At 41.7% G+C, this 461,373-nt stretch carries 417 protein-coding genes, 6 tRNA genes, 8 pseudogenes, 3 CRISPR repeat arrays and 3 riboswitches (2 of these 437 cut by a window edge); of the genes and pseudogenes, 196 read left to right on the top strand and 235 right to left on the bottom strand.

The genetic code is table 11. From position 1 onward, the window contains the following. The 7 genes from rsmA to BROSI_RS01050 form a co-directional block, all read right to left on the bottom strand. On the bottom strand, nucleotides 1–759 hold the 5' portion of the coding sequence (gene rsmA, locus BROSI_RS01020; RefSeq protein ID WP_052561526.1) for a 16S rRNA (adenine(1518)-N(6)/adenine(1519)-N(6))-dimethyltransferase RsmA. The gene continues 177 nt to the left of window position 1, outside the view; 759 of the gene's 936 nt are visible here — the first part of the coding sequence; the start codon lies at nucleotides 757–759; the stop codon falls past the left edge of the window. A 127-nt stretch (nucleotides 760–886) separates the two neighbouring features. Beyond that, nucleotides 887–1,246 carry a cupin domain-containing protein gene (locus BROSI_RS01025; protein ID WP_052561530.1) on the bottom strand — a complete coding sequence of 120 codons (360 nt, stop codon included), beginning with the start codon at nucleotides 1,244–1,246 and terminating at the stop codon, nucleotides 887–889. Between the two features lie 27 nt (nucleotides 1,247–1,273). Further along, the gene (gene pdxA / locus BROSI_RS01030; RefSeq protein WP_052561532.1) at nucleotides 1,274–2,284 is read right to left on the bottom strand and encodes a 4-hydroxythreonine-4-phosphate dehydrogenase PdxA; all 1,011 of its coding nucleotides are present in this window, start codon (nucleotides 2,282–2,284) and stop codon (nucleotides 1,274–1,276) included. A gap of 31 nt (nucleotides 2,285–2,315) precedes the next feature. After that, entirely contained in the window at nucleotides 2,316–2,507 is a 192-nt protein-coding gene (locus tag BROSI_RS01035; RefSeq protein WP_052561534.1) for a hypothetical protein, read from the bottom strand. Nucleotides 2,508–2,586: 79 nt separating this feature from the next. Continuing rightward, nucleotides 2,587–2,964, bottom strand: coding sequence for a hypothetical protein (locus tag BROSI_RS01040; protein WP_157842299.1), 378 nt, complete (start codon nucleotides 2,962–2,964; stop codon nucleotides 2,587–2,589). A gap of 188 nt (nucleotides 2,965–3,152) precedes the next feature. Then, nucleotides 3,153–3,797: a riboflavin synthase gene (locus BROSI_RS01045; RefSeq protein ID WP_052561538.1), complete on the bottom strand. Its 645-nt coding sequence runs from the start codon at nucleotides 3,795–3,797 to the stop codon at nucleotides 3,153–3,155. A 186-nt stretch (nucleotides 3,798–3,983) separates the two neighbouring features. Then, nucleotides 3,984–4,646: a phosphatidylserine decarboxylase family protein gene (locus BROSI_RS01050; RefSeq protein WP_052561539.1), complete on the bottom strand. Its 663-nt coding sequence runs from the start codon at nucleotides 4,644–4,646 to the stop codon at nucleotides 3,984–3,986. A 134-nt stretch (nucleotides 4,647–4,780) separates the two neighbouring features. Between BROSI_RS01050 and BROSI_RS01055 the strand changes: the two genes are divergently transcribed. Beyond that, complete coding sequence (locus tag BROSI_RS01055; protein WP_052561541.1) at nucleotides 4,781–7,045, top strand: SBBP repeat-containing protein; 2,265 nt, start codon at nucleotides 4,781–4,783, stop codon at nucleotides 7,043–7,045. 11 nt (nucleotides 7,046–7,056) lie between these two features. Here BROSI_RS01055 and BROSI_RS01060 read toward each other — a convergent pair whose 3' ends face one another. The 3 genes from BROSI_RS01060 to BROSI_RS01070 form a co-directional block, all read right to left on the bottom strand. After that, on the bottom strand, nucleotides 7,057–8,052 hold the full coding sequence (locus BROSI_RS01060; protein WP_157842300.1) for a cytochrome c3 family protein: 996 nt from the start codon (nucleotides 8,050–8,052) through the stop codon (nucleotides 7,057–7,059). A 213-nt stretch (nucleotides 8,053–8,265) separates the two neighbouring features. Then, the gene (locus tag BROSI_RS01065) at nucleotides 8,266–9,420 is read right to left on the bottom strand and encodes a cytochrome c3 family protein (RefSeq protein ID WP_052561545.1); all 1,155 of its coding nucleotides are present in this window, start codon (nucleotides 9,418–9,420) and stop codon (nucleotides 8,266–8,268) included. Nucleotides 9,421–9,467: 47 nt separating this feature from the next. After that, nucleotides 9,468–10,043 carry a cytochrome b N-terminal domain-containing protein gene (locus BROSI_RS01070; RefSeq protein ID WP_052561547.1) on the bottom strand — a complete coding sequence of 192 codons (576 nt, stop codon included), beginning with the start codon at nucleotides 10,041–10,043 and terminating at the stop codon, nucleotides 9,468–9,470. A gap of 337 nt (nucleotides 10,044–10,380) precedes the next feature. Here BROSI_RS01070 and BROSI_RS01075 point away from each other — a divergent pair, with 337 nt between their 5' ends. Continuing rightward, the gene (locus BROSI_RS01075; RefSeq protein WP_052561549.1) at nucleotides 10,381–11,232 is read left to right on the top strand and encodes a cation diffusion facilitator family transporter; all 852 of its coding nucleotides are present in this window, start codon (nucleotides 10,381–10,383) and stop codon (nucleotides 11,230–11,232) included. 229 nt (nucleotides 11,233–11,461) lie between these two features. Here the strand turns inward: BROSI_RS01075 and BROSI_RS01080 are convergent, their stop codons facing one another. Then, entirely contained in the window at nucleotides 11,462–11,746 is a 285-nt protein-coding gene (locus tag BROSI_RS01080) for a hypothetical protein (RefSeq protein ID WP_052561551.1), read from the bottom strand. Nucleotides 11,747–11,819: 73 nt separating this feature from the next. Here BROSI_RS01080 and BROSI_RS01085 point away from each other — a divergent pair, with 73 nt between their 5' ends. Next, nucleotides 11,820–12,782, top strand: a complete 963-nt coding sequence (locus tag BROSI_RS01085; protein WP_157842301.1) for a class I SAM-dependent rRNA methyltransferase — start codon at nucleotides 11,820–11,822, stop codon at nucleotides 12,780–12,782. A gap of 4 nt (nucleotides 12,783–12,786) precedes the next feature. Here BROSI_RS01085 and BROSI_RS01090 read toward each other — a convergent pair whose 3' ends face one another. Together BROSI_RS01090 and BROSI_RS01095 are read right to left on the bottom strand one after the other, a co-directional pair. Further along, nucleotides 12,787–13,101, bottom strand: a complete 315-nt coding sequence (locus BROSI_RS01090; protein ID WP_052561556.1) for a PDGLE domain-containing protein — start codon at nucleotides 13,099–13,101, stop codon at nucleotides 12,787–12,789. A gap of 26 nt (nucleotides 13,102–13,127) precedes the next feature. Beyond that, nucleotides 13,128–13,763, bottom strand: coding sequence for an energy-coupling factor ABC transporter permease (locus BROSI_RS01095; RefSeq protein ID WP_052561559.1), 636 nt, complete (start codon nucleotides 13,761–13,763; stop codon nucleotides 13,128–13,130). A 501-nt stretch (nucleotides 13,764–14,264) separates the two neighbouring features. Between BROSI_RS01095 and BROSI_RS01100 the strand changes: the two genes are divergently transcribed. After that, nucleotides 14,265–14,489 carry a DUF2905 domain-containing protein gene (locus BROSI_RS01100; protein ID WP_052561561.1) on the top strand — a complete coding sequence of 75 codons (225 nt, stop codon included), beginning with the start codon at nucleotides 14,265–14,267 and terminating at the stop codon, nucleotides 14,487–14,489. Nucleotides 14,490–14,697: 208 nt separating this feature from the next. On the opposite strand, the gene BROSI_RS01105 is transcribed toward BROSI_RS01100, so the two are convergent. From BROSI_RS01105 to BROSI_RS01115, 3 genes are all read right to left on the bottom strand, one after another. Then, the gene (locus BROSI_RS01105; protein ID WP_157842302.1) at nucleotides 14,698–15,033 is read right to left on the bottom strand and encodes a hypothetical protein; all 336 of its coding nucleotides are present in this window, start codon (nucleotides 15,031–15,033) and stop codon (nucleotides 14,698–14,700) included. Then, the gene (locus BROSI_RS01110; RefSeq protein ID WP_157842303.1) at nucleotides 14,981–15,727 is read right to left on the bottom strand and encodes a hypothetical protein; all 747 of its coding nucleotides are present in this window, start codon (nucleotides 15,725–15,727) and stop codon (nucleotides 14,981–14,983) included. The genes BROSI_RS01105 and BROSI_RS01110 overlap by 53 nt, the downstream gene beginning before the upstream one ends. Nucleotides 15,728–15,876: 149 nt before the next feature. After that, nucleotides 15,877–15,982, bottom strand: a riboswitch (cyclic di-GMP riboswitch). 286 nt (nucleotides 15,983–16,268) lie between these two features. Further along, a complete protein-coding gene (locus BROSI_RS01115) occupies nucleotides 16,269–17,162 on the bottom strand; it encodes a UbiA-like polyprenyltransferase (RefSeq protein ID WP_230400613.1) in 894 nt (297 codons plus the stop codon). Nucleotides 17,163–17,773: 611 nt separating this feature from the next. Between BROSI_RS01115 and BROSI_RS01120 the strand changes: the two genes are divergently transcribed. From BROSI_RS01120 to BROSI_RS01185, 14 genes are all read left to right on the top strand, one after another. Then, nucleotides 17,774–18,178: a response regulator gene (locus BROSI_RS01120; protein ID WP_052561569.1), complete on the top strand. Its 405-nt coding sequence runs from the start codon at nucleotides 17,774–17,776 to the stop codon at nucleotides 18,176–18,178. A 188-nt stretch (nucleotides 18,179–18,366) separates the two neighbouring features. Further along, entirely contained in the window at nucleotides 18,367–18,654 is a 288-nt protein-coding gene (gene groES, locus BROSI_RS01125) for a co-chaperone GroES (protein WP_052561572.1), read from the top strand. Nucleotides 18,655–18,671: 17 nt separating this feature from the next. Continuing rightward, nucleotides 18,672–20,291 carry a chaperonin GroEL gene (gene groL / locus BROSI_RS01130; protein ID WP_052561574.1) on the top strand — a complete coding sequence of 540 codons (1,620 nt, stop codon included), beginning with the start codon at nucleotides 18,672–18,674 and terminating at the stop codon, nucleotides 20,289–20,291. A 206-nt stretch (nucleotides 20,292–20,497) separates the two neighbouring features. After that, entirely contained in the window at nucleotides 20,498–21,952 is a 1,455-nt protein-coding gene (purB, locus tag BROSI_RS01135; protein ID WP_052561576.1) for an adenylosuccinate lyase, read from the top strand. 529 nt (nucleotides 21,953–22,481) lie between these two features. Continuing rightward, nucleotides 22,482–23,039: a Uma2 family endonuclease gene (locus tag BROSI_RS01140; protein ID WP_052561578.1), complete on the top strand. Its 558-nt coding sequence runs from the start codon at nucleotides 22,482–22,484 to the stop codon at nucleotides 23,037–23,039. Beyond that, nucleotides 23,029–23,709, top strand: coding sequence for a thiamine phosphate synthase (gene thiE / locus BROSI_RS01145; RefSeq protein WP_082058949.1), 681 nt, complete (start codon nucleotides 23,029–23,031; stop codon nucleotides 23,707–23,709). Before BROSI_RS01140 ends, thiE begins: the two co-directional genes overlap by 11 nt. 125 nt (nucleotides 23,710–23,834) lie before the next feature. Next, complete coding sequence (locus BROSI_RS01150; RefSeq protein ID WP_052561580.1) at nucleotides 23,835–24,218, top strand: phosphoribosyl-AMP cyclohydrolase; 384 nt, start codon at nucleotides 23,835–23,837, stop codon at nucleotides 24,216–24,218. Between the two features lie 168 nt (nucleotides 24,219–24,386). Then, nucleotides 24,387–25,139, top strand: coding sequence for an OmpA/MotB family protein (locus BROSI_RS01155; protein ID WP_052561582.1), 753 nt, complete (start codon nucleotides 24,387–24,389; stop codon nucleotides 25,137–25,139). Between the two features lie 286 nt (nucleotides 25,140–25,425). Further along, nucleotides 25,426–27,303: a cytochrome c biogenesis ResB family protein gene (locus tag BROSI_RS01160; RefSeq protein ID WP_052561584.1), complete on the top strand. Its 1,878-nt coding sequence runs from the start codon at nucleotides 25,426–25,428 to the stop codon at nucleotides 27,301–27,303. Beyond that, nucleotides 27,300–28,151 carry a c-type cytochrome biogenesis protein CcsB gene (gene ccsB, locus BROSI_RS01165; RefSeq protein ID WP_052561586.1) on the top strand — a complete coding sequence of 284 codons (852 nt, stop codon included), beginning with the start codon at nucleotides 27,300–27,302 and terminating at the stop codon, nucleotides 28,149–28,151. Before BROSI_RS01160 ends, ccsB begins: the two co-directional genes overlap by 4 nt. A 24-nt stretch (nucleotides 28,152–28,175) precedes the next feature. After that, a complete protein-coding gene (locus BROSI_RS01170) occupies nucleotides 28,176–28,448 on the top strand; it encodes an acylphosphatase (protein ID WP_082059326.1) in 273 nt (90 codons plus the stop codon). A gap of 59 nt (nucleotides 28,449–28,507) precedes the next feature. Then, nucleotides 28,508–28,801, top strand: coding sequence for a DUF167 domain-containing protein (locus BROSI_RS01175; protein ID WP_052561589.1), 294 nt, complete (start codon nucleotides 28,508–28,510; stop codon nucleotides 28,799–28,801). Nucleotides 28,802–28,818: 17 nt separating this feature from the next. Further along, nucleotides 28,819–31,635, top strand: a complete 2,817-nt coding sequence (gene ileS, locus BROSI_RS01180; RefSeq protein ID WP_052561592.1) for an isoleucine--tRNA ligase — start codon at nucleotides 28,819–28,821, stop codon at nucleotides 31,633–31,635. Between the two features lie 510 nt (nucleotides 31,636–32,145). Then, a complete protein-coding gene (locus BROSI_RS01185; RefSeq protein ID WP_052561595.1) occupies nucleotides 32,146–33,501 on the top strand; it encodes a carboxypeptidase regulatory-like domain-containing protein in 1,356 nt (451 codons plus the stop codon). A 104-nt stretch (nucleotides 33,502–33,605) separates the two neighbouring features. Here the strand turns inward: BROSI_RS01185 and BROSI_RS01190 are convergent, their stop codons facing one another. Continuing rightward, nucleotides 33,606–34,679 (bottom strand): IS630 family transposase, encoded by a 1,074-nt coding sequence (locus tag BROSI_RS01190; protein ID WP_052561596.1) that lies wholly within the window; start codon nucleotides 34,677–34,679, stop codon nucleotides 33,606–33,608. Nucleotides 34,680–35,029: 350 nt separating this feature from the next. Here BROSI_RS01190 and BROSI_RS01195 point away from each other — a divergent pair, with 350 nt between their 5' ends. Next, the gene (locus BROSI_RS01195) at nucleotides 35,030–35,770 is read left to right on the top strand and encodes a hypothetical protein (RefSeq protein ID WP_052561598.1); all 741 of its coding nucleotides are present in this window, start codon (nucleotides 35,030–35,032) and stop codon (nucleotides 35,768–35,770) included. A gap of 119 nt (nucleotides 35,771–35,889) precedes the next feature. Here BROSI_RS01195 and BROSI_RS01200 read toward each other — a convergent pair whose 3' ends face one another. After that, complete coding sequence (locus tag BROSI_RS01200; protein ID WP_052561599.1) at nucleotides 35,890–37,119, bottom strand: ISL3 family transposase; 1,230 nt, start codon at nucleotides 37,117–37,119, stop codon at nucleotides 35,890–35,892. Between the two features lie 194 nt (nucleotides 37,120–37,313). Here BROSI_RS01200 and BROSI_RS01205 point away from each other — a divergent pair, with 194 nt between their 5' ends. From BROSI_RS01205 to BROSI_RS01215, 3 genes are all read left to right on the top strand, one after another. Then, nucleotides 37,314–38,195 carry a hypothetical protein gene (locus BROSI_RS01205; RefSeq protein WP_052561601.1) on the top strand — a complete coding sequence of 294 codons (882 nt, stop codon included), beginning with the start codon at nucleotides 37,314–37,316 and terminating at the stop codon, nucleotides 38,193–38,195. Between the two features lie 603 nt (nucleotides 38,196–38,798). Next, complete coding sequence (locus tag BROSI_RS01210) at nucleotides 38,799–39,068, top strand: type II toxin-antitoxin system Phd/YefM family antitoxin (protein WP_052561603.1); 270 nt, start codon at nucleotides 38,799–38,801, stop codon at nucleotides 39,066–39,068. Beyond that, a complete protein-coding gene (locus BROSI_RS01215) occupies nucleotides 39,065–39,487 on the top strand; it encodes a type II toxin-antitoxin system VapC family toxin (protein WP_052561605.1) in 423 nt (140 codons plus the stop codon). Before BROSI_RS01210 ends, BROSI_RS01215 begins: the two co-directional genes overlap by 4 nt. 7 nt (nucleotides 39,488–39,494) lie before the next feature. Here the strand turns inward: BROSI_RS01215 and holB are convergent, their stop codons facing one another. Continuing rightward, entirely contained in the window at nucleotides 39,495–40,553 is a 1,059-nt protein-coding gene (gene holB / locus BROSI_RS01220; RefSeq protein ID WP_052561607.1) for a DNA polymerase III subunit delta', read from the bottom strand. A gap of 192 nt (nucleotides 40,554–40,745) precedes the next feature. Further along, nucleotides 40,746–41,072 (bottom strand): lipoyl domain-containing protein, encoded by a 327-nt coding sequence (locus BROSI_RS01225; RefSeq protein WP_052561609.1) that lies wholly within the window; start codon nucleotides 41,070–41,072, stop codon nucleotides 40,746–40,748. Nucleotides 41,073–41,939: 867 nt separating this feature from the next. Here BROSI_RS01225 and rny point away from each other — a divergent pair. Both rny and mnmG read left to right on the top strand, forming a co-directional pair. Then, nucleotides 41,940–43,496 (top strand): ribonuclease Y, encoded by a 1,557-nt coding sequence (gene rny / locus BROSI_RS01230; protein ID WP_052561611.1) that lies wholly within the window; start codon nucleotides 41,940–41,942, stop codon nucleotides 43,494–43,496. A 7-nt stretch (nucleotides 43,497–43,503) separates the two neighbouring features. Continuing rightward, complete coding sequence (gene mnmG, locus BROSI_RS01235) at nucleotides 43,504–45,330, top strand: tRNA uridine-5-carboxymethylaminomethyl(34) synthesis enzyme MnmG (protein WP_052561614.1); 1,827 nt, start codon at nucleotides 43,504–43,506, stop codon at nucleotides 45,328–45,330. A gap of 193 nt (nucleotides 45,331–45,523) precedes the next feature. Here the strand turns inward: mnmG and BROSI_RS01240 are convergent, their stop codons facing one another. The 5 genes from BROSI_RS01240 to BROSI_RS01260 all read right to left on the bottom strand — a co-directional run bounded on the left by BROSI_RS01240 (nucleotide 45,524) and on the right by BROSI_RS01260 (nucleotide 51,583). Next, entirely contained in the window at nucleotides 45,524–48,178 is a 2,655-nt protein-coding gene (locus tag BROSI_RS01240; RefSeq protein WP_052561616.1) for a fructose-bisphosphatase class II, read from the bottom strand. 133 nt (nucleotides 48,179–48,311) lie between these two features. After that, on the bottom strand, nucleotides 48,312–48,956 hold the full coding sequence (locus BROSI_RS01245; RefSeq protein WP_052561618.1) for a TIGR04282 family arsenosugar biosynthesis glycosyltransferase: 645 nt from the start codon (nucleotides 48,954–48,956) through the stop codon (nucleotides 48,312–48,314). A gap of 136 nt (nucleotides 48,957–49,092) precedes the next feature. Beyond that, complete coding sequence (gene tyrS, locus BROSI_RS01250; protein ID WP_052561620.1) at nucleotides 49,093–50,310, bottom strand: tyrosine--tRNA ligase; 1,218 nt, start codon at nucleotides 50,308–50,310, stop codon at nucleotides 49,093–49,095. A 105-nt stretch (nucleotides 50,311–50,415) separates the two neighbouring features. Beyond that, nucleotides 50,416–51,192 (bottom strand): CPBP family intramembrane glutamic endopeptidase, encoded by a 777-nt coding sequence (locus BROSI_RS01255; RefSeq protein WP_052561622.1) that lies wholly within the window; start codon nucleotides 51,190–51,192, stop codon nucleotides 50,416–50,418. Further along, a complete protein-coding gene (locus BROSI_RS01260) occupies nucleotides 51,185–51,583 on the bottom strand; it encodes a secondary thiamine-phosphate synthase enzyme YjbQ (RefSeq protein ID WP_052561624.1) in 399 nt (132 codons plus the stop codon). Before BROSI_RS01260 ends, BROSI_RS01255 begins: the two co-directional genes overlap by 8 nt. Before the next feature lie 329 nt (nucleotides 51,584–51,912). Between BROSI_RS01260 and cas6 (BROSI_RS01265) the strand changes: the two genes are divergently transcribed. The 15 genes and pseudogenes from cas6 (BROSI_RS01265) (at nucleotide 51,913) to BROSI_RS01325 (ending at nucleotide 64,988) form a co-directional block, all read left to right on the top strand. Then, complete coding sequence (gene cas6 / locus BROSI_RS01265; protein ID WP_157842304.1) at nucleotides 51,913–52,998, top strand: CRISPR system precrRNA processing endoribonuclease RAMP protein Cas6; 1,086 nt, start codon at nucleotides 51,913–51,915, stop codon at nucleotides 52,996–52,998. Between the two features lie 373 nt (nucleotides 52,999–53,371). Beyond that, nucleotides 53,372–53,875: a nucleotidyl transferase AbiEii/AbiGii toxin family protein gene (locus tag BROSI_RS01270; RefSeq protein WP_052561628.1), complete on the top strand. Its 504-nt coding sequence runs from the start codon at nucleotides 53,372–53,374 to the stop codon at nucleotides 53,873–53,875. Beyond that, nucleotides 53,865–54,032, top strand: a complete 168-nt coding sequence (locus tag BROSI_RS20150; RefSeq protein ID WP_162183209.1) for a hypothetical protein — start codon at nucleotides 53,865–53,867, stop codon at nucleotides 54,030–54,032. The genes BROSI_RS01270 and BROSI_RS20150 overlap by 11 nt, the downstream gene beginning before the upstream one ends. A 226-nt stretch (nucleotides 54,033–54,258) precedes the next feature. Then, complete coding sequence (locus BROSI_RS01275; RefSeq protein WP_052561630.1) at nucleotides 54,259–54,657, top strand: HEPN domain-containing protein; 399 nt, start codon at nucleotides 54,259–54,261, stop codon at nucleotides 54,655–54,657. Beyond that, nucleotides 54,630–54,962, top strand: a complete 333-nt coding sequence (locus tag BROSI_RS01280; RefSeq protein ID WP_052561632.1) for a nucleotidyltransferase domain-containing protein — start codon at nucleotides 54,630–54,632, stop codon at nucleotides 54,960–54,962. Before BROSI_RS01275 ends, BROSI_RS01280 begins: the two co-directional genes overlap by 28 nt. A gap of 36 nt (nucleotides 54,963–54,998) precedes the next feature. Beyond that, the gene (gene cmr1 / locus BROSI_RS01285) at nucleotides 54,999–56,060 is read left to right on the top strand and encodes a type III-B CRISPR module RAMP protein Cmr1 (protein WP_052561634.1); all 1,062 of its coding nucleotides are present in this window, start codon (nucleotides 54,999–55,001) and stop codon (nucleotides 56,058–56,060) included. Further along, nucleotides 56,050–57,327, top strand: a complete 1,278-nt coding sequence (locus tag BROSI_RS01290) for an RAMP superfamily CRISPR-associated protein (protein ID WP_052561636.1) — start codon at nucleotides 56,050–56,052, stop codon at nucleotides 57,325–57,327. Before cmr1 ends, BROSI_RS01290 begins: the two co-directional genes overlap by 11 nt. After that, the gene (locus BROSI_RS01295) at nucleotides 57,317–60,445 is read left to right on the top strand and encodes a CRISPR-associated protein Csx11 (protein ID WP_052561638.1); all 3,129 of its coding nucleotides are present in this window, start codon (nucleotides 57,317–57,319) and stop codon (nucleotides 60,443–60,445) included. The genes BROSI_RS01290 and BROSI_RS01295 overlap by 11 nt, the downstream gene beginning before the upstream one ends. A gap of 14 nt (nucleotides 60,446–60,459) precedes the next feature. Next, nucleotides 60,460–60,624: pseudogene (locus BROSI_RS21185) on the top strand (RAMP superfamily CRISPR-associated protein); the annotation flags it as partial. 569 nt (nucleotides 60,625–61,193) lie between these two features. Further along, a complete protein-coding gene (locus BROSI_RS21190; protein WP_157842305.1) occupies nucleotides 61,194–61,595 on the top strand; it encodes an RAMP superfamily CRISPR-associated protein in 402 nt (133 codons plus the stop codon). Continuing rightward, on the top strand, nucleotides 61,582–61,992 hold the full coding sequence (locus BROSI_RS01305; RefSeq protein WP_052561642.1) for a hypothetical protein: 411 nt from the start codon (nucleotides 61,582–61,584) through the stop codon (nucleotides 61,990–61,992). Before BROSI_RS21190 ends, BROSI_RS01305 begins: the two co-directional genes overlap by 14 nt. Next, nucleotides 61,989–62,891: a hypothetical protein gene (locus BROSI_RS01310; RefSeq protein ID WP_157842306.1), complete on the top strand. Its 903-nt coding sequence runs from the start codon at nucleotides 61,989–61,991 to the stop codon at nucleotides 62,889–62,891. The genes BROSI_RS01305 and BROSI_RS01310 overlap by 4 nt, the downstream gene beginning before the upstream one ends. 11 nt (nucleotides 62,892–62,902) lie before the next feature. Further along, entirely contained in the window at nucleotides 62,903–63,682 is a 780-nt protein-coding gene (locus BROSI_RS01315; protein ID WP_052561646.1) for a hypothetical protein, read from the top strand. Then, nucleotides 63,682–64,626 carry a reverse transcriptase domain-containing protein gene (locus tag BROSI_RS01320; protein WP_052561648.1) on the top strand — a complete coding sequence of 315 codons (945 nt, stop codon included), beginning with the start codon at nucleotides 63,682–63,684 and terminating at the stop codon, nucleotides 64,624–64,626. Before BROSI_RS01315 ends, BROSI_RS01320 begins: the two co-directional genes overlap by 1 nt. After that, nucleotides 64,626–64,988, top strand: coding sequence for a GxxExxY protein (locus BROSI_RS01325; RefSeq protein ID WP_052561650.1), 363 nt, complete (start codon nucleotides 64,626–64,628; stop codon nucleotides 64,986–64,988). Before BROSI_RS01320 ends, BROSI_RS01325 begins: the two co-directional genes overlap by 1 nt. A gap of 91 nt (nucleotides 64,989–65,079) precedes the next feature. Here BROSI_RS01325 and tnpC read toward each other — a convergent pair whose 3' ends face one another. Continuing rightward, nucleotides 65,080–66,450, bottom strand: a complete 1,371-nt coding sequence (tnpC, locus tag BROSI_RS01330; protein ID WP_052561652.1) for an IS66 family transposase — start codon at nucleotides 66,448–66,450, stop codon at nucleotides 65,080–65,082. Beyond that, nucleotides 66,437–67,318, bottom strand: coding sequence for a Druantia anti-phage system protein DruA (locus BROSI_RS01335; RefSeq protein WP_052561653.1), 882 nt, complete (start codon nucleotides 67,316–67,318; stop codon nucleotides 66,437–66,439). The genes tnpC and BROSI_RS01335 overlap by 14 nt, the downstream gene beginning before the upstream one ends. 259 nt (nucleotides 67,319–67,577) lie before the next feature. On the opposite strand from BROSI_RS01335, the gene cas1 (BROSI_RS01340) reads away from it, so the two are divergent. The 6 genes and pseudogenes from cas1 (BROSI_RS01340) (at nucleotide 67,578) to BROSI_RS01360 (ending at nucleotide 71,883) form a co-directional block, all read left to right on the top strand. Continuing rightward, the gene (cas1, locus tag BROSI_RS01340) at nucleotides 67,578–68,576 is read left to right on the top strand and encodes a CRISPR-associated endonuclease Cas1 (RefSeq protein ID WP_052561655.1); all 999 of its coding nucleotides are present in this window, start codon (nucleotides 67,578–67,580) and stop codon (nucleotides 68,574–68,576) included. A 1-nt stretch (nucleotide 68,577) separates the two neighbouring features. Beyond that, a complete protein-coding gene (gene cas2, locus BROSI_RS01345; RefSeq protein ID WP_052561657.1) occupies nucleotides 68,578–68,853 on the top strand; it encodes a CRISPR-associated endonuclease Cas2 in 276 nt (91 codons plus the stop codon). A 209-nt stretch (nucleotides 68,854–69,062) separates the two neighbouring features. Further along, nucleotides 69,063–69,488: a CRISPR direct-repeat array (repeat unit 37 nt; unit sequence GTGTGAATCATTGACCTGATGAATAAGGGATTGCGAC). A gap of 95 nt (nucleotides 69,489–69,583) precedes the next feature. After that, complete coding sequence (locus BROSI_RS01350) at nucleotides 69,584–69,895, top strand: hypothetical protein (RefSeq protein WP_052561659.1); 312 nt, start codon at nucleotides 69,584–69,586, stop codon at nucleotides 69,893–69,895. A 20-nt stretch (nucleotides 69,896–69,915) separates the two neighbouring features. Further along, nucleotides 69,916–70,311, top strand: a complete 396-nt coding sequence (locus BROSI_RS01355; protein WP_082058951.1) for a nucleotidyltransferase domain-containing protein — start codon at nucleotides 69,916–69,918, stop codon at nucleotides 70,309–70,311. After that, nucleotides 70,262–70,387 (top strand): annotated as a pseudogene (locus BROSI_RS21195) (GxxExxY protein); the annotation flags it as partial. The gene BROSI_RS01355 and the pseudogene BROSI_RS21195, both read left to right, overlap by 50 nt. A 344-nt stretch (nucleotides 70,388–70,731) precedes the next feature. After that, on the top strand, nucleotides 70,732–71,883 hold the full coding sequence (locus BROSI_RS01360) for an IS4 family transposase (RefSeq protein WP_420886064.1): 1,152 nt from the start codon (nucleotides 70,732–70,734) through the stop codon (nucleotides 71,881–71,883). A gap of 137 nt (nucleotides 71,884–72,020) precedes the next feature. On the opposite strand, the gene cas1 (BROSI_RS01365) is transcribed toward BROSI_RS01360, so the two are convergent. Further along, entirely contained in the window at nucleotides 72,021–72,521 is a 501-nt protein-coding gene (gene cas1 / locus BROSI_RS01365; RefSeq protein WP_162183210.1) for a CRISPR-associated endonuclease Cas1, read from the bottom strand. Between the two features lie 129 nt (nucleotides 72,522–72,650). Here cas1 (BROSI_RS01365) and BROSI_RS01370 point away from each other — a divergent pair, with 129 nt between their 5' ends. Next, on the top strand, nucleotides 72,651–74,420 hold the full coding sequence (locus tag BROSI_RS01370; RefSeq protein WP_052561664.1) for an IS1634 family transposase: 1,770 nt from the start codon (nucleotides 72,651–72,653) through the stop codon (nucleotides 74,418–74,420). A 151-nt stretch (nucleotides 74,421–74,571) separates the two neighbouring features. Here BROSI_RS01370 and BROSI_RS20930 read toward each other — a convergent pair whose 3' ends face one another. From BROSI_RS20930 to BROSI_RS01405, 7 genes are all read right to left on the bottom strand, one after another. After that, nucleotides 74,572–74,694 carry a hypothetical protein gene (locus BROSI_RS20930; protein ID WP_261338836.1) on the bottom strand — a complete coding sequence of 41 codons (123 nt, stop codon included), beginning with the start codon at nucleotides 74,692–74,694 and terminating at the stop codon, nucleotides 74,572–74,574. Nucleotides 74,695–74,928: 234 nt separating this feature from the next. Next, complete coding sequence (locus tag BROSI_RS01375) at nucleotides 74,929–76,080, bottom strand: IS4 family transposase (protein WP_420886065.1); 1,152 nt, start codon at nucleotides 76,078–76,080, stop codon at nucleotides 74,929–74,931. Nucleotides 76,081–76,248: 168 nt separating this feature from the next. Further along, the gene (locus tag BROSI_RS19590; RefSeq protein ID WP_157842308.1) at nucleotides 76,249–76,680 is read right to left on the bottom strand and encodes a hypothetical protein; all 432 of its coding nucleotides are present in this window, start codon (nucleotides 76,678–76,680) and stop codon (nucleotides 76,249–76,251) included. A 625-nt stretch (nucleotides 76,681–77,305) separates the two neighbouring features. Next, the gene (locus BROSI_RS01385; protein ID WP_157842309.1) at nucleotides 77,306–77,833 is read right to left on the bottom strand and encodes a hypothetical protein; all 528 of its coding nucleotides are present in this window, start codon (nucleotides 77,831–77,833) and stop codon (nucleotides 77,306–77,308) included. 339 nt (nucleotides 77,834–78,172) lie between these two features. Beyond that, nucleotides 78,173–78,499 (bottom strand): hypothetical protein, encoded by a 327-nt coding sequence (locus BROSI_RS01390; protein ID WP_052561669.1) that lies wholly within the window; start codon nucleotides 78,497–78,499, stop codon nucleotides 78,173–78,175. Nucleotides 78,500–79,400: 901 nt separating this feature from the next. Continuing rightward, nucleotides 79,401–79,646: a hypothetical protein gene (locus BROSI_RS01400; RefSeq protein ID WP_052561673.1), complete on the bottom strand. Its 246-nt coding sequence runs from the start codon at nucleotides 79,644–79,646 to the stop codon at nucleotides 79,401–79,403. A 20-nt stretch (nucleotides 79,647–79,666) separates the two neighbouring features. Continuing rightward, on the bottom strand, nucleotides 79,667–79,864 hold the full coding sequence (locus BROSI_RS01405) for a hypothetical protein (RefSeq protein WP_052561675.1): 198 nt from the start codon (nucleotides 79,862–79,864) through the stop codon (nucleotides 79,667–79,669). Nucleotides 79,865–80,226: 362 nt separating this feature from the next. Here BROSI_RS01405 and BROSI_RS01410 point away from each other — a divergent pair, with 362 nt between their 5' ends. The 8 genes from BROSI_RS01410 to BROSI_RS01450 all read left to right on the top strand — a co-directional run bounded on the left by BROSI_RS01410 (nucleotide 80,227) and on the right by BROSI_RS01450 (nucleotide 89,871). Beyond that, nucleotides 80,227–80,682 (top strand): BlaI/MecI/CopY family transcriptional regulator, encoded by a 456-nt coding sequence (locus BROSI_RS01410; protein WP_052561677.1) that lies wholly within the window; start codon nucleotides 80,227–80,229, stop codon nucleotides 80,680–80,682. 278 nt (nucleotides 80,683–80,960) lie between these two features. Then, nucleotides 80,961–81,653 carry a M56 family metallopeptidase gene (locus BROSI_RS21200; protein WP_420886066.1) on the top strand — a complete coding sequence of 231 codons (693 nt, stop codon included), beginning with the start codon at nucleotides 80,961–80,963 and terminating at the stop codon, nucleotides 81,651–81,653. A gap of 57 nt (nucleotides 81,654–81,710) precedes the next feature. Then, nucleotides 81,711–83,045, top strand: a complete 1,335-nt coding sequence (locus tag BROSI_RS01420; protein ID WP_052561681.1) for a TolC family protein — start codon at nucleotides 81,711–81,713, stop codon at nucleotides 83,043–83,045. A gap of 303 nt (nucleotides 83,046–83,348) precedes the next feature. Continuing rightward, on the top strand, nucleotides 83,349–85,388 hold the full coding sequence (locus BROSI_RS01430) for a heavy metal-binding domain-containing protein (protein WP_261338882.1): 2,040 nt from the start codon (nucleotides 83,349–83,351) through the stop codon (nucleotides 85,386–85,388). Between the two features lie 33 nt (nucleotides 85,389–85,421). Continuing rightward, on the top strand, nucleotides 85,422–85,844 hold the full coding sequence (locus BROSI_RS01435; protein ID WP_052561687.1) for a GxxExxY protein: 423 nt from the start codon (nucleotides 85,422–85,424) through the stop codon (nucleotides 85,842–85,844). Between the two features lie 3 nt (nucleotides 85,845–85,847). Further along, complete coding sequence (locus tag BROSI_RS01440) at nucleotides 85,848–89,057, top strand: efflux RND transporter permease subunit (RefSeq protein ID WP_082058953.1); 3,210 nt, start codon at nucleotides 85,848–85,850, stop codon at nucleotides 89,055–89,057. A 335-nt stretch (nucleotides 89,058–89,392) separates the two neighbouring features. Beyond that, nucleotides 89,393–89,686 (top strand): hypothetical protein, encoded by a 294-nt coding sequence (locus BROSI_RS01445; protein WP_052561689.1) that lies wholly within the window; start codon nucleotides 89,393–89,395, stop codon nucleotides 89,684–89,686. Beyond that, a complete protein-coding gene (locus BROSI_RS01450; protein WP_052561691.1) occupies nucleotides 89,683–89,871 on the top strand; it encodes a hypothetical protein in 189 nt (62 codons plus the stop codon). Before BROSI_RS01445 ends, BROSI_RS01450 begins: the two co-directional genes overlap by 4 nt. 351 nt (nucleotides 89,872–90,222) lie before the next feature. On the opposite strand, the gene BROSI_RS20660 is transcribed toward BROSI_RS01450, so the two are convergent. Together BROSI_RS20660 and BROSI_RS20665 are read right to left on the bottom strand one after the other, a co-directional pair. Continuing rightward, the gene (locus BROSI_RS20660; RefSeq protein ID WP_230400616.1) at nucleotides 90,223–90,474 is read right to left on the bottom strand and encodes a hypothetical protein; all 252 of its coding nucleotides are present in this window, start codon (nucleotides 90,472–90,474) and stop codon (nucleotides 90,223–90,225) included. Nucleotides 90,475–90,522: 48 nt separating this feature from the next. Then, nucleotides 90,523–91,056, bottom strand: coding sequence for a hypothetical protein (locus BROSI_RS20665; RefSeq protein ID WP_052561722.1), 534 nt, complete (start codon nucleotides 91,054–91,056; stop codon nucleotides 90,523–90,525). Here BROSI_RS20665 and BROSI_RS20670 point away from each other — a divergent pair. The 19 genes from BROSI_RS20670 to BROSI_RS01540 all read left to right on the top strand — a co-directional run bounded on the left by BROSI_RS20670 (nucleotide 91,000) and on the right by BROSI_RS01540 (nucleotide 111,106). Beyond that, nucleotides 91,000–92,139, top strand: a complete 1,140-nt coding sequence (locus tag BROSI_RS20670; protein WP_338140356.1) for a glycoside hydrolase family 15 protein — start codon at nucleotides 91,000–91,002, stop codon at nucleotides 92,137–92,139. The genes BROSI_RS20665 and BROSI_RS20670 overlap by 57 nt on opposite strands. Further along, nucleotides 92,136–92,300 (top strand): YHS domain-containing protein, encoded by a 165-nt coding sequence (locus BROSI_RS18805; RefSeq protein ID WP_082058954.1) that lies wholly within the window; start codon nucleotides 92,136–92,138, stop codon nucleotides 92,298–92,300. Before BROSI_RS20670 ends, BROSI_RS18805 begins: the two co-directional genes overlap by 4 nt. Before the next feature lie 245 nt (nucleotides 92,301–92,545). Next, nucleotides 92,546–93,193 carry a class I SAM-dependent methyltransferase gene (locus tag BROSI_RS01460; protein ID WP_052565571.1) on the top strand — a complete coding sequence of 216 codons (648 nt, stop codon included), beginning with the start codon at nucleotides 92,546–92,548 and terminating at the stop codon, nucleotides 93,191–93,193. A gap of 115 nt (nucleotides 93,194–93,308) precedes the next feature. After that, nucleotides 93,309–93,644, top strand: a complete 336-nt coding sequence (locus tag BROSI_RS01465) for a heavy metal-binding domain-containing protein (protein WP_052561695.1) — start codon at nucleotides 93,309–93,311, stop codon at nucleotides 93,642–93,644. After that, the gene (locus tag BROSI_RS01470) at nucleotides 93,641–95,101 is read left to right on the top strand and encodes a TolC family protein (protein WP_052561697.1); all 1,461 of its coding nucleotides are present in this window, start codon (nucleotides 93,641–93,643) and stop codon (nucleotides 95,099–95,101) included. Before BROSI_RS01465 ends, BROSI_RS01470 begins: the two co-directional genes overlap by 4 nt. A gap of 11 nt (nucleotides 95,102–95,112) precedes the next feature. Continuing rightward, nucleotides 95,113–96,390, top strand: a complete 1,278-nt coding sequence (locus BROSI_RS01475; protein WP_052561699.1) for a multicopper oxidase family protein — start codon at nucleotides 95,113–95,115, stop codon at nucleotides 96,388–96,390. Nucleotides 96,391–96,701: 311 nt separating this feature from the next. Next, a complete protein-coding gene (locus tag BROSI_RS01480) occupies nucleotides 96,702–98,552 on the top strand; it encodes a cytochrome c3 family protein (protein ID WP_162183211.1) in 1,851 nt (616 codons plus the stop codon). A 1,045-nt stretch (nucleotides 98,553–99,597) separates the two neighbouring features. Then, complete coding sequence (gene cysK / locus BROSI_RS01485; protein ID WP_052565573.1) at nucleotides 99,598–100,527, top strand: cysteine synthase A; 930 nt, start codon at nucleotides 99,598–99,600, stop codon at nucleotides 100,525–100,527. 20 nt (nucleotides 100,528–100,547) lie between these two features. Continuing rightward, nucleotides 100,548–101,873: a YncE family protein gene (locus tag BROSI_RS01490; RefSeq protein ID WP_052561703.1), complete on the top strand. Its 1,326-nt coding sequence runs from the start codon at nucleotides 100,548–100,550 to the stop codon at nucleotides 101,871–101,873. Nucleotides 101,874–102,057: 184 nt separating this feature from the next. Continuing rightward, nucleotides 102,058–102,402, top strand: coding sequence for a hypothetical protein (locus BROSI_RS01495; RefSeq protein WP_052561705.1), 345 nt, complete (start codon nucleotides 102,058–102,060; stop codon nucleotides 102,400–102,402). Nucleotides 102,403–102,638: 236 nt separating this feature from the next. After that, a complete protein-coding gene (locus BROSI_RS01500; protein WP_052565575.1) occupies nucleotides 102,639–102,998 on the top strand; it encodes a response regulator in 360 nt (119 codons plus the stop codon). 33 nt (nucleotides 102,999–103,031) lie between these two features. Then, nucleotides 103,032–103,463 carry a YHS domain-containing protein gene (locus BROSI_RS20325; protein ID WP_052561707.1) on the top strand — a complete coding sequence of 144 codons (432 nt, stop codon included), beginning with the start codon at nucleotides 103,032–103,034 and terminating at the stop codon, nucleotides 103,461–103,463. Between the two features lie 14 nt (nucleotides 103,464–103,477). Continuing rightward, nucleotides 103,478–104,104 carry a hypothetical protein gene (locus BROSI_RS01510; RefSeq protein WP_157842311.1) on the top strand — a complete coding sequence of 209 codons (627 nt, stop codon included), beginning with the start codon at nucleotides 103,478–103,480 and terminating at the stop codon, nucleotides 104,102–104,104. A gap of 60 nt (nucleotides 104,105–104,164) precedes the next feature. Further along, entirely contained in the window at nucleotides 104,165–104,308 is a 144-nt protein-coding gene (locus BROSI_RS20155) for a hypothetical protein (RefSeq protein WP_162183212.1), read from the top strand. Nucleotides 104,309–104,551: 243 nt separating this feature from the next. Beyond that, entirely contained in the window at nucleotides 104,552–104,917 is a 366-nt protein-coding gene (locus BROSI_RS01520) for a YHS domain-containing protein (protein ID WP_052561714.1), read from the top strand. Between the two features lie 262 nt (nucleotides 104,918–105,179). Beyond that, complete coding sequence (locus tag BROSI_RS01525; RefSeq protein WP_052561716.1) at nucleotides 105,180–106,535, top strand: trypsin-like peptidase domain-containing protein; 1,356 nt, start codon at nucleotides 105,180–105,182, stop codon at nucleotides 106,533–106,535. Between the two features lie 104 nt (nucleotides 106,536–106,639). Next, nucleotides 106,640–107,581, top strand: a complete 942-nt coding sequence (locus tag BROSI_RS01530; RefSeq protein WP_052561718.1) for a radical SAM/SPASM domain-containing protein — start codon at nucleotides 106,640–106,642, stop codon at nucleotides 107,579–107,581. A gap of 101 nt (nucleotides 107,582–107,682) precedes the next feature. Beyond that, nucleotides 107,683–110,463, top strand: a complete 2,781-nt coding sequence (locus BROSI_RS01535) for a cation-translocating P-type ATPase (protein WP_102046777.1) — start codon at nucleotides 107,683–107,685, stop codon at nucleotides 110,461–110,463. A 100-nt stretch (nucleotides 110,464–110,563) separates the two neighbouring features. Continuing rightward, a complete protein-coding gene (locus BROSI_RS01540; protein ID WP_052561721.1) occupies nucleotides 110,564–111,106 on the top strand; it encodes a hypothetical protein in 543 nt (180 codons plus the stop codon). 46 nt (nucleotides 111,107–111,152) lie between these two features. Here BROSI_RS01540 and BROSI_RS19595 read toward each other — a convergent pair whose 3' ends face one another. From BROSI_RS19595 to BROSI_RS01570, 6 genes are all read right to left on the bottom strand, one after another. Then, nucleotides 111,153–111,686, bottom strand: a complete 534-nt coding sequence (locus tag BROSI_RS19595) for a hypothetical protein (RefSeq protein WP_052561722.1) — start codon at nucleotides 111,684–111,686, stop codon at nucleotides 111,153–111,155. A 24-nt stretch (nucleotides 111,687–111,710) separates the two neighbouring features. Further along, nucleotides 111,711–111,911, bottom strand: coding sequence for a hypothetical protein (locus BROSI_RS19600; RefSeq protein WP_052561724.1), 201 nt, complete (start codon nucleotides 111,909–111,911; stop codon nucleotides 111,711–111,713). A gap of 31 nt (nucleotides 111,912–111,942) precedes the next feature. Beyond that, complete coding sequence (locus BROSI_RS19605) at nucleotides 111,943–112,809, bottom strand: PBECR3 domain-containing polyvalent protein (protein ID WP_157842312.1); 867 nt, start codon at nucleotides 112,807–112,809, stop codon at nucleotides 111,943–111,945. A 49-nt stretch (nucleotides 112,810–112,858) separates the two neighbouring features. Then, the gene (locus BROSI_RS01560) at nucleotides 112,859–113,140 is read right to left on the bottom strand and encodes a hypothetical protein (RefSeq protein WP_157842313.1); all 282 of its coding nucleotides are present in this window, start codon (nucleotides 113,138–113,140) and stop codon (nucleotides 112,859–112,861) included. Nucleotides 113,141–113,232: 92 nt separating this feature from the next. After that, complete coding sequence (locus BROSI_RS01565; protein WP_052561730.1) at nucleotides 113,233–113,673, bottom strand: hypothetical protein; 441 nt, start codon at nucleotides 113,671–113,673, stop codon at nucleotides 113,233–113,235. A 223-nt stretch (nucleotides 113,674–113,896) separates the two neighbouring features. Then, nucleotides 113,897–115,204, bottom strand: a complete 1,308-nt coding sequence (locus BROSI_RS01570; RefSeq protein WP_052561732.1) for a transposase — start codon at nucleotides 115,202–115,204, stop codon at nucleotides 113,897–113,899. Between the two features lie 300 nt (nucleotides 115,205–115,504). On the opposite strand from BROSI_RS01570, the pseudogene cas1 (BROSI_RS01575) reads away from it, so the two are divergent. From cas1 (BROSI_RS01575) to BROSI_RS19610, 4 genes and pseudogenes are all read left to right on the top strand, one after another. Next, nucleotides 115,505–115,876: pseudogene (gene cas1 / locus BROSI_RS01575) on the top strand (CRISPR-associated endonuclease Cas1); the annotation flags it as partial. Between the two features lie 502 nt (nucleotides 115,877–116,378). After that, the gene (locus BROSI_RS01580) at nucleotides 116,379–116,966 is read left to right on the top strand and encodes a transposase (RefSeq protein ID WP_052561736.1); all 588 of its coding nucleotides are present in this window, start codon (nucleotides 116,379–116,381) and stop codon (nucleotides 116,964–116,966) included. A gap of 15 nt (nucleotides 116,967–116,981) precedes the next feature. Beyond that, nucleotides 116,982–117,416, top strand: coding sequence for a nucleoside deaminase (locus BROSI_RS01585; protein WP_052561738.1), 435 nt, complete (start codon nucleotides 116,982–116,984; stop codon nucleotides 117,414–117,416). Between the two features lie 26 nt (nucleotides 117,417–117,442). Beyond that, nucleotides 117,443–117,580, top strand: a complete 138-nt coding sequence (locus tag BROSI_RS19610) for a hypothetical protein (RefSeq protein WP_157842314.1) — start codon at nucleotides 117,443–117,445, stop codon at nucleotides 117,578–117,580. A 320-nt stretch (nucleotides 117,581–117,900) separates the two neighbouring features. On the opposite strand, the gene gndA is transcribed toward BROSI_RS19610, so the two are convergent. Continuing rightward, the gene (gndA, locus tag BROSI_RS01590; protein WP_052561740.1) at nucleotides 117,901–119,319 is read right to left on the bottom strand and encodes an NADP-dependent phosphogluconate dehydrogenase; all 1,419 of its coding nucleotides are present in this window, start codon (nucleotides 119,317–119,319) and stop codon (nucleotides 117,901–117,903) included. 394 nt (nucleotides 119,320–119,713) lie between these two features. Next, nucleotides 119,714–120,091, bottom strand: a complete 378-nt coding sequence (locus tag BROSI_RS01595; protein WP_157842315.1) for a hypothetical protein — start codon at nucleotides 120,089–120,091, stop codon at nucleotides 119,714–119,716. A 176-nt stretch (nucleotides 120,092–120,267) separates the two neighbouring features. Between BROSI_RS01595 and BROSI_RS19615 the strand changes: the two genes are divergently transcribed. Further along, complete coding sequence (locus tag BROSI_RS19615) at nucleotides 120,268–120,489, top strand: DUF4405 domain-containing protein (protein WP_157842316.1); 222 nt, start codon at nucleotides 120,268–120,270, stop codon at nucleotides 120,487–120,489. A 110-nt stretch (nucleotides 120,490–120,599) separates the two neighbouring features. Further along, nucleotides 120,600–129,340: a CRISPR direct-repeat array (repeat unit 29 nt; unit sequence GTTTCAATTCCTTATAGGTTCAATGAAAG). Between the two features lie 317 nt (nucleotides 129,341–129,657). Here BROSI_RS19615 and cas2 (BROSI_RS01600) read toward each other — a convergent pair. The 17 genes from cas2 (BROSI_RS01600) to cas6 (BROSI_RS01685) form a co-directional block, all read right to left on the bottom strand. Continuing rightward, nucleotides 129,658–129,924: a CRISPR-associated endonuclease Cas2 gene (gene cas2 / locus BROSI_RS01600; protein ID WP_052561743.1), complete on the bottom strand. Its 267-nt coding sequence runs from the start codon at nucleotides 129,922–129,924 to the stop codon at nucleotides 129,658–129,660. A 193-nt stretch (nucleotides 129,925–130,117) separates the two neighbouring features. Next, nucleotides 130,118–131,110, bottom strand: coding sequence for a type I-B CRISPR-associated endonuclease Cas1b (cas1b, locus tag BROSI_RS01605; protein WP_052561745.1), 993 nt, complete (start codon nucleotides 131,108–131,110; stop codon nucleotides 130,118–130,120). A gap of 111 nt (nucleotides 131,111–131,221) precedes the next feature. Continuing rightward, nucleotides 131,222–131,584: a GxxExxY protein gene (locus BROSI_RS01610; protein ID WP_102046812.1), complete on the bottom strand. Its 363-nt coding sequence runs from the start codon at nucleotides 131,582–131,584 to the stop codon at nucleotides 131,222–131,224. Between the two features lie 85 nt (nucleotides 131,585–131,669). Further along, nucleotides 131,670–132,179, bottom strand: a complete 510-nt coding sequence (gene cas4, locus BROSI_RS01615) for a CRISPR-associated protein Cas4 (RefSeq protein WP_052561748.1) — start codon at nucleotides 132,177–132,179, stop codon at nucleotides 131,670–131,672. A gap of 292 nt (nucleotides 132,180–132,471) precedes the next feature. After that, nucleotides 132,472–132,861 carry a type II toxin-antitoxin system death-on-curing family toxin gene (locus tag BROSI_RS01620; RefSeq protein ID WP_200891666.1) on the bottom strand — a complete coding sequence of 130 codons (390 nt, stop codon included), beginning with the start codon at nucleotides 132,859–132,861 and terminating at the stop codon, nucleotides 132,472–132,474. Beyond that, nucleotides 132,858–133,085, bottom strand: coding sequence for an AbrB/MazE/SpoVT family DNA-binding domain-containing protein (locus tag BROSI_RS01625; protein ID WP_052561752.1), 228 nt, complete (start codon nucleotides 133,083–133,085; stop codon nucleotides 132,858–132,860). Before BROSI_RS01625 ends, BROSI_RS01620 begins: the two co-directional genes overlap by 4 nt. 293 nt (nucleotides 133,086–133,378) lie before the next feature. Beyond that, nucleotides 133,379–133,753, bottom strand: coding sequence for a toxin-antitoxin system TumE family protein (locus tag BROSI_RS01630; RefSeq protein ID WP_052561754.1), 375 nt, complete (start codon nucleotides 133,751–133,753; stop codon nucleotides 133,379–133,381). After that, nucleotides 133,753–134,028, bottom strand: a complete 276-nt coding sequence (locus BROSI_RS01635; protein ID WP_052561756.1) for a hypothetical protein — start codon at nucleotides 134,026–134,028, stop codon at nucleotides 133,753–133,755. The genes BROSI_RS01630 and BROSI_RS01635 overlap by 1 nt, the downstream gene beginning before the upstream one ends. 386 nt (nucleotides 134,029–134,414) lie before the next feature. Beyond that, entirely contained in the window at nucleotides 134,415–135,173 is a 759-nt protein-coding gene (locus tag BROSI_RS01640) for a hypothetical protein (protein WP_052561758.1), read from the bottom strand. Then, the gene (locus BROSI_RS01645; protein ID WP_052561760.1) at nucleotides 135,142–136,236 is read right to left on the bottom strand and encodes a hypothetical protein; all 1,095 of its coding nucleotides are present in this window, start codon (nucleotides 136,234–136,236) and stop codon (nucleotides 135,142–135,144) included. Before BROSI_RS01645 ends, BROSI_RS01640 begins: the two co-directional genes overlap by 32 nt. Beyond that, nucleotides 136,233–137,678: a hypothetical protein gene (locus BROSI_RS01650; RefSeq protein WP_052561762.1), complete on the bottom strand. Its 1,446-nt coding sequence runs from the start codon at nucleotides 137,676–137,678 to the stop codon at nucleotides 136,233–136,235. Before BROSI_RS01650 ends, BROSI_RS01645 begins: the two co-directional genes overlap by 4 nt. Beyond that, a complete protein-coding gene (gene cas3 / locus BROSI_RS01655) occupies nucleotides 137,675–140,080 on the bottom strand; it encodes a CRISPR-associated helicase Cas3' (protein ID WP_052561765.1) in 2,406 nt (801 codons plus the stop codon). The genes BROSI_RS01650 and cas3 overlap by 4 nt, the downstream gene beginning before the upstream one ends. Before the next feature lie 427 nt (nucleotides 140,081–140,507). After that, the gene (locus tag BROSI_RS01660) at nucleotides 140,508–140,963 is read right to left on the bottom strand and encodes a four helix bundle protein (protein ID WP_052565579.1); all 456 of its coding nucleotides are present in this window, start codon (nucleotides 140,961–140,963) and stop codon (nucleotides 140,508–140,510) included. A gap of 222 nt (nucleotides 140,964–141,185) precedes the next feature. Further along, nucleotides 141,186–141,704 (bottom strand): AAA family ATPase, encoded by a 519-nt coding sequence (locus tag BROSI_RS01665; protein ID WP_052561767.1) that lies wholly within the window; start codon nucleotides 141,702–141,704, stop codon nucleotides 141,186–141,188. 395 nt (nucleotides 141,705–142,099) lie between these two features. Then, complete coding sequence (locus BROSI_RS01675; protein ID WP_052561771.1) at nucleotides 142,100–142,663, bottom strand: hypothetical protein; 564 nt, start codon at nucleotides 142,661–142,663, stop codon at nucleotides 142,100–142,102. Further along, nucleotides 142,650–142,865 carry a hypothetical protein gene (locus BROSI_RS01680; RefSeq protein ID WP_052561772.1) on the bottom strand — a complete coding sequence of 72 codons (216 nt, stop codon included), beginning with the start codon at nucleotides 142,863–142,865 and terminating at the stop codon, nucleotides 142,650–142,652. Before BROSI_RS01680 ends, BROSI_RS01675 begins: the two co-directional genes overlap by 14 nt. A gap of 240 nt (nucleotides 142,866–143,105) precedes the next feature. Then, a complete protein-coding gene (gene cas6 / locus BROSI_RS01685) occupies nucleotides 143,106–144,059 on the bottom strand; it encodes a CRISPR-associated endoribonuclease Cas6 (protein WP_052561774.1) in 954 nt (317 codons plus the stop codon). 242 nt (nucleotides 144,060–144,301) lie between these two features. On the opposite strand from cas6 (BROSI_RS01685), the gene eno reads away from it, so the two are divergent. The 5 genes from eno (at nucleotide 144,302) to BROSI_RS01710 (ending at nucleotide 150,861) form a co-directional block, all read left to right on the top strand. Then, on the top strand, nucleotides 144,302–145,588 hold the full coding sequence (gene eno, locus BROSI_RS01690) for a phosphopyruvate hydratase (protein WP_052561776.1): 1,287 nt from the start codon (nucleotides 144,302–144,304) through the stop codon (nucleotides 145,586–145,588). Continuing rightward, nucleotides 145,570–146,142, top strand: coding sequence for an FtsB family cell division protein (locus tag BROSI_RS01695; protein ID WP_052561778.1), 573 nt, complete (start codon nucleotides 145,570–145,572; stop codon nucleotides 146,140–146,142). The genes eno and BROSI_RS01695 overlap by 19 nt, the downstream gene beginning before the upstream one ends. Further along, nucleotides 146,108–147,364, top strand: a complete 1,257-nt coding sequence (locus BROSI_RS01700; protein WP_052561780.1) for a glutamate-5-semialdehyde dehydrogenase — start codon at nucleotides 146,108–146,110, stop codon at nucleotides 147,362–147,364. Before BROSI_RS01695 ends, BROSI_RS01700 begins: the two co-directional genes overlap by 35 nt. Before the next feature lie 231 nt (nucleotides 147,365–147,595). After that, a complete protein-coding gene (locus tag BROSI_RS01705) occupies nucleotides 147,596–148,627 on the top strand; it encodes an aldo/keto reductase (RefSeq protein ID WP_052561782.1) in 1,032 nt (343 codons plus the stop codon). Between the two features lie 170 nt (nucleotides 148,628–148,797). Continuing rightward, complete coding sequence (locus tag BROSI_RS01710; protein ID WP_162183213.1) at nucleotides 148,798–150,861, top strand: response regulator; 2,064 nt, start codon at nucleotides 148,798–148,800, stop codon at nucleotides 150,859–150,861. Nucleotides 150,862–150,995: 134 nt separating this feature from the next. Here the strand turns inward: BROSI_RS01710 and BROSI_RS01715 are convergent, their stop codons facing one another. From BROSI_RS01715 to BROSI_RS01735, 5 genes are all read right to left on the bottom strand, one after another. Further along, a complete protein-coding gene (locus BROSI_RS01715) occupies nucleotides 150,996–153,569 on the bottom strand; it encodes an ATP-binding protein (protein ID WP_052561785.1) in 2,574 nt (857 codons plus the stop codon). Nucleotides 153,570–153,580: 11 nt separating this feature from the next. Continuing rightward, nucleotides 153,581–154,822 (bottom strand): beta-ketoacyl-[acyl-carrier-protein] synthase family protein, encoded by a 1,242-nt coding sequence (locus tag BROSI_RS01720; RefSeq protein ID WP_052561787.1) that lies wholly within the window; start codon nucleotides 154,820–154,822, stop codon nucleotides 153,581–153,583. Between the two features lie 17 nt (nucleotides 154,823–154,839). After that, a complete protein-coding gene (locus BROSI_RS01725; RefSeq protein ID WP_052561789.1) occupies nucleotides 154,840–156,645 on the bottom strand; it encodes a B12-binding domain-containing radical SAM protein in 1,806 nt (601 codons plus the stop codon). Nucleotides 156,646–156,875: 230 nt separating this feature from the next. Next, entirely contained in the window at nucleotides 156,876–158,252 is a 1,377-nt protein-coding gene (locus BROSI_RS01730) for a sigma-54-dependent transcriptional regulator (protein WP_052561791.1), read from the bottom strand. 287 nt (nucleotides 158,253–158,539) lie between these two features. Beyond that, complete coding sequence (locus tag BROSI_RS01735) at nucleotides 158,540–159,994, bottom strand: response regulator (RefSeq protein ID WP_052561793.1); 1,455 nt, start codon at nucleotides 159,992–159,994, stop codon at nucleotides 158,540–158,542. Between the two features lie 585 nt (nucleotides 159,995–160,579). Here BROSI_RS01735 and BROSI_RS01745 point away from each other — a divergent pair. Next, nucleotides 160,580–161,605, top strand: coding sequence for a response regulator (locus tag BROSI_RS01745; protein WP_052561796.1), 1,026 nt, complete (start codon nucleotides 160,580–160,582; stop codon nucleotides 161,603–161,605). Between the two features lie 65 nt (nucleotides 161,606–161,670). Next, nucleotides 161,671–162,936 carry an OmpP1/FadL family transporter gene (locus tag BROSI_RS01750; RefSeq protein WP_052561798.1) on the top strand — a complete coding sequence of 422 codons (1,266 nt, stop codon included), beginning with the start codon at nucleotides 161,671–161,673 and terminating at the stop codon, nucleotides 162,934–162,936. Here BROSI_RS01750 and BROSI_RS01755 read toward each other — a convergent pair. Both BROSI_RS01755 and uvrC read right to left on the bottom strand, forming a co-directional pair. After that, nucleotides 162,924–164,180, bottom strand: a complete 1,257-nt coding sequence (locus BROSI_RS01755) for a competence/damage-inducible protein A (RefSeq protein ID WP_052561801.1) — start codon at nucleotides 164,178–164,180, stop codon at nucleotides 162,924–162,926. The two genes, BROSI_RS01750 and BROSI_RS01755, sit on opposite strands and share 13 nt — an antisense overlap. 53 nt (nucleotides 164,181–164,233) lie before the next feature. Next, nucleotides 164,234–166,168, bottom strand: coding sequence for an excinuclease ABC subunit UvrC (gene uvrC, locus BROSI_RS01760; protein WP_082058960.1), 1,935 nt, complete (start codon nucleotides 166,166–166,168; stop codon nucleotides 164,234–164,236). Nucleotides 166,169–166,173: 5 nt separating this feature from the next. Here uvrC and murQ point away from each other — a divergent pair, with 5 nt between their 5' ends. Further along, nucleotides 166,174–167,073, top strand: a complete 900-nt coding sequence (gene murQ / locus BROSI_RS01765) for an N-acetylmuramic acid 6-phosphate etherase (protein ID WP_052561804.1) — start codon at nucleotides 166,174–166,176, stop codon at nucleotides 167,071–167,073. A gap of 779 nt (nucleotides 167,074–167,852) precedes the next feature. On the opposite strand, the gene BROSI_RS21205 is transcribed toward murQ, so the two are convergent. Then, on the bottom strand, nucleotides 167,853–168,092 hold the full coding sequence (locus BROSI_RS21205; RefSeq protein WP_082058962.1) for a PEGA domain-containing protein: 240 nt from the start codon (nucleotides 168,090–168,092) through the stop codon (nucleotides 167,853–167,855). Nucleotides 168,093–168,098: 6 nt separating this feature from the next. On the opposite strand from BROSI_RS21205, the gene BROSI_RS21210 reads away from it, so the two are divergent. The 3 genes from BROSI_RS21210 to BROSI_RS01785 all read left to right on the top strand — a co-directional run bounded on the left by BROSI_RS21210 (nucleotide 168,099) and on the right by BROSI_RS01785 (nucleotide 169,855). Then, nucleotides 168,099–168,371, top strand: a complete 273-nt coding sequence (locus BROSI_RS21210; RefSeq protein WP_420886057.1) for a transposase — start codon at nucleotides 168,099–168,101, stop codon at nucleotides 168,369–168,371. A gap of 240 nt (nucleotides 168,372–168,611) precedes the next feature. Continuing rightward, nucleotides 168,612–168,845, top strand: coding sequence for a hypothetical protein (locus BROSI_RS01780; RefSeq protein ID WP_052561810.1), 234 nt, complete (start codon nucleotides 168,612–168,614; stop codon nucleotides 168,843–168,845). A gap of 266 nt (nucleotides 168,846–169,111) precedes the next feature. Beyond that, nucleotides 169,112–169,855: a class I SAM-dependent methyltransferase gene (locus BROSI_RS01785; RefSeq protein ID WP_052565582.1), complete on the top strand. Its 744-nt coding sequence runs from the start codon at nucleotides 169,112–169,114 to the stop codon at nucleotides 169,853–169,855. Between the two features lie 59 nt (nucleotides 169,856–169,914). Here the strand turns inward: BROSI_RS01785 and ftcD are convergent, their stop codons facing one another. The 5 genes from ftcD to BROSI_RS01815 form a co-directional block, all read right to left on the bottom strand. Then, the gene (ftcD, locus tag BROSI_RS01790; protein ID WP_052561812.1) at nucleotides 169,915–170,919 is read right to left on the bottom strand and encodes a glutamate formimidoyltransferase; all 1,005 of its coding nucleotides are present in this window, start codon (nucleotides 170,917–170,919) and stop codon (nucleotides 169,915–169,917) included. A 3-nt stretch (nucleotides 170,920–170,922) separates the two neighbouring features. Beyond that, nucleotides 170,923–171,786, bottom strand: coding sequence for a DMT family transporter (locus tag BROSI_RS01795; protein WP_082058965.1), 864 nt, complete (start codon nucleotides 171,784–171,786; stop codon nucleotides 170,923–170,925). Between the two features lie 146 nt (nucleotides 171,787–171,932). Further along, a complete protein-coding gene (locus BROSI_RS01805; protein ID WP_052565584.1) occupies nucleotides 171,933–172,415 on the bottom strand; it encodes an adenosine-specific kinase in 483 nt (160 codons plus the stop codon). Nucleotides 172,416–172,421: 6 nt separating this feature from the next. Beyond that, nucleotides 172,422–173,912, bottom strand: coding sequence for a M16 family metallopeptidase (locus BROSI_RS01810; protein WP_052561817.1), 1,491 nt, complete (start codon nucleotides 173,910–173,912; stop codon nucleotides 172,422–172,424). A gap of 50 nt (nucleotides 173,913–173,962) precedes the next feature. Next, nucleotides 173,963–175,510, bottom strand: a complete 1,548-nt coding sequence (locus tag BROSI_RS01815; protein WP_052561818.1) for a M16 family metallopeptidase — start codon at nucleotides 175,508–175,510, stop codon at nucleotides 173,963–173,965. Nucleotides 175,511–175,821: 311 nt separating this feature from the next. On the opposite strand from BROSI_RS01815, the gene BROSI_RS01820 reads away from it, so the two are divergent. Further along, nucleotides 175,822–176,760, top strand: a complete 939-nt coding sequence (locus tag BROSI_RS01820; RefSeq protein ID WP_052561820.1) for a redoxin domain-containing protein — start codon at nucleotides 175,822–175,824, stop codon at nucleotides 176,758–176,760. A gap of 23 nt (nucleotides 176,761–176,783) precedes the next feature. Here BROSI_RS01820 and BROSI_RS20330 read toward each other — a convergent pair whose 3' ends face one another. The 8 genes from BROSI_RS20330 to BROSI_RS01860 all read right to left on the bottom strand — a co-directional run bounded on the left by BROSI_RS20330 (nucleotide 176,784) and on the right by BROSI_RS01860 (nucleotide 185,136). Beyond that, entirely contained in the window at nucleotides 176,784–177,215 is a 432-nt protein-coding gene (locus BROSI_RS20330) for a zinc ribbon domain-containing protein (RefSeq protein WP_052561822.1), read from the bottom strand. Next, complete coding sequence (locus BROSI_RS01830; protein ID WP_052561824.1) at nucleotides 177,212–178,228, bottom strand: tetratricopeptide repeat protein; 1,017 nt, start codon at nucleotides 178,226–178,228, stop codon at nucleotides 177,212–177,214. The genes BROSI_RS20330 and BROSI_RS01830 overlap by 4 nt, the downstream gene beginning before the upstream one ends. 43 nt (nucleotides 178,229–178,271) lie before the next feature. Beyond that, nucleotides 178,272–178,697, bottom strand: coding sequence for a hypothetical protein (locus BROSI_RS01835; RefSeq protein ID WP_052561825.1), 426 nt, complete (start codon nucleotides 178,695–178,697; stop codon nucleotides 178,272–178,274). 94 nt (nucleotides 178,698–178,791) lie between these two features. Further along, nucleotides 178,792–180,555 (bottom strand): aspartate--tRNA ligase, encoded by a 1,764-nt coding sequence (aspS, locus tag BROSI_RS01840; RefSeq protein ID WP_052561827.1) that lies wholly within the window; start codon nucleotides 180,553–180,555, stop codon nucleotides 178,792–178,794. Between the two features lie 32 nt (nucleotides 180,556–180,587). Beyond that, nucleotides 180,588–181,910 (bottom strand): histidine--tRNA ligase, encoded by a 1,323-nt coding sequence (gene hisS, locus BROSI_RS01845; RefSeq protein ID WP_082058969.1) that lies wholly within the window; start codon nucleotides 181,908–181,910, stop codon nucleotides 180,588–180,590. Nucleotides 181,911–182,024: 114 nt separating this feature from the next. Continuing rightward, on the bottom strand, nucleotides 182,025–183,053 hold the full coding sequence (locus BROSI_RS01850; protein WP_052561831.1) for a zinc-binding dehydrogenase: 1,029 nt from the start codon (nucleotides 183,051–183,053) through the stop codon (nucleotides 182,025–182,027). Nucleotides 183,054–183,169: 116 nt separating this feature from the next. After that, nucleotides 183,170–184,039, bottom strand: a complete 870-nt coding sequence (gene dapA, locus BROSI_RS01855) for a 4-hydroxy-tetrahydrodipicolinate synthase (protein WP_052561832.1) — start codon at nucleotides 184,037–184,039, stop codon at nucleotides 183,170–183,172. A gap of 146 nt (nucleotides 184,040–184,185) precedes the next feature. Then, a complete protein-coding gene (locus BROSI_RS01860) occupies nucleotides 184,186–185,136 on the bottom strand; it encodes a cytochrome-c peroxidase (protein WP_052565587.1) in 951 nt (316 codons plus the stop codon). Nucleotides 185,137–185,531: 395 nt separating this feature from the next. Here BROSI_RS01860 and BROSI_RS01865 point away from each other — a divergent pair, with 395 nt between their 5' ends. The 3 genes from BROSI_RS01865 (at nucleotide 185,532) to BROSI_RS01880 (ending at nucleotide 191,856) form a co-directional block, all read left to right on the top strand. Further along, on the top strand, nucleotides 185,532–187,604 hold the full coding sequence (locus BROSI_RS01865) for a VWA domain-containing protein (RefSeq protein ID WP_052561834.1): 2,073 nt from the start codon (nucleotides 185,532–185,534) through the stop codon (nucleotides 187,602–187,604). A 339-nt stretch (nucleotides 187,605–187,943) separates the two neighbouring features. Continuing rightward, nucleotides 187,944–188,438, top strand: coding sequence for a CBS domain-containing protein (locus BROSI_RS01870; RefSeq protein WP_082058970.1), 495 nt, complete (start codon nucleotides 187,944–187,946; stop codon nucleotides 188,436–188,438). Between the two features lie 481 nt (nucleotides 188,439–188,919). Next, nucleotides 188,920–191,856: a DUF748 domain-containing protein gene (locus tag BROSI_RS01880; protein WP_052561837.1), complete on the top strand. Its 2,937-nt coding sequence runs from the start codon at nucleotides 188,920–188,922 to the stop codon at nucleotides 191,854–191,856. 3 nt (nucleotides 191,857–191,859) lie between these two features. Here BROSI_RS01880 and BROSI_RS20680 read toward each other — a convergent pair. The 4 genes and pseudogenes from BROSI_RS20680 to BROSI_RS21215 all read right to left on the bottom strand — a co-directional run. Further along, a pseudogene (locus BROSI_RS20680) lies at nucleotides 191,860–192,048 on the bottom strand (IS630 family transposase); the annotation flags it as partial. A 385-nt stretch (nucleotides 192,049–192,433) separates the two neighbouring features. Then, on the bottom strand, nucleotides 192,434–194,218 hold the full coding sequence (pepF, locus tag BROSI_RS01885) for an oligoendopeptidase F (RefSeq protein WP_052561839.1): 1,785 nt from the start codon (nucleotides 194,216–194,218) through the stop codon (nucleotides 192,434–192,436). Nucleotides 194,219–194,222: 4 nt separating this feature from the next. Then, a complete protein-coding gene (locus tag BROSI_RS01890; RefSeq protein WP_200891669.1) occupies nucleotides 194,223–194,432 on the bottom strand; it encodes a GIY-YIG nuclease family protein in 210 nt (69 codons plus the stop codon). Between the two features lie 111 nt (nucleotides 194,433–194,543). Continuing rightward, on the bottom strand, nucleotides 194,544–194,663 hold the full coding sequence (locus tag BROSI_RS21215; RefSeq protein ID WP_082059329.1) for a YaeQ family protein: 120 nt from the start codon (nucleotides 194,661–194,663) through the stop codon (nucleotides 194,544–194,546). Between the two features lie 186 nt (nucleotides 194,664–194,849). Here BROSI_RS21215 and BROSI_RS01895 point away from each other — a divergent pair. Next, a pseudogene (locus BROSI_RS01895) lies at nucleotides 194,850–195,116 on the top strand (transposase); the annotation flags it as partial. Nucleotides 195,117–195,306: 190 nt separating this feature from the next. Here BROSI_RS01895 and BROSI_RS01900 read toward each other — a convergent pair. The 3 genes from BROSI_RS01900 to BROSI_RS01915 form a co-directional block, all read right to left on the bottom strand. After that, nucleotides 195,307–196,254, bottom strand: a complete 948-nt coding sequence (locus tag BROSI_RS01900; protein ID WP_052561845.1) for a tyrosine-type recombinase/integrase — start codon at nucleotides 196,252–196,254, stop codon at nucleotides 195,307–195,309. A 320-nt stretch (nucleotides 196,255–196,574) separates the two neighbouring features. Continuing rightward, the gene (locus BROSI_RS01910; protein ID WP_052561850.1) at nucleotides 196,575–197,804 is read right to left on the bottom strand and encodes an ISL3 family transposase; all 1,230 of its coding nucleotides are present in this window, start codon (nucleotides 197,802–197,804) and stop codon (nucleotides 196,575–196,577) included. Between the two features lie 237 nt (nucleotides 197,805–198,041). Next, a complete protein-coding gene (locus tag BROSI_RS01915; RefSeq protein ID WP_052561853.1) occupies nucleotides 198,042–198,548 on the bottom strand; it encodes a hypothetical protein in 507 nt (168 codons plus the stop codon). Nucleotides 198,549–198,607: 59 nt separating this feature from the next. Between BROSI_RS01915 and BROSI_RS21220 the strand changes: the two genes are divergently transcribed. Beyond that, nucleotides 198,608–198,790, top strand: coding sequence for a DUF6722 family protein (locus BROSI_RS21220; RefSeq protein WP_052561855.1), 183 nt, complete (start codon nucleotides 198,608–198,610; stop codon nucleotides 198,788–198,790). A gap of 290 nt (nucleotides 198,791–199,080) precedes the next feature. Here the strand turns inward: BROSI_RS21220 and BROSI_RS01925 are convergent, their stop codons facing one another. The 7 genes from BROSI_RS01925 to BROSI_RS18845 form a co-directional block, all read right to left on the bottom strand. After that, on the bottom strand, nucleotides 199,081–199,917 hold the full coding sequence (locus BROSI_RS01925; RefSeq protein ID WP_082058971.1) for a DNA adenine methylase: 837 nt from the start codon (nucleotides 199,915–199,917) through the stop codon (nucleotides 199,081–199,083). Between the two features lie 4 nt (nucleotides 199,918–199,921). Next, nucleotides 199,922–200,110 (bottom strand): helix-turn-helix domain-containing protein, encoded by a 189-nt coding sequence (locus BROSI_RS01930; RefSeq protein ID WP_052561860.1) that lies wholly within the window; start codon nucleotides 200,108–200,110, stop codon nucleotides 199,922–199,924. Further along, nucleotides 200,101–200,340 (bottom strand): transcriptional coactivator p15/PC4 family protein, encoded by a 240-nt coding sequence (locus BROSI_RS01935; protein ID WP_052561863.1) that lies wholly within the window; start codon nucleotides 200,338–200,340, stop codon nucleotides 200,101–200,103. Before BROSI_RS01935 ends, BROSI_RS01930 begins: the two co-directional genes overlap by 10 nt. Nucleotides 200,341–200,361: 21 nt before the next feature. Further along, nucleotides 200,362–200,742, bottom strand: a complete 381-nt coding sequence (locus tag BROSI_RS01940; RefSeq protein ID WP_052561865.1) for a hypothetical protein — start codon at nucleotides 200,740–200,742, stop codon at nucleotides 200,362–200,364. After that, a complete protein-coding gene (locus BROSI_RS01945; protein WP_052561867.1) occupies nucleotides 200,739–202,544 on the bottom strand; it encodes a bifunctional DNA primase/polymerase in 1,806 nt (601 codons plus the stop codon). Before BROSI_RS01945 ends, BROSI_RS01940 begins: the two co-directional genes overlap by 4 nt. A 345-nt stretch (nucleotides 202,545–202,889) precedes the next feature. Beyond that, nucleotides 202,890–203,660, bottom strand: coding sequence for a hypothetical protein (locus BROSI_RS01950; protein ID WP_052561869.1), 771 nt, complete (start codon nucleotides 203,658–203,660; stop codon nucleotides 202,890–202,892). A gap of 215 nt (nucleotides 203,661–203,875) precedes the next feature. After that, a protein-coding gene (locus BROSI_RS18845; RefSeq protein WP_420886058.1) for an IS3 family transposase occupies nucleotides 203,876–205,028 on the bottom strand; the annotation gives its coding sequence in 2 pieces (ribosomal slippage) (nucleotides 203,876–204,761 and nucleotides 204,760–205,028; 1,155 coding nt in all). 753 nt (nucleotides 205,029–205,781) lie between these two features. Here BROSI_RS18845 and BROSI_RS01965 point away from each other — a divergent pair. Then, nucleotides 205,782–207,485, top strand: a complete 1,704-nt coding sequence (locus tag BROSI_RS01965; protein ID WP_052561874.1) for a tetratricopeptide repeat protein — start codon at nucleotides 205,782–205,784, stop codon at nucleotides 207,483–207,485. A 32-nt stretch (nucleotides 207,486–207,517) separates the two neighbouring features. Here BROSI_RS01965 and BROSI_RS01970 read toward each other — a convergent pair whose 3' ends face one another. Next, the gene (locus tag BROSI_RS01970; RefSeq protein ID WP_052561876.1) at nucleotides 207,518–209,092 is read right to left on the bottom strand and encodes a DEAD/DEAH box helicase; all 1,575 of its coding nucleotides are present in this window, start codon (nucleotides 209,090–209,092) and stop codon (nucleotides 207,518–207,520) included. A 452-nt stretch (nucleotides 209,093–209,544) separates the two neighbouring features. Here BROSI_RS01970 and BROSI_RS01975 point away from each other — a divergent pair, with 452 nt between their 5' ends. The 4 genes from BROSI_RS01975 to BROSI_RS01990 all read left to right on the top strand — a co-directional run bounded on the left by BROSI_RS01975 (nucleotide 209,545) and on the right by BROSI_RS01990 (nucleotide 214,494). Further along, nucleotides 209,545–211,107: an ABC transporter substrate-binding protein/permease gene (locus BROSI_RS01975; protein WP_230400621.1), complete on the top strand. Its 1,563-nt coding sequence runs from the start codon at nucleotides 209,545–209,547 to the stop codon at nucleotides 211,105–211,107. Continuing rightward, nucleotides 211,091–211,846, top strand: a complete 756-nt coding sequence (locus BROSI_RS01980) for an amino acid ABC transporter ATP-binding protein (protein ID WP_052561878.1) — start codon at nucleotides 211,091–211,093, stop codon at nucleotides 211,844–211,846. The genes BROSI_RS01975 and BROSI_RS01980 overlap by 17 nt, the downstream gene beginning before the upstream one ends. Nucleotides 211,847–212,072: 226 nt before the next feature. After that, a complete protein-coding gene (locus tag BROSI_RS01985) occupies nucleotides 212,073–212,519 on the top strand; it encodes a hypothetical protein (protein WP_157842318.1) in 447 nt (148 codons plus the stop codon). After that, complete coding sequence (locus tag BROSI_RS01990) at nucleotides 212,503–214,494, top strand: M6 family metalloprotease domain-containing protein (protein ID WP_052561883.1); 1,992 nt, start codon at nucleotides 212,503–212,505, stop codon at nucleotides 214,492–214,494. Before BROSI_RS01985 ends, BROSI_RS01990 begins: the two co-directional genes overlap by 17 nt. A gap of 42 nt (nucleotides 214,495–214,536) precedes the next feature. Here BROSI_RS01990 and BROSI_RS01995 read toward each other — a convergent pair whose 3' ends face one another. From BROSI_RS01995 to BROSI_RS02035, 9 genes and pseudogenes are all read right to left on the bottom strand, one after another. Next, nucleotides 214,537–215,283: a hypothetical protein gene (locus BROSI_RS01995; RefSeq protein WP_052561885.1), complete on the bottom strand. Its 747-nt coding sequence runs from the start codon at nucleotides 215,281–215,283 to the stop codon at nucleotides 214,537–214,539. 45 nt (nucleotides 215,284–215,328) lie between these two features. Continuing rightward, nucleotides 215,329–215,925, bottom strand: coding sequence for a hypothetical protein (locus BROSI_RS02000; RefSeq protein WP_052561886.1), 597 nt, complete (start codon nucleotides 215,923–215,925; stop codon nucleotides 215,329–215,331). 146 nt (nucleotides 215,926–216,071) lie between these two features. Next, entirely contained in the window at nucleotides 216,072–216,347 is a 276-nt protein-coding gene (locus tag BROSI_RS02005) for a hypothetical protein (RefSeq protein WP_052561887.1), read from the bottom strand. An 87-nt stretch (nucleotides 216,348–216,434) separates the two neighbouring features. After that, nucleotides 216,435–217,226, bottom strand: a complete 792-nt coding sequence (locus BROSI_RS02010; RefSeq protein ID WP_052561888.1) for a tetratricopeptide repeat protein — start codon at nucleotides 217,224–217,226, stop codon at nucleotides 216,435–216,437. Nucleotides 217,227–217,245: 19 nt separating this feature from the next. Next, a complete protein-coding gene (locus BROSI_RS02015) occupies nucleotides 217,246–217,584 on the bottom strand; it encodes a hypothetical protein (protein ID WP_162183214.1) in 339 nt (112 codons plus the stop codon). 103 nt (nucleotides 217,585–217,687) lie between these two features. After that, the gene (gene mgtE, locus BROSI_RS02020) at nucleotides 217,688–219,052 is read right to left on the bottom strand and encodes a magnesium transporter (RefSeq protein ID WP_052561892.1); all 1,365 of its coding nucleotides are present in this window, start codon (nucleotides 219,050–219,052) and stop codon (nucleotides 217,688–217,690) included. Nucleotides 219,053–219,082: 30 nt separating this feature from the next. Continuing rightward, on the bottom strand, nucleotides 219,083–220,273 hold the full coding sequence (locus BROSI_RS02025) for a DUF362 domain-containing protein (protein WP_052561894.1): 1,191 nt from the start codon (nucleotides 220,271–220,273) through the stop codon (nucleotides 219,083–219,085). A gap of 185 nt (nucleotides 220,274–220,458) precedes the next feature. Then, nucleotides 220,459–221,922, bottom strand: a complete 1,464-nt coding sequence (locus tag BROSI_RS02030) for a B12-binding domain-containing radical SAM protein (RefSeq protein ID WP_082058973.1) — start codon at nucleotides 221,920–221,922, stop codon at nucleotides 220,459–220,461. 155 nt (nucleotides 221,923–222,077) lie between these two features. After that, nucleotides 222,078–222,401 (bottom strand): annotated as a pseudogene (locus BROSI_RS02035) (IS1634 family transposase); the annotation flags it as partial. Between the two features lie 105 nt (nucleotides 222,402–222,506). Between BROSI_RS02035 and BROSI_RS19620 the strand changes: the two are divergent. Continuing rightward, on the top strand, nucleotides 222,507–222,677 hold the full coding sequence (locus BROSI_RS19620; RefSeq protein WP_157842320.1) for a hypothetical protein: 171 nt from the start codon (nucleotides 222,507–222,509) through the stop codon (nucleotides 222,675–222,677). A gap of 146 nt (nucleotides 222,678–222,823) precedes the next feature. Here BROSI_RS19620 and BROSI_RS02040 read toward each other — a convergent pair whose 3' ends face one another. Then, entirely contained in the window at nucleotides 222,824–224,314 is a 1,491-nt protein-coding gene (locus BROSI_RS02040; protein WP_052561900.1) for a B12-binding domain-containing radical SAM protein, read from the bottom strand. Nucleotides 224,315–224,551: 237 nt separating this feature from the next. Here BROSI_RS02040 and BROSI_RS02045 point away from each other — a divergent pair, with 237 nt between their 5' ends. The 28 genes from BROSI_RS02045 (at nucleotide 224,552) to BROSI_RS02180 (ending at nucleotide 257,303) form a co-directional block, all read left to right on the top strand. After that, nucleotides 224,552–225,190: a hypothetical protein gene (locus tag BROSI_RS02045; protein WP_052561902.1), complete on the top strand. Its 639-nt coding sequence runs from the start codon at nucleotides 224,552–224,554 to the stop codon at nucleotides 225,188–225,190. 45 nt (nucleotides 225,191–225,235) lie between these two features. Beyond that, entirely contained in the window at nucleotides 225,236–226,384 is a 1,149-nt protein-coding gene (locus BROSI_RS02050) for a porin (protein ID WP_157842321.1), read from the top strand. Nucleotides 226,385–226,720: 336 nt separating this feature from the next. Further along, nucleotides 226,721–229,753, top strand: coding sequence for a diguanylate cyclase domain-containing protein (locus BROSI_RS02055; RefSeq protein WP_052561906.1), 3,033 nt, complete (start codon nucleotides 226,721–226,723; stop codon nucleotides 229,751–229,753). Nucleotides 229,754–229,907: 154 nt separating this feature from the next. Then, nucleotides 229,908–231,605 (top strand): sensor histidine kinase, encoded by a 1,698-nt coding sequence (locus BROSI_RS02060; protein ID WP_052561907.1) that lies wholly within the window; start codon nucleotides 229,908–229,910, stop codon nucleotides 231,603–231,605. Nucleotides 231,606–231,858: 253 nt separating this feature from the next. Continuing rightward, nucleotides 231,859–233,208 (top strand): sigma-54-dependent transcriptional regulator, encoded by a 1,350-nt coding sequence (locus BROSI_RS02065; RefSeq protein ID WP_052561908.1) that lies wholly within the window; start codon nucleotides 231,859–231,861, stop codon nucleotides 233,206–233,208. A 98-nt stretch (nucleotides 233,209–233,306) separates the two neighbouring features. Beyond that, nucleotides 233,307–234,011: a glycosyltransferase family 2 protein gene (locus BROSI_RS02070; RefSeq protein WP_052561909.1), complete on the top strand. Its 705-nt coding sequence runs from the start codon at nucleotides 233,307–233,309 to the stop codon at nucleotides 234,009–234,011. Beyond that, on the top strand, nucleotides 234,004–234,333 hold the full coding sequence (locus BROSI_RS02075; protein WP_052561912.1) for a lipid-A-disaccharide synthase N-terminal domain-containing protein: 330 nt from the start codon (nucleotides 234,004–234,006) through the stop codon (nucleotides 234,331–234,333). The genes BROSI_RS02070 and BROSI_RS02075 overlap by 8 nt, the downstream gene beginning before the upstream one ends. A 78-nt stretch (nucleotides 234,334–234,411) precedes the next feature. After that, the gene (locus BROSI_RS02080) at nucleotides 234,412–235,485 is read left to right on the top strand and encodes a GNA1162 family protein (protein WP_052561914.1); all 1,074 of its coding nucleotides are present in this window, start codon (nucleotides 234,412–234,414) and stop codon (nucleotides 235,483–235,485) included. A gap of 39 nt (nucleotides 235,486–235,524) precedes the next feature. After that, complete coding sequence (locus tag BROSI_RS02085) at nucleotides 235,525–237,009, top strand: ArnT family glycosyltransferase (protein WP_052561916.1); 1,485 nt, start codon at nucleotides 235,525–235,527, stop codon at nucleotides 237,007–237,009. Between the two features lie 266 nt (nucleotides 237,010–237,275). After that, on the top strand, nucleotides 237,276–238,493 hold the full coding sequence (locus BROSI_RS02090) for an SDR family oxidoreductase (RefSeq protein WP_052561917.1): 1,218 nt from the start codon (nucleotides 237,276–237,278) through the stop codon (nucleotides 238,491–238,493). Nucleotides 238,494–238,521: 28 nt separating this feature from the next. Continuing rightward, a complete protein-coding gene (locus tag BROSI_RS02095) occupies nucleotides 238,522–238,887 on the top strand; it encodes an SCP2 sterol-binding domain-containing protein (RefSeq protein WP_157842322.1) in 366 nt (121 codons plus the stop codon). 25 nt (nucleotides 238,888–238,912) lie between these two features. Beyond that, nucleotides 238,913–239,341, top strand: a complete 429-nt coding sequence (locus BROSI_RS02100; RefSeq protein ID WP_052561921.1) for a hypothetical protein — start codon at nucleotides 238,913–238,915, stop codon at nucleotides 239,339–239,341. Nucleotides 239,342–239,436: 95 nt separating this feature from the next. Further along, nucleotides 239,437–240,546 carry a carboxypeptidase-like regulatory domain-containing protein gene (locus tag BROSI_RS02105; RefSeq protein WP_052561923.1) on the top strand — a complete coding sequence of 370 codons (1,110 nt, stop codon included), beginning with the start codon at nucleotides 239,437–239,439 and terminating at the stop codon, nucleotides 240,544–240,546. 98 nt (nucleotides 240,547–240,644) lie between these two features. Further along, complete coding sequence (locus BROSI_RS02110; protein ID WP_157842323.1) at nucleotides 240,645–241,202, top strand: DUF5666 domain-containing protein; 558 nt, start codon at nucleotides 240,645–240,647, stop codon at nucleotides 241,200–241,202. Nucleotides 241,203–241,247: 45 nt separating this feature from the next. Further along, nucleotides 241,248–241,829, top strand: coding sequence for a choice-of-anchor V domain-containing protein (locus tag BROSI_RS02115; RefSeq protein WP_052561931.1), 582 nt, complete (start codon nucleotides 241,248–241,250; stop codon nucleotides 241,827–241,829). A 91-nt stretch (nucleotides 241,830–241,920) separates the two neighbouring features. Next, a complete protein-coding gene (locus BROSI_RS02120) occupies nucleotides 241,921–243,600 on the top strand; it encodes an ArnT family glycosyltransferase (protein ID WP_157842324.1) in 1,680 nt (559 codons plus the stop codon). A gap of 92 nt (nucleotides 243,601–243,692) precedes the next feature. Continuing rightward, nucleotides 243,693–245,912 carry an efflux RND transporter permease subunit gene (locus tag BROSI_RS02125; RefSeq protein ID WP_052561934.1) on the top strand — a complete coding sequence of 740 codons (2,220 nt, stop codon included), beginning with the start codon at nucleotides 243,693–243,695 and terminating at the stop codon, nucleotides 245,910–245,912. A gap of 61 nt (nucleotides 245,913–245,973) precedes the next feature. After that, nucleotides 245,974–247,188, top strand: a complete 1,215-nt coding sequence (locus BROSI_RS02130; RefSeq protein ID WP_052561936.1) for a phenylacetate--CoA ligase family protein — start codon at nucleotides 245,974–245,976, stop codon at nucleotides 247,186–247,188. 238 nt (nucleotides 247,189–247,426) lie between these two features. Further along, nucleotides 247,427–249,475, top strand: a complete 2,049-nt coding sequence (locus BROSI_RS02135) for a peptidase U32 family protein (RefSeq protein WP_052561938.1) — start codon at nucleotides 247,427–247,429, stop codon at nucleotides 249,473–249,475. A 137-nt stretch (nucleotides 249,476–249,612) separates the two neighbouring features. Further along, nucleotides 249,613–250,890, top strand: a complete 1,278-nt coding sequence (locus BROSI_RS02140; RefSeq protein ID WP_052561940.1) for an aspartate aminotransferase family protein — start codon at nucleotides 249,613–249,615, stop codon at nucleotides 250,888–250,890. A gap of 73 nt (nucleotides 250,891–250,963) precedes the next feature. Continuing rightward, nucleotides 250,964–251,407 (top strand): hypothetical protein, encoded by a 444-nt coding sequence (locus BROSI_RS19625; protein ID WP_052561941.1) that lies wholly within the window; start codon nucleotides 250,964–250,966, stop codon nucleotides 251,405–251,407. Then, nucleotides 251,329–252,372, top strand: a complete 1,044-nt coding sequence (locus tag BROSI_RS02150) for a multiheme c-type cytochrome (RefSeq protein WP_082058977.1) — start codon at nucleotides 251,329–251,331, stop codon at nucleotides 252,370–252,372. Before BROSI_RS19625 ends, BROSI_RS02150 begins: the two co-directional genes overlap by 79 nt. Nucleotides 252,373–252,523: 151 nt before the next feature. Continuing rightward, nucleotides 252,524–253,315: a hypothetical protein gene (locus BROSI_RS02155; protein ID WP_052561945.1), complete on the top strand. Its 792-nt coding sequence runs from the start codon at nucleotides 252,524–252,526 to the stop codon at nucleotides 253,313–253,315. A 134-nt stretch (nucleotides 253,316–253,449) separates the two neighbouring features. After that, on the top strand, nucleotides 253,450–254,136 hold the full coding sequence (locus BROSI_RS02160; protein WP_052561947.1) for an alpha/beta hydrolase: 687 nt from the start codon (nucleotides 253,450–253,452) through the stop codon (nucleotides 254,134–254,136). 396 nt (nucleotides 254,137–254,532) lie between these two features. Continuing rightward, nucleotides 254,533–254,628: riboswitch (cyclic di-GMP riboswitch) on the top strand. Nucleotides 254,629–254,809: 181 nt separating this feature from the next. Then, nucleotides 254,810–255,379, top strand: a complete 570-nt coding sequence (locus tag BROSI_RS02165; RefSeq protein WP_157842326.1) for a hypothetical protein — start codon at nucleotides 254,810–254,812, stop codon at nucleotides 255,377–255,379. Between the two features lie 42 nt (nucleotides 255,380–255,421). Beyond that, nucleotides 255,422–255,652 (top strand): PEP-CTERM sorting domain-containing protein, encoded by a 231-nt coding sequence (locus BROSI_RS02170; protein WP_052561952.1) that lies wholly within the window; start codon nucleotides 255,422–255,424, stop codon nucleotides 255,650–255,652. Nucleotides 255,653–255,816: 164 nt separating this feature from the next. Next, entirely contained in the window at nucleotides 255,817–256,638 is an 822-nt protein-coding gene (locus tag BROSI_RS02175) for an exosortase/archaeosortase family protein (protein ID WP_052561954.1), read from the top strand. Continuing rightward, the gene (locus BROSI_RS02180; protein ID WP_052561956.1) at nucleotides 256,635–257,303 is read left to right on the top strand and encodes an exosortase C-terminal domain/associated protein EpsI; all 669 of its coding nucleotides are present in this window, start codon (nucleotides 256,635–256,637) and stop codon (nucleotides 257,301–257,303) included. Before BROSI_RS02175 ends, BROSI_RS02180 begins: the two co-directional genes overlap by 4 nt. A 15-nt stretch (nucleotides 257,304–257,318) precedes the next feature. On the opposite strand, the gene cobK is transcribed toward BROSI_RS02180, so the two are convergent. Together cobK and BROSI_RS02190 are read right to left on the bottom strand one after the other, a co-directional pair. Continuing rightward, nucleotides 257,319–258,077, bottom strand: coding sequence for a precorrin-6A reductase (cobK, locus tag BROSI_RS02185; RefSeq protein ID WP_052561958.1), 759 nt, complete (start codon nucleotides 258,075–258,077; stop codon nucleotides 257,319–257,321). Further along, entirely contained in the window at nucleotides 258,074–258,286 is a 213-nt protein-coding gene (locus tag BROSI_RS02190; protein ID WP_157842327.1) for a hypothetical protein, read from the bottom strand. The genes cobK and BROSI_RS02190 overlap by 4 nt, the downstream gene beginning before the upstream one ends. A gap of 26 nt (nucleotides 258,287–258,312) precedes the next feature. On the opposite strand from BROSI_RS02190, the gene BROSI_RS02195 reads away from it, so the two are divergent. The 5 genes from BROSI_RS02195 (at nucleotide 258,313) to BROSI_RS02215 (ending at nucleotide 262,648) form a co-directional block, all read left to right on the top strand. Then, nucleotides 258,313–259,371, top strand: a complete 1,059-nt coding sequence (locus BROSI_RS02195; RefSeq protein WP_052561962.1) for a DUF362 domain-containing protein — start codon at nucleotides 258,313–258,315, stop codon at nucleotides 259,369–259,371. 2 nt (nucleotides 259,372–259,373) lie between these two features. Beyond that, on the top strand, nucleotides 259,374–260,585 hold the full coding sequence (gene lhgO, locus BROSI_RS02200; protein ID WP_052561963.1) for an L-2-hydroxyglutarate oxidase: 1,212 nt from the start codon (nucleotides 259,374–259,376) through the stop codon (nucleotides 260,583–260,585). 215 nt (nucleotides 260,586–260,800) lie between these two features. Further along, a complete protein-coding gene (locus tag BROSI_RS02205; RefSeq protein WP_052561965.1) occupies nucleotides 260,801–261,466 on the top strand; it encodes a YukJ family protein in 666 nt (221 codons plus the stop codon). A gap of 111 nt (nucleotides 261,467–261,577) precedes the next feature. After that, nucleotides 261,578–261,895, top strand: coding sequence for a four helix bundle protein (locus tag BROSI_RS02210; RefSeq protein WP_052561966.1), 318 nt, complete (start codon nucleotides 261,578–261,580; stop codon nucleotides 261,893–261,895). A gap of 567 nt (nucleotides 261,896–262,462) precedes the next feature. Continuing rightward, entirely contained in the window at nucleotides 262,463–262,648 is a 186-nt protein-coding gene (locus BROSI_RS02215; RefSeq protein WP_052561968.1) for a hypothetical protein, read from the top strand. A gap of 87 nt (nucleotides 262,649–262,735) precedes the next feature. On the opposite strand, the gene BROSI_RS02220 is transcribed toward BROSI_RS02215, so the two are convergent. The 20 genes from BROSI_RS02220 to BROSI_RS02315 all read right to left on the bottom strand — a co-directional run bounded on the left by BROSI_RS02220 (nucleotide 262,736) and on the right by BROSI_RS02315 (nucleotide 281,899). After that, nucleotides 262,736–264,511, bottom strand: a complete 1,776-nt coding sequence (locus BROSI_RS02220) for a cache domain-containing protein (protein WP_052561970.1) — start codon at nucleotides 264,509–264,511, stop codon at nucleotides 262,736–262,738. Nucleotides 264,512–265,494: 983 nt separating this feature from the next. After that, the gene (locus BROSI_RS02225; protein WP_052561971.1) at nucleotides 265,495–265,803 is read right to left on the bottom strand and encodes a CIA30 family protein; all 309 of its coding nucleotides are present in this window, start codon (nucleotides 265,801–265,803) and stop codon (nucleotides 265,495–265,497) included. Continuing rightward, a complete protein-coding gene (locus tag BROSI_RS02230; RefSeq protein ID WP_052561973.1) occupies nucleotides 265,769–266,098 on the bottom strand; it encodes a hypothetical protein in 330 nt (109 codons plus the stop codon). The genes BROSI_RS02225 and BROSI_RS02230 overlap by 35 nt, the downstream gene beginning before the upstream one ends. Before the next feature lie 12 nt (nucleotides 266,099–266,110). Continuing rightward, nucleotides 266,111–267,037, bottom strand: a complete 927-nt coding sequence (locus BROSI_RS02235; RefSeq protein WP_157842328.1) for a glycoside hydrolase family 44 protein — start codon at nucleotides 267,035–267,037, stop codon at nucleotides 266,111–266,113. A gap of 309 nt (nucleotides 267,038–267,346) precedes the next feature. Further along, nucleotides 267,347–268,693 carry a replication-associated recombination protein A gene (locus BROSI_RS02240; protein ID WP_102046778.1) on the bottom strand — a complete coding sequence of 449 codons (1,347 nt, stop codon included), beginning with the start codon at nucleotides 268,691–268,693 and terminating at the stop codon, nucleotides 267,347–267,349. Next, nucleotides 268,694–269,917, bottom strand: a complete 1,224-nt coding sequence (locus tag BROSI_RS02245; RefSeq protein WP_052561976.1) for a cache domain-containing protein — start codon at nucleotides 269,915–269,917, stop codon at nucleotides 268,694–268,696. Beyond that, nucleotides 269,895–271,589: a diguanylate cyclase domain-containing protein gene (locus BROSI_RS02250; protein WP_052561977.1), complete on the bottom strand. Its 1,695-nt coding sequence runs from the start codon at nucleotides 271,587–271,589 to the stop codon at nucleotides 269,895–269,897. Before BROSI_RS02250 ends, BROSI_RS02245 begins: the two co-directional genes overlap by 23 nt. Nucleotides 271,590–271,599: 10 nt before the next feature. After that, the gene (fsa, locus tag BROSI_RS02255) at nucleotides 271,600–272,250 is read right to left on the bottom strand and encodes a fructose-6-phosphate aldolase (RefSeq protein ID WP_052561978.1); all 651 of its coding nucleotides are present in this window, start codon (nucleotides 272,248–272,250) and stop codon (nucleotides 271,600–271,602) included. A 45-nt stretch (nucleotides 272,251–272,295) separates the two neighbouring features. Next, nucleotides 272,296–273,288 (bottom strand): DNA polymerase III subunit delta, encoded by a 993-nt coding sequence (gene holA, locus BROSI_RS02260; protein ID WP_052561980.1) that lies wholly within the window; start codon nucleotides 273,286–273,288, stop codon nucleotides 272,296–272,298. Then, nucleotides 273,288–273,908: a bifunctional adenosylcobinamide kinase/adenosylcobinamide-phosphate guanylyltransferase gene (gene cobU, locus BROSI_RS02265; protein WP_052561982.1), complete on the bottom strand. Its 621-nt coding sequence runs from the start codon at nucleotides 273,906–273,908 to the stop codon at nucleotides 273,288–273,290. The genes holA and cobU overlap by 1 nt, the downstream gene beginning before the upstream one ends. Before the next feature lie 168 nt (nucleotides 273,909–274,076). Continuing rightward, nucleotides 274,077–274,898 carry an adenosylcobinamide-GDP ribazoletransferase gene (gene cobS, locus BROSI_RS02270; protein WP_052561985.1) on the bottom strand — a complete coding sequence of 274 codons (822 nt, stop codon included), beginning with the start codon at nucleotides 274,896–274,898 and terminating at the stop codon, nucleotides 274,077–274,079. 93 nt (nucleotides 274,899–274,991) lie between these two features. Beyond that, nucleotides 274,992–275,840 (bottom strand): F0F1 ATP synthase subunit gamma, encoded by an 849-nt coding sequence (locus BROSI_RS02275; RefSeq protein WP_082058980.1) that lies wholly within the window; start codon nucleotides 275,838–275,840, stop codon nucleotides 274,992–274,994. Continuing rightward, entirely contained in the window at nucleotides 275,837–277,333 is a 1,497-nt protein-coding gene (locus BROSI_RS02280; protein WP_082058981.1) for a F0F1 ATP synthase subunit alpha, read from the bottom strand. The genes BROSI_RS02275 and BROSI_RS02280 overlap by 4 nt, the downstream gene beginning before the upstream one ends. Beyond that, nucleotides 277,334–278,074 (bottom strand): F0F1 ATP synthase subunit B, encoded by a 741-nt coding sequence (gene atpF, locus BROSI_RS02285; protein ID WP_052561989.1) that lies wholly within the window; start codon nucleotides 278,072–278,074, stop codon nucleotides 277,334–277,336. Further along, nucleotides 278,071–278,337 (bottom strand): ATP synthase F0 subunit C, encoded by a 267-nt coding sequence (atpE, locus tag BROSI_RS02290; RefSeq protein WP_052561991.1) that lies wholly within the window; start codon nucleotides 278,335–278,337, stop codon nucleotides 278,071–278,073. The genes atpF and atpE overlap by 4 nt, the downstream gene beginning before the upstream one ends. Before the next feature lie 13 nt (nucleotides 278,338–278,350). Next, the gene (atpB, locus tag BROSI_RS02295) at nucleotides 278,351–279,016 is read right to left on the bottom strand and encodes a F0F1 ATP synthase subunit A (RefSeq protein WP_052561994.1); all 666 of its coding nucleotides are present in this window, start codon (nucleotides 279,014–279,016) and stop codon (nucleotides 278,351–278,353) included. A 2-nt stretch (nucleotides 279,017–279,018) separates the two neighbouring features. Next, the gene (locus tag BROSI_RS02300; RefSeq protein ID WP_052561996.1) at nucleotides 279,019–279,291 is read right to left on the bottom strand and encodes an AtpZ/AtpI family protein; all 273 of its coding nucleotides are present in this window, start codon (nucleotides 279,289–279,291) and stop codon (nucleotides 279,019–279,021) included. Then, a complete protein-coding gene (locus BROSI_RS02305; RefSeq protein WP_052561998.1) occupies nucleotides 279,291–279,695 on the bottom strand; it encodes a hypothetical protein in 405 nt (134 codons plus the stop codon). Before BROSI_RS02305 ends, BROSI_RS02300 begins: the two co-directional genes overlap by 1 nt. After that, complete coding sequence (atpD, locus tag BROSI_RS02310; protein ID WP_052562000.1) at nucleotides 279,692–281,056, bottom strand: F0F1 ATP synthase subunit beta; 1,365 nt, start codon at nucleotides 281,054–281,056, stop codon at nucleotides 279,692–279,694. Before atpD ends, BROSI_RS02305 begins: the two co-directional genes overlap by 4 nt. Before the next feature lie 75 nt (nucleotides 281,057–281,131). Then, nucleotides 281,132–281,899 carry a sulfite exporter TauE/SafE family protein gene (locus BROSI_RS02315; protein WP_082059330.1) on the bottom strand — a complete coding sequence of 256 codons (768 nt, stop codon included), beginning with the start codon at nucleotides 281,897–281,899 and terminating at the stop codon, nucleotides 281,132–281,134. 285 nt (nucleotides 281,900–282,184) lie between these two features. On the opposite strand from BROSI_RS02315, the gene BROSI_RS02320 reads away from it, so the two are divergent. The 6 genes from BROSI_RS02320 (at nucleotide 282,185) to BROSI_RS02345 (ending at nucleotide 290,976) form a co-directional block, all read left to right on the top strand. Next, entirely contained in the window at nucleotides 282,185–284,257 is a 2,073-nt protein-coding gene (locus tag BROSI_RS02320) for a hypothetical protein (RefSeq protein ID WP_052562005.1), read from the top strand. A 422-nt stretch (nucleotides 284,258–284,679) separates the two neighbouring features. After that, the gene (mprF, locus tag BROSI_RS02325; protein ID WP_052562008.1) at nucleotides 284,680–287,229 is read left to right on the top strand and encodes a bifunctional lysylphosphatidylglycerol flippase/synthetase MprF; all 2,550 of its coding nucleotides are present in this window, start codon (nucleotides 284,680–284,682) and stop codon (nucleotides 287,227–287,229) included. A gap of 60 nt (nucleotides 287,230–287,289) precedes the next feature. After that, nucleotides 287,290–287,850, top strand: a complete 561-nt coding sequence (locus BROSI_RS02330) for a hypothetical protein (protein WP_200891671.1) — start codon at nucleotides 287,290–287,292, stop codon at nucleotides 287,848–287,850. A 66-nt stretch (nucleotides 287,851–287,916) separates the two neighbouring features. Beyond that, complete coding sequence (locus tag BROSI_RS02335) at nucleotides 287,917–288,972, top strand: Vgb family protein (protein ID WP_052562010.1); 1,056 nt, start codon at nucleotides 287,917–287,919, stop codon at nucleotides 288,970–288,972. Nucleotides 288,973–289,160: 188 nt separating this feature from the next. Beyond that, on the top strand, nucleotides 289,161–289,904 hold the full coding sequence (locus BROSI_RS02340) for an ABC transporter permease (protein WP_157842329.1): 744 nt from the start codon (nucleotides 289,161–289,163) through the stop codon (nucleotides 289,902–289,904). A gap of 46 nt (nucleotides 289,905–289,950) precedes the next feature. Next, nucleotides 289,951–290,976 carry an ABC transporter ATP-binding protein gene (locus tag BROSI_RS02345; RefSeq protein ID WP_162183215.1) on the top strand — a complete coding sequence of 342 codons (1,026 nt, stop codon included), beginning with the start codon at nucleotides 289,951–289,953 and terminating at the stop codon, nucleotides 290,974–290,976. A 24-nt stretch (nucleotides 290,977–291,000) separates the two neighbouring features. Here the strand turns inward: BROSI_RS02345 and BROSI_RS02350 are convergent, their stop codons facing one another. The 11 genes from BROSI_RS02350 to BROSI_RS02400 all read right to left on the bottom strand — a co-directional run bounded on the left by BROSI_RS02350 (nucleotide 291,001) and on the right by BROSI_RS02400 (nucleotide 300,632). After that, on the bottom strand, nucleotides 291,001–292,200 hold the full coding sequence (locus BROSI_RS02350; protein WP_230400622.1) for an inorganic phosphate transporter: 1,200 nt from the start codon (nucleotides 292,198–292,200) through the stop codon (nucleotides 291,001–291,003). Between the two features lie 96 nt (nucleotides 292,201–292,296). Then, nucleotides 292,297–292,593 (bottom strand): hypothetical protein, encoded by a 297-nt coding sequence (locus tag BROSI_RS02355; protein ID WP_052562017.1) that lies wholly within the window; start codon nucleotides 292,591–292,593, stop codon nucleotides 292,297–292,299. Between the two features lie 24 nt (nucleotides 292,594–292,617). Then, nucleotides 292,618–293,457, bottom strand: a complete 840-nt coding sequence (locus BROSI_RS02360) for a multiheme c-type cytochrome (protein WP_052562019.1) — start codon at nucleotides 293,455–293,457, stop codon at nucleotides 292,618–292,620. 132 nt (nucleotides 293,458–293,589) lie between these two features. Further along, nucleotides 293,590–295,539: a hypothetical protein gene (locus tag BROSI_RS02365; RefSeq protein WP_052562021.1), complete on the bottom strand. Its 1,950-nt coding sequence runs from the start codon at nucleotides 295,537–295,539 to the stop codon at nucleotides 293,590–293,592. Nucleotides 295,540–295,560: 21 nt separating this feature from the next. Further along, complete coding sequence (locus BROSI_RS02370; RefSeq protein WP_052562025.1) at nucleotides 295,561–296,121, bottom strand: peroxiredoxin family protein; 561 nt, start codon at nucleotides 296,119–296,121, stop codon at nucleotides 295,561–295,563. A gap of 32 nt (nucleotides 296,122–296,153) precedes the next feature. Next, on the bottom strand, nucleotides 296,154–296,786 hold the full coding sequence (locus tag BROSI_RS02375) for a class I SAM-dependent methyltransferase (RefSeq protein WP_052562026.1): 633 nt from the start codon (nucleotides 296,784–296,786) through the stop codon (nucleotides 296,154–296,156). A gap of 140 nt (nucleotides 296,787–296,926) precedes the next feature. Further along, a complete protein-coding gene (gene tsaA, locus BROSI_RS02380) occupies nucleotides 296,927–297,358 on the bottom strand; it encodes a tRNA (N6-threonylcarbamoyladenosine(37)-N6)-methyltransferase TrmO (RefSeq protein ID WP_052562027.1) in 432 nt (143 codons plus the stop codon). Between the two features lie 131 nt (nucleotides 297,359–297,489). After that, on the bottom strand, nucleotides 297,490–297,795 hold the full coding sequence (locus BROSI_RS02385) for a rhodanese-like domain-containing protein (protein ID WP_052562028.1): 306 nt from the start codon (nucleotides 297,793–297,795) through the stop codon (nucleotides 297,490–297,492). Between the two features lie 68 nt (nucleotides 297,796–297,863). Next, entirely contained in the window at nucleotides 297,864–298,688 is an 825-nt protein-coding gene (locus BROSI_RS02390) for a class I SAM-dependent methyltransferase (RefSeq protein ID WP_052562030.1), read from the bottom strand. A gap of 115 nt (nucleotides 298,689–298,803) precedes the next feature. Further along, nucleotides 298,804–299,778 (bottom strand): VTT domain-containing protein, encoded by a 975-nt coding sequence (locus BROSI_RS02395; protein WP_052562032.1) that lies wholly within the window; start codon nucleotides 299,776–299,778, stop codon nucleotides 298,804–298,806. A gap of 11 nt (nucleotides 299,779–299,789) precedes the next feature. Beyond that, nucleotides 299,790–300,632: a sterol desaturase family protein gene (locus BROSI_RS02400; RefSeq protein WP_052562033.1), complete on the bottom strand. Its 843-nt coding sequence runs from the start codon at nucleotides 300,630–300,632 to the stop codon at nucleotides 299,790–299,792. A gap of 285 nt (nucleotides 300,633–300,917) precedes the next feature. On the opposite strand from BROSI_RS02400, the gene BROSI_RS02405 reads away from it, so the two are divergent. Next, nucleotides 300,918–301,271 carry an ArsR/SmtB family transcription factor gene (locus BROSI_RS02405; RefSeq protein WP_052562035.1) on the top strand — a complete coding sequence of 118 codons (354 nt, stop codon included), beginning with the start codon at nucleotides 300,918–300,920 and terminating at the stop codon, nucleotides 301,269–301,271. Between the two features lie 126 nt (nucleotides 301,272–301,397). Here BROSI_RS02405 and BROSI_RS02410 read toward each other — a convergent pair whose 3' ends face one another. Beyond that, nucleotides 301,398–302,318, bottom strand: a complete 921-nt coding sequence (locus BROSI_RS02410) for a lysylphosphatidylglycerol synthase transmembrane domain-containing protein (protein WP_157842331.1) — start codon at nucleotides 302,316–302,318, stop codon at nucleotides 301,398–301,400. 94 nt (nucleotides 302,319–302,412) lie between these two features. Next, the gene (gene mgtA, locus BROSI_RS02415) at nucleotides 302,413–304,953 is read right to left on the bottom strand and encodes a magnesium-translocating P-type ATPase (protein WP_082058982.1); all 2,541 of its coding nucleotides are present in this window, start codon (nucleotides 304,951–304,953) and stop codon (nucleotides 302,413–302,415) included. 203 nt (nucleotides 304,954–305,156) lie between these two features. Between mgtA and BROSI_RS02420 the strand changes: the two genes are divergently transcribed. Further along, the gene (locus BROSI_RS02420; protein WP_052562039.1) at nucleotides 305,157–305,339 is read left to right on the top strand and encodes a hypothetical protein; all 183 of its coding nucleotides are present in this window, start codon (nucleotides 305,157–305,159) and stop codon (nucleotides 305,337–305,339) included. A gap of 58 nt (nucleotides 305,340–305,397) precedes the next feature. Here the strand turns inward: BROSI_RS02420 and BROSI_RS02425 are convergent, their stop codons facing one another. From BROSI_RS02425 to argH, 22 genes are all read right to left on the bottom strand, one after another. Further along, nucleotides 305,398–306,780, bottom strand: a complete 1,383-nt coding sequence (locus BROSI_RS02425) for a chloride channel protein (protein WP_082058983.1) — start codon at nucleotides 306,778–306,780, stop codon at nucleotides 305,398–305,400. 158 nt (nucleotides 306,781–306,938) lie between these two features. Next, nucleotides 306,939–307,853 (bottom strand): formate/nitrite transporter family protein, encoded by a 915-nt coding sequence (locus tag BROSI_RS02430; protein WP_052565606.1) that lies wholly within the window; start codon nucleotides 307,851–307,853, stop codon nucleotides 306,939–306,941. Nucleotides 307,854–307,883: 30 nt separating this feature from the next. Next, entirely contained in the window at nucleotides 307,884–308,459 is a 576-nt protein-coding gene (locus BROSI_RS02435) for a hypothetical protein (RefSeq protein ID WP_157842332.1), read from the bottom strand. A 4-nt stretch (nucleotides 308,460–308,463) separates the two neighbouring features. Next, nucleotides 308,464–309,105, bottom strand: coding sequence for a Reeler domain-containing protein (locus BROSI_RS02440; RefSeq protein WP_052562045.1), 642 nt, complete (start codon nucleotides 309,103–309,105; stop codon nucleotides 308,464–308,466). A gap of 130 nt (nucleotides 309,106–309,235) precedes the next feature. Then, entirely contained in the window at nucleotides 309,236–310,600 is a 1,365-nt protein-coding gene (locus tag BROSI_RS02445; RefSeq protein ID WP_052562047.1) for a trypsin-like peptidase domain-containing protein, read from the bottom strand. A gap of 53 nt (nucleotides 310,601–310,653) precedes the next feature. Further along, nucleotides 310,654–311,193 carry a hypoxanthine phosphoribosyltransferase gene (hpt, locus tag BROSI_RS02450; protein WP_157842333.1) on the bottom strand — a complete coding sequence of 180 codons (540 nt, stop codon included), beginning with the start codon at nucleotides 311,191–311,193 and terminating at the stop codon, nucleotides 310,654–310,656. A gap of 135 nt (nucleotides 311,194–311,328) precedes the next feature. Next, on the bottom strand, nucleotides 311,329–312,054 hold the full coding sequence (locus BROSI_RS02455; protein ID WP_052562053.1) for a tetratricopeptide repeat protein: 726 nt from the start codon (nucleotides 312,052–312,054) through the stop codon (nucleotides 311,329–311,331). Between the two features lie 33 nt (nucleotides 312,055–312,087). Then, nucleotides 312,088–313,029, bottom strand: a complete 942-nt coding sequence (speB, locus tag BROSI_RS02460; RefSeq protein ID WP_052562055.1) for an agmatinase — start codon at nucleotides 313,027–313,029, stop codon at nucleotides 312,088–312,090. 111 nt (nucleotides 313,030–313,140) lie between these two features. Further along, nucleotides 313,141–314,883, bottom strand: coding sequence for a multiheme c-type cytochrome (locus BROSI_RS02465; protein WP_052562057.1), 1,743 nt, complete (start codon nucleotides 314,881–314,883; stop codon nucleotides 313,141–313,143). Between the two features lie 73 nt (nucleotides 314,884–314,956). Next, nucleotides 314,957–316,048 (bottom strand): multiheme c-type cytochrome, encoded by a 1,092-nt coding sequence (locus tag BROSI_RS02470; protein WP_052562059.1) that lies wholly within the window; start codon nucleotides 316,046–316,048, stop codon nucleotides 314,957–314,959. A 46-nt stretch (nucleotides 316,049–316,094) separates the two neighbouring features. After that, complete coding sequence (locus BROSI_RS02475; protein WP_052562061.1) at nucleotides 316,095–316,817, bottom strand: hypothetical protein; 723 nt, start codon at nucleotides 316,815–316,817, stop codon at nucleotides 316,095–316,097. Nucleotides 316,818–316,872: 55 nt separating this feature from the next. Then, entirely contained in the window at nucleotides 316,873–317,643 is a 771-nt protein-coding gene (locus tag BROSI_RS02480; RefSeq protein WP_052562063.1) for a cytochrome b N-terminal domain-containing protein, read from the bottom strand. A gap of 65 nt (nucleotides 317,644–317,708) precedes the next feature. Then, complete coding sequence (locus BROSI_RS02485; protein ID WP_052562065.1) at nucleotides 317,709–319,466, bottom strand: NAD(P)-binding protein; 1,758 nt, start codon at nucleotides 319,464–319,466, stop codon at nucleotides 317,709–317,711. Between the two features lie 46 nt (nucleotides 319,467–319,512). Further along, nucleotides 319,513–320,031 carry a QcrA and Rieske domain-containing protein gene (locus tag BROSI_RS02490; RefSeq protein ID WP_052562067.1) on the bottom strand — a complete coding sequence of 173 codons (519 nt, stop codon included), beginning with the start codon at nucleotides 320,029–320,031 and terminating at the stop codon, nucleotides 319,513–319,515. A 174-nt stretch (nucleotides 320,032–320,205) separates the two neighbouring features. After that, nucleotides 320,206–320,451, bottom strand: coding sequence for a sulfurtransferase TusA family protein (locus BROSI_RS02495; RefSeq protein WP_052562070.1), 246 nt, complete (start codon nucleotides 320,449–320,451; stop codon nucleotides 320,206–320,208). A gap of 94 nt (nucleotides 320,452–320,545) precedes the next feature. After that, on the bottom strand, nucleotides 320,546–320,959 hold the full coding sequence (locus BROSI_RS02500; protein WP_052562073.1) for a M67 family metallopeptidase: 414 nt from the start codon (nucleotides 320,957–320,959) through the stop codon (nucleotides 320,546–320,548). Nucleotides 320,960–320,995: 36 nt separating this feature from the next. Then, entirely contained in the window at nucleotides 320,996–321,958 is a 963-nt protein-coding gene (locus tag BROSI_RS02505; protein ID WP_052562074.1) for a PLP-dependent cysteine synthase family protein, read from the bottom strand. A 19-nt stretch (nucleotides 321,959–321,977) separates the two neighbouring features. Beyond that, nucleotides 321,978–322,397 (bottom strand): DsrE/DsrF/DrsH-like family protein, encoded by a 420-nt coding sequence (locus BROSI_RS02510; RefSeq protein ID WP_052562076.1) that lies wholly within the window; start codon nucleotides 322,395–322,397, stop codon nucleotides 321,978–321,980. Between the two features lie 10 nt (nucleotides 322,398–322,407). After that, entirely contained in the window at nucleotides 322,408–323,301 is an 894-nt protein-coding gene (locus BROSI_RS02515; RefSeq protein ID WP_082058984.1) for a 4Fe-4S binding protein, read from the bottom strand. Between the two features lie 156 nt (nucleotides 323,302–323,457). Continuing rightward, nucleotides 323,458–324,099, bottom strand: a complete 642-nt coding sequence (locus BROSI_RS02520) for a precorrin-2 dehydrogenase/sirohydrochlorin ferrochelatase family protein (protein WP_052562078.1) — start codon at nucleotides 324,097–324,099, stop codon at nucleotides 323,458–323,460. A 12-nt stretch (nucleotides 324,100–324,111) separates the two neighbouring features. After that, nucleotides 324,112–325,401 carry a diaminopimelate decarboxylase gene (lysA, locus tag BROSI_RS02525; RefSeq protein ID WP_052562080.1) on the bottom strand — a complete coding sequence of 430 codons (1,290 nt, stop codon included), beginning with the start codon at nucleotides 325,399–325,401 and terminating at the stop codon, nucleotides 324,112–324,114. A gap of 14 nt (nucleotides 325,402–325,415) precedes the next feature. After that, on the bottom strand, nucleotides 325,416–326,801 hold the full coding sequence (gene argH / locus BROSI_RS02530) for an argininosuccinate lyase (protein WP_052562082.1): 1,386 nt from the start codon (nucleotides 326,799–326,801) through the stop codon (nucleotides 325,416–325,418). Between the two features lie 703 nt (nucleotides 326,802–327,504). On the opposite strand from argH, the pseudogene BROSI_RS18850 reads away from it, so the two are divergent. From BROSI_RS18850 to BROSI_RS02555, 6 genes and pseudogenes are all read left to right on the top strand, one after another. Next, nucleotides 327,505–327,645: pseudogene (locus BROSI_RS18850) on the top strand (transposase); the annotation flags it as partial. 245 nt (nucleotides 327,646–327,890) lie between these two features. Then, nucleotides 327,891–328,835, top strand: a complete 945-nt coding sequence (locus BROSI_RS02535; protein ID WP_157842334.1) for a CPBP family intramembrane glutamic endopeptidase — start codon at nucleotides 327,891–327,893, stop codon at nucleotides 328,833–328,835. Further along, nucleotides 328,807–329,898 carry a UDP-3-O-(3-hydroxymyristoyl)glucosamine N-acyltransferase gene (lpxD, locus tag BROSI_RS02540; protein ID WP_052562085.1) on the top strand — a complete coding sequence of 364 codons (1,092 nt, stop codon included), beginning with the start codon at nucleotides 328,807–328,809 and terminating at the stop codon, nucleotides 329,896–329,898. The genes BROSI_RS02535 and lpxD overlap by 29 nt, the downstream gene beginning before the upstream one ends. Before the next feature lies 1 nt (nucleotide 329,899). Continuing rightward, complete coding sequence (locus tag BROSI_RS02545; protein WP_052562087.1) at nucleotides 329,900–330,718, top strand: LpxI family protein; 819 nt, start codon at nucleotides 329,900–329,902, stop codon at nucleotides 330,716–330,718. A gap of 150 nt (nucleotides 330,719–330,868) precedes the next feature. Next, nucleotides 330,869–331,777: a WD40/YVTN/BNR-like repeat-containing protein gene (locus tag BROSI_RS02550; RefSeq protein ID WP_230400624.1), complete on the top strand. Its 909-nt coding sequence runs from the start codon at nucleotides 330,869–330,871 to the stop codon at nucleotides 331,775–331,777. A gap of 133 nt (nucleotides 331,778–331,910) precedes the next feature. Continuing rightward, entirely contained in the window at nucleotides 331,911–332,534 is a 624-nt protein-coding gene (locus BROSI_RS02555; protein ID WP_052562091.1) for a hypothetical protein, read from the top strand. Between the two features lie 279 nt (nucleotides 332,535–332,813). Here the strand turns inward: BROSI_RS02555 and BROSI_RS19630 are convergent, their stop codons facing one another. The 5 genes from BROSI_RS19630 to BROSI_RS02580 all read right to left on the bottom strand — a co-directional run bounded on the left by BROSI_RS19630 (nucleotide 332,814) and on the right by BROSI_RS02580 (nucleotide 337,402). Further along, entirely contained in the window at nucleotides 332,814–332,996 is a 183-nt protein-coding gene (locus BROSI_RS19630; RefSeq protein WP_157842335.1) for a hypothetical protein, read from the bottom strand. Between the two features lie 116 nt (nucleotides 332,997–333,112). Next, a complete protein-coding gene (locus BROSI_RS02565; RefSeq protein ID WP_052562098.1) occupies nucleotides 333,113–334,135 on the bottom strand; it encodes a tetratricopeptide repeat protein in 1,023 nt (340 codons plus the stop codon). Between the two features lie 321 nt (nucleotides 334,136–334,456). Further along, a complete protein-coding gene (locus BROSI_RS02570; RefSeq protein ID WP_052562099.1) occupies nucleotides 334,457–334,867 on the bottom strand; it encodes a hypothetical protein in 411 nt (136 codons plus the stop codon). A 57-nt stretch (nucleotides 334,868–334,924) separates the two neighbouring features. Continuing rightward, nucleotides 334,925–335,728, bottom strand: coding sequence for an alpha/beta hydrolase (locus BROSI_RS02575; RefSeq protein ID WP_052562102.1), 804 nt, complete (start codon nucleotides 335,726–335,728; stop codon nucleotides 334,925–334,927). A 174-nt stretch (nucleotides 335,729–335,902) separates the two neighbouring features. Continuing rightward, entirely contained in the window at nucleotides 335,903–337,402 is a 1,500-nt protein-coding gene (locus BROSI_RS02580; protein WP_052562104.1) for a hypothetical protein, read from the bottom strand. Nucleotides 337,403–337,500: 98 nt separating this feature from the next. After that, nucleotides 337,501–337,613: riboswitch (cyclic di-GMP riboswitch) on the bottom strand. A 284-nt stretch (nucleotides 337,614–337,897) separates the two neighbouring features. Between BROSI_RS02580 and BROSI_RS02585 the strand changes: the two genes are divergently transcribed. Continuing rightward, nucleotides 337,898–339,568 carry an FAD-dependent oxidoreductase gene (locus BROSI_RS02585; protein WP_052562106.1) on the top strand — a complete coding sequence of 557 codons (1,671 nt, stop codon included), beginning with the start codon at nucleotides 337,898–337,900 and terminating at the stop codon, nucleotides 339,566–339,568. Beyond that, complete coding sequence (locus tag BROSI_RS02590) at nucleotides 339,552–340,121, top strand: YkgJ family cysteine cluster protein (RefSeq protein ID WP_052562107.1); 570 nt, start codon at nucleotides 339,552–339,554, stop codon at nucleotides 340,119–340,121. Before BROSI_RS02585 ends, BROSI_RS02590 begins: the two co-directional genes overlap by 17 nt. A gap of 65 nt (nucleotides 340,122–340,186) precedes the next feature. Here BROSI_RS02590 and BROSI_RS02595 read toward each other — a convergent pair whose 3' ends face one another. The 22 genes from BROSI_RS02595 to csm6 form a co-directional block, all read right to left on the bottom strand. Continuing rightward, nucleotides 340,187–341,431, bottom strand: coding sequence for an amidohydrolase family protein (locus BROSI_RS02595; protein WP_052562109.1), 1,245 nt, complete (start codon nucleotides 341,429–341,431; stop codon nucleotides 340,187–340,189). A 134-nt stretch (nucleotides 341,432–341,565) separates the two neighbouring features. Next, the gene (locus tag BROSI_RS02600; RefSeq protein WP_052562111.1) at nucleotides 341,566–342,279 is read right to left on the bottom strand and encodes a DUF2959 family protein; all 714 of its coding nucleotides are present in this window, start codon (nucleotides 342,277–342,279) and stop codon (nucleotides 341,566–341,568) included. Nucleotides 342,280–342,362: 83 nt separating this feature from the next. Continuing rightward, entirely contained in the window at nucleotides 342,363–343,196 is an 834-nt protein-coding gene (locus BROSI_RS02605; protein ID WP_200891673.1) for an MTAP family purine nucleoside phosphorylase, read from the bottom strand. Between the two features lie 491 nt (nucleotides 343,197–343,687). Then, nucleotides 343,688–344,072: direct repeats of the CRISPR family, unit length 36 nt; unit sequence GTCGCAATCCCTTCTATTACAGGTCTTCATTCATAC. Between the two features lie 102 nt (nucleotides 344,073–344,174). After that, nucleotides 344,175–344,450, bottom strand: coding sequence for a CRISPR-associated endonuclease Cas2 (gene cas2, locus BROSI_RS02610; protein ID WP_052562113.1), 276 nt, complete (start codon nucleotides 344,448–344,450; stop codon nucleotides 344,175–344,177). 14 nt (nucleotides 344,451–344,464) lie between these two features. Then, nucleotides 344,465–345,301, bottom strand: coding sequence for a CRISPR-associated endonuclease Cas1 (locus BROSI_RS02615; protein WP_052562114.1), 837 nt, complete (start codon nucleotides 345,299–345,301; stop codon nucleotides 344,465–344,467). Further along, nucleotides 345,276–346,238, bottom strand: a complete 963-nt coding sequence (cas1, locus tag BROSI_RS02620; RefSeq protein ID WP_052562115.1) for a CRISPR-associated endonuclease Cas1 — start codon at nucleotides 346,236–346,238, stop codon at nucleotides 345,276–345,278. The genes BROSI_RS02615 and cas1 (BROSI_RS02620) overlap by 26 nt, the downstream gene beginning before the upstream one ends. Nucleotides 346,239–346,370: 132 nt before the next feature. Beyond that, on the bottom strand, nucleotides 346,371–346,610 hold the full coding sequence (locus BROSI_RS02625; RefSeq protein WP_052562117.1) for a hypothetical protein: 240 nt from the start codon (nucleotides 346,608–346,610) through the stop codon (nucleotides 346,371–346,373). 163 nt (nucleotides 346,611–346,773) lie between these two features. Beyond that, entirely contained in the window at nucleotides 346,774–347,034 is a 261-nt protein-coding gene (cas2, locus tag BROSI_RS02630) for a CRISPR-associated endonuclease Cas2 (RefSeq protein ID WP_230400625.1), read from the bottom strand. Between the two features lie 246 nt (nucleotides 347,035–347,280). After that, nucleotides 347,281–348,294: a CRISPR system precrRNA processing endoribonuclease RAMP protein Cas6 gene (cas6, locus tag BROSI_RS02635; protein WP_052562123.1), complete on the bottom strand. Its 1,014-nt coding sequence runs from the start codon at nucleotides 348,292–348,294 to the stop codon at nucleotides 347,281–347,283. 160 nt (nucleotides 348,295–348,454) lie between these two features. Continuing rightward, a complete protein-coding gene (locus BROSI_RS02640) occupies nucleotides 348,455–349,765 on the bottom strand; it encodes a TIGR02710 family CRISPR-associated CARF protein (RefSeq protein ID WP_052562125.1) in 1,311 nt (436 codons plus the stop codon). 221 nt (nucleotides 349,766–349,986) lie between these two features. Beyond that, nucleotides 349,987–350,178: a hypothetical protein gene (locus BROSI_RS02645; RefSeq protein ID WP_052562126.1), complete on the bottom strand. Its 192-nt coding sequence runs from the start codon at nucleotides 350,176–350,178 to the stop codon at nucleotides 349,987–349,989. Between the two features lie 39 nt (nucleotides 350,179–350,217). After that, complete coding sequence (locus tag BROSI_RS02650) at nucleotides 350,218–351,444, bottom strand: TIGR02710 family CRISPR-associated CARF protein (protein ID WP_052562127.1); 1,227 nt, start codon at nucleotides 351,442–351,444, stop codon at nucleotides 350,218–350,220. Nucleotides 351,445–351,697: 253 nt separating this feature from the next. Then, the gene (locus BROSI_RS02655; RefSeq protein WP_052562129.1) at nucleotides 351,698–352,282 is read right to left on the bottom strand and encodes an REP-associated tyrosine transposase; all 585 of its coding nucleotides are present in this window, start codon (nucleotides 352,280–352,282) and stop codon (nucleotides 351,698–351,700) included. Between the two features lie 149 nt (nucleotides 352,283–352,431). Then, on the bottom strand, nucleotides 352,432–352,836 hold the full coding sequence (vapC, locus tag BROSI_RS02660) for a type II toxin-antitoxin system VapC family toxin (protein ID WP_052562132.1): 405 nt from the start codon (nucleotides 352,834–352,836) through the stop codon (nucleotides 352,432–352,434). Then, a complete protein-coding gene (locus BROSI_RS02665; protein WP_052562135.1) occupies nucleotides 352,820–353,029 on the bottom strand; it encodes a hypothetical protein in 210 nt (69 codons plus the stop codon). The genes vapC and BROSI_RS02665 overlap by 17 nt, the downstream gene beginning before the upstream one ends. 660 nt (nucleotides 353,030–353,689) lie before the next feature. Continuing rightward, nucleotides 353,690–354,472 (bottom strand): type III-A CRISPR-associated RAMP protein Csm5, encoded by a 783-nt coding sequence (gene csm5 / locus BROSI_RS20935; protein ID WP_052562136.1) that lies wholly within the window; start codon nucleotides 354,470–354,472, stop codon nucleotides 353,690–353,692. Further along, on the bottom strand, nucleotides 354,420–354,959 hold the full coding sequence (csm5, locus tag BROSI_RS20940; RefSeq protein WP_052562137.1) for a type III-A CRISPR-associated RAMP protein Csm5: 540 nt from the start codon (nucleotides 354,957–354,959) through the stop codon (nucleotides 354,420–354,422). The genes csm5 (BROSI_RS20935) and csm5 (BROSI_RS20940) overlap by 53 nt, the downstream gene beginning before the upstream one ends. After that, the gene (gene csm4 / locus BROSI_RS02680; protein ID WP_052562138.1) at nucleotides 354,956–355,999 is read right to left on the bottom strand and encodes a type III-A CRISPR-associated RAMP protein Csm4; all 1,044 of its coding nucleotides are present in this window, start codon (nucleotides 355,997–355,999) and stop codon (nucleotides 354,956–354,958) included. Before csm4 ends, csm5 (BROSI_RS20940) begins: the two co-directional genes overlap by 4 nt. Further along, nucleotides 355,974–356,828 (bottom strand): type III-A CRISPR-associated RAMP protein Csm3, encoded by an 855-nt coding sequence (gene csm3, locus BROSI_RS02685; protein WP_052562139.1) that lies wholly within the window; start codon nucleotides 356,826–356,828, stop codon nucleotides 355,974–355,976. Before csm3 ends, csm4 begins: the two co-directional genes overlap by 26 nt. Nucleotides 356,829–356,831: 3 nt before the next feature. Continuing rightward, complete coding sequence (csm2, locus tag BROSI_RS02690) at nucleotides 356,832–357,245, bottom strand: type III-A CRISPR-associated protein Csm2 (RefSeq protein WP_052562141.1); 414 nt, start codon at nucleotides 357,243–357,245, stop codon at nucleotides 356,832–356,834. Nucleotides 357,246–357,248: 3 nt separating this feature from the next. Then, on the bottom strand, nucleotides 357,249–359,648 hold the full coding sequence (gene cas10, locus BROSI_RS02695; protein ID WP_052562142.1) for a type III-A CRISPR-associated protein Cas10/Csm1: 2,400 nt from the start codon (nucleotides 359,646–359,648) through the stop codon (nucleotides 357,249–357,251). A 397-nt stretch (nucleotides 359,649–360,045) separates the two neighbouring features. Further along, a complete protein-coding gene (gene csm6, locus BROSI_RS02700; RefSeq protein ID WP_052562144.1) occupies nucleotides 360,046–361,191 on the bottom strand; it encodes a CRISPR-associated ring nuclease Csm6 in 1,146 nt (381 codons plus the stop codon). A gap of 934 nt (nucleotides 361,192–362,125) precedes the next feature. Between csm6 and BROSI_RS02705 the strand changes: the two genes are divergently transcribed. Both BROSI_RS02705 and BROSI_RS02710 read left to right on the top strand, forming a co-directional pair. Next, nucleotides 362,126–362,737, top strand: a complete 612-nt coding sequence (locus tag BROSI_RS02705; protein WP_052562147.1) for an HAD family hydrolase — start codon at nucleotides 362,126–362,128, stop codon at nucleotides 362,735–362,737. Then, nucleotides 362,730–363,434: a LolA family protein gene (locus BROSI_RS02710; RefSeq protein WP_052562148.1), complete on the top strand. Its 705-nt coding sequence runs from the start codon at nucleotides 362,730–362,732 to the stop codon at nucleotides 363,432–363,434. Before BROSI_RS02705 ends, BROSI_RS02710 begins: the two co-directional genes overlap by 8 nt. A 45-nt stretch (nucleotides 363,435–363,479) precedes the next feature. Here the strand turns inward: BROSI_RS02710 and BROSI_RS02715 are convergent, their stop codons facing one another. From BROSI_RS02715 to sugE, 5 genes are read right to left on the bottom strand one after another with little or no spacing between them, the layout of a single operon-like run. After that, nucleotides 363,480–364,655: a cobalamin-independent methionine synthase II family protein gene (locus tag BROSI_RS02715; RefSeq protein ID WP_052562151.1), complete on the bottom strand. Its 1,176-nt coding sequence runs from the start codon at nucleotides 364,653–364,655 to the stop codon at nucleotides 363,480–363,482. A gap of 13 nt (nucleotides 364,656–364,668) precedes the next feature. Continuing rightward, nucleotides 364,669–365,409 (bottom strand): sulfurtransferase TusA family protein, encoded by a 741-nt coding sequence (locus BROSI_RS02720; RefSeq protein WP_052562153.1) that lies wholly within the window; start codon nucleotides 365,407–365,409, stop codon nucleotides 364,669–364,671. Nucleotides 365,410–365,414: 5 nt separating this feature from the next. Beyond that, entirely contained in the window at nucleotides 365,415–365,774 is a 360-nt protein-coding gene (locus tag BROSI_RS02725; RefSeq protein ID WP_052562154.1) for a DsrE family protein, read from the bottom strand. Then, on the bottom strand, nucleotides 365,774–366,037 hold the full coding sequence (locus BROSI_RS02730; RefSeq protein WP_157842337.1) for a sulfurtransferase TusA family protein: 264 nt from the start codon (nucleotides 366,035–366,037) through the stop codon (nucleotides 365,774–365,776). The genes BROSI_RS02725 and BROSI_RS02730 overlap by 1 nt, the downstream gene beginning before the upstream one ends. A 56-nt stretch (nucleotides 366,038–366,093) precedes the next feature. After that, the gene (gene sugE / locus BROSI_RS02735) at nucleotides 366,094–366,411 is read right to left on the bottom strand and encodes a quaternary ammonium compound efflux SMR transporter SugE (RefSeq protein ID WP_052562158.1); all 318 of its coding nucleotides are present in this window, start codon (nucleotides 366,409–366,411) and stop codon (nucleotides 366,094–366,096) included. A gap of 436 nt (nucleotides 366,412–366,847) precedes the next feature. Between sugE and BROSI_RS02740 the strand changes: the two genes are divergently transcribed. The 3 genes from BROSI_RS02740 to BROSI_RS19635 all read left to right on the top strand — a co-directional run bounded on the left by BROSI_RS02740 (nucleotide 366,848) and on the right by BROSI_RS19635 (nucleotide 368,795). After that, nucleotides 366,848–367,744 carry a UbiA family prenyltransferase gene (locus BROSI_RS02740; protein WP_052562160.1) on the top strand — a complete coding sequence of 299 codons (897 nt, stop codon included), beginning with the start codon at nucleotides 366,848–366,850 and terminating at the stop codon, nucleotides 367,742–367,744. A 168-nt stretch (nucleotides 367,745–367,912) separates the two neighbouring features. After that, entirely contained in the window at nucleotides 367,913–368,614 is a 702-nt protein-coding gene (locus tag BROSI_RS02750) for a hypothetical protein (RefSeq protein WP_157842338.1), read from the top strand. A 34-nt stretch (nucleotides 368,615–368,648) separates the two neighbouring features. Further along, a complete protein-coding gene (locus tag BROSI_RS19635; protein ID WP_157842339.1) occupies nucleotides 368,649–368,795 on the top strand; it encodes a hypothetical protein in 147 nt (48 codons plus the stop codon). 115 nt (nucleotides 368,796–368,910) lie between these two features. Here the strand turns inward: BROSI_RS19635 and BROSI_RS02755 are convergent, their stop codons facing one another. From BROSI_RS02755 to BROSI_RS02775, 5 genes are all read right to left on the bottom strand, one after another. Next, nucleotides 368,911–369,906, bottom strand: a complete 996-nt coding sequence (locus BROSI_RS02755; RefSeq protein WP_052562167.1) for a peptidylprolyl isomerase — start codon at nucleotides 369,904–369,906, stop codon at nucleotides 368,911–368,913. A 57-nt stretch (nucleotides 369,907–369,963) separates the two neighbouring features. Further along, nucleotides 369,964–373,308: a transcription-repair coupling factor gene (gene mfd / locus BROSI_RS02760; protein ID WP_082058989.1), complete on the bottom strand. Its 3,345-nt coding sequence runs from the start codon at nucleotides 373,306–373,308 to the stop codon at nucleotides 369,964–369,966. 208 nt (nucleotides 373,309–373,516) lie between these two features. After that, entirely contained in the window at nucleotides 373,517–373,999 is a 483-nt protein-coding gene (locus BROSI_RS02765; protein ID WP_230400626.1) for a nucleoside deaminase, read from the bottom strand. 111 nt (nucleotides 374,000–374,110) lie between these two features. Then, nucleotides 374,111–375,175 carry a type III polyketide synthase gene (locus BROSI_RS02770; protein ID WP_230400627.1) on the bottom strand — a complete coding sequence of 355 codons (1,065 nt, stop codon included), beginning with the start codon at nucleotides 375,173–375,175 and terminating at the stop codon, nucleotides 374,111–374,113. A gap of 36 nt (nucleotides 375,176–375,211) precedes the next feature. Beyond that, on the bottom strand, nucleotides 375,212–376,639 hold the full coding sequence (locus BROSI_RS02775; RefSeq protein ID WP_052562172.1) for a B12-binding domain-containing radical SAM protein: 1,428 nt from the start codon (nucleotides 376,637–376,639) through the stop codon (nucleotides 375,212–375,214). Nucleotides 376,640–377,042: 403 nt separating this feature from the next. Here BROSI_RS02775 and BROSI_RS02780 point away from each other — a divergent pair, with 403 nt between their 5' ends. The 5 genes from BROSI_RS02780 (at nucleotide 377,043) to BROSI_RS02800 (ending at nucleotide 380,965) form a co-directional block, all read left to right on the top strand. Further along, nucleotides 377,043–377,585 (top strand): archaemetzincin family Zn-dependent metalloprotease, encoded by a 543-nt coding sequence (locus tag BROSI_RS02780; RefSeq protein WP_052562174.1) that lies wholly within the window; start codon nucleotides 377,043–377,045, stop codon nucleotides 377,583–377,585. Between the two features lie 112 nt (nucleotides 377,586–377,697). Continuing rightward, entirely contained in the window at nucleotides 377,698–378,405 is a 708-nt protein-coding gene (locus BROSI_RS02785; protein WP_052562176.1) for a DUF72 domain-containing protein, read from the top strand. A 205-nt stretch (nucleotides 378,406–378,610) separates the two neighbouring features. Further along, nucleotides 378,611–379,519 (top strand): IS1595 family transposase, encoded by a 909-nt coding sequence (locus BROSI_RS02790; protein WP_052562178.1) that lies wholly within the window; start codon nucleotides 378,611–378,613, stop codon nucleotides 379,517–379,519. Nucleotides 379,520–379,698: 179 nt separating this feature from the next. After that, a complete protein-coding gene (locus BROSI_RS02795; RefSeq protein ID WP_052562181.1) occupies nucleotides 379,699–380,160 on the top strand; it encodes a hypothetical protein in 462 nt (153 codons plus the stop codon). 97 nt (nucleotides 380,161–380,257) lie between these two features. Beyond that, nucleotides 380,258–380,965, top strand: a complete 708-nt coding sequence (locus BROSI_RS02800; RefSeq protein ID WP_052562183.1) for a hypothetical protein — start codon at nucleotides 380,258–380,260, stop codon at nucleotides 380,963–380,965. 300 nt (nucleotides 380,966–381,265) lie between these two features. Here BROSI_RS02800 and BROSI_RS02805 read toward each other — a convergent pair whose 3' ends face one another. Continuing rightward, a complete protein-coding gene (locus BROSI_RS02805; protein WP_052562185.1) occupies nucleotides 381,266–383,050 on the bottom strand; it encodes a DUF1858 domain-containing protein in 1,785 nt (594 codons plus the stop codon). A 347-nt stretch (nucleotides 383,051–383,397) separates the two neighbouring features. On the opposite strand from BROSI_RS02805, the gene BROSI_RS02810 reads away from it, so the two are divergent. From BROSI_RS02810 to BROSI_RS02880, 16 genes are all read left to right on the top strand, one after another. Then, on the top strand, nucleotides 383,398–384,735 hold the full coding sequence (locus tag BROSI_RS02810; RefSeq protein ID WP_052562187.1) for a TrkH family potassium uptake protein: 1,338 nt from the start codon (nucleotides 383,398–383,400) through the stop codon (nucleotides 384,733–384,735). 218 nt (nucleotides 384,736–384,953) lie between these two features. After that, complete coding sequence (locus BROSI_RS02815) at nucleotides 384,954–385,646, top strand: potassium channel family protein (protein WP_052562189.1); 693 nt, start codon at nucleotides 384,954–384,956, stop codon at nucleotides 385,644–385,646. Between the two features lie 248 nt (nucleotides 385,647–385,894). Further along, nucleotides 385,895–386,671: a ParA family protein gene (locus BROSI_RS02820; RefSeq protein WP_052562191.1), complete on the top strand. Its 777-nt coding sequence runs from the start codon at nucleotides 385,895–385,897 to the stop codon at nucleotides 386,669–386,671. Between the two features lie 105 nt (nucleotides 386,672–386,776). Further along, nucleotides 386,777–387,766, top strand: a complete 990-nt coding sequence (locus BROSI_RS02825; protein WP_052562193.1) for an ABC transporter substrate-binding protein — start codon at nucleotides 386,777–386,779, stop codon at nucleotides 387,764–387,766. A gap of 23 nt (nucleotides 387,767–387,789) precedes the next feature. Beyond that, entirely contained in the window at nucleotides 387,790–391,611 is a 3,822-nt protein-coding gene (locus BROSI_RS02830; RefSeq protein ID WP_052562195.1) for a PAS domain S-box protein, read from the top strand. A 271-nt stretch (nucleotides 391,612–391,882) separates the two neighbouring features. After that, nucleotides 391,883–393,586: a sigma-54 dependent transcriptional regulator gene (locus BROSI_RS02835; RefSeq protein WP_102046813.1), complete on the top strand. Its 1,704-nt coding sequence runs from the start codon at nucleotides 391,883–391,885 to the stop codon at nucleotides 393,584–393,586. 695 nt (nucleotides 393,587–394,281) lie between these two features. Further along, a complete protein-coding gene (locus BROSI_RS02840; protein WP_052562199.1) occupies nucleotides 394,282–395,439 on the top strand; it encodes an HD domain-containing phosphohydrolase in 1,158 nt (385 codons plus the stop codon). A 57-nt stretch (nucleotides 395,440–395,496) separates the two neighbouring features. After that, nucleotides 395,497–395,787, top strand: a complete 291-nt coding sequence (locus BROSI_RS02845) for a DUF2325 domain-containing protein (protein ID WP_052562202.1) — start codon at nucleotides 395,497–395,499, stop codon at nucleotides 395,785–395,787. A 48-nt stretch (nucleotides 395,788–395,835) separates the two neighbouring features. Beyond that, the gene (locus BROSI_RS02850; RefSeq protein ID WP_052562204.1) at nucleotides 395,836–396,099 is read left to right on the top strand and encodes a hypothetical protein; all 264 of its coding nucleotides are present in this window, start codon (nucleotides 395,836–395,838) and stop codon (nucleotides 396,097–396,099) included. A 193-nt stretch (nucleotides 396,100–396,292) separates the two neighbouring features. After that, on the top strand, nucleotides 396,293–396,718 hold the full coding sequence (acpS, locus tag BROSI_RS02855) for a holo-ACP synthase (RefSeq protein ID WP_230400629.1): 426 nt from the start codon (nucleotides 396,293–396,295) through the stop codon (nucleotides 396,716–396,718). Nucleotides 396,719–396,834: 116 nt separating this feature from the next. Further along, nucleotides 396,835–396,969, top strand: coding sequence for a hypothetical protein (locus BROSI_RS20945; RefSeq protein WP_261338842.1), 135 nt, complete (start codon nucleotides 396,835–396,837; stop codon nucleotides 396,967–396,969). A 94-nt stretch (nucleotides 396,970–397,063) separates the two neighbouring features. Next, the gene (locus BROSI_RS02860) at nucleotides 397,064–398,545 is read left to right on the top strand and encodes a B12-binding domain-containing radical SAM protein (protein ID WP_052562208.1); all 1,482 of its coding nucleotides are present in this window, start codon (nucleotides 397,064–397,066) and stop codon (nucleotides 398,543–398,545) included. Between the two features lie 175 nt (nucleotides 398,546–398,720). Further along, nucleotides 398,721–399,932 carry a beta-ketoacyl-[acyl-carrier-protein] synthase family protein gene (locus BROSI_RS02865; RefSeq protein WP_052562209.1) on the top strand — a complete coding sequence of 404 codons (1,212 nt, stop codon included), beginning with the start codon at nucleotides 398,721–398,723 and terminating at the stop codon, nucleotides 399,930–399,932. 149 nt (nucleotides 399,933–400,081) lie between these two features. Then, the gene (locus tag BROSI_RS02870; RefSeq protein WP_052562212.1) at nucleotides 400,082–401,317 is read left to right on the top strand and encodes a beta-ketoacyl-[acyl-carrier-protein] synthase family protein; all 1,236 of its coding nucleotides are present in this window, start codon (nucleotides 400,082–400,084) and stop codon (nucleotides 401,315–401,317) included. 34 nt (nucleotides 401,318–401,351) lie between these two features. Further along, nucleotides 401,352–401,948 carry a hypothetical protein gene (locus BROSI_RS02875; protein ID WP_052562214.1) on the top strand — a complete coding sequence of 199 codons (597 nt, stop codon included), beginning with the start codon at nucleotides 401,352–401,354 and terminating at the stop codon, nucleotides 401,946–401,948. Between the two features lie 167 nt (nucleotides 401,949–402,115). Next, complete coding sequence (locus tag BROSI_RS02880) at nucleotides 402,116–403,075, top strand: hypothetical protein (RefSeq protein WP_052562216.1); 960 nt, start codon at nucleotides 402,116–402,118, stop codon at nucleotides 403,073–403,075. 97 nt (nucleotides 403,076–403,172) lie between these two features. Here the strand turns inward: BROSI_RS02880 and BROSI_RS02885 are convergent, their stop codons facing one another. Continuing rightward, nucleotides 403,173–404,942 (bottom strand): IS1634 family transposase, encoded by a 1,770-nt coding sequence (locus BROSI_RS02885; protein WP_052562217.1) that lies wholly within the window; start codon nucleotides 404,940–404,942, stop codon nucleotides 403,173–403,175. A gap of 383 nt (nucleotides 404,943–405,325) precedes the next feature. On the opposite strand from BROSI_RS02885, the gene BROSI_RS02890 reads away from it, so the two are divergent. Further along, the gene (locus tag BROSI_RS02890; protein WP_052562218.1) at nucleotides 405,326–405,586 is read left to right on the top strand and encodes a hypothetical protein; all 261 of its coding nucleotides are present in this window, start codon (nucleotides 405,326–405,328) and stop codon (nucleotides 405,584–405,586) included. A gap of 122 nt (nucleotides 405,587–405,708) precedes the next feature. Further along, nucleotides 405,709–406,269 (top strand): annotated as a pseudogene (locus tag BROSI_RS02895) (DJ-1/PfpI family protein). 208 nt (nucleotides 406,270–406,477) lie between these two features. On the opposite strand, the gene BROSI_RS02900 reads toward BROSI_RS02895, so the two are convergent. Both BROSI_RS02900 and BROSI_RS02905 read right to left on the bottom strand, forming a co-directional pair. Beyond that, a complete protein-coding gene (locus BROSI_RS02900; protein WP_052562219.1) occupies nucleotides 406,478–407,167 on the bottom strand; it encodes a DUF6873 family GME fold protein in 690 nt (229 codons plus the stop codon). Next, on the bottom strand, nucleotides 407,151–408,155 hold the full coding sequence (locus tag BROSI_RS02905) for an elongator complex protein 3 (RefSeq protein WP_052562221.1): 1,005 nt from the start codon (nucleotides 408,153–408,155) through the stop codon (nucleotides 407,151–407,153). Before BROSI_RS02905 ends, BROSI_RS02900 begins: the two co-directional genes overlap by 17 nt. A gap of 145 nt (nucleotides 408,156–408,300) precedes the next feature. On the opposite strand from BROSI_RS02905, the gene BROSI_RS02910 reads away from it, so the two are divergent. Both BROSI_RS02910 and BROSI_RS02915 read left to right on the top strand, forming a co-directional pair. Further along, a complete protein-coding gene (locus BROSI_RS02910; protein WP_082059332.1) occupies nucleotides 408,301–408,819 on the top strand; it encodes a phosphatidylglycerophosphatase A family protein in 519 nt (172 codons plus the stop codon). 150 nt (nucleotides 408,820–408,969) lie between these two features. Next, nucleotides 408,970–409,398, top strand: coding sequence for a hypothetical protein (locus tag BROSI_RS02915; protein ID WP_052562223.1), 429 nt, complete (start codon nucleotides 408,970–408,972; stop codon nucleotides 409,396–409,398). 372 nt (nucleotides 409,399–409,770) lie between these two features. On the opposite strand, the gene BROSI_RS02920 is transcribed toward BROSI_RS02915, so the two are convergent. The 11 genes from BROSI_RS02920 to BROSI_RS02965 all read right to left on the bottom strand — a co-directional run bounded on the left by BROSI_RS02920 (nucleotide 409,771) and on the right by BROSI_RS02965 (nucleotide 416,279). Further along, entirely contained in the window at nucleotides 409,771–411,312 is a 1,542-nt protein-coding gene (locus BROSI_RS02920) for a multiheme c-type cytochrome (protein ID WP_052562225.1), read from the bottom strand. Nucleotides 411,313–411,516: 204 nt separating this feature from the next. Beyond that, nucleotides 411,517–411,873 (bottom strand): ComEA family DNA-binding protein, encoded by a 357-nt coding sequence (locus BROSI_RS02925; RefSeq protein WP_157842340.1) that lies wholly within the window; start codon nucleotides 411,871–411,873, stop codon nucleotides 411,517–411,519. A gap of 336 nt (nucleotides 411,874–412,209) precedes the next feature. Further along, nucleotides 412,210–412,833, bottom strand: a complete 624-nt coding sequence (locus BROSI_RS02930; protein ID WP_102046814.1) for an ATP-dependent Clp protease proteolytic subunit — start codon at nucleotides 412,831–412,833, stop codon at nucleotides 412,210–412,212. Nucleotides 412,834–412,935: 102 nt separating this feature from the next. Beyond that, complete coding sequence (tig, locus tag BROSI_RS18855; protein WP_082058991.1) at nucleotides 412,936–414,219, bottom strand: trigger factor; 1,284 nt, start codon at nucleotides 414,217–414,219, stop codon at nucleotides 412,936–412,938. A gap of 43 nt (nucleotides 414,220–414,262) precedes the next feature. Then, a tRNA-Gly gene (locus BROSI_RS02935) sits at nucleotides 414,263–414,337 on the bottom strand. 22 nt (nucleotides 414,338–414,359) lie between these two features. After that, nucleotides 414,360–414,444, bottom strand: a tRNA-Leu gene (locus BROSI_RS02940). Between the two features lie 122 nt (nucleotides 414,445–414,566). After that, a tRNA-Lys gene (locus BROSI_RS02945) sits at nucleotides 414,567–414,642 on the bottom strand. Nucleotides 414,643–414,688: 46 nt separating this feature from the next. Next, nucleotides 414,689–414,762 (bottom strand) — tRNA-Arg (locus tag BROSI_RS02950). A 221-nt stretch (nucleotides 414,763–414,983) separates the two neighbouring features. After that, a tRNA-His gene (locus BROSI_RS02955) sits at nucleotides 414,984–415,060 on the bottom strand. 38 nt (nucleotides 415,061–415,098) lie between these two features. Then, nucleotides 415,099–415,175 (bottom strand) — tRNA-Arg (locus tag BROSI_RS02960). 72 nt (nucleotides 415,176–415,247) lie between these two features. Next, a complete protein-coding gene (locus tag BROSI_RS02965) occupies nucleotides 415,248–416,279 on the bottom strand; it encodes a hypothetical protein (RefSeq protein WP_157842341.1) in 1,032 nt (343 codons plus the stop codon). A 329-nt stretch (nucleotides 416,280–416,608) separates the two neighbouring features. Here BROSI_RS02965 and BROSI_RS02970 point away from each other — a divergent pair, with 329 nt between their 5' ends. Continuing rightward, the gene (locus tag BROSI_RS02970; RefSeq protein WP_052562230.1) at nucleotides 416,609–417,517 is read left to right on the top strand and encodes a hypothetical protein; all 909 of its coding nucleotides are present in this window, start codon (nucleotides 416,609–416,611) and stop codon (nucleotides 417,515–417,517) included. Nucleotides 417,518–417,637: 120 nt separating this feature from the next. Beyond that, nucleotides 417,638–418,660, top strand: a complete 1,023-nt coding sequence (locus BROSI_RS02975; protein WP_052562231.1) for a cache domain-containing protein — start codon at nucleotides 417,638–417,640, stop codon at nucleotides 418,658–418,660. Here the strand turns inward: BROSI_RS02975 and BROSI_RS02980 are convergent. Next, nucleotides 418,611–420,353, bottom strand: coding sequence for a hypothetical protein (locus tag BROSI_RS02980; RefSeq protein WP_157842342.1), 1,743 nt, complete (start codon nucleotides 420,351–420,353; stop codon nucleotides 418,611–418,613). The two genes, BROSI_RS02975 and BROSI_RS02980, sit on opposite strands and share 50 nt — an antisense overlap. Nucleotides 420,354–420,693: 340 nt before the next feature. Between BROSI_RS02980 and BROSI_RS19640 the strand changes: the two genes are divergently transcribed. Beyond that, entirely contained in the window at nucleotides 420,694–420,855 is a 162-nt protein-coding gene (locus BROSI_RS19640; protein WP_157842343.1) for a hypothetical protein, read from the top strand. An 87-nt stretch (nucleotides 420,856–420,942) separates the two neighbouring features. On the opposite strand, the gene BROSI_RS02985 is transcribed toward BROSI_RS19640, so the two are convergent. The 3 genes from BROSI_RS02985 to BROSI_RS02995 all read right to left on the bottom strand — a co-directional run bounded on the left by BROSI_RS02985 (nucleotide 420,943) and on the right by BROSI_RS02995 (nucleotide 422,073). Then, complete coding sequence (locus BROSI_RS02985; RefSeq protein WP_052562234.1) at nucleotides 420,943–421,239, bottom strand: type II toxin-antitoxin system RelE/ParE family toxin; 297 nt, start codon at nucleotides 421,237–421,239, stop codon at nucleotides 420,943–420,945. A gap of 5 nt (nucleotides 421,240–421,244) precedes the next feature. After that, entirely contained in the window at nucleotides 421,245–421,448 is a 204-nt protein-coding gene (locus BROSI_RS02990; protein WP_052562236.1) for an addiction module protein, read from the bottom strand. Nucleotides 421,449–421,551: 103 nt separating this feature from the next. Beyond that, nucleotides 421,552–422,073 carry a GNAT family N-acetyltransferase gene (locus BROSI_RS02995; protein WP_052562237.1) on the bottom strand — a complete coding sequence of 174 codons (522 nt, stop codon included), beginning with the start codon at nucleotides 422,071–422,073 and terminating at the stop codon, nucleotides 421,552–421,554. Nucleotides 422,074–422,252: 179 nt separating this feature from the next. Here BROSI_RS02995 and BROSI_RS03000 point away from each other — a divergent pair, with 179 nt between their 5' ends. The 9 genes from BROSI_RS03000 (at nucleotide 422,253) to BROSI_RS03040 (ending at nucleotide 433,897) form a co-directional block, all read left to right on the top strand. After that, nucleotides 422,253–422,585 carry a phage integrase N-terminal SAM-like domain-containing protein gene (locus tag BROSI_RS03000; RefSeq protein WP_052562239.1) on the top strand — a complete coding sequence of 111 codons (333 nt, stop codon included), beginning with the start codon at nucleotides 422,253–422,255 and terminating at the stop codon, nucleotides 422,583–422,585. Between the two features lie 118 nt (nucleotides 422,586–422,703). Beyond that, nucleotides 422,704–423,675 (top strand): integron integrase, encoded by a 972-nt coding sequence (locus tag BROSI_RS03005; protein ID WP_052562240.1) that lies wholly within the window; start codon nucleotides 422,704–422,706, stop codon nucleotides 423,673–423,675. A gap of 265 nt (nucleotides 423,676–423,940) precedes the next feature. Continuing rightward, nucleotides 423,941–424,156: a hypothetical protein gene (locus BROSI_RS03010; RefSeq protein WP_052562241.1), complete on the top strand. Its 216-nt coding sequence runs from the start codon at nucleotides 423,941–423,943 to the stop codon at nucleotides 424,154–424,156. Between the two features lie 356 nt (nucleotides 424,157–424,512). Then, nucleotides 424,513–426,063: a glutamine-hydrolyzing GMP synthase gene (guaA, locus tag BROSI_RS03015; protein ID WP_082058992.1), complete on the top strand. Its 1,551-nt coding sequence runs from the start codon at nucleotides 424,513–424,515 to the stop codon at nucleotides 426,061–426,063. A 93-nt stretch (nucleotides 426,064–426,156) separates the two neighbouring features. Beyond that, complete coding sequence (locus BROSI_RS03020) at nucleotides 426,157–426,819, top strand: DUF4145 domain-containing protein (RefSeq protein WP_082058993.1); 663 nt, start codon at nucleotides 426,157–426,159, stop codon at nucleotides 426,817–426,819. Nucleotides 426,820–427,143: 324 nt separating this feature from the next. Continuing rightward, entirely contained in the window at nucleotides 427,144–429,282 is a 2,139-nt protein-coding gene (locus BROSI_RS03025; protein WP_052562242.1) for a ChaN family lipoprotein, read from the top strand. 126 nt (nucleotides 429,283–429,408) lie between these two features. Beyond that, complete coding sequence (locus BROSI_RS03030) at nucleotides 429,409–432,093, top strand: valine--tRNA ligase (RefSeq protein WP_052562244.1); 2,685 nt, start codon at nucleotides 429,409–429,411, stop codon at nucleotides 432,091–432,093. A gap of 6 nt (nucleotides 432,094–432,099) precedes the next feature. Then, complete coding sequence (locus tag BROSI_RS03035) at nucleotides 432,100–433,473, top strand: SUMF1/EgtB/PvdO family nonheme iron enzyme (protein WP_052562245.1); 1,374 nt, start codon at nucleotides 432,100–432,102, stop codon at nucleotides 433,471–433,473. Nucleotides 433,474–433,576: 103 nt separating this feature from the next. Further along, entirely contained in the window at nucleotides 433,577–433,897 is a 321-nt protein-coding gene (locus BROSI_RS03040) for a hypothetical protein (protein WP_052562246.1), read from the top strand. Between the two features lie 104 nt (nucleotides 433,898–434,001). Here the strand turns inward: BROSI_RS03040 and BROSI_RS03045 are convergent, their stop codons facing one another. From BROSI_RS03045 to BROSI_RS03100, 12 genes are all read right to left on the bottom strand, one after another. Continuing rightward, a complete protein-coding gene (locus tag BROSI_RS03045) occupies nucleotides 434,002–434,358 on the bottom strand; it encodes a response regulator (RefSeq protein WP_230400630.1) in 357 nt (118 codons plus the stop codon). Further along, on the bottom strand, nucleotides 434,355–436,103 hold the full coding sequence (locus BROSI_RS03050; RefSeq protein ID WP_052562248.1) for a PAS domain-containing sensor histidine kinase: 1,749 nt from the start codon (nucleotides 436,101–436,103) through the stop codon (nucleotides 434,355–434,357). Before BROSI_RS03050 ends, BROSI_RS03045 begins: the two co-directional genes overlap by 4 nt. Nucleotides 436,104–436,129: 26 nt before the next feature. Then, entirely contained in the window at nucleotides 436,130–437,596 is a 1,467-nt protein-coding gene (gene glgA / locus BROSI_RS03055; protein ID WP_052562249.1) for a glycogen synthase GlgA, read from the bottom strand. Next, nucleotides 437,593–438,618 (bottom strand): galactose-1-phosphate uridylyltransferase, encoded by a 1,026-nt coding sequence (gene galT / locus BROSI_RS03060; protein ID WP_052562251.1) that lies wholly within the window; start codon nucleotides 438,616–438,618, stop codon nucleotides 437,593–437,595. The genes glgA and galT overlap by 4 nt, the downstream gene beginning before the upstream one ends. Before the next feature lie 52 nt (nucleotides 438,619–438,670). Next, complete coding sequence (locus tag BROSI_RS03065) at nucleotides 438,671–440,860, bottom strand: glycoside hydrolase family 57 protein (RefSeq protein ID WP_052562254.1); 2,190 nt, start codon at nucleotides 440,858–440,860, stop codon at nucleotides 438,671–438,673. 2 nt (nucleotides 440,861–440,862) lie between these two features. Continuing rightward, nucleotides 440,863–442,110 (bottom strand): multiheme c-type cytochrome, encoded by a 1,248-nt coding sequence (locus BROSI_RS03070; protein ID WP_157842344.1) that lies wholly within the window; start codon nucleotides 442,108–442,110, stop codon nucleotides 440,863–440,865. 122 nt (nucleotides 442,111–442,232) lie between these two features. Continuing rightward, complete coding sequence (locus BROSI_RS03075) at nucleotides 442,233–443,264, bottom strand: DUF1573 domain-containing protein (protein WP_052562259.1); 1,032 nt, start codon at nucleotides 443,262–443,264, stop codon at nucleotides 442,233–442,235. A gap of 352 nt (nucleotides 443,265–443,616) precedes the next feature. Next, nucleotides 443,617–446,046 carry a hydrazine synthase subunit alpha gene (gene hzsA / locus BROSI_RS03080; RefSeq protein ID WP_052562261.1) on the bottom strand — a complete coding sequence of 810 codons (2,430 nt, stop codon included), beginning with the start codon at nucleotides 446,044–446,046 and terminating at the stop codon, nucleotides 443,617–443,619. 76 nt (nucleotides 446,047–446,122) lie between these two features. Further along, nucleotides 446,123–447,145, bottom strand: a complete 1,023-nt coding sequence (gene hzsC, locus BROSI_RS03085) for a hydrazine synthase subunit gamma (protein WP_052562265.1) — start codon at nucleotides 447,143–447,145, stop codon at nucleotides 446,123–446,125. An 88-nt stretch (nucleotides 447,146–447,233) separates the two neighbouring features. Continuing rightward, nucleotides 447,234–448,364: a hydrazine synthase subunit beta gene (hzsB, locus tag BROSI_RS03090; protein WP_052562267.1), complete on the bottom strand. Its 1,131-nt coding sequence runs from the start codon at nucleotides 448,362–448,364 to the stop codon at nucleotides 447,234–447,236. A 504-nt stretch (nucleotides 448,365–448,868) separates the two neighbouring features. Beyond that, a complete protein-coding gene (locus tag BROSI_RS03095) occupies nucleotides 448,869–450,257 on the bottom strand; it encodes a sigma-54-dependent transcriptional regulator (RefSeq protein WP_052562269.1) in 1,389 nt (462 codons plus the stop codon). A gap of 22 nt (nucleotides 450,258–450,279) precedes the next feature. Beyond that, complete coding sequence (locus BROSI_RS03100; protein WP_052562272.1) at nucleotides 450,280–452,604, bottom strand: ATP-binding protein; 2,325 nt, start codon at nucleotides 452,602–452,604, stop codon at nucleotides 450,280–450,282. A gap of 279 nt (nucleotides 452,605–452,883) precedes the next feature. On the opposite strand from BROSI_RS03100, the gene BROSI_RS03105 reads away from it, so the two are divergent. From BROSI_RS03105 to BROSI_RS03120, 3 genes are all read left to right on the top strand, one after another. Then, nucleotides 452,884–454,053: an outer membrane protein assembly factor BamB family protein gene (locus tag BROSI_RS03105; protein ID WP_052562274.1), complete on the top strand. Its 1,170-nt coding sequence runs from the start codon at nucleotides 452,884–452,886 to the stop codon at nucleotides 454,051–454,053. Nucleotides 454,054–454,722: 669 nt separating this feature from the next. Next, on the top strand, nucleotides 454,723–455,628 hold the full coding sequence (locus tag BROSI_RS03115; RefSeq protein ID WP_052562278.1) for a tetratricopeptide repeat protein: 906 nt from the start codon (nucleotides 454,723–454,725) through the stop codon (nucleotides 455,626–455,628). Between the two features lie 22 nt (nucleotides 455,629–455,650). Beyond that, a complete protein-coding gene (locus tag BROSI_RS03120) occupies nucleotides 455,651–457,075 on the top strand; it encodes a TolB-like translocation protein (RefSeq protein ID WP_157842346.1) in 1,425 nt (474 codons plus the stop codon). A gap of 315 nt (nucleotides 457,076–457,390) precedes the next feature. Here the strand turns inward: BROSI_RS03120 and BROSI_RS03125 are convergent, their stop codons facing one another. Next, nucleotides 457,391–458,185, bottom strand: coding sequence for a transglutaminase-like domain-containing protein (locus BROSI_RS03125; RefSeq protein WP_052562283.1), 795 nt, complete (start codon nucleotides 458,183–458,185; stop codon nucleotides 457,391–457,393). 587 nt (nucleotides 458,186–458,772) lie between these two features. Next, the gene (locus BROSI_RS03130) at nucleotides 458,773–460,989 is read right to left on the bottom strand and encodes a TonB-dependent receptor plug domain-containing protein (protein WP_052562285.1); all 2,217 of its coding nucleotides are present in this window, start codon (nucleotides 460,987–460,989) and stop codon (nucleotides 458,773–458,775) included. 362 nt (nucleotides 460,990–461,351) lie between these two features. Here BROSI_RS03130 and BROSI_RS03135 point away from each other — a divergent pair, with 362 nt between their 5' ends. Continuing rightward, a protein-coding gene (locus tag BROSI_RS03135) for a GNAT family N-acetyltransferase (RefSeq protein WP_261338884.1) crosses the window boundary here: on the top strand, nucleotides 461,352–461,373 show its 5' end (the start). Its footprint extends 371 nt past the window's final position; the window shows 22 of its 393 coding nt (coding positions 1–22); its start codon is at nucleotides 461,352–461,354; its stop codon lies off the right edge, out of view.

A 461,373-nucleotide genomic window follows, 5' to 3' on the forward strand; every position in this document is an offset into this window, starting at 1 on the left:
TAATGTCTTCCGCCGGGAAGTAAATATTGCGTAAATGATCTTTCTGAAAAATGGATAGTCTGTTATTCTGCCTGCGTACTTCTCTTTGTGGACAACTACCTTAACAAGAGCCGAATGAATCTCCGGTCTTGGCCAGAATACTTCCGGGGGTAAAGTCTTTACGACAGCTACTTCTGAAAACAACTGGGTAATTACCGATAATATGCCATATTCCCGTGTGCCTGGAATTGCCGTCATTCGCTCTGTAATCTCCTTCTGAAGCATCATCACCATCAAATCGACAGGTAGATCGCCTTCCAGGAGGTTGATAATTACGGGTGTGCTGATGTTGTATGGCAGATTGGAAACTACTTTTATTCGGGGTTGATTGTGCTCCTTTAGCCAATTGAGCAACAAAGATATGATATCCGGATTCAGTTCGTGTTTCGTTTTTAAGACATCGGTATTAACAAGGGTAATATTTGCATAAAATTTTAGTATGTCAGATGAGAGTTCAAATAACTTTTTGTCCACCTCTACGGTAAATACATGCCGGGACCTTGCGGCCAACAACCTGGTCAGCCCCCCTGTTCCCGTGCCTATCTCCAGTATAACGTCATCTTCCTTCAGGTCTGCAATATCGGGAATGCATAAGAGGATATTCTGATCAATGAGAAAATTTTGACCAAACCGTTTGCTGGGGGTAATTCCCCTGCGACTGAAAATCTGCTTCAGTACGGCCGGTGTGTGAGGAATAAAGTCTATTTCGTTTTGTGGCATAATCGTTTTCCTATAATGGATGGCATGGACTTCGCTGTGAGCGCTCAGTCGAACGACAAACTTGTTTGTCCGTGATCCAAAAATGGGATTTATTTATACTTTTAGTTTTTTATAACTATCAACTGATTTATAGCACCTCTTCATCTTCTGGTCGCCAGGCTGGATCAACGATACACAAGAATTTTAAATCGTTATGTCCAATATTTTTAATACACTGTATTGCATTTGGTGGGATATAAATGGCCTGGCCCGTGCGAACTTCTACAGACTCATTATCAATATACATCATTCCCTTACCTTCCAGGATGTAATATACCTCTGAGTGCTTTAATTTGTGCCTATATGAAATTTCGCCCTGCTTAACAACTGCATGTGCTAAACTGTAGCGAAGCTTTACATACTCCTTATCCGGATGCAGAAGTTCGCGAAGGATGGCATTGTCCCCAGCTACAAACTCTTCACAATTTTGCAAGTCTTTTATAAACATTTTCTCTGCGTTTCAGTATCTCCGGAGTTAACTGCACCGTACCATTCTTACTGCCATCTTTATGGCCTCCATCATGGAATGGGGATCGGCGATACCCTTACCCGCAATGTCATAAGCAGTGCCATGGTCTGGTGATGTGCGGACAAAGGGAATACCCAGGGTAATGTTTACCCCGGTCTCAAAGGCATGCAATTTCAGAGGAATTGCACCCTGGTCGTGATAGATGGCTACAACCGCATCATAAACACCCTTCAATGCCTTATAATATACCGTATCGGCTGAGACTGGACCATCACATTGAATTCCATTTTTCTTTGCCTTTTCAACTGCGGGGATAATAACCTTCCTTTCCTCGTCTCCAAATATACCTTCCTCCCCTGCATGTGGGTTTAAACCACAGACGGCGATTCTTGGCTTTTTTAGGCCAAAATACTGTTTGAGGTTGTTGTCACTAATGGCTATTGTTCCCAGAACGTCTTTTACGGTAATCGACTGTGGTACGTCTTTTAAGGCAATATGTGTGGTAACAAAGGCCACCCTTAGCTTTCCACCCACCATCAGCATAACAACACGCTCAACGCCTGAAAAAATTTGGAGCATCTCTGTATGACCGGGGTAGCCATACCCCCCGAGATGTATGGCCTCCTTGCAAATTGGTGCAGTAACAAGGGCGTCGATATGTCCACTCATGGCGAGATTAATTCCCCTGATCACGCATTGAACGGACAATTCTCCACCTTCTGCTGTTGCCTTCTTCTGCTTTATGAGATTCGACTTAAAATTATCCATGGACAACAGTGAAATAGGTTGTTTTGAGTCTTTAATTTCTGATATATGAGAAATTATTCGATATTTTAAGGGTATTTTTAAAGTCCTGGCCGCTTGCTCAAACACGTTCTTATTGCCAATAATGACATAATTGGCAATCTTTCTGACGGCTGGGGATTTTAACGACTTTAAGATAATCTCTGGTCCGATCCCACAGGGATCACCCATCGTTATTCCGATCAGTAATTTTGATTTTTTATTTTTTTTCATATTTGTCTGTAGGGTCAGATACAGATATCACTCAATCAAGATCGGCCGCGCGGTTCGCCATATCGGCTGCCGTGAAAGTTAGATGCTTAATCCTTATCATCTGATCTCCACCACGCTGAAACTCGTATGGCACCTTCTGAAACTCCACCGCATACCCGCCACGCTGCAACCCCACTGCGATTTCTTCCACATAAGACGAAAGAAACCCTCCGAGGTCAAGCAATGGAAAAATCCGCACCTCCTTCGCAACTCTTCAAACGAACGACCCCATGGAACAACTTTATCCAGCGTAAACCCCATTCTTACTTCTCACGAATACAAAATCTATTAACAATTTGCGATACCGAAACTATATTGATAAACAGGAATATACTATCAAATATGAGGTTTTCAATTCCTTTTAATCCCGACAATGCCAGTAGATATATCATAACGTAAATAACTGCTCCACCAGAAATAAGACCCAACGTATAACCAAGCCAATGCCGACATAAAAGAAGAACTGATGTTACGAGGTAAAGCGGAATAAAAAACATATCAGGGTATATAAGAGCCTTATATGCTTCCCCTGGAAAGGCCTCAGGCTTCTTCCAATTTCCAGTTCCAGCCATGGAAACAGCAAAAGCTTGAAAAAGACCCCAAATACCAAACCAAATAATTGCAACCCATGGTTTTATCACTAAGTTTTCCACTGACTACTGAGTTTTTATATAAACCCCTGTTCCTGCTGGTTCAATCTTGCAGATTGAACCATACAATTTAAACCGAACGCAAGCTATAAATCCTTCATCCCCATTCCACACGGACAAACAAGTTTGTCCATGCCACCCTTTCTTGCTTATGCTGTGCTTCTTATGTGCCCCTCTATTTATAGAAATCCTTGTTCCATCAATTGCTCTTGTGTAATACCGCCCTTTTTCTCCTGGACATTTGTCAGAAGTCTTTTAATCCACTTGCCCATCATGTCGATCTCGATATTTACCGGATCCCCTGCCTTCTTGAATCCCAGGGTAGTCGAGGATAATGTATAAGGGATTAATGCCACGGAAAAAGCGCCATCTACAAGATTAACGATCGTAAGACTGATACCATCTATGGCAACAGAACCCTTTTCAATCATTATATCGGTAAATTTTTTTTCGACCGAAAAGGACATGGTACATTGATCGGCAGATTGTTTCTTCCCCTTTATTGTGCCTGTACCGTCCACATGACCTGTGACAAAGTGCCCCCCCATTCTGTCACCCACCCTTAATGCCCGTTCAATATTGACACTTTCTGCGTAACATAATTTCCCTAGTGTGGTTTTTTTCAGAGTTTCACTGGAGACGTCAAAACTTACAATCTTGCCCGAAATCTCTTTTACCGTAAGGCATACCCCGTTAATGGCAATACTTTCTCCCAACGTAAGGTCGTCGTAAAAGCCCGAAAAATCTAAAAACAGTTCGCCTCCCCCTGCCTTCAGAGACAAGTTTTTTACTGATGCTAAATGCTCAATGATGCCGGTAAACATGACTATTTTTAGTTAGAATTCAGAAATCAGAAGACAGAATAAAAATTGAATGCTATGAAAATCAAATATCAAAGATATAAAATCAAAAATACATATCAAACTTTAAAAGTTAGCATTTTTAATTTGTCATTTTGCATTTTGATTTTTTATTTTTGTATTTTTCAATGCGGTTATATGTAAACCCTTTTAATTCCTGTTACGGATCTTGCCAAGTATCGTCTTCCCTGCCGTCACTTTTTCCCCTACCCTGACCATCACTTCAAACTGAACCGAATTTGGGACAAAGACCTCAACCCGTGAGCCAAACTTGATCATGCCGAATCGCTGCCCCTTTTCAAAAACATCTCCCACTTTGCAGGCGCATACGATGCGTTTGGCGATTTTGCCCGCAATTTGTTTTACTGCGATCTTTGTATGACTTCCCGTTAAAGACAAACCCATCAGATTATTTTCATTACTCCTAAAACACTCGTCGTCCCTGGCATCCAGAAATTTGCCTTTTGTATGTTTTATAAACTCGACACGGCCATGCACAGGGACGCGGTTTACATGTACATTCAATACCGACATAAAGATACTGATCTTTGTCGAATTGCATTTCAGGTAATTTTCTTCAAAGACCGGTACGATATGAGATACGGTTCCATCCGCAGGGGCGATTATGAATTCGAGGCCTTGTGGGGTCTCTCTATTCGGATCACGGAAAAAATTCAGCAAGAAGGCTAAAAAAAACAACGGAACAGGGACAATCCACGGAAATAATGCAATGGAGACTCCTATTCCAACAACGCAGGGAATACCAAAGATCATTAACTCTCTAATTCCGTATTTTGCCAATGGGATGCGCATAAGATTATTTCTCTTTCATGTAAGGGTAAATGGAATATATATACCAGAAAAGTCCTGTTTTTCCATAAAATATTTGATATGATATTACTCCGATTTTGATTCATACTTATTAAATGGAGGGTAGTAATACTACTATGAAGCGGTGGAACAAAATCTTTTTCTCTGGAGCAATCTTTGTCGTGGCGGTGTTTTTTCTCCCGTTTTTTCAAGGTAAACAGGAGGATATCAAAAAATCATCAGAAGCGGCATTTATGCAAAAAACGCAAAGACTCCAAATTCCTTTCATTGCCAATGAACATCAGATGGATGAAAGAGTAGCGTTTGTTACCAATGCCTTTTGGGGGAGTATCTTTGTAACGAACGATGGAGAACTCGTTTATTCATTGCCACAAATGCATAGGAAAATCCCAGATGAGAAATGGTCAAAAAAACTGGTACTCAGAGAGGAATTTATCGGCGGGAAAGTGGAAAAAATAAAGGGAGAAGGAAAGACGGCAACGAAAGTGTCTTATTTTAAAGGGAAAGATCCGTCCAAATGGAAGGATAACATCTCAACATATGATGTTGTCAACCTTGGGGAGATATATGAAGGTATCGGTTTACGGCTGAAGGCGTTTGGAAATAATGTAGAAAAACTATTTACAGTAAAACCTGGCGCAAACCCGAACCAAATAAAGGTAAAACTGAACGGGGCAGATGCAGTAAGGGTGAATGAAGAGGGACAGATTGAGGCGGAGACAGAGTTAGGAACCGTTGTATTTACAAAACCGGTAGCCTATCAGGAGATACGTGGTGAGAGAGTTGTGGTCGATGTTGAGTATCATCTGCTGGCTTCTGAAGTCAGCAGGCAGAATACGGAAGCAGACCTCTCAAATCCGAAATCCGAAATTTACAATCCCAAATATAAAACGGACACGGATAACGGACATGGTTTGCGGATATACGGTTTCAAAGTAGCTGCTTATGACAGGGCAAAGGAACTCATCATTGATCCGCTTCTTGCCTCTACGTATTTAGGAGGACTTGACTCAGATTATGGCTATTCTCTGGCCATAGATTCAGACAAAAATATTTTTGTTGCCGGTTATACCATGTCTTCAGATTTTCCGACAACTGCAGGCGTTTTTGATGTTTCTTATAGTGACAGTGATATCTTTGTGTCAAAACTAAACGGAGATTTAACGCGTCTTCTTGCATCGACCTATTTAGGAGGGGTCTCCGAAGATTATGTGCGTTCCATAGCTATAGATTCATTTAAAAATATTTATGTGATCGGCCAAACTACATCATCGGATTTTCCCATTACCTCTGACGCTTTTGATACTTCGAAAAGTGGTTTTAGTGACGCCTTTCTGGCAAAGCTAAGCGGAGATTTGACCTGCATTCTTGCATCCACCTATTTAGGAGGGTCATCCGACGATCATGCTCATTCTATCGTTTTAGACCCTGGTGGAATTAATATCTATGTAACCGGCAGGACTTTATCGTCAAATTTTCCAACGATCCCCGGCGCTTATGATACCTCGTTTGATGATGGCGATGCCTTTGTATCAAAGCTCAATTGGAATTTAACCCACCTGCTTGCATCCACCTATTTGGGGGGAACTGATAATGACTATGGCGCCTCGATAGCCATAGACTCAGACAGGAATATCTGTGTGAGTGGTGAGACCTGGTCTTCTGACTTTCCTGCAAGTATTGACGCTTATGATACTTCATTTAATGGGGGTTTTGGCGACGTCTTTGTGTCAAAGTTAGATCGGAATTTAACGCATCTTCTTGCATCCACCTATCTGGGGGGAACCACTGATGATTCTGCTCATTCTATTACCATAGACACACACGGGAATATTTATGTAACCGGCCAAACTGAGTCATTAGACTTCCCAACAACACCTGGCGCTTATGATACCTCGTTTCATAATGGCGATGCCTTTGTATCAAAACTCAATTGGAATTTAACACGCCTTCTTGCATCCACATACCTGGGAGGAGCGGATGATGATGTGGCTAATTCTATAGCAATCGGATCAGGTGGGTCTATATACGTCGCAGGTTACACGGGATCGTCAGATTTTCCAACTACCCCTGGATCTTACACCACTTCGAAAGGTGTCTTTTTCGATGCCTTTATATCAAAGCTGAGCAGTGATTTAACAAGTCTCATTGCATCTACCTATTTGGGTGGATATTATAGAGACATCGCTCGCTCTATTGCCCTGGATCCGGGTGGAAATATTTATGTGGCAGGTGAGACCCGCTCATCAAATTTCCCGACAACTCCGGGTTCTTACGATCCTTCTTACAACGGCGATTTCAATATTTCTTATACGTATGACGCCTTTGTGTCAAAGCTTGATAGTAATCTTTCGGCATCATTTCTTATGAATATGAAATAATTTCATTATTTTCAATGGCATTGTTCATTTTCCATAGATTTTAAGAGTATTTGTGATAACAGGATATTGTGAATACCGTACGACCGAATAAATTGCAAAAGGTTGTGCCTGTTTGAAATATCGAGTGGTAAAACCCTCTTTTTTTGAGATTTATTTCTTCGTTCTCCTTCTTCTTCGGGCGAAAGAGGAGAAACGAAAGAATCACTAAACAGATATTTAGCTACGGTATTTATCTGCTCTGCCAAAATGATGGCACCGGAAGACTGAGTTTGATTATGGCCTACCGCATTAAGAATATTCCTCTCGTTTTCGCAGTATTGTTTGATTTCGCCATCCAGTATCTCTTTCCATAAATCACATAATGCTCCATAACCGGTACTATGGCATTCTATGCAGGACTCACGCACGGGTTTAAATGTGGAGCCGTCCAATTCCAGCTTGTGGCAATCGCTACAGGAAACATCCTTTGACATCCAATCGGGTACATTAGTGAGCATGTCCTGAATACAGCCCTCCATATAGTCTTTTATCCCTGCATGACATTTCAAACATTCTGCGTTGCGCACCGCTTTATGATGACAGGTTACACAATCTTTATCCTGTATAATCAGATTGCCATGTGGTTTCATATCGGCAATGTAGTTTTCGTGGCACAAATTACATTCCATTCCCTGTTTCGGTGAATGTACCCTATGCCGGAAAAATTCCGCATCGTACATTGTTTGATATGTCGCGTAATTCACATGACATCTGTCAATGCAGGAGCCGGTGGGATACTGAGTATGAGGTTGCTGTATCCCGTTAACCAATAAAAGACTCGCCTTTTTTGTGGGTTTTCTTATCTTACCTTCATCGCCTTCCTGCAAAACAGGGGAGGCTGTGGAAGGCAATAGGGATGTTTCGTGTTGTGGTATGACGTTATCACCGTTCCCCCATGCTAATTGTTGCGTGAGAATGAAACTTATAAAAAAGAAATATCCTAAATGCATCGTAATTCCATATTTCATAAAGCAGCAAAGCCACATCCCACCCCCCTATCGAGGAAGGATGTATAAGACTTACGAAAAAGAAAGATTTTATATAGTAATACTATAATTCCTCGTTAAGAGACAACCTCTCAGAATTTTGCCTTGTTATTCGCTTCAACTGTTCAATGCTGCGCCCCAGGAGATCCTTAACGTATTTTATATTATGGGCGCCTAAACTACCGTCTTTTCTGATTAAGGTATAATTTGCTTCCGCCTCTTGAATAATGCGATCTGTGTTAATGTTTTGATATTTTTTACTTTTATTAACAAGGTATTCAATAATTGCAGGTTAAATGATACAAAACGCCTCTGTTCAGATAATATTTTATCAAATCCCCTGCCATGGCAGTTGTTACATACCTGAGATTTCACATTTGTAAATAATTTGTCTTTATGGCATGCGGAACAATTTAAAGTGGCAAGATACATAGGGTCTGGTTCACCTTCTACCCCGGCGCCACCCTTTCCCATCATCAACAAATTTTGTACTTCGGCGCAAGTATCCACCGATTGTGAATGATACTCACCCCCATCAACCGGATTATTTACCTTAAGCCAACCGTGAATAATAGGATCATGGCACGACGTACAGGCCGTTTTATAAGCACCAATATGGATGCGATGCATGTCGGATGCATTATGAAAATTATCACCTACTTTTCCGTGACATTGACGACAACTCTCTTTATCTACCTTTCCATTGCCCTGGACAATTTTAAAATGACAGTCAGTGCAACTCACTTTTTCGTTCCCTTCATATGCATCGTGCCTAAACGTCTTCTCATATATCTTCAGGGTTTTTTTAATATGGGTGTGACACAGGGCACAATCGGAGATAGGTTTTTTACCCTGTGTATCGGGATATTTCAGCGTACTGGTAAAATGGCACACATTGCATGTCTTTGTATCCAGTTCAAAATGTCTCTCTCTGCCGAGGTTCGCGTGGCAAGAAGTACATTTCAGCCGAAATGTATCAGAAAACTCTCTTGTATGTGTCTTGTGTTCAAAAGGTGTAATCTTTCTATATTGAAGAGACTTAGCTGACAATTTGCTCAAAGGATGACATGATTCTGCTGTACAATACTCATCATTTATTTCTACCCCCATCGCTATGGCGTCCTTATTTTCATGATGATGACACTCACCGCAGGCAATGTCCTTCAATGATGATTTTTTACAACTAATATTTAACGAAGTATTGCTGTGGCAGTTGATACAAAATTGCCTTTGTTTCGGACTTGTTACCGTAGTGAACATGACGACAAGGACAATCCCTATCGCCACTGCTGAAGATATTGCAAGTTTGATAGTATGTTTTTTATTTAATCTTCTTACTTCATCAAACATGGTGTTTAAGTGCCAAGGGTATCCGAATTACTAAGACAATCGTGCTATTATAGTTGTTCACAAATCCCTGTTGTTCTCACCATAAAGAAATGCATGCCCATAAATAAACCCATAATCAGCGGTATACCTGCTACATGCGTGGCATATAGGTATGTTAGCATGGTTGAGTGCTTGTTTATGTTCCCCACCGACAGCAAAGTCCCTGTGAAATAAATGAATACGGTCAATATAAGTAGGCATGCGCCTGATACCCAGTGCAACTCTCGCGGGTGCCGGTAAATCCCTTTAAAGAGAATACGGAGCATGTGACTGAACACCATTCCAAGCATAATATTAGGTCCAACTGCATGTATGCGCTGGATAAGCCATCCATAAGGAACACTATGCATTATATTTTGCATACTGGCCAATGCGTCTCTTTCACTGGGAATAAAATGAAACACAAGAAATATTCCCGTAACTGCCTGTACTATAAACGCGAACAGTGACAACCCCCCCATGCATCCAAACCAGCTCAACCCTTTGGGAATCAACTTTCTGGTAATATTGGTTTCTATGAGTTCTTTCACTATGCTCGTATTTTCCGCCTCGATACTCACGGCTTCAGTTTTTTTATTGCTCATTTTTTCATTCCCGAATGTTCGAAGTTCATGGACTGACATTCATAATCTGCAACCGTTTAAATACGGTTGTCAAAATCTCTACGAGTCAACTCGTTAAATTGACTGCAAATAGTGATAACGAAATTATCCACCCCCCGTATCGTTAATAGCAACATAAATGCCGAATTTATCATCTTCTTATTAATAACAGGAAAAAGTCAAGCCAGGAGAAGCTTGGAAGAAGAAAATATTTTTCCTGGAAAAGTATTTGGTTGTATTTCCTTTCGGAATCTTGTAAATATTACAAAATCGCTTTGTAAGACTTACATAGAATGGGTTAAAAGTGACGACGGGTATCATGAAAAACAGAGGTCGCCAGGCAACGATTGTCCTGATCATTTGCAATATCTTTTTGTTTGTTATCAAGACTACTGCCGGCATAATGTCGAACAGCCTTGCCATTATTTCAGATGCCGTTAACTCCCTTACCGATATTATTGCCTCAGTAATCATATTCTTTGCCGTAAAAACTTCTTCCAAACAGGCAGATGAGGGACATCCTTTCGGTCACCATCGGGCAGAGCCGATAGCAGGTTTGATTGTGGCCATCTTTGCGGGTATCTTAGGATTTGAAATCCTGCACACCTCTGTGCTCAAGCTGATGGAGACACATGTGCATAAAACCGGTATTCCTGCGATTGTAACGCTCATGATATCCATAGGCATGAAGCTGATCATGTCCACCTACTTTAAAAAGGTAAGTCGTTCAATTAATAGCCCCGCATTGCTGGCAAGCTCTATCGACAGCAGAAACGATGTATATATATCCACGACCGCCCTTGTGGGGGTTATCTTTGGACTTTATGGATACCCGCAAATGGATGATATTGCGGCAATCCTCATCAGTTTCTGGATTATCTATTCAGGGTACAAGATCGGTGTGCAAAACATCGATTACCTTATGGGCAGACAACCAGAATCCAGTATCATGGAAGAAATTAAAAAGAAGGCAGGCGCTGTTGCCGGTGTCATGGGAATTCATGACGTCCGTGCGCATTATGTGGGCAATTACATTCATGTTGAAATTCATATAACTTTAGACCAGTCCTTAACAATGACACAAGCACACGACATTGGGAAAAATGTCCAACGGGCAGTAGAGTCTGTCGAAAGCATCCATAAGGCATTTGTGCATATAGATCCGATATAAAGAGTACACAATGTGATGTAATTCCGAGCGGAACCAAGGGTCTGATTTGAATGTATAGGAATTTCAAACAAAAATCCTCCCCCTTAATCCCCGTGCTGAAGGGGACAAACAACTGTCTCCCCGCTGGCGGGGTGAATGGGGTGGACTGCTATTGCGAAAATAGATATTTTCAGTTGCCGAAAGCCTAATTAAATCACCCTTTGGGATGAGAAAGGAGGGTGTCTCATCTCTAGGGATGAGACACCGTGTCGGATGTAACGCCATTTCGGAGTCTTTGTGTTGTTTGAATATATTTTCTGCCGATAGTTGCGGCATTGTCATAATCAAACCTTTGAAAACAATGCTGACATTCAATGTAGTTATCGTTTTGTCTCAGGCTGGGGAGAATATTGCTTTCCTCGGTCCTGATGCCCTGCTCAGGGGATTGTTTAATAACCTGAAAGTTACTTGTAAAAAGTTTAAATTCCTTATTGTTACCGCAACCGGGACATACAAAAAATGTTTTTGTTCTCATGCATTCAACCTCCTGAAGAGTTACAACAATCAATCAAAAATTTACGAACTAATAAACAGGATAATAAATTATTTTGTTCCAAATAAAAATGCTGCCCTATAACTCAATTATTCATAAAGCATGGTCATTAAGAAGAAAATATATAAATCACACCACGACAAATGCATATAGGTTGGTAAATTCTTATGGAGATACCCTGCCTGAGGTAACTATAGATATCTATGGTAAAAATATCCTGGTGCAATATTTTCAACCATACGAAGAGCGCGCAAAAAATGGTATTTATCATGCCCTCAAAGAAACAACAACACCGGAAAATATTACAGCAAAGATACGATTAAAGGGCGAAGATATTAAAACATATTCTGTTTACGGTACGGAAATTCCTAAGGATTTTTTGGCGCTGGAAAACGGGATAAAATTTGATATATCATTTCATGAGGGTGGTGGAACCGGGCTGTTTTTAGATCAGCGGGATAATAGAAGAAAGGTACAATCCCTGGCTAAAGGCAAGGAGGTATTAAATTGCTTTTGCTATACCTCCTCCTTTTCGGTCTACGCAAGTCTTGGAGGCGCTGCAAGGACAGTCAATGTAGACTTGTCCAGGAAAGCAATAGAATGGAGCAAAAAGAATTTCATTCTGAATCAAATCGACGTTAACAACCATGAGTTTATTATGGGGGATGTCTGGGATTGGATCAGAAGATTTCAAAAAAAGGGGCGGACATTTGATATGATTATTATCGATCCCCCGAGTTTTTCCACTGGCAAAACAACGATATTTGCTGTAGAAAAAGATTTTCCGAAATTAATTGGACAGGGACTCGGTCTTCTTCGTGAGGATGGAATCCTGGTCTTTTCCACAAACATAGCCAAAATGAACTTCTCAAAATTTTTCCAGTTATTCCAGAAGGTAAAGAACTTTACCTCAAAGTCGTACAAGCTTGTCGGTGTTTCATCGCAAGGTTTAGACTTTCCCATCGATGGAATACATCTCCCGGAGCCCTATCTAAAGTTTGTCATGCTTACCTGCTGAAGACCTACAGATTTTTGCGCCGTTTTTTCAGTATGTATCCAACAAAAACCGTTACTCCGAATACAATAAATACCCCGATAATGCCGGCATACTGTCTGTTGAATCTCTGTTTTGCGGCTGGCATTGTGTAATCAGGCATAGGAGCCTTCAGTATGGGCTTGAAATCATCTTTTTTTAAAAATCCCATGGTCTCTTCCGACACTTTTTCAAGCCCATCGGGCATCTCCGAAACAAACGGAATAATAAGGAATATCAGTCCGACGATGAAGGATAAACCAAAGATGAGAAACAACACGATATTTTTTTTGGATAGATTCATAAAAACTTGCAGTTCTCCTTTATATGCTATAATTTTGGCAATTGCAATAGATCCGGTCTTACCTTCGAAAGCAGGTTTAACGCAGCAACGGTAATAAGTCCTTCTCCAATACCAATCATGGCATGAATACCTGCCATGGCCGGCGCAACGATCTTCAGAGGCATCGTGCCGGAAATGCTTACTTCAATGGCACAGCAGACTGCCGACAGGACAAGAGAGCACCATGCCGCCGTAAAACCGCCGATAAAAATACCTTTTTTGCCCTGAACAAAAAACTGAACAATGCCATGGATGTAGTATCCGAAAAATCCCCCCACAATGCCCATATTGAATATATTCGCCCCCAAAGCAGTGAGCCCCCCGTCCTGAAAGACGAGACACTGGGTGGTAAGCACCGTAGTCATGATAAGTACAGATGCCCATGGACCAAGCAGAATGGCGGTCAGGGTAGCGCCCATGAAATGACCGCTCGTCCCGCCGCCTACGGGAAAGTTGAACATTTGAGCTGCAAAGACAAAGGCCGCCATGACACCCAATAAGGGGATGTGTTTCTCCGAAATTCTCTGATTTGCCTTCCGGACAGCGATACCAATAAATAAACAAGAAATACCGCCCATCCCAATCCACGTCTTCGTGTCCAGAAATCCGTCAGGGATATGCATTCAATCGTCTTTCCTAAGACTCAACTTATCCTATAATTTGTTTCTGAATGTATATAGCAAAATGGAACAATAGTTACACCTAAATTCTGCAAATGATTTTCGCATAGCGAAAATCATTTGCAGAATTTAGATACTGTAAAACGGATTCTACTGCGGATTAGATTTGCATGCAAGGAATATGTTTGTTTAAATTATTGGTGGAGATAATTAAGCCGATTTTTGGGTGGCATGGACCTCATCGTGAGCGTTCAGTCGAACGATAAACTCAGTTTGTCCGTGCTTGACTTGATATAAGGAATTTCAAACAAATATTTCCTCCCCCTGTCCCTCTCTAGAAGGGGATAAAGGGGAGGTTTTCCCTCACGGAGGGGGACAACCAATTGTCCCCCGCTGGCGGGGATGAAGGGGGTTGACACCTCTCATGAAATTTCGTATTTATCAGTCGCTGAAGACCGAATTTAATATCCTATTGAGAAAGTTAAGAAACTGGAGGTACGCGTTATGGGTGAATTGAGCACATTCGGCAAGATTTTCATAGGCCTGGGCATTATTATGATTATCGTAGGTGGGCTGTTTGTAATCGGGGGTAAGATCCCCTTTATAGGCAGACTTCCTGGCGACATTGCCATCCAAAAGAAAAACTTTAGTTTCTACTTTCCCATCACCACCTGCATCATCATCAGTATCATCTTTTCCCTGATCATGTGGTTATTGAGCAGAAGATAAAACAGACGAGGAGTTAGAATTCAGACTGCAAAAAGGAGAATAAATACATACAGTTAAATTGGTCCTTCATTTTTTGGAATTTCCGGCTATATAAACCTTTCCATAAGCTTTCCCCTCCCCTGGTATTGATGTATCAGGGGAGGGGGTTGAACTTTAACCAAACCTCTCTGCATGTTTTGGCCTTTGTAATTGGACACTGCATCAGTTCTCATGGAGTATAGTGTCCACCGGTGCTGAGATTATTATTAGAGCCATCAGTCCTAGTACCCCCACACACAATCATCTGCGTGCCCGTCCACACCGCAGTGTGCCAGTATCGGGCAGTGGGGGCTGCCCCCGTAGGCATTGCAGACCAGGTGTTGAGCGCATAGGGTAGGGGGGGCTCCTGCTGCAATTTCAGGAAACGACAGGTAAATGCCTCACCTTCCACCTCAGGGGCAAACCGCTCACCCATCCGTACCCACCACTCATCAAACCCTTTCTTTTTCCACTCAACAACGGCTACCTTTACTCGATCTGACCCTTTCCTCAATACCTCCATCACATAAAACCTCTCCCCATACTCCTGTAATGCGCTTACACGACGCAACGGTATATCCTGTTCCTCCCCTCCAAAAAGCCTCAGCCAACTTTCCAATCGCCTCCTGCCACTCATCCTCTGACAGTTCCAGGACGTCTCCACTCCTGTTCTCCGTTGCCTCTTCTCCTAGATTTGTCCCTTTCCTCCATTCCACCTCACGGCATTCCCCTCCCATCCCCTTCATGTCCTCTATTCGTGTATTAAGCCTTTCCATTAACAAGGGTCTTGCCAGACACTCTGCTATCAACTGTAGATCATTACCTAGCGCCGACCATAGTTCACGTAATATCTCAGGGTTCCGGGTTGTCTCTGCCATTCGCTCCATTTCCGCCTGGAGCTGATACCCATCGACCGGCTGCTTCCAGATAACCTCCAGAGCCTTTGACATCCTCAGCGTCTCCTCCACCTTCTTTCTCAGTTCATCTTCAAATATAACCTCGCTCAGTGGTGGTTTCGGGGAGGTATTTTCCTCAGGCCATATCGTATGTTTCCAGTAGACCTCTTCTATTGACCTCTGGCATGTCACCCTCGCCTCAAAGCTCAATCCCAATGAGTCTGCCTTTACCCATCCGGACCATCCGGCTAAACATAAAACACTTAAAAGTCCTATTTTCCACCACCTGCATACTGCGACTTCCATCCATAAACGATTCATCATTTTCTCCTCTTTTTGTTATCCACAAAAATGACTTCTTTCTTGTCTACATTATCATAAATCTTACCTGATACGAAAATTGATTTCCGTATTCACCTCCCGTACTCAAAAAAAAGCCTTACTGCAAAAGACGATCTTTGGAAAAAAACGTCTTCGGCAGTAAGGCTATCTTTCTATTTTCCTGCGTTTGCAGGAAAATAGTTTAAAGACCCTTTACTTTGCGCCCCCCTGATCACTCAGGGTTTACCTTTGTCGTAACAATTTAGTAGGAGCAAAACAAACGCCAGAATATAAACACAGAAGTGGACTTTAAATTAATTATTCCATAAAACAATGTTTATTAATAACTTATAACTATAACATGACAGGTATAAATAGCAATCGATTTATCCAAAGAAAATGAAAAAAGTGTGTTGTGACACAGAAGTGTGACGTCACACAAGTGTGCCATGACACATTGATATGATATGCCATTTCCGACGTACCAGACTATTGTTTTTAACTTCCTCGTACCATTTTTACCCCCCCTTCCCTAAATCCAAACTTATCTCACAAAGATATCTAGTAAGGTTATGCCCATCAGGCCGACACTGATAATTCCATTCACGGTAAAAAAGGCTGTATTGATTTTTGATAGATCTTTTGGCCTGACGAGGGAATGTTCATAAATAAGCAAAGCGGCAACGATACATACCCCGATCGTATACAGAATACCTAAATCTGTGTATCGGGATACTGCCAGCAGCACCCCTACCATGAAAAGATGTAATACGGCAGAAAGTATTAGCGCCCCCTTAATGCCTAATTTCTTCGGAAGGGAATATAATCCCGATTTTATGTCATGTTCCACGTCCTGACAGGCATAAATAATATCGAATCCCGCCGTCCACAATACAACGGCAAGACTCAGCAGGAAAGGGGGAGCCGCCAGCGTTCCCTGAATCCCTACCCATGCGCCAAGGGGTGACAGCCCTAATGCAATGCCCAGCACAAAATGAGACAAATGGGTAAACCGCTTTGTGTACGAATACCCGAAGACGACAAGGATGGCCAGCGGAGACATATAAAAGGCCAGCCGATTGAGTAACCATGCACAAATAATGAAAAGAATGACGCACAAGAAGGTGAATATCCATACGTACTTTCTTCCGATTTTCTTCTGCAGTTCGACACGATATGCGGTACGTGGATTGTGAATGTCGTATGAGGTGTCAACCAGCCGGTTGAACGACATGGCGGCGCTCCTTGCTGCTATCAGCGCCGCAAGGATGAGCAGTAATTGTTTCAGTCCTGGCATGCCGCCTGCCGCTAGAAATGCGCTCATCACGGCAAAGGGAAAGGAAAATATGGTATGACTGAATTTGATTAAATCGAATATCGAAGTAATCTTTTTCAGCAGATACGAAAACCCCATTTTGACTTTGTGTGTTTCACTCATAATGCGCTTATCGTAACTTTTAGGGGACGATTACATTTAACACTTTTGGCGGCTTTTTTATAATAAGATAAATCCCACCCCCCTGAATCGTTCGACTGGGCTCACGGGGTAGTCCCCTGCCGGGACGGGACTTTTCTAGTATCCTCTCGAAAGGAGATGTATAAGGGCGTTGCAGAAAGTTAATGCTTCAAGCCCAGCACGGACAAACTCCGTTTGCCCGCGCCCGGTATAGATTATCAAATTGGAGATTATAGGAACAAACGATGTATTAATCAAGGACGTAGTCGGGATGTAATTATGCCTTATGGCCGGCGTATCTGTCAGAGTGGCAGCAATAAGAATTTATTTACCTCAAAAGTGTCATAATGACAACGATAAAATCGTGTTGCCAAGGAAAAAAAAATTTGTACAATTAAAATTAAGTCAAAAATTAAGTGAGTCATAACTAATTACTCTATAAATTAATAGAGATTTTTTGTATTGAACGCAATCATCTGATTACCCGAGTGAAAACAGGATGTACATCTTTTGAAAATGTGAGAAGATTTTGTTGGTATATTATTTGCTCTGTCAGAGTTTATGTTTTCTCAAAATTGAGTGAGGATTCAATTATGATGGCATTGTTAGATCCACGCGCGGGGCATTATTCAGTTCTTATAACGGATGACGATGAATCATGCCGTGATAGTATAAAAGACGTATTTAAACCGAAGGGTTACACAACATATCTTGCCAGTTGTGGACGAGAGGCGGTTAAGATAGCCAAGACGGAAGAGGTACATCTTCTCATTTTGGATGTACACCTTCCTGATTATAGCGGACTTGAAACATTTAAGATTATAAAAAAGGAGATTAGTCTTGCCATTCCTTGCATTTTTATGTCGGGCGAAATAACAAAGGAGCTTCAAATTGATCTTATAAGCGAGGATGTGTATACCCTGATACCAAAACCGATTAACATCAATATATTACGGGATTCCGTAGAGCAGGTTATTGCGAAATACTATTGGAAATAATTCATCAGGTCCGCATTTATTCGAGGGTAAAGGCTAAAAGAAAAGTTGTCATTGCCAAGAGGAACGGCGAAGCAATCACAGTCTTGAGATTGCTTCGCGGAGTTTATACTGAGCAAAGCGGATGTCCTCTCAATGACGGATTCATGTCAGCGTATTTAGGACGTTTAAAGAAAGGAGTGATTTGAGATATGAATGTAAGGCCATTAGGTGAGAAGATATTAATAAAGAGGGTTGAAGCGGAAGGAAAGACTGCGGGCGGTATTTTATTACCCGATACGGCAAAAGAAAAACCGAGGGAAGGTAAGATTGTTGCCCTTGGAGACGGGAGATTATTAAAGAGCGGGGAGCGGGCAAAGTTTCAGGTTGCGAAGGGTGACCGGGTACTATTCAGTTCTTACGGTGGCACCGAAGTGAAGATTGATGGCGAAGAATATCTGCTGATGTCTGAAGATGATATTTTGGCTGTAATTGACTAATATTTCAGGAGGTAGTGATGGCTGCAAAAAAGATTATCTATGGGTATGACGCCAGTGAGTCTATAAAAAAGGGCATCAAGAAGCTGGCTCAAGCCGTTAAGGTTACGTTAGGACCGAAAGGCCGCAATGTCGTCATTGAAAAGGGTTTTGGTTCCCCGGCTATAGTCAACGACGGTGTTACCGTTGCAAAGGAAATTGAACTGGAAGACCCGTATGAAGATATGGGAGCTAAAATGGTCAAAGAGGCTGCCTCCAAAACAAACGATATGGTAGGCGATGGCACCTCTACGGCAACGCTTTTAGCGGAAGCTATTTTTGAGGAAGGCCTCAAAAATATTACGGCAGGCGCAAATCCTGTAGATATTAAGCACGGGATAGAAAAGGCCGTGGATGCCCTGATAAAAGAATTAACCAGGATGAGCATTAAAATATCAGGCAAAAAAGAGATTGCGCAAATTGCCACAATCGCCGGTAACAATGATGAAGAGATTGGCAACCAAATAGCAGATGCCATGGAAAAGGTCGGCAAAGACGGTGTTATAACGGTGGAAGAGGGGAAAAGTCTGAAAACCTCTGTTGATGTCGTGGAAGGAATGCAATTCGATAAGGGGTATTTGTCTCCCTATTTTGTAACCTCACCCGAAACCATGGAGGCAATATTTGAGAACCCCTATATCCTGATACACGAAAAGAAATTGTCTGCCATTAAAGACCTTGTTCCATTATTGGAAAAGATTGCCAAATCAGGCAGGGCGTTAATTGTCATTGCGGAAGATGCAGAAGGGGAAGTGCTCAGTACCCTCGTAGTCAACAAACTCCGGGGAACCCTGCAATGTGTTGCAGTTAAGGCGCCGGGGTTTGGTGACAGAAGGAAGGCGATATTGGGTGATATTGCCGCTTTGACAGGAGCCAAAGCCCTGTTTGAAGATTTAGGCATACAACTTTCCAGCGTACAACTCAGCGATCTCGGCAGAGCAAAGAAGGTGGTTATTGACAAGGATACAACAACAATCATTGAGGGGGCTGGTGATAAAAATGAAATTCAAGGAAGGATTTCTCAGATCAAGGCAGAGATTGATACAACTACCTCTGATTATGATCGTGAAAAATTGCAGGAACGGCTTGCAAAACTCTCTGGTGGAATTGCGCAGATTAATGTCGGAGCTGCCACAGAGGCAGAAATGAAGGAAAAGAAATACCGCGTTGAGGACGCAGTTCAGGCCACCAGGGCGGCAGTTGAAGAAGGTATCTTGCCGGGAGGCGGAGTTGCCCTGATAAGGGCGTCGAAGGTATTGGACGCCATATCGGTCAAAGGCGATGAAAAAATTGGCGTAAATATTGTCAGAACGGCTGTAGAAAGGCCAATCCAGCTGATCGCCGAGAATGCCGGACTGGAAGGCGCTGTTATCCTGCAAAAGGTAAAGGAAGGCACCGGCAATTATGGCTACGACGCTTTTGGGGAAAGATATACCGACATGGTCAAATCTGGTATCGTTGATGCCGCAAAGGTTGTAAAAGTAGCGTTACAAAATGGCGCAAGCATTGCCACCCTGCTCTTAACGACCAATGCTGTCATTGGTGAAATACCAGAGGAGAAAGAAGAGGCAGGGGCTGCTCCGTGCGGACATAGGCATTGATTTTCATGCGGATACGGGTTTCTCAGGTAAATGCAGATAATATTTTATCGTTATAAATTTTCATAGCCTGTTATCTGTGCCTGAGAACAGAAATTTCTATAAAAAGGCGTTGCACTTAAACGGTCAACGCCTTTTTTATTTTAGATTGATTTTCATACGTTTATGATTAAAATACGGACAAATTACTAAAGGATTCTTTTTAAATTATGCCTTCAATCAATCATTACAACAAATATCAATCGCCACTTTCTGAACGATATGCCAGTAAAGAGATGTGCTTTATCTTTTCTGATCAACATAAATTTAGCACTTGGCGGAAACTCTGGATTGCGCTTGCTGAGGCGCAGCAAGAACTTGGGTTACGAACTATTACCAGCGACCAGATTGATGAAATGCGACGCTTTCAGGACACGATCAACTTTGATACTGCAAAAGTGTATGAGAGGAAACTCAGACACGATGTTATGTCACATATCCACGCCTATGGCGAACAGTGTCCGAAGGCAAGGCCAATTATCCATCTCGGAGCGACCAGCGCTTACGTGCAGGATAATACCGACCTCATACAGATGAAGGAAGGATTACATATGGTACTTGCAAAGCTGGTAAACATTGTAAGCGTCCTTTCAAATCAAGCTGTCAAATACAAAGACCTTGCAACCTTGAGTTTTACTCATTTCCAGCCGGCCCAGCCAACAACGTTAGGAAAACGTATTTGTTTATGGACACAGGATTACATTTTCGATATCGAAGAAATAGAAACGAAGATCAGGGGTTTACGGTTTCATGGGGTAAAGGGCACCACGGGTACACAAGCCAGCTTTCTGTCGCTCTTTCATAATGATGCTGAAAAGGTTAAAAGACTGGACGAACTCGTCACAAAGAAAATGGGATTTGATAGTTATTATCCTGTAACAGGACAAACGTACAGCCGGAAAATTGACAGCCAGATAGCTTTTGGCTTAACAGGTATAGCACAATCTTCCCATAAGTTTTCGAATGATATGAGATTACTTCAGCATCTGAAAGAGGTAGAAGAGCCATTTGGGGAAGAGCAGATTGGTTCATCGGCCATGGCTTATAAGAGGAACCCTATGCGTTGTGAACGGATTGCCGCCCTTGCACGTTACGTGCTTTGCAACTGTTTAAATCCGGCATTTACTGCTGCATCACAGTGGTTTGAAAGGACGCTGGATGATTCTGCCAACAAAAGAATTTCTGTTCCTGAGGCATTTCTTGCTATTGATGGCATATTGAATATTGTGTTGAACGTTGCATCCGGATTCAGCGTCTACCCCGCCGTTATCAACCGCCATCTTGCGGATGAATTGCCTTTTATGGTAACGGAAAATATCCTCATGGAGGCTGTAAATGCAGGCGGGGACCGCCAGGAACTGCACGAAAGGATCCGCAAGCATGCAATGGAGGCCACCCGCAGGATAAAAGAAGCGGGAGATAAAAACGACCTTTTGGAACGAGTCGCACAGGACCCTTCATTTTCTCGGATTAAATCGAAGTTGAAAGAAATATCCGATCCGATTAAACTCATTGGCAGGGCGCCGCAGCAGGTGGAAGAATTTATAAATGAGATTGCAGACCCTCTTCTCAAACGGAATAATCATCTTCTGAATAAAAAATTAATACCGGCATTGCACGTATAATTGATTTGTTCCTTTTTATCCTGGGTGTATTTGTGACTTAGGGTAAAGGAAAATAGCCAAAGTCATAATTTACCATGGAAGTATTGCCTCCCATGCATGGTTAAATCTTTCGGGTCATTGTGGAAACGAGTGGGTAAAATTTGCATTTTTATATCTAAGGTATACTTGTGCCCTTTGATAAACGAACGATTCTTCTCCTCCAACCGAACATACTCCTGCTGAGAGATATTAAAAGGATTGAAAAGACACGGATGACGGAACGGAAGAGACCGGGGTAAGATGGTCTGGATAAAAGGGGACAGAAAAAATGCGCTGAAGGCAGGCTGTGTTGGATATATTCCAAAACCGGTAGATATAAGGGAGTTTCCGGGAGAAATTAAAAATTTCCTGCAAAAAAATAAACCTTGAATTTACCTACATCCTGTATTAATATCAGTAAGCAGGTTATGCAGGAAGCTTGATATCCGGTTTCTTGCCTCTTCCTTAACCTCAAATACTCACATCCATAGCCAGTTTAATCGGTGAAATTATGACAAAAACTGATGGAAAAGTTAAATTTACTTATCGGGATTATCTTCACATGCCCGAAGATAGACGGTACGAGCTTGTCGAAGGAGAATTCTTTATGATGCCTTCACCAAATGAGCCCCATCAGCGCATATCGGCAGAGATTGAGTACCTTTTGCAAAGTTATGTCAAAAAACATAAAACGGGTTTTGTGTATGATGCCCCATTTGATGTGGTACTCTCCGATGAGGATATTGTACAGCCTGATATTATCTATGTATCAAAAGAACGAAGAAATATAATTACCCATAACAATATACAGGGTGCGCCTGATTTAGTGGTGGAAATTTTTTCCCCAAAGATAAGCTACCGCGACCGTGAGATTAAACGTAAACTCTATTATAAGTATGGTGTAAAAGAGTACTGGATTGTAGACCCCATAAAGCAGACCGTAGAGGTGTTAAGTCGTGACGTGGCCGGTTATAAAAAAACCGGCATGTATGATGTCGATACCCCCTTGTCCTCGCCCCTCCTCCCAGACCTGTCGATGAATTTGAAGTCCGTGTTTTATGAGACGTAAGCAACCACCCGGCAATCTTTCCCTGATACTGATTACGGATAGAAATCTCTGCAAACACCCATTTTTGGATACAATAAAACTGGCGCTGAAAGGCGGTGTTAATACCATACAATTAAGGGAAAAAGGCCTTACGACCAGGGAACTGTATTTATTAGCGCATGAACTCAGAAAGATAACCTTAGATTTCGGAGCTAATTTAATCATCAATGACAGGGTCGACGTTGCCCTTGCAGTGGAGGCGGACGGTGTGCATTTGGGATGGCAGTCCCTTCCCTTTCATATCGCAAGAAAATTACTGGGTCTCGAAAAACTTATCGGAATATCCACCCATAGTCGTCAAGAAGCATTGCATGCCCGGGATTACGGGGCAGATTACATAACCTTTGGGCCGGTCTTTGATACACCTTCTAAGGCAGGACTTCTTAAGCCCACCGGGGCCGAAGAGATTCAAAGTCTGAAAAGTAATGTTACGATGCCAATCATCGCGGTGGGTGGAATCAATGAAAAAAATGTAGAAACTGTTTTAGCAAGGGGAGCGGATGGTATCGCTGTCATTTCGAGCATTATGTATGCCGGTAATCCTGAAGATGCAGCCAGAAGTTTATGCAAGAAAATTGTAACGTCCAGGCCGGAGAAACCCCCGGTTAATAATTTCCAGATCACAACATAAATTCTGAATCCGGATGTCGAAATCGTTCGGCAAAGCGCTCACGACGAAGTCCGAAACAAATACAAAATATTACAGTCCTCATTCACAAAGCACTTTAAAACAGACAATTAACAAGGAGATACCTTATGCAACTGCTGGAAAAATTACAGTTTAATGAAAAGGGGCTTATTCCCTCGGTAATAGTAGATGAGCTGGGTGGAAAGGTGCTTACCTTATGTTATATGAACAAAGACGCCATTGAAAAGACGATTGAAACAGGCAAGGTGCATGTCTTTCGTCGTTCTCAAAACCGTCTGATGATTAAAGGGGAGACTTCGGGTCATATTCAGCTTGTAAAAAGGGTGTTTTTCGATTGTGAAGGAAATTCACTCGTTTTTGTTGTGGAACAGCATGTTGCTGCGTGTCATGCAGGTTACAGAACATGCTTTTATCGGGAGTATATCCCAAAGACAGATAGTTTTCAGATCGCAGAAAATAAGGTTTTCGACCCTGATAAGGTTTACAAATAACCAGATATTCAAAATAATTACAATGTCATTACAAAAAATAAAATTCATTGAAAAAACGCTTGAAAACGGACAAACCAAATGGTATAGTTTGATTTCACTATTGATATTTCAGGCTGTTTCGTGACGTTATTAAAATTTTATTCCGCCTCACCAACTGGAGGAAAAAACATGTCTCAATATAGGAAATACGTGAAGTTTTTCCTTTTGTTAGCCTTTGTGGGAATGTCAGGTTGCGCCGAGTTGAGCGAGCTGAGAAATTTAAACAGAAGACAGGCAATTACAATTAGGGACCAATCTGACGAGATCGCCAGGCTTAATGGACAGCTTTCTTCTCTATCGGATAGGCTTAAAGCAAGCGAAGAAGAGATGAATAAACTCAGAAAGCTTGCAAAATCAATTGGTGAAGGTGTAACTGTCAGAGATACCGTTGAAGGGCCAGTGCTCCTTTTCCCGGAGAAAGTACTCTATGATTCAGGCAGTGCAACAATAAAGCCCAGCGGAGAAAAGGCCTTGAAAAAAATGGCAGATTTCCTTAAAGAGAATCCACGTATTGCCATCAGAATCGATGGTCATACTGACACAGACCCTATTTTAAGAACAAAACACCTGTGGGATTCAAACCATCATTTATCTGCTGCGCGAGCGTTAAGCGTGTTTCATTTTCTGACAAAGAGTGAAGCTATTTCCGAAGGAAGGATTCATGTTGCCGGGTTTGGTCCAAATCGCCCCATCGCATCCAATAGCACGCCTTCCGGAAAGAAAGAAAACAGGAGAGTGGAATTTTTAATATTAACGGCAGTTGCTTCGTTGCCTCCGAAGGAAACTTCATTAATGACCGGGCAAGAACCGGTGTTGAAGGAGCAGCCGGAAGAGATACCGGTAGAAACATCCGAAGAAACGGAAGAGAGTGAAGAAAAATAAGTTGTTTGAGGAAATGGTTTCTTCCAATAGCCTGCAGCTATTGGAAGAAACGTTGGTTTAGTAATTGTAGTAATGTAAATAGCCAGATACATCAAGCCTGCGTTATCCACAATTCGCAAACCAAGTTTCAAAACAACCCCAGTCTGAAAAGAGTCTGTCACTTCCAGGGTTCTAAAGCTTGAATCGAAAGTATTTACGATCTGTTCAATCTTTCATAGCGATGTATTGATATTATTTATAGTTTATTGTAAACGTATTTTTAAGGCATTTACAGTTTGATAATTTTATGAAAAATGGAAAACAGAATCAACCTCGCACAATAATGGAAACAAAAGATGCTTCTCAACAAATCATCCAGAAACGGGCAAACCGATACGGGCAAAAGGATACCAACAAAGTTTGGGATTTTTTTTGTTCAGTAAAACTTGCAGTAGTAATTATTTTGATTATGGTTGTGGCGTGTATTCTTGGTACGGTGATCTTGCAGGAAAAAACCCTTGATGAATATACTGCAAGATATGGGTACGGACTGGCAACTTTTTTCAGAATAACACAATTGTCGAATGTCTTTTACTCCTACTGGTTTTCATTCCTGCTGGTATTACTTTGTGCCAACCTCATTTGCTGTACTATCAAACGGTGGAGAAATACCTTCCTGCAGACCGGCTTTATACTTACCCATCTCAGCCTTGTTTTAATATTGATCGGCGGAGTTGTAAAATTTCAACTTGGTGTAAAGGGCGGCGTAAATGTTTACGAGGGGAAATCGGTGGATTATTTTCTTACACAAATGATTAATCGGCAAGGGAAATTGGATTACGTAAAGAAAGATTTACCATTTTCTATTGCTTTAGATGATTTCATCCTGGAAAAAAATGAACCAAAATTTCAGCTTGTGTCCTATGTGAAGAGCAAAGACCGTCAAAAAGTGTTGGACGTTAAACTTGGGAAAAGACAACGAGTTCCTGGGTCGGAGTATGGGGTGACCATCAAGGACTATATTCCAGATGCAGAATTACAACAGGAACCGATAAATACGTCAGACAAACCCGAGAACCCTGCTATTTTTGTAAGACTGATGGGGTCAGAAAATGTTGCCGCAGAGGGGTGGTTGTTGGCTCATGACCGTAACTATTATGAGGATAGAAAACAAAATTTACGAATAGAATATATCTGGCTGCCTTCCCAGACGGAGTTAGATAAAGCCATTAGTTCTCTTGAGACCGGGCATGCAAAGTTATCTGTAGCGATAGCTGGTCAGGGATTGTCTCAGGACTATTCTCTGGAGTTAAATAAAGTTTTTAAATTTGAAGGAACTGAATACTCGATAAGAATGTTACAATATGTGCTTAATTACGGAGATAAAAGGCCTTTAAATGAACAGCCGTCGGATAATCCAGCTGTTCAAGTAGAAATCAATGGCCCGGAAGGCGCCGAAACCCGTTGGGTATTTGAGAAATTTCCCGACTGGGATAAAATGCATCCTGCGAAATATAAAAATGTAAAACTGACCTGTAGCGGAATTGCCAGTATCTATACGGCAAAAAATACCATAAGAATTTTTCAGTCACCCGAAGGAAAACAGGTAATTGTATATATAAAGGATAACCGAGTTGTAGAAACCATGCCATGGGAATTGGGAAAAAAGTACACTATTGCTGGTACGGGTAATCAGATTACCATAGCTAATTATTTCCCATCCTTCGATTTCAAAAAAGAAGTTATAAAAAAATCTGATACGGTTGGAACACCAGCGATCTATGTTGAGGTTGATGGCCCTAGCGGGAAAGCCGATGATTGGTTGTTCTCCAATAATCAATACGCCACCTGGTATACCGATAATAATCTTGCGCTCGTTTATGAATCCACGGGTGAGTCAATCAAGCACTTCACGAGTAAGTTGCGAATCGTGGAAAACGGTCAAACCGTAGCGGAAAAAATCATCAGGGTGAACGATCCTTTGAAGCATAGAGGATATGTCATTTATCAATCAAGTTATGATCCTGAAGCCGGAAATTTTTCCGGTTTGCAAATTGTTAAGGATCCTGGCATTCCGGTAGTCTATTCAGGTTTTGGTGCATTGTGTTTTGGAGTTATATTTATATTTTACATAAAGCCATTTCTGCGAAAAAACAAAAAAAGAGGCGGAGGGACAATAAAATGAGTTTAATCAATATCACTTTGATTGTATATGTAATAGCGTCCGTTAGCTACATAGTAAGAGAGATTTGGGGATCCAAAGCCACAAGATGGACTTCTCTTGGATTACTCATTCTGGCATTTTGTCTGAATCTGGCGATGGTGGCAAAACGTTCTATAGAAGCGGGTCATCCACCCTTTTCTAACTTATATGAATCGCTCATTTTTTATGCCTGCTGCACGGCCTTTGTCTATATTATATTCGAATTTGTTTATAACTTTAGGGTCGTTGGCGCCCTGGCATCCGTCCTGACGATGTTAATATTGCTCTATGCAACACTTCAGGATGATACCATAAGACCTATTATGCCGGCATTGAAGAGTAACTGGATGTTGGTACATGTTGTTACCTATATGCTTGGATATGCTGCTTTTGGCATTTCGTTCGTAACAAGTATAATATTTTTGGTTGTTAAACCTTTTGCCAGAAAAGGTAAAGAAAACAAGGAAAATGAGGAAGGAAAGGAAATATTACCAAGAAATTTCGATAAGTTAAGCTATAAAATAGTTGCTTTTGGATTTCCTTTTCTTACCTTGGGTATGGTTACTGGTGCGGTTTGGGCAAAAAAGGCGTGGGGCGATTACTGGTCGTGGGATCCTAAAGAGACGTGGTCTTTGATTACATGGCTTGCATACTTAGTTTATCTACACACCCCCCTTGTTTTACCGAAAATGAACATTAATAAATCGAAGGCCTCTGTTATTTTATCGTTCTGGTTACTCTTCGCTTTTGGAATAGTAAACTTTACTTTTGTGGGTTTAAACTATTTACCTTCCGCAGCCGATAGTGAACACATTTACGGGTCCAAATAGTCTTTGAAGAGTAAGCATATGCCTATGACAAGGGCACATGTTTATGTACACGGCAGGGTTCAAGGAGTATTCTTTCGTGCTTCTACAAGGGACATGGCTAGAGTCTTTGGCGTTAAAGGATGGGTAAAGAATTGTGTAGATGGTGGTGTTGAAGCTGTCTTTGAAGGTAAAAAAGATGCCGTTGATAAGATGGTAACCTGGTGCAGAAAAGGCCCTGTTGTCGCTTTTGTTGAAAATATCGATGTATGCTGGGAAGAATACTCCGATGAATTCGATGAATTCTCGGTAGTTTATTAATAACTGCTCAATATCAGGTGGTATTTATAATCACCTGATATTGAGCAGTTGCATTTAATATGCTTGATATTGTTACTACAAACTCAGGCGTTATTCTATCCGTCAGAACCCAACCCGGTTCAAGCAAAAACCGCATTATAGGTGAGTACGGGGGACGTTTAAAATTAGCCGTTACTGCAGCCCCGGAAAAAGGGAAGGCAAACAAGGCCGTAATTGAACTGCTGGCAGATACACTTCATATTAATGAATCGTCTATTCATATTATTTCAGGAGAATCTTCGAGAGATAAGAAATTAATGATCGAGGGATTAGCCCCTGAAGATTTAAAATCCCTGCTGAATCTTCGATCTTAAGGAAATTATTCACCCCTATGGATTATAAAAATACACTCAACCTGCCTACTACTCAATTCCCCATGAAGGCAGATTTGCTGAGAAAAGAACCCGAAATCCAGAAAAAATGGGAAAAGGAGCAACTCTACGAACAAGTTCGCAAGGCACGTGCAGGCAGAGAAAAATATATCCTACACGATGGCCCCCCTTACCCGACCGGCGAATTACACATCGGTACCGGCTTGAATAAAATATTAAAAGATTTCATTGTGCGCTTTCACACAATGAAGGGTTATGATGCGCCTTATATCCCTGGCTGGGATTGTCACGGCCTGCCGATTGAACACCGCGTAATGCAGGATGTTGGTGAAGAAAGGAAAAATTTAACCAAACCAGAAATTCGGAAAAAATGCAAAAAATATGCAGAGAAATTTGTAAAACTCCAAAGAACTCAATTTAAGACGCTGGGGGTACTGGGAGACTGGGAACATCCGTACCTGACCTTTGATCCTCAATATGAAGCAGGTATCATTGAGGTATTTGGAAAACTGGTTGAAAAGGGATATGTGTATCGAAGCAAAAAACCCGTCCACTGGTGTCCCAATGAACTTGGACAAACGACCCTTGCCGAAGCAGAACTTGACTATAGAGAAGAAACTCCCAGTCCATCCATTTATGTAAACTTTAAACTCACCGACGGTATCGACAATTTATTCAAAGGTGCAGACAGCAATAATTCGTATATCATGATATGGACAACTACCCCCTGGACACTTCCGGCAAACGTTGCAGTCGCCATCCACCCTGAATATGAATATATAGCCATTCGTTATTTGAATCCCAAAACGCAAAAGAAAGAAATTACAATCCTTGCCGATAAGAGGGCTGAATTAATCATGTCTGCGTTAGGAATCAAGGATTACGAATGCCTCGGCAAGGTACAAGGGCGTTTATTGGAGGGTATAAGATACCGGCATCCTTTTATAGACAGAATAGGTTCTGTAGTATTGGCAGACTATGTAACCTTATCTGATGGGACGGGCTGTGTTCACACAGCGCCAGGACATGGCCAGGAAGATTATCTTACCGGCATTAAATATCATTTACCCCTGTTAAGTCCCGTTGATGAAAAGGGTAATTTTACCAAAGAGGCAGGTGAATTTGCCGGGCTCAATATCTTAAAAGAAGGAAACGACGCGATAATTAAAAAACTGGAGATGTTAGGGGCGTTGCTTGATAAAAAAGACATTGCTCACTCCTATCCCCATTGTTGGCGATGTGATGATCCGGTTATTTTCAGGGCAACGGAGCAGTGGTTTGTCAGTCTTGATTATAACAACCTGCGTCAAAGGGTATTGGATGAGATAAAGCGGACGAAATGGATACCTTCCTGGGGCGAGAATCGTATGGCAAAGATGATTTCGGAACGCCCTGATTGGTGTATCTCCCGGCAGCGCTCATGGGGTGTGCCAATTCCCGCCTTTCATTGTAAAGATTGCCGTCAGGCACATATAAATACAAACACAATCAATTATGTGAGAGACAGATTTGAGAAGGAAGGGGCCGATATCTGGTTTTATAAGGATGTATCTTATTTTTTACCGTCTGATACGAAATGCTCTCAATGTGGGGGTGACCGGTTCGAAAAAGAAATGGATATCTTCGATGTCTGGTTCGAGTCTGGATCGAGCCACCATGCTGTTTTACACAAGCGTGCCGAATTATCGTATCCAGCCGACCTTTACCTGGAAGGGACGGACCAACACCGCGGATGGTTTCAGCTTTCATTACTTCCATCGGTTGGTGCATGGGATAAGGCGCCTTTCCAATCTGTTTTAACACACGGATTTGTTGTTGATGAACAGGGAAAAAAGATGTCCAAATCCCGTGGAAATTTCATCTCGGTTGAAGACGCCTTGAAGGAATTTGGCGCTGACGTACTCAGGTTATGGACTTCTTCTCTGGACTATCAAAATGATATGAGCGTGTCTCGTAATTTAATCATCAGGTGTTCAGATGCTTACAGACGGGTTCGTAACACGTTCAGATATCTGCTCAGCAACCTTTACGATTTTGATCCAAGGATAAATATCATAGCCTATGAAGGATTACTGGAGATAGACCGCTGGGCATTGCATAAGACACAAGAATTAATTAAGAACGTTACGTCGGCCTATGAGTCGTTACAGTTTCACCGTGTTTTTCATAATATCTACAATTTTTGTTCGGTGGAAATGAGCGCCTTTTATCTGGATATTTTGAAGGACAGGTCTTATACCTTTCCAAAAAATTCAAGAGAGCGACGCGCTGCACAGACGGTGATGTATTACATCCTGTTAAACCTTGTTAAATTATCCGCACCGATTATTGTTCACACTGCGGAAGAAGTATGGTCAGCAATTATCCATAAGGGTGAGGACGTCTCCAGTATTCATTTGACGACATTTCCAAAAGAAATTCCTGTCTGGACAGACAACTCTCTCAACGAAAGATGGGAGAAGCTAATCAACATGAGAACCGATGTGGCAAGGGAACTGGAAAAGATGCGTGCTGCCAAGTTGATAGGCAACTCATTGGAGGCATCTGTCAATCTTTATACAGAAAACGAAGACCTCTGGCAATTTCTCAAAAGCTACGAAAAAGACCTTCCGATGATACTTATTGTGTCTGAGGTAAAACTGGACAGGAATATCACATCCGGAGCGGTGAAGGGGGAATTAACCGGAAATCTCTGGATAGAATGCAGTGTGTCCCAACACAAAAAATGTGAAAGGTGCTGGAACTTGAGAGAGAGTGTGGGAACCGTTAAGGAACATCCTACCATATGTGCCCGGTGTGTTACCGCACTTCAATAATTTTCAAAGATTAAGCTTCAGCCTTCGTTTTCTCTAAAAAATCTTACCTGAGTATTATCATGATTCTTATACGCCATCTAATAAGAATTAGCCTAACAGTGTTGTAAAAACAACCTTTTTGTGTCATATTACCATAGACCGAAACAACATCTCTCTGTAATAATTTAGTTTCTTTGTAACATTTTCCCGTTTGAAAATTATCTTTAAATAAACTGCCACCGCTTGTTCCCAAACTCCTGTTTGGGAACACAATTACAGAGAAACTGAGTTTCTCATCCAGTACGCTCCCAAACAGAAGTTTGGGAGCGGGCAGCTAAAAAATTAGGTTTTACCGCTTGTGTGCGTGAACTTCAGTTCGCAGGACATCGACATAAATGTCGTGCTACATGTCCCGACTTGCTCGAATCAGGATGTTTTTCAAAAAACTAAATGTTTCCATTTCTTTTTGTCACCTCGCTTACCGGGTTGAATCATGTAATATTTTGAAAATGTAAGAAAGGTGGTAAAACTATGAAAAACACCTCTTTTATCCCTGTCTATTGTTTGATAATTATTTGCAGCATTTTCGGTTTATGGATAAATTTGGCATTTGCCACGCCATTACCGGTGGTTGCGACGACGTGTGAAGCAACGGATGTAACATCAAACTCGGCAACCTTGCATGGGAAAGTTGGTAATTATACCGGAGATCCCGTCCAACTAACAATATGGTTTATGTATGGGACGGCTCGTGACAATTACAGTGATACATCTACATCTGCAACACAAATTGTGAGCGGAGGTACCACAATACCGGTGGGCATTGGCATAAGTGGGTTGTCTCCTAACACAACTTATTATTATAGGATTGTAGAACAGTCTAATGAGTTTGGCGAGTCCATGGGAAGGGAAAAATCTTTTACTACATTATCAGCGACACCCACAGTAACAGTTACACCAACACCATTTCCAACCTCTAATTGTACTATACCTGGCAGGGTGATAAATGCAATAACGAAAAAAGGTATTAAAAATGCATGGATTAGTGGTACTAGTTCCTATGTAGCTACCACTGATGCGGATGGTTATTATAGTTGGTACGATGACAATGAGTCACGTCTTGAATTATGTTGTGGAGGTGCTTATACTCTTACTGCATCAGCAGATGGTTACAAATCGTTATCGCAACTTATTGACATAGAGCCTTGTAGTCCTCGAACATTAGATTTTGAGTTACAACCCATTACAACACCTACTCCAATAGTAACACCAACACCATGGCTGATAACAGAGGATGCAACAAATATAACATCAAACTCGGCAACCCTTAATGCAACAGTCCCTTTGGTAGTAGGATATATATATTTTGAATACGGTACTGTAAGCGGTTCGTATGCCAGTTCTGTAGATGCTGTAAGGGAAGATATATCAGATAAGGTGAATGCAAACATAATCGGATTATCACCAGCAACGACTTATTACAATAGAGTAGTTGTATTCGAGAAGCCACCGGGTGGTTACACATATGGAAATGAAAAATCCTTTACTACGTTAGCTGCAACGCCTACAGTAACACCTACGCCTGTATGCGAAGCTGAAACTATAGAGGCATTTCCCAAAACACTGAAACTCAGGAAGGAAGAGAGTGGTAACATGACGGTAACGGTGACGAGCAGCGAAGGTTGCCCGGTTGCGGGTGAAACGGTAACGTCGAAGATTAAGTCTGGTAAGAAGCGTATATCGATCTCACCGCAAAGTACGGATACGAACGTTAACGGCCAGGCCATATTTACGATTACGGCTACGAAGAAGACCGGTAACGCAAAGGTCAAATTCGAGACCACCAGTGGATTGAAGACAACGGTAACTGTGAAGGTGAGAAGATAACAACACGTGACATTTCAAAAAATAACGACGAAAATAACTAAAAGAAAATCTGAGTTTGAAGAATTAACAAAATCCATTTAAGTTATCTGATGAAAAGCTAGTGCTTAATTGCATAAATTCCTTATAGTATTTCTTAATTGCGAACCCTTGACTTCCCTCTTACGCCATACGAAAGGTTTGGCATTGGGCTGATAAGCTTCAATGAATGCCTCGATTGCAGACCTCAACTGCTCAATACTTTTGAAGCCGGCGTTCTTCAAAGCTTTTCTCGAAAGAATGCCAAACCATATTTCCACCTGATTGAGCCAACTTGCAGAAGTCGGAGTAAAATGGAATTTAACATTCGGGTGTACTGCCAACCATTTCTCATTTCGCTTGTGAATACAGTAGTTGTCGAGAATGACATGGATTTCTTTCTTATCGCTATCCGGCAAATCCAAAAGCAGTTGATCCATGAATGCCAGAAATTCCACTCGTCTTTTTAATTCCGTTGTTTGCGCATGAATAGTTCCTGTTGCCACATTGAGAGCTGCAAACAGATTCAGTATCCCATGACGCTTATAGGCGCTTTTGAGGCCACGCACGATTTTTCTGTTACTTGTACATACATAGCCTGTGGCCCGCTCCAAAGCTTGAATGCTTGGCTTTTCGTCGACAGAAATCACTATGGCATTCTCCGGTGGGGACAGGTATAGGCCTACTATATTAGCTGCTTTGGGTGCAAATTCTGGGTCAGTACTCACACACCAGCTTCTTTGCCGTGCAAGGCAAATGCCTTCCTTTCGGAGAACACGCCAGACGGCATCGTCTGATGCTCCCAAATGCTTTGCAAGAGAGGGACCGTCCCAACTTGCCTGTCCTTTTGGCGACACAAGCTCCAATGTCTTCAAAACCTGATTGCGAAACTCCTTATCATATTTCGGGGGTTTGCCGGAACGAGGCAGATCATACAAGCCTTTAATCCCGTTTGCGATAAATCGGTCACGCCATTCAATAACAGTATTTTGGGATATCCCAAGAGCAGTGGCCACCTTATTCACCTGCTCTCCGTCAAGTAACATGTTAATGATTTTAGCTCGTTCAACAAGCCGCCACTCTATACTCCGACTGTTGGCCCATTCGGCAAGAGTCTGCCGGTCTTTCTCAGAATAGCAAGGTATTGGTGCTTTTCTTGGCATTGTAGACCCCTTCACAAAGAAACAAATCGGAGTCTACTATATTTAAATTATTTTTGCAAGTAAGCACTAGCTTAACAGTGTTGACAAAATGGCTTCTCTGTGTCATTAATGCAAAATAAGCTATTAATATTTATTTTGCAATGACTAATAATGCGTAATACGCCTTTAGGGAAAAATTAAAAATAGTTTTTTTGCATACATTTTGAAATCAAATTGTGGTAAGATGCGATCTATTCCTGACATATTCAAGAACAAGAGTCTGAAGTTTTATTAAGCATATTTTCAAGCTATTTCTAAAGCTTCTTGAGCATTGCAAGAAATTTTGAAAATTTAAAGGAGGCTGTAAAATTATGAAAAACACATCTTTTGTTATTGCCTATTGTTTGTTAATTACTTGCAGCATTTTCATTTTATATTCAAATTTAACATTTGCAGAAGCAACACCTATGGTTACAGCTACACCAGTAACAACACCAACACCGCAAAGTGTAATAACACGTGAAGCAACGAATATAACTTCGAATTCGGCAACTTTGAATGCTACTGTCTATTTTGGTGCAATCCAAAGCATGTTTTTTGAATATGGTACTGCGAGCGGGTCGTACACCAACTCTGTGGGTGCTGTAAGAGAAGATACCTCAGAGAAGGTGAGTGCAGACATAAGCGGATTATTGCCCGCAACTACTTACTATGATAGAATAGTTGTAGTGACCAAGCCTCCTCCAGATACAGGATACACGTATGGAAATGAAGAATCCTTTACTACGTTAGCAGCAACACCTACGCCTGAATGTGAAGCTGAGTCTATAGAAGCATTTCCGAAAACGCTGAAACTCCAGAAGGATGAGAGCGGTGATGTAACGGTAACGGTAACATGTGCAGACAGTTCACCGGTTGTGGGTGAAACCGTAACGGCTAAGATTAAATCAGGTAAGAAGCGTATATTAATCTCACCGCAAAGTACGGATACGAACGTTAACGGCCAGGCCATATTTACTATTACAGCCACGAAGAAGACCGGTAACGCAAAGGTCAAATTCGAAACCGCCAGTGGCTTGAAGGCGACAGTAACCGTGAAGGTGAGAAAATAATGATGCAAGCCATACCGAAAACAGCGAAAAGGATTTTAGGAAGAAAATCCTTTTGAAACATTAAAGAAACTTGGGGTTATGGATAAGGATTTTGTAGCAAAATTATGTGTCTTTCGTATTTAAGTTGAAAGCTTAGGGTCAAGAAGTCCGCAATGTTGATGAATCTTGAGTAAGAAGTATTTGACGTCTCGATAACCGTATGCCATGCGCTTGAACCTCTTTATTTTGTTATTGATTCCTTCTGATATAGCAGACGTTATTTTGCAAACAAAATAGTTCAGAACATAATGCCTCTTCCGGAAAAATTTGTATCCTAGCTCTACAAATGATGCTATCCCAGACCTTATTGCTGTCCCTATCCACGCCCTCAGATTTGCATATGCTACCCTTCGATTACTTGCTACATAAAGAGAAAGAAACTGCTCCTTTAAAAGCATTGCCTTATATACCTTCTCATTGAGCGTTGAGAGTTTATCTAAAATGTCCTTCTGCTTATTTGTAACCTTATTTTGCATCAATATAAACCTCTTGTTGCAATGAAGAATTCGACTCAAGTCTTCCTGGTTTTGTTGCCTGGCTTTTCTGAGTTCTTCCTTCCTTACCGCATCTACTGCCTCATTGAGATACTTCTTTACATGAAAATGATCCAATACTATCAAGGCATTCTTCAAATGCTCTTTCGTAGACGTAAGAAAACCCTTTGCTCCATCACTTGCCATTGCCTTTATCCTCTTACAACCTTCCTTGCCTATCTTACGATAAAATTTATCCAGCGTTGTCTTGCCCCGTCCATCGTGATTCCAAATCACCTTGCGCTTTTCCACATCAACAACATTGGTAACATACTTGTGCCACTTCTGCCATGCAACCTCATCCACACTCATATGACGCGGCGCCTTCACTTTCTCAATTCTCTCCAGTGATAACTCCTCTAACATCTCCTTATCTATCCGGTACACCGTCTCATCGTCTATTCCAAGAAACCATCCTGCTTCCTTATTTGTCGTTATTGAGGTCAGTCGATACACCTGTTCCACAAAACGCTTCGTAAATCTCCCCCTTATCCACTCGTGCTCCTCTACCCGAATACTCCCATCTTCAAGGCACATCGATTTCCTCTTCGGTACGTGCAAATATACCCTCCTACTACTCATCGGTAGGTCTTCTACTGTTATTCTTCCCACACTATGCACTGCCGTATTGTGCACTTTACCGCAACCTGAACATACACTCGTTCTTTCTTCCTCTTGCTCCAATAAAAACTCTATACTGCTTTCCGTGCTGGATATCATATGCGTTACTTTAAATCCTGGAATTCGTAATAATTCTGTGATAGTATCTAACCGCATCGAATTTCTCCTCGTGTAGTATGATCTTATCTCTCATAAAACCATATTACATACGGATGAAATTCGATGCTATCCTTTTACTCTCATCTTTTACCCTATCTTCCCTACTTATATTTTCCTGTCTTCAACTTTTTTACGAATGAACCAAATTTTATAGGATAGTAGATAAAAGAGCAGAGACGCAAAAGGAGGCATTGGAAGCTGGGGAATCAGGCGATGTAAAAATAGATAGGAATGAAATAAATAGCTATGAAATAGTACCCATGCCAGATTGCAGTGATAATTCACATCGCACTCAAGGGATATGGTATTATGTAACTGATATAAAAAATGATGTAAATAATCCTTATGGTCAGTATTATCCCAGAAGTGAGAATAGATTTGCTATTGATTGTATGATGAATGTTCATACTTCTGGTTTGTTTACAGGAAGTGCAAACCAATGGATATATACACCATGTCATGGTCCATTTAGTTTAAGTCTTGAGGTGGTTGGGGTTTACGGAGACTGTGTATCTTGGGGAGATAAAAAGATTTATGTTTATGATTGGGCACGAAATGCTAATTGTGACAGCCCAGGATTTAAACTAATTGGAAGTTTATCCACCATGGGAGATTATAAAACCTCTATAGATGATGGATTTGGAAATACACAAACATATATTCATGTCATAAATTCTACTAGGTATCTTCCTTCCACGCAAAAATGGATTAATGAGGTTTATTTTTTTAATTATGCTACTCCAGCGGGAAGCTGGGATTTAAAATATTCGTATGAATATCCCGATTATGATCTGCTTGGTTATACGTGGTGTGACGGCAATTATCATTCTTGGGGTAATTCCAGTTGGGCGGGAGTCATGGAGTGGTCTCATTCTACTGAAAACCCACTTCCACTAAAAGAAGTCGCTTTTAAAGATCTTAAACGTATATTTAACAATTATATTCAGAGCTTAAATAGTTCAATAAGAGCCTTCAAACAAGATTTAATTCCTCAGGGAAATGTAAATAGGAATTATATTGCGTGGACATCGTATTACACATGGCGTTGCGATTCATCACTTAATCAAGATTGAAAAAATATGTGAGATACAAAGACCGCTATAAAGTGAGGTGTATGTAAATACACAAGAATGAAATTGTGCCTGATGTTGAGAGAGCCTTCTGTATCGGCGGAAGGCTCTTTTATTTTATTAGAAAGAAGTTATAAGCCAAACTTAATTTCTAGTGGTTCTGTAAACAAACTAAATGAGCAATAAAAAATATAAACATTATAATCAAATCGATCTTACCGCAAATTGCAGATACGGACGTTAACGGCCAGGCAGTGTTTACGATTACAGTTACGAAGAAGAGCGGTAACGCAAAGGTCAAATTCAAAACCGCCGGTGGATTGAAGACGACAGTAATCGTGAAGGTAAGAAGATAATAATGCAATCCACGCCAAGAGGCAGCAAAAGGATAACTGCAAGTTGAGTAAGGGTGGATTAAGCAAAGCGAATTCACCATTGAGGAAAACATGGAAGGTGGATTCGGCGCAAAAAACTGCGCCTTAATCCACCCTTTTCGCTGGTTCAATCGTCCCCGATTGATAATCTCTGGCGAACTGAAGTTCACGCTACAACCGCAACTTTGAAATGTTATTGACATAGGTAGCTACTAAGAATTACAATGTAGCCATGATTACCGTTGGCATTAAAGAATTAAAAAATAGATTGAGTTATTATCTTCGCGAGATAAAAAAGGGTGAAAAGATTGCAATTACCGAAAGGGAGAAGGTGATCGCTACCATTATTCCGGTAGAGAGGGTAGATGTGGACTCCAAACTTCTTTCACTTGTGAAAGAGGGTTTTGCCGTATGGAAAGGTGGTAAACCTGTGGGAAGCAGACACCCTGTAAAAATCAAAGGAAAGACTGTCTCTGAGATAGTCATTGAAGACAGAAGATGATTGTCTACATTGATACGAGCGACCTGGTTAAATTATATGTGGAGGAGACTGGTTCTGAGAGGATAAAAGATATAATTCAGAATGCAACAGTTATTTCCACTTCAATAGTAGCTTATGCAGAAGCGAGGTCTGCCTTCGCAAGGAAACAAAAAGAAGATGGTTTTTCAATTACCATGCTACAAAAAATTGTAGCAGATTTTAATAGAGACTGGGAAAGCTATTTTGTAATTGAGGTTACCGATGGATTAATACGGCTTGCAGGTGATATTGCCGAAAAGCATCTGCTCAGAGGATTTGATTCCATTCATTTAGCGTCAGCAGCTAATTTAAAAAACAAAATCAGGTCAGATGTGTGCTTTTCAAGTAATGACCTCAAACTGAATCGGGCCGCAAAGAAAGAGGGAATTATTGTTCTATAAGAATTATTCACCTGAGAGAAAAATGTTCTTGTAAAGACGGTATTCTGCAATTAAATTGAAGGTGAAGTATCTTTGTTATCATATTCTCAAGCAACAAAGTAATATTGGCATTATGGTCAAGATGTCCAAGTGATGTCTTGATCACATTGATAATACGGAACAACACATCTTCAGATAATGAGTTGCTTTTCGATATTAATGCATCTTTCCAATCAATATAATGAATAGGTAACTTGCTCCCCCCTGTCTTACAAATAAGCAAGTCCCTGTAATACAAAAGAAATGAAAGTATCAGTTCTTTTACGTACGTTCGTTTTTCTTCTAATACTTCCAGATCCTGGATATGCCATTCTTCGAATAATTCCTTTGAAAAAGTTAAATTATCATTCATTTCTAACTTCAAAATCCGATCAACAAGCCAGTTCTTCTTTTCAAGGGCATGTGTACCGGAAAGTAATGTAGCCCTCTCAATACTGCCATTGGATACGACTGCTAATCGTTCTGCTTTTTTATTATCCAGTTGAAACCGATTTATGAGGATATCTTTTACCACGGTCGATGATAACGGAGAAAACCGTACTATTTGACACCTCGACCGAATCGTTTCCCTGACTGATTCTAAAGAGGTAACAATTAATATAATAATAGCATAGGAAGGCGGTTCTTCCAGTGTCTTCAATAAACAGTTAGATGCCTCTTCGTTCATCTTGTCTGCTGATTGTATAATTACTATTTTATACTTTGATTCCAGCGGTTTGACGTTCAGGACATCCTGGAGATATTTTAATTGTTCTATTTTAATCACCCGACTGTTTTTCTCGGGGAGTATGAAAAACAGGTCAGAAAAATTGTCACTGGTGATTCTTTTGCAAGAATTGCAGGTATCACACGCATCTGTACCACGATGTTGGCAAAAAATCGTCTTTGCTAATTCTCTGGAAAATAATGTTTTACCGATACCTTCCTGACCGGCGAAAATATAAGCGTGTGCCAGACGGTCATTGAGAATAGCATTTTGAAACAACTTTATGGCACGATCTTGGCAAGAGATGGTTTTAAAAGACATGTAAATGACCGTCTAAAATAGATGCGTAATAATATTGTATGTCCTGGGATCTTTTGGGAAAAAGTCTTTTACCCCCTTTCAACCACCTGTGGGAGGTAGATGAAGGGGGGTAACTGGTTGTATTATGTTGTGCTACAGATAGGCACAACAGGGAATGATATTTCGCACTGGTACTGCCCGATATTTGAAAGACTAATCTTCCTCCTCCTCCTCCTCCTCCTCCTCCTCCTCCTCTCCATCATCATCATCATCATCATCTTCTTCTTCTTCTTCTTCCTCTTCGGTCTCAAGGATTGCCATAATGTCACCTATTTTCACTACGTCACCTTCCTGTGCAAGTATCTCTAACAATCTCCCAGATACCGGGGCTGTAACATTAAAAGTGGTTTTTTCGGTGATCATTTCAACAAGGTCTTCACCCTCTTCAACCTCTTCATCTTCTTCAACATACCAAAAAGAGACTGTCGCTTCGTCTCCGTTATTTCCTTCCACTTCGGGTAATTCTACTTCGACTCTCATATAGATTCTCCTTAATTATCAAAGCAATGGTTTTGCCGAAAAATATCCAGTCTTTCATTGAAAAAACTGTAGTAAAATCAAAGTAAAAGATTATACTTAGCGATATTTTTCTTGTCAAGCATCAAGGTAATAAATAGAAAATCAAAAACGGTTATTTAGGATGCATAATTTCTTAACCCTTTTCATAATACGGATATAAAATCGCTTGACTTGGTTTAAAAGATTGTTTAAAATTCGACATAAATGGCAAACTACTGACAAAAGTGTTCCAGAAGGGATACGTTATGCTTCTAGAAACATCTTTAAAGTTTTGAGGTATGTATTGTCAGTATGAGGTATTTTTGGCATAGGCTTAAAGAGAGGTTCGGGAAGCGCTGATCTAAGGAATGTCCCTGATATTATAAATCTTTATATTAGAAATAGATGGAGAAATGAACAAAAACAGTATATCAATACTTATAAAGTAACTGTTGTTTTTGATATTACGGTTTTGTTTCTTAATGATTGTCATTTAACGATAATCATTCATGGATCTTAAAGAAAAAATATTTAACAAGCCCAATCTGATCTGTCCAAGAGGTATTTTAAAGAGGCGGCGCTATTGCTACAATCGATGCGACATTTTACATAATCACAATTATGCCAATGTCGTATTTCAAAGTAAGACATGTAATTTTTGAGAAATATTTCTAAAAGATCCTATCCTTCATTTTCTATTCTGATTCTATTCAAACCGACGTTTCGCTCGGGTGGCATTCCTTCCAAAATTTTCATTTTTCCCGGCCTTCATTTCTTAGGATTTTATTGCATATAAGATCGTTTTTTATTTTTGGAGGATGAGCCCAATAAACTGGCTTATAACGTAAAATGCAACTATTTCAACTACTGGCATACCTCCTTCTTCCTGTATGTCTTGCCCTCGGATACTTTATTTGTATACTTGTATACAAGAAGAAGCAAGCTGCCAGCGAAAAGAAGATAAAGCATCTTCTTGAAGAATCACAACAAGCGGCTGAAAAAATTAAGAAGGAAGCTGAACTGGCAGCAAAAGCGGAACTGTACCAACGCAGAGAGGCTTTTGAAAAAGAAACCCAGGAAACGAAGATGGAGTTAAGGTTACATGAAAAGAGGTTGAGCAAACGAGAAGATAACCTGGAACGCAAAATGGAATTATTAACAAAAAAAGAGCGGTATATTGACACGCTTTCCTCCAATTTTGCCTTAAAGGAAAAAAAAGTAGATGAAAAGAAATCAGAGCTTGAAAAGTTAATAGAAGAAGAAAACAAAGCCCTCCTGAAAATCTCCAATTTATCCAGAGAAGAGGCTGAAAAACTTTTATTAAATCGGTTAGAAAAAGAGCTTGACATTAAATGCTCCGAACTGATTTCGAAAAAAATAGCGGAAGCAAAGGAAAATGCAGAACAAACTGCTGTGTCATTAATAAGCACTGCTATTCAACGATGCGCAGCGACTCATACGGCTGAAAATATCGTAAGTTCAATTGAACTCCCCAACAACGAAATGAAGGGGCGCATTATCGGACGCGAAGGAAGGAACATCCGCGCCTTTGAGAAGGCAACCGGAATTGACGTTATTGTGGATGATACCCCCGGAGTAATCGTCCTTTCCGGATTCGATAGCGTTCGTCGTGAAATAGCACGGCAATCGATGGAAAAATTGATTCTTGATGGAAGGATTCATCCGGCGCACATCGAAGAAATTGTGAAAGAAACAGAAAAGGAAATAGAACAGGTTATTCAGGAAACCGGGAAGCAAACGTGTTTTGAACTTGGGATTCATAATATCCACCCGGAATTGATAAAGCTTGTTGGAAGACTTAAATATAGAACGAGTTATGGTCAAAATCAACTGCAACATTCTATCGAAGTCGCAAACCTCATGGGTATTATTGCAGGCGAATTAAAACTGGATGTCCCACTGGCGAAAAGATGCGGCCTTTTGCATGACATTGGCAAGGCTATCGGTCCGGAAATGGAGGGCACTCATGCCGTTGCAGGCGCAGACCTTGCAAAACGCTATGATGAAAGACCTGAAGTGGTAAATGCAATTGCCGGTCATCATGAGGAAGCGCCGGTGGAATCTATTTATACCGTGTTGGCGAGCGCTACCGATGCAATTTCTGCCGGCAGACCAGGTGCAAGGAGAGAAACGTTAGAAAAGTATATTAAACGATTGGAGAAACTGGAAAGTATTGCAACTTCTTTCAGCGGTGTGGAAAGCGCCTATGCTATTCAGGCGGGAAGGGAAGTGCGTGTGATGGTATGTCCGGATAAGACCAATGATAAGGCTGCTGCCAAGATGTGTTATGATATTGCCAGGGAGATTGAAGGACAGTTGGAATACCCGGGGGAGGTTGTTGTTACTGTAATTCGGGAAACACGTTTTGTTGAACGTGCGAAGTAGCATATATATGCATACAGAATTTGATGTAATCGTGGTCGGCGCCGGGCATGCAGGTTGCGAAGCGGCTCTTGCGTCTGCACGTATGGGTATGAGTACGGCATTGCTCACGATAAATCTGGACACGATTGCTCAAATGTCATGCAACCCTGCCATCGGCGGCCTCGCAAAAGGTCAATTGGTTCGGGAGATCGATGCCCTCGGTGGTGAAATGGCAAAGGTAACTGACGAAACGGGTATCCAATTCCGCATGCTCAATACCAAAAAGGGCCCCGCCGTCCATTCCCCCCGTGCCCAGGCCGATAAAAAAGCCTACCAGGTATCTATGAAAAAGAGGGTGGAAAGCCAAAACAATCTTTTTTTGAGGCAAGAGATTGTCGACGATCTCATCATCGATAATAACAAGGTCGCCGGGATTATCGGTCAAAGTGGCTTAAAATATAAAGCAAGGGCTATCATCCTTACGACGGGGACGTTCTTAAAAGGTCTCATCCATATCGGAGAGTTTATAACCTCTGGTGGCCGGATTGGAGAACTATCATCAGAAAAGTTGTCAGATTCCTTACGAAGAATCGGGTTTGAGGTTGGACGTCTCAAGACAGGTACTCCTCCGCGTCTTAACGGACGCACTATTAACTATAAGATACTCACACCACAGTATGGAGATGATTATCCCCAGCCTTTTTCATTTTCAACAGAGAAAATCGTTTGTACGCAAGTTCCATGTTATATTACGTATACGAACCCTGATACACACAAAATCATCACGGCTAACTTGTCCCGCGCGCCACTCTATACGGGACAGATTAAGTCTGTGGGACCCAGGTACTGCCCGTCTTTGGAAGACAAGATCGTACGTTTTTCAGGAAAAGATCAGCACCAGGTATTTCTGGAGCCTGAAGGATTAGATACCCTCGAGGTTTATTGCAATGGGATCTCAACCAGTATGCCCCATGACGTTCAGGAGGCAATCGTTCATTCTATTGCCGGCCTGGAATCCGCCGAAATAGTGCGATACGGTTATGCCATCGAGTATGATTTTGTGCCACCGACCCAACTCCGGCCATCCCTGGAAACAAAACTGACAGAAAATCTTTTTCATGCGGGTCAAATTAATGGGACCTCCGGCTATGAAGAAGCTGCTGCCCAGGGAATCATGGCGGGCATCAATGCGGCATTGAAGATACAGGGAAAAGAGCCTTTTATCCTGGACCGCTCTGAGGCATATATCGGTGTGCTGATCGATGATCTTGTTACAAAAGGGACACAAGAACCCTATCGGATGTTTACCTCCCGTGCGGAATACCGGCTTCTCTTACGGCATGACAATGCCGACAGGAGATTAATGAAATATGGTTACCGTTACGGACTCATTGCAGAACAGCAGTGGCATAAATTGCAGGAAAAAGAGAGATCTATTACCGAAATCTTGACCTATCTGGATAAAAAAATGGCGGGGCAGGACACCCTTACAAAAATATTGAGCCGTCCGGACACTACCTTTGATGACGTGCTTAATCTGGACACTGATCTGAGTCAAAGGCGCATATCAAAAGAAGTAAAGGAACAAGTAGAAATTGAGGTAAAGTATAAAGGGTACATAGAGCGTCAGCAAATCCAGATAGAGAAGTTCAAAAAGATGGAAGATTATAAAATCCCTCCATGGCTCGACTACCAGAATATTTCTGAACTCAGGAAAGAAGCCCGCCAAAAGCTCTTCCAGATACGCCCGGTTTCCCTGGCGCAGGCATCACGCATTTCTGGAGTCTCTCCTGCCGACATTTCCATTCTTATGATCTATCTTGCAGGGAAACTGAAAAAGCATCGTGAATCGTGACCCTATTTTGATTTAGTGTTTTTCACAGTAACGGACACGAATCGCAATTCTCACATCCTTCCTACATCAGGTCGTACTCAGGTGCCAGTTGTCAGTGTCCAGATTTCAACAAATCAACTATTAACTCCTCAAGGACGAAAAACCGTTGTTTTGTTGACGAAGGAATTTATTGATAAATTTCCATGATGGAAGGTCAAATATTCAGCGCCATAGCTGACAATTCTCTTTTTAAACATTCCACCCTTTCTTTAGCCTGTTCTATTCGGACCGAAACCAGCCCGCGGATGTAACCAAATAATTTTTCCGATTGCTGCTCATCGATAATACGTATATAGGCATCTATCGCTTTTTTGCAATACTCCCCCTTCTCATTCTCATAGAGCAAAGATAATTCTTCGTAAAGATTGCCAATACGATATTGAGCATTAACCGGTGTTAACCCCTGAAACTTCTCTATGATCTCACGGAATTTTTCGAGCGCTTTTTCATAATATATCTTTACACCCTCGTCATCACCGACGTCAAAAAGCGCCAAACCAACGTAATGATATGCTTCTGCCATTGCATACGAATGTTCTTGTGCCTCTTTCCTATATCCATCCTTAAGTTCCTCCAGCATATTTTTATACCTTTTTTCCATTACCTCAACAAGGCTGATACTCAGCGGGATATCGGCATCTTCCAGTTCGTTTTGACTTTCTACTGTTGTCTGTGGGAGCAGTAATTTCGACAGGCACTCCAGACCCAATCCTTTTACACGATAGAGTTCACAGACAGAATGAAATTTCTTATGTGCACTTTTATACCCGAGAATACAATCTATTTCGTCTTCAGTCACACCGAATTCTCTCTTCAGGCAGAAAGAAAGAACATCGTCGCTTGCAGTGTTCAACGTATTGTATAATCTTAATAATTTGATAAGAATGGCTAATTTGTAGGAAGGCCTTTTTCCATGTAATACAGTCCTCCTGAAAAAGATAAGCCATGGTTCTCTGCACGAAGACTTTAAATACCCCTCATTACTATAGAAAACTTCCAATGCAACTCCAAGTTTGTATTTTTCCAGATCTCTCGATTCTTTGTAATTGAGTTCCTTATATATTTCGTCAATCAGATGAAAATACTCTTCCAGCATATCCCTCATCTGAATAGAATTCACCTTGCGGTAGAGACTCAATTGGGGGCTGTATTGTAATGCCTCTCTATAACAAGCAAGAGCCGCCTCATAGTGTCGGTCATGATAATGCTTGTCACCGAGGTATTCGAAAAATCTTTTAATCATGAGCTTGGATTTCAACCAGATATCGTCTTTCCGCCCTAAATGACATACCTTTTTAAAATGTTCTATTAAAGTTCCTGGTGTTTGGACACGCTCGTTGACAAGGACATCCAATCCCTCAATATATTCGTACAAAGCATCACACTTCTGCAGGAAATCCTTATTGGCATTTTTCAGCGTCTTTGCTTTCCGTATACATCCTTTGGCCCTTTGGAACATGCCAAACTCTGCATACGCCTCCCCCGATTGAATGAGCAAATCTCCATCTGCTCTGGCATGAGATTCTGCCCGCTCTTTCTGTCGTCTTACGCATTCACTAATCGTTGTTGTATACATGACAGGGACAATTTCCAGATTATTACCAGCAATACGAACTACATGTACGGTTACTTCTCCCGTTTCAGGTTCTAATTCTACTCCGGGAACCTCTTTTCCATCCGGAAACCTTATCCATGGGGTTTTTTTGATGACACTGGCCGTAAAAACCATATCCATGCCCCTGGCCAAATCCCTTGAAGTCCAGACGGTATCCCAAGACCTCTCTCCTTCTTTTTCTGTACCGGGTCTTACAATTTTAAAATTCCGTAAAATATCTATTTCGTTCTTTTTGAAGAGGTTCCAATTACTTAATTTCCCCAATAACTTTTCATCCTGTGCTATATCAGCAGGTAATATTTTTAAGCTCATTTCGCCGCCTAATTTTTCAACAATAATTGCGCTTAATATCGCTTCGGGAACTCCACCTGCACCAGTGATCAGATCAACGTCGTTTCTGGTAACTGCAAGGGTAGGAGTAAGATCATCGTCCGTAACAAGAATTAATTTGGCGCCAAGCTCTCTGACTGTTTTAATGAGTTTTTCATGCCTTGGCCTGTCCAGAACAACAATTTTCATCTCCTTGATTTCATCATAAATTCTTTGTGGAGAGATATCCTTGCCGCTGGCTTTTAATGAACGTTCTGCCATAAGCCTGAGATTCTTTGTAATGCCATGGATCACACTAACACCAGCGCCTTTATACTTATTTCCAACAATCGTCTTGACCCCATACATATCGGGAGAATTAAATAACCCCCCCCTTTCACTGTATCCGACGGCAAAAATTGCCCCTCCCCCACACTTCTGATTAACGATACACCGGTCGTTTTCAAATGCGCTTGGCACAATATCTGCTTCGCCTGCATTTCCTGTTGGAGTGCCGAATTTTTCCCCTATATAGAGCATGGGCATATATTTCCGTTCGCCTTCTGCATTTACCACGTAGGCAGTCCACCAGTTGAAACTGTTATAAATATGCCTGAGCCGCCAGACAACCATATCCCGTACACGAAAGATATTAAAACCTTCGCTATTGGTACTGAAATACCGCAAAGACCGCGCAGCAACAACCCCAACAGGATGTCGTAATTCATTTCTGTTTGCCAATTGCAGACCTTCTCCCGAAACCTTCAAGTTGTATTCTTCTGGAATATATGCCTCGACGATACAGGGATCATCCATCTTTTTGGGATCGAAACTCGCATCTTTTACAAACGTAGTAGTATCTTTAATTCTTCTATATTCGCTCATTTTATGATCGCAGTTGATCGTTCTATTTCTCTTGAAAAGGGAAAAATACACAACCTCAGATTTTCACTCTATATCAGGAGATTACGGGGTGGTTTTTCTCTGAAAAACTTCATTTGTTGAAATACTTACAGAACTACAGAATCAAAATATGGGGCGCATGATGACTAAGGTCTTCCTGCGTGTCTATGTCCGCTAATGTCTTTAATATCATGTAAGACAAATGATTTCTCTGTATCTTTCTCATTGTCTGGTCAAACACACAATCCGTGCTCCAGTCTATGCCTGAAAACAAATCGGGAAATAATCCTGACATACCCAACAGGTAATAACCGCCATCCATGCACGGTCCGATAACGATGTCTTTTTTCTTCAATACTTCAAAGGCATCTTCAATCAATGCAGCGTCTATTCCAGGACAGTCTGTTCCTATGATTATGCTTCTTTCATAACTTTTTTTTTGTAACGCCTGCTGGAAGGCATCGGACATTCTTTCGCCTAATTCAGCGCCTTCTTGAGGTATATAATGGATACCAGTTTCAGTGTCGTTACCAATAAGTGGCTTTAGCCATGTCACGATTTCATTTTTTTTATCAATAGGAGTAAAAAAGATATGTACATCATATTTTCTTTCATTTTTCAAGAAGATATTCCTGATCACACTTTCAGCCAGTAATTGATAGATTCGGCATGCCTTTTCATTCCCAAGAGCCTTTGCCAGGCGGGTCTTTACTTTCCCTGGTTCGGGGTATTTGAGGAAGACGATTAATACGTTGTTCATTCGTAAGCGTTCAGCTTCTCAATAAACGATATGAATATCCGTTTTCCCCAAGAAATTTTCATTCTCAATCGCCATCAACAACTATCAACATCCCATCTTTGCCAGCCTCCAATTGCTAAAGGCTGATCGCTGAATGTTAATTTTTCATTACTATCCGTGCAAACCTGCGTTTTCCTACCTTAAGAATCATATCGGGTTTTATCTCAATATTCAAAGTGGGATCATGAATGGAGTCGTTATTTATGCTCACCCCGCCTTGCTGAACCAATCGTCGCGCCTCACTGTTGGTAGCCGAAAAGCCACAGAAAACGATAAGTTTGGCAATCCATATCTTGCCATCCGTCAGTTCGCTCCCGGATATTTCGACATCAGGAATTTTATCTGGGAGTTCGCGCTCTTTAAAGACACGATCAAACTCAGCAGCGGCTGCCTCTGCATCCTTCCTATCATGATAACGCCGAACAATTGCCTTGGCCAAAGCTACTTTTGCAGCGCGTGGATGGGTATGGACATCAAGGAGTTGGTTTATCTCATCTCTACTCAGATCTGTTGCAAGTTCAAAATACTTCTGCATCAGGTTATCCGGAATAGACATTGCCTTGCCAAACATTTCGCCGGGAGATTCGGTTACTCCGATATAATTTCCCAGACTCTTGCTCATTTTTTTATTCCCATCGATTCCTTCAAGGAGAGGAGTGGTCAAAGCAACCTGAGGTTCCACACCCGCGTCCCTTTGCAGGTCTCTTCCCACAAGCAGGCTGAATAACTGGTCTGTGCCTCCCAATTCTACGTCACTTTTTACCATAATGGAATCGTAGCCCTGCATGAGTGGGTAAATGAACTCATGCACGCTGATGGGAATGCCGGCATGGTAACGCCTGGTAAAATCGTCACGTTCCATCATTCTGGCAACGGTCATCTTTGCAGCGAGTTGGATGACCTCATGGAAGGTCATTTTCTTAAACCACTCACTGTTGTAAATCACCTCCGTCTTTTTCATATCAAGGATCCTACCTGCTTGCGAAAGATAGGTCCTGGCATTTTCCAACACCTTTTCGTAGCTAATCATGGGACGCGTTTTGTTGACCCCTGAAGGATCACCCACTGTCGCTGTATAATCCCCAATGATAAGAATGGCCGTATGCCCGAGCGACTGGAATGCGCTCAATTTGTGGATGGGTATGGCATTCCCGATATGGATGTCAGGGGCTGTGGGATCGAGTCCCAATTTTATACGAAGTGGTTTATTTTCTTTGTGTGATCTCTTCAGTTTCTTTATCAATTCTTCTTTTGTAACAATATCTACCGTTCCACGCAGTATGACCTCTAATTGTTCTTCGACATCTCTAAACATAGCACCTCCAGGAGTTCATGTACCATAATAATTCATCACGGATACACACGGTATACCACTGAATGAAGACCTGTGTCTCCATGGAGAATTGTTACCATTTTCCGGTTAGAATACTGGAACCTTTCCCTTTAAAAAGTATTTAAAATACAGTAAAAAAACCAAGGTTAATGAATTGTGTAAAACATGCACGATGATAGATGCAACGAGAGTTTGAGTCTTTTCATATAAATATCCCAGGAGCATTCCCAGAATAAATATCTGAAAAAAGGCAAAGATATCCATGTGCACACCTGCAAAAAGTGACGCGCTTAGTACAATGGCATATCGTCCGCCGAAGAAATTTTTCAACGCCGGCTGCAGAAATCCGCGAAACATAATCTCCTCGATAACGGGGGCAATAACAATCCCGAAAAATATCAAACTGACCAGGACGAAGAGTGACTTTTCTTCCAGCACCCATCGAACTACATCCTGCATTTCCGGATTTTGCCCGAAATAGCCGGAAATCAGGTTGATAATGAAACCCGCAAGCATGATGAGGGGCAACGTAATGAGATATCGTTTAATACCCTGTTTTATATTGACAAATAAATTTGCGGCAGACAGGCCCAGGGAGGTAATTGATTGACGATATTGGATGCAGACAATGTACAATACGCAGGCACAGATCAATACGTTAACAAAAAGGGAAATAAAAAGAATCAGGCTCCGCTGTGCGATGTTGTTCAGAACGTTAAAACCAAATAATGTGTTAATAAACCGCACAATGAGAGGCATCCCGACAAACATAAGGATCACGTAAGCCAGAAAAACCTTTATGGCATCTTTTAGATTCCAGCGACAATTGAGTGTGACTCTGTGTTTACTTTGGACGCTATTCACGTTTCATAATTTGCACAAAAACTTCTCTGCGCCGGGGCCCGTCAAATTCACAAAAATAGATGCCTTGCCATGTTCCAAGCGCCAATTTCCCGTCAGATATGGGCACCGATATTGATGAACCGACCAGAGTGGCTTTGATATGAGCAGCGGCATTCCCTTCCCCATGGGTATAGTGACCATTCCCTGGCACCAGCCTGTCAAGTTCATTTACTATGTCTTTCCGAACTGAGGGATCGGCGTTTTCATTAATCGTGACGGCTGCTGTAGTATGGGGTACATATACATAACATACCCCTTCTTTAATCTCTCGCTTTTCCAAGATTTCATTCACTTCCTGTGTGATATCAATAAACTCTGCATGGGAACGCGTTGTTACCTGAAGTTTGTCCATTGTAGCGGGTAAATCTAAGAGTATTAATGGTAATACATCATTCAAATAAAAATCAAAGTAGTATCGTAATGCTTGAGAAATATTTTGTCAAATCTATCAGGGCATTTCTATTGTTTTTTCCCTGTATTTATACTTCTGTAAATTTCTTTATTTTACCAGTAATAGTAAGGTATTCAAGGAAATTTGTTTCTTAATTGTTTCAGTTATATTTTCTCATTGATTTTCTCATTGGATATACAATATATTGGAGGCGAACAGATCTTTAAAACACTGGTTTCGCTGGAATTAATCTAATTTTTGTTAGGTTTTCTATGCTCAAAATATTCAGGATGGCGAAGTTCAGATTCACCATCTGCGCCAAAGATCACATACGCTTTCCTGCCTATAAAGGCTCTGCCTTTCGCGGTGGTTTCGGATATGCCTTTAAACGGGTCGTCTGTGTGATAAAAGGCAAGGCATGTGATGAGTGCCTTCTGAAACAGAAATGCATTTATTCGTACATCTTTGAGACGCCGCCTCCGGAAGACACCGAAATGCTCCGGCTTTACCCCAAGGTGCCACACCCCTTTGTTATTGAGCCACCTAATACGGAAAAACAGTCCTTTGAACCCGGCGAAGAATTTGCCTTTCATGTAATCCTTATCGGCCAGGCCATAGATTACCTGCCCTATTTTATTTATACCTTTACTGAATTGGGAAAACAGGGGATCGGGCAGGGTCGGGGAAAATACGATCTGATACAGGTGGAGGGTATCGGTTTAGGAAACGAGGCAGTCCCGATTTACCAGAATACCACCCAAACCCTCACAAACCACTATCCCATAATACACGCCCATCAAATGGGCATAAATTCACAAGATACACATAACGAAGTAATATCTCAGTCGAATCCCCCTTATCAAGGGGGACACCAATTCAATTCCCCCTATCGCTCGACTGAGCGCTCACGACGAAGTCAAGAGGAGACAAAGGGAGGTGTAAACGCACCACAACAGGATTGCTCTCAGGAAAATAACCATAATAACACAATAACCATCTCGCTATTAACCCCCCTACGCCTGCGTTTTGATGGTCATATAACCGACAAGATCGAATTCCACGTCCTCATCAGGAACCTCCTGCGCCGTATCTCTTCTCTATCCTATTTTCATTGTGGAGAAAAGGTGGAGATAGATTTTAAAGGTCTTATTGAAAAAGCAAGGGCAGTCAGGCAGGGTGCATCGGATATTCATTGGTTTGACTGGAAACGCTATTCTACACGGCAGGAAGAATGGATGTCGCTGGGTGGTGTCACGGGCACCGTTTCATACGAAGGTGATTTATCAGAATTCATGCTATTTCTAAGACTGGGTGAATATGTGCATGTGGGGAAAGGGACGTCATTTGGGTTGGGGAGGTATAGTATTACCGTATAAAATCTTTCTTTTTTTGCAAGTTTTTTTAACAACCCCCTTCACCCCCTTTACTAAGGCGGATTTGGGTGTGGCGCAGCTGCGCTAGGAGATATTGGAAATTGTGTAAAAGATATTTACCACAGAGACACAGAGGGCACGGAGGAAAAAATATAAGAGAAAAACAAAAGAGTGCGGGTGGTACGGACAAACCATATCCCCGTATGCACTTGTCCTCGAATGTATTGATCGAGGGTTGGATGGGGATTGTTTGTCCGTGTTCGTTTTTCATAACTGTGTAGCGTGGCAGATTCCCCTTTAGAAAGAGGGGTAAGGAATGTGTCTTACGTATATTGTAACCAGGATTTCTGGTATTTGTTTTTGAAGGGATGTTACATTGATCAAGTTTGAAAGCCTATTTTCTGCATTAAATAAAGCAAAGGTTCACTATTTAGTTGTTGGTGGAATTGCAGTTAACCTCTATGGTATCGAAAGGGCCACAGCAGATATTGACCTTGTTGTGGATTTGGAAGAAAATAACCTTAACAGATTTATTACAGTGATGAAAGAACTCAATTTCAAGCCGAAAATTCCCGTAAGACTTGCAGACTTTATGAAAAAAGAAATAAGAGAGGGCTGGATTAAAGAGAAGGGGATGCTGGTGTTTAGTCTTTTTGACCCTAAGAATCCCTTTTTTATTCTTGATATTTTTGTAGCAATACCCTTCAATTTCGATGTCGTCTACGAAGAGAGGGAGGAAATCCACGCCGGAAAAACAATTATTCCGGTAGTGCCGATACACTATCTCATCGAAATGAAAGAAAAGACTGGCAGACCTCAGGATATTGCGGATGTATTTTACCTGAGGAAAATACAGGAGGAATGGAATAATGAAAACTGATCAGCCGTTGCTTTACTATAAAACAAAAGAGCAAATAGAGGAATATCGAAAAAAGCTTGTCCTTGAAAAACTCATGTGGCTGGAGGCGCAGATGGAATTCTTTTACAACGCCATGCCGGAGAAGGCAAAGAGGATAAAAGAAAGGTTTTTTTCGTAAAATGTAGCCGTTGGCATGTCCGATTTTCTCCTTGTAGAGACGCATAGCAATGCGTCTCTACCATTGAACGATGGTTGTGTTTCATGAACACGGAGTACGGTCACGAACAATGAACAAATTACCGGAAGAAGAAATGAATGGGTGGCACGGACAAACAAGTTTGTCCGTGTTATATCTGACTTGTGTGTGAAATGCAGCAACTAACACTGACCGTATGGAGAAAGAAATGGACGAAGACCGAAAAAAAGGAGTTCAATACTGGCTTGAATCTTCAGAAGATGACTGGAAGGTTGCAAACCACCTTTTTGAAAAAGGGGATTATTCATATTCGTTATTCTTTGGACATTTGACTATAGAAAAGGTTTTGAAAGCTATCTATGCGAGTAAACTTAAAGAAACCCCTCCCTATACTCATATGCTTGTTTATCTGGCAGAGAAGGTATCACTCAGGATGACAGGAGAACAATTAGAACTTCTTGAAACAGTTACCGATTTTAACATAGAAGCAAGATACCCCGATGAAAAGTTCTCCTTTAAGAAAAAATGCACAAGGAATTTTACCGAAGGGTATCTAATCAAGATCAAGGAGATGAAGGAATGGCTATTGCGACAGATTCAGTCATAGAAATAGCAAAAAGGTATATTGAGGTACTTGAGAAAAACGGGATCAAGATACGGGAGGCAATCCTCTTCGGCTCTTTTGTAAAGGGAACGGCGAAAGAATGGAGCGATATTGACGTTGCGCTGGTTTCGCCTGATTTTACAGGAGACAGATTTGAAGATCGGAGGAGGATTGTACCGCTGAGAAGAAAAATAGATAGCAGGATAGAGCCGATTCCTTTTAGACCAGAAGATTTTTATGATGGAGGGATGCTGGCGGAGGAAATAAAGAGGACAGGATTAAGAATACCAATAAAAGGTTTAAAGTAACAACAAACATCCATTAGTATTCATGGAGGAGGATGCATGGAATTTAAATTAAAGGCATTGACACCAATGTGGACGGGTGGGGTGGAAAGAAATGACAACAGTATTTTGCATTTAACAGGTATCAAGGGTTCAATAAGGTGGTGGTATGAAGTGTTGATACGGGGGCTTGCTGGTTATGCATGCGATCCATCCGAAGATAACAAGAGATGCACTCTCGAACTTAAAAAATTGAAAGAATTAAAGAAAGAAGGAAAAACAGAAGAAGAGGCTTTGAATTCATTAATTTGCCCAGCCTGTCAAATGTTTGGATGCACAAACTGGGGCAGCAAGTTTATTCTGCGGATAGACGATAATTCCGGGTCTGTTATTACAAGCATGGTTAAGCGGGTTGATCCTTGTACGCTTAAATTCATAGAAAAGAAAGTCTTTACACCTTACGAGAAGAAGCTACTCCATGCGACAATTAAACTTATCGTGGAATATGGTGCTATTGGTGGAAAAACCGGATTGAAACCTTCCGAAGTTCCTTACAAAAATTGTGAAAGTTATCGAAAACACAATCATGTTGATTACGGGTTATTGGATTATCAAAACGAACCGATTGCATCAAGTAAACCAAATAAATTTATTTTTAAGTTAAAAATAAATGAAACCGATTGGCCAAATTTAAGCAATTTCTGGTTTGTGAAAGGTGCGTATGTAAGTCGGATAGAACATAATAATTTGGCAAACAGAAATACTAAATTCTATGATAACAACGCTTCAGAATTTCAGGTTTTTCTGGGTGGTTATATCAAAGACAAAAAAGATAATAATGGGAAAGCGACAAGAAACATCCCCGATAGTTTACAAACAGTGGTCGAAAAGCGAAACCTCCGGAGTGATGGCGAAAGCAAAAAGATTTTCTCTTTTCATGGGCTCACTCATTGCGATAAGACTCCGAACTGCGTAAAACAGGATTTCCCACCTCGATGTTTTGGATATGGGAGAAATGCAAAAGAGCGGGATAATAGTAAGAATGCAATAGAAAGAATTTTAAACGGAAAGAGTATCAGATATGAGACGAAAACAGGACAGGAGGTGTTGGATGAGCTTTGATTGGTATATAAAGAGTAATGAGCAGATTAGATTATTGATAAACATTGCAAGTCTAAACAAACAAATTGCAACAAAGATGCATGAAATAAAAGACGCAGCGCAGGATAAGAAAACTCAGTTAAACAAAGAGAAGAAAGATCTTGAAAAAAACGCGGAAAACAAATGGAATGAAGCTTATAAACTAACTCCCTATTTTAGCGCCTACTGGAAATCCTTATCTTCTTATTATTTAGCAGAAGACCAACCATTAGCCGATCTTGTAAGAGACAGATACACTAACTTGCAAAGTGGTGAAGGGAGAGTAAGGATAAAACAGGATATTGAAAGCCAAAGGCTTCTTGATATATTCAATTTTTTTAAGATACCAACGGTAGATATTTCCTTGCTTCTCCCGTTCTCCTTCTTCCTCCAATTCACCTTCACTCTTGTAAAACCCTATCTTTCCAAAGACGAAGAAGGGTTTTATATCTGCGAAAACCCTGTTAAAAAAGACAAAGTCTTCAAGGTTCCAACAGTACCCGGAAGTACCTGGAAGGGGAATATGCGATGGACAGCAGGCAGGTTATTAGAGATGGATGGAAATGTAAACATGAGATTTAAGAAAAGAATACATATATCAAATTTGTTTGGCAATGAGAACGAAGCAGAAAAGCGATACTTTGATGCGCTTATGCCAGAAAAAAAAGAGGCCTTTGAGCAAGTGACGAGAACCTTGTTTAACAAAGAAGGACTCAGAAAGGGACGTCTTAATTTTTATCCTACCTTTTTTGACCAGATAAGTCTTGAGGTTATTAATCCTCATGACCGAAAGACAAAGGCGGGCACAGTGCCCATATATATCGAAAGTGTGCCAGCAGGAGCATCTGGCACTTTTAGTCTGCTTTACGTACCTTTTGACTTAATGGGCAAGCGCTCAGAAGAAGTTAAGCAACAAGTGTCTGAAGATATAAACTTAGTCTATAATTCTTTAAAAGAAATGATGCTTACTTATGGTTTTTCTGCCAAAAAAAGCTGCGGTTTTGGGGTAACCGAGAAGGACATTAATGGTATATTTGAAATGTCAGGAAACAAAGATAAGAAACCAACAAATCCGGAACCAGGACAACCAACACAGACCAAGAAGAAAAAAACGTATTCTAGTTTTAGTGAGCTTCCTGGTTATATACAACCAACCAAACAAGCCAATAGTTTAACATTTTCTTCCTTTGAAAAATTGAAAGATATTATAAATCAGGTGAAAGCAGAGGTGATGAAAAATGCTGGGTAAGCTCAGGACGTATCGCAATCAAATCCTTTTCATTGAACTTGCAGGCTTATTGCACGATATTGGAAAACTCAGTAAGGTATTTCTTGAATACCGGCAGACATGGCAAGATGATCCTCATGGTTATGACAATGACCCTCATGACCACTCATACCTTGAAAGGTATGAGGTATTCAAAGATTTGATACCTTCCGAATTTAAAAAAAAGCCTGATGAAATTCCATCGTTAGGCAAAGGCGGATGTATGTGTTGGGAACCGGACTTTACCATAGAAAAAGCCGTTCATTTTCATACGAAACCCGGTGATATGGCAATTAATAAAATGCTCAACGCTGCTGATGGAATTGATGCTGCTATTGACCGCAATAATCCTCTTTTTAGCGCAGAACAAAAGGACACCGTATTCAGGTCAAATGTCTTTGGCTATGAAAAGGAACGGATAGTTACTTTCGAAAGCCAGGAGGATGCCAGACAAAAATTGTACAGTTTATTACATTCTAAACTTTCTACGTATTTCAAAGATTTTGATGATGAAGGCAGGTTGGGTATTATCAAAGACATAAAGGATGCCTTTCAAAAAGGGATTGCTGATACCACGAGACCTTCAAACGATACGACACTCTGGGAACACTCTTATGCCGTAGCTTCTATTTTGAAGGTATTGGCTGTTCACAACCTCCTTAATGACGATGAAAAAAGCAAAATAGACAATTTTAAAAAGGTAAAATTCGGGATTCTCGGCATAGGATGGGATGGAATGCGCTTTATATCTTATGGTCAGAAGATTGGAGATATTGTAGGTAGGAAAGAAGTTATTGAAAATATCAAGCATGAAATAAAAAAGATTGTTGAAGATAAGTATCCAATTGGTAACGAGATTTATGCGGATGATAACGGGATATATTTCATCGTGCCGGTTAACCTTAAAAACAATCTCAATAGTATTTGGAACGAGATTGAGAAAGATATATACAAAGCTACTGCTGAGAATTCAGAGGGTGAGATCCAACCATACCTGGTATATATTGACCGTTTAAAAGGAAAAGAAAAGACCGAAACTGAATTATCAGAAAACAAGTCTGTATATATGAATACCTTAACACAGTTATGCAGGGTTATAAAGGAGATGATTGAGAAGATATCCCATCGTTATGATAGCAATGCTGAAGGATTTAAGGAAAGTAAGGATTTTTTGAAATATGCGAACGGCAAAACCATCTGCCCCATTTGCCGTCAAAGGCCAGTTGATGATGAGGCAAAGAAAGGTGCGGCAAAGAAAACTAAAGTAAAGAAAAAGTTGTGTAAAATCTGTATCAAGAGAAGAAATAACAAAGGAAGGAAGATAGCTGGAGAGACCATTTTTATTGACGAAATTGTTGATGAAAACAGACGGGCCGCCCTGATAGTGGCGAGATTTGTCCTGGATGATTGGCTCAGCGGTAACATGGTCAGGAGCCTGTTTATAACTGAGGCCAATGGCTTATGTAAGGAAGTCAGTAATCTTGGAAACGTGAAGCAATTTGAGAATGATGAAAATAAAATTAAAAAATTCCTTGAAGAGAAGAAACTATTAAAATTCAACTATGAGAGGATCAGGGCTGATATTGACTCCTTATTTGAAGAAAAAGACAAGGAAAGGGCAGAACACACCGTATTTTTGTATGATCAAAGGGCAAAAAAAGGCTCTCTTTTTAGAAATATACACGAGACAAAGGAAAACTGGAGAAGCCTCCTTGAACAGGCAAAAAATGAAAATGATGCTATTGATATTTATAACCTGCTCAATGCCAAGACTCCAACACCTTCAACAATTTTTGATGTCTGGGAAACTACGTTAGAGTTTGTCCAGGATATACCGAAAGATATCTTACGATCTCTGCTGCCCGAAAATAAAAGACTCGAACTCACTGTTGAACTAAAAGAAGGGGAAAATATTGATAGCTGGGACAAAGGAACAGTTGAAGCAGAGGTAGTATCAACAAAAGAAATTATCGAAATTTTGTATAAAGGACAAGATACTTTCGAGGTTGTTGGAGAAATGTATTTACATGAATTCTCAGAAAATAAATGGTCCAATAAGCAGAAACCAATTTGCATTAAGATTATTGATAAAGAAAGTGATTCCTTTGGGAATCTATACGAAATAAAATATTGTAATGCAGGAGATACAACCGTTCCGTATCGTACGATAACTGAGTCTCCCAACCTCTTCATGGCTATTGTCCCTGCGAAAAGAGCTATTGAGATCTCAGACCTGATTTACCAAAAATACAGAGAACACTTCGGAAAGGTAATGGGAAGACTTCCCTTTAGTATAGGAAATATTTTCTTTGGAAGCAAAATGCCTATGTTTGTTGTACTTGATGCAGGGAAACGGATGATTGCTAATTTCGATAATCTTGCGGATGACAAAAATAAGAAGGCATTTTATGTTAACCAAACACCAGAATATACTGAATCTAATATTAGTTTTGATTTGACATCCTCTCTTGGAAAATTTTGTAAAACTTTAACATGGCAATTGCCTTATAAACTTGGCAATTGTGATAAAGACTACCATCATCCGTATTTTATCGTTGGTTCCGGCGGCAAAGACTTGTCCACAGAACGCTTTACGTTCTTTAAAACCATTGCGGGAGATGTTATTCACTTCACAGAAATAAAAGAAGGGGACAAACTCTGTGTGCATCCCAATTATTATGATTTTGAGTTTCTCGACTCAAACACGCGAAGACATGATATTCATCTAAAAGATGGCAGACGAAAATCAAACGTCGCAGCTTTCAAGTCGAAACCGTTCCTTCTTGATGAATTGAATCAGAAGATAATGCGCTTATGGAAAGAATTTATGCAGGGCAAACAGCTTAAGGGGATTACGGACACAAAGCTCAGAAACCTGCAATCCCTCTGGTTAACAAAATATCAGGAATGGAATGTGGATATCGGAAATAAACGGTATGAACAATGGGTAAACCTTGTTACATCATCCATTCAAAAGGAATTTAATGAACTTGATAATGAACAGTACAACTTACTTCGGGAAACCATTGGTAATGGCTTATTCTTCGATATGCTTGAGCTTTATCTCGGCATATTAAAAGAAAGAATCCAAACGAAATAAAGGAGGAATTTAAAATGGCTGACCCTTTTGTAAAAAAGACATACTATGCAATAACCCTCGACCCTGTACACATAGGTACCGGCGGCTATAGACTGGGAAGGGTGGATAATACGATAACCAGAGAGCCGGGGACAAATATCCCTAAAATACCTGGCTCAAGCATTTCAGGGGCAACAAGGGCATACACGGCAATGGCAATACAGAGCGCGAATCAAACAGAAATAAACAAAGATTATGAGATCGATTACAAGAAGTATCTCAAGTGGAAATATCAAAGACTACGGTACAAAATGTCAATAAAAGGAAACGGCAATGCCATAATAGAAGTTGATGCTGATAAGAAACCTTTATATGAAGGTGATAATCCTAACGAACCAAAATATTATAGTTGTGCAGGCAAAGGAGCAGATGATGGAGAAGGACACTGCGGTGCACCTGATTGTGAGGTTTGTGTCCCTTTTGGCTTTTCAAAGGGCAAAAGTGGTTCAAGCTTTCAGGGGCTCGCACAGTTTTATGATGCCCGAATTCTGTTCTTTCCTGTACACTCCATGATTGGCCCTGTGTGGGTAACATGCCCATCGGTTTTATCCGAATTTGGAGTTACGTCCAGCGTGAAAGATCGGAAGTTTAGTGCAATAAACGGAGAACGCAATCAGAAGCTCAATTTCGGATGGATTATGCTGGAGCATGATGCATCAACCAAGATTGATTTCTCTGCATTTCCTGATAATAAAAAGTTCTGTGACGTATGCAATGTCATAATGAACAGGGATATCTCGTATCAGATAAACTGTTTTCCCGCATTGTCAATGACAACCTTGAAGTCCGCACGTCGGTGGCTATTGATCCCGCCACAGGCGCTGCGGAGGAAGGCGCATTATATACCTATGAGGCAATACCACGGGCAACGGTTATGTGGTTTGATGTGGTTTACAACAGGCCAGAATATTTTCGAGTCAGGCAAAATGGAATTGACCAGATTATTCAGCATGGTAAAAACACAGAGGGAGAAGGTTGGAAATGGATTCAGGAAAATGTAGAAAAAGGGCTTCCCCTTATGGAACACATGGGAGTTGGTGCTATGAACACACGAGGAATGGGACGGTTTAGGATACTTAATATCGGAGGAACAGTTCATGGAAATACTTGATATGAAATGCGCTGAGTATGGAAATAAGATCGTGGAAGAAATTGGCAACGCCAGCGAAAAAAACAAAATAGAATCCATGATTACAAAGGCTTTAGGGGTTCTACAAGAGGATGGAGTCTATGCCTTCGCTCTTTATACGAAATCTAAAAGTGGAGATGGAGGGGTTGAAAAAATAACAGCCAGGGTTGTTCATGATAAAGCTTGCAAACTGCTAAAAGACGACAAAATCGAGTTATTGCCTGGAAGCTGCAATAGCTTTCTCGATGATCTTCGTTCCCATTTAGCCAATGATGTTGATAAACTCTTTTTGGCCAAAGAACTCCTTGAGCGAACCCTTGTCTACGCCCGTTACCATGCAAAGGCATTGAACAGCGTTTCACACAGCGGAGGTGTATGATGGGATGGAAGGCATACAGGCTTGTCTATAAGGCAAAAAGCCCTATTCATATTGGCTGGCATACCCTCGGCTATATTAAGCTTACTCGATATTATATTACGGGTAGAAATATATGGGGAGCTTTGACCGCAAATATCGTGCGAACCATTTATGGACATGATGACTATCACGGTGTGGGAGAATTGTTAAAAAAAGATATACTTGTCAGTTATTTTTATCCCGCAATTGACTATCAAAAGCCCTTTCTTCCAAATTTCCAAAAAGATGGGCTGTACTACGGCAATTATCCTGTGTCAGATTTTGAGCGGCTCTTTATTCAATCTTATGGGCAGACAGCCGTTCTCCCGGAAAGCAACACCGCTGAAGACCAATCGCTTCATGAGTCTGATTTTATTTCACATTATATTGAAGAGGAATACACCGAAAGGCGCCAAAATGTATATTTTGTTGGATATGTTTTTATTCACAATAACGCGCACTACAAGGGACAAGTGTTAACGCTGGAAACTATAGAAAGATCTCTTATGGAAATATTTATTGGTGGGGATAGAAAATACGGATGGGGAAGGTTGATGTTAGAGACAGGGAAAACAGATGAGGTTAAAAACAACACCATCTTTGGCAATCAACTGGATACACAGAATGACTGCTTACAAATTACCGTATCAGTAAATAACTGTATTCCGGCACACTTGGAACTAAAAACCGAGGATACTATAAAAGTAAAAGGCGATATTGAACCCCTCCTTGGCTTGGAATGGTGCACAACTACAAATGATGAGGGGGAAACCGGAACGGGGAAAAAAATAAGTAAAGCGAAGATTTGTTGGGTGCCTGGTTCTATAATGCAAGAAATAAGACCATTGAAAATCGGCGAATTTGGTATATTAACCTCATGAGGGGGTGTTAGATGGCCAAAAATTTCCAGAGTATCAAAAGTCTTCCCAAAGACATTATCATCAATCTTGTCACGTCAATTCTTGGTTCCCTCCTTATATCATCAATTCCCTGGTTTTTGGCGGGTAAAGTAAGGTTAAGCATTTTACTTTTTGGATTGTTAATGATTGCAATACCCTATCTGCTATTTACCAAGTATAAGAGACTATTCAAACTTATAAAGGCAGGAATGGATGGCTATTATTATTCTTTCGATCTCTCTGAAAATAGGAAGATATTTCATGAAACGCAAAGTTCTTTCTGCTATCTGGGGATAAGTTCAAACTCTATTCTTGAAGACTTTAGAAAATGGACAGACGAAAGCACTTCGATAAACAAATATTTGTTTTTACTTATGGACCCAGAATCACCAGCATTAAAGAAGCAAATTGCATATGAAAAAGGTATTAGCCTCGATACCAATATATCTTCACTAAACACCCAATTATTCCAGATTATAGAACATGAGGTTGAGGTGGAAAAAAAACGTATCTACAGTGCGATAGAAGTGCTCAAAAACTTGCTTCCTTTTAGGAACGGAAAACTCAGTATCCGTCTCCATAAAGAATTTATTCCATGGTGGATGTACCTTCTCGATGATAAAAAAATTTATCTCGGCATCCTGGAAAAAGGGAAAAGGGGACAGGATTCCCCGGCGATGGTTATTTCAAAAAATCCTGATTACCCTTCGCCTTTTGATCCGTTCAAAAATACCTGGGATAGAATGTGGGCAGATGCGGGAAAAGATATTTAATGTGGGATTTTGATTCTCTTTACGAAAGTTTTCATCGTGTCAAGGAAAACCACGGCTGTGCCGGTGTCGACGGGGTTACCATTGAACACTACGAAGGCATTCTGGATTTAAACCTCAGAATCATGCAAAGGGAACTGGTCGGGCAAACATACTCACCCCTCCCGCTGCTGAAAATTCTCGTCGACAAGGGGAATGGCGAGGCAAGGACTCTCTGCATTCCGGCCGTACGGGACAGGATTGTTCAAACTGCTGTATTACACCGGGTAGCGCCGGCGCTTGAGAAAGAATTCGAAGAATGCAGTTTTGCCTATCGCAAAGGCCGTTCGGTAAAACAAGCGGTTTTTCAGGTAAAAGAATATTACGAACAAGGCTATCAATGGGTGGTGGATGCCGATATCGATGCCTTTTTTGACAGCGTAGATCACACCCTGCTTATGACAAAAGTGAAACAATATGTCTCTATTCCCTATATTCAAAAACTCATAGAACTCTGGTTGAAGGCTGAAATATGGGACGGTGAGTCCCTGTCGACATTACAAAAAGGCATTCCCCAGGGTTCACCCATTTCACCCGTCCTAGCCAATTTGTTTCTCGATGAGCTTGATGAAGAGTTGCTCAGGAAAGGATATAAGTACGTCCGATATGCAGATGATTTTGTTATTCTGTGCAAAAGGCCTGAAGATGCAAGGCATGCGCTTCACGTGTCGAAAGAGGCCCTGGAAAAGCTCCTTTTGAAGCTGGACGAAGAACAGATCCTCAGCTTTGAAGACGGATTCAAATTTCTCGGCGTTACCTTCGTGCGAAGCATGATTATGGTGCCTTTCGACCGCCCAAAAAAGGAGAAAAAAGTCCTGTTTTATCCAAAACCATTAAATCTTGAAGAATATCTTTATAGAAAAACCGGGTTTGCCACAGAGGACACAGAGACCACAGAGAATAAATAATGGATTCTTTAACGGAACAGATTATAGCGGCGGCAATAGAGGTTCACCGCACTTTGGGGCCGGGGCTGCTGGAATCTATTTATGAAGAAGCCCTCTGCCACGAATTATCATTGAGACGTATTCCCTTTGAACGGCAGAAGGAATCGGATGTGATTTACAAGGATAAGATAATAAAGGGACAGAGACTTGATCTGCTTGTGTTTGGAGAGGTGGTGGTTGAGATTAAATCCGTACGTAAGATAGAAGATGTATTTACTGCTCAAGTACTCTCCTATCTGAAAAGTACAAAGTTGAAACGGGCATTGTTAATAAATTTTGGTGAGTCAAGACTCGTTGATGGAATCAAACGAATTTCGTTATAACTTTAATTTTAGCCACAGAGGTCACAGAGGTCACAGAGAATAGATAATTCCTGAAAATACTTATTTTGTAACACTTTAGTTCTTTGAAAAATTAACAAGCGATTTTATAGGCCAACCCAGAAGGCGTTTTTACCGTCAGGGCGTTTTTGGCAATTGCCAGAAGGTTTTCAACGGGATTAGCACCTTGTAATTCCGCAGAGCGAAGCAATGTCATAAGGATAGCCTGGGTATTCGCACCTTGAGCAGAACGATTTTGTTGTGAGATCTTTCGAGTCAATACCGGCTTTCGCATCTGTTGCTCAGCATGGTTATTATAGGGACTCACGCCCTCATGTTCCAGGAACGTAAAGAGTTCCTCTTTATGGCGATTCAGACGTTTGATCAGTCTTTGTGCGTCTTTATCCTGATAGGGTGTTATCAAAAACTGTTCAAGCCGATAATGTAATCTCTTTTTCAACCGAAGAAAGCATTCTGGACTCAAATGGTTCTTTTCCTCCGATAACCGCAATGCGTCTTTGAGCACACGAGAGAGTTTTTTCCGGAAAGCTTTCCATGGAATTGACCGATTGTATGTGTCGACTTTTACCAGTTCCGTGAACAGATGATAGAAACACCGCTGCTTTGCCAGTGCGTTTATCTTGTTATAAGCGCCCCAGAAGTCACAAATCAGGATGCCCTTGAATAGTCTGCCTAAGAACTTTTTTATGACAGGCGATCCCCGATTGCGTGTTATGAGGTAGTAGCAGAGGGTTTTGGTGGTAAAACACCACAACCAATGGGTTTTCCCGTTCAACCGCCACCCTGTTTCATCTGCGTGTAAAACGGCACTTGCGGAGACTTTTTGTCCAATATCGTTATACCGTGATTCCAGGAGTGTTGCAAGGGACTTCCAAGCCTGGGTTAAACCACCGGCGCTTATGTGAAAGTTGAAAAATACGGAAACCATCTTTACGATATTGTTTATACTTATGCCGACTAAGTAATGAAGCCAGGCGGTAAAGACAACGAGGCGCAATCCGAGTCGGGCATTTGGCAACGCGTCTGTGACCGTAGGCTGGACAATCTTTCTACAACAAGAACACCAGGAACCATGAACCGTATGTTCAGTCACGACCGGATCAATCTGTGGGATATCTTCGATGTATCGCTTATACGTTCTTACCGGATTTTGCAGTGGCTGGTGGCAATCAGGACAACTCTTGAGGGTATGTGTCTGATAGGCTGTTACTGTTTCCGGCCGTTTCCGGGAAATCCCCTTATGTCCGTGTTTCCTGCCACAAGGCCGTTTTTTCCTTTTGCCTGCGGGCTTGAGATAAGGGGGTGTCATGCCGGACGGGGTGGTTGGACTCGGTTTATCGCAGAGTCTGTCATAGTTCTCTGCTTTCTCGGCCAGTATCAGGATGGCTTGAATCGCATCCTCTCTGTCCATCTCTAAAATGGCTATGGCTTCATCCCTGGTCATGAACAAGAAACCTCTGGAAATTTCTCTGAAGAGGATACAGGTAGAGTTCCTTAGGCTGTCCATGATACTGATAAGTATTGCCCCGTTTTGCACTCCCTTGGGTTTTTCCAACACGAATCCAATTGGCTGCCTGATAGCAGGTGCCTTGAAACCGTGCGGTATCAACAAAGGTTTCAGCCAAATACACGGGATGGCCATAGACGGATTTCCAGTCATGTGACAAACGCCTCAGGGCGATGGATAATACCTTGGATGCAAGGTGTTTGATCATAACCCAGGATGGAATGAGAAATCGCACGTTACTTGCAATCAAATGCAAGTGTGTCCGTTTGGTAGACTCATCCCATCCGATGAAACGATCACGGTCTTTGACCTTCCATGCGGCACTTGCCCATCCAAGACAGGCAACGACCTGATTACCGATACGTACGATGTGCCTGATGTGTTCGCCAACAAGCCGGGGACATCCGAGGTAGTGGTAGTGATAAAGGAGATAACCCCAGAGGTACCTCTCTTGATGATCTCTTACCACCTGGATCGTCGGGGTTTCATACTCGGTGATGGCACCTTCCAGTGTTCTTTTGACAAAAAGGGGTATCTGATCAAAGACCTTAGGTTTGAGATTGTTTTTTGGCCGTATGCGTGGCGGAAGCAAAACCAATCCCTGCTCTTCCAATCTCAGAAGGAGGTCTCGTGCTGCGTATTCTTTCAACTTGCCATTGGGCTGCATCCAGTTCCAGCTCTTGCAGAGTTCTCGGGAAATATAACTTCGCCCTCTGAGAAAATGACGCTCAGTGAGAGCCTTGATAAAGGCTATATCGTCTGCATGCAGTTCTCGTGAACGGTAGTGGAATAGGATAGGCTTCATAATCAGATTCCTTTTCTCTGAAGCCCTTTATACCACAAATGACAAACTGACGCCAGCGTTTTTTTGCGTTTTAACGCTCTTACGGTAAAAACGCCTTCTGGGTTGGCCTATAAAATCGCTTGTTAATTTTTCAAAGAACTAAAGTGTTACCTTATTTTTAATTTGATCCGATAGTTTTACTCATTGTGTTAGCGCTTGTATTATAAAATTTCTTTATAACTCTGTGTCCTCTGTGCCCTCTGTGGCAGAAGAGTTAACCATGGCGAATCTTTATCTGACCGAACAAAATTCCATTTTACGCAAGAGCGGCGACCGGCTTATTGTTCAGAAGGACGACGAAACCCTCCTTGAGGTACAGTGCCATAAGATCGATGCCGTGCTCATCTTCGGAAACGTCCAGTTTACCACGCAGGCCGTGCACGAACTCTTTGAACACGGTATAGAGATGGCCATTCTCACACGAACGGGAAAACTTATCGGACAAATAACCTCCCCTACGCCCAAAAACATTACCCTGCGTCTCCACCAGTTCAGGAAATACGGGGATAATGACTTCCGGCTCATGCTCTCAAAGGCGATTGTGGCGGGAAAGATCATGAATTGCTATAATGTCGTCCGCCTGTTTTCGTATAATCATCCGGAGATTAACCTTGAAACGGAGATCGCGGCGCTGAAGGCAAAGCCCGGGGATGTGGCATTGGCTACCCAAATTAATCAACTATTTGGCCTGGAAGGAAGTGCGGCAAAGGTCTATTTTGATGCCTTTGGTAAAATGCTTCTGGGCGGATTCACGTTTCCGGGAAGAAAGAAGCATCCGTCCACCGACCCCGTCAATGCGCTCCTTTCCCTGAGTTACACCATGATTTTCAGCGAAATATCATCGCTCCTCGATGGACTGGGATTTGATCCGTACCTTGCTTACTATCACAGCATCGACTATGGGCGGGCATCCCTTGCCTCTGATCTCATGGAGGAATTTCGGGCGCCGGTGGCTGACCGGCTGACCCTGAATCTCATGAATAACAGGGTTTTCGGGCAGGAGGACTTTTACTCAAATCCCAACGAAGGGGTTTATCTCAGACGCGATGCATTGAAACGCTACTTTGTGGAATACGAGGGCATGCTCAACCGTGAGTTTGTCCGGCAGGAAACCGGAGAGACTACCACGCTGCGAAAGTGCTTTCGTTACCAGGCGGAAAAACTGGCTGCCACTATTCAAAATATTACACCGTATATTCCTTTTTTGCAGGAGGTATGATATGCTGTATGTCGTATCTTATGATATACCGGACACCGGCAGGAGGACAAAATTGGCAAAGGCGCTTAAGGATTTTGGGGATCGGGTACACTATAGCGTCTTTGAGTGTATGCTGGACAGCATTCTCTTGAATAAAATGGTGGCTAGGGTAAAGAAGATTGTCTTGCCCAATGACGACAGCGTGAGGATATATGCCATCTGCGCCAATTGCGAACGGGCTATTCAAGTGATCGGGCAGGGGAAGGTAACCAAAATGGAGGACATTTACATAGTGTGAAGTACCCCAATGGGTTAACGAAACTCAAAAATCTTCTAAAAAGAGGGGGTGGTTACAGAAAAAATTGTAAAGAATGTACTTATTGATAGTTAGAATAAATTTTTTACCAACTTTTAAGGAGGTAATAGGAAAAAAATGACGCTCAAAAAAGGAGGTTACAGAAAATGCCCTTGTAAGTATTTGTGTTTATTATGGTTGGAATGGGCGGTGTGTGAATCATTGACCTGATGAATAAGGGATTGCGACCCAATAATAATTTAGATAATCTCTGTTTAATGGATATGTGTGAATCATTGACCTGATGAATAAGGGATTGCGACAACATAACCCTGAATTTACTATGATGGAGTTGTATCGTGTGAATCATTGACCTGATGAATAAGGGATTGCGACGCGGTACAATTTTCTCGCACATAAAGCCCCGCTCGGTGAGTTGTGTGAATCATTGACCTGATGAATAAGGGATTGCGACCAAGCTGATTCGGGTCAACTCGGGAGATAGCGGTTTTTTTGTTAAGTGTGAATCATTGACCTGATGAATAAGGGATTGCGACTTCTACTGCGGCGCCAACGGTAATTGCTAATGCTGCTGCAACACGTGTGAATCATTGACCTGATGAATAAGGGATTGATCACAGGGAGCAGTGACCAGTGACCAGATGACAGGGAAAAAAAGCTAATCTACTAGCTGATATCTGGCAACTGGAAACTGGTTACCGAGAACGGCTTGATGAATAAGGGATTGATCACAGTGGCCAGTGGTCAGAGGCCAGATGATAGTTGGAATTTAGATAATTGGTTTTCTGAAATCTGGAACCTGGCAACTGGCACCTGCGAATGGCCTGATGAGACAGTGACCAGGGGCCAGAGACCAGTGGCCAGATGTCAGGGGAATGATAAGGGATTGAAACGAGACGGGAAGAAGGATGAGGGAACGCGGGCAGAGAGACGAAGGGACGAGGGAGGTAAAATCGTGAGAGACGTGTCCGTGAAAAGATACAAAATTATCTCGTACACGGACAACAATCACGATTCAAAATAAACCTGCAGGACATCGTGGTTATGAAGCATAGCATTGGAAAGACAAAAGGAGTTGTATCAATGGTTGTTGTCTCAGATGAAGTACTAGAAATAATTAAAAGGTTTATCGACATGGTCTCCGCCAGTGGACTGCATCTGGAGAGGGCTCTATTGTTTGGTTCCCACGCAAAGGGAACTGCGAACACATGGAGTGATATTGACGTTACCCTGGTATCGAAAGATTTTACCGGTATCGGGTTTTATAACAGGAAACGAGTGAATCCTTTTATCATGAAAACAATGATTTTGCCACAGAGGCCACAGAGAATAAATTATGGATTCTTTAACGGAACAGATTATAGCGGCGGCAATAGAGGTTCATCGTATCCTGGGACCAGGCTTATTGGAATCTATTTACGAAGAAGCCCTTTGTCATGAATTTTCGCTCAGAGAAATTCCCTTTGAACGGCAGAAGGAATTGGATGTGATCTACAAGGATAAAGTCATCAAAGGGCATTGTTAATAAATTTTGGTGAGTCAAGACTCGTGGATGGAATCAAACGTATTTCGTTATAACTTTAATTTTAGCCATAGAGGTCATATCGCAGCAAAGCCGCAACCAAAAGGAAATTAGCCACAAAGACACCAAGACACGAAAAAAAACTTACAAAAAAAAGAAGTTTTTACAGAGTAATACTATAGAGAATCAGCATTGTCCGGTTAGAAATTTGCGTAAAACAAAAGACAATAAATTTTTTTAGAAAGAGGTATTTTTTGCTTGACTTTTTGAAATAGTCAATGATGGCAAAATTTTTATAACACTTTAACTATAAAGGAGTTATAAAAATGCCATATACCATTGATCCGTTTTGCAAACAGCAAAAAATTCCCACGTTTCATGAACTGTTTAGTCCTGTACAGAATATTTTTCATTCGGTGCCACCTCTTGAATCAAAAGGAAACAGGCCGTTGCAGATGAATTTCGAACAACAACTCAAAGCACTTATTTATTACCATCTCGAAGAACATTCCTCAGGCAGAGATCTCCTTCAGGAACTCCAAGAGGATGATTTTGCCAGAACCGAAATAGCGCCTCCCGACGGTATCAAAAAGAGCAGCTTTTTCGAGGCCATCAACCACAGAGGCATCGAGCAACTCCTCTTTATTTTCACGAAACTTCAAGCCGATGCCACAAAGGTGCTCCCCCAGGAATATGAACATCTGGGGGAACTCGTCAGTATTGATGGTTCATTCATTGACGCAGTCCTTTCCATGCATTGGGCAGATTACCGAAAGGGGGCAAAAAAAGCAAAAGCCCACCTTGGTTTTAATCTTAACCATTCTATTCCATCAAAAATTTACCTTACCGATGGTAAAGGTGACGAACGCCCTTTCGTAAACAAAATACTCTCCCCTGGTCAGACGGGAATCATGGACCGTTATTATCAGTGCCATAAAGACTTTGACCTATGGCAGACAGAAGGAAAGCATTTTGTCTGCCGTATCAAAGAGAATACAAATAAATCCGTTATAAAAACCAATCCTCTCAAGCCAGGGAGCATAGTCTTTTATGATGCCCTTGTCCTGCTTGGAACACCCCAGGTGAATCAGACAGAAAAACCTGTTCGCCTTATCGGGTATTGGATAGACGCTAAAGAGTATTGGGTTGCAACTGACCGCCATGACCTTACTGCTGAAGATATCGCTTCTCTTTACAAGCTTCGCTGGAATATTGAAATATTCTTTGGTTGGTGGAAGCGCCACCTCAAGGTCTATCATCTTATCGCACGATCACAGCACGGATTAATGGTTCAAATACTTGCAGGGTTAATTACCTATCTTCTACTTGCTATTTACTGTCACAATAATTTCAAAGAAAAAGTTTCTATCAAAAGAGTCAGAGAGTTGAGAATCAAAATAAATAATGAAGCCAGAAACTTAAACTTTTCTCCTTTTGGTAACTACAATTTTAAAGAACATGCTAAAAATTATAACCACGCAAAAACTTAACCGGACAATGCTGACAATTTGTCTGATTTTACCATATTTTATCGGTCTTTTCACCGATATTTATTACCTCTTCCCCTTAATTCAATGACATTGCCTCGCGAAGGAGGAAGACGGGTGGTTAATTATTTGTAACCGGGCTATATTCCAAACTCAAATGGAATATACGGTATAGTATTTTGAATACTGGAAGCCAGTCTTTCCGCCTGAAGACGAAAACACTTCCTGAACGTCGTATTTTCCCTGGTTTCCTGCCGGACAAACTCACGATTGAGCATGGCCTCGTATTCCACGAAATACCGCTTCAATGTCTCACGCCTGAGGTATACTCCTTCATTGGGATTTGAGTAAAAGTCCTCTTGTCCGAAAACCCTGTTATTCATGAGATTCAGGGTCAGCCGGTCGGCCACCGGCGCCCGGAATTTTTCCATGAGGTCAGAGGCAAGGGATGCCCTTCCATAGTCAATACTATGATAATAAGCAAGGTATGGATCGAAACCCAATCCATAGAGGAGCGATGATAGTTCACTAAAAATCATGGTATAGCTCAGGGAAAGGGGTGCATTGACGGGATCGGGAGAAGGATGTTTCTGTCTTCCCGGGAAACTGAGTTCAGTTAGCCCGACTTTCGCAATTCGCACCCCAAAAAGGTCATTTTTGGGTATTTGTCTCCTGGAAACCATTGATTTTACTGGGGTCGATTTCAAAAACGGCTTGTAGTGCCGACCTACCCTCTTGACGACTTCACGGTGGCGTGAGAAAATGTCCGCATGTTTTTACGAGAAAAGACACGGACAAAAGACGGGAAAACCCACCGGTATTGGAGCGTAGTAGAGAACCGTCGGATCAGCGGAGGCAGAGTGATACAGCGACAAGTGCTCTACCTGGGAGAACTCAATGACAACCAACGAGCGGGGTGGGTTCGGACGATAGAGGCAGTCGCGGGTGAAAAGCCCACAGCAAGACAAGTGGCATTATTTCCGGACGACCGGGAAGCCTTGCCCATACCGGATTGTGAGACCGTCCAGGTGAGGTTGGACAAAATAGAATTGCGCTGTCCCCGGCAATGGGGAGCAAGTTGGTTGGGATTATATTTGTGGGATATGTTGGAACTGGACATCTTTTGGAGGAGTCGTCTGCCATCAAGCCGGAAGGGGACAAGCTGGCTGAATATGCTCAAGGCGCTTGTCTGTTACCGGCTGATCGATCCGGGAAGCGAATTTCGTTTTCACCGTGAGTGGTATGTGCGTAGCGCAATGGGAGATTTGTTGGGGGAAGATGATTCGCTGGCACAGAAGGATAAGCTGTATCGTTGTTTGGATTTGCTGCTTGAGCACCGCGACGAGCTGTTTGGTTTTTTAAAAGGGCAATGGGGCAAGCTGTTTGGCGCGAAGTATGATGTGCTGCTGTATGATTTGACGAGTACGTATTTCGAGAGTGAACCGCCGGCGGCGGATGCTGTGAGTAAAAAACGTTTTGGGTACAGCCGTGACAAACGTTCGGATTGTGTGCAGGTGGTAGTGGCGTTGGTATTGACGCCGGAAGGGTTTCCCGTCGCCTACGAAGTATATCCCGGTAATACAAGAGACACTGCGACATTAGAGGAGTTTCTGGATCGGATAGAAAAGCGGTATGGGAAATTTCGGCGCACCTGGCTCATGGATAGAGGTATTCCAACGGAGGAGGTGTTGGAAAAGATGCGTGAGCGGGGGATTGATTATTTGGTTGGTACTCCGAAGGGGCATTTGACGCGGGTAGAAAAACCGTTACTTGAACAGACGTGGATGCAGGCGCGGGAAAGCGTCCGTGTGAAAATTCTTCAGCAAGAGTCGGAGTTTTACGTTTACGTGGAAAGCCAGGACCGGGTGGCCAAGGAACGTTCCATGCGTTGGCGCAGACTCAGACGTTTGTGGGCGGGTTTGCGCGAACTTCGCAATCGAAAGGTCCTCACGCGCGATGATCTGCTCATGCATATTGGCGCGTTAAAGAAAGAAGCCGGACGAGACTTCAGATTGGTCAATATTTCCATTCCCAAACCGCAGGAGCCGGTCAATGAAAATACGTTCCGGTTCAGTTTGGATCGGGAACGCCTGAGGCAGGCGTATCGGCGCGAGGGGCGTTATTTGCTTCGTTCCAACATGCAAGCCACCGCACCAGAAACCGTGTGGGAAAATTATTTGCTGTTGACGCGGATTGAACAGGCATTCAAGGATTTAAAGGGATCGCTTTCCATCCGCCCCATATGGCACCAATTGGAAAGGAGGATTGAAGCCCATATTTTTGTCTCCTTTTTGGCATTCTGTCTCCACACGACGCTGCGAAATCTTGCGCGGGGACGAGCCGCAGGGTTGACGTCTGAAGCAATTTTGGAAAAACTATCGAGCATTCAAATGATTGACGTTCATTTACCGACAACGGATGGTCGCCACATTGTCATGAGCCGCTATACACAGCCGGAAAAGGATGTTGTTCTCCTTTTGGCACAATTGGGATTGACGCTTCCTGAACAACCTCCGCCCAAGATTTATGCATCAGGATAGGTCGGTCTGTAGTGCCGACCTTTTTACATGACCCCTTGATTTTCATGGCTTAGCGGTTTGCCTACCCCTCGAATTGCGAAGGTCGGGCTAGGAGCATCCTGCCGAAGGCATCAAAATAAACCTTTGCCGCGCTCCCTTCCAGGCCAAACAACTAATTGAGATGGGTAGCCGATGCCACATCATCGGACTTTGCCTTCAGCGCAGCGATCTCCGTTTCAAGGTTAATTTCCGGATGATTATATGAAAACAGGCGGACGACATTATAGCAATTCATGATCTTTCCAGCTTCTGGACAATGAGCCGGTCACCGCTCTTGCGTAAAACGGAATTTTGTTCGGTCAGATAAAGATTCGCCATAGGTAACTCTTCTGCCACAGAGTTCACAGAGAACACGGAGTGTTATAAAGAAATTTTATAATACAAGCGCTAACACAATGAGTAAAACTATCGGATCGAATTAAAAATAAGTATTTTTAGGAATTATCTATTCTCTATCAGCATTGTCCGGTTAAGTTTTTGCGTGGTCATAATTTTTAGCATGTTCTTTGAAATTGTAGTTGCCAAAAGGAGAAAAGTTTAAGTTTCTGGCTTCATTATTTATTTTGATTCTCAACTCTCTGACTCTTTTGATAGAAACTTTTTCTTTGAAATTATTGTGACAGTAAATAGCAAGTAGAAGATAGGTAATTAACCCTGCAAGTATTTGAACCATTAATCCGTGCTGTGATCGTGCGATAAGATGATAGACCTTGAGGTGGCGCTTCCACCAACCAAAGAATATTTCAATATTCCAGCGAAGCTTGTAAAGAGAAGCGATATCTTCAGCAGTAAGGTCATGGCGGTCAGTTGCAACCCAATACTCTTTAGCGTCTATCCAATACCCGATAAGGCGAACAGGTTTTTCTGTCTGATTCACCTGGGGTGTTCCAAGCAGGACAAGGGCATCATAAAAGACTATGCTCCCTGGCTTGAGAGGATTGGTTTTTATAACGGATTTATTTGTATTCTCTTTGATACGGCAGACAAAATGCTTTCCTTCTGTCTGCCATAGGTCAAAGTCTTTATGGCACTGATAATAACGGTCCATGATTCCCGTCTGACCAGGGGAGAGTATTTTGTTTACGAAAGGGCGTTCGTCACCTTTACCATCGGTAAGGTAAATTTTTGATGGAATAGAATGGTTAAGATTAAAACCAAGGTGGGCTTTTGCTTTTTTTGCCCCCTTTCGGTAATCTGCCCAATGCATGGAAAGGACTGCGTCAATGAATGAACCATCAATACTGACGAGTTCCCCCAGATGTTCATATTCCTTGGGGAGCACCTTTGTGGCATCGGCTTGAAGTTTCGTGAAAATAAAGAGGAGTTGCTCGATGCCTCTGTGGTTGATGGCCTCGAAAAAGCTGCTCTTTTTGATACCGTCGGGAGGCGCTATTTCGGTTCTGGCAAAATCATCCTCTTGGAGTTCCTGAAGGAGATCTCTGCCTGAGGAATGTTCTTCGAGATGGTAATAAATAAGTGCTTTGAGTTGTTGTTCGAAATTCATCTGCAACGGCCTGTTTCCTTTTGATTCAAGAGGTGGCACCGAATGAAAAATATTCTGTACAGGACTAAACAGTTCATGAAACGTGGGAATTTTTTGCTGTTTGCAAAACGGATCAATGGTATATGGCATTTTTATAACTCCTTTATAGTTAAAGTGTTATAAAAATTTTGCCATCGTTGACTATTTCAAAAAGTCAAGCAAAAAATACCTCTTTCTAAAAAAATTTATTGTCTTTTGTTTTACGCAAATTTCTAACCGGACAATGCTGCGTAATACTAAACGTTTTTAATGAAAATTACAAAAAAGAGATTTTAAAGACACTTTATAGAGTAATACTATAAGCGCCTGTTTGTACTCATCCACCCTTTTTGACCATCCCGACTCGTTAATATAGCTCTCACTGGGATCGTCTTCATCGTAGTCGGGATCGTTGTTACCGTCATCATGTCTTGACTTTTCTTCCTCGGAATACTTCTCCTGGTTGTCGATCTGAGCCTGCCGTATTTTATCTTCGTAATCTTCCTGATCCTTCTGATCGCTCGTATATGGTCTATCGGTTGTATACTTATCGAGGTATTCGCTAATCCCCTGACAAAGCCTGCCTTGCATATCACCGCCTTGTTTTGTCCCGAACAGCCAGGCATAGAGATTAGTTTTCCCGCTTGGCCTGAATGAGAGGCTGTTAAACATATGGATAGCGTCTTTGGAAGTTTCCATTTGATCTCTGAAGCAATAGGACTGGCAGGATTTAACAAAACCAACACGTCAAAAGGATCAATAAGGGGATATTCGTTTAATCGTTTAGGTACTTCCTGGGAAAGCCAGTATAAATAAAATGTTTCTACAGACTTAGGGATGCTAAAATTAACGTTGTGAGTGAGACCATCAAGGATTTGTTTAGGCGAGAATCCCTTAATCATCGACCACAAGAGAATCCTTGCTTCTTGTTTTATATCATCGGTGTACCTTTTAAGCCCTCTTTTCTTTGCCATCTTTACGGCTTCGGCAATACCTTGAAAAAGACTGCACAGTTTATCTATGGCTTTTTTATCTTGGTTTAACGCCCTCTTAATGGTATTCGTATATATCCGACTAGGTGACAAGTATTCTATCTAGCAGGTCATTGCTTTTCATTTTCTCCGGGGTTAACGTTGGTAGCCAGCTTTCGTATATATCCGACACTGAGTAATAGTCATAACGTGGGAGCGGGTCAAAATATGGTTCCAATTCTAGGGGAATTTCAATTTCTTGACCTTGAATCCTTTCTAGTTGTTTACAACACGGTATATAAATATTTTTGCCGGTTACACGCAAAAGTCCCAATTCTTTAAGTTCTGTGTCTTCAATAATAGAGTATTTGCTTGGGGCTGAAAATCAGGTTTTTTAAATCAAGCTCTTTTTCAGGGTCTATGTCTTCTGCTATGAATTTGCGGTTGGATTCATACCCAGGAGGGAATGTAATATCGCACAGGTTTATAAGCGGGGTAAGAAGTTTTTTAAGCTTTTCCTCGGTCGGGAGTTTTTTGTTCTTTGTTACTTCCTCTACTGCCTGGAGGTATTCTTGTATTAGCCTGGTTTGACTATCCCTATCGGGTTGCTTATGCTGCCTTTCCTGGAATTCTAATGTAAAATCGGATGGTCGGAATCTGTAATTGTTTCCTTGCTGTCCTATTTGTGAGGAATTAGATTTTTCAGTCTCCTGCGTATTTCCTAATCTTTCCAGCGATCCGCTAGATAAAGCCCCCTTTTGCTCCGGTGATAATCTGTCCCAAAAATCAATACACTTTCCTTCGTCTGTTCTTTGTGGTTCCCCAGTCGTCTCTTTACTCAGAAAGCCATTCTGAACACACCTATCTAGAAAACCTCCCATGTTTCGCCCCTCTAAAACGATTTTTTCCTCTAAGATAAAATATAAGGGAAACCATGTAGAGGCCACGGCTTGTCGGGAGCTACCCTATCCCTTAGTTTTTAAGCCGATATTTTGGATATACAAAATGCAGTACTGTTTTAAATTCTGAATACCACATATATCATATTATATACCACATTCACCCAAGGATGTCAAGAGGATTTAAAATATTTCAGGAAATGGCCTGGTATTTGCTAATGACGTCAACAAACAAAAAAGCGGTATAACAAGAACAAGCTCATTACACCGCTTATACACACACTACCTAAAATTACCTTCCGTTCTATTGCGCTTTAATAGCTATTTCTGACCTTGCTGAATAGTCATTAACATCTGGATGATAGTGTCTATCCTCTGGTTAAGCTGGTCAATTTTCCCGTCCAAACGCTTTATATCATCCTTTACTTCAGTTCGCAGTTGTCCTAGCTCCCCCCTCAGACCGCCAATTTCACCTCTCAATTGCCCGGTCTCTGTATCCATTTTCTGAATCAGATACCTAAAATCATCATCCTGTTTCTTTTTGATTTCATCGACCTTCGTAATAATTTCTCCTGTTCGCTCATCTACTACCTGATAAACCAATTCAAGCGTTACCTTTTTTAGGGTATGTTTTATAATTCCCTTCATGCCCTCTTTTCCCCTTAGAGAGAAAAGGCTAACTACAGAAGGTCACGGCTCCCGCAATTAACCTTTTACAGATATTGCTATCCGGCATTATTGCCCTGCAATGCCGTGACTCATTACAGATTCAATTTTCAGAAAAATATCTTAACGGTTCCGGTTTCCCATGTCAAAACAAATGCCTTCGTATGAAGCGATTTCTAGAAAATTTTGGGCAACCAAACACCGGTCTCATATATTGCATCAGCACATACGCCTTAATAGGGGGTGGGGGTATCAGAGGGTGTCCGCCTGGCAGATCGTCCCGATACAGTGACCATTGTTACCACCTAAAACCACTCCCGAATACCACCTGAAACCACCTCAATACCACCTCGCTCTTTTGAGGTGGTCGCCCCGAATCCCTTGATTTTACTGGAAGAATACCACCTATATCACCTATTTTGACGTATTTCCATATTGAATATTTTGAAGTATGTTGGCATCCGCCTGGTATCTAAAATTTAAACATCAAATAAAAAATTTCTCCCCCAATCCCTTTTGAATTTTATATAGACGTGGTACCGGTATTTCTCACCTAGGAGGAAAGCATTGGTGGATGTAGTGAAGGTAGTTTTTCAGAAGACCAAACACCTGGTGAGGAATTGTTGCTTGCCATTCGATGCGATCCACGCCCTTTAATCGAAGATTGTGGGGAATGCTCAGCGTTTCTCCGCCAATACGGTCAATGCCATATATGCCGTAATTGTAGTAACTGTCTACACACAAAGGAGTAATGGCATAACACAACATAAGGTATATTATCGGACGTACGTCTTGAATCCCTTTAAAATCAAGGCATCTGAGACCTTCCCCACTTCCAAGTAATAACGAATATCAATTTTGCCCATCAAAACAACTCAAATCCCTACCCTTTTTGCTGCGTAAATTCGGCATTTATGACTTGCTCAGGGTTTTCTTCCCCACCTTCATCAGGGTAATTACGGTATGCGCTGAGGTCAACAAGGTCGCTGTGTACGTCAAGGTTTACGTTCATGTTGCGGTTAATAACAGGAGATTCACGCTTTTGCTGTTCGATATAGAGTTCATGCGCTTTCTTAAGGCAGATTTCCTCCTTGTCTGATAGCTTCTGTTTTTCTTTGTCCTTGAGCACCTTCTCAGCTATTTTTAAAGTTAACTTGCTACATTATGACCGATTTTCAAAAGTTCGGGATGATCCAAAGAAAAGGCTTTGATCCGTTTCTCTAGCTGATACGGCGCTGTTCCTCCCGCCTTTCCTTGATAGCCAGCTAGTTTATAAGCATCCTGGATAGACTTGCCATCCGCGCGAAGGATATCATATACCTCCGCTTTTTCAGTAAGTTTTTTCATAGATTTATACCTCCGAATTGATAATTGTTAAAGTCTCATGTCGTACCTGAGTCGTACCTATACACAAAAACAGATAAAAACTCTGCCATGTAAAGCAATGATGGAAATGCCTTGCTTGACTTATAAGTGCTGGCGGATCAAAGCTTAACAAAGCAGAACATAGCAGAAAGTGCAAAAAACAAAAAGCCATAAGTGTTTTAGCATAAATATTTTAAGAATCAACAAGTATAAACGATAAATTATACTTGCAAATTCTACAATATGTAGAATATAATAAAACTATTGATGTACTAGTTGTGTGTAATTATTTAAAAAAAATGAGAGTAAAAGGTATTACATATTTTTGATATTAAAGGGAAAACATGAGTAAAGAATTAAAATTCAATTTCAATCCTTTCAAAGAGGGATTGAATCATGTCTTAGGGACATTGGAGAAAGATATTATGGAAGTATTATGGAAACGGGGAGAGTCCTCCGTAAAGGACATTTTGGATACATTCCCTGCCGACAGAAACATTTCATATTCTGCAGTGATCACCGTTACCAATCGAATGACCAAGAAAGGGCTTCTCCAGAAAAGAAAGGTGGGAAAGGCTTATTTTTATAAACCTATCTACGATAGAGAGAAATTCTTTGAAATTGTATCAAAAAAAGTCGTAGAAGGAATTTCTGGATTTTCTCTCCAATCGGCAATGGTGCATTTTGTGGATTATATGTCGCAAATGGACCCGGAAAAAATTGAATACTTTTCCAAACTGATTGAATCCAAAAGGCAATCATTCTCTAAAAAATACGCCGGGAATACAAAGAAAACATGAAACACGTAATCAAAGGTCAACAAGGAAAGGCGCAATTATATTTTCTGTTAATAGTGTTTATTAACCTTGTAATATTTTCGGTAATCGTTACAGGCGTCGCTATTGGCATAAAAGGGTATATATCTGATACTAAATTCGCCTATAAAGCTGTTACCTGTTGTGGAAGTGTCTGTTCAAAATGTTTTTTTACTCTACGTACCCTTGCTGCGGCGCTTCCCTGGATCTGCATTGCAATACTTTTTACCGGAATATGTATGGCTATTCACAAGGTATTCCTCATGCTATTGTGGAATTATCATTTTATTCGTTCCATCGCCCCCCTATCCATTGAGAATCGTTCTGAATTAAAAAAATTTCTGTTTCCTGCACATCTTTATAACCAACTTGTACTTTTTGACAACGGCGAGCTATGGTATGCCTTTACGTCAGGCCTTTGGAAACCGAAAATATATTTATCCACTGGCATTTGTTCGTATTTAACTGCAAAAGAACTTCGAACTGTAATCCTTCATGAAATACATCATATAAGGAATAAAGCCCCCTTAAAGCTGTTTGTTTTACAAATATTTTGCGTACTCAATTTTTTTCTACCAATCAATCGTTGTTTGCTAAATCTGTATTCTTCGATATGTGAAAAAGCGGCAGATGATGCCGCAGCAAATATCTCCGGAGAGCCACTAGAGCTTGCAAGCGCACTCCTGAAATTATCCAGATCCCATACTTTGAATACTCTATACTCCATCGTGTCGTTTTCCAGCAGAGGGCAAAGGATTATAGAGGAGCGAATTATGCGTTTATTGGAACCACGGGTAACACCCCCCTATTTGGGCAAGACATCTTCGTATCTTTCTTGCCTTTTATCGCTTTTCATTGTTGTAACAATTTGCCTTTCCTTGTTTTCTAAGTTTTTTACATCTAGTGATAGCATCGGGTGTAAGACAAGGGTATGTCATATGGTTCAATGCGGATAACCACAACGCGGCAAATTCTGAACATTCACGTATTCTAAAGAACTAACGGAGTTTACCATGGATAGAATACCATTAAAACAATTCTTATTTCTTTCCGTCATTCTTATTTCTTCTGGTCCCATTGTCATGGGCGGAGAAAAGGGTAACAGCAAACCACTGAAACAAACGAACGACAAAAATATTGTTCTTGAAATGAATGAAACGGATGCACCATTGGACTTAAAATGGTTGATCGAGGAGGCTATGGCACACAATCCGGAGATCATTGCAGCCCAGAAACGCTTAAATGCCGCAAAGATGAAAATTCCCCAAGCTAAATCATTGGATGACCCTTCCATTCGTGCCGGTTCTTATGATATGTCCAATAACCCGATCAATATCAATGGACAAACAGAGATGCTCCAGCAGCGATATAGTGTTTCACAAAAGATACCCTTCCCAGGAAAACTGCGCCTCAGAGGAGAGGTGGCCATTGAAGAATCCAACATGGTAGAAAAAGAACTTCAGTCTAAAATACAAGAGATTATAGCCTTAGTAAAATCAGCTTTTTATGAACTCTATTACATCAATCGCGCCATTGACATTACAGAGGAAAATAGGGATTTGCTGCGCAAATTTTCCAGGATCGCAGAAACAAAATATTCCGTAGGTAGAGCCACCCAAAGAGATGTGCTTGCAGCACAGGTCGAATTATCTACGTTAGCCAATAATCTGATTGTTTTAAACAAGGAAAGGGAATCCGTTATTGCCCGATTAAATATCCTATTAGACAGAACCACACATGCCCCCTTAGGAAAGCCACGTCCCTTTGAAAAACACAAGCTAAATTTAACGATAAGAGATTTGGAAGACCTTGCTGTTAAAAATCGGCCTGAGCTTAAAAGATTTGACCATGCCGTTAAAAGAAACGAGGCCAACGTAAAACTTTCAAAGAAAGACTATTACTACGCAGACTTTGAACCAATGGTGGAATATATGCAGGAGGATAGACGACCCGATACATGGGCATCGGCCATCACGATCAATGTCCCCTGGCTTTGGCCTAAGAATCGGTCAAAGGTAAAAGAGTCAAAAGAAGACCTGAGTGCCGCTAAGTCAGACTATCGTTTTATCAACAACAAGGCATTGTTTGAGGTCAAAGATTTTCTGGTCAGGATACAATCCTCTGAAAGCACACTAAATCTCTATAAAACGGGCGTAATTCCCCAGGCCGAGCAATCCCTAAAGGCCGCACGTATCGGATACGAAGCAGACCGGGTGGATTTCCTTACCCTGATCGACAGCCAGAGGATTCTTTTGAACTCAAAACTGCTTTACTACAGGGCACTGACCGATTTTGAACAAAACCTGGCAAACATGGAAAGGGCTGTGGGGATGCAACTGACGCAATAAAACCAGTAATTAGATTTTTAGCCACCAGCAATCAGCGGCTATACTAAAAGCTGAATGCCGGTCGCTGACAGATGAATACTTACCATGAAAGTTACGAAAGGAGTGTTACATGTCCTTTAACCAAAAATTTCTTTGCAATAAATATTTTATAATATCCGTGCTTGTTTTCATTGGCGTACTTTCCGGCATATATCTAAACCCACCTGATAGTGCAGAAACGCATCGCAATGCATCTCTGCAAGATACATCAAATTTCATTCCTTCTGCAAGTGCTGAGGAAGCAAAAGAGGCAAAAGAAAAAAGATACTCTACTGGACATGCGGTATGCATCCCTCTGTTAAGATGGATAAGCCAGGCAAATGCCCTATTTGTGCCATGGAGCTTGTTCCGGTTTATGAAAAAGGACTGGATGTTGAAGAAGAAGGCGCATTGGCCACCATAGAACTGAGTGAACGTGCCCGCAAACTCGCACAGGTCAGGACAGACGCCGTCGGTTTTCGGTCATTAACGAAGGACATTTACACAGTGGGAATCATTGAATACGATGAAAGACTCAAGGCCTTTGTCTCGGCATGGATTCCGGGCAGGATTGACAAACTCTTTGTCGACTTTACTGGAACAGAGGTGGTAAAAGGGGAATCCATGGTCTGGATATATAGTCCGGAGCTGGTATCCACACAGGAAGAATATCTCCTGGCGCTGGAAACCTATGAAAAAGTGAAGGAAAGCCCTTTTGATGAAGTAATACACGGTGCAAAATCACTCGTTGATGCATCTGAAAGGAGATTACTATGGTGGGGTGTCACGGAAAAACAGATTGAAGAGCTGACGAAGGATAAGAAGGTAAAACAGCATACAATTATATACGCCCCTATCAGCGGTATTGTCATAGAGAAAAAGGCGCTGGAAGGCCAATACGTTATGCAGGGTGAGATGATATACACGGTTGCCGACCTCTCAAACGTATGGATGATGGCCAATATTTATGAGTATGAAATGGCCTGGATTAAGGTCGGACAGGAGGTGGAAGTTACAACCCCAACATACCCAGGAGAAGCCTTTATTGGAAGGATAGCCTTTATAGAACCGTTCCTGGATGACAAGACACGTTCGGTAAAGATTCGCTGCGATATCCCTAATCAACAACTCAAACTCAAACCCTCCATGTATGTCAATGCCCGCATACGGATACCAGTTGAAGAACTTGAAAAAGAAAGCGGGCGTTACGTGAGTGGACTGGATTACTTCTGTCCCAATCATCCGGAGATAAAATCCAGCAGACCGGGTATATGCCCTGAGGATAATATCCCCTTTGTAAAAAACCCCCCTGCTCAAATTGAGCTAGTTGCTGCCAGCAGTACGATTTCACCTCAAGGAGAAATTGAGTATGAATATGCGTGTCCCATGGGATGTCATAGTGCAAAAGAACCCGGTAATTGCCCAAAATGTGGAATGAAACTGGAAAAACGTCCGGTTTATAAAGAAGCCGGGTACGAATATATATGTCCAATGAAATGTTACTCCTCCAAAGAACCGGGAGATTGCCCCGTGTGCAAGATGAAACTGGAAAAGGTCCCTATCTCTAAAAAGCCAGAGATGGCAGTCAAGACAGAAACGGTATATGTTTGCCCTATGGAATGCCATACCTCAAAGACATCTGGTAATTGCCCGGTATGTGGTATGAGGCTTGAAAAGAAGGAAATACCTGCTGAAGTTTCAGGTGAAAACTTGACGTGCATTTGTCCCCAGGAATGGGATCCGGCTACTGCACCCAAGGCATGTCCCATGTGTGGTATGTTGTTACAAAAGAGTGTAACAATAACCTTACCCACTGGTGAAGAAAAGCAAAAATTTGTATACATGTGTCCTATGGCCTGCATGACTTCAGACAAACCCGGCGAATGCCCGGATTGTAAAAGGCAAATGGGTAGATGGGAGGTCAGGGAAGACCTGGGAATAAAGACAAAAAAAATAGAACCCAAAAGACGCAGCGTTTATGCCTGCCCCATGCATCCAGAGGTCGTTTCTGATAAACCAGGGAATTGCAACAAATGTGGAATGAATCTTGAAAAAACTACACAAGTTCTTGCCATCCCCGCCACAGCAGTATTAGACACCGGTATACGAAAGATTATCTATATCGATAAAGGCAACGGGCAATATGTGGGAAAAGAGGTCGTTCTCGGGCCAAAGGCAGGTGATTATTACCCCGTCTTAGAAGGACTTGAAGAAGGAGACAAAGTGGTTACATCAGCCAACTTCCTCATCGATTCCCAGAGTCAGCTCACCGGTGGGGCAAGCGCCTTGTACGGAGGGGCAATGGAATTTAAGGAAGAAAAATAACCGTTCACCGCAGAGAGCGCAGAGGACGCAGATATGAATGACGAGGAAAGGCTAAATAAGATAACGGAAACAATTATTGGTGTTGCTATTGGCATTCACAAGGCATTGGGGCCGGGACTACTTGAATCTGCTTACGAGGCGTGTATGGTGTATGATCTTATTCAATCAGGCTTGAAAGTGGAGCAACAAAAACCACTCCCAGTAATTTATCGTGAAGTGAAACTCGAATGTGGCTATCGTCTGGATTTAATGATAGAAAATGAAGTTATTGTAGAAATAAAGTCGGTTGAAAAGCTTCTCCCAATTCACAAAGCACAGTTGATGTCTTATTTAAAACTGTCTGATTGTAAGGTTGGATTATTAATTAACTTTAATGTTGAACTGTTAAAAGACGGCATCCAAAGGGTCGTTAATAATTTTCCCAATTCTCCGCGCACTCAGCGTCCTCTGCGGTGAAATATGATCAATAAACTCATTGAACTCTGCCTCCGAAATCGCTTCCTCATTATCTGCTTTTACCTCCTGGTAATATTCGGTGGCGTCTTTGGATTAAAAAATATCAACATGGACGTCATCCCGGATGTCGGCGAGAACCAATGCATCGTCTTTACCGATTGGCCAGGACGCAGTCCCCAGGATGTGGAAGATCAGGTCACTTACCCCCTTACGGTTAATTTGTTGGGTGTACCCGGCGTGAAGGTTATACGTTCTCAGTCTGGATTCGGTTTTTCCATGATCTTTATCATCTTCCAGGAAAAAATTGATTTTTACTGGGCACGTTCCAGGGTATTGGAGAGATTAAACTTTATACAGGCATTGCTCCCAAAAGATGTCATACCCAGGCTGGGTCCCGATGCCACAGGACTCGGCCAGATTTTCTGGTATACCGTAGAAGGCGAAGGATATGACCTTGGACAACTTCGATCCATTCAGGACTGGTTTGTCCGTTATCAATTAAATGCCGTCGAAGGCGTTTCTGAGGTAGCAGGTGTAGGAGGTTTTGTCAGGCAATATCAGGTCGATGTCGATCCCAATAAACTGCTGGCGTATAATTTAACGGTAGGAAACGTCTATGAAGCGGTTCGCAGGAGTAACATCGATGTGGGCGCCAAGGTAGTGGAAAGTAACAACATGGAGTTTATCATCCGTGGTCTTGGATTTATAAAAAACGTTGCCGATATTGAAAACATTACGGTGGGCAGTTATAACGGTGTGCCTGTATTTGTCAAAAATATAGGTATTGTTCAAGTTGGAGGGGACTTTAGACGAGGGGCGCTGGATAAAGAAGGCGCTGAGGTCGCCGGTGGAATTGTTATCATGCGCCAGGGTCAAAATCCCCTGAAGGTGATTAAAAGTATAAAAAAGAAGATCAAAGAGATCGAACCAGGGTTGCCATCGGACGTAAAGATTGTGCCCTTTTATGACAGGGAAGGACTTATCTATCGTGTTATTGACACCCTGAGAGAGGCGCTGATAGAAGAAATCATCATCACTTCCATTGTGGTAGTGTTATTTCTGCTGCATGTCCGGAGTATCATTATCTGCTGTCTTGGATTTCCTGTATCGATACTCATCTCCTTCCTGGGCATGTATTTTATGGGCATTGATTCAAATATTATGTCACTCACGGGTATTGCCATAGCCATTGGTGAGGTGAGCGACATGTCTATTATCATGACAGAAAATATCTTTCGAAACCTCATTGAACAAAAGGGTAAGAAAAGCAGGCCACAGATTATCCTTGACGCCTCCAAAGAGGTCGGCGGTTCTATATTCTTTGCAGCATTAACCACCGTTTTTATGTTCTTCCCGGTATTTGGACTTACAGGACAGGAAGGAAAGCTTTTTAAACCGCTGGCGTGGACAAAGACCTTTGCCATTGGGGCGTCGGTCATTATGGCAATTACCCTGGTGCCTTTACTCTGTACCTTTCTGATCAAAGGTAAACTAAGACCTATGGAAGATAATTTTACTTCCAGGACGTTGCTGCGGGGTTATCAGCCCGTTCTTAAATGGGTGCTTGACCATAAGAAGACATTCCTCGCCATTCCGCTCGTCATAGTCATTTCATCCATCTTTGTAGCAAAAAGGATCGGGAGGGAATTTATGCCACCCCTGGACGAAGGTTCTATCCTGTTTATGCCGGTGATGTTGCCCAGTGTGGCATTAACGGATGCCTTCAAGGTTATGCAAAAACAGGATATGATCATTAAATCTTTCCCGGAGGTGGATATGGTCGTGGGAAAGTTAGGCAGGGCAGAAACCCCTACTGACCCAGCCCCAGTTGAAATGTTTGAGACCGTTGTCACCTTAAAACCCGAAGAGGATTGGCGTAAAAGGAAGATCGAGTACAAATTTTTGAATCATGTACCCTCGTTCCTCCACCCTGTGTTTCACTGGTTTTTACCCGATGAACGAAGGATCACCAAACAGGAACTTATCCAGGAAATGGACGAAGCCATGAGAATACCTGGCGTAGCTAATATTTGGACACAACCCATCGTAAACCGAATTGACATGCTGGCAACGGGAATTCGTACATCGGTCGGTGTCAAGATATTTGGAACAGACCTGAACGTATTACAACAATTAGCCATTGACGTTGAAATGGCATTACGCGATGTACCCGGGGCTGTGGATCTTTATGCCGAGAGGATTACAGGAAAACCATATCTGGAATATAAGATTAAACGGGAGGAAATTGCCCGCTATGGTGTCAATATCCGGGATGTGCAGGATATTATCGAAACGGCAATCGGAGGAGAAAATATCACGACAACCGTAGAAGGCCGCGAACGCTATCCCGTAAGGGTTAGATACGTTCGGGAACTTCGTGATAATTTTGATGCACTGAAAAGGATATATGTTCCCAGTTCTACGGGTCAACTCATTCCTATTACACAAGTTGCCGATATCCGTTACGTGATGGGACCAGCCATGATCAGCAGCGAAAATGCCCTTTTGAGGGCTTATGTCCTTATGAACGTCCGCGGCAGAGACCCCATGAGCTTTGTAGAAGAGGCATCCAAGGTCGTAGCACAAAAAGTCATGCTGCCTCACGGGTACTTTATCCAGTGGAGCGGCCAGTTCGAAAATCAGATCAGGGCGAGAAAGCGATTGCAAATCCTTGTGCCTTTATCCATGTTTGTTGGCTTTATCCTGATTTTCATGGCATTTAAATCCTTTCCACAAACGATGTTTATCTTATTTGCGGGGATTCCAACGGCGATTGCAGGAGGTGTCTGGCTTCAATACTTATTTGGCTATAACTTCAGTGTCGCTGTCTGGGTAGGCTTTATCTCCATCTTTGGTATTGTGGATGACGATTCTGTCCTCATTACCACGTATATTAATGACCTGTTTGGTGAAAGGAAGATGAAAAGCGTGCAGGATATCCGCGATACAATCCTGATGGCAGGCACGCGAAGGATACGACCATGCATGATGACGGCCGCCACCACATTTATCGGGCTCATGCCCATCTTGTGGTCAACAGGCGCTGGCGCCGAGGTAGCCAAACCCATGGCAATTCCTTCTATCGGAGGTATGGCCATGGCGCTGGTCAGTGTATTCATCATCCCCTGCCTGAATGCCTGGCACAAGGAACACAAGTTTAAAAAGGCATTACAGAAAGACCCAAGTATTGCCGAAACTGGAATTATTGTGTAGTTTTACACATCATATAGTTGGCATCTTTATTGCGCATATTATTTTTTTATCATTCCTCATAATCACTAAATTGAAAGGGGTTTACAAATAAAATCGTTATAAACCGATATAATGAGGGAAGAAATAACTTTGCCTAAATATTGATTACGGGCTTTAAAAGAAACTAAAATGAGACAAATATATCTAAAAGTATAGAATAGTTCGTCTAAAATATTGGATAACTGTTTCGAAGCTTTAATACCTGGATAAAGCGAAATGCATGAAAATTCAGTAGCTTCACTGAGAGCGTTCTTGGGAAGCCCGGTCTAATTTCCTAAATTTGGGAGGAGAAGAAAATGTTGAAGAAATCAGGACTTACTTTCGTTATTATAGGTGGGTTGATTTGCAGTATTGGGACTTTCAATATTGCATCTGTTAGATCTGTGATGGCAGAAGAAACGCATCACAAAGAACACAAAGAAGAAGAGCATGGAATGACTGGTGCTGAAGGAGATGTTAGTAAGGAAAAAAGGTTGAGCACAAGTATGAGAAACCATATGTTGAACATAAGCATGAAGGTCATGATAAAGGAAAGGGAGGCGAAGCAAAAACTCATGCCGAAGGGCACGAAGAAGAGGAACATGGTATGACAGGTTCAGAAGGAGAAACAGGTAAGGAACCAACTAAGGTTGAACACGAGCATAAAGAGCCAAAGGGCGGAACGGGCGGTGAAGCAAAAACCCACGCTGAAGGGCACAAAGAAGAGGAACATGGCATGACGGGGGCAGAAGGAGAAGCGGGTGCAAAAGGAAAAAAAGAAGAGAAAAAGAAATAAGGAGAAATGCATGAGAAACGTCGCTAAGTGAGACAATATGACATTTGTCGTCCAGGTTGCCATCAAATTAATGCCAATGAGTAGAATGGGTTAAGCCTGTCCTGAGTTAGCGAAGGGCGAAGCGAACCCATCATGTCTCTTGTTTTGTTGGGTGCGCTACGCTCCACCCAACATTACATAAATGTATGCATTGATCTAAGCTTGAATGCAAATGAGAATTAGTGTGAGTAATCAAAAGTATAGTACAAAAAGGCAATTCTTTGAATTGCCTTTTTGTTTTTCAAGAATACCGGGTTGGTCATTCTTTTAAGGAAATGAGTCATACCACGAGAATTAACTCTTGGTAATGGCTCACTGCAAGTGATGTTCGACGCCGCCTATCAGCTGCGTGACATCTACTTTCCCTATGTCGGTCAGGAGAACCATACCGCAGGGCATGCGTTTCGCTTTGGTGTCTTCACCGAGGGGCAGTTGAGTTGGGTAAATGAACCAGAATGGGAACGACATCTCGTTTATGAGCCTGATACGCTGGTAACTAATGTGAAGCTCACCAACCGGAGGCTTGGGCTCATACTTAACTGCCGCGATGCCGTAGACTTTCATGAAAATATTTATCTACGGGAGACGACCGTTCAAAATCTTGCCAACCGTTCACGGGAGATCAGCCTGTTTTTCCATCAAGATTTTTATCTTTACGAGAACAATGTTACCGATACAGCGCTCTATGAACCCCGATTGCAAGCGATTCTTCATTACAAAGATTATCGCTACTTCCTGATTAATGCCCGGAACGGTGCTGAAGCCGGGGTAGAAGAGTGGGCCGTTGGAATCAAGGAATACAAAGGAGCGGAGGGTACATGGCGGGACGCGGAAGACGGACATCTCGGCATGAACCCGATTGCTCAGGGCTCGGTAGACTCTACCATCGCTATCAGGATGGTGTTGCCTGCCAATGACAGGACTACCTGCTATTACTGGATCGCGGCCGGGACGAAATACAGAGAGGTAAAAGTCCTCAATGCCATCGCTCTGGAGAAAACGCCGGCTGAGCTGATCGACCGCACAAATAATTACTGGCGGTTGTGGGTAACCAAAAGCCTTCCAGATTTTGCTGATCTGCCGCATAAGGTGGTCGAACTCTACCAACGCAGCCTCTTGATTCTCCGCACGCTGACCGATAATCACGGTGGCATCATCGCCGCCAACGACTCAGACCTCTTGCAATTTGGACGCGATACCTACAGCTACATCTGGCCTCGTGACGCGGCACGCGGGGTGTATGCCCTCATTCGGGCGGGATACATAGACATGCCGCGCAATTTCTTCCGTTTTTGTGCCGATATCATAACCGACGAAGGCTATCTCCTGCATAAATACAACCCGGATGGAAGTCTGGGCAGTTCCTGGCATCCGTGGTACGCCCGTCAGGAGGACTCAACGGCGCTTGTGCTATGGGCGTTATGGCAGCACTTTGCCCGATACAAAGACATTGAGTTTGTAAAACCGCTTTATCGCCCGCTTATCATCTCCACCGCAGACTTCCTGGAGGATTACCGCATGGAGAGTACAGGGCTGCCCCGCCCTTCTTATGATTTGTGGGAAGAGCGGCATGGAGTGCATACCTTCACGGTTGCAACGGTCTACGGTGGGCTTATGGCAGCTGCGAACTTTGCCGAAAGCTTCGGAGAACGGCATTTGGCTGAGAAATATCGGAAGGCGGCAGCCGAAATCCGGGAAGCTGCCAGGCAGGTCCTTTATAGTCCCCAGACCCAACGGTTCGCGAGACGGTTTGACACTGACACCGAAGAACTCGACCTTACGGTCGATACCAGTCTGACTGGCGTGACCGCTTTTGGACTTTTACCGATTGACGATCCGATGGTCATTTCCACAATGAAACAGGTTGAAGAATGCCTGGCGGTGCGAACTGTTATAGGTGGCATTGCTCGTTACGAACGGGATTGGTTTCTCCACGTAACGGAAGATTTCAAGCGGGTGCCTGGAAATCCATGGATAATCTCTACACTCTGGCTAGCACAGTATAAGATAGCAACGGCACTTACATTAGAGCAATTACAGGGTGTGATTGGTATCCTCATGTGGGTAGTCCGTCATGCACGACCTTCAGGCGTACTTCCTGAGCAACTCCATCCCTTCGGCGAGCGTCCCATCTCGGTGTGTCCGTTGAGCTGGAGCCATGCAGAAGTAATCATCACCGTCATGGATTATCTCGACAAATATCATCAGCTGAGGAGGAAAGAGCAATGATTGGGCAAGCCTCAATGAAACATAAAGACCCTGTTTGCAGCATGCGCCTGGAAGAGAAAGACGTTCAGACAATTGCCACTTATCAGGGCAAGACGTATTATTTTTGTTCAGTCGCATGCAAAAAGAAATTCAAGCAATCACCGCAAAAGTACACTGGGTAGGTAAAACGTCGATTCAAGTGCTTGTTTGCTTGTTCCCAAACTCTGTTTGGGAACACAGTGTTATCATGAAACTCTGTTTCATGTATGTCTAATTTTTTGAAATAAACCTTACAAATCGACCTTTTCGAAACGAAGTTTCTAGACCATTGCGTTCCCAAACAGAGTTTGGGAACGAGCTGCAAAAAGGTATTGTCGTGGCACATAAAGAAATGCCTTTGCTTTAATCTGAAATGGTACTATCAATTATGACCGAAATTAATTATACACCAAACAATGAGTATGCAGTTATCAAAGAGTATGCTAGTCTGGCTCCTAACTATGACAGGCGCTGGACCTTTTATATTAACGCAACACTCCGGGAAACGTTGAAACGATTGGATATTAATCCAACCGACAAGATATTAGATATTGGGTGCGGGACGGGTTCTCTACTTCAGGCAATCACCGAAGGTTATCCACAGGTTAAAGTAGTTGGAGTTGACCTTAGTATAGAGATGCTCAGGATTGCCAGGAACAAGCAGATCAAGGATAGTCCTCTTATTGCCTGTCAGGCCAGGTGTTTACCGTTTCGCTCCGAAAGTTTCGATAAGGTAGTTTCCTGTAACGCCTTTCATTATTTGCGCAAGCCTGAAGAATGTTTGGCAGAGATCGCTCGTGTTCTCAAACCACAGGGTAGAATCGTTATTACCGATTGGTGTGACGATTATATTGCATGTCGTGTCTGTGATTTATTCTTACGTGTGTTTAATCGCTCCCACTTCAAAACGTATGGACGACGTGCTTGCGAGTACCTGCTCCGAAATGCTGGCTACAGCAATATACAGGTTGAGCGATACAAGATCAACTGGTTATGGGGACTTATGACAGCAAAAGCACAAGCCAATCACGATTAGCAATACGGTATAGACAAAATACCATAAGCTTTTGTTCGTAAATATGAAATTTGTTAAATTCGTTTTTCCACTTTTGAGTAATATTCCTGCCGTCTTTTAAAGGGAGGGAATGACAATGATTGCACGGATAGTAACAACTGTTTTGTATTTGACACTGTTGACGGGTTGCGCTAGCCAAACACTTCAACTACCAATATCTACCAACGACCCGTCAAATCCGAACGCCCCGGAATCTGTGTTTACTCCACGGCCGAATTTGCTCCAGGCCGAGGTACCTGTCACAACGGAACAACCTGTTACCGAACCAACACCGCCTATACATCCACCCACAACTTATGCCTGCCCGATGCATCCAGAAGTAGTACAATCAGGCCCGGGTAAATGCCCTAAGTGTGGAATGAGATTAGTTCCGTCAGAGCCCTCAAAAACTGACTCGGAGGGCAAACAATGATGTATAGACCGGTAGCCATATTTGCAATGATTACGTGTATTGGATTACTTAGTGGTTGTGCATCAGTGCCTAAAGAAGCGGGGTTTCCTGATGTCCAGAGGCTTATAGAACAACGTATTGGTCAACGGGTACACTGGAATCAGGGCACGCCAGAGGATGCTGCGGTGTCCGATGCCGTCAGGTCCATGCTACGTCAGGAATTAACAATAGATAATGCCGTACAAATTGCATTGCTTAACAACCGGTCCTTGCAGGCAACATATGAAGAACTAGGCATTGCTCAGGCTGATGTGGTTCAGGCCGGCCTGTTGCGGAATCCCACCTTTTTTGCCAGCTTCAGATTTATGGATAGGGTTGTAGACAGGCATCGACAGACCAACACTGAGTTTTCGGTGGACCAGGACTTTCTCGATCTGCTTATGCTTCCTTTGAGAAAGAAGGTTGCCGCAGCTCAGTTTGAACAGGCAAAGCAGCGCGTCAGTAACGCAGTTTTAGATCTTGCAAAAGAGGTGCGGTCGGCTTATTACACCCTGCAAGCTGATGAACAAACGTTAGAAATGCGCAGGACTGTGGTTCTGGCTACGGAAGCAGCAACTGAACTTGCCAGCCGGCAACTCGAGGCTGGAACATTAAAACAGCTCGACGTAGATAATCAACAGGGATTCTACCATCAGGCAAAACTAGATATGGCCCGCACCGATATCCAGATCATTGCCGACCATGAACATATGAATCGTCTGATGGGCCTTTGGGGAACAGAGACGTTGTGGAAGCTTCCTGGGAGGTTACCAGCGTTACCAGAATCTGAGATCCAACTGGAACATTTGGAATCATTGGCCGTATCACAACGTCTGGACCTTGCAGCTGCACGACATACGGTAGAGGCTGTAGCTTTTTCCCTGTCATTGACGAAAAAGTTTCGATATTTTTCTGTATTTGAATTTGGCGTAGATACGGAGCACGATGCCCCCGATCGGGTAAACCTTACAGGGCCTCACCTGACCATTGAGTTGCCAATCTTCGACCAACAGCAGGCTGCAATTGCTCGATTAGAGGCTCAATTAAGACAGAGTCAGCAACAGCTTTCCGCTTTGGCAATTGATATACGCTCGGAGGTTCGTGAGATACGCGATCGACTTTTGGCCGCTCGCAATGTGGTCAAATACTATCACGATGTAGTTCTTCCCCTTCGGCAGCGGATCGTGGACGAATCGCAGCTTTATTACAACGGCATGCTTATTGGAGTATATGAGTTGCTCCTGGCGAAGCAAAATCAGATCAACGCCGGTCGCGAATACATCGAGGCATTGCGGGACTACTGGATTGCCAAGTCGGACCTGGAGCGTGCCGTTGGGGGCCGCTTGATAGTCACTGAGGAAACTACCCAGCCGCCCGAAAAACCGATGGAACAACCAGCTCCACAACCATCCGAACCATTTGAACATATTCATCATTAAGGAGATTAATCATGATTACCCGACGCAAAATGCTTCTTTCCGGCGCAGCGGCATTGTTAACTGGCGGTGTCTCCATGTTACTACGCCGCAAGCAACTCGAGGCAGTGGATACACTGGCCACTATACCACCCTCCCCTATCGCGCCACCCACACATGGGTTATCCTACACACCTGTGGTTACACCCAGTGGGAGCACACTCCCCTGGAAGTGGGACAATGGCGTTAAAGTCTTTCACCTGATCGCCGAGCCCGTGAAGCGAGAGTTTGCTCCCGGGATGATCGTCAACTGCTGGGGTTATAATGGACAGACACCCGGCCCGACGATTGAGGCGGTGGAGGGTGATCGGGTACGCATCCTGGTCACCAACAAGCTTGCTGAACATACCACAATCCACTGGCATGGTGTACTCCTGCCCAATGGTATGGACGGCGTAGGGGGATTGAACCAGAAACAAATTAAACCGGGCGAGACCTACGCTTATGAGTTCACACTCCGTCAGCACGGCACTCAGATGTACCACCCGCATGCGGACGAGATGGTGCAGATGGCAATGGGAATGGAGGGCTTTTTTGTCATACATCCGAAGGAACCGGAACAACCCAGGATTGACCGAGACTTCTGCATTTTTCTTCAAGAATGGTTTGTAGAACCTGGTACGAGCACACCGAATCCAAACATTATGACTGATTTTAATATTTTCACCTTTAATAGCCGTGCATTCCCCGGTACTGCACCGCTAGTAGCTCGCCTGGGAGACCGTGTTCGTATCAGGATCGCCAATTTGAGCATGGACTCCCATCCGATCCATTTGCATGGTTATAGCTTTAAGATCACCGGTACAGATGGCGGGCGAATTTCTCCTTCAGCACAATGGCCTGAAACTTCAGTTAACGTACCACCGGGTACCACACGTGACATAGAGTTTGTGGCAGATGCACCAGGAGACTGGGCTTTGCACTGCCACAAGAACCACCACGTCATGAACGCCATGAATCATGACGTACCAAACATGATCGGTGTAAAACAGAGCGGAGTTGACCGAAAGGTGCAAAACCTGCTGCCGGATTATATGGCAATGGGCGAGACTGGGATGTCTGAAATGGCAGCGATGAACATGCCCTTGCCAAAAAATACACTACCCATGATGACCGGAAAAGGGCCGTTTGGACCAATCGAAATGGGTGGAATGTTTACCGTGTTAAAAGTGCGCGAGAACATTACCAACTACGATGATCCTGGGTGGTATCAGCATCCAAAAGGCACCGTAGCCTGGCGAGTAGATGAATAAGGAATTTCGGAAAAACTAAATTGTTGCCAATTATTAAATCGTAACAATTTAGCTCTTTGAAAAATCCATACATTTGAATTTAATCCGAACAAAATAGAATGCGTAGCGCGGGTGGTTTATCCCCCGCACAAGCCGACCACAAGGGATCGGCGCTACCTTTTTCAAAGAGCTAAATTGTTACATTAAATCTTCAAATTAAATCTTCAAATTATGTTTGACATAATGTAGAAGATGTGATACATATAAATTATAATTTTACACTATGTAAAAATATCCAGGCATCTTCTATGGATTTTAAAAGGATAGTTCTTATGTTAACAAAAAAACATTTATTCATGATAGGTGCCCTGAGTGCTATTATCGTGTGTTTTTCCCACGCATCATGGGCATCTTCTCCCATTAACCAAAAGTCCACGCTTTTACCCTCCACGAATGAATTAATTGGAACATCGCTCCGGAAAGATACGTCTACTGGTAGCGGTAAGATAGACGGTAAGGTTACCAATACTGATGGGTTACCCCTGTCGGACATAACCATTAGCATCCAGCTTCTTACCGAAGAAACGGCTTATAGGTCTGCATTTGAAGACGTTGCTACTACCGATAAAAAAGGAAAATTTGAGATAGCCGGTCTTACGCCGGGCAAATATATTGTCAGGGCTACCCCACCGTCCGATGAAATTTACCTGCCTAACGATAAATTCAATGTAACGGTAAAATCAAACAAGACCAAGAAGGTCAAAATAAAGCTTTCTGCTGCGTCTCATACTAGCTCCGAATACGTCGGGAGTACGGTATGCCTGGGTTGCCATCCGGAACATAAAGGGTGGGAGGTTACGGCCCATGCTATTACCATCCGCACCCCAAACTCTGAAACGGTTGTGGCCCCCTTTCGTGGAGATATTATTACCACGAGTGATGGCAAGGTGAAGTTTAAACCTTTCATAGAAAATAATGCATATAAAGTTATCCTTTATGATTTAACGGACGAGTCTATTTCTGTCACATATACCATAGCCAGAACCCATGGTGGCGTAGCGCTCGTTGGAAAACAGAGATACCAGGTAAAGATTGGAAATAGTCATTACATCTTGCCTATACAATATAATAATCGAAATATTGATGTAAACAATCCCAATGCTGCATGGGTCTCTTACAACCCAGGCAATTGGTATAATAGTGACAATACCTTAATAGCCACTGATGCAAACACACCCCCTGACAAAAATAAATCCTTTGAACAAAATTGCGAAGGTTGTCATGTAACAGGTTTAGGTATAACGCGTAATGCCGATGGTGAATTTATTTCCGGTTCCGAAGAGATCGGCATTTCCTGCGAAAGCTGCCATGGTCCGGGAGGACTCCATGTCTCTGAAGGCGGTGGAAAGGCCCGACACATTGTCAACCCGAAATACCTGGCTACAGACAGAGGCAATGAAGTCTGCGGCCAATGCCATATCAGAGTAAAAAATAAGACCGGTGAAAGCGGTGCGAACTTTGAGACGGAATATCCTTGTATTATCAACGGTGAAGAACTTACGTCATTCATACCCGGCAAGATTTTAGCAAATTATATTGAAGAAACAGGTTCGGATGGCAAGCCTACGGCAGGTTATTGGAACGATAACGATACTGTTATCCTGGGCGAATATGCCTCCGAGAATAACCATTCTCAAAAACACCGCCAGCAATATCAGGATTTTCTAAAGAGCCATCATTACAATTTTGCCGGGCTTAAATGCTATACCTGTCACGAAACCCATGGTACGGGTGTAAAAGGAACGGCCCAACTACTCAAGAAAAGCAGCAACAATAAACTCTGCACGACCTGTCACGATGATCTTGCTAAGACCGTAAAAAAGGACGGGGATACACAAAACAAACATGCAAAACATCTTTACAGTTCATCCGATGTCGGTGGCAGCCTCTGTACAGGCTGTCATATGCCCAAAACGGCAAAGAGTGCCGTAGATAACGATATCGCCTCTCATGTCTTTGACATTATAAAACCATACACCAGCAAGGCCATGGCCGATGCCAACACAGCGGCAGGCAAAGCAAATAATCCCGGTACGGTTATCACCAATTCTTGTTACGGTTGTCATCCAAAAGATGCGGATTATGGAGTAGCGCGGTGGAACACGTGGGAGGCAATACCTTAGATATACATAGCGACATAAGTTTACAACTGTCTGTCATTCCATGCTCGACCCGGAATCCAGTGTTTTTCTGGATTCCCGCTTTCGCGGGAATGACATATTCGTATCTGATTAATGACGCTGTGTATAGATCAATATTTATCCTCGTGAAAATGGGAAAAACATTTGAATTCGTGGATTGTACAAATGACCAGGACTGCATCACAAGGCTGGTTCAATCTTGCAGATTGAACCAGCGAAGACTGCCTATAAGCATTCATCAACAATCTGCATTCAATGCGTTAATGAGCGACTCTATCAACCTGAAAAATTATTCTTTACGTTATTGTTGAGGATATTTTTTTAAATATTACTTTTACAACTTGTAAAATACACAACCCCCCTGTTTAGGGTTTGAAACGTGTGCCGTTTATGTTAGCAAATATATCTAATGTTAAAGAATTTCAAAGATTCCGAAACAAGTTCGAAATGACAGGGAAAAGAACAATCTCATGTTGAACACGGTTCAGCATCTGACTTGATGTATAGGAATTTCAAACCAAGAGTTCCTCCCCCTTGATGGGGGAGGTCAGGTGGGGGTGAGAGAAGAGTGATCACCCTCCCCTAGCCCCTCCCATCAAAGGGAGGGGAAAGTTCAGTTGCCGGAGGTCTATTTTAATGTCAAGGAATTTCAACGCTGCGATTGTAAGGCGACGAGCCTCGTCGCTCTACATTGAGAAAGTCGCTGAAGGCCTATTTAGTGTTTAAGGAAGTTCAATGTTGTGTAAGGTAGGAGTCAACTCCTGTTGGCGACCATGGCGCATGCAAGACATTGTTAATTATCTCAAGGCTGGTTCAATCTTGCAGACTTCGTCGTGAGCGCTCAGTCGAACGATTGAACCAGCGAAAGAACCCACCCCTGCCCCTCCCAAGAGGGGAATAAATGAAATCCCCTCTCGGGAGGGGTAAGGGGTGGGTGAATAATAATGAACACAGGGGTACAAATTGTGTCATATCTTGTGGGAGAAAAGAGTCCGCCGCAGGCGATAAGTTCATCAAGAGGAAGAATATGGCAAGGATATATGAAGATATCACGAAAACGATTGGTAATACACCCCTCGTTAGATTAAATAATCTTACCAGGGGATTAGGGGCTACTGTGGTTGCTAAAATGGAATTCTTTAATCCTATGGCCAGTGTGAAGGATCGTATTGGAGTTGCAATGCTAGATGCCGCAGAAAAGGTGGGATTAATCAATAAGGAAACGATCATTATAGAACCCACTTCAGGCAACACGGGTATTGCATTGGCATTTGTGGCCGCTGCAAGGGGTTATAGGTTGATTTTAACCATGCCGGATACTATGAGCATAGAACGGCGGGCGCTCCTGAAGGCATTTGGTGCAGAAATCGTGTTAACCCCAGGAAATGGAGGGATGAAGGGTGCCGTTAATAAGGCAGAAGAACTCGTAAGGGATACCCCTAACTCGTTTATGCCACAACAATTCAGGAATCCAGCCAATCCAGAAATCCATCGCAGGACAACGGCCGAAGAGATATGGAACGATACGGATGGTAAGATCGATATCTTTGTAAGTGGAGTGGGTACCGGTGGGACGATTACAGGGGTTGGTGAGGTGATAAAGAAACGGAAACCGTCACTGAAGGTGGTTGCCGTAGAACCCACTGATTCACCTGTGCTTTCGGGTGGAAAACCAGGCCAACATAAAATTCAGGGGATAGGTGCAGGTTTTATCCCTGACATCCTCAACATGAAGGTGATTGATGAAATTATTACCGTTAAAAACGAACAGGCCTTTGCGACATCTCGCCAACTAGTACGTTCAGAAGGGATTTTAGTGGGGATTTCCTCAGGAGCCGCTGCATATGCGGCATTCCAGGTGGCAGCAAGACCTGAGAATAAAGGAAAGTTGATTGTAGTTGTGTTTCCGGACACGGGTGAAAGGTATCTGTCCACCGTTTTATTTCAGGAATTTTGATATTTGAAAGGAGTTAAGGAGTGAAATACAGGAAAAAAAGATTTTTGGGGTTTTTGATATTGACAGCAATTTCCATGCAGATTGGCGTAAAAGGGACTTTTGCTGAGCATTCTAAAAAATCGTTCAAGAGTTGGGATAATAGTATCTTTGTTTATACAGGATTAGGAGAGTCAGTAGATATACTTGATCCCGTGAAAATGAAAAAAATCGGCACGATATCTGGAATTGCTGATATCCATAATTGTTTTACATCATACGATGGGAGGTCTCTCTACATAACTGCGGGTAGGGAAATAGTAAGGGTAGACTTCAAAGGGAAAAATGGCGGAGGTGTGAAAGAACGTAATGAGCTTATGGCTGATGAACTTGCACACGTAGCCTTGACCCTTGACGGCAAGAATCTCTATATCTCTGACGGTAAAGATAACGTTATTGTGGTAGATGCAAATACCATGGAAGCGATAAAAACTATTAATATGCCCACAGGGCTGGACGATGTGATTAAGATCGTGAAAGATGAATTAGGTGAATCCTGGGATGATTCTGACAGTAATCCCCATGGGCTTGCAATCCATCCCAGGGGTAGATATATTTATGTCCCGTTAGCCTGGAGTGGCGCCGTTGCAGTAATTGATACCAGGATTAATGAAGTTGTTAAAACATTATATTTAAATGCGTCTGATTCCAGTCAGCCTGGCCATGGGACAACCCCCGTTGCCCTGGGGTTTTCCACAGATGGTCACTGGTGTTTTGTCAGTTGTGCAGTACCGGGTTATGAAACTATCCTGAATACCTCTGATCCCGCAAATCCAAAGATTGAAACAACCGTTGCAGTCGGACTTTCACCTATTCAGGTACCGGCAAACCCATCCAACAGGTACTTTATTGCGCCATGCCAGACATCGAGTTTGCTGGATAATAAAGCATCATCTGTGCCTGATCCTGTTTTTGATAATACCGGGTGGATTGATTGGTTTAATACCAATAAAGATACAGCCCTTGATTTAGTCGAGGCATTACTCAGTTCCACCCATGAGGCAGAGCCGATGGAACCTAACGATAATAAACCGGATGCATGTTTTGTCGTGGAAATTGAGGATAACTATGACAGCGATGGTACCTCATGGGAGTTATTAGATATCGTGGAAGCAGGTGTTGGTCCGCATGGTGTGAGCTATACCCCTGGTGGTGAATTTGCCTTCGTCACTCTTTCTAATGAAATTCCTGGTAAGGTTGCGGTTATTACCGAAACCGAACCTGGAAAATTTAAAGTTATCCATACGATAAAGGTCGGAACTTTCCCAAATGGAATATCAACCAGATTTGGGAAGAATCAGAATTCTTAGTGCAACTGCCGTAAAAGATATCTGTAGCCACTAAAATATTACTTGTGAAGACACACCCCTCAATCCCCTCTTGGTAGAGGGGAAGCGCGAATTGCCTACATCTCCCCTCTATCAAGAGGGGCAGGGGGGGTGTCTTCTTTTTACACAAAAACATTAAAATGTTTTCGAATAGGAAAGAATGACGATGAATAGCATTTTCCGTTCAGTGATAGTACTTACCTTTGTGCTCGGATTAAGTAGCACGTATGTTTGTAAAGTCCTCTGGGCATGTGGCGGAGAAGATGGACATAGCTGCCATGAAATGAGCGGGCATGTAGTTCAAATAAAGACAGAAGTAAAAGATGAAAGAACCAAGGAAGTTAAAGACCATGTATGCGGTATCGAAGTCTGCGATATCGAAAAGACACCGTGTTGTATCGGGCAATTGACCTTGCAATGGACAAGAGTATGGAGGGTAGCGATATCTGAAAGGGACCATCGGAAGGGTACAAAGGGAAGGTTTACTACTTCTGCCAGAAACACTGTATAAAAAACATTTGAAACCGCAGATTGCAGGGAGTTAGAAAGCCTAAATAACTCCCCCACTCTTTACTTTTCTATCGGCGCAATCTGTGAAATCTGTGGTTGTTTTTATACTTGACTCGCGTCTATCATAGTGAACGGCATAAAAAAGAAGACAAACCTCTGAAATCCTCCTTAAAGAGGGACAAATGCCATGCATTTATGCCGTTCACTATAAAATGTGAATTTTATGAAGACATAACAATGAAAACCATTCTTGTGGTAGACGATGATAAATATCATCTCTTACTTTATGAGCAAGAACTGTCGTTAGAAGGATATCGCATTATTACTGCGAAGGATGGCCTGGAAGCTATAAAGAGGGTAAAGGAACAGTTACCAGATCTGATTGTAATGGATATCAATATACCTAAAATGAACGGGATCGAAGCGATGGGGAAGATCTTAGGCGAACATAAAAGGATACCCATTATTATTCACACGGCTTATAGCAATTACATAGACAATTTTATGTCATGGGCAGCCGATGCTTATATTGTTAAGTCGTCGGATTTGAATGAATTGAAAAATAAGATAAAGGAATTGCTCGGTAAAATCGAATAGGATTATGTGATTAAAATAGAAAGGAGAGCCATCGTGAATGGTATTTTACGTATAGCAGTACTATTTACCTTTGTCGTTGGTTTAAGTAACACTTATGTGAGTAATGCCTTGTGGGCATGTGGTGGAGGACATGGCAGCCATGAATCAGGCGGGCATGCAGCCCAAGCAGGGTCAGAAACAAAAGGTGAAAAAGCTGCGGTTGTAAAAGATCCTGTGTGCGGTATGGAGGTAAACAACATCAAAAAGGCCCCCACGGAAAAATACAAAGGCAAGGTTTATTACTTCTGCTCCAAAAAATGTGAAAAGGCCTTTAAAAAGGGTCCAGCCCCTTATATCTGCGGATGTGCTACCATGATGAAGGGATGTGACTGTGGACATTGCGAAGGCAAAGAGGAAGCCTGTCCATGTCCATTAGAACAAGAGGAAGGTGAATCTCACGAACATACCGGTGTTGAAAAGCCATGAGACCAAACATAAACATGACAAGTATTCAATTCAATACAGTGCCCGTGCGTAACGAGTTTCTATTTACAATTGACTATTTTTATGAAAGGAGTGAAGGGTTGAATGCCAGGAAATTCTTGGGAATGTTTACTACTGCGATTATACCTATTGGATTAATGATATGGGGATGTAATTTTGTTTATGCCGAAGAAGAAACGCACAAGCATCGCGAAAAGGGTCTTTCGCCTGAACATAAAACGGTAGAACCTCCCCTATGTCCCGCCTGCAAAAACGTGCGTGTGCGTCCAATAAAGGGGAAGACACTTGCAACAATGCCCATGGTTTGTCTGGATTGCAAAAACGAGATAGGAGAGGTTGCAGTTCACCACTGCGATAAGTGCGGGAAAGATGTCATGGCATGTGTACTGTGTCAAAAGACCTCTGCCGAGTTAAAGGCAGCAGTCAGGGAAGCAGTGTGCCCTAAATGCAAAGAAGTGCGTGCAAGACCTGTCAAAGGAAAGACATTGGCAATGTGGGAAATGAAGTGCCCGGATTGCAAGCATAAGTCGCAGGAATGGCTTATTCAACATTGCGACACATGTGATGCAGACTTCATAGCCTGTCCAATTTGCAAAAGGGCAGAGGGGAAAACTAAAAAATAGTTTTGGTATTATCAAATGTAGAAGACGAAAGTTGATAAATTTAGATAGAAAGGAGATCGCATGAATCATATGTTGCGGAAAGCTTTGATACTTTTTATAGTTGTGGTTTTAAGCGGTATCTATATTGGTTGTTCCAGTGCCTCAAAACAAGGCTCTACATCTACCGCACCACAACACGGTCAGGGAGGTGGATGCGGGCATTAATACATATATCTTCCAATTTTTTAGGGAAAGATGTAAGATTATCGTAATTTAATTGTATATAAATTTTCATTTTATCCATGTGGTTTTTAGTAGGAGTAAAAAAAATCCCCCTTAGAAAAGGGGGATAAAGGGGGTTGTTAATAATCTGCATTTGAAGAAAAAACACAACCCCCTGTTTCCCCCTTTGGTAAGGGGGATTAACTCGATGAAAAGTTTTAAGAAATTTTTAGAAAGGAGTTTACTATGAGTAGCAATTTACGTAAAGCTTTGGTATTTACCTTTGTCGTTGGTTTAAGCAGCACTTATATGAGTAATGCCCTGTGGGCATGTGGAGGGGTATGTGGAGTCGGTGAACATAGCAGCCATGAATCCGGCGGGCATGCAGTTCAAACAAAGGCAGAAATAAAAGGGGAAAAGGCCGAGGCTGTAAAAGACCCGGTATGCGGTATGGACGTCAGCGATATCAAAAAAGCACCTTCCGAAGAGTACAAAGGGAAGGTTTACTACTTTTGCTCGGAACACTGCAAAAAGACCTTTAAAAAAGACCCGGCGTCCCATATATCCGCGGAATCATCACAGCAGGGTGAGGGTGAGGGACATAAGCATTAATATCAGTAGTTTTCAACAGATATAAAAAATCGAAATAGTTCACCGCAGAGGGCGCGGAGAACGCAGAGGAACAAATAAAAAGGAAAAATCCGCACAATTATTTCTGTTTATCCTCTAAAACCCTCTGCGAGCGTTCGTCTGAGCTCACGCCGAAGACTCACGACGAAGTCTCAGCGTTCTCTGCGGTGGGCTGAACTGTTACAAAAAATCTTTACCTTTGCAACACTTAACACGTCCCATTATAGTGACAGGAGAATAACCGTTGAAGGCCGTTTTTGTCCATTTATCAGGTAGCCACCGGGGAAATACAGAAATATTCGATACTAAAAAAATTTCCATTGGTACCGATGCCTTGAATGACCTTCGTTTTGATCCGGTAATAGATGGAAACACATCTCCATATCACGCCGAGATCCTCCTCAGTAAATATGATTATGTATTAAAAGACAAAGGAAGCGCGAAAGGGACGTTAGTAAATAAAAGGGTTGTCAGCGAGATTGTACTTAAGGATGGTGATTTAATAGAGTTTGGCGCTGGCGGTCCTAAGGTGCGGTTCCGAATTAAAGCAGACGAGGCTGAAATATATAAGCCACTGACGGAAATATTGGAAGATTCTTTAGGGATAGCCCGAACTTCACAAAGAGGAAGGCTTGTTACTGCAACTTCTTTTTTAAAACATCTTGTATGGGAGGCTTTTACTCAATCCTCACACACTTTTAAAATCTATCTTTTTACAATACTTTTTATCATCGTGGGCAGTCTGGCCTTATATTTCCACGGGCAATATATCAGATTGTTGAAAACGGCAGAAAAGGTAAGAATCTTCGAATTGGAGAGATCGGTTGCAGAAAATATCATCAAGAATTATGGTGGCGGGGTTTGTTTCATTCAGGGCTCATTTTATTTTTATGACGAGGAGACAGACGAGCCCATCATGGTGAGGGGTACGGAGGGACTGAAAGGGTTTAACGAATACACCGGCACGGGGTTTTTGGTCAGTGAGGATGGTTTGATACTCACCAATCGGCACATTGCAGAACCGTGGTGGGAAATGCAGTTGGTGCCATTTATTCATATCGAACCAACAATTAAACCCAGGTTTGAAGTATTCAGGGCATTTTTCCCGGGCATTAAAGAACCGTTTGATTTAAAGGTAGAAAAGATTTCCGATGAGGTAGATGTAGCTTTGCTGCGGATTGATTTACGTGGTGAGAGGATTCCTGTTCTCGAATTAGACGACACAGAGAAAGGTGCTGTAGTTGGTGAGCCTATGTTATTATTGGGTTATCCGGCTGGCGTGGGCGCCATCTTCGCAAAAACTGATCCTGAAATTGTTAAGCAAATCCTTAATCTGCCATTTATTCCACTCGTACAGGAACTGTCAGATTGGGGTTTGATAAGGCCACTTTCCACGCAGGGTCATTTAAGCGATATTCTGTTTAACAGGATCGTCTATGATGCTCAAACAGCCGCAGGTGGTAGCGGAGGTCCTATCTTTAATAAGAAAGGGAAGGTGATAGGTATTAACTACGGAATCTTTCCCGGGTTTCGCGGTTCCAATTTTGGTATTCCGATAAGTTATGGTACCGAACTAATAAACCAGGTTTTGCGTCGATAAAAAATAGTTTAATGCACACATCTTCCAATAGATTTAAATACAATCTTCGCATCTTCAGAAAGGCCTTTTTACCTTGGGCATTATCTTCACCAGGAAACCTTTGGATGGCCTGGAATTTATTTAGAAAGGTAAGGAAGAAATATAAATTTAATACCCAATTACAAGGTCATCTTGAATACCCTATCCCGCATTCCTTTGTATTAAGCCTTACCTCTGATTGTAATCTTACGTGTGATCATTGTTACGCAAGGGTATATAACGAGATAGAGGTTTTGCCCAGAAAAGTATTGGAAGTCATTTTAAAACAAGCTAGTTCTCTCGGCTGTTTCTTTTTTGTCCTTACCGGCGGAGAGCCTATGTTGTACCCGGACCTGTTAGATATTTTAAGCCATCACAGTGATAGCCTTTTTATCCTGATAACCAACGGAACCATGCTCACTGATGATGTTGTAAAAAAACTGTCCCGATTACCCCATATAATTCCTGTAGTCAGTCTTGAAGGTGGTTTAGAGGATACGGATAAAAGGCGTGGTGTGGGTACATACAATCGTGTTATAAGTGCCTTCGAAAGTCTCCAGAAAAACAAAATACTTTACGGGTTTTCTATTACAGTTACCTCGGATAATGTAGAACAACTTCAAAAAGAAGATGTATTTTGTGAAAAGTATCCCTATGGTGCCCGGCTAGGATGTTTTATAGAATACATACCGACTGGAAGGACACCCAATGTAAGGTTATGTTTGTCACCGGCACAAAGAAATTCATTCAGGCAATGGTTTTTAAAACTGAAAGAGAGGACGAATACCTATCTCATTCATTTCCCAGGGGATGAAGAGCTTATGGATAGTTGCAGAGAGGCTGGGAAGGGATTCGTTCATATTAACCCGGCAGGATACATCGAGTCGTGCGCATTATTACCCTCCAGCAAGTATAATGTAGCGGAGACTTCCCTTGAAGTATGTTTGAAAAACTCGTATTTAGATAGTCAGCAATGTTCCCATGCCTATGAGGCACTTGAGAATCATCCCTGCATGAGTCATAGATAGGATTGCGTTGCAGTATTTCTGACTGATAACCTCATGCTGCATAGCCACAACCAGAAAGAGTTACGCGGAATAGTCTCAAAAATGTTTTTAGGGATACCACCATGGCAGACAAAATGATTGATACATCCTGGCATACGATGTCAGTTGATGAGGTAATAAGGAGGCTCGATACCAATCCGGATACGGGGCTTAGCAATAGAGAGTCAGATAACCGGCTCAGGAAATATGGATACAATCAATTAGAAGAAAAAGAAGGTGTATCCCCCCTATTGCTCTTTTTGGAACAATTTAATAACTTTATTGTCTGGGTATTGATCGGAGCCGCCATAATCTCCGGTGTTTTAGAGGAGTGGGTCGATGCATTAGCCATTATTGCCATTGTTATCATTAATGCTATTATCGGGTTTATTCAGGAATACCGTGCCGAGAAATCCCTTGCAGCCTTACAAAAAATGTCTGCGCCTTTTTCGAGGGTAATGCGTGAAGGCGAACTACATTCGATCCCCTCACGGGAAATTGTACCAGGGGATATGGTACTGCTCGAGGCCGGGGATTATGTCCCTGCTGACGGTAGATTATGTTCTTCCTTTAGCCTGAATACCCAGGAAGCCTCTCTTACCGGGGAATCTACGCCGGTAAGCAAATCCATAGAACCGCTCCCAAATCCCTCATTACCCATTGGCGACAGAAAAAATATGGTATTCATGGGTACTTCGGTAACAAATGGTAAAGGAACGTGTGTTGTTGTAACCACCGGCATGCACACCGAGTTAGGGAAGATTGCGGGTCTTATCCAGGAAGCAGGAAAGGAAGAAACCCCCCTTCAGCGCAAACTCGAAGTCTTTGGAAAAAAGTTAGTCTATCTGTGTTTAGGGATTGTAACGCTCGTATTTCTTTTAGAGTTATGGCGGAAAGACCCGTTATTGGAGGCATTTCTCATATCAGTGAGCCTTGCCGTAGCTGCCATCCCGGAGGGCCTGCCGGCCATCGTGACAATCGCTCTGGCATTGGGGGTACAACGCATGGTGAAGCGACATGTATTAATTCGAAAACTACCGTCTGTAGAGACCCTGGGGTGTGCTACGGTCATTTGCTCGGACAAGACAGGTACCCTTACACAAAACGAGATGACCGTAAGGAAGATGTTTGTCAACGGAAAGACTGTTGACATCTCAGGAACGGGTTACGCCCCGGAAGGAAATTTCACGTTCAATAATATGCCTCTTTCAGAAATCGATAAGCGAATGGTAACGTGTGTTCTGGGCATAGGTGTATTATGTAACAATGCCCATCTGAAAAGAGATAATACTACGTGGAAGGTTATTGGAGACCCCACAGAAGGTGCTATTTTGAGTGCAGCGGCGAAAACAGGTATCTGGAAGGAAAGTTTACAGAAAAAATTTCCCCTTCTTTCCGAGATTCCCTTTGATTCTGACCGTAAAAAAATGTCCACTATCAGAAATACACCCCACGACACCATGCTCGTCTGTGAAAAAGGTGCGCCAGATGTCATCTTAAAAGATTGTACAAAGATTTTCATGGGAGGAGAAATAAGAGACCTGACAAAAGATGATGTTCAGGTTATCCTGGAAGAAAACAACAAGATGGCCGGTGCGGCCCTGCGCGTGCTTGGCATCGCATTCAAATTGCCCGACCGGGAAATTACCAACCCCACCCCCGCTGATGTGGAAAAGGACATGATCTTTGCGGGATTATTAGCCATGATTGACCCACCCAGACCCGAAGTCAAAGACGCCGTTGCGATCTGTCATAAGGCAGGCATAAAGACTGTTATGATCACAGGAGACCATAAGAATACGGCCAGGGCGATTGGGGAGGAACTGGGATTTCTCGGCAACAACGTAAAGGCTATCGATGGGGTGGAACTGGACTCACTCCCTGATGAAATTTTGGAAAAGGAGGTATCAAGGATAGCCGTATATGCACGTGTTTCTGCCGAGCACAAGCTCAGGATAGTGAAGGCATGGAAGAAACAGGGCGAGGTTGTAGCCATGACCGGTGACGGTGTAAACGATGCACCTGCCGTAAAGGAAGCAAGTATCGGTGTATCGATGGGTATAACGGGTACGGATGTCACAAAAGAGGCCTCTGATATGATTATAACAGATGACAATTTTGCTTCCATCGAAGCCGCTGTCGAAGAAGGAAGGGGAATTTATGATAATATAAAGAAATCAATCCACTACCTGCTTTCATGTAATGCAGGAGAGATTTTTACGATGCTATTTGCCTCGATATTCAATCTTCCTTTACCTTTATTCCCTATACAGATATTATGGATTAATATCGCAACGGACGGATTACCGGCATTGGCCCTAGGTGTCGACTCAGTAGACCCTGATATCATGAAAAGGCCGGCAAGAAGGTCTGCTGAACAAATTATAGATAGAAATCTTGGCATACTGATACTATTCCAGGGTTTTATCATTGCCACCGGTACCTTATTGGCTTATTTATATATTTTGTATTACACAAGTAGCGCGAAACCTGGTTATCTATATTATTGGTTTACTAACGAAATGATACCGTGTGCGTTCGGCGGTGAGCTACTTGGTGACAAAGAACGGGCAAGGACGGTTGCTTTCTGTGTAATGGTCATCTCCCAATTATTTCACTCTTTGAACTGCAGAAATGCAAAGCTTTCATTATTTAAAATCGGTATTTTTACCAATAAAAAACTTCTGTTGGCAATTGGACTTTCATTGACCATGCAGGTCGCCATCGTTTATATTCCTTTCTTTGAAGATATCTTTAAGGTAACACCATTAGGATTAAAGGACTGGATTATAGTCTTTGGATTTTCTTCTCTTATTTTTGTCATCATGGAGCTAGTTAAATGTTTTAAAAGGGAAAGGTCATAAAAATATTCTTAAATTTCAAATAGCTTTAGAATAGTATAGCTTTCAAACAATCTTGTTGTTCTTACATTTAAATTTTTCGTAACGAAAGGAGAATTGGAGTATGTTGAATAAGAAATTTGTGGGAATAGTTTCTTTTGCGGTTATATCTGTTAGTGTAATGATACTTGGAGGAAATTTTGTTTATGCAGAGGAAGAAACACACAAACATAGTGAAAAGGCTCTTGCACCCGAACATAAAACTGTTGAACCGCCCATGTGTCCCACGTGCAAACAAGTACGTTTAAGTCCAGTGAAGGGAAAGACACTCGCTGCAATGCCCATGGTTTGTCCAGATTGCAAGAACGAGATAGGAGAGGTTGCAGTTCATCATTGTGATAAGTGCGGCAAAGACGTCTTGGCATGCGTAATTTGTCGGAGCACTTCAGCCGAGTTAAAAGCAGCAACTATGGAAGGGAAATGCCCCAAATGCAAAGAAGTACGTGTAAGACCTATCAAGGGGAAGACATTGGCAAAGTGGGAGATGCAGTGCCCCGATTGTAAAAAAACATCAAAAGAATGGCTCGTTGAACATTGTGATAAATGTGGTGTTGATTTCTTAGTTTGCCCAATTTGCAAAAAGGAACAGGAGAAACTAACAAAATAGGTTTAAATATTTTCTAAAATTAGCTTTTTAAAAAGGAGATGTCAGTTCACGGGAGATCAGCCTGTTTTTCCATCAAGATTTTTATCTTTACGAGAACAATGTTACCGATACAGCGCTCTATGAACCCCGATTGCAAGCGATTCTTCATTACAAAGATTATCGCTACTTCCTGATTAATGCCCGGAACGGTGCTGAAGCCGGGGTAGAAGAGTGGGCCGTTGGAATCAAGGAATACAAAGGAGCGGAGGGTACATGGCGGGACGCGGAAGACGGACATCTCGGCATGAACCCGATTGCTCAGGGCTCGGTAGACTCTACCATCGCTATCAGGATGGTGTTGCCTGCCAATGACAGGACTACCTGCTATTACTGGATCGCGGCCGGGACGAAATACAGAGAGGTAAAAGTCCTCAATGCCATCGCTCTGGAGAAAACGCCGGCTGAGCTGATCGACCGCACAAATAATTACTGGCGGTTGTGGGTAACCAAAAGCCTTCCAGATTTTGCTGATCTGCCGCATAAGGTGGTCGAACTCTACCAACGCAGCCTCTTGATTCTCCGCACGCTGACCGATAATCACGGTGGCATCATCGCCGCCAATGACTCAGACCTCTTGCAATTTGGACGCGATACCTACAGCTACATCTGGCCTCGTGACGCGGCACGCGGGGTGTATGCCCTCATTCGGGCGGGATACATAGACATGCCGCGCAATTTCTTCCGTTTTTGTGCCGATGTCATAACCGACGAAGGCTATCTCCTGCATAAATACAACCCGGATGGAAGTCTGGGCAGTTCCTGGCATCCGTGGTACGCCCGTGAGCAGATGGAGATACCTATTCAGGAGGATTCAACGCTTCGTATTTATCAGGGACGCCGCCTTCGATCTTCAGGAGTTTGGATATGCGTTCGATCTGTGATTCCGCCTCGACAAGTTCCTGCTTATACTTTTCTGCGTTCTGTTTATAGACAGCCTCTTTGATTTTGGCAGTGACCAGCAGAGACGCAAGGCCTTGCGTCTCTTTGTTCTGTATACCCAGCCCCTCCACGGCGCTTTTGTGGAATTGTTTAACGGTGTCGTCCGACCAGTTATTTTGCCGTGCCACGCCGTCAATCTCTAAGGCGTCTTCAATGGACAGCTTGCCGGTGTCGACGAGGCCATTCAGGGAGGGCATGAGTTGGATGTCGGGCGGTTCGACCTGGCTCACCACAGGCTTGACAGATTCAGAGGACGGTTGTATAATATTTTTAGAAGGGTTACGGAGCGTCTCGGACGTGTCAGAAGAGGTCTCCCCCAAGGGCCCAGCGGGAAGCATATCATTCGTCGCGACTCTTTTTTTATACATTGTGGTTGGTACTAATTTACCCTTTCCCGTTCTCATTTCCTCGTAAACATAGATTGTTTCATTTACCTTTTTCTGATACGCAATCGTTTCCACGTCCTTTTCGGTTTCGCCTTTACCAATAGTATCTGCCGTATCAATAATCCATGGTATTAATTCGATATCCTCTTTGGTAATCGCTATCTGTTGTTTTGCCTCTTCTGTTTTAGGATCGCCATGTCTTTTAAAAATATGCCTGATGGCGTAGTTGTCGATTACACGTTTATATCCATCAACATCTAGCCCAGTTGCCTTTTTAATCCGATCTGCTTCAATGTGATCTATCACCCCATAATCTACCGCACGTTTTTTGTTCGACAACTTACTTACTGCGTAATCATACAACTCTGCAATCTGCTTCCTTATACCTTCATAGTTCCTTTGTCCCAGGATTTCCTTGCGGCCTGACTGGCTTGCTTCCTGGGTTGCTTGTGCTTCTTTTGCCTGTTGTGTTATGCCTCTGGTAAATGGATGAATAATGCCGGGATGTTTTGCCCGATCGATATTCCTGCCCCAAGTATGTTTTCTTTGAACGAGCCAGGCGGGATTCCTTCATGTAGTCTTTCGAGCTCGATGCCTGATCCCTGGAAGACGTCTTTGCCGTACTGCTTGATTGTTTCCGACCCTGCGATGTCTCCAACGATCTGTGCAAGACCTCCAATCGACTGTGTGGCTGCGAAGGCGGTAGCTGACGGGATCTTCCTAAATACGTCAAAGATACTATCTGTGGGATCGATTCCGGATTTACGATTTCAGATTTGGGATTTCGGATTTTCTATATCCGCATTCCGCCATCCACATTTTGTGCCTGATAATCCTTCCTGATCTTCTCGGCAGCGTCCAGCGGTTCCATTTTTTATCAATGATATAAGAATGGAATACCCGGAGCCATGTCGCCTTTTCTTCCTCTTCCAATACCCCGCCGAATTGCTGTTTGAAATCGATGTCGAAGAGTTCACGGGCGGCCTTGTAGTTGGGGCGGTTCGTGATCTCCTGGTTGCGCTGGAGTTCTTCGATGGCCTTGTTCTTATCGGCAAGGGATATCCCATCGGCGGATATGACGTCTTCCTGCGTAAGGCTATAGGGGTCGGAGTTGATACGATACAGGAGTTTGTTATAAATATCCGGGTCGCAGACCTGCGCTCTACTGGCAGCCCTGACCTTCGCAATTCGAGGGGTAGGCAAACCGCTAAGCCAGCAAATTCAAGGGATCATATAAAAACAGGTTGTCCGAGAATGTGGTCAATAAATAAGAAGAAAAGACACAGTAAATTGCGTGTAAATTAAATGCGATCTATAAACAAACCAGGAAAAGGTTAAAATTTTTCCATTCAAAGCATACTTTTGTATATTCGTATGAAAAAGTACACGAAACTGCCCAATGAGAGATTGTTTTCCTTACATCATCTTATACCGTTGCGGGTTTTATTCCCAGTTTCAGCATCTTTTTTAAATTCCAACCAATACACATCAGGTTAAACTCTGCGCGTACTTTTTCCAGACCGCGTAAGAGAAAGTTTCGATATCCTACATTAAATTTCAAATGCCCAAAGATTGGTTCAATGATATATTGACGCATAAAATATTTTCGTTTCCCATGATCAGACACCAGCTTCTCTCTCATCTTTTGTAAAACCGGACATACATAATTATCACTTGCCGAATCATATTTAAAATTACTGTAGTGATACCGGTTCTCCTCTTTTTCGTATTCTCCTGACTTGTATTGCTGAAAATTACTGTCAGGTACATATCCATCTATTTCTCTTTGCTCTAAATACTCATAATTTGCATAGCTCCCGTATCCACAATCTGCCGCTACTTCTTTAACTTTTTCCTGCGTGTTTAACTCTGTCTGCTCTATCACCGGTTTCAACTGGTTCCGGTCATTCGCCTCTGTTACTGCTTCCCCTGCTACGATAATCCCTGATTCGGTTACTGCTGCCTGACAATTGTATCCAGGACGAATGTCTTTGCTCCCTCCTGATTTCATGTGATTGGCGTCCGTGTCGGTGAGATTGATCTTCTCCCGGTTCTCTTCCTTCATAATCTCTAGTGCCTCTTCGATCTTACTCTTCAGGTGGGTGCGGTCTGAAAGCCTCTTTTGCAATACCTCTTGCCCTGGATCTATTTTGCAGCGGTCGTCTTCCTGATTGTCAATGTTCTCCGCCTCCTTCAATATGCTGGCTATCTCTCCGGTTATTTCTGACAACCATTTCTCAAACCCTGCTTTATCTTTTGTCCGCTTTGCTGAGGCATTGCCTTTTATCTTTGTTCCATCCAGGTATATCTTCCCTATCTGGGTATAGCCTAATGTACTGAATATCCTTACGATATCAACAAAATACCTCTCTATCTCTTTGAGATTATTCTTCCGAAAATCACTGATCGTTCGATGATCCGGTGTATAGCTCTGCATCAGATAGATAAATATATGGCCACTCAGACACCTCTCTGCCAACTTCCTGCTACTGCGTACCCCGGTTGCATACCCGTAAAAAAGCACACTCAAGAGCAACTTCGGATGATACGTTCGCTGACCCAAAAAAGAATATTTGGCCTCTATTGCTTCAGTATCTAATGAAAATACGACCTCTTTCACTAATCGGCACAGATGGTCTTTCGGTAGTACCGTTTCTATGTAGTCCAAAAACGATTCCGGAGTAAATCCTATCAGGGGTCTCTGAAATTCATGGAAGGGCTTAAATTTAGCCATGTGAGTGATTCTCCTCTGTTTTATATTCTCTGGTAAGGTAATTATCGCAATGGATGGATTGTTCGGTAATATGGGTGACTCAAAGAAAAGTTTTAACTGCTTGGCGTGGTTTTGCTGTGTAGATTTCATTTAGTTTTATTATATCATTGAACTTCATAATCGCAACCGATTTACCCTCTTTTCCTGGCTAAATACTAAGAAAAAAAGGACGGCATTCTCGGACAGCCTGTCAAATTGTGACCGAACGGGGCTCTGGTTAATAGGGGCAATTGTTGCGGCTAAAGTGAACTATCATCGCTCCTCTATGGATTGGGTTTCGATCCATACCTTGCTTATTATCATAGTATTGACTATGGAAGGGCATCCCTTGCCTCTGACCTCATGGAAAAATTCCGGGCGCCGGTGGCCGACCGGCTGACCCTGAATCTCATGAATAACAGGGTTTTCGGACAAGAGGACTTTTACTCAAATCCCAATGAAGGAGTATATCTCAGGCGTGAGGCATTGAAGCGGTATTTCGTGGAATACGAAGGCATGCTCAATCGTGAGTTTATCCGGCAAGAAACCGAGGAAAATACCACATTCCAAAAGTGCTTTCGTCTTCAGACGGAAAGACTGGCTTCCTGTATTCAAAATACTATACCGTATATTCCATTTGAGCTTGGAATATAGCCCGGTTACAAAATTAACCACCCTTCTCCTTCGCGAGGCAATGTCATTGAATTAAGGGGAAGAAGTAATAAATATCGGTGAAAAGGCCGATAAAATATGGTAAAATCAGGCAAATTATACCATAGACCATAACTTTGTCATAGGAGAAAAAAGGTGAAGAAAATAGTAAGAAAAATAGTAAACATGAATGGATTTGGTATCGAGATCGCTTTTGCCAAAACCATGCCAAAGCAGTAATAGAAGCCATGAAAAACAAATTATGTTCTCTCGAATTCGTTGAACAGCACAAAAAAAGCAAAAACGACTTTATTCGTAACAGGAAACTGAATTTTACGAACCTTGTCTTATTTATTTTACAGCGAGGAAAAAGCTCATTATAAAGGGAATTAGATACGTTTTTTGCATTCGTGGAAAGGGGCAAGGAAATAACGGCGAATGCATTTTTACGCATGCACGTAAGAAATTATGTCCGGAGGTATTTGTATCACTGAACGATGTATTGGTGGAGAGTTTTTATCATACGGCACCTTGGACATCAAAAACAGGGATAAGGAGGATATTAGCAGTAGATGGAAGCCGTCTGGAGCTTCCGAATAACACGGAGGTGGTAGAGGCATTTGGGAGGGCAAACAAACAGCCGGATGCAAAACCGCTGGGGATAGTATCAGCGCTGTTTGATGTGGTCAATAAGGTGGTACTGGATAGTAGTATTAATCCTGCAAATGCCAGTGAGAATCATCTTGCGTTTTACCATTTAGGGAAGGTAAGGCATGGCGATCTGGTAATCCTTGACAGGGGTTATAAATGTTTATGGCTTATGCTGGGAATAGTGCAAAAGGGAGCAGATTATCTCATTCAGCTTCCCGTAAATGCGTTCAAAGGAGTAGAGCTTTTTAAGAAAACGGAGGGGAGAAAATACGAGTATCAAGAGAATAGAACCTCGGCATTATCTTTTGTAAAGGAAGGATTGATTGCTTTATTTACGGGAGTATCTTTGATCCAAGTTTTAACTCACCTGAAAGAAAAAATAATAAAAAACATTTTACCTATTAGAATAGCTTCTAAAATCTGCTTTTGTGATAATATTTGACCGGAGGGTAAATTCATGGACATCTTTATGAAGGCTGCAATCGATGAGGCAAAATCCGGACTGTGTGAGGGTGGAATTCCTATTGGCTCTGTTCTCGTGAAGGACGGAAAGATTATTGGAAGGGGGCATAATAAACGTGTGCAGGAAAACAATCCCATCATGCACGCTGAAATTAATTGTCTGTATAATGCCGGGAGGATTGGCAGATACCGTGAAACAGTCCTTTATTCCACCTTGATGCCCTGCTATCTTTGCGCCGGTGCAGTCGTTCAGTTTGGAATTAAGAAGGTGATTGTAGGAGAATCAAAGACCTTTGCCGGCGCAAAAGCATTTATGGAATCACATAGGGTAAAGATCGTTGATCTAAACCTCGATGAATGCAAGCAGTTAATGAAAGATTTTATCCAAAAGAATCCAGAGCTTTGGAACGAGGATATTGGAGAGCTATAGCCAGGTAAAAAGGAGATAATAAGAAAATGTATACAAATAAAACCAATGAGGACAGGTTTGAAGAACTTGAAAACAAGCTTACTGAAATTAGAAAACTATCATTAGGCACACTTCTCCTGGCAAAAGAACTATGGAAAGATAAACTAAAACAAAAATTGGTCTAAAATCCATCATTATTAATAAGCGTTCCCCTCTGGTGGGCTTACAGTTGGACAAATTTTGGCTGGGGAAATCAACCATTATCAGATTAACAATCCTTTGAATTACTTGATATGGTTGGATGTTTCGGTGAGTCCTCTCACCGAAACAAGAATTAATCCTCAGCGCCGAAACGAACCGAAAGTCATCGATAGTGGGCTTCGGCGTGAGGACACGCCGAAACATCAGAATAATAGTGGCCACTCACTTTTCATTTTGTCCAGCAAAATTGTCCAACAGTAACCTGGTAGAAGGATATAAGGGGGGATAATTGTTACCTCACAATTTATTTCACCTTCCAATTCGCGTGGAATACACCGGGCTGGTCAATCCTTTCAAAGGTGTGTGCCCCGAAATAGTCACGTTGGGCCTGGATAAGATTGGCCGGAAGACGTTCCGAACGGTATGCGTCAAAGTAGGCAAGCGAGGCGCTCATGGCAGGCACCGGGATTCCCAACTCAATAGCAGTTTTAACAGCAAAACGCCAGGCATCTTGCCGACTCTGGATAGCCTGTTTGAATTCATCATCCATCAGCAAATTTGGCAAGGTCGGATTGCGACGGTAGGCATGCATAATATCATCCAATAACCTGGCACGGATAATGCATCCGGCACGCCAAATACGGGCAATTTCAGGCAAATTCAGGCCATAGCCATACTCTGACGAGGCTTTTTTGAGCAGGGCCATACCCTGCGCATAGGAGCAGATTTTTGATGCATACAGTGCAGCCCTTACCGCATCGATGATTTTTTGCCGGTCACCGCTATAAGTATTCTTCGGACCAAAGAGTATTTTAGAGGCTGTCACTCGTTCTTCTTTCATTGAGGAAAGAATGCGTCCGTCTACCGCAGCTGTGATGGTGGGAATAGCAGCGCCAATATCGAGGGCGTTTTGACTTGTCCACTTGCCGGTGCCCTTCTGCCCGGCTTTATCCAGGACCAAATCAACCAGTGGTTTTCCGGTTTTATCATCCATTTTGCAAAAAATGTCGGCGGTAATTTCAATAAGAAAAGAGGAAAGTTCTCCTGCGTTCCAGTCACTAAAAATCTGGTGAAATTCCTTTGGTGAAGGATCAATGGCAGCTTTGAGCACTGCATAACTCTCGGAGATGAGCTGCATATCGCCGTACTCAATCCCATTATGTACCATCTTAACGTAATGACCAGCACCACCAGGACCAATGAATGTCACGCATGGTGCACCGTCTGACGGTGCTTTTGCAGCAATGGCCGTTACCAGCGGTTCGATAATGGTATATGCCTCTTTGGTGCCGCCCGGCATCAGGCTGGGACCATAACGGGCGCCTTCCTCCCCCCCGGAAACGCCCATGCCGATAAAGCGCAGATTTATTGATTCCAACTCTCTTGCCCGCCGCTCGGTGTCGGGAAAAAAGGAGTTGCCACCATCAATGATGATATCGCCCGCATCCAACAACGGTTTTAGCTGGTTGATAACGTCATCCACCGGCCCACCGGCCTTGACCATAATCTGAACGGTACGTGGACGCTCCAGGCTATCGACGAACTCTTCCTTCGTGTAAGTAGCGGTGATACTCTTGCCTCTTGCCTCACCCGCCATAAATTCATCGGTTTTTTCTGCTGTACGATTAAAAACCGAGACACGAAAACCATGGTCTGCGGCGTTCAAGACCAGGTTTTGCCCCATAACGGCCAGTCCAATGAGTCCAAATTGGTTTTTTGACATGACAGTCCCCTTTCTGCATTAAGCGATTAAAACGTTCCAGGTCTTCGACTACTGAAAATATCTATTTCCGCAGTGGCAGTCCACCCCCTCCACCCCCGCCAGCGGGGGACAGTTGTTTGTCCCCCTCACTGAGGGGGATTAAGGGGAAGGAAATTTTCGTTTGAAATTCCATTAGCGGTTCTATGATAGAGGATTACAATATATCATTATTATCATAAATCTCCTAAAAGTTATAAGCAAATTCATTTAAACATAAGGACGCTCTTTATTGCAATAACCAGTTTTGCGCTTTTAGCAAATTTTTATGTACCGTTGGCCCATAGTAAAGATGTGGAGAAAGAATCAAACATTGGTGAACGTTTCCACCACGATACTTCTTTGACATGGCTTAGCGTCATAAGAGATTTGTTTCGTGGTAGGTCAAAGAAGCCTCCGCAATATAAGAACTATCCTGATTCAAAGATAATAAAATTACCGAATCCGGTATATCAGGGAATATCCCTTGAGGAAGCCATTGTAAAGTGACGTTCGGTCCGCAATTATTCCGGCAAGCCACTTGCTTTGTCTCAGTTATCCAAGTTGCTATTTTCAGCACAGGGAATAACGGGCAAATTATATAACCAACCCCTCCGCACAACTCCCTCAGCAGGCGCCCTTTATCTCTTTGAGATTTGGCACGAAAATACCCCACACCCAGACCTTCTCCCACAAGGGGTGAGGGAACTTTCCCTTCCTTGATGGGAGGAATTAAGGGAGGGTGATATATTTTCATGCTCTTTTGTGAGTTATTATGGCTGGTGAATGTCCGCTCTGCAAAAACCACTTCCTGCGTTAGTTTTTATGAACCACAAAGGTACGAGGTACACAAAGTAGTCTCAATTTTTTCTTCGTACGCTTTGTGCCTTTGTGGTTTCAATCCATTTTGATTGCTATGCAGCCGTGCATGGAATGAAGCGAGAAGATATAAATTATATAATCAGTATCTTGCTCATATTCTCCATTTCCATCACAGGAATTGCGGGTTATGTGCAGTCACGACTTGAACTCCGTCGGTTTGTCCCACACCGCTATTTTGCATATGTCACGTTAATCCTTGCAGCCCTGCACGTCTTCCTGAACTGGGGTAAAGTATGGCGCTACCTGCGCCAAAGATTGAAAAGGAAGAAATGATTCAAACATTAATTCAAGAGATTACCGAAAAAGTCGATGACATGGGACTGAAATCCACGGAACCGGCCATTAGGCGCTAAACACCTAATATACCGATGAGGCATTATCAAGTTTCAATTCCTTATAGGTTCAATGAAAGGCGACGCTCGTGGAAGCCTTACCGGTGCCTGACTTGTTTCAATTCCTTATAGGTTCAATGAAAGGAGTTGTAAAGCTCTACTACTCTTAAACAGTCAGCAGGCGTTTCAATTCCTTATAGGTTCAATGAAAGTCTGTCACAAAATCCCAGCAAACCCGCATAAACACGTTTCAATTCCTTATAGGTTCAATGAAAGGAAGGTATTGGGGAATGCAGGGCGGAAGATGTGGGGTTTCAATTCCTTATAGGTTCAATGAAAGTACATGTCATTGAGAGATAACTATTTAAAATTGTGTTTCAATTCCTTATAGGTTCAATGAAAGTACATGTCATTGAGAGATAACTATTTAAAATTGTGTTTCAATTCCTTATAGGTTCAATGAAAGGCAACTTGGACATATTTCTCTTTCCGCAAATTCCCGTTTCAATTCCTTATAGGTTCAATGAAAGGTTGGGGTGTGACTGGATTCAGTGTCACCCTGCGTTGTTTCAATTCCTTATAGGTTCAATGAAAGGCGTCGCCGTCCAGATACATCCGCGTGCTACTGGAGTTTCAATTCCTTATAGGTTCAATGAAAGACTTTACGGAACTGAAGCAGAGTTCCGCGAAAGTCGTTTCAATTCCTTATAGGTTCAATGAAAGTCAGCATGGGCGTGTGATCCGTGTGGCGAAAACCATGTTTCAATTCCTTATAGGTTCAATGAAAGTACAAACACAGTTAATGTAGTCCGTGCAATTGGGTATGTTTCAATTCCTTATAGGTTCAATGAAAGAAAGCTCTTGCAAAACATACGCAGGATTTGAGAGACAGTTTCAATTCCTTATAGGTTCAATGAAAGAACTCGTTTTCATCTACCCCGAAATCTACGATTTCGTTTCAATTCCTTATAGGTTCAATGAAAGGAAACGTTAGTCGGAGACGTCCGACTCGCTCCGCCGTTTCAATTCCTTATAGGTTCAATGAAAGCACTAAATTTATACCCTCGCTTTTCGTTTCTTCGGAGTTTCAATTCCTTATAGGTTCAATGAAAGTGTTTATGAGTCTAAAAAAAATAGTCAGCCGTGGTCGTTTCAATTCCTTATAGGTTCAATGAAAGATGAAGGGTGTCTGGTGTAGCACTTGAGATATCCTGTTTCAATTCCTTATAGGTTCAATGAAAGCGTTGCCGTGCCGTAGCTTGCTGCAGTGGTCGTACGTTTCAATTCCTTATAGGTTCAATGAAAGGTTGAAAAAAAGTATGGAAGAGTTTGGCGATCTCTCGTTTCAATTCCTTATAGGTTCAATGAAAGCGGTAATGTGGTCAACATCCATTGATGCTGGTCTATGTTTCAATTCCTTATAGGTTCAATGAAAGAGATGCATACGTTCGAAATGAGAGATTGCTACATTGGTTTCAATTCCTTATAGGTTCAATGAAAGGCTTGGAGCATTGCTTGGAGCATAAGCAGTCTCTTGTTTCAATTCCTTATAGGTTCAATGAAAGGCCTCACACCTGATGCAGCATAGGCAGCCCTCTGGGGTTTCAATTCCTTATAGGTTCAATGAAAGGGCGTGTGCCATTGCCCGGGCACGCATTTCTACCGGTTTCAATTCCTTATAGGTTCAATGAAAGCCTAACGCAACTGTTAGCTTTTTTGCAGTCCTAGATTGTTTCAATTCCTTATAGGTTCAATGAAAGGAGATAATACCCAAAGCGATTTTGGGTGAAACTCGTTTCAATTCCTTATAGGTTCAATGAAAGGAAAAGGTCATTGTATCAGTTGTTTCATATGTTGTTGTTTCAATTCCTTATAGGTTCAATGAAAGGAAAGACCTTGTAATATTCATTCCCTGAATCATTAGTTTCAATTCCTTATAGGTTCAATGAAAGCCACGCCAAACTTACCCAGGATTCTGTTGATGTTGTGTTTCAATTCCTTATAGGTTCAATGAAAGGGCAGACATCAAGGCAGGCGGCGCAGCGCGTGACAGTTTCAATTCCTTATAGGTTCAATGAAAGATTCTGCATTTGCTGCTTCGCCAACGCCTCATTGTGGTTTCAATTCCTTATAGGTTCAATGAAAGCGTCAAACCTGAGTTTGTTGATTCCGCTTGATGAATGTTTCAATTCCTTATAGGTTCAATGAAAGTCATTGAATTGATATACCTTTTGTTCGCTTTCCCCAGTTTCAATTCCTTATAGGTTCAATGAAAGAAGACAAAGTACAAGGGTAATCGCATTGAACTCTAGTTTCAATTCCTTATAGGTTCAATGAAAGGGCAAATCCGTATTTTCATTACTACCCTTGAACTGCGTTTCAATTCCTTATAGGTTCAATGAAAGGATTGTAGGAGCAATTTTTTGCTTGGAGTGCTTCTGTTTCAATTCCTTATAGGTTCAATGAAAGACCTTACGCGACCAATCTTTATACTTAAAATCTTGTTTCAATTCCTTATAGGTTCAATGAAAGATCAATGCCTATATTGAGCTTGCACAGAAGGGATTCGTTTCAATTCCTTATAGGTTCAATGAAAGCAGAGAGTTGGCTGAAATTTTCAAACTGCAAGGTCGTTTCAATTCCTTATAGGTTCAATGAAAGTCGGCAATATCAGCAGCCGAAAGGGTAACTTCACCGTTTCAATTCCTTATAGGTTCAATGAAAGCCGGACCTGGAGCGATATTATAATACGAAAAACCGTTTCAATTCCTTATAGGTTCAATGAAAGGGAACGGTTTTGCCGGGCTCTCTTTCTGCTTATCTTGGTTTCAATTCCTTATAGGTTCAATGAAAGCGCTTAAAAGTACATACTTTACAAAGACTGGTTTTAGTTTCAATTCCTTATAGGTTCAATGAAAGGCGCTATGTTATAAATGCTTCATCAAGGTCACCAACTCGTTTCAATTCCTTATAGGTTCAATGAAAGTTGGTAAGCATTCATCGATAAGCTGTAGTTTGTTTGTTTCAATTCCTTATAGGTTCAATGAAAGCTCCCACACAGAAACCGACTACGAGTCGGGAAAAGGGTTTCAATTCCTTATAGGTTCAATGAAAGGAATTATTCCATCACAATGACGGCATCTATGTCTTTGTTTCAATTCCTTATAGGTTCAATGAAAGAATATTATTGTCGGGTTTTTAAGCTGTTTTATAACCGTTTCAATTCCTTATAGGTTCAATGAAAGTTTTGTGTCTGCATATGCTGCAAAAAATGCTGTGTGTTTCAATTCCTTATAGGTTCAATGAAAGAAATAAAATAAGCCCAAGTGGTGTTCGCAGCTCCTAGTTTCAATTCCTTATAGGTTCAATGAAAGGCCGAGGTATTACATGGGCAAGGCTGTACTCAACCGTTTCAATTCCTTATAGGTTCAATGAAAGTTTTTCATTAAGTGGGAAAAATTTGACGGAGAAGATGTTTCAATTCCTTATAGGTTCAATGAAAGCGGGGATGTCTTCGCCTACCTTTTCGATGATCTTCGTTTCAATTCCTTATAGGTTCAATGAAAGGGGTTATCATACGATACAGTCTGTCATACATCTTCGGTTTCAATTCCTTATAGGTTCAATGAAAGGAGAATCAGACAGGAATGCGTTTATAACCTCTTTCAGTTTCAATTCCTTATAGGTTCAATGAAAGCATGTGAGATGACACGCGTGTAGTTAGACTGATGTGTTTCAATTCCTTATAGGTTCAATGAAAGAGGTTATAGGCGAGAATCCCGCGAAGTCGATGTCTCGTTTCAATTCCTTATAGGTTCAATGAAAGTTATTTTCATTTCTTCTACTCCTTTCATTGAACCTAGTTTCAATTCCTTATAGGTTCAATGAAAGATCGATGAATATAATGAGCGCTTCGCGGTGCTCCTGTTTCAATTCCTTATAGGTTCAATGAAAGACTGCAAGGTAAATCATTAATCATACCTTGCAATTCGTTTCAATTCCTTATAGGTTCAATGAAAGGATATAAGTATTTAAACCTGCTGACACGGGTGACAGTTTCAATTCCTTATAGGTTCAATGAAAGCAACTTTCGTTACCCGTTCCTCATGCGCCTGGTTCTGTTTCAATTCCTTATAGGTTCAATGAAAGGCTATACTCCCCATTAGGGTTGTCTCTTATGATTTTAGTTTCAATTCCTTATAGGTTCAATGAAAGATTTTTCACTATCAAATCTCTCAACAACCATCAAACGTTTCAATTCCTTATAGGTTCAATGAAAGATGGTTGCTTTTCAGCAACAATCAATTCATCCCTAAGTTTCAATTCCTTATAGGTTCAATGAAAGAAGAATGACTCATCGCAGTGCACCAAGAGGCACCGTTTCAATTCCTTATAGGTTCAATGAAAGTGGATGATCAGGAAATAGAATTTCCTGATCTACTCGTTTCAATTCCTTATAGGTTCAATGAAAGTTATTGTGTTACTACTAATCAATAATTTCCCACCCGTTTCAATTCCTTATAGGTTCAATGAAAGGCCATCGCTGTCGCAGACAAAGAAACTGAATACGGTTTCAATTCCTTATAGGTTCAATGAAAGTAAAAACGGAAGGTTTTTAGTAAAAAGGGAGAAATGGTTTCAATTCCTTATAGGTTCAATGAAAGTGAAAGAAAATAAATGAAAGGGGGTAGGAAAATGAGTTTCAATTCCTTATAGGTTCAATGAAAGGTGATTTTCTCCGCAGGGGTCACACGCCCATGCTGGTTTCAATTCCTTATAGGTTCAATGAAAGGCGACAGCGATGGCAGACATAATTAATTTTTCCAGTTTCAATTCCTTATAGGTTCAATGAAAGATGTTTGATTTCCACTTCTGTAGTATCTTGCACTGGTTTCAATTCCTTATAGGTTCAATGAAAGTCTTTTGGGTTGGCTATTTCTAAAAAATACACCAGTTTCAATTCCTTATAGGTTCAATGAAAGTCAACCTCACCCCCGCAGTCCTCACCTATGTAGGTAGTTTCAATTCCTTATAGGTTCAATGAAAGAAGAAAAGAGCGCCTATCACCGCGCCAGGTTACCGGTTTCAATTCCTTATAGGTTCAATGAAAGGCATCCTCGATACAATCCTTGCGAGAGATATGTAATGGTTTCAATTCCTTATAGGTTCAATGAAAGGTTAGCACAACACAACTAACCCCTAACATCAATCAGTTTCAATTCCTTATAGGTTCAATGAAAGCGCGCAAAGATCAAGCCTTTGCGGTACTCCGCGCCAAGTTTCAATTCCTTATAGGTTCAATGAAAGCACTTTACGGAACCGAAGCAGAGTTCCGCGAAAGTTGTTTCAATTCCTTATAGGTTCAATGAAAGAAAGTCATTAGGCGCGTCCGAATCGTGTGTGTTGAGTTTCAATTCCTTATAGGTTCAATGAAAGGAAATGTGTAATTGTGTTATATAGCATACTAAATAGTTTCAATTCCTTATAGGTTCAATGAAAGCAAGACAGGGCGCGGATTGCTCTTTTTAATATCAACGTTTCAATTCCTTATAGGTTCAATGAAAGATAAAAGCCGCATTAAAGTGCTAAATCATAAGACACGTTTCAATTCCTTATAGGTTCAATGAAAGATATAAACTAATGTGTAAAACGATATACTTTGTAAGGTTTCAATTCCTTATAGGTTCAATGAAAGGATTGTTTGTTAACAATACCGTCCGCGCTCGAAGCGGTTTCAATTCCTTATAGGTTCAATGAAAGTAACGACCGGGGCTTCTTGCTTTAAGGATTTTCTTCGTTTCAATTCCTTATAGGTTCAATGAAAGCCCGAATGATGAAGACGCACCAAAGGACGTGGAAATTGTTTCAATTCCTTATAGGTTCAATGAAAGGCCTTCTTTGGTCACAACTACTCGTTCTACATCCACGTTTCAATTCCTTATAGGTTCAATGAAAGATCAAACCATCACCGCGCATATCCCGGACACGTCCGTTTCAATTCCTTATAGGTTCAATGAAAGTCCGCATGGGCGTGTGACCCCTGCGGAGAAAATCACGTTTCAATTCCTTATAGGTTCAATGAAAGAACAACAACCCCCCCTCATCCACATATAAAATTTATGGTTTCAATTCCTTATAGGTTCAATGAAAGTAATTAATGAATTCACAAAGACTTAATATTAATTGTTTCAATTCCTTATAGGTTCAATGAAAGAATATGACACAAAATACCTCGAACACCGCATAAAAAGTTTCAATTCCTTATAGGTTCAATGAAAGGACGGGGGAGTTTTTAATCAATCTATTTCTATTTACGTTTCAATTCCTTATAGGTTCAATGAAAGGAAGCGGTGATGTAATAATCCCCTTGATTATTCCCGGTTTCAATTCCTTATAGGTTCAATGAAAGATTCCCCACCTGGGTGGGGAATTATAGCCGAAATCAGTTTCAATTCCTTATAGGTTCAATGAAAGTGCCGATCTTTGTCCAGATCACGGTTCCATCCGTAAGTTTCAATTCCTTATAGGTTCAATGAAAGAACTAATGATATAACAACGTTGTTGTCGGGTAAGCGTTTCAATTCCTTATAGGTTCAATGAAAGGTGGTCTTTACCACCTTCTTTACCACCTTCGAGGGTTTCAATTCCTTATAGGTTCAATGAAAGCACACGCCCATGCGGAGCCTATGGTGCCGTAGGCTCGTTTCAATTCCTTATAGGTTCAATGAAAGTGCTGCGCATATGTATGCGGCCAAGACGAGCGCAAGTTTCAATTCCTTATAGGTTCAATGAAAGGGGTGGTATTACTACCCCTTATACCGGGATGATGCCCGTTTCAATTCCTTATAGGTTCAATGAAAGATGAAGGAAAAAAAGAGAAAGAGATTAGTAAACGGTTTCAATTCCTTATAGGTTCAATGAAAGGATGCGTACGTTGAGATTATAAAAAAGTTTGTACGTTTCAATTCCTTATAGGTTCAATGAAAGGGCTGCAATATAGTCGCTCACGAGAGTCCTGACAAAGTTTCAATTCCTTATAGGTTCAATGAAAGCCTTTCTGCGGTGGGCATGAGTGTTTTAGCATCAGTTTCAATTCCTTATAGGTTCAATGAAAGTCCGCATGGGCGTGTGACCCCTGCGGAGAAAATCATGTTTCAATTCCTTATAGGTTCAATGAAAGTATAATTTAACCTGGAAGCAGGTCGCGGAAACGCTGTTTCAATTCCTTATAGGTTCAATGAAAGCCCTTATCGCCCTTTTTATTTCTTCCCCAATCACGTTTCAATTCCTTATAGGTTCAATGAAAGACGAAAACGGGTTTTATATCAAACGTTATGAATATTGTTTCAATTCCTTATAGGTTCAATGAAAGAATGTGCTGGGTGAGGATGGCGATCCGGAAGATAGTTTCAATTCCTTATAGGTTCAATGAAAGTTAACAACACCGTCAGCTATTGAGGCGGGGATAAAAGTTTCAATTCCTTATAGGTTCAATGAAAGGGGGAGTTTTTGTAAATGATCAGGCTACCAGTTATGTTTCAATTCCTTATAGGTTCAATGAAAGTAATCCCGCTCGGTAGCAGGGTGTGGGTAGAAGGTATGTTTCAATTCCTTATAGGTTCAATGAAAGTTAGCATGTTAATTACAATCTCAGCCTTAACCATTCGTTTCAATTCCTTATAGGTTCAATGAAAGTTTAGGTGCAAATGGAATGGTTGAGGTGTTTTGTTCGTTTCAATTCCTTATAGGTTCAATGAAAGAATAACAAAGCTGGTGGCGGAGATACAGCAGATACGTTTCAATTCCTTATAGGTTCAATGAAAGTAGATATTTTAGCACGTTTTTGGTGCCCAGAAAAAGTTTCAATTCCTTATAGGTTCAATGAAAGGAGGCAAGATCGCTTGATGGTAAGCGTGTGTTTAGTTTCAATTCCTTATAGGTTCAATGAAAGGTGAATTGCAGGTGGCGCTATTATGAACGGAGCAATGTTTCAATTCCTTATAGGTTCAATGAAAGATAAGCATCGTTATAAATGTACTACGTCTGGCACATGTTTCAATTCCTTATAGGTTCAATGAAAGTACAGAGAAGTTTACGAAGGGTCTTAAGACAGCTAGTTTCAATTCCTTATAGGTTCAATGAAAGTTTATGCCGCTTGTCAAAAATATCGGCCTGATAGGAGTTTCAATTCCTTATAGGTTCAATGAAAGATTTTCGCTTTGACCCGGCTGAACACAGATATTTCTGTTTCAATTCCTTATAGGTTCAATGAAAGCCCGACTCTGATGGAAAAGCCTTAAGTCACGAGCGTTTCAATTCCTTATAGGTTCAATGAAAGCCCATGCACAATACGATAAGCACTTACAATCGCATGTTTCAATTCCTTATAGGTTCAATGAAAGATGCCCAGGGTGAAGGTCACCCAGTAGGTGTCTGTATGTTTCAATTCCTTATAGGTTCAATGAAAGCACGATCTAATAGCACATGGTTTTTTAAGTTTGTTGTTTCAATTCCTTATAGGTTCAATGAAAGCTATCTCGCCTATATCGTTGATTGTCAGGGGAGACGTTTCAATTCCTTATAGGTTCAATGAAAGGTATCTTTGCTTCTGCCGCTGTAACCGGCTCTGATGTGTTTCAATTCCTTATAGGTTCAATGAAAGATCATGTGGTGGAATTTTTTCTAAAATTTTTTGCATGTTTCAATTCCTTATAGGTTCAATGAAAGGAGTTAAGGGATCGTATCTTAGGACGTCTTAAAAATGTTTCAATTCCTTATAGGTTCAATGAAAGACGTTTTACCGATGCAGTAAATACAAGGGTTTACGGGCCTGTTTGAGGTCAAAAACGACCACTTTTCTCGTCGATCTTCAGTCATGTAAAAAACCCGATAGGTTGACATGATGAATACAAATTGTTGTTTCATAATAGGTTAATCCTCATACTAGACCCGTCGATTAAATCTGGCATGGGTTACATTGCCCTATTTGTCACGGGTTGACAAATTCATTTGGAATATTTTTGCCGCGAATGAATACCAATTTACCCAAGTAATCAAGATCATTTTACAGGGACACGGCACACCATGTCCCTACAATACCATTCCGCAGTCAAAGTACGTTGTCCACTGGCCTTTTTTCTGTCCCGACAATTTCCTTATCCAGCCATTTTTCATTTCTTGATTTAAAGATGATAAGTGAATCCTCATCCTCTTCGTTCATTATTTTTTTCGCCCTGATCTTCAATTCTTCCAACCGGGCCTCCGTGATCTCACCTTCAAATACTGAATTCTGGATATGATGGAGATAACTCCTGCAAAGTTTCAGCATCTTCCCGCATCTTTTTTGATCCACATCATATACGGCAATAACGTACATTATTTTTCCCCACGTAAATTAACAGGGATATACAAGATATACAGGATAATGTAAATAAAAGAGGAAGGTAGTAGTGGTATTTTTTCAAAAAGCTAAATTATTGCAAAATCTCTGTCGATTAAATTTCTCTCATTTTTTTCTCTTTTGATAACGCCCCATTGATCCTGTTTATCCTGTCAATCCCTGTTTAAAGTCACCACCATATCTTAAACCCTTCATATTCCTGCTCGTCAATCAGGTGTTTTACCAATTTGTAACATTCTAATCGAATAAGATACCGGTAAGAGACCTGTCTTTCAAGTTTTTTATGGCTAATAATGGTCTTTAGCCTTTCGTCATATTCCTTGATCACGGTCTTTCTGCCCTTTTCGTTGAGGTAACAGAGATTCACCTCCATCATGAAATCATTTTCAGTAATCTGCTGGCGATTGAGCAGGGTAAATATGGTCCTGTCACTAAAGATGGGCTTAAATATCTCTGCCATGTCCAGGCTCAGAGAATACCGGCGTTCCCCTGGCTCGTGGAGATACGAGATAAGCGGGTTTAGCTGTGTATGATATATCTCACCAAGACAGGTTGTATAGACCATAGAATTGAGGTAGGAAATCAGGGCATTGACCATATTATCCGGCGGCTGCTTGATCCTGCGTTCAAATTCTATCTCCTGATCGATAATGGTGGGCCATGCCTTGTAATAGGTATTCCGGATGTTCCCTTCGAGCCCCATCAACTCCTCTACTACATTAATTTTTTCTATCTGTGCCCTAAACCCTTCAATGGTACCGATAAACTCATCCAACCCTTTGCCTCTGTTGCTGTAATATCGCAGATTCTTCAGGATGTTAAAACTGGCCGCATCAACAAACGCCCTTGCCAGTGCAATCCTCTTCTGACGGCTTGTATAATGGTTTACCTGTTTCACAAGGAGCTGCCCGGAGTTTAAGTATTCTCTTGGATAGTAACTGCCTGAATAATAACCATAGTAATTGAAGACGTGGACAGGTATGCCCTTCTGTGCCAGGTAATTAAAGAGTTTGGTATTGAAATCGATCTCACCAAAGGCGTAGAGTGCTTCAGTGTTTTCGATGGGAATAACAGACCTGGTACCATCCTCCTTCTCGAAGAAGATGGTATTTTCCTGTCGTTTCAGACGGCCGTTGTTAAAGATATAATAATTCTGTTTCATGGATATGAACAGGGATGTACAGGATAGACAGGATAAAAAAGACGTTATTCAAGAATTACACGATAAAAAGATTAAATATCCTGTTCATTCTGTCTATCCTGTTTATTCTCTCTATTTATGCAAGCGTCTGTATTCGAGCTTGGGATTTCCAAAGTTAATTAACAAACCAACTTCAACTCCCGTTGCCTTAAGATAATTGATTACTTGTGCTTTATGCTCCGGCGCTAATTTCGTAACTGCTTTCAGTTCCAAAATAACAGTATTCTCAACCAATATATCAGCAAAATACTCGCCAACTACTATCCCACGAAATTTAACATTAAGTGGAAATTGAGATTTTGTATTCAATCCCTTATCTTTTAGAGCAATAAGCAACGCCTTTTCATATACAGATTCTAAGAACCCAGCGCCAAGTTCATTGCTTACTTCAAAACATGTCTCAAGTATCTTTGCTGTTAATTCTTCATGAATCATGGCCATTATGCACCTCCTTATCTTGTTTATCCTGTTTATCCCTGTTAAATGGACTCTTTTTATTTTTTATCTTTTCCATCCCTTTTCACACCCAGCAAATATCCCCATAGCTACAGCACTTGCACATCTTCGTCTTTTGGTGTGGTGGAGGCAATTCGGCATTCACGATATCTTGAATTTCCTTCAAAATTGATTGAATCTTTTCGTCATCACCCTGTTCTAAAAATACGTCCAGGGTCTTTTTGAGTTTTGGATAATTTATCTTGCCCGTAATACCCTCCGCCCCCTTTTGTTTCAGATACCAGAGGTAATACTTCAACTGCCAGATATGCGGTTCTTCCACCTTGTCAGATTTTTTCACCTCGTGAATGACCCTGTCCTTACCAATAAAGTCAATTTTAATCGTGTCGTCAATATCAATCTCCTTCTTCTCCCGTTCATATGACGTCTCATGGATCAGCTTGCCGAGGTAGACCGCGTCACTCGTCTGTTCCATCTCAATATTTCTGGAAAAATACCAGAGCTTCTTTTTGCAGAGGAAGTAGTAGTTCATCTGGGTGCCGGTGAAGCGAATACTTTTTAAATTAACGTCCATTATAATTTAGCCGCGAACACTTTATTAACAGGGATAGACAGGATGGACAGGATATTTTCTTATCGTTTCCATTTCTGTTAGGTAAAGATTACCACAAAGGGTGATGAGAACGTAAAGAAATAAAGGAAAAGGGGAAATTTTGTATACTGCTATCGCCTATCCTTTTTTATAGGAAATATAGTAACCTGAATATTTAATATGGCAAGTTAAATATTAAGGGTAATAGACAGACCAAAAGTGTTCGTTTCACTCCAGATAGCCAAACGAGACCAACGAAATAATCTACATCCATTCAGTCTTTCAATTTTCTCAATACGCTGGCGAATTCACTTTTGTTAAGTTTTCCCGTTGAAAGGTCCAGCATGGCGTCGTAGAGTTTCCCCTGAGGATCCGAAATGCTGATTCCATTAAGTTCGAGAAAGACCAGCGTGGATACCAGGGCGGTACGCTTGTTACCATCAACAAAAGGATGATTTTTACCGATGTGAAATGCATAAGCTGCTGCCATTTCATAAATATCGTTATGTAAGTATTCACCATGAAACGATGCGTGTGGCATTGCAATAGCTGAAGATAAAAGGTTTATATCCCTTATCCCTGGCAAACCTCCATACAATTCTATCTGATTGGTGTGTATAACAACAACTTCGGCAAGGGTCAGAAAAAGGATATTTCTCATCATTCTGCCAACTTTTTCAGTGTTTTTCCGTGTTTTTTATTTACTTTTTCTAAAGCCGCTCTAAACCTCTTTTCTCTATCCTTGTCATGAACTGGCGAAATAATGAGATTTTCCCCATCTGTGGTGATTTCGAGTGGTGTATTCATATCAACCTTGAGAAGTTCCAGGATAGGTTTGTCGATAATTAACGCAGCGCTGTTACCGTGGGGGACCAGATTTTTAAGCATATTATCTCCTGAAATTTGGTATTTTTTAAATTTTAAACGCTACCAGGACACCAAGCTTTGAAGAAAGCCCTGACGACTTAGCAACGGTATAGCAACCGTGAATTTTCTGAACGTATATCATTGTATATACATCGTACTACCACAACATACTTCGTTCAATACATTTTTTCTCACTTCAGTGTTTCCAAATTATTTTTACAGGATAGGCAGGATGTTTTCAGTATATTTTCTTATCCTGTTCATCCTGTCTGTCCCTAAACCTTTTTCCACTCTTTAAAAGCGTGTCCATTTATTTAAACCGGCTGATCTGCAAGTCTCATTTTGACTCTGACAAATTCAAGGAACGCCCTAAAACCCTCCAAAATAGCCAGAGGAAAAGGGGATGCCTCCACATTCATTTGTGACCCGTTATGGAAGTGATATGGATAGGAGGAAACATTGCTCCAATTTTTATCAGGAAAATTATCGTATCGGAAGATAGTGCCATCAGTGTCTGTCACTTCCCAGTGGAAGCCGAATTTATCAGGTAGTTTCTGTGATAGACTGACATCAATGAAACCGTGTTTAACCAGGAAGATTCGCAGTTTATGGTCAACAATCAGGGAATCCTTTACGATATCTGCGAATTCAATCTCTGCAATCTTTCTGAGTTCATCAATCGAAGGCATTAAACCTTCTCCAGAAGTTTTTTTACTTTTTCCCGTTCGGCTTCAAGATTATCAAGGACAAAGTAGTCATCGTAAGCATCCTCTTCGCTGATAAATCCCTCTTTTGCCTTAGAATCCAGTTCAAAGACGTCTTTTACACCATATTTCTTTGCAATGAGAAATATATCTGCCTCTATCTTTGCCAGTTTTTGGTGAAGATATGTCCTCATGCTTTCCCTGAGAAGTTCATCGGGATTCAGGTGAAACTCTTTCGCTATCATATCAATAACAGTCATAAATCGACCTCCAAAGGCATTATATCAAGGCCAATAAGCTTGTACAACTTTATAAAGAAGTGCTATTTTAACAGGGATTAACAGGATAGGCAGGATATTTCAGCATATTTTCCTGTCCTGTTCATCCTGTTCATCCTGTTCATCCCTGTTAACAAAAATTCGTACCTATCCATGTTCATCCTGTGTCTACCTTGCCCTTTTCCCTTCTATTAATAGGATAAAAAGGTGTGTTTCTTCATGCCTGCTTTGAACCACGCTATTTATACTGCCGATTCAACGATAATTTTAGCCTCGCACTGAAATCCTTACCGATGGCATAATGCCATAAAATTAAAAGTTACAAATCTAATAACTCCATCAAATCGTTAAATTGTCGATTTATCCTTTTAATTTTTTCGATAAATTTTACCTCTGCTTGTTCCTTCAAATCTACCTTTAATAAAATATGGAACTTGTTCCGTGTCTTTTCCTCCAGCCATCCACCAATGGGGCAAGGTTGATTCAAGGGGTATATTCTTAAACCGTGAAAGCGTTACAGCCGTACAACCTGATTGTATATTAGTTTTCCATTGTTCCGGCGGCATGTAAACCACAGCTTTCGGTTCAGAGCAGTTTTCCACATTGCCAACTAATGAACACATCGAATCATGTGTTCCCAAATGCCCCAAATTTGTAAGAGCCAATTCTGCCACTTCTGCCACCACACGATGTTCTTCAGGAATTCCCACATAAACGGTAGTTTGCCCTTCAACCAAGCCGTACTCACGAGTTCCCTGGTTAATGTTGGTCAATCCAAGACGAGGGTTTTGCTTGTCATACTTGTCTGTCTCATACCTCCTTAATTGATGGAATGCCCTGAAAAATATGACTCCATCAGGCGCATCAACTACAACATTGCAATGGTGAACAACACCGAGAAAAGATTTTGCCTCGCTTTCTTTTCCTAAAGAAAATAGAGTTGAAGCAATTCCAAGCAAGACGGTTGTTGGTGAAACAACCGGCGACCCCATTGCTGATGCAAAGGCAGAGCGTGGATCACGGTAGGCGTAGGTATGGAACTTATACGCTGCCTTGAGCCAACTTAATGGAAGTCCTGGAACTGTCACAGCAGGTTCAGGATTTGGTTTGCCCTTTTTTCTCGACATTATTATTTCCCTCTATTTTGGATTTAATCTGAGGTATAGTACTTATTAGTTGCTGTGCATCTTTAAATGTCCATACCCATGTATCAGCATTTGGATTGTCCATATTCTCATTTTTATCATTTGCCAAGTTCTTCATTGTTTCTGCATAGGACGGCTCTGCCTGCACAGGCTTATCATTATTAGTTAAATCCACCTTTATCGGCGAAGTAAACGGCGCTGTTCTGGCAGAGGTCAAAAGAATTGCCCCTTTTGTTAGAAATACATGGGGCGCCCATCCTGCTGTTTTTGCGCCCGTTGGTGAGGCAATAAAGTTTATTATCGCTTCAATAAGTGCTATTTGACGCTTTTTCTGGTCTTGTTCGGTTACGGCAAGACGCGGTTTATTGTTTTGCAAATACCAATAGTCATCAGTTCCAATACGGTGCAGATCAGCTCGAATGACGCCACCATAAGTATTGGAGCGCATAGATTGAGCATAGCGACTATTCATTGAAGCCGAATCACGAAATGCAGAATGTTGAGTAACAGTTAAGTCTTGAGGATTTTCGCTAATCAGCCAAGCCACATCAAAGCAGGATTCTCTTTTCACAGGGTCAACGCTTCCAAGCGTGGCGCAACACCGATTAATGTAATCGCTTTCTGCCACATAATCGCCTGCATTGGCACCACCTTGCGCATCTTTCCATGCGGCAAGAAAACCACCGGCATCAAGGACAGCACATTTTTCTATTGCTGCTCTAACGCTTGAAAAAAGGTTGTTTGCGTCGAGCGTAACAGCGGCGGCGTTATTATTTCTTGCAGCCGAACGGATTCCAATTGGGCCTCTATCTGGATGCAAACCTTCGCTCAATGGCAGCATTGCAATTGTTTGGCTCCGGCAAATATCAACAAAATTTTCCAAAATATGTCGCCTGATAATTTCACCACTTATTCCATCATAAGTCACGCTGCCAACATCAATACGACGGGGCTGCATCAAATTACTTCCGTCAGCCCCCTCATTGTTTAAGGCATGAAAACCAAGCCCCAAGCGATAGGCAAAAGATATGCTCCATAGTTTCATTGTTGTTCCTCCTCTTTTGAATTATTTATTTCAGAGGCATCTGCATCTGAAATCTCTGGTTCCGACTCTTTCGGTTTATATGTACTCTCTTGAATTAGATACATCCTGAACAGATCACGGAAAGTCTCGAAGTCACGTCCCTCTCCAATGCTTGCCAATAACGCTGAAGGGTTGTAGTCTTCTTTCCTGTGAACTGTTCCAATTTGTCCATGCTCACGATGTCCTTGTTCGAGAAGAATTAAAGCCCTTTCCCGGAAGGCTCTTGCTGAAGGTGCAGAACGAAGCATAACAACTTCGTCATACCACACCTTGCCCTTTTCACCCTCACCAGCCTTGCTCTGTCGTGCAAAATAGATGGCTGATGCCACGGCTTTTGCAAACTTGCGTACCGCCTCATGATCCCCTTTCCAATCCCCATAGCTCATGCTAAACACCTCCTTTACATATTCCTGTTTTATGAAAATGTGTGAATATCCTTTAGCCTTCAATCGTTCCTGTGATGTAATCATTGACGATAAATGCTTCCCCACCGGTTGCATCAGCCAATAAGCCATTGCAAGGGCATCAGAAGCAAATTCTGTAGCCTTATAATCTCTTCCCTTCTTACTCCACCCCTTGCCTACTAACGTTCTAAAGATACGATATCCATGAACTGCGAAATCAGCAGTCTCAATTTTGTCTATGGCTGTTGATTTTATTGAAATCAAGCCAGAATAGTTATCGCTTCGTTGACTTCCCAAGTTAGTGTTAAAAGCGACCGCAGACAACCTTTTTTCGTAGCCTTCCGAAAAAAGCGATGATTTAAGGGACAACAAAGCTAATGCCTGCGAGCAGATAACATTTGGCAATCCAAGCCAGGCACGTAAAGGGCTTACGACTTTGGATAGATCAATTCGTCCCTCAAACACGGGTAAAAATAAAATGTTTCCTAAACTTTCCGTTCTCTTCTTCCCGGCAAAGGCAAGCAATCCTTGACCTAATGGAATGTTAGCCTTACACTCAGGTTTGGATGTCTGACCCGTTTGTAAAGTTTCGTAACTGTATGCCGATATGCCCCTGATTCCTGTCTGTAATGCCGAGTCATATCTCTTTTCTCCTTCTATGGAATAACTCTCAGAAATGATTTGTTTCTTGAATAAATGTGGTTGCAGATGATTACTGCAATACTCTTTGGCATCCGGCCGTTTCTTGTCCCACACTTGTTTAAATGCGCTTTCATCACGGCCATCCAAATGGGAGCGTCTCCTTCCGGTAATTTCCCACTCCTTCCCAGCGTCATAGATTGTAACATCCTCCCGCAATCCAATGTATAAATCAATAGCTCCATAAAGTTGTAATACATCAAAGAACGGCAAGCCGGTCTTTGGGACAGACAATGTAACCGGCTTTCCTCCAAAGTCCTTTAGAGTTGACGATGCCTTTGACCAATCAAAAGTCATCATAGTTCTTCCCTCCACATCTCCAAATCCTCCCCTGCGGCGTCCTCCCTGTCAGCCAAAAGAATTGCACGACCGACAAGGGCATAGATGGGAAAGAGGTCTACATTCGGTAATAATAGCGGCACATCTTCCGGTGAGGGAGTTTTCTTTGCGGCTTCAAGGATTTCACCGGATTGGTTTAATATTGTTTCAGAGTCAGAAACGGCTTTTAAGACATCTTTTATAAAGTTATCTGTTTGCAGATGAGGTTCAAAATGATACCTTACTTGAGACGGATTCAAAAAGCTTGAATGGTGGCGGACCGCAGACAGCGCAATAGAGCGGATTAGATATTCAGACGAACCAAGAGAGCCAATCAATAAATCAGAGGCTTTTATCATGGCGTTATACCCAGGCGGTGTATGTGGGATACCTATAGAATCTCCGGTTTTTGAAGTGCGGCCAATAAGTTCCGAAATGTGTTTACCCTGAATTTTTACAGCTTTCTCCTGCCATCTCTTATCCGCCTTTCCCAAGTCGTGAAAGCCGGCAGCAATGATACTCAACATTACAACGACATCAGCAAGAGCGTTAGCATCTTTATCAGGCTCGAGAAATTGAAGAATCTTTATAAGTGTCTTACGATACATGCCATTTTCCGTAAAACGCTGATGAACTTTTTCCATAACACCGGCGGTATGGTCACAAAGGGTTTGCAGCTTTCCGCCTTCTTTCTTAAAAGATTCTTCCGTTCTTTCCCTCTTATCCAGCCAATTGCTGTTAAGAATTGCATCTTGCATTTCACTTTCATCTTTGACGAAACACAGTCCTTTAGTTCTGTGCAGATAGGCTACAGATGAAGGAACAATCAAGATATCGCCAAGTCTAACGGAATCAGTCGGTGTGATAATTAATTCTCCATCTTCGTTATGCCGAACTACAACGCACTTGCCCGGCGCTTTCCTTATTAACCCCCATGCGCTGCCAAGAGAAATAGAAGATGTTTCAGGGTGTTTACCTTGCATGAGCATAAATTGCAGATCACGCTGCGCCAAGTCGTCTATGTGCACCGACTCGCCCTCTTCGATAGCAACTTCCAAAGATAGAATCTCCCTGAATACGCCTGCAATCTCGCCGGGTTTCTGCTCCTGTGCGGCACGGTCGAAAAGGTTTAAGGCAAAGGTTGTTTCATTCAGCGATTCTTCTACTGATTCGACAGCTTTTTTAGAATCACCGCCCCAAGCCTGATTTACCCATGATTGTTCAGTTGTCCAAGTAAGTAGTTGATCTGCCGGAAGATATTCTAAAGCGGCCATGACTAACGCCGATTTATAAGGCAAGGACAATTTTTCTATTTCCGTTTTAGTCGCCTTTAAAACAATGAACTGCCCTTTGGCTTCACCGTTTCTGAACCATCTTCCGCATCGTCCAGCCCTTTGCACCAGAGTGTCCACAGGCGCAGGGTCAGAAATGACTAATGGAGCGGAAATGTCAAGACCTGCTTCCGCAACTTGATTTGTCAGCAAAATCCAATCACCATCCTGCGATCCCTTCCCAAAACAAGCATACGCCCTCTCCTCTGCATCAGCCCGCCATGACCGAGGCATACGATTGTGGAGAACAATAATTTTATCGGCACTTACATCGGCCTTTATCAATCGGCCATAGGTTTCTTGCAGTCGCTCTACTGTATTCGCAAAGTATATCCTTTTCTCCTGAGTATTTTTCAATCTGTCATCAAGTTGCTGCCAGTCAAGCTTCTTATCCTCACCCTTTCCTTTGTTTTTCAGTTCAAGCGTTGAGATAGTAACTTTTCTGTGATTTTCACGGAGTTGAAGCCCTTCATCTTCTACAACCTCTCCTTCACCCACGATAACCGATTCCAAACCCAATTGGTTGGAAATTATTGATACCACGGATTTTGGCAAAGTGGCTGTAAGCACTATAGTTTGCAAACCAAGTTTTTGTCTAAAATCTATGATAGCCAGTAAAATTGATAGAGCTTTATCAGAGATACTCCAAGCCAAATGAGTTTCATCCAAGATCAGACGCGACATCAGCAATGCCCCTGCTACGGCATGTCCTGCTTTTAGTGGAAGACTGAGAGGCAAGCCAGGGACAGCACAAACAACCTGATCATAGGTTGTAATGACAACCTCCTCACCGAACAACTTACTTTCCTGAATATCTCCGTGATGGATAACAGCTGGTATCTGCTTACCATTTCGGTTCAGGCTGGAAATCTCTTTTTGAATTCCCTTGCCAAGTGACCTCAAAGGAACGGCATAAACCATTTTACAAAAACCATCCTGGATATCACCTGTAACGGCAAGCGTTTTCCCTAAGCCTGTTGGAGCAACAAGAAGCAGCGACTTACCGTCTTTCAATTTGTTAATTACATGCTTCTGAAATTGCGTATACTCCATATCTTATTTCCTCCCCGTATCCACCCACGGATTCCCTGTCCAATTAAATAATGGCATGGTTAACCTCCGGTAAAAATAATCGTTCAAGCTGATGAAACCGATTAAACCGTTTAAGCCGAAAAGGCAGTACAAACCGTTCAAGTCGATAAAACAGTTCAAGCAGTTCAAATTGTTCAAGCCGGTAAAACCGATCAAACTGTTTAAACCGTACAAACAGTTCAAACAGTAAAACCGAACAAACAGTTTAAGCCGAAGAATTCGTTTAAGCCGTTTAAACTGAAAAAACAGCTCAAGCAGTAAAACAGATAAAACCGATTAAGCCGAATACAAGCTGTTCAAACCGATAAGAAACCGTTCAAACCGAGTAAACAGTTCAAACCGTTTAAGCCGATTAAGCTGTTTGAACGGTTTAAACTGATTAAGCGGATTAAACTTCTAAATCATTTTTTGCTTTAATCTTCTTCATTATTTCATCTAGCGTTTCTTTCGTACTTTTTCGCTCTGGCATTTTATACTTTGGGCCTTTATACCGGCTGCCTTTCAGGTGTTCCATGAAGTTATTTATCATAATTGACAGTTTTTTAAAGTCGTCAATTAATCGCTTACATTCATTCTCACCAACATAGCCTTGATCCAAAGCAACGTATATCTGACTGCGCACTTCTCCGCTTGATCCTTTTGCAATCGATAAAAATTGGATAAACTCCTGATTGCCTCCTCGTTCGTGTCCTTCAGATATGTTTGACATGACTGAAACAGAGGCACGACGGATTTGATCTCTTAGTCCATAATCTTTTGAAAATGCACCGTTGGATGTAACTTTGTAAATCTTATTCGTCAATCCTCTTGCTAATTTCCAGACTTCAAGGTCTTCGAAGTACATGGTTGTCTCCCTTATAAAAAAAAGTTTAAGCGGATTAAGCCGTTTAAACCGTTCAAGCCGGATAAGCTGTACCAGCGGATCAAACCGTTTAAACAGGAGAATCCGTTCAAACCGCTGAAATCGATCAAGCAGAAAAAAACCGTTCAAGCCGATTAAGCCGTTCAAACTGTTTAAGTCGTTCAAACCGAGTAAACCGTTAAATCGTTCAACAGAGTTACATTATTAAATTCTATACCACTTTAATTTTTCCATAACCGTTTTATAGACTTCATCCTGGTTAAGTTTTGTTGTATCAATCCGAATATCGGCGGATACCTTCCTGAAATCCTTAAATAACTTTTTTACAAACTCGTATTTATCCCGGTAATTTTTGCTAAATAACCACTCGCCGCCTTGCTCGTCTTTCTTTTTCTTCTGAATCCTTTCATAGAGAATCTTCCTCTGCGCCTCTAATTTTACCGTCACCCTTTGCAACAGCGGGAGGGCTGTTTTCAGAAATGATTCTCTACAGTTCAAGCCCGTAGTTTCCAAGATGCAATTTCTCCACCTTTGCCTGGATAGATCGTAATAGAGCGCAAGCCATGCATCGGCTTTACCAAGAGGCGTTGCAGGATATTTTGAACGGTAATTACCAATCTGAAATACCGGCAGATTCAACTTCTTTGATAATCTTTTTCCCAGAGTGGTTTTCCCGGCACCTGGCAAACCGATAATGTGGATGATTGGAAAAATTTCCTTCATCAGCAAAACCTTTTCTGTTACCTTTTGTGTAAATATTCCCTATACAAAAACATACTTTGAATTACATGAAAGGGTATTTTATTTCAACGACCTTTTGAACAGGGATGTACAGGATGAACGGGATATTTTATCTTGTCTATCCTGTCTCTCCCTGTTAAAAGCCGCCCAGTATCTCTTCGGGTTCATGCGTGGCTGACCAAAAATCCTGTAACACACCCCCTAACCCCTCTTTCTAGAGGGAAGCTTAAAAGTAGCTGCCAAAGGCAACCTAACTAAACCCTGTCTCTGCAAAATTATCCTGTCTATCCTGTCCATCCCTGTTCATTTTTTTGTTCAAACCAATTAAGCCGTTTAAACAGATATCGTCTTTAATGCATCTTTTTTAGCTGTTACCATTATTCCTTTACCCGTCTTAATACTGCATTCCAAATTTCGCGAAGGTCTAATCTATCTGCCCATTGAGTGATGTAGTCAATGTCTATAATGTCACCTGATATTTTGAGGATTCCGGTAATATCTCTCAGGTGTTTTTCAGAAGCACCCTCTTTATAAAATTCCATTTTTTTTATCATAACGTCTTCCGGTGATGAGAAGTTTGCCTGGTATGTTTCAGCAGGATAGATACGATGTATCCGTTTAAACCGGCACTCGTCAAATGGTGTATTTTTCTTTACGATTACATCTACCTTAAGACCTGATGCCGGATGTATAATGTTGAACTGTCCTCTATAACGAATTGCATTCCTTATCATTTCCTCACTAATATAGAATTCCTGAATAGGAAAAGCATTGAGCAAGCCGGGAATATGTTCTTCTTTTATATCTGCTATAATGTCAATGTCATTCGTTAATCGTGACTCTCCATATGCCATAGCAGCGACAGACCCGGTTACCAGATAAGGAATCCGAAGTCGTTCAAGGATTTCAACAATCTTTTGTAGCAGTTCAAACGGCCCCATGCGTAAGCCTCCTGGTCACTTCCTGGGCAAGTCTTTTAGCATCCCATTCAGGATGAGTTTTTTTTAGATAAGTCATGAGCATATTACGCGCTGATATCCACAAGTTAAAACCAATGCAAATCCTTTCTGCAGGTGTTTTGTGGCGCAGCACTTCTGCCATAGCATCATCCACCACTTCAATTTGTCCTTTATCCAGTCTCATAATACCCGAACATGTCGGAAGAGATTATCAATACTGTGAACTTTTATCGTCTTATAATAAATCAACGTTCCTTACAATAATATATCATTTTTATTTGATTTAGTTCGGGTTAGTTAGCCAAAAAACTTAGAATCAACTTTCCGGCATTTAAAAAAAATACGCACTTCTATGAATTGGCTTGGAAGTCTTGTATTATTTGACAACAATTCTGACTCCCATTCATTATCATTCCTACCCCGTCTATCTCTGTTTCAAAGACGCAAGATATTGCGTCTTTACAAAGTTATCCTGTCTATCCTGTCCATCCCTGTTCATTTCCACATATCCGCATCCCATGCTGTTATTCTGTCCAAAACCGCACTCAAGGCCGATCCGGATCAATTCTTTTGGCCCGGTTACGGTAAAGGATTGTAATGTCCCTTTTATGTTGATGGGTTTTGTGCTGCCGTCCAATCCCTTCTTAAAGATGGTAAACTGTTTCACGGATTTTCCCTTGATAGCATGGAAATCGAATTTCAACGGTTCGCCTTCAAAAGGTTTGCCATAGAGGGTATTGTATTTGTGAATGAGGTTTTGGTTTAGGAGTTCTTTATAATCTTCGTCTCCCGGAAATAAGAAGACATCATGCTGGCCGTATGGCATGGGTTTTTTGATGAAGATGGGAGATTCTAAGGGGCGTAAATTCAAACCGATCGATCCGTTCAAGCGGTTTAAATCGCTTAAGCCGCTTGAACCGTTTAAACTGTTTAAACTGTTCAAAGGATCCGGAAGGGTTTCTACCCTGTGAATAGTTACCTGCTGTCGCCCCAGGGTTATTTCATTTCCTTCCCGGAAGATACCGTCTATTAAGTGCTGGATGAATTTATCGACCGGGGATGCGATCTGAAAAGAAAAGGTAAAGGGATTGGTTTGAGAAGCTTTGAATGAAAAACCTTCAGAACAGTTCAAACCGTGTAAGCCGTTTAAGCAGTTTGAACTGATGATCTTGATTTGCTTGTGGAATGTGATACCGGAAAATACAAAGAACTTGAATCGTTTATCGTTTTTATAGACGTAACCTTGCTCATGCAGCCATGAGGAATAATCAGGATTCGATTTAGACAAAAATTCGTAAATAATGGCTTGTAGCTGATGTTGATAGTTGAAGTCAATGATGCCGGATTTATCTGCTGAGAGGATTATTTTTATTCTCATTTTATTTTCCTTCCGATTTTCTATCAAAAAATCAAAATTCTTACTCCTCTGTTCTCTCGTGGTTTTTTATTCCTGATCTGCCCCCTTGTTTTGCACACCATAACATATCAGGAGACTATGTCAACCGTTTTTTCAAGAATCTGTTTGACAAGTTCCTGGAAATTTACTATAAAACTGATACTTTTTACTGTTTATAACCTACCTAGTATCATAAACATACATTAATATACCAGGAGCAGCCAGTGACTACCATATGTTGTATCAAATCACGAGAAATTTTGGATTCCAGGGGAAATCCTACCGTAGAAGTAGACGTGATCTTGCAGGACGGAACAATGGGTCGCGCCGATGTTCCATCCGGCGCATCCACGGGAAAGCGGGAGGCGCTGGAACTTCGGGATGGCGACAAGCCGTCACGCTATATGGGTAAAGGTGTGCAGACTGCCGTTAAAAACGTAAATGAAATTATTGCACACAAGCTTGAGGGAATGGATGCTACCAGACAGGTCGAGATTGACAACCTTTTGCTCTCTTTAGATGGAACAAAAAACAAGGAGAAACTGGGCGCTAATGCTCTTTTGGGTGTTTCTTTAGCTGTGGCCAAGGCAGCAGCAAACGCCCTGTGTCTTCCACTCTACCGATACATTGGCGGAACGAATGCCAAGGTACTGCCTGTGCCCATGATGAATATTTTAAATGGCGGTAAGCATGCAGATAACAATCTGGATATCCAGGAGTTTATGATCATGCCCATCCATGCGGACAGCTTTGCAGAGGCGTTACGCATGGGCGCCGAGGTCTTTCACAACCTCCGTTCTGTATTGAAGTCAAAAGGATACAACACCAACGTGGGTGACGAAGGTGGCTTTGCCCCAAACCTCAAAACCAACGAAGAGGCCTTTGACCTGATTCTTGAAGCAATTAAAAAAGCCGGTTATACGGCAGGTAAGGATATCTACCTGGCGCTGGACCCAGCCGCCAGTGAGTTTTATAAGGATGGTAAATATGTGTTACGGGCAGAAGGTGGCGCAAAAAAGACCAGTGACGAGATGATCGACCTCTTTGCGAAATTTTCAGGTAAATACCCTGTCTGCAGTATAGAAGACGGCCTTGCAGAAGAAGACTGGGATGGTTGGAAAAGATTAACGGAAAAATTGGGAGACAAAATCCAGCTTGTTGGTGATGATATCTTTGTAACGAACGCAGAAATCCTGACAAAGGGGATTGAACAAAAAGTAGGGAATTCCATCCTGATCAAGGTCAACCAGATCGGTACCCTCACCGAGACCCTCAATGCCATAGAACTGGCAAAAATGAATGGATATTCCACCGTTATTTCACACCGTTCAGGGGAAACAGAGGATACGACTATTGCCGACATTGCCGTGGCAACGAATGCAGGTCAAATTAAAACAGGTTCTCTCTGCAGAACCGATCGGATATGTAAATACAATCAACTCTTACGTATTGAAGAAGATCTCTCGGACAATGCAATTTACGGAGGCAAATTATGCAAAATGTCAACGTAGACGTCCATGGCAGCAATAATTATCACATACCTTCTCCTGGCTTATTGGCATTACCTCCCGGTAAACCCGAGAGGGAAAAATTATTTGGGAAAGATTCGTATTGGGGTAAATTTGTCGTGATGGTGTCTATAACGTCCTGCGTGGTAATTTTGTTTTCCTCGATAATCAGCAAGACCAGACAAGAGAGAATCCATATGCTGGAAATAAAAAAGGTGCTTGAGAAACAGGCATCGCAGCTTGAGGCTGTGAATTTGGAGCTAGAAAAGGAATATTCCGCCCTGAAGAGCGACCCTGTCCGCATCGAAAAAGAAGCGCGGGAGCTCCTGGGATACACCGGGAAAGATGAGGTTTTTTATGAAAAATATCGTTTCCGTATTAAAAGCACCGATAAGAAGGAACCCTTAAAAACAGCCGCGCAAAATCGATGGATAACGTTTCTCTTTGATGGGCCATTTCCGTGGCAGTTTCCAGCCTTTATTATTCTTGTTACCGCTGCCTGTTATTTAATTTCATACCACTATGAATATAGAAAACTACATCGATCAAATTGCTAAAAATGCAAAATCGGCATCACGCGTTATTGCCTCTGCCAGCACTGTTACAAAAAATGCAGCACTGAACAATATTGCTGATGGCATTATCTCTTCTGCTGCCACACTCATAACCGAGAATGAAAAAGACCTTATGGCTGCGCAAAAGGCAGGACTTTCCGGAGCCATTCTCGACAGACTTCGTCTTACCGAAGGCCGAATCAAGGGTATGGCCGAAGGGGTCAGGCAGATTGTGAATCTTGCCGACCCTGTCGGTGAACTCATACAGGGAAACACCCGCCCAAATGGTCTGCAAATTCAAAAAATACGCGTACCCATTGGCGTCGTCGTTATTATTTATGAATCCAGGCCCAACGTGACTGCCGATGCGGCGGCATTATGTCTGAAGGCAGGTAATGCGGTCATCCTGCGTGGCGGGAAGGAGTCTATCCACTCAAACATTGCTATTTACAGGATACTTACATCCGCACTGGAAAAGGCCGGTTTGGACAAACGATGCATTCAGCTCGTGGAGGTTATCGAACGTGAGGCTATTGACTATTTACTCAAAGCGGACCAATATGTGGACGTCGTTATTCCCAGAGGCGGCGAAGCCCTTATTCGCACGGTAGTGGAAAAATCCACCATCCCTGTCATCAAACATTACAAAGGGGTCTGCCATACCTATGTGGATGAATTTGCAAATCTCAAAATGGCAGAGGAGATTTGCCTTAATGCAAAGGTGCAACGCCCTGCCACCTGTAATGCCATGGAAACCATGCTGGTACACGAAAAGATCGCGCCAATACTTTTGCCGGGTATAGCAAAAAAATTGCAGGATGCCGGAGTAGAAATCCGGGGCTGTAACCAGACATGCAGCATTTTAGACAATATAAAACAAGCTACTGAAGACGATTATTACAATGAATATCTTGACCTGATCCTTAATGTAAAAGTCGTACATACAATAGATGATGCTATTACTCACATAACTAAATATGGGTCGAACCATTCCGATGCAATTGTCACAGACAATTTCAACAATGCCATGAAATTTACCAGAGAGGTGGATTCTGCGGCTGTGTACGTCAATGCCTCTACGCGTTTTACTGACGGCTACGAATTTGGCATGGGCGCAGAGATTGGCATTAGCACCGACAAACTTCACGCCCGGGGGCCCATGGGTCTTGAAGAACTCACGTCATATAAATTCGTAGTCTTTGGGAATGGGCAGTTGAGGAAGTAATATAATCAAAGCCATCTTTTTTTGAAAATTTTTACTGATTTCCTTATAATTGATCTTTTCATATCATGTACCCATGATAACAATATTTTTTTACCCCTTCAGGGTTTGCCTATGTTCCATTCTATTTCCAGGGGGCTTTACCTCCCTGCTTTATACTGGCGGCCTTTTCAGGCCTAAAGAGAGATAATCAAAAAATTAGATTTCAGGAAAAATCAATGAGAATCGTCAAAAATGACACTGAAGAAAAATAACTTTACCAATCGCAGGAATTTTCTTAAAGGTACTTTCACCGTTGCCCTGGGTCTGAGTTTTACAAAGAATTTGCATCATGATTTTCCTGTAGATCTGGTTTCTTTTACAACAACAGAGGATAAAGACGAAGGTGTGCCTAAACGTCGTCTGGGTAAAACAGACAAGATGGTTTCCATCCTCTGTGCAGGAGGTTACCATATTGGTCGAATGCAGGACGAACGTTACGCCATCCGGATGATTCATGCCGCCCTTGATGAAGGGGTTAATTTTTTCGATTCGGCCTGGAGTTACAATAAGGGTGACAGTGAGAGACGTCTTGGAAAGGCGTTAAAAGACCGGCGAAACGAGGCATTTATCATGACCAAGAGTCGTGGACGGGACAAGACCGTAGCAATGAATGAATTGCACGAGAGCCTCAAACGATTACAAACCGAGTACCTCGATTTGTGGCAGTTCCATGATGTGCAAACGATGGAGGATGTAGATACCCTTTTTAGGGAAAAGGGGGCCATTGAGACGGCCCTTCAGGCTAAGCAAGAAGGAAAGATCCTGCATGTGGGGTTTACCGGGCATCGGAGCCCGACAGCGCTCGTAAAAATCATCCAAAAGTACCACCACCTTATTGAAACAGTACAGATACCCGTGAATCTTGTGGACCCACATTATTTGAGTTTTATTTTGCAAGTCGTTCCGGAGGCTGTGAAATACGATATTGGAATTCTCGCAATGAAAACTGTCGCAAATGGTGTGCTCCTGGAAGATAACGTGGCTTCGGTAAAAGAGTGTTTATACTTTGCCTGGAGTCAGCCCATCAGTAGTTTAGTTTCAGGTATGGATAGTATTGAACAATTGAAAGAGAATGTAACTTTTGCACGCCAGTTCAAGAATCTTTCGGAAAAAGACCAGTCTGAACTGCTCGCCCGAACGGGGCCTTTTGGCGGAATCAAGAGAGAGTTTTACAAACATCCCTCTGATACCTGGCGCATTTATCCCACCCGGCCGCTGCATTAGGAACTAATGCAAAAATTAAAGATGAAAATTCCTATGCAATCAAGCTAAATCTTGTTAGTACCATCAAATCCAATCCCCCAGTTTCTCCTTATCATTCACGTAAATTTGTGGTAAAATTTTTAAAGTTGTAAAGAATAATCGAAACTCTCATTGCATAGAAGATGTTTATCATGGAAGAACACATTCTGCCTATTGGGGAGCCAAGCCTCAGCGAACAGGAGCGTCAGACCCGTAAGAATTTTTTAGATTTTTCTGAGCGGGACGTAACTTTGCTCAAAGAATTAAAAGGGCTCATTCATCAACATGCCGATGACATAATAAATAAGTTTTATACTCACCTTCTCCGATTTAAAGAAACGAAAAACTTTTTATCCGACGAAGAAACGGTTAAGAAGGTCAAGCGCACTCAAAAGGAATACCTCCTTATGCTTACCGAGGGAAATTATGACGAAAAATACTTTGGGCATCGGTTAAATGTTGGGAAGACTCACGATCGCATAGATCTGCATCCTAATTGGTATATTGGGGCATATTGCCTATATCATCGACTTCTTTACCCGCTTATTATTGAAACATACAAAAATCAAGCCGATAAGATAGTGGACTATATCCTGGTTCTGGATAAGATCATGAATTTAGATATGCAACTGGCCATGGATGCTTATATCCATAATTATCATGCTGCGCTTGAAGAGAAGGTGAGACTTGCCGAGATACAAAACAAGAAGATCGAGGCTGCCAACAAGGCCAAGAGCGAATTTCTCGCTAATATGTCACATGAACTTCGTACTCCATTAAATGCAATTATCGGTTTTTCGGAAGTGCTTCGGGATAAGCTGTGCGGCGATTTGAATGAGGAACAAATGGAATTTGTTACGGACATTCACAGCAGCGGTCAGCATCTCCTGCAAATGATTAACGATATTCTGGATCTTTCTAAGGTGGAATCAGGAAGATTAGAATTAAGATACGAAGGGTTCGAGGTTCGTAAGGCTATAGATGCCGTCCTGATAACATTAAAAGGTCTTGCCAGCAAGAAGTCGTTAACCATTGAAAAAATCCATCACAATTCCATTGATTGTATCTTCGCAGACCTTATCAAGTTTAAACAAATTCTCTATAACCTCCTTTCCAATGCGATCAAGTTTACCCCTGAACACGGAAAGATTATTATTTACACGGCAGCGATGAAGACAGAAAAAGATTTCATTGAAGTTAAAGTTACCGATACAGGTATTGGGATAGCCACCGAGGATTACCCGAAAATATTTGTGGAGTTTTCACAGGTTGACAGCTCTTATTCGCGTAAATATGAAGGAACAGGACTGGGTCTTGCCCTCACGAAGAAATTAGTTGAGATGCACGGAGGCAAGATCGGATTTGAGAGTAAGGTTGGAATCGGTAGCACCTTTTATTTTACCATGCCCGCAAAACCATCTGTACGTGTGAAAACGGAAAAAGAGGATGTCCTTTTCCCTGAAAAACCGTCAGGTTACGAAACAGTTCTGGTGGTAGAAGACGACCCAAAGACCAGTGAATTGCTCTGCGTTTTTTTAAACAAATCCGGATATAAAACAATTACTGCTTTTGATGGTGAAGAGGCGCTTCAAAAAGCCAGGATATTTAAACCTTTTGCTATTACCCTGGACGTAATGCTCCCCAAAAAAGACGGATGGGAGGTGTTAAAAGAGCTTAAAGAAGACAATGACGTTAAAGATATCCCTGTCCTTGTTCTATCAATTGTCGATGACAAGGATATTGGTTTTGGGCTTGGCGCGGCAGATTACCTCTGTAAACCAGTTAGCAGAAGTGAACTATTATCCAAACTTACTTCGTATAAATTACCCCCCGTTGTTAATAACTCGCATACCAGGGTTTTGATTGTTGATGACGAACAGAAATCAGTCGAATTGCTCAGCGCCCTTTTGATTTCGGAAGGATATGAGGTTCTGGAGGCTTATGGGGGAAAAGAAGGAATCAACAAGGCGTTTCAATATAAGCCGGATTTAATCTTCCTGGACCTAATGATGCCTGAAGTTAGTGGATTTGATGTGGTTGACAAGTTAAAAACTTCTCCAGAGACCAATACCATTCCCATTATTGTGATTACAGCGATGGATTTGACACCGGAGGATAAGGAAAAACTGAACCACTGTGTTTCACTGGTGATGAAGAAGGGAACGTATTCTAAAGAACGATTCCTGAGTGACATAGCCACTTTGAGGAAACATTGATGGTTAAAAATACGTTGGTCACTCATTCTCAGAAGATATTTGCAAATGGTGCCGGGCAAGGAGCAGCTGATTTTCGTAAAATTGGCTATGGCAAACCATGTCCACCGGGTGGCATGTACAGATATTATTTCAAGCTATAGAATTAAATGCGTATCTATGGCTTTTGGTCTTGAGTTAATGATACTATCGGCACCCATGTTATTCAATGGCAGGCCAATATAAAAATCTGTTCCAACTCCTTCCTTGCTTTCTACGTAGATGCCGCCCTCATGATCCTTGATAATTCTGTACACAACGGCAAGACCGAGTCCGGTACCCTTATCTTTATTGGAAAAGAAAGGTTCAAAGATATAGGGAATCTTTTCAGCGGGAATACCCGCACCATTGTCGGAGATTTTTACAACAAAATACTGCTTATTCAGGTTGTTTGAGAGAGGTGGGGCAAACGAGAAGAATATGCTGCCAGGTTGTTCTTTTGCCATACTTTTGAACTCCGAAAGATTATCAACCAAACGAGTGCTTACCGTAATATGTCCATTGTCTGGCAACGCATCAAAACTGTTTTGTAAAATGTTTATAAGTACCTGCTTTACCTTATCTTCATCTGCAATAAGTTGGCATCTTCTCCCTTCCAGCATCGTTGTTATTTTAATATCTTTCTTTGCGGCATCATTCTTTAAGAAGTTTATGGTATCCATTATCACACAATGGGGATCTATGTGTTGTATGACAAGTTTGGAAGGTTTTGCCAGATTCAACATCTCTTCGATAATTCTGTTAATCCTTCCTATTTCTTTTAAAGCAATTTCCCGAAAATTAGTGTGGAATTCCGGATCGTCTTTCTTGTAGGGAAGCAGTTGAAAATAGGTGTTTATGGCCACAAGGGGATTTTTTATTTCATGGGCAATATTAGAAGCGAGGGAACCAAGATGGGCAAGTCGGTCGGCATGTTGCTTTTCCACCTGAAGTAATTTTAGTTCAGTTTGGTCTGTCAGAATCATCAATGCCCCAAGCTTCTCTCCTGATTCAGTTTTGAGCTGTGTTATGGTTACACTGCATGGAACCCTGGCATTATTACCTCTTTCAATAAAAGTTTCAATATCAATATGGTCTTTGCCATTCTTAAGGGTATGTTTCAGCAATTTGTAAGTCTCTTTGTCAAAAACATCAAATATCATTTTACTCGAATTTACACTTTCCAATCCGAGGATACTCTTTGCCTCCTTATTACTGAGGGTAACCTCCTCATGATTATTTATCGTAATAACCCCACACTTTAAACTCTGAAGGATATTATCCCTATAGGTCTTGGCTTCTTCCAAGCCAGAGTAAAGGCGAGCATTATTAGCTGCCATAGCCAGTTGGCCAGAAAAGGCGAGAAACATCTGGATATCTTCCTGGGTAAATACCTTCTTATTAACCTTTTTACCCAAAAGAATTATGCCAAAGAGGTCTTTTCCATGAAGAATAGGGATACAACTATCCACATCCATTGATACCAGTGTTTCTTCTAACAGACGATCAAGCTTGCCATGCGTAAAGCGATTTAATTGTTCTCTTGAAAGAACAGTTTTATTGTGGCAAAGCCAGGTGACGACAGCGGTATCGCCGGGAAGGAATAAACCATCTTCGGATGAAAAATTTATAGCAGCCTTTAAACTGTACTGTTTGGTATTTTCATCCTTTGTCAATATACCGATCTTCTCGATACCCACGGAATCATATAAATATTGGATTGCAAAACGCAAAAGTCTATTTAAATCATGGATAGAAGAAAACATTACCGTTGAGTTACTGAGTATCTTGGGGTAACTATACTTGGTATGGAATAGACGATTCTCGATAAAATGTTGAATCGATTCCCGGGTTGGCACAAAGATGAAGACAATTATTATGATAGAAATTACATTACTAACGGTCTCTGTATACTTTGATACAGGAAGTATGCTACTCATAACAAGTCCAACAGTAAAATAGATTATGCTGAGGACAATAGAGAGGATGGCGTAAACAGTACTTTTCTTGATTACTACACTAATATCCATAAGATGATACTTTACAATAGCGTAAGCCACAGCTATCGGAATGGGAACGGACACCAGTGGCACAAACATCTCAACTTGCCATATACCAAATACTGGCAAAAGAAAATTTGTGATAATTCCCAGAAACACAGATACTGCTACTCCGAAGTATACGTATTGGATCTGCAATCTCTTTATCCCGTAGAAGCGTCTGCTTTTTCCATAAAGTATATATAACGAATATGCCATACAGACAATAAAGTGAAACCAAAATATTGGGAATAATGGACTGTATTTGGCCTGAGGGAATTGTCTTACAAATGATACAGACTCAACAATATGGGAAGACGAAAATGCCAGAAGGGTGCTTATAATGAAAAAAGATATACTTAAGTATCGTTCAATAGGCCTTTCCGTTCGATCAGGAAAGACAGATGAAAATGAGAAAAAGGTAGGTGGAATAAAAACAGCTGCGCAAAAAACCAGCTTCAGTCTGAAAGTAGCTAATGTTGTATCTGTTGTCTGGAGCAAAAAAAAAATAAAAAATATCCACACAGACACAACATGTGCAAAGATACAAAATCTCTTGTTAATAACGTTCGCTGGATTTCTTAAGAGTACAAAGACCCCAATGCCGGCAATCAAAAGAAATATAAAAATGAATATTACCTGGCTTGCAATCATATCCAGTATTTCTAAGAATATCTCCTGAGTACGAGAACGGCATGCGTTCCACCCACGCTATGGCTATTTATCAGCGCTGTTTCCAGGGAGAAACGCCTGGCATGGTGTGAAACATAATCAAGATCACAGAGAGGATCTGGCACATCAAGGTTAATTGTAGGGGTAACAAATCCGTTCTTTAAACAAAGGCTCGTTGCAACCACCTGAAAACCACCGCCGGCAGCGTAAGCCTGCCCAGTCATGGACTTAATTGAACTTATTGGAATTTTATATGCATGGTCCTTGAAGAAAGTTTTAAAGGCATTGGTTTCTGCCACGTCATAACTAGGAATAGCATTCCCATGAGCACAGATATAGTCTACCTCTTCCCTTCTCATTTTGCCGGAGGTCAGCGCCTGTTCCAATGCAGTGACTAATCCCCGTCCACTTGTGTCAACCCGAAGGACGTCTTGTCCCTCGGATGCTGAGGCGTAGGATACGATTTCAGCATATATGTCTGCGCCTCTATTCAGGGCATGATTCAATTCCTCAATCACTATTGCTGCTCCACCTTCACTAAGTACCATACCATCACGATCCTTATCATATGGCCTCGATGCCTTTTCCGGTTCCTCATTTCTTTTTGAAAGAATTCCCAGGGCACAGAAGGTGGACATGGCGAAGGGAAAGATGGGTGCATCCGAACTCGCCACGACAGCTACATCTACCTCTCCCCGCTTTACTGCTTTATAGCCCCAGTTCACGACTTCAAGTCCAGTTGAGCATCCTGATGACAATGTTGAATTTGTGCCGGTAATTTTCAGTTCGGAACATATATAACCCGTTGTTATATGGGGTGTAAACTCAGGGGCGGTAAAACGACCAACCGCCTTTGGGCCAGACTCTAAAAATTTTTTGTGCTGGCCTTCATATATATCATTTTCGGCTCCTATCGTTGTTCCGAAACATACGCCGCATCTGTCTCTATTCTCCCGGCTTAGGTCAATCTCAGAATCTGCCACCGCCATCTTTGATGCCGCAACGCCAAAATGGGTAAATCTTCCGCTTCTTTTAACCAATTTTGAGTCGAAGTAATCACAAGGGTCAAAGTCTTTTACTTCACCTGCAATTTGGGTACTGAAGGGAGAAGGATCAAAGGATGAGATTTTTTTTATACCAGATCGCCCGTTGATTAACGCATCCCAGTACGCATCTTTCCCATTGCCATTGGGGGCCAATATCCCTAAGCCAGTGATAACAACACGCCTTGTCATTATGGAACTTTTCCCCTCTAAGAAATTTCCTTGTTTGTTGAAGAGAAATTTTTCTCTGCCAGTACACGGCTGTGTGTGTTTATTTTCTGATAGACATCATTAAGGAAGCTATAGTCCGTTGTTAAGAGAGATAAGTCACTTCTCATCTTGAATTCCTCTAAACCTCTCTGACCGAAGAATCCTGCACTCCTCGCTGCGAGGCAATGTTCATCTGAGACGTTCACTACGTAACCCATTTCTCTGACCTTTTTCTCCATAAGTCCGGACATTTTTAGCATATCCACGAACTTTATTTCATGTAAGGAGATACTCAGCTCGGGCCACATGCTTGGGTCCTTCGTCAGTTCATACTCATAACGGAGGACAGTCTGGAAATAATCGTCAGGCAGATCAAATCCGAATTTTTCCGGTTCTTTTTGCCATACAGTACCAGGAAGAGGCGCTGCCGGAGTTACAAGGACTGAATCAGGTTTGTAATCTTCATTTTTTAACTTTTGAAGTAAATACAGATTTTCTTCTAAAATTTGTTCATGAGTTATAGCGCTACCCGAAGGTATTGGGCAAGGATAAATAAAACTTACACCTACGTCAAGATGTTTTTTTTGATTGTAGGATGCCTGTTTTAGTGCTTTAACGGTAAAATATACATCCTCCACAGAATTACCCTTGTCCATAATCTTTGAAAGGATATCGTTGTTCGCTGTTTCAACGCCGAGGAAGACAGCCTTAAGGCCGGAGCGTATGATTTTTTCATAAGCGCCAATCAGCTCTGCCATCCGTTCCTTTGCCCTGTTTTCTGCCCGGACGAACATTGAATACTCAATATGCAGGCCTTCAGTCAATAAAGCCTCAGCGATCCGGCTGCTGAGAGAAACGGGTGTTGTTGACCCTGCAAATCTGAAGAGTCCAATGCCCATTTCCATGATAGTTTCTTTAATCTCCTGAATGGTTATGCTGATATCTCTGGTCTGGTATTTTCCGGTAATATTTGGATGCGTACAAAAATTGCATTTCCCATAATAGCAACCAGACGATTCATTTATTACTGCAATATTTACTTTTCCATCATCCTTCTCATAGAGCGGGAAAGGTTTTGAGTTCAAAGAAAGCCTTTTAATGGGTGTTTCTTTTACCTCGCCGCTGTTGTTTTTATAAATCACATTAAAAATTTTACCTGCTTCTGCAAGATCAGTGATTCTTTTTATAACATCAGATTTAGATCCTCCCTGGGAATATATTTCTTTTACAATATTCATAATCTGTACAAGGGTTACTTCACCCTCAACATCGATGCAAAACTCAAAAGGGCTGTTTTCCAATGTATGTGTCTTAAATTGATTAACCTGGGGACCCCCGGCAATTACCAAGGTGTTTGGACTCAGTGCCCTGACCCTTTGCGCAAGCTTCTCTGAGTATGCAAATCTATCGCCAAGCCAGGTCTTGATCCCAAGCACTTTTATTCGGTTCTCGCATATCTTCTGAGCCAGACCATTAATATATTTCTCCATTTTTTCTTTGATAGCACTCATAAGATTATTCTGAAGCAGATCCCATTCCTGCCTTAAAGATACACAATCTTCCCTCTTTTTTGCGTCAAAGACGTTCACAGCAAGTTCCGATAGTCTGGGTATAAGATCGTTTTTTGTAAATGTAGCGTAAAATTCGATTCTTGCCGGATCTTCAACAATAATGTTAAAACCCGCATCCTTACATGCCCTGGCGAGTACTCCAATACCGTTTTCCTTAAAGCAGTCACTGACGGAATAGGCCTTTCCCATGAATGAATTCCATAACATAAGGTCTACACTGTCCGAACCACTCATAAAAGCCCCCTGAAATGAATCGTTTATTTAATAGTTTAAGTTCTAGAAATAAACTCTCTTGTATTGGAAATAATTATATGAACTCAAAACATTGGTGCTTCCCGGACACCACAGAAAATACTTCGTGTTCGGTTACCTTATCCTTCAATGCATTATACTGTTCAAAGGATATTTCTTGCTGTCATCTTTATCCCGAAACTGTTTATAAAACTCATTTTTTCATAAACAATCTAATTCCCGGAATCACTAATTCCATACTTTTGCATCTTATAATTAATAATGCGCCGCGTAGTGCCCAGGAGTTTGGCAGCTTTTGATTTTACACCACCGGATTTTTGAAGCGCCTGTTCAATGAGATGCTTTTCAACTCTCCCCACTTCATCTTCCAGGGAAATTCTCCAATTTATATTTGGTTTCACTCTTTGAAGATTACCAGAAATACCCGTGATTTCCGAAGGCAGATATTCAGGGAGAAGGGTAGTCTCGTTGCCATAGAGAGCGATAGTCCTCTCCATTATATTTTTTAATTCCCTTACGTTTCCAGGCCAATGATATTTCGATAATGCATCCATAGCTTCTTTAGAAATAAATTCTGTTTTTGCGTGACACTCTTTTCGAAAGATGTTAAAGAAGTGTTCTACCAATTGCGGAATGTCTTCTATTCTCTCGCGAAGGGGCGGCAGATAAATAGGAACGACGTTGATACGATAATACAAATCTTCCCGGAAGCGTCCGTCCTTAATCATTGCCTCTAAATCTTTATTCGTTGCGGCAATTATTCGTACATCCGTCTTTATAACAGAATGACTGCCTACACGAGAAAACTCTTTTTCCTGTAAAATACGCAAAAGTTTTGCTTGCAAAGGAAGGTTTATCTCGCTAATTTCATCAAGAAATATGGTGCCACCTTCGGCTATTTCAAATTTTCCCAATCTCCTTTCATAAGCGCCGGTAAACGACCCCTTTTCATGACCAAAGAGTTCGGTCTCCAACAAGTCGCCTGCCAGATTTGGACAACTTACAACTATAAACGGATTCTCCCGCCGGTTGCTGTCAAAATGGATCGCACGAGCCACTAATTCCTTGCCCGTTCCGCTTTCTCCCCGTAAAAGAACTGTAGAATCCACCCTTGACACCCTGGAGACTACCTCAATTATATACTCCATCATTCGACTGTGCCCGTGGATTAACCTGTCTATAGAGTGGTATCTAAATTCCGAGCGGAGATAACGAACCTCCCGCGTTAAACTTTTAAACTCCAATGCCTTTTCAATCGTTATCTTGATTTCCTCAATTTCAAATGGTTTCACAATATAATCTAAAGCGCCTAGTTTCACAGCTTCAACGATCGACTTGACGTCATTTACCGCTGTTAACACCACGACACCTGTCTCTTGACAAGATGGTTGCAATCTCCTTAGCAGTTCTATCCCATCCATTTCATGCATCTTCAAATCAAGCAACACGAGATCTACACGTTCTTTATCCAGTATCTTTAAGGCTTCTTTTCCACTATTCGTACCGATAACCTTATAATTATCTTTTAAGATAAGCCTCAGAGACTCAACAACACTGGTTTCATCGTCAACTAACAATATGGTTTTCATAGCAAATTCTTAGTAATCGGTATGATACGAAAATTACGACCTCTCCCCCTTTATCGTGGCATCATAATTCTGCGTATTGTTCGATTATTATCTGAATTATTGAAAAAACCAACACCAAAATTATATCCTTTTTTTAACACAGATGAAAGTGGGATATTTTGTATTCTTCCTGAAGATCTACCACATCCCGGACTAATCGTTCTGTAATACTTACTATGAATCATCAAAGTTATTGCTCTTCCCGTATTATGGGCAAAAATATTCCGCAAGCTTTTTTCCCCCAGTAATCAGGCTGGCTGTGTGACAAGCTCACTACTTAACACATGAGAAATATCAGATGAGAATGTTCTGGTTTCTAAATCCTTTATTTTTGTTTCCAGTTTCTCAACCTTACTTAAGCTCGATTGCAATTTCTTAATCTCACTCATATCTGAAAATATGATAATCGCCCCTAATTCACCCTCGCTATCTAATAAAGAAGTGCTCACTGCATAGACAGAACGGGTAATGGGGTGCTCAATCTCAGTGGCCTCATAAGTTTTTTTGTCTTTCAGAGTTCTCAGAATAATGTTAGCAAATAGTGAGCCAATATGCTTGACATCCTTTCCTATTACATCATCCGGAGAAATTTTGAGCATCTTTGCAGCACTTTTGTTAAAAGTATTAATCTTGCCGTTATTGTTTATGGCGATTACACCGCAAGGAATATTTTCTAAGATATTCTCATTTCGAATTTTCCTGAGATTTACCTCCCGGTAAAGAAATGCATTCTCCACTGCCATACCTATATATCCTGCCAGCATGGATAACAATTCAATATCCTCATCAAAGAACGCTTTCCCTGTAATCTTGTTCCCCAAAGCGATTACACAACTAAGACTCCCGTGAGCAAAGACAGGAACGCACAGTTGCGATTGTAAAAGTTCTATTTCCCTCTGCATGTTTATCGCCTCACGCATAGCTAATTTATTCGCCGAAACTTCCCTATCGATAACTTCCTTATTTAATATCTGATGATTTTTAGCCAACCACAGCGTAGTCCCTTGATTAATATCGAAGCACACATTTTTAGCAGCTACCTCATCTAGTCCCTGGCAACGGTAGAGTCGGCTCAGCCCCTCCTTTTTATATATCAGCATAAAGCCTACCCTGCCCACCCCGAATATCTCTGCCATTGCCTCAACTGTCATATCAGCAAGTTTCCCAAGATCATGAACACGCGTTAATACCTTCGAGAACTTCTGGAAGACTTCCTTGTAGGTAAGATGCATGTCGCTGGTACTTGTTTGCTTATTATAGGTCATTTCGGATAACCCATTCTCTTTCCTCACTGGCATTAAATTTTTTATTTGAGACTGAAGAAAACCCAACTCTCTTCTTATTTCGTGCTTTTCCAAGGCTCTCTGTGAAACATGCTGTATTTCCTCTTTTCGAAGAGGTTTTTCAAGAAGTTCGTACGCGCCTATTCTCAGTGCTTCTTCAGCTAGCATCGGCTGCGATTCAGGGACTAACACAACAATTGGCGGATCAATATTTGTTTGTCTCAGTTTCTCCAAGAATTTGTTTGTTCCATCATCATTTAATAAAATATCTAAAAAAATTACATCAATATCTCTTCCGAGGCATATTTGTAACGCTTCTTCAGGTGTCTTGGCAATATAAACGATATTAACCCCATTTAAAGACTTTTTAAATAAACTACACACCGAACTATCATTTGAGACCACCAAAAAAGAGTGCATATCAATCTCCTTCAATAATTGGTAAAAAGTCTTTTAAGTCACGGTAATTCTATTTGAACAATTATGAGCAAAGAGCAACTTTAGTACCAACCATAAAATATTTTATATATCAATAGAAAGTTCTTTTAAATTGAACACTTACTACCATCAAACAATCAGAAAGAGGATTTGTATTTAAAGTCTTGATGTGAAATAGTGTACATTTTCACGGCAGATTTTGTTGAAATTTTTTCTTTTTTAGATATCTTTTAACAAAATTAGCCATTTATTTTTTTCACCAATTTCCTGTACAATGCTCTTGCAACTATTGCAAATAAGCTAAAATAATCATTTTTGTCAAATTCATACCTTAAGTAAGGCAAAAACCCTTAGAAAGCGAACAAATATGAACTCAATTATGCAAAATTGTTCCTTAAAAAGAAAGAATAAACAATATTGTAAAGTTGCATACGAGCAGCAGCTTATTTACAGATTTACTAAAATAGTCATTAGTGTCGATAATCTCATATGTTGCAGTTTTTCGTTGAATTATTCCGGCAGATTTGGTACAAAAAATGTCATGCTTGGATCTGAGGAGATTACGAAATGGAACAGAAAATGAAACCAGCAAACATACTTGTGATTGATGATGACCTTGGCGTCAGGGAATCATTAAAAATGATTTTGAAAGAAAAGTATTCCATTTCTGCCACATCAAACATTGAAGAAGCCCTTAACAGCCTGAACAACATAAAGCCGGAAATGATTTTCCTTGACATAAAAATGCCAAGGGCAAACGGTCTGGATTTTTTGAAGCAGATGCGTTCTGCAAATTCTACAATTCCAATAATCATGATCACGGCATTTCCTTCTACCCAAACCACGATTACAGCCTTGCGAAACGGCGCCTTTGATTACATAATCAAACCCTTTCAGCCTTCAGAAATCCTAGCAGTAACGGAAAAGGCCTTAAACCATCACCTTGAATTGTCGGAGAAAGACAGGTTGGTGGAGAATCTGAGAACAGCTGTTCAACAAAATTTTTTTTCAACCGCAGAAGCCCTCTTGCTCGCCATAGATGCCAAAGACTCCTATACAGCAGGCCACTCCAAAAGGGTGTCTCAGCTGTTTGCCCTTGTGTCTGAAGAACTGGGAATTAATAAATCGCGAATTGAAGTGTTGCGATACGGGGCATTCCTTCATGATATAGGGAAGATAGGGGTTGGTGATGTTGTGCTGGCGAAACCGAGCTTCCTTACAAATGATGAATTCGTTATCATGAAGCGCCATTCGGAGATAGGTTATAAAATTCTTGAGCCTATAGATTTTCTAAAAGAATGCTTGCCAATAGTACGCCACCATCATGAATGGTATAACGGCAATGGCTACCCTGACGGCCTGAAAGGACCTGAAATTCCCTTTGAAGCTAGCATTCTCTCTATAGTAGATGCTTATGATGCGCTAACTACCGACAGACATTATCATAAAAAATATTCCCATCAGAAGGCATGTGAAATTATTCGGGAAGGGATATGCATTCAATTTGTACCTGATTTAACTGAAAAAATTCTCACCATCATCGACAGATACCGCGAATTATGTTCGAGGAATGAAGATGGAGAAAAATCATAAATCTCTTTTCATCTCTGTATACAAAATATATACCAAACACGAGCATCCATTTATTAGGAGATAACATGAAGCAACTTGCTTTCGTTTGTGCCATTTTCCTTTTGTTCTCCTTCAGGTCTACCTGCGTCACTGCACAGATTGCTTCGGGATTCCATAATCCTGTCTTTGGCGCTAGAGCGCTTGCACAGGGAAACGCTTTTGTTGCCCGCGCTGACGATGCATCTGCAATCGCATTTAATCCAGCAGGGCTAACACAGTTAGAAAGACCGCAGATTTCTTTGGGTTCTTGCTTTGTCCTCCCTTCAGTAGAATATCACGGCGATGGTATCAGCGAGAATATGGATACAGACGTAAATATTATACCAAATTTATTCTTTGCAAGTCCCATCCTAGGAAATAAATTAGCCGCTGGTTTGGGCATAACAATCCCTTACGGACTCCAGGGTGAATGGGACGATGATGGGTTTTCACGGTATGTAATAACGGATTTCGATTTGACCATCATTAACATCAACCCTACCATTACATTTAAACCCTTCTCTTTTCTTTCAATTGGCGCTGGACTTGATTACTATTATGCCGATTCCAACCAGGAAAGTCGCATACCCCCTTTAGTAGCAGGCACTCCTGAGGGATTTCGGGATCTTGAAATGAATGGCGATGCCTTTGGATATAATGCCGGAATACTCTGCAATATCAATCCACAACACAGTATTGGTATTTCTTTCCGAAGTAAGGCAGATATAGACTTTGATGGTGAACTGGAACTCAGCGGCTTACCCGCTGCGGTAACCGGCTTCGAGCGTTTCGATTCAGATGCCAGCACAACTGCTGCAATACCGGAGATGCTCTCCCTTGGTTATGCGTACAGACAGGGGAATCTTTGGAGTATAGAAGCCGACGTCCAGTGGACCAACTGGTCACGTTTTGACGTTCTCGGAATTGATCTTGATCCGCCCAATCCCCTCCTTGGGACAGAAATTGAGGATGTGCGGAAATGGCGTGATACCTGGGGCTTTGCGCTGGGCGGGGAGTATAAGTTCTCTGAAGCGCTGAAAGCGAGAGGCGGTTATGCCTTTCATGAGTCCCCCGTTCCAAGTGAAACCTTTGAGCCCTCTGTCCCACAGAGTAGCCGACATGCATTGTTTACAGGACTTGGATATGGTTGGGGAAAAAATGTAAACAAATGGGTAGATCTTGCTTACGGTGTCGTATTTTATGAAAACAGGAAGATAGACAATACAGTCGGAGATGCTTTGGGAGGACCTATAGATGGACGCTACGACCTCATTACCCATCTTATTGCAATAAATTTTAACTACAGATTCTGACAGATATTCAGCAATTTGAGACGTATCATATTTAATGCTGTATTTGCCGAGAAAATTTTAACATCTACCCTGGAACCTTTAAACAAACATTCTTTTACTTCAGAAAAATTATCCCCTGCAATAGCAATATAGACCAAACCCACAGGTTTTCCCGTTGTAGCGCCTGATGGACCTGCAATCCCTGTAATACCGACACCAATATTTGCTGATGCCCTTTTTTTTATCCCTTCAGCCATGGCTTTTGCCACCCCCGGACTCACTGCACCGTGCTTCTTGATAAGCTCCCCGGGGACATTTAATGCGTCAACCTTTGCCCTATTACTATAAGCAACACTGCCTTCCAAAAAATAATCAGAAATCCCCGGGATGTTAGTGAGTTTGTCTGAAACCAGTCCTCCTGTGCAAGATTCAGCGACGGCAATTGTTTTGTTACACTTTTTTAGAAGCATGGCAACTGCATGCTCAAGTGTCTCATCACCAACTCCAAATACTGCATGACCGAGCTTCATCCGAATATCCTGTTCCGCTTTGTCTAATATTTTTGCAGCACTTTCTCTCTTCGGTGCAGCCGCAAGGATATTTATTGTAACAATGCCATCATGGGCTAATGTCATTCCCTTAACTTGCTTCTTGCCTTTGAGATAATTCCTTACTACATCCTCCCCAGACAGTTCGGAAATACCAATGGTATGCAAATTTCTCATCACTGCATATCCTTCGTCCGACTTGTGGCGTGAATCGTACACCTCCAAATACTTATTCAGCATGGAATGCATTTCTCTCGGAACACCTGGTAAACAAACGATTGCTTTGTTATCATACTGAAGGACAAATCCCGTCGCAGTCCCATTTTCATTGCAGATCACAAGGGCGCCTTCGGGAATTAAGGCCTGTTTCTTATATCCATCCAGCATATTCCCGTGATGACTCTCCAGATATTTCTGAATACGAATACAGGCTTCTTTATCAGATATCAGTGGAATGCCGAAAAGTTCTGATACGGCTTCGCGGGTCAGATCATTTGCCGTGGGACCTAATCCTCCAGTTGTTACAATCAGGCTCACCCGATCCCTGGCAATCTTCAGGGCAGATTTCAATAATTCTTTATTATCATTAACGGATGTCTGGAAAAGTATCCGGATTCCTTTTTCAGTTAAACTTTTTGCAATATACTGGGCATTTGTATCCACAATCTGTCCTAATATGATTTCAGTTCCTATGGTGATAATTTCTGCTGTCGTCATAAAACTTCTCTCGTACTCCAGTTAGTCAAAAATGGAAAGAGGTTTATTGGGGTTTATACGTGACAATTTGAGGTCTGAGTAGTAACTGTTTCAGGCCTATGGAAGTAATGAAAGATCTCGTTTGCCTGCCTTGATGGTATTTTACCGATTTCCATCAACTGTTCAAGTGTGGCGTTTCGTATGCCTTCAATGCTGCCGAAACACCGCATGAGTTTCCTTTTGCGTGCAATCCCAATTCCGGAAATCTCATCAAGGGGTGATCTGTAATATTCCTTATCCCGGAGTTTTCTATGATACGTGACAGCAAACCGATGGGCCTCATCTCGTACCTTATCAAGAAATAAAAGTTCCGGGGAAGATGATGCCAGCACGATAGGGTCTGACATGTGCGGTTTAAAGATCTGCTCTCCAATCTTTTCTCCCAGTGTATCGCCTTGATTCCTGCCTTTAGCCAAAGCAATCAAGTCAACATTACCTATCGCCAAATCCTCAAACACCTTCAGGGCTACGCCTAACTGACCCTTGCCTCCATCCACCATAAGCAAATTTGGTAAATCACCTTCTTCCACTGCCCGTTTGTATCTCCTGGTTAGCACCTCGTACATCATTGCATAATCATCGATTTGCCCTACAGTTTTAATCTTAAACCTTTTGTATTTAGATTTATCAGGTTTCCCCAGCTCAAACGTAACCATGGACCCCACCGCCTGTTTACCAAAGATATTAGAGATGTCAAAACACTCTATACGTTCAGGCACATGTCTTAACATCAGACTTTCTTTCAGGGTCTTTAATGTCCTTGTAAAATTTTCATCATGAGTCCGGGATACCTGATAGGCGTTCTCAGCGTTTTTTTGTGCCATTTCAATAAGCCGCATCTTGTCACCGCGCTGAGGATGTATTACCTCCACCCTCTTGCCTTTCTTTTCCGTGAGCCATTCTTCAAGCAACCTCGCATCTGCAGATTCCACAGGGATAATTACCTCAGAGGGTATAAATCGTGTCTGACTGTAAAACTGATTTAAAAAAGACCTGAACACCTCTTCGATAGTAGTATGATTTGTGGGAAAATGGTAGGAAGCTACATCTTCCATATTACCCGATCGGATAAACATGACCTCGAGATACACCTCATCCCTTGCTATATAATAACCAAAAACATCACGATCTACAAAGGTCATGGAATGGATTCTCTGCTTTTCCACCGTTTCTTCAATAGCACGAATCCGATCACGGATCTTTGCCGCCTTTTCATAGCGCAGTGCTTTCGATTCCTCACGCATCTGCTGTTTCAGTATCCCAATAAGATCTTCCTGTTTACCTTTTAAAATCAGGATTACCTGATCCAACAGTCCCTCATATGTAATTTCATCCACAAGGCCGCAACATGGTCCCAGGCATTTATGGATTTGATAATAGAGACAGGGTTTTACCCTTGTTTTAAATACGTTATCCGGACATTTGCGAATGGGAATGGTATCATGAATGTATCGTAGTGTCTCTCTTACAGCCCTGGCGGAAGCGTAAGGGCCAAAATACATTGCACCGTCATCGTCGATCTGTCGTACCACCTTTGGATACGGGAATTTTTTGTTGACTTCGAGTTTAATACTAATAAAGGTCTTATCATCACGGAGATTAATATTAAATTTGGGCTTAAATTGTTTGATCAGATTGTTTTCGAGAATAAGCGCTTCTTTCTCTGTTTCAGTAAGTACAAAGTCAATATCTGCAACACGTCTCACCAGATATTCCGTGTAGAGCCTGTTGTCTGCTTTTTTTTGAAAATAGCTTTTCACCCGGTTTTTCAAATGCTTTGCCTTACCCACATAGATTACCTTGTGTTTGACATCTTTCATGAGGTAGACGCCCGGTGAGGTGGGAAGATTTTTTAATTTGTTTTTCAGGTTCATACGATAATTTATAACACGTATATCTTCTTTTGTAAATATGCTTTGACAATCTTCAGCGGCGATGTTACTATGCATCCGTTATGGAAATGAAAGACCGTTCTCAACTGTTAACCGAACAGCGTAATCCCCGTACGAACAATATTGACTGCAAAACCACTCTGGAAATTATTGATAGTATTAACGCTGAGGATGCGCGGGTTTTTACTGCTGTTCATAGAGAACGCGAATCTATAGCAATGGCGGTTGATCTGATCACTGATGCTTTTGAAGAAGGTGGCCGGCTTATTTATGTCGGCGCCGGAACTAGTGGAAGACTGGGTATACTGGATGCCTCAGAATGCCCCCCTACCTTTGGTACTGAACCTAACATGGTTATGGGAATCATTGCAGGCGGTGAAAAAGCGGTATTCCAATCCATCGAAGGTGCAGAGGACTTTTCTGAGAATGGCGCAAAGGATATTCAACAAAAAGAGGTAAATCACCGGGACGTTGTTGTGGGTATTACTACAGGTGGTACAACTCCCTATGTAATGGGTGCCCTTTTTGAAGCAAAAAAACGCAAGGCCGGGACAATCTTTTTGTGCTGTAATAGAGAAACCACGCCGAGTTTTGACGTTGACATCATCATCCGACCAATCGTAGGGCCAGAGGTTATAACCGGGTCCACCCGTATGAAGGCTGGCACGGCTACCAAGCTCATACTAAACATGTTAACCACCGCAACGATGATCAAGATAGGGAAGGTTTATGAAAATCTTATGGTAGACTTACGCGCCGTGAATGCAAAACTCTCCGATCGTGCCGAACGTATTATTATGGCCGTTACAGGTATCAGCCGGGAAGATGCCAAGAAATTGTTAGTATCTGCCTTTGGCAATGCAAAGGTTGCCATTGTTATGCAAAAACTGGGTCTTGATTATGCAGAAGCAAAAAAAAGACTTGATGGTCAGGGTGGATTTGTAAGAAGGGTTTTGTCGTAATATTCAACACTATGTGGTTGTGTTGTATAAAAATGAAACAACATCATGGGTTTTTATGCGGTTCGTGAGGTTTATGTGTACGAAATTGGATAAAACAAAACAAGAATTTCCGATTTTTATGAACAAGTTACAAAAATATCAAAAATCAAGCCCAACGTTTCCCTTCAAAATGTCAAATTTGTACAAATCATTGATTGTCCTCCTTATGTTTCTCTAAAAATACGTCATGAAATTGCCTCATTTTTTATCTGTAGATGTAATACCTGTCCTTTTTTTGTACAATACCTCTATAAAATGCACCATTTTGTACCTTAATGCCTGGAATTGTTGTTCCCGCCCTAAAGGTCATCGTGAAGTAAATAATGAGGAAATATAGATCATTGGCTATACTGTATTTTGTATAAAAATATAATGTTAATACAAAATATGGCAATGTAAGGTGCTTTCTGTGAAGTGCAGACTGGCTTGTTTCGTTCGTGATAGGTAATTCTCATTTTAGTTGGCATACTTTGTGCTTTTAATACTACCGTGAGTCGGTATTGGAGCACCTAAGAAACCCATAATCCGGCCACGAATTCATATCCTCCTTCTCATCTTCCTTCTTATAGGGATGTCGTCACAAAATGGCGACATCCCTGTAAAAGGGGCGCAATCAATCTCCTGGTTAAATACTAGCATCAAATCATCATCGCATAATGCCTAACAAGATTGACATTTTAACAATTTGTCAGAATGTTTTTGCCCGGTCGAATTCCTCGTTTTTTACTACCATACCTCTGTTATTGTTTTTTCTTTCGCATCACGAGTTCAATTTCTTTTTTCTCTCCTTCTTCAAGTTCAACTTTCTGCCTCGATTTTTTATACCCCTTTTTATTTACGGTAATTTTATGGGTATCCTTCTTAACTATGTGGTAGTAACCAATCATAAGGGCAATATCCCAGAGATTATGAAGGTTAAGGTGTAGCGTGGGAAGTGCGAGAAAAGGATTTGCCGGTTTACAAATGAGTTTCTCAGTCACCTTCCGATGGGGAAGTTTCTTGCAAACAGGGTATATCTTTTGTGCGCACAACTGGACTATAATTTGTCGCTCTGGATACGGGATTTGGTATTGCCAAAACCATACCGAAAGAAGCACATCAAAAGGATACGGCGTTGTATAGAAGTGATTGCCTCCAAGACAATTACGAATGGACGTCAGATACGAATAAAAATATCGACCATGCATCGGTGGTGGAAGGACTTTGTTCATGCGTGGAAAACGATTCCGTCCTTGTATATGGCTACAAGCAGTGGATAAAAAACAGTATCGTATATTCTTTCTGTATTGCATAAAAAGAAGGTGTTTGGTAAGAAGAAAGTGTTTCTTCGCTGTGCGCTTTATTGTTATTAGTGAAGAAAAAAATGACACGTTTTGGGTATGCTCCTGGTACATGAGGTTCTCTTGAACATGCTCTTGAGTTGTTTTAGGCATTGTTTTTGTCATTTTCGCTCACCAAATTCTTATTTTTGCTCGTTGTCGCTGGATTGGGGTATATATATGAAATTACATACTATTCAAGTACATACTTATTCCGGATATAAAGCAGATGAGCGGCCGCTCATGTTTATTTTTGAAGGGAAAATACATAAGATTAAGGGAATATTACACCAAGCCTATGAAGAAATTCCTGGTAAAAGGCGAAGAAGAAGGTACACTATAAAAACAGATGAAAAACTTACCTTTAAGCTGCTCTATGATGAAAATCAAGACCGATGGTTTTTAGAGGAGTAATTTGAAAATATTGGGACATCTCCTATATTTTTCTTGATAATCTCTTTCTGTTAGAGTTGCTTCTTATCACGCCAGAGTGCAGTATTATGGAATATCTCTTTAGAATTGTGTGTAAATAAGACCTATTCAAGCATTTAACTCAGTTGCAAAATGCCATCAGCAATTGAGGCATCGTTATGAAAAATGTTATCAAACGATTTATACTAAGGCCGATTAGAAAGACACTGCGAAGGATTTATTATTTTCCAATAGACACCATCGACTCGTTGTTAGGCCTGCGAGACGAACTAACACCTCCCAGAGAAAAAATTTTCGTTGGTGCCGGTGATTTTAAAAAAATTGGGCAAGAATTTTTCCAGTATTTTATAGAACTTGGTGAACTAAAATCAAATGAAAGGGTACTGGATGTAGGGTGTGGCATTGGCCGAATGGCCGTCCCTTTAACGAACTATTTGGATAAAAGGGGTGCTTATGAAGGATTTGATATAGTTGCTGATGGGATTAACTGGTGCAGAAAAAAGATCACCCCTAAATACCCAAATTTTCATTTTCAATTAGCCGACGTGTTAAACAAAAGTTATAATCCTAAAGGAAAATACAAAGCGTCCGAATACAAATTCCCATACCAGGATGAGTCCTTCGATTTTTTATTTCTCACATCTGTATTTACGCATATGCTTCCACAGGAGGTGGAAAATTACTTCTCTGAGATTGCACGATTATTAAAAAGAAACGGAAGGTGCTTAATCACATTCTTTCTATTAAATATCGAATCGGTAAAACTCATGGACGCAAAGTCAAGTACCTTGTATTTCAAATATGGTATTGAAGGATGCCGCACAACAAATATGAGTAAGCCAGAATCTGCCGTCGCTTATGAGGAAAAATCTATCCGGAGCCTCTATGAAAAATATAAACTAACTATAGTCGAACCAGTTCGTTATGGTTCATGGTGCGGAAGGAAAAATTTTTTAAGTTATCAAGACATTATCATAGCGGTTAAAAAATAAGAAATATGTAGCAATTCTCTTAACACCTGGTAAATCACATATTAAATATTATTTTCCCCTTACGCCAGCATATATTCAATCACCTTTTTTCCCGGTATAAATTTGTTCAACTGACTCAAGCCCAATCTTTCAACAGCTACGGCAATAATCCTCTCTTCTGACGGCTCTTTTGAATAAAAACGACCGGCGGTCAGCAATGCCTCCTTGGGAACAAGACCAACAATCTCGCTCCCAGTAACACGTACGCCTAATACACCGGCCTGTTTCTTGACCTCTTCAAAGGCCACGTGCGGTGGGGCAACTTTGTAATTCAGCAGGTTCATGGAGACCTGGGTAATGTTGTGTTCCTTCAAATGCACACCCATGGCCTGTACGAATTTTAGCAGCCCAGGGATGCGCACCTTTTCCCCCTTTTCGTTGATCTTGACAACCCCTGATGCCCTTACAATCCCAGAAATCTTGTTGGCTATCTGGATATTCTGTGTATCGAGATTCACGTTGTATGCAATTAAAAATTCCCGTGCGCCAATTACCGTAGCCCCCGTCTTTCTCACGTTGTCGTTAAATTCAGCATGACCATAGTCGGGTCGCCACTTTTCGTCTTTAAGTCTTTCGGGCAGGCTTTCATACTCCCCCTTTCTGATATCGGGTAATAAATGTCGTTCTGGAATCATCGCGGCCTCTCCATACAGATAAACGGGGATACCAAGCCACTCCCCTACTTTCTTTCCCAGTACTCGTGCAATCTGAACACACTCGTCCATCGTAACATTGGCTACGGGAACAAATGGACAGACGTCAGTGGCGCCGATGCGGGGATGGGCGCCTTTGTGCTTTGACATATCGATAACCTCCGCTGCCATCTCGATGGCATAAAAAGCCGCATCCTTGACTGCCTCGGGTTTACCTGCAAAGGTAACAACGGTACGATTATAGTCTGTGTCTGATTCTACATTGAGCAATTTAACGCCTTGTACCTGTTCGATTTCACTGACAATCCTGACTATTTTTTGGGCATCCCGGCCTTCGCTGAAATTTGGGACACATTCAATAATTTTATTCATTTTTTAAAATATGGTGATGATGATTACCCCCACAATCATAACAATGCCTCCAATCAATCGCTCCCTGATATTCGTCTCTTTAAACCAAATAGCACCATACATGATACCAAAAAGGAGGCTCATACGTTTTACCGAAATGACATAGGGAACTTCCGCAATGCTTACTGCCAGAAAGTGTGTAATGGTGGCAAAGGCAAGGGCTAATCCAATCAGGCTAAATATGGTACCATGAGAAAATATCTGCTTCATTTTACCATGATTCTTCCAGACAAGAACAGGAAAAAGGATTGCTGCAAGGATGGGGAGATACGTTGCCGCAAAGAATAAAGGGCTGGAGTGCAGTATGGCCATTTTCCCTAAGTTGGATGTAATACTGTATATAAAGGCAACAACAATCATGTACACCGAGCCACGTTCCCGTCCTATGGCTTTAAAGGGTTCTAATATGCCTTTCCTGGTAGTCCTCACATTCAACAGGTAGGCTCCAATAGCAGTGAGCACAATACCCATGATTCCATATTGATCAAGCCTTTCCCCAAGTATCAGATTTGAAGTAAAGATCATAAAGATTGGGCTTAATGCCAGGAATGGTAAAGTAATGGATAAAGGCGATACCTTGATAGCCTTCATGTATAATATAAGAGCAATGGTTTCTAACGGAAACAAAATAAGCATTGCAAGGAAAAAATACATGTCTAGCCTGGGTATTTCTATGAAGGGTAAAAGTAAGAGTAAAAAAGGTGTGGCAAATCCGACACGCACCCAGGCAACAAGGTATTCGTTACTCTCAAGAAGTGACTTTTTACAGAGGGCATCAGCCGATGCCGCAAAAAAGGCACAAAACAGCGACAGGAGGAACCAATTCAAGGCGGACCATTGAAAAAAGAATACAACGACGTTTTAAAAATAACCGCAGATTGCTCAGATTCCACAGATGGTTCATATTTTTTATCTGTGTAATCTGCGAAATCTGTGGTTCCAGATGTTTCTTATCGGTCAGAGATAATCCATTGCTAGAGTTTATAGCCGATTTTACGAAGGAATTGCTTGCGGTTTTGGATGTCTTTTTCACCCTCAACTGCCTTTGGACTATACCCGTCAATAACACCCAGTATACCTCTTCCCAGTTCGGTTTCCGCTACAATAACTTGCACAGGATTTGCGGTCGCACAAAAGATGGAGCATACTTCAGGACAAGCCTTAATAGCATTCAGCACATTCACCGGAAATGCCTCTTTGATGAGAATGACAAAGGTATGGCCAGCGGCAATATTCCGGGCGTTTTGAATAGCAATCTCTTTGAGAGCATTATCGTTCCCTTCTGCCCTGATTAGGCATGGGCCAGAGGCTTCACAGAAGGCGACACCAAACTTAATGCCGGGTACGGAATTAACCATGACCTCATATAAGTCTTCCGCCGTTTTAATAAAATGAGTGTGCCCAATAATTACATTGGATCCTTCAGGGATTTTCATTATAACGGTCTTAATTTCTATCATGATTTATTTCAACTCTATAATGTTGACTTTTCCGAAACTGTCAAGGGGTTTATCGAACTTTTCCTTATCACCAACCACGAGAATTTTGATCTCGTCCGGATGCAGATATTTCCTGGCAACCCGCTGAACGTCTTCCTGGGTAACTGACTGCACTTTATCCAGATACGTCTCGAAATAATTCAACGGTAAATCCTCGTACTCAATATCGACCTTTTGTGCCACGATACTTGCGCTGGTCATAAACCGGAAGACGAACTGGTTCATAAAGGTTTCTTTCGCCAGCGCCAATTCCTCTTTATCAATTGGCGCCTTCCGAATTTTATCAATTTCTTCAAGCGCAATCGAAATGGCGCGGTTGGTCGATTCTAATTTAGTTTGACATGAGACAAAAAATATCCCAAGGTCTCGTGCGGTTTGAAAAGCGCTGAAGGCTGAGTATGCAAGACCCTCATCCGAACGAATTCTGCCCGGAATACGTGCCGTAAAGCTTCCGCCACCCAGGATAAAATTCATTATCATAACGGGAAAATAATCCGGGCTTTTCCGGTGAATTCCCAGATGCCCCATAATCACATTCGCCTGATTAATATCCTTGTACACATAATACACTGACTTCTCGAAGCGTTTTTCGACCTTTGGTACTTCCGGAAAATCAGTATCCTCTTTTTTCCAGCCTGCAAATACCGCATCCAGCTTTTTAATAATTTCTTCCTTATTGAAATCACCTGAGATACCAAGGATAATATTATTCGGATGAAAAAATTTCTTGTGAAAAGCAACCATGTCATCTCTTGTAATCTTCTCAATGGATTCCAGAGTTCCGTCAATCTTTCGGCTGTATGGGTGTTTGCTGTCATACAGAATTCTGCGAAATTCCCTGTGCGCGATTTGTGTAGGATTATCGTTCTCACGCCGGATGGATTCAATGACTTCGTCCTTTCGCATCTTGATCTTATCTTCAGGGAATGCAGGGTTCATGAGTACATCGGCAAAGATTTTTAAGCCTTTATCAATATCTTTTTTGAGCGTAGATAAACTTGCACTACCTGATTCGCGATCAATGGAGGTTTCCACAGAGGCTGCCATAAACTCGATTTCTTCATTCATCTTATCGGGCGGCATGGCTATTGTACCACCGCTTCTCATCACATATCCTGTCAAACTGGCCAATCCAGCCTTTTCCTGAGGCTCATAAATTGCGCCAGTCCTGATACGTGCGGTAATATTAAACAATGGCAGATCATGGTCTTCCAGGAGATACAAAATCATACCATTTTCTAAAACAACCCGATCAACTTTTGGTGGGATAAAATTGAGAGGTTTGAATTTGAAACCAGAAACAATCTTCGCGCCTTCCGACTCCGGCTTTCCCACCGATGGAGCAACAACACGTTCATGCCCCTGAGACTGCGCAAAGAGACGAGTGGAAGAAACAACAGAAAACAAGAACGCTATACATACAATCGGAAATACGAAATATTTATTTTTGATCACGTTAAAATCTCCCTGATTTCTAATCATTAATATTATGGAGTTACAGCTGTTTAGTAAGCAACTGCGGGCTTTTCCGCCTTACTCTTTTCCTTTGTCTCTTTCATCTTCTGGTTATTTTCCTTTTTCACCAAAATAGCCACAGTTCGGTTGTTTTTCGTCAAATATTTATTTACGACCCTCATCACGTCCTCTGCGGTAACTTGTGCCAGTTTGTCCATGAAGGTATTAATGTAGCGCCAGTCGGAAAGAACCTCAAAATTCCCTATTTCATTAGCAAGACCAGAGGCAGAGTTAAGGTCTCGGATAAAATCCGCTTCTAATTGGTTTTTGATTTTTTGCAGCTCCCAATCAGTGGGTGGGACATTTTTTAGTTTTTCAATCTCATCGTAAAATGCAGATTCTATCTCTGCCACGGTATGCGGTGCCCGTGGCACAGCAATAAAGGTAAATGTATCTGGATATTTCCCTATTCCACTATAGGCGTGAGCCATGACGGCAATACGCTTATCATCAATCAGAGATTTATACAATCTGGATGTCCGTCCGTCCGAAAGAAGTGAACTCACGACATCCAGGGCATAGAGGTCTGGATGACCAATCGCAGGGATGTGATAGGAAATGGCTATATAAGGATTTGATTCAAATTCAATTTCTACTCGTCGTTCCCCTTTCTGTTCGGGTTCTATCGTTTTTACCTTTGGCGGCGCCGGTTGGCCTGGAATATCACTAAAGTATTTTTCCACTAATTTTATTGCATTGTCAGGATTAAAATCTCCTACCATGACAACCACGGCATTATTGGGAGCATAGTATCGTTTAAAATACTCCTCTGTTTCCGCCTTAGTGACATTTTGTATATCGGATCTCCACCCAATGGTGGGCCAACGGTAAGGGTGGGCGATGAAGGTTATGGCATTAAGTTGTTCAATCAGCAACCCCATTGGGCTATTCTCAGTTCTGAGTCGTCTCTCTTCCATAACAACATCCCGTTCGGAGTAAAATTCCCTGAGCACGAGATTTTTCATCCGATCTGACTCAATAAATGCCCACAATTCTAATTTGTTTGCAGGAAGATCGCAGAAGTAATACGTACCATCAGTACTCGTTGCTGCATTAAGCCCGGAAGCCCCATGTCGTAAATATAAAGAAAAAACTTCGTCTTTAACCACCAAATCCCGGAGTTTCTTTCTTACTTCTTCCAATTCCTTTTCAAGTGATTCAATTTTTTTCCTGTCGGCAGTCTCTTCATTGCTTTTTTCTGTAGAAATTTTCATAACCAATTCGTCTTCCCTGCCAAGCAAGGATTTTTCCGCCGCGTAATCCCTGGTTCCGAATATCTTTGTCCCTTTAAACATCATATGCTCAAAAAGGTGTGAAACACCAGTAATCCCAGGTCGTTCGTCGACGGACCCCACCTTATAATTAATACGAACACATACGATAGGGACATCATGCTTTTCCAGCATAAGTAACGTTAAACCGTTTTTGAGTACATGCTCTTTAACGTCAAGCTTCAGGGAATTAGCAAACACCCTACCTGTAAACAACACAATAAAAGTTATGATTGAAAGGATTGATACCAGGGTCTTCTTTTTCATTTTCTCCATGCTCCTTATTCTTTCACTAAGTAATGGTCTGCCTGCTCATAAATAAAAATTTTAAGATGTAAGCTACTACGTTTACAACGTAATTTTTCATTATCTTTTGGCATGTTTCATTGTCACATCGTAATCTTTTAAACACCTTTGGTCAACAGAAAGTTTCTCGATTCTCGTTATCTGTACCCGTAAAGAAATGACTCTTGAATATTAAGATGTATTCATGTAATATATCCCAAACCATCATGCAGACTAATACTGAATTGATCGTTAGAAGGGGAATTTTTGGAATAAACAAGGAGTCAGTCATCATGAAAAAAGGAAGATATTTCATTGTTATCATAATTGCATCTGCTTTTTTACTTTGGGCTGGATATACCGGCAATGCAGGTGAACTGAGGCACGATGCAAATGCAGCAAAACAGCTGGAGATTATCAGGAAAGATTTAAGCGGTCTGACTGAAATGAAATTTAAAGATGCAAAAAAGTATTATGAAGAGTCGCTTAAAGAATTGAACAGATTGATCGAAAAATACCCCAAGACACAGCAGGAACTGGAAGCGAAGTTCTATATTGGCAATATTTACAATACAATGCATAATTTTGATGAGGCTACGAAATATTTTGATACTGTGCTGAGTCAAAAAGACATTGACAGCCTTTTTAGGGCGAAAGCATTGTATTTTAAAACAAAGGCGCTGATAGCAAAAGGTGACATTGCAAAAGCAAAAGAAACGGTTGCGGAATTAAAACTAATCGATCCGAGGGCAGCCGATACCTTTGGAAGAGAATTAACCGGTACAATACGGATCGGCGTGGAAGCCCCGGTATTCAGTGTTACGGATTTTAACGGAAAAGCGGTCGATTTATCAAAATACAAAGGAAATATCGTTGTCATAGATTTTTGGGCAACGTGGTGCGATCCATGTATTCAGGAATTTCCCAAAGTGAAAAAAATGTACGGTAAGTTTAAGAATAAAGGTGTCCAGTTCATTGGCGTAAGCCTGGATGACGATATTGAGGATTTACGGGGCTTTGTGAAGCAGGAAGAAGTGGAATGGCCACAGATATTTGATGGAAAACGATGGAAAGGGGAAATTCCTGCCTTATATAGTATTCAACTAATACCCACAATGATTGTGCTGGATAGGGAAAATAAAGTGCGCTATATTGGAAGTGACACTGAAAACGTCTCTCAAATTGTCACCACACTCCTTTCTGAATCAAAGGAGCTGCCCTTATTCCGATAAAGTGAGTAAAACTGGTTTCCTTTTTATGGAAATCCTTCGATACCTAATTGCTTGCTGAACTGTATTATCAGCAATAAAATTCCAAACACAATAATTGCAATTATTAAAATCCAGTCTTTCTTTTTTTGGGCGGTCTTTAAGGGTTTTTCCAAAGAGGCAACGGTTTTCTCTCCTGTTTCAACAGCAATTGTTTCCAAGGTGACTTGGGTACGTTTTAATTCTGCTTTTTTATCCTTAGCGCCCGATACGGTTGCTGTCTTTTGCGGGGGTCTTACATCAGTCTTTGGTCTTTCCGTTTGCTGAGTTTGTATTTTTTGTTGCGGCTTTGCTTCTGGTTTTACCTGGATATTCGATTTTTTCTGATCATCGGGTATCAAAGTTAAAAATTCGCCACAAAAACGACACTTAATCGCTTCATCCTTAATTTCTTCCGCACAATAAGGACATTTCTTCATAATTTTTCCTTTTTGGTTTTAAAGAAATATATCCCTAAAAAGGCGACAATGAATAACCAGATTTGTATCGTCATTATGTAATAAAGGAAACCTTTCACAAGCTTGCCAACATACGTTTTCTCTAATTTTTCAGCCCCCTTTTTAAAGGGGCTCTTAAACAAGCTCTTCCCCACCTTCTTGAACGGTTTAAAAAGATGTTTGTATGCAGGGTCTTTTTTATCCACTTTAATATAGGGGGACTTGTATTCTGTTTCAGCAGGAAGTTTTTCCCCAGTTGGCGGCTTAGGAGACTCTGTATATCGTTTTTCAAGCTGCTTTGTCGTCTCTAATACAGCCGGCGCTTCCGATTCTGTCACAGATGACTGGATACCTGCAGGAGGCCTGGCTTCCCCTGCCTGTGGAGATACTGGTTTTACCACAACAGGCCTTTCCTTTTCAGCCTCTTTTTCGGGAGAGACTGATTCTGTGACCCTTGTATCGGTTACTGTCGTCTCCGGCGGTCTTGTCTCTGTTGTCGGCCGAGTTTCTTCCGGTTCTGGCTTTTCTTCCTGCTCTTCCCTTTGCGGAGGCGGCGCAACAGGCTTCACCACCTGAGAAGAACCACCCACCATACCCTGCATACGTTCTTCAATTAATTTTTTATACTTTTGAAGTTCTTCTTCTGCTTTATCGCTCATGCCTAATTTTTTGTATGCAAGCCAAAGTCGCTGGTAGGCTTCAACATATTCTGGTTTAATCCTGGTTACCTTGGTAAATTCCTTAACGGCATCATCAAACATGTTTTGCCGGAAATAGATACTCCCCATACCAAAGTGTGCTTCGGCGTGGTCTGGATTAAGCTCTATAACTTTCCTTAACATCTCCAGGGACTGATCCAATTTCCCCAACTTGTATAAGTTGTATGCATCCAAGTAACACTTATTCGCCTCATCATCTCTTTGAGCAAAGAGCGTCTGTATATTAAGGATACTCGTTAAAACAATAATGGGTAAAAGAATGACACTTTTTTTCATATTATGAATAATAACAGCTTTAAACCAATAGTAAAAATAAATTTTATTTGCTTTCTTTGAGTTTATTATAAGAATCTAATGCCTGATTTGCCTCTTCTTCCATACCCTTCTTCTTATAAATCAGGTACATTTCTTTATAAACATTACCAAGATCGGGGTTAATGGTTAAGGCTGTTTTTAGTTCTGTAAGTGCATCGTCAAGTAAGTCTTTTTTGTGATACATCATACCTAATGCTACATGAGCTTCTGAAAAATTCGGATTTTTCCCCAGTTCTTCCTTTAATGCAGTGATAGCTTTATCGAGTTTTTCCTGAGGTACTTGTTGTATATATTGATCCAGGGTCTTGAAATTGGATTTTGAAAGGGAACGCTGCTTATATTTTAAATACACAAAAAAACTGACAGAGATTAAGAGTATTATAAAAGCAGCCCCTATAAGGAGAAAAAACACTTGTCGTTTCATAGTCATGGTTTTATCTTCTTGAAATTTTCAATTTGAACGCAAAAAGCCAAGTTGTCACATTTTTCATATCCTGATATCTTGCAGACCCCATTGGATACCATTATAGCAGCCGTATGCCCAATTCTTTCAGTTGCTGGAGATCTACTTCCGAGGGTGCATTTGTCATAAGGCACGTAGCCTTCTGTGTCTTAGGAAATGCGATAACCTCGCGAATGTCATCGAGCTGTAATAACAATGTAACCATGCGGTCAACCCCCAGGGCAATCCCGCCGTGAGGAGGAGCGCCATACTTCAATGCATCGAGTAAAAATCCAAATTTTGCATAAGCACTTTCATCCTCTATCCCAAGTAAACGGAAGACCCTCTTTTGTACTTCAGGGGCATGGATACGGATGCTGCCCCCTCCAAGTTCTACGCCATTGAGTACAAGGTCATACGCACGCGCCTTAACTTCCAGGGGTTTCTCTTCCAGGATTGGAAGGTCATCGGGATGAGGAGATGTAAACGGATGATGAAGCGCTTCATATCGTTGCAAGTCTTCGTTATAGTCAAATAAGGGGAAATCCACAACCCATGAAAAATAGAATGTATTTGTGTCAATGAGTTTATTTTTTTGCGCAAGATGCAATCTGAGTTGTGCCAGGGACTGGGATACCACCTTGGGTTTATCAGCAACGAAAAGGAGCAAATCTCCCTTTTTCGCGTCCATGTACTGCCGTATCTTTTCCCGGGTTTCTTCCGGAAAGAATTTTGTTATGGAAGAGGACAGTCCCTTTTCTTCCACCTTGAACCACGCAAGCCCCTTTGCCCCGAATTGACCAACAAAGGCCGTTAAATCATCGATGTCTTTTCTTGAAAAATTCCCGCAGCCATTCGCATTGACACCACGAACCTGTCCACCTGATTTCACCGTATCTAAAAACACTTTGAAATCTGATTTTTGAACTATGTCAGATATATCTTTTATTTTCATCCCAAAGCGTAAATCGGGGGCATCGCAGCCGTAAGAAGCCATGGCTTCGTTATACGAAAGCCGTGGGAAGGGAGTGGCAACCTTTTTCCCGATCACCTTATCGAAAATTGCAGCAACGAGTCCCTCAATGATCTGGATAATATCATTTTCATCTACAAACGACATCTCCATATCCATTTGTGTAAATTCAGGCTGTCGCTGTGCACGGAGGTCTTCGTCACGGAAACAGCGTACTATTTGAAAGTAACGATCGTAACCTGCCACCATGAGAATCTGCTTAAAAAGTTGGGGAGATTGCGGCAGGGCGTAAAACTTTCCGAGATTTACCCTGCTGGGTACCAAATAATCCCTTGCCCCTTCCGGAGTACTCTTTGTCAGCACGGGCGTTTCGATATCAATAAAATTCAACCGGTCGAGGTATTCACGTATCACCTGACAGACCTTGTGACGGAAGATCAATCGCCTCTGCATAACGGGACGTCTCAGATCCAGGTATCGGTGCTTGAGACGTAATTCTAAAGATACCTTACTTTCGTCCTCGATCTCGAATGGGGGGGTTTCTGATTTATTTAATATCTCGAGAGTGTCGGCGTATACTTCGATTTCTCCGGTATCCAGATTGGGATTCAATGTACCCTCGGGTCTTGCAGAAACTGCGCCCTGTATAGCCACAACATATTCAGGTCTCAATTGTCCGGCAGTAGTGTAGAATTCGTTTCCTTTGTCAGGATTGAAAACCACCTGGGTAATACCGTATCGGTCACGCAAATCAATAAAGATTAGCCCTCCGTGGTCCCGAATACTGCTTACCCAGCCCAACAGGGTAACGGTTGATTTCACATCTTTTATCCGTAATTGACCACAGGTATGTGTTCGTTTCAATTTAGACATGTATTGACTATCTCCAGGAAATTCAGAATTTGTTAACTCTTGAGAGGTGGCTGTTGATTTTGGAACCACTTGAGTACTTCGCTCTGTTTCAGAGAAATTTCTTCGCTCGTTTCCATCACCTTGACCTTCACGTCGCCACGGGCAAGTTCATCGGGACCCAACACTACAACGTATTTTACCCCTAATTTATTTGCCGTGCGCATTTGTGCCTTGGGACTTCTTCCTTCGTAATCAAAATCAGCGGAAATATCGGCCTTTCTCAAAAGATTGAGCAGGTAAAAACATTTTTTTTTCGTTTCTTCTCCAATAGAAACGATATACACCAGGGGGGAAGGAACGGAAACCTCCTGATAAACGGATTTATTCTTTGCCATAACATTTTCAAGAGCCAGGATCGTTGCCTCCATCCCGATAGCAAATCCGACGGAGCCAATAGGAGGTCCCCCAATATCGGAAATCAAATTGTCATATCTCCCGCCAGCGCAAATGGCATCACGAGCGCCCAGCGACAGGTGGGTGATTTCATAAACAGTTTTTGTATAATAATCCAGCCCTCTTACCAGATGAGCATCTGCAATATAGGGAATGCCAATCTCCAAAAGCGATTCTCTTACTGCTTTTGCATGAGAATGGCATTCTCCGCACAAATAATCATTAATGGAAGGCATCGTATGGCTAATTGTTTTGCATTTTTCATTTTTACAATCCAGGATGCGGAATACATTCCGGTTTAACCGTGACTGACAGAGATCACATAATTCATTTTCATGTTCACAGAGTTTCTCTTTAAGGATATTTCTGAAAACAGGTCTGCATTTTTCACACCCTATAGAATTAATCTTGACCTTATATCCCTTCAGACCAATGCGGTCGAATATCCGGGTGGCCACACTGATGGTCTCCACATCAAGCAAAGGGTCGGTGGCGCCCACCGCTTCTATACCCATCTGGTGGAACTGGCGAAGCCGTCCAGCCTGCGGACGTTCCTTTCTGAATTGGGGACCGATATAGTAAAATTTTTGGAATTTTTTTGTCTTATATAATTCATACTCTAAGTATGCCCGCATAACGGGTGCTGTACTTTCAGGACGCAGGGTGATGCTTGAGTCTTCGCTATCAGCAAAGGTATACATCTCCTTTTCAACAATGTCTGTAGCTTCCCCAATACTCCTGACAAATAAACGAGTATCCTCAAAAATGGGAGTGCGGATTTCATAATATCCACAGAGTTCAAACTCCTGCCGCCCAATTTCCTCAAGCTTTCGCCATAAAGCCCATTTCGTTGGCAATATATCTTCAGTACCCCTGGGCGCCTTAAAGGTATACTCGGCCTTCTTCTCTGTATTCACGTTCATTCCACCAGTCCTATTGATTTATAGCAAGCAAAAATAAAAAAATAATTATACTAAGCTGGGCATAATATGCAAGGCTTTTTAGAGGATGTATTTATGCTGAAAAGGAGAATTTGCTTATATTTTTAATACAATCTTGCCAAAATTTTCCCTGTTTAACATCTTCTGCTGGGCAGCGGCGGCCTCTTTTAAAGGGAAAGTGCTGTCAATAACAGGTCTCAGCTTTCCCAATTCCACCAGGTTCAAAACATCCAGAAGTTCCTTTTTGCTACCCATGTAGCAGCCAAGAATCGCGTGCTGCTTCATGAACAAAAATCGGATCTCCATAGTTACCTTAGGACCGCTCGTGGCGCCACATACCACCATCCGACCGCCTTTCGCCAGACTCTGCAGATTCTTCTCCCACGTGTCAGGCCCGATATGTTCGAAAACAAGATCAACTCCCTTGTTATTCGTTATAGACAATACCCTTTCCTTATAATCTTCTTTCGAATAATCTATAATTTCATCGGCGCCCAATTGTTTCGCCTTCTCCAGTTTTTCCTTTCCCCGGGCAGTAGTAATTACGCGGGCGCCTGCCAGACGGGCAATCTGAATAGCGGCGCTGCCGATACCGCTGCCAGCCGCATGGATCAACACATTCTCCCCGGGTTTGAGTTGTCCCCGCGTAATGAGCATGTGCCATGCCGTTAAAAATACCAAAGGAATGGCTGCCCATTCCTCAAAGGAAAGCTTATGAGAAATCGGGATGATATTATCTACATGGGCCCTGGCAAATTCTGCATAACCTCCCTGCACCTGAAACCCCATAATCTTAAAACTATTACACATGCTGTCGTTGTTCGTGATACAATACACACACTTCCTGCAACGAACACCGGGGGCGATGAGTACCTTATCGCCCGGCCTGAAGTTCTTGACCTCCATTCCCACCTCGGCTACTTCACCGGCTATATCACTACCTAGTATATGCGGCATAGGAATCTCAATACCAGGCAATCCCTGTCTTACCCAGATGTCTAAATGATTGAGTGCACAAGCCTTTACCCTCACCAGCACTTCATAGGGAGAAATTTTTGGGTTCTCCATATCTGTGTACGTTAACTTATCTACTCCGCCATTCTCATAAAAAACGACAGCCTTCATACTATTTCTCCTCAATGAATAGTGTTACTGCATAAAAATTTCTTTTCCCCATTTATTATAATGATACACTTGTGAAAGCAAAAGGATGCGGGGTAATTAATGTGAGGTATGCTGCGCTATGGCATGAGACCATACTTTTTCAGCGTATTTACTAATTGATTCTCATGTTCCTTCGTCATATCACAAAGCGGCAAACGCATCTCCCCGTTTATTCTTCCCAGGAGTTTCATAGCGGTTTTCACGGGAATTGGATTGGTTTCGATAAACATACCTTTGCACAGTGGGAAAAGTTTGTGATGACATTTCCTGGCTGCTTCGAAATTGCCTTCCAGACAATAACGGGTTAATGCGGCAGTATCCGCTGGCACAATGTTGGCCACTACAGAGATCACCCCTTTCCCCCCCACCGACATAATCGGCAGGGTGAGAGAATCGTCTCCCGAAAGAACGGTAATGTTGCACAGTTGCAGTATCTGGGTCGTTTGATCAATGCTGCCACTGGCCTCTTTTATTCCAACGATATTTTTGATCTCCGAAAGCCTCGCTACCGTTTCCGGTAATATAGATATACCAGTCCTGGAAGGGACATTGTATATCACAATAGGGATATCAACTTCTTCCGCAATTAATTTGTAATGCCGGTAGAGCCCCTCTGGGGTGGGTTTATTGTAGTAAGGTGTGATAAGCAGGGCTCCGTCTGCCCCAACATCCTTTGCGTGCCTGGTCAAGCGCAGGGCTTCCCCAGTGTTATTTGAACCTGCTCCCGCCAGAACCCGTATCCTCCCTCCAACCATACTAACAACCTCACCGATCATCCGTTCGTGCTCATCAAACGAAAGCGTGGCTGATTCACCGGTTGTACCGCACGGAACAATCCCATTTGTCCCCTTCTCAATATGGAATTCGACGAGTTCTTTCAGCTTTTTATAATCGATTTGTCCGTTTTTAAAGGGTGTTACTAATGCTACAAATGAGCCCTCAAACATGGTATTCTCCTTTTGTCCTTTATTGTATTATCTTGCAAAACTTCCTTTTTCATAAGTTATTGTTCATGAAAAACCACTGTATAAATATCTTTTCTGTCTGTGTTTATCAGCGTTCATCTGTGCCCTATTGCAGAATTCCTGTAAAATTAATTCCGGTTTGGTTTCGGAGTGTTTTCATTTGAGGGTGGTAGAATCGGGAAAATAATCGAAGGTTGATCTCCGGTTAAGGTCTTTAGAAACGCAACAATCCTGTTCGTTTCATCATCGGCAAGTGTAACTCCCAGCTGATATTCTGCCATGGTATTTACTGCCTCACTCAAACTCCATGTGTTTGCGTCGTGAAAATAGGGCGCCGTCAGCTCAATATTCCTCAGCAGCGGCACTTTGAATACGTATTTATCCTTCTCATCCTTTGTTACGTTGTATCTGCCAAGCGTCTGTGTATCTTTGTCATACGGTTTTGCAATCCCGAATTTCTGGAAAGAGTTTCCTCCTACGCCAAAGCCGTTATGACAGACTATACAACCTTTATCCTTGAAAAGAGCATATCCGTCCTTTTCTGCATCAGTAATTTTGTCATCATAGTCTTTTAACCACCAGTCAAATCTTGAGTTGGGCGTAGTTAGCGTCTCTTCAAACGCAGCAATAGCATCAGCAATATTGTCTATGGTAATTTTCTCATCTCTATACACTTCCTTAAACCATTGTACATATGCCGGTATCGATTGCAATACATTCACGGCAAGCTCATGGTTCGAAGCCATTTCCATCGGATTGGCTACAGGCCCTTTTGCCTGTTCTCTCAGGTCATTTGCGCGGCCATCCCAGAATTGTGCCAGATTGAATCTTGCATTCAGGACAGTGGGTGAGTTTATCGGACCAAAGAGCCATTTATGTCCGATAGAGGTTGGCAAATTATCTGCGCCGCCTGTTGAGAGGTTGTGGCAGGAATTACAGCTGATCCAGCCGGACCTGGACAATCTGGGTTCAAAAAACAATTTCTTTCCCAATTCTATCTTCGCGCTGTCCCAATCATAACTCATGGGAATTGGCTGTATAGGTTCTTTTGAACGTTCTGATACAGCTCCACCCTGCATCCTTCCGCCTCTGCCATAACCTATCTGCCGCTGTGATTCGTTTGCCGTAGTAGTTGTCTGCAACACAACATTAACAACGGCAAAAGCCAGCAAATAGCTCACCATCGCAATAAATTTCGTTGGCTTCATTTATCCTCCTTATATTGTCAGCTAATACTATTGAAACGCGTGCTTTTTATTTATCGTTTTTTAACAATCCTTCCTACACTGCATAGCTTACTTCGTTATATTGCAATAATATATATCGTCTGCAAAAATGTCAAAAGCATTTATTTTACAAACACACCATAATTTTATTGATTTTATTTGATTTGAAATGATTTAATGTTTGCTCTCGGAAGAAATCCATTCATTGGGTGAAATGTTAAACTATGCTTTATGAGGAGCTTTGAAAAATGAAGAGAAAATCATCCGGAAAAATAATTTTTTCCTCAATTTGTGGCATTATAATTTTGGTTGCAATACTCATTTATCTGGGAAGAGTAAAACCAATTCTTGAAATCGTTCCAACGGAATTGGATTTTGGAGACAAAGAAACCAAAATGCCCTTTACACTGAAAAATAAAGGGGAAAAAAAATGGGCATATCTGTCTTTTGTAAAAACATTACAGTATGAAATTGATATCCCGAAAGATAATGACTGGATTTCGGTCTCTCCAAAATCCGGATTATGTGGAAAACAGGAAGAAAAAAACATCCCTATTGTTATTAACAGGGATAAACTTGCCGTAGGAATAAATCGTGCAGAAATTAATGTAAAATCGAATGGCGGAAATAAAACTATTGGGATTGTTGCAGAGGGTGTAAAAGAAGAAAAAATCATAAAAATAATAAGCCCTTACGCCGGAGCATCATTAGCAATCGATGAGGACATCACTATTCGCTGGTCGGCGACACCAAATATAAGTAATCATGCTGATATCCTTCTGTTACGAAATGATTCCATCGTAGAAAATATTGCAAGTTCTTACAATTACAGAAATGACGCCACCAGCAATGGAGAATTTAAATGGACACCAAAAAGTCCTCTTCGTCCCGGAGAAGAACCGTACACGATACGGATTATTGATTCTTTAAACAAGGATGTATTTGCCGAAGTGGCTTCTCTGAAAATTACTTCTCCTCTTACGAAGCTTCACCTGAAAAACATTACTACCGCCCACCAAAAACCCAGTACCCTTCAGTTTGTCTTTTCCCTTCGGGATCAAAATAATCGTGCTGTCCTGATCGACCCGTCAAAATTTAATTGGAAAAACCTGAAAATATGGGAGAATAATGAAGAAATTGATTACATGGAAAGTCGTCCTTTTCTCTATACCCAAGACGATTTTCAACTGCAAGTCATGCTGGTGCTGGATTTTTCTGCTTCAATTAAAGCGCAGCGAAATGGCATTGATACCATGCTTGCCGGGGTAAAATCCTTGATAGACCGTCTGAAGGAAACCCATCAGATAGGCATAGCCGAATTTCACAGGTCGGATGAAGCGCCTCTCATTATACAACCATTTACCACCAACAAACAAACTGCAAAAGACGCAATTGATACTTTCGCTAAAAAAAGCATCTATAGCGATTTTTCGATTTGCTGGGATGCTGTTTACAACGGATTAAAAGAGTTTCCCTCAGCGCCTGATCCAAAAACTTTCCGGGCTTTAGTCTTTCTGTCCGACGGGTTTGACAATTCTAGTGTTCGGCAACCCGACGACCTGATATCTCTTGCTAACAAACGGGACGTCCACATTTATGTTATTGGTCTGGGTGATGTTCGGCATCAGGGAATTCTAGAAAATATCTCTGTCAAGACAGGGGGTACATACGTTCATGCTGAAGACATGAACGTTTTTCTTGAACGATTTAAACAGATTATTGAAGATCTGGGGGGACAGTATAAAATAAGTTATATAACGCCGAAAAAACCAGAAGACGGAATTTTTACCGTAAAAAGCGAACTTACCTATAAAGGAATTACCGGTGTTCCACCCTTAGAAGACAAGGTTGATGCCTCTCTCGTATTTGGAAAAACAAACCAGGGAGTCATTGTTTTCGAAACCTCCCCATTTATCAAAGGCGAACGCGCTGAAATTTTTATGTGGTGCGACCATGTGCCAAGATACATTAATACCTTCCGTTTTCATTTGAAGACAGAAAAGCCTTACAAAATTTCGTTAGTGCCTGCAAGTAATGGGGGAATATGTGATGGCTGGAATGTCACCAATAAGGGAAATAGCTGGTATCAGATGAGTTCACCCGACCCAAAAGATTTATCACATGATTTGGAATTTGGCCGTTCCGGGATTATCTGCAAAATTACCATTGACAACATTAAAGAAGAACACCTGGAAATACCTTTTCTCCTTGATAACTCTGTCTATAAACTCGGCCAGACATTCTATGGCAGAGATGCTTCAGAAATCGACACAAATAAAAATTGGAACAAGATACTAATCATTTCTAAAAAGCAAGGATAGTGATACAAAGCATTCATACACTGCAAGTATACCTCTGGTACTAGTCTTATTTAAATCTTGACACAAAGTTATAGGCACCTATAATGCTAGTTTATCTTTTTTTGTATATGCCGATTGAATACTGAATGTTTGACCGTTCCTTTCACCAATGTTTCCGTGAAGGCGCCGAGCGATTGATGCTTTACTTACACCTTGCCCATCCTACAGACTGTAAATGCCAGGATCAAAGATCACGCTTTTCAGCTATTTTCATGGAGAAACATGAAAGACAAAAGTTATTTTAAATGTAATAATGCATGTATTGACAATTTCAGTTTAATTTGAAAGGAGATGTGCATCATGGGAAGGACGAATATTGTAGCCAGTGATATTATGAACAAAAACGTTACAGCAGCAAAAAAGCAAGCATTAGGCAAGTCTCTGGCAGAAAAGTTATTGACCGGTAAGTATAGTGGAATGCCAGTTGTAGACGAAAACAATAGGATTGTTGGAGTTATAAGCGAGTTTGACCTTATAAAAGCCATGGATCATGGAAAATCTTTAGAAAAAATAACAGCTGAAGAGATCATGTCCACAAAGCCCATATGTGTAACTGAAAATACAACTGTTGAAGATGTCATACACATCATGACAAAACATAACATCGTTAGGGTTCCTGTTGTCAGAGATGAAATTCCTGTAGGAATAATATCCAGATGCGATATCCTTAAGTGTGTGTATGGTGTACTCAAACCAGAATTTGTAAGAATCAATAGTGAACACGACAAAATCGAAGTCTTCACAGAGTTTAAGAGTGCAGAGTTTAAAAGTAGTGAAGAAGTAACCAATTTGTAAGAAATGTTCCTGCGAGGCATAGGCCTGTTCTGTAGCAGGAACCTTTACATCACGGATAATGTGTGCCCAGCAGAAATGCAGGAGTCCACAGGTGCAGTCTTTGTGATATCTGAGGTAATTGACACAGCCTGGCACCAGCAATTTTCTGAGACAGAAACTTGGTCAGGGGCAAAGGAATTCATCATATAAGCATGTCCTCAGGTAAACAGGGAATAAGACCAAGGCGTGTGTTAAATTTATTCAGCACACGCCTTGATCCGTATGGGTGACTGATGCGGATTTATAACCTGTAACTAAAGTGTTGAAAATTCAAGTGCAGTCAATAGAATGAAAGCTTATGAAACAATCGTATTATTTCGGTTGATACTGCATAATATTTACGATTTTTTGTTACGGAAAATCTTTTTCGCTTAACAAAAGCCCACCTGATGGGCAACCCCATCCGGCCTTCCTGGTTGCAAAATATCAAGGGGGAAAAGACGTGTTACAGGCTAAATCCTTCTTTCGCGTTGGTCGTAACTTTACCTCCTGGTCATGGCCGGCTCGTATAGTAATAATTGGGAGCTTGTTGGTTGCTCTCTATGCGGCTACAGGTTTTTTCATACTGCCACCGCTGATTAAAACCCGGTTGATAGAAAAGCTTTCTGCTTACACAGGACGTAAAGTGGAACTGGGGGAATTGCGTTTGAACCCATTTGCCCTGTCAACCACGTTGCGGAAGTTTACGTTACACGAACGAACCGGCGGGCAGTTCATGAGTTTTGATGAACTCTACATCAACTTCCAAACAAGTTCGTTATTTCGCTGGGCATATACCTTCTCTATAATTCAACTGACTTCCCCTTCTTCAAACATCAGGATACAAAAGGATGGAACATTCAATTTCCATGATTTACTTCCACCAGCCAGGGAAAAGAGTGAGACGCAACAAAATGCCCCTGTTCCTCTTCTCATTCAACATCTTGTTGTCAATCGCGCACAAATGGTCTTTGAGGACATCACGCGACCGACACCTTACAAACAACAGATAGCAGCTCTCAGTTTTTCTCTGAAAAATTTTACAACCAGGCCCAACCGTGAGGGACTGTATGAGTTCGAAGCCGCCACGGAGGAGGGTGCAACCCTGAAATATCGCGGTAATCTCAGTATGGCGCCCATGTACTCAAAGGGCAGTCTGGAACTTACGGGGATTAAGCTCAGAAAACTATGGTCATACCTGCAGGATCAGCTCAATTTTGAAATAGCTGGCGGGGAACTGGATATCAGTGGGACGTACGAATTCAATATTACAGAGGGGCTGACTGATTTGCGCCTGCAAGACAGCAGTGTAAACGTTCGTTCTCTTTCAGTCCTCAGTAAAGAAGACGGCGAAGAAGCAATTACCCTGCCACACCTTTCCTTTAGCGGAACAGAACTTGATTATCAAAAACGCGAAATGAAAATCGCCCTTATTCAAAGCGACTCAGCAAAGATTCGTGGCAAGTTTGATAAAGACGGCAAATTCAGTCTGCATAAAATGTTCCAGCCGAAAACAACCGATAGCTCACAAGAGATGCATCCGAAAAATCAGTCAAAGTCAGGGGAATGGCAAATCAGTATCAATAAGATCGAAATCGCTGACTATGCACTCCACATGAAAGATCAAACCACCGTACCTATAACGCAACTAGATCTTTCTCCGGTGAATCTGAAGATTGAAAACGTTAAGATTGGCTCTCCAGGCACAGCACATATCGAGCTGCAGGTAGGTTTGAATCAAACAGGAACAATGAAAGTTGCCGGGAAGGTATCTCCCGAACCTCTAACAGCGGATTTAGACGTACAGATTTCAAAAATAGCGCTTCCGCCATTTGACCCTTATGTAAAAAAACACACACAACTCGAGATAAGCGATGGATCCCTGTCGCTCAATGGACATCTTAATTTCTCTCGCCCCGGCGCGGAACAGCAGGTTGATTTTGAAGGCGATATCCGGATAGAGTCAGCTCGTGTTCTCGATTCAGTACTTTCTGAAGATTTTGTCCGTTGGAAACGCCTTGACCTCAGGCAGGTAAAATATGACAACAATCCGGCATCACTCTCAATTCAGGAGATTATCGCCCGTGGTCTCTATACACGCATCATCATAGGGCCTGATCGCACTGCCAATGTTCAACACATTCTTGTAAGAGACAAAAAACCTTTAACGGAAACGAAGGGACAGCAGGCGAATGATAATCAATTACCTATCCGTATTGGTCAGGTCAGTATAATCGATAGTTCCATGAATTTTACAGACCTTTCACTCAAACCAAATTTTACCTCGGCTATCCAGAATCTGAACGGAACAGTGAAAGGGCTTTCATCCGAACAGCTTGCACGCGCTGATATTGATTTAAAAGGGCAGGTGGACAAATACGCTCCGGTTGTCATACAGGGAAAGATCAACCCATTGAGTGAGCAGGCTTATACAGACATCACCATGAATTTTCATGGTATCGAACTCACCACATTTTCCCCGTATTCAGGGAAATTTGCGGGATACAAGATTGAAAAGGGAAAACTATCGTTTGAATTACAATATAAACTTTCTCAAAAAATCCTGATAGGCGAAAATCACATTGTCCTGGATCAGTTTACCCTTGGAGAAAAGGTAGAAAGTCCGGATGCAACCAATCTGCCGGTTCGTCTTGCAATTGCCATACTTAAGGATTCACACGGTGTGATTGATCTTAATATTCCCGTCCGCGGTGACCTCAATGATCCGCAGTTCAGGCTTGCGCCTGTGATAATCAAGGCATTTGTTAATCTTATCGCAAAGGCCGCAACATCCCCATTTAAAATGCTTGGCGCACTGGTAGGAGGTGAGGGTGAGGAATTGGACTTTGTACTCTTTACACCGGGTTCAAATGCCCTCAGCCAGGAACAGCAGTCAAAGCTTGCCAAAATTGCCAAAGCGCTTGAAGAACGACCACAACTCATACTGAACCTGCGTGGTACTGCTGCGGAGTCTGTCGACCGATATGCACTGGCAGAGCGTGCAATTTTGACCCGTATTCGTACTCAGCGAAACATCCCAATTGAAAGTCCCCTTGCTGAAGACGAACAAAAGCGTCTCCTCAAACTCTACCGTGAAATGTTCAGGAAAGAAGACCCTTATGACTTGATACCACCAACCGATACAACAGGAACAAAGATTCCTAAGGATGTGCGCAGGGCTGCTGTTGTTGATGCCGCGCGAAAAAAGCTCATAGAGAAATACCCGATTTCCGAAAGCGATTTGCGTACACTTGCACAGGAGCGAGCCGAGGTAATAAAAGATTACATGGTTCAGCAGGGTGGTTTGGCAGCGCCCCGCATCTTCCTCTTAGAAGTTGATACGAAGGCCTCCGCTACAGATCATGAAGTCAAAATGCCGCTCGCGCTGGATGCCCGCTAGCGCTTAATTGCATAAATTATCGATAGTATTTCTTAGTTGCGACCCCTTTACTTCTCTCTTTCTCCACACAAATGGTTTCGCTGTTTTACCATAAGCCTTAACAAAGGCTTCTATCGCTTTGCGCAGTTTCTCTGTATTTTTGAAACTTGCTCCCCTGAGCGCTTTCCGGCTCATAATGCCAAACCATATCTCTGATCGAACAATCCTGCTATTTCCTCCCCGCTGAAATCACCTCCGTCAGTCTATGACAGGATTCGGCCTTATCTTTAAATCCTTTGCTATCTGCAATACACTCTGTCCTTCTATGCATTTCATAATAATTTTCGCGCGCTCAGCAAGCCTCGCCTCAATCGTCCTGCTTCTTATCTATAATGGCACCATCATTAAATACCGGTATGTTGGAGGGGCGCCGCCCTGGACGTCCGTCGCCTCTGCCTGATGATCAACAACAAAAACTTACAGACATATTGAGCAGAAAGTAACAGTAATGTATCAATTTATAAACCACCATTCTAACACTTCCCCCAGCTATTAATTTCCTCTCTCACCCTCAACATCACTTCTTTCACTGGGTTCCTTACAATGCTTTATATTCTTTCAGCAACTTCCTGAATTTATCAACTGTCACTGCATATGGCTCTTTTCCGCTAAGGTCAATCCCGGCATCCTTTAGAATTTCAAGTGGTTCTTTATGTGATCCCCTGCCCAGAAATGTCAGATAATCTTCGACAGCGCCTTCTTCGCCGGAGGTTACCCGCTGAGATAGAGCTATTGCTGCTGAAAGACTGGTAGCATATTTGTAGACATAAAAGGCATTGTAAAAATGGGGAATGCGCGCCCATTCGTAGTTTAACTGTTCATCAATAACCATGCCCTTGCCCAGATATGCCTCCAGATTTTTCCTGTAAACGCCGGTTATACTTTTTGCCATCAACACTTTGCCGGATTCCGCCATCTCATGAATATCCCTTTCGAAATTTGCGAACATAGTCTGGCGGTAGAAAGTTGCCTCTATGCGTTTCATAGAGTGATACAAGAAAAATTTCTTCTCCTCGCGGGATTCAGCAATCTTTGACATATGATCAAACAACAACGCCTCATTGAATGCCGATGCTATCTCAGCCAGAAAGATCGGATTTTGATAATAGATATAGGGTTGATTTTCAATGGAGTAATCCCGATGCAGGCAGTGGCCGAATTCATGTGCAAATGTTGAAACATCAGAGAACTTTTCCGTGTAATTTAAGAAAATCAATCCCCGGCTCGCATAGCTCCCCCACGAAAACGCCCCTGACCTTTTACCGGGAGATTCAAATACATCAATTACCCCTGCACAGACAGTAGAATCGTATTTTTTGAGATATTCTGCGCCGAGGGGTTCAAGCGCTGTACGAACCAGTTCGATTGCCTCTTCATAGGAATATTTCTTATCAACCTCACGAACCAGAGGGACATAATTATCATAGAAGTGTAATTCTTCAATTCCAAGCTCTTCCTGTTTCAGGGCATTGAACTCGCTGATCACATCAATATTCTCCTTTGCGACTTCTATGAGATTAGTAAAAACCGTGGTTGGCACGTAATCAGGAAATAGGGACATTTCCAGCATTGACGAATAGTTGCGCACCTTCGCCATTTTAATGTTTGCAAGTACGTTTGCAGCATAGGTATTTGCCAGGACGTCAATGTTCTGCAGGTAAGGTCGGTAATAGTAATCAAACGCTTTTTGCCGGAGAGCACGGTCTGGTGATTCTAACAGTTGCACATACCTTGCATGAGAAAGGCGGATTATTTCTTCCTTGTGTTCAAATTCCCCGAATGAAATATTGTTATTATTATAAGCCGAAAAAATATCATCAGGTTTTTTTAAGGCAATTTCCAGTTCCGCCAAAACTGTCTCCGTCTCTTCAGAAAGGATATGAGGATTGTACCGGGCATAGCTTTCCAGAAAAAACCGATACCCTGCCAGATGAGAATTTTCACTAATCATGGTATCGATATCATCCTGTGATAATGAGGACAGCTCCTTCTTTATAAAGACGGTTTGCGCGGAAATCTTCGACGCAAGCAGTTCGATACGACCTTTCATCTCTTCATATACGGCGTTTCTGGTATCCTCAAAAAATCGCACATACGCATACACATATAAATTTTCTCTCACGATCGAATGGTTAATATAAAACTGCATAAACTGTCCGAGTTTTCTGGGATCAGCAAGAGAGCCTTTAAACTCCAGGAGTTGAGGAAGTCCTTTTTCCACCTTCCGGTAATCTTCTTCCCAAGTATCATCCGATGCATACAAAACTGACAAATCCCACTTGTATTTACCTTCTATTTGATCTCTGGTCTTATTCTTGTTCATAGAGTTATTTCCATATTTCCCTTACTTTGATTTTACCATCCACGAACATCTCTTTTTTGATCTTTGATAGTTTTTTTACTTTCGCTTCCATCTTTAACGCCATACTCTTGCTTCCCATCTTCTTTTTCATAACCAGCGCTAAAGGCGCTTTCCCCCTTAAGTATTTTGCTCCTTTTTTATCATTCCTTGTATGTTCTGCAAATCTCCTTTCCACATCGGAAGTCCATAGTGCGTTGCGACAACGCAACCATTTCCTGAATAGATTCCGCCGGCAGGTTTATTACCGACAGATTTTTAAAATGATGAAATCGGAATTTATCTTTTTTCACCAGGCGTTTGCGCTGTTGCCACTATAGGCGTAGACAATAACCTCCTTGGCGCGGCCACAGGCCTTGTGGATACGCTTCTCATCAGGCTGTCCAAGGTCTATCCATAACTCAAATATTCCCGCTTAAATCTTTTCGCCATAGTTATGATTTCTTGGCCAACAAAATTGCACCGTCCTGCAATTGATAAATCATCATTTGACAGTGGTTATTTTATAGATTCACTATGATATAATAATTCTGTGAAAAATGAAACTAATATCAACAATTATTATAGTATAGCAGAGATTTTGAAATAGGAGTTCCCGTCAGCGGTGAAGTCCCTCGAAAATTCAATCGATTCATGCCTTGTTTTTTTCTCTTTTCCGGAGGAGGAATGGATATCGATGAGAACAACGAATATTGTTAAGGGATTGAACAAAGAATTTAAGAGAAGAACAAAGCCTATGGAGATTGTAGCGGGAGAGAATTCCTGTTACCGGCTGTTGGCCTTTATCCCATTAAGGATAGAATTAGCATGGAGAACGGCTCCAATTGGAAAGATGAATGCGAATCTACCATTTTTCAGATAAATAGCAGAAAAAGAATTGAAATCTCTTGTAAGCCTTAAGAACACTGATAGAATCAAGCAAAATCGAAAAGCATAAGAATACATGGAAAACTGTATAAATAGCCAGGAAATAACTATTTGTTATTTGCCTGTATTCTGTAAGTCTTACGGTAACAAGAGTATATAAAAACCTGTATTTGCCCATGTCGTACTTATGCCGTACCCGCCTGAGAGATCATCGGTATTACAGCCCTTTCACTTATGGTTAGGATATGGTCTGTCAACGCCTGTGAATCCCTTCTCTTGCTGTCTAATCCAATATGGGAATATTTCAAGGTCATACTCAGGTCACTATGTCCCAACATTTCCTTTACGGTAACGGCACCGGTTCCCAAATCACCCTGTAAACTAGCAAAGGTATGTCTTAGACAGTGGTAAGTAAAGCCATGAATTCCCAACCGTTCAAACACTTCTTTAAAATGCTTGCTACGGCATGTAATGAGCGATTGGTTTATTTCTGAATCCTCAAACAGATTATTGTTTTTACAATTGCCCTTATAGTCTGTTAGTTCCTTTACCATGAAATCGGAAAAGGGAACAGTTACTTGTTTTCCTGTCTTGGATTGAGTAAACGTTAACAGGTTTCTGGTAAAATCAAAATTATCCCATGTTAACTTTAGTGTTTCGTTTAACCGTAATCCACAAAATAAGCCAAGTAAGACTGCCATACGGTCATGGCCTTGTAATGTGTTCAACAATATGCGTATTTCTGATTCAGATAAAACCCTGTCTCTGGACTGCATTGCCTTTAGCCGTTTAACGTCCTTACATGGGTTTCCATCAATGACACCCTCTTTTATGGCCGTATTGTATAAATGCGACAGTATAGCCAGGTCATGATTAACCGTGATAGCACCCACTTTGTCCGTTTCCTGTCTGGAAAGCTTGAATCGCTCAACAATAAACGGTGTCAATTTATCCAGCCGATAATCCCCTAAATACTTCGTCAAGGCATTTACCGCCCGTTCTCTTCCAAGTCGTGTGTTTTCTTTATCACCTTTGTGATGTTCTAAATACCTTTGGCAGTATTCCACAAAGGTAGGAACAACCTTCTTCTTTGGCAGGTTCAGTTTACCACGTTCCCGGTCACCTATAAACATAGCCAAGCGCTTCTCTGCTTCCGTCTTGTTCCTTATGTCCTTGAAGGTAAGGGATTGTCATTCCTTCCGGTCGTCAAAGAATTCAATGCACCATGTCCCACAGGTCTTGTATTCACCATTTGACCGCTTAGGCCGATCCCCCGGACAATGCTTACCTTGTCTACCGTTACAAGGAATAGGCTTGCATTGCTGGAAATACTTCCGATACCTAACCGCCATTGTCTCGCCGTCCTTTCTGAAATAAAAAAGGCAACTAACACCCTGTAGGACGGTACAGGATGCCGTTGCCTTCGTTACGATGATATAAGTGTCTTTCGTATTTAAGTTGAAAGCTTAGGGTCAAGAAGTCCGCAATGTTGATGAATCTTGAGTAAGAAGTATTTGACGTCTCGATAACCGTATGCCATGCGCTTGAACCTCTTTATTTTGTTATTGATTCCTTCTGATATAGCGGACGTTATTTTGCAAACAAAATAGTTCAGAACATAATGCCTCTTCCGGAAAAATTTGTATCCTAGCTCTACAAATGATGCTATCCCAGACCTTATTGCTGTCCCTATCCACGCCCTCAGATTTGCATATGCTACCCTTCGATTACTTGCTACATAAAGAGAAAGAAACTGCTCCTTTAAAAGCATTGCCTTATATACCTTCTCATTGAGCGTTGAGAGTTTATCTAAAATGTCCTTCTGCTTATTTGTAACCTTATTTTGCATCAATATAAACCTCTTGTTGCAATGAAGAATTCGACTCAAGTCTTCCTGGTTTTGTTGCCTGGCTTTTCTGAGTTCTTCCTTCCTTACCGCATCTACTGCCTCATTGAGATACTTCTTTACATGAAAATGATCCAATACTATCAAGGCATTCTTCAAATGCTCTTTCGTAGACGTAAGAAAACCCTTTGCTCCATCGCTTGCCACTGCCTTTATCCTCTTACAACCTTCCTTGCCTATCTTACGATAAAATTTATCCAGCGTTGTCTTGCCCCGTCCATCGTGATTCCAAATCACCTTGCGCTTTTCCACATCAACAACATTGGTAACATACTTGTGCCACTTCTGCCATGCAACCTCATCCACACTCATATGACGCGGCGCCTTCACTTTCTCAATTCTCTCCAGTGATAACTCCTCTAACATCTCCTTATCTATCCGGTACACCGTCTCATCGTCTATTCCAAGAAACCATCCTGCTTCCTTATTTGTCGTTATTGAGGTCAGTCGATACACCTGTTCCACAAAACGCTTCGTAAATCTCCCCCTTATCCACTCGTGCTCCTCTACCCGAATACTCCCATCTTCAAGGCACATCGATTTCCTCTTCGGTACGTGCAAATATACCCTCCTACTACTCATCGGTAGGTCTTCTACTGTTATTCTTCCCACACTATGCACTGCCGTATTGTGCACTTTACCGCAACCTGAACATACACTCGTTCTTTCTTCCTCTTGCTCCAATAAAAACTCTATACTGCTTTCCGTGCTGGATATCATATGCGTTACTTTAAATCCTGGAATTCGTAATAATTCTGTGATAGTATCTAACCGCATCGAATTTCTCCTCGTGTAGTATGATCTTATCTCTCATAAAACCATATTACATACGGATGAAATTCGATGCTATCCTTTTACTCTCATCTTTTACCCTATCTTCCCTACTTATATTTTCCTGTCTTCAACTTTTTTACGAATGAACCTGATATAATCATCGTATTATATTCATGCGTTCCGTCCAACGCCTTGTTTTCCGTACGTTATCGTACCTTTTCAGTTAATGCAAGGATTTTTTTACCTGTTCTCATGACTTTTAATTTCTTCTGTGACATCTTTAACTTGTAGCTCTTTTAAAAGTTCCTCTTTGCGTTTACGAATTTCCTCTAAGGATGTCTGGATTGTAAATTGATCTATATTTTCAGTGCTTTGCCCCCGGATTAATCGCTTCTTGTCTTCCAAAATACCCATAGCCACAATACGTTGAGCAAATGGAGTCTTTTTTATATCTTCTTCGGTAATGCTTTTATATATCCTATGTTGTAAGACCTCATAATGTGTTGCAGTGTCTTTACTGAATCCCTCAAATTCCTCGCAATCCTGCAATCTTTGCCAAATGTTTTGTTTTGAGCATTTCAGGATGTCAGCTATCTGTTGTAGTGACAAATTCTTGCGCCGAAGCTCAATAATCTTTGCCAGTGGAATATCTTTGTTATTTCTGTTAATGCCGTCACTGGGTGAAATGATGTCAACATCTTCGGCCTGAATAGCCTTTATTGTTTCATTGGATTTGTTTTCAGTCATCGTTTTACCTCTTTTTACTGTTTTGTTTTTATTGTTATGTGGTATAATGTATTCAAAATATGAATGAAAAACAAAGAGAAGACGTTGTTAAATTTCTGTATGACTTAGCAAAGCTTACATATACAGGTCTTATCATTGGTGGTATAATTTCACCAAAAGGACTTCTCTGGTTTCATATACTCTTTGGTGTCTGTGCATCAATAATCTTTTTTATCGTAGCCTATAAACTTAGAAAGGAATAACGTTATGGATTCGCTTAGCTTACTTTTCATATTGGCAATCGCAATAACGCTTATCGGCTTTGGTATTTATTATTTCCAGGAACGGAAGAAAAAGCACACCCATTGATTTAACAATGAATGAAACCAACCTTTTAATAATCTTTGGTGTAGGAATTGTTGCCTTGTGGGTAATGTATTTCTATATCACAAGACACGAAAAGCACAAACACGGCTAATTTGACCAATACAGCCCGAAAAGAATCCACCGCAAAAGCTCAAAGCACATCAGCCACGTTAGAAAATCATACAGGTTACCCATCAAACAAACTCCGTGTCCTTACGGATTGAAAATTGCAGTATAAGACCTCTTGGGTTCTTGGCTTTTCCTCACCTTCTGACTTATGGGATCCCTTGAACGATTGATATTCATATCTATTCCAGCCCTTGTATAATTCATCATATAAGCTATTCTGATAGTGTGAAACCATAGCCTTGCCCTTTACCTTGTTCAATAGCTCTGCAAGGTTGTAATGGTCATCCTGGCTAAAGGAATCCTTGCCGTAATAATGTTCTGAATTCAGATAAGGTGAATCGCAAAAAAACAGGGTGTCTTCTGAATCATATCGCTTAATGCAATCGGTATAGTCTAAGGACTCAATACAAACGTTTCTGAGACGTTCTGCAACCATGTCAAAGGTCTCAATAGTATTCCGAAAGCTTGTTATTGGATTACGTCCGGTGGTAGAAGGTACAGCAAAGCCACCCCTTAGCTGATCGCCTGAAAAGCATGTCCTGTTTAGGTAATACCACTGTGCTACACGCTCAATTTCGTCCTGTGGGATATTGCCTTGTTTCCAGTTTGCCCTTATCCCTTGCCATAAACTTCGGGAATATGGCATATAGTTTAAAAGGTTAGTCAACATTTGGCATTTCCCCGGTTCCTGAATGACCCTAAAGAAGGTTACCAAATAATTATCGATATCGTTTATAACTCCCGCCTGAGACGGTTCTTTTCCAAAGAGTAAATGTCCGGCGCCGCAAAAGGGTTCACAATAAAGGGTATGCTGTGGTATATGCTGAGATAGCCAGCTTGCCAGAAAATATTTCCCGCCCATGCGATTAACAGGACTCCTTAAGGCAACATTCATACGTTTATATCCGCTCGGTAAGATTCTCGTTGATAAATGCCTGTAAATCCTCTGGCCGAAACCTATTTAGCTTGCCTATCTTTACCACCGCTATTTCCCTGCGCATTACCATTTGGTATAATGTATTTTTCTTGATGCCCAACAAGCTAGACGCTTCATCCATGTTTAGAAGTCTGTTATTATCTATTTGCATTCTTTTACCCCCATTTGTTTTGCCTTATTGAGTAATCCGATAAGTATATCCACCTTGCCCGGTGGTAACGTTATGCCTTTTTTCGTGAAACACCACTCATTTTTTTCATTTAGGAAATATGTTCGTATGTCCAAGTAATCAAACCCTTTGTATTCCTTCATGGATACCACTACCTTTTCGCCTTCTTTCTTCTGAATTTCACCAAATTTAACACCTTGTTCATTTGTCATAAATACCTCTAAATAAAAGTTTTAGTTAGAATAAAATGATTTGTATTTGTCGATTAAGTCACATCGGCCAATTTCTTTTAAGGTGTCACATACAGATTGACCGCCGTTCCAGTAATGGTATTTCCTGTGACTATTAAAGGGAATGACCAACACCCCGGAATCGGTGACATACGGTTCGGTCTGTCCGGGTTCGCAATTCTCGCCCATGATGCACATTCTCTCGTTTAAAGACTCTTTCTCTGCCGAAATCTCACCTATAGGCTCGCCTATCGTTTTAATCTTGCCTTCCATGATAAGCTTTAAGGCCTTTTCCTCTGCAATGGTGATTACCTGTCCGGGATGTAAGTTTAAATCGCCCTGTTTTGTTTTGACTGTGAAAGGTGTCGTTACTTCGTATCTCATAGTTCAACCCCCAAATCATCAAGGTTTATAGGTTCGTTCGATACTGTATTTTTTACCGAAAATTCTTGTTCCCGTTCTTGAAAATTTGCAGAATTTTGGGGACAAGAATAATCCTTGATTTTATGCGGGTATCCAGCCGTTTCGGGGTTCTTGTTTTCATGTTCCCAACATATACCGGGAACAAGGGAACAAGAATATTTAAAGGGGTCGCCTTTGCCCCCTTTTCCGTCTCGCTTAACCTCTTTCCCAACCATTTCCCGAAGCGCCTTTCTTTTGTTAACAGTTTTGCCTTCAACCCCATCCATGATTACTGCCTCCGTAACCGGTTCGGCTTGTACTGATAAGAATTCAATAATTGCCGTTTTTGACAAATTAATATCCTCTTCCTGTCGGCTACCACCAAAAACGAGACGCCTTGTCGTTTTATCATAACCTAATATAATTTCTTCTAAATCCTCCCCATACCTCTGAATCGTCTTAATTGTCCTATAATGTTCGTGACGTCCCATTATCATAAGAGTATCGACACTACCAAAGATTGCTTGGCTACCCAAAACACAATTACCATCCTGGCTATCCATTTTGTTGGCATGATGAACACATAGGACGTGAGTTCCGGTATTTCTAGATAATCGCAATAAGGGCTCTAAAGCATTTGTGACTTGGACATAATCGTTCCCATCTTTAACCTTTGTCAAACGAAATAAGGGGTCTATTATTAAAAGCAATGGTTTTAATGATTCGATTTGTTTAATGGCATCGGCAGGTGCTCCCCCAACATAAATGTGAATTTCCTCTTTGCCGCTTGCTCCCATAACCTGAAAATGTCTTTTTACTTCTGACCGCTTTTCTTCTAAAGCCAAATAGATAACTGCACCTTGATTAACGTCTCTGCCTAGAAATGGCTTATTTCTTGCAATACATAGCCCCAAATTTCTAGCAAGTGTGGATTTCCCAACTTTTGGCTTTGCCACCAATACAGAAAAACCGCCAGAAGGGAGTAACCTGTCAACCAGCCAAGTTGTAACCTCTTCAGGCTCTTGAAATAAACTGTCTAAACGCGTTAACACCATTGCTGCTGGTCTTTCTTTTTGGTGTTTTTCGAAAATACTCCTTACCGTTTGCTCAATCTCTTTTACCGACAATGGCGGATTGTTTTTTAAATTCCATAACCTTGCGTTCTCCAAACACTCTTCGAAGGTAAGACCGTCCCTTGCCCATGATCCCACAAGTCTTGCAAGGGTAGTATTACGATCGCCCTTTGTAGCCCCCCGGTAGAGTTCTTTCAATGGCGTTTTATCCTCTGGTGTTTTAGCCAAAATTATTTCTGGAAACTCTGCTAAAGGCAAATCATCAAGACTTTTCGATTTCACCCACATATATTGGCATCCCGAAAAGTGCACGGACGGTGGAGCTACCACATAACCACCGTCACCCCGAAGGTCAGTCCCTGGTAGGTTATCACGTTTTTGAAAATTCCTTATGCCTTCTTTATATTTATAATAAGCATGAAATCCCTTCTTAGTCATTACCAATGGGGTTTCGGGAAAGTTCATTTCTCTTGCATACTGGACGGCTTCCGGGGTGTCAAAGTCAATAACTGCAATCCCTGATATTTTGCCAGTGACGATGCCGATATTATTTTGGCTGCCATTTCCAAACCATTCTTTCAATTCCTCATCCGTAGCATAACGCTTTTGATATTCAGCCCAGGGTATTAAAGGTTTTTTATCTTTCGGGACAAGCGGTATTACCGAAAAGTTTTTTGAACGATAATAAAAAGCCATTTCAAGAGTTTTCATTTTATCCGTTCCCGCTCCTCTCAGAACATTTGCAATCTTTGCTTTTCAAAACAAGAGTAATTCCATTTCGCACTATTTCACTAATTGGCTTGCCAAGTTTATAACTGGTCTCCTTTAATGCGTTGTAAGTTTTCCCACTGATTAATATGTTCAAATGTCGATAGCCTTCCATTTTTCCCCCATAAATAAAAAAGGTCACAAATTACGAACAAACACTTGTCCGCAACTGTGACCTATGATATTTATTGCTTTGCTTAAATGAAACTACATCCAGGTAATTTCTTTATTCACGAATTCGGTATTTACATACATCCCCCTTTAAACACCGCATAAGACAAGAAATTTTTATGAAATTCCGTATTTCAAGCTTGTCTTCCTTTTATAATTCCTAAAAGTCTCTCCACACTCATATACCAATTTATATGCTCTTTCCTTAGCTTCTCTTGGTAGGAATTTCTCTTTGTCTATTAACCATTTTTCAAACTCTTGAATGTCTGCTTTTTGTCGATTTCTCTTATTGCGATCTCTCCCCGTGCTGACACGTTTGTTAATGTCTTCTCTGGACGATTCACCAAATTTTTTCCCGCAAACCTCATCACAAAAAACACTCTTTGGTTTACCCCGGCCTTTACGCTTTTCTACAATCCAAAATGTTCCGCAACATTTGCATTGTTTTAAACGTGAGTGTAAGTCTTTACGCTTTTCCCAAAAACCATAAATACAGGCGCATATTGTGCTTTCTAGACTACCACCAAATCTAACCCGATTGTCTTTTTCGTATTTCCTGAGAAACTCACCTATTAGATATGGGCTTTCTTCGTATTCACTAAGCTCAATCCCCATATTTATTCTTGCCAAGTATGAAAAGATATAAAACACCTTATTCCACAATTCAAATTCTTTACCTGTTGGTGGGAATCCGTATTTCCCCAGGAATATATTAAATTCCTCTGCTGTAGGATAGCACTTGCCATGACCAGCAAATACAGGTTTGCCGTTTTCTGTAATCCACGAATAACCTTTATGATCAACAACTCCACGATTACTTTTATGTTCTGCAATAGCCCTATTTATAGCATCCCTGGTGTACCCTAGCCCCTTATAATATTCTGTCAAAGATTTGATTGTTTCTGCCGATAAGTCGTTTAATGGTTAAGGTGTACCCCATTGTCTAGACAATTATTTAATAAAAATAAGATAGAATTTTAGTATTGTTTATGCGAAGTATCTTTTAATTATTTGATGAGCAGGAAAACGGAATGGAGCGGAGCGGAATGGAGTTTTTCTGCTCATCCGCCGTGCATTTCTCCGTTCTTGCTTTCTTGCCATTTTTACCCGGTCAGTTCAAGAGTATTTACCATCTCTCCTTTCCGTGCCTTTTTGTTACTACAATACAGCGTTGCTGGCGCTCTGTATTTAAGCGACTGATGTAATCTCTCGTTGTTATAAAAATCAAAATACCTCCTTAAACCATCCACTGCCTCTCTTACCGTCTTATAGTCTTTTAAATACACCTCCTCGTATTTTATCGACCTCCACAAACGCTCTATAAAAATGTTATCAAACACTCGTCCCCTTCCATCCATGCTGATCTTTACCCCGGCTCCCTCTAATTTCCCAGTAAACGCATTGCTCGTAAACTGCGATCCCTGGTCCGTGTTAAATATCTCAGGGCATCCCTTCCTTATTGCCCTGTCTAATGCTTCCAGACAAAATCCCACATCCAGGGTTATTGATGTCTCCCACGACAGCACATACCGACTATACCAGTCCATTATTGCCATGAGATATACATACCCCTGATTGAGCCGTATGTACGTTATATCCGCACACCACACGTGATCTGGATACTCTATACTCAATCCTCTGAGTAAATATGGGTATTTCTTGTGTCCTTCACCTCCTTTACTTAGCCAAGGCTTCGGATAGATCGCATATAATCCCATCTTCCTCATTAACCGTTTTACCCTCTTAGGGTTTACCTCATGCCCTTCCTTTCTTAACCATGCCGTCAACCGCCTTACCCCATAAAACGGATACCCCGTATAATACTCATCTATCAGGTTCATCAATTGAAGATTATATGCACTCTCACCAATCGCCTTATAATAAAAGACTGAACGGGATATCCCCAGTAACTCACACTGCCGACTTACACTTATCTCCTCATTTTCTGGCTCTATTAACCTCTTCCTTTCCTCAACCGTTGATCCCAACTTTTTTTTTCAGCCAATCCAGTTCAACCTTCAATTGCCCTATCTGCTGGTACAACGACGCACGCAATTCATCCTCCTTTCTGGCATCTTGCACCTTCTTCAGCGAAAATATCCTCGGTATCTCTTCTATTACCTGCTTCTTCCACTGTGCTATCTGCGTTGGGTGTACCCCATATTGCCCTGCTAGCTCGTTTGCAGTCTTCTCCCCCTTTATCGCTTCTATCGCTACTCTCGCCTTAAATTCCCCATTATATTGCTTCCTCTCCACCTCTTATTTTATACCCCCTTTCCAAACCTTTTTCTCTTCCATGCCTGCCTTTAGCCAGGCATGATTTTCTATCTTAACATACTGTCCAGTTTTTGGGGTACATTATAGGTTCAGGTTCTTTGGTAGGTGTTCTCTTAAGAGGATTTACTATTGGTCTGAAAGCACTTAGAACGCCCTTTTTAAAAGGAAGGTTTGCAAATTCTAAAATCCCCTTGAATAGGTTCAAAAGCTTTCTTTGCTTCCGGTGTGCCTTTTGGTGTGCTCATGTTACCCCCTAAAGTAAGAAGCCCTAGAAAATGATTAAGGGAAATCCATCTAGGGAAATGGACTTGTCGGTCGGCCAACCTATCCCTTAATTGTTCAAAGTCCTGAAATGCGAAAATTTTTCGCTCAAAACCCTTTTTGCTGTATTCCTATCACAGGGGGATATAATAGAAATATCCATGCGTGTGATGTCCAGCCCCCCCTTGTTCATGTCGTACTTATGTCGTACCTAATCATAAAAACATATCAAAAATGGCGAAAAGAGACAAGAGTTAAAAATCCTTGAATGACTTAAGAACACTGATAGAATCAAGCAAAATCGAAAAGCATAAGAATACATGGAAAACTGTATAAATTGCCAGGAAATAACTATTTGACATTAAGATACTACTTTGATAAATTGAATTTTTAAATACTCAAGATATAAGGTTTTTCGCGACGGGATATAACATAGTAATAATCCGTCCATTATTTGACTCCTAAAATATCGTGAACAGAAAAAAACGATTCTGGATATATCTCTTACTGGCGACTCTCCCAATAGCATGCAGAACCCCTTATTATGCTAGGGCAGAAAAGAAGCCCAAAAGGGCGTATCTCAATTCTATTACTGACAAGCTCACTGGAGCGACTACACCTGAACAGCACAAAACCGCGGGGATTTCCTCCTTCGATAAAGGAATGATTGAAGATGCCCTGGCGGAATTGAAGCTGGCTGCTGAAGGAATAAAAGAAGATGGTGAATTGCGGCATTATTTGGGAAAGGCTTATTATGAAAGTGACAAACTGGATGAAGCCATTGCTGAGTTGCTTGCAGCCATATCTTACTATAAACCAAATCAAACAACGGAAAGAGCAGATGCTTACAACGACCTTGGTCTTGCCTACAAAAAGAAGAAAGCGTTTACTGATTCTGTTTCAGCATTTAAAGAGAGCATTGAACTGAATCCTTCCGTAGCGGATACAAATTATAATTTGGCGCTTCTCTATTATGAAGAAGATATGATGAATGAATGCATTGCCTGTCTCAAAAGGGTAATCAAACTTGATCCGAAAGAAGCGGATGCCCATTTCATCATGGGGTTGGCATATTATAAAAAGAAAGCCATTGACAAGGCCATGAATGCGTTTCAGCAGGCAATTGTTTTAAATCCCAAGGATGCCGGTGCACATAACTATCTCGGCATACTGTATTATGAACGGGGCGATCTTGAAAAGGCAATCATCGAACATAAATCTGCCATTCAGTTGAATAGAAATTATACTGAGGCTTTTAATAACCTGGGGGTTGCGCTCTATGCCAAGGGTGATCTCCGTGAGGCAGCGGATGCTTTTAGAAAGGTGTTGGAATTAGAACCAAAATTTGCAGAAGCACACTATAGCCTTGGACTCATCTATAGCGAAGAAGGCAGGCCTGACGATGCAGTAGCCTCCCTGGAAAAAGCGCTCAAGCTTAATCCAAAAATTGCCGAGGCGCACGTTAAGCTCGGTGAGGTTTACACGGAAAAGGATATGTTAGAAGAGGCATTGTCAGAATACAACAAGGCCATCGATGTCAAGCCCAACTATGCAGAGGCATATTACAATTCCGGCGAACTCTATGCTACTGTGGGGAAACATGAAAAATCAATTGCAGCCTGGAGGAAGACCATTGAGTTTAATCCTAAAAATACGGACGCATACTTCAACATGGGGGTGGCATATTATAACCAGAATAAGCTCGATAAGGCCGTTTCTATGTGGAACAAAGTTCTTGAAATAAATCAAACCGATTACGATGCCCTGACCAGTCTCGCTGACGTTTATGATATACAGGGTTTAACAGACAGGGCCATACAAACCTGGGAAAAGGTCACTGAAATGTATCCCGAACATGCAGATATATATTATAAGTTGGGGAATGCCTATGCGAAGAAAGATATGCATACTACTGCCATTCCTTGCTGGGAAAAGGCGGTTGAAATTGATCCAAATCTTGCGAATGCCTTTTTCAATCTTGGGCTTGTTTATCAAAAGATCGGCAAACAGGATGAGGCCATTGATGCCTATAAAAAGGTTTTGGATATCAATGCGGATGATATAGATGCCCATAAAAATTTAGGTTTGCTTTACCAGGAAAAGGGTATGCATGTGGAGGCCGAATCGGAATTTGCCATTTGCGATAAATTGAAATCTCATCAAGAGATTCGGTGACTCTTTTATTGCTGAGCAGTATATAAACTTTTTTATCTTTTTGCTCTTTCAATAATTGGCCTTTTCCCACCTTTTTTCTTTTTAAAAATATTCAGTATTATTTCTGCTTCTTCAAAAGGGACTGTGATAAAGGAAAATTTATCAAATATTTGAATGTCTTTTATTTTTTCTCTATAAACTTTGGCTTGCTGTTTTATGAAATCTGCTAATTTTTTGGGAGTCATACCGTCGATTTTTCCTAGTCCTACAAAGAGCCTTGATGTTCCTTTTCTGTCAATAGAAACATCCCTTATTTCATTATAATTACTTTCATCAAGTTCGTCTTGAAAGGAATGTTTTAAAAGGGCAGCCAGAACCTTTCCTGCCTCATTTTCCTTCAGCATTTCTTGTGCAAGTTCAAGATATCCATTCATATCTTCCGACTTAATGATATTTGCAAGCTGCATCTTTATCCTGGATTTTTTTTGATTTATCACATCTGCTATTTTTGGCAGTTTTTCTTTTCGAATATCAGTTTTTGCAATCTTTTTAATAAAAATAAGCCTTCGATATTCATCAGGTGTAACAAAAGTTATAGCAGTCCCCTCCTTTCCAGCCCTACCCGTTCTTCCTATTCTATGGACATAAGATTCAGGGTCCTGAGGTAGGGAGTAGTTTATTACGTGCGTTAAGTTATGAATATCTATACCCCTGGCGGCAACATCTGTAGCCACCAGGATATTAATTCTTTGCTTTCTGAATTTCTGTAATATTATTTCCCTCTGATTTTGAGAGATATCTCCATGTAACGCTTCTGCGTCATAGCCTCTTTCTATAAGCTTATTTGCTACAGTATCAACGTCAACCTTCGTTCTGCAAAATACCAAGCCGTAGAATTCGTGTTCAAAATCTACGATCCTGCATAATGCATCAAATTTATCCGAAGGTGCTACTTCAAAATATATCTGATCTGTTAAATTTGTTGTAAGCTGCTCTTTTTTTACTCCAATCATCTCATATTCTTTCATATACTTTTCTGCTATACTTACTATTTTTTCTGGCATCGTAGCGGAAAAGAGCAGCATTCTTTTCATAGAACCGGTATTTTTAATAATTTCTTCCACATCGTCAATAAATCCCATATTTAACATCTCATCTGCTTCGTCTAGGACTAGATATGATATATTTTTCAGCATGAGACTTTTTCTTTTTATATGATCCAATATCCTTCCGGGAGTCCCTACCACGACATCAATCCCTTTTTTCAACCTTCTAAACTGTTCTTCTATTGACTGGCCACCATAAATAGGCGCTATCTGCAGCAGTTTTTCTCCTTTATAAGAATTTAGCTCTTCTGAGACCTGGATAGCCAACTCTCTTGTTGGAACAAGAATAAGCGCCTGAATAGCTTTTGCCCTTTCTTTTATCCCTTCAAGTATGGGGAGTCCGAATGCAGCAGTCTTTCCCGTTCCTGTTTGTGCCTGTCCGATAATATCGACTTCTCCTTTCAAGAGGACCGGGATAGTCTTTTGCTGAATTGGGGTAGGCTCTTCAAAGCCTTTTTTCCTTAATGCATCTAATGTGCTTTCTGATAAACCCAATAGTCTAAATTTTTCTAATTTCTCCATAGTATTCTTCCAAATTTAATATTTTCTAAGTGCTTGCAATTGCTTTAGGAAAATGCACTGATATAATGACCGCCTTGTATTTAAAACAGATTTTAGATCGATTTGGCTCCCTCTGGCTATATACCTTATAGTTTATTGTGGGAAAGTAGAATGAATGCTTACCGGATAGATATAAGGAGGCTTTTTTTCCTTGAGAATTCCTTCTCATTTCTGTCAACGTTCCATGAGAATCTGAAAAACTCAAGGGTTTTTCTTTGAGATGCGATTCAAAACCAAGAACCGTTTTGTCCTTTTGCAGCCTACTAAGGCTTCCGTTAGGAAGGTAACTATTATTCCGCAAGAACTTTTCGTAAAAATCACTTCCTCTATAATAAAGTTCGTCTTTTAAATAAAGATAAGCTGAAAAACTACCAAATTATAGCCTAAATTCCTTTTTATTTCAAGGATTTATCTTGAGAAGATTTCGTGAATGGCTTATATTTATTGCTATGAACTATAGACTTTTTATAATCCGGCACCTTGTATTATTACAGATTTGCTTTTTGGTTCTTTATTTGTCCACAACCAACGCATTTGCGTATCAAAATGCCCTTGAAAAGATAAAGACTTCCGGAGTGATGACGTGGGGATTTGATGCAGAAGGGGGAGCCCCGTATGTATTTCACGATCCCGCTCACCCGTCAAAAATTATCGGTTTTGAGGTAGAACTTGTTGAGGCCATTGCCAGGGAATTGGGAGTAAGGGTACAGCACTTTCAGAACTCATGGGACAGCATCCTGCTTTCTCTCCAACGAGGGGATTTTGATATAGCGCTTAATGGCATTGAAGTTACTCCGGATAGGGCACAGTCTGTATTGTTTACCCGCCCGTACTATAGGTACGCTTTGCAGATTGTTGTCCGCGCATCAGATAATCGCATCAATCGTTTGGAAGACCTTCGGGGCAAAAAGGTCGGAACCTTGTATAACACGGAGGCCAAGCATCTTCTCGAAGAAATGGGAGATGTTGCCGTTAACACTTACAGTGGGCAGGTGGAACCTTTCAAAGATCTTTCTTTAAACCGTATTGACGCCGTCTTTGTGGATTTACCCATTGCATCGTATTATGCCTTGCCCAACCCACAGTTGCGCATGGTGGGCGCTCCGGTGGGTGAAGGGCACTATGCCATCGCCCTCCGGAAAGAGGATACAGCATTAGCCGAAGAATTAAACAAAATCATCGAAAAACTGTCGAGATCGGGGGAATTAAAAAAAATCTATAGCCATTGGGGGTTATGGAATGCCTCACAAGAAAAGCTCTTTTCACATAAAGAGCTTTTACAAAAATACACTGAAGATCCTCCGTCTGTTTTGGAAAAGACACCAGTGACGGCAACCAGGTTTTTTCCTGTCTTGTTAAAAGGAGCGCTGGTTACCGTAGGTATCTCCATTTTGTCTATGATGCTGGCCATTTTTCTGGGACTTGTTCTCGTGGTTATGAGATTATATGGGAATACGTGGTTACAGATGATTTCTACGGCCTATATTGAGATCTACCGTGGAACTCCGCTCCTTATTCAGTTGTATATTTTGTATTATGGTTTGCCAAACATCGGTATTGCCATGAGTGCATTTGCCGTTGCGATCCTTGGGTTAGGTATGAACTATGCTGCTTATGAAGCCGAAATTTATCGTGCGGGTATTCAGGCCATCCATAGGGGCCAAACCGAGGCAGCCCTTTCGCTGGGCATGTCGAAAGGCCTGACTTTAAAACGAATCATTCTGCCACAGGCATTCCGTATCACCATACCACCCATGACCAATGATTTTATCGCCTTGTTTAAAGATTCTTCCCTGGTCTCCGTCATCGCTATAACGGAACTCACAAAGAGTTATAGCATATTGGCAGCAGCCTCAATGGATTTTTTTATATTGGGAATTATTACAGCGCTCCTCTATTTTGGCATGAGCTATCCCCTCTCACTGTATGCCAGAAAATTAGAAAAAAAATTAAAATCTCATGATAGAAATATGTAATCTATTCAAAAAATATGATCATCAACCCTTATTTCAAGGACTGAATTTAGTAATAGAAAGGGGGAGTGTTGTTACCATTATTGGACCGTCTGGCAGCGGCAAGAGCACACTCCTGAGATGTATGAATGGATTAGAGATGTTTCAAAAAGGCTCCATAACTGTCAATGGTCAAAAACTCTATGGTTTTCATGAACAGGGCTACCATAAGGAACAAGAAACCGTCATGGTAAAAAACATCCGACGGAAACTGGGAATGGTCTTTCAGCAGTTTAATCTTTTTCCACATATGACAGTGCTTCAGAACATAACTGTTGCTCCAATTTCCGTATTAGGCATTCAACAAACTGAGGCCGAGTCAAATGCCTTCTCTTTACTGAAGAAGATACATCTGGAAGAAAAAGCCCAAAAATATCCCGGACAGCTATCTGGCGGTGAACAGCAGCGGGTGGCTATCGCCCGGGCACTGGCAATGAGGCCTGACGCGATGCTCTTTGATGAGCCAACATCTTCCCTTGATCCCGAGATGATTGAAGAGGTGCTCCTGGTTATCAAATCTCTGGTATCGGAGGGGATGACGACGATAATTGCAACGCACGAAATGGGTTTCGCAAGGGACGTTTCAACACAGGTAATCTTTTTAGAGAAGGGAGAAATTGTGGAACGAGGGGATCCAAAGGAGTTATTTTTCAATCCCAGAAGCGACAGGACGAAGGTGTTTCTCAGTCGTTTCATGAAGTGATACTTTACCACTCCTGCATTTGAAAAATTGATGATGCTTGACATGAATTCATAAATTTGCTACTTTGCTTCAATGAAACCGAAAAGGCAATTTTGCAGAATGTAACAGAGTCAAGATACCAACCTCCATTCTCACAGCTATGCGGAACGCGATCATTTACATTCCAGCCTATATGCTATTCATGATAATTCACTGGTTTGGGTATATTTGTAAAGCTGAACCAAATATGTCACAAATCTGTGACTTTTATCAGAAAATAGCAAATAATGCCGGCATATATTCAACGATCAATACTGACTGGTCAAACACGACAGTTCCTCCGGTATTTCCTGCCAGGGTGATTGATAGCGCCAGCGAAAATCAGAATAGTAAATTGGTAGTAGCGGTAATTGAGAATCGATTTATCGTTAAAGGAGTAATTACCGATATTCAGCATGCTTCAAAAGACATCCAAAAATTTTCCCTGCAAATTAAAAAGATAGAGCCATGTAAAGATTATCCGAACTTTGGCAATAATTACGCAGGCAAGATAGTTGAAATATTTTCCGAAATTGGTATTCCATCCTCCTTTCAGATAGGAATGGAAGTCCGTGTGATACTTCGTGTTTCGGGAGATGAGTGTGGACAGACCTTATTCTTCGTGGAGGTAATTGAAAGTGGAGCAAAAAATTAAATATACATCACTTTGGTGTTTCATGACATTGCTTCTATTGCTCATGACTATTTTTTCATTAAAATCATATGCCGTCCCTGCATATGATGGCCTTTTTGAGCTGATCCAGCCTTCGGGTTTCTCCTTTGAAGCAAGGCAACGTGGGGATGAATGGCACAACTGGGTAGAAACAAGAGACGGATATGGAATTTACCAGAATATGTTGACAGGCAATTGGGAGTATTACCTGCCTTCCATCGATACGGGTTTTACAAAAAAAGGAACAAACGGCCATTCAGGCCGAATACAAGATTCGCCCTTACGAATACTTGTAGGAGAGGTAGATCCCGCTTCATTAACTATTCCAAAGAGATTGCGTCCTCCAAGGACTCCGATAATCAAACCAGATTCACCCGACTTATACCAGGATATTTCCTTCCCGAATCGTTCTCAATCAGGGTCAGATAGATTAAAAAATATATCAGTAAGCGGAACAATACCTCTCCTGGTTATTGGTGTTGACTACGTTACTACGACTGCTAAGTATGGAACTGGACAGGTCCAGCCACTATTATTTGGGACCAGTGATAGCGTTTCAGACTATTACAGCAAAACATCTTATTCATTGGTAACAATTGCTCCCGCAACAGAAACATCCGGAACGGCAAATGACGGATTTGTTGGATGGCTACGGTTAAAGGGCAACCACCCAAACACTGGTTCATCTATTGATGCGAGAAATCAGCAGATTGCAAAAGATGCCATTCGTGCTGCCGACCCCTATATCAACTACTCCTTATACGACGATAACGGTGACGGCATTATTGAACCAACAGAACTTTCAATCCTTATCATTGTCGCTGGATACGAGGCGGCTTATAGTAGCGCTTCACCTTCTGTGTGGGCACATCAGTGGTATATGTATAGTGTCGGTTATCCCATCGTGGATGGCAAAACGATACAGCAGTATGCACAATTTGGTGAAAAGCACGGAGACCATCTGGCTACTTTTGGTGTCATGGCTCATGAACTGGGACACCTGATGTTTGCCTTACCTGACCTGTACGACACGGATACGGGCAATGGAGACTCTTTTGGCATCGGGTACTTTGATTTGATGGGCGCCGGTAGCTGGGGTGCGGCATTGGGGGCAAATCCCGGATCTTCCCCGACTCAATTATCTGCATGGAGCAAAGAGTATCTTTCCTGGGTAGAAGTAAACACGGTCACTTCCACCCAGACAGTGTCTTTCCCTAACACAGATGGTAATAATGTCTCCATTTTCCGGATTAATACATCGGATTCAAATCAGTATTTCCTTTTAGAAAATAGACAGTTTACCGGTTACGATACCGGATTTCAACGGCAAACCGGGGTATCGGGGCACGGTGGACTGGTTATCTATCACGTAGATAAATTAAAAACAGGTCTGTGGCCCAATTTTAATACCATTAACGCAGATGAAAATGATAAAGGTGTAGATGTTGAAGAGGCCAACGAAGGAAGTCTAGGATACAGTTTGCTGGATACTTATACCTATGGGGTCGCTACGAATATGTTCTTTTTTTCAGGAAACAGTACAAGCTTCACTGGTTCTACCATACCTGATTCTAAACTAAAAAATGGCAGCTACACAAACATTTCAGTTACTGATGTTTCTTCCTATGGTGATACAATGACAGCCAAGATCACTGTACCGCTATGCATAGCCGATTCGATAGCAGCGTCCACTTCCAGGCTGAAACTCCATAAGAAGGAAAGCGGTGAAGTAACGGTAACGGTAATTTGTGCGGATGGTTCTCCGGTTGAAGGTGAGCTGGTTACGGCCAAGGTTAAGCTTGGCAAGACACGTATATTGATCTCTCCACAAAATACAGTAACAGATGCTAACGGTCATGCCAAATTTATGATTACAGCTCGGCGGGTAGGCAGGTCAATAGCCCAATTCAAAGCAAGCAGATTGAAAACTTACACAACGATAAAGGTGATAAACTAATAGCCGTCCGCAAATATCTTCGTTTAGGGACAAGACAATATTCTATTTCTCTGAAAGAGACTTAATCTTTTCTTTTGCTATTTCAATATTGAATTTTGCCTCAAGATTCTCAGGGTCAATTACAAGCACTTTCTCCCATTTGTCAATTGCTTCTTTATAATTCCCTTCTCTGTAAAGAGTTAGGGCATCATCCAACAGCTTCTGCGTTGCCTCTTTTTCATGATTTGCAGCTATCGCTTCAATTTTTTTATCTTCTTCTGATTTTCTTTCAGCCGTTGCCTCTTTAATCATCTCTCTCCCCTGCACAACCATCTCTTTTGCCTCTTCTTTCATGGCCTCAGCTTGTTGATCAATCTTCGAACCAATATGACGGGATCTTTGGGTCTGAAGGCTCATGAGCTGGTTTTGTAAATCGATTTTTGCTTTTTCAATTTCAGTTAGTTTCTTTTCAAGACCGCTTATATTTTTTTGTGTCTCAGTAAGAATGGTTTCATACGAGCTATCCTTCAACTCAACCCTGGAACTTAAGCCATCCAGAGCGCTCTGGAGCTTCGAGTAATTTGCGTCTGCATCTACAGCCCTTTGTGAAAGATCTTCAACACGTTTTCCCAGATTTTGAGCAAAGTTGTTTAGATTCGATAACCCTTGCTCAATCTCCTGCATTCTTTGGTCGATCAATGCCACACGCTCTTCATGGATACTGGACGATTTTGTAGAAAGCCCCGCACATCCCACTAGCAATGAGACAATACCCAAATTTATAAAAGTTAATAGAATACCTTTCTGCATAAATTATCCTTTTGTTCTATTTTCGAAAGAGGGAGTAAAAGATGCCTATTTCATCTTTGAAAGGTCAAAATCATACAAGGTCTCTTCTCCGCCAGGAGCGACAACTACCAAGGTAATAACCGAATTTAAATCAACACCTTTTGTTGGAAATTTAAAGACCAGGCGGGCTGAATGGCATGGGGGATTGGGCCAAAATTCGCTAGCTTCAGCTAATTCTGGTATGAACTCAAACTCGGGTTGTATTACATCCTCATGATAATAAAGCTTGGCAGAATAATACTTTGAAAAATTATAATCATCACCATAGACCGTCACTGAAAAGGTAAACGCATCCCCAATTTCTACTGCCTGCTGAATATCCTTCATGGTAAATTCTCTATGTTCCACAGCGGCTTTTCTGGCCTTATAAGCAACATTGTGAAAAGGTGTAAACAACGTTGCAGACCCATAGCCTTTATCCAGAGAAATAGTCCATGGTTTTGAAAAGGTTGCAATGCTTACATTTTTATTTTTCTGACAATATTCAATGGCTTCCTGTATTTGCTCCATGGTCAGCTGCAAAAAAATGGCATGAGCTGGTTTTAAAATATAGAAAAACAGTACCAGACAGGAAACACACGTTAACGTGAATAGCTTTTTCATCACAAATTTTCATCCTTAAACAGAATCAGTAGCTCTATGAGAAATTCTTAATACTACTAAAAAATCACAATTTCTATTTGGAATGACATAAGTTTACTGAAATGCCACAGATACTTATCTTAGGATTTCTCCAGATATTTCTTTAACTATTCAGCACTCTGCTCAGTTGTCGCTGCTTCTTCCGTTGCGGCCGGTTCAGATGTTGCTTCAGCCTCATGTTTTTCTTCTGCAGATGGTTTTACCACATAATTCCTGCCGGTCTTCATAAGACTGGCGCCACATACAATAAACATAATGCCAAATACAACAGCGCCAGCAAAGCAGAGCACTCCCCCTATATTATTCACAAATCCCTCGACTTTTTGATTGGTCATAATCTTTTCAGATTTTTCCGTAATCATTTGATTCAGCTTATCTATCATTTGCATTTCCTCCCCATTTCTAATTTATAGCATTATGAAACTTATCTCAAAACAGACAACATTCCACACTTCCATGAGTTCATATTTTCAATGTTTCACCAAATCATTATATTTGGACAATTCCTTATCAGCATCTTCTTTCATCCCTTTTTCACGATAAATCGACTCAAGATTTTTATATGCCTTTGCATACTTTGGATTAATGGCTATGGCCTTTTTGTACTCGCGGACTTGTTCCTCATACATCCTTTTTTCACCGTACGCAATCCCCAAATTAAAGTGTGCCTCGGCACTATTGGGATTCAAGTCCAGTACTTTCTTGTACTGCAGAATTTCATCATCTAACAAACCTTTTTTACCGTATGAAACACCTAAATTGAAATATGCGTCAATATAATTTGGATCGATTTCGATTACTCTTTTATATGCTGCAATAGACTCATCGTGCATTTCTTTTTCACGATATGCATGTCCCAGGTTATAGAGTGCCTCGAAATTCTCAGAATCGAGTTCAATGACTTTTTGATATGTCCTGATCTCGTCATCCACCATTCCTTTTGCACCATAGGCAATTCCCAAATTAAAATATGCATCTCTATAATTTCGGTCTAACTCAATCGCCTTTTTATAGGCAAAAATCTCTTCGTCAAATAACTTCTTCTTGCTGTAAGCAACGCCCAAATTATTATAAGCCTTAGCAGAACCAGCATTTATTTCAATGGCCTTTTTATATTCAACAATTGCATCTTCAATCATGCCGCTCTTATTATACTCATTTCCCAGCTGATAATGCACATCAAAGCCACCAAAGTTATCTGCGCTGTAACCATTAACAACGTTCAGAAAATTGAAAAGAATAAGAAAGAGTATCTTTTTCACAAAATAATCTCTTTTTGAATCAAATGTGATAAAACCAATATACCTTTTTGTTCTCTGTGCAAATCTCGTTTGCGATGTTATAAAATTCTGCTTCGGAAAGATTATCCAATTTTTTGCCATATTTCTTTATGACCTGATTAAATTCCAATATCTTTTCAACGAGATTTTCATGAGTTTCTGCAGAACCTCCCAAGATGTAAAAATTCTCCCCAGATGTGATTCTTTTATGATTGTCCTTATTATCAAAGGCAAAACCACACAGGATGGAATTTTCTCTGGACACATTTTCCTGACTATTCAAACCGTAGCTCCTTTCGATTGAATATCGTGCAACCCCATCTATTGAAAAAATCGCCACAAGAATACCATTCCACCCAAAAAATGTCAAGCTAATATACCCGGTCTCCATGTATCAGAAAGTCAGAATTTGACCACCACAATACCTGCATGGATACTTATCTCTACGGAATAGATGCGGAGAGTATCCTGCTGGCAATCTCAAAGTAAATAACAAGTCCCGTAGCGTCTAACAGCGTGGCAATAAGTGGCGCAGACACAAAGGCCGGATCAAGTTTTAAAAATCTGAAGAATAAAGGAATGGCAACACCAACGATGTTTCCCACACTTACCACAATACACAGAGAAACACCCACTGTTAAAGCGAGTGTTATTTGTCCTAAAGATATTGCAGCAATGGTAAAGGCGATCAGACCCATGATGAGTCCCAGTGAAACGCCAACCTTAAATTCCCGTAAGATAATTCGCCACCATTCCCTGAATTTTACTTCACCAGTAGCTAGCGCCCGGATAATTAAAGTAGAGGACTGTGACCCCGTATTACCACCAGACCCAGTAAGCATGGGGATAAAATAAGTAAGGGCAATCACCGAACTTAAGACTCCGGAATAATTTTTCAATATGGTTTGTGATATGGTCGCAGCAATTACGAGAATAACCAACCAGGAAACACGGTTAATGACTCGCTTTGAAAACCCTACACGAAAATATTCTTCCTCAGTAGTTTGTATACCCGCCATCCTCTGAAAATCTTCTGTCACTTCTTCTTGCACAACGTCTAATACGTCATCCACAGTAACGATCCCCACCAGTCTGTCCTCATTGTCCACCACTGGAACGGCAAGGATATCGTATTTTTGAACTACCTGTACCGCTTTTTCCTGATCATCCGTGGTATGAACATAAAAAACATTCTCATTCATAATATCCTTAATGAATTGATCGGGATTGGCAAGAATGATATTCTTCAAAGAAGCAACGCCTCGGAGTTTTTTTGTCTCATCCACAATATAGCAGATATAAATTGTCTCACGATTCGGTCCGGTTTTACGGATGTGTTCCAGCGCCTTCGCCACGGTCATATCCATCTGAAGATCGACATATTCCGTGGTCATTATACGACCTGCAGAGTTATGCGGATAGTTCAAAAGTTCATTAGCTTCCCTGCGGTCTGTTGGTGGGAGAAGTTTTAAAAGTTTTTCAACGAGATGGGCCGGTAATTCATCAAAGAGTTGCGTACGGTCATCCGGCTGCATTTGCACTAAAATTTCTTTTACATGCTGCTCGGTAAACTGCTTGAGAAGTTCTTCCTGTTCAATAGGTTCAAAGAGGGCAAAGACCTCGGAAATCTTATTCTTGTCAAGTAATCTGAAGCCCATCACGCGCTCTGCGGGATCGAGTTCTCTGAGGATATCTACAATGTCCGCAGGATGGCGCTCCCGAAGGAAGTCTCGTAGTCCCTTGAAATCCTTGGTTTCAATGAGTTCCTTAATTTCAGGAAGAAATATCTTTGTCCACTGCAGTTCCATTTTTTTATTTACTATAGGAATAATTGCAATTTATTCAACTTTTTCTACTCCCAGGGCCTTTGCCATGCCCAGGAGTGTCCTTCCCAGCAGCGAACGCTTCATTTCAATTGCATTAAAATCGCACACCTCATCACAGCAAAAACATCCGATACACTTCTTTTTATCCACAATCACCTTGCCATTTTCTTTCGACATAGCGCCTGCAGGGCAATTCCTTACACACTCGTAACACCGTGTACAGTTCGAATGATTTACCGTAGAAAATGTGGAACACGTGCTATCAAACATCAAGGCCAGCAAAAAATCTGGCAGATATTTTCCCGCAAAATCCTGGGCACCGCTGGAAGGTTTTTGAAAATCAGGAACAGATACATTGTTGATAGTTTCACCGACTACATTGATGGTATCCATTTCACCTATACCTAAACCACGATGATGCGCAAACCGGATAGTCGGTACAGCCATAGGTTCAAACCCAATAATACTGCTGGCTACGGCATCCATAGCCACACTGTCCTTACTGGCAAGGATTAATCCGACCTTTCTTGGCTGGCCAGCATTAGGACCGTTTCCCTCCATCCCTACAATAGCATCCATAATAATAAGATGTGGCGGCACCATCTGATAAATGTCTACCAACGCTTTTGCAAACACCGTAGGTTTTGGCGCAATTAAATGGACATTTTTTTTCCCATTGCCGGGGATAGCGCCCAACATATTTTTTATCGCACCTGTGTATTGCGTTAAACCATGTGTCTTGAGTTTGGGCACCGAGACCACAAAGTCTACCGTCCGCAGCGTCCTGGCAATACGAAATTTATCTAAAATTTCATAATCCCTGTTATGAATATCAATATACTCATCCTTATCAAAATTAACGATTCTTGCCCCTGTGTCCTCTGCAATTTCGTTGATGCGGGTGATGCGAAAGGCATTAAAGGTAGAAGCATTCTTTACACTGCCTGACGAATCGCCAATAGAAACATCACATCCAAAGTCTTTTTGAAATATTTGAACAAGCGCCCTGACCATAACAGGGTGAGTATTAACTGCCCTTTCTGGAGGTTGTGAAGATGAAAGGAGATTAAGCTTTAAAAGCACCTTTTTGCCGGGACTGATCTGTTTGTCAATACCGTTTATCAAGCTCAAAGCCTTATGAATGGCATGGTAGACCTTTTCTGATTCATAATCATCACATTTAACAACCGATACGGTAGGCATAGAAAAACCTCATTAACGGAAATTGTATAAACTAACTTACAAAATTGCTCACCTTATTTGTTTTTATAGTATACGTTGTAAAGACTTCTTCCTTCGGTAAGTTTTTTCATTGTAACGCTGCTGCGCTAGGGTACTATGCTCAGTTCATAACTATAGCAAAGTAATGTAACATTACAACAAAATACTTAAAAGAATTTGTTCATAGCTTCGGCCCTTGCCATATCCCTTTTGTACAATTCCATTTCACTCAAGTTATTTCCAAACAGCTTGTCTTTTACCTTCAGGAAAGGCCGCCTGAAATAATGTCTGTAATAATAGGCAAGAGGGTAATTTTTAATAAAGGCTGGTGTAGTGCAAATATAATTGGAGTATTTTTTGTTATATTTCCATCTGAGAAACTGGAGGTCTTCCGGCCCTAAATGATTTGTTTTAACATTCGCCCAAAAGCAGTTGTAGCGACTGTAGTCATATTCATTTGTTACCAGTCTTGCATTCAATAATTCTTCACGCATACCTGTTTTTGGATAGGGCGTTAGTATCTGATCTGCGAAAAAGTCTATGTGTAAATCTACGAAGAATTCATAATTCCTTGCAATGTCTTCTTCCTTGTCATTTGGGTTCCCGATGATCATACCACCCACAATCATAATATTATGTTCATGTAACCGCTTGACGGCGAGTTTGGTTTTTTCAATAATGTTTCCCTTCTTCATAAGCCTCAGATTTTCTTCTGAGACATTTTCGATACCGAGGAAAACAATCCTGAAACCCGCCCTTGCCATCTTTTCCACAAGGATATTCGAGGAAGCAATTCCGGAACTGCTCGCCTGGATGATGTAACGGATATCATTATGCCCCGCATCCACGATAGCATCACAAAGGGTCTCAAATCCTTTGATGTCTAACGTAAAATTGTCATCCGAAAAGATAATGAAGTTTGCGCCATGTTGCTTTGCATTGGCGATATCCGCAAGTATCCTTTCAATGCTAAATCTCCGGAATGTCTTCCCGTACATTTTGTCCATACTGCAAAAATTGCAGGGCATAACGCATCCACGGGAGGATTCTACGATATCGAGCGTAAAACCATAATATCGATACCCCTTCCATATTCGTTTGGAACGATCTGGAATTTTTATCTTCACCAGGTCTTCCAAAGGACGCGGAGCATTATGGACGAAACAACCGTCATTCCGAAACGAAACACCGAGGACACCTTCTCTGGACCTCTTACCATTTATAGCCTCTACTAATTCATGAAAACACAAATCTCCTTCGCCACGGATGAGGAAGTCAAAAGGGTCGGACTCTTCACTCTTGCATATTTCATCGTACATGAGCGTGGCATGGTAACCGCCCAAAACAATCTGAATATTTTTATTGAGACTCTTTATAAGGCTGGCTATTCTCCGAGCTGTGGCAAATTGGAAGCTCATTGCTGTTAGCCCAACAACATCTGGTCGATACGTTGCAATCAGTTCCCTGACGGTTTCAGCAACCAGGTCCCTTCGCAAGATAAGATCAGCTATAGAAACGTTATGACCCTCAATATTGCCTGCGATCGACGAGATGGCAAGATTCGGTGGCTTCCATCGCTTTGCATTAAAGTGGGGAGCACAATCTGGCATGGACATTAACAATATATTCATGATTACCTTGTTAAAAACATAGGAAAATATAAGATAACTATCGATACGTCAGATGTTTATATTTCACGAACAATTTAAAACTATATCTTTTTTCTACAATTATTGCAATGAAATCCCATAATATCAATTAACTTTAACGATTTGTAAATAAACTTGTAATCTCTAACCCAGCATGCGCCCCATTCCCGCGGACGGCGCAATTCTATTTTGTCCAACCGCACCCGGATGGCCTCGCAAGCCAATACCGGCAATTCTTCCCGGTCATCAGGAAACAATGCCAGTTGTTTTGCCTTGGTCTTCTCACCCCAAAGCGCCTCTATCGTCCGAACCCATCCCGTCCGTTGAGTATCATTGAGTTCTCTCAAATAGAGAACCTGCTGCTGCACCACTCTTCTTCCGCTGACCCGTCGGTTCTCTACAACACTCCCATACCGGTGTGTTTTTCCATCCTTCGTCCGTGATTTTTCTCGCAGAAACATGCAAGCATTTTCGCAGTTTCCCGTGAATGCGTCAATAGTGTGGGTCGGCGCTACAAACCGTTTTGAAAATTCACCCCTTTCATATCAAGGGTCTCCCGGCGATACATGCCCAAAAATAACCTTTTGGGGGGCGAATTGCGAAAGATGGGTTATGAGAGGCTGGGGCTGGCGTGTACGGCGCTATCGATGGTCACTACTGCTGCACAGACCATTTGGCAGAAAATGAGTATGAAACAAGCAGGAAGGAAAAGGAAAAAGAAGTACGGTATTTATTAAAATGGTTATTGAGTTCCCTCAGCAAATCACTATGAGCAGGGGTATTTTAGGGGTGCGCCAGTGTAATATTATTGATATTTGCTGAGCAAACTCAATAACCATTTTTATTAATTGACATCTCTTAGCATCTTTTCTTGACATCTCTTTTATTTTTTCTCCTTAAAATCACGACCTAAAAAATTATTCATCTCAACAAATCGTTTCATATCCCTCTCAAAAATATTGCGTTCCGTTTTCCCAATTGAGGTGATAAAATTTTTCGTCCGATAATATGGTCTCAAAATGAACACCCGCAAAAGGTTAACCATGACGAAATTAGCCTTAAAGACTGGCGTTGTTTTAAAAAATGTGGAATACTTTCGTTTATATTTCCATCGCAAAAATTGCAAATCCTCTGAAGAAAGGTACTTTGTCTTAACATTTGCCCAAAAGCCGTTGTACTTGCTGTAATCATCTGTATTTGTAACGAGCCCCTCTTTGATTAAAATATCCCGCATGCCGGTTTTCGGGTAAGGAGTGATAATCTGTTCGCCATAAAAATCAATATTGGCCTTGTCAAAGAATTCAAAATTCTGGGCAATATCTTCTTCTTTATCTTCCGCATGTCCAAGAATCATGCCACCCACAATGAGGATATTATTATTGTGCAGATATTCGATCGCCCTTTTGGTCTTTTCCAGCATGTTTCCCTTATTCATCAACTTCAAGTTCCGCTCGGATACATTTTCAATCCCCAGAAATACAATTTGAATACCCGCGCGGGCCATTTTTTGGGCTAATGTTGGGGAAGATGCTATACCTGTCGTACTTGCCTGCACGATGTAACGCAGATCATTGTGACCCGCTTCTACAATTGCGTCGCATAAGGATTCAAACCTCTTTACGTTTAGGGTGATATTATCATCTGCAAAGGCTATATATCGTGCACCATTCTTTTTCGCGTTTGTAAGGTCAAGCATGATCCTTTCAAAACGGTAGGTTCTGAATGTACGCCCGTACATGCGGTTCATACTGCAGAAATTGCACGTCATCGTACAACCGCGGGACGTCTCGACCATATCCAGCCCTTTCCCGGAAAAAAGGTACCCATCCCAGATGCGTGCATCCCGACGCGGGAGTTGCAAGGTATCCAGATTCTCCAGTGGTCTCGGGGAATTATGGAAAAAATCGCCATTACATCGATAGGACAGGCCGGGGATGTCTTTCCATTCTCGCTTTCCTTCAATGGCATCCAGCATATCACCAAAGGTTTTTTCACCCTCACCGCGGACGACGTAATCAAAAGGTTTACCCTCATTGGAAGAGGCAACTTCTTCATACATGAGGGTGGCATGGTAACCACCAATGGCTATCTTGATCTCCTTATGCATGCTTTTTATGAATGCCGCAATCCGCCGAGCTGTGTCAAATTGAAAAGTCATAGCGCTCAGCCCTACCACATCAGGCTGATAGTCCTCAATAGCCTTTTTTATCGAAGAGGGCAAGGTCTTCCTTTTGAGGACAAGATCCGCCAGGACAACTTCATGGTGTAATGGAATATTTCCTGCTATGGAAGAGATAGCCAGGTTTGGCGCCCTCCACGTCTTTGCGGAGAACTGGGGAACGGTGTCGGGCATGGAAAACAACAAAATCTTCATGTGTTATGTCTTCTCTCAATTTCGAATATCGTCTTGTTAAATTAAGCCTTCAACAATCTTTTTCGGGAAGCCAGTGCAGAGCGAAGTGGCGCTTCGCTTTGCACTAAATTAATTCTTAAAAAACCCATTTTACATCGTTATAATACATTGTCAAGCTTACAAGCAAAAAAGCGGTTATCGATTATTTTCCTGATTTTTGATATAGATACCATCCCGAAAATTTAAGAAAGGCAGGCAGTGAAAAAAAACACCGGTATTTGTCTGATTCTTTATTTTCATTTGTTAATCCTATGCCAAAACACTGCGTTCGGTTACGGATATGCAAAAGAAGAAGATCCCCTGATCAAGGTATTTAAAGCAATTATCCTGTATGGAAGACAGGCCGATTGGTCAAAAGTTGCAACCGAAGTCAATAGCATTCGTGATCGCACCACGGATATTTATCGGATATTTAAAATAGACCTGAAACCCCGGATCGATCGTGCCATTCAACAACAGGATTTTCAGACCCTGGCCAATCAAATGGCCAACCTTATCTTTCTGGCCATTCGTGAAAAGTTTTATTACAACCGTAAAGAAAAATTAGAAATCTTGGTTCGTTCCAAAGTAAGACTGAGAATTGCTGAGGAGTATTATACCATCTTGCTCGCAGGAAACGTGAGGGATTACGATGTTCGGCATAATACCAGTTTACACGAAAGTATCCACAACAAGTTTGTAAAGACGCGGGACACTTTAGGAAGCATGGGCTTTTTAGGCACAGGGTCGGTAAAACCCGATGCAGAAGAATTTGATACGTTGACAAAGGAAATAGAAACCTTACTCTTAAAGGCGTTCCCCTATTTTGAAACAGGAGAGGCAGACCCGGCACAATGATATGACATGGGCTTTCACCTCTATAAATTTCTGATGAAATGTAATTTGCTTGTCTTATATATAATCCTTTTCCTGCCACTCATGTGCTACGCAAAGGATCAGGACAATAAGGTCGCAACGAATATCACCGACTCAAGCAATGTGTCGGAAGCAGAAACACCTGCTTTACTTGAAGATTACTATTTCAATATTGAGTCTGTTTCGATGGAAACAGAAATACCAAAAGACTGGAAAAGATTTGACTTCCACGGGTTTTTTGGTGTTACTTCTCCAGTTAAAGGCCGGGACGACGACTCACAACAGCCGTCATCAAGATTTCTCGATGAGAACGAAGCCACCCTCTGGATAGGGAAACGGATATCCAAAAAGTTATCGTTTGATTCCGAGATCGAGATCAAAAAAGGATTTACACAATACGACCTGGAAATATTTAAGTTCGATTACGAGATCATAGATAAACTCCTGGTATTTCACATAGGAAAATTCAAATTCCCGCTGGGGATAGAAAGGTTTGTAGAAGCCGGGACTTTCAATAAATTAATAGACCGTCCCCTTCCCTCGATCAGGATTATACCGGGAACATATTCCGATATCGGCGGCATGTTTCATGGTATTGTGCCGTTACCTTACGACACAAAGCTGAAATACGAAATAGCCGTAACAAATGGTCTTGAAGGACCGGAGCCAAAAGACGTGCAACAACTCTGGGATAATAACCGTAACAAGGCCATTGGTGGCAGGCTCGGTTATGAGTGTCTGCCAGGGCTGGAAATAGGCGGTTCATATTCACGGGGAAAATATGATGAGGACAATGAACTGGATATCGATTTTCTGGGGGCCGATATCCAGTATAAAAGAGGGAACCTGGAAGTACGCGGAGAGTATATCACCAGCCATGTGGAACAGGAAACAATATATGGCGGCGATTACTCCAGGAATGGTTATTACCTCCAGACATCCTACAAATATCCATTTAATCTGGATTATTTAAAGTATCTTGAGGGGGTCGTGAGATTCGATTCCGTGGATCCTAACCGTAATGTTACCGATGGGGAGGAGGCAGATCGGATTGCCCTGGGTATAAATTACTATCTCAATGAGCATCTGGAATTTAAATTCGAATATGAGATCGAGAATGAGCCAGGGGAAGAAATACATAGTAAATCTTTTGTCCAGGCCATATTCAGGTGGTAAAACACTCTTACTCAAATGAGCCTGAGGTGTAAAATAAAACTGACAAGGAATTTCAAAGCAGTGGTTGCAGAGCGAAGAGACCCTTCGCTCTGGTGCGCCTTAAAAAAGCTGCCGAAGGCTTATTTATTTCTCTGCATTCCTGGATTCTCTGCGCCCTCGGTGGTGAATTGTTACGGCTGACCCTCGCAAACGGGCTTACCATTCCCTAGATTTCGGGAAAATTTATCTAAAGTATCGGTTTATAATACCGATATAATTAAGATAAATACAAACATTTTTTGTGTAGAATCTCTTTCTCACGCCGTTCAATATCATAGCAATTTTCTGCAACAAGTTATGAAATTTCTCATTATAGACGACAATCCTGCGGATAGGGAACTCATCATGCGTTTATTGCAGAGGGAATTCCGTGGTTCCAAATTTGTAAATGTTATCCAGCACAGCGATTTTGATGAAGCAATTACCCGGCGTGATTTCGATGTGGTGATCACCGAATATTGTCTTAACTGGGCTGATGGACTGTGGATTCTCAAGAGGATCAGGGAACGGCTTCCTTATATACCAGTAATAATGGTTACTCATACAAAACGGGAAGAGACTGTCGTGGCAGATATAAAATCTGGACTGAACGGCTTTATTCTTAAGAAACATCTGCACTCCCTTCCTGCGACAGTAAGGGAGAGTGTAGAGAAGGTTAAATGGCTTAAACGATTTGAACGCTGTTGTGGAGTGCATGCCACAATGCGTATATTGGCTGAATCCGCTACGCTTCATGAAGCTATTCCAAAAATCCTCCAAACGATATGCGAAAGTCTGGATTGGACCGTTGGTGAGTTTTGGGTTATGGACAGCAAAACGAATGAACTGCGTTTCGTTGAAGCCTGGCATAAGCCGTCAGTAAAGGTTTCAGCGTTTGAGGCACAGAGCCGGCAGATCGTCTTTCCGCCTGGTAGTGGATTACCCGGAAGTGTTTACGCCAGCCGGAAACCTGTCTGGATCACGGATGTTGTCAACGACATAAATTTCCATCGTGCAGCAATCGCTGCCAAAGAGGAATTGCATGGGGCTCTGGGTTTTCCAATTATGTCCGAAAACGATGTACTTGGCATCTTCGTGTTCCTGAGCCACGAGATACAGCCGACGGACGAAGACCTGCTTATGATCCTGACCTCCATTGGTAGCCAGATCGGTCAGTTCATCAAGCGAAAACAGGCGGAAGATTCTCTGCATCAGGCGCACGCAGAGTTAGAGCAACGGATCAGGGAACGCACCACTGCTATGGCGCAAGCAAATGAAGCCTTGAGAAAGGAAATCATCGAGCATAAGATGGCGGATGAAGCATTGCTGAAGAGCGAAGAGCGCTTCAGAAAACTGGCGGAAAAGGTACAATTAATCCTCTGGGAAGCAGACGCCAGGACACGGAAATTCACCTATATAGGCCCCAAGGCTGCAGAGATACTTGGCTATCCATCGGAAACCTGGTATACAGCCAATTTCTGGATCGAGCATATCCACCCGAAAGACCGCGAATGGGCAGTCAATTATTGTGCAGAGATGAGCATGCTGCATGAAAACTATGAATTTGAATACAGGATGCTCGCAGCAGATGGACAAATCGTGTGGTTGCGTGACATCGTCAATGTCGTCCGTGATGAGGTTGGACCAAAGATTTTACGCGGATTTATGATCGACATCACGAAACGCAAACGAATAGAGGAAGAACTGAAGGCGCTTAACGAATCTTTAGAAAAGCGCATCGAGGAACGAACAAAGGAGTTGGTAAAGGTAAATGAAGAACTACAAGTAAAAATCGCCGATCGCAAAATGATAGAAGATGCACTGTATGCAAGTGAGGCCCGATACCGCAACCTCTTTGAAAATTCTCCGGTTTCTCTTTGGGAAGAAGATTTGTCAGAGGTTAAAACCTGCATTGATAGTCTACGAGAATCGGGAATCACAGATTTCAGGACATATTTTGATAATCATTCAGAAGTAATTCATAAATGCGCTGCAAAGGTAAAGATTATCGATGTAAATAAGGCTACGTTGAAGATGTACAAAGCGAAAAGTAAAAAACAGATTCTTCGTGGTTTATCTCAGTCTTTCGACAAAGAATTATTCGATGTGTGCAAGCAGGCACTTATTGCCCTTGCGGAAGGTAAAACCGCGTTTGAAGCGGAAGCTATCACCCGCACGCTTAATGGCTCAAAGAACTGCGTGTTTTTGAGAATGTCCATGGCACCGGGGTTTGAACAAACATGGGCAAGGGTATTTGTTTCTCTTACAGACATCACTGAGCGAAAATGGATTGAGGATGCTCTCAAGCGTAGAATAGATCTTGAAAAGACGATTGCCGGTATCTCCACAAGGTTTGTTATTCTTTCAGATTTTAATAATACTATTTACAAATCTCTGGCCGATGCAGGCCGTTTAAGCAAAGCGGGGAGAGCCTATCTCTTTCAATTCCGCGATAATGGGAAAATCATGGATAACACCCATGAGTGGTGCGATGAGGGAGTCACACCCGAAATCCAGAGTCTCCAAGATCTCCCCACTGCAATGTTTCCCTGGTTCATGGAAAACCTGCGTGCAGGTACTGTCATTCACATCCCCGATGTCTCAAAAATGCCGCCTGAGCGCGATTTTGACAAGGCATTCCCGAAAAAGCAAGGTATCAAATCGCTGTTGGTCTTGCCCGTATATGCCGAGACAGATCTGGTTGGATTTCTTGGTTTTGACAACGTCGTAACAGCCGGTCCATGGCATGAAGAAGATATAACCCTGCTCCGTATCATGTCAGAAATCATAGGAAGCGCAATCGCACGCAAGCGGTCGGAGGCTCTTATTACCTACATGGCCTATCATGATACTCTCACCAGCCTACCCAATCGCAATCTATTGAAAGACCGCCTTCAAGTGGCAGTGGTCCATGCAAAGCGAAATAAAAGTATGGCGGCAGTTATGGTTCTTGACCTGGACAACTTCAAAACCATCAATGATACGCTGGGACACCACGTAGGTGACTTACTGCTCAAGGCTGTTGCCGAACGATTGAAACGATGTGTTCGTGAGAGTGATACGGTTGCCCGTACGGGCGGCGACGAATTTACGGTCATCCTTTATGATCTTGCTCATGTAGAGGACGCTGCTACTGTCGCACAGAAATTTCTTGATGCATTGTACCAATCCTTTCAATTTGAAGGCCGCGAAGTCAACATCACCACCAGCATAGGCATTAGCCTTTATCCCCTGGACGCAGAGGAGACGGAGAATCTGGTCAAAAATGCTGACATAGCCATGTACCTATCCAAGGAACATGGTAAAAATACCTATCGCTTCTACAAGTCAGACATGAATACCCACGGTTAAACAATATTTGACAACAAGGCTGCATTTACCTATGATTATATGTCATGTCTTGTATCTGACATATAATTTCTCCAGCTCCTGAACCGAACAAGCCGGAAGTGTAAAATGAAAATTGCAAGATTAATTTTTCATTTTTCACTGATTTTTGCTAAAAATGCCAAAATTCCAAAAAATTCTCCACCCTGAAAAATTCAATTTAATATTGTACTACACCATCACCAGCTTTGCGGTTACAGCAATTCTGAGTCTGGTAGTGGGGTGGATATTTCCACGCATGGAGAGCCAGGAGTTAATCAAACGAAGTGAAGAATACGCACAATACTTCAGTGCTCATTTGAATTATGAGATTTATAAAGATTTTCTTCTTCCTACACTCCGGAAAGACAAACAAATCGATCTCGAAAACAATCGCAAACAATTTAGGAGACTGGATAAGACCGTCCGGGAGAATTTGTACGGATTAAAAGTAAAGAAACTGTATTTATACGATCTGGAAGGTCGTATCATTTACAGCACAGTGCCAGAACATATCGGATTTACCCTCGACCGTGGTATAAACAAAAAACTGGATTCTGCCATTCATGGCAAACCCGCCTCTGCATTAAGGCTGGCAGGTACAACTGATTCGAAGGGTTCCTCTGTGGTTGAAACCTTACTTGAAAGTTATTATCCCTTTTATGAAATAGAAAATGACGGAACCAAAAAAAAACAGGTAGGGGTATTGGAGATATACCAGGACATGTCAGGATTAAAGAGGCAGATAGCAAGGGCGCGGGAAAAGGCCATTATTATGACGGGGTCGGCAATGGGGGTTTTATTTTTTGCCCTCTTCCTCATAGTCACGAAGGCAGCAAAGATTATCAATGTAAGGACAAAACAGTTGATTGATGCCCGCAATACCTTAGAACACAAAGTAGAGGAAAGGACTCGGGAAATTCGGGAAGCATATAAAAAGTTACAACATACCCAGCGTAAGCTAATACAATCCGAAAAACTGGCAAGTATTGGAACTTTAGTTACCGGACTGGCTCACGAGATTAATAACCCACTAGCTTCTGTAGCCAGTTGTGCCGAAGGCCTGACTGAACGGCTGACCACCCTATTGGAGCACACAGAACAATACCGTCATAGCTTGGCTCAGCAGAACACCAACCAGGAGCAAAATGGGGATCAGATGTCAGAAACCAGGAGTCAGAGTCCAGAGGCACGTCCCCTGACCTCTGCCCCCCCATCCCTGACATCCATGAAACAACGTGCGGCTCAAAACCGGTTTTTACCGTATAATACAACAGAGTTAGACATATTTGCTGAATATCTGAAAATTATCTGCGATGAAACCTATCGGTGTAAAACCATTATCTCGAACCTCCTTAACTTTTCGAGACAGTCAGAACCACAATTTGAACGAGTCGATGTAAACCGTATTATTCATGACACGCTTTCCGTTGTTCAGTATCAGTCTCAGTCAAGGAGTCAAAATATCAAGCTCAACCTCTCCAAAGAGCCGTGCTCTGTGATTGGAGATCCCCAACAATTAAAACAGGTCTTCCTCAATTTAATCATTAATTCACTGCATGCAACCGAAGGCGGTGGTGATATCTCTATATCAACCTGCAAAAAACAGACGGTTGTCCAAATGCTTTTTCGGGATACCGGTAGTGGAATCGAGACAGAACACCTTGATAAAATATTCGACCCGTTCTTTACCACGAAACCAACGGGAAAAGGCACTGGTCTGGGGCTGGCTATATGTTATGGCATCATAGATGTCCATAGTGGAAGGATTGAGGCCTTTAGTGAGGGTACCGGCAAAGGGGCGTGCTTTACGATAACATTGCCTTTAGCAATATAGTTAAATCAGGCTTTTGGCAGCAACTTTTGACTGCTCGTTCCCAAACTCCGTTTGGGAACGCAATGGATCAGAAACTCTGTTTCGAGAAATCAATCGATAAAGTTTCTAACAGTTAAGCAGGCATCCATGAAACAGAGTTTCATGGTAACCTGGTATTCCCAAACAGAGTTTGGGAACAAGCGGGGTAAACTTTGAAATTCCTTGATACTAATTGTAATATTAAGTTTTATTCAATTTCGAATACAAGAACATCATGAGTAAAAAACCTATCATCCTGCTTACAGACGACGAAAATACGTTCCGGAATATCATGGCAAAGGAACTCACCCGTATGGGATACAATGTGACCTGCTGTACTAATGGGCCGGAAACTTTAAAGAACATGCAGGAGCGCGATTTTGACGTGGTCATACTGGACATGAATATGCCCATGATGAATGGAATTGAGACCTTGAAAAAGGTGAAGGAAACGGAGCCTACAACAGAGGTGATTGTTTTGACAGGGCAAGGTTCTATTGAAAATGCCGTTCAAGCTATAAAATTAGGCGCGTACGATTATCTCACTAAACCGTGCCGTTTGAGCGAACTTGACGTACTATTGCAAAAAGCATTAGAAAAAAGGCAGTTAAGCAGAGAAAATGCACATCTCAGGAGATTGGTAAAAGGTGTCCGGGAAATCCCTGCGATGATCGGAAACAGCATCGCAATGAATACTGTTTATAAAATGATCGACAAGGTGGCTCCATCAGATTCCATTGTGCTGATCCAGGGTGAAAGTGGCACAGGAAAGGAGCTCATTGCTCAGACACTTCATCTGCGTAGTACACGGGCAAACAAACCATTCGTGGTGATTAACTGTGCTACTTTGCAGGAAACTTTATTAGAAAGTGAACTTTTTGGACATACGAAAGGGGCATTTACCGGCGCCACAGAATCACGGATAGGTTTATTTGAAGCGGCAGACGGAGGCACACTGTTTCTGGACGAGATCGGAGAACTCACCGTTAACACACAGGCAAAGCTCCTTCGCGTCGTGCAATCAGGCGAGGTGCGGCGTGTCGGTGACAATAAAGCAATTACCGTAGATACCCGTATAATTGCTGCTACCCATAAAAATCTGGCTACAGAAGCAAAAAATGGAAGATTCAGGGAAGACCTGTATTTTCGGTTAAATGTGATTACTTTATCTCTTCCGCCCCTGCGAGAAAGGAAAGAGGACATCCCGCTTTTAATCGACCATTTTCTCCAGAATTTTTGCCAGAATGTCCCGAAAAAGAAAATACTTCCAGAAGCATTAACGGCAATGGCCCAATATAGCTGGCCAGGTAACGTGCGTGAACTGGAAAACACCATGGAACGTCTGGTAGTACTGGCGGAAGGCGAGAACATCTCCATTGAGGATTTACCAGAAGACATTCGCGGAGTATCCCCTTCCCGGAACGCAACCGAGCGCACAGAAGGAACCCTTTCGGAGGTGGAGAAGAAGCATATACTTAAGGTATTACATGAAAAACAGTGGAATAAAACCCTTGCCGCAGAAGCCCTTGGTATATCTCTGAAAACGCTATATAATAAATTGAAAGCTTATCATATTGATTTGTAATGAATTTTTTTGATAATTGAATAAACTTTCATATATAATTACATTGCAATTGCTACAAAAAAGATGTTTTTTTACAATAATACTAAAAAAGGCAATCGGTGAATCCGGATATTTCTATTGTTATTCCCGTATATAACGAGGTCGATAATATCGAACCTCTTGGTCATTCTATCATCAATATTATGCAAGGACAGAACTACGAAGTAATCCTTGTTGATGATGGGAGTACAGATGGAAGTGCCAAAAAATTGAAGGAATGGTGTGCCAAATATACAAATTTTCGCGTCATTCACTTTAAGAGAAATGCTGGCCAAACGGCAGCCATGGACGCCGGCTTTAAACATGCATCAGGGAAATATGTGGTTTCCATGGACGCTGATATGCAGAACGACCCTGCTGATATTCCAAAATTGCTTGAAAAACTCAATACTTATGATATGGTATGCGGGTGGAGGCAGAAGAGGAACGACCCGTGGATCAAACGTATCTCGTCCAAAGTAGCAAACTTTATCAGAAACAAACTGTCACAGGAAGATATCAAAGATACGGGATGTTCCCTGAAGGCTTACCGGAGAGAATGTTTTTATCGAATCAAATTATATAATGGCATGCACCGGTTTTTGCCAACCCTGTTTAAAATGGAAGGCTTTACTGTTACCGAAATTGTGGTAAACCACTATCCAAGGAAATTCGGAAAATCGAAGTACGGTATATCCAACAGGGCACTCAGGGCTTTCAGAGATCTGTTGGTTGTACGATGGATGAAAAAACGTAAACTGAATTATGAGATAGATAATGACTAATTTTGTAACACATATCAACGCCTGGGTAATCTTAGGTTTTCTTGGGCAACTTCTGTTTGGGTCCAGATTTTTTGTGCAATGGTTTGTTTCGGAAAGGCGTGGTGAAAGTATCATCCCGGAGGTATTCTGGTACTTGAGTATGGGAGGCAGCGCCGTATTGTTAACATATGCAATCTACAGGCGTGATCCTGTATTTATTATGGGACAATGTTCAGGGCTTTTTATCTATGTACGCAATGTTATGCTGATCTATAAGAAGAAAAGAATACTGTCCGCGTCTGCTGGGGAGGGATTCGGATTGCAAAAGACTTTTACAGAATAACTTTGCTACCGAACGTATATAATTTTGCCTGTAAAATTGACAATTTCTTAAAATTTTCGAATGCAATTGACCAATTAAGTGAAAAAAAATTTTTTCGCTTTTATCGTACTTTTTACCATATCGTCCTGTAATTATTTACAGGAACAATCCACTCCACACATTAGTACCCGCCTGACGTCAGATAGAAATAAAATCACCACTGTAGCAATTCTGCCATTTAAGAACAAATGCGAGAAAAAAGGGGCAGAAGAAGTACTGCGTAAGTGTTTTTTTACCAACATCAGTATAAAAGGTTACAATCTCCTCAAACTTGAGGAGATCGACGAACGGCTCAATCTCGCTTCAATTGATACCTCCAACCTCGACAAAGAAGACGTCTACAAAGTGGGACGGATCGTGAAGGCAGATGCCCTCATTTACGGTACGGTTACCAAGTGTTGTAAGAAATTTTTCGGCGTATATTCCCAGGTGGTACTCGGGGCAGAGCTAAAGATGGTAGATGCCAGGTCTTCTAAAGTGATATGGCAGGCAGATCATACTGAAAAGACTCATAGTGATGCCATACCCGTTTCGCCCTTCAGCATACCAGAAGCGGTGATAGAAAGTTCAATCAATGTACGAGAAAAGGTAATTGCAGACACTGCCGACCGGCTCGTAAAAAAATTTCTTGCCAGTATCCCGAATAAAGATTTTGACTCCCCCATTAGTGCCAATGTGATTTCCGTCAAATCCGATGGACCTTCAATGGGGGTTTACTATAGGGTACAAGACGGAGACACTTTATCGAGTATTTCTGAAAAATTTTATGATGACACCTCCAGAGCAGAGGAAATCAGCGAAACCAATAAAGATGTATCAGATGTTACTCTAAAAGTTGGACAAGAACTGATCATCCCTGATATGCCAATCCTCAAAGATATTGAAGAATCGCAACAGATAGACAGAAACAAACATAAGAAGACGGTCTATCGCGTAAAGTGGGGTGACAGTTTTTACGAACTTGCCTCCAAGGTCTTTGATGACGGGAAAAGATGGACAATAGTCTACGATGCCAATAAGCATGAAATAAAAGACATCAGGGATCTTCCCGTTGGGCAGGTAATTATCATACCATTAACCATTTCAAAAGCAGATTCATTTAAAAGAGATTAATCGTATTTTCATGTCAAAACAAATAAAATTAGTACAAACGTGCAGTATATAAATTTTCGATGCAGGGTAAGCCTTCTGTTTTTTGTTTGTTTTTTATTACGACTGTGTTTTAGAGGCAAATATCTTGACTGTTGTGACAGCGTAGACTTTGCCCTGGGGATCAGAGATTACGATCTGTCCCTCCTTCAGCCACACTTTCCCGGTTATCCTGTTTATATATTTATCTCACGACTATTTTTCAGATTCTTCGCTGATGAGGCTTGGGCGTTGGTATTACCCGGTGTTTTTTTTAGTAGTCTTACGATCTACCCGCTTTTTTCCCTTGCCAAACAGTTATTTTCTGAAAAGGTTGCCACACTGACGGCAATTCTTTATCTCATCAATCCATTGTGTTGGTTACAAGCCGAAAGGCCCACCTCCGATGCTATGGGCTTATTTTTTGTAACGCTATCCGCCGATTTCTTGTATCGGGCATTTAACCCGATGCTTACGAATTCCAATAGCAAATACTGCCTTTTTTGGGGCGGTCTGGCCTTAGGTCTTGGACTCGGTGTGCGGCTTTCTAATTTTCCATTCATTGTATTATTGATAGGCATCTTATTCTATTTAGCTGTTCAAAGAATGAACCTTAAGACACAGGTCATTTTGTATGGATTCATGGGATTAGTTGCTGGTATTTTTTTCTGGCTTTTCCCACAAATCGGATACATAGGCTGTCGTTCTTTTTTTCAAAATGGCCTTTTATTTTCCTATGGACATTTTACCGATTGGGGTGGCTCGATATTCACCTTTTGTGGATTAAAGCGGATCGTCTGTCTTATGAAGTCAATATGGGTGTGTGGGCTGGGTGGCTGGTGGTATGATACCTCGTTTTTGAGATCGATCCCCTCCATGATTATCATAATCTCCCTTTTTTATTTCCTCAAGTATTATCACTTTGACCGTCGAGGATGGTTCTTAGGACTATATGTTTTCCCTTATTTGCTTTGGGTGATTCTTGGACAAAACGTGGCAAATCCGAGGCATATAATGCCAATCATACCTATGATACTGATACTGATTGCATACGGATTATGCAAAGCCCAGGAAAAAGATTACAAGGGTGTTTTTCTGCTTTTTACCTTGACACTGATTGTTAGTATGTCAGTACTATCGTTCAAATTAGTTGTCAAATATCATAATAATGTCCCGGCGCCAATACAATTAATCCAATTTATTGAAAGGCAATTTAATAATATTTCTACAAGAATCTACTGTAACAACGAGAAAAGATTCTTTGATTATTATGCTCCTCAATGGGACGTGAGAACGGTACGAGATAGAACAGAGTTAAATAGTGACTTATTGTCCTCATTAGGTAAACCCCGAGATATTCTCGTGGTTCATACATCGGGAGAAATGAAACAATTCGGCATAACAAACCCACCTATGATAAAGTTCAAGGGAAACCCATACACCGATAGCACAAGGGAAGGGTTGCAGCTTTATGTGTTGACCGATCCACAAGTCGGGCATCATTTCTAGATTGATACTTTTGTAAGAATTACAATTATTACATGTAAATATTACATAAGTTTATAGACATAGCTGGCCTTACATCAAAAGAGGCAAAAACTTGTTTGACCATAACCTTATTACATTTCAAATATTTACAGCATACTCCCACCTTTATTTCGCTTTTCCACAATACTTGGTACATCCGTTGCGAAGTGTCTAACGTTTGATTTAACATCTCGCCGTGAAAGACATGGAAGCATTCATCAAACACAGAACAGTTTGGATAATAGATAATGAAACAAAAAACGATACTCATAACAGGCGCAACAGGATTTTTAGGAAATTACCTAACCAGAGAACTTTTTGAGGCAGGTTTTTACCTCAAACTTCTTGTCAGAAATTCAGCAAGTGGACAGGCGAAAGAAAGGATTTCTGAAGTGTTCCCATTGGTTGGGGCCACGGAATCCGTGTTTGACACACTCTCTGACCGTATTGAAATAATTGATGGGGATGTTTCTCAAAAGCGCCTTGGACTCAATGCACAGGATTATTCAAGATTATCGGATACCGTTGATGAGGTATTTCACTGTGCCGCTGCAACAAAGTTCTGCAATGGGTCAGACAACACGCTGGTGCCTACCAATGTTTACGGTACTGAACACATATTATGGTTTTGTCTCTCAAACAAACCAAAAAGGCTTCATTATATTAGCACGGCTTATGTCGCGGGGACAAGGCGTGATACAGTCTTTGAGCATGAACTGGAGAAAAGACAGACATTTAATAATAATTACGAAAAAACAAAATTTGATGCAGAGAAATTATTGCAGCAATTTACGAACAAATATACTATACCCACGACGATCTATCGTCCGAGTATTATTGTAGGTGATTCCAAAACCGGTTTTACCCGTAATTACGATAGCATTTATGTATTTGGCAAGGGATTGAACCGTCTTAAAAATTATGAAATGCGAAATAATTACAAAGATCCACAGTGTAGCAGCAGAAACGATATCGGCCATCCTCCATCTTTGAGAATTCCCGGCGATAAACATGCCACGATAAACCTGGTACCCGTGGATTACGTCACACATGCGATCGTTGCCATCTCCGGACAGGCGAATAGTATAAACAAGATATTTCACATCGTAAATCCATCCCCACCCACACTCGGTGAACTTGCCGAGTGGATGACGGTTGCAACAGGTATCCATCGCATAAAGATCGCGCCCATATATGAATTCCAGGCCCGGCCACAAAACTTGCTGGAAAAACTATTTTTGCAGGGAACTGAGGCCTTCCAACCATATCTGTTTGGAGAACCTTGTTTTGATTCCACGAACACAAAAAAACTATTGAGCGGTACAGCGATCGAGTGCCCTTTGATTACCCAGGAACTCATCAACCTGTTTATTCAGTATGCTATTGATACAAATTGGGGTAAGAAAAAACAAATTGAGAAAAATGAATTGTCATGCAAACTGGTTGACAGTATCAAAGTTGTGTGACAATTCTCAAAGCGCATAATATATGCAAATGAAAGAAAGACCGGAAATCCCAGAAAATATAACTCATATCGAATACTTTAACCGATTGTTAAAAGACAGGGTAAATAATTGCACAATTCCCAAAATATCCAGTCTTAATGCTATCATCCAATTCGAGATAACGGATAATGGAAACGGGATTTGGAACATTGTGATAGAAAACGGTTTCGTAAAGGAAGTAACAAAAAAGGCGCTGGAGAAACCCACGTGTACCTTTACCTTGAACAGCAATACATTTCTCTCCATTCTCAGGCGTGAAATAACGCCCCAAAAGGCATTTTTCACAGGAAAGGTTGATATAAAAGGAAACATGCTGTTAGCGCTAAAGATGAATATCCTGGTTAATTACCTCTGATATGTATTATGTAAAGGAGCGTCGTATGAGACAAAAATTACTATTATCTGGCAAGACCTCGTTATTTATGCAAAGAATATCAATAATTATATCGTTGGTATTAGTGGTACTGACGATTGGTAACTTTTTTCTAAAAACATTCACGATCATTGATGATTCCAGTGCAGGCCAGAAAAATGCCGAAAATAAAGCGGTTGCAATTACTCCCTGCACTATAAAAGTCACAGGAAATGGTAGTAGCGGCAGTAATGATAAAAGTGTTTTTCGTTGTTTAAATAGCCCTTTTCAAAACAGTGCGATTCAGGGTAGGGAATATTCCTATAGTTATTTTGTGAGTGATCACCACTGGGACAATGATGATGGTAGCCATTATGACGAAGAAGACATCGATGTTTATAACGAAGAGGACAGAGAAAACGAATGTGATCGGGAAACTGCCAAAAAGGCATCTTAGGGCTAATACCTTTTCTGATGTCACAATTGGACTCATATTTAGTACATCTTATTCTTTTTACAAGCAACGAAAGTCCTTTACCGAGGAATTGCATTATGCGATATTTAATCACCGAGGGGTTCTTAAAATACATTATTTGTCTCTTAGGTATAACCATTTTTCTACTGAACGGAAATGGGATATCTTTTGCCGATAAAGTAAAAATTGATTACGATAATGGTTTTTTTCACCAGGACGATGAAGAAGATTATGACGAGAGTGAAGGAGATGACGACGATGGAGAGGATGACGATGAAAGCCACAATGCAGGGAGGAATTGTCTGACCAGCGATTGTCATTCCAATGGCAATGAGCATCATTTTTCTGTTGGTGGAACGATTTACACCGATGCCGATGGTACGGCCAGGAGAACGGGAGCGGAAATAAAGGTAATAGATGCGACCGGCACCACAACCATTTTAAGGTCTGATGGGTTAGGGAATTTTTATTCTGAGAAGACCCTGAATGCCCCCTTTATCATATCAGCATTGTATGGAGGTCGCGAGGTAAAAATGCCTATCCCAGCCCCTGATGGCGGTTGTAATGCCGAGAGTTGCCATGTGATTGGCGTTGCCGGAAGGGTCTTTATCAGCACGAATGATCTTGACTTGACCGGCACGGTAACTGAGGCCGCATCAGGGAGAGTATCTTCGGAAATAAGTTATAACGGCGACATAAAATCAATTCTTGATGCAAAATGCATTATCTGCCATAGCTCAGGAGGAATAAAAAGTGACGTTCCATTAACAACGTATACTGAGGTAACAGATCCAAGACTGGTAATACCAGGAAGTGCCGATTCTCTCTTATTAAAGAGGGTTGATAAAAATTCGAGTATAGGTACTATGTGGAAATATCTTAATAGTCGCAGTGATTACAAAAAAATGAAAAAATGGATCGTCAAATATAATGCTCAAGAGTTTTCTTCCGGCCAGGTATCTTCTGTTGGGGAAGCGATATCAGCAGCCAGGGTCAGTCTCCGCCAGAATGGAAGTGTCAGATACAAGGCAGTCACTGATGCTGAGGGTACATTCGTAATGAAATCGGTAAAGGCTGGAGAGTACATCTTGAAAATTTCTAAGAAGGGTTACAAAACTTACAAACAAAGCTATCAAATGAATCAAAGCAACGTTATACCTCTGGAAATTACGATCAAGAAGAAATAGTAATTGTGACTGCTGCATAATGAAGATGTCAGTAATTGTAATGATGATAAATTGCATGGATATTGGTTCTTTTTAAGGGAGGATGTATGTTTACGCAGATGAAAAAATGTTTTGTATCTGGGGCTTTTATTGCTGGTATATTTACAACGGGGGCTATCCTCCCGGCAGCGGCATCCGCAAAAGACAAAATCGTGGGGACAGTAAGCAGCCTGGATGAAAGTACGGGAGCGATCACGATAATAGATAATCTTGTACAAGTGGATGCCAGTACTGCAACGATAAAGGTAAAGGGGGTTGATAATGCAATACTTTCGGATATTCAGGAAGGTGACATTATTAAGATTACGGGCAGCGCCGATGATTCAGGCGTCATCGAAGCAATACGTATTAAAGACCCTGTAAAACTAAATAAAAAATATGACGGCAAAATCACGGGAAAAACAGAAAAGGTAAACACTTCGAAAGATACCTTTCTCATTATGGGTCAACCGGTAGATGCTGGCAATCTACCGGGTGTTATCATGGGTGGAAGAACGATTTCGTTTGATACTATGCGTTCGGGCGTCAGTGTTGATGTATATGTTACAGCCAAGGATAGCCAGTTGGTCGCAAAAAAAATGATCATACGTTCTGAGAGTTGTAACTTTTGTCACTAATAGGCAAGTAACTTATTTTTACAATTTTTAAAAAGGAATAGTCCAATGAAATATTTACAAAAAACTGTACTCTGTATTGGATTGAGTGTTGCCCTATACGGTACTCTTTCGAATACTTTATTCGCATCGGCGGTGGGTCCTATCGCTTACTGCACCGGCGCCCCAAATGACCACGGTACTTGTAGTGCAGACGGTTGTCACAATTCCTTTAGCCTTGATTCGGGAAACGCAATATTTTCAATAACTGTCCCCACCGTTTATACTCCTGGCAAGATGGTAAAATTGAAGGTTTCCTTTAGTAATTCCAACGGGAAAATGCATGGATTCGAGATGACGGCGCTGGATGCCAACGGCAACAGGGTTGGAACGTTCAAAAAAATAGGAAATACTACCCAGGTTATTCCACCGAACGACTCCCGGGGGTTGGAGCAGGCGGACAAGGGTAAATATATCGAGCATACCTTCAAAGGCATTAAAAAGAAAACCTGGAAACTGAAGTGGAAGGCCCCCAGCGATGCCACTGATCCAATCACATTTTATGCGGCTGGATGCGAAGCAAACGGGGACGGAGCCGCTACCGATGATTATATTTATACCGTTACCGCAGAAACATCTCCTGCGCCTTAAAAGAAGCTGAGTGTTGATGAAATTTGCACATTTGTGCCTGTTATTCGGAGTTTCGGTAAGAAATAATAAATTAAGGGATGAAATTTTACCGATGGAAACAAATCGATTGCATGCATTCTTAAAACAACATCATTTGTTTTGTATCCTTGTGAGTGCAAGTATCTTTCTTTTCTTTTTTGAATTAGGCAGCAGGAGTTTTGAGATTAAGGACGCTCGTCGGTTTGCAGAGATTACCCAAGAGATGATACAAGGAGGAAGCTGGCTAGTGCTCCATAAACATGGCGAAATCTACATGAATAAACCACCCATGCTGATGTGGTTGATTGCCCTTTTTTCTTCCATCGGACATCAAGTAACCCCCCTTACCGCCCGATTACCTAGCGCCATTGCAGGCTTTTCAAGTATCCTTGTGATTTATTACTTTACCCAGAAATTCTATAATCAACGCGCTGCCTTCATCGCAGCTATTATCCTTGCTACTTCTCATAGATATTTCTGGTATGGCCGGTCTGCCTTCCCCGATATGCTCTTTACCCTCTTTATAACACTGGCCCTCTTTTCCTTTTACCTCGGATACAAACAAAACAAGGAATTTTATATCGGTATGCATCTCTCCATGTTCTTTGCCACCTTAACGAAGGGGCCGCTGGGAATTATCTTTATCCTCAGTATTATTGTCGCTTTTTTGGCTTTCCAAAGGAATTTGAAGACCTTCAAAGAACTGAAATGGCAATGGGGTAGTATCCTCATCATAATAATGGTCGGCATTTGTATCGCATATTGCTTAAAGGTAGGGTTTGAACCTTTTATAACTGCCATAAAGAGAGAATTTTTGACTCGGGTTAATAAACCTGTAAATAACGGCGAACCTTTTTATTATTATTTTGTGAATATTTGGGCAGATTTCCTCCCGTGGTCATTATTCATCCCATTAGCCGCCATCTATGCCTATAAAAAATGGCGCCTGGGAGATGAATACATTACATTCATTTTCTGCTGGGCCATACTCGTTTTTACAATTCTCTGTGTAGCCAAGGCAAAACACCCGCGGTATATGCTCCCCCTTTATCCCGCATTATCGATCTTAATGGCAGCTCTCATTGAAGATACATTAAAAGAGTCGGTCATACTTCCTTCGTGGTTACGCTCATCTGTACGTTGGATTATTTTCACCATGATCGGACTGACGGCAATCCTGCTTGTTATTGTGCCTGCCTACTTTTTCAACTATTCCTGGGTTGGAATATTCGTCTCCTTGATAATACTTCTCATTGCAATGAAGGTGTTTTTCTTTCTCCGTCAGAAGAATGGACTAGTCAATATGTATTTTGCTATGTGTATGCTCATAACCGTCATAGGATGGGGAATATATGTGCATTGTCTTACTATTCATTCACGGAATGAAACCTTTGGAACAAAGCTGACTTATGCGATAGAAAAAGACTTGGGTGACCTGAATACATACCATATATGCGGTTATGAACTGGGGGGATCTTTATGGAATATTGTAAATATGAGTCTGAACATGTATGTCCCGATGATCAACAGTATACAGGAATTAAAGGCCTTTATGAATGCCCCTGACCACAAACCACTCTGTATCGTTGAGAAGAAAATTTTTGAAAAAATAAAGGATTATGTGCTTGATGATTCACTGAACACATTATCTGTTTGCACAACAAAACGTCAAGTAACGCTCATTTTTAAAAGAAACAATCACACAGATTCTATGCGCCCCGTATATTTTGAAATTCCCGATATAAAAAATTGAAGAGATACGTCCGAATCCTTCTCAAATATAGAATAATAATTCTGACCTGTGTAATCATCATAACCACATTTTTTGGTTATTACGCCATGAGAATGAGTACCGATAATTCCATCGAGATCTGGCTTTCAGAGAATGATAAGGATATGGATTATTATAAGGTATTTTTAGAGAAATTCGGAGATGAGGAGTTTTTAGTTGTAGCCTTCAGTGCAGTTAATATACTCACCAAAGACCGTATCCAATACATTAACACAATTGCAGAAAAACTAAAAAAATTGGATGGTATTGGGAGGGTAATCTCGATAGCCGACGTATTTAAAGATAAGATTACATCTCCTGTTTTTCAGAAAAAAATCGCGTCTCAACAGGGTCGTACTTTCATGAACATTTTTAAACAGCAACTACTCACAGATTCACTCTATCAGAATACTGTTATTTCTCAAAACGGTAAGACCACAGCCATAATTGCTACCGTGAAATGTGCAGGACCGAATTCGAGAAAACAATTAGTGTCCAAGGTCAAAAAAGTACTTAAAGAAACAACTGTCAGACCGGCGGACACGGAGAAGAGAAAACAGAAGTATTATTTAGCAGGCCCTTCCGTTGTAAACGCGGAACTTGATCGAATGTCAAAGCAAGACATGACTAAATTTACGCCGCTTATGTTTGCGATGTCGATTATTGTATTAGGATGCTTGTTTAAAAAAATTTCAGGGATATTAATTCCCATGTTGACCGTTGGGGTATGTATCATATGGATTACCGGATGTTTTGTGCTTTTTGGCCAGACGATGAATATGATTTCAAATATGCTCCTCCCCCTGACCTTTATTATTGCTCTTTCTGCCTCGATCCATCTGATCAGTTATTATTACCGGGAAAGTAAATTTTCCGCACATACAGAGGATGCTATCTATAATACCTTACGACACGTCGGCATTCCAATTCTTATGACCAGCATCACAACGGCTATTGGGTTCGTTTCACTGACAACCAGCAGCATTCCCCCCGTTTTCATCACAGGTTTGTTTATGGGAGGTTGTGCAGCGCTTACCTTTATTATCGGCATGACGCTTATACCCATACTCCTTTCCTTTGTCCCATCGCATAGGTCTATTGATGCCGAAAATATATTATTATCTGAAAATTCTTTGGCAGAGAGGCATGATAGAAAACGAGGCTTTGATCTGCTTCTATCAGGATTAGGTCGTTTTATCATAAACTACAAGGGATATGTCCTTCTCAGTGGCCTTGTTGTGGGTTTATTCTTTGTGTGGGGCATCTCAAAACTTCAGGTAGAATCCGACCTTATGGCTTCCTTCCCCAAAAATAGTCAGATTGCAAGAGATAATGCCCATATCGAAAGTCATCTCATGGGCTTGCTGCCTGTAGAAATCGTTGCTGAAGCAACGAATGGTATCAGCATACTTCAGCCGGGCGTACTGAACAATCTGGTAGATCTCCAAAAATATCTTCACGGAATACCTGAAGTGACTGGTTCGCTTTCTGTGGCAAATTATATTCAGAAAACGCATCAACTTATGAATGATGATAAGCCACAATATTACGCTATCCCGGATACTGAAAAAGAGTCTATGGATTATGTAAAACTGGCTTCTGTATATGGTGATAAATATGTCAATTGCCTGTATACAAAAGGACATACAGATGCAAGAATATCAGTCCGGATGAAACAGGTTGGCTCGAACCGATATCAGGCCGTTATAAAATCGATAAAAGAATACATTCACAAACATCTCGATACAACTGCGCTGACATGGCATATCACAGGGATAGTTCCCCTTTTGATCAGTGTTCAGGATAACATCCTCCGGAGTGAGATACAGTCCTTTTCCCTGGCATTTTTGCTGACCTTTATTTCAACAGCAGTCGTTCTTAAATCCATAAAAATCGGGCTTATCAGTGTTATTCCAAATTTGTTGCCCAGTACAATAACACTGGGTTTGATGGGACTCACGGGCATGAAACTTGATGCGGCAACGGTCATGATTGCCAGCATTGCGCTGGGGATTTCTGTCGATAACACGATCCACATCTTTTATCGTTTTAAAAAAGAATTATCTGTTTCCGGAGATGCTTCAAAGGCAATTTGTCATACCTTAGAAGGGGTTGGGAAAACGGCATTGTTTACTTCCTTATCAGCAGCTATTGGGTTTATGGTATTCTCTTTTTCAAGTTTTAAACCTGTGCAATATTTTGGGATACTCACAAGCGTAACGATGTTAAATGCAATCATATCCGACTTATTTATATCTCCCAGTTGCCTGATGCTGTTTAAACCGAAATTTTAACCGTAACGTAGGGGAGATTTCAAACCTTCCCCTACAAATTTTAGAAAAAGGTAATTTTCCCATGATACAAACCGGAGTAGGAACCAATAAAAATAATACTTCAATAAATTCTGGACTTTTCACCAAGTGTGAATTCAGCAGATTAGACCGACGGCCTGATAAAGCTATTCTTCAGGATGCAGAGTGGTTTGGTATGTCGGCAGATGAGTGGGTGAAACGGGTAATATCAATTCATTTTGACCCTGACATGGGCTCACCCTATTGGCTCCAGAAGGAAAAGGAGTTAGGTATCAATGCGAGAAATGATATCTCTTCTCTGGAAGATCTGCACATCCTGGGACCGATGGAGGAAGAAGACCTTCGGCGTTACCCGATAGAATATTTCATTCCAAAAATTCACCTTAAAAATAAGGAACAATTCATATTGGGGGAAACGGCAGGAACAACCGGTCTCCCGAAAGTAACGGCTTATTTGAAGAAAGAATTCTATGTCACATTCGTGGAATGGTTCCGGTACATCGCAGAATACAGGGGATTTCCTCGGGGCGCTCATTGGCTATGGGTAGGTCCCAGTGGCCCTCACATTATAGGCAAAGCCGTTGGTCCTGTGGCACAGAGTATGGGGAGTATGGACCCATTTTCCATTGATATGGATCCACGATGGGTAAAGAAACTAAAGCAGGATTCCCTGGGATATAAGAGGTATCTTAACCATATTCTTGAGCAGGCGCTGAATATAGTGAAACGACAACGTATCGAAGTAATTTATTCAACCCCTCCCTTGCTGCTCAGATTGGCTGAGGAAATGAATTTTGCGCAAAGAATGCAGATTCGCGGTATTCACTATGGCGGGGTTGCCATTGAACAGGAGCAACTCAAAAGATTCCGAAGTGAGCTTTTTCCATACGCTGTCCACATTGCTGGGTATGGAAATACCCTGTTTGGTCTGTGTATGGAAATTGAAGCATCTTTGAATGGCGATCTGGACTATTATCCTCCCGGACCTCGCATGGCGTTACAGGTCGTTTCAACAAGAAACGGTATTTATCCTGACAGGAATCGTCTTGCCCATACAGTTGGCTATGGTGAAAAGGGCCAGGTAGTGTGTCACCGACTTGACATGTCCTTTTTCATTCCCAACATGTTTGAGAGAGATGAAGCCATACGGATTGCGCCCACCAAAAATGCACAGTCCCTCGGTATTTATCAGGACGGTGTCAGAAATCCATCGCTGTTAACCGGATTAGAAGTAAACGCAAAGGTAGGAGTATATTAGGAAGAAAGCATTCAGCGGTCAGTATATTTAGTATCTTTCAAAAATAATTTTGACATTTTTAGCGAAAATTGGTGACAGACGAAAGACGACAGACGTCCCACGTCATTTCGTCCATCGTCTGCCGTCTAAAAAAGTTGTCTTTTCCGACTCGTTCGGATTAGGTTCAATCGAGGACGATTGAACCAGCAAATACCAGCAAATACCAGCAAATGAATACATTTTTTAGAAAAAGGATGTTATGAAATTATCAGAAACCAAAATTGAACTTCTTGCACCCGCAGGCCGCTGGGAGGCATTGACTGCTGTAATAGATGCCGGCGCCGATGCAGTATATATCGGCGGCAAGCGCTTTAACATGCGGCTTCACAGGTCAGATTTCAATTTTACAGACGAACAAATTGTAGAAGCCGTACGATATGTCCACTCAAAGAACGCGAAACTGTACATTACCGTAAACAATCTTCTCTGTAATGATGAGATAAACGCTGCAGGGCACTTCCTTAACTTTTTGAGTGAAATTCAGGTAGATGCTATTATTGTCCAGGATCTGGGTGTTTTAAATCTGATCAGGAAGATGGGCATTCCCACACCTGTCCATATCAGTACAATGATGAATATCCATAATATTGAATCCGCATTAACACTGAAAGACTTGGGGATAAGCCGTATTGTTACATCCCGGGACATTTCCCTTGACCAGGTGAAGGAAATACAGGAAAAGGCCGGAATTGAAGTTGAGTATTTTGTGCATGGCGACTTGTGTGTTTGCCAGAGCGGGCAATGCTATGCCAGCGGCGTGCTTTTCAGTAAGAGCGCAAATCGCGGTGAGTGTATGAAACCGTGTCGCTGGCATTATACCCTCGTAGAAAGTGTTTCAGGACAACCCATAGGAGACCTGCCTTCGGGTCACTTACTGGCTATGAAGGATATGTGCCTCTTGAGACATATTCCTGACCTTATTCATGCGGGAGTATGCTCCTTTAAAATAGAGGGTCGCATGAGACATGCCGATTTCCTGAAAGAAGTCGTCGGCATCTATCGTAAGGCAATAGATACCTATCTTGATAATCCCGCAGCTTATTATCTAAATTCAACAGAGTATGAACAACTCTATAATCACCGGGTACGCGAATTTACAACGTCAATGGCATTCACACCTGCGTCCGCTTCTCTTGTCGATATCTCGGGGAGTCGTGAACCCCTCTTCTTAAGCCGTGCAGCAAAAGAGACATCACTTTCAAAAGAGGATATTTATACTGATCCCTTTGAATTTCAAATTAAAGAGGACACTGAGAAAGAAGAAATAATCAACTTTCAAACGGCACACTCAGATATAAGACATCCACTATTATCAGTAAAAATAAGCTCTATGAACGCCCTGAAGTCGGCGTTGGATGAGGGTGCAGACCGTATCTATATTAGCGGAGAAGTCTCACCATTGAAAAAAGAGTTTTGGACAAAGGCATCATACCGGGAGGCATGCAAGAGGGTCCATGATGCCGGGAAAACCATTGGAATAGGCACACCCCGCATAACTACTTCCCGCGAGATGGCTGATATGGCATGGTTATTTGAGCAGGCGGCATCATCAGGTATCGATTATGTGCTTGTTCATAATCTGGGTGCAATACGTCTGGCAAAGAAATTCGGATTAAATATTTTGGGAGACTATTCATTAAACGTCCTGAACGTACAAGCTTTCAACCTTCTTGAAGAATTGGAAGTCTCCGGAGTCACAGCCGCCCTGGAATGTTCCTATAAACATTTGAAACAATTATCTTACAAAGCGCCGTTACCCGTAGAATGTGTCGTTCATGGACCAGTTCCCGGTATGATACTCGAACACTGTATCCCGGCCATGGTGACCTCTAAATCACATAAAAAAGATCACTGCCGACAGGTGTGCCAATATATGGGATACGCACTCAGAGATGAACGGGAAGAAGTACGACCCATCGAAAATGATCAGTACTGCCGTACCCATCTCCTGTTAGCAAGAGATATCTGTGTATTGCCATACCTTCATTCCTTTGTGCAGACTGGCACAAAAGTATTACGGATTGAGGCACAATATTATAATGACTCCTTGGTAAAAACCCTGGTGAGCATGTATCATAAATATTTAAGCATATATGCAGAACACCCTGGTATTTCATTGCCGATACAGGAAAGTGAATGGGACATATTAACTGAAAATAGTCCAAGGGGATTTAACCTGGGCGGCTATGCGCAGGATATAACTCACTCAAAAAGTACAGCAGAGGTAATGAAGAGTATCAGACAGTGACGAATGAAAATATCCGGAGGAAAAAAATCTTTTTCAACAGCATTGCTCAAACCCAGCTACCAAAATTTTAAGGGCATTTTTGTATAAATTTCATTATTTTATTGCAGCTCCGCTGCGCCAGGAATATTGTATCAACTATGACAACAAACCATATAGGACCTGATGCCATTCTCCGGAAAAAGCTGGAATATCTTATTCCATGCGTTTACCATTTTTATAAAAAACCGATGCAGATCATCAAGGGTCAAATGCAGTACCTTTACGATCATACGGGTAAGCAGTATCTTGATTTTTATGGCGGGGTGTCTGTAATGAACGCAGGGCACTGTAACCCGGAGGTTGTGGAGAAGATCTGTGAGCAGATGAGAACGCTTCAGCATACCACCGCCATCTATCTCACCCAGCCCATGATAGACCTTGCTGAAAAACTGGCGCTGATTACCCCCCCGTCACTCAAACGGTCTTTCTTCTGTGCCAGCGGGTCCGAGGCCAATGAAGGTGCCGCGCTTCTTGCCCAATTGTATACTAAAAAACACAAATTTGTCGCCGTCCAGCAGGGGCTCCACGGCCGTACGAAGCTTACTATGAATCTTACAGGGCTTCCGATGTGGAGAACCGATCCCAATCCTTCTGGAGATATTGTCCACATTCCGGGGGCATACTGCTACCGATGTGCTTATGGACTTACATATCCCCTCTGCGATTTACGATGCGCAAGGTATCTTGAGGATGTTGTTAAAAACGGCGAGTTTGCAGCCTTTATTGTTGAACCAATTCAGGGTAACGGCGGTATTATCACACCGCCTTCCGGCTATTTTCAATTGATTCGGAAAATCCTTGACACCTATAATATGCTCTTTATAACGGATGAGGTGCAGACAGGGTTCGGTCGGACGGGAGAGATGTTTGCCATTGAGCATTGGAATGTTATACCCGATATTATGACTATGGCAAAGGCCCTGGCCAATGGCACTCCCATCGGAGCCTTTATCACAAATGATAAAATCGCCTTATCCTATACACGTCCTGGCGCTTCCACGACCGGCGGCAATCCCGTATCAGCTACGGCAGCACTGGCGACAATGGACGTTATTGAAAGGTATCAGCTCGTGCAAAGGGCAAAAGACCTTGGAAACTATTTTAAAGACAAACTGATTGAACTGCAACAAAGGCATAAGCTTATGGGAGAGGTGCGCGGAAAGGGACTAATGCTGGGTGTTGAACTGGTCAAGGAGAATAAGATTCCTGCAGCCGAAGAAACAGACAACATCCTCGAAGATTTCAAAGATCGTGGTATCTTAGCGGGAAAAACGGGTGTATCACGGAATGTGCTTACTTTCCAGCCGCCTTTGGTAATTACACGTGAAGATATAGATCGTGTGATAGAGGCTTTGGACGAGATACTTTTTGACTGAAATATTCTAAAGTGACGACTAACGAGACTGAGAATAAGAGTTTCTGAAGGAAACTCAGAGGAAGGATTTTCACATGAAAGATTATACAAAGGGCAAAAGCCCGGAGATGCTCGAACCGTTTTTCCCAAATGAACTATTCAGGCACATTATAGTTTTGTGTTTTCTTGTTATTATCGAATTGGTTGCTGTCATCTTTTTTCCATTGCCCAAATTAGTAAAGAAACCCGACCACATACCCTGGCCGTTACTGCCGGTTTATAATCTAAAACAACTCATCCAAAACGAGACTCTTTTTATTTCTATCCTTGTTTTATGTGCTTTACTATTTGTTTTCTGGCCATTCCTTATACGTGAAAGAAGATATACCGTATCATCTTTCAATAACACGGAAGGTACAAATAGCGGTTATGCCCGGTATGTCAAAGAGCGTTGCAATCTATGGCAAAGGCCCATCCCATTTATGATCGTCATTACTGCGATTATTTTCGTGGTTACGTTATGTTTTATAAACCCATAAAACTGCTCCGGATATTTCTCCCCATTTTCACTTTAATTTTTTGTTTTCTTCCGGTTAGTTGTGTCATCTATCCTGAGTTGGTGGAAAAAGGGACAAAATCTCCTAGAGCCGAACGGTGCGGAGATTGCCATAGAGATATTTATGCCGAGTGGAAGGACTCACCCCATGCCAGCAGTTTCATCAATAGTGCATTTAGGGAAGAGACCAATGAATATCAGTTTACCTTTTGCATAGGATGCCATGCCCCCGAAACCATTTTTACGAATGAAAAGATTGCACCACGTAGTGTGAACCGGGAGGAGGGTGTAAATTGCAACACCTGTCACCTGAATGACTGCAAATTAAGTGGTCCTACACCTGCACACGGACCGCACCCCATTGCAGAAAAGAATCCATTTTTCAGGACAAGTGAGCTCTGTGGTAAATGTCATATAAGTACGTTTCTGGCATGGCAGAAATCAGATACAGCAGAGGGGAGGAAAACCTGCCAGGACTGCCATATGCCTGCAATAAAGCGAAAGCTTATTCAGGATGACCCCTGGCAGAAAATCTATCCTAAAAGAGATGGGAAACAGCACCTTTTCTCATCTCTGGCCATGTTTCATGGAAATGAGAATCTGTTAAAATTATCCTTTATACAAGTAACCCGTTCGGAAGGAAAGATTAAAGGTGTATTGGAATTAGAAAATACAGACATTCCTCACAGCGTACCCACCGGGGATTATGGATACAGGGAAGTTATTGTAACGACCGAACTGTTGGATAAAACGGGCCAGATTATAGATTTAAAAAAAGAAAGCCTGTTTATCGAATTGAAAACGGCTTTACCGTACAAGGGGAAAAAATGCATTCCCTTTTGCTTTGGCTGGAATGAGAATTCATCTGTAATTAAAGCTACCGTGATCCGAACATCCTTTCATAAAGACAGAAATATTTTATTGTCAGAAACGATCCATAAACTTTAAATAGTTTGCTGAAGCCGAAAAAGTTAAACAAAAGGATTGCCATCAGGATGCAAACATTGAATCCGGGGTCTGTAAAAATTGCCACGAAAAGGGATTTGAGAGGAATTGGTTATAGTATCCTGAATTTAAAGAATATCGCGAAGTAACTACTATGATTAAAACATATTTACGATTGATTTTTTATACTGGTATTATTTTATTACAACCATTAGTATGGGGAGATGATATTTATGCAATAAAACCAAATACCCCCCCCTTTCTTACCGGTTCCTGCACTGACAGATGTCATGTGAATTACATGGCCTATCACACGGCGTATCAGGGGAAGGTATTCCAACATAAGACGCACTCCCCCAATCAGGGATTGGAGTGCAGTCAGTGCCACAATAATGATGCCGTTCATACAAAAACACACGGTGGTCTTATTATACAGAACAGTGACTGTTGGGTCTGTCATCACAAAAGAGACACCAAAGCAATCTCGAATCCTTTATACGCGCAGGATAAGGAACATGTATCAGATTTCTCGATTAACCGACCCCTTATAAAAAAAAATTCAGAGGAATACAGGGAAGATAAAGGATTTTCAGGTAAAATTGATTGTTTACGTTGCCATGCCGATGTGAATGATTACATAAATGGAGATATTCAAATCATCGGCATAAAGATACCGGATTGGATGTCTCAGGCAGTGTCATGTACAGATTGCCATAAGCCGGAATCAGGCGGATATTCATTCAAATCTGTCCGGGAATATTGTATCGAATGCCATAATCAGGATTATGGGTTATTGTATGATGCATGGAAAGAAGCGCTCGATAGCAAAATCAAGCAATTTTGTAGAAATAATTTAACTATGCAAGACTCTGTAAGACTGATTCAATCGTATGGCATACACAATTTCCGATTATCACAAACACTCTTAAGATCAATAGAACGATAGGGAGAGAGAAATTGGGGTGTGGAGAATGTGGAAGAAAAAATACAAGAATAATTTTTTCATACCCATCATCTTCTTCTCTTCCCTTTTTCTTTATTTTAGGCTCTTTCTGTAAACTGAGTGGTTGCATTTGAATCATGATTGAGGAATGCGTACATTTTCATTCAGATAAACTGAGGTTAGAAGGTATCCTGACATATAACGAAGATATGCAGTCATCCCCGGCAATCCTGTTATGTGCACCGCACCCCAATTTGGGTGGTGACATGGATAACAATGTTATTACGAGCATTGCCCGGGTATCAGTCAGCATGGGATTTGTATCCCTTCGGTTTAACTACCGGGGCGTGGGAAATAGTGAATGTCATATAAAGGGCGTTGCCCAGAGATTCCAATACTGGGATACATCCCTCAATGGCGGTGACTATACTGATGCCGTTGCGGATACCCATGCGGCTCTTCATTTTTTGGTTTCACAAATTGGCGTAACCCAGGAAATTTTTCTGGCAGGATATTCATTCGGCGCCGTCGCAGGCATGAGGGTGGGCGCAGAAAGCAAACACGTGAAGGCATTCGCTTCTCTATCAACGCCTTTTGGTCGGTACACCCTGGATTTTTTACAGGAATGCAAAAAGAGTAAATTATTTATTTACAGCCGGAATGATTTTGCAGCAACAGCGGAGGATACTCTAAGAGGTTTTGAAGGTCTATCATCCCCAAAAATTTTGGAATTAATAGAAGATAGTGATCATTTCTACAGAGGGCAAGAGGACGGCCTTTCACAAAAGGTCTGCGCCTTTTTTAAACTCCAAATCAACAGATGAATTGGCGAATTACCCGCTCAATTCAATTCAATCATTCATGTGTACACATAGTTGAACTATTGGGAGGTTTAACATGAAAGAGCTAATCTATTGCCCATATCGTTCTGATAATTTCCATACAGTTTCTTTCCCAGAAGGGAATCCATGTTGGCACACGGACATAACACAGTCCTAAAATATCCTGAATAAAGTAAAAATAATAATGAAGACACTTCCCGCTCTGATTGTATTTGAGAAACGCCTTGTGGGTATTATTGTGTTTTTCACAAAACTTATGATTGAAATCTTAGAAATATTTTATTTTTTACTTGACGAAGAATGATAGTTATTGTATATATTTAGGCGACTACATTGATGATATACCGCACAGTTGTAAAGTAGTAAACTTAAAATACAGAGCGATAAAGGTAAACCCTGAGTGATCAGGGGGCGCAAAGTAACAGGGTCTTTAAGTTTACAAGGATGTAATGATAAGATAGCCTTACTGCCGAAGGTGTTTTAAAAATATCTTCACAGTAAGGCTTTTTTGTTTATAGAGTTTAACCGTAGTAACGATGATTTAAAAGGGCGGCGTTTATTTGGGAAAGGAGGGAAGAAACCGAAATTAATTTCAAAAGTGGAATGCCATCGTATAAGAAAAAATTTAAAGATATTTTTTGAGGAGAAGGAGATTATGAAAATTGGCAGAATGAAAAAAGGATTATTTGGGTTAACGCTATTATTAATGATTTTTATGGTGGGGCAGATATGCCTTGCTGGTCAGAATGACGGGAAGATAGGAATCGGTCGCATTAAAATCTCAAATGATGATGAGGTGGTGAAAAAAACTTTCCAGGGAGGCAGCAGCAGTGGGAAGAAGGTTATTTTGTACGCTTCCTTCACCAGCGATGCGGAATCATCCATTGATGGCGCAGATTTACCCATTTGTTTGCCTGTTTTAGAAAAGGATTCCGCTTACATGTATGTTGCTTTTCGGGTAACGAAGGCAACAACAGCGGATATAAAATGGATTATCGACGGTCCAGGTTCAATTCATATTACTCACAATGAAGACGGGTTTGTGGATCCTATAGATGGTGGAACCTTAAAACCTGGTTACTGGTACTTTGCGTGGTTTAAGCTGGATCCCTCTGGGTTATCGGTTAATACCGTAAGTAGTTCATACACATTTACTGGAAAGGTAAGCATAGCAGGCAAGGACGATTGGGAAGATGATTCTTGTAAATTTCAGATTGTAAAATAAAGCTTCTACAAAATTACTTTTTAAGTGAGGAGGAATAGAAAAATGGAAAAGTGGACTCTTGGAATATTAACATTATTGATATCGCTTACGATATCGTTAAACAGTGTATTTGCAAAGAGTGGCGGCGGAGGAAGACCTGTGCCTGTGCCAGAACCTGTAAGCTGCCTGCTCTTTCTAGCGGGCGGCGCTACCTTGGTAACTTTACGGCGCTTAAGAAGTAAAAAGAATTCCAAAGTTTTCAATGAACATTCGCAGGACGCCAACGTACAATAGCGACTTTACGATAACACTTGGTGTAACATACAGACCTGACAACACACTCACTCTCATGGAAGAGAGTAAGTGTTGTTAGGAATTGTATAACTCTTTCTTACGATTTTGAATGCTTCGTTAAACCGTCAAATATGCATCCCGTGGCTTTGGATATTTAGATTACGATGATCCACTATTTCATTTGGATACTAACGGCATCACTTTATACCCCTCTTTTTTTTGTGCTTTATCGTCATGGCTGGAAGTCTTCTGATTATACGCACGCCTATTTTATCATACCTGTATTCTTTTGGCTTGTGTGGCGTAAACGCGCACTCCTGAGAGAGTCCATTCAAAAGAGTACACCGGGCAACAACTTCTTTGGCCTTTCTATCCTGCTATTGGGAATTTTTCTGTTTACTTTTGGTTGGCGGCAGGACTATCGGTTTCTTACTGCGCTTTCTTTACTTCCGGTTCTGTATGGATTGGTAAGTTATCTTTACGGATTAAAAGTAACAAAGATCTTATCTTTTCCTATTCTTTATCTGATATTGCTTGCGCCGATTCCCACCGGAATTATTGATAGCGTTACCCTGCCTATGCGTTATGGCCTTTCCGTTGCCACGGAGACGATCTTAAAACTTTTTCATTATCCAATCACAAGGGAAGGGCTTTTATTAACGATTGGCAAGACTGATTTGTTTATGGGACAACCTTGTAGTGGATTTCGTTCTATCGTTACGATGTTTTCTTTGGCTTTAATTTATGCATATATAAATAAGGGCAGCATATCCAAAAAAGGTGTCCTTGTCTCTTCCATTATTCCTCTTGCGCTCGTGGGCAATCTTATCCGGATTATAACCTTATGCCTTATCACCTATTATTTTGGCGAGGAAGCTGGCCAGGGATTTTTTCATAGCATGAGCGGCGTTGTAATATTCGTGTTTATCATTCTGGGATTAATTGGATTGGAATATTTGCTTGAAAGATGCAGGATAACAAGATGAATAAGAAGAAAAAAGGATTGATACCTATCGCATTGTTGTTATGCGCTATTATTTATTGCTTCGGTTTTCCAAAAGCAAAATATGAAAGCCTGAATATCCTTTCCCAATTGAAAATACCGCTTGAGATTAACGGATGGCAGGGAAGGGATGTGGAGCAAGAATGGAATATGGAGGGCGAAGAATATAATTTTGTTAGCCAGGCATTGGATCGTGAATATGTCAATGCAGATGGTAAAAATCTTTTTTTACTCGTACTGGATGCAGGCAATTTTCACAATCCAAAGGTATGTTCTAATAGTTCCGGCTTTAAAGTCATTGAATTAAATAACCTTGAGTTTCATGTAGTAAATCGTACATTTCAAGCTCATAGTCTTTATACCGAAAAGGATGCCGATGGTTTTCTGATAATTTATTGGATTTGTATCGATAAAAACGTCGTTGATTGGACAGAACAGAAAATAAAACAGTTATGGTTCTCATTGATTAATAAAAAAAGGGCTGGTCTCATGATCCGAGTTGATGTGCCCACGAAAGAAGATACTATCGGGGACGCCTTGAAATTGGCGGAAGATTTTATTGCAGATTTAGGATGGGCAATGTCTTCAGATCAGGCAAGCTATATTTTCGGAAATCCAGGAACAGTTGCTGATCTATCTCTAAAGTAAGACAATTCTACCCCGTTAATGCATTTTAACCATATTTATCACCTCATCAATAGACGAGTATTTTTGAGGAAAGTCTATTCCCGGTCTCCCGATGACTATCGTGTCTATCCCTTCTTTGAGCGCCGCATGAATCTTTTCGAGCACGCCTCCCACCTCGCCACTGTCTTTTGTCACCATCGTACTAATATGATACTGCCTGAACATAGCCCGGTTCAAATCCTCTGAGAACGGACCGTGCATGGCGATAATACGTGTGGGTGGAATCCCCATATCCAGACACAAAGCAATATGCTCAGGTACAGGGAGGATGCGCACATACAATTCTTTTTCATCCTTCAGGATGATAAATTTAGCAACGCTTGATATGCCCGTTGTCAGAAATATTCTTTTCCCAAATGTCCTGGACCTGTCTATGGCCTCAGCCATAGTCTTAACCTTGTGGATCAAGGGATGCATTGGAATCTCCATCTCCTGCCTTTCAAAGCGGAGGTACCGCGTATTGGTTTTTTTACAGGCATCCATTGCATTCTGAGACGCCTCTATCGCATAAGGGTGAGTTGCATCTATTACTGTATCTATTCCCTTTTCTTTGATTAACCATGAAAATCCATGAGCGTCCAAACGACCCTGCAAACAAACGGTCTCTAAACCCATCTGTTCAAACATCTTTTTACCATATTCCGTTGCAACGGTCGTCAGGGAATCCAATCCCTCTTCGTGGAGTCTTCTGACGATCTCTTTGCCTTCTTCAGTGCCTGACAGGACAAGAATCATGTTTTTTCAATACCGTTCAAAAACTTTTCTATATCTCTTGCATTCGAAAGAATATCGTGAAGATATTGGCGAATAAGAGAAGTTATATGATTTTTTTCAATTTGAGAGAGTGCTTGCATATTGTCTTCTTCTGTTATCATTTCTGAATCTATGACCTTGAAGCTTTCTTCAAACTTTGTTATAGTACAGCAAATACGATACTGGGTCAATCTGAAAAATCTCCCATAAAACACACATGCGAATCACAAGATACCCACTTTTTTACGTTATTGGAATATCCATCTATCTCATCTTAAACCTTCGCTGGCGATACGTATTCAAACACCTCTTCTTAAGACCAAAAACAAAAAAGGTACATCTGCAGCAGATTCCCAATGTCTACAAAGACAATGATAAAATCCTCGTGTCTCTGGTACAAGGCGAAGACATTTATGCCATGCTCAAGGAAGGCATAGAACTTTTGGGTGGGCTGGAAAAGTTAGATATTCAGGGTAAATCTGTACTCATAAAACCTAACATCGTTAATCGTTATCCGAACCCTGCCAATACAAATCCCCTCGTGATAAAGCATCTCATAAAACTCCTGCATAAGTCGGGGGTTTCTAAGATACTTGTCGGCGATATGTCAGCCATTTTTACGCTTCCTACGAAGAAAAACGCCATGAAATCAGGCATATGGGAGGCCATTCAAACAGATGGCGCGACGTTTGTCCCCTTTGAGGATCATGGCTGGGTGGAAGTTGACATACCCCACGGAAGATTTATGAAAAAGGCCATGGTCTCGGAGATTATCTATTCTGTAGACAGGATTATCAACGTCCCTGTTATTAAAACCCATAATTATGCCAACTACAGTATTTCACTAAAGAACTTTATTGGCGCGATCCATCCGCAGCAACGTCCCTACTTCATTGCGCCGGATTTCTGGGATGAGGTTGTTGCCGAGATGAACATTGCCTATACGCCCCATCTCAACATCCTGGATGGGACAAAGATTTTTGTAAAGGGCGGACCTACAAAAGGCACCGTGGCCACACCCAACCTCATTATTGCCACCGGCGACAGAATTGCTGCCGACGTTGTAGGATTAAGCATTATCCGGGCATTTGGCGGGCGGGAAAGAACCAGCAGCAATAAGGATGTCTGGGAACAACGGCAGGTCAAAAGGGCAATCGATCTGCACCTTGGCGTCAGTGATCCTTCCGAACTGAAAATCATATCCAAAAGCCTCAGTACAAACAAACCCAATTTTGATAAACTCATAGAGGAGGTTCAACACTATTTGAATAAATAACCATGATAACAACAGATATATTGATCGTCGGGGGTGGAATAGTTGGTGTTTCCCTTGCAAAAGAGATTACGAGCAGGTATCCGGATATAAACATTACCTTGATAGAAAAAGAGGCCTCTCTAGCACGTCATGCAAGTGGCAGAAATAGCGGGGTACTTCACGCCGGTTTTTATTATACGCCAGACAGTCTCAAGGCAAGGTTTACTGTAGAAGGGAACAGACTTCTGACAGATTACTGTATGAAAAATCATCTTACCATAAACAGATGCGGAAAAATTGTCGTAGCAAAGGACGAAGCGGAACTTGAAGGTATATTTGAGTTAAAAAGGCGGGGAGATAAAAATGGTGTAGAGCTAGAGATTGTCGATGAGGAAAGATTGCCAGAACTCGAGCCTAATGCCAGGACTTTTGATAAAGCCTTGTACTCGCCGACTACTTCAGTAGTAAATCCTACGGAAGTTGTCGAACATATCGCTCAGAATTTAAAAGGAAACGTAAAAATCTTACTTAATGAAAAGTTTATGAAAAGAGATGATGTCTCTACAGTATGTACAAATACACAAAAAATAAAGTTTGGACATTTCATCAATTCGGCAGGCTTATATGCAGATAAAATAGCCCATCAATTTGGCATTGGGCAAAAATACATCTTAATTCCCTTTAAAGGTTTGTATCTGGAATATAAGGATACTAGTTTAATTCGTAAACATATATATCCTGTGCCTAATTTAAAAAATCCATTTTTGGGAGTCCATTTTACCATAACTGCCGCTGGAAAAATTAAGATAGGCCCAACGGCAATTCCAGCCTTCTGGAGAGAAAACTATCAGGGCATTTCAAATTTTAGCCTGAATGAATTCTTTGAAGTGTTATTTCATGAGACAAAGCTTTTTGTCACCAATGCATTTCATTTTAGGAGCTTAGCCTTTGAGGAAATGAAAAAATATTGCCGGAATCATTTTATACAACAATCCGTGCATTTGGTAAAAAAGATAGACACAAACAAGTTTGGCAACTACCTGAACCCTGGCATCAGGGCACAATTACTCGATACAGAAACCCTGAAATTAGTGATGGACTTTGTTGTCGAGCATGGAGAAAATTCCACGCACATATTAAATGCAGTATCACCTGCGTTCACCTCCGCCTTTTCGTTTAGTAAATTTATTGTTGATGAAGTGGAAAAGAGAATGGGACTCAGCACGAAACTCTAGATTTTTAAGAAGGACAGTAATTTATTTATCCAAATGGCTCCAGTCCCCAATGCGAACGAGTCGGAAGAATTTTTGTATTTTATACAATTACCAATAGTAGTATACTACCCTTACGCTAATATTGGATTTCCTACTCATTTTGATAGAAACAATAACATGCCAACAATTATAGAATAAAGATAAATGTTAGGCAAAAAGAAATGGAGGAATAAGACATGCCACTCAACGATGGTTATGGAGTCGTCATCGGAACCTTGCACAATTACTACCGTGATCCGGTAAACGACTACGGGCAGTACTATCACGGCAACGTCGAGGTACAGACCCCTGCTGGCATCTATAAGTGCGCCATCGACGTCGATAGCAAGAAGCTGCCCAACGGTGTTGAATGGCGCGTAGTCGAACTGGGAAAGACGAGCTTGAAGGGTGTGACCACACTAGCCAATGGTTGGCATTACCTGGCTTCAAACGCTACATCGGGGGCACTGGATTATGTTCGCAGCCCTGAATTTCAACCAAAAGTGGGATGTGTTTTCGTGGTGTTTAATCCCATCCTCGAGGCGCTACGCAGGCTTCTCCAGACCGTAATCAATCCTCCGTGGAAAAAAGGAACGAGCATCGATGCGCTAGCCGACCTCGAACCCTTGCTGCAAGAGCCAAAAAGATTGTACATCTTCGGCGAACCTTTCACCAATGACCTCGGCGTGCACAACATCCATCAAAATCAAGGCGACCCAGCTGGTAGCCAATGGTGGGCGGAAAACGGCATTTGGCAAGACGGTGCCACCCTCATCCAACGTCAGGACGACACCATAGCCGCCTTTCTCAACAAGTTCAAAACCCAGTCCTACCAAACCGATAACAACGGCCACCCAGTGTAGCCCCATAAACGCTAACTTGTTTTTGCTATTTATCAGGTTGGAATAGTAGGGACACGGTGCACCGTGTCCCTACTATTTATGATGATTCGAATATCGAACAAGGAATAATGAATGTCGAAGGATAAGAGAATATTTGACCTTGAAGAACGCTTCATAGATTTTGCCGTCAGAATTATTCGTGCAGCGGAATCCTTGCCAAAAACCAGGGCGGGAAATCACATTGCCGGGCAACTCATTCGCTGCAGTACATCACCCGCTCCCAATTATGGTAAGGCTCAAAGCGCAGAATCTCGTTCTGACTTTATACACAAGATGAAAGTCTCCCTTAAGGAGTTACGTGAAACAAGGATATGGTTATTGATGATTGTAAAAGCCAATCTCATAATTCGAAATTCCTTGTTCGATATTCGTTATTCAATACACGGTTAAATTGATCCGTCATTTTAAGTTAGCGCCTATGCAGCGTAGCCTCCCACAGCGGGTCACGTTTGTAACTTGAATCCAACATCTTATATCACCAACTCAACTTTGATTTTTCTTCTTCATTTAGTAAATTTATCGTTGACAAAGTAGAAAATGTAATGGGTTATATAAAATAATTCTCTCTGTCTCCGTTATCTGGTCTATTCAAATTTAATTTCGATAATGTACCGATCATTTCAAAAAAACTGTTGGTGTGCGCACATAATGCGATAGTCCGAGTCTGTAACTCTTATTGCAGTAATGAATTCGATTGTTTTCTTACACTTTTTTTAAAAGGTTGTCTGCGAATCAATGGCGAAGGCTTAAACTATAAGGAGAATAAAACATGGCAGTGAGCAAATATGATATTAATGGCCTTAAGACGAAGCTTGCGGATGCAAGGACGGCGCTAGTTACAATGCTTGGGGAAAGCGACAAGGCAAAGCAAGAGGGATGAAGGACAACGGTAAAGAAACTTACCGATGAACACTGGCGCTTATCCCTAAATTAATAGAAAAGGCTAAAGGTACGAATGTGGAGGCCAAGCTGAAGGAACTGAAGACAGCATGGGATGTCTTCAGGGACACAAGAGATAACGAGGTTATTCCAAATTTTTTTGCAGGAAAAGTAGCTAAAGCAAAGGCTGTAGGTGGCGGTATACAGAAGGAAAGGTTCGCAAAGATATCTTCAATGGTTGATGAACTCTTAACAATGACGTAAAGGAAAAAGAAGATCAAGAGGTGAAGGCATTATAAGTTTCTTATACACTTCACCCCTTGCTTCATTAAAAAAAGCTATATTCAAAGATTAGAAATATTGTTTGATACCCCAAAAGGCAGAACTCTTACGGAATGCCTCATCAAGGTCGATCTCGATAATCACACCCCATTCGTATTCCGGAATCCAGCACCAGGTACCTAATACTGGTACCCCTCTATAGTCTGGATAACCTGTAACATCGTATCCCTCGGTCCCACTCAGGCATTCGGCAATCCCCTTTGTTAACCTTCCCGTCTTAGGATTAATTCCTTTAAGTTCCAAAGCCGTCCTGTCTTTTATCATGCCGCTGCGTTTAAGCTCAATAACAAATCGTGACTCTGTAATAAGAACCCCCTCTGAATCGATAAGATAAGCCTCCCCGCTTTCACCAATTTCAATGCCCTGCATGAGTTTGTTCAGCTCCATGGTATCGACTCGAAGAACCAGTACACCGGTAAAAGCCCCGGTAATTTCCTGGATTACAGAAGATACAAACAAAGTTGGTATATTACGTTCAACTTTACCAAACTCACTGAGGATTGGGGTTGTTGCAGGTTTTACATCACTCACAAAGACCCCACGTTTTTTTGCTTCGATAAAATAGTCTTCTCCGGAAACATCCATACCCACCAAATTTTTCTCTGTGGCTAACTTTATAATCCCAGAAGAATCACAAATAAATATACCTTTATATCCATACTCATCCCTGATGAACTCCAAATAGTTTAGAGCACTTACAAACTCGTCTACAGATCCAACGCCCATAGTGTAGTGAATAGTCTGTGGTTTACGGGCAACTGCTTTAGCATTATTCTTGTGTCCTTCCATGCACATTTTCACTAAGTCGACTTGACGATGCATAAGCCCGCGCAGATTTTTAATGGTGGTATCTTGAAAAAACTTACGAACTTCATTACATGCCTCATCCACATTAATTTCGGCAATAAGACCCCAATTCAGATACGGCAGCCATATCCAGTAACCAATAACACTAACACCTCGATAGTCAAGGTAACCTGTTTCGTCGTATCCTTCCTGACCTTTAAGACACTGCTGAACAGCAAGTGTCAGATTCCCCGTTTTAGGATTTGCCACCTTCAACTCCAGGGGTGTCCTCTTTTTTATTATGCCACTTTCCTTAAGATTTTCTGTAAATCTGGACTTGGTTAACATGAAGCCATCTTTGTTAATTAAATAAATCTCTCCTGTTTCTGTAGCTTTCATTGGCATAATCAGTTTTATGAGCTCATTCACGTCGAGCCTATAGACCAGGACCCCTAAGACCCCCGTTTTTTCACTAGTAACCTGGGTTGATACAAACATCGTGGGTAATCCCAACTCCAGCTCACCAAATTCATTCTCGATGGGCACTGGAGAAGGCATAATGTCTGAAAAAAACGTTTTACCCTTCATTGCCTCTTGAAAATATTGTGCAGAGGATACGTCCTTCCCAATATTGTTTTCATCTGTTGAAAGAATAATCGCGCCCCTAGGATTTGCAATAAAAACTTCTTTGTAGTGATAGATATTTTTTATAAAAGTAAGATATTCAAGGGGTTTAGAAAAATCTGGCTCCTTATCCTCCCGAATTACCGAACTACGGTAAGCAGGCAAGTCATGGGCAGTGACCCTTATATCTTTCTTTCGTGCGTCCATCCAGTTAGTAATAATCTCGGCTTGCTTTCGGGTGATGCCCTGCAAGTCCCTTACAATACCTTCCCTAATGATACTCAGGGTATCGGAAAAGGTCATTTTAACTACAAACATAGACAATAAGGAAAATGAGATGAATGCAACTATGGTAGATTTGGTTGTTTTAAACATTGTTTTTCCTCCTTATGAAAAAAGAGTATTTACGGCATTGTTTAGTAAGAGAAATATAACAACCAACTTTAAACTACGAGGGTGAAGAACTACAGTGTTTGCAATAGTTTACCCCCCCACCCTTGCCCTCCCCCTATCAAGCTTACAGTTGGACAAATTTTGGCTGGGGAAATCAACCATCATCAGATGAATAATCCTTTGAATTACTTGATATTGTTGGATGTTTCGGTGAGTCCTCTCACCAAAACAAGAATTAATCCTCAGCGCCGAAAGAATCGGGGGTCATCGACAGTGGGTTTCGGCGTGAGGACACGCCGAAACATCAGAATAATAGCGCCACTCACCCTTTACTTTGTCCAGCAAAAAATTGTCCAACAGTAAGCCCCATCAAGGGGGAGGTAACTCTTAAGCTAAGCCCCCAGCTATACTGGGGAGAATGGCAAAAGCTATGCTGAAGTATTTAACAATTTAATAGATAAATCGTCGAAGAAGCCATATATTCAAAATAGGCTATTAAAGGTGTAAGATCGAAAAAAACATATCTATGTTCATGAAAAGTCATTAAGTAACCCCTTAAGGGGAGCCAGCAACAATGCCCTTTTAGGACTAATCAAGCCACCCGCTATGCGGGTGATTATGACTGGAATTTCTGGCTACACGAACCTATCAATAAGCGTTCCCCTCCCCTCGTGGGAGGAGCCAAGGGGTGAACTGTTACCATTATTCAAGTTCCCTTCATCCGAATTGGGAAGGAGACTACTTGGTCTTCAATCTTTCGGGGAGTAATGTATTGGAATTATACACTACTTTTTCAAAAATTCAAATTAGCTGAAGAATTTAATGAGAAGACATTTACTTTCCGTAATTCTATTTCTTATTACCTGTTTGTGTATTATGGAAACCTGATCTTGTGTTACTAATGCTGTTGGTTCTTACTACTCGAAGATTATCTAAATGAAGGGTGCCTGATTTTTATTTTTTTTCTACCAGGGAACAAACTCAACTTGCTTTATTTTGCTTAGATTAAGCTGTATTTTTGAACCATTCTGGCCTTCAGGATAACGCCAGTCATAAAAAATACCATCGAGTGGAACTGTTACAGTTTGCCATTTCCCGTCAGTAATTTTCAATAAATCGTCATATGATTTTATCCCGATTGCAGGCTTACCCTTGTTGCCCAATTCGTCAGTTATTACAATGAGAAGTTTCGTAAATGATTGACCATCCGTCTCCGTTTTAATGTCAAATTGAAACACCTCATAATGGTTGAAATTCGTATGAAAACACGCCATTATTTACCGTGACTCCTGCCGTCTCCATCTTTACCACGCGTGGGTCGTTCATACCGAAACGCAGGATTTTCTTGACTTGCAGGCCTGCTGTTGTACTTTGACTGTATCCAGTCACCTGAATCTGAGCAATCTTAGGGTGTTGATCTGCAACGAAGTCACCTGTATCCGAATCATAGTCGCCTTTGTTCATCGCAAAGATGATAATATCCTTTTTATGCTGGCAGGCGTGAACAGAAAATACGCCCCAGTCGCTGGAATCAGTATAAACGACATCGCCTCTGAAATAATGGCTCATAAGCCAAAACGCTCAATATTTCGGATTCGGCTCGCCTTTCTCATTAAACATGGCTTGCCCTGCGCTATCGCCCACCTTTTCACCGCTGATACCTGATTGATTCGGCTCTCCCACATACCAATTACACGCCAACTTTACACCCATCCTTGCAAAAAAACCCAGAAAATCCATCTGGCCTACAGCGGCAATCTGTGGCAATTTCGGATGCCCGCTCCAGCAGAAATAGTCATACTCAGAAAATAATATTTGAATACCTGGATAATAGCTATCGATCATATTCTTAAATCGCTTTAGGATCATTGTCTTGATCCCATAAGAACCCGCCGTTATTTCAGGATCATTACCACGATCTGGAAAGATATCCCGATTCCACTGATTCTCAACATGAGACATCGTCTGCCATCCCGGATCATCCACCCTGGCATCCTCATTCGCCTCAGTAACTGGGCAGAGAGGGGAATAATCATTTGACCAATAGTACCACCAGTTTGCCGATGTAGGCCCAAACACTGTAGCTTTTGGGTTTGCCTGCTTTATTATGCTCGTCAGTGATAGAAAACGACTAAAATAGTTGTCATAGGAGGTATCCTTGTTAAGAACCTGATCTCCATGAGCAGCATCTTCATAAGGTTCTGGATAATCATACCGTTTCCATGCTATCCATGGTTCGTTGCCTACCCCCCAGAACTTCACCCGTTCTCCTGCCTTTGCAATCCATCGTTCAACTTCATCGATAGACTGAATATGGTCATAATCAGGAACGTCTATAGTATCACCACTCCCGGCCACGTGCCCATATACCGATACTTGTAAGAAGGGCTCTGCCTTTACATCCTTTCTACACCATGTAATAAAACTTTCCCAAGTCATCGGTACATATTGATTTTTACGGGTTATCACATTGAATATACGGTTATTCATGTAATTATAGCGCTCCATATTCGTGGCACCCAAACGCACAACTGATACCCTGGCATTTCTCAACTTTGGTGCACATAGGTCCAAGTAATAGCCGGTACACTAGTTCGCTATATTTACCCCGTATAAATATTTGCTGATCGGCTTCCTATCCCGTGAAACGTCAACTGTTAGATGTGCCGTTATTGTACCATTCACAAGCCTTTGGGTACTCCGATCCCGCTGTGGAAATTTTAAGTCTTCGCCGAACACTGATTGTGAAACGGACAGAACCAGAAAGAGTGAGTGAGTGAAATATTTTAGCGAAATTACGGTGTTCATTGAAATTTATTACTCCAAAGGATTGCGCATTTTCTTGTAAAATTCGAGCCGCTCTTTGATCACCTTATCAAATCCATTATCCGTCGGCTTATAGTATTCCCTGCCTTGCAGTTCATCGGGTAGATAAACCTGTTCTACATATCCTCCAAAACTGTGGGGATATTTGTAACCCATGCCATATCCAAGGTCTTTCATCAACTTCGTGGGAGCATTACGGATATGAAAAGGCACAGACAAGGCGCCTTTTTCTTTCACATCTTTCATTGCCTCAAAATAGGCCATGTAGGAGGCATTGCTCTTGGGTGCACAGGCAAGATAAGTTACGCACTGGGCCAGAGGTATCCAGCCCTCCGGCAGTCCCACAAAATGAAAGGCATCCTTGGTTGCCACGGCCAACTGGAGAGCTACAGGGTCTGCGTTTCCAATATCCTCTGAGGCGAATATAATCATCCGGCGGGCAATAAAGAGCGGATCCTCTCCGGCATCCAGCATCCGCGCCAGCCAATAAAGGGCTGCATCAGGATCGCTCCCCCGCAGAGATTTAATGAAGGCAGAAATCACATTGTAATGTTCTTCTCCTCCTTTATCGTAGAGGAGCGCCTTCCTTTGCATGGCTTCCTGGGCAATTTCTAATGTTATCATCCTTTTCCCATCCTGGCTGGGCTTTGCCAGCATGACAGATGCCTCGAGGGTATTTAACGCCACGCGTGCATCTCCCTGAGAAAGGTTTGCAATAAAGGCAAAGGCATCGTTATGAATTTCTGCATTCATATATCCAAGACCTCGCTCCTTATCCCGTACGGCATTGGTCATAATGGCACTGATATGATCTTCGGTAAGTTGTTCCAGCACCAATACCTTACACCGTGACAAGAGGGGGGCGTTGACCTCAAAAGACGGGTTTTCAGTAGTAGCGCCAATTAAGGTGATAGTGCCATCTTCCACATGATGCAGGAAGGCATCCTGCTGGGCCTTGTTGAACCGGTGGATCTCATCTACGAAGAGTATAGTCTTCTTGCCGGAATATTTCAGTTGGTTCCCGGCGTCTTCAATAACCTCACGAATATCCTTGACCCCCGACAATACCGCAGAAAAAGCGACAAAATGGGCATCCGTTGCTTGGGCAACAATGGAAGCAAGCGTTGTCTTTCCGACCCCGGGAGGACCCCAAAAGATCAGAGAGATCAATTCCTTATTATCCACCAGTCTCCGCAATATTTTATCGGGTCCGACGAGGTGCTCCTGGCCTACAAATTCCTCCAATTTTCGTGGTCTCATACGATCGGCCAGGGGAGGCTTTTTTGTGATGCTTGCCTTTGTACTGAATAAGTCTCTTTCGGGTTTTTTGATTGCCACCTAACTTTGCTCCTTCCTTTCAGTTGTTTTCACTGATTCCGGAGGTTGCGATTTCGCTTCTAAAATCTCTGCCATCTTATTAATAGCATTTGTAAGTTCACCAATCTCGTCATTTGATTTGTAAGTAATCCGTGTGTTGTAACTGCCACTGGCAATCGCTTTGGCTGTCTCTGTAATGTGATAAATCGGCGCGGATATTTTTTTGCTCAAAAAAAAGCCTACAATAACAGCTCCCATTGCAACCATCCCGAAGATGAACAAGACATAATTACGCAATTCGTAAAGTTTCCCGTAGCCTTCATTGACATCAATCTCGGCAATCACTCCCCATCCATAATCCGGCATCCATTTCCAGAATCCCAACACATTTACGCCCCGGTAATCGGCATAGCCATCGGCGTCAAACCCTTCCGATCCTTTTAGGCATTCACAAACTCCCCTGGTTAAATTATTTGTGCCTGGATCGGTAACCTTCAATTCCAGGGCAGCTCGTTTGTTGATCAGCTGCCGGCTCTTCAAGTCTTCTGTAAACCGGGACTCCGTCAGCATGTAGCCGTGTCCATCAATCAAATAGGTCTCCCCTGTCATCCCGATATGGATATTTTGCATCATCTTGTTGATCCCGGAGACATCTATTCTCAGCGTCACTGTTCCCACAATAAAATTCGACTTGTCCTTTATTGGCGCAGAAACCAGCATGGTGGGCACGCCGATTTCGGGTATACCAGATTCGTTTTCAACAGGAACATCAGAAGGTAAGATGCTGGAAGTAAAAAATGCCCCATTCATAGCAGACCGAAAATAGTCTTTTGCTGAAATATTTACGTCCACCAGCCCCTTTTTGGATGCAATCCTTACAACACCTTCATGATCTGCAATAAATACCTCTTTGCCACCGTACTCCTTCCAGAGATAATCAAAGTATTTGATTGCATCCAGATGTTTGAATAATTCTGCATGTTCCGTATGTTCAACAGTAAATGATTGGATTGCAACGAGGATAAAAGGATTATTTGCAATGAGCTGGGCATCAGCTGTACGCTCCTCCATCCATTTGGAAATCAACTCCGTCTGTTTTTGTACTGCCCCTTCCAGGTTTCTGATAATCTCATCTTTTAAGGCATGAAAAGTAATGGGGTGAACAACCAATCGCATAACGAGCAAAGGAAGAAACGTCAAAACCAGGAAAAAAATGCTCAGCTTACTCTTTGTGGGCTTGAACATATTTATTCATATCACTGTTGTAAAAGTGGCAGGTATTTCCATCACTCTGCTTAGAATAGTACATTGCCTTGTCAGCCATTTTAATCAGGTCGTCTATATTGTGCGAATCAAGCGGATAAATACTTATGCCTAAGCTGGCAGCGGTACGTATATTATGACCTTCAATCAAACAGGGTTTCTTGATAACATCGAGAATTTTCCAGGCAACAACAGCCGCATTCTGCATATGGGTAAGATCCGACAGGATGATCGAAAATTCATCGCCACCGGTGCGGGCTACCGTGTCGCTTCCCCGCACACATCTTGTCAACCGTTCAGCCACAATCTTCAGCAATAAGTCTCCAATGTGGTGCCCCAGAGAATCATTAATCGTTTTGAATATATCAAGGTCAAGGATCACAACAGCAAGCATCCTTCCGCTACGCTTTGCCTGCATAATACCCATCAGCAGGCGATCCTTAAATAACAAACGGTTGGGTAAGTTTGTGAGGGGGTCATGGTACGCCATATGTCTGATAAGGGACTCAGACTGCTTGCGTATGATTGCACTCCCCACGATCTCTCCAATCATGTAAAGCAAGGTTATATTATCTTCATGCAAGTTATCAATGGCTACAACATTATCAAAGCTAATAAAGCCCAATAATTTTTCTTCAACCTGCACGGGTATGATCAGGAGCGATTTTATCTTCAGCCTTTCCAATATCTCCTTTTCAGATGCAATCCCTTGAGTAATTTTGGAGACATCCGTAATATAAATCATAGTCCCTTTATTGAAATTCTCCATCAACCACGTATACGTTGTAGAGTACATCTCCTGTAAATTCTGGATATTCGATGCAATACCTTCATCACACCATTCATATGTCTTACCTATTTCTCCGGCCACACTGTTTCTGTCATTATGAAACTGAAAGAGGCACACCCTGGTTGCTTTGCATAATCGACCCACATCAGCCAGTGAGACGGAAATTTCATTGCCAAAATCCAGGGTATTAACAAATCTTGTTGAAATTTTTGCAACTGTCTTTTCAAAATCTATTTTACGCCTTAAAGTTTCCTCGGTCTGTTTTAACCTGATAAACTGGCCAATCTGGATACTGATTACATTAAACATCCCGATCAATTCTCCGTCCGGTTTTTCTATCTTATTACTAAACAATACGATAACACCAACTATTTCATTTCCATCTCTCAAGGGAAAACCGACAGCTCCATGTAATCCAGCTTCTGTGGCAACCGATTCCAACAGTGCGTTCATGGCAGATACTGTTATGAGAGGAAATCCAACGGCGATCCTTAGCCCTGCTTCATCGGCAATTTTTGCCCTGAGAAAATTTGAATCAGAAACGACATCCTCAATCCAGATGGGTTTTCCATTTACCCAGACACTGCCTGGCAATCCCTCGCCTGGTGAAAAAGAGATTTGTCTGCTCTGTGCTACAAACTCTGAAATCTTCGCGGACGGCTTATACCATACTTCTGCAAAACGCAATTTATTGGCTCCTCTGTCTGCCATCCAGAACTCAGCCAAACTCCACTGCAGACTTTCACAAAGAGTCTTCAGGATTTTCGGAACGGCATTTTCGAATGTATCAGATGCCGCCAGTATAAGCGTTATTGCGTACTGTATACTTTTGTATCGTTCAAATCGTTTCCTAATGTCTTCCATAGGTCTCTATTTATTTCTTTTTTGGCACCTTCTCCCAATCGGCCAGGAAGCGCTTAACGCCATCATCCGTTAGTGGATGTTGAACAAGTAAATCAAACACATTAAAAGGGATGGTGGCAACATCTGCCCCCATCAAAGCCGCATCACGTACATGCACAGGATTGCGAATACTGGCAACAATAATTTCCGTTTGAAAACCATAGTTGTCATATATGGTACGAATCTCCTGGATCAGGTCCATACCCACCTGCCCCCTATCGTCTAATCTTCCGACAAAGGGGCTCACATAGGTGCCGCCGGCCTTCGCTGCCAAAAGAGCCTGATTAGAGGAAAAACAGAGTGTCACGTTGGTTTTAATGCCTTCTTCCGCCAATCTTTTTACTGCTTTTAAGCCGTTTTTTACCAAAGGAATCTTGACTACAATATTGTCAGCAACCTTTGCCAGTTCTCTGGCCTCCCTGAGCATACCCTCTGTATCAAGGCTCACCACCTCGGCGCTGACAGGGCCTTTCACAATGGAGCATATCTCCTCAATCGTTTCACGAAAAAGACGGCCGGTCTTGGCAACTAAAGAGGGGTTTGTCGTCACCCCATCCAGGATGCCCAAACTGTGCGCTTCCCGAATTTCTTTAACATCTGCTGTATCAATAAAAAACTTCATTTCCTTTCCTTTCTAAAAATCACCTTGATAAATCTCCTTCACTATTTAAGCACATAGCTTATACACCAACAGTTCCAGTAACATTTTCGTACTGAAAGAACCGGTTTTGCTCTTCACATCAGCTTCAAGTAAGAGTGCATGATTTTTCATGAGATCTCCCTCAGTATACAGATTAACCTGTTCGAAAAACCGTTTTGCAAAGAATGGTATTATCTGTAACTCCGATGCAATTTTTTGTTCATTTCCACCCTGCCGCAATATCTGCTTTGCCCGCCACAGTCGTTTTATCTGCCAGGCCAACAGACTGATAATCCTTACTGAATCTTCTCCATGCGCCAGCATTTGACTGAGGATTTTTAGAGCCAGTGTCACATTCCTTTGCGCAACAGCATCGGTCAGCTCAAATACGGTGCGATTCCTGTCTACACCCACAAGGGCATCTACGTCCCTTTCGTCAATGGTGGTCTTTTCGCCCACGTAAATGGATAACTTTTCAAGGTGTTTATCCAGGATCGCTAAATTGTTCCCTGCATCATCAATCAGTCTCTGCGCCGCCTTTGCAGTGATGTCTTTTTTGTAAAATTTCGTATGAACGTGTATCCAATTTGGCAAGAGATGATCCTTCAGTTTTTTACACTCAACCGACGCCCCCACCTTATCAACAAGAGTCGCCAATTTCGTTCGTTTATCCCATTTATCACAAACAAGAACCAGATTGGCATGACCTGCGGGCGCCAGTAAATATTTTTCAAGTGTCTCCCTATTCTTATCAACAAAATCATCTGCCTCTTCTACAATCACCAATTTATGCTTGCCCGAAAAAAATGGCAATGTCCTTAATTCATCAAATATAACACCCCCGGAAATTTCATCTCCACCAAATTCAACCAATGCCATACCAGGATCGCCATCCTTAAATACATTAGTCTTTACCGCAGAAAGCGCTTCATGGATAAAAAACTCTTCATCGCCAAAGAATACATAAACGGGAAAGGTCTTATCCTTATTCATTAAAGCCTTAAACTGGTAAACATCCATTACTTTATCCTCTGGGCAATTCCTGCCATTATGAAGTACACTTCGTCAGCCTCTTCCGCCAAGATCTGGTTTGCAAAACCTGCAATATCCCGGAAAATACGGGATAAGGCATTATCAGGCACAATACCAAGTCCAACTTCATTCGATATGATAATAACATCTGACCCCGATTCACGACACACACGGCTAAGTTTACTGATCTCAGCAAGGATCTGCTCCTGCTTCTGTTTTGGATTTTCCTTAGATGCGGCCAAAAGATCCGTCACATTTGCCATTTCACCTGAAGATACCGCATCGTGCCTCTTTGTTTGCAAAGGAATGGATACTGATTCTTCATACAAAAGCAAATTCGTAATATAGAGGGTAATGCAATCAATAAAAACAAGACCCGCCCTGCCATTTAAATTCGACACAACCCTGTCTACGTGATAAGGCGATTCAATCGTTTTCCAATGAAAGGGTCGCCGGGCACGATGAGCCCGAATACGCTCCCGCATCTCATCGTCCTTAACCTCAGCTGTGGCTATATAAACCACATCATTATACTTTTTGGCAAGTCCTTCTGCAAAGGCAGACTTTCCACTCCGCGCACCGCCAAGAACAAAGGTTATTTTGGCCATTTTTAGTAAAACATACTCCTTTTGCCGCTAAGACGTCAGACACAAAACACAAACATTCCAGGTATCCTCCTGCATTTAAACTGGCAGTTGACCGCAGACAGTTGCAAATGCCTACTGCCAACCTTTTTCATTCAATCCCGCATCTCAAATGTCCAGGCCGCCCAATAGCTATCTATTCCATCCGCTACAAACGAAAAGACTCAATAAAAACACCAACTCACTAATCTCATTGGTGGCACCCAGGGTATCCCCCGTCATCCCCCCAATTCTTTTTTTAATATACCAAATCCAGCTGAGGGTGAAAATAATTATTATTGCAAATATCACAAACCCGCTCAGGTTGTAAAAAAACCAAAACAGGAACACTGGAAAAAGTGACACAAAGATCACCTGTTTCCGTGTAGTGCCTCCCGTGATAAAACTTCCTGTACCCGATCCACTTCTGGCATACAAAGACAATCCTGCGGCGCAGACCTGCGCCCATCTTCCCACAACTGGCATTACCATCAGCACAACGCATTTATTTACCAAAACCGGCGAGACAAAACAGGAAACGTATTTTATGCTGGCACTAAACGGTGAAATCTTTGTCACGGGGATTTCACTAACGCTGAATAAACTGAGGTATTTGAGTCCAAGAAGGCAAATCAACCCAATGACGCCGAAGCTTCCTATACGGCTATCCCTCATAATTTCCAGACGTTTTTCCTTATTCCAACCACCCCAGATGCCGTCGCAGGTATCAGCAAGGCCATCCAGGTGCAATGCTCCGGTTATAGATATGCAAACAAGAATAATCAAGGCATCAGCAAGAAGGGGAGGAAAGAAAAGAAAGAGGGGTAAATATGTGACAGACAGAAAAACGCCTATGCATAAACCTACAATGGGAAACCAATATATTACATAACTGACCTTTTGTGGTTTTATCCTATCTTCCCTGTCAACAGGAATGATTGTCAGAAATTTGAGCGCCCATAAAAAATTGTCCATTTTTTTCTTTTCTTTATTTGGTTCACGCAAATGTCGGGAAAGAAAACTAAAATAAACTGGTCGGTCTTAATTCCCCAAACTCTAAAGAGGCATCTATTTTTTGTAAAACATCCCGCTTCCCAATATCTCAAGCATCTCTTCCGTGATTTCTTCCTGTCTGATATACATCTGCAGAGAATTAAGGTCCAAAAGTTGCCTTTTAAGAGTTTCAGATGCGCCTTCCATACTTCTCAACCGATGCCAATTCTCGCTCCTGAGTGACTCTATATAGCATCGATAAAGGCTGATAAACAAAAATTCTTCCAGGATTTTTTCAAAAATTTTGTTTGGTTCAAGATAGGTGAAAGGCGGAACCTTGGTTGGGTTTAAAGCGCTCACTTTACGAATATCGGGGGGAAGGATTTGTTCCACAGAAATCTCGGCTTTTTTTTCAAAAATATACGGAAAGATGAGAGTAAGGTTATAGTACTCTTCCTTACTGTATATATTCATTATTTTCGAAACAGTTTCTTTCAAAGCTGACTGTATTCCGTTAATGCTTGCCACTGAGTCGCTGCAATCTCCATATGTTATATGTCTTAATTCCAGAGACAATTGTAGTCTCTTCCCAATAACGAACAGGATATCGTTGCTGGTAATTATCCTGGAAACAACATCAACCATTTTTTCATTAAAAGAACCGCATAACCCCTGTGAGGAACCGAAGGCTGTAAGAATTCTTTTCCCTTTGCTTTGTTCCTTTAATGATATTTCCGGGTAATGCGTTATAATATCGGCCATCGCAAAAAGAAGATTATTTTCATATGCCCTTATATTTTGTACAAGATCTTCCGTCCTTCTTATTGTGACCCCCGCATATGCTTTCATAGCGCCAACAATATCTTCTATGGTATATAAGGCTTTTGTCTTTTTTTCAATATCCAGAGAAGAAGGCAAGTTCAAGCCCTTTCCTTTGCAATGAAATCCTTTACTATCTCCAAGTCCTTTTTTTCAAGCAAACCCTCACGGTTCATGCGGCTTATAATTTCCGGAAAGGTGGATTTTGTCTTATTGATTATTTCCCTGCAAACTTTTTCTACCAAGGCAATTGCAACAGTATCAAGTATGCCTGATTCTAAAATTATAAAGCTTAATACTTCATCTTCAAGAGTGAAGGTGTGAAACTGCGGCTGTTTCAGAATTTCCCTTAACCGTTCGCCGCGTCTGATGAGTTTTGCGGTTTCTTCTTCTAAATGCGCCCCAAATTTGGTAAATACTTCCACTTCAATGAATCTTGAATAATCTATTTTCAGTCTTTCAGCCACGGTTTTCATTGCTTCTACCTGAGCCTTTCCCCCTATCCTTGACACGGATTTGCTAACGTCCACTGCGGGCCGGATACCTTTGTTGAACAGGAAGGCATCAAGATATATTTGACCATCCGTTATCGAGATGAGATTTGTAGGAATATAGGATGATATCCTGCCCTGCTGTGTTTCCACTATCGGAAGGGCAGTGATGGAACCCCCGCCGTTCTTTTGATTGAGTTTTGCAGATCGTTCGAGAAGTCTTGAGTGTATAAAAAATATATCACCGGGATATGCCTCTCTACCCGGAGGCCTTTTCAGTAAAAGGCTTAATGAACGATACGCGTCAGCATGTTTTGTAAGGTCGTCATAAATGATTAAGACATCCTTCCCTTTATCGAGGAAATACTCGGCAATGGCTGTAGCGCTGTAAGGCGCAATATATTGAAGCCCGGGAGAATTTGAGGCATCGGCAATAACAAATATGGTCTTTGAGGAATCACCGTATCTCTTTATTTCTTCAATGATCTTTAAGACGTGTGACTTTTTCTGACCTATGACCACAAAAATAGAGATTACCTTAGTGTTTTTCTGATTGATAACGGTGTCCACTGCTATTGATGTCTTACCTGTTGAAGCGTCACCAATAATTAATTCTCTTTGCCCTTTGCCTATGGCAAGCATAGAGTCAATGACCTTTATACCGGTATAAAGAGGTTCAGTAATAAAGTCTCTTTGCAATAAAGAAGGGGCTTCTTTCTCTACCGGATAAGATGTCGTTTGCTCTAGTTTCGGTCCACCATCCACAGGATTACCGAGGGCATCCAATACCCTCCCCAAAAGCTCTTCGCTTACATTTACTGAAGCAATTTGTTCAGTTTTATATCCTTTATCACCGGCCCTTATTCCATTACGCTCAGTAAGAAGCACAACGCCAATGCTGCTGACATCGAGATCAAATACTATTCCCTCATCACCACTTTCAAACTTTATAAGTTCGTAGAGTTTTGCATCTCTTAGACCAGCAATATGCACAATGCCGTCTCCTACGGCCAGCACTTTTCCCTCTTCAGTCACCCCGATGGAGAATCTGCTGGCTTTGGCTGTTTCTTTTACTTTTTCCCAAAAAACCGTTAATTCTTTTTCCATTTATGTGGTTTCTTTCAGCCTGGAAGCGAGTGCATTTACCTGGCCTGCCAGCGAACAGTCGTAAATCATATCGCAGGCCTTTATCCTTATCCCCGCGATAAGAGTCTTGTCAACGGTCGTATTGATGCTCACTTTTTTTGCAAGCTGTGATTCTACAGTTTCCTGAAACATTTTTACTTCATCCGTTTTTAATGGATATGCGCTTACAAGGTCTATAGGTAATGTTTCGCCTTTCTCCTTTATTTTCGAGATATCAGAAATAATTTTCCCATTTTCTCTCGCGAGCTTCCTGAATATGGCCTTATGAAGCTCTTCATCTGAAATGTCTTCTAAAAGGTTTGAGACAAAGACGGAGGCAATCTCAAGCGTTTTATTTTTTAACTCTGCCTCTGCCCTCTTTTTTTCTGCATCAAACAAGGCCCTTTCTTTTTCGATTATTTTCGCCGCGTCTTTCCCGGCCTCACCCAGTAACTTATTTCTGTCTTTAAGAGCTTCCTCCCTCGTCCGTTCGAGCATCTGGCTTTGAAGTTCCTTTACCTTTTTCAACTCTTCCTCGCATTTTTCCTTAAGCGCTTGCGCCTCTTTTTTTGTCTTTTCTGCATCCTCGACGGTTCTTGCTATAAGCCCTCTCCGCCTTTCAATAATTTCCCGTATAGGTTTATATAATATCCTTTTCAGAATAAACAACAGAACAACAAAGTTTATTATCTGAAATAGCAGTGTCCAGATATTGAATTTCATTTTAAGATATACCCAATAAGAGGATTTGCAAAAAGGATAATCAATGCAATAACAAATGCATATATGGCAATTGACTCTATCAACGCCATTCCAACAAAAAGGGCCCTCATAATCTTATCAGAGGCCTCGGGTTGCCTTGCTATAGCGTCAAGCGCCTCCGTAAGCGCCTTTCCCAATGCCCTTGCAGGACCATATCCGCCAATAGCCATGGCAAGGGCGGCAGCTATTATAGAAACAGAAATAACTACGGTTTTAGCATCCATATCAAGTCTCCTTTCATGATTTCGTTCTCATGCCACCTGCTATAAATACCAAGGTTAAAACACCAAATATATACGCCTGTATAAGACCGATGATAATATGTAACAAACTAAACGGGATCGGCACCAGCAATCCGACTATGCCGAGAAGTATTATGGCAATCATATCACCGCTTAACATATTCCCAAAGAGCCTAATGGCAAGTGCGACTGTTCTTGTGATCTCTGCTATAAGGTGGAAGGGAAGTAATATCCATGTTGGTTCTTTATAGTGGAGGAGATATCCTTTCAGCCCTTGTGTTGTTATACCAATGACGTGGGTCATTGAAAAAGAGATTAACGCAAATGCAAAGGTTGTATTGAGGTCAGCGGTAGGGGTTTTCAATCCCGGTATTAAACCGGCAAGATTGGAGAAACCGATAAGGATCCATAGGGTTCCCAGCACCGGCACAACCAGCCAGGGATTTAACGGGAGGATGTCCTTTATCGTTTTTTCGATAGCCTCAAAGATAGCTTCTAAAATCTCCTGGAAAAAAGACGGCTTTATGGAGAGTTTTCTTGTCGCAAGATAGCAAATTGTTATTATAGCCGTCATAACAAACCATGTGGTAATAACAGTATCTGTAACCTGAACAGGGCCGATTGAAAAAATAGTTTCCGGAAAAATATTAAATATTTTCATTGCTAAGGCTTTCTGATAAACAAATACCAGACATTATACATACCAACAACTATACCGATGATAATAAGTGTTATCGTCCACGAAATGCCTTCTCCGTGCATTTTTTTATCCAGATACCTGCCAAGATAAGCGCCTCCGACAACCGGAATAACAAAAACCCATCCTCCAACACCAAGGACATTAGCATAGCGCCAGAAATTCGATTTCTCCTTTCTGGTACGAAGCAGTTCCTTAGCAGATTTCTCAATATCTCCGGAGAATTTTTTGTTTTCCATCAAATACTTCCTTTAACCAGTTTTATCGTCTTTTCCATAAATGACCTTTCGATTCCCTCAAACATCTCACGGAAAGCCATCTCAGATTTGTCTCTTTTGGCAAGGGTATTTTCAATGATTTCTGCAAGCTTTTCAGCATCATCGCTTTCAAATACCTCCCTTGATGTTATCGTTACCGTTCCTTCCCTCACACTCAATATTCCTTCATCAACAGCAAGGAAAACTTCTTTGCCGTTGGTATCTGTATAATAAACCAGGGAAGGGACAAGGACTGTTAAGAAATTCGTATGTCCCTTTAAAATACCGAAAAAACCCGTCTCGTCTTTCAATCTGATATATGTTATATTTTTTCCCAGTATCTTTGCAGGAGTAACTATATTTAATGGAAAGGACGAATTGCTCATCTTATTTCTCCTATATCGCCAATCATAAAAAATAGATTCTCCGACGCATCATCCATTTTTCCTGAGAGTATCATCTCACAACCATCGAGGGTCTTACCAAGAGGCACGTGCTTCCCTTTTCTGCCCGTAAATTCTTCCGTGAGAAAAAAAGGCTGTGTAAGGAACATCTCAAGCCTTCTGGCCCTCTTCACAATGAGTCTGTCAGCCGGCGAAAGCTCTTCTATACCCAGCATGGCAATAATATCAAGGAGTTCTTTATACCTCGAAAGGTGTTCTTTTACATTTCTTGATATCTTATAATGTCTTTCTCCGACATCTTCGGGACTAAGGAATTTTGAAGTTGAAAGCAGGGGGTCAATGGCCGGGTAAAGCCCTTTGGATGCTATTTCACGGGAAAGAACAACTGTTGTATCGAGATGAGGAAAGACATTTGCAACAGCCGGGTCTGTTATATCATCGGCCGGCACATATATTGCCTGTACAGAAGTAATAGAACCCTTTTGTGTTGATACAATTCTTTCCTCCACTTCAGCAATCTCTGAAAGAAGGGTCGGCTGGTAACCTACCCGTGAGGAAAGCCTTCCCAAAAGGACAGAGACCTCATTCCCTGCCTGGACAAACCGATAGATATTATCCATCAGGAAGAGGATATCGCTTCCTATTTCGTCCCTGAAGAATTCTGCTAAGGTTATTGCCGTTAATGGGGTTCTGAACCGTATCCCGGGGGATTCGCACATCTGACCAAATACAAGTATTGCGTTAGCTATGATATTCTGCCTTTCCATCTCTCGCCAGAGTTCATGACCCTCCCTCATCCTTTCTCCAACGCCGCAAAATATGGATGTCCCTGAATAAACCTTTGCTATCTTGTAAATGAATTCCATAAGCAATACGGTCTTCCCGACTCCAGCCCCCCCAAAAAGACCAATTTTACCACCTCGGGGAAATGGAGATAGAAGATCTATGATCTTTATGCCCGTCTCAAGGATCCCTGAAGCCGGTATCTGTTCTTCAAGAACCGGAGACGCTTTATGAATGGATATAAAATTATCATTTTCAAGCGGCGGCTTGCCGTCTATCGGCTCACCAAAGGCATTGAATGCCCTTCCCAGACAATCCTTACCGGCAGGAATTTTGAGCGAACTACCTGAAGAAACGACAGTCATACCCCTTTTCAGGCCCTGGGTAAATCCAAGCGCAATAGCCTTTACAACAGTACTGCTTATGTGGTCATGTACCTCGAGGATAATATTTGTCCCGTCCGTTTTCTTTACAGCAAGGGAATCATTGATGTTGGGAAGTCCCCCGCTGAATTCAATTTCAACAACATCCCCGTGAATAGCAATTATAAAGCCCTGCATAAGTATTATCGTATCATAAGATCACTCGTTTTTAAATATTTTTCTAACGAAATAACAGATGTAATTTTTCACTTGCTATCCCAAATGGACTGTATAATTTTTCGCAATAAAAAACACTGCAACTACAATTACGAACACGGCGAACCATTTTTTCAAATTGGCGGGAGATACGTGATGCGAAAGAGTGGCGCCAATAAGCATGCCATCAATAGCAACCATTGTTACAAACATTGTTACACGAAGATCGAACCCACCGTAACGCAGATGACCTAACAGTCCCGCACAACAGTCGATCGCAACAATTAAAAGAGACGTACCAACAGCGTCTTTCATGGAGATGTCGCAGAATAATACAAGAGCAGGCACTACCAGGAAACCCCCACCTATGCCCAGAATACCTGTCAATAAACCTACGATTAAACCTGCCAGCAACGCTTTGAATTTGCTCCGACCATGATGAATTATTACGTCACGATTATCGTGCCTTTTAATCAACATCAGCACGGCAATAACAATCATCAGAGCGGCAATTGAAAGAAGTAGTGCTGCAGGCGAAAGCAAGCACGTCAGACGTGAACCGAAGTAGGCACTAAGCGTGCCAGTAGCGCTAAAAAACACCCCGGTTTTTAACTTGACCGTACCGCGCTGATTGTGAAGCGCCGCGCCAATCAGACTTGTTACCCCAACAATAGTCAACGACATATCGACGGCATGATGAGCTTCAACACCAAGAATATAAACTAAAACCGGTATGATGATGATCGAACCACCACCACCAATCAAACCAAGGGATATTCCTATCAATGCGCTCAAGATTAAACCTACTATTAAATAAATTTCCACTCGTATTTCTCGAATTGTCGTCACACAGATAAGAACTTGTTTCCTGAAACTTTTAAAAATTATAGAAAAATCACGTGAGTTATACTATTTTAAAATGTATAATATTGCAATTCCCCATTGATTGTTTTTAACCATGAGTCCGCATAAGAATACAATCACAGGTTTCATAAATACACAGATTTTTTATCCGCACGATCTATGCAACCTGTCTGAGTATTCACCACGTACCGAAGGGGCTGAAGAATCTTGATATTGAAATCCAAAAATACTAATAGGAGGCCGCAAATGATGGGAATGATTTTGAACAAAAAGGCTTTATCAACTCTTTTCCTAATTTTTATCAACTTTCCTTTTGTTGTAAATACATTATCAGCGGCACCGTGGACGACAGAGACCGTGGTTAAAGAAAAATATTCCCAATATTTTTCTTCAAGGGCACTCGCTATTGATACTCATGGCCATCCTCACATTGTTTATGGAGGCACCAATCTCTTCTATGCATATCATGACGGTAGTAAATGGCATATTGTGACAGTGGATTCATTGCCCGGAGTAGGCGGGTGTGCCTCAATAGCGATGGATAAATCGGGCGAGGTACACATTGGCTATTACGACCTTACGAATAAAAACCTCAAATATGCTACTAATGCCTCTGGCTCATGGATAACCGTTATTGTGGACAACAGTGGAAAAATAGGTGGGTATATCTCCACAGCGCTTGATACTTCAAGTAAGGTACATATCAGTTATTATGACGATATTAACGGCAATCTCAAGTATGCCACGAATGCCTCTGGCGCATGGGTAACAGCTACGATAGATAATAACGGAGATGTGGGGGCATATACCTCCATAGCAGCAGACATATCGGGCAAGGTGCATATCAGTTATTATGATCTCACAAAGAAAAATCTCAAATATGCCACGAATTCCCCTGGGTCATGGTTAACAGCAACTGTGGATAAAGGTGAATGGGTAGGGGGGTACACCTCCATAGCAATAGACGTATCTGGCAAGGCACACATCAGCTATCATGATCTTACCAAGAAAAACCTCAAATACGCCACCAATGCCTCTGGCGTATGGAAATTGACTACTGTAGATAATAGCGGAAATATAGGTGGATATACCTCCATAGCAGTTGACACAGCGGGTAAGGCACACATCAGCTATTATGATATCACTAACGGTAGCATCAGGTACGCTGCCAATACCACTGGCACATGGATAATAGATGCTGTGGCTAAGAATGTAAATGTTGGTAGTTATACCTCCATAGCAGTGGATACATCTGGTAATGTGCATATAAGTTATTATGACAGCATCGATGGTAGTATCAAGTATGCCACCAATATTCCTGGTTTATGGACAACTGAAACTGTGGACAAAGGTGGAAATGTAGGGGCATATACCTCCATAGCAGTGGATACATTAAACAAGGTACACATAAGCTATTATGACAGCACAAAAAACGACCTCAAGTATGTTACCAATGCCTCCGGCTCATGGGTAATCAAAACTTTGTACAGTCAGGGAAGTGTAGGCGAGTATACTTCCATAGCAGTGGACACATCAAACAAAGCACACATAAGCTATTATGATAGCACGAATGGCGATCTCAGATATGCCACCAATGCCTCTGGTTCATGGGCAACCGAGATTGTTGATAGCGGTGGAAATGTAGGAGAGTTTACCGCCATTAAAGTGGACGCGTCTGGTAAGACACACATAAGCTATTATGATTGCACGAACGAAGACCTCAAGTACGCCGCCAATGCTTCAGGTTCGTGGATAACTAAGACCATTGACAGTAATGGAAATGTAGGAGAGCATACCTCTATAACAGTGGATGCGTCTGGCAGGGTGCATATAAGCTATTATGACAACACAAAAGATGTCCTTAAATATGCCACCAATGCCACGAACGCTGCTGGCTCATGGACAATCAAGACTATTGATAGCGATGGTGATGTCGGGCAGTTTACCTCCCTAGCAATAGACACATCAGGCAAGGTGCACATGAGTTATTATGATTATACTCATGGCGACCTCAAGTATGCCACAAATACCTCCGGTTCGTGGGTAACCAAGACCGTAGACAGTAGTGGAAACGTAGGTGGGTATACCTCCATCGCAGTGGACACATCAGGCAAGATACACATCAGCTATTATGACAGTACTAACTTCGACCTCAAGTATGCAACCAATGCTTCCGGTTCATGGGTAACCAAAACTATAGACAGTAGTGGAAATGTAGGCGGGTATACCTCCATCGCAGTGGACACATCAGGCAAGGTACATATCAGCTATTATGACGATACCAACTTCGGCCTCAAGTATGCAACCAATGCCTATTAGAAAACAATACAAATCTCTTTGTACGTTTCAAACAGTTTATAGTTGTGTATAAGGGTGGATGAAGCGAACAGAGTGGATCAAATGAACTTTTTGTTTCAAAAGTGGGTAAGAACTGTTATAAATTGCCATTTTTTGCACTTGTTTTGTCGCTTTTTAGCCAATAAAGTAGGGAATAAATCTCACGAAATAGGGTGAAATTGCCCATTTGACCCAGTCTGAAAGCGAACCTACCCCTGAGTCCCCTTCCAGGAGGGGATTGAGAGATGGATATTGTGAAGGTGGATTCGGCGCAAAAGACCTCGTCTTAATTGTTCGACTGGGCGCTCACGACGAAGTCTACCCTATTCATACTTAATTTTTAACAAAATGGTTAAGTTTTCATGTGATTAGCCTTATCATCCTTGTTAGCGACTAAATCACGCATGGGAAATAAATTTCTCCGCAACCTTAATCCTTTATTTGGCGTTTTACTCTTTACCGCAACACTTTGGGTGCTCCATTATGAACTAAAAGAGTATCACTATCATGATGTGCTGCGCCAATTGAAGGCGCTTCCAACTCAGCGCCTTCTTCTCGCCCTCCTGTTTACCTCCCTTGGTTATTTAGTACTGATAGGATATGACTTTCTTGCCCTTCGCTATGTAAATCATCCACTTAAGTACGGCAAGATTGCTACCGCCGGTTTCATAGGTTATGCATTCAGCAACAGTATTGGAGTTTCCATGCTTGCAGCGGTACGTTATCGGCTCTACTCGTCCTGGGGGCTTTCTCCGGTTGATATCACGAAAGTTGTTGCCTTCTGTGGCCTGGCTTTCTGGTTAGGCATCTTTACCGTCGGAGGGGTGCTTTTCCTCATTGAACCATTTGAAATTCCTTCAGTAATCCACTTTCGCTTTGTGTCTTTACCATATCTTGGGATACTCTTCGTTGTCTTTATTACAGGATACTTGTTGTTTAGCGCCTTGAAAAAGAAACCTCTAAAAATTTTCAGATGGGAGTTTTCTGTACCCTCTCTAAAATTTTCTCTTTCCTCGACAGTAATAGCTTGTCTGGACGTGATGCTGAACGGAAGCGTACTTTATGTCTTGCTCCCCTCTCATGAAAACTTGCCTTATCCAAAGATTATTGGCATCTTTCTACTATCACAGATAGCAGGAATAGTCAGCCAGGTCCCCGGAGGGCTTGGAATCATTGAAACAGTAATTCTCTTTTTTCTCTCGCCTATGCTACCAGTTTCTGACATCCTTGGATCGCTTTTAGCGTTCAGAGGAATATACTATTTACTGCCAATGTGTTTTGCCACTGTTCTTCTGGGTATGCATGAATTCATCCAAAGAAAAGAGGCATTCAAACTGATTGCCCGTATCTTTGGACAATGGGTGCCGGAGATTGTACCAAACATACTCTCTCTTGCCACTTTTGTGGGAGGTACAATTCTGCTTTTTTCCGGATCAGTTCCGGCTGAAAAAGTTCGTATGTTGTGGATTAAGGATATAATCCCACTACCAGTTATGGAGATCTCCCATTTTTTTGGCAGCCTCGCGGGTATTTTGCTCCTTATACTAGCCTGGGGACTGCAACGAAGACTTAACGCCGCATACCCCCTTATTGTGGCCCTTCTTATTGCAGGAATTGTCTTTTCCCTGCTTAAAGGATTCGATTACGAGGAAGCGATCATTCTTGCAATCATGTTGGGCGCACTCCTGCCTTCCCGCAGGCATTTCTACCGCAAAACATCTCTCATAAACGAACCGTTTACTCAAGGATGGATTACGGCTATTGTTTTTGTTATGCTTTGTTCGGCCTGGCTAGGACTTTTCTCTTACAAGCACGTCGAATATTCGGATGAGTTATGGTGGCATTTCAGCCTGTCGGGAGATGCCCCCCGATCTCTCCGTGCTGCCGTGGGAGTCGGGGTTTTAGCGCTTTGTTTCGCTGTGTTTAAACTCCTTCGCCCAGCCTTCACAAAACCCTCTCTTCCTCTCATGGCAGATTTAGATATGATCCATTCCCTGGTATATAGTTCAAAAAATACGTATGCCAACACAGCACTGCTTGGAGATAAATCTTTCCTACTCAGCGAACGCAGAAATGCATTCATTATGTATGCTATCAGCGGCAGGAGTTGGGTGGCATTTCGTGACCCGGTTGGCCCTGAAAGCGAAATATCTGAACTTATCTGGAAATTTCGCGAGATGTGTGACCGTAATGACGGATGGACAGTCTTCTATGAAGTCAATCGAACGAATCTCCCTATTTATATCGATCTTGGCCTAACATTACTTAAACTCGGAGAAGAGGCCCGCGTTTCCTTATCGAACTTTTCTCTTGAAGGCAGGGTTCATAAAGGACTACGCCATACCCACAATCAGCTTGAGAAAGAGGGTTGTATTTTTGAACTGATTCCAACGGTCAAAGTCCCCCCGTTACTGCCGGAATTCAAGATAATATCAGACTCCTGGCTGGCAAAAAAAAATATTACCGAAAAAGGATTCTGCACAGGGTTTTTTGAGACAGAATACCTGAAAAATTTCCCTGCCGGAATAGTAAGAAAAAATGGCAAAATCATTGCCTTTGTGAATATCTGGCAAGGAGCGGAGAAAGAGGAGCTTTCGTTAGATCTTATGCGATATCTCCCTGATGCCCCACATGGCGTCATGGAATATCTGTTCATCGAGCTCATGCTGTGGGGAAAACAGGATGGATATAAGTGGTTCAACCTGGGAATGGCACCTTTCTCAGGGCTTGAGGAACACGCCCTTGCGCCTCTCTGGAACAGACTTGGGGCGTTAGTTTTCCGTCACGGAGAACATTTTTTTAACTTCCAGGGATTGCGACAATACAAGGAAAAGTTTGGTCCCGAATGGGAACCAAAATATCTGGCGTCTCCAGGCGGTTTAATACTACCACGTATCCTTACCAACATTGCTTTCCTCATTTCAAGAGGAACTAAGGGCGTTGTTGCAATTTGACAGAGAGATATTACACTGATATTTTATTGTCAGTTTTCGTAGATTATTAACCATAACACCATGACAAACAGCACAAAAACCAGCATGGCGCCGCTACAAATTTCCAATCATCTGGCCCGATTAGTGCTTGTCACTTTCATTTTAACGTTTATCGTGGTTAGAGTGCTTGTCATTTTAATTATGTCCCGGAGAATACCTGATCTCTACCTGCATTTGGGTGGAACGCATGTTCACCATCTCAACTATGGCATTTTTCTCCTTGCCGGTGTTGGTGCATATCAGTTGTTCTGGCACCCGAGTGGGAGAAACCTAGAAATAGCTGCGATAATTTATGGAAGCGGTATGGCATTAACATTTGATGAGTTTGGAATGTGGCTACATTTGGGAGGCCCTTACTGGCAACGGGCAAGTCTGGACGCTATAACGGTAATTTCCGCCGTGTTCGGCCTGATTGCTTTCGCCCCTTCATTGAAACGGTTTCACTTTCAGCATTGGGCAGGAGCTTTTGTCATCACTGTAGCTGTAGGTATCTTCTTTTTTATGCTTTTGGAGTCATTTAAATACGTTGATAAAATCGTTATTCCGGTACTTCAGGAAATCGAGACCACATCACCCCCATAACATCTTCACAGAAACAAAACGATTTGAGTTATTTATTGATTTGACTATATCGCGAAAGGATAAATCATGAAAGTCTCCAAAAGCATCTTCTTTGGTCTTATGTCAGCATTACTTACCGCCTCTATAGCACCGGCAGAGTCACATGAAATACTTATACCACAAGTAAAACCGATCTTTCTCTCTCCTTCCCTTAACAGCCAAAGCCCTTTCTCTGCCTTCACAGCCTCGAATATAAATGACAATCCGGAGGATTCCCAATTTAAAAAGCTCAAACGCTGGTATGAAACAACGACCCAAAGGAGTTCTACTTTTACCGTGGGCTTTCAACCATACGGAGTGGCCTTTGATGGTACCAACATCTGGGTAACGAATTCCGGGAGCATCAGCATTACAAAACTAAGGGCAAGTGATGGCACTGTGCTTGGCACCTATGCCGTGGGCTACATCCCAAGAGGTGTGGCCTTTGATGGCGCTAACATCTGGGTGGCAAATTCCGGCAGCGACAGCATAACAAAGTTGAGAGCAAGTGACGGAACCGTGCTCGGCACCTATGCCGTGGGCTTCTATCCCTATGGGGTGGCCTTTGATGGGGCAAATATCTGGGTAACAAATTCTGGCAGTAACGATGTGACAAAATTGAGGGCGAGCGATGGAACCGTGCTTGGCACGTATACCGTGGGTTTGAACCCAAGAGGAGTGATCTTTGACGGCACTAACGTGTGGGTGGCAAATTCTAACAGCAATAACATAACAAGGCTGAGGGCAAGTGACGGGGTTGTACTCAACACCTATGCTGTAGGTTGGATCCCAAAATGGATAGTCTTTGACGGTGCCAATATTTGGGTAACAAATTATGGCAGTAGCAATGTGACAAAGCTGAGGGCAAGTGACGGAAACGTACTCGGTACCTATACCGTGGGAATTTACCCGTATGGGATAGCCTTTGATGGTGTTAATATCTGGATTACGAATGCCGGCAGTAACGATGTAACAAAAATGAGGGCGAGTGACGGCGCCGTGCTCCGTACCTATGGTGTAGGCATCAACCCAAGGGGCGTGGTCTTTGATGGGACCAGCATCTGGGTAGTAAGCTATGACAGTGGTATGATAACGAAACTGTAAACGGGCAGTGGCGACTCCCTGTTGTCTTCTGTCTAACCATGAACATTCAATGTTTGTCCTTCTGTAACATGCAATGAAAATTTATTATTGGATCAAAAAGCACTTCCGTGGGTAAATTATTTCAAAAAACGGTGAATCGAGGATTTGAGGGCATTAATTACGTTTTTTCCTTCGTCCTGATTGCCTTTATGTTTTTAATCATTGGGTCACTGTTCTTTACCACAACCCCTACTGCTTTTTTCCAACAAATGAGCAGTCGTATAGTGCTTCTCTCCATTGCCGTGACATTCGGCTCCTCTTTTATGGCTTCTCTGATAGTTTTTGTTTTCAGTGTACCAACTGCATATGTACTTTCCCGAAAGACCTTCTGGGGAAAACGTGTCCTGGAGACTGCGGTGGTTGACTTGCCTCTGTCTTTCCCACCCGGCGTTGATGGTCTCATTCTTCTCCTTTTGTTATCCAAGACGGGCATCCTGGGTAAATTTCTCGAACATTTTCATGTCCATGTGCCTTACACCTTTGCGGCTGTGGTCCTGGCCAAACTCTTTGTAAGTATACCCTTCATGATCAGCTTCGTTCGGGAGGCATTTGATCGTGTAGACAAAAACATTGAGAACGTGGCATATACTTTAGGGGCGAGCTCATTTCAGATATTCTACAAACTGACGTTTCCTCTATCTATATGGGGAGTACTGAAGGGACTTGTCATGGCCCTTTCAAAGAGTTTGGGTGAGATTGGAGCCACCTTAATCCTGGCTGGGGGTTTAACCTCTTCTACCGGCACCATGTCGGTATTGATCTATTTTGCAACTCAGAAAGGGGAGATGGATAAGGCCATCGCCCTTGCCATTATCCTTGAATTTCTGACGTTTATCTTATTGACCATTATAAAATTCTTCTTTAAAGAAACTACCCATAAAATCCATGCATAAATTGCAATTGATCAATGTATCTAAAAGCTTTGGGTTACATGCAGTCTTGAGAAATTTATCACTCGAAATTTTTCCAAATGAATTATTTATAATCCTTGGTAGCAGCGGGTGTGGGAAAACAACCCTACTTCTTGGTATCCTTGGCTTACAGCAATTTGACAGCGGTCAGGTAATTATCGATGGAATAGATGTTACAAATCGTAGTCCTGGTGCACGCAACATTGGGTATGTACCACAAAATTACGCCCTTTTCCCCAATTATACGGTCTTTGAAAATATAGCCTTTGGGTTGCGGTTGCGCAAGGTTTCGAAAAATATCATACAAGCAAAGGTTAGACAAATTATTGATGATTTTGGCTTGCAGGGACTTGAATACCGTTTCCCATCTCAGTTGAGTGGAGGGCAGATGCAGAGAGTGGCCTTGGCGAGGGCATTGATTATTGAACCAACGCTTCTATTATTGGATGAACCGGTAAGTGCCCTGGATATAGAAACACGACAAAAGATCAAGGCAGAACTGAAAGAGCTTCAAAAGAAGTTACACATCACCTTGGTCTATATTACGCACGATCAGCAGGAAACATTGGAGTTGGCAGACCAGCTTGGTATTTTAAACAATGGCACAATAGAGCAATTTGGAAGTCCTGATGAGGTTTTCTATAAGCCTAAGACTTTATTTGTTGCCCGATTTCTGAACACAGAGAATATGCTGAAAGGAAAAATCCTTCATAAATTTGGAAAGAAGGCAACTATTCAGGTAAATGACATAGTTCTAAATACATATACTTCCTTAGAATTATCAGAGGGAGATCAGGTGACGGTCTGCATTCGTCCCGGTGCTATCCATCTTAGTACCCATCACAGACAACCGGGCAGAAACGTTTTTGCCGGAACGATAGAATCCATTCATCCCATTGGAAGGGATCTCGAAGTAAAGGTGTTAGTTGCCCCGCATGAAATTCTTAAAACACGCATAAGCCGGATCGTGGCCAAGGAGCTAAAGCTCACCCATGGAATGCCAGTCAGTCTCTCGATCGATGAGGCATTTGTTCATCTAATTCCAGTTCAATAAAAATTGATGACAAAGGAGAAACCTTTATAACTTACCTAATATCCAATATATGCTACCGCTAAATATAGCAGCAATGGGTAAGGTTGTGAACCATGATAAAAGTATCTCCAGGACGATACGAATGTTTATACGCCCCGTGGCCAAACCTATGCCAAAAAGAGACCCCACTGATACGTGTGTTGTGGATACTGGCATCCCAAACTTGCTGGCAAATATCACCAGAATACCCGTAACAAGGTTTGCAGTAAAGCCCTGGCCGTGATTTAACTTTGTGATTTTATTACTCATCGTTTCAGCCACTTTTCTGGCATTCAAAAGACCACCGGCAGCCATTCCACCAGCGACTGCCAGCATACCCCAGTGCACTGGCAAGCCTTTAATTAATAACAGGAGAGCCACAATCTTGGGCGTATCATTAAGACCCCGCGCAAAACTCACAACTCCAGCAGAGCAAAAGTGTAAATAATCTAACGATTTCTGGCTATTCATACCAAGGAAATACCCTTTATAAATTTCCCGGCAATTTTCCTGAGTATCAATAGTAATACCAATAGTGCTACTGTATTTCACTGAAAGAGGAGCGGCAGGCTTACATGATGGAATTACTTTTCCCCGCTCACCAACACAGAGACACCATTCCTTTGTTATGCCGGAATGAATACGAATCCTACGGAAAATAATATAAAGAATGCTGCCGAAAGCTATCGCAATAACAGGACTGAGTAAAAGCGGGAGGAAAAAGGTACTACCCAAAACGGCAAAGTTTACCTGTAAACCTATGGCAGTAAAACCGGCACCAACCAGAGCGACCGTCAGGCTGTGTGTAGTCGAGATGGGGAACCCCGTTACTGTTGCAACCATAACAGTCATAGCAGCGCCAATCGTTACAGCGGTAACAAATTCAGGAGAGTCCGCAATCGTATGAGGAAGCAGATTTTTACCGGAAAAAGTGGTTACAAGGCCGTATGCAATGAATATCGAAGTCAGTGAGCCTGCAAATGTTGTAATGGTTGCCCACCAGATTGCATATTTATAATTGGTGGTCCTGCTTCCAAAAAGTGTAGCGACCCCTTTAAAGTTGTCGTTGGCGCCGTTTGAATATGCAAGGAAGCATGTAGCTGAAAAAAGGATTATTAACATTACCATGTTCTTAATGTCTTTGTGTGCGATATGCTTTTCGCATCTTTTCTCTGTGTCTCTGTGCCTTTGTGGTGAATTTTCCATTCCCAGGCGTTTCTGTTGGGTGCGCTCCGCTTCACCCAACCTACAGAGGGTTACAACAAGTGTCACAGAGTCGAAGTAATAACAATGTAAATTCTGTTACTTCATTAATTCCACTGATGTAGAATAAAAAGGCACTGTAACCTTACTGAGGGGTATGGGTACTTCATCGGCCTTCTTGGGGAATATTAAATATTCAATCATATCCAGTCGCAATGTTAGCTTTTTAAAGGCTGCATTACGTGGAATTTTATACTTGTAATAAAATGATTTACACTTTCCTGGCATTAATCTCTCATCTTTTACCTCGGTAGGGTATGTGAGGAACTCAAATGTCCGTGTGATAAAATATTCCTTCAACCCCATCTCCCTTCCATTTTCATCCAGTACCGCCACACGGGCGGCAATGCCCCTGACCGGTCAGCCTGTTGGTACGCGATGCCCAGCCCCAGTATTGGTAACCCTTATTTCACCCTTTACTTTATCTCCAATTTTATAAGCATCCTTTTCCATTTTCAATTCTACTTTAAGGGCATTTCTTAATTCGTCCGGGTTGCGAGAACTTTTCTGATCATGCATTCCATAAACACACTTTGGTCTTCCCAGTGAGGCAAACCCTTCTTTCCTCAGCATATGACAATCCTGGCATGTCTCCTTTTTACCAGATTTTATGTACTCATCGCTGGTATAGCATGTCTTTTTAATCCGTGCCCGTGGAAAGCCCCATGAATGACACGTGTAACAGAACTCAGACTTTTGAAAAGATGGATCGTATTTACCAGAGTGTGGCGCTTCCCCTTCTTTTATCTCTCGGGGTCCGTACAGGGTCTTATTCCTTAAGTGACACACCACACACGTTACCCCTTCTTTTATAAGCATTGTATCAAAATCCCGATTTTTTATTGCAACAAAAGGTAGAGGTCCCGTTTCTTTAAAACCCCGTAAAATTTTGGGTTTCTGTTCCAGCATGGGGAAATGACAATTGGAGCAAAAGGGTGGATTATTCCTTACCGTCCAGCATGCCTGAAAGACGGGGCTTGTCGATGACTTGCTGTGCATGGATTCCCGCCACTGGTCATAAATTTCCTGGTGACAATCCTTACATGAGTCGGCGCTATGTAAAGGGATGCCTGGTGGTAACTCTAATCGAGGAATATAATTTGACGGGCCAATAAATGTAACACATGCATCATTGCCCCATAAAACACGGGGCACGGTTATACCAACAACGAATACCAGGATTATTTTAAACATGTTCATGTCTATTTCCTCCTTACGGCTGGTTTAATCTTGCAGATTGAACCAGCGCAGGGTTCATCCCCTGCCATTGGCCGATCACAAGGAATCGGCGCTACTTTTTTGCCAAAAGTGTCAAAATATTTTCTAAAGCACCTAAAACTCAATTTTTAAACCAAAGCTGGTAAGAAAGGCATCATAATCGCCCAAGAGTAACGGCTCGGCCCTGTCGTTCTGCAAAAGATACCGTGAATTAACAAAGAACGACAGAACCGTATCAGGCGATCGCAGATACTTGTAATCAATTCCCATAAAAGGCGCTGATTGAATGAAATCTGCATTATGTGATTCAGAGAAAAACTTACCATCGACTGCTAAGAAGGTATTCCCCACATCAAAATACATCTTAGACCTGAGCCGATAAAGTAATGGATAGCCGTATGTCAGGGAAACGGCATTCACATCAAAATCCATATTATTGGCATCATTTGTTTTACGTCTATATTGATACAGCGAATATCCCAGGGAGACCTTATGATTGTAAGGTAAATCAGAGGAAACACCTATCCCTCCATGGGAAATGCTTCCCTTTTTTCCAGCCCCTTCCTCCGTTCTGACACCAAAGAAAGGTTCTATAAAACCAGGCTCCTGAACGTTGTCTGCCCTTGAACTTTCTATCTGTCGTAAATAATCCAGGTCCGCAAAAAGCCTTGTAAAAGAAAGGATTCCTGGAAATGGATAGTCAAGGTGCAGTCGTACCCCCTCCCTATTTTGTGGATACTTCTTTGCATCATGAAGCTGCCAACTATCCGCATACGTTGTAAAATAGGGAAGCTCATAAAAGAGACCCGGAGGTTGGACATCATCGGGTCTTTCCATCTTTATCACAAAGGGATCATATTTTGGTTCAACAAATATGCCTTCCAGGTTAAAACTTGCCCTCCCGATGGTGCCACTAACGCCTGTATTAAACAGATTTCCATGAACGTCCACTCCATCACTTCTAATTGGCCGATAAATACTATGGGCATAGGCAGCCCATACCTTATAGGTCGGTAGAAAATTATACGAGTAATCAGCACCAAGGACAAACTCGTCCTGCCTCCCTACTTTATTGTAAGGAGCTTCCCACCGTACAGAATTGCCATCCACCGTACCCTGTAAGGGCGAATCTATTTCTGATGTCGATGCACCTCTATTAAACGGGCTCATAAAGTTGAAGCCAAATTTCATATCTTCATATTCCCTTCCCAGATAGAATCCACCCAACCAACTGGTAGAGTCTGAATCTTCGGGTAATTCTGCAAAGTATACCTCGTACAAGGTTGATGGGATAAAGAAGGGATTATAAAATCGCCTGACAACGTTGACTCCATAAAATGGCAAATAATCCGGTCCGTAAAAGGTCGGATTGGGTTCGCCTTTGAGTACGTAGTCACCAACGTGCAGTGGGGTAAATGCGCCCACGGACATAGTCGTGTCTAAGGGTTGGTACCGAGCCCAGAACGTATTGAGTGAGACGTCGTTTGAGTGTCCTACAAAGGGATTAGAAAAATACGGCGGGGTAACACCCCAGATATCACCTACCCCGACATCGCCACCCAGACCATACGCATCCACCTCCAGACCCATGGTCCAATCCTCCGACATATCCGCATAGACACCTGCCCTTGCCCTTGTTGTTATTGCCGCTCCTTCTTCAATGGAAAATACATTTAGTGGTCTCGGTAGTGTATATGTTGGTTCCCACTCCTTGTGCATCCTCTGGGTAAGAAATCCCATTGTATAATCAAATGCGCCTTGAGTTTTTGCAGTATCGCCTTTGAAGTCAACGCCGATACCCGTTGCTATAGACTCGATGCTAAAATTAGTCCTATATCTATCCGATTCGGGTTTTGTCTGAAACCAACTGGATTCTGGCTTTATCTCTTGAAGTGCATCGGCAACCTTATCCATGTCCAATCCAAGCATAGGGGATCTGAGGTATTTATCCCTTATGTCTTCAGTCTTACGTTTACTTGTACCAATCCTTTCCAGTTCTTTTCTGAGTATCCAGATGCGTGTACCAGGACCACTGCTAAAGGTTACAAGGCCGCTTTTGTCCACGACAAAAGTATTTGTTTGTGGTCAGGTCTCCGAAATATATTCACCTACGTAATCCTTTACTACCTTAAAATCTGTATCTATCAGGTATGGATAAGGAATGTCTACCCTCTCGGCAAATTCAACGGTTTGATAGGTCTTGGTTAACATACTTATGGCAAGAATTTCAATATCATAATCTTCCATGAGTCCTTGCATAACCTTTGCCCTGCCTTCACAACCGCTACAATAATCAGAAAACCAGATAATGACGGGCTTTACACCTCGATATGCAGACAGCGTAAAATCTTTGCCCCGGGTGCTGGGAAGTGGAAAATCTGGGGCTTCAGTACCAACCTGTATGGTGTCTGCGCAGACTATACCAGGTATGGCGATAGAAATAATAAGGTAGGAAGAGAATAAAGATAACCACAGTTTCACCTGAAAAATACCTCCTGCACTGTCATTCTGAGCCCTTCGCTTTTTGTCATTCTGAGCACATTCACGGAGTTTACACTGAGCGAAGCGAATGTATTCAGTGTAAACTCCGCGAAGAATCTCGTTTGGCGAGACCCTTCGCCTTCGGCTCAGGGTGACATTTTTCATTATCCTTTGTGATCCAGAGACTCATGGATGTTTCATTTCATTAACTCCGCTGAGATTACTACAAATAATCCTTTCCCAAAGCCTTCTTCAATGGGTTCGAGACTTTGAATCTTATCTGGATTTTTGAAAATGGTTTGAATAATTTTAAATTTTCCAAATTTAAAATCCCTCAGCCAATTCAAAACCTGATTTATTGGATAAAATTTAGCATTCTTATAAAATTTACTTTTCTTTGTTTTCTCTCTATAACGCCTTCCCAGAGGGCATTCTTCGTCCAGCATTCCTATTATTGTTTTTCCAGCAGGTCTAAGAATTCTTTTAATTTCTCTTATCGCTTGTAAAGGATTTACTAGAAAACAAAACGTTGTCACCATGAGCGCAAAATCAAAGGAATTTTCACGGAATGGAAGATCTTCGGCTTTTGCCACGTAAACATGAATTCCTCTCTTCCTTGCAATTTCAGCCATTGCCTTTGCAGGCTCAATGCCAATTTTTATTCCAAATGGGGTACAAAAACGACCCGTCCCGATTCCAATTTCTATTCCTTCCCCTGTTTCAGGTATGAACTTCCTAACGGCTTCTACTTCCAATTTATAAACCCACTTATGAGTCACGAACCACTCATCGTATTCAGTAGCTGCCTCTTCAAAAATATTCGTATCCATTAAATTGGGACACAGATTTTCACAGTATTATAGGGCACGTCGCACCTTGCCCCTACAAGTTTTTAATATCATGATAATCGTTCGACTGAGCGCTCACGACGAAGTCTGCGTTCATTTGCATCCAAAATAAAATTTTCGAATTAATATTCCAGCTTATTTACCCAATCGGGGCATCTCATTCCTTCAACGGCATCATAGGGAGGGGTATAAGGCTTAATATCAATGAGAGGAGTGCCATCAACTACATCCAGCCCTTTGACTTTAAGTATATTCCCGTTTCTTTCAATTACTTTTACAGTAGTCATGCCAATAGGATTTGGTCTCCACGGGCAGCGGCAGGCAAATATACCTACTTCCGGTACATCTTTTCTCCCTTGCGGTCTCATTTTAAGTTTGACCTTATCTACTTTATCCAACCAATAAAGGATGATAAGATGAGAATATTCGTCAATTCCTTCCAAACCATCTGAGTAGTTGTCGTCAATGATTATTTCTGTGATCAAGTCTTGCCAACCGCCAAATTTGGGTTGTTTTATGGGACTTTTAATGTAACCGATGGATTTTAATTGCATAATATTTCTCCTGTGAGATTAAAGCGTTTTGTGATCTATTCTCAAACACTTTGATATATTTCCATCTCTTTTGGTTTGCGAATAACATTATAAATCATGTTTTTTCTACTTGGTAACCTTCAGCCTGCCATTCACGAATACCACCCTTCAAGTGGTACAGCTTCCTTTAATCCTTTACCTTTTAATACCTCGCATGCTTTGGAACTGCTATTTCCGCTTCCACAATGGATAATCACTTTTTTGTCCTTGGGAATCTTATGGATATTCTGTTCAAGCTCTTGAACTGGAATGAGATTAGCGCCTTTAATATGTACTTCGTTATATTTTTCTTTAGTTCTGACATCTACTACGATCACATCTTTTTCCTTATCTATCAATTCCTTTGTCTGTTTAGCTGATATATCTTTTACTTCATATGAGTCCTTTTTTACATCCATTTAAATCCCTCCCTTAAATACGTTATAAGTTCATGCCATACATGATTTTGATGATTTAATACCTCCCTTTACCTTCGTGTTGCAATAACTTCGAGATATTCTGATTCTACGTGTGTTGAATTATCCTTTGCCTGGTTATGATCTAACCACAGCCGCTCTAAATCACGACGCAGAGCCACTTGTTTTTCAGGGTTGGCTGTGAGCGCTTCGAAAGCCCGCTGGGTTGGACCGTAATAAACGCGCCAGAACTCCACTACATCGGCAGGAGTAAAAGGAAATTTGAAGGAAATAAGCCGCCTGGTTAGCCGCAGGTCTGAAATATTCTCCCGCAGTCTTTCGCACACGGTCTCTTCATCTCCCCATAGAACGGGTGACGGCATAAGAGGCGGAGGTGGCACATGAGCGGCGATAGTCTTGAACACCTGACCGATAAAGCCGGTAGGTGTCCAGTTTGCCAACGCAATACGGCCACCAGTTCGGCAAACGCGTGTCAACTCCTGTGCCGCCTTTTCGGGACGAGGTGCGAACATCACACCGAACATACTCACGATGATATCGAAGGACGCATCATTATACGGCAACTTCTCCGCGTCACCTTCATCGAATTGGATCGTCAGTCCTTCGGCCTGAGCACGAGATCGTCCTTGTGCAAGTAAATTGATGGCAATATCTACGCCTGTGACAATTGCACCTCTGCGTGCGGCTGGAATAGCCAGATTACCGGTTCCACACGCTACGTCAAGCACGTTCGTCCCCTGTGCAAAATTGAGGCGTTCGATAAACTCGGTGGCACCTGATTCATAAGACCTGGCAATTTGTGTGAAATCACCAGCCATCCAGGTTGCTTTTAAACGAACTTTAAAAGATTCCATCTCAGGTGTTAATGTGCTCATAGTATAACTCCTTGTTAATATGAAAAATGTGCATTGATCGTATTAATTGACACGGCTTATACCGTAGCCGCTCAAACGGTATTGAAAGCATCGAACTGTGGCCGAATGCGTTAAACTACCTCTCCATCGGCAGACCGACATGATTCCATTGCTCCATGCCGCCCCGCAGTACAAAAACATCCGTAAATCCTGCTTTTGTAAGCAACTCTGCGGCTCTCGTTGAACGATGGTCAGTACGGCAAACAACGACCATAAATTGCTTCTTATACGACTTTAACTCATCCATACGGCGAGATAAATCTTCAATGGAGATGTTTATGGATCCAGCGATGTGACCAAGGTCTCCAGCGTATTCCTCTGCACTTCTAACATCCAACAAAAACACGTCTTCTCCTTTGTCCAGTAGCTGCTTAAGTTCCGTAGCGTTGAGCATGCGTGCAGGTTCCTTGCGCAGGCATTTGATGAGCCGTGGTATAAATGCTACAAGGGCGAACAATCCTAAGCCCAGGAGTGATTTCTGGATTATACCCTCGCCACCCGCCACTGCATTGCGTCCTGCATATCCGAGGTATGTGTAAGCTATAGCGCCAGGTAGCATGCAAACGTAGGACGTAACCACGTAATGGAACAGGCGGATACGCGTAAGCCCCAGGGCATAGTTCAGCAGATTAAAGGGAAACAGTGGTACCAGACGAACGAAGGCAACAAAGCGCCAACCTTCGGCTTCTACACCCTCAACCAACTGCCTTAACCAACCACCAGTCTTGCGGGATACCAAATCAGATGCAAGATAGCGGGCAATAAGAAATGCCATTGTGGCACCAATAGTTGCACCTGTAAGGTTGTAAAAAGTTCCCCAAACAGGTCCGAATAGCACACCGCCCGCAATCGTCAGAACCGACCCCGGCATGAGCAGCACAGTCGAGATTGCATAAATACCAATGAACAAAAGCGGGGCCATGATCCCTGTACCTGCAAGCCAACTCTCAAGTGCGGTGACATCGAATTGCTTGCGGTAAGTAACCGCAGTTGCAATCCCGGCTATCAGAAAGACGAACACGATAATGCGAATGATGTTAGTAACCTTCATTGGCCTGCTCCTTATTTACGACGATCAATCGTATAGCCGCCCACCTTACCAAGAAAGGGAATTGCTAACATACCAGGCAGAATTGCACAATGCTTTGTATTGCGAAAATTCCAAAGGCCAATGGTCATACCTTCGTGTCCCATGCTAGGCTGATCGCGGTATGTGCCTAAAAACCGATCCCACAATGGCAGGTTAAAACCGAAGTTGGAGTTGGTCTCGTAATACACTACCGAATGGTGCACCCGGTGCATTTCAGGAGTCACGACGATCCAGCGCAGCACTCGGTCCAAACCACGCAGTATACGAACGTTGCCATGGTTGAACATAGACGTGGCATTCAGTAGCACTTCGAATATAACCACGCCTAACACAGGCGTGCCTATAACTACAACCACCCCAAATTTAATTACCATGGATAGAATGATCTCAAAAGGATGGAACCGAATTCCTGTGGTGACATCGAAGTCCAAATCTGCATGGTGCATGCGGTGTATTCTCCAGAAGATAGGGATGGCATGGAACATCACATGTTGCAGGTAGATGACAAAGTCCATAACAATTACCGATAACGCCACAGCAAGACTGTATGATACGTGGAAATAATTGAAAAGTCCCCACCCGCGTTCATGAGCAAACGCTGCCATGCCAACCGCGGCAGCGGGGGAAATGATGCGCACCAGGAAACTGTCAAGGAATACGATACCGAGATTGTTAATCCATCGTAGTGTCTTTGAGACTGTGAGCTTTCGCCTTGGCGCCACAAACTCCCACAGGGCCATAATCAATAAGATACCGAAAAAGAATACAAGGCGAATGGCCACCTCATGTTTCATAACGAATTCACTAGCGCCCATGGTTCTTGCCTGGTGGTAAGTAGTATCTATAAACTTCAAGAATATATTCAAATAATCCATCATATGATAAACAATATAAGATACTTGATGAATTTCCGATGCGCCGTCTTCATGCGTTTTTGCAATCTTTCTGGAATTTCCTGTATTTTAGCAAGTGCTTTGAGCTAAAATACCGCCACTTGTGGTATATCTTGAACATTTAAATGTTAAAAAAGTAAAATATGTTTGACTATATTATAATATTATCATATAATAATCAACCAATTTCTAAAGAGGGAATAAAAAATGAACAAATTAGACATCAGAGATAAAGCAGAGACTCTAAAGCTCTTGGGCCATCCAACACGACTATTGATCTTAGAAGAGCTTGCCAAAGGTGCTAAGTGTGTAACTGATATCCAGGAATTATTGGACATTGAACAGTCTAACCTCTCTCAACATCTTTCAGTATTGCGGAGACTTAAAATAATAGATTTTTATGAGGATGGAGCGCTTCGTTGTTATTACATCACACGTCCCAAAATGGCAGATTCACTATTTATGTTCATTTCCGGGAATTATCCTGTTGTACGCCGTTCATGCGAAGAGGTTCGAAAGGAGGGTGAAAGAAGACTGATAAAAACAGCCACGAGAAAATAAATTTTATTCGTACAGGACATCTCATTCCTTCAACTGCATCATACGGAAGGGTAACCGGCCTAATGTCTATGAGGGGTGTTCTATCCAACCCATCTAATCCTTTACCATTGAGCATATTCCCATTTCTTATCGCAGTTCCCGCTTTGCCAGCCACAAACCGGGAAACATGGGCAACCAGAGCGTGAATCCCCTCAACAATAACGTTGCCGTAAATGCCGCCTCTAATGTAATGCCAAGCATAGTAAGCATCGCAACACATGTTGCCTCAAAGGTTCCCAGCCCAAGAGGAACCGGACCGAGCGTTGCAACCATCGAAGCAATAACAAAACTTGGGAAAACCACCAGAAACGAGGCATCCTGTCCAATGGCATACAGCATTACATTCAGGGTATAAGCATCCAGTAAGAAAATAGTCCCTTGAAGTAAAGTTGTTTTTATAAACAGTTCAGGACTTTGCAGCAGGTAACCGGGTGCATCACCAAGAGCATTTAACAAAACGGCTAAGCCGGGAATGCGCATCAAAAACCCAGAAAATGATTGTTTTTTCCGGCGCCTCAGCCACAGAGCTCCTGCGGGAATTCCTACAGCAACAATGCAGAACATCGCTGTAACAGCCACGATCCACACGTGTAAGTCATGATAAAACCATAACAGCGCTATACTTGCAAGCGCAGCAAGAAGGTATGCCAGGTAATATGCTACCAGGCTGACCAGAAGAATGGCCATGCAGAGCGGTCTGGATATACCACGACGATTCAATGAGGCAACCAGAAATACCGTTCCACTCATACCACCACTGGGTAATGCCTGGTCTGAAAAAAGTTTCGCTACGCCTAAAGGCACAAGCGACAATAGTGAGTAACGTACACCGGCATATCTTAGCGTTTGATGCCAGACGGCAGCAGCACTGAAGTATGTTGCCGATTGAAGAAGAAAACCGACAATCAGCCATAATGGCATTGCCTGGCGCAAAAGCTGAGCAAAGTGTTCTAATTCGCTGAAGTGGGTAACGAATAAAACTAACCCTGCAAAAAAAAGCAGACTCAAAAACCATACCCTGAGTCTGCGGGTTATGAGAGTAGATTTTAACGAGACCTTTTCACTCTGTTTGTCGTTTGATTGTGGTGTAAAAGAAACCATATCAGCCAATATATCGATAAAATATGCGTTTCATCATTTCTGAAACAATCACGTAGAGCACAGTGATTCCGATAAGCATCATCATTACTTTTACCGGTAATGCTACGAACCCAAAAACGGCACCAACTGGCAGAAAGGGCAATAAGATAGTAATAATCATGACTACCAGCGTTGCATAAAAAAGAAAGCGTCCTGGACGGCTTTTATAGAATGGCTTATACGTGCGCACAACCAGGGTAACCAATAACTCGGTAAGGAGCGACTCAACAAACCATCCTGTTCGGAACAACTCAGGCACTTTACCAACGAAATGTAGCAATGCCCAGAACGTGAGGAAATCAAAGACACTGCTTACTAGGCCAAAAGTAATCATAAAATTGCGAATCATCCGGATATTCCACCGATGTGGAGTGCTTTCCCACTCACGATCCACATTGTCACCGGCTATACCCAATGCCGGAACGTCAGACAAGAAATTATTCAGCAAAATTTGTTTTGCCAAAAGTGGCAAAAAAGGTAAAACCAGAGAAGCCAGCGCCATACTGATCATATTGCCAAAATTGGCGCTGGTAGTGATGAATATGTATTTTAGTGTATTGGCGAATGTTCGTCTGCCCTCATCAATACCCTGGCGAAGCACCTCAAGATCATGCTCAAGCAGCACGAAATCCGCTGACTCTTTGGCTACGTCAACGGCCCTGTCAACCGAGATACCAACATCTGCAGCATATAATGCGGGTGCGTCATTGATACCATCCCCCAGATATCCCACTACATGTCCCATTTTCTGCAAAGCAAGTATAATGCGTTCCTTCTGATTAGGGTCTACTTCGGCAAACAACGTCACCTGGAGCGCCAGATGCCACAGGGCTTCATCCTTCATTGTAGACAATTCCTTCCCTGTCACTATGCGATCGACATTCAGACCAACCGATTCTGCCACATGACGCGCAACAAGGCGATTATCGCCAGTAATAATTTTAAGATCCACCCCTAAACGACGCAGACCGTCCAATGTCTGTCGCACTCCAGGCTCAGGTGGGTCGAAGAACCGAAGAAAACCCATAAACACCATCGTTTGCTCATCGGCACGCCCGTACGCTTCTTTTGGCTGTAAACGCTTTTGTGCAATACCTAGGACGCGGTAACCCTGTTGACTCCAATCAGAAAACTGATGAAAAATATGAGAACGAGCGTCATCATCCAGCAATTCGACGTTATTACCGTTTTGAACACGGGTGCATACTTCCAATATGTTCTGCAATGCACCTTTCGTGATTAATAAAGGCTGAGAGTCCTGCCCTTTGCAAACCACTATACTCAGCCGTTTCCGAACGAAGTCATAGGGTATCTCATCGAGCTTATGGTAGTCCAAAACGTTCATACCGTCAGCCTCAGCACGTCGAATAACAGCTGAATCCAAAGGATTATCAAGTCCAGTCTGCAAACGGGAGTTTAGATAGGCCAGATGTAATACGGTATCTGAAGAAGACCCTTTAAAATCCAGGGTATCGTCCAACCGCACTACCCCCTCGGTTAATGTACCAGTCTTGTCTGTACAGAGTACATCCATACTTCCCAGATTCTCTATGGCATTCAAACGTTTTACGATCACACCTCGTTTAGCCATATCTTTAGCGCCACGTGCTAGCGTAATAGTAAAAATTGCAGGGAGTAACTCCGGTGACAAAGCAACTGCCAGGGCCATGGCGAAGAGAAGCATCTCGAACATAGGATGACGCAGCACTATACTCATCGTCAGGACAACAACTACTACTATGATCATGATTTTAATAAGCAAACCACCAAAATGTTTGAGTCCACGCTCAAACTCGGTTTCCGGTCGATCTAGCACAAGTTTTTTTGATATCTGACCATAAACCGTATCACGTGCAGTGTGTACGGCCAGGGCAGTTGCCGTACCGCTGCGGACCGTCGTACCCATGAACACGCAGTTGTTTCGTTCTGCAAGGCTTGCATCTTTCGATACGGGACCGGATTGCTTTTCAACGGGAAACGTCTCACCTGTTAATATTGCCTGTGAAACGAAAAAATCCTTTGCTTCAAGCAAAATTCCATCTGCCGGAACCAGGCTACCAGCAGTAAGCTGGACAATATCACCCGGAACAATATCTTCGCTGGGGACAATTTGCTTTTGACCATCACGTATTACTGCTGTTTTTGCAGACACCCGCCTGCGGAGCTTTTCAACAGCGTTTGAAGCATGGCGTTCCTGCAGGAAGCTTAATACATTACTGATAAAAATAATGGCAAGTACAATCGTTGCATCCAGCCAATCATGCAGCACCATAGCGATAGCTGCTGCACATATTAAAATGAGAACGAGCGGATTGATGAATCGATTCAAAAATAGCCATAAAAACTTGACTCGATGACGACCGTTAATTGTATTAAGACCATAATTTTTCAGTCGTTCCGCTGCAACTGATACACTGAGACCCTTATAACTGCTTCCTAAAGCTTTTAATACTTTATCAACTGGAAGACACCAATATTGTAAAGTTGTATCTGGTCGACCCATAAATTTATGAAAAATTTGCTTTTATCATTGATTTGGGTTGGCCTTCCCAATGATTCCTCTATCAAAAAGAAGACCCACACCATGTGGTGAGAGAACTGAAATGGACAATACCCTTTTCTTTATTGGTCTGTTCATCATTGTAAGCGGTATCGTTAAAGCAGGGTTAGTTTCGAAGCTTTCTGAAGGCATGATTTCGCTTATAAATGGTAACTAATGCAGCACAAGTGTTGCTTGCCGGAACAGATTTTAAATCAATTATCCAGTATTCAACCCTTATGCCCGTTTGGTGGTCTTTAACGCTGGGAACTTGCTTTGGGAGAAATGGTTCTCCCGTTGAAGCATCTGCAAATGTCATTACCATTGACCTTGCAGAAAAGGCAGGATAACTCATAGCATTCAAAAAATATATTGTCTATGCAGTACCCAAATGACAATGAAAAGCTGCTACCCCTTGCTTTTTTTGAATATATTATTAATTATACTACGAATCCTCAGACCTATCCCTAACAAACTTTTACTTCTCGGTTTAACATGCGCCTTTACATCTTCAATCTCTCCCCCCCCTTCCAGGTGAATAGATGAAGATTTCCTAAAATCGATCATCTGAGATGGGTAGACACTTCTATGTCCAGTCATAAGGAAACTAACAATGCATGCTATGGTAGCGTAAGGTCCCAACTTCGGACCAAACAATTCTAAAGCCATAATACTTGCTGCAATAGGTGTGTTAGCAGCCCCAGCCAGAAGGCTCACTAAGCCAAGTGCAGAAAAAGTGGCCTTGTCCGCTCCCAACAAATCTGCAAAGAAGCTTCCGGAAGTTGCTCCAATAAAAAATATCGGTGTTACAATCCCTCCGCTCCCTCCAAAGCTTAGTGTTATACAGGTAAAAACAATTTTTAGTAAGAAGGCATTCCATGGAACACTTCGGCCTAGCAAAGAAGCCCTAATGGTGTCACCCCCAAGCCCAAGATATCTATCTGAGAATACAAGAGTTAAAATAATGAGGACAGAACCGCCGATGAGACCCTTTAATGGTTTCCATATCTGTATTTTCTTAGATAATTTCTCCCCCGACCTTAATACTTCTATAAGCAAAAAGGAACACAAACCGAAGAAAATTCCGGCAAGAATTACCTGCAAAAAGAGATACTCGTTGAAACTAGGAACAAAATTTAGGTTGCGGTGAAAATGTTTACTGCCAAGTAGCCAGGCCACCCGATAGCCAGTAATTCCTGCAACAAAGGATGGCAAAAGGACATCATACAATATACTTCCCACAAATAGCACTTCAAGTCCAAAAATAGCGCCTGCTATTGGGGTACCGAAAACAGAAGCGAATCCAGCGCTGATACCACATATTACCAGCTTTTTACGGTCATGATCATCAACCCTGAGCAGGCTTGCAAAAACAGATGAAAGCCCGGCTCCTATTTGAGCGCATGGCCCCTCTTTCCCTGCAGAACCACCAGTAACCAGGGTTATTATCGTAGCAACAAGCTTTACAGGAACAACGATCGCTTTTATCTTGCCCGAGCGTTTATGAATTGCTTCAATGATCTTATCTGTTCCATGTCCTTCTGCGTCTGGAGCTAAATATTTTGTCATTACTACGCTTACAAATAATGCTATGGGCAGTAAAAAGAAAAAATATGAATCGTTATGGAAAAAATATTGTGAATATCTGCCGCTAAATTCTTCACCCCAGCTTAATGCCTTTAGAAAAGCTGTTGTTGACAAACCAACAATCGCTCCAATGATTGTGGCCAGAATAACCCATTTAAGAACACTGATAAAGATAACTGTCTCTTCTGCTAATCTTCTTTTCATAAATTATATGTCATTCCACTTTATAAAAGATTATTTCCAAATTTATATGTCGTTATCCTATTTGGGGTAGCAAACTTACGATGGCAATAGCGTGACAAAACATAGCATCCATTAATGAAAGATATTTATTGCGGCCTTAGAATATACTAACAGCTTTTTTATTCACGCCAAAAATCCCGTTTTACACTCAATGACAGATTAATATGCGGTCGTAGGTAAACAAACCAGAAAATTATACCCACCAGAATAACTCCACCTACAATATTTCCTAAGGTAACGGGTATAAGATTGTGTATAAAAAATCCCTTCCAGGTAAGCTGAGAAAGGTCTAATGGTCTTCCAGCCATTTTTTCTGATGCTGCGATTATTGCTTCGTTTTTCCGTAATACGATTCCTATCGGAATAAAATACATGTTAGAAACGCATTGTTCAAACCCACTGGCAACAAAACCGCCTATGGGAAATATGATAGAAATAACCTTGTCTGCTACACTCCTACCGCTAAAGCACAACCAGACCGCGAGGCATATTAACGCATTGCAAAGAACCCCTCTGGCAAAGGCAGCCATAAAAGGCAGGTTGACCTTTTTATGAGCAATAAGCAAGGCCTTTGCTCCAACCATGTGGTGGAAAAATTCCCACTGCTGCGATTTGTACATCCAGCAGACCATTGTAAGGCTACCTATGAAATTACCAGTATATGAGATGATCCAGTTATTGAGCAATTCACGCGTTGTGATCCTTTTACTCACATACCCCATAATTATTAAGCAGTTACCCGTAAATACTTCAGCGCCACCGACGACAGCCAATATGAACCCAAGAGAATATACGACACCTTCGATAAGAGAGGTAAGTCCAATGTGCAGGGTAGAATCACTTATTACTAAAGTGGCAAATTGTGCTCCGAGACCAAGATAAGCTCCAGCCAGAATGCTAAGCATAAAGGTCTGGGAAAGACTTAATCTCGCCTTTGCTAATGCCACCTTGTCAATTCGGGAAGCGATTTGTGGGGGTGAATAGGCATCTGTAACTACTATCCCAATAAGTTTTGGAACCTCATTTTCTGCCATTTTTATCACTATTAAAATTTATCAACTTAATCACCAACCCCTCGTTTCAAATTCATAAGAACGATGCGATGTATCCTTGGTCATCCCATGTTCAATCAATTTCCAGTAGTCTTGTTCTTTTTCGTAGGTAATCTTGTAGGAATAATCCACCATCCTCCACCGCCAGAAAAAGAAATGGGATATACCCGTTACAAAGATATCCAGACGCTTTGCCTGAGGATCAACGTCTTCAAACATGGCCACACAATGCTTTGTTGTCTTGGGAGCCAACTCTCCCTTTGCAACAGCGGCATACTGATATTTCTTACCTTCTTTATAATCCTCATCTAACTTTGCAACGTGCTCCATAATTTCTGGGTAATAAGCATCCGGATATTTCTCTCCGGTATCTGTCGTCAACAACACTTCGATGGGTACCAATATAGGTTTTTCTATGGTATTTCCGAGATTGTAGAACCATATGATATAGGTAACCTCTCCGGCAGTTCCTTTGTTATGAACATACGTTTTCGGCGCATTCCATGAAAAATCAAGCTGGGAGGCATTTGCTATGTGAGATACACTGAGAATAAACATGAATCCTAAAAAAAATTTTTTTAATTTCATAGAATCACTCCTTTTTAAGGACATGGACTTGTTCCTTTTTCACCTTTTTCGGCTCCACAACAATGAGCCTTGTTGCCTTGTAAATATAATCACCCATCGGAGTGTCATCATTATTGGACTCGACTCCCATCGCATAAAACCGTACAGGGTTGGCCACAAAAAAATCTGCCGGGGGCGCCTGCCATTTTACATGCCAAAATTTCTGGCTCGTCCCCTTTTTTGTATGAGTCGCAAAACGTCCACCAGCTTCTACCTGTGTATCTTCATCATCTCCAACATTGATGAAGGTACCTACCAAACGATTACCGTAATAACTATCCTGTGCCGTAATTTGAAAACCATGAAAATCCGTATCCGTCTGCTTAAATGACACCAGGATATCCACTATCTCCCCGGGTTCACACTTATCAAGCACAAATAGTGTAAACTTGCCCTTTCCCGAATTAATGGGATATTGGTAATGACATCCTAAATTGCCGCAGGTAAACGTACCGGGAGCAGCAAACCGCCAACTATATTTGTCGAACCCACTACCGAGACAGCTCAAGGGTGCGCCGTCAGAGTGTGCACGTAATGAGTTGCAAAGCATACCAGATACAAACATGCATAGAATTATATAATAAATCCCCTTTACTCTATTTTTCATAAACCTCTCTTTACCCAAACCTTTATTTTTTCTCTTCTGTACGTAGACGAATCAGAGTTTGAAAACTACGAATGTAGTTAAGCCTGGAGAAATCAAAAATCAAAGATACCATTTTAAAAAATGGTGTTTCTCATTTATCCTTTTTCCTCATCGACGTTACCTTAACCAGATCTACACCATAACTTATCGGAACGCCAAAGTTAGAACCCCGAAAGCCCGGAAAGATTCCATAACTAATCCCAATTACCTTCCCCTTATTATTAAAAATAGGGCCTCCACTGCCGCCGGCAGTTGTTTGAGCATCGTATACAATCCTGTTATGCATAATGTCGCTTAAGTGTCCCTGTGTCGTAAGAGGTCTTATTAACCCCCAATTTGACAGTTCCTGTACCAACGGAATGAAAGGCAAATTAAAAAGTTGTTTTACAATCTCCGGGTCGGTCTTTGCAAAAATGGCATTAACACCGGCTGGATAACCCAACAATATCATAGGTTCGCCGACTACCGCCCCCCTGCCTGTGACATCCAATTCAAGGATAGGAATTTTAGCGCCACGCATATCTATTCGAAGCAGCGCCACATCTGCCTCATCAGAAATCTTCTCTACCTTTAAAGCAAACGGTTCTTTGATCCCTGGGAAAAACGCCCGAAATACTTCAAACCGGGGTTTAATTGTGGGTTCTCTATGGATATAAGGAGACATCTCCATTTCCCACCATGGCTCGGCAATGTGACGGTTGGTCAGGATCAGGCCATCCGCGCCAACCAGGAATCCCGTACCTGTATATTCATGGATACCCCGCTGTCCTCCACCCATCATCATGAGCGGTTCACCCGTTTCTTCATCGAAGAAATAAAAGGTCCCCTGGATCAGACAAACCCCACCACTGTATGCCTTAATTATATTCTCAGCAACGGATCTTTCAATTTCGAGAAGCCGCACCTTTTCTGCAGTTTTTGACAACATAACGAATTGTATATAAAAATATGCTATAAGACCACTACATATAAGAAAAAGAACAAGAGAAGCCCCCACTTTAAAGGTATGAGACGACTGGGTAAATGCCTCCCACAGAAGTTGACGAAAGAATGCCGTAGCTGTAGTAATCCGCCCCCTTTGAGATGTTCGCGCCATACCCAACGAGTCTTCGATCATCTCCGTCCAGGGTTTACATACCTCCGATTCATCTGTTTTGACCCGAAATCGTACTTTGGGGCCGCCAGCGCCAAACTCGATCAAATCGCCGTCTTTGAGCGCAATTTCGTTAACCGGTCTATTATTTACCAGTGTCCCTTTCGTGCTCCCTTTATCTCTAAGTACATAATCACACTCTTTTAACTGTATCTCGGCGTGACGGCTGGATGTGTTTCCATCGATCAGTGGATCAAAATGAAGGTCGGCTGAAGCATCGGTGCCAATAGATATCTGTTTAGAGGCAAAAACTTCGGTATTTCCCCGATGACTTCCTTTTAAATGGACAAAAATAGCCTTCAAAGAATATCTACCTCTTTTTTAGTTAAGGATATGCTGTATTTAGGAATAAAGCCTTAGCGACGGTAGCATTCATCTTTAAGCACGGCTATAAATGGCAAATTTCGATATTTGTTGTTGTAGTCCAGCCCGTAACCAACAACATAGTCATCTCCAATATCAAAAGCGCAATATTCGGGACGAACACTATATCTCCGCCTGCTTACCCGATTCAAAAGGACACAGCTCTTAAGAGTCATGGGGTTGTATTTTTTGATATCTTCGAGCACCCTGCTCAAGGTGCTTCCTGTGTCAACAATATCATCGACAACCAACACATGTTTCTCTTCTATATCGATTTTAAACTGACGTATGACCTTGGTTTCTCCCTGTGGAAAAGTCGACTCACCATACGTAGCAGCATCAATGGTGTCCAATCTGAGAGGAAAGGGAATCAGCCGAATCAAATCAGCAAGAAACACGAGACTCCCATTCAGTATTGCAATAATTGTCCATTCCTTGTCTTTATAATCATGAATCAACGTCTTCGATAATTCAATGAGCCGATTCCGAATCTGCCCTTCGCTGATCACTATTTTTGCAATATCTTTTTCCACGTCCGCCATCCTCCATTTTCATTTATCTGTTTACATTTGACTCCCCGGCGCTGTTTGCTGGGATGATAGGCTTCTCAGCACGAGTCTGTTTATGCAATCTCAAGTCATATTCTTTGCCATTGTCTTTAGGAAAGTTTATCGTTGTTCCATTCGCTCCTTTGCAATCTGTTTCAATATGCGGTCTTCTTCGATAGCCTCTTCAACCTTTCCGATTTTATTGTAAATGGTAAACAGAAGATTATGCGCCTTTTCAGATTTTGGATTCAACTGAATAACTTTTTTAAACTTTTCAATAGCCTCATCAATCATATTTTTTTTGTAATAACAAACTCCTAAAAAATAATGTGCATCTTCCAATTCCGGGTTAATCTCTATTGCCTTCCTGCACGCCGCAAATGCCTCTTCCTGTTTTTCGACCAAACTATAAGCAACGGCCATATACAAATATCCCTCTGCCTCTTTTTTATCCTTTCTTGCTGCAAACAGGTTAATCGCTTTCTGATACTCAGAGAGCGCTTCTTCAATATTCTCTTTGGCCACATAAGCAAAAGCAATATTATAATGCGCTTTTGGCTCATCAGGCGCCGCATCAATTGCCTTTTTGAGTTCGGTTATCGACTCATCAATCATGCCCTTTGCATAATAAACAATTCCTAAATGGAAATGGGCGTCATAATGTTTGGGGTTCAGTTCCAATGCCTTTTTAAATTCCTCGATTGCTTCAGTGTACTTCCCCCGGTTATACAAAGAAATCCCTTTTTTATTATAAGAATCTGCCTTATTATCACAACCGACCACAATGCAAAGTATCAAGAAAAGCATCAACCTTATGTCTCTTGTAATTATGTTTCGTCCTAACATGGATTTATTCCTTAGTTTTTATCTAAAATTAATCTATAAGATATGATGCTGGTCTAATAAAGTATACCTCTTGTAAAATCCGATATTCTTGTACACAAGATTTGCCGCAAGAAAATTTGGGGCCTCGTTCCCCGGATTAGGTTTCAATTCTACCACATCCAATCCAACTACTTTCCGTGCCTTATATACTTTACGTAAAAAGTCTATCGTTTGATACCACCCCAGGCCACCCGGCACAGGTGTGCCAGTAGCAGGCATAATAGAAACATCTAATCCGTCAACATCTAACGTAATATACACGTAATCCTCTAAGGTTTCAATGGCCTGATTGTGCCAATCATCATTATCATAGATATCTTTTGCATAAAATACCGATATGGAATTTTTTTTTCTTTTTACGAATTCCAGCTCTTCCTTTGACACAACCCGCACACCAAAACTGGTCACCTTGCATTTTAAGTCATCAACTACCCTCCTTGATACACTTGCATGACTATATTTGGTCCCGCCAAATTGTTCCATTAAATCAAGATGGGCATCCAATTGGAGTACGGATAGCTTCTTGTATTTTTCTTTATAGGCTTTTATTGCCCCTTGTGATACAGAATGTTCACCACCTAATGTTATAAGAAATTTATCGTCCCTTACAATACCCTTGCTAACGCAATACAGTGTATCAATTACCTTCTTTGGGTCTGTATGTATTTCTTCGATCTTGAGTGTTCCGGCTGTGAAAATTCCCAAAGTATAGATTTCGCCTAATTCTTCGTCGTAAGGTTCTACGTTGACTGATGCATTTAATATCGCGTTGGGACCCATTTTGGTTCCTGATTGATAGGTAGCTGTTCCATCAAAAGGAGCTCCGATAATCACAACTTTGGAGCCCTTGTAGGCGTCACTTTCATTTTTAAAATCGTAAGAAAATGCTCCAAACTGCAACGAGCTCAAGACGTATTCTCTGATATCATTTAACATACATTTCTCCAGCGCTCATCTTAAGATTCATACTTATTTATGAAACAAAAAAGGCATCTTTTAAAAGATGCCTTTTTTGATTTAATACATTAAAACAGAACACATTTTCTACTACTGGCGGGTCTCACGTTTCTTCTTCCACAGGGCAGCGCCAAACATGAGCACCGCTACGACACCCACAATACTTCCTACGATACCAGCAACACTTTTCCTTCCCTTTGCTTCTAAGAGATTATGAAGCTCCTTTCCATGCTTTAGCGCTATGGCTTGACTCTCCAATATGTTAATCTTCTGGTATACCTTAGCAGCGCCATACCACCATGCAATATCCTGCTGACCATGAGCAACACCTTTATATGCGTGTGCTTTGTCACCAAACCACATATCGGCATAAGTAATTTCGATCTCTGATGGGTTATTTCTTCCAGTCGCAAACAATCCATGCAACCCGAGAATAGGCCCAATAACCGGTACTTTTCCAGCCTTTGTCTTAAATGCCTTATAGACGGCTTCTCCCAGCAAGCCTGGACCAAGCGCATCGGCAAGTATATCGCCAAGGGGGAAAATATCCCTCTCTTTAATTGGTACTTCAAAGGCATCATTTGCTACAATATCATCCAGTATGGACTGTGCCCTGTCCTGTAATCTCCACATTTCGAACATAAAATCATTCAGGTTCTCACGATACAACCTCGCAAAACGGGGACTATGACATTTGCTGCACACGGCCACCCATTGTTCAGATCTCTGTTTGTTTTCCGGAGAATATATATCGAGAGAGTAATTCAGAGGCGGGAGATTAATACCGTGAGGATAATCTTTTAACGATGACTTGTAATCGATTCCTTTCGGTGGAACCGTTCCCATCCTCCATACACCTTTAGTAACAGGATTGTGGGCAAATTTCCCGTTCCCCTGATCCATATGGCAGAACTGGCAAGTTGGGGTTCTGTAATCTTTTCCCGGAACTATTTCTGCCAGCGGTTTTTCCCAGTCCCAGTGTTCCCCTTCCATATGATAAATATAACCCATCTTCGATTCACCATAAGATTCCGCATCAGGGTGGTCAAAACCCATGTGACAACTCATACAGGCCTCGGGCCTTCTGCCCTCTGACGCTGCAAACTTGTGTCTTGTGTGACAAATATTGCATCGGTCTGTGGCATGGCAAAGATCGCAGCCAAACTGTGCCGTTGGATAGCCTCTGCGGAACATCTCTGGATACCAAGGAGGGATCACATTTGCGGGAAGACCTTCGATGTGATTAGGACGACCACGCTCAGCTTCACTCATGAATTCAGTCACCTGCTGCGGATGACATTCTCCGCAGACATCCGGTGTAGGCATACGCAATTCTTTATGATCTTTCCCATGACAGTCACTACAGGTGACCTCCTTAAGCTCTCTGCCGATCAGCTTTTCAATTTGTTGAGTTTTTTCTGCAAGCCGTGGATTTTTTCTCGGTTTAGCGTGGGTAGAATCCTCCCAATCATGCACAAACCCTGGAGTCACTTCTTTATGGCATTCTACACAATCGGTGGGTTTGTATTTTTCCAGCAACTGATCATAATATGTCCCATCCGGCTTTACGTAATGTCTTACCGGAAACCAATACATCTGCAATGGTACTGGCTTATATATGTTTTGCCATGGACCAGCACCTTTTTCTAATCCGACATTGTTTGTAAACCAGTCTTTTAGCGTATCGTTTGGATACAGAATGTCATAATATTTGGTAGCCTTCTTTTGCATCTCTTTTAACTCTGCTTCAGACTGTGCCTGTATGCTCCCGGCATGCAAACTCCACATTAAAGGGGCAACGAATAAAATCGCGCCCAATTTCAACAGCTTCATTTTATGCCTCCTCCCCACAAAACCAGCAATTGTTTTTTAATAACATAATTTTCTGATAAAATTCCATTTTTCTTCATTGAATTTTTGGCAAAGGCTTTGATACAGACTCGCCTTTTCCCGAAAAACCTGTTTTATACGGAGTTGTATGCTGTGGGAAAAACCATTCATCAGAGCCACCCCTCTCCTGGAAAAACTTCAACCGCATCTCATGATTCCTTGTATGATGACAGGGCCCACACACATTATACGGTGTTCCAAACGTCCCCACTTTAGCTATTTTTTGTCCTTCCGGAGCCTTCCCTACCTCCATAAAATAACTAAACACTTCTCCCGCACCATGACATGCCTCACAGGTAACTCCTTCTTCGGAATATTTTCCGGTGGTCTCGTCATAACCTGTCGTATGACATTTCAGACATGTCTTCCTATACTCCTCGTTACCGGCAATATAGTCAGGGGCATTTTTTACATATTCAAATGTCTTGAACTTGATTCTCTGCCATCGTTCGACGTGAGGAGAAGTTAAACCTGTGTGGCACTTGAGGCACTTTTGGCTGCCAACATATATTGCCTTATCACCTGTGATGCTGTACTTTTTGAAATCCCCCATCTCTATCCTTTGATTCGGGTCACTTTCTTCAGGCGTCAATGTGGCAAGTTCACTCCAAAAGTCAAACATTGTTTCAGCATTAGTTATCCTGAGCTCCATTTGCCTCTTGTGATAATACATTCCCTCATGCGCCATTTCCTCACTTAAAGCCCGTCCAATGCCACCGTGACATACAGTACACCCATAAATATCAAAGGGGAATTCCTTTATGCCAGGATGGGCAACCTTCAGCTTTTCTTCATCAATGTGACAGGTCATACACCTATCTACCTTATCCCCGTTTTGTTGCTTATCCCAGCTGTACTCGCCTTTTAAGAGTATTTGTTTGATTTCATACACAGGTCTCTTTAACGATGCCAGACGCTTTTCCAGCAGATCTTTTTCTTTTGCAGAGGTGGCAGCAGCAACATCCCTCTCAACCTTCTCCACTTGTTCTTCGTAAAACTTCTTCTGATGCTCCATCCACTTTGGACTAAATTCATCCTTAAACCACATAACTGTGGCTAAAAAAAACAAGGCACTTAAAACAAAAAAGATAAATCTTTGTACGCTCATATTTCACCCGTTCTGGAAATATCCATTTCAGCTCTCATAAGAGAATTTATATGTTAATCCAAGGCGTTGCAATAATGTATTTCACGTTGAACGCCAGTCTAAAAAACATTTTAATCACTGTTCCAACCATGGTCAGAAGCAACCCCATCGTAAGAGAATAGCGAATAACCCCTAGTTTCAGAAAAAAATCTCTTTTTACAAGTGCTGGAAGTGTCAATCCTGCGAAATAAAAACCACCCAAGAGAATAATACCTAAAGGCAATGGCAAATCATGTAGTGGAGGGGGCGTGGGAAAATCATGCGTCCATTGTTCCCAAGGCCAAAAAAAGGACCAAAATGGTCCCCTCAACGCTGTACCAATGTATATCAGGATATACCAGAAAATATACCCAAAAACAAATGTTGTTACAGCAAATTTTCTCTCTTTAAACGTATAATAGCCATTTCCTTTTGGATTATTATCCAAATACGGAATAAGGATCAGACCCAGAATGATTATGCTTGGAAGCACAACACCGGCATACCATGGGTCAAAATAAACCAGCACTTCCTGTAAACCGAGGAAGTACCAGGGAGCCTTTGCCGGATTCTCTGCTTGTCCAGGATTTGATAATTCTCTCAAAGGCGCGTCCACAAAATACGAATAAAAAAGCAGCCCTACCGTAACAAAAATAGCAGCTAAAAATTCCTTAGCAACCAGGGTGGGCCATGCAAACACCTTGTCGTCTTTAAATTCGACTAATCCTTTTTTTTCCTGCCTAACTTCCATGGAACCACTCCTCAGAAATATCTTCTAATGAATTATGACAAAACTCTTCCAAACATTACAAAGGGCCTGAGATACCACCGTCTTTACGTACTCTCCAGAAATGAACCATCATTAAAGCTGAAGCCACCACTGGTATTCCAATACAATGCCACACATATGCACGCAATAAGGCAGGAGCTTCAATCAACGTTCCACCTAATAAAGCAAAACGTATATCATTATCAGGCTTCATTCCTAAAATATACGAAAATGGCCCCTCATGGCCTAAAAATGGCGTCGCACGGGCCATATTCGTGCCAACCGTGATAGCCCAATACCCAAGCTGATCCCAGGGCAACAAATACCCTGTAAAACTCAATAAAAATGTGAGAACCAACAAGAACACTCCGACTACCCAATTAAACTGCCTGGGCGGTTTATACGAACCTGTTAAAAACACCCTAAACATATGTATGCTTACCGTAATAACCATGGCATGTGCGCCCCAACGATGGGAATTTCTTAAAAATCTACCAAATGGCACCACATACATCAAATCCACAATATCTGCATATGCCCTGTTCACATCGGGAACATAATAAAACATTAACAGAATTCCTGTTATTGTCTCAAAGAGGAATATAAAAAACGTAATCCCCCCCATACACCAGGTAAAACGGATCTTCGTACCATGCTCCCTAACTTTTGCCGGGTGCAAGTGCAACCATACGTTGCTTATAATCTGAAGAGCCCTGTTCCTCGGGGTATCTGTGTAACCGTGGCGAAATACAGATCTCCAAATTTCATTGTCTGTAATTTTCTTTATTAATTCAGGAATTAGTTTCATTTGAACTTTCCTTTCTCCGTTTTCCTTTTTTACTATTTCCTCCCCCCATATTAAAAATTATCCTCCTATTCCTCCCTTTCTAATGTTGTATTTATTTCTTCATTAGGCTTCCAAAGCACACGCTTTAAAGTTATCACGCTCACGGGACAATCCTTACAATTCCCACACCGAATACACACATCGGTGTATTTTATGACGATACCATCTTTACTAACAAAGGGGCGATACTCCTTGCCTTCATCATTTACATCCACCTGTTTCAGCGCACCTACAGGACACACCATACTGCAACGGCCGCAAAGGATACATTCGTTTGTCTCCACATTGATGCTCAGGTCGCACTTCAGACATCGCAATGCCTCTATCTTTGCCTGATCTTCGTTAAGACCGAGTTCTACCAAATCAAACGTACCAGCCCTGTCCCCCACGGGAAGCATTTCCATTTTTTGCCGGGGCACAGCATCATAGTTTTCTTCCCGTAAATCGAATTCATTGTCCAAAAGCGTAACCCATACTTTTTTCTTAGGCTCTTGAATCTCCTCCCCCCTAATATATTTATCGATAGATTTTGCAGCAGTATGTCCTTGTGCAATACATTCAATAATTGTACTTGGACCAAGCGTTACGTCACCTCCTGCAAAAACACCATCCTTATTAGTCACAAGAGCATTATTTACGGCAATCGTTCCCCACTTGGTTACCTCTAACCCATAACCTTCACCAAGAAATTTCAGGTCGGCTTCCTGACTGATAGCAGTTATGATACAATCCGTTTCTATCGTAAATTCAGAACCGGGAATTGGCTCAGGCCTCCTCCTCCCGCTACTGTCAGGTTTACCAAGCCTCATTTTAATACATTCCAGGGCCTTTACTCTTCCATTTTCGGCAATTACCCTGATTGGCGCCGACAAGAAGTGAAACCGGACGCCTTCATGTTCTGCCTCTTCTATTTCCCAGGACAAAGCGGGCATCTCTTCGCGGGTTCTTCTGTATACAATAAACGCCTCCTGGCCTAATCGCTTGGCCGTTCTAACAGCATCAATTGCGGAATTTCCACCACCAATCACCGCAACCTTTTTCCCGGGACTTCGCGTATCGCCAGCATTAACATTTTTCAGGAATTCCAGGCAATCCATGACGCCCTCGGTACCTTCTTCCCCAGGAATTTCAAGCATTTTTCCCTTTTGCGCGCCAACTGCAATAAATACTGCCTTATATCCTTCCCTGAATAAATCAGGAATCGTTTTTCCTGGACTTCCAATGGGAGTATTTGTCTTTATCTCAACACCTCTAGCCAGAATATGGCTTACATCAAACATTATCTGCTCACGCGGCAACCTGTACGATGGAATAGCCCACATCATCATGCCACCAACCTGGGGTTCCTTTTCAAAAACGGTTACCTTATATCCCATCCCTGCAAGGTCATTCGCAGCCGTCAAACCTGCAGGACCGGCACCAATCACAGCAACCTTTTCTTCCCTTTGCTTTACCTTTGGAGGTAAAATCCTTATCTTATTCTTAAAAATATAGTCTGTAACAAATCTCTTCAATGCATCTATAGCTACAGGTCTGTCAAAATCACCACGTTTACATTTGGACTCACAGGGGTGGGGGCATACATATCCACAAACGGCAGGAAATGGATTGGTTTCTCTCATCAGTTTATAGGATTCTTCATATTTACCCTGGCTAATCAAACGGATATAACCAGGCACATCCATATGGGCGGGACATCGATGCTGGCAACGAATATTTTGCTGTAACCAATCCAGATCAAGAAGCGCTCTTATTCCTTTTTTAGGTATAGTTGCTTGATTCATAAAACACGCTAACTTTCTAAAAAAATCCTTAACTAATATTTATACATTATACGACTAACTCCGTTTCCAGAGGTACTTTTTTGCTTGTATCTACAACCAATTTACCACTATCATCCAAAACAACTTCAAAATGATCAAGAGGCCTGGGAGCTGGGCCAGCAAAGTTCACACCATTTCGATAATATTTGCTTCCGTGACATGGACACTCAAAGATATTCTTTTCCCTCGAGAATTCCACTGCACACCCCAAGTGTTGACATACGACAGAAATGGCTTTAAAACTATTGCCATCACGGACAACAAATATCTTCCTCGATTTTAATGTTGTCACTGAATTTTCCGGAAACGCCTTGGGCTCCCCGACAGAAAACCTCGGCGAAGGTTCAAAAAGCACTTTCGGATAAAAAAAACCTTTATATCCCAAAATTTGTGATAGATACGCCCCTATTGTAGCAAAAAACAAACCCCAACCAGCCAACGTTAAAATATTTCTGCGAGAAAAACTAAACCAAATCCCCCCCTCTTTTTCTGATGTATAGCTCCGGTTCCTTTCCTTTATTTCCATAATCAACCTCCTGCCTTGAAAACCTTTCAAATCCCTTATTTTTCTGGACTTTTAGCGCAAATTCTCACTTTGCAACCGAAAACATCTTCTATCATTTTACGAAAGGCGAATATTATATTTATCAATGAAAAAAGTCAAGGATAATTTATCAAAGGATGCAATATATTTGTATTTTCATGTTTTTTTTATCAACAAACGATATGCATTTTCCATATTTTCTACCTTTACGATTTTATGACCCTCTTCTTTCACACTCCTGGGAACGCTTCTTATCGGCTCGCCATCATCCAATATTACCTCTAAAATCTGACCGGAATCCATCATTTCCAGCTTTAACTTTGTTTTTACAAAATTAATCGGGCAAAGTACGCCTCTTAAGTCAATTCGATCATCAGGAACAATCTTTCCATCTTCTACCATTTATAAAACTCCAAATCCTTTTGTTTGTAACTTTTCCTGGCCGTTCTCTTATGTAACGGTCTTCCCGTTGGGGTGAAATAAAACTACGATTCAATCATGAATGTATTTCTTCTTCTTTAAATTGTTTCTTTTCTTCATCAAAAACCCATGATTTTATCTCGATCCTCGCGCCGTTTTCAATGGCAGCAATCATATATGAATATCCGAACCACGCATGCTCCGTGTCGAATACCGACGGAATGGCAGGATGGTCTGGATGAGAATGATATATGCCAATGATTTGAAGACCTTTCTTTGTTGCCTCCCTGTCAATCTTTAGAAATTCTTTGCCTTCTATTTCATATCTGTCATGAGTTCTTTCTGTATTTTTATTTTGTACGTGACGGACTTCAACCACCCTTTTTTCAGATGTGTTCACACCAATTAATAATCCGCAACACTCAGAAGGATAACTCTTCTTTACCTGTTCCTCTATTTCCCTGAGCTTGTCATTATCGATACGCAGCAAGACCTTGACTCCTCACATTTTCTCACAAACTTACAGTTACACGCCTGCCCAAAAACTTGTACTCAAATAACGATCGCCCCTATCGGGAAAAACCGTAACAATTGTACCTCTCTCAATTTCACTCGCAATCTTCAACGATGCAACAAGCGCAGCGCCTGAAGAGTATCCCACAAAAAATCCCTCTTCGGCCGCAAGCCTCTTCACAGCCTCGTAAGCTTCTTCTGTCTCTACCGCTATCTTTCTATCAGGAAAATGGTCATCGTAAATACCCGGGACAATTGAAGTCGCCATATGTTTCATACCTTCCAATCCGTGAATTGGAGTAGCCGGCTCAACTGCTATCACCTGAATATCAGGATTGTATTCCTTCAAACGCCGCCCCGTACCCATAAGGGTACCGCTTGTACCCAGACATGCGACAAAATAATTCACTTCACCCGCCGTTTGCTCCCATATCTCCACACCTGTTGTTTCAAAATGCGCCTTCCAATTCGCGGGGTTATTATACTGATCTGCGTAAAAATACCTTGAAGGCTTTTCATTTACCATCCTTTTCGCTTCTAACATGGCGCCATCAGAGCCCTGCAATGGGTCCGTAAACACCATGGTAGCTCCAAAGGCACGTACAATTCTCTTTCTTTCTTCGCTAACGTTCAAAGGCATCACCAAAGTTACTTTATATCCTTTCGAGGCGCCAATGAGGGCATAAGCAATGCCGGTATTTCCGGAAGTTGAGTCTATGATAATTTTATCATGCTTTAGTCTTCCTGATTTCTCTGCCTCTTCTATAATCCGCAAGGCTGGCCGGTCCTTTACTGACCCGCCCGGATTAAACCATTCTGCCTTGGCGTAGACTTCCACATCCTTATTTTTTAATTCTTTTGTAATTCTGGCAACCCTTAAAAGGGGAGTATTTCCTACTTTATCCAAAATTGAAGTATGGGAAGGCTTTTTTGATATGTGTTTCGCGTTTTTTCCCTTTGTCACGATAGTTGCCATGATGCTACCTTATCTTTCGTCATACAAATAACTGTGTTTCTGCACCATCAGCTATTTCCAGAAGGGTAGTTAATCCCAGGATATCATCAACCCGTGATCTGACAACGGATTCTTCCAGTTCCATCAATTTTACAGCGCCTGTACACGCATAAACTTTTAAATTCCCCATAGCTCTTACATCGCGGAGGAGTTCTTTGAGCGAGATTGGATTGATCTCCTCCATCCGTTTTGATAACCTCTTTCCCTCTTCACCATATTCAGCAGATAGCTTTGTTACATCAAACTCTTCATTCACAAACCTTTTCAATGCCCAAAAAAAGAGAAAAATATACGTTTCTCTTCCCATTGATGCCGCTGTTATAGCCAGAGTAACAATCTGATAGAGTTTATCATAGGTGCCGCCATGAGCAAAGATAACGAATTTTTTTTTATCTTTCACCTGAATATCCTTATGAGGATTTTACCAATGTACCCACGACTTCTTTCCTGAACTTTTCCAAACCTACGCGGTCTATACAGGAACCGATTCTTTCCTTAGGTTTACCGTTCTCTTTATACCATTTTACCGTTGCATCAATAAAATCGTTTACTTTATTATCGGGCAAAAAATTTGCTACTTCATTCGCCTCCCGCGGGTGTCGTCCATGTTTTCCACCTACACGCACCAACCAGCCCTTCTTTTTGTCCTTCCAGGCATCCGTCGGACAAGCCCTGATACAATCACCGCAATAGACACATTTCGATTCATCAAACATTGGTCTACCCTCTTTATCGGAGACAATTGCGCCCTCCTGGCAGGCCTTGGCGCATAAGGTACAGCCATTACAGAGATCTTTGCTCCACACCGGATAAACTACTCCCTGAAACCCAAGATCCATCTCCCGTGTCCTTGTACAATCAATCGGACATCCAGAAAATCCCATTTTAAATTTATGAGGACACGGCGTGCCAAAAAACTTCTCGTCGACCTCTAATGCCTTGGATTGTGTATCCATAATTCCATTGGGATTGTATTCGCAACCACCGCACGCCGTAGGCACCCTAACCCTCGGACCGCAGGAGGCCACTTTCTGTCCCACCGTTGCCAATTCTTTCACCACCGCATCGAAGTCATTAATGTGAACACCAATGATCTCCACCGATTGTCTGAAACTCAAGTGACAGTATCCTAGGCGACTGTATTTCTTCGCAACCTCTGCAATTTTCAACAGCTTTTCAGGAGTAATCCTCCCACCAGGAACCTTTAACCGTACGGTAAAGAGGTCTTTTTGCGTCTGTTTTATAAAACCGCCAGATTTCAATTCATTCAGGTCGATTCTCTGTGTCATAGTCTTTTCCGCCATTCAAACTCCTACCATTCTTGGTATAACTCATCTTTTTTATAAACAATTAACAAAACACCAATTATGTAAAGCAAAACCCAGCATAATTACCAATTTCAATATTAACAATTCACAAAAAATCTTGCAAGAAAAAAGAAGTCTATAGACATTGTCGACTTAATTATCCTTTGAGATTTTTTCAGAAACGATCTCAATCATCTTCTTTTTTGCCTCCAGAACACCTTTTTTCTTAACTAACTCAAGCATATCAAGCCCCGCAATTCGCTGTAAGATATCTCGCCTTACAGATTCTTCTCTTATCTCGGAAAGTATCTTTCGCCGCATCTCTGATAAAAGTTTTGTAAATTCGCCATATTCATCTCCAAACTGTTTTTCCAGAAATTCCCTTATATTGCGAGCTAAAGCTGGACTTGCTCCTCCCGTTGAGATACTAATACAGAGATCGCCCCGCATAACGGATGAAGGCACAATAAAAGAACAAAATTCCGGTTTATCGACAACATTTACCAGGATTCCCCTTTCGACAGCATCGGAATAAATCATTTTGTTCACCGCGCCATCATCTGTAGAAGCGACGACGAGCGCCGCTTCTTTCAGAAATTTTGAGTCATATTTCTGTCTCACCCGTTCAATCCCCGTTTCTTTTTCCAATTCCGGGCAAAACTCAGGAGATACCACCGTTACCTTTGCGCCGGCATCCTTCAGACTGCACACTTTGCGCCAGGCAACGTCACCGCCACCCACCACCACACACTTCTTATCCTGAATATTCAGGAATATAGGATAATATTTTGCCATCGTACCAAAGCCCTACGTAAAGTTTTCACCTCTGACTAAATCTTCGTATGTCTCTCTTTTCCTGATGATACAATACCGATCACCCTCTACCAGCACTTCACACGGACGCGGACGAGAATTGTAGCTGGAACTCATCGAAAAACCATACGCACCGGCGCTGAATATCGCCAGCAAATCCCCCTCTTTTACCCTGGGTAGTGCCCTATTGGCTGCAAAGACATCGCTACTCTCACAAACCGGACCCACAATATCTACCAAATCCATACCCGTTTTTAGCGGGGATTTATCAGAATTTTCCACCTTTGGCATCCTTATAGCTGTATTTACCGGCCATATCCTGTGAAAGGCATCATAAAGGGCAGGACGTATCAGATCATTCATGGCCGCATCACAAATAATAAATTTTTTACCATGCACGGTCTCTTTTGTATAAATTACCCTGGTAACCAAAATCCCGGAATTTCCCACAATAAACCGTCCCGGCTCCAGAATGAGATTACATTGCATCTCTTTCACCAGCGGGAGTATTTTCAATGCATACTCTTTCGGTCCTATTACTTTTTCCCCTGAATATGAGATACAATAGCCGCCTCCTATGTTCATAAACTCAATATCCAGCCCCGCATCTCTGCAGTTATTAACAAACTTCACTACCTTCTTAAGGGCGCGAACATAAGGGTCAACCGTATAAATAGGTGAACCCAGGTGTACATGTAAGCCGCACAGGGCGACATTCTGATAGAGTGCAGATTGCTTAATAATCCTTTCGGCTTCGGTAAAATCGATACCGAATTTGTTTTCCTTTTTCCCCGTAGTAGTCTTCGCATGCGTTTTTGCATCGATATCCGGATTGATTCGCAAGGCTATCCTTGGCACCTTTCCTGACTCCTGGGCCAGGACATTAATATGCTCGAGTTCTGCCAGCGATTCTACATTAAACATAAAAATGTCATTCTCCAGGGCATATGTTATCTCCTTGTCTGTTTTTCCCACACCAGCAAACACAATCTTTGACGGATCGCCGCCAGCCTTAATTGCCCGAAACAACTCACCTCCGGAAACCACATCGAAACCCGATCCTTCCTCTGCCAAAACCTTACAGAGAGAGAGGTTCGAATTGGACTTCACAGAAAAACAGATCAGCGTATCGACATCCTGAAATGCCGTTTTTAATTCACGATACCGCGCCAAAATCGCACTTTTACTATAAATATAGGCAGGTGTCCCAACCTCTGACACAATATCTTCTATCTTTACCTTCTCACAAAAAAGTGTATTACCACTGTAATCAAATATATCCATAACCTATTATCCGTTCATCCTTTACTCAGTTTCTTTTCCCAATATGCTATACGTTTTTTAACAAAACCCGGCGCCGTAGAACCGTGACTTTTATAATTCTTGATACAATTTTCTACTCCCAGCACTTTATAAACATCCTTTTCTATAACGGAAGAAAATGCCTTAAAACTCTCCAACCGCAAGTCCATCAACCTGCATTGCACCCGAATGCACTCCCTCACGATCTTCCCGACAATCTCGTGGGCCATACGGAAGGGTACACCCTTTTTGACCAGGTACTCTGCTAACGCAGTGGCATCAATAAATCCCTTTTCACATGCCAGCATCATCCGTTCACCATGAAAGTTGGTATTTGCCACAAGCTCGGTCAGAACGGATAATGAAGTCTGAACAGTATCCGATGCATCAAATATCGCCATCTTGTCCTCCTGCATATCACGATTGTAACTCAACGGCAATCCCTTGAGCAGTGTGAGCAAAGACGTCAAATGTCCAAACGCACGACCACATTTACCCCGAATCAGCTCAAGCACATCGGGATTCTTTTTTTGGGGCATAATGCTGGAACCCGTACAATAGGCATCACTGATCTCAATAAACTTCACCTCATCGTTGCACCAGATAATCCATTCCTCACAAAGGCGGGATAGATGCACGGCAACCAAGGAGAGACAAAACGCATACTCAACACAAAAATCCCTATCGCTCACGGCGTCCATGCTGTTTTCATAAACCCCATCAAAATCGAGCAGTTTTGCCGTAAATGCGGGATCGGTTGGAAGTGTAGTACCTGCAAGGGCACATGCGCCCAGAGGCGATTTATTAAGCCGGGCAAGACAATCCTGAAGTCGCGTCTTGTCACGTTCCAGCATCTCCACATATGCCAACAAGTAGTGTGATACCAGCACCGGTTGGGCGTGTTGAAGGTGAGTAAAGCCAGGCATAATCAATCCAAAAACCGCTTTCCCCTTTCTCACGAATTCTTTTTGTAATGCCGCCAAGAGACCTATCGTTTCGCGCGTCTGATTGCGCGTCCAGAGCCGCAGGTCGAGAGCAACCTGGTCATTTCGGCTTCGGGCGGTATGGAGCTTTTTGCCGGCCTCGCCAATCCGTTCAATCAGCGCCGATTCAATGTTCATGTGAACATCTTCAAGAGACTTTTTGAACTCAAACTTTTCGGCTTCTATTTCAGCGAGAATTTCCTTCAATCCCTTAACGATTGCATCCTTTTCTTTCTCAGTAATAAGCTTACACTTAGCGAGCATGGTTGCATGGGCAATACTTCCCTCGATATCATATTGATAAAGCCGCCAATCGAAGGAAACTGATTCAGTAAACGACTCCACCGATGACGCCGTCTGCTTCGTAAATCTACCTCCCCAGGGCTTTTTTTGTTTCATAATCACCACTCTTTTGCTTTGAATCCCCAGAAACATCCAGCCAAAAAATAAGTTAAGTAATATAGCTAAATATAAAGGGTGAGTCAATATAATTCAACAATTCAAGCGATGAGATTCTATAACATTAGCTAGCGGCGAGGAAAAGGAAACTGAATAAACAATTTTAGTGTCTTTAATCTTGATATGAATCTGTATGAGGGATAAGTTATATTGACATCATTTTCATGAGTGGCGAGATTGGCAATAAATTTAAGGCAGTATTTTTGGGTGGCATGGCCAAATCCTGTCCCTGTACGTTTTGAACAGGGATTGTTTGCCCGTGTCTTACCTGGTCTGCTTATCCTTCCACCTATATTCCTTCGGGTTTTCAATCCTTATTATAGATCACAATACAGTTGACTTTAATAACATGCTTTGATCGAATTGTTTTTAGAACATTTCCTGTTTCTTTCGGTCTAATGGGTCTATAGACATTTTGTTTCTACTCCTTTTAGAGGACTTCGAGGAGTCGTGTTCATGATATTCTTTTATGAACGTCTTGTTTGAAAGGGTATCAATCTCAGCGCATATTCTTCGTTCCAACCATTTCAAAAACCCTTGATTTCCCATTTTCTCTTTTGTTTATGAATTACTTGTTTTTTTATTTTGATTACCGACATCTTCGCTACCCTCTTTTCTTTTAAACAACCGAAAAGTTTGCAAAATAACGTCCGCTATATCAGAAGGAATCAATAACAAAATAAAGAGGTTAAAGCGCATGGCATACGGTTATCGAGACGTCAAATACTTCTTACTCAAGATTCATCAACATTGCGGACTTCTTGACCCTAAGCTTTCAACTTAAATACGAAAGACACTTATTTAATGCAGGCAGATTTAATTCCTTCAAATGCACTGACATAAAAAAACTGGCTTTCGAGTTTAAATACGGCATAATTTTTTGCCATAATTTACAACTACGAATTATTCTTGTCAAGGAGCAAGCAGAACCTTACTTTGATATAGACAATGTCCCAAGCCAAAAAGTATTTTCAGTTGACAACTTCTTTTTACATCACTATCATTTTCAGAATGATTTCATTCGACAATATGAAGCAGCATAAAAAATTATTTCTCCTGTTCTTGCTGACATTATGCCTCAGCGGCTTCATTGCACCCGTAATAAAGGTTATCCTTGATACATTGACATCATCAAGTTCTTTCATGGCAGATTTGCTGAACTATAAGCATGGAAGTTATGATTTTGGCAGGGTCATGCGCCGTATCATGATGGCGATGGCCATTCTCCTTATTTTCCTCATGAGAAAACAACTGATGATCGGCTCCTTTGTCGCTCTTGGAATAAAACCTGTCCAGGGTTGGTGGGAACAATTACAGATGGGATTTTTCCTGAGTACGGGGATGTTCATTTTATATATTATCTTCTTGTGGATATGTGGTACTCAAATATTTCAACCCGATGCAAAATCCCCCACGGAAATGATCTTTCAACTCCTGAAAATATTATTGATCGCGGGTCTTGTGGGATGTATCGAAGAAATATTATTCCGGGGATTTATCTTTCAAAGTCTGTTGGCGGACTTACAGACCGTATCCGCTATTTGTATCAGCAGTCTATTTTATTCCTTATTACACTTCTTTAAGGTAAAATTATTGGTAACGCCCGGTTTTCAACCTTTTATTGGCTTTATCGTCATCTATCAATCCTTTAAGGATATTGCCGTAAATTTTCCTGCTATTTTACCTTTAATAATCGGCCTTTTTCTTGTTGGCGTGGTACTCTCTTATGCATATTTTCGAACAAAGTCCCTGTATCTCGCTATTGGAATCCATGCTGGGTGGATATTTCTCATTAAGGCGAATAAATTATTCTTTGATCATGTTGGAATGAATCTAAAGTGGTTGTTTGGCGATAGCAAAATGATTACTGGCGCACTTGGATGGAGTTTCTTAATGTTTACGTTAATTCTCATACGATTTGTAACAAAAGCAAGAGTAGCGTGCAATGGAAAAGACACTGCAAGAACTTTCTGAGTACGTCGGTGGCACAGTCATTGGGGACCCTTCCATAAAGATACGCGGTGTCATGGGCATCGATGACGCACAGGAAGGATATATTACGTTTATATCCAATGATAAATATATAAAAAAAATCGATCAGACGAAGGCCTCTGCCATCATCGTTTCGCCCAAATTGAAAGACACAAACCCGTCCCTTTCTCAGAAAAGGGAAAGAAGTCTTTTAGTATGCAACAATCCCTATCTTGCCTTTGCCAAGCTGGTAGAACTCCTGATGTACAAAAAGCCCACTTACACAAAGGGTATCGATGATTCTGCCAGAATTGACAAAACAGCTGTGATTGGACAAGACGTTTCTATCCGTTCCTACGTCACCGTCGGTCAAAACACCCATATTGGCAACCGTGTAGTGTTATACCCGTGTGTCTATATAGGAGATAATTGCATAATTGGTGATGACACCATTATTTATCCAAATGCCGTGATTTATGACGATACCGTAATTGGCAAACGAGTAACCATTCACGGCAACACGGTTATTGGAAGCAGCGGCTTTGGATACGCGCCGGATGGCCAGAGCTATTACAAGATTCCGCAGGTCGGCACTACCGTAATCGAAGACGATGTGGATATTGGAGCAAACACAACAATTAACCGCGCCGTGCTGGGAGAAACGATCATCCGGAAGGGCACAAAGATCGATAGCCAGGTAGTTATTTCCCATAATGTGGAGGTAGGTGAAAATTCCCTGATTGTATCCCAGGTGGGCATTGCGGGTTCGGCCAGGATCGGAAAACACGTAACCCTTGCAGGCGGCGCTGGGATTGTTGGACACATCCAAATAGGGGATAACGTCACCGTTGGCGGGTATTCTGGGGTTATCAATGATATTCCAAGTAATGAAACGTATCTTGGCGCTCCGGCGCTCCCTATCAAACGGATGCGCCGATGTTATGTGATCATTGAAAAACTACCCGAAATGAGAGAATATATGAAGACCCTGGAAAAGAGGATAAAACAGTTGGAAGAACGTAATAATTTACCACAGAATACGCAAAACACACAGAGAAGACAGTAAAATGGAAAAACTCGGATTAATAGCAGGAAACGGCCGGTTCCCCATATTATTTGCCAAAGGGGCACGGGATAATAATGTCCCCATTATCGCTGTGGGGATTGAAGGGGAGACTTCTCCGGAAATTGAACAATACGTAGAAAAACTTTACTGGGTTGGCGTCGCCCAGATTGGCAAACTCATCAAGGTATTTAAACAGGAGCATATATCCAAGGCCGTCATGGCTGGCGGACTCAAGAAAACCAACATGTTCTCTTCCTGGAGGAATCTTCGTTTCCTGCCTGATTTAAGAACAATTAACCTCTGGTATAAACATGTAAAAAAAAGGGACGATCACTCATTGCTTGGCGCTGTCGCCAATGAATTATTGAAAGACGGTATTGAATTGCAAAATTCCACCCTCTATGTACCGCAACTGCTTGCCCAAAAGGGCACATTGACGAAAAGACAACCCACAGAAAAGGAACTGGAAGACGTTCACTTTGGATGGCACATTGCGAAAGAAATCGCAAGGCTTGGCATTGGGCAATGCATCGTGATAAAAGAAAAGGTTATTTTAGCAGTTGAAGCCCTGGAAGGCACTGATGAAGCTATCCGTCGGGGTGGAAATCTTGGGAAAGAGAATATTGTTGTCATTAAGGTCAGTAAACATGATTTTGACCCGCGATTTGATATTCCTACCGTAGGACTGGAAACTGTTACAACATTAAAAGAATCCTCTGCATCCGTCCTCGCCCTTGAAGCTGAAAAAACGCTCATTCTGGATGTCGAAGAGACCATCCAGGCTGCCGATCGTGCACAGATTGCCATTGTTGGATTGTAATAATTTGCGGAAACACAGAACGGAAGCAATCAAAAGTCTTATTTTTTAAACCCTATGAAAATCGTTACAACCCTTTCTCTTTGTACTCTTTTTGCTCTATACCATTTTCTTGCAATCGGTTCCACCCTTGCAAATGAGTGGGGTTTAGAAATGCAGCCCTTGGAATTGGACATGTGTGATAGTGTCATATTACATTACGACGGGAAGACATGGAGCCCTGTCTATCACAAATTCAATACGTGGCTTGATGACATTTATGGATTTGATGACAACAACATCTTTGCAGTTGGCGCGCAAGGGGCCATACTCCATTATAATGGAAAATCATGGACGAGCCAGGAAAGCCGTACTCCTTACCGGTTGAACAAAATTTGGGGTAATAGCCCAAACAATATCTACATTTCAGGAGATTATGGCACTATTCTCCGTTACAACGGCACGGCATGGAAAAAACAAGACGTTGGTATAAGTGAATGGCTAAGTGACGTGTGGGGTTCTAACGAAAAATACCTGTTTGTTGTGGGCACTTTGGGAAAGATATTGCATCATAATGAGGAGAAATGGAGTGAACACAATAGCGGGACTACCAATTGGCTTTATGGAATCCATGGCAACGGCAAGGACAATGTCTGGGCAGTGGGAGACTATGGTATTACGCTTCATTATAATGGGAAGAAATGGACAAAACCCATTCATAACAGCAATAACAGGCTGACGAGTGTCTGGACAGCAGATTCAAAAAACGTATTCATTGCAGGCGCGGACGGTTTTATCATTCATTATAACAAAAGGAATTGGACACGGCAGGCAAGCGGTTCGGATAACTGGCTGAGGAGGATATGGGGCATTGATCATAATACCATTTTCGCTGTAGGAGACAACGGTACCATACTTTTTTATGATGGCACAAAATGGAACAAACAGGACAGCGGCACCAACTATTTCCTGCTGGGTATTTGGGGAAATAGAAAGGATAATGTCTATGTTGTCGGATCCAGCAAAAAAGGTCTTTATGACCGTCTTTCAGAAGATGCATCATCCGGATTAAAATCGAAATAATTTTACCTTTTGACATGTATATTTGATTTTTTACCCTTTATCTTTCATGTATTATTTTTCTGTTGTCTTTAAAGCTTAAATTTAGTATTTAAGCTTTTTTCTCTGTGACCTCTGTGGTTAAAGGCCTTTGTTCATGCAAAACACAGCAATCAGTCTTATCGGGGCAACCTTTTTCATTGCACTAACCCATGCCATCATGCCGAATCATTGGATGCCCTTCGCACTGATAGGAAAGGGGCAAAAGTGGAGCTTGACAAAAACGATCCTCATCACTGCAATAGCAGGACTGGGTCACTCAATAACGACGACCCTCCTGGGTTTCATTATCGCCTTTCTTGGATTTCACATAACCAAATACGCTGAAACCATTGCAGAACCCCTGGCAGGTATTATCTTAATCGTACTCGGTATTACCTTTGTCATTGTAGGCAGATTAAGGCACGGTACGCATAACCACAACCACTCAAAATTCTCAGACAAGACCATTGCCATCTCATTATTCGCCATGTTAAGCTCCTCGCCTTGTGTCGCTGCGTTACCTCTCTTTCTTGCCGCCAGCACCTTCAGCTGGAGCACGCTCGTGTTACTCTCAATCATCCTGTCTGCAACAACCGTCTCAGGCATGTTAGCGCTGACCACCCTGGCCTATACCGGTGTAAAGAAAATCCACCTCTGCAGCATCGAAGATTACGAAAAAGAAATCATCGGTGGCATACTGATCCTCATAGGAATAATATCGCTCATAGTGCATCATTAAGTACTTCCTCTCGTTCACACGCTCTGCGTGAGAACGAGACACTGGACGCTCAGCGTCCCACACAGAATAATGAAATATGAGAAGTCGATATAAATGTTTTCACGACCTCAGCCCATACTTTGTAACCTTCAAGTGGAAAAGAAAACATTTAAAGACGATAGAATGTACCAATTATGGCAGGAAGGGTTTCATCCATAACGAATACAATCGGAAGCAATGATGCTACAGAAATGAAGATTGATAACAATCCGGTGAGAAGGGGCTATGTAGATGATCCTATTACCTCTCGTCTCCCTTTCTTTCCTCCCTCTCCATCTTTTCTAAGCGCAATAGTAACCAGATGGATGCACCAATGGCAAAGGGCAAGAGGATGTATTGAATAATTTCAAGTTTTGACCGTGGCGTTGGCGGAAGCTCTGGGGGAGGAACCGGCGAGGATTGCACCTGCTGAGTAGTACTCATTGAGTTTGTTTGGGTCCCCTGTGCCAGAATGGCAAAAACGGGATATGCAATATTTGATATGAGCAACAGGCAGAAGGCTATAAATACAGTTTTCACGGTTGAATTCAAGCTCGATTTTATTTAATAAAGAGTAACTTCTTGTACATGTCATATTCATCCTGAGCTTCTTTCAATTTGCCCAGCTTATTATAAGTATCACCCAGCAGAAGATGTGCATTGGCATTCCCGGGGTCCAGTTCCAGCAATTTCTCGCACGTGACAACTGCATCGTTATATAATCCCTTTTTATTGTAAGCAAACGCGAGATTATATCGTGCTTCATGATTTTTAGGATTTATGGTTACAATCTTCTTGAAAACCTCAATGGCCTCATCAAACATCTCTTTATCATTGTAAATAACCCCGAGATTATAATAAGCATCGTCATAGCTGGGATTGATTTTCAGGGCCTGCCGGTAACATACTGCCGCCTTATCAAAAAGTTTCTTTTCACCATAAAGACAACCCAGATTATAATAAACCCCGGCATTATTGGGATTCAATGCTACATATCTTTCAAGCGCGACGATAGCATCACCAGCCATCCGCCTCTTAACATAAAAACTTCCCAGGTGGAGATACGCTTCAGAATCATTGGGATTTAATTCAATCACTTTTTTAAAGGAAGTTATTGCCTCATTCGTCATACCAAGTTTGTTACAAGCCAAAGCTTTCTTTTTATATGCATCGACCATCGTGGCATCCATCTCTGTTGCCTTGTTAAAGGACTCAACGGCCTCTTCTAACCGACCCTGATTAAAGAGTTCTAAACCTTCGCTATAAAGGTCCTGAGCCGTAACCGGCTTAACAACAGGCAACGTAACAGGCGGAGTTTGGACAATTTGAGGAGTTTGTACAACCAGCGGAGATCGCTCAACCTCAACGGCGGGAGTTTCTTCCCTGACTACAGGTGGCAACTGCTGCTCTTCAACGGGCGTTGAAATAATCTCTTTAAATTCCACAGGTTTTTCAACCGCATCCTCTTTCTTACCGCATCCGTAACAGGTGATTAAAAAAATACACAGAGAAAAAGTTAAACCATTGCAAACCGATTTTAAAGAATAACAGACATCTGCCCTGCATGGATTTTTCATATTCATACTCTTGTATTTTCCTGAAAGTTGGCAATTTTAAAGTAGACAGCATTGTAGTATGACAAGAAAAATTGTCAAGAAAAAATGCAGAACGATGTTGTTAAGAAAGAGTACATGGGGCAATGCTTTTCATAAGTAACCAAATTAATTGCCCCATGTCTTTATCTAAAATATCATTATGAGCATCAGGTGGTTTATTTGCTCCCTTGTTTGAATTGTACCCGTCGACGATAATACTTGCATCAATCATTATTACTTTTCTCTTATCTTCTTTCGGTATCGATGATAATTTCTCCAAATCTGTTTTGTAATTATTTGTCCATTCGATTACCCGAAATACATCTTTGTTTTTTCTTTCCTTGCATACGCTAAACCATATTTGCCGCCCACATGCCGCGCGCCGGTAATAAAACGTGCGGTTTGATTTGCCAGGTCATATCGGGACGTTGTCAGTGTGAAAACAGTAGGATACTCGTTAAATGCTGCATAAGGAGAGCCTTCCCATCCTTCTTCTTTAACAAACCTTTTTGCGCTGAACGCCCCCTGTAATCCTATAAAAAGATCCACGTGTGATTCTGATGAACTATTGCGCAATTCAGGTTTTATATATTCCTTACTAAAAATTGCCTGAGAAAGGAGACGCGCTCCCATGCTGTGACCTATGGCAACAATCCCGGGACTAAAATCTTTTTTATATTCTTTCTCACAATAGTCCTTAAATTCTTCTTTTGCCGGCAATACAACGTTATGAATAATCCAATTTGCCAGCGTACATCCAATTTCATCCGCATCGTCTTATTTGGTAAAATAACTGAAAAGAAATGAGGTGTTTTTTTTCAGCCAACTATTTTCTATTCCGAACCATACGGAAGGCCATGTAAAACCAATTACAAGAGGTTTAAAGCAATCGTTTTGCTCTTTCCTGGCAACCTCTTTAATATTATCAAGTATGGTATTATAGCGATATATTGATTCCTGCTGATTGTTATTCCAACCCATAGGAAAAACAATAATGTGAGAATATGGCCTTTCCTGCTTTTCCGGCTCTTTACGCCATGCCTGCACTTTTTCCGTTAAATCACTTACCAGCCTTTCTTTTAAGCGTTCAAGCGCCTCATATCCATCCTCGTAATTTAAGTTATCATTCTTATAAACGTCATAGGCATTATAAAGAAAGTATGGCTTTCTGTGTGTATTAAAAGGACTGTTATCCGGTTCTTCAAAATAACGCGCAATATGAGTTATTAACATTGCCGTGCAGTACTTTGTATATTTCACAAAATTTTTATTTCTTTTCTGTATCGCCTCCTTAATTTGACTGTTTTCACTATTTTCATCTAATTCAGGAATGAGTGAAAATCGGTCCGGATAATGCCGCTGTGGAATTCCTCCCAATGATTCTCTTTCCCTTTTTTCAATACCAATAAGATAACCATCGTTTTTTAATGAGAGATGTGATATCCGGGCAAGGTCACTATAAGCCAGATACGTTTGTATTTTGGTGTTTTCGTAAATGTTTCTTGTTTGCATTTTATTGCCCGTGCATCCGGTAATAATTGATATTGAAAATAGCACGCTGACAAAAATATGTTTTCTCATTGTTACTCTCCCGGTTGCTGAATCAATCCGAAAAGAATCCCCCCATTAACTATGATAACGCCGGTTATCTTCCAAGCGTACATTTATAGACCCGCAATAGATTTCATTGGTGAACAGAACTATACTCCACAAGCAATGATGGAAATATTATTCTGTTACACCGCTAAGCCCGCCTCAATTTAAACGATTTACCTCTATTGATTCTATATATAATTCTTTCTCTGTAGATTTTTTGAGATTCACCTTGAAAATCACACCGCGAACGCCAACAGCTATAGGCCTATCAAAGAAACGCCGCAAACCAACCGCAGTATCTGAGGCAGACACCACGTTAACAGACCCACCCGGAACCGACTGATTTCCCAAGTTTTTGTTGTACTCATTTATTTTCTTTGCCAGTGAGAACGCATCATCTTCTTCTGTTATCTCTATATTCTCAACAATAGTCCGTCCTTCTGTGTCTTCTATAGTGGGAGAAGTTAATGATGGCGCTGATGTTTCCACTCCTGCTGTTGAAGTTCCTTCAGCTTCTGGTTCCTGTGGTATTGTTGTCTTTTCCTTGCCCTTTTTTGGCTGCGTTCCGGTGGTTTTCGATTCTTTAGAGGCTCTAATCTTTGTTAGCCTATCTAATTCCTTCAGCATCTTTGTTGTAATAGGTTGAACGTTTGCGGCGCCACCGCCAAACCTTCTTTTCCGAATATTCATATCGATTGCCCTGGCATAATACACTTCATTAATTACCGCTATCCAAATGTAATCGCTATCCTTTTTAATCTTTTCAATGAATTCGGCAGATAGAGATCGATTCTCCAATATTTCCCTGCCTGCTTCATTAAACTGTGACCGGGCCAACTTCAAAGTTATATAGTTTATACCAGAAATTCCTCTAATTCCTTCGGCACTGTTCGTTGCAATTTTATAATCATACGGTTCAAGAATAAAATTGTTTTCTTTCCCGAGTTTTAATGAATCAGTTCGAAAGAAAATATCTGTAAGTAGCCTGGCAGGAATAGCATAAGACTCTGCTGAGGGAATTTTTAAAGAAACCTCCCCTATTTTATTCAATGAAAATCCAAGGGCGACATTTAAATATTCAATCGGGACTAATGCATTTACATCGGCTTGCGTAATGTTGGTAACGGTAAATTCGGGAAAAGCCACTTGCCTTAACCGGTTACAATCACCACCGGTAAAAACATCCTGATCACTTGTTGCAACCGGCATTATAGAGACATCCGCCAAGTGCGCTTCATCCTTAGAAATGGATTTTTTCATGGCATCCGTTGTGCTTGGAAACGAAAAACGGTTTGTATAAAAATCATTTGCCAGGGTTGACGTACCATTCATGGATTTTAATTCATAGAGAACATTGGTAACCCAGATCCCTGCCTTGCCTAATCCCCCTACCTGTTCAATTAACTCAGTTTCATACGGATGTGTTGGAAGCAGCCAAATGTCTCCTGCCTGCACATCTTCACGGGGAGGGAAGACGGGGAAAATACCTTCTTCAGACATGGTTCTTGTCCATTCTTTATATATCAGTCCACTCTTAAATTCCCGGGAACTACATCCAGAGAATCCCATAATCGCGGCCAAACAGAAAGGCAAAGAAATTTTCTTTATGGCTCTAAAAGCATTCCTAATGCCCTGCTTCAAAATCATTGGCTTCTTCATAAAACCCTCCGATTCTTAAAATATGAGTTTAGTTTCTTCTCTTGATGATACGTCAAGAAAACAAAAAAGCCTTACCGCCAGGATATTCTATAGAAATCTTCGGCAGTAAGGCTATCTTTTTTGGAAGTAAGGTTGTCTTTTTTACATCCATGTAAGCTAAAGACCCTCCCTTTGCGTCCCCTGTTCTCCCAGGGTTTTGCTCTTTTCGTATATTTTTGCTTTTCAGAAATCAGCAAAAACCATCCGCAAATTTCAGGGTAAATCTACCACAAACAAACGCATTGTCAAGAAAATACCAGGTTAAAGATACAAGGTTTACTGTGGATTTTTCTTGATTGTTTCTTTACGCTTTTCTGATATGATAATAACACTTCTCAGTAATTCTTGTAGTACCACCTTTTAAAAATTTCTTTTTTACAAATTTTACAACCCCTTTCTCTTCCTTTTTAGGGGGGATTTGGATGCGGCTTTGCAAAACTATGAATTGAGACAACTATGGTAAACAATGTCAAACATCTGATAATCATTGGCGGTGTCGCGGCCGGGATGAAGGCGGCGGCCAAGGCACGGCGTGAGTCGCCTGCGATGAAAATTACTGTCATAACAGACGAACAATACATCTCCTACGCGGGTTGTGGCATGCCCTATTTTATCGGGGATATCATCAGGGATTCAAAAAAACTCATCCTTCGGGAACCGATCTATTTTAAGAACATGCATAACATTACCGTCCTTACCAGGCATCTGGCAACGGCCATTGACACCATGTCCAAACAGGTAAGGGCCAGGGACATTGAAAAGGGCCAAGAACTTGTCTTCGATTATGACAAGCTCATCATTGCCACAGGGGCACAACCCATTGTTCCTCCCCTCCCAGGCATTTCTCTGAATAACATCTTTACGTTAAGAACGATTGATGACACATTAAAGATACGGGCTTTTGTGGATGGCGGGCAGGTAAAAAACGCTGTAATCGTGGGTGGCGGACTTATTGGTATGGAAATGGTGGAAAATCTGGTTCTGCGAGGTATTAAGGTGACCGTTGTTGAACTCCTGGATCAAATCTTGCCCCCGCTGGACAAGGATATGGCATCAATTGTTCAGAAGTACTTAATGGGAAAAGGCATCGAGATCATCACATCGGATGGTGTAAAGTCCTTCGAGGGAAATGACAATACGGTAATAAAAGTTATTACTGACAAACGGCAGTTGCCTGCAGACATGGTTATTCTCTCCATCGGCATAAAACCCAATATCAAACTGGCTCAGGAGTCTGGTATAGAGATTGGCACAGCACGGGCCATAAAGGTAAATGAGCGTATGGAGACAAACATCCCTGGGGTATATGCTGTTGGGGATTGCGCAGAAAATATCCATTTAGTAACTGGCAAACCAGCGTGGATTGCGTTAGGTTCAACAGCAGCCAAAATGGGACGTGTTGCCGCTATCAATGCAACAGGTGGCTCTGATACCTTTAGGGGTGTCCTGGGGACCTTGATTGTAAAGATTTTTGAATTGAATGTCGGAAAGGTAGGTCTCTCCGAGCGGGAGGCCGTAAAGGAAGGGTTTCTGGTCGAATCTGCTATTGTCCCGGCAGGAGATAAGGCCCATTACTACCCTGAGACAAGGGACATTATTATCAAACTCATTGCCGATAAGACTACAAAAAAACTCCTGGGAGCAGAAATCGTTGGGGAAGGTGTGGTCGATAAACGCATTGATATTATCGCAACAGCTCTTACTTTTGGCGCAACGGTTGACCAAATCTCCAAGCTCGACCTGGCCTATGCCCCTCCTTACGCCATGTCCATGGATGCTATTATTGTGGCTGCCAATGTTTTGGGCAATAAATTATCTGGAAAGACGGAGGGCATCCTTCCCCATCAGGTTGCAGAAAGGCTGGATCGAAACGAGGATTTTGTATTGCTTGATGTAAGGACAGACTTAGAGTATAAGAGCGGCCATATCAAGGGATCTAAACACATTCCCCTGGATAAACTTGCATCACGGGCTCATGAACTCGACATCTCCGGGGAAATTATCACTTACTGCCGTGCAGGCCTGCGAGCTGCACAGGCCTATCGCATCTTAAAAAATGCAGGATTTAGCAATGTGAAGTACATGGATGGCAGCATTCTGGCATGGACGTATGGAATGGAAAAATAATACTTTTACAAAAAATATAGTATTTATGGATAAAGAAAAGCTATTTACGGTGTATCATGAAATTTATGCAACAAATTTTGGTTTCATGTCATGCATAGAAAAATGTGATGGCAGGTGCGAACAGAAGCCGTTGTCCGTGCTCTTGCCGTATGAGAATGAATTTATCTTTACACGGAGCGGCAAACATATATGCAATGAAACGCTCAAGTTACCGAAAGGCGCCCTCGAAATTATTGGCAATACCTGCAACTTTACCGATGGCGTACAATGCTTTATCCACACGCATCGTCCCATTGCCTGCCGCTTGTATCCCTTCTATCCAAATTTAACAGATAATGATGAATTAGAACTGCTCATCGATGACTACTGTCCGCTTACAGAATCATTGATCAGGGACTCTGCCTATGTATCTAATATCATATCGGCATTAAACAAGCTTATACCTTTAATCGATAAGGATTACTGGAAGATGCTGAACCAAATACCGTCACACCTCTGGGATGATACCTGTAAGGTAAGGCGTGTGTGCGTATTGGCTAAAGACTTGCAATGAACCGTACCCGTCATAATTTTCAATCAGAGTTGCGACGTAGACGCGCCAGAAAGTTTATAACACCTTTAGATGGAAGATGCCTGATAGCAAATACTGCCGGAAATGAGGGTAAATATATTTTTTGAGGCGGCATCGAAAAGTTGGCTGTAAACATCCTTTTGACTACCATCCGGCAATCTGATTCCACAGAGGTCTGCCTCAAAACCCTCCCTGATTTGTCCCACGTGTGATTCAAGGCCAAGCGCCTTTGCCCCATTTATCGTAGCCATAGAGAGTAAGGTTTGTGGTGAAATAGCATAGTGAAGAGATAAGAATTTCATCTCGTCCAGGATGCTTAAGGTGTCGTTGCTTGCCAGACTGTCGGTGCCCAGTCCGACAGTGATCCCTGCTTCCAACAGCTTCCGTACGGGATGGTTTGTGTGTCCAAAAAAACGGTGGCTCCTGGGACAAAACGCAACACTTGCCCTGAAAAATTTCATCAGGGAGATTTCTTCTTCGGTAATATAATTGCAATGGATAAGGATCGGATGATTATCTAAAATCCCTGTTCCCTTCAGATATTCTATGGGAGTAAGTCCCGGTGGTTGCCAGTTCGCTGGCATAGCACGCAACTGCCGTAAAAAGGCGGGAAAATTCCCCGTGCCCTTTGCCAGAAATTCAATCTCGTCCTGTGTCTCTGCAATGTGTGTACAAAGAAACATACCCGTCTGTCTGGCAAATCGAGCCACTGCCTCGTATAACTCCTTCGAAACGGAATACGGCGCATGGGGGGAGAGCCCTGCACGAAACAAAATATCTGTTCCATATTCATGCGTTAACAATTCAGATTGAATTTTTGCAAGAACATCCTTTGCATGGTCGGGATTCAGGTCAATGACTTCTTTATAAACAACCTTACGTAAAGGACTCTTTTTTAATACAGAAAAAGAATACTCAGTATTGGCAATGTCTGCAACCGTGGTAGTACCTGCCTCAATGCAAAGCTTAATCCCTTTTTCTATCGACGAGGTATAGTCCCCTTCTTTCCATCGTATCCTTGCCCCTATTAATTGAAAGACCCAGTGGGTAAAATTATTCGTTGGTTTAATGTGATTATGCAGGCTGGTTAAATCAAGGTGGGTATGAATGTTGATAAATCCCGGAATGATTACGGCATTTCCCAAATCAATAATCTTATCAATCCCGGCAAGCGCCTTGATTTCGTCAAAGGTGCCAGTGCGGTATATCTTTGTACCGTTAACGGCCACCGCCCCGTTCTCAATACATCTTTCCGGATTGAGAATGAGATACTTCGACCTTATCATGAGCATAGTAATATTTTATTCAACAATTGCATTAAATTTGAACGATGTTGGTAAACTCTCAAAATAGCTGCGTTCGTTTTCATCCTTTCAAGCATTATACTTTATCTTTGAGTGTTGAATGGCTGAAACTCATCGCTGACTTATTCTATCGATAGTCCCACTCTTGACGATAAGGCATTTGTAACACGATCAACCTCATCGGCTAATTCCTGGAGTTTTGCCATTACTGTTTTTGCATTTTCGTTTGCCTTTGTAATATAGGGTTTTAGTGTTACAATCCCCGTTGTGGTAAGATCATTGCCAAGCGCTGTTTTTATATCTGTCAGATCACTAATGAAAGGTTGATACGTACTCTGCACTTTTTGCGCCAGGTTTGTGATACGGCTAAATGTATTGCTCACTTCCCCGCGCCGTTCTTTTCCCTTTGAACGTAATTCTGAATTGATGATGTTTGATAACTCTTTCTCCCAGGTATCGAAATATTGTTTCCCTTTCATAGCCATATCATCAGCATGTTTACTCATATTGCGCGAGTTTTCTGTTGTACGGTCCAGTTGTTTTACAAAATTTTTATAAGGCTTGTAAAGATCTCCCTCTCCGGTTTTTGCAATCTGGTTCAGCGCCGTAAGAGTCTCAGTTACCTGATTGAGATTCTTCGACAGTTCTTTGCGGAATTCTTCAATGCTTGATACCGCCTTTTGTTTTTTTTCAGGACCGGTTGTGGCACAACCAGAAAAAAAAGCCTGAGATCCCCACAGAATAATGAAAAAAGTTGCAAGGCCAAGCGCATTCCATATGATTGGCCCTTTTTGCTGTTTATACTTCTGTAACCATTCATCGGTATATTTCAACATATCCTATCATCTCCCCCTGTAAAATAATTTATATAAAATGGCATGATAAAATGTTTTGCTTGCGGAAAAAAGGCAAGGGGCTGCTAATAATTCGTCACCCAACCATGCCAATCTGGCCCAATATTCCCGCGTTTTTTATAACGTTCCATCAAAGACTGGCATTGGCACAGTGTACTTTGTTGTCCTATATTTTGTGCAATCTCTTTTATGATAATAGGGAAACGGGATACGGCGTTTTCCACGGCCTTACGGTCGGCGTCGCTGGAAAGTCCCTCAAATAATTCTCCAGCCTTAAATGGCCTGTCAACAACCCCCTCTGCGTAGTTGGTGACATAGCAGATGGCGGCATAACACAACTCCAGTTCCTTTGCTAAAAAGACCTCTGGCACAAGGGTCATGCCGACCAGATTACCCCCATAGAACTTATATTTTCTTATCTCCGCGGGCGTTTCCAAACGAGGTCCTTGAGTGCATACATAGGTACCCTTACCGGAAAAATTAATTTTTAGATTTTTTAATGAATTTTTGATACATTCCCGTAATGTCGTACAGAAGACCGGTGATTGACGGATAAATCCTATACCCTGATTTTTATAAAACGTAGATTCCCTGCCGTGTGTCTCATCCACGACATCGTCGATAATGACATATTCACCGATTTGATAGGATGTATTCATAGCCCCCGGACCTGACCACGAAATAATCTGTTTGACCCCGAGTTCTTTGAGGGCATAAATGTTCGCCCGATAATTAACAAAAGGGGCTGTGAGGCTGTATCCCTTTTCTCCGTGCCTCGAAAGGAAAAGCATCTCACCCGATGTGTCCTGAATATGATATATCGGTTGTGAAGGTCCAAAGGGCGTCTGGATCTCACCAATCCTTTTCCCCCTGGACACTGCCTCTCCGGAGCAGGTCATAAGCCTGACTGCCCCCAATTATGGCAAAAGGTACATTGAGGTTATATTTCACCTGAAAATACCCAATGGTCAAATCTTTTTTGTTTTGGATTTTTGAATTTTGCCAAACTTGAATGTGGTGATAAAAGATACTGAAATGACCGTCAAAAAACAACTGCAAAATACAACATCGTCTATGAATTGACAAACAGCCCTTTATGATTATTGCAAGTCGCAATCCCTTCTCCATTGGGGCAATAATTCCTTATGAGACACATTAAGGTGATGGACGAGGGACGACAGACGAAAGGCAATCAGCTAGCTTCTACAGAAAGAGTCTACTTTTCGATATTTCAAATATCTCCATTACAGTTTCAAACGCCAACTTATAAACCTCTAAATCTCTCACACGTTCTATCCTTCTCGTTTCTTTTTCTTCACCCATGTTCCCTCCTTCCCCCTCCCTCCTCTTTCGTCCTTCATGCCTTCTCCCTCGTCCATCCTCTCTCCTTATTTCAATCCCTTCTATTACAGGTCTTCATTCATACTGGCAGGGGGCTACAGATATTGCCATTTTTTATGTCGCAATCCCTTCTATTACAGGTCTTCATTCATACAATCGCAATAGACAGCATTACAAGGCTTTAGGCTTGTCGCAATCCCTTCTATTACAGGTCTTCATTCATACGAGGGGTTGCCGGTAGATGGTGGTTGCGCAACGTGTCGCAATCCCTTCTATTACAGGTCTTCATTCATACAAAAAGACCCTTGAAATTCGCACTTGGCCTACAAGTCGCAATCCCTTCTATTACAGGTCTTCATTCATACCCCGACCTAAAGCAAGTGGGGTGGGAGCAATGTGTCGCAATCCCTTCTATTACAGGTCTTCATTCATACGGCACCCCTTTCCTTTCTCTTGTATTGACAAGTATTTACAAAATCGAGTTTTTACTATAGCGGACGTCCTAAAAGTTAGCCTGAAAATATTCCTGAAATATTTCATAAAAATATCTCCACTCCTTCCGGAACCCTGTCTCCCTGACCAAGCGCCACAAATTTACTACGAGATGGTAGTGGGTAAATCCGTATATCATCTTCGTTACCATCAATTATGTCTTTAAGTTTTTCCTTCAATTCCGTTAATTCCGGCCAGGCAAGTTTACAAAAAAACACCGAATACTGGATATGCGTGCCGATCCCCGAGAGCGTTTTAAAGACCTTCTTTAGCCTTTTTTCATTCGTAATGTCGTAGCAGACAATATAATTGCTCTTCATAATTTACGATTAAATTATAAATAATGCCTCAATTCCCCACCGAACCTCAGTTCCCTGATAAGCTCAAATATACCGTCAATAATATGCTCTGTCATGGTTACTAAAACGTCTTTCCTATTTTCAAAACGTACAGCTATTGCCTTTATATCTTCAGACGATATCCCTTTGCTTCTACGATGGCCAACGCCCCTTTTCCCACAAAAGAATTGAATGGATTGGATATCAATCTCGGGGCCAAGTATGTAGCAAATGTCCAGGGCAAGGCCAAAATCGCGCCTCCTGTGCATCACTCCCATATGAGGGTCGAGGTCAGACGATAGTAATTTGCCTACAACCATTTCCACAAAGAGGGCGGAAACGGCATTACGAATGAGTTGAAATATTTCATGATACGGCGATGTCGCATTATCTATTACTTGCTGATATTCTTGTTCTTTGAGACCGACCGTGATATAGTGATCCGGCATCTGCCTTTTCAAAAGCCGTTTCAGGACGTCAATCTGGACCCTCTGGCGATATGCCTTCAGAAAGGTCATAAACCGCTGGGTAGTATAATCCGACTCAAGGAATACCTTTTGATCTTTATACTGTTCCGGCAGATACTGTTTATACGGCAGAGTTACCGCTATCTGGTTGCCCTTCCTGTCAAGGAATGTTACCGGAACATTATTTTGGGTAAAGAGGGTTATCAAACTGGTTTCCAGTTTAATATTCCCGGTAATGATCACCCGTTGAATCATCCTTGCAGGCACGCGCCTGCCGGACTTTCCCCCTTCCTTTACCACAAGGGAAGGGCCGTCTCTCATAACGTTGAGGGTCGTATTTTCATTCAGGTAAAGTGTTCTTTCCATCCATGATCCTCACTGAAATATCCCGTATCTTCCTGGCAATGTCTTTTCTCACCGGTTCAACCCATGCTTCGTAAACCGGATAAAACTCCTTCCTGGCATCTTTCTTTAAATAAACGCCGTCATTCTCCTGCACGAAATTTTTGGGGGTATATTTTCCATCTTTAAACATCTCCCACACGAATCGGTCTGCCATGGGTCGAAACGGTTCAATCAGGTCACAGGCAAGGGATTCACGCCCGTAATCAAAGCAATGATAAAAGCCAATCGTGGGATCAAGCCCTGCAACCTGTATCTCCCTCACTGCTTCATAATGAATCAGCGTATAGCAGAGTGACAGCATTGCATTTACCGGGTCTTTCGGTGGCCTTCTGGTCCGGGTTTTAAACCCAAGGGACTCCGGGAACAGTTCGGTAAATGCGGAGAAATATGCATTTGAAGCAGCGCCCTCATATCCTCTCAGACTCTCAAGGGACTCACATCCTGAGGTAATCCCCCTTAAAATATTCTCAAGAATACCAAAGACATTACAAAATGTCGCCTTCACATTGTCCCTACCCTTGATTTTTATAGCCTCTCCAAGAAATCTGCTTTGCTGCCCTATCTTTTCAATGATAATTTCTTTCGATACCGTTATAGCAAAATCATTGTCCAGGGACTTTTCGTATTGTTTGACCCTCAGCATGCCGTTATTATGGATGCGGCCGGTGAGGATGCCTCTGTATTGAAGCCCCCTGCCTGACAGGAATATAACGTTACAACCGTTGTCTGCAAGTTTGTGGAGTACACTTGTTTCTATCGTATTACTACCGGCTATTATTACCCGGTTGAGAGGCCTTATAGGAACGATGCCCTCCCTTTCCCCGTCCAGGTAAAAGGCGATTGATTCACCGTCGAGTTTTATATGATAACCCTTTCTGTCGATATATAAGGTGCCCATGGTATCGTTGTAATAATTCGAAATTTATGCCTTCCGGCAACTACACATGATAGCCGCATGACTTTAGCCTGCGTGGAACTTGTGATAAACTCTTTTATATATGCCCCAGAAGCGCACCCTAAAGGGATGCGGCTACCTGATTGAAATTCCTTGCAATATTTCATTATGCACGGACAAACAAAGTTTGTCCGTGCCACCCTGTTTCTTTTTCCCCTTGTCCACAGATTCTATAGTTTCATTAATATTATTTTTCACAACCATGATGTTCTGCCGGTTTTCTTTCAATACTGATGCATGTCTCATTGCGGTGTTTACCAATGGTGCGTTTTTTAAGATGACGTCCTCAACAAACGAATGCCATGAGGGTGGCACTGACAAACTCTGTTTGTCAGTGTTCCGCAATCCTTATCGTTGCGTGTATTCAAACATGCACGGACAAACGATCCCAGTTTAAAACATACTGGGACATGGTTTGCCTGCGCCACCCCGAAAATCGCTTACATAAAACGAAAATTCCTGTACAATTACGTATCATTTAACCGAAATAAAAAAACTCCGGGTCTTTTGGAGGCACTGCTGCACCAAGGGTATGAGACCTGCTTCTCCCGTCCAGGGAAAAGATATGAATCCGGTCTGTACTTTCATCAATAATACTTGATACGCCGACAATAACCTCTCTCAGCTCGCCCTGTGTAAGGAAACACTCAAATACAGACTTCTGGCCGCCCGTGCTGAAACCCTTCAGGAAATACCTTACCCGGTTAAGACGTTTGGATGTGCATATATCGTATGCCACAATATAAAGATCTCTTTGCATGGAAGTATTTTACTTTCATGAGAAGTAAAATACCAAAAAAGAAATATTTCAGAAACATTCCCTCCGTAACTGTCATTTCGACCCCTTCGCTTTTGTCATTTCGAGGAACGAAGTGACGAGAAATCTTTTGCTCAGGACAAGCTCCGGGAGAAATCCTTGTTCCGAGTGTACTGATGAATCCTAAGATTCCTCGCTCCGCTCGGAATGACAAGTGAGGTGGGGATTTCATCCTCCTTTGTGACCAAAGATCGTTGCTGTTTCATCATACGAGATTATGTATTTTCCCAGTCCAAAACTTGTTCCCTTTCCAACGTGGAGTATCTTTCCTGCCTCAATGAAAGGAGAAAAAGGCGAAATAGCGCCGGTATATACGATATTTCCTACGAACCCGCCGAGCTTCATCCTTGTATCCTGCCTTCGTGAGTACCGTTCCCAGTCATGCCATCTAAGGTTTGTTTCCTTTATACTTATTGTACGTGCCTTATCGATAAGCATGCGGTGATAGCCCTCATCTGCCGGACTTTTTTTACAGTGATAATGCCTGAGTAAAAACAGTCGTCTCAGGAGTTGTCTGATGAAGACATGAAATTCCAGGTCAATCGTCAGTTTACCGTCATACTTGAGACGGGTAGGAGTGAGAAATCTCAAGGTAATTTCTTCAGGGGCATCATGTACGGAGTCGGAAACATTTTCCTCCATTATGGCAAGGATAGACGGACGTAAGTCTATGTATTCTTCGCTGAAGGATTCGACTTTACGGGTTTTGGAACGGTAAATTGATTGCGTATCGCCCCGGGGGCTGACCGTATGCACCTTCTGAAGCTGGCAACTTCCCCTTCCCCTTCCAATGCCATTTTTCCCCAGCAGACCAAAGGTGTAAATAAAATAGGGCAGGTATTGTATCGCATCGCCAATGAGTATGAGACCCATGGAAAATGTCTGTCCTGCGAGATACCGTTGTTTCTCTTCCTCAGGTGGTTCTATAATAAATGGATGGGGTATGGCATTTACCTTACCAAGGATGTTGGCTTCATCAGGAGAGTAAGATTCAAAGATATATGCATAGACACATCTTTGTTTGAGCAGGCAGTCACGGCAATCCCCTTTCTTCAGGGCGCAGACAACCTTTTTGAACTGTGTGCCGAATGCCCCTCTGAAGGTTGACCCTTTGTATGAAGGAAGATATATTTCCTCTTCCGCCTCAAAAATAAAGGTAAAGCGTTTATAGGGTATCTTCATGGTTTATTAATTATTGATAACTTTTTGTCTAATCACTCGTTGCGGGTTCAATTTTGTAAATTGAACCCCAACATTTTTTCTCAAGCTTAACATCAGAATATTTAAAATAGATGGGAGCAGGTTACAAACCTGCTCCCGCCTTAGCTAAATAATTATAAATTTACGTAACTTTCATTGAATTACCTATGCTTTTTAAATCATTGGGAAACTGTATTAATTCAATTCTTTTCTTTTTGTCCGTTTTATATAAACTATCTATCAGTTGTCGGAGCAGTTCGATGATTGCGGGGGAGATGTTGTTGTAGACATCACAAGCAATTGCTTTAAGTCCATGAGCAAAAAGACTCTCATTCCTGTATTTGAGAAAGTCTTTTATCCTGTTTTTACATTTCTGGTGCCACGGATGAATAACAGGGTCGTTTAATTCTGACAGCAGTTCATAGCCCTGCATGAGACCTATTTGTATTTTATTTTCTTCATTTCGGTGTTTTTCCAATTTTGTTTTAAATTCTTCCCTTAATGTAGATAGCTGTCCCAGTGCTATATTTCCTGTATCCTGATTGTATTGGGCTTTAAGCCGTATTTGAGCCACAAGTTCCAATGACCGATATATCCGCCCAATTGCATCTTCATAACGACCCTGATTTGCCCTGCGCTCGGCATTAAAAAGAATATCTTCTGCAATAATATAACTTAAGACATTATTCTCAACATCGGTTTTTATCTTTTCAAGAGGAATTACATAGTCCACGAAATATTTTCTGTAGGGATTCAAGTATTGATACGCCGAGACGTGATCAAAGCGATCCCAAGCATCAAAGCCTTTGCATATGTTCAAATATGTTTGAATTTCCTGATTCTTCTCGTTGCTCAGGGAAAGTTTAATTGATGACTCCAGCAGGTTTATAGCGCCCGAAAAGTCAAATCTGGCGAGTAAAGATTCCGCCAACGCAAGATTTTTATTTGCCAGTGTGTCGTAAACTGCAATTGGTCTGATGTATTCGGTTTTGTCCGTCACTTTATCGAGATTTGCCCTCGTTCCGGCAACGAGAACAAATTCACAGGTACCGTCATCCAGAGCGGCAGAGGCAAGTCCGGCAGTCATGCTCTTTGTGCCGCCGGTATAATCGATAACTATTTTATCAGGATTAAGTCTCAACCGTATTTCCGTTACTTTCTTTTTGCTTATCTGATAGCAGTCATTGAGATTATCAAAATCTTTTATCTTTACGCATTCCCACGAGCCATCTTTTAAATTACACTGCGAAGGAATCCCCGGAAGAAAAGATTTTTTTGAGGGGTCGGTTTTATCCCTCACTTCTACTCTTTCGGTAATTTGAATATAAGACCCTTTTGTTGTTGGGAGGTCATCGGAACAGAGAAATACAATATAATCAGGTTTGTTATCACGTATCGATTTAACTACAGGTTCATGCGAACCGCCAACGGTAAGAATTAAGACCTTTTTCATCACGTAATCGTTCGCCCTATTCTATGAACTGCGCAAAACGTTGAACCCATAACAAGTGGGTGGCACGGACAAACTTTGTTTGTCCGTGTTTCGCTATTCCATTTTCAATAGCGAATGGTTTTTCAGTGTTGTTTTGAGTTCCTGATTTAGTAGATAACTATTTACAAGTTTTCCAGAAAGCACGGATAAACCAGCTTATCCGTGCCACTCTTTTTCACTACTCAAAGATTTATTTCATCAACAGCTAAAACAACCTCTCTTTCTTCTATATACCAACCCGCACCTGACCACTTCCATTCTTGTGGATTAAGGACAAGTCCTCTACGCACTGGATTTCTGTGCATATAGTGAATTTTTTCAAAGAGTTCACCTTTGCTTGTGATATTTCGATCGTGGCCAGTACGGTTTGGCAAAATCTAAAAACCTCTCTCGACCTGAGTTTAACAGTTAATTTATATATTTAATCTGGGAAATACTATTACGTCTTCTGCCCTGAATATGTTGAGATCCAGGATAAATTCCTTGAATTTCAGGTAGGTATTTTCACCTGCACAGTCAAATCCATGGACAAGATACGAATTGTTTCTCTGTGATTGAATCTGGCGGAATTGCGGTAACCGTTTATGAAATTCCTTACCCAGGTCATCCCCCAGCACTTCGAGTAATTCAAATGCGGTGCTTTGTGGTATCTTTATCTTTCCATCTTTTTTGTCTTTGTATTTACTAATAAATGCATCCCTCACCTGCTGCGGTATTTTTTCCTCACTCACATTACTTGTATCTACCCCATGTTTGTCCAGTAACCTTTCCTGGGCGAGCATTTCAACGACCCTGTAGAGCCGCACTATGGCGTCATCTATTTTTCCCTCGTCAAAGCGTCGTTCTGCGTTTGAGAATATATCCAGGATAAACAACCTGTCAGGCTGTCTTCGTTGTTGAGAAAGTAGTTCCAGCTGTGGTTTTAGCTGAAGGGTGGCCTTTGCAAACAATCGTATTCTTTCGTCTTCTGTTTCCAAGAGTTCCTCTATCCGTGCCCTTTCAAATTTCCCCTTTGCGTCGCCGTGTCTGAACAGGTCCCAGTTGTAGTAACCATCAATAAGAAAGCTCAATTTTTTAAATACCGTTTTGTATCTGGTGCTCTTTTCCAATGCTTCATCGGCCAACTCCTTCGCCGCCTTGAACTGGTTGGTATTAAACAAGAAGGATATCTTCTTCCGTTCATCTATGGCAAGAAAGTCCCAGGGGTTAACGCTCTTGCAGACCTTTTCCTTACCATTGATGACGATCCCCACACCACCCTTTGTTCTTTCTGCCCCTCCTACATACGAAAAGCTAAATCCGTGTGTAATGGCAGAAAGGGAGAGGGCGACGGACATATTCTTAGTCCCGCCGGTATAGTCCACAATAACCTCATCGCTGCGGTAGCCCTTTGACAACACACGTTTAACAGCCTCTTCCGCCTTGCCGAAGCAGTGGTAGAGGTCGTTGACATCATCAGCGAGGGTTGTTTCGTTTTTTATGCTGTGCCCTGCTTCCTGTATCCCTTTTTTAATCTCCGGTACATAGTCGCAGGTATCCTGAGAGGCGAGGAAGGACACAAATTCCGGCCGGTATTCTGTAATGGATTTTATAATCGGCGCTGTCGTCCCGCCCACAGAAATTATCATAGCCCTGACCATTTTATTATCTCCAACGTATTCTATAGTAATATTACTTATTCAAGAATGCATGGACAAACAAAGTTTGTCCATGCCACCCTTCCAGTCAATGAAGAGATTTTCTCCCTATCCACATACTTTTCTACTTCTTCCACCTTTTTGGGTGGCACTGACAAACTCTGTTTGTCAGTGTTTTATCATCCGTATTAATGCACGTATTCGAATAAGCACGGACAAACAAAGTTTGTCCGTGCCACCCTTTTTTGCTATTTATTCATAGATTCATTTTATCAACTGCTAAAACAACCTCTCTTTCTCCTGCATACCAACCTGCACTTGACCACTTCCATTCCTGTGGATTAAGGACAAGTCCTCTGCGTACCGGATTCCTGTGCATATAGTTGATCTTTTCCAGGAGTTCGTCTTTGCTTGTGATATTTCGGTCGTAGCCAGGACCGGCTTGCCAGAATCTAAAAACCTCCCTTGATCCGAGTTTAACAGTTAATTTATCCAGCCAAGTACGATCATTTTTCTCCAAATAATGTTTCGCCCTTCTCGCTACTGACTGTTTAATAGCTTTTAAAAACAGAGAAATGTTGTAATTCTCAACCAACGGATAAACCAAGAGGTGAGCATGTTCTGGCATGATTACGTATGCCCACAGGGCATATTGATATTTCTCTTTAGCCATGATAATTGATTCAATAAGCCAATTTCTCGTTCTATCTTTACTCAACAATGGAAGACCCTGATAGCAGGAAAACGTTAAAAAATGCGCATGGCATGGAACATTATAATGACGAATGGTTTTTCTGTGTTGCTGGGTTGTATTGTAATTTGGTTGTATAGGATTTTTCATTTTTTTATGCGTTCAACAGGGTGGCACTGACAAACTCTGTTTGTCAGTGTTGCACATTCCATATCAATGTGTGTATTCAAACATGCATGGACAAACGATCCCCGTTCAAGGCGTACGGTGACATGGTTTGTCCATGCCACCCAATTTAATTATCTAAAAGTATAGAGATTTAATTCAATTTCCTTCCTGATAACATCAAAGTGTTTATCAAGGGTAAGGAGTTTTACCTTATTTGAGCTCGCCATTACTGAAATGTAACAGTCTGCAAGCCCGACTATTTCCTCTTTCAGGCGCAACGAGAAAGACAATTCACCTGCTTTTTCCCATAGTTCGGTGGAATCAGGGAGAAAGTCAAATACGTGTAAGAATTCCTTTAACACATCGAGTTCCTTCTGTGACTTTGCGCCCTGTATTAACTCGGCAAGCACAATACCAGTACAGCAAATGCGACTGCTGTCTATCAATTCCAGAACGATTTTATGGTAAGGGACTTTCTTCCTGAAAAACTCAATCCACGCAGAGGTGTCAACGAGGATCTTATCCGAGCCTTTCATCTTCGTGCCTGAGCTTATCTGCGGACTTTATAAATTCCATCTTGCCTGCCATAGATTTTATTCGTTCCATTTTTTTTAGCCGTATTTCGTCTTTAATAGCCTTTATTACAGCCTCCGTCTTGCTTTTTGCCTCAATGGTCGACATTAATTCATCTATCAAGGAATTGGGTAATGTTATGGTTGTTCTAGACATATATATTCTCCACAATAGTATGCTTATAACTAGCATAAATATTTTACAAATATTCATGCCAACTTACAAGTGGTATTTATGCTGATTCGTTTTTATAATTAACGCCAAAGGCATAGAAATTTTAAACTTGCAAGGGTGGCACGGACAAACCATGTCCCAGGATGTCTTGAACTGGGATCGTTTGTCCGTGCAGAATTCATTCCTTGTCGTTTTCGAATCCATTAATGATTTTTTAAGTGCTTTAGTTCGTTTTCCAGCTTCATAAAGTTTCAGGATATAATCTCCATTACTGCCCAGCCGAAAGGGACAAGTCCGTTATTTGAGGCGGGATTACCTGATTCAGAGGCAAGCCAGGTAGTAGTTGCATGATCTAGGAATTTTGGAGGCTTGTCTTTTCCTTCCATGATTTTTTAATGTACCTGTTTCCTTGCCCACTGTTTATACACAGCGTCATTAATCAGATACGAATATGTCATTCCCGCGGAAGCGGGAATCCAGAAAAGCACTGGATTCAGGGTCAAGCCCGGAATGACAGACAGTTGTAAACTTATGTCGCTATGTATAGCTTCCTCAACAACCTCATGTTTGAGCCTTCGCCTTTTAATAACTTTTCTAGTTTTTGCAGATATTTCCTCAAAATTGAGTTTCTTTTTTATTTTGTTAATTTTCTATTATCAATTTTACCCATCCCAAAGTATCCTGCTCGTTATTTGATAAGTTTACAATACGCCGTGTCTTTAGGAAATTACCGCTGTAGCTTGTGTTTTTCGTGGCATGACAAAAGACATTATTATAAAGGTCTTTATCTTTATCTTTAACAAGCAACCCTATCGTGAGACTAAGATATCCTTCGTTTTTGCCTATTCGGATAATGGGACTCGTTGGGATGTTTTGTTGCATTATATATTGAAGTATTGAAACTATTTTTGGTTTATTGAGTTTTGAAAAATAGCCTATTTCTTCATAAAGAAGCCTATCTGTAAACTCATAACAACACTGTAATAGATTTTTTATGTCTGAAACCACCCATTTTTGTTCATGGGTAAAACCAAGTTTATCAAGTATTGTCTTATTATTCTCTAATTTAAAACCCTGGCAGGTAAAGACCGTATCTTTTTTGCAAAGTTCCTGAAAAAGGGGGAAACCTCTGCTTATCCCCGTTACCTCAAAGTTTGAGACAAATAAACAATTAATGGATGCTATTAACTCTGTATCTCCTATATGGAGTAATTTAAGAAGGTCGTATTTTGCATCATTTTTGTCAATGACTCTAAAAAGTTTATTTTGTAAGGTATCTTCTATTTTCCCCATTTCGTTAGTAAGTTTCTTTTTTACATCATTAACCCATCTTCCTTTTTGTCCTGATATTTGTTGTAACTCTTTTCTATAGTTATTCCCGAAATTTTCTAACTCTTTTTTTAAAATATCTCCAATGACCTTCATCTTGTAAGAGATGATAAGCTACAGCAGTTCTTATCCCACCTTTTATCTCCGTACCAGGAATGTATGACTTATTGTTTTGCTTGGTAAAACAGTCAATATCTACATTGCTAAAAATTTTCGTTTCTGCTTTGACAGAATAGAGGAAATTATTATTGAACTTGTTTTTTGTAGTCGTATCTCTTATAGAATTTTCGATAAATTCTTTTAAACTTAACTTTTTTTGTGCATCTCTAAGGGTTTGGTTTATTTTTCTCTTTTCCTCTTCGTCTCTTTCTTTTCTTTTTTGCGTTTCTAATCGTTCTATTTCTCCAATGTTCTGTTCAAGCCACAACATAAATCTTTGTTTTTGTTGAGTTGTAAGATTTTCCATAATCTTATTTGAATCATATAACAAAACATTTTCTCTATTTGCTATATATGCCAATCCATTATATTTTTCACCATTCCCAATATGAACCGGTGATAAAGTTTTAATTTGAAGTCTCATTTTGAACCTCCAATATTGCCAAACACAGGAAAAGCGAATCCATACTGCCTTATTTTTTGACCACCTATTTCTTTGACTACAGGACATTGACCATAGAATGGTTTTCTTTCTTTAGCCTCAAAACAAGAACCTTCTTTCAGATATATAACCTTTGATTTCCAGATATCCTCACCCTTAAATTCTGCCTCAGAGTCTACTTTAGAACGATACGGAAATATTGCATAAAACATGGATTTACTCTCTGGGTTTATTTCAGCAATATCAGGAATATATCGGGAAAGGGTGATAAAATTACAAGCAGTATCATTTCCTACGGAAATTGTATTTAATGTCTCTATCTTAAATCTTCCCTTCCCTACTGAACGATTGCCGCCTATACCCTTGTCTTCCAGGTAGCGAAAGATTGGCTTAAAAGATTCAATATTATCCGTCTTTATCAGGAAATGCAGTTTAAATGCAGGACTTGCAAAGTATTCCTCCTGATAAAAGGTCTGCCCCTCCTCGCCAGTAGACATGGTAAGCCGATCAATAGCATTTTTTTGTACCAATTCACTTTTCAGTAAAGGTTCTTTCTCTACAAAATTGAACCCTTCTAATTCCTTTTTGCTCATTAATAGCTTCCCTTTGAGTTTCACTTCGTCATTAAGATATTCCTGAAATAATATCTTTTCTGATACGTTATTCAAAAATCTGCTAAATAGGGCAAATGAAAAGTATTCAGATTTTTTAAATTTCTTATACTTAGTGATAATTTCAACCTTTTCTTTTTTTATCTTTGCCATTTCATAAATATCAGATGCAGAAAGGCCAGGCGATGTAGGTTTCGGGAAAAAGAAAATGTCGTTATTACATTCAATATAAGGGAAAGAAGAAGAAAGTATAAATTCCGGCTTTTCCTGATAGTTTTCTAAAATTGTTGCAAGTTTGGTTTCGTTATATATCCTCTTTATCCCCCAGCAAATGGCACCGAACAGGGTATCAGATGAAGGAAATCCTGAAAAAGGTGACACTGGACTAAGTTTTATTTGATAGTTTTTCATCTTTACCCTCTATTGTTTTTAATAAACTATCAAAACTTTTATAAATATCTCTGGCATTTTTACAATTATCGTTCACTGGTACTACTAATTCATCCACACCTTTAGTATAGTAAGCCAGGCTTCGTTTCATAATCTTAATATTTTCAAATACCACCTTACCAGAACCTCTGCTTCCACTCCCACCAAGTGCACTGTCCTCAAGGAGCATCATACCTTCAAAGACCTTTTTCAGTTTTTGAATGTCGTCATTCTTGTAAAGGTCAAAGAGCATCTCAACTTCAAAAACAGAATCGGCAGGCACCCTTTCCATTGACCGCGGCATTGCTTCCGACGTTAGCCTGTCTATTACATTTTCACTCTTTACTTCTGTATAGATTTTTTCGCCAAGGTATGTTTTCCATGTTTCAATTGTTCCTTTCCTCTGCTCTTCTGGCAAAATCTTCCCATTATCTTCACACAGCCCTTTTGGAAAACTGTCACGTATTGTAAGACGTGTAGGTTCTTTAACTGACGTTGCAGCAGAACAGCCATATATAAAACAAATGTCACAATTTCCACATTCGCATAGTTTGCCTTTCCACTTTCCATTTTCTTGTTTAAAATTTACTTTATTATTAGCCCACTCTAACAAACTTCTCATTTTCCCTTTTAAAGAAGAACCAGGAATATACGGATACCCTGTAATCGGGTCTTTGATTACCGGATTATCCATACCACCAATTTCAAAACCTTCGTCAGTACCTCCAATATGAAGTCCTGTAAGACAACGTAAATCTGCTTTAATAATATATTTCCCTGAAAATTCGTAATTGCTCTTTTCTTCAGTCATTTTCTAATCCCCCTTTTCCATTTTATGATAGGCAAGTACCGCAGAGAGAAAGTCCACAAAACAATTAAAATCCTTAACTGTTGGTATTTTTTCAGGATTGAGACATGTCTTCATCAAGTCATAAAAGTTTTTACTGATGAGATTTCTCCCTAGCGCATAAGCAAGTTCAGGCATTAAGAGATAGAGTTCAGCTTTTTCTACTTTAAAGTCATTTTTTTTGCCTTTATAGTTTGCCTGTATCTGTTTAATATGACCAAAAAATTTTCGCAATTGTGTAACTTTCATTTTTTCTCGTACGTCTTTTGCTATTATATGTGCAGCGCCATTCTCTTTTGCGTAAAATTCAGGGTCAATAGTCGAAAATGTTTTAAGAGTCTGAATATTTTGCTTCACGTTATCAATAGTTATTTCTGGCATTTTTTACTCCCCCTTTCTTAATTTCAGTAAGGCATAACTTGTCGGTATTTGAATATGTTTAAAATAACAATTTTTATCTGTAATAAGTGTTTCTTTTAATTTATTTCTTAGTTCATCGTCTTTAACATTCCTTGCCAACTGATAAATAATGGCAGGGATAAAATTGGGGTCTTGTCCACTTTTGTATTGTTTGTGTTTTCTTAACAATTCATGAACAAAACCCCTGGGCAGCTTTTTCCTGGAATTCTCACTGTTAATGTAACTGTGTAAATCCTCGCCAAAATCGAGCAACTCTTTTACACATACTCCACCATTAACAATCCATTCTACCGTATCCCCAAAGAGAGTTATTCGTTTTCTGCCATTATCTTTAGAAGTATTCAATTGTTCGCCAGCAGCCTTTGCCGCAAGGCTTATTGGATATTTGGGTTTGCAGAGGAATATCCCGGCAGAAATGTTTATATCGGGATTATGGCAGGTATAAGCCTTGAATTCATCCTGTATTTTTAGTGCAAGTTTTGGCATTTCACTCCATGGACCAATTATCAGGAGGTCGTCACCGCCTGAATAAACAGTATAAAAAATCTGTGTTACCTTGTCTCTATGCTCCCATTTTGATTCACTTCTCCATTGTTCAAAGATTTCATTACATATCTTATTCAGATAACCACCAAAAAACATGTCCATCGAACGGCTTAACGCAGCTATCCTTGATATGGACTTTCTTTTGGAATGTTGTTCTTCCTCAAGTCCAAGAGTAAAGATAAGCCCAAGGTGGTCAACGTCCATCTTTAGTATTCCAAGTCGTTTATCTCCAATACTTGTATCGGCTATAATTTCAAAACTCAAGACATTGCCTTTTTTTACTTGTTTATCTTCGTCGGTCGGGTCGTTGCCGATTGAAAAATCTGCATTTGCCAAAGGTGCCGTGTTTCCTATGAAACGAAAACCAGTTTGAAGCTTATCAAGTTTATTTATCTTTTCGATAGCCAAAATCTTTTTCGATTTTAGCAAATTTTCGGTTATCAGCTTGTCGTTTTCCAGCAAGTAAACTGTACCAAACTCACCAAAAGGAACGGGTAAACCATCTATATTTTCCAAATCCTTGTTCCTAAAAATCAGATACGAAGTATTTGGAAGCTTGTTGCCTATATTTTTGTGTAAATTGCAAAGTTCACATGGCTCATCATTTGTTACTGTACTGATACCACAAGCCTTACAGACCTTAATTACGTTCCTGTCGGAAGTTTCTTCAATCCAGAAGGTAGCGTCTGTAAAAGAAGACAAAAATTTCTTCTTTTTGGCAATCGTCAATTTATCATTTAACTTCAACAATAAATCGCCGTAGCCTTTTAATGTGTCTTGATTTGCTTCAACACTTTCAAGCACCAATCCCAGTTCACCACCATACATTTTGAAGAGCCATTTATTGACATCGGTCTGAACACTTTTTAATATTTGTTTTGATTCTCCAGTATTGGGAAGGAGCAATTCAAACCTTCCACCTCCACTGTACAGGATATTTGTGCTAAATAAACTAACCTGTTCTATGATATGCCTTGCAATTACATCCTGAAGCAAAAGTAAATAAAACGACCGTCCTCTCAGCATCTTTGAAATACCTTTAACTCCCTGTGCCTTTGTAATCCGGTAAATAAAGTTCTGAATGCCTGATATATCGCCTCCAACAATGAGAAATTTATTATCAGAAGATTTATCCATTTTTTCGCAGTGATAAAGGCACCCGGTAATGGCGGCAGTAGTTTTAGCATGGTCAAAAAGTGAAATATCGGGTTCATCCTTGTATGTAGCGCTAGGAATACACCAGGTATATTTTTGGAGGATGGAATAAAGAATATTTAGATAAGAAGAAATGCTATATGTTGGAATACTTTTAACTTCTTTTTCAAAACTTTCCCATAAATTTTTATATTCGTCTTTCAAACTTTGCCTGGGAAGTTTATCATTTGGAAATAACTTGCTTTTTTCAAGAGACAGCGTTTCTAGACGGTAGGCAAAATCATTTGTATTTTTAGTATTATTACCCAAAGATATTTGTTCAAAAACTGATAAAAGCCGTTCTTTGTCAGGATCGCCAGTCTTTTCTTCATCATCAAGACTTATTCTATCCATACCAGCAGACAAGGCATCTGCAAGGGTAATTATGTCTGCATGATCATGATGTGTATTTATTGCGGAAGCTATTTTTTCTTTTTCTTCCTCTCCCAATAAAATCCGTATCTTTTCTGCAAAAAGATTTTGAAAACATTCCAAACCTAAAGAAGCGTGATTCCTTGATTTCCGTGCTTTTTCGTCCAGTCCTCTTTGATAAAATTTTCCTATATCATGCAACAATGCCGCAAGCACAACCGTCTGATATTCCCTTTTCTGTTTTTCGTCCATAGTGTTCTCCATTATTTATTCATTTCCAGGCAAAAGTTCAGTAGACAGCGAAGGCACAAAGATAGCAAGGATTAGATTATGCACGGACAAACGATCCCCGTTCAAGGCATACGGGGATATGGTTTGTCCGTGCCACCCTGTTATCAATTTAAAATTCACATTTTATGCGTCCTCTGCGGCTAATCACTTCTATATTTTTACCACAATCCGTTAAAGACACAAAATAAGAAACATTTCAGGAATATTCCTACTGTTTTATTTTAACAGTTCAGCCCCACCGCGGAGAACGCTAAGGTCGCAGAGAGTATGATAGAGGGTAAACGAAAAAAGTATACAAATTCCATCTCTTCCCTTTATTTCAGCGTTCTTTGCACCCTCTGCGGTGAACTATTCCGTTTTATCCTATCACCATTTTCCCCTTCTCCAGCCTTAATCCATACTGCGTACTCCCATAGGCACCGATAGACGTTATCGTATAAAAGGGGACATGTGTTTTGTCCCGAATACCATCTTCGATTTTCCTTCTTACCTTACTGATAACCTGCCGTAGTATTTTTGAAGAGATTCCGCCCCGTTTCCCATACTTTTCATAAAGCTCCCCACCCTTCAAAGAATCCTTCCCAAAGATCCTTTCATAACATGCAATAAAGGCATTCAATCCTTCCCTTCCCGTCAAATACCCAACTGAGGTATAACAATCAGTGCATTCGAGACAATATTTTCTTTCGGGATGCGGGCAGTGGCTAAGCTTTCGCTCCATGAGTATTATGTAAAGGGATAGCTCCATTGGTGTGAAATCAATAGTCCGGTCACCGATTTCAAGCGACCTGTCGCTCAGATTTACCCTGAGAGGTTCCTGCATCAGCGCCGTATCTATCCCTTCCTGTCCCTGGCGGACAAGTTCTCTAAAGTTATTACTGCCCAGTCGTAATTTTTCCTTCAGGCGGATAAACGGCAGCTCTGCCAACTGAACACCAGCCATATCGGTGCTTATTTTTTTCTCCTTTCCATCAGGCATCCTGCATAGTATCAGTTTCGGCTTTCTGGGAGGATAGAAGAAGTCGGGATTACTTTCAAATTCCGGACTTACCAGGACATGATACAGTTTATCCCACGGCCTGCCAAAGAGCTGCAAGGCGCCGCCAAGATAGAACCCCATGGTCTTGCGGCCCCCGGCAATAGAACAATGAAGCCGTATTGTTACGTCACGAGCCTTTTCTCTGATAAATCCCGTTATGATATCCCCGGCTGCCTCGTTCTCTTCGTTATCTCTTATATCCTGCAATGGGACGTCATGGGAATTCTTTATCACGATAAGGCAATCTTCGGTAAAGGAGATTCCGGGAAGTCTATATTCCTCTATGAGTCGCTTGAGCATGCCTTGCCTGATGAGCGTATCGGCAATCAGTTGTTTGCCATGCGAGGTGGTAATGATATAGAGTTCTTTAACAAATACAGGTGGGATATTTTTTGATAGCGCGTAAATTGTCTCGGTAACAATCTGAGGGGTAGCGCCTGCTACGCAGATAAGGATGTCTTTCATCTTTTACCGTAAGAAACTGTCTGAGAAGAGGTTTTTACAAAATACCGTAAGCAGGTATTAGCAGGTGGCTTGACTTTGACGGTTTATGTAACCACGGTAATCGTAAAACATCTGCTTTGGCGCGGGTATCGTAACAACTTCGCATATTCTAGTCAACAAATATCTCATGGGAAAAGATTATTGCTCTTAGGCGCTTAGCGCCTAAACATCGACAATTTATTGTCGATTAATATAGCTAGCTCGTTGAGATGATATGATTTATACATTTTTGTTGATTTTGTAAGGTTAATTTAATTCAAAAAATACAAAGAATATTATCGATAAGATATACTCTAAAATGCTCAGAAAATGTGAATTTTAATTAATAACAGGGTGGCACGGACAAACTTTGTTTGTCCGTGTTGAACTTGCACGAGATTATTTATGAATTGTTCATTTTGAAATTTGGATAGACAATACAAGTCCGATCATTGCAAGTACAAAGCATTATGCAGTATTGCAAAAACACGGACAAGCTATGCTTGTCCGTGCCACCCCGTTAGATCATAGTTACAATGTATCAAGTTTATAAATCACAAATTGTGAGCCTCCGGTATATATTCAGCATTTTACTGCGCTTTATCGCCACCTTTCCCAAGCGCAGTCTTGGGAAAGGCGTAGTATCTTCCAAAGATAATTTTGACATTTCCAGCAACATTAACCCTGTCAGGGTTGACTCACGAATTTGGTGCTTCGGATTTTGTCTTTTCCGACTTGTTCGGGCTAGGTTCATGGTAAATATTTCATTTTTATGTCGTACCTGATAAATAAAAAGATGTAAAAACAGATGTAACCAGAAAAGAATTGAATTTGCTTGAAACCATTGAAAATACTGATAAAATTAGACGATATAAGAAAACAGTTAAAAACATGAAAGGGGATAAAAGAGGCTACTATGCTACGTGGAATTATCTTTGATATGGACGGCACGCTTACCAAACCCAACGTAGACTTTGCAGCCCTTGAGCGGGAAATCGGCGCTAAGGTGGGGTTCATTATCGATTATGCGGAAAGGTCAAGCCCTGAAGAGCGGAAAAGGGCACTGGAAATCCTTGAACGTTATGAGGCACAGGCTGCAATGGAGTCCGAACTCAATGAAGGAGTATTGGAAATGCTGGAATTTGTCTCCAAAAAGCAGTTAAAAAAGGCGCTTTTAACCCGTAATTCCCGCAAATCAGTAAATACGGTGCTTCGTAAACACAATTTGCATTTTGAATTTATCGTGAGCCGGGAAGATACCAAACCAAAACCCGCCCCTGATCCCATTTTTCTGCTGAGTAAATGGATGGATATCCATACCGATCACTTGTTAATGGTGGGTGATTACAAATATGATATCATGTGCGGCAAGGCAGCGGGAACCAAGACAGCCCTGCTTCGCTATGCAGAGTATGTGGAAACAGAACTCTCTCCTGACTTTGAAATAGATAGTATCCGGGAAGTCATCCACATAATCGAGCATTTTGAACAAATGAGCACAGATTTGCATGGAGGACGCAATGAATAGAAACAGGTTCATTTTATTTACCCTCTTCATCACGGGTAGTATCTTTTTTCATGGGCTGGCCCTTTCGATGGCAGCTTCTGTAGCAAAAAACCTCGACGATATCCTTTCAGAGATAGACAAGGCCAATACCGCATTCAAAACCTTGAAGGCGGATGTAACGTTTACCCGCACGATCACCCTGCTTGAATCTACCGAGACGTCACAGGGTGAGATGCATTACAAAAAACCCAAAAGGCTGTACCTGAAATTTCAACCACCCCGCAATGAGATAAATATTGTGGATGGAAAATATGTATGGGTATATCATCCGGCAGAGAAGCAGGTAGAAAAATACGAAATGGATAAAAGTAAACAGTCCTCGCAGGGGCTCAGTTTTTTTGAATTTGGTTACGGGGAATCTGTGGAATCAGCAAAAAAAGATTATAAAATTACCCTGCTGGAAGCAAAGGAAGTCGGTAAAAAACGGTTTTATATCCTGGATTTAGTACCCAAAGAACCAAAATCCCAATATTCCAATATCCGCCTGTGGGTGGAGGACGGATTCTGGCTGCCAGACAAGATAGAACTGTACGAGAGTGAGGGCGAAGTGGTTAATATCATCGAGCTGAAAAACATTAAGCTGAACAAGGGCATGTCCGACAAGCTGTTCACATTCAAAGTACCAAGAGGGGTCGAGGTTATCGAACCATTTCAATAAAGCTTATACAAACAGGGCAAGCAACAAGCAACTACGGAATCTTGATTACAGCCCCCTAAAACACGAACGCAATATTTCTGCTGCCCGATGGATTATCTGTAATTTCTGCATGGCAATTTCATTTGTGTTAACCGGACGGTCGGCAAACGTGCCAAAGCCACAATCCGGATTCAGGTAGATTTGCTCAGGTCGGCGGTATTTTATTAGCGATTTTACCTTGTTTACCACAAAGTCAACGGTTTCCACTCTGGTCGTACGCGGATCAACAACACCCAGTCCGATCTCTTTATCAGGGGGCAAATCAGCAAGCACATCGATGCTTCCAGCCCTTTCAGTGGCATACTCCAGCACGAATTGGCGGACATTCATCCGGCTGAAATAGGGAACGAGGGGATCATAGGCGCCCCGAAGCAGAACGTCTTCCCGCTGACTCCAGTTGCCCCGGCAAACATGCAGAGCGGTCTTCACCTTTCCATTGATGCCTTCCACAACCCTGTTCAGCAGGTCAACGGCAAAATGCAATTCTTCTTCAGGACTGCTTTTTTCTGACAATGCCGCACACATAAAGGTATGTGTTTCATGAGGTCCCGTAAATGCCACCTCGGTAAGCACCGGTTCATCGAACTGAATAAACGTGCAACCCGCATTACGCAACGCCATAAGTTCTTCCCGGAGAATGTTGACGACATCATTTCCCAAAGACTCTTTGTCAGGATAGAAGTTGTAGGACAGGCTCCTTACCCACAGAGAACGGGTCAGGAGATATGGCCCAGGCAGAGTTACCTTGATGGGTTTGTTGGTATGCTGTTTTAAGAACAGATAGTCGTTCAGAACCAGTGGATGTAATCGCCTCAACTTACCAGTCACTACCGGATTTTTCAGGGCGAAGGCCGGCACATCCAGGGCATTGAGCAGCCGTTCGAATGCAGCCTTATCTTCCACATAACCGAGCATTTCCGCCAGGCTCATCAATTGAATGCCTTCAACATGCTCTGCGACAAAAGAGTAGAAGTTGTCACGGCGCTGCTCACCATCCGTCACGATATCCACACCCGCTCCTTCCTGCAGCCTGAGCGCCTCCAGCACTGCATTATGGGCAATTGGATCAAATTCTTGATCCCCGATCAGGCCTTTTTGCCTTCTGCCCAGAGCTTTCAAAACAGCCTTTGATCGCGGCAGACTGCCAACCACAGTAACGGGAAATAATGGAATGTCCTGCATAAGAAAAAGGGTCTTAGATAACTCTCATACCAATATTTATGTCAATCTGACGGATTAATGTATTGGTAACGGGCGAGGCAACTATTGTCTCCTGCCAGATTTGACTTAAAACCTCCTCATCCGCATCGGATTGGACGTAAATTGTGCCTGTTATCTCTTTCAAACCGCTGTGACCTTCCTGTTCGGTACCGAGAAAAACGAAGATATTGTCGATTTGTCCGCTCAGGGAAATTTCCAGTTCATCAACTCTGATGTTTTGCTGAGAAGCACGAATCTGGAAGCCCATAATCAAACAGGCCCCGAATGCGCCCAGGACATACTCAACAGCGCTGGGGGCATCATCTTTGACATCAAAGCTGGCGGGCTGGCCAACCATCCAGGAATGGTTGCGGCAGAAGACTTTAGCCTGCATTCCCCCATTCCAGTGAATGCGTGTCTGCCAGCGGTAATTGCGGGCTTTCCCATAATCTTCTTCCGCTTTTTTATCGCCGCTGCTTTTCCGGACAAAATATTTATAATGGCCGGCACCCGACCGCCAGCCCAGATACGGATTTTTGGTCATCCGGCACCACGCGGGCAGGTCTTCCTTAACATTGACCTCCGTACTGCGGATCTCCAGAATCTGGCCGTCCGGCACCTGATTCATTGCCTTGCGAATAAGCAGAAGCAAACCCGAACCACAGTCAAGGTTGCCGCCTTCACAGACATGTGGCGTTTCGAGGTCGTCTGGTACACGAAGATCACTTTCCGACATTTCTATTAATACGTAATGCAGGAGCCGCCGGTAGTTAAAAATTCAACCACTTTGGCTCCACCAACAATCGTCGCCCCTTTCACGAGATTATTTCCATCCAATCCCCGCTTCTTAAAACATGGGGAACAAACCCAAATTTTTCCCTCTGCTTCCACAAAGTCATCCATGAGCTGTTTGAGAGGAGCGAAGCCTTCTTCGTGAATATCATCAGTATAACCTTTTGAGGAAAGACGCACACCTTCCACGGTAAGAAACACTACCGTCTCGACACCAGATGCGGCTGAGGCATTTGCAACCACGAAACCAACGGTCGCCTTGTCAGAATTATCCTTCGCATGGGTAATACTAACCATAAATTTTGCCATTATTTACAACTTCCTTTCTTAATGTAATAATACACGTTGTTTTCACCACAGGGACCTGCCAGAAATACATGTCCCCTCATCTTGCACCAGGACAGAATATCCGCCGGCGCTCCCTGATCAAGGGAACGCACTTTCATTACCTGGCCAGCTTTCAGGGGTTTTAACGCCTTCATCAGCGCAATAATTAAATCACCACACCCCATCTCTCCCAAATCGATTTCGACATCAGGCAGAATGTTTTTTTGATCAGTTATTTTAGACATAGAACAGAAACCAATTTTACCTTTGACTGGCATTGAAGATAACCTTCAGGTAAACGTTACCTGCCAAGTATCTTGAGACCAGCCACACCTAAGAGAATGAGTAGAATGCAACAAATACGACCCCAGTCACGGGGCTCATGAAACAAGAATATACCCGCTATTACTGTTCCAACGGTGCCGATACCCGTCCATACTGCGTAAGAAGTACCGATAGGAAGACCACGCGCAGCGATGCCTAAGAGCACAAAACTCATTATCATGGCAAATGCAGTTACCATTGACGGCAATAGCCGTGTAAAGCCATGAGTATATTTTAGCCCAACTGCCCAGACAACTTCAAAAATACCTGCTACAAACAGAAGAATCCAACTCATATTTGGTACATATGCAATGTTTTTAAATCTACAGAGAAAAATCCATCTATCATAAAATTTATTGTTTTTACAAAAAGCTGCTATTTTTATAATTGAAATTCCAATAAATTACAATACTAAATACTATTGTAATATGTTATACCTCGTACAAGAAAGCACTTAATTAGGTTTTCGGCTACTTAAAATTCTATTTTCGCAATGACGGTCCACCCCCTCCACCCCCTGCCAGCGGGGGACAAGATGTTGTCTCCCTCATTTAGGGGAATAAGGGGGCGGAAATTTTCGTTTGAAATTTTCATACAATCAAGATAAATGATTACCATTTTAATCTTATTGAAATGAAATAGCCCTTTCTGGCTTGCAGGTCGCCCTCGGCAGTTTCATTATAATAATAATAAATATCATCCTTGGTAATTACTACGGGGTCAACAAACACGTGTCCAGATTGTTCACCTATCTGAAATTTCTGAGGCCATTTACCCTGTTCCCACCTGCTATTGGCATGATTTCTGGTGGAATTGCGGCCCTTGGAGCATACCCAAAATACGAATTTTCGTCTGAAATCGCAATCCATATCACCTTGGGCTCATTGATGGCCACATTGCTCAACGGGGCATCAAATGCCCTGAACCAGATCTATGACCTGGAGATTGACAAAATCAATAAGCCACACCGTTACCTGCCATCGGGAAAAATTACCATAAGGGAGGCGTGGATAATTGCATCTGCCTTATTTATCATATCGCTAATCCTTGCGGGATTGGTAAACTGGCAATGTTTTATGATGGCAGCCATTGCGACCGTCATGACATACTTTTATTCTGCCCCGCCGTTAAGGACAAAACGACTGGGAATTGTTGCTAATATTACCATAGCCATACCCCGGGGAGTACTTCTGAAGGTATGCGGCTGGTCTACGATAAAAACCATTTACAAATATGAACCCTGGCTGATCGGCCTGATCTTTGGCCTGTTTTTGCTGGGTGCAACCTCCACAAAAGATTTTTCGGATATCAGGGGCGACAGGGCAAATGGCTGCGTGACTCTCCCAATCAGGTACGGTGTAAGACAGGCTGCATGGATGATCGCAGGATTTTTTATCTTTCCCTTCCTCTTAATGCCGTGGGGGGTAAATCATGGCATTCTAACGGGAAACCCACATATTTTAAGGATGGCTGGATTCAGTTTATCTGCATGGGGATTGTACGTTGCCGCCTTATTGGTGCGTAAGTCCGGGGAGTTGACAACCTCAGAAAATCATATTGCATGGAGGCATATGTATTGGATGATGATGATTACCCAGGGTATTTTTGCTGTGGCATATTTGGTATAGCATAGAAATAATTTCACCACAAGGTCGCAAAGAACGCTAGGGAGAATTCATGTAAGGTGGTTATTTTGGCCTTTGACGGCGCTGATATGAATCTGACAAAACAGTGGATGCAGGAGGGACATCTGCCTAACCTCGACAGACTGCAAAAAATAGGGTGCTTTCAGCCGCTTGTGCCACCTTGTCCGCCACAAACCCCCCGTCTTCTGGGCGTCTTTTTCCACCGGAAAAAATCCGGGAAAGACAACGATATTCGACTTTCTGAAAAGAGACCCCAATACCTATATGCCGGACTCAGCCATGAATTCCGTGAGCAAACAACCGGTATTGTGGGGAAAATGGACAGCCGTTATCATTGCACCATCAGCAGGAGCGGCTTTCTTTCTCATGGTGTTTTTCAGCCTGTTCCTTACTCACTGCACAAAGATAACTTCATTGGCCGCCTCCGTTGGAAGTGCGATAACGGTCTGCGGAATAATATTTTTTACAGTCCAACGCTTCCTTCCTCAGGAAAAACCTCTTGTAATTAACAACCAGCAGGGCAAGACACTCTGGGAATTAGCAACGGAGCACGGAATTAAAACACGTGTCATACGTTTCCCCAATACCTTCCCACCCGAACCCATGAAGGATGGCGAGATACTGTCAGGACTCGGGGTACCCGACATACGCGGTACGATGGGCACCTTTTCCTATTACACAACTGAACATACTGCCCAAAAGGAAATACGGAGATGGGAGGAAAAACCATCCAAATTACATAGTCTGATTATTAAAAACGGGACGTCTGATCAAATCCAGACCTTCAAAGAGGGTGAATGGAGCAACTGGTTCGTCTTGAAATTCTCGTTTAATCCCTTTATTAAGATGTGAAGACCTCTTTGGCCGTGGGCAATTCTGGCCCAACGTGGATTGGTATAATACCAGGGCTTATGCCCTGGGTCTTGGAGATATCTATATTAACTTGCAGGGACGGGAGGTATACGGCATCGTGCGACCCGGAAGGCAATATGAAAAGTTACGGGACAACATGAAACAAAAATTAGAGGCATGAATAGATGACGAAAATGGACAAAAACCTGTGCGACGCGTCTATAAACGGGAGGAGGCCTACAAAGATTTCGATCCTAACCTTGTCCCGGACTTAATCCTTGTATGACTAAAATATCTTAATTAATAACCTTAACAAAGACACCCGCTTTCAGGCTGTTTAAATACTGGGTTTTTAATCTACTAATTTCTTCACGATAAATTTTTTTGTAAATTTCCTCCTGTACTGCTTCAAATTCCTGTACTTTCTCAGGCTTGATAAGTTCCATTTTGAAGATATGATATCCAACAGGAGATCCGATAATTTTGCTACATTCATTATCCTTTAAATTATAAGCGGCATCCCGAAGGTCTTTCCTTAATTCATTGACTTCCTCAAAAGTCCACAGGCCACCGTTTTCTGCTTTCTGCCCATCAGAATATTGTTTGGCCAGCGCTGAAAAGTCCTCACCTTTTTTAATCCGATTCATTACATTTTGTGCTACAGAAAACGTTTCTTCTTTGTTATTGTTATGAGCGGAGAACTTAATCATGATATGCCGCAGGCTCACCTCTTTTTTTTCCCGGAATTCGTCAATATTCTCCGTATAATAACGCCTTAGTAATTTAGGCTGGACTTTAACCTTGTTATAGACATTCTCCTTCATTATCTTGTCTATCATAATATCTTCCTTAAGTTCGTTTTTCTTTTCGATAGGATTTATCCCCTGAGATTCGGCGATTTCATAATATTTTGATAATGAACCCACGTTTTTAACCGCACCTTTCATGAAGGAATCAAGGTCTTTTTCGACCTCTTTCATTTGCATCATATCCGTACCGAATATCCGCTGAGCCTCTTTTATCAGTACCTTTCTGTTAATCAATTCGTCCAGCGTGTCCTTCAGTATTTCATCAACCTTCTCAAGAAACTCCTTTTCCTTATATCTTTCCTGCGCCTCTTTAATGGCTACCGCAGCGCGCCGGACAACATCTCCCTGGGTAATAATCTCGTCACCCACAATAGCCTTAATAGAATTAATACTGTTTTCACTCAAGTCGCTCACAGCCCCATATGAAACGGCATACTCAATTAAAAAAACAGATAAAAACGCTATGCTATATCGTATCAACATTTTCAAAATATATCCCCTTCTATAAAGATTCCGGAGACAACATTTTATCTCTTTCTTCTAAATTTTAATAGTTTTTTTCAGAAATTCCAGCAAATCTTCCGGTGGCATCCCTTTTCCGGGAAGTCTCAGATGCAAAGTATCTTCGTTAATAACCCGGATATGTTTTTTTACTTTATACAAACTTATCTCCGCTTTTTTCAAATCAGCAACCTGTATAATTAAGACACCATCTACCTGTACCAGAGAACGAATTTTCGACTGCTGGGCAATAATCCTTAATTCACTCTCGGAAAGCAGGTTTTTTACAGGACGAGGTAAATTACCAAACCGGTCTGTTATTTCATCTGCAATAGACCTTACCTCCTCAAAGGTAACGGAACGATTCAGTCTCCGGTAGATATCCATTTTTAAAGCATCCTCCCGGATATAATTATTGGGAATAAAAGATTCCAAATTAAGATCAATGGAAACATCCATGGGTTCGCTTATCGGTTCATGCCTTGCCTTTTTCACTGCCAATTCCAATAAACGGCAATACATCTCATACCCTACGGCAGCAATATGGCCATGCTGCTCCGTTCCCAGGATATTCCCGGCGCCACGGATCTCCAGGTCTCGCATGGCAATCCGAAACCCTGCGCCCAATTCAGCAAATTCCTCAATAGCCTTCACGCGTTTTTCTGCTTCGGGGGTAATCGGACGGTCGATGGGTAATATGATATAGGCATAAGCACGATGTTTGTATCGACCCACCCTTCCCCGCAACTGATGCAGATCGGCAAGACCAAAGGTATCGGCACAGTTGATAAATATCGTGTTGACGTTTGGAATGTCCAGACCTGATTCAATAATTGTCGTGGACACCAGGATATCAGCACGACCTTCCACAAATTCTCGCATCCTTTGTTCCATAAGTTTTTCATCCATCTGTCCATGAACCGTCATGATCCTCGCCTCCGGCACAATCCCGGATAAAGTCCTGGCAATACGTTCGATATTATACACACGGTTATGAACAAAGTACACCTGGCCGTCACGGTTAAGTTCCAGCCTGATGGCCTGACGGATACACTCCGGATCGAATCGAATAATTTTTGTATGTACTGCCTGCCTGCTCAATGGGGGAGTATTCAGCGAGGATATATCTTTAATACCCATCAGCGACATATGCAGGGTTCTGGGAATTGGCGTAGCTGTCAAAGTAAGCACATCGACCATCTGTCGCAATTTCTTAAGCCGTTCCTTATGTTCAACTCCGAATCGCTGCTCTTCGTCAATAATCACGAGACCCAGGTCTTTAAAATAGACGTCTTTCTGCAACAGCCGATGGGTACCGATGAGAATATCTATAGAACCGGCAGCCGTCTTCTCCAGTGTTTCCTTCTGCTCCCCGCGTGTCTTAAATCTGCTTAACACACCAATCTTAACGGGATAATCGGCCATGCGTTCTGAAAAAGTAACAAAGTGCTGCTGCGCAAGAATAGTTGTGGGAACCAGCACGGCCACCTGCTTCCCAAACATTACTGCCTTGAAGGCCGCCCGCATGGCAAGCTCCGTTTTCCCATACCCGACATCACCACAAATGAGCCGGTCCATGGGCATCTTCGATTCCATATCGCACTTAATATCTTTTATGACCTCAAGCTGGTCGGGAGTTTCTTCGTAGATGAATGATTCCTCAAATTCCCTCTGCCATTCCGTATCTGCCGGGTAGGCAATACCCTCCTTTGCATTTCGCAACGCCTGCATATGCAGTAAATCGCTGGCAACATCAGCAATTGCATTCTCTGCTCTTTTCTTTCGAACTTCCCAATATTTGGAACCGATCTTATCGAGCCTGGGTCTGTGGTCAGAGCCGCCAATATACTTCTGTACCAGTTCAATCTTCGTTGCAGGTACATATATCTTTGTTCCCTCATCAAATTCTAATACAAGATACTCTCTTTTATGCCCCTCATCTTCCAGTGTTTCCATACCCAAAAAACGTCCGATGCCGTGGCTTATATGTACCACATAATCCCCTTTTTTCAGGTCAAGAAAAGAATCTAGCGCCCTGGCATGAACAGGTTTTTTCGACTCACGGCGCTGTTGATAACGATGAAAGATTTCGTGATGAGCAAGAAAGGCGACCCGGATATCAGAAAATTGGAAACCACGGCTAAGATGACCTATACGCAATGCGAACCGGCCATTATCATTCATATCTGAACTACTGATAATCTCCTGAAACCGCTGTTCCTCAGCTTTGTTGTTACAAAATACAACCGTACGGTCATTAGCCTCAATCACCTTGCCAAGTTCTGATGTGATTTCCTGAATATGCTGGGGAAAATTGTCCACGGATTTTACTTGAAATGTATAATCCCCGTTGTTTGACGCCAGGGGCAATTTCGATAAGGCTATTTTCTTGAAAGCGCTGAAAAGGCGGAAGATTTCATCAGTTTTGAACAACGCCTCTTTGTCGTCCATACCGTCCAGCGCTCTCCTTGCCCGGTCTTCTATCCTTGCAGGTTCCTTGAGGACAATCCAGGTATCTTTACTAAGGTATGTCAGGAGAGATGTTTTTTCATGTTCTGATCGAATCGGGGAATCCCCTGGACAATCACCTTTTTCAGCCAGTTTTCTCTCCTCTTTTACTCCCCCTTCGCTAGGGAAAGTACCTTGAGTACGACTCATGGTACGATAAATTTTATCATGCGATAGTATCTGGCAAGCATCTAATTCCCGTTCGGAGAGCTGAGATTCAACATGAAATCTGCGAATGGATTCAATTTCGTCTCCGAAATACTCGATACGGCAAGGGACATCTGAAGCAAACGGGAAAATATCTACAATACCCCCCCGCAAGGCATATTCCCCTGCATTTTCAACCTGACAGGTCAGCCGGTAGTGATGCTCCTGCAACCATGCAATGAGCTTTTCCAGGGGGTATTCACGATTTTTCTGGATTCTCAGAACATTCTCAGAAATGGATCTGGAAGAGGGCACGGGCTGCAAAAGAGACTGGATGGGCGCTACGACAATATCCAATTTGTCATCGGCATGGATATCGCCATGAAGCATCCGATTGAGAATTTGAAGCCTTCGCGCCGGTGTATCATCCTCATCTTCGAAGTCGTCCAGAAAAATGTTTTCGCTGGCGGGAAAGAGGCTGGCATGGCCGTGGAAAAAAGTATTCAGGTCTTCAGTATCTTCCTGAGCTTCTTCAATACCGGATACAACCAAAAGTACCTTGGGTACTGCACGGGTTATCCTTACCCGCTCATTGGCAACCGCCGCTATAAAGAAGGATGCAGATGACCCCCATAATCCGTTGACAGCGCAATTCATTCCTTCGCGGAGATGACATACAATCTCCCTGAATTGTTTATTTCTTTGTAACTTGTCAATAAGACCCACCATTAGCAGGACACAACAATAAGGAACTGAAAAGGCTAAACTGTTACAAAAAATTATACTATATAATTATTACAGAACAATGAAAAGCTCAACTCTCTGCACCAAATAATGAGGCATTAGGTGATTTTTGAGGTATACAAAATAGAAGTGTCCTTGATAAGGGATGCGGTAGTCCCTGAAGAATGGCCTTTGGCAAGTTTTTGTGATTCTATCAATAAATTCGTTTATCCTCTCGTTTGTGCCAAAATTCAAAAAGTTCTAAATTTTCCTTCCGAAGCAAATCTCCAACAATTTCTATCGGACTGCTACCGAATTGTTTCATTTCCCTGTTTGAAATGGTCAGTTCACTGAATCCTAACTTTTTTGCATCCTCTATCCGTGCGCCATAAACAATCTTAGAAATTTTTGCCCAGTGGCATGCGCTAAAACACATGGGGCACGGTTCGCAGGTCGAATAAATAATACAGCCAGACAGGTCTACGGTATTCAATTTTTTACAGGCTTCTCTGATTGCGTGAATCTCGGCATGTGCAGTGATGTCCGTACTTTCCCAAACGATATTATGAACACAACTGACAATTTCCCCTTCTTTTGTTATACATACCCCAAAGGGTGTTTGCCCATTTTCAATACCCTTTCGTGCCTTGCTGATGGCAAGTCTCATGAATTTTTCATCTGCGTTGGTCATCTTCATAAATCTTTAGCCTATCTCAGGACATAAATAATACTGAGAATTCGTTTCTTTCCACCAAAATAAAGCTAATAATTGAGACTCACGTTCACCATTAACGCGAGGGCATGGTAACTATGCCTTGAGAAGACAGGCATGGGCACAAAGCCCCGCACCAAAGGCAACCATTACACACCAATCCCCGGGTTGAATACTACCCCTATCTAAGATCTCTTGTAACACAAAAAATACTGTTGGTGAAGACATATTTCCATACCTTGCCAAAACATCACGGGTTGCATGCAGATGAACTTCAGAAAGTCCTATTTCATTTCTGATTGCGTCGATTATCTTTTCACCTCCCGGATGGAATGCCCAATGTTTAATATCCTCAATCCGCAGTCCCCACGGTCTTAACAGGTCAGTCACTACTTTGGCAACCGTCTTACTAGCTATCTCCGGCAGGGAAACGGAAAGCTGATTGTGGAGTTGCCCATTTCTGTAAACGTAACGTATATCATCACGATGCCGGGGCTCATAACGACTGACCGAGTCAATCAATGCCAACCCCTCCGGGCGTCTCCAGAGCACAGAGGCAGCCGCACCATCAGCAAAGATTGCATTCGATACTATTAAACTCAAATCATCATCCATCTGAAATGTGGCACTGCAGATCTCCACTGAAACGCTTACGATTACCCCTTCGCCAGACCCTTTTAACATATCTTCGCATATCTGTAAGTTTGGAATTGCCCCCCCGCACCCACTACCGACCAGGTCATGGGCTCGTACCTTATCTGATATACCTAACTTTTCTATGAGATAGGTTGATATGCCAGGACAGATGTAACCGGTGCAAGTATTAACCACCAATCCTGACACATCCTCCATTGTCAATCCAATCAGTGTTAGAGCATTAACAATTGCCTGAGACGAAAGGTTAACTGCCCAGTGTGTGTAGCGGGCAATGCGGTTATCCGGGTGTTCATCAACAAGACATGCGAGATCGTCAACCGCAAGATGTCTGCGTGATACGCCAGGATGAGCAAAAATCTTTCGCAAGATCGCTAAACTTTTAGGACTCAGTTTATCCGAGTAGTGTTTTACAAGAAATGCCCCTGCCTGGGCTTGATTTACTGTGTAAGGTGGTGTGGCAACTGCAATCGATGCTATGTGCGCCTTCCCATTCGTAGAGTTCAAGGATAACCTTTTATCATTATTCGTCATCAAAGTATTTTATACGTCCATTCCCAAAAATCTGAGTCCCCGTCGAATATTACGTGTGTGTTTCCAGAGAGGAGACTTGATTCCCAATTTGTATCCCAGTCGATTCATTGCCGGCAAAAAAGAGAAGCCGATGGTATTTGAGTTGATATAGTTCATGTGAGCAGCCATTACTTTCTGCAAGGTACTTTGCAACCAGTCCAGCTCAAGAGCAGGCGAAAAATAAAATACAGGTTCCAGCATTTCTTCAGCGGAAAGTGCCAGAATTTCTTCTCTCCGTGCTATCTGCTCGAGTTCTGTGCCAGGATAAATACGTATCCCAATATTGAAAAATGCTACGTCTTCCGGACGTATAAAACGTTCCGCAAAGAGGAGCGTTTCCTGCACAGTTGCCCCGGTCTCACCCGGCCCCCCAAGCATAAATATCCAGAGGCAAGGCAACTTGTGCCGCTGAATAACCCGGGCTGCATTATAGACATCTTCCACAGTAAAACCTTTGTTGAGTCCTTCTAAAACAGTACCAGATGCACTTTCAACGGTAATACCGATACCAACAAAACCTGCTTTCTCCATTACTGTAAGAAGATCATCGTCTATAAAAAGAGGGTTCAATTCGAGGCTCTGGAGACGGACATCGGGTCGAACTCTTGCAAGACCGTCACATACAGCCAATGCATGATCATACGGAGAATTAAACACATTATCAACGAATTCGATATCCCTTAGCCCCAGTGCAGCAAGATGCTGAATAGTATCAACCACACTCCCGGAAGCAGACAAACGATAATCATGCCCTTCAATTTTTCTATACGTACAGTATACACATTTGAAGTGGCATCCGAGTTTCGTTTGTATGGGAACAGTCGATAACCTAGACAGGTAGGCACGTATATTAATCCAGCGGTGAAAATCAGGAACCAGACAACCATCCGAAAAACGGACAACGGAACCGGTAGTTTTTTTAAAGGTATTATCCTCAAGCCATGCAATACCCGGTATCCTATCGGGTATCTCATTTTGTGAAAGCGATTCTAACAATTCTGGAAAAACAACTTCTCCATCTCCCAGTATCGCCCAGTCAGCCCCTGTGTAACGAAGTAATTCTTCGGGCATTACAGCAACCGCAGCACCCCCGAGAACAAGAGTTGCCTGCGTCCTGCTTCGAATAGTATCTACCAGTGGTTTCAACTCCTTAAAAAACGCCACTGGATTTTGCATGTCGTTATTATCGATGTTTCGGACTGAAAGACCCACAATATCCGGATTCAACTTTTCAAGTTTCGCTTTCAGGACACCCAATGGGTCTCGCTCAAACATCAAATCCAACACCCTCACCCTGTAGCCAGCCTTCTCAGCTGCCTCTGCCACTGAACATGCGCCAATAGGCATAACAGGCACAGGATTTCTATAACGATTAGTAATGACAATAAGGATATTCACATGTTTTATTAATGCCTCTCAATTTCCATTCATTATCCAAAGATTTTTCGTTACATAAGGAGAACCAACCCTTTTTTTACAAATAAATACTGGAGTATTTGGAAAAAGTAAAGCCCCATTCACAGCATGATGGCATGATTATTTGAGTGACTGATCCGTAAGAAAGGAGCTGGAAGTAAGAAAAAGTTTAGCACATAATGTATGGGAATGCAAGTATCATACGTTTGGTACTGAAGAGATGACGTTAGATTATCCAAGGTTTCGCTGTTTCATTCTGGTTACAGAATAATCTCAGGACTCAGCATCCACTGCAAAGCCCACGATCCATTATCTTCTCTTTTCAGACCAATCATTCTCGCAGTTTTTCAATTATTTTTTCGGTACGTTCTGGTATAATTCATTCATGCGAATTGCAGAAGCCTCTAAAACAGAAGTACTTTTCATCGTCCCACTTGGCCCGGTACCAAAAGAGGTCTTACATTTCCTGCAAATTGAACTAACCCAAAGGTTGGGCTTTCATATACAGGTGAGTAAGGCCAATCCTCTTCCACAATACGCCTTCAATCCCGGGAGAAATCAATATTACTCTACAAAGATTTTGGAGAGGCTAAGAGGATTAAAGGTAAAGGATGCGTGGGTGCTTGGCATTATCGATACTGATTTATATGTGCCGGAATTGAATTTCGCCTTTGGTGAGGCATATATTGCAGATAAGGTTTGCATCATATCACTCATGAGACTTCGCCAGGAGTATTATGGCCTACCGAAAAATGAAAATCTCTTTTTGTTGCGGACATTAAAAGAGGCGATCCACGAGATCGGACATACTTACGGATTAGGTCACTGTAAAGATCCGAGGTGTATAATGCGCTTTTCCAATTCCCTCAGAGATACAGATATAAAGGGACCAGACTTCTGTTCCAGGTGTATGGTGAAACTCAAATAGAGAAAGAATTAATTTAGGACACCGATTTTCACAGTAGTACGCTGATATCAACCAGTATGGATAAAATCGAAATAATCTGTGTAATCTGCGAAATCTGTGGTTCCAAAAGATTATGATACAGATTGGTTGCTGCGGTTTCCCCGTTGCAAGGCAAAAATACTTCGACACATTCAGGGTCGTAGAACTCCAGCAGACCTTTTATCAACCGCCTCTATCGTCAACCATCCAGAAGTGGCGCAATGAAGCTCCACCTGATTTTGAATATACGTTGAAAGCATGGCAATTGATAACCCATGAACCCAGTTCTCCAACGTATCGGAGGCTGAAGATAAATATCCCTCAATCGAAAGAAAAGAATTACGGTTCATTTAAGCCAACCGATGAGGTATATGCAGCCTGGGAAAAGACAAAGGCGATTGCTGACACATTACATGCAAAGGTCATTGTATTTCAATGTCCCGCCTCCTTTGAACCTACAGGCGAAAATAAGAGTAACCTGAAAAGATTCTTCTATTCCATGAAATCAGATAGGTATATCTTTGCCTGGGAACCAAGGGGAAGATGGGGTAAGAAGGAGATAAAAACTATTTGCAAGGAACTCAATCTGATTCACTGCGTAGATCCCTTTAAATCAAAACCAACCTTTGGAAGTATCCGTTACTATCGCTTGCATGGCATAGGCGGTTATCGATATAAATACACACAAGAGGACATGAATACACTAAAGAACTTTGTGAAAGAGAAAATCGATATCGATGTTATGTTCAATAATATCTCCATGTATGACGATGCGCTGGCATTCAAAAGATTTTTTCTATAGACTTTGAAAATTTGAATTGCAACTTTTATTTGAATATCTTCCGACCTGTTATAATTTGACAAAGAATGATTTTATGGTATATATTGAGGCAATTAAGGCAATACATAAATAAAAATGCATATTGACTTCCTTCAGCAAAACCTAGTAAACTTCAATTAGTGTGACAAAAAATCAAACGTAAGTATATACTGGAGAGGAAGTTATTATGAATAAACCATACCAAGAAATAAGTCTTCTGGAATTTCAGACAAAATACCAAACAGAAGAAGATTGTGAAAAAAGGCTCTTTGATCTCCGCTGGCCACAAGGATTTGCTTGTCCCAGTTGCGGGCATCAAGAATATTACCATGTTACTAAGCGTAAATTGTATCAGTGCAAAAAATGTCGGCATCAGACATCTTTGACAGCCGGAACGGTAATGCATAATACGAGGACTTCGCTTCTGCTCTGGTTCTGGGCAATATATCTGACAAGTACTGATAAACGTGGGTTTTCTGCTTTGTCTCTCTCTAAGAAGCTTGGTCTGAGCTATTGGAAAGCCTGGACGATGTTGCACAAGATTCGCCATGCGATGAAGAACCGTGATTCTACCTATCAACTGACTGGGATTGTTGAGATCGATGACTCTTTCTTTGGCAGTTCCACGAAGGGAAGTAGTAAACGCGGTCGTGGTACTTCGAAAACAGCTGTAATTGTTGAAGCATCTACCCATGGCGATGCCGTTGGCTTTGCCAAAATGACCGTGGTAGACAAAGTAGACAGTGCATCCATTGACCATCTCGTAAAAGCGAGTGTGAGAGTAAATCAACCGGTTAAGACCGATGGTTTGCCTGTCTATACTATTGTTAGCAAAAGTGGACATAATCACATACAAGAAATCGTTAAAGGTAAAAAGGCCCATGAAGTACTCAAATGGACACACATTTTGATCTCTAACGCCAAATCATTTATCATGGGAACTTTCCATAGATTCGGGAAAAAACATTTACAAGCATATCTTGATGAATTTTGTTATCGGTTTAATCGCAGAAAATGGGAGCTTCAACTCTTTGATAGATTAGTTACTGCCTGTGTTAACTCCCAGGCTATTTACTTTGCTGAGCTAACTCAATAACCATTTAAATAAATGTCAGGTTGCAAAGAGCGAAATATTTGAAATCAAATAGCCGCAACCAAAGATAACCTCCCTTTAGTCTCCTCCTTCGCAAAGAGGGGGGGCTAGGAGGAGGTAAATACTTATAAAAAAGAGTTTTTACAGAGTATACTTTACTGTTAAAAACCGGAGGATTTCTTATGTCAAAAAGCATTTGGGGAAAACGCAGGAAGGTGCTACTGAAAATTGCAGAATTTTCTGCAGGTAACGTAGTCATTGGCGGGGCACCAAAACCAGGCGCTGAAATCCCATCACACATCGCCCTGATCGCCACGGATATGGTCATGTGCGCGATGATTCATGAAGAATACTTCAGTGAGAGTATCTCAGAGCATAGCATCCTCGAAATCCTTGGCAAAGCCGGCATACTCCTTGTCGTGGCAGGTGGTGGAGGGTATGCGATTGCCAAAAGCGCATCGGGGCTCATTGCAGAGGTCGCCAATTTTTTTGGTCCAATCGGCTGGATTACTTCTGGAATGCTCGCAGCGGGAGGAACTGCATTGCTGGGGCTTCTATGGATGACTATTGTCGATTGGGCGTATCGGAAGCAAGTAACTCTCAAAGATGCCGCTCTTGCAATATCCCGAAAAACAGCAATTTAAGGTATCCCCTGAAAACCTCACCGGGCTTATAGTAGTCAACTAATTAGGCCTTCGGCGACTTAAAATATCTATTTTCGCCACAAAAATTGCCATAATTATGGAAAATGGAAAAGATACGATTAAAAAACTCATTTCTGCACTTGGCGGAAAATTTTCTAAGGAACTTGGAATTGACCTATCCAAAGGGGATTCCCACGAGATATTCAAGTGGTTCCTCGCCTCAAAGTTATTTGGCGCCCGCATAGGTACGAATATCGCTATAAAGACCTATAAGGAATTTGAGAGATGCGGAGTTGTTTCTCCGGAAAGAATTCTTGAGACTGGCTGGGATGGACTGGTGAGGATACTGGACGACGGAGGCTATGCAAGATACGACTTCTCCACGGCAACAAAACTGTTGGAAATTACGAAGGATTTAACAAGGAACTATGCAGGTAATCTGAACAGGATCCACCAAATGGCAAAGAACGAGCCCGATCTTGAGAATCTCCTGAAAGGTCTGGGAAAAGGTATCGGTGACGTAACAGTAAACATATTCTTGCGGGAACTTCGTAACGTGTGGACTAAGGCAAGACCCACACCCTCTGAGCTAGTGATACTGGCTGCAGGAAACTTAGGCCTCACAAAACTAGGCGAGGATCCCTTAAATGCCCTTGAAAAGGTTTGGGCATTGCAAAAGACTAAAAACAGGGACTTTTGTGACTTCGAGGCGGCACTCTTAAAACTAGGAAAGGATTATTGCAAGAAACAAAAACATGACGCCTGCCCATTAGGGGACGAATGTAGATGTAAAAAGGTTAAATAGCACAGTTTTGAGATTGCAAAAGTGCGAGACTCTTATAACCATACACAACCAGGGATGTCTATCCCTCCGGTGAGAAATCCTGGCTAGTCTCCTTTTTTAAAACGGAGACCAGGGGGATTTGTCAACGGATAATGGCATTTGAGAGACAGAGTTACCTTGAAGGGGCCTAAGGGAAGTCTTAGGATACTCAACGTGCGTGGCGATGCTCAAGAAAAGGCTATCTCGAGGATACAGATAGCCTTTCATATGTTCCCTCAACTCCAGTGTGTTTCTTCTGATGATCATTTACGATAGTTTCTTCTAAGCCACTTTTACCCCGACACACACCTTTATCGCAGCATTTAATTCCTTCAATAAATCTTCAAGATTGACCGGGTTAATCTGCACTGCTTGCCCTAAGCTGATTGTTCTGGCAAGGGTGTTTCTGAGGATGGGGTTTTTTAGTTGTTTGAATCCAAACCCTACCAATATCTCCAGTGTTTGCGGATACTGCTTGATGAGTTGATAGACGTTTGTGTTTGCAGTTGCGATTTTGATTTGCTCTGAGGGTTCTTCTTCTGTGTCGAGTTGCATAGTTTTCCATGCATTTATACCAAAGAAAAACATGGCTGCGTATTCAAGAAAGCCACTCATTCCCATAACAGGATAAAGTTGCGGATAGAGATGAGTGGCAATCGGCTGGGCAGCTACCCTGAATACACATCCAATATTTATAAACACGAAAGTTGCGTTGAGTAGTTTCGGACTGCACAATTTTACCCCTTTGCTCAAGGGAATCATCTTGGAGGCGCATCCCAGGATCATCATGCTGATAAATCCGACAAAAATTGCGTGCCGGTATGCGCCAAACAGGGCATGAGAAACTCGTTCTCCCGAAAGAGTTTCATAAACCGTAAAAGTCAGGAGCGCACCTTCAGAAACAAATAACCACACGAGTGCGGCTCTGATATATTTTCTAAATCCAGTCGGTAAATTAACAGGATTTTTAACCGTTTTTCTTCTGTTGAATAAATTCAGATTATAAATAAATAAAAATACTCCAAACGTCTCCAGGACGCCTGCAATACAAAAAACCGCGGCAAAAAAACCATGGAGATTGCTGGTATATTCCTTGTAAAACTCCGAGATTGTCCGTAATGCGATTGAAATATTCAGGATATACAACACATAGCCGCTGATTTTTTGGTTGGGCTCCTGTATGCCCAGAAAAATCGGCAAAGTCTTGGTAAAGATTCCGATAATAACCATGCAGGCAAATCCCACGATCTGGATATGACGAATAGGGTTCTTAAAGACATCCGGGATGTCTGTATTTCCCACAACATTAAAATGGAAGTAAAGAGCGACAAAAGCAATGGCCTGGATGATGAACCAGAGATAACTGGACAGGAGAAACCCTTCGTAAATTTCGAACTTTTGTTTTTCCGAGGAAAAATACGTCCTGCAAATAACGTAGATGAAAACGGCTATCGATGCGGCTTGAAGCGCACACCCAATCAACGCGGGTATCTTTAAGAAAAAGAGACCCGAATAGTATGAAGTTGTCTTAAAGACGAAAGAGAGAAAAATGCCGGCTACCATCAAAAAAAAAGATTTGTAAGCCAGCGGCGTGCTGTAAAGCAGGGCGTTCCAAAATTTGGGTAAGGCAAAATATGAAATACCCATGATGAATAAACCGACCCACCCGTACACCTGCGTGTCGCCGTGTGTTTCGGTAAGTATCCAGGATACGGAAGTCAAGGAATTTTTAAATGCCATGAAGGCCAATAGCGATGCCCCATAGAGACATCCGGTTGAAAGCACAATGATAATGGCTGTTTTTACGAAGAGTTCGTAAACGTGTTCGGTTTGCGGTCTTGTAATTGCGACGTCGCTAGCTGAATCAACTTGCCCATCGATAAGTTTCTGAAGATCATCAATTAGTTTGGCAGGACTGATATTATGCATTTTGGCGAAAAAGGAAAGGGGTTTGTCGGGGAGGATATTACCACCACACATAATGCCGTAAGTCTCAAAGATTCGGCGGGTTACAGGGAATTTTTCAACAATATCTTTGACGGTATTTTCTGGCCGTATCCTTTCCATAGATGTGGTTCCTTACGTTGATATCGTAAAACGGTCCACGCTGCGCGCAACGACATCCCTGAAAACATCTTGTAATTTATTCAGCACATCGTGATAATAATATGAAACAATTACTAAAATGTAATATATCAGACATGTAAAGTAGTGTCAATGACTTTCTAGAAACAGGCATTTGCACTAAATGAGTTATTTGATACTGAATGGTAAATACTATAGTTTTCTGTTCTTGATAAATCCAAATTTCGGATTTCGTGCTTCGGGTTTAGCGGTTTTTCATGAACAAAAACTCACAAATATTAAAAAAGGTTTTTATAAGGTAATACTCTAAGAGAATTTGTGTAAAAATCATGTCCATTTTCACCCTTTCCCCTCATCGACTCCTGCTCATTGGGTTTCTTTCTATTATCACAATAGGCTCTCTTCTCCTGACGCTGCCTGTGGCTTCTGCATCTGGCGGTTCACAATCGTTCATTGATGCCTTGTTTGCGGCCACATCAGCCATCTCTACCACGGGATTGACTGTGGTAGACGTGGGTAGTTTTTATTCCCTTTTTGGTCAGATCGTTATTCTCACGCTAATCCAGATCGGGGGATTAGGATACATGATTTTTATTGTTTTGGTCATGTCGGGACTTGGCATACGGCCATCGTTGAGTGGGAAATTAATCCTGCAGGAAGCATTGACTGGTCCACCGTATGAGGAAGTCGTCCGGTTTAGCAAAATGGTCATCAGTATAACTTTTGCGTTCGAGTTTTTGGGAGCCGTGGTTTTAAGTCTCTTTTGGATGAAGGAATTTTCCGTAAAACACGCCATCTATTTGGGGGTGTTTCATTCCGTCTCCGCCTTTTGTACTGCGGGTTTTAGTTTGTTTTCCGACAACCTCTGTGCATATCGTGACAGCGTTATTGTAAACATCACAATAGGTGTCCTTTGCATTGGAGGTAGTATCGGGTTTATTGTAATTTATGATATCTATTATGCGATCTTTGGGAAACCAAAGGAAGATGAGCCACCAAAGAGACTTTTGGTCCATACCAAACTTGTGTTGGTCATGCTTCCGACTCTCCTGATTACCGGGGTATTCTTAATATTCGTTTCAGAATGGTCTACGCCATTCCCATCATTTAAAGACAGATTTTTAGTCTCGATATTTCACACAATATCAGCTTCAACCACAACCGGTTTTAATACCGTAGCTACGGGAACGATGAAAACCATGGGGTTAACCACGATGATTCTGTTGATGTATATCGGCGCTTCTCCCGGTGGCACTGGTGGTGGAGTGAAGACAACTACCTTTGGATTATTGATTTCATCGATTATCTCTGTCGTGTCCATGCATGACGAATTGATAATGTTTGGCAGGCATATATCCAGCAAAACAAAGGACAGGTCGTTTGTCATCTGCGCCATTGCCGTTTTACTGATCATACTGGATGTTTTAATCCTGTCTGTAACAGAAAATGCGTCTTTTATGGAAATAGTATTTGAAGCCGTATCCGCATTTGGAACGGTAGGACTTTCAACGGGCATCACGCCTTCATTGAGTATAACGGGTAAGATGGTTCTTTCTGCCACCATGTTAATTGGGAGGGTGGGTCCACTTGCCTTAGGGTATTCCATCAGGGGCAAGCGCAGGCCGGTTCCGATTAAATATCCGGAAGGTGTAATGTTGGTTGGATAATAAAAAATATCAGCCTTTTTATTTTGCTTAGTTTAGGCTATTGTGTTATTTTTAGAAACAGAAACTTTTTGTAGTATCTTCAAAAGATAATTTTGACATTTTTAGCAAAAAATATGAATAAAATTAACCCTGACAGGGTTGACTCACGAATTTCATGCTTCGGATTTTTATCTTTTTCAACTCGTTCGGGTTGGGTACTACTCCTGAGGACTTGAGGTATGAGACAGTTTGCTGTAATTGGATTGGGAAGATTTGGCCGCAAGATAGCTGAGACATTAGCGAAAAAAGGCGCTCCTGTCATTGCGATTGACAGCAATCAGGAATTGGTGGAAAAAGTAAGCGATTTTGTCACAAAGTCCATTCAGATGGACAGCACTGATGAGAAGGCGCTGTTGGCTGGAGGTATCAAAGATGTAGATGTGGCAGTGGTAAGCATGGGTGAGGATATTGAGTCGAGTGTCCTTACAACGGCGCTTCTGAAAAATCTGGATATTAAAGAAATTGTTGCAAGGGCATGCACGCCGCTCCACGCACAAATATTAAAGATGGTGGGCGCTACCCGCGTCGTATTTCCTGAAGAAGATATGGGCATTCGGGTAGCCAACAGCATCCTTTCGCCTGGCGTCCTGGAATATATTGAATTGGGCGCCGATTATACCCTTGCAGAGATTGAGGCAAAGAGCGAAAGTATCGGGCATTCAATCAGTGAGCTGGACTTGAGGACAAAATACGGGATCAATGTCCTGATTGTTAAAAGAAAGATTTATGAAGCGGGAGAAAACAGAGAAGAACCAATAGAAAAAGAAGTTAAGGTTTTGCCTACCTCCGATTATAAGATTCAGGAAGGGGACATCCTTGTCGTTGTCGGTAGCAGTGAGGACATCGAATCTTTTGAGAAACACATGAAGTAGCCTGGCTCTTTTGTAAAAAGTCGGGCGACTTTATTGCACAGGTAAAAATAAAAAATCAAAATTCAGATTTTCATTTTCATTAAGCGGATTTCCGGGTAATATGAAAAACGAAATCCCCCTTAAACCAGGGGGACTCAGGGGGATTGTAAAATACCCTGATAAAAAGAAGACCATGAGAAAAACACAACCATTCTATCCCCTTTGGCAGGGGGACTAACGAGAATGCGAAAGAGAGAATATTTTACTACATGCGGAGCATCGCTTTAACAAATCAAAAGGGGGGAGTGGCAAAGACAACGACCACTGTTAATCTCGGCGCCTGCCTTGCGCAGATGGGCAAAAGGGTGCTTTTAGTTGATCTGGATCCCCAGGGAAATCTCAGTTCATGGTTAGGACTTGATATCCACAGCCTCGAACGGTCTATGTACAATGTGTTTTTGGAAGAGGTCTATTTTGAAGAAATTCTGACGAAGACATGCGTTGAAAATATGACCCTGGCGCCCGCCAATGTGGCGCTGGCAGGTGTTGAACGGATTCTTGCCCATGAAAAAGGCAGAGACCTCATTCTGCGGAAACGTCTGTCGTCAGTTGCAGGCAAATATGATTATATCATGTTGGATTGTCCGCCCTCGCTGGGACTGATTACCATTAATGCATTAACCTTTGTCAAAGAGGTCTTCATTCCGTTAGAAACGAAGGTACTGGCCCTAAATGGTCTGGTAACCTTGATGAATACCGTACAGGTGGTTAAAGAAAGACTGAATCACAACCTGGAGGTAACTGGTATCATTGCCTGTCGGTTTGATGGTCGGACAAATCTCAGTAACGAGGTGTACAATCAGATTAAAGAACGTTTTACCGAGAAGGTTTTTCATTCCATTATCAGAGAAAATACCCGCCTTGCAGAATGTCCTATCTCCGGAAAACCGATTACCCTGTACGCACCGGATAGTCCGGGCGCCATAGACTACACGAATTTAGCGAAAGAAGTATTGGAAAGAGAGAAAACTACCGTTGATCGGTGAGGTGCAATCTTGCAGCATTGGCAGACGCCTTACTTAGCAGAGGCCCCAATCTATGCTATGAGCTTTTTTCTCATGCTGTGAAAATCGAGGAGTCTAATTTGTCCAATGGTAAATCATGGGAAGACCATAGTGTTTTGGTCTGCACTCATATTTATTTTTTCCGTGTCATTCCGGATTTCTGTGGGAATTGCCAAAGAAAGAATCACGCCGCCATCCAGGACTCATGCCAGTGAAAATACCGTCATCATAATTCGAAGCCAGCGAATTGCGGCTTATAACGAGGCAATTAAGGGTTTCGAGGAAGGCTGTAAAGGGAAAAATATCTCCATAAAGGCAATCTATGATTTAAAAGGGGATATTGAAGAATGTAAAAGGGTTATTCAAACTATCAAAAGCGAAGAACTCAAACCCCGACTTATCTTCGCTGTGGGTGTACTGGCAGCAACCCTCGCAAAAGAGCAATTTACCGATATCCCCATGATATTTTGCATGGTTATTAATCATGAGCGCTTTAATTTAGAGGGGGCTAACGTCACCGGTATTTCTTCAGAGGCATCGTTAGAAGATCAGTTTGCCATTCTCAAAGAGATCCTTGGCACACAGAAGAACGTGGGGGTTATTTATGACCCAACAAAAACCGGGAAAATTATCTCAGAAGCGACTGCCGTGGCGGAGAGATTTGAATTCAATCTTATCAAAACAGAGGTCTTGTCCGAAAAAGAGGTTGCAGCTGCATTAAAAAATAGTATCAAGGGAATTGATGCATTGTGGATAGTGCCTGACGGCACGGTAGTTACAAAAGATTCACTCGATGCGATCTTCAAAAAAACCCTGAAAAATCGTCTGCCGACTTTTTGTACTTCAAGCGCAATTGTTAAGGCAGGCGCCCTGATTTCTATTTCTCCGGATTACCGATACACGGGTCTGCAGGCTGCCCAACTGGCACAAACGTTGTTAAATGCCCCGACGACAACCTCATTAGGTGTTAAACAACCAGATAAATTAACATTAACCTTAAATACCCAAACGGCTGAGATAATTGGGATAAATCTGTCATCGATTAAATCCCGTGATGATATAGTCTTGTATCCATGAATACCTATTAATTTTGAAATCATATGATTGGTATCCGTACAAAACTTATCCTTTTTATGAGTTCGCTGGTAATCATTATTGGCACATTCAGTTGCCTGTTCTTTTTAATTCATGCAAAAAGGCAACAGGAGGAGGCGTTAAAAAGTTTTGGTACCTCCCTTGTGATGCTGCTCGCCCAGGATATCGAAGTCAAACATGCCCTGAGTTACTCACAACATGCATTCCTTGATACCCCTGTCAAAAGGATAAAGGCGCTCGACAGGGAAGGAGAAATTGCTTATTTGCGCATATCAGGCATCCACTCGGTCTTGTCCGAGGAGAAGGCGCCTTGGCTTGACATCGAAATGAAAGAAATTCCCGCCGGAAAAGGTTCTCAAAATCTGGGCATACTACTTACCGATTGCATACTTGCCTCTTCACGGGAGGCATTTTATGATTTTTCTGTGCCTGTTCTCGAAACGGCTTTTTCAGAGGAGGTATTTGCCGCACAGGTGTTGGAAATAATCCCCGTAAAAACAAGGCAATATACCCTGGGTTTTGTGCAAATTGGCTTATCTCCGGATAAATTAAACAAAAGGATTCATAAGATCCTCTGGCGAAGCGTTATCCCGATGGGTTTAATCATAATTTTAGGCGGGATATCTATTACCATTTTTCTCACAAAATACATTGTTTTGCCATTGCAGCAAATGGCGGGTATTACGCTTGACATTGCCAGGGGTGATCTTACGCGTACGGTAAAAGTCTATTCAAAAGATGAGATTGGACAATTGTCCATGAATTTTAACCACATGACCCATTCGCTGAAGATATCGTATGATGAGCTAAAGCAGGAAATTGCAGAGCGAAAGAGGACCGAGGCGTTATTAAAGTATCGGGCCAGAATAGAGGAGCTCTTAGCAACCATATCAACATACTTTATCAACCTGGCGCCAGACGAGGTGGATATCGGGATAAACCGTGCGTTGAAAATGATCGGGGAATTCGCTGGTGTTGACCGCAGTTATGTCTTTCTGTACTCGGATGGTGAAGAGAAGATGGACAATTCGCATGAGTGGTGCGCGGAGGGAATTCAACCACAAAAGGAAAACCTGAAAGGAGTTCCTGTTCATCATTTTCCGTGGGGGATGGAGAAACTAAGGCAGTTTGAAACTATTCATATCCCCAGGGTGAGCGAGCTGTCCGATTGTGCAAACGCCGAAAGAGAACTGCTACAATCACAAGATATTCAGTCTTTAGTAATCGTTCCCATGATTTATGGCGGGTCAACTGTTGGACTTCTGGGGTTTGATTCTGTCCGGCGGGAAACAGCATGGACGAGCGAAGATATCACTATGCTGAAAATGGTGGCGGAAATATTTGTTAATGCGTTAGAACACAAACGAATGGAAGAAATGTTGCGAAAAGCAAACAGTGAATTAGAAATGCGCGTTCTTGAACGGACTGTCGAACTTTCAAATGCCAATGAACTTCTCAAAGAGGAGATTGCTGAACATAAAAAGGCGAAGGATGAATTAAGGAAATATGAAATACTCATTTCTGAAATAAGTGATTTGCCGTATATTTGTGATGCAAGCGGAAACGTATTATTTGTAAATCGCACCTTTAAAAAACTTACCGGTCACAAACCTGAAGAATTTATCGGAAAGCCATTCGCACCTCTTTTCGACGAAGAGAATCTGAAAAAAGCAATGGATTTCTATGCAAGGACATTGAATGGAGAAAGTTTGGAATTTGAGCTTCTTTTCAAAGATACTGGTATATTATGTGAATATAAGAATCTTCCTTTGAGAGATGAGAATGGAAATATAATTGGAGTTATTGGTATTGCCAGAGATATCACCGAGCGTCAAAGAATGATTAATGCCTTGCGTCAGGCAAAAGTTTATGCTGAAAATCTTATTGAGACCGCCAATGTAATGGTTGTAGGGCTGGATGTGATGGGGAATATTCAGATATTTAACAAGGCCGCCGAAGAAATTACGGGTTATAAAAAAGTCGAGGTTCGTGGTAAAAATTGGTTTGAAATAATTGGTCCCAGGGATAAACATCCCCATGTGTGGCTGGATTTTACCAAATGGCAGTCAGGTGGTCAGTTGATCAAGGCCTTTGAAAACCACATTTTTACGAAATCCGGTAGAAAGAGATACATTTCATGGCAGAACAGTGAGGTGCGGGAGCAAGGAAAAGTTACGGGAACGATCTCCTTTGGGATCGATATTACCGAGCAAAAGCGAACGAAGGAATTGGTGGAGCGAATGCGTCTGACGGCGTTTGTCAGGGACGTAGGGATTGCCCTTACCGAGGGTAATACCCTGCATGAAATTCTTCGCCATTGCGCAGAGGCCATAGTCAATAATCTCGATGCGGCGTTCGCTCGCATCTGGACACTGAACGAGGAAGAAAACGTGCTGGAATTGCAGGCCAGCGCCGGGATGTACACTCATAGAAATGGTTCCCATAGCAGAATTCCTGTTGGCAAATTCAAGGTCGGACTTATTGCCCGGGAGCGCAAACCTCATTTGACAAACTCCGTTATCGACGATCCATATATCAGCGACAAGAACTGGGTAAAACGGGAAGGAATGGTTGCCTTTGCCGGATATCCCCTGGTTGTACAGGATCGTCTGGTAGGAGTTGTTGCGATGTTTTCCCGCAAATCGTTTAGCGAATTCATCTTCAGGGCTTTAGCCTCTGCATCTGACATAATTGCGCTTGGTATCGCACGGAAGCAAGGGGAGGAAACACTCCGTATGAGTGAAAGGAAGTATAGAATACTGCTTGAAAATCTTCCCCAAAAAATATTTTATAAGGATAAAAATTCAATTTATGTATCCTGTAACGAAAACTATGCCAGGGATTTAAATATCCAACCGGATGAAATTGTTGGCAAGACGGACTATGATTTTTTTCATAAAAATTTAGCTGAAAAGTACATTGCAGATGATAGAAGGATTATGAGGTCAGGACAAACGGAGGATATGGAAGAAAAATACACAAAGGAGGGACGTGAATTGATTGTACATACGGTTAAAACTCCAATAAGAGATGAAAGGGGCGAAATAATAGGCATATTAGGTGTTTTCTGGGATGTTACCGAAAAGGTGGCATTGCAGATGGAGGCTATACGCTCCCGACATCTGGTATCGTTGGGTGAACTGGCGGCAGGTGTGGCTCATGAGATCAACAACCCCATAACGGGTATCATCAACTGTGCCCAGATACTGGTCAACAAAAGTCATAAAGGGAGCAGAGAAAATGACGTTGCTCATCGAATTGTAAAAGAAGGGTACCGCATAGCCAATATAGTAAAGAGTCTTCTCTATTTTGCCAGGCCAACTGACAGGAAAGAGCAAAGGAGCGCTGTTCACGTACGTGAAATATTGTCTGATACGCTCGTTCTGATAGAGGCACAATTAAGAAAGGATAGTATTAAATTAACTCTGAATATTCCCGAAGAACTAACCAGGATAATAGTATACCCTCAGCAGATTCAGCAGGTCTTTTTAAATATCATAAGTAACGCGCGGTATGCCTTGAATTGTAAATATCCAGGAAAACATGACAGAAAAATCCTTGAGATTCGAGCTGAAGAAGTAACCATGAAGAATTGTCCCTCCGTAAAGGTTGCCTTTTATGATCAGGGCACCGGTATACCTGCCAATATCTTAGATAAGGTAATGAATCCATTCTTTACCACGAAACCCCGGGGGAAGGGAACCGGGCTAGGTTTGAGCATCAGCCACGGCGTCATCAGTGATCATGGTGGTCAGCTTCTGATTGATTCGGTCGAAGGGGAGTTTACCGAAGCAGCAGTCATTCTACCGGCAGTGTCAGAACATTGATAGTGTGAATACCCCATTTAAAAAAGATCTTAATAAAATAAGCCCCCCCCCTGCCTGATGTTTTTTTTGAAAAAACCAAAGTGTTGCCAAAACTCCAGAACTCCAGTGCACTTTTGCCAGTCTATCCGGTCCTCCCGGCATGATTCTTGCTCTCATAAAGATAAGGGGAATTTGGGTATTTCTAAGGTGAGATGCTTCACTTCGTTTGGCATGACAGTGAATGTCCTGTCGTGTGAAAATGAATCTAAGTTGTTATGGTAAGGAGGAAAGGCTGATGGCAAGAATTCTTGTAATCGACGATGAAGAGAATATCAGATTTACCTTTGAAAGCTTCCTTTCAGACGAGGGGCATGAGGTGACAACTGCCGGGGACTATGACGAGGCATTGACAATACTTGATAAATCTGATTTTGATTTGATATTTGCAGACATTGTTTTGGGCGATAAAAGTGGTATAGACATCCTGAAATATATTAAGAAAAAAAATCTCACCTGTCCGGTGGTCGTGATTACAGGCGCCCCCGACATTGAGACTGCTTCGGATGCACTTCGGCTCGGCGCCTTCGACTACATTCCTAAGCCTGTACTACAAAATACCTTATTGCGTATTACAAAAGTGGCATTACAACATAAAGCACTGGCAGATGAAAAGGAGAAATATCGAACGAACCTTGAGGCGATATTCAGGAGTGTAAAAGATGCAATTATTACCGTCGATAAGGATTTGTTCGTAGTCGAATTAAATGAAGCAGCCAAAAACATTTGTAACTTATCTCGTGATTCTATTGGGAAATCGCTGAGTTTGCTTCAGAGACATTGTGATGAGAAGTGTCTCGATTCCCTTAAAGAAACCATCAAGACAAAGCAACCCATTGAAATTTGTAATCTCGAATGTAAACACAACTCTCATCCACAGCAGGTTGTAAGCATCGCTAGCTATCCGCTTTTGGATAATAAAGGCATCTTTTCCGGGGCGGTACTAGTGGTAAAAGACGATACGCATCTTGTTGATCTGGAAAGAGATATGAGAGAACGCCGGAAATTCTACAATATTATAGGAAAAAGTGAGAAGATGCAGGCAATTTACTCTTTGATAGAAGACCTTGCTGATGTGCAGACTACAGTGCTGGTAACGGGAGAAAGCGGGACAGGTAAAGAGCTGATAGCCGAGGCGCTTCATTACACCGGAGAACGCAGCCACAAACCTCTGGTCAAAGTAAACTGCTCGGCTTTATCGGAGAATTTACTTGAAAGCGAACTCTTTGGCCATGTTAAGGGCGCCTTTACTGGCGCTGCTCAGAATAGGGCTGGCAGATTTCAGAAGGCAGATGGTGGAACCATATTTTTGGATGAAATTGGTGACATATCTCCCAGGATACAACTTCAGTTATTAAGAGTGTTACAGGAAAAAGAATTTGAGCGTGTTGGTGACTCTAATCCCATCAAAGTGGATGTCAGAGTCGTTGCCGCTACGAACCAGAATCTTCGGGAAAAAGTGAAGTGCGGCGAATTTCGGGAAGATCTGTATTACCGGCTTAAAGTAGTGGAAATGAATCTGCCGCCATTAAGGGAGAGGCTGGAAGATATACCGCAGCTTGTAAATCATTTTTTAAAAAAGTTCAATAAAAAGTTAGACAAGGATATTGTAGCAATATCTGCTGATGTCCAAAAAATATTTATGAATTATTCATGGCCAGGTAATATCCGGGAACTGGAACATACCATGGAGCATGCATTTATCCTCTGCCATCACAACATTATTACGGTAGACCATCTACCACTTGCTTTTAAAGACGTAATGGGAACTAAATCTTTTTTGTCAAAAGATTTAAGGCCTGATGAATCAAATATTATCCTTCGAGCGCTTGAACAATCTGCATGGAATAAAGCCAGGGCTGCAAGACTGTTGGGCATGAGTAGGCGTACTATTTATCGAAAAATGAAAGAGTACAACATAGGGTTACAAGATAAATGATACGATAACTTCTTGTAGTATCTTCTCTCCTTTTTTACAGCATCTTTCCTGTTTTATTATGTGCCATGACACACTTGTGTGACGTCACACAAGTGTGTCATGGCACACTTTTTAAATGGTTCGAATGAATTCAGAACCTCCCTATCGTTATTTTTTTTATTCCCCTCATCGTTAAAATCCCAATACTATTGCGTTAATCGGCCATTGGCTGTTACATCAGTTAACTCTATTACAGCTTCCCCATACATGGGGAGGCAGGAGGGGAAACTCCTTACCATTGAAATAGTTGCAAAACTTTTCAACTGCCTTCTCGCAAAGGTAGTAAAATTATTCCCGCAGTCTTTGGCATGCATTTTGATTATATAGGATGATAGGACAGATTTTATAAATAACTTTTTGATAAAGAGGGAGGGTAAAGGATGTCCATTTTTTTTACTTTTTTGATAATCAGCATCTTAATTTCTGTAGCAGCTGTTGTACTCCTCTAAGACTTGCAAAATAAAAAATTATGATGGTGTTCGTTGTTGCTGCAAAACGGCCACATTCGTACAAATGTGTACAATGGATTGAGCAAAGGTTGTTTCCTTTGCACAGTAAAATGGCTGGCATATTTTAATTTTTCAACTCAAAACTGAAGTAAAGACACCGGAAACGCGTTAATTTTACTATTGGGATGGAGGGTTGCTGAAGTGGAAATGTCAAAGATTGTTTATAAATTGATGGAAAATGAGCTGATGAGATTGTTATTTTCCGGAGTAACCGACCTTACCTACATTTATGATACAGAGGGAAATGTTTTGTTTGTCAATAAAGTATTTGAAAAATTTACTGGTCAGAGACCAGAGGAATTTTACGGAAAGCCATTCGCAACCCTTTTTGACGAAGATAACTTAAAAAAAGCGATGGATGCCTACGCGAGTACTTTAAAAGGTGAGAGTCCGCAGTATGAACTCTATTTTAAGAATACAAAGATATTATGTGAGTATAGAAATTTTCCGTTGAGGGATGAGAAAGGGAAGCTTATTGGAGTTATGGGGATAGCCAGGGATATTACGGCTCGTAAACAGGCTGAAGAAGGCTTGCGTGTGCTGAACGAATCTTTAGAAAAAAGAATGCTTGAGCATTCATCAAGGCTTATGGAGTTGAATGAAGAATTAATGGGAGAAATTGATGCCCGGAAACGACAGGAGAGTGAATCGAAACAAAGTATTGTGAAACTACAAAAGTCTTTAAGAGGTATTATTCAGACTTTGGCGCTAACAGTTGAGTCGAGGGATCCTTATTCAGCCGGACATCAGAAACGGGTAGCCCACCTGGCTTGTTGTATAGCGGAAGAAATGGGTCTTTCAAAAGACAGGATTGCTGGGGTTCGTTTGGCTGCATTGCTTCATGATATCGGGAAAATATCTGTACCTGATGAAATTCTCAATAAGCCCGGCCAGCTTACTGATGCTGAATTGAGCGTAATCAGGGACCATGCACAGGTAGGTTATGACTTATTGAAGGAAATAGAATTTCCATGGTCGGTTGCCCAAATCGTGCTTCAACACCATGAAAGGATTAACGGCTCCGGGTATCCTTTTGGCCTGCCAGGGAAAGATATCCTCCCAGAAACAAAAATTCTCAGTGTCGCCGACGTAATTGATGCTATGACTTCTCCCCGGCCTTACAGGCAGTCCTTTTCTTTAGATAAGGCATTAAACGAAATTTCACACAACAGAGGTATACTCTATGATTTCAACGTGGTATATGCTTGTTTGGCTATTTTCAACGAAAAAGGATTTAAGTTTGAGCGACAGGGTCATTCAAATTCAAAGGAAAAGGAAATTGAAGTCTTGTTATTAAAGGCTTGATGAATGAACAATGATCTAAATTTGATTTAATGGGATACTCGTGAAATGAGGTGTAAAATGTCAGTAATAATCGTAGGGGGAGATCATCTGGGAAGTATTCCAAGAGAGCTCGACAAAATGGGGGTAACGGATATCCAGCATTTAACCGGTAGGAACGGACAAAAGATCCGTGGGAGAATTCCAGAAAAGGCTGATTTTATTATTCTCCTGTATGATTTTGTTAACCATAACCTGGCGTATAAGATAAAGAAACTTGCCGGCAACCGGGGGATACCTATCATCTATGCAAAAAGGTCATGGTCCTCCATATATCAAAAGATGAAGGATAGTCAGATACAATTTTTCTAGAATGGTATTGTTGCAAATTTGCTATTGTATTGTGAAAGGAAACTGTATATGGCAACAAACACATTTTTCGTATGTCCCAATTGTGGTAATGTAAAGAAATTTAAAATATTTACTAGTAACTTTCAGGTTATTGAACAATCTCCTGAAATGGGGGTGCGTGTAGGTGAAAGCGGTGTCTTGCCTAGTCTGCGACAAAACGATAATTATGTTGAATGTCAGATATGTTTTAAAAAATCGGATTACGACATGGTAGCAGATATCGGCAAACGATATATGCAAGAGACCCTTGGTGTAATCATGAAAACTTGTTAAACAAGATTTTACATCTTATGACAATTGAAAAAACCAGACAAACCGCATATATACCTTTCGTTTAACTTTGTTCCTTTCTTTCGTGTTTTATCACGGGTAAAATCAAACGAGGAAATTGTCATTGACATTGAATTTACAAACTTGTACAATGCCGCTTGCGTAGTGACAGATACTTGCGTTATAAGTAGTTACAATGAATGTAAATAGAAATGGATATGATATGTATGTTGGTGTTGATATTATAGAAATAAGACGTATTGAGAAATTGTTTTCTGCTAACGAAGATTTTCTGAGGAGAATTTACACGGAAAAAGAAGTGGAGTATTGTAAACAAAAGAAGAACAAATATCAACATTTTGCAGCTCGCTTCGCCTCAAAAGAGGCAATGTTCAAGGCCCTGGGGACTGGCTGGATCGATAAAATGAAATGGACGGATATTGAGCTCTTAAATGATGAAATGGGCAAGCCATATTTGAATCTTTATGGCAGTGTAAAAGAATTGGCAGACAAGAAACGTATCAATACGATATCTGTATCATTATCCCACTGCCACGATTACGCTATTGCCCAGGTTTTGTTAATGCCAAAGGCAATACCAGAAGTCTCGCCTGATGGTTGACTCCAACCCAAAATATCGTAGTTAAATATGGGAAATTCCCATTACCACTGTCGACAGCTTGCCGCTAACTTAAACGAACAAACGAAATAGTTATAAAACTGAAAATAGGTAAGAAAATGACAACTGCCGTTATTTCAGGACATTGGACATACGATGAGTATTATAATCTAGACGATAAGCAGAGGTACGAAGTTATTGAGGGGGATGGCTTATTGTGGCACCTGCGCCGTTCTTTAAACATCAGGAAGTAGTAACGAGACTTGTACGGCTTATATCAAATTATGTTTATGAAAATGCAAAGAATTTGATTTTTCTGCTTTTTCTGCATCTAAAAGAGGTATATTCATGAAAAGACTTGTATTGATCAATCCACATCCAATTGGAAATGTTGGTGAGGAGAATGTCTCGGTATTAAATCAAATGCCTGTGAATCTCGGCTATCTGAAGGTATTAACACCAAAACACTGGCAAGTCGATATCATCGATGAAACCCAGGAACTTGCGATTGATGAAAATACAGGGGAGATTACTTTTGGTGGGGCTGACCTGGTCGGTATTACATCGGTAAGTTATCAGGCTCATCGTGCATATCAGATAGCTACTGCCTGTAAAAAACGGGGCGTACCGGTGATTATGGGTGGTATTCACGCAACCAGTTACCCGGAAGAGGCGGCAAAATACGTGGATTGTGTTGTGACCAGGGAAGCTGTAACCACCTGGGAAAAGATTATTGGTGATTTTGAAAAAGGCTGCCTCCAAAAAAGATACGATGGTGTTCTGACACCCATGGAGTTGTATCAGGGATTGCGTCCGGATAGAAAATATTTGAAGGATAAGTATAAATACCGATATTCAGGTATTATTACTACTGCAGGATGCCCATTTAGCTGTGAGTTCTGCTCTGTGCCCCAGTTCCAGGGCAGAAAATATCGTGAAAGACCCATCGAGGATGTCCTTGATGAGTTCGAGTCCATTAAGGGACAATATCGCGGTTTGATACTGACGGATGAAAACTTCTACGGCCATAGTAAAAAGTCCAACGAGCGTGTCCGGGATCTTTTCAAAGGTATGGTGGATAGGGGTATTTACCAGAACTGGTTTGGTTTTACCTCCCTTAATATTTATAAAGACGACGAAACCCTTGAATATATGAGGAAAAGCGGATGTGTTGGTGTATTAATCGGTATTGAGTCGATCAACGAAGAAGCCTTGAAAACGATGAACAAGAATGTAAATTTGCGCATCTCTATTGAAAATTATTTTGAGGCCATTGCCAATATCCGCAAACACGGCCTTGCCGTATGGGGGACGATGGTCTTTGGAAATGATGCCGATACCCCGGAGACCTTTAAACAAGTTGCCGATTTTGTTCTGGATTCCCATGTTGATATTATGACCTGCGGCATTTTGTGTCCATTTATCAATACGCCGCTTTATCACCGGTTGAACGGTGAAGGAAGGCTTTTCAGGACAGACTTTCCGGAGGATTGGAAGTATTACACATCGCATCATCTCACCTATGTTCTGAAAAGCATGTCTCTTCAGGAACTTATCGATGGATTTCAATATTTGTATGACAGGATTTATGCTACTGAAGTTCTCCGGCAGAGATTCCAGAATGCAAAAGAGGTGCTGAAAGACAATATGAATGCCGCCATGTTTGCATTCAGGGTAAATTTGGATTGGCAAAATGTATACCAGCACCTGATCCAAAATTTAAAGGAACTGCAAGCATCGGGGTTCTATGACGAGGCCTTGAAGCGATATAACGCCCAGAAAAAGCAGGGGAAAAAGGTCGAGTTGACACCGATTGAGGTATCATCCTAAGAAGGAATAGCAATAGATTCACAGACTCCTGATTTCTGGATTCTGAACAATTTCTTTATGAACGTTATTCTGTAACAAGACCGAAGAGTTATCCTACTTATGGAATTATTAAAGGTCAACGATTCACCTTGGAAGGGTGAATCGTTGACCTCTCTTGTTTTAACGGTTGAAAAATATGCCACAGGTTGTAATTACGGGATTAGGATTGGTCACACCCATTGGGGTTGGTGTTAAGCAAAGCTGGGAATCGTTCATCCAGGGCAGGAACGGGGCCAATGAGATGAAGTCCTTTGATACCTCTAAATATAAAGTTCATCGCTCCTGTGAAGTAAAAAATTTCCAATGGGACTTTGAATTAGAGAATCAGATTAAGGAAAACACCATCCATAAATACGTTTACTATGCAGCCAGAGAGGCATTGCAGGAAAGTGGTTTGTTACATGACAAGAAATCCGATCGGGAACGGTTTGGTATTGCCATAGGGACGCTTGCAGCCGAATTAACGCCATTTGAAAGGCTTTTGCGTTTAGATACCTCAAAAAAAGATAACGGTTTCGATAAAATCGTTGCAGCCGTTTACCCGCCCAATTCGATTACCAATATTCTCGCTCACTATTTTGATTTTGAGGGTCCAACCATGATCTCACTGAATGCCTGTTCATCGGGCAATCACGCCATTGCCTGGGCTTATGACCTCCTTGTGGATAATAAGATGGATGTCGTAATGGTTGGCGGCGGTGACATGATTCCTCAAACGGAATTTACCCACTTTCACAACCTCAAAGCCCTGGCTCCTGATCGTTGTCAGCCTTTCGATAAAAATCGTCAGGGACTCATGATTGGGGAAGGGGCCGGGATACTGATTATGGAGCGTTACGAGTTTGCCAAAAAACGCGGGGCAGCGATTATTGCTGAAATGGCTGGTTATGGTTTGAGCTGTGATGGATTTCACATGACGGCGCCCCACCCAGAGGGTGACGGCGCAGTAAAATGCATGAGCGATGCGTTAAGGATGGCAAAGCTTTCTCCCGCAGATATCGGTTACATCAATGCCCACGGTACGGGTACACCCCATAACGATAAGACGGAAACTATTGCTATAAAACGCGTATTTAACAAGGGCGCATATAAGATTCCCTGCAGTTCTACCAAATCTATGATTGGTCATCTCATGGGCGCTGCGAGTGCGGTAGAATCGGTCGTTTGCTGCCTGGTACTCAGGCATGGTATAGTTCCCCCGACGATTAATTATGAAACACCCGACCCGGAATGCGACCTCGATTATGCACCCAATGCGGCACGCGAGTTAAAAGTGAAGCATGTCTTAAATAACTCCTTTGCCTTTGGTGGTAACAACGCTACGACGATATTCAGTAGGATGGGTTAGGCGGAGCGAACCCATTATTTAAGTCTTTATCCGTGTTTGTGTGTAGTAATCCGTGGTTAATTTAAATTCTTCGTGCACTTTGTTTCTCTGTGTTAAATTATAATGTTTTATATCTGCGATCTTCTGTGTTAATCCGTGGTTAAAGGTATATGAAAAAGCGAGTCGTTATTACCGGTTTAGGTGTCGCATCCCCTCTGGGATGTAGCAAAGAGGACTTCTGGAATAATCTTATTGCCGGAAAGTCGGGTGTTGCACCCATGTCTTCTCTGGACCTCTCTCCCTATAAATGCAAACTGGGCGGTGAGATAAGAGACCTTAAACCCGAAATACACCTCGGCAGCAAGGGTTTAAAGTACTTGAACAAGGGTACACGATTCCTGGGATCAGCTGCTAAGATGGCCATTGATGATGCAAAACTTCCAACAGATGGTTCCCTATCAGAACAGATGGGTATCGTTATCGGCTCATCTCTGGGCAACTTTTCGGAAACAACGGATTATTTTTATGAAATTATCAGGAATAATCCATCCGAATTATCACCCATGCTCAGCTACGATGTTGCATTGAATTCTTCCATCAACTACGTCTCGGTCATCTTTAAAATCAAGGGACTTGCCCGCACCATATCAGCAGGTTTTACGTCCAGTACCGATGCCATAGCGGATGCATCTAAGATGATTCAACGGGATATGGCCAAGGTAATTGTGGCAGGCGGCGTCGAGCAGATATCCATTGATTTGTATCTGATATTTTACCTGCGCGGCCTGTTATCGGGTCTTGATGGTACAAGAGAGGCGAGTTTACCCTTTGATAAGGCGCGAAATGGTTTTGTCATGTCAGAGGGCAGTTACGTGGTCATCCTTGAAGAGCTTCAGCACGCACTTGACAGAGGAGCCCATATCTATGCAGAGGTAAAAGGCTTTGGTAATACCTTCGTGGGCGGTAAAAACCATCCGGCAGAAGTAAGAGTGCGTCGTGCCGAAAAGGCCATGAACGATGCACTGGAAGACGCAGGGGTAAAAAAAGGGGATGTTGATCTCATCAGTGCAAATGCAAATGGATGCAAGATGCAGGATGCAGTGGAGGCAAAGGCAATCCAGTCTTTATTTGGTGCAAATAGCAATTGTATTCCCTTATCAGCAATAAAATCGAACATCGGAGAATCGTACGGTACCTCCGGTGCAGCACAACTCATTTCATCGCTCATGTCAATAAACACAGGTCAAATACCGCACATTATCAATCACAGCAACAAAGATCCAGAAATCAATCTGAATCTCGTTCTGGAAAAATCACTCAAAAAAGAAATTCAAAACGCAGTGATAAATGCCATGGATTATGAGGGAAATAATTCATGTCTGGTGATAAGCAAATATAACAAATAGTAGAAATACGACTTTTTCTATTACTAGTTTTACTATGTTCTTGTGCTTTTTTAGAAACTTATACAAACCTTGTATTTTTTCACTTATAACACTCTTTTCATTTGTTTCCTCCACCCTAAGTGCTTCAGAAGCTATTACGAACAACTTACCAACTTTTCCAATAGAATCTTATCAAACTGAACCGACCAATAGTTGGACACCTCAGGAAAAATGGGTTTGGGATTGTATATGCAGAGGTGAAATTGCAGACTTTAATAAAGCAGAAAATTATGGTAGTAATCTCGACCCAAAAATTTCTGAGGTATGGTCTGAAAATAGAATATTACGACCAGAATTTCTGGAGACTGTCGTTTTTGACGAACATTTCCGCAGTTTAATAACACGCAATGGCATTTGTATCCGTGGCGCTTGGTTTAGGGAACCCCTTAATCTTTCAAATGCAATTCTTAATTTCCCATTTGCATTAGAAGGTTCTCGCTTCGAAGAGGATGTATATTTTTCATTCTTAAAAACTTCTCATCTTTTATACTTCGCTGAAAATAAGTTCCTAAAAAGATTAAATATGACCTCTGTTCAAATAGAAAATCACCTGATTATAGAAAAAGGGTGTGAATTTGACTTGATCTTCTGATTCGGAGTATAACTGCGTTTACAAAAGGTGTAGATATTGATAATGCTAAAATAGAAGGCCAATTTGAGATTAGTAATTCAAATTTCATAGACGAAGTAAATTTTATTGGAACCAAAGTCAGTAGTAAATTAATAATATTAGATTCAAAATTTACAGAAAATCTGAATATGAGAGAAATAGAGGTAAAAGATAATCCTGTAATATCTGAAAAATCTACTTTTACAAAAGTGATTCTTGCTGATGCAAAAATTGGGAGGGAATTATACATAATAGAATCTAATTTTTCAGATGAATTGCTTATGGGTTCAATAGAAGTGAAAACAGGTATTATTATGGCAAATAGCAGGTTTAATAAAAACGTATCACTTCGATATGGTAATATTTTTAAAATTTTAGATATATCTTCTAATACCTTTTCTTCTTTAGATTTAACAGGAACGATAATAAACGGTGAATTACGGCTTATTTCAAGGGAACAGAAACCTACGCAGTGGGATAAAGAGAAAACATTTATCCTCAGCAATACACAAGTTGACTGTCTAGATGATGTGCCTGAGTCATGGCCAATAAACTTGGATTTAGAAGGATTTAAGTACGATCGGTTAAGTAGGATATCCATGAGAGAAAAAATTGATATTACTATAAAAAACCATTCCTGGTTTAAAAATTGGTTAAGCAGACAAAGGAATTATACCCCTCAACCATACGAACAACTTGCAAGTGTTTTACAAAAGGCAGGCTATAATGAAAAAGCGAAAGAAATCATGTTTGAAAGCAGAGAACGAGAGAGGAAAGGCGTTGAGGGATGGACTCGCTGGATTTATTTAAGTCTTCTTAAATATTTAATTGGTTACGGTTATTATTTATTGCAGGTGGTCTATTATTTATTAGGATTGGCGACATTTGGTACGTTAATTTTCTTTAAATATGTAAAAAATGGAAATAATAACTTATTGAGAGCCTTTTGTTACAGTTTAGACAGCTTGTTTCCTTTTGTTCATTTTGATAAACAGCACGATGAGGTAAAATTGCGTGGATTTGCACGTTATTATTTCTTTTTCCACTCAATTGCAGGATTTATCCTTTCTTATTTTTTTATTGCCGGAATAACAGGGCTTACAAAGTAAAGTAAGTTAACCCGACCTTCGCAATTCGAGGGGTAGGCAAACCGCTAAGCCATGAAAATCAAGGGGTCATGTAAAAAGGTCGGCACTACAGACCGACCTATCCTGATGCATAAATCTTGGACAGAGGTTGTTCAGGAAGCGTCAATCCCAATTGTGCCAAAAGGAGAACAACATCCTTTTCCGGCTGTGTATAGCGGCTCATGACAATGTGGCGACCATCCGTTGTCGGTAAATGAACGTCAATCATTTGAATGCTCGATAGTTTTTCCAAAATTGCTTCAGACGTCAACCCTGCGGCTCGTCCCCGCGCAAGATTTCGCAGCGTCGTGTGGAGACAGAATGCCAAAAAGGAGACAAAAATATGGGCTTCAATCCTCCTTTCCAATTGGTGCCATATGGGGCGGATGGAAAGCGATCCCTTTAAATCCTTGAATGCCTGTTCAATCCGCGTCAACAGCAAATAATTTTCCCACACGGTTTCTGGTGCGGTGGCTTGCATGTTGGAACGGAGCAAATAACGCCCCTCGCGCCGATACGCCTGCCTCAGGCGTTCCCGATCCAAACTGAACCGGAACGTATTTTCATTGACCGGCTCCTGCGGTTTGGGAATGGAAATATTGACCAATCTGAAGTCTCGTCCGGCTTCTTTCTTTAACGCGCCAATATGCATGAGCAGATCATCGCGCGTGAGGACCTTTCGATTGCGAAGTTCGCGCAAACCCGCCCACAAACGTCTGAGTCTGCGCCAACGCATGGAACGTTCCTTGGCCACCCGGTCCTGGCTTTCCACGTAAACGTAAAACTCCGACTCTTGCTGAAGAATTTTCACACGGACGCTTTCCCGCGCCTGCATCCACGTCTGTTCAAGCAACGGTTTTTCTACCCGCGTCAAATGCCCCTTCGGAGTACCAACCAAATAATCAATCCCCCGCTCACGCATCTTTTCCAACACCTCCTCCGTTGGAATACCTCTATCCATGAGCCAGGTGCGCCGAAATTTCCCATACCGCTTTTCTATCCGATCCAGAAACTCCTCTAATGTCGCAGTGTCTCTTGTATTACCGGGATATACTTCGTAGGCGACGGGAAACCCTTCCGGCGTCAATACCAACGCCACTACCACCTGCACACAATCCGAACGTTTGTCACGACTGTACCCAAAACGTTTTTTACTCACAGCATCCGCCGCCGGCGGTTCACTCTCGAAATACGTACTCGTCAAATCATACAGCAGCACATCATACTTCGCGCCAAACAGCTTGCCCCATTGCCCTTTTAAAAAACCAAACAGCTCGTCGCGGTGCTCAAGCAGCAAATCCAAACAACGATACAGCTTATCCTTCTGTGCCAGCGAATCATCTTCCCCCAACAAATCTCCCATTGCGCTACGCACATACCACTCACGGTGAAAACGAAATTCGCTTCCCGGATCGATCAGCCGGTAACAGACAAGCGCCTTGAGCATATTCAGCCAGCTTGTCCCCTTCCGGCTTGATGGCAGACGACTCCTCCAAAAGATGTCCAGTTCCAACATATCCCACAAATATAATCCCAACCAACTTGCTCCCCATTGCCGGGGACAGCGCAATTCTATTTTGTCCAACCTCACCTGGACGGTCTCACAATCCGGTATGGGCAAGGCTTCCCGGTCGTCCGGAAATAATGCCACTTGTCTTGCTGTGGGCTTTTCACCCGCGACCGCCTCTATCGTCCGAACCCACCCCGCTCGCTGGTTGTCATTGAGTTCTCCCAGGTAGAGCACTTGTCGCTGTACCACTCTGCCTCCGCTGATCCGACGGTTCTCTACTACGCTCCAATACTGGTGGGTTTTCCCGTCTTTTGTCCGTGTCTTTTCTCGTAAAAACATGCGGACATTTTCTCACGCCACCGTGAAGTCGTCAAGAGGGTAGGTCGGCACTACAAGCCGTTTTTGAAATCGACCCCAGTAAAATCAATGGTTTCCAGGAGACAAATACCCAAAAATGACCTTTTTGGGGTGCGAATTGCGAAAGTCGGGTTAACCCGATGTTGGGAATTTCAATATTATCGGATTACAGGGTGGCACGGACAAACACTGTTTGTCCATGCTTGTTTGAATATGTACATTAATATGGAATATAAAACAAGGCAACAACAAAGAAAAACAAACGAAATATTTTCTAAAAGAAAACAATCGTGATTGGTTGGACAAATTAATTATTAAACAAGGGACAAAGAAGTTTTTTAGGTTCTGGCAAGCAGGACCTGGATATGATCGAAATATTACAGGCAGAGATGAACTTTTGGAAAAGATTCACTATATGCATAGGAATCCCGTCAGGCGAAGGCTTGTGCTATCTCCTGAAGAATGGAGATGGTCTAGCGCGAGTTGGTATATGGGTGAAAGAGATGTTGTTTTGGCAATTGATGAAATTACTCTTTAATTTATTGAGCACGGACAAACGAAGTTTGTCCGTGCCACCCATGATTAATCTTGTTATTTTTTTAGCCCTGAGAGGGAGAAGTATTTAACTTAATTCAACAGCATTACCTTCGTAGAGGACGAAGGGGTTCTTCTTGATGCTGAATAATCACCATTTCCCGATTTGTTCTGATTATGAGAAGGAGTTCAAATGGCTGCAAAAAAGATTTTGATGATTGTCGGTGACTACGTAGAAGACTATGAGATAATGGTGCCTTTCCAGGCACTGCTGATGGTGGGGCATACGGTACATGCCGTTTGTCCTATGAAAAGAGAAGGTGAAAAAGGTACGTACAGCCATATACGATTTTGAGGGGGGCAGACCTATAGCGAGAAGCCAAGACATAATTTTACGTTGAATGCGACTTTTGATAAGGTAAAAGTGGCCGATTACGATGCCCTTGTTATTCTGGGTGGGCGTGCTCCGGAATATATCCAGCTCAATGAGCGCGTGCTGGAAATGGTAAGACACTTTGCCGAAAGAAAGAAACCTATTGCCTCAATTTGCGACGGCATGCAGGTATTAACAGCGGATGGTGTAATTGAAGGAAAAACATGCACGGCCTATCCGGCATTAGCACCGGAGGTAAAACGCGCAGGGGGAAAATGGCTTGATGTCCCCTTAGACAAGGCGTACGTGGATGGTAACCTGGTTACCTCCCCAGCCTGGCCGGCACACCCTGAATGGCTTGCAAAATTCCTGTCTTTGTTGGGAACGAAGATAGAGATATAGGACTAAAACTACGTATCCTCGGCGGGTTCACTCAGGTGTGTAACCTGAACCACTTATTTTGTTAACTAAAATGGTAGCTTATGTCCATGAAAGACTTTTAAGATAGAATTTAACGCAGCTATTTACTATGTTCCATCACGAGGTAAAAGAATATTCAGCCGCTGTGTAAATTGATTGTAAATACTGCAATAGGTGATGTTTCATTTGCTCAAACGAAAAATATACAACCTCCATCATATAAATATTCATTGGAAAGACAGACAATCTCAAAACCAATATTCAATAAGTGCTCTTTTAGTCGCTGCCCGTCAGCATGCAGTTCGATATTTCCGTTAAAAAATATGCTTTTCCCCAATACACCGGCTGTGCCCCCAATAAAGCCGTTATTGTGTCCCCGTATGCGTATTTCTTTGGGGTTAAAATAAAAACAAGATAATCCCTTTCCCGACAATACCTTTTCTATTCCCCCGTCGGAGGTAACATAGTTGTTTCCGTATAAATGGATAAGGCTGCATCGTGTATAGGCCTGAGGTAATCGTATAAACTCTTTGCTTGTATTTATTTCTAAGATTGCAGGGTCCGTATATCCTGGTTTGTGAAAGAGAAAATCTGGCGTGCTCAGGCAGTTGTATTGAGTGCTGTTATAAAGTTCATTTCCGACATCCGTTTTTCCTTTTAGACATGCAATACTATGGCGTTCTAAAAACTCAAACAACCCGACCGGTGCGTTTGGAGCAACCACAAGGTGGTCTTTATCCTGGTATATGAAAATATCCGGATGCCCCGAAATGGAATCGTAAGTCAGCCCGTTCGTTTGAAACGCAAAGACGTCCTTAACATATTCCTTTAACGTGGTGATCACCCTTGCCGACGATCTGGAATCAATTATCGCAAACATCTATTTGATACTGAGAAAATGTGTGGTTACCTGCAAACTGAACAGTATACCCCATTGATTGTAATCGTGCCTTGTTGGCCTGCTTGTACCCTATGGCGTAATGAATCTGCTTATTGGAAACAGATATCCTGATGTTATTCGAGGTATTCCCTTTCAGTTTGGCATGAACGATCTCTTCCCATATCTTTGTCATAACCATTTCCTTAAAAGAAGGGTGAAATGGCCCATCTATCAGGGATTTTCCGGCAACGAGTTCATCGGACGGGTGCAGCCCCATCCGTATGACAGATACGTTGTTTCTTTCAAATATACGCACGAGATCCTTTGTCCACTCTACCGCCTGCTCAAGTGATAACGGAATGTATTTCCCTTCCCGATACCGTCTCTCCAGGGCGGTTCCCTTTACAATAATTGCAGGATAAATTCGAGTATTACGGGCGCCGAATGAAACGATATCATTGGCGGTCTGAATAGACCGTTCATAGCTGTCTTCTGGCAGACCTACCATCATCTGGAGACCCAGTTCGAAATCATATTTGCAAATCATCCGGGATGCATTTTGAATATCTTCGGGGGTATGCCAGCGTCCTGATTGATGCAAGACTTCCCGGCTGGTGGACTGCGCACCCAGCTCAATCGTTGTTATGCCATACTTCTTCAGCAATTCAAGGATGGTTTCATTGATATAATCGGGCCTGGTTGACAATCTGATGCCTGATACCCTCCCGGTTTTTACAAACTCGAAGGCCTCTTTCAGATACTGTTCCTGCAGATCAACAGGTATCCCCGTAAAACTCCCTCCAAAAAAGGCGATGTTTATGATTCTGTTTCTGGGTATTGTTTCAAGGTATTGCTCGACAATATGCCGAATTTCTTTTGGCTGCGGGATGGAATGTGTTCCGCTGATTTTCTCCTGATCGCAGAAAACACATTGGTGCGGACAAGCAAGCTCCGGGATAAATATAGGAATATTAGAATGTTTTTTCACGATATCCTCACAAAGGTCTATGATAATTTTACCATATCATAATTTTACTGCAGAGGAAAAATATTTGAGGTAAAATGATAAAAAATAATTACAATATAACGCTGTTTTGTTTTTGCACCGTTTCCCATTTATTCTTCATCATTACATGAAAAACAAGAGAGAGTATATTAGCCGGATTATCGCCACATGGTTTGGCTCGGGGCTTCTTCCGAAGGCGCCAGGAACATGGGGCAGTCTGGCAGCAGTTCCATTTGCCTATTTGATTTCCATATATACCGGTCCCTATGCATTCATCTCTGCAACCGTCGCCTTGTTTTTGATTGGCATAGGGGTATCAAACAGCGTTGAGAAAAGCGCCCGGAAGAAGGATCCCGGATTTATTGTCGTTGATGAAGTCGTAGGCCAATGGATAACCCTCTTCCCATTACCTTTTCTCCATAAATGCATCAACGACGAATCCTTTTTCTACTTTTTGATTTCCCTTGTAGCAACGGCATTTCTTGCCTTCCGTATTTTTGATATATGGAAGCCGTGGCCCATTCGAGATTTAGAAAGGAGCATTCCTGGGGGTCTTGGGATTATGCTCGATGATGTTATTGCCGGTATCTACGCCCTCATAATAACTTCCGCAGTAACAGCAGGAATACTGTTCATTTTTCTATAAAATGTACCCCACTGAAATATGACCAGCTTAAGCTCTGGAGTAAAATAAATGGTTTCATTAAATATCCATTTAACCTGTTGATCTGCAATAAATAAACTGACTTCTTATCTTATCAATAATAATATCTCATTAGCTTTTTCTGGTGCTCATTTGGCAGAGTTATCTGATGCGTTTAGAATACACGAGGAGCTTTCTCGGATTTTAATATTACTTCCTTCTTCGCTTATACATTATTCTTGGGAAAAGATATTAGAATATGAAATAAATGCTCATCCAAATTACTACCAAGATTCGATTCTCGCATACCCCTTAAATAATTTAATGAATGAAGGGCAAGGTGTAGAAAAAATCATATCCTTCCTTAAATCTAATTCTTTAGTATCTGCAAGAAATCAACAAAAAGAAAATTCAAAAAGAATGATTGATAGACATAATGAGATTAAAAATAATTTTTCATCAAAAGATAATGGCAGGTATTCAGTAGCCCAGGCAAGTGTATTTGCAATGGTAATACAATGGATAGCAAATTTTTATATCCAAAATACCTTAAAGATTATAGAAATGATACTTCCAGATTAAATATAAAGTATTTAAATCTATTCGCCTTTATGCTTTTGTGGTATCCAAAAGTTTCTTGTCCTCCAAAAATATTTTGGAGAAAGTTTAGACGATGTCGAATTGAGTTCACGATGTTATGATAACAGTTCAGAAAATTGATAACGTTACATTTAAAGTTACGGTAGAGAAGGATACGACTACAACCCATACCGTAAGAGTTGTGCCGTCTTATTATGAAACTCTGACAGACCAATGCGTAACCTCTGAGGAACTTGTGAAACAATCTTTTATATTTCTCCTCGAAAGAGGAAGAAAAGGGGGAAAGGTTTGCCCCCTTTTCTTCCTTCAGGTGCACAAGAACGTGCATCTGACTGACTCGAAAATTTCTCCCTTTTACAAACTGATTTCCTTTAATACTTCCGCCATGTCGATTATGGGAAGCTTCATAGATTTCTCTCCCAAAAGCGCATCCACAACGTCTTGGGGCGCGCTCCGGTAATGCAGCACGGCCTTTATCTTCAACGGGGATTTGGCATCATTGGGAAGTAAGCAAATAAAATGTTCTTCCTTTTTTCCCTTTGGAGGGATGCGATTATCGGATATGATGTGTGTTGCAGCCCATACGTGAAGTGTCTCTTCTCCCTTTTCATTTCCAAATACGGTGTGATAAATGGTAGCATTCGAATCAATATTCCCTTTTTCGTCCACTTTCCCACTTTGGTAGATAATCTTATCTTCTGCATCGGTTACTGAAACATGTAACCACACCTGCCGCATCTCGGTAAGGCCTGTGGGTATATGATGCCCTGCACCCGTATTTTTTATATCGATATGGAATTTTAGCAAATCACCCCTTTTCGAGGCAGGATTCACAGATACTTCTAAAGTTGCGGCGTTCTTCAATCTCTCAACCGCCATTTGCTGCTGCAGTTCTGAGCCGGAAGGCAGGGATATGGGGGTAACACTCCCTCCGACAAAATAGTGAGTCCATATATGAGGACGTTTTTTACCTCCCATAATTTCAGGGGATGCAAAACCAGGATTATCGGGTCTGTCTGTGCTACCGGTACACGGGAACCCCGGTCGTTGCCTCATGTGACAATCCTGACAATGTATCGTTGTTTTGGGGTCACCTGTATTATAAGGACCTTGCCGCCATTCAGTATAAGTTTGTTCTATGGGAAGATTGTTTCCTGCGTGTGACACATCATGGCAACCCCCACAAAACTCTGAGCGTGTATGCAATTCTGAGTATTGATTTTTATGAATTGTTTCCGGGGAATCAGCAAAAGGGCCATATTTTGTGCCACCTTCCATAGCAGCAGCATTGCCCGGGCTTAATATGTATGGTGCGTTTCCTACACCAGTAGTTGCCCGAACAGAATGACAAAAATCACAGATAACTCCACCCTTTTCATCGTCGAGAGGGAGGCTGGCTTCGGCTCCGCTGTGACCGATAGGAAAATGACATCGCACACAAGATTCTATGTTCCGTTTTTCAGATTCTCCTTCTGCCGTTTTTTTCCCTAAGTTATAAAGGGCCTGAAAGAGAGGATTTCTCCATGCATTCGCATGAGTTGAACCGCTCCACATTTTGAAGATTTCAGGATGACAGGCGCCACAGGAGATCGGACTGAAAAATTGACTTATCCTTACGTCTCCCGGCACTGTAATAGGCAGATCGACGATATTTTCCGGTCTCTGTCCCGGAGGAAGTTTCCATGTGGGCGACCATTCTCTGGGATCACTCCCATAGGACACGTTTAAAGAAACAAAAAATAAACCGAGTATGAAACACCATGTATAATTGAAAAATAACCGCATAGACAATGACATCCTTTCTTCAATCACAGAATGACAATAATGAGTCCCACATGGACTAATGTCTTTGATTTCCGGCCCGCTGGTAAACCTGGCTTTGGCCGAATTATACAAAACCTTTCCCTGACTACCAGCAAAAACTACTATAGCTACAGAAAACCATTCTTCCCTATTTTTATAACCGATTTTACAAAAATTCTTACTAATTATTATACAAAAAATTTATTTTTTAAAATAAAAAAGAGGATAGATTTTTCTGGTCTATCCTCTTTTTCAAAACGAGTACGTTACGGTATTTATTCTTCTGAGTCTCTTTTTTTATTTTTCTTGTTTTTGTTCTTTTTCACCCTTTATCATCTTTGTTGATTTTATGGTGGTATCTCCCTCTACTGCAACAAAATTTTTGATCTTCTCAAATTTTTTATCGCCCACGCCACTTACCTTTTTGATGTCATCAATAGCTTGAAAATTACCATTATTTGTCCTGTAGTTTATAATTTCTGCAGCCAACTTAGGGCCAATACCTGGCAATAATGCAATCTGGTCTTCGGTAGCTGCATTAATATTTACCTTTCCTTCTATCTCCACGGCAGAAAAGCAAATCCTTACCTGACAGACAAAACCAACCACAAGCATCAGCACAACTGCCACAAAAGATTTACGAATTGTGTGCATAGCAACCTCCTTTAATAAAAGATTTTTAAACAGAATCCCAAAGGCCTTTGATTGCAAAACAAACACGTGTACAGGACTGCAATAAGCAAAACATAAACCGAAAACCAAAAAATCTTTAAAAGACAAACAATTTACTTTAACCATTGAAATCCTAGCTAGTAACAGAATATTGTAATTTTATCAATATGTATTAGGGAAGAGAATGAACAGGGCAAGGATAATACAAAAAAGATCACAAGAATGAACAAAATTGCTGATTGCTGTATCAATAAGAAAGGACACGCATCTGCGTGTCCTTTCTACTTTTTCAACTCCTTCAAGTATTTTTATAGCAACCTATTTCTTTTTATCCCGTAAGGATTCTATTACCTCATCGACAAGACCATAGGCTTTTGCCTCTTGCGAAGACATATAAAAATCACGGTCTACATCTGCTTCGATACGTTCCAACGGTTGCCCTGTGTGTTTTACAAGAATTTCATTCAGACATTTCTTCATCCGCAGTATTTCTTCTGCCTGAATACTAATATCTGTTGCCGTACCCCTCATACCGCCCCATGGCTGATGAAGCATAATACGCGTATGGGGAAGGCCATATCTTTTTCCTTTTGTTCCACCAGCAAGGAGGATAGCGGCCATGCTATAAGCCTGACCAATACAGAATGTTGCGACATCACATTGTACAAATTGCATGGTGTCGTAAATAGCCAGACCGGATGTAATTGAACCTCCTGGAGAATTGATGTAAATGTTGATATCCTGATTTTTGTTCTCGTTTTGGAGAAATAGTATTTGTGCTATAACCAGGTTTGACAATGTGTCCTCAATGGCTGAGCCAATAAAAATGATACGGTCTTTCAGTAACCTTGAAAATATATCATAATGCCTTTCGCCATATCCGGTCTTTTCAACAACATATGGCACAAAAAGCGCGCCATACTTGTTCTTGACATTTACCACAGGAAATTCACCGTTTTCCAAATACGACAAATACTCTTTATACACAAATAACTTCCTTTCGTTTATTTTGCTCCAGTTCCTGATTTTCTTGGGTTTGTAACCTTACCCTTCTATGCTGGCTTCCTTGAGGAGAAAATTCATCACCTTATTTTCTCGCATATCGTTTCGCAAATAGGACAGATTCCCCTGACGCTCCAGCTGCTTGCGAACCCGTGCGATGTCTGTATTATACGATCGCGCAATATCGGCAATTTGCTGTTCCACTTCATTTTCGGTAATAAATATCTTCTCCTTTTCGGCAATATGATTCATGATAAGAGAAGCTTTGAGTTCCCGCATTACCGATTCTGCAGATGCATTTTTAATCGCATCCGCTTGCTTTTGAATTTCTTCCAAAGGAACGCCCCTGTTTAATAAATCCAATTGATGCTTGTACACCCTTTGGTCTGTATGATGATTCAAAAAATCTTGCGGCAATTCAAGCTTTGTTTGATCCAAAAGGACATCAAGTACCTGATTCTTCAAATCGTCTTCAACCCATTTCTTTTTATCAATTTCAATTCGTTTGCGAATATTGGATTTGAAATCTTCTAAAGAATCGAATCCCATTGTCTTTGCAAAATCATCATGAATATCGGCAGGAATTAGACGCTTGATTTCTTTTACCTTAAGCCTTATCTTCGCATCTTTTCCCCGATATTCTTCTTTAACAAAATTGTCCGATAATTTCACATCAATTTTGCACTCTTCACCGGACTTCATGTTTTCCAATTTAGCGGCTAAATCCTGTATCGTTGTATTGGCAACCGGAACACCATTCACGACAGGAATCTCAACATCATCATCTTCGAACACAGTATTTCCGCCAACCTCTACTTTACAATCACCGATGATATGATCTCCTTTTTTCACCGTTCCCTCTTTAACAACGGTAAGTTGCGCCTTTCGAAAGGCCATATCCATTAATACTTTTTGCACATCTTCGTCAGTTGCATTGGCTGGCTTTTTCTTTAATTTCAAACCCTTGTATTGATTAATCTCAAAAGACGGCCACACCTCCAATGTCACATCAAATGTAAGGGGTTTTCCCATTTCCAGTTCTATTTCACTAAATTTGGGATTACCCACTGGGCTCAGTTTCTGCTCTTCAAGTGTCTTTTGGTAACAATCACTAACAACCGATTGTTTTACCTCGTCTTTAATCTGTGAACCAAACCGCTTTTCAACTAATTTTCTCGGCGCACGGCCTTTTCTAAAACCGGGCAATTCTACCGTATCACAAACCTCTATTGTCTTCTTTTCAAACTCACCCTCGATTGTTTCCTTAGGTATTTCGAATTTTAAAACCTTTTTACAAGGCCCTGCATCTTCAATTGTTACATTCATCGTATTATTATCCTGCAATACTTTTCCATCCAAAATAAATAAATGGAGCGGGTGATGGGGTTCGAACCCACGACATTCACGTTGGCAACGTGACGCTCTACCACTGAGCTACACCCGCTACTTAATTCAAATCTATTTTCTGGTGCGAGAGGGGGGAATCGAACCCCCACGCCGTAAGGCACAAGATCCTAAATCTTGCGCGTCTGCCAGTTCCGCCACCCTCGCCCAATATGGCAATAAAATTACACCCTTGGCGGAATTCCTGAATCTACTTTTTCCCTTTGGTAAAAACAAACGAGAATTAAACCGGATCTTTGGCGCTCAAAAGACAACTGCATCGTAATAGATGGTGCGCCCTGAAAGATTCGAACTTTCGACCCACTGATTAAGAGTCAGTTGCTCTACCAACTGAGCTAAGGGCGCCCTTAACGGTTTATGCGGAAAAAGTCAAAAAGGTTCTTATGAATAACGCGCCCGGCAGGACTTGAACCTGCAACCGTTGGATTCGAAGTCCACCACTCTATCCAATTGAGCTACGAGCGCAAAATTTTTCGCGCAAAAGCACGTTATATTTATACTTAAGATAGCTCAAAACACCGCTACATGAAACGATATCGACTAAGACACAAATTATAATTACTTTTTTAAAAAAGTCAACTGCATTCCCCGTAGGAATACATTGCCAAAAATACTTTAACAGAAAGTATTTGATTTCAATAAACAAATAAGTCCCGCAACAAAAATTTTGGCGCGGGACTCAAAATTGGGGTGAGCGACGGGATTCGAACCCGCGACCCTTAGAGCCACAGTCTAATGCTCTATCCAACTGAGCTACGCTCACCACAGTGTGTAATTACTGGCAACCTGAATTTTTATATATGGCGCGCCAGGAAGGATTTGAACCCTCGACCGCCGGATTAGAAATCCGATGCTCTATCCAGCTGAGCTACTGGCGCTCAAACTTAGGTAAAATTATATCAATAATAGATTAAATATCAATACAATTTTAGAGTTTGAATGCAATAGCTTTACATTCGAACCGGCACTAACATAGCCATTGACTCAATAGTCTTTCTGAGTGGTGTATTTCTCACATATCTCCAGTTTTCATCTTTTATTCCTCGCTCTGGAGAGGTAATATTGTTGACGACAGGAAATCCCCTAATCCCCTTTTTAAATGTAAAGGCCCGTGTCCTGGAACCTGCCTCACCCATCGGAATAACGTCCGTAATGAAGTCTACGAATACCTGCGCATCATCAAAAATTTCTGTGGTTATAACCTGCCCTTTCTTAAAATTGCCTATCGTTGCATCCGGAACGATTTCTGCAAGGTTAATGCAGATAAATATCGCATTCTCTCCTACATGGATAGCACTTCTGGGTATTCCCACCACCATGTCTTTGAATATGGCATCTACAAATATCTTTTTAAAGAAATGTTTTGTAGCTTCCAGGGCATTGCCAGGGGTATTTTCACCTTTGGGTGTATATTTGCCTAATGTTATCCCACTTGCAATATCTTTAAAAAAATCAACCACGGCGCCTACAACTCCCACTTTCTTGCCATTTTGAATGCGGCCTTCTTCATCAATATACTTAAAGGACGCACCATGACCAATATCCTTAATTATATTTATGAAGTTTTCTCCAACATCTTTGAAATCTTTTCCTACCCTTACAAGAAATTTAGATTGATCCGAATTATAATCCATTACATCAACATCTTTATCTAAATTGAAATAATCCCCTCCCGGATTTGATAACAATTGGTCCTCTTTGTATTTTTTAAACTGCTCTTTCAGCGCCGAAGATGTATTCTCTTTAAAATCTGGATGCCCAGCCCGTCCCTCAAAAGTATTCCGTTCAAGCTGGGATAGTATCCCCCCCTTAATTCTGGTTGTCACGGTATCACAGCTGAACCCAGCCCTTAACTCTTGCTTTTTTAATTCATCATAGATTACTTTTTCAAAAGGAGATGTTTCTACGCTATCGTAGGCACCTACTAAAATACTGAAATCCCCCTGTTTATTGCTCATCCCCACCCTGGATGTTTCTAGCATATCTCCCATCCCTTTAGAAAAATGATTCCATACAAAATACTCCAGCTGTATTGATTTGAGCAAAATATATACCTTAATACTCCCCCGCTTTTGTATATTCTCTAAACAATACACGCTATTTCCATAAATTGCATTTTTATAAGTAGTTATAACAGAGTCCTAACTATAATATAAAAATACACCTCCAGTGGAAGAGACATTACAGAGGAATGTATTTCCTACCTCATGTAGAATAACTTGCGTATACTATATTGTTACGTGATATAAAAATACGGCACGTTTTTCAAATTCATCTTTCATTATCAACAGATACTTTCTATACTGAAAAGATGACTATCAAAATCGAACTGAGTACAATGTGTTTTTACCATGGTGACGTCCTTGCAAAGATCAAGCGATGCAGGAACCTAATTGAATCACACGGCTATGAATTTGCCCTTCAGTTGCATAATTCTATTACCAATGACTTGTACAACAAAATTAAGGGTCTTGATGCCATGTTTACTATGCATGCACCTATACTCTCAGACCACTTTATCAATCTGGCAAACGATGACTTCCCTACCATCCTTGCATCATTTCAAAACACCGCTTCTGTTATGCAATCCTTGCAAAGCACTGTCGCGCTATTTCACGGTTTTTTTATGACCCAGAAACCTATTAAAAATGACCCTGCCAATTACAGCAAGGTCTTAAGTGACGCAATCGACAATAAATATCGATTAAAAGATACACGTGTTATGGATCCCGCATTTCTGAAAACCGAAGAGTACAGAAATTATCAAAACACCGTAAAAAAAAATATGAGACTGCTAAGAGAAAGGTATCCATCATACACTCTTTGCGTGGAAAATGACTTTCCTGGCATTGGCAATGGAAACCAAACACCTGCACACCTAATCTATCTTGATTGTCCGATTTGGCTCGATATAGGCCATCTATGGGCATCAGCCATTTTAAACAAGTTTGATTTTTACGCAGGACTTGACGCGGTTTGTAAGCAATGTCAGGTAATCGGTGTCCATATAAATACCAATAGAACCCCGCTCAATTGGAATCTGAAATACCCAGACGGTGACACACACTCGCATCTCTCTCAAGGATATGATATGGACATGAATAAAATTATCTCACTCCTTAAAAAAAATCGGGTTACTCACTATACCATTGAGGTGATTGACGGAGACGTGGAAGACATACATTTTTTTATCGAAACGTATCACTCCGTCAATCAATAAACTTGACAAAATAAAATTTATTTGTATTATCTTGTACTAAATATGGTGTTACCACACAACATTGTCTTAATCTTACATCATAGCGGGGGGCAAGTATCCACGAGATCTTGAATTATTCCATTGAAACCTGTTCATAAAATTCTTATTGCATCAGGCATCGCTATTTTCACCTTTTTGGTTATCATGGGGCCACTGACTTATAAAACCCTTGTTCCCGCCATGAAACACGAATTTATGAACCACTTAATTTCTGTCAGGGAAATTAAAAAATTACAAATTCAAAATTTTTTCCATGAGAGATACGGAGATATTCATATCCTCTCGAAAAATCCCTTGGTTGTTCAAAGTTTACCACGGTTCTCAAATGCCTTTCAGTCTGGCGGGTTTAATGACTCTGCTTACAAACAAGTGGATACCTATTACGGTCCCCTCCTTGAACACTTCCTCAGACAACACGGATATAATAACATATTCTTAGTTGATACGGACGGGAATGTCGTCTTTGGAGTCAAAAGGGACGAATACCTCGGGACTAATTTACGTACCGGAGAATACAGTTCTTTTTCTATCGGAGAAGTATTTAAAGAGGCATTAAATAATGTTAAATTCTCTGATTTGGCATGGTGCGAAGAGGCAAAAGATTTTATATTCATGGGGGCCGCTCCGGTATATGACCTCGCCAACAAACTTTTAGGTGTCGTTGTCGCAGAAACGCCCTATTCTACGATTGATGCCATTTTATCACAGAGAGACGGGCTTGGAGAGACAGGTGAGATTTATATTGTAGGTGATGATAATTTCATGCGATCGAAATCGAGGTTTTTAACACAGAATACCATTCTAAAACTTGAAATCAATACAAAGGCTACCCAAGATGCTTTTCGCGGGAACACCGATATTCAAATTGTAAAGGACTACCGGAATATCCCTGTACTTAGCGCATATACCCCGCTCGATAATCTGAAAGATGTGGCGTGGGTACTCTTGATAGAAATTGATGTAAAAGAGGCATTTTATCCGATTCTCGCTCTTAAAACAAACCTGATTATTATTGGCACAATAATTGGCGGTATTACCGGTATATATCTCTATTTCACCCTCCGGAAAAAACGTGTAAGAAGTAATCTCTCAATGCCTTCGTAGGATATATGCAAACGGGATATTCCCGGAATTGTATGACTTCATTATGGGCAAGTTTTCCTCTAACGGTATCTATTTTTTTCCGTTTCCTTTGAAGTTCGGTGTCTATTTTAGCCAGATTTAATTTATTCAATTCTTTGATTTGATTAAAATAACATCTTTTCTCCTCTTTGCTCATAATCGACATCATCGCTAACAGCTTTTCCTTTTCCTTCACTCTTTTTACAAATTCTGTATCATTCTGTGTTTCTTTTGAAGCATACCGCTCTGGATTATAACTCATGTCCTTCAGTTCATGTTGAAGGACTTGCAAAATTCTGATATCTAAACCAAATGTATCCAATGGCAAAAACAAGGTAGTAGAAATTGTTACAAAGGTTGGAGGGTCAATACCAAAAAATTCTTTCATAATTTCATCAGTAATCGTATCGTATTTTGCCCCTCCAATCCCGTGAATAAAAACGTCTGAAAAGAATAACCGGGAAAACAGAGTCGTCGTAATCGCCCGCGGACGTATCTTCATTTGGCCTTCCTTCAATGCTTTTAATCTCGCTATATTATTTTTAGTCCCGTCGCTTTTTTTCAGAGTAACTACAACATCCACTCCATTGGTAACTTTTATTAATTCCCCTTCCCTCATCATGTAACACTTACCTCTCTGTCCCCCTGCTTTCCATATCCAAAAGGGTAACTCAACTAAATTCGCCGTAATTTTCAAGTCCGGCAGCGGATTTACCTTTGAACGAACTTTGTGGATACTACGGTATTCAGCCAACTTCCCGTTGTAGATTTTAGCAAACCACTCTGCCTCATAGAAAACGTGCAATAAAAAATGATAAAAACCGTCCACATCACACATCCAGGAAACGGGCACTTCAAGATTGCCACGACAAAAGTCCACCTCCAACGCACATCTTGCAGCCGTTAACAAACCCACCATGTCAACACAACCTTTTTGATACCACTCTAATATGCGGTTGATAAAAGTCTCAAACGCGGACTGCATAGACTCGACGGTTGTTTTTATCTTTTCATCGAAAAGATTTTTTTTCAGCAGGTTTAAAACTTCCTCTTTGAATTTGAGTATCGTTTCAGGGCCGTCAAATACGATCTCTTCATATGCCATATGGCTCTTCTCTTTTACAAACGACACCTTCTGAATAGTTGCCTGTTTTTCCGATAACATTGGTACATATATAAAACCCATATTACATGTATCGTTGTCTACAATCATGTTTACGCCAACGCCACCCAGCTTACCAGCTAAATATTGCGTAAGATGATTCTTGATCCACACCCCCGGATAATACAGAATGGGTTCGTGACCCGTCTGGATAATCGGAATACTTTTGATTGCTTCATAATCCAAGTCCAACCCTCTCATGGCTAATTTATCCTGTGCTCTATACCATGATGCATCTTTTTGGCTACTATTCCGCACATACAGACATGGCCCAGACACACTCTTTTGAAGCAGAGATTGAATCCCCACCGTATAATTTGCGGCCATACGTAATACTTCCTCACGGGTTTTATCTCGCAATATCTGAAAAGGAATGCCATTCATTTCGAATTTGTAATTATGTATCTTCTGCCGATTTTCATGTACCAAATCTGGTATACGATCTATTGCTGGATCAACAAAGACTTCCTTGTCATTTTCCGGCACTTTATAGGTAATATTTTTCATTGCCATTTTTGGTTAATTTTGATTAAGTAGGGCAACTTAATGACTGCTTGGGTTTTTCCTTTTAATAAACAATGCAATGCAGCACAACAAATAGTTAGTGCGGCCACGACACAACCAAATTAACCCTCTCTTTACTTTATTGCAAAGGGGAAATGAAGTAAGGCGAACTTAAGTTCGCTTTACAGTGTAGTGGAAAACTTGCAAAAAAGATGTTTTTTACAAAGTAATAGTATAATACTGGATGCACGGTACGAGACGCAAGATAATAGAAGATAAAAACGAAAACTGAATTATACACTAAATAAAAGCATCGTAGCGCGATATATCATATTTTGGAATAAAGACAATGTTGATTGTGAATCTTAATGAAATCCTGTTCTGGACTGAAAGAGAAGATTTGGAAAGTGACGAAACGTCTAGCAGGCACCCGCTTGGAACAGAGACGTTTGCCGGACAGCTTGCAGAGTTGATACTTCCAGGACTTACCACAATAACATGGCTGGTTTGATACTTAACGCTTATTTGTTTATGGTTAAGGTTTATCGATAAAGCTCACTGGCGGCAATGGAGCACAGAGGGCCGGTGCAGCGCGTTGTTAGGTTCTGATTCTATTAATCCAATACATTGGTTCACGGTGTAAGTGTGCAATAGCGATAACATAAATATGGTCTTTTTCAATGGAGTATAATACTTTGTAAGGAAACTTATGAAGAATATGCCTTCTAATGTTTTCACTTTCTTGAGAACCAATTTCTGGCATTTTTTTGATTATATTAATGGCTCTTTTGACTTCTTGTTCAAATCTTTTTCCTAAACCTGTTACTTCAATTTCATAATATTCTTTTCCATCATCAAATTCTTTTTTGGCCAATTCATCGAATATCACTCTCATAAAGCTTATCTAAATACCTCTTCTGCAGGTATCCCTTTTGTTTTACCGGCTCTGTAATCTTTAAGTCTGGACTCAGCTTCCTGTATCCATTTTTTTGATATCTCCGGATCTGGTTTATCTAAGCTGGTTACCAAAGCCTCAATTAATATAATTTTGTCCTGCGGTTTTAATTCCAATGCTTTTTCGATTAATGCGTTATTAACTGACATAATTGTATTCCTTTCTATTTATTTTTTACACTTAACGTGGAGAGCACGGGCGCCGCGTAGCGGCGTCCCAGGCCAACTTTAGTTGGCCGAGTGGCTTGACTTGTTAATCGTCTACGGGACTAAATGGTGTATCAAGTAGCAACTGATAAAAAGCCAAATCTAGCCAACGCCCAAACTTAAAACCTACCTGTGGCAAAGTACCGACTAGCCTAAATCCTAATTTCTCATGCAATACGACACTGGCGACGTTTTTTGCATCAATACCACCAATAAGTGAGTGATATTGCTGCTCCCTAGCAATTTCAATTAGTCGCCTCATTAGAAATAAACCGATACCTTTTCCTCTATGATCCTTATGTATATATACCGAGTGTTCCACCGTATATTTATATGCAGGCCACGCGCGAAATGTTCCGTAGGAGGCAAAGCCTAGCAATGTTCTATCGTCATCCACACAACCAATAACAGGAAATTTATTTTTAGCTTTAACCGAAAACCAATTTTCCATGCTCTCAATACTACGCGCCTTATAGTCATATAACGCCGTAGAATTGGCTATTGCTTCATTCAGTATTTCAAGAACGGAAACTGCATGCTTTTCGAATGAGCAATCTACAAGTTGCATATGAACTCTCAAATGACGATTAACAATATTATTAACAAGTTTTCTTTTATCTAACAAACAGCACAGCGTAAGTCAAGGAATAATTGACATAAATGTAGACATATAAAATTTTCGTTACTATAATTCTAACTTGTTAACATTACAAATTGAGTGATATCAAGAAAGTAGGATAAGTATTCATGCTCAATATTCCTGCCGCTTTATTTACTAAATATAGTCTCTTGCTGAATAAAAAATCGGTTCCAAATTCCCTTCATAATAATTATAAGAAGTGGTTGCGGTACTATCTTGATTTCTGCCATAAATACTGTCATGGGTATGCTGAGAGGGAATCCCTTAAACATTTCATGATCAAATTGCACGAGAAGAACCTGTCTCTTGCTATGCAGAAAGAGGCGGCAAGGGCCGTGGAGTTTTATTATGAGATGCTGGGAAACAACCCTCACCCTGTCCCTCTCCCTGAGGGAGAGGGAAGTATTGGTAGTCATCTCCCCGTGAGGAGAGAGGGGTAATAATAAAGAAGGGGAATACGGGAGGGGTGCGGGCAAATCCGGAACAGGCTATTCCGCTCCTCTCCCCGTAAAAGAAGAGCAGAATACAGGTAAAGATGCGGGGGCGAAAGCGGAGGAGTTGCCAGCATTAGAGTGGGACACGGTTTACTCAGGCCTGTTTGCGGAGATTAAGGTAAGGCATTATTCCCCGAAGACCTTGAGATCATATTCTACATGGGTGCGGAAGTTCCAAGCCTTTAGAAAAAGCAAGAAACCTTCTGATTTGAATCCATCCGATGTGAAGGATTTCATACGCTTTCTGGCTGTGCAATGCCGCGTTTCGGCTTCTTCTCAGAACCAGGCGTTTAATGCCCTTTTGTTTTTATACAGACGAGTGCTAAAAACCGATTTTGGCGACCAGAGCGATAATGTGATGGCCAGACGGACCAGATATATGCCTGTTGTGCTGTCTCGGGAGGAAGTGGATTTGGTAATAGGCAACCTTAAGTATCCTTATGACCTTGTGGTTAGTCTTTTGTACGGTCGCGGCCTCCGGCTGTTTGAGTGCATGAAGCTCAGGCTGCACAATTTTAATTTAGATGCAGGGATATTGACGGTGCATGACGGGAAGGGGAAGAAAGACAGGATTGTGCCGCTTCCAAGATCTATCGTTCCGCAAATTAAAAACCATATTACCTATGTGACGGAACTGCATCAAAAAGACCTCGATGCCGGTTATACGGGAGCATTTGTTGAAGGACTTCTTAAAAAGAAGTATAAAAATATCGGGAAGGATCTGATCTGGCAGTGGTTCTTTCCGGCCAAGACATTGACGCTTGTCCCCGATGAGGGCAAATACAGGAGGTATCATCTCCATGAAACGCATGTGAATAAGGCGATACGGCGAGCTGTGAGGAAGGCAAAGATACTGAAGAGGGTGCCATCCCACACCTTTCGTCATAGTTTCGCAACCCATCTGTTGCAAGCTAACTACGATATCCGCACCATTCAGGAGATGCTGGGGCACAGTGATGTAAGGACGACTATGATATACACTCATACGATCAAAAGCCAGACTGTCAAAGAGGTAAAAAGCCCGCTTGATTTCTGATTATAGGGTAAGCTCCCCCCCTGAGTAATTAAGGGCTGCCATAGCTAAGTTTTAATTCAAAAAGTCATTACCACCAACATAGCGGTTGGCAATGACTTTTTACTTGGTACAGGGAAGCGACTTTCTGATGATGAAAACGGAGAATATGCAGACTTTGGTGAAGCAGAAAAGGAGGAAAAAATGTTTCCATTACCGGAAGATGTGGTAAGATTATTAACAATGCATTTAGGTGTATCAGATAAAAATTTAGAGGAGGCATAGAATAATGGGCACAAAAACTTTAAATAAATTAATCGAAGATTTTAGCCAGTTACCGTTAAAGGATAAGGAGTATGCGATAGATGTTATAAAGAAACAATTAACAGAGGCTAAAAGGGATGCAATTGCGAAAAGAGCTAAAGAGGCTATGACTAATCTCAAAAAGAGACTGGTTAAAAGAGGAACTGTAAAAGATTTATATAAGAATTTAGAAGGGGATTAGAATAGCATGGGATCAGGGGTTCAAACGGATTTACAAAAAGAAGGTAAAATATAATGACGAACTTAAAAAGAAATTCTGAGAAGCTACAGCGTTATTTGCAAAAAACCCTTTTAATCCACGATTAAAACATATAAATTGGTAGGAAAACTTGAGGGCCTTTGGGCATTTAGCATTGGCTATGATTACAGAGTGGTTTTTAGGTTTATAGATGCTAAAGAAGTTTTGCTAATAGATGTTGGAACTCACGACGAAGTTTATTAATTCACCATAAAGACACAAAGGACGCAAAGAATAACCTTAAAACAAAAAGACAGAGAATTTATTTATAACAACTACTTTACGTTCAGGAAAATGAAATGATCGAAGAGAATAAAGAAAAGATTTTGATCCTCGACTTTGGCTCTCAATATGCCCAGCTGATTGCACGTCGGGTAAGAGAGAATAACGTTTACAGCGAGATTGTATCACACAAGATTACCACAGCGGAGATACAGAAGGCCAACCCGAAGGGTATTATCCTCAGCGGCGGCCCAGCCAGCGTGTACGTAAAGAACGCCCCGCGATGTGACGAAGGAATAGCTACCCTGGGAATACCCATATTGGGTATCTGCTATGGAATGCAACTGGGGTGTCAGATGCTGGGAGCCACGGTAAAACCAACGCCTACTCGTGAATACGGAAGGACGGCCTGTACGGTTAACAACGAAAGCAAGTTATTCAAATCACTTGTCAAAGACATCACCGTATGGATGAGTCACGGTGATCAGGTTGTTGAATTACCTGCGGAATTCGAGTCACTTGCATTTACCCGGAACTGCCCCTATGCCGCCGTAAAATATAAAAAGATGGCATTCTACGGTGTGCAGTTCCACCCCGAAGTTACCCACACGCCACAGGGAAGTCAGATCATCCGTAATTTTCTTTATGAAATTTGTGGTTGCACAGGCGACTGGAAGATGTATTCCTATATAGAAAAATCTGTGAGTGACATTCGCAGACAGGTCGGAGACAGAAAGGTAGTATGTGGACTATCGGGCGGCGTTGATTCTGCCGTCACGGCAGCACTCATCCATAAGGCCATTGGGAACCACCTGTCCTGTATTTTTGTCGATAACGGACTTCTGAGGAACTACGAGGCCGATGAGGTTATAAAAACGTTTAAAGAGAATTTTACAGTAGACCTGCACGCCATTGATGCGCGCAATAGGTTTTTAGAGAAACTAAAAGGCGTAACTGATCCTGAAAAAAAACGCAAGATCATTGGATACGAATTCATTGAGATTTTCAAAGAAGAGGCAAAGAAGATATCTCAGGCAAAATTCCTGGCACAGGGTACGCTTTATCCTGATGTCATCGAAAGCATCCCTGTCCACGGAGGTCCGACAGCAACTATTAAAAGCCATCATAACGTGGGTGGCCTACCGGCAGAATTGGGATTTGAATTGGTAGAGCCTCTGCGATTTTTATTTAAGGATGAGGTACGAAAAATAGGCGAGGAACTTGGATTACCAGAAGAATTGGTCTGGCGTCACCCTTTTCCAGGACCAGGACTCGCCATTCGAATTATTGGCGAGGTGACAAAGCCCCAACTGGAAATCCTTCGCAAAGCAGACAGGATTGTTATTGAAGAAATACGTAAGGCAGGTCTCTATCGCTCCATTGCCCAGTGCTTTGCCGTACTCCTGCCGCTGAGCACTGTTGGGGTCATGGGGGACGAAAGGAGTTATGAAAACGTCATTGCCATCCGTGCTGTAGAAACAACTGACTTCATGACTGCCGACTGGTACCCTATCCCGCATGAGATACTGGGAATCATCTCCAATCGGATTATCAACGAGGTCAATGGCATCAATCGTGTGGTTTATGACATTAGCACGAAACCGCCTAGTACTATCGAATGGGAATAGACACCCTGCGTTTGTGTTCATGATGCTTTTTATGAACTACAAGCTCATTGGTTTATTTAGAGTTTTAAAACATTTTAAAAGGAATGTCTACTTATGAAATGTCCACATTGTCTGGAATCATTCCACGATTTCTACGAGGTTATACCGGTTGGTAACGATGCAAGTGGTGATTGGGGTATCATTAGCCGGAAATGCCCATCCTGTGAGCGGGTGGTACTTGTTCTGGGGAGTGGTAAAATCGGCAGTATCGGAGGCCGGCACATTTTAGAGTACATCAAAGATGAGCGCCTTATTTATCCCAGAGCCCCGAGTCGTGTACCGCTCTCAAAAGAAGTCCCTGAGGAATTTGCAAGGGAATATAAAGAGGCCTGTACGGTTCTTGCTGATAGTCCAAAGGCAAGCGCGGCCTTAAGTCGTCGCTGCCTGCAACGCTTGTTACGAGGAAAGGCACATATTAAGCCATCCAATCTTGCAAATGAAATCCAGGAAGTATTAGACAGCGGAAGTTTGCCACCGTATATAGCGGAGTCCATTGATGATGTTCGGAATATTGGCAACTTTGCAGCCCATCCAATCAAGAGTGAACGGCCCGGTGAAATTGTGGACGTTGAGCCAGGCGAGGCAGATTGGAATCTCGATGTGCTGGAAACCCTGTTTAATTTTTATTTTGTTCAACCGGCAATAATAAAAAAGAAGCGGGAAATACTGAATCTCAAATTGAAGGAAGTTGATAAAAAGGGTACAACAAAGCGTTAATCACCTTCTTACTGTTTAAATACACCAATATAAGAATAAACGCTATAGTAATAATCCCATCACAAACACAAGTAGACACCTTCATATACACCACCTGAGATTTTATCTTTCTTTTTGTCATATTTGCTGCCACTTCGAGTCAAACCGGGAAATAAAATGAGGATTTGATTAATAACCAAAAAATGGTATATTATTGAAATTACATTTTATCCAGTATTCTGACGTCAAGTTTCATTTAGAGCACGGACAAACAAGTTTATCCATGCCACCCTTAATTTTGAAATTCTAGACAGTAATTACTATATATAATTTTTTTATTTAGTCATGACGAACAAAACGTGTGTTTCTATCGTCCGCTGTGCTGATTACGACCGGGAAAAGGTCAATGCGGCCATTGACAAAACCTTCGACCATTTTGGTGGTATCCATAACATCGTAAAAAAGGGCTCTAAGGTATTGCTAAAGCCAAATTTCATAAAGGAGAGTGCACCTGAAGAATGTGTTGTAACCCATCCGGTAGTCATAGAAACAGTAGCCCAAAAGGTGCTGGAAATGGATGCAACACCAATTATTGGCGACAGTCCTGCCTTTGGCGCCGTATCGAAGATTGCCAGTCGCTTAGGTCTGAACAAATTTGCAGAAAAGCACGGCATAGAAATCATTGAACTCGATGTACCCCGCAGGGTAAAGGCAACATGTGGAACAAAATCATTTTCGCTCACAATTTCCGGCAAGGCGCTGGATGCAGATGCCATCATTAACCTTCCCAAGCTCAAGGCGCATGTACAATTGCTCTATACTGCAGCGGTGAAGAATATGTATGGATGTGTCAGTGGCAAGAGGAAGGCATGGCGACATTTTACATCAAATAATGATCGGGAATGGTATACAGAGATGTTGCTAGCCAATTATCATGCCGTAAAACCTACTTTCACAATCGTTGATGCTATCGTGTCTATGGAAAAACGTGGACCTTCCGGAGGAATACCAAGGCAGGTTTCCTTAATCCTCGGTGGCACCGATTGCATTGCTATAGACCGAATTGTTGCGGATGTTCTTGGCGTTCATCCTTCTCAAGTACCTCTCTTGCGAACGGCAAAGAAACACGGTACAGGAGAGCAAAACTTAGCTAAAATAGAAGTCTTGGGTGAATCACTATCCTCATCAAAGATGTCAGATTTTGAGCTTCCTAATCTGATACCAATAGGATTCGATACCATGCAAGTGGTCAGGAGCCTTTTTAAACATTTGTGGTTAAAACGTTTTAGCAACGTCATCTTGCTACTTTTAGCTTTATTTGTTTTATTACCGATGAATGCCTTTTCAGAAGCTAACAGAACAAAAAATTTTCCAGAACAGGTGGCCATTGATGATATTATTCATATTCCGACTGGCGAAAAGGTACAGTTTTCTCAGTTACATCATTTCTTTGATTGCGTCCGTGTCCTCTATGTTGGTGAGACCCATGCCAACAAGGCAGCGCATCAGGTTCAATTGAAAATACTCAAGGCTTGTTATGAAAATTTTGGAAATAATATAGCCATTGGCATGGAGATGTTTACAAGGCCATATCAACCTTTTTTAGACCAGTGGATTGCTGGAGAAATAGACGAGCAAAAATTCTTAGAAGAGACACAATGGGATAAAGAGTGGGGATACGATTATAGTCTGTACAAAGACATCCTGGACTTTGCATGTGAAAAGAAAATTCCCGTAATCGCATTAAACGCACCAAAAGAAGTGGTAAAAATGGTAAGTAAAAAAGGGCTAAAAGCCTTGAGTGAGGAAGAGAAAAAACAATTACCTGAAATTGACACAACTGATTTCTTTCATCGGGTCTATCTGGAGAGGGCCGTTCGGGAGCATATGGTTGACCGTTTAGCCGATTTAGAAAGATATAATGATGTACAATGCCTATGGGAGGAATACATGGCCCAGACGATTGCAGACTATCTGTCCTCCTGGGAAGGCAAAGACAAAACATTTCTCATATTTGCCGGAAACGGCCATATAATATACGACTTCGGCATTCCGAAGCGGGTGTTTCGACGCACTTTTTTACCGTATTACACACTGTATCCAGCCGAATTTCACGGAAGTAAACCGACAACCGAGCAAGACCTATTTTTGCAGGAAATTCCGTTAGAACCAGCCGATTTTGTATGGGTAATCCCCCCACCGGTAATGCAGGAAAAGAGGATACATTTGGGAGTTCAGATTCAAAGAACAAGCGACAATAAACTGGTTATACAAGAAATAACCCCAGAGAGTCCTGCTGAAAAGGCTGGATTCATGATGGGTGACATTATTCTTTCGATCGACGGGAAAATCGTGAAAAGTGTTATGGAACTGGTTCACTATCTTCAGACGAAGCAGTTTGGTGACACCTGCACTGTTGATATCGAACGAGGCGGGAAGAGGATTTCTTGTGAAGTTACCCTTTTTGAAATGGAACAGGAGTAATAATCCACCGCAGTGACGCAAAGGGCGCAAAAAAGTTGTAAAATTTAAGTTGAGCTTTCAACTGTCATCTTTCAACTTATTTAAAGCTTTGCGCTCCTGGCGCCTTTGCGGTAAACTATTAAAACTATGCAGACAAAACTATCAACACAATATAATCCTAAAGAAATCGAAGATAAGTGGTATCAATTTTGGGAGGAAAATGGGTTTTTTCATAGTGTACCAGACCCCTCAAAGGAACCTTACACCATTGTTATTCCACCTCCTAACGTAACGGGCGTGCTTCATATGGGGCATGCCTTGAATAATATTATCCAGGATATTTTAATTCGCTGGAGACGCATGCAGGGATACAATGCCCTTTGGATGCCTGGTACAGATCATGCCGGTATTGCCACCCAGAATGTGGTCGAAAGGGAACTGGCAACCAAACGTATTAAACGCGAGCATCTGGGACGAGAACGTTTTATAGAAGAAGTCTGGAAATGGAAGAACCAGTACGGATCAACCATCATCAAACAATTGAAAAAATTGGGGAGCTCTTGCGATTGGGTACGGGAAAGGTTCACCATGGATGAGGGACTTTCTGCTGCAGTAAAAGAAACTTTTGTGAGTCTCTATGAACGGGGATTAATTTACAAAGGAAAATACACCATTAACTGGTGCCCGCGATGCCGTACTGCCCTTGCCGACGACGAGGTTGAACATGAGGAACACGAAGGACACTTGTGGCACATAAAATACCCATTCAAGGACGCCCCCCATCTCTTTCTGGTGGTAGCCACAACCCGTCCCGAAACCTTGCTGGGAGACGTCGCAGTGGCCGTTAACCCAAAAGATGACCGTTACAAAGACATGATTGGTGAAATCCTTACCCTGCCCGTTATAGGACGTGAATTACCCATCCTTGCCGATGAATTTGTCGATCCATCCTTTGGGACTGGCGCTGTTAAGGTTACACCTGCTCATGATCCTAATGATTTTGAAATGGGCAAACGCCACAACCTAACCCCTATTGTTGTAATGCAGGAAAATGGGACTATGAATGAACTTGCAGGGGATTATGAGGGAATGGACCGATTTGAGTGCAGAGATGCCTTAATAGAAGAGTTAAAATTAAAGAAATTTATCGAAATGGTCACCCCTCACAAGCACTCAGTTGGACATTGTTATCGGTGTCATACCGTTATTGAGCCTTATATTTCAGACCAGTGGTTTGTCAGGATGCGCCCCCTTGCAGACGCCGCAATCAAAGCTTCCCAAAGAAAATCAGTAACCTTTTTCCCCGAACGTTGGGAAAAGATCTATTTGAGCTGGTTGGAAAATGTGCGTGATTGGTGTATTTCAAGGCAAATTTGGTGGGGGCACCGTATTCCCGCCTGGTATTGCCAGGACTGTGGTGCAATTACTGTAGCGCGCGATGTACCCACGAAGTGCTCGAAATGTAATAGTGTTATCCTGAAGCAGGACGATGACGTGCTCGATACATGGTTCAGTTCTGCCCTGTGGCCATTTTCTACAATGGGTTGGCCCAAGGAAACACCGGAGCTGCGATATTACTATCCGACATCGACCCTTGTTACCGATCGGGGAATCATCTATTTCTGGGTAGCACGGATGGTCATGATGGGGCTTGAAATAATGCGAAACGTCCCTTTCTCTAACGTCTATATCCACGGAACAATCCTCGACGAACAGGGCAGAAAAATGAGTAAATCACTGGGAAACGGCATCGATCCCCTCGTCATGATCGACCAATACGGTGCAGATGCAGTTCGATTTTCGATCATTGTCCTGACCACAGAAGGCCAGGACATAAAACTATCAGAGAGCAGGTTTGAAATGGGCCGTAACTTTACTAACAAATTGTGGAATGCGGCACGTTTTATCACAATGAATTTGGAGGAGGAACAGCCGAGAGAGATTGATCTTGAGCCGGCTGATTATCAATTTGAAGACAAGTGGATCCTCAGCCGATTAAACACAACGATTAAGACATGCACATGGTATCTGGGACAATTCAAATTTAATGATGCAGCCATGAAGGCCTATGATTTTACCTGGCATTCATTCTGCGATTGGTACTTGGAAATTGTAAAGGCACGACTGTATGAATCGGAGAGTCCCCGGGACAAAAAGGTTGCACAAACTATACTGGCAAAAGTGTTTAATCAGATATTGCATTTACTCCATCCCTTCGTACCTTTTATAACAGAGGAATTGTGGCAAAATTTAAAACATGTGATTTTAGAAAACAAAATCAACATCCAGGAAGATATGCATCGCGAGTGCCTTATGTGCGACGTCTGGCCTATGGAAGATAAACGATACGAAGATCAGATTTCCGAAGAGCACATGGTTATCCTGCAGGACGTTATTCGGGCCATTCGAAATATACGCAGCAAGATGAATATCAAGGAAAAACAGAAATTGGACGCCGTTATCTCTATCTCTGGGAATGGTGAATATGAGTTGGATAAACATTCTGGTTTACTCAAACGAATGGCCAATATTGAACACGTAGAAATCGGCAAAGACCTTGAAAAACCTGCTCATTCTGCCTGTGAAGTCATTGGAAGGATACAGGCCTTTGTACCACTTGCGGGAATTATTGATCCCATTGCAGAAAGGGAACGTCAATCAAAACACTTGAAACAACTTGAAGATTACTTAATAGTGGTACGGCGTAAACTGGAAAATAAAAATTTTGCTGCAAGGGCACCTGCCCATGTGGTAGCAATGGAACAAAATCGGGAAAAGGAATTGTTGGAACAAATATCTAAAATAAAGCTTATTTTGAATGACCTTGGATAAGGAATTATGAAAAGATTATATTGGATCTCTTTATTATGTGTAATTGTGTCATGTTTTATCTTGATTTCAATCCTCCATGCCGGGGCGTCTACCGCAAAGACACTGACGAAAAAATGTCCGATGTGCAATAAATTATTTTCAGAAGAAACAAAATTTTGCGGCGACGACGGGACCAAATTGATAGAACTTCCCGTAAAAATGGTATGCCCAGAGTGCAAAAAAGAAGGTACCCCAGGTGAAAAATTTTGTAAAGAGCACGGAAAAAAACTTGTTCCACTCGCAGAAATACCACCTACCCAGGATGCCGATACCTTAAAACAAAAGAAAGAACTCGCCAAGAAGTATTATAAAGAAGGCAATGATTATTGCGATGCCGAGTCATATGATTTAGCAATAGAGTCATATAAAAAGGCCGAAGAGGCATTCCCGGATTTTCCTGCACTGCATTACAACATGGGATGGCTTTACAGTAAACTAGGGAATGCCGAGCAGTCAATTCGTCATCTGCAAAAGTATATTGTTCTCGCCCCCGATGCCAGTGATATTACCGAAGTGCAAAGTTACGTCGTTGTTCTTAAAAATGCAGTAGAGAAACGCAAGCAAGTGATGGATGCCTTCAAAAACAGGGACGAGATCATGAAGAAGGCGCTCATTGAACAAAAACAAAAATACGGTAGTGTCCTTGTGCCGGAAGGTGAATTTATTATGGGTACAAACGACGCCAGAGAGGATGCCTATCCTGAACACAAGGTCTACCTTGATGCATTCGAAATAGACCGTTATGAGGTAACAAATGCACAATACTGGGAATTCCTGGAGTATATGAAAAAGACAAACGACCACAGCAAATGTTTTAAAGGAGAGCCCAGTGGGAAGGACCATACTCCCCGATTCTGGGATAATGAATACTATAATGTCCCAGACTACCCTGTTGTACGGATTGATTGGTATGATGCCTACGCTTACGCAGCCTGGGCAGGGAAACGGCTCCCCACAGAGGCAGAGTGGGAAAAGGCGGCGAGGGGACTTGACGGAAGAAAGTTCCCGTGGGGCAATGAATGGGACCCTGCACGATGCAATCTCAGCGGCGAGCCAAAACCTGTTGGTAGCGTTGAAAGCGGAAAAAGCGTTTATGGTTGCTATGATATAGCGGGTAGTGTTTATGAATGGTGCGCCGATTGGTATCTTGACACATATTATGCGGAATCCCCTCACAAAAATCCAAAAGGTCCGGACAATGGACTTCGGCGCGTTATACGCGGAGGTTCACGTTTTTCACAACCCTTCCAAGTACGAACAAATACAAGGAAATCAGAACAACCAAACTTATTTAATTTAGGGGTGGGTTTTCGATGTGCAAAGGATGTAAAAGAGAAATAATTCAAGCAGCAATTTTCCACTTTTTGTTTTAAAAATCGCAATATCATATTATAATATCTGTATTATTTTAATTTAACAATTATTATTTGAAAGGAGTGAATTCGTGAAACGTATCGGATATTTTGTGGGTGTTATTGGAATTGCATTTGTGTTGTCGACCTCTTACACGGTCAAGATGACGCATGCATCGAGTTGTTGTGGCACAAAAGAGGCCTCAGCTGCAGAAAAGTCAGAAACAAAGTGCGTGGTCTGCAGCAAGACCATTGAGAAGGATAAAGGCGTAAAGGTGGAATGTGAAGGAAAAACCGTTACATTATGCTGCAATGACTGTGCAGCCGCATTCAAAAAGGATCCTTGTAAATATTGTGATGATGAAAAATGTGAAAAACGTAAAGAACATCACCACGAAGAAGGTCACCATTAAGAGATAATTCACAATAACAAATTAATAAAAGGCATTCTTGCATCAGTAAAAATGCAAGAATGCCTTTTTTGTTTCTTAACCTACTCAGGCTGTCTCTAGTTTTGCTATCTTCGAATCAATTCCTTTATCTTGTCTTTCAGTTCTTTCAAATCTGAGGACTTAATAATATAAGCATCAGCCGCCCATGACATAAAATCGTCCTTGTAACTGCTATAAGCAGTATTAATAATAATAGGTATCTTCCTATGCTCATTTAAGATTTTTCCCATCGCCTCAATCCCGTTCATTTTAGGCATGTTAATATCCATTACAACCAGATCCGGCAATTGTTCCCTTACCTTTTTTATAGCCTCCAGGCCATCCTTCGCTGTAATAATGTTATACCCTTCTAATGACAGTTCTTGTTCGTAGAGCAAAAGTTGATTTTTATCGTCCTCTACCACGAGAATAGTTTTCATCATTCGCCCCCCCTTAAAAATTGCACTTGTCCTTTTTTTACCGGTAAGAAGACAGAAAAAGTTGTTCCCTCGTGTAATGAACTTTTCATTTTTATATAGCCTTCATGGTCTTCTACGATCTTGCGGGACACTGCCAATCCTACACCTGTCCCGTCTACCTTTGTTGTAAAAAAGGGTACAAAGATGTTCTGCATTGCCTCCGCCGTCATGCCCTCACCGGTATCAGTTATATTAATTTTTACGTATTCATTTTCCACCATAGTTTCTATTATCAGGGTGCCGCCATTGGTCATTGACTCCACTGCGTTTTTTATCAGATTTAAAAATACTTGTTTGATCTGGGTGGGGTCTATATTAATTTTCGGCATAATGGCATCGAATCTTTTTATCAACTGAATGCGGTTATTTTTGAAATACGGATCCATTAAGGAACATGTATTTTCTAATATTTCATTTATTTGAGAAGGCACTTTAACCGGTGTCTGTTCTATGGGTTTACTAAAATCCATAATATTCGCAAGGATTCTCTCTAATCGACCAACTTCTTCAACAATGATCTCTACATTTCGTTTTGTCTGTTTATTGTTAGTAATATCCCGCAAAATCGCCCTGGCAAACCCACCCACCGTCACCAATGGATTACGGATCTCATGCGCAATATATGCCGCCATGTTTCCTATAACCGCAAGCCGCTCTGAACGAATTAGTCTTTCCTGAGTTTCTTTGAGTTGTTGAATCTTTTCTTCAAGTTTTTTATAAGTTTCTGCATTTGAAATTGCCAATGCCGCACGGTTAGCAAAAATACTTAAAAGTTCGACCTGTTCCTCTGTTATTGGTTTGCGGCTGTAAACATTATCAGCACAAATTACCCCTATCGCTTCGTCCTTAACCACTAACGGAACACAAACAAATTCGTTCGCATTAATCATGCTTACAAACTTTTTATTACTATTTGGATTACGAAAGGCATCTCTTTCTAAAATAGGCTTTTTTGTTTTTATACACGAGACGATGATTTCTTTTTCATCTGCTAAAGAATAGGCCATCAGTCGTGTAATCATGTGCAACGGAGTATCCTCACGATAATGATCCTCCGATGCTTTAATAAGGTCTTCTAACTTCTCATACTTACTGGCTATTTCACCCCATATCTTATTTGCCTCTTCCCAACCGGAGGGACCAACGGCCATCTTACCATAGACAATACCCCGTTCCCTATCCACCAGAAAAAGCCTTGCACAATTAAATCCCAATGCAGTCCCGGCTGTAACGCAGGTTAAGATTAAGTGAAGCAACCGGTCAATCTGCAGCGTTCCCTGCATCAACTCTGCAAGTTTTCGCAATAAGGAAAGTCGATGTATCTTCTCTTCCTGCTCCGTGGTATCTATCGAGAACTTAAGTAACTGGATAATAGCACCATTCTCGTGCCTGATAGGTATAGAAATATTTTTGACATACCTTCTTTCTCCTTTTTCTGTAATTAACTGGATCTCACTAAACTGTTTTTTACCACTTGACAGCGCTTGAAGAACAGAACAATATTTCATCTCCTTGCATTCACATTTATACACCTCACGGCAATTTTTCCCTACTGGATCATCCCTTAAATTGAGCATTTTAGAAAGGGTCTTATTAGCCCAAACAATATTCAGATCTTTATCCATTATGGATAATCCAGCATCGAGCGCATCCACGAGGTTGTTTACAACATTGTCGAATTCATTTTTTAAAATGTGCGATAACACCATAATCCACTCTTCATATTTGATATGACTTATCTCGTATCTACAACTTTTTTATAAAGTGCTACATATTCCCTTGCGCTTCTTTCCCAGGACCAATCCTGTGCCATACCATTCTTCATAAGATTAGTCCATTGCTTCTTGTTCTTAAATAAATCCATTGCCCTCACAACAGTGGCTAATAATAAATCCGAGTCGTACTCTTTAAACGAGAATCCGTTAGCTCTACTACTGCTAATAGGATCCGTACGAACATCTGTAATTGTATCTGCAAGACCACCGGTACTTCGAACGATTGGAATGGTTCCGTATCTCAGGCTGTACAACTGATTCAGTCCGCATGGTTCAAATCGTGACGGCATTAATAACATATCTGACCCAGCCTCAATTTCATGTGCTGAACGTTCATCAAATGTCAATTTTACAGCCACTTTTGCAGGATATGTTTTTGCATAGTTCTGAAATAATTCCTGATACCGCTGATCACCAGTGCCCAACAAAACAAACTGGAGGTCAACCTTCATCAAATCCATGAATTTGTTCACAACTAAATCCAATCCTTTTTGGTCTGTCAGGCGGGTTATCATCCCGATAATAGGACAATCTCTTTCCGGCAATTTATATTTCCGTTGTAAAGCCCTTTTACAGAGTTGTTTTCCGTTCAGATTTTTCAATCCATAATTCGCAATGATAAATTTGTCAGTTTCCGTGTTCCATATGGAATAATCAATTCCATTGATGATTCCATAAAGGTCTTTTGCCCTTTCTCTCAGTACACCATCCAGACCTTCACCATATTCAGGAGTTTGAATCTCCTCAGCATATGTTTTGCTAACAGTAGTAATGAGATCACTGAAAACAATACCCCCTTTTAAAAAATTTAATTTCCCGTAAAATTCTAATTGTTTCCAATTAAAAAGGCTCCAATCCAACCCTGTCATGTTCATATCCCAATGCCAGAACAATCCCTGATATGCAAGGTTATGGATAGTTATAATTGTCTTTGTCTTTTTAAAACACGCTTTTCTTGCGTAGTTTGTCTTTAAATATACCGGAACAAGCCCCGTCTGCCAATCATTACAATGCACAATATCAGGACATATTTTGAGCTTTTCTATGGCTTCCAGTGCACCCTGAGCAAAAAAGATAAACCGCTCGCTATTATCATCAAAATCTTTTATGGTCCCTGGATAATTATACAAACCCTTTCGGGCAAAATATTGTTCATTGTCCAAAAAATAAATGGGTACTTGTGTATCTGGTAAAAATCCTTTATACACATATCCAGTCTTAGGCTTGTCACCGATCTTTACTTCAAACTGTATATCAGTTTTTGTTATAGGATATTGACATTCTTTTATAGTACCGTAAAGGGGCATAAATAACACAATTTCCACACCCAATTTTTGTAAACTTTTGGGAATCGCCCCGGCAATATCGGCCAGACCACCAGTTTTTGCAAAAGGCACTACTTCAGATGACAAATAGATAGTTTTCACGATTGCACTACCACTGCTTTCTTTTCTATATTTACGTTTCTAAGAAATTCAGCTGCATTTTCAGGTGTTACCGTATTTATATAAAAACCACTACCCCACTCAAAACCTGCAACCCTTGTTAGCCGTGGAATAATTTCAATATGCCAGTGATAATATTCTATTTCCCCAAAAACAAATGGCGTTGTATGGACAATATAATTATAAGGTGGAAACTCAAGTGATGTCTCGAGTTTGAGAAGAACCGCACGTAAAATCTGGGCCAATTCTTCGGTCTCCATCTTTTGCAAATTCTCGAAATGGGAGGAATGTATTTTTGACAAAATCCATGTCTCGAAAGGGAATCGCGATGCATACGGCGCAAAGGCAACAAAAGTATCACCTTCCAGCACGATCCGTGTCCCGGTAGATAACTCTTGTTGAACCATATCACAAAGTAAACAACGACCTCTGTATTTGTAAAATTCCTCGCACCCATTCATCTCGTGCATAACCGATATCGGCACAATAGGTGTAACAATTAATTGTGAATGGGAATGTTCCAGGGTAGCACCCGCGGCCGTCCCTACATTTTTAAAAAGTAATCCGTATATAAATCGTTTATCTTTTTTCAAATCCACGAGTCTATCCCTGTATGCCCACAACATCTCTTCCACTTGTTTATTATCAAGTTCTGTCAAAGAAGTGACATGCTTCGGGCTTTCAATAATCACTTCATGCGCGCCAATACCGTTCATCGAATCGTAGATTCCCTCACCATGCTTGTTTAAATTACCTTCAATTCTTAACGCGGGAAATTTATTTGGAACCACCCTTATTCGCCATCCTTTTGTATTGGATTGAGTGCCTCTTTCTCTATATGCCATAATCTCCGGCGGCGTCTTATCTTCATTTCCTTCACAAAAAGGGCAAAAACCACCTCTAAGAGACTGTGGTTCCGATTTAAAATCAGTTGGTCGCATAGCCCTTTCTGTAGCAATAATTATCCAACGACCAGAAACGGGGTCTTTTCGAAGCTCCGGCATGTTTTATCGTCCTCCATTGTCTTTTTGGAAAATAATCTTGTGGTCCCTGGCGTTACACCTGCCACATCATTCTTTCAAAATCTTTTGATGGTACAGAAAAATAAAACACCGTCCTAAGGGGCATCCTTTGTATAACTTCATCCTCTTTCACCAGTTCAATAAAAAATTCTACATCTATTCCTGGGAAAAGGCCTAAATCCGCAAAAGGACAGGATAATTCAATTATTTTATTCAAGGAGATACTATAAAAATCTTTCCTGTCGTAAGTATTTCTTTTATTTTTTATCCGAAATCTCAACGGTTTATCTGCAAAAAAAGATGTATAAATTTGCAATTCCTCGGGCTGGACAAAAGTTATTACCAGTCTTCCCCTATCTCTATATTGAGAAAACAAATTTTCGTTAAAATCTACCCTTATAAATAAAGTATCTATATCAAATCCAAAGAACCCCTCCTGAAGAGGTTGATCAGATGTTCTATGCATTGCGTCCATATCCTTGCTTGCACTGTACTTGCCTGCATCAAGCCATTCAAAATAATTGCTCACAAAACCATCCAGATTAACAGATAAAAACCTTTTTGGATATGAATAGGGTTTTCTATAATCCATCCTCGAAATAGGCACATCTAATATCCTTGGTACATCAACATTGAATAATTTATATACGTTTTTAAGATGCAATCTAAACAAGCTGTCAAATTCATCTTTATAATGGGTAAAATGATCGTCACCGAACCACCAAAACCAATCGCTGCCTTCCGCTATGAATATTTCTTCCCAAGCCTTACTCATAATATTATCCGAAGATAAAAGGTCTTTCCTTCCTGCCTGGTTTACAACAAAAGAGCGTGTATCTTCTAACAAATCCCATGCTGTATTCTTTTCTTCGTGTCCAATCCATGTTGCCAGGTTATGCCCAATCCACGAACCGGGGCAAATATGCTGCAATACTTGCCCCGGAGGATGCTCTTCCAAATAATCCCGAATACGGACACATTCCAAATCGCCATCGTCACTAATTACACGATACAGTTTCCGTAAGAAATCTATACCGCTGTCAGGATAATGCTCCCAGGCATTCTCTCCATCTAATATGATTGTTACGAGGAGGGGTTTCCCATTGTTGTTATATTTCTTCAGGCTATTAATCCTATTTATGAAATCAGATACCGCAGAGTCGGGATGATACTTCGAATACTGAAATCCAATTAAATCTGAAAGAGCGTGATCACGAAACACCATATTAATGGTGTTATCTTTTATATTGATCTGATAAGGTTTATATAATAACTCAGGCGCAACAACATCTCCGTACCTGTCTCTCAATACTTTATTACCAAGGGAACAAGCCAGTATCTCTTCGTCGGATGCTAACCAATGAAACCCTGCTTGGGTCACTATCGGAATAATATCATCACTAACAGCACCCTCCGAAGGCCACATACCATGAGGTTTTTGCTCAAAATATTTTTCGTAGGTTTGAACAGCTCTTTCTACCTGTATTTTTGCATCTTCGGTTGCCAACAATCTTTTTTTTGGTAAGGACAGTTTAGGTAAAATAACTTTTGCGGCTTCTTGATTACACAATAAAGGTAAAATGGGATGGTAATAGGGAGAGACGGTAACTTCTATTTGCTTCAAATCTTGCAATCGTTTATGAAGTGGAATAATTTGTCTTATTACATCAGTTTGTTTTGATAGTACTATCTCCTTATCTTCTTTTGTAAACCCTTTGCCTTTTTTTATTAATTCTGATAACAGATGGTCTCTTTGAATTACTAATGGAGTATACCACGTGAGGTTTGCCCAAACCTGCAAATCTTGAAAATCCTCGTTAGAAAAAATCTTGACCACCTCTCGTGCCAATTTCTTTCTAAAATTCCTCTTTTTTAATAATTCTTTATACCTCGGATAAATATCAATCATGTTTTGATGATTCGCAGAGAAAAAATTATCCAATATGTAAAGTTTATTTTCCTGGGTTAAATCCTCAGCAGGTATTTTTGTTAATTTCCAAAACTGATCACTGGCGCGATTCTCCCCATAATCCTTAAGTTGCTCAAGCAGGCATGGCGCATAATTAAACGTTTGGCGTATTCTGGGAAAATCTTCCAGTAATAACGCCATACCGATATAGTCTTTTATTCCATGCAGCCGCACCCATGGCATCGAGTACTCACCCGTTACATTGTCTTTATAATAAGGTTGGTGCTGATGCCAATAGAATGCAATTTTGATCATTATTATTCAAGTGTTTTAAGAAGCTTCTTTGGTGTTTCTTTCGGATGTTCAATCTTTTTCCAATATTCCGCAAATTGAAATTTTGGACTGTGTTCACTATTATGACAAATCACACAATTGCTTTCACCTGTTGTACCATAGTCATTCTTTACACTTTTTATATGTTTACTTCCAGCACCATGACAGCTTTCGCAACCCACATCTATTAAGTTTCGATTTTTTTGGTAATTCAAAAATCCTGAAACATCCCCGTAGCCGGTTGTATGACACTTAATACATTCCGGGTCATATTGATGACCAACACCAATCAGGGTATTATATGAAGCACCGTGTGTTGTTTTGTACCAGTGATCGTATATTACTTTATGGCATACTCCACAGGCAAAACTGCCCACATAGAATAACCCCTCTGGGAGGGGCGCCTGAGGGGTCTTGCTTAATAAATCTTCATCCACAAGTTGTTGCTGGTATTCCTTCAATAATGAAATCATTTCTTTTGAATCTTTGTAAGTATGGTCCAATGGAACAACCTCAACGGACTTTCTTTCAACAACATTTTTATTTATTGAATAGTGCGCAACACCAATGTACTTTCCACCCATCCCGGGAGAAACAACTGGTGTGTTATTAATATATATTGCATCCTCTGGTTCATCGCTATTGTGCCCACTTATAATTAATCCTATTTCTGGAAAGAATTTTGCAATCTCGACGGACTCTTCCAGTGATGAATGCGAAAGTAATACTAAGAGATCTACCTTACCATGCAACTGTTTAACCAGAGGGCTTAGTGCTTTTACTGGCTCAGATACATTCACATAATCCAACGCATGCGCACTAAAAAGGGATTTGGAAAGAATACCGAAAAAGGCAATTTTAAAAGAATGCCCAGAATAAAAACGTTCTTTTATGACATATTGACTGATTTTTATTGGAAATGGACTAACAATTTTTACGTTGCTTGAAAGGAAATTTACTTTATTCGTTTGGGATAAAAAGCTGAGTATTTGTGGACCAAATCCAATATCCTTTTCACCAAGATTATGTAACACATACCCCATTTCTCCCATTGCACGGCATAGAGTTTCCAGTTTAATCTCATCCTGTCTACTGTAACCCCTGGAAAGATCGCCTAAACTTACCGGTAAAACAATGTTCCCTTGTTTCCGAAAGAAATCTATAAACGAATGCCTTCTGGAAATTCCCCCAAGTTGACCCTCATAGCAACCGCATGGTTCAAGATTTCCCAACTCCTCTCCGGAAAAAATTATCGATATTTTCTCAGGAAAAGCATAAATCGTACTAGATAGAAAAACAATAAAAAAAGCAAAGAGATACCCTAGATGCTTCCTCATAATGAAAGGATACTTAATTACCCTCTTACTTCCCCACTGATAGGAATAGTAATAACTGGTTGAATAGCACTGTTTGTGTATATTCTTAAACTACCCGTAATTTTCCCAGCCAGTATATCTTTGCCCAGCTTAATGTCTATTTTCTTACTACTATCATTTAAATCAGACACTGCATAATTTATTATACTTGGATCAGCCTCAATCTTTTCTATTTTCACATCTTTATTCACGAAATTCACTATAACCGATCTGTTTGGGTCTTGATTTTTTTTAATATTACCAAAAGATACCATTTCCGGATAAAAAGTAACATCCCCAATAACTTCTCCGGAAAATGGGATATCTATCCTTTCCTGTCTGTTGCTGCTTGTATAGAGAAACACAATTCCATTAAATTTGCCAATGAAATCGTATTTTTCAATAGAAACCTGATAACTATAGACATCGTCATCCGTTGTTTTATTTTGTGTAATCGTAATATAAGGATTAGGTGACTCTACTTTCTTTACTTCAATTTTCAACTCAGGCGTTGTTTTTATCTCTACATTCCTGGTACAAGAATCACCTTTTCTTATAATACCGAAATTAATTTGTTTTGGATTAACGCGAACCTCTTCAATTATTTCTCCGGTAATAGTTAATTTATATGCTGGATTTTCAGGATCGTTTGAGTTCACTGTAACTGATTTCGTTACTCTGCCAATAAAACGGCCTGGATTAAATTTAATCTGTACCTCGCCTTCTTCACCTTTAAGTAGGTTACTCTTTGAAACCAAAGCAGCTGTACACCCACAAGATGATTTGACGCTGGTTATAATTAATTCACCAGATCCATGATTTTTAAATATGAATCCGTGTTTCACAATCTCACCAATATAAATTTTGCCAAAATCATACAATTTCTCTTCAAAAACTATTTTAGGTTTTTCCAAAATTTTTTCAGTATGAGTATTTTCATTGTCTCTCGTGTCTGCTATTAAGACATTACAGCATGTTATAAAAATGAACAACAGTTGTACCATGATTAAACACACTTTCATTTCTTTCATAGCAAATGTATCTCCTATTAATTTACATGTAGTACTTCTTGAATTTATCAGGCGAACAACACATATTCCTGCAGCATTTCCACGCGTTCTCATAATATCAAGATCAATAAAATCAACTTAACGATTTTTATACTACAATAGTTTATACCTTCAATCAACAAAAATCAATCCAAGCGATTTTTGAGAAATTAGCGCCTCTTTTTGATCACTTTTTCCTTTTTTGACACCTCTGCAAAGTTAAAAACACGAAGAGCTGGGAGGAGGGGAGAAACCCGCCTAACCCAGCTCTTCAGTTGTCTTACTTCCGGTTCCCGGCCTTCATGAAGACAAGCTCAGGGATTTCCTTCAGGCATTATCTTGCCAGATAGCCAGGGTAAAAATCAGGACCCTGGATGTTATCCCACTGCGCCCCGATGTCTATCCACTCGACAAACAAATACCTCTCATCCTGCGTGAGGAATTTGTCGTGCATTACCCTTCCTTCAATCGGGAATACATTCTCTCTCGGCGCAAACTGACTCAAAGCCTCTTCATACAGCCTCCAGATCAACAAGCTGTTGATGGCTGATGATGGATGAACATACTTGCCGCCAAGGTTGGGATCCTTACCCCTCTGTGGTTCAAGCAAACTATTGTATGAACGGCTGAATGCTGCAACACCATCAACACTCGCCAGCTCTCCACCACCACTCAAGTCCGGAGGATTGTTCGCATTGTGACAACCCGAACACTTTGCATCGATGATCGGCTGAATATCCCTGCGGAAATCCACCGTCCTCCTCTTCTCATCTGTTAGACCTTCCACTGGCTGTGATGTCGTACCTGATGGTCCTCCATAGTACACGTCCGATGGCACCACCACATCCTCACCATGTTTTACCCCCTGATAGTTACCATTCTTATCAAGCTTCAGGTATGCAAATGCAAATGGTGAATCATAGTGACTCCTGTCATCATACCACCAGTTGTACAACGCCTTCGTGTGCTGGTTCTGGAATGCCCTGCCCCTGTAGGAACCATCATGACATCCACTGCAAATCCTGCCATGATATGGCCTCAGATATGCCCATGATAACCCGCTCTGCACTGCCATCCCCTTGTCATCCAATATCTGAATGTAATAAGGGGTGTCTGCCGTCTGTGACGTAACCACCGACCCGTCATCCTCTACATACTGATACCCGATTATCCTTCTCTGCTGGAATGCAGTCCCTGAGTTGCTGCTTGACCTCTCTCCACCCAAAAGGTGGCTTCCAACTCCAGCCTTGAACCTGCTTGCCTCAGGCTCCACACACTGCACACCCTGTACTATCCTCACTGCCTTCACATCGCCCGGCTTCATTACCTTCGCCCTCTCGGATGGATACGGGCCAACCTTCGTGTCTGTCAGTGTCGTGTCAAAACAAATCCATGTGCCCCAGGAATGTGGATATCCCTCCACCTTCACCTGGTCAAATGGCTGATACGTCACTGTCGTTACACCAAAGTTCTTCCCTGCGGTAAAGGTATTGATCCACCTTGGCTTGTACTTAATATACACAGGCGCTGGTTGATGATCGTTCCACTCCGGATCATTGTATACTAATTCCCCTGCCTTGCCATTCTTGCAGTCAAACCAATAGATTCCAAAATCACCTCTCTCTGCATAGGACACCAACATCCTGTCATCTGGAAGTGGGTATGGGCTCCTGTACAATCCACCATCATCCTTCGTCAGCCTCTCGTAGGTCTTGTTATAGGGAGCATCCCAACTGACTGCTGCCAATTGACCAACACCCCAGTTCATATAGGGTGACTCTACATATACCAGCTTTCTGTCTCCAAAGGTGATCTTGGCCTGAGATCTGCCACATGCGCCACCAATCTCATCCGGGCAGTTACCATAAATCGCCCTTGGATACGCGCCATCCCAGTTGTCTACTTCCAGCAACACCCTGCCTTTGCCTTCTGCCCTGCTACCATTGGCCTGGACGCTGGAAAACAGGATGTTTCCATCCGGCGTAAGCGCAGGATCATAGTTTGAACTCACGTTGTAAGTGATCTGATCTATCGAAGTATTCAGATGAGGAAACTCTATACCAGACAGCACGTGACCGGTAATTCTCTCTGTCACATGGCCTCCCTGCGTATCCAACCTGAAAAGATTATACGCATACGGATTATGGAACTCGTCCCTCACGCCATCCGGAGAACCTGCGAAGATGATGAACCCCGTCTTCTCTACCGTGCCCCTCTCCTTCCAGTCTCCTTCAAAATACCTGTCTCTCCATATCACGCGACCCTGACCCTCTTCAATACTACCTGCCGCATAATAGATCGGGCTACGACAAGTACCTTTATAATCAGTCATCTGCCTTATCCCGCTGCCATCTACATTCATCTCCCATATCTGACATCCGCCGCCCTTCTTGTGGATCCCGGCAAACGCAAACTTCTTACCATCCCAGTACGTGCAGGGATCAAAAGCTGACGCAAAATCATTGGTCAATACCTTCAATTCCTTTGTCTTTAAATTGTAGCTTACAATCCGGCTGCCCTCTGACACATAGTGCGGATAGTTCTGATACGGATCACCCTTTGCCGTCCTGGGTGACTGGGTAAACAATATCACGTCCACAGGACCCTGTACCTCTTTCGACATCCCGCTATAATCCGTCCATAAGGCCTTTCCCTGCTTCGAACCACCCGTCATTACCTGATTCGATGCAAAGATATCCCCACAGACCAACGCACCGACTACCAACGCCGATGCCATTACCCCTCCTATTATCCTCTTACTCATCTGTTGGCCTTCTCCTTTCACTTTCTTAAAATATTCCACTTGAACCAATTACTTTCTCTTCCAATACTTCCACTACTTATAGCGCCTTCAGGAACTCCACCAAATCCTGCAAATCCTGAGCGCTCAGGTGTGACGTCCTTCCATGCATGTCCTTATCATTTACCGTGTTGTTGATCGTATCAATCAACGTCCTGGCGCTCCCGTCATGGAAATACGTGCCTGATGCATAGATGTCCCTTAGCGTCGGAGTATCAAATTCCTTTACCAGGTCCAACCCAATGATCGGCGTATCGCTCTCCTCTCCATAGGGATCCTCACCGGCATTCAATGCCTGCATGTTAAATACCTTACCCGGCGTTGACCTGAAACCCTTCACTCCTACACGACCGGTTCCCACATCATGGGTCTGTGCATCGCTAAACAAGGCTTTCGGATCCATTGCATCCCCCGGATGACACTCTGCACATCCCACAGCAGGGTCGTTAAATAACTTCTCACCCCTCTTTGCCGCCTCTGTCAAACTGCCATCCGCATTCCTGAACGGACTTCCCGTAAACTCCAATGCCCTGATGTAACAAATCAAAGATTCTAACCTCTCCGGCGAAAAGTTCTCGCTCCTGAACACAAACCCAGGGTCTCTTCCACACACCCTGTCCAGAGAACTTGTTGCACCTACGATTTCATCCGGATGACCCGTAAACCCTTCATGCCTGAACGGAGGCAAATACCTTCCGCCACGGATATACTTCACGTTCTTCCAGCTTCCCCATCCTTCATCTCCAAGGTCCCAGATCAAACCCGTCGTCTGTCCCCTCTCATAATGGCAGCTGGCGCATGCATACTCACCCTGCAACCCCCATGATGCATCATTGAATATGAACTGCCCGTACCTCACCAGCTCACTCTTGAATGGTGAGTGTTTTACCCGATAATGCACCTCAGGCACCGTCAATGGCTCACCCCTGGGAAGAGGCTCCCACTCCGGCCCCGTCTGGATCGTTGCTACTACCTGCGGCGTACCCGCCATCAACTCTCCAGTTGTCATCACCCCTGCTATACCAAGGGCCGCAATTAAACCAATCTTTAGACTACTCTTCATCTTTCTCTATCCTCCTATAATCGAGATATACTCCAATGTTACAAACATGCTCAATTCCTGTCCTGCTTCTCTCAACGACCTTCCCCTATTAATCCACTGGCGTCCTTATCACCGTCACATTGTTGGAAAAATAGTTGGCTGCGTAGCAGAGCTTCCCGTCCGGCGACAAGCATACCGAGCTAGGCCCTAGCCCCGTTGGCACCCTGGCCACGAGATAATCCCTCACCAATCCAAGGTCATCCCTCATATAATCAAGCTCAGCCTGGGAATTTCCCCTCACGATATTCAATAACTTGCCCATATCCAATATCGTTACGCGGTGCATCCCCCTTACCCCAATGTACAAATACCGGCCCTTCGGATCCATCGCCAACCCATAAGGATTCCCGTCATAGTTGTTGAGCTCGTCCAGCGGCATCCTCGCTACCTTCCCGCCTGGCTTGGTCTCTAACACCGCTATGTTGTTCGTAAATACCTCGCCATTCTCCGCCTCGCATACCGGTAACCAGTTCTTCGGCGTCTCATAGGTCACCACCACATACTGACCATCCGGCGTGTACACAATGTCCCTCAGGTTGGAACTCTCCCTGATAACCCTCTTCTCCGTCACCTTCCCCGTCGCAAGATCAATAAAGTTTACACTCCTGTTGATGGAACCACACGTGTCATTCACCACTGCTATCGTCTTCCCGTCCGGCGATATATCCAACGTCCTTGGACCGTAATCACTCGTGTAGATCGACCTGATCTTCTCCATCCTCCCTGTATCAATCACATCGATCGTGTTCCACAAGTTCCCAGAACATGCAACATACGCGGTCTTCCCATCCTTGGAAATCTTGATCCCGCTTGGCCAGTCTCCTACCTTGATCTCCTTTATCGCCTGCTTCCTCGCTATATCTATCACCGACACACTGTCACTCTCGGCATTGCATACATACAAAAATGCATTATCAGGCGTGGGCGCCGCTGCCTCCGGCTGCACCTGCACTGCCACCTCACCTACCACCTTCTGTGTCTTCGCATCCACAAACGTCACACTGTGACCAGACTGATTGCAAATGTACAACATCCCTCCATCCGGCGATGTCGTAACAAAAAACGGCGATGGCATGTCCGTCTTCACATGCGTCCCCTGGATAAATCCAGCATTCGCTACCCCTCCTCCCACCATCACCGCCCCCAATACCAACGCTCCTATCCATCCTCTCTCTTTCATCGCTCTTCCTTCCCTCCTAAATCTTCTACTTATCTTAAGGAATTATAGACATGAAACACTTTTACAATACCACATTTTATACCAATTCGGTTTACCGACTTACTGCTCAACGAATCCGCCAGAACCACCTCCTTTCACATTATACTACAATCTATCATTGAGTTTACCCACACCACTGCGTGTCTCTGTTTAAATTATCCGGCATTGTATGCTAGAGACAACCCATACTCTATTGCAAGCCATCAGTACCTACAAAAATTTATTGTAGTCGGAAAATGAGCAATATGTGTACCGCTTTGCCATTACAAAAAATATATACTGCAACCTTCAGCAAAAACAGACGTTAGGTAAATCATATCCAGCTAATTCATTTTGGGACAAAAGACTACAAATGGTCATTAAAAAATAGAGTTCCTTGGGGATGGCAGTTCTATCTTCTTGCCAGAAAAAGCGATAAAAAAATGACCATTTTTGGTCATGAAGTGTTATGTCATTGTCACGCTGTTATGACGATGATTTGTCAAATAATTGCAATTTTACCAGTCTATTGCGAAGTGTTGTTCTGGGTATGCCTAATATTTCTGCCATTTTGACCTGATTACCATTTGTTTTTTGATGTGCCCATTGAATAAGTTTTTTTTCAACTTCCGTAAGTGCGTCTTGCAAGCTTATCGCTTGCTTGTTATACAAATCCATTGACAATAAATCTTTGTGTACATCAACTTTTCTCAGGTATTCTGGAAGTGTTTCTAATGAAATACCTTTTGATTTAGAAAACGCAACGGCGTGTTCTACAACATTTTCAAGCTCTCTGACATTTCCTGGCCAATCATAGGCCAGCAGCACATTCATTGCCTCTTGTGAAACATCCGGCAAAGCGTCCTCATATTGGGATACAAACTTCTTCAAAAAATAATTGATTAAGAGGGGAATATCTTCCTTTCGTTCCCGTAACGGCGGAATACTAATTGGCACCACATTTAACCGGTAAAACAGGTCTTCTCTAAACCCCCCCTCTTTTACCCGTTCCAAAAGGTCTTTTTTTGTTGCGCAGATAATTCTCACATCAACGCTAAGGGTTTCTTCCCCTCCGACTCTTTCAAATGTCCTTTCTTGAAGCACACGTAAGAGTTTGACTTGCATATCCAATGGTATGTCGTCTACATCATCCAAAAAAATCGAACCTCCGTTTGCCAGCTCAAATCTTCCGCGTCTTGTCTTAATCGCACCTGTAAATGCCCCCTTCTCATGGCCAAAGAGTTCACTTTCCAGTATTTCTCTGTTTAATGCTGCACAACTCACCCTAATAAACGGACCCATTTTTCTACAACTGTGGTAATGAATGGCGCCCGCTATTTTTTCCTTTCCGGTTCCACTTTCTCCCCGTATAAGAATAGTCGCCTCTCTCCCCGAAACGCTCACAACAGTCTCAAGCACCTTTTTCATGGCTTCGCTATTTCCGACAATATTGCAAAACTCAAACTCAGCTTGTATTTCGCCTCTCAGACGATTTACTTCGGCAGCCGTATTTTTGAAATGCAACGCCCTTTGAAGTTTAATAATCAATTCATCGGTCGAAAACGGTTTCGCGACATAATCATACGCCCCCTCTTTGATTGCCAACACAGCGCTTTCAAGGGTCCCGTATGCCGTCATGATGACGACAATTATTTCCTGATCGTATTTTTTAATCTCTTTCAGAAAATCCATTCCGTTCATACCTGACAATCTCAGGTCTGTTACCACCACATCATATTCTTCAGATTTAACCATTTTTAAACCATCGAGAGCATTATCCACTGATTTCACATGATAACCTTCCTTCTTCAACTGGCTTTCCAAAGATATTCTCATGAGTTTTTCGTCATCCACTATTAGCACCTTACCATCCATATTACGCTCCTACATATTTTTATCAGGTCAAGACCGTTACTTTTCTCACTGGCAAGCAAACGTAAAATGTTGTCCCTTCGCCTGGTTTGCTCTTAACTACTATGTTTCCATTATGATCGTCTACAATTCTCTTGCTGATTGCAAGTCCCAATCCGCTTCCCATTTCCTTTGTTGTAAAAAACGGATTGAATATCTTATTGAGAATTTCCTCCGGAATCCCCGACCCGGTATCGGAAACAACAACCTGTATACTGGACGGTTGAAAGTCACAGTAACCAGTCTTAATTATCAAGCTCCCACCATTCTGCATGCTATCCAAAGCATTTACGATAATATTAATAATAACCTGTGAGATATTATCCGGGTCTCCATAGATTTCAGGTAAACCGGGAAACAAAATCTTCTCCAGCCGTATTCCAAGCTCTTTTATTCTATGATCCACAAACCGTAAGGAATTTTCTACGATCTCATTTAAACTATGGCTAGACATGTGTGTAGAGTACGGTCTGGAAAATGCCATCAACTGCTTTACAATAACCTCTATCCGTTTTAGCCCTTCTGACATCAGATCAAGAAACTCCAGATTTTGTGATATATTCCCCGGCTCTTTTTTCATCATTTTTACAAAATTCTGCAATCCTCCTAACGGGTTGTTCACTTCATGGGCAACACCCGCAGCCAATTCTCCCACAGCAGCCAAGCGTTCTGCCTGAATCAGTTGCAACTCCATTTTTTTCCTTTCTGTAATATCCCGGCAAATCCACTGAATCGTTTTCCTTTTACCATATTCAATCGCACTACCACTGATACTGGTAGGAGTGAGACGCCCATCTGCATGCTGATAATCAACATTATCTAGCATACCAGATCCTGTTTGATTTATTACCATCCACAACTGTCTTGTCTTTTCCCGATCATATTCGGGGACTATATCCCATATCTTTTTTTGTCGTAATTCATCTTTTAAATATCCCGAGAGCTCCTCGGCCTTTTTATTTGAATCAACAATCTGTGCCGAGTCTGCATCAAGAGTAAAAATAGCATCGTTAGCGAGATTGATAGATTCTCTATATTTTCCCTCAGATTCCCTCAGTTGGGCTGTCCGCTCACGAATCTTTTGCTCTAGTCCAGCATAAGACTCTTCCAATTTCTCAGCCATCTTATTAAACTCTGATGCAAGTATACCTACTTCATCTTCTGAGTTAATCGGAATGCGATGTCCGAGATTCCCCTTCCCAATCGCATTCGCCCCCTGAACCAACTGAAGAATGGGTTGTGTGATTCCGTGCGCCAGGATAAAAACGATAACAACAATAACGAATACACTTACAATCGCCAGGGTAATTACCTGATCTTTTAATTCCATAATAGGCTGAAAGGCCTCAGACGTATCCTGCTTCACAATCAATCCCCATTTCAACTGAGGTATATAACGAAAAGCCGAAAGGACTTCTAACCCCCGGTAATCCAAAGCCTTTATAATTCCTTCTTCCTCATCATCTAACATAAAAGACTCCGGCACAATTGTTTTCACAGGGATACTCATTTTTAATGCAGCATCCGTAAGATGTCGCGTATTATTGAGGAACAGTAACCGGTCCCCGTCGCGTCGCGCCAGTAAGGTCTCACCCGTTTCACCACTGCCAGGCCAGTCCTGCAGCAATGCTCCTATAGCATCATTTGTATTTACACGGATAAGAACAATACCATTGATAATCTCTGTTTCCTCCATGGTAATTGGATCCGTTCTTTTCATGATGCCGAAAAGGGTCATTCCTATCCGCTTTGTATATCCGGAATAGTGGACATCTTTCAAAGGTATTCCATTATTTACCAGCACATCAAGATAATACTTGTAATCCCCATCTATTACCCCTATGTTTGATTCCATAGTGGAAATTACGGTCTCGCCGTTCTCTACATCGAGGATAGCTATTTCATCACAATAGATCAACTTTTCCTTGAGTTTGCCTAAATACTCTGAAAGTCTTTTATAATAGACCTCGCCAATTTCCGATTCTTTCATCCTGTCAATAGTGTGAAATGCTTTTCTCAAGTAAAGCAGATTGGAAAACGATACCTCTAAAGATTTGTTTGTCGAAAGCACCCCAATATCAACCATCCTTTCCTGTAACCAGTTGCTGAGTTGTGCCTTTTTTAAATCCGCAATAGAGGTCAGCTTTTCAACCACTTTCTCGTTTAACGCTCTTTTTCCACGGTTATACGCCGTACTACTCACGATCAGGATAGGAAGTGTTGTCATGAGAATGAGATAGCAGATGAGTTTAACCTTGATACTCTTAAAAAACCCAACAAGACTTTTTGCCCACGTCCTATTTTTCATCATCTTCGGAATACAACTCCAAAATAAACCAACCTTTTATCCGGATCACAAACAGGCATGATTCGTCATGCAAAGAAACGTTCTTTTGTTGACTTATTATAGTATTTATTTTACCATGTTGCATTGTACCTTAAAAACCTTCTTTTTTGTAAGTTTTTACCGCACCTAACAAAATCTACACGAGCACATTCTTTACCAGAAGGGATTGAGGGAAATCAAAATTGGTTTTTTCATGCAACGATACTGTGCCATAACAATTGATAAAACTCCCGGAGAAAAACAATGCAAAAAAAGACTATCGCTTATCTGACCACGTTCATTTTTATTATAATTTCAGTTCTTACTCAACTCAAATCTGTACAGGCCCAGGAAGTTTCAAAAACCCCATGGCAAATGTTTCGAGGCAATCTCCAGCATACAGGACAAAGCGCTTACAAAGGAGCGCAAACGAATACCTTAAAATGGTCTTTTAAGATAGACACCCGTATTACGTCCTCTCCGTCCATCGCATCCGATGGCACTATCTATTTTGGTTCCATTGACGGCAGACTCTATGCCGTGAATCCGGACGGCAACGCAAAGTGGGCATTCCAGGTGGGTAATGAAATAACAGCCTCGCCTGCCATTGGAAATGATGGAACAATTTATATTGGTTCCCGGGACAAAAAGATGTATGCGATCACTTCCGAAGGCAAACTCAAATGGACGTATCAGGTCGGGGGCATTATCCTCTCCTCTGCTGCTGTTACCGATAACAGTCTCTATTTTGGTTCAGACGATAATACCCTCTATGCCATCACAACCGATGGCAAGCTAAACTGGAAATATACTGCTAACAGCAATATAACAGCATCACCTGCACTCGGAACTGATGGCACCGTCTATCTCTTCGAGGTAAGTGGAGCGCTCCATGCATTATCTCCTGATGGAACCGAAAAATGGGTAAAACGTGTTGGAACCGGTGTATACGATTCCTATTCTTCTCCGTCAATAGGTTCAGATGGCACTGTGTATTTGGGCACAGACAGCGGCAGATTGGTCGCCGTTAAACCGGACGGCAATGTAAAATGGTATGTCAATACGGGAAAGGCCGTCCATTGCACCCCTGCTATTACAGAGGATGGGACAATTGTCTTTGGCTCATATAATGGCTTTGTATACGCCGTCCTTCCAGAATGTAAACTCAAATGGAGTTTTAAGACCAACAATTGGGTGGAATCTTCACCTGCCATTGATGTGGAAGGAACCGTTTATATCGGTTCAAGTGACGGGAAACTTTACGCCATCAATGCTGATGGCACCCTGAAATGGTCATTTCAGACGAAAGGGGCTATTGAATCATCTCCGGCCATAGGGGCCGATGGAACCATCTATATCGGATCAAACGACAATCACCTGTACGCCATCGGTGGCACAATACAGACGGAATCTGTACCAATGTTTGAAAAATAACTTACCTTTATAGATAGCAGTTACGTTCCCAGACTGCCTGTAAATGCCTACATTAGGTTTAGTTAGACAGGTCTTATAGCTTCGGAAGATCTTTAAGGTAGTAATCCCCCCAAGAATTACATTTCTAAATAGATGAAATGTAGCGATGACTACATCCTATGACAGAATAATCATTCAAGGGACATTACCACCTTTTTGTTATGCCGATGGGATGACCTCTTTTTTGTACAAACACAAGATTCGTATCCTTGACTATAAATAACACTTTGCTCAACCACTGCGTGATGCAATCATTCACAATGATAAACAACTTGCCCATGATAATGGCCTTACCATCGAATTCCTATATTTTTCTCCTTTTCTGTTTTTAAAATATACATTCTGGAATTCCAGATAATTTTCAGCGGGATACCTTCTGTCTTTTTTGAGTATTTCCCTTTGTTTACCATTTGAGAAAAATTTGCACAAATAGGGGAGATTGGGTAAAAAAATTTGAAAAAATTTCGCTTCTGAACTGCCATCCTTTACCTGAATCGCTCTTTCAATATCTGCGTTGGATTTCCTCATGATAATTAATTTGATTTTGCCAGGTGATTTTTATAAGATTTTGGAATATTTTCGTGTTTATCTTAAAATTACAGTCCCGGTTCTTGCATTGGCTTTGAGGGTATGCATCTTAAATTCAATACACCATCGTTTCTGCTTACTGCCTTAGTGCAGGGGCATCTTTGTAAGGTACTGTCCTTCCTCCTGATAATTTCTGTTTGTCTTCCATGCTATATTACCTGGGCTGTTACTATGAAAGGAAATATCTACAAAACCTCGTCCAAAAAACACAGCGCAAGGAAGTGGATCAGAAATGGACAATCGAACTATAAACGGGGTAGATACGAACGGGCCGTCAGGGCATATAATAATTCCATTGCATGTTACCCAAAGTACTTTGATGCATGGGATGGGTTGGGAAATGCCCTATATTGCCTGGGAGATTATGATCTGGCCATTCAGGCTTATGACAAGGCGCTCGGCATCAATCCGGGCCGTAATGCTACCCGGGTGAATAAGGGGATTGCTTTCTATAAGAAAGGTAATTTTGCAGAAGCCTTAAAGTTATACGACGAGGTACTTGCTTCGGACCCAAAACTTGCAGCCGGCTGGTATAATAAAGGTATTGTCCTGATTGCGTTAGGGAGAAACCATGACGCAATGCAGACCTTTGAAAAGGCCATTGAAATCAATCCAAAGGAAGATTTGGCATGGCATGGGAAAGGCTATGTACTAATTCTGCTCGATCAATACAATGACGCCCTTAAACTCTTCAGTAATGCGGTTCAGATAAACCCAAACAGGGGATGGGCATGGAATAATATGGGGATTATCCTGAACAGCCTGGGTATGTATGATGATGCAGTCAAGGCCTTTGATAAGGCTATTGAAATTAACCCGAAGAGCGCAAGGGCGTGGCATAACAAAGCGAATAGTCTGTATAATATGGGAAAATATAACGAGTCTATGAGAACTTATAACAAAGCCATGGAACTGGACCCCCTCTTGTATGCAGGGATTAAAAAATAATTATTATTTGAAAAAAAACATCATGAAAACCATCTCAAAGAAAATATTTCAAACGATATCCGGTTGTGTGGTACTGGTTTTTTTCGCACTGGCGAACCTGCAGCAAATTGTCCTGGCTGCATGGTCCTTTACCGCACGGGAGAATACGGCCATCTGTACGGCGATTGGCCAGCAAAGTTCGTTACAAATAATTAGTGACGGCGCCGGTGGCGCCATTATTGCCTGGGAAGATGCGCGTGACAGCCATTTTGATATCTACGCCCAACGGATTGATGCCCATGGAAATGTCCTTTGGACAAAGGACGGCGTGCCTATTTGTGTTGCGGCAGAAAATCAGAATCGACCAAAGGTTATCGGTGACGGTGCGGGAGGGGCGATTATTGTCTGGCAGGATATGCGAAGTGGCATTGGCAATTGCGATATTTATGCCCAACGTATTAATGCAGACGGAAACCTTCAATGGACAATCAATGGTATACCCATATGTAACGAAATTAACGCACAGAACAGTCCATGCATTACAACTGATGGCACAGGAGGGGCGATTATTATCTGGCAGGATTTTCGTACCCACTATGCAGACCTCTATGCCCAGCGTATTAATCAAAGTGGGGAGATGCTATGGGCAAAAAATGGGGTGCTTGTTTGCGGAACTTCGGGTGCACAGGGCGCACCCATAGCAGTGAACGATGGAACGGGGGGCGCTATTGTTGCATGGCAAGATTTTCGGAGAAGTTATGCTGACATCTATGCACAACGAATCGATGGAGGTGGTAATGTATTATGGGAAAAAAGTGGGCTAGCAGTATGCACTGCGTTAGGGCACGAAAGTTTTCAGGTCATTGTTGGTAACGGCGCTGAAGGGGCAATCGTGGCATGGGTCGATACCCGTAATGGCAATAATGATATCTTTGCCCAGCAGGTGGATGGGAACGGAGTTGTTCACTGGCTGGATAACGGTATTCCGGTATGTACCGCTTCAGGCAATCAAAACTATCCGATGATTACCAGTGATGGAGCAGGTGGTGTCATCCTTGCCTGGTGGGATATGCGCAGCGGCGAATTCAATATCTATGCGCAACGAGTTGACCTTGCAGGCAACGCCCTGTGGGGAAAAGATGGTTTGACCGTATGTGCTGAATCAGGTATCCAAAATTATGTGTATATCACGGGAGACGGTGCAGGCGGTGCAATAATGGCGTGGGACGATAACCGTGGCGCTACGTTTGATTTGTATGCCCAGAGGATTGATCCAAAGGGAGTTTCGAAGTGGAGCAACAATGGTGTTGCTGTCTGTACAGCACCAGATACCCAATGTTTTCCTGTATTGATGAATGATGGGACGGGTGGGGCAATCATTGTCTGGCAGGATGGCCGTCACAAAGATAAGAGTTATTGGGATATTTATGCCCAAAAGATCAATGGACAGGGCTCTTTGGGAGAATAAAAAGGCGCTTTAGCAAAAATATATGACTGAACGATTAGATGGCTGGATGGTTACATGGTTTTTTGAGTATAGATATGATTGAAGGCTGATTCAATCTTACAGATTCAACTATATATATTTGAACGATGCTCTTAAGTTTTAAACTCGTACTGTGAAACGAAATCATGCCAAACGTTTCGGTTCAATCGAGGACGATTGAACCAGCAAAAGAAAAACCGTATAACCATCCAACCATCTTGCCATTAGCCATATTCTGATTTTATCTCTTTCGACTCTTTCGGATTAGGGATCGGGTTTTTTCCCGATTCGTACCCTTTAATTGCGGAGGGTCGATGGCTGCACGCTTGCAGTTAATTGATGCATCTGTCCGCTGTAACGGGTAAACATACCCTGAAGTTTTTGAAAAATTTCCCTGATAGTGGCGGTATTATTAAGATAAATACCCCAGGGGAACTGCCCATCCTCAAAAGATTCCGCGAAGGTTGGAATTACCTCATCCACCGTTCGATTTAACCGGTTATGCCGTAATGTCAAGGTTGGCACGCGTTCTTCAGCCCCGCCAACCATCTCCTCGGGGATAATCCCATTCCACTCCTTTGAAAAACCTTCCACGACATATGCCCTGCCACGCTTATCAAACAGTTGATACCATACATGGGCAAAGGCGACCGAGGTATCTTTGTCTACCACCCAGCCCCATACGATATCTCCGTCAATATTCAGGCCGGAAAGCTGGGAAAAGAACAGAAAGACAGAATCTTCGCAGTCGCCCTTTTTCCTTTGACGTGTTTCTATGGGTGTCTGCCAGTCATCTGTCTTTGGCGGTTCGGCCCGATAGTCAATATCAAAAGCTATTTCCTTATATGCCTCGTATATCTGTTCACCGTTATTGAAGGTATTGATACACCATTCTTTATACAGTGGGTTATCAGGAATGCTGCTTCCATCCGGAGCATAAGTCACAATCGGCTTTTCTGTCCAGATATCTTCAACTGGCTTATAACCCCTTCCGGCCAAAAACAGGTCGGCATAGGAAACATCAGCAAATGCTTTTCCACAGCATAAAGTTGCCAAAATTCCTGAGATTATGATTGCAAACAAAGATCTCATAATATTATCCTCCCTGTTTATAGAGTTGACTAAAATTAGTTTCTCTACAAAACCTGTTTTGGTTACGCAAAACATCCTTATTTACACGCACATAACCAAAGACGGCTTCGGATAACTACTGTTTAGTGTATTACTGTAAACACCAAGCTATTTTACGAGATATTACCTATGTTGTCAAATTAACGCATCAGAGCCGCTGAAGAATTCAAAAAGCCTTTGCTCAATAATATCGGTTAAACGTGATGAAACTTAAGAATATTTCAGATACTTACTCTACTTTTGGGAATGTTGCTTTAAATGAGGCATTCGACGGCTTTCCTAATGGAGAACGAAGGGTCTCTTTGCTCTACACCACATTTGCTTGTTCCCAAACTCTGTTTGGGAACACAATGATCTAGAAACTCTGTTTCATGTGAGTGTGGTATGCAAAATTCAGGTATGGGTTTCCTCGAAACAAAGTTTCTCAGCCAGATGCGTTCCCAAGCAGAGTTTGGGAACGAGTATCGTATTACTTGAGCGTGTTGCTAAAATGGAGATTCACTGTAAAGAAACAGGACGCCTGTAGCAAAACGAGACACCTGCATAAACTAAAATCGGTAACTCAATCCGACAAAAAACGTCCTCCCCGGCCTGGGAAAATCGTCCGGAATGGAAATAGGTCCTGGGTCACTATAGTCTTTATCAAGCAAGTTGAATACCGTACCCTGAACCTCCATGGTTTTAAAGAATTCTTTTGCAATAACAGAGAGATTAAGTAGTGCATAGGACGGTAAGTCATCTCTGGGGTCGCCTGCTTCCCTGGAACGTCTCCCGCTCACAAAGGTGCTCAGGTTGGTATTGATATACTTCCAGTAGTGGGCGTTCACACCAAAGTTGCCAAAGTGCTGTGCCACAAATGGCATGTCATCGCCATCGCCATCTTCCGGATTCTGGAAGGTATAATTCATAAATACGTAATTACCTTTTGTTATGTCTATCTTCGTCTCCGTTTCGATACCCTGTACGTGCGCATCTCCAAAGTTTTCATATCGTGTAGTACCCTGGGTGGTTGATAACGCACGAAGCACAATGAGGTCTTTGATATCATTATTGAAATAGTTAATACTGCTCGTAACGTGTTTATTAAACTGGTAATTTAAACCCACTTCATACGTTCTAATTCTTTCGGGATCTAAATCCTCATTTCCCTGAATAGAAGGTTTGATAAGGGTAAACATTTCTAAAAAATTTGGCGCACGAAACGCCTCCCCGTAAAGGACTTTTACCGATGCATTCTTCATAAATGCCCACGTCAGCCCAGCCCGGGGACTGGTTGTCTCGCCAAAATCATTGTAACGGTCATGCCTTACTCCTAATGTAAGGTTTAAGGTATCGGTAATATCCCATGTATCCTGTAAATAAAATGACAAAATCCTGCGGGTGTGGTCTTCAAAAAATGGATGTGTATCCGTAAAACTCTGCATGGAATCAAGGGGTTCCAGCGTTTCTGGATTATAGTTATATGAAGCGCTTTTAGGGACTTGGTTGATTAATCGGTATTCCATACCCAGAGTAAAAATATTTCCATCGAATAATCTATAATCGAAGGGGAGTTCTGTACCAACTATTCTTTCAATCACTTTAAGACGTTGAGTAATCCCATCTGGATAGGTTGTAAAAGTGTCAATTACACCGTCTCCATCTGTATCAAAAGGTAAGGTTGTACCATCTGGTAGTGCCTTAATATAATTATCCGCATCAAATTGGTCATAATAAACCCTAGGTCTTATTGTAAAGCTCTCATCGAATGTTTTCTTGTATCCAACCTCACCAAAAACATAATCAATTTCAAAAAAAGATACGTCAGTTAAGGCATATTGAGGTCCAATAAAAGTATCAGCCCTTTTATTTGTGTACCATCCATTAAAATAGAAATCATCGTATGTGGCTTTCAATTCCATGTCATATTCCTGCCTATCGTCATGTATTCTTCCTGGCGCCAATGACGCGGGAGGGAAACCCAAAGAGGACAGTGCGTTATCCATTAATGTTTGCGTATCACTTTCAATAATTCCATCAAAACCGTTAGTTTGTCTGTATCTGGCCATGCCGGAAATTCCAAGTTTTCCAAAGGTCTTACCAAACGTGATATTTTCATCATAGGTGTCGAAGTTTCCGTAACCACTGCTTACCTTTACCCCGTCGATATCCTTTGCGTCAAACGTAATAATATTAACAACCGCTAAAAACGCATTTTCACCATACACGGCAGAACCCGGTCCCCGGATAATCTCTATCCTTTTTATATTTTCTACGGGGAAATCATCAAACGTTTCAAATATGCCTCCCCTTGCCGGGTTCATCGTAAAATGCCCGTTCACCATTACCCTTACCCTGTTTTCGCATTGAACACCCCGTACCACAGGAAGAGATATTCCCAAATCTCCTCTTTTTAAAATTTCAAATCCTGGTACCGTCCTCAGAATTTCTATAAAGGTGCGGTATCCTAAATTTTTAATCTCTTCGGCTGTAATTACAGTAACAATGCTTGGCGCTTTGCTGAGAGGGGTCTCCTGACGTGTGGCAAGGGCTGTCGTCTGATCGCACGCCAGCCAGAGACATTCTGTTGCGAATTCCTCCTTAAGAACAGCGCCGGTATAAGAAGCGTCTTTCTCATTATTGGAATGGCTTTCAGTTATGTGGGTTGCTTCTGTGCCTTCGGCGAGGATCGTAAACGAATAGAAAGGAATGCAGCTAAACAAAATACTGGAGTATACAAAGGGTAGGAATAATAAATCTCTTTTGTTTTGGGGCGGTTTAACCAAACAACAGTTCCTAAAGATTTATCGTTGATTTGCCACAGCGCATGCCGTGACAACGCTAACTCTAAGTAGCGGAACTATGTATTTTGTACAGTGTGCTACTTTTACTCTGTTTTCGTGATAAATGCGATTCAGATGATCATGGATTTTCCTGGTATGGTAAAAACCCTTTTTTTGTTTGATTGCTCAGGCTTTGCCCTTATCGAAACGTTTTTCTGTTATACGAAAAGTCAATAATGAAATTTTGGGTTTTAAGAACTTTAGGCTTTATAGCAAACCAAATATCTGATGTCAACTAATAATTTAATAAAACTAACGAATTACACGCCAAGAGTCTTGAGGTTGAACGTCTGCACTTCAAGGACATTTACCCTGTGGAAGAGGTCA

This window comes from Candidatus Brocadia sinica JPN1, assembly GCF_000949635.1.
Lineage (GTDB): Bacteria > Planctomycetota > Brocadiia > Brocadiales > Brocadiaceae > Brocadia > Brocadia sinica.

Excerpts from the sequence above, each read along its gene's own strand:
- BROSI_RS01025 (WP_052561530.1), bottom strand. The coding sequence starts at position 1,246 with ATGTTTATAAAAGACTTGCAAAATTGTGAAGAGTTTGTAGCTGGGGAC.
- pdxA (WP_052561532.1), bottom strand. The coding sequence starts at position 2,284 with ATGAAAAAAAATAAAAAATCAAAATTACTGATCGGAATAACGATGGGT.
- BROSI_RS01045 (WP_052561538.1), bottom strand. The coding sequence starts at position 3,797 with ATGTTTACCGGCATCATTGAGCATTTAGCATCAGTAAAAAACTTGTCT.
- BROSI_RS01050 (WP_052561539.1), bottom strand. The coding sequence starts at position 4,646 with ATGCGCATCCCATTGGCAAAATACGGAATTAGAGAGTTAATGATCTTT.
- BROSI_RS01055 (WP_052561541.1), top strand. The coding sequence starts at position 4,781 with ATGAAGCGGTGGAACAAAATCTTTTTCTCTGGAGCAATCTTTGTCGTG.
- BROSI_RS01060 (WP_157842300.1), bottom strand. The coding sequence starts at position 8,052 with ATGAAATATGGAATTACGATGCATTTAGGATATTTCTTTTTTATAAGT.
- BROSI_RS01065 (WP_052561545.1), bottom strand. The coding sequence starts at position 9,420 with ATGTTTGATGAAGTAAGAAGATTAAATAAAAAACATACTATCAAACTT.
- BROSI_RS01070 (WP_052561547.1), bottom strand. The coding sequence starts at position 10,043 with ATGAGCAATAAAAAAACTGAAGCCGTGAGTATCGAGGCGGAAAATACG.
- BROSI_RS01075 (WP_052561549.1), top strand. The coding sequence starts at position 10,381 with ATGAAAAACAGAGGTCGCCAGGCAACGATTGTCCTGATCATTTGCAAT.
- BROSI_RS01080 (WP_052561551.1), bottom strand. The coding sequence starts at position 11,746 with ATGAGAACAAAAACATTTTTTGTATGTCCCGGTTGCGGTAACAATAAG.
- BROSI_RS01090 (WP_052561556.1), bottom strand. The coding sequence starts at position 13,101 with ATGAATCTATCCAAAAAAAATATCGTGTTGTTTCTCATCTTTGGTTTA.
- BROSI_RS01095 (WP_052561559.1), bottom strand. The coding sequence starts at position 13,763 with ATGCATATCCCTGACGGATTTCTGGACACGAAGACGTGGATTGGGATG.
- BROSI_RS01100 (WP_052561561.1), top strand. The coding sequence starts at position 14,265 with ATGGGTGAATTGAGCACATTCGGCAAGATTTTCATAGGCCTGGGCATT.
- BROSI_RS01110 (WP_157842303.1), bottom strand. The coding sequence starts at position 15,727 with ATGATGAATCGTTTATGGATGGAAGTCGCAGTATGCAGGTGGTGGAAA.
- BROSI_RS01115 (WP_230400613.1), bottom strand. The coding sequence starts at position 17,162 with ATGAGTGAAACACACAAAGTCAAAATGGGGTTTTCGTATCTGCTGAAA.
- BROSI_RS01120 (WP_052561569.1), top strand. The coding sequence starts at position 17,774 with ATGATGGCATTGTTAGATCCACGCGCGGGGCATTATTCAGTTCTTATA.
- groES (WP_052561572.1), top strand. The coding sequence starts at position 18,367 with ATGAATGTAAGGCCATTAGGTGAGAAGATATTAATAAAGAGGGTTGAA.
- groL (WP_052561574.1), top strand. The coding sequence starts at position 18,672 with ATGGCTGCAAAAAAGATTATCTATGGGTATGACGCCAGTGAGTCTATA.
- purB (WP_052561576.1), top strand. The coding sequence starts at position 20,498 with ATGCCTTCAATCAATCATTACAACAAATATCAATCGCCACTTTCTGAA.
- BROSI_RS01140 (WP_052561578.1), top strand. The coding sequence starts at position 22,482 with ATGACAAAAACTGATGGAAAAGTTAAATTTACTTATCGGGATTATCTT.
- thiE (WP_082058949.1), top strand. The coding sequence starts at position 23,029 with ATGAGACGTAAGCAACCACCCGGCAATCTTTCCCTGATACTGATTACG.
- BROSI_RS01150 (WP_052561580.1), top strand. The coding sequence starts at position 23,835 with ATGCAACTGCTGGAAAAATTACAGTTTAATGAAAAGGGGCTTATTCCC.
- BROSI_RS01155 (WP_052561582.1), top strand. The coding sequence starts at position 24,387 with ATGTCTCAATATAGGAAATACGTGAAGTTTTTCCTTTTGTTAGCCTTT.
- BROSI_RS01160 (WP_052561584.1), top strand. The coding sequence starts at position 25,426 with ATGAAAAATGGAAAACAGAATCAACCTCGCACAATAATGGAAACAAAA.
- ccsB (WP_052561586.1), top strand. The coding sequence starts at position 27,300 with ATGAGTTTAATCAATATCACTTTGATTGTATATGTAATAGCGTCCGTT.
- BROSI_RS01170 (WP_082059326.1), top strand. The coding sequence starts at position 28,176 with ATGACAAGGGCACATGTTTATGTACACGGCAGGGTTCAAGGAGTATTC.
- BROSI_RS01175 (WP_052561589.1), top strand. The coding sequence starts at position 28,508 with ATGCTTGATATTGTTACTACAAACTCAGGCGTTATTCTATCCGTCAGA.
- ileS (WP_052561592.1), top strand. The coding sequence starts at position 28,819 with ATGGATTATAAAAATACACTCAACCTGCCTACTACTCAATTCCCCATG.
- BROSI_RS01185 (WP_052561595.1), top strand. The coding sequence starts at position 32,146 with ATGAAAAACACCTCTTTTATCCCTGTCTATTGTTTGATAATTATTTGC.
- BROSI_RS01190 (WP_052561596.1), bottom strand. The coding sequence starts at position 34,679 with ATGCCAAGAAAAGCACCAATACCTTGCTATTCTGAGAAAGACCGGCAG.
- BROSI_RS01195 (WP_052561598.1), top strand. The coding sequence starts at position 35,030 with ATGAAAAACACATCTTTTGTTATTGCCTATTGTTTGTTAATTACTTGC.
- BROSI_RS01200 (WP_052561599.1), bottom strand. The coding sequence starts at position 37,119 with ATGCGGTTAGATACTATCACAGAATTATTACGAATTCCAGGATTTAAA.
- BROSI_RS01210 (WP_052561603.1), top strand. The coding sequence starts at position 38,799 with ATGATTACCGTTGGCATTAAAGAATTAAAAAATAGATTGAGTTATTAT.
- BROSI_RS01215 (WP_052561605.1), top strand. The coding sequence starts at position 39,065 with ATGATTGTCTACATTGATACGAGCGACCTGGTTAAATTATATGTGGAG.
- holB (WP_052561607.1), bottom strand. The coding sequence starts at position 40,553 with ATGTCTTTTAAAACCATCTCTTGCCAAGATCGTGCCATAAAGTTGTTT.
- BROSI_RS01225 (WP_052561609.1), bottom strand. The coding sequence starts at position 41,072 with ATGAGAGTCGAAGTAGAATTACCCGAAGTGGAAGGAAATAACGGAGAC.
- rny (WP_052561611.1), top strand. The coding sequence starts at position 41,940 with ATGCAACTATTTCAACTACTGGCATACCTCCTTCTTCCTGTATGTCTT.
- mnmG (WP_052561614.1), top strand. The coding sequence starts at position 43,504 with ATGCATACAGAATTTGATGTAATCGTGGTCGGCGCCGGGCATGCAGGT.
- BROSI_RS01240 (WP_052561616.1), bottom strand. The coding sequence starts at position 48,178 with ATGAGCGAATATAGAAGAATTAAAGATACTACTACGTTTGTAAAAGAT.
- BROSI_RS01245 (WP_052561618.1), bottom strand. The coding sequence starts at position 48,956 with ATGAACAACGTATTAATCGTCTTCCTCAAATACCCCGAACCAGGGAAA.
- tyrS (WP_052561620.1), bottom strand. The coding sequence starts at position 50,310 with ATGTTTAGAGATGTCGAAGAACAATTAGAGGTCATACTGCGTGGAACG.
- BROSI_RS01260 (WP_052561624.1), bottom strand. The coding sequence starts at position 51,583 with ATGGACAAACTTCAGGTAACAACGCGTTCCCATGCAGAGTTTATTGAT.
- cas6 (WP_157842304.1), top strand. The coding sequence starts at position 51,913 with ATGGCGAAGTTCAGATTCACCATCTGCGCCAAAGATCACATACGCTTT.
- BROSI_RS20150 (WP_162183209.1), top strand. The coding sequence starts at position 53,865 with ATGAAAACTGATCAGCCGTTGCTTTACTATAAAACAAAAGAGCAAATA.
- BROSI_RS01275 (WP_052561630.1), top strand. The coding sequence starts at position 54,259 with ATGGACGAAGACCGAAAAAAAGGAGTTCAATACTGGCTTGAATCTTCA.
- BROSI_RS01280 (WP_052561632.1), top strand. The coding sequence starts at position 54,630 with ATGGCTATTGCGACAGATTCAGTCATAGAAATAGCAAAAAGGTATATT.
- cmr1 (WP_052561634.1), top strand. The coding sequence starts at position 54,999 with ATGGAATTTAAATTAAAGGCATTGACACCAATGTGGACGGGTGGGGTG.
- BROSI_RS01290 (WP_052561636.1), top strand. The coding sequence starts at position 56,050 with ATGAGCTTTGATTGGTATATAAAGAGTAATGAGCAGATTAGATTATTG.
- BROSI_RS01295 (WP_052561638.1), top strand. The coding sequence starts at position 57,317 with ATGCTGGGTAAGCTCAGGACGTATCGCAATCAAATCCTTTTCATTGAA.
- BROSI_RS21190 (WP_157842305.1), top strand. The coding sequence starts at position 61,194 with ATGCAATGTCATAATGAACAGGGATATCTCGTATCAGATAAACTGTTT.
- BROSI_RS01305 (WP_052561642.1), top strand. The coding sequence starts at position 61,582 with ATGGAAATACTTGATATGAAATGCGCTGAGTATGGAAATAAGATCGTG.
- BROSI_RS01310 (WP_157842306.1), top strand. The coding sequence starts at position 61,989 with ATGATGGGATGGAAGGCATACAGGCTTGTCTATAAGGCAAAAAGCCCT.
- BROSI_RS01315 (WP_052561646.1), top strand. The coding sequence starts at position 62,903 with ATGGCCAAAAATTTCCAGAGTATCAAAAGTCTTCCCAAAGACATTATC.
- BROSI_RS01320 (WP_052561648.1), top strand. The coding sequence starts at position 63,682 with ATGTGGGATTTTGATTCTCTTTACGAAAGTTTTCATCGTGTCAAGGAA.
- BROSI_RS01325 (WP_052561650.1), top strand. The coding sequence starts at position 64,626 with ATGGATTCTTTAACGGAACAGATTATAGCGGCGGCAATAGAGGTTCAC.
- tnpC (WP_052561652.1), bottom strand. The coding sequence starts at position 66,450 with ATGACCAGGGATGAAGCCATAGCCATTTTAGAGATGGACAGAGAGGAT.
- BROSI_RS01335 (WP_052561653.1), bottom strand. The coding sequence starts at position 67,318 with ATGAAGCCTATCCTATTCCACTACCGTTCACGAGAACTGCATGCAGAC.
- cas1 (WP_052561655.1), top strand. The coding sequence starts at position 67,578 with ATGGCGAATCTTTATCTGACCGAACAAAATTCCATTTTACGCAAGAGC.
- cas2 (WP_052561657.1), top strand. The coding sequence starts at position 68,578 with ATGCTGTATGTCGTATCTTATGATATACCGGACACCGGCAGGAGGACA.
- BROSI_RS01350 (WP_052561659.1), top strand. The coding sequence starts at position 69,584 with ATGAATAAGGGATTGATCACAGTGGCCAGTGGTCAGAGGCCAGATGAT.
- BROSI_RS01355 (WP_082058951.1), top strand. The coding sequence starts at position 69,916 with ATGAAGCATAGCATTGGAAAGACAAAAGGAGTTGTATCAATGGTTGTT.
- BROSI_RS01370 (WP_052561664.1), top strand. The coding sequence starts at position 72,651 with ATGTTTTTACGAGAAAAGACACGGACAAAAGACGGGAAAACCCACCGG.
- BROSI_RS20930 (WP_261338836.1), bottom strand. The coding sequence starts at position 74,694 with ATGAATTGCTATAATGTCGTCCGCCTGTTTTCATATAATCATCCGGAA.
- BROSI_RS19590 (WP_157842308.1), bottom strand. The coding sequence starts at position 76,680 with ATGGAAACTTCCAAAGACGCTATCCATATGTTTAACAGCCTCTCATTC.
- BROSI_RS01385 (WP_157842309.1), bottom strand. The coding sequence starts at position 77,833 with ATGGGAGGTTTTCTAGATAGGTGTGTTCAGAATGGCTTTCTGAGTAAA.
- BROSI_RS01390 (WP_052561669.1), bottom strand. The coding sequence starts at position 78,499 with ATGAAGGGAATTATAAAACATACCCTAAAAAAGGTAACGCTTGAATTG.
- BROSI_RS01405 (WP_052561675.1), bottom strand. The coding sequence starts at position 79,864 with ATGAAAAAACTTACTGAAAAAGCGGAGGTATATGATATCCTTCGCGCG.
- BROSI_RS01410 (WP_052561677.1), top strand. The coding sequence starts at position 80,227 with ATGAGTAAAGAATTAAAATTCAATTTCAATCCTTTCAAAGAGGGATTG.
- BROSI_RS21200 (WP_420886066.1), top strand. The coding sequence starts at position 80,961 with ATGCTATTGTGGAATTATCATTTTATTCGTTCCATCGCCCCCCTATCC.
- BROSI_RS01420 (WP_052561681.1), top strand. The coding sequence starts at position 81,711 with ATGGATAGAATACCATTAAAACAATTCTTATTTCTTTCCGTCATTCTT.
- BROSI_RS01435 (WP_052561687.1), top strand. The coding sequence starts at position 85,422 with ATGAATGACGAGGAAAGGCTAAATAAGATAACGGAAACAATTATTGGT.
- BROSI_RS01440 (WP_082058953.1), top strand. The coding sequence starts at position 85,848 with ATGATCAATAAACTCATTGAACTCTGCCTCCGAAATCGCTTCCTCATT.
- BROSI_RS01445 (WP_052561689.1), top strand. The coding sequence starts at position 89,393 with ATGTTGAAGAAATCAGGACTTACTTTCGTTATTATAGGTGGGTTGATT.
- BROSI_RS01450 (WP_052561691.1), top strand. The coding sequence starts at position 89,683 with ATGACAGGTTCAGAAGGAGAAACAGGTAAGGAACCAACTAAGGTTGAA.
- BROSI_RS20660 (WP_230400616.1), bottom strand. The coding sequence starts at position 90,474 with ATGAAAGTCTACGGCATCGCGGCAGTTAAGTATGAGCCCAAGCCTCCG.
- BROSI_RS18805 (WP_082058954.1), top strand. The coding sequence starts at position 92,136 with ATGATTGGGCAAGCCTCAATGAAACATAAAGACCCTGTTTGCAGCATG.
- BROSI_RS01460 (WP_052565571.1), top strand. The coding sequence starts at position 92,546 with ATGACCGAAATTAATTATACACCAAACAATGAGTATGCAGTTATCAAA.
- BROSI_RS01465 (WP_052561695.1), top strand. The coding sequence starts at position 93,309 with ATGATTGCACGGATAGTAACAACTGTTTTGTATTTGACACTGTTGACG.
- BROSI_RS01470 (WP_052561697.1), top strand. The coding sequence starts at position 93,641 with ATGATGTATAGACCGGTAGCCATATTTGCAATGATTACGTGTATTGGA.
- BROSI_RS01475 (WP_052561699.1), top strand. The coding sequence starts at position 95,113 with ATGATTACCCGACGCAAAATGCTTCTTTCCGGCGCAGCGGCATTGTTA.
- BROSI_RS01480 (WP_162183211.1), top strand. The coding sequence starts at position 96,702 with ATGTTAACAAAAAAACATTTATTCATGATAGGTGCCCTGAGTGCTATT.
- cysK (WP_052565573.1), top strand. The coding sequence starts at position 99,598 with ATGGCAAGGATATATGAAGATATCACGAAAACGATTGGTAATACACCC.
- BROSI_RS01495 (WP_052561705.1), top strand. The coding sequence starts at position 102,058 with ATGAATAGCATTTTCCGTTCAGTGATAGTACTTACCTTTGTGCTCGGA.
- BROSI_RS01500 (WP_052565575.1), top strand. The coding sequence starts at position 102,639 with ATGAAAACCATTCTTGTGGTAGACGATGATAAATATCATCTCTTACTT.
- BROSI_RS01510 (WP_157842311.1), top strand. The coding sequence starts at position 103,478 with ATGACAAGTATTCAATTCAATACAGTGCCCGTGCGTAACGAGTTTCTA.
- BROSI_RS20155 (WP_162183212.1), top strand. The coding sequence starts at position 104,165 with ATGAATCATATGTTGCGGAAAGCTTTGATACTTTTTATAGTTGTGGTT.
- BROSI_RS01520 (WP_052561714.1), top strand. The coding sequence starts at position 104,552 with ATGAGTAGCAATTTACGTAAAGCTTTGGTATTTACCTTTGTCGTTGGT.
- BROSI_RS01530 (WP_052561718.1), top strand. The coding sequence starts at position 106,640 with ATGGCCTGGAATTTATTTAGAAAGGTAAGGAAGAAATATAAATTTAAT.
- BROSI_RS01535 (WP_102046777.1), top strand. The coding sequence starts at position 107,683 with ATGGCAGACAAAATGATTGATACATCCTGGCATACGATGTCAGTTGAT.
- BROSI_RS01540 (WP_052561721.1), top strand. The coding sequence starts at position 110,564 with ATGTTGAATAAGAAATTTGTGGGAATAGTTTCTTTTGCGGTTATATCT.
- BROSI_RS19600 (WP_052561724.1), bottom strand. The coding sequence starts at position 111,911 with ATGCCAGGAACTGCCCAGACTTCCATCCGGGTTGTATTTATGCAGGAG.
- BROSI_RS01570 (WP_052561732.1), bottom strand. The coding sequence starts at position 115,204 with ATGGCTAAATTTAAGCCCTTCCATGAATTTCAGAGACCCCTGATAGGA.
- BROSI_RS01585 (WP_052561738.1), top strand. The coding sequence starts at position 116,982 with ATGGACATCTTTATGAAGGCTGCAATCGATGAGGCAAAATCCGGACTG.
- BROSI_RS19610 (WP_157842314.1), top strand. The coding sequence starts at position 117,443 with ATGTATACAAATAAAACCAATGAGGACAGGTTTGAAGAACTTGAAAAC.
- gndA (WP_052561740.1), bottom strand. The coding sequence starts at position 119,319 with ATGTCAAAAAACCAATTTGGACTCATTGGACTGGCCGTTATGGGGCAA.
- BROSI_RS01595 (WP_157842315.1), bottom strand. The coding sequence starts at position 120,091 with ATGAAAATATATCACCCTCCCTTAATTCCTCCCATCAAGGAAGGGAAA.
- BROSI_RS19615 (WP_157842316.1), top strand. The coding sequence starts at position 120,268 with ATGAAGCGAGAAGATATAAATTATATAATCAGTATCTTGCTCATATTC.
- cas2 (WP_052561743.1), bottom strand. The coding sequence starts at position 129,924 with ATGTACGTTATTGCCGTATATGATGTGGATCAAAAAAGATGCGGGAAG.
- cas1b (WP_052561745.1), bottom strand. The coding sequence starts at position 131,110 with ATGAAACAGAATTATTATATCTTTAACAACGGCCGTCTGAAACGACAG.
- BROSI_RS01610 (WP_102046812.1), bottom strand. The coding sequence starts at position 131,584 with ATGATTCATGAAGAATTAACAGCAAAGATACTTGAGACATGTTTTGAA.
- cas4 (WP_052561748.1), bottom strand. The coding sequence starts at position 132,179 with ATGGACGTTAATTTAAAAAGTATTCGCTTCACCGGCACCCAGATGAAC.
- BROSI_RS01620 (WP_200891666.1), bottom strand. The coding sequence starts at position 132,861 with ATGATGAGAAATATCCTTTTTCTGACCCTTGCCGAAGTTGTTGTTATA.
- BROSI_RS01625 (WP_052561752.1), bottom strand. The coding sequence starts at position 133,085 with ATGCTTAAAAATCTGGTCCCCCACGGTAACAGCGCTGCGTTAATTATC.
- BROSI_RS01630 (WP_052561754.1), bottom strand. The coding sequence starts at position 133,753 with ATGCCTTCGATTGATGAACTCAGAAAGATTGCAGAGATTGAATTCGCA.
- BROSI_RS01635 (WP_052561756.1), bottom strand. The coding sequence starts at position 134,028 with ATGACTGTTATTGATATGATAGCGAAAGAGTTTCACCTGAATCCCGAT.
- BROSI_RS01640 (WP_052561758.1), bottom strand. The coding sequence starts at position 135,173 with ATGTCGAGAAAAAAGGGCAAACCAAATCCTGAACCTGCTGTGACAGTT.
- BROSI_RS01645 (WP_052561760.1), bottom strand. The coding sequence starts at position 136,236 with ATGAAACTATGGAGCATATCTTTTGCCTATCGCTTGGGGCTTGGTTTT.
- BROSI_RS01650 (WP_052561762.1), bottom strand. The coding sequence starts at position 137,678 with ATGATGACTTTTGATTGGTCAAAGGCATCGTCAACTCTAAAGGACTTT.
- cas3 (WP_052561765.1), bottom strand. The coding sequence starts at position 140,080 with ATGGAGTATACGCAATTTCAGAAGCATGTAATTAACAAATTGAAAGAC.
- BROSI_RS01660 (WP_052565579.1), bottom strand. The coding sequence starts at position 140,963 with ATGTACTTCGAAGACCTTGAAGTCTGGAAATTAGCAAGAGGATTGACG.
- BROSI_RS01665 (WP_052561767.1), bottom strand. The coding sequence starts at position 141,704 with ATGAAGGAAATTTTTCCAATCATCCACATTATCGGTTTGCCAGGTGCC.
- BROSI_RS01675 (WP_052561771.1), bottom strand. The coding sequence starts at position 142,663 with ATGGGGCCGTTTGAACTGCTACAAAAGATTGTTGAAATCCTTGAACGA.
- BROSI_RS01680 (WP_052561772.1), bottom strand. The coding sequence starts at position 142,865 with ATGAGACTGGATAAAGGACAAATTGAAGTGGTGGATGATGCTATGGCA.
- cas6 (WP_052561774.1), bottom strand. The coding sequence starts at position 144,059 with ATGAGAATAAAAATAATCCTCTCAGCAGATAAATCCGGCATCATTGAC.
- BROSI_RS01695 (WP_052561778.1), top strand. The coding sequence starts at position 145,570 with ATGCAAAATGTCAACGTAGACGTCCATGGCAGCAATAATTATCACATA.
- BROSI_RS01700 (WP_052561780.1), top strand. The coding sequence starts at position 146,108 with ATGAATATAGAAAACTACATCGATCAAATTGCTAAAAATGCAAAATCG.
- BROSI_RS01705 (WP_052561782.1), top strand. The coding sequence starts at position 147,596 with ATGACACTGAAGAAAAATAACTTTACCAATCGCAGGAATTTTCTTAAA.
- BROSI_RS01710 (WP_162183213.1), top strand. The coding sequence starts at position 148,798 with ATGGAAGAACACATTCTGCCTATTGGGGAGCCAAGCCTCAGCGAACAG.
- BROSI_RS01715 (WP_052561785.1), bottom strand. The coding sequence starts at position 153,569 with ATGATTGCAAGCCAGGTAATATTCATTTTTATATTTCTTTTGATTGCC.
- BROSI_RS01720 (WP_052561787.1), bottom strand. The coding sequence starts at position 154,822 with ATGACAAGGCGTGTTGTTATCACTGGCTTAGGGATATTGGCCCCCAAT.
- BROSI_RS01725 (WP_052561789.1), bottom strand. The coding sequence starts at position 156,645 with ATGAGTGGTTCGGACAGTGTAGACCTTATGTTATGGAATTCATTCATG.
- BROSI_RS01730 (WP_052561791.1), bottom strand. The coding sequence starts at position 158,252 with ATGAAAACCATATTGTTAGTTGACGATGAAACCAGTGTTGTTGAGTCT.
- BROSI_RS01735 (WP_052561793.1), bottom strand. The coding sequence starts at position 159,994 with ATGCACTCTTTTTTGGTGGTCTCAAATGATAGTTCGGTGTGTAGTTTA.
- BROSI_RS01745 (WP_052561796.1), top strand. The coding sequence starts at position 160,580 with ATGGAACAGAAAATGAAACCAGCAAACATACTTGTGATTGATGATGAC.
- BROSI_RS01750 (WP_052561798.1), top strand. The coding sequence starts at position 161,671 with ATGAAGCAACTTGCTTTCGTTTGTGCCATTTTCCTTTTGTTCTCCTTC.
- BROSI_RS01755 (WP_052561801.1), bottom strand. The coding sequence starts at position 164,180 with ATGACGACAGCAGAAATTATCACCATAGGAACTGAAATCATATTAGGA.
- uvrC (WP_082058960.1), bottom strand. The coding sequence starts at position 166,168 with ATGCATAGTAACATCGCCGCTGAAGATTGTCAAAGCATATTTACAAAA.
- murQ (WP_052561804.1), top strand. The coding sequence starts at position 166,174 with ATGGAAATGAAAGACCGTTCTCAACTGTTAACCGAACAGCGTAATCCC.
- BROSI_RS21210 (WP_420886057.1), top strand. The coding sequence starts at position 168,099 with ATGGGGAAGTTTCTTGCAAACAGGGTATATCTTTTGTGCGCACAACTG.
- BROSI_RS01780 (WP_052561810.1), top strand. The coding sequence starts at position 168,612 with ATGAAATTACATACTATTCAAGTACATACTTATTCCGGATATAAAGCA.
- ftcD (WP_052561812.1), bottom strand. The coding sequence starts at position 170,919 with ATGAATAAAATTATTGAATGTGTCCCAAATTTCAGCGAAGGCCGGGAT.
- BROSI_RS01815 (WP_052561818.1), bottom strand. The coding sequence starts at position 175,510 with ATGAAAAAGAAGACCCTGGTATCAATCCTTTCAATCATAACTTTTATT.
- BROSI_RS01820 (WP_052561820.1), top strand. The coding sequence starts at position 175,822 with ATGAAAAAAGGAAGATATTTCATTGTTATCATAATTGCATCTGCTTTT.
- BROSI_RS20330 (WP_052561822.1), bottom strand. The coding sequence starts at position 177,215 with ATGAAGAAATGTCCTTATTGTGCGGAAGAAATTAAGGATGAAGCGATT.
- BROSI_RS01830 (WP_052561824.1), bottom strand. The coding sequence starts at position 178,228 with ATGAAAAAAAGTGTCATTCTTTTACCCATTATTGTTTTAACGAGTATC.
- BROSI_RS01835 (WP_052561825.1), bottom strand. The coding sequence starts at position 178,697 with ATGACTATGAAACGACAAGTGTTTTTTCTCCTTATAGGGGCTGCTTTT.
- aspS (WP_052561827.1), bottom strand. The coding sequence starts at position 180,555 with ATGTCTAAATTGAAACGAACACATACCTGTGGTCAATTACGGATAAAA.
- hisS (WP_082058969.1), bottom strand. The coding sequence starts at position 181,910 with ATGAACGTGAATACAGAGAAGAAGGCCGAGTATACCTTTAAGGCGCCC.
- BROSI_RS01850 (WP_052561831.1), bottom strand. The coding sequence starts at position 183,053 with ATGAAGGCTGTCGTTTTTTATGAGAATGGCGGAGTAGATAAGTTAACG.
- dapA (WP_052561832.1), bottom strand. The coding sequence starts at position 184,039 with ATGTTTGAGGGCTCATTTGTAGCATTAGTAACACCCTTTAAAAACGGA.
- BROSI_RS01860 (WP_052565587.1), bottom strand. The coding sequence starts at position 185,136 with ATGCAGGGTGGAGCTGTATCAGAACGTTCAAAAGAACCTATACAGCCA.
- BROSI_RS01865 (WP_052561834.1), top strand. The coding sequence starts at position 185,532 with ATGAAGAGAAAATCATCCGGAAAAATAATTTTTTCCTCAATTTGTGGC.
- BROSI_RS01870 (WP_082058970.1), top strand. The coding sequence starts at position 187,944 with ATGGGAAGGACGAATATTGTAGCCAGTGATATTATGAACAAAAACGTT.
- pepF (WP_052561839.1), bottom strand. The coding sequence starts at position 194,218 with ATGAACAAGAATAAGACCAGAGATCAAATAGAAGGTAAATACAAGTGG.
- BROSI_RS01900 (WP_052561845.1), bottom strand. The coding sequence starts at position 196,254 with ATGTTTATAGGTGACCGGGAACGTGGTAAACTGAACCTGCCAAAGAAG.
- BROSI_RS01910 (WP_052561850.1), bottom strand. The coding sequence starts at position 197,804 with ATGCGGTTAGATACTATCACAGAATTATTACGAATTCCAGGATTTAAA.
- BROSI_RS01915 (WP_052561853.1), bottom strand. The coding sequence starts at position 198,548 with ATGACTGAAAACAAATCCAATGAAACAATAAAGGCTATTCAGGCCGAA.
- BROSI_RS21220 (WP_052561855.1), top strand. The coding sequence starts at position 198,608 with ATGAATGAAAAACAAAGAGAAGACGTTGTTAAATTTCTGTATGACTTA.
- BROSI_RS01925 (WP_082058971.1), bottom strand. The coding sequence starts at position 199,917 with ATGAATGTTGCCTTAAGGAGTCCTGTTAATCGCATGGGCGGGAAATAT.
- BROSI_RS01930 (WP_052561860.1), bottom strand. The coding sequence starts at position 200,110 with ATGCAAATAGATAATAACAGACTTCTAAACATGGATGAAGCGTCTAGC.
- BROSI_RS01935 (WP_052561863.1), bottom strand. The coding sequence starts at position 200,340 with ATGACAAATGAACAAGGTGTTAAATTTGGTGAAATTCAGAAGAAAGAA.
- BROSI_RS01940 (WP_052561865.1), bottom strand. The coding sequence starts at position 200,742 with ATGAGATACGAAGTAACGACACCTTTCACAGTCAAAACAAAACAGGGC.
- BROSI_RS01945 (WP_052561867.1), bottom strand. The coding sequence starts at position 202,544 with ATGAAAACTCTTGAAATGGCTTTTTATTATCGTTCAAAAAACTTTTCG.
- BROSI_RS01970 (WP_052561876.1), bottom strand. The coding sequence starts at position 209,092 with ATGGAGAAATTAGAAAAATTTAGACTATTGGGTTTATCAGAAAGCACA.
- BROSI_RS01980 (WP_052561878.1), top strand. The coding sequence starts at position 211,091 with ATGATAGAAATATGTAATCTATTCAAAAAATATGATCATCAACCCTTA.
- BROSI_RS01985 (WP_157842318.1), top strand. The coding sequence starts at position 212,073 with ATGTCACAAATCTGTGACTTTTATCAGAAAATAGCAAATAATGCCGGC.
- BROSI_RS01995 (WP_052561885.1), bottom strand. The coding sequence starts at position 215,283 with ATGCAGAAAGGTATTCTATTAACTTTTATAAATTTGGGTATTGTCTCA.
- BROSI_RS02000 (WP_052561886.1), bottom strand. The coding sequence starts at position 215,925 with ATGAAAAAGCTATTCACGTTAACGTGTGTTTCCTGTCTGGTACTGTTT.
- BROSI_RS02005 (WP_052561887.1), bottom strand. The coding sequence starts at position 216,347 with ATGATAGATAAGCTGAATCAAATGATTACGGAAAAATCTGAAAAGATT.
- mgtE (WP_052561892.1), bottom strand. The coding sequence starts at position 219,052 with ATGGAACTGCAGTGGACAAAGATATTTCTTCCTGAAATTAAGGAACTC.
- BROSI_RS02025 (WP_052561894.1), bottom strand. The coding sequence starts at position 220,273 with ATGCCTACCGTATCGGTTGTTAAATGTGATGATTATGAATCAGAAAAG.
- BROSI_RS02030 (WP_082058973.1), bottom strand. The coding sequence starts at position 221,922 with ATGAATATATTGTTAATGTCCATGCCAGATTGTGCTCCCCACTTTAAT.
- BROSI_RS19620 (WP_157842320.1), top strand. The coding sequence starts at position 222,507 with ATGCCCAAAAATAACCTTTTGGGGGGCGAATTGCGAAAGATGGGTTAT.
- BROSI_RS02040 (WP_052561900.1), bottom strand. The coding sequence starts at position 224,314 with ATGAAGATTTTGTTGTTTTCCATGCCCGACACCGTTCCCCAGTTCTCC.
- BROSI_RS02055 (WP_052561906.1), top strand. The coding sequence starts at position 226,721 with ATGAAATTTCTCATTATAGACGACAATCCTGCGGATAGGGAACTCATC.
- BROSI_RS02060 (WP_052561907.1), top strand. The coding sequence starts at position 229,908 with ATGCCAAAATTCCAAAAAATTCTCCACCCTGAAAAATTCAATTTAATA.
- BROSI_RS02065 (WP_052561908.1), top strand. The coding sequence starts at position 231,859 with ATGAGTAAAAAACCTATCATCCTGCTTACAGACGACGAAAATACGTTC.
- BROSI_RS02075 (WP_052561912.1), top strand. The coding sequence starts at position 234,004 with ATGACTAATTTTGTAACACATATCAACGCCTGGGTAATCTTAGGTTTT.
- BROSI_RS02090 (WP_052561917.1), top strand. The coding sequence starts at position 237,276 with ATGAAACAAAAAACGATACTCATAACAGGCGCAACAGGATTTTTAGGA.
- BROSI_RS02095 (WP_157842322.1), top strand. The coding sequence starts at position 238,522 with ATGAAAGAAAGACCGGAAATCCCAGAAAATATAACTCATATCGAATAC.
- BROSI_RS02100 (WP_052561921.1), top strand. The coding sequence starts at position 238,913 with ATGAGACAAAAATTACTATTATCTGGCAAGACCTCGTTATTTATGCAA.
- BROSI_RS02105 (WP_052561923.1), top strand. The coding sequence starts at position 239,437 with ATGCGATATTTAATCACCGAGGGGTTCTTAAAATACATTATTTGTCTC.
- BROSI_RS02110 (WP_157842323.1), top strand. The coding sequence starts at position 240,645 with ATGAAAAAATGTTTTGTATCTGGGGCTTTTATTGCTGGTATATTTACA.
- BROSI_RS02115 (WP_052561931.1), top strand. The coding sequence starts at position 241,248 with ATGAAATATTTACAAAAAACTGTACTCTGTATTGGATTGAGTGTTGCC.
- BROSI_RS02120 (WP_157842324.1), top strand. The coding sequence starts at position 241,921 with ATGGAAACAAATCGATTGCATGCATTCTTAAAACAACATCATTTGTTT.
- BROSI_RS02125 (WP_052561934.1), top strand. The coding sequence starts at position 243,693 with ATGAGTACCGATAATTCCATCGAGATCTGGCTTTCAGAGAATGATAAG.
- BROSI_RS02130 (WP_052561936.1), top strand. The coding sequence starts at position 245,974 with ATGATACAAACCGGAGTAGGAACCAATAAAAATAATACTTCAATAAAT.
- BROSI_RS02135 (WP_052561938.1), top strand. The coding sequence starts at position 247,427 with ATGAAATTATCAGAAACCAAAATTGAACTTCTTGCACCCGCAGGCCGC.
- BROSI_RS02140 (WP_052561940.1), top strand. The coding sequence starts at position 249,613 with ATGACAACAAACCATATAGGACCTGATGCCATTCTCCGGAAAAAGCTG.
- BROSI_RS19625 (WP_052561941.1), top strand. The coding sequence starts at position 250,964 with ATGAAAGATTATACAAAGGGCAAAAGCCCGGAGATGCTCGAACCGTTT.
- BROSI_RS02150 (WP_082058977.1), top strand. The coding sequence starts at position 251,329 with ATGGCAAAGGCCCATCCCATTTATGATCGTCATTACTGCGATTATTTT.
- BROSI_RS02155 (WP_052561945.1), top strand. The coding sequence starts at position 252,524 with ATGATTAAAACATATTTACGATTGATTTTTTATACTGGTATTATTTTA.
- BROSI_RS02160 (WP_052561947.1), top strand. The coding sequence starts at position 253,450 with ATGATTGAGGAATGCGTACATTTTCATTCAGATAAACTGAGGTTAGAA.
- BROSI_RS02165 (WP_157842326.1), top strand. The coding sequence starts at position 254,810 with ATGAAAATTGGCAGAATGAAAAAAGGATTATTTGGGTTAACGCTATTA.
- BROSI_RS02170 (WP_052561952.1), top strand. The coding sequence starts at position 255,422 with ATGGAAAAGTGGACTCTTGGAATATTAACATTATTGATATCGCTTACG.
- BROSI_RS02175 (WP_052561954.1), top strand. The coding sequence starts at position 255,817 with ATGATCCACTATTTCATTTGGATACTAACGGCATCACTTTATACCCCT.
- BROSI_RS02180 (WP_052561956.1), top strand. The coding sequence starts at position 256,635 with ATGAATAAGAAGAAAAAAGGATTGATACCTATCGCATTGTTGTTATGC.
- cobK (WP_052561958.1), bottom strand. The coding sequence starts at position 258,077 with ATGATTCTTGTCCTGTCAGGCACTGAAGAAGGCAAAGAGATCGTCAGA.
- BROSI_RS02195 (WP_052561962.1), top strand. The coding sequence starts at position 258,313 with ATGCGAATCACAAGATACCCACTTTTTTACGTTATTGGAATATCCATC.
- lhgO (WP_052561963.1), top strand. The coding sequence starts at position 259,374 with ATGATAACAACAGATATATTGATCGTCGGGGGTGGAATAGTTGGTGTT.
- BROSI_RS02205 (WP_052561965.1), top strand. The coding sequence starts at position 260,801 with ATGCCACTCAACGATGGTTATGGAGTCGTCATCGGAACCTTGCACAAT.
- BROSI_RS02210 (WP_052561966.1), top strand. The coding sequence starts at position 261,578 with ATGTCGAAGGATAAGAGAATATTTGACCTTGAAGAACGCTTCATAGAT.
- BROSI_RS02220 (WP_052561970.1), bottom strand. The coding sequence starts at position 264,511 with ATGTTTAAAACAACCAAATCTACCATAGTTGCATTCATCTCATTTTCC.
- BROSI_RS02225 (WP_052561971.1), bottom strand. The coding sequence starts at position 265,803 with ATGGCGTGTTTTCATACGAATTTCAACCATTATGAGGTGTTTCAATTT.
- BROSI_RS02230 (WP_052561973.1), bottom strand. The coding sequence starts at position 266,098 with ATGAGCCATTATTTCAGAGGCGATGTCGTTTATACTGATTCCAGCGAC.
- BROSI_RS02235 (WP_157842328.1), bottom strand. The coding sequence starts at position 267,037 with ATGGAGCGCTATAATTACATGAATAACCGTATATTCAATGTGATAACC.
- BROSI_RS02245 (WP_052561976.1), bottom strand. The coding sequence starts at position 269,917 with ATGTTCAAGCCCACAAAGAGTAAGCTGAGCATTTTTTTCCTGGTTTTG.
- BROSI_RS02250 (WP_052561977.1), bottom strand. The coding sequence starts at position 271,589 with ATGGAAGACATTAGGAAACGATTTGAACGATACAAAAGTATACAGTAC.
- fsa (WP_052561978.1), bottom strand. The coding sequence starts at position 272,250 with ATGAAGTTTTTTATTGATACAGCAGATGTTAAAGAAATTCGGGAAGCG.
- holA (WP_052561980.1), bottom strand. The coding sequence starts at position 273,288 with ATGGATGTTTACCAGTTTAAGGCTTTAATGAATAAGGATAAGACCTTT.
- cobU (WP_052561982.1), bottom strand. The coding sequence starts at position 273,908 with ATGGCCAAAATAACCTTTGTTCTTGGCGGTGCGCGGAGTGGAAAGTCT.
- cobS (WP_052561985.1), bottom strand. The coding sequence starts at position 274,898 with ATGGACAATTTTTTATGGGCGCTCAAATTTCTGACAATCATTCCTGTT.
- BROSI_RS02280 (WP_082058981.1), bottom strand. The coding sequence starts at position 277,333 with ATGGAAAAAGAATTAACGGTTTTTTGGGAAAAAGTAAAAGAAACAGCC.
- atpF (WP_052561989.1), bottom strand. The coding sequence starts at position 278,074 with ATGAAATTCAATATCTGGACACTGCTATTTCAGATAATAAACTTTGTT.
- atpE (WP_052561991.1), bottom strand. The coding sequence starts at position 278,337 with ATGGATGCTAAAACCGTAGTTATTTCTGTTTCTATAATAGCTGCCGCC.
- atpB (WP_052561994.1), bottom strand. The coding sequence starts at position 279,016 with ATGAAAATATTTAATATTTTTCCGGAAACTATTTTTTCAATCGGCCCT.
- BROSI_RS02300 (WP_052561996.1), bottom strand. The coding sequence starts at position 279,291 with ATGGAAAACAAAAAATTCTCCGGAGATATTGAGAAATCTGCTAAGGAA.
- BROSI_RS02305 (WP_052561998.1), bottom strand. The coding sequence starts at position 279,695 with ATGAGCAATTCGTCCTTTCCATTAAATATAGTTACTCCTGCAAAGATA.
- atpD (WP_052562000.1), bottom strand. The coding sequence starts at position 281,056 with ATGCAGGGCTTTATAATTGCTATTCACGGGGATGTTGTTGAAATTGAA.
- BROSI_RS02320 (WP_052562005.1), top strand. The coding sequence starts at position 282,185 with ATGATGGGAATGATTTTGAACAAAAAGGCTTTATCAACTCTTTTCCTA.
- mprF (WP_052562008.1), top strand. The coding sequence starts at position 284,680 with ATGGGAAATAAATTTCTCCGCAACCTTAATCCTTTATTTGGCGTTTTA.
- BROSI_RS02330 (WP_200891671.1), top strand. The coding sequence starts at position 287,290 with ATGACAAACAGCACAAAAACCAGCATGGCGCCGCTACAAATTTCCAAT.
- BROSI_RS02335 (WP_052562010.1), top strand. The coding sequence starts at position 287,917 with ATGAAAGTCTCCAAAAGCATCTTCTTTGGTCTTATGTCAGCATTACTT.
- BROSI_RS02340 (WP_157842329.1), top strand. The coding sequence starts at position 289,161 with ATGTTTTTAATCATTGGGTCACTGTTCTTTACCACAACCCCTACTGCT.
- BROSI_RS02350 (WP_230400622.1), bottom strand. The coding sequence starts at position 292,200 with ATGGAAAATTCACCACAAAGGCACAGAGACACAGAGAAAAGATGCGAA.
- BROSI_RS02360 (WP_052562019.1), bottom strand. The coding sequence starts at position 293,457 with ATGAACATGTTTAAAATAATCCTGGTATTCGTTGTTGGTATAACCGTG.
- BROSI_RS02370 (WP_052562025.1), bottom strand. The coding sequence starts at position 296,121 with ATGAAAAATGTCACCCTGAGCCGAAGGCGAAGGGTCTCGCCAAACGAG.
- BROSI_RS02375 (WP_052562026.1), bottom strand. The coding sequence starts at position 296,786 with ATGGATACGAATATTTTTGAAGAGGCAGCTACTGAATACGATGAGTGG.
- tsaA (WP_052562027.1), bottom strand. The coding sequence starts at position 297,358 with ATGCAATTAAAATCCATCGGTTACATTAAAAGTCCCATAAAACAACCC.
- BROSI_RS02385 (WP_052562028.1), bottom strand. The coding sequence starts at position 297,795 with ATGGATGTAAAAAAGGACTCATATGAAGTAAAAGATATATCAGCTAAA.
- BROSI_RS02390 (WP_052562030.1), bottom strand. The coding sequence starts at position 298,688 with ATGAGCACATTAACACCTGAGATGGAATCTTTTAAAGTTCGTTTAAAA.
- BROSI_RS02395 (WP_052562032.1), bottom strand. The coding sequence starts at position 299,778 with ATGAAGGTTACTAACATCATTCGCATTATCGTGTTCGTCTTTCTGATA.
- BROSI_RS02400 (WP_052562033.1), bottom strand. The coding sequence starts at position 300,632 with ATGGGCGCTAGTGAATTCGTTATGAAACATGAGGTGGCCATTCGCCTT.
- BROSI_RS02405 (WP_052562035.1), top strand. The coding sequence starts at position 300,918 with ATGAACAAATTAGACATCAGAGATAAAGCAGAGACTCTAAAGCTCTTG.
- mgtA (WP_082058982.1), bottom strand. The coding sequence starts at position 304,953 with ATGGGTCGACCAGATACAACTTTACAATATTGGTGTCTTCCAGTTGAT.
- BROSI_RS02420 (WP_052562039.1), top strand. The coding sequence starts at position 305,157 with ATGGTAACTAATGCAGCACAAGTGTTGCTTGCCGGAACAGATTTTAAA.
- BROSI_RS02425 (WP_082058983.1), bottom strand. The coding sequence starts at position 306,780 with ATGAAAAGAAGATTAGCAGAAGAGACAGTTATCTTTATCAGTGTTCTT.
- BROSI_RS02430 (WP_052565606.1), bottom strand. The coding sequence starts at position 307,853 with ATGGCAGAAAATGAGGTTCCAAAACTTATTGGGATAGTAGTTACAGAT.
- BROSI_RS02435 (WP_157842332.1), bottom strand. The coding sequence starts at position 308,459 with ATGAAATTAAAAAAATTTTTTTTAGGATTCATGTTTATTCTCAGTGTA.
- BROSI_RS02440 (WP_052562045.1), bottom strand. The coding sequence starts at position 309,105 with ATGAAAAATAGAGTAAAGGGGATTTATTATATAATTCTATGCATGTTT.
- BROSI_RS02455 (WP_052562053.1), bottom strand. The coding sequence starts at position 312,054 with ATGTTAGGACGAAACATAATTACAAGAGACATAAGGTTGATGCTTTTC.
- speB (WP_052562055.1), bottom strand. The coding sequence starts at position 313,029 with ATGTTAAATGATATCAGAGAATACGTCTTGAGCTCGTTGCAGTTTGGA.
- BROSI_RS02465 (WP_052562057.1), bottom strand. The coding sequence starts at position 314,883 with ATGAAGCTGTTGAAATTGGGCGCGATTTTATTCGTTGCCCCTTTAATG.
- BROSI_RS02470 (WP_052562059.1), bottom strand. The coding sequence starts at position 316,048 with ATGAGCGTACAAAGATTTATCTTTTTTGTTTTAAGTGCCTTGTTTTTT.
- BROSI_RS02475 (WP_052562061.1), bottom strand. The coding sequence starts at position 316,817 with ATGGAAGTTAGGCAGGAAAAAAAAGGATTAGTCGAATTTAAAGACGAC.
- BROSI_RS02480 (WP_052562063.1), bottom strand. The coding sequence starts at position 317,643 with ATGAAACTAATTCCTGAATTAATAAAGAAAATTACAGACAATGAAATT.
- BROSI_RS02485 (WP_052562065.1), bottom strand. The coding sequence starts at position 319,466 with ATGAATCAAGCAACTATACCTAAAAAAGGAATAAGAGCGCTTCTTGAT.
- BROSI_RS02490 (WP_052562067.1), bottom strand. The coding sequence starts at position 320,031 with ATGGAAATAAAGGAAAGGAACCGGAGCTATACATCAGAAAAAGAGGGG.
- BROSI_RS02495 (WP_052562070.1), bottom strand. The coding sequence starts at position 320,451 with ATGGTAGAAGATGGAAAGATTGTTCCTGATGATCGAATTGACTTAAGA.
- BROSI_RS02505 (WP_052562074.1), bottom strand. The coding sequence starts at position 321,958 with ATGGCAACTATCGTGACAAAGGGAAAAAACGCGAAACACATATCAAAA.
- BROSI_RS02515 (WP_082058984.1), bottom strand. The coding sequence starts at position 323,301 with ATGGCGGAAAAGACTATGACACAGAGAATCGACCTGAATGAATTGAAA.
- BROSI_RS02520 (WP_052562078.1), bottom strand. The coding sequence starts at position 324,099 with ATGGCAAAATATTATCCTATATTCCTGAATATTCAGGATAAGAAGTGT.
- lysA (WP_052562080.1), bottom strand. The coding sequence starts at position 325,401 with ATGGATATATTTGATTACAGTGGTAATACACTTTTTTGTGAGAAGGTA.
- argH (WP_052562082.1), bottom strand. The coding sequence starts at position 326,801 with ATGAAACAAAAAAAGCCCTGGGGAGGTAGATTTACGAAGCAGACGGCG.
- BROSI_RS02535 (WP_157842334.1), top strand. The coding sequence starts at position 327,891 with ATGAAGCAGCATAAAAAATTATTTCTCCTGTTCTTGCTGACATTATGC.
- lpxD (WP_052562085.1), top strand. The coding sequence starts at position 328,807 with ATGGAAAAGACACTGCAAGAACTTTCTGAGTACGTCGGTGGCACAGTC.
- BROSI_RS02545 (WP_052562087.1), top strand. The coding sequence starts at position 329,900 with ATGGAAAAACTCGGATTAATAGCAGGAAACGGCCGGTTCCCCATATTA.
- BROSI_RS02550 (WP_230400624.1), top strand. The coding sequence starts at position 330,869 with ATGCAGCCCTTGGAATTGGACATGTGTGATAGTGTCATATTACATTAC.
- BROSI_RS02555 (WP_052562091.1), top strand. The coding sequence starts at position 331,911 with ATGCAAAACACAGCAATCAGTCTTATCGGGGCAACCTTTTTCATTGCA.
- BROSI_RS19630 (WP_157842335.1), bottom strand. The coding sequence starts at position 332,996 with ATGAGTACTACTCAGCAGGTGCAATCCTCGCCGGTTCCTCCCCCAGAG.
- BROSI_RS02565 (WP_052562098.1), bottom strand. The coding sequence starts at position 334,135 with ATGAATATGAAAAATCCATGCAGGGCAGATGTCTGTTATTCTTTAAAA.
- BROSI_RS02575 (WP_052562102.1), bottom strand. The coding sequence starts at position 335,728 with ATGAGAAAACATATTTTTGTCAGCGTGCTATTTTCAATATCAATTATT.
- BROSI_RS02580 (WP_052562104.1), bottom strand. The coding sequence starts at position 337,402 with ATGAAGAAGCCAATGATTTTGAAGCAGGGCATTAGGAATGCTTTTAGA.
- BROSI_RS02585 (WP_052562106.1), top strand. The coding sequence starts at position 337,898 with ATGGTAAACAATGTCAAACATCTGATAATCATTGGCGGTGTCGCGGCC.
- BROSI_RS02590 (WP_052562107.1), top strand. The coding sequence starts at position 339,552 with ATGGAATGGAAAAATAATACTTTTACAAAAAATATAGTATTTATGGAT.
- BROSI_RS02595 (WP_052562109.1), bottom strand. The coding sequence starts at position 341,431 with ATGCTCATGATAAGGTCGAAGTATCTCATTCTCAATCCGGAAAGATGT.
- BROSI_RS02600 (WP_052562111.1), bottom strand. The coding sequence starts at position 342,279 with ATGTTGAAATATACCGATGAATGGTTACAGAAGTATAAACAGCAAAAA.
- BROSI_RS02605 (WP_200891673.1), bottom strand. The coding sequence starts at position 343,196 with ATGACCTGCTCCGGAGAGGCAGTGTCCAGGGGGAAAAGGATTGGTGAG.
- cas2 (WP_052562113.1), bottom strand. The coding sequence starts at position 344,450 with ATGAAGAGCAATTATATTGTCTGCTACGACATTACGAATGAAAAAAGG.
- BROSI_RS02615 (WP_052562114.1), bottom strand. The coding sequence starts at position 345,301 with ATGGAAAGAACACTTTACCTGAATGAAAATACGACCCTCAACGTTATG.
- cas1 (WP_052562115.1), bottom strand. The coding sequence starts at position 346,238 with ATGGGCACCTTATATATCGACAGAAAGGGTTATCATATAAAACTCGAC.
- cas6 (WP_052562123.1), bottom strand. The coding sequence starts at position 348,294 with ATGAAGATACCCTATAAACGCTTTACCTTTATTTTTGAGGCGGAAGAG.
- BROSI_RS02640 (WP_052562125.1), bottom strand. The coding sequence starts at position 349,765 with ATGAAAAAGGTCTTAATTCTTACCGTTGGCGGTTCGCATGAACCTGTA.
- BROSI_RS02650 (WP_052562127.1), bottom strand. The coding sequence starts at position 351,444 with ATGGTCAGGGCTATGATAATTTCTGTGGGCGGGACGACAGCGCCGATT.
- BROSI_RS02655 (WP_052562129.1), bottom strand. The coding sequence starts at position 352,282 with ATGAAAAATCCTATACAACCAAATTACAATACAACCCAGCAACACAGA.
- vapC (WP_052562132.1), bottom strand. The coding sequence starts at position 352,836 with ATGAAAGGCTCGGATAAGATCCTCGTTGACACCTCTGCGTGGATTGAG.
- BROSI_RS02665 (WP_052562135.1), bottom strand. The coding sequence starts at position 353,029 with ATGTCTAGAACAACCATAACATTACCCAATTCCTTGATAGATGAATTA.
- csm5 (WP_052562136.1), bottom strand. The coding sequence starts at position 354,472 with ATGAAGGTCATTGGAGATATTTTAAAAAAAGAGTTAGAAAATTTCGGG.
- csm5 (WP_052562137.1), bottom strand. The coding sequence starts at position 354,959 with ATGAGACTTCAAATTAAAACTTTATCACCGGTTCATATTGGGAATGGT.
- csm4 (WP_052562138.1), bottom strand. The coding sequence starts at position 355,999 with ATGAAAAACTATCAAATAAAACTTAGTCCAGTGTCACCTTTTTCAGGA.
- csm3 (WP_052562139.1), bottom strand. The coding sequence starts at position 356,828 with ATGACTGAAGAAAAGAGCAATTACGAATTTTCAGGGAAATATATTATT.
- csm2 (WP_052562141.1), bottom strand. The coding sequence starts at position 357,245 with ATGCCAGAAATAACTATTGATAACGTGAAGCAAAATATTCAGACTCTT.
- cas10 (WP_052562142.1), bottom strand. The coding sequence starts at position 359,648 with ATGGACGAAAAACAGAAAAGGGAATATCAGACGGTTGTGCTTGCGGCA.
- csm6 (WP_052562144.1), bottom strand. The coding sequence starts at position 361,191 with ATGAAAGACATCCTTATCTGCGTAGCAGGCGCTACCCCTCAGATTGTT.
- BROSI_RS02705 (WP_052562147.1), top strand. The coding sequence starts at position 362,126 with ATGCTACGTGGAATTATCTTTGATATGGACGGCACGCTTACCAAACCC.
- BROSI_RS02710 (WP_052562148.1), top strand. The coding sequence starts at position 362,730 with ATGAATAGAAACAGGTTCATTTTATTTACCCTCTTCATCACGGGTAGT.
- BROSI_RS02715 (WP_052562151.1), bottom strand. The coding sequence starts at position 364,655 with ATGCAGGACATTCCATTATTTCCCGTTACTGTGGTTGGCAGTCTGCCG.
- BROSI_RS02720 (WP_052562153.1), bottom strand. The coding sequence starts at position 365,409 with ATGTCGGAAAGTGATCTTCGTGTACCAGACGACCTCGAAACGCCACAT.
- BROSI_RS02725 (WP_052562154.1), bottom strand. The coding sequence starts at position 365,774 with ATGGCAAAATTTATGGTTAGTATTACCCATGCGAAGGATAATTCTGAC.
- BROSI_RS02730 (WP_157842337.1), bottom strand. The coding sequence starts at position 366,037 with ATGTCTAAAATAACTGATCAAAAAAACATTCTGCCTGATGTCGAAATC.
- sugE (WP_052562158.1), bottom strand. The coding sequence starts at position 366,411 with ATGAGTTGGATTCTTCTGTTTGTAGCAGGTATTTTTGAAGTTGTCTGG.
- BROSI_RS02755 (WP_052562167.1), bottom strand. The coding sequence starts at position 369,906 with ATGTTGATACGATATAGCATAGCGTTTTTATCTGTTTTTTTAATTGAG.
- mfd (WP_082058989.1), bottom strand. The coding sequence starts at position 373,308 with ATGGTGGGTCTTATTGACAAGTTACAAAGAAATAAACAATTCAGGGAG.
- BROSI_RS02765 (WP_230400626.1), bottom strand. The coding sequence starts at position 373,999 with ATGAAGATGACCAACGCAGATGAAAAATTCATGAGACTTGCCATCAGC.
- BROSI_RS02780 (WP_052562174.1), top strand. The coding sequence starts at position 377,043 with ATGCGAATTGCAGAAGCCTCTAAAACAGAAGTACTTTTCATCGTCCCA.
- BROSI_RS02785 (WP_052562176.1), top strand. The coding sequence starts at position 377,698 with ATGATACAGATTGGTTGCTGCGGTTTCCCCGTTGCAAGGCAAAAATAC.
- BROSI_RS02790 (WP_052562178.1), top strand. The coding sequence starts at position 378,611 with ATGAATAAACCATACCAAGAAATAAGTCTTCTGGAATTTCAGACAAAA.
- BROSI_RS02795 (WP_052562181.1), top strand. The coding sequence starts at position 379,699 with ATGTCAAAAAGCATTTGGGGAAAACGCAGGAAGGTGCTACTGAAAATT.
- BROSI_RS02800 (WP_052562183.1), top strand. The coding sequence starts at position 380,258 with ATGGAAAATGGAAAAGATACGATTAAAAAACTCATTTCTGCACTTGGC.
- BROSI_RS02805 (WP_052562185.1), bottom strand. The coding sequence starts at position 383,050 with ATGGAAAGGATACGGCCAGAAAATACCGTCAAAGATATTGTTGAAAAA.
- BROSI_RS02810 (WP_052562187.1), top strand. The coding sequence starts at position 383,398 with ATGTCCATTTTCACCCTTTCCCCTCATCGACTCCTGCTCATTGGGTTT.
- BROSI_RS02815 (WP_052562189.1), top strand. The coding sequence starts at position 384,954 with ATGAGACAGTTTGCTGTAATTGGATTGGGAAGATTTGGCCGCAAGATA.
- BROSI_RS02820 (WP_052562191.1), top strand. The coding sequence starts at position 385,895 with ATGCGGAGCATCGCTTTAACAAATCAAAAGGGGGGAGTGGCAAAGACA.
- BROSI_RS02825 (WP_052562193.1), top strand. The coding sequence starts at position 386,777 with ATGGTAAATCATGGGAAGACCATAGTGTTTTGGTCTGCACTCATATTT.
- BROSI_RS02830 (WP_052562195.1), top strand. The coding sequence starts at position 387,790 with ATGATTGGTATCCGTACAAAACTTATCCTTTTTATGAGTTCGCTGGTA.
- BROSI_RS02840 (WP_052562199.1), top strand. The coding sequence starts at position 394,282 with ATGTCAAAGATTGTTTATAAATTGATGGAAAATGAGCTGATGAGATTG.
- BROSI_RS02845 (WP_052562202.1), top strand. The coding sequence starts at position 395,497 with ATGTCAGTAATAATCGTAGGGGGAGATCATCTGGGAAGTATTCCAAGA.
- BROSI_RS02850 (WP_052562204.1), top strand. The coding sequence starts at position 395,836 with ATGGCAACAAACACATTTTTCGTATGTCCCAATTGTGGTAATGTAAAG.
- acpS (WP_230400629.1), top strand. The coding sequence starts at position 396,293 with ATGAATGTAAATAGAAATGGATATGATATGTATGTTGGTGTTGATATT.
- BROSI_RS20945 (WP_261338842.1), top strand. The coding sequence starts at position 396,835 with ATGACAACTGCCGTTATTTCAGGACATTGGACATACGATGAGTATTAT.
- BROSI_RS02860 (WP_052562208.1), top strand. The coding sequence starts at position 397,064 with ATGAAAAGACTTGTATTGATCAATCCACATCCAATTGGAAATGTTGGT.
- BROSI_RS02865 (WP_052562209.1), top strand. The coding sequence starts at position 398,721 with ATGCCACAGGTTGTAATTACGGGATTAGGATTGGTCACACCCATTGGG.
- BROSI_RS02870 (WP_052562212.1), top strand. The coding sequence starts at position 400,082 with ATGAAAAAGCGAGTCGTTATTACCGGTTTAGGTGTCGCATCCCCTCTG.
- BROSI_RS02875 (WP_052562214.1), top strand. The coding sequence starts at position 401,352 with ATGTTCTTGTGCTTTTTTAGAAACTTATACAAACCTTGTATTTTTTCA.
- BROSI_RS02880 (WP_052562216.1), top strand. The coding sequence starts at position 402,116 with ATGAGAGAAATAGAGGTAAAAGATAATCCTGTAATATCTGAAAAATCT.
- BROSI_RS02885 (WP_052562217.1), bottom strand. The coding sequence starts at position 404,942 with ATGTTTTTACGAGAAAAGACACGGACAAAAGACGGGAAAACCCACCAG.
- BROSI_RS02890 (WP_052562218.1), top strand. The coding sequence starts at position 405,326 with ATGATCGAAATATTACAGGCAGAGATGAACTTTTGGAAAAGATTCACT.
- BROSI_RS02900 (WP_052562219.1), bottom strand. The coding sequence starts at position 407,167 with ATGTTTGCGATAATTGATTCCAGATCGTCGGCAAGGGTGATCACCACG.
- BROSI_RS02910 (WP_082059332.1), top strand. The coding sequence starts at position 408,301 with ATGAAAAACAAGAGAGAGTATATTAGCCGGATTATCGCCACATGGTTT.
- BROSI_RS02925 (WP_157842340.1), bottom strand. The coding sequence starts at position 411,873 with ATGCACACAATTCGTAAATCTTTTGTGGCAGTTGTGCTGATGCTTGTG.
- tig (WP_082058991.1), bottom strand. The coding sequence starts at position 414,219 with ATGAATGTAACAATTGAAGATGCAGGGCCTTGTAAAAAGGTTTTAAAA.
- BROSI_RS02965 (WP_157842341.1), bottom strand. The coding sequence starts at position 416,279 with ATGCTAGAAACATCCAGGGTGGGGATGAGCAATAAACAGGGGGATTTC.
- BROSI_RS02970 (WP_052562230.1), top strand. The coding sequence starts at position 416,609 with ATGACTATCAAAATCGAACTGAGTACAATGTGTTTTTACCATGGTGAC.
- BROSI_RS02980 (WP_157842342.1), bottom strand. The coding sequence starts at position 420,353 with ATGGCAATGAAAAATATTACCTATAAAGTGCCGGAAAATGACAAGGAA.
- BROSI_RS19640 (WP_157842343.1), top strand. The coding sequence starts at position 420,694 with ATGTTGATTGTGAATCTTAATGAAATCCTGTTCTGGACTGAAAGAGAA.
- BROSI_RS02985 (WP_052562234.1), bottom strand. The coding sequence starts at position 421,239 with ATGAGAGTGATATTCGATGAATTGGCCAAAAAAGAATTTGATGATGGA.
- BROSI_RS02990 (WP_052562236.1), bottom strand. The coding sequence starts at position 421,448 with ATGTCAGTTAATAACGCATTAATCGAAAAAGCATTGGAATTAAAACCG.
- BROSI_RS02995 (WP_052562237.1), bottom strand. The coding sequence starts at position 422,073 with ATGCAACTTGTAGATTGCTCATTCGAAAAGCATGCAGTTTCCGTTCTT.
- BROSI_RS03000 (WP_052562239.1), top strand. The coding sequence starts at position 422,253 with ATGCTCAATATTCCTGCCGCTTTATTTACTAAATATAGTCTCTTGCTG.
- BROSI_RS03010 (WP_052562241.1), top strand. The coding sequence starts at position 423,941 with ATGGGCACAAAAACTTTAAATAAATTAATCGAAGATTTTAGCCAGTTA.
- guaA (WP_082058992.1), top strand. The coding sequence starts at position 424,513 with ATGATCGAAGAGAATAAAGAAAAGATTTTGATCCTCGACTTTGGCTCT.
- BROSI_RS03020 (WP_082058993.1), top strand. The coding sequence starts at position 426,157 with ATGAAATGTCCACATTGTCTGGAATCATTCCACGATTTCTACGAGGTT.
- BROSI_RS03025 (WP_052562242.1), top strand. The coding sequence starts at position 427,144 with ATGACGAACAAAACGTGTGTTTCTATCGTCCGCTGTGCTGATTACGAC.
- BROSI_RS03030 (WP_052562244.1), top strand. The coding sequence starts at position 429,409 with ATGCAGACAAAACTATCAACACAATATAATCCTAAAGAAATCGAAGAT.
- BROSI_RS03035 (WP_052562245.1), top strand. The coding sequence starts at position 432,100 with ATGAAAAGATTATATTGGATCTCTTTATTATGTGTAATTGTGTCATGT.
- BROSI_RS03045 (WP_230400630.1), bottom strand. The coding sequence starts at position 434,358 with ATGATGAAAACTATTCTCGTGGTAGAGGACGATAAAAATCAACTTTTG.
- BROSI_RS03050 (WP_052562248.1), bottom strand. The coding sequence starts at position 436,103 with ATGGTGTTATCGCACATTTTAAAAAATGAATTCGACAATGTTGTAAAC.
- galT (WP_052562251.1), bottom strand. The coding sequence starts at position 438,618 with ATGCCGGAGCTTCGAAAAGACCCCGTTTCTGGTCGTTGGATAATTATT.
- BROSI_RS03065 (WP_052562254.1), bottom strand. The coding sequence starts at position 440,860 with ATGATCAAAATTGCATTCTATTGGCATCAGCACCAACCTTATTATAAA.
- BROSI_RS03075 (WP_052562259.1), bottom strand. The coding sequence starts at position 443,264 with ATGAAAGAAATGAAAGTGTGTTTAATCATGGTACAACTGTTGTTCATT.
- hzsA (WP_052562261.1), bottom strand. The coding sequence starts at position 446,046 with ATGAGTAAGAGGATAATAGGAGGGGTAATGGCATCGGCGTTGGTAGTC.
- hzsC (WP_052562265.1), bottom strand. The coding sequence starts at position 447,145 with ATGAAGAGTAGTCTAAAGATTGGTTTAATTGCGGCCCTTGGTATAGCA.
- hzsB (WP_052562267.1), bottom strand. The coding sequence starts at position 448,364 with ATGAAAGAGAGAGGATGGATAGGAGCGTTGGTATTGGGGGCGGTGATG.
- BROSI_RS03095 (WP_052562269.1), bottom strand. The coding sequence starts at position 450,257 with ATGGATGGTAAGGTGCTAATAGTGGATGACGAAAAACTCATGAGAATA.
- BROSI_RS03100 (WP_052562272.1), bottom strand. The coding sequence starts at position 452,604 with ATGATGAAAAATAGGACGTGGGCAAAAAGTCTTGTTGGGTTTTTTAAG.
- BROSI_RS03105 (WP_052562274.1), top strand. The coding sequence starts at position 452,884 with ATGCAAAAAAAGACTATCGCTTATCTGACCACGTTCATTTTTATTATA.
- BROSI_RS03115 (WP_052562278.1), top strand. The coding sequence starts at position 454,723 with ATGCATCTTAAATTCAATACACCATCGTTTCTGCTTACTGCCTTAGTG.
- BROSI_RS03120 (WP_157842346.1), top strand. The coding sequence starts at position 455,651 with ATGAAAACCATCTCAAAGAAAATATTTCAAACGATATCCGGTTGTGTG.
- BROSI_RS03125 (WP_052562283.1), bottom strand. The coding sequence starts at position 458,185 with ATGAGATCTTTGTTTGCAATCATAATCTCAGGAATTTTGGCAACTTTA.